This window comes from Cronobacter universalis NCTC 9529, from assembly GCF_001277175.1.
Taxonomy (GTDB): domain Bacteria; phylum Pseudomonadota; class Gammaproteobacteria; order Enterobacterales; family Enterobacteriaceae; genus Cronobacter; species Cronobacter universalis.
On sequence record NZ_CP012257.1, the window covers coordinates 687,497 to 1,148,869 of the forward strand.

411 protein-coding genes, 5 tRNA genes, 3 rRNA genes, 1 other RNA gene, 3 pseudogenes, 1 CRISPR repeat array, 1 riboswitch and 1 other annotated feature (2 of these 426 only partly in view) are annotated in these 461,373 nt (G+C 58.2%); of the genes and pseudogenes, 251 read left to right on the forward strand and 172 right to left on the reverse strand.

The window, feature by feature from the left end; all coding sequences use genetic code 11:
* Both AFK65_RS03160 and ettA read right to left on the reverse strand, forming a co-directional pair.
* Positions 1-543, reverse strand: the 5' portion of a protein-coding gene (locus tag AFK65_RS03160; protein ID WP_172461542.1) for a capsule biosynthesis protein. 606 nt of this gene lie to the left of the window's left edge; 543 of the gene's 1,149 nt are visible here — the first part of the coding sequence; its start codon is at positions 541-543; its stop codon lies beyond the left edge, outside the window.
* Between the two features lie 501 nt (positions 544-1,044).
* Complete coding sequence (ettA, locus tag AFK65_RS03165) at positions 1,045-2,712, reverse strand: energy-dependent translational throttle protein EttA (protein ID WP_007705679.1); 1,668 nt, start codon at positions 2,710-2,712, stop codon at positions 1,045-1,047.
* Between the two features lie 234 nt (positions 2,713-2,946).
* On the opposite strand from ettA, the gene sltY reads away from it, so the two are divergent.
* Positions 2,947-4,881, forward strand: a complete 1,935-nt coding sequence (sltY, locus tag AFK65_RS03170; protein ID WP_007705682.1) for a murein transglycosylase — start codon at positions 2,947-2,949, stop codon at positions 4,879-4,881.
* A 53-nt stretch (positions 4,882-4,934) separates the two neighbouring features.
* Complete coding sequence (gene trpR / locus AFK65_RS03175) at positions 4,935-5,264, forward strand: trp operon repressor (RefSeq protein ID WP_007767317.1); 330 nt, start codon at positions 4,935-4,937, stop codon at positions 5,262-5,264.
* On the opposite strand, the gene yjjX is transcribed toward trpR, so the two are convergent.
* Positions 5,255-5,770 (reverse strand): inosine/xanthosine triphosphatase, encoded by a 516-nt coding sequence (gene yjjX / locus AFK65_RS03180; protein WP_007705685.1) that lies wholly within the window; start codon positions 5,768-5,770, stop codon positions 5,255-5,257. The genes trpR and yjjX overlap by 10 nt on opposite strands.
* Before the next feature lie 56 nt (positions 5,771-5,826).
* Between yjjX and gpmB the strand changes: the two genes are divergently transcribed.
* Positions 5,827-6,474, forward strand: a complete 648-nt coding sequence (gene gpmB, locus AFK65_RS03185) for a 2,3-diphosphoglycerate-dependent phosphoglycerate mutase GpmB (protein ID WP_004386285.1) — start codon at positions 5,827-5,829, stop codon at positions 6,472-6,474.
* On the opposite strand, the gene robA is transcribed toward gpmB, so the two are convergent.
* Positions 6,471-7,340 (reverse strand): MDR efflux pump AcrAB transcriptional activator RobA, encoded by an 870-nt coding sequence (gene robA, locus AFK65_RS03190; protein WP_007705690.1) that lies wholly within the window; start codon positions 7,338-7,340, stop codon positions 6,471-6,473. The two genes, gpmB and robA, sit on opposite strands and share 4 nt — an antisense overlap.
* Before the next feature lie 210 nt (positions 7,341-7,550).
* On the opposite strand from robA, the gene creA reads away from it, so the two are divergent.
* The 4 genes from creA to creD all read left to right on the forward strand — a co-directional run bounded on the left by creA (position 7,551) and on the right by creD (position 11,603).
* A complete protein-coding gene (creA, locus tag AFK65_RS03195) occupies positions 7,551-8,030 on the forward strand; it encodes a protein CreA (RefSeq protein ID WP_007705693.1) in 480 nt (159 codons plus the stop codon).
* 18 nt (positions 8,031-8,048) lie between these two features.
* Entirely contained in the window at positions 8,049-8,741 is a 693-nt protein-coding gene (gene creB, locus AFK65_RS03200; protein ID WP_007705696.1) for a two-component system response regulator CreB, read from the forward strand.
* A complete protein-coding gene (gene creC / locus AFK65_RS03205) occupies positions 8,741-10,165 on the forward strand; it encodes a two-component system sensor histidine kinase CreC (RefSeq protein WP_007705702.1) in 1,425 nt (474 codons plus the stop codon). Before creB ends, creC begins: the two co-directional genes overlap by 1 nt.
* A 79-nt stretch (positions 10,166-10,244) precedes the next feature.
* Entirely contained in the window at positions 10,245-11,603 is a 1,359-nt protein-coding gene (creD, locus tag AFK65_RS03210; RefSeq protein WP_007705705.1) for a cell envelope integrity protein CreD, read from the forward strand.
* Between the two features lie 58 nt (positions 11,604-11,661).
* Here the strand turns inward: creD and arcA are convergent, their stop codons facing one another.
* Positions 11,662-12,378, reverse strand: a complete 717-nt coding sequence (gene arcA, locus AFK65_RS03215; RefSeq protein WP_007675752.1) for a two-component system response regulator ArcA — start codon at positions 12,376-12,378, stop codon at positions 11,662-11,664.
* Positions 12,379-12,475: 97 nt separating this feature from the next.
* On the opposite strand from arcA, the pseudogene yjjY reads away from it, so the two are divergent.
* The 6 genes and pseudogenes from yjjY (at position 12,476) to thrC (ending at position 18,747) form a co-directional block, all read left to right on the forward strand.
* Positions 12,476-12,617 (forward strand): annotated as a pseudogene (gene yjjY / locus AFK65_RS21705) (YjjY family protein).
* A 394-nt stretch (positions 12,618-13,011) separates the two neighbouring features.
* Positions 13,012-13,707: a tRNA/rRNA methyltransferase gene (locus AFK65_RS03220; RefSeq protein WP_038858080.1), complete on the forward strand. Its 696-nt coding sequence runs from the start codon at positions 13,012-13,014 to the stop codon at positions 13,705-13,707.
* 203 nt (positions 13,708-13,910) lie between these two features.
* On the forward strand, positions 13,911-13,979 hold the full coding sequence (gene thrL, locus AFK65_RS20655; protein ID WP_071601047.1) for a thr operon leader peptide: 69 nt from the start codon (positions 13,911-13,913) through the stop codon (positions 13,977-13,979).
* Positions 13,918-14,035, forward strand: a sequence feature (Thr leader region). Its footprint overlaps the gene before it by 62 nt.
* A gap of 25 nt (positions 14,036-14,060) precedes the next feature.
* Positions 14,061-16,523: a bifunctional aspartate kinase/homoserine dehydrogenase I gene (thrA, locus tag AFK65_RS03225; RefSeq protein WP_007706090.1), complete on the forward strand. Its 2,463-nt coding sequence runs from the start codon at positions 14,061-14,063 to the stop codon at positions 16,521-16,523.
* A 1-nt stretch (position 16,524) separates the two neighbouring features.
* Positions 16,525-17,454 (forward strand): homoserine kinase, encoded by a 930-nt coding sequence (gene thrB, locus AFK65_RS03230; RefSeq protein ID WP_007706094.1) that lies wholly within the window; start codon positions 16,525-16,527, stop codon positions 17,452-17,454.
* Between the two features lie 3 nt (positions 17,455-17,457).
* Entirely contained in the window at positions 17,458-18,747 is a 1,290-nt protein-coding gene (gene thrC / locus AFK65_RS03235; RefSeq protein WP_007706099.1) for a threonine synthase, read from the forward strand.
* Positions 18,748-18,798: 51 nt separating this feature from the next.
* Here thrC and yaaA read toward each other — a convergent pair whose 3' ends face one another.
* Together yaaA and AFK65_RS03245 are read right to left on the reverse strand one after the other, a co-directional pair.
* Positions 18,799-19,572 carry a peroxide stress protein YaaA gene (yaaA, locus tag AFK65_RS03240; RefSeq protein WP_007706102.1) on the reverse strand — a complete coding sequence of 258 codons (774 nt, stop codon included), beginning with the start codon at positions 19,570-19,572 and terminating at the stop codon, positions 18,799-18,801.
* Positions 19,573-19,650: 78 nt separating this feature from the next.
* Positions 19,651-21,075 carry an alanine/glycine:cation symporter family protein gene (locus tag AFK65_RS03245; protein WP_038858079.1) on the reverse strand — a complete coding sequence of 475 codons (1,425 nt, stop codon included), beginning with the start codon at positions 21,073-21,075 and terminating at the stop codon, positions 19,651-19,653.
* Between the two features lie 205 nt (positions 21,076-21,280).
* On the opposite strand from AFK65_RS03245, the gene tal reads away from it, so the two are divergent.
* The 3 genes from tal (at position 21,281) to AFK65_RS03260 (ending at position 24,359) form a co-directional block, all read left to right on the forward strand.
* A complete protein-coding gene (tal, locus tag AFK65_RS03250; protein WP_038858077.1) occupies positions 21,281-22,234 on the forward strand; it encodes a transaldolase in 954 nt (317 codons plus the stop codon).
* A 108-nt stretch (positions 22,235-22,342) separates the two neighbouring features.
* Positions 22,343-22,930: a molybdopterin adenylyltransferase gene (gene mog / locus AFK65_RS03255; protein ID WP_032804264.1), complete on the forward strand. Its 588-nt coding sequence runs from the start codon at positions 22,343-22,345 to the stop codon at positions 22,928-22,930.
* Between the two features lie 127 nt (positions 22,931-23,057).
* On the forward strand, positions 23,058-24,359 hold the full coding sequence (locus tag AFK65_RS03260; protein WP_038858076.1) for an MFS transporter: 1,302 nt from the start codon (positions 23,058-23,060) through the stop codon (positions 24,357-24,359).
* A 63-nt stretch (positions 24,360-24,422) separates the two neighbouring features.
* Here the strand turns inward: AFK65_RS03260 and satP are convergent, their stop codons facing one another.
* Entirely contained in the window at positions 24,423-24,989 is a 567-nt protein-coding gene (gene satP / locus AFK65_RS03265; protein WP_038858075.1) for an acetate uptake transporter, read from the reverse strand.
* A 292-nt stretch (positions 24,990-25,281) separates the two neighbouring features.
* On the opposite strand from satP, the gene dnaK reads away from it, so the two are divergent.
* The 4 genes from dnaK (at position 25,282) to AFK65_RS03285 (ending at position 30,165) form a co-directional block, all read left to right on the forward strand.
* Entirely contained in the window at positions 25,282-27,198 is a 1,917-nt protein-coding gene (gene dnaK / locus AFK65_RS03270) for a molecular chaperone DnaK (protein ID WP_004386269.1), read from the forward strand.
* Positions 27,199-27,282: 84 nt separating this feature from the next.
* On the forward strand, positions 27,283-28,425 hold the full coding sequence (dnaJ, locus tag AFK65_RS03275; protein ID WP_038858074.1) for a molecular chaperone DnaJ: 1,143 nt from the start codon (positions 27,283-27,285) through the stop codon (positions 28,423-28,425).
* A gap of 271 nt (positions 28,426-28,696) precedes the next feature.
* Positions 28,697-29,644: a LysR family transcriptional regulator gene (locus AFK65_RS03280; RefSeq protein ID WP_007697706.1), complete on the forward strand. Its 948-nt coding sequence runs from the start codon at positions 28,697-28,699 to the stop codon at positions 29,642-29,644.
* A 182-nt stretch (positions 29,645-29,826) separates the two neighbouring features.
* Complete coding sequence (locus tag AFK65_RS03285) at positions 29,827-30,165, forward strand: phage holin family protein (RefSeq protein ID WP_007698200.1); 339 nt, start codon at positions 29,827-29,829, stop codon at positions 30,163-30,165.
* A 53-nt stretch (positions 30,166-30,218) separates the two neighbouring features.
* Here the strand turns inward: AFK65_RS03285 and AFK65_RS03290 are convergent, their stop codons facing one another.
* Positions 30,219-30,758 carry a glycoside hydrolase family 108 protein gene (locus AFK65_RS03290; RefSeq protein ID WP_007698201.1) on the reverse strand — a complete coding sequence of 180 codons (540 nt, stop codon included), beginning with the start codon at positions 30,756-30,758 and terminating at the stop codon, positions 30,219-30,221.
* A gap of 20 nt (positions 30,759-30,778) precedes the next feature.
* A complete protein-coding gene (locus tag AFK65_RS03295; protein ID WP_007698203.1) occupies positions 30,779-31,225 on the reverse strand; it encodes a winged helix-turn-helix domain-containing protein in 447 nt (148 codons plus the stop codon).
* A 401-nt stretch (positions 31,226-31,626) separates the two neighbouring features.
* Between AFK65_RS03295 and AFK65_RS03300 the strand changes: the two genes are divergently transcribed.
* The 3 genes from AFK65_RS03300 (at position 31,627) to nhaR (ending at position 36,076) form a co-directional block, all read left to right on the forward strand.
* Complete coding sequence (locus tag AFK65_RS03300; RefSeq protein ID WP_038858073.1) at positions 31,627-33,699, forward strand: glycosyl hydrolase family 18 protein; 2,073 nt, start codon at positions 31,627-31,629, stop codon at positions 33,697-33,699.
* A 241-nt stretch (positions 33,700-33,940) separates the two neighbouring features.
* A complete protein-coding gene (nhaA, locus tag AFK65_RS03305) occupies positions 33,941-35,107 on the forward strand; it encodes a Na+/H+ antiporter NhaA (protein ID WP_172461552.1) in 1,167 nt (388 codons plus the stop codon).
* 72 nt (positions 35,108-35,179) lie between these two features.
* Positions 35,180-36,076, forward strand: coding sequence for a transcriptional activator NhaR (gene nhaR, locus AFK65_RS03310; RefSeq protein WP_007698669.1), 897 nt, complete (start codon positions 35,180-35,182; stop codon positions 36,074-36,076).
* A gap of 77 nt (positions 36,077-36,153) precedes the next feature.
* Here the strand turns inward: nhaR and rpsT are convergent, their stop codons facing one another.
* Positions 36,154-36,417: a 30S ribosomal protein S20 gene (gene rpsT, locus AFK65_RS03315; RefSeq protein WP_004386260.1), complete on the reverse strand. Its 264-nt coding sequence runs from the start codon at positions 36,415-36,417 to the stop codon at positions 36,154-36,156.
* 317 nt (positions 36,418-36,734) lie between these two features.
* Here rpsT and ribF point away from each other — a divergent pair, with 317 nt between their 5' ends.
* The 6 genes from ribF to rihC all read left to right on the forward strand — a co-directional run bounded on the left by ribF (position 36,735) and on the right by rihC (position 43,551).
* Positions 36,735-37,673, forward strand: coding sequence for a bifunctional riboflavin kinase/FAD synthetase (gene ribF, locus AFK65_RS03320; protein ID WP_007699295.1), 939 nt, complete (start codon positions 36,735-36,737; stop codon positions 37,671-37,673).
* Positions 37,674-37,721: 48 nt separating this feature from the next.
* Entirely contained in the window at positions 37,722-40,538 is a 2,817-nt protein-coding gene (ileS, locus tag AFK65_RS03325; RefSeq protein ID WP_038858072.1) for an isoleucine--tRNA ligase, read from the forward strand.
* The gene (gene lspA, locus AFK65_RS03330) at positions 40,538-41,035 is read left to right on the forward strand and encodes a signal peptidase II (protein ID WP_007699831.1); all 498 of its coding nucleotides are present in this window, start codon (positions 40,538-40,540) and stop codon (positions 41,033-41,035) included. Before ileS ends, lspA begins: the two co-directional genes overlap by 1 nt.
* Positions 41,036-41,138: 103 nt before the next feature.
* Positions 41,139-41,609, forward strand: a complete 471-nt coding sequence (fkpB, locus tag AFK65_RS03335; RefSeq protein ID WP_004386255.1) for an FKBP-type peptidyl-prolyl cis-trans isomerase — start codon at positions 41,139-41,141, stop codon at positions 41,607-41,609.
* Entirely contained in the window at positions 41,590-42,540 is a 951-nt protein-coding gene (gene ispH, locus AFK65_RS03340) for a 4-hydroxy-3-methylbut-2-enyl diphosphate reductase (RefSeq protein WP_038858069.1), read from the forward strand. Before fkpB ends, ispH begins: the two co-directional genes overlap by 20 nt.
* Before the next feature lie 93 nt (positions 42,541-42,633).
* Positions 42,634-43,551 carry a ribonucleoside hydrolase RihC gene (gene rihC / locus AFK65_RS03345; protein ID WP_038858067.1) on the forward strand — a complete coding sequence of 306 codons (918 nt, stop codon included), beginning with the start codon at positions 42,634-42,636 and terminating at the stop codon, positions 43,549-43,551.
* Here the strand turns inward: rihC and AFK65_RS03350 are convergent.
* The gene (locus AFK65_RS03350) at positions 43,548-44,444 is read right to left on the reverse strand and encodes a LysR family transcriptional regulator (RefSeq protein ID WP_038858065.1); all 897 of its coding nucleotides are present in this window, start codon (positions 44,442-44,444) and stop codon (positions 43,548-43,550) included. The genes rihC and AFK65_RS03350 overlap by 4 nt on opposite strands.
* Positions 44,445-44,538: 94 nt before the next feature.
* On the opposite strand from AFK65_RS03350, the gene AFK65_RS03355 reads away from it, so the two are divergent.
* Together AFK65_RS03355 and dapB are read left to right on the forward strand one after the other, a co-directional pair.
* On the forward strand, positions 44,539-45,171 hold the full coding sequence (locus AFK65_RS03355) for an alanyl-tRNA editing protein (protein ID WP_007700406.1): 633 nt from the start codon (positions 44,539-44,541) through the stop codon (positions 45,169-45,171).
* A 191-nt stretch (positions 45,172-45,362) separates the two neighbouring features.
* Positions 45,363-46,184, forward strand: coding sequence for a 4-hydroxy-tetrahydrodipicolinate reductase (gene dapB / locus AFK65_RS03360; protein WP_032804266.1), 822 nt, complete (start codon positions 45,363-45,365; stop codon positions 46,182-46,184).
* Between the two features lie 151 nt (positions 46,185-46,335).
* Here the strand turns inward: dapB and AFK65_RS21990 are convergent, their stop codons facing one another.
* Positions 46,336-46,476 (reverse strand): hypothetical protein, encoded by a 141-nt coding sequence (locus tag AFK65_RS21990; protein ID WP_155886426.1) that lies wholly within the window; start codon positions 46,474-46,476, stop codon positions 46,336-46,338.
* Positions 46,477-46,651: 175 nt separating this feature from the next.
* Between AFK65_RS21990 and carA the strand changes: the two genes are divergently transcribed.
* From carA to kefC, 6 genes are all read left to right on the forward strand, one after another.
* Positions 46,652-47,800: a glutamine-hydrolyzing carbamoyl-phosphate synthase small subunit gene (carA, locus tag AFK65_RS03365; RefSeq protein ID WP_032804267.1), complete on the forward strand. Its 1,149-nt coding sequence runs from the start codon at positions 46,652-46,654 to the stop codon at positions 47,798-47,800.
* Positions 47,801-47,817: 17 nt separating this feature from the next.
* Positions 47,818-51,042: a carbamoyl-phosphate synthase large subunit gene (carB, locus tag AFK65_RS03370; protein WP_007701016.1), complete on the forward strand. Its 3,225-nt coding sequence runs from the start codon at positions 47,818-47,820 to the stop codon at positions 51,040-51,042.
* Between the two features lie 159 nt (positions 51,043-51,201).
* Positions 51,202-52,065 carry a hypothetical protein gene (locus tag AFK65_RS03375; protein ID WP_007701018.1) on the forward strand — a complete coding sequence of 288 codons (864 nt, stop codon included), beginning with the start codon at positions 51,202-51,204 and terminating at the stop codon, positions 52,063-52,065.
* A 132-nt stretch (positions 52,066-52,197) separates the two neighbouring features.
* Positions 52,198-52,431: a YgdI/YgdR family lipoprotein gene (locus tag AFK65_RS03380; protein ID WP_007701022.1), complete on the forward strand. Its 234-nt coding sequence runs from the start codon at positions 52,198-52,200 to the stop codon at positions 52,429-52,431.
* Positions 52,432-52,644: 213 nt separating this feature from the next.
* Complete coding sequence (gene kefF / locus AFK65_RS03385; protein WP_007701710.1) at positions 52,645-53,175, forward strand: glutathione-regulated potassium-efflux system oxidoreductase KefF; 531 nt, start codon at positions 52,645-52,647, stop codon at positions 53,173-53,175.
* Complete coding sequence (kefC, locus tag AFK65_RS03390; protein WP_038858063.1) at positions 53,168-55,030, forward strand: glutathione-regulated potassium-efflux system protein KefC; 1,863 nt, start codon at positions 53,168-53,170, stop codon at positions 55,028-55,030. The genes kefF and kefC overlap by 8 nt, the downstream gene beginning before the upstream one ends.
* A gap of 51 nt (positions 55,031-55,081) precedes the next feature.
* On the opposite strand, the gene AFK65_RS03395 is transcribed toward kefC, so the two are convergent.
* Positions 55,082-55,696 (reverse strand): LysE family transporter, encoded by a 615-nt coding sequence (locus AFK65_RS03395; protein WP_012815261.1) that lies wholly within the window; start codon positions 55,694-55,696, stop codon positions 55,082-55,084.
* A 265-nt stretch (positions 55,697-55,961) separates the two neighbouring features.
* Between AFK65_RS03395 and folA the strand changes: the two genes are divergently transcribed.
* Positions 55,962-56,441 (forward strand): type 3 dihydrofolate reductase, encoded by a 480-nt coding sequence (gene folA / locus AFK65_RS03400; protein ID WP_004386239.1) that lies wholly within the window; start codon positions 55,962-55,964, stop codon positions 56,439-56,441.
* A 430-nt stretch (positions 56,442-56,871) separates the two neighbouring features.
* On the opposite strand, the gene apaH is transcribed toward folA, so the two are convergent.
* Genes apaH through lptD form a run of 6 tightly spaced genes read right to left on the reverse strand, consistent with a single transcriptional unit; the run spans position 56,872 to position 63,624 of the window.
* Positions 56,872-57,723: a bis(5'-nucleosyl)-tetraphosphatase (symmetrical) ApaH gene (gene apaH, locus AFK65_RS03405; protein ID WP_007703069.1), complete on the reverse strand. Its 852-nt coding sequence runs from the start codon at positions 57,721-57,723 to the stop codon at positions 56,872-56,874.
* A 4-nt stretch (positions 57,724-57,727) separates the two neighbouring features.
* The gene (apaG, locus tag AFK65_RS03410; protein WP_004385583.1) at positions 57,728-58,105 is read right to left on the reverse strand and encodes a Co2+/Mg2+ efflux protein ApaG; all 378 of its coding nucleotides are present in this window, start codon (positions 58,103-58,105) and stop codon (positions 57,728-57,730) included.
* Positions 58,106-58,107: 2 nt separating this feature from the next.
* Positions 58,108-58,929, reverse strand: coding sequence for a 16S rRNA (adenine(1518)-N(6)/adenine(1519)-N(6))-dimethyltransferase RsmA (gene rsmA, locus AFK65_RS03415; RefSeq protein WP_007703072.1), 822 nt, complete (start codon positions 58,927-58,929; stop codon positions 58,108-58,110).
* Positions 58,926-59,921, reverse strand: coding sequence for a 4-hydroxythreonine-4-phosphate dehydrogenase PdxA (pdxA, locus tag AFK65_RS03420; RefSeq protein ID WP_007703074.1), 996 nt, complete (start codon positions 59,919-59,921; stop codon positions 58,926-58,928). The genes rsmA and pdxA overlap by 4 nt, the downstream gene beginning before the upstream one ends.
* Positions 59,921-61,207 carry a peptidylprolyl isomerase SurA gene (surA, locus tag AFK65_RS03425; RefSeq protein ID WP_007703077.1) on the reverse strand — a complete coding sequence of 429 codons (1,287 nt, stop codon included), beginning with the start codon at positions 61,205-61,207 and terminating at the stop codon, positions 59,921-59,923. The genes pdxA and surA overlap by 1 nt, the downstream gene beginning before the upstream one ends.
* A gap of 53 nt (positions 61,208-61,260) precedes the next feature.
* On the reverse strand, positions 61,261-63,624 hold the full coding sequence (lptD, locus tag AFK65_RS03430) for an LPS assembly protein LptD (protein ID WP_038858059.1): 2,364 nt from the start codon (positions 63,622-63,624) through the stop codon (positions 61,261-61,263).
* A 183-nt stretch (positions 63,625-63,807) separates the two neighbouring features.
* On the opposite strand from lptD, the gene djlA reads away from it, so the two are divergent.
* A complete protein-coding gene (gene djlA, locus AFK65_RS03435) occupies positions 63,808-64,620 on the forward strand; it encodes a co-chaperone DjlA (protein WP_032804270.1) in 813 nt (270 codons plus the stop codon).
* 69 nt (positions 64,621-64,689) lie between these two features.
* On the opposite strand, the gene rluA is transcribed toward djlA, so the two are convergent.
* The 6 genes from rluA to araB all read right to left on the reverse strand — a co-directional run bounded on the left by rluA (position 64,690) and on the right by araB (position 74,898).
* Complete coding sequence (gene rluA / locus AFK65_RS03440) at positions 64,690-65,346, reverse strand: bifunctional tRNA pseudouridine(32) synthase/23S rRNA pseudouridine(746) synthase RluA (protein WP_007703939.1); 657 nt, start codon at positions 65,344-65,346, stop codon at positions 64,690-64,692.
* A 12-nt stretch (positions 65,347-65,358) separates the two neighbouring features.
* Entirely contained in the window at positions 65,359-68,265 is a 2,907-nt protein-coding gene (gene rapA / locus AFK65_RS03445; protein ID WP_007703958.1) for an RNA polymerase-associated protein RapA, read from the reverse strand.
* A 133-nt stretch (positions 68,266-68,398) separates the two neighbouring features.
* Entirely contained in the window at positions 68,399-70,759 is a 2,361-nt protein-coding gene (polB, locus tag AFK65_RS03450) for a DNA polymerase II (protein WP_007704541.1), read from the reverse strand.
* 133 nt (positions 70,760-70,892) lie between these two features.
* Positions 70,893-71,588 carry an L-ribulose-5-phosphate 4-epimerase gene (gene araD / locus AFK65_RS03455; RefSeq protein WP_007704544.1) on the reverse strand — a complete coding sequence of 232 codons (696 nt, stop codon included), beginning with the start codon at positions 71,586-71,588 and terminating at the stop codon, positions 70,893-70,895.
* An 84-nt stretch (positions 71,589-71,672) separates the two neighbouring features.
* Positions 71,673-73,175, reverse strand: a complete 1,503-nt coding sequence (gene araA / locus AFK65_RS03460) for an L-arabinose isomerase (RefSeq protein WP_032804272.1) — start codon at positions 73,173-73,175, stop codon at positions 71,673-71,675.
* A gap of 10 nt (positions 73,176-73,185) precedes the next feature.
* Entirely contained in the window at positions 73,186-74,898 is a 1,713-nt protein-coding gene (gene araB, locus AFK65_RS03465; protein WP_038858056.1) for a ribulokinase, read from the reverse strand.
* Between the two features lie 339 nt (positions 74,899-75,237).
* Here araB and araC point away from each other — a divergent pair, with 339 nt between their 5' ends.
* Positions 75,238-76,083, forward strand: a complete 846-nt coding sequence (gene araC / locus AFK65_RS03470) for an arabinose operon transcriptional regulator AraC (RefSeq protein ID WP_004386427.1) — start codon at positions 75,238-75,240, stop codon at positions 76,081-76,083.
* Between the two features lie 116 nt (positions 76,084-76,199).
* Complete coding sequence (locus AFK65_RS03475) at positions 76,200-76,970, forward strand: DedA family protein (RefSeq protein ID WP_038858055.1); 771 nt, start codon at positions 76,200-76,202, stop codon at positions 76,968-76,970.
* Here AFK65_RS03475 and thiQ read toward each other — a convergent pair.
* The 4 genes from thiQ to sgrR form a co-directional block, all read right to left on the reverse strand.
* A complete protein-coding gene (gene thiQ, locus AFK65_RS03480; protein WP_007706109.1) occupies positions 76,964-77,665 on the reverse strand; it encodes a thiamine ABC transporter ATP-binding protein ThiQ in 702 nt (233 codons plus the stop codon). The genes AFK65_RS03475 and thiQ overlap by 7 nt on opposite strands.
* The gene (gene thiP / locus AFK65_RS03485; RefSeq protein ID WP_038858053.1) at positions 77,649-79,259 is read right to left on the reverse strand and encodes a thiamine/thiamine pyrophosphate ABC transporter permease ThiP; all 1,611 of its coding nucleotides are present in this window, start codon (positions 79,257-79,259) and stop codon (positions 77,649-77,651) included. Before thiP ends, thiQ begins: the two co-directional genes overlap by 17 nt.
* Positions 79,235-80,218: a thiamine ABC transporter substrate binding subunit gene (gene thiB, locus AFK65_RS03490; protein ID WP_007706260.1), complete on the reverse strand. Its 984-nt coding sequence runs from the start codon at positions 80,216-80,218 to the stop codon at positions 79,235-79,237. Before thiB ends, thiP begins: the two co-directional genes overlap by 25 nt.
* Positions 80,219-80,250: 32 nt before the next feature.
* A riboswitch (TPP riboswitch) is annotated at positions 80,251-80,352 on the reverse strand.
* A gap of 35 nt (positions 80,353-80,387) precedes the next feature.
* Positions 80,388-82,052 carry an HTH-type transcriptional regulator SgrR gene (gene sgrR / locus AFK65_RS03495; protein WP_007706263.1) on the reverse strand — a complete coding sequence of 555 codons (1,665 nt, stop codon included), beginning with the start codon at positions 82,050-82,052 and terminating at the stop codon, positions 80,388-80,390.
* 86 nt (positions 82,053-82,138) lie between these two features.
* On the opposite strand from sgrR, the gene sgrT reads away from it, so the two are divergent.
* Both sgrT and AFK65_RS03500 read left to right on the forward strand, forming a co-directional pair.
* Positions 82,139-82,303: a glucose uptake inhibitor SgrT gene (sgrT, locus tag AFK65_RS20670; RefSeq protein ID WP_007706266.1), complete on the forward strand. Its 165-nt coding sequence runs from the start codon at positions 82,139-82,141 to the stop codon at positions 82,301-82,303.
* Between the two features lie 119 nt (positions 82,304-82,422).
* Entirely contained in the window at positions 82,423-83,601 is a 1,179-nt protein-coding gene (locus tag AFK65_RS03500) for a sugar efflux transporter (protein WP_038858051.1), read from the forward strand.
* Positions 83,602-83,723: 122 nt separating this feature from the next.
* Here the strand turns inward: AFK65_RS03500 and leuD are convergent, their stop codons facing one another.
* The 5 genes from leuD to leuL form a co-directional block, all read right to left on the reverse strand.
* Complete coding sequence (gene leuD, locus AFK65_RS03505) at positions 83,724-84,329, reverse strand: 3-isopropylmalate dehydratase small subunit (RefSeq protein WP_007706324.1); 606 nt, start codon at positions 84,327-84,329, stop codon at positions 83,724-83,726.
* A 10-nt stretch (positions 84,330-84,339) separates the two neighbouring features.
* On the reverse strand, positions 84,340-85,740 hold the full coding sequence (gene leuC, locus AFK65_RS03510; protein WP_007706326.1) for a 3-isopropylmalate dehydratase large subunit: 1,401 nt from the start codon (positions 85,738-85,740) through the stop codon (positions 84,340-84,342).
* Positions 85,741-85,742: 2 nt separating this feature from the next.
* Complete coding sequence (gene leuB / locus AFK65_RS03515) at positions 85,743-86,834, reverse strand: 3-isopropylmalate dehydrogenase (protein ID WP_007706329.1); 1,092 nt, start codon at positions 86,832-86,834, stop codon at positions 85,743-85,745.
* Entirely contained in the window at positions 86,834-88,405 is a 1,572-nt protein-coding gene (leuA, locus tag AFK65_RS03520; RefSeq protein WP_007706331.1) for a 2-isopropylmalate synthase, read from the reverse strand. Before leuA ends, leuB begins: the two co-directional genes overlap by 1 nt.
* Before the next feature lie 98 nt (positions 88,406-88,503).
* Positions 88,504-88,590, reverse strand: coding sequence for a leu operon leader peptide (gene leuL / locus AFK65_RS22400; RefSeq protein ID WP_100207198.1), 87 nt, complete (start codon positions 88,588-88,590; stop codon positions 88,504-88,506).
* A 617-nt stretch (positions 88,591-89,207) separates the two neighbouring features.
* On the opposite strand from leuL, the gene leuO reads away from it, so the two are divergent.
* The 23 genes from leuO (at position 89,208) to mutT (ending at position 116,374) form a co-directional block, all read left to right on the forward strand.
* Positions 89,208-90,152, forward strand: a complete 945-nt coding sequence (gene leuO / locus AFK65_RS03525) for a transcriptional regulator LeuO (RefSeq protein ID WP_007706338.1) — start codon at positions 89,208-89,210, stop codon at positions 90,150-90,152.
* A 399-nt stretch (positions 90,153-90,551) separates the two neighbouring features.
* Positions 90,552-92,276: an acetolactate synthase 3 large subunit gene (ilvI, locus tag AFK65_RS03530; protein WP_038858046.1), complete on the forward strand. Its 1,725-nt coding sequence runs from the start codon at positions 90,552-90,554 to the stop codon at positions 92,274-92,276.
* A gap of 2 nt (positions 92,277-92,278) precedes the next feature.
* The gene (gene ilvN / locus AFK65_RS03535) at positions 92,279-92,770 is read left to right on the forward strand and encodes an acetolactate synthase small subunit (protein ID WP_004386411.1); all 492 of its coding nucleotides are present in this window, start codon (positions 92,279-92,281) and stop codon (positions 92,768-92,770) included.
* Positions 92,771-92,946: 176 nt separating this feature from the next.
* A complete protein-coding gene (cra, locus tag AFK65_RS03540) occupies positions 92,947-93,951 on the forward strand; it encodes a catabolite repressor/activator (RefSeq protein WP_004386410.1) in 1,005 nt (334 codons plus the stop codon).
* 579 nt (positions 93,952-94,530) lie between these two features.
* On the forward strand, positions 94,531-94,989 hold the full coding sequence (gene mraZ / locus AFK65_RS03545) for a division/cell wall cluster transcriptional repressor MraZ (RefSeq protein ID WP_032804276.1): 459 nt from the start codon (positions 94,531-94,533) through the stop codon (positions 94,987-94,989).
* 3 nt (positions 94,990-94,992) lie between these two features.
* Positions 94,993-95,934 (forward strand): 16S rRNA (cytosine(1402)-N(4))-methyltransferase RsmH, encoded by a 942-nt coding sequence (rsmH, locus tag AFK65_RS03550; RefSeq protein ID WP_038858045.1) that lies wholly within the window; start codon positions 94,993-94,995, stop codon positions 95,932-95,934.
* Positions 95,931-96,296, forward strand: a complete 366-nt coding sequence (gene ftsL, locus AFK65_RS03555; RefSeq protein ID WP_007706714.1) for a cell division protein FtsL — start codon at positions 95,931-95,933, stop codon at positions 96,294-96,296. The genes rsmH and ftsL overlap by 4 nt, the downstream gene beginning before the upstream one ends.
* A gap of 15 nt (positions 96,297-96,311) precedes the next feature.
* Positions 96,312-98,078 carry a peptidoglycan glycosyltransferase FtsI gene (locus AFK65_RS03560; RefSeq protein WP_007783870.1) on the forward strand — a complete coding sequence of 589 codons (1,767 nt, stop codon included), beginning with the start codon at positions 96,312-96,314 and terminating at the stop codon, positions 98,076-98,078.
* Positions 98,065-99,552: a UDP-N-acetylmuramoyl-L-alanyl-D-glutamate--2,6-diaminopimelate ligase gene (gene murE, locus AFK65_RS03565; RefSeq protein WP_038858040.1), complete on the forward strand. Its 1,488-nt coding sequence runs from the start codon at positions 98,065-98,067 to the stop codon at positions 99,550-99,552. Before AFK65_RS03560 ends, murE begins: the two co-directional genes overlap by 14 nt.
* Positions 99,549-100,907, forward strand: coding sequence for a UDP-N-acetylmuramoyl-tripeptide--D-alanyl-D-alanine ligase (gene murF / locus AFK65_RS03570; RefSeq protein ID WP_038858037.1), 1,359 nt, complete (start codon positions 99,549-99,551; stop codon positions 100,905-100,907). Before murE ends, murF begins: the two co-directional genes overlap by 4 nt.
* Entirely contained in the window at positions 100,901-101,983 is a 1,083-nt protein-coding gene (gene mraY, locus AFK65_RS03575; RefSeq protein WP_007706942.1) for a phospho-N-acetylmuramoyl-pentapeptide-transferase, read from the forward strand. Before murF ends, mraY begins: the two co-directional genes overlap by 7 nt.
* A 2-nt stretch (positions 101,984-101,985) precedes the next feature.
* The gene (murD, locus tag AFK65_RS03580; RefSeq protein ID WP_038858036.1) at positions 101,986-103,302 is read left to right on the forward strand and encodes a UDP-N-acetylmuramoyl-L-alanine--D-glutamate ligase; all 1,317 of its coding nucleotides are present in this window, start codon (positions 101,986-101,988) and stop codon (positions 103,300-103,302) included.
* The gene (gene ftsW / locus AFK65_RS03585) at positions 103,302-104,546 is read left to right on the forward strand and encodes a cell division protein FtsW (protein ID WP_007707071.1); all 1,245 of its coding nucleotides are present in this window, start codon (positions 103,302-103,304) and stop codon (positions 104,544-104,546) included. Before murD ends, ftsW begins: the two co-directional genes overlap by 1 nt.
* Complete coding sequence (gene murG / locus AFK65_RS03590; protein ID WP_038858035.1) at positions 104,543-105,610, forward strand: undecaprenyldiphospho-muramoylpentapeptide beta-N-acetylglucosaminyltransferase; 1,068 nt, start codon at positions 104,543-104,545, stop codon at positions 105,608-105,610. The genes ftsW and murG overlap by 4 nt, the downstream gene beginning before the upstream one ends.
* Positions 105,611-105,677: 67 nt before the next feature.
* Positions 105,678-107,144, forward strand: coding sequence for a UDP-N-acetylmuramate--L-alanine ligase (gene murC / locus AFK65_RS03595; protein WP_012815298.1), 1,467 nt, complete (start codon positions 105,678-105,680; stop codon positions 107,142-107,144).
* Positions 107,137-108,057 (forward strand): D-alanine--D-alanine ligase, encoded by a 921-nt coding sequence (locus AFK65_RS03600; protein WP_007707153.1) that lies wholly within the window; start codon positions 107,137-107,139, stop codon positions 108,055-108,057. Before murC ends, AFK65_RS03600 begins: the two co-directional genes overlap by 8 nt.
* 1 nt (position 108,058) lies before the next feature.
* Entirely contained in the window at positions 108,059-108,889 is an 831-nt protein-coding gene (ftsQ, locus tag AFK65_RS03605; RefSeq protein WP_007707156.1) for a cell division protein FtsQ, read from the forward strand.
* Positions 108,886-110,142: a cell division protein FtsA gene (ftsA, locus tag AFK65_RS03610; RefSeq protein ID WP_004388394.1), complete on the forward strand. Its 1,257-nt coding sequence runs from the start codon at positions 108,886-108,888 to the stop codon at positions 110,140-110,142. Before ftsQ ends, ftsA begins: the two co-directional genes overlap by 4 nt.
* A 63-nt stretch (positions 110,143-110,205) precedes the next feature.
* Complete coding sequence (ftsZ, locus tag AFK65_RS03615) at positions 110,206-111,357, forward strand: cell division protein FtsZ (RefSeq protein WP_004388393.1); 1,152 nt, start codon at positions 110,206-110,208, stop codon at positions 111,355-111,357.
* Between the two features lie 101 nt (positions 111,358-111,458).
* Positions 111,459-112,376 carry a UDP-3-O-acyl-N-acetylglucosamine deacetylase gene (lpxC, locus tag AFK65_RS03620; RefSeq protein WP_004388392.1) on the forward strand — a complete coding sequence of 306 codons (918 nt, stop codon included), beginning with the start codon at positions 111,459-111,461 and terminating at the stop codon, positions 112,374-112,376.
* Between the two features lie 277 nt (positions 112,377-112,653).
* On the forward strand, positions 112,654-113,157 hold the full coding sequence (gene secM / locus AFK65_RS03625) for a secA translation cis-regulator SecM (RefSeq protein ID WP_201765213.1): 504 nt from the start codon (positions 112,654-112,656) through the stop codon (positions 113,155-113,157).
* A 59-nt stretch (positions 113,158-113,216) separates the two neighbouring features.
* A complete protein-coding gene (gene secA, locus AFK65_RS03630; RefSeq protein ID WP_007707165.1) occupies positions 113,217-115,922 on the forward strand; it encodes a preprotein translocase subunit SecA in 2,706 nt (901 codons plus the stop codon).
* Between the two features lie 59 nt (positions 115,923-115,981).
* Positions 115,982-116,374 (forward strand): 8-oxo-dGTP diphosphatase MutT, encoded by a 393-nt coding sequence (gene mutT / locus AFK65_RS03635; protein WP_007707219.1) that lies wholly within the window; start codon positions 115,982-115,984, stop codon positions 116,372-116,374.
* Here mutT and yacG read toward each other — a convergent pair.
* Genes yacG through coaE form a run of 3 tightly spaced genes read right to left on the reverse strand, consistent with a single transcriptional unit; the run spans position 116,371 to position 117,944 of the window.
* Positions 116,371-116,571 (reverse strand): DNA gyrase inhibitor YacG, encoded by a 201-nt coding sequence (yacG, locus tag AFK65_RS03640; protein ID WP_007707221.1) that lies wholly within the window; start codon positions 116,569-116,571, stop codon positions 116,371-116,373. The two genes, mutT and yacG, sit on opposite strands and share 4 nt — an antisense overlap.
* A 9-nt stretch (positions 116,572-116,580) precedes the next feature.
* Positions 116,581-117,324 carry a cell division protein ZapD gene (gene zapD, locus AFK65_RS03645; protein ID WP_007707224.1) on the reverse strand — a complete coding sequence of 248 codons (744 nt, stop codon included), beginning with the start codon at positions 117,322-117,324 and terminating at the stop codon, positions 116,581-116,583.
* Positions 117,324-117,944 carry a dephospho-CoA kinase gene (gene coaE / locus AFK65_RS03650; RefSeq protein ID WP_032804279.1) on the reverse strand — a complete coding sequence of 207 codons (621 nt, stop codon included), beginning with the start codon at positions 117,942-117,944 and terminating at the stop codon, positions 117,324-117,326. The genes zapD and coaE overlap by 1 nt, the downstream gene beginning before the upstream one ends.
* Before the next feature lie 266 nt (positions 117,945-118,210).
* On the opposite strand from coaE, the gene AFK65_RS03655 reads away from it, so the two are divergent.
* The gene (locus AFK65_RS03655) at positions 118,211-119,254 is read left to right on the forward strand and encodes a GMP reductase (protein ID WP_007707229.1); all 1,044 of its coding nucleotides are present in this window, start codon (positions 118,211-118,213) and stop codon (positions 119,252-119,254) included.
* A 39-nt stretch (positions 119,255-119,293) separates the two neighbouring features.
* Here the strand turns inward: AFK65_RS03655 and hofC are convergent, their stop codons facing one another.
* The 4 genes from hofC to nadC all read right to left on the reverse strand — a co-directional run bounded on the left by hofC (position 119,294) and on the right by nadC (position 123,456).
* Positions 119,294-120,493 (reverse strand): protein transport protein HofC, encoded by a 1,200-nt coding sequence (gene hofC / locus AFK65_RS03660; RefSeq protein WP_032804280.1) that lies wholly within the window; start codon positions 120,491-120,493, stop codon positions 119,294-119,296.
* Positions 120,486-121,868 carry a type II secretion system protein GspE gene (gene gspE, locus AFK65_RS03665; RefSeq protein WP_038858032.1) on the reverse strand — a complete coding sequence of 461 codons (1,383 nt, stop codon included), beginning with the start codon at positions 121,866-121,868 and terminating at the stop codon, positions 120,486-120,488. Before gspE ends, hofC begins: the two co-directional genes overlap by 8 nt.
* Positions 121,869-121,882: 14 nt before the next feature.
* Positions 121,883-122,317: a prepilin peptidase-dependent pilin gene (gene ppdD, locus AFK65_RS03670; protein ID WP_007707239.1), complete on the reverse strand. Its 435-nt coding sequence runs from the start codon at positions 122,315-122,317 to the stop codon at positions 121,883-121,885.
* Between the two features lie 248 nt (positions 122,318-122,565).
* Positions 122,566-123,456, reverse strand: a complete 891-nt coding sequence (gene nadC / locus AFK65_RS03675; protein ID WP_007707242.1) for a carboxylating nicotinate-nucleotide diphosphorylase — start codon at positions 123,454-123,456, stop codon at positions 122,566-122,568.
* Positions 123,457-123,543: 87 nt separating this feature from the next.
* Here nadC and ampD point away from each other — a divergent pair, with 87 nt between their 5' ends.
* Together ampD and ampE are read left to right on the forward strand one after the other, a co-directional pair.
* Positions 123,544-124,107, forward strand: coding sequence for a 1,6-anhydro-N-acetylmuramyl-L-alanine amidase AmpD (ampD, locus tag AFK65_RS03680; protein ID WP_038858031.1), 564 nt, complete (start codon positions 123,544-123,546; stop codon positions 124,105-124,107).
* The gene (gene ampE, locus AFK65_RS03685) at positions 124,104-124,958 is read left to right on the forward strand and encodes a beta-lactamase regulator AmpE (protein WP_007707248.1); all 855 of its coding nucleotides are present in this window, start codon (positions 124,104-124,106) and stop codon (positions 124,956-124,958) included. The genes ampD and ampE overlap by 4 nt, the downstream gene beginning before the upstream one ends.
* Positions 124,959-124,977: 19 nt before the next feature.
* Here ampE and AFK65_RS03690 read toward each other — a convergent pair whose 3' ends face one another.
* The 3 genes from AFK65_RS03690 to aroP form a co-directional block, all read right to left on the reverse strand.
* A complete protein-coding gene (locus tag AFK65_RS03690; RefSeq protein WP_007707253.1) occupies positions 124,978-125,931 on the reverse strand; it encodes a glycoside hydrolase family 43 protein in 954 nt (317 codons plus the stop codon).
* 9 nt (positions 125,932-125,940) lie between these two features.
* Positions 125,941-127,341, reverse strand: a complete 1,401-nt coding sequence (locus AFK65_RS03695; RefSeq protein WP_007707254.1) for a glycoside-pentoside-hexuronide (GPH):cation symporter — start codon at positions 127,339-127,341, stop codon at positions 125,941-125,943.
* Between the two features lie 156 nt (positions 127,342-127,497).
* A complete protein-coding gene (gene aroP / locus AFK65_RS03700; protein ID WP_007707259.1) occupies positions 127,498-128,868 on the reverse strand; it encodes an aromatic amino acid transporter AroP in 1,371 nt (456 codons plus the stop codon).
* A 542-nt stretch (positions 128,869-129,410) separates the two neighbouring features.
* Here aroP and pdhR point away from each other — a divergent pair.
* The 4 genes from pdhR to lpdA all read left to right on the forward strand — a co-directional run bounded on the left by pdhR (position 129,411) and on the right by lpdA (position 136,638).
* Complete coding sequence (gene pdhR, locus AFK65_RS03705) at positions 129,411-130,175, forward strand: pyruvate dehydrogenase complex transcriptional repressor PdhR (RefSeq protein ID WP_004388376.1); 765 nt, start codon at positions 129,411-129,413, stop codon at positions 130,173-130,175.
* 255 nt (positions 130,176-130,430) lie between these two features.
* A complete protein-coding gene (aceE, locus tag AFK65_RS03710) occupies positions 130,431-133,094 on the forward strand; it encodes a pyruvate dehydrogenase (acetyl-transferring), homodimeric type (RefSeq protein ID WP_007707262.1) in 2,664 nt (887 codons plus the stop codon).
* 14 nt (positions 133,095-133,108) lie between these two features.
* Positions 133,109-135,007 (forward strand): pyruvate dehydrogenase complex dihydrolipoyllysine-residue acetyltransferase, encoded by a 1,899-nt coding sequence (gene aceF / locus AFK65_RS03715; protein WP_038858030.1) that lies wholly within the window; start codon positions 133,109-133,111, stop codon positions 135,005-135,007.
* A 206-nt stretch (positions 135,008-135,213) separates the two neighbouring features.
* Positions 135,214-136,638 carry a dihydrolipoyl dehydrogenase gene (gene lpdA / locus AFK65_RS03720; RefSeq protein WP_004388373.1) on the forward strand — a complete coding sequence of 475 codons (1,425 nt, stop codon included), beginning with the start codon at positions 135,214-135,216 and terminating at the stop codon, positions 136,636-136,638.
* Positions 136,639-136,686: 48 nt separating this feature from the next.
* Here lpdA and AFK65_RS03725 read toward each other — a convergent pair whose 3' ends face one another.
* Together AFK65_RS03725 and AFK65_RS03730 are read right to left on the reverse strand one after the other, a co-directional pair.
* On the reverse strand, positions 136,687-137,484 hold the full coding sequence (locus tag AFK65_RS03725) for a DUF2950 family protein (RefSeq protein ID WP_038858092.1): 798 nt from the start codon (positions 137,482-137,484) through the stop codon (positions 136,687-136,689).
* A 10-nt stretch (positions 137,485-137,494) separates the two neighbouring features.
* Positions 137,495-138,967 (reverse strand): DUF3300 domain-containing protein, encoded by a 1,473-nt coding sequence (locus AFK65_RS03730; RefSeq protein WP_038858029.1) that lies wholly within the window; start codon positions 138,965-138,967, stop codon positions 137,495-137,497.
* 913 nt (positions 138,968-139,880) lie between these two features.
* Here AFK65_RS03730 and acnB point away from each other — a divergent pair.
* Complete coding sequence (acnB, locus tag AFK65_RS03735; RefSeq protein WP_115185091.1) at positions 139,881-142,478, forward strand: bifunctional aconitate hydratase 2/2-methylisocitrate dehydratase; 2,598 nt, start codon at positions 139,881-139,883, stop codon at positions 142,476-142,478.
* An 85-nt stretch (positions 142,479-142,563) separates the two neighbouring features.
* Here the strand turns inward: acnB and AFK65_RS03740 are convergent, their stop codons facing one another.
* Complete coding sequence (locus AFK65_RS03740) at positions 142,564-142,944, reverse strand: hypothetical protein (RefSeq protein WP_007707678.1); 381 nt, start codon at positions 142,942-142,944, stop codon at positions 142,564-142,566.
* A gap of 183 nt (positions 142,945-143,127) precedes the next feature.
* Here AFK65_RS03740 and yacL point away from each other — a divergent pair, with 183 nt between their 5' ends.
* Positions 143,128-143,493 (forward strand): protein YacL, encoded by a 366-nt coding sequence (gene yacL / locus AFK65_RS03745; RefSeq protein ID WP_007707680.1) that lies wholly within the window; start codon positions 143,128-143,130, stop codon positions 143,491-143,493.
* A 28-nt stretch (positions 143,494-143,521) separates the two neighbouring features.
* On the opposite strand, the gene speD is transcribed toward yacL, so the two are convergent.
* The 3 genes from speD to AFK65_RS03760 form a co-directional block, all read right to left on the reverse strand.
* Complete coding sequence (speD, locus tag AFK65_RS03750) at positions 143,522-144,316, reverse strand: adenosylmethionine decarboxylase (RefSeq protein ID WP_004387874.1); 795 nt, start codon at positions 144,314-144,316, stop codon at positions 143,522-143,524.
* 14 nt (positions 144,317-144,330) lie between these two features.
* A complete protein-coding gene (gene speE, locus AFK65_RS03755) occupies positions 144,331-145,182 on the reverse strand; it encodes a polyamine aminopropyltransferase (RefSeq protein WP_032804285.1) in 852 nt (283 codons plus the stop codon).
* Between the two features lie 124 nt (positions 145,183-145,306).
* Entirely contained in the window at positions 145,307-145,654 is a 348-nt protein-coding gene (locus tag AFK65_RS03760) for a YacC family pilotin-like protein (RefSeq protein WP_015386992.1), read from the reverse strand.
* 220 nt (positions 145,655-145,874) lie between these two features.
* Here AFK65_RS03760 and cueO point away from each other — a divergent pair, with 220 nt between their 5' ends.
* Complete coding sequence (gene cueO / locus AFK65_RS03765; RefSeq protein ID WP_007707687.1) at positions 145,875-147,437, forward strand: multicopper oxidase CueO; 1,563 nt, start codon at positions 145,875-145,877, stop codon at positions 147,435-147,437.
* 189 nt (positions 147,438-147,626) lie between these two features.
* On the opposite strand, the gene AFK65_RS03770 is transcribed toward cueO, so the two are convergent.
* Positions 147,627-150,023: a glucose/quinate/shikimate family membrane-bound PQQ-dependent dehydrogenase gene (locus AFK65_RS03770; RefSeq protein WP_032804286.1), complete on the reverse strand. Its 2,397-nt coding sequence runs from the start codon at positions 150,021-150,023 to the stop codon at positions 147,627-147,629.
* A gap of 192 nt (positions 150,024-150,215) precedes the next feature.
* Here AFK65_RS03770 and hpt point away from each other — a divergent pair, with 192 nt between their 5' ends.
* Positions 150,216-150,752 carry a hypoxanthine phosphoribosyltransferase gene (gene hpt / locus AFK65_RS03775; RefSeq protein WP_004387657.1) on the forward strand — a complete coding sequence of 179 codons (537 nt, stop codon included), beginning with the start codon at positions 150,216-150,218 and terminating at the stop codon, positions 150,750-150,752.
* Between the two features lie 54 nt (positions 150,753-150,806).
* On the opposite strand, the gene can is transcribed toward hpt, so the two are convergent.
* A complete protein-coding gene (gene can / locus AFK65_RS03780) occupies positions 150,807-151,469 on the reverse strand; it encodes a carbonate dehydratase (protein WP_007707737.1) in 663 nt (220 codons plus the stop codon).
* A gap of 108 nt (positions 151,470-151,577) precedes the next feature.
* Here can and AFK65_RS03785 point away from each other — a divergent pair, with 108 nt between their 5' ends.
* The 3 genes from AFK65_RS03785 to AFK65_RS03795 all read left to right on the forward strand — a co-directional run bounded on the left by AFK65_RS03785 (position 151,578) and on the right by AFK65_RS03795 (position 154,683).
* Positions 151,578-152,504 (forward strand): ABC transporter ATP-binding protein, encoded by a 927-nt coding sequence (locus tag AFK65_RS03785; protein ID WP_007707740.1) that lies wholly within the window; start codon positions 151,578-151,580, stop codon positions 152,502-152,504.
* Positions 152,501-153,271, forward strand: a complete 771-nt coding sequence (locus AFK65_RS03790) for an ABC transporter permease (protein ID WP_007768867.1) — start codon at positions 152,501-152,503, stop codon at positions 153,269-153,271. The genes AFK65_RS03785 and AFK65_RS03790 overlap by 4 nt, the downstream gene beginning before the upstream one ends.
* A 164-nt stretch (positions 153,272-153,435) precedes the next feature.
* On the forward strand, positions 153,436-154,683 hold the full coding sequence (locus tag AFK65_RS03795; RefSeq protein WP_038858027.1) for a polysaccharide deacetylase family protein: 1,248 nt from the start codon (positions 153,436-153,438) through the stop codon (positions 154,681-154,683).
* A gap of 44 nt (positions 154,684-154,727) precedes the next feature.
* Here the strand turns inward: AFK65_RS03795 and panD are convergent, their stop codons facing one another.
* The 9 genes from panD to thpR all read right to left on the reverse strand — a co-directional run bounded on the left by panD (position 154,728) and on the right by thpR (position 161,728).
* Positions 154,728-155,108 (reverse strand): aspartate 1-decarboxylase, encoded by a 381-nt coding sequence (panD, locus tag AFK65_RS03800; RefSeq protein ID WP_004387652.1) that lies wholly within the window; start codon positions 155,106-155,108, stop codon positions 154,728-154,730.
* Positions 155,109-155,205: 97 nt separating this feature from the next.
* Positions 155,206-156,060 (reverse strand): pantoate--beta-alanine ligase, encoded by an 855-nt coding sequence (panC, locus tag AFK65_RS03805; RefSeq protein ID WP_007707807.1) that lies wholly within the window; start codon positions 156,058-156,060, stop codon positions 155,206-155,208.
* 12 nt (positions 156,061-156,072) lie between these two features.
* On the reverse strand, positions 156,073-156,867 hold the full coding sequence (gene panB, locus AFK65_RS03810) for a 3-methyl-2-oxobutanoate hydroxymethyltransferase (protein WP_012815332.1): 795 nt from the start codon (positions 156,865-156,867) through the stop codon (positions 156,073-156,075).
* An 87-nt stretch (positions 156,868-156,954) separates the two neighbouring features.
* Positions 156,955-157,434 (reverse strand): 2-amino-4-hydroxy-6-hydroxymethyldihydropteridine diphosphokinase, encoded by a 480-nt coding sequence (gene folK / locus AFK65_RS03815; protein ID WP_007707862.1) that lies wholly within the window; start codon positions 157,432-157,434, stop codon positions 156,955-156,957.
* The gene (gene pcnB / locus AFK65_RS03820) at positions 157,431-158,831 is read right to left on the reverse strand and encodes a polynucleotide adenylyltransferase PcnB (RefSeq protein ID WP_218564428.1); all 1,401 of its coding nucleotides are present in this window, start codon (positions 158,829-158,831) and stop codon (positions 157,431-157,433) included. The genes folK and pcnB overlap by 4 nt, the downstream gene beginning before the upstream one ends.
* Positions 158,832-158,883: 52 nt before the next feature.
* The gene (gluQRS, locus tag AFK65_RS03825; protein ID WP_032805215.1) at positions 158,884-159,780 is read right to left on the reverse strand and encodes a tRNA glutamyl-Q(34) synthetase GluQRS; all 897 of its coding nucleotides are present in this window, start codon (positions 159,778-159,780) and stop codon (positions 158,884-158,886) included.
* 69 nt (positions 159,781-159,849) lie between these two features.
* Complete coding sequence (gene dksA / locus AFK65_RS03830; RefSeq protein ID WP_001155227.1) at positions 159,850-160,305, reverse strand: RNA polymerase-binding protein DksA; 456 nt, start codon at positions 160,303-160,305, stop codon at positions 159,850-159,852.
* 178 nt (positions 160,306-160,483) lie between these two features.
* Positions 160,484-161,188: a DNA/RNA nuclease SfsA gene (gene sfsA / locus AFK65_RS03835; RefSeq protein WP_004387646.1), complete on the reverse strand. Its 705-nt coding sequence runs from the start codon at positions 161,186-161,188 to the stop codon at positions 160,484-160,486.
* 9 nt (positions 161,189-161,197) lie between these two features.
* Positions 161,198-161,728 (reverse strand): RNA 2',3'-cyclic phosphodiesterase, encoded by a 531-nt coding sequence (thpR, locus tag AFK65_RS03840; RefSeq protein ID WP_032972744.1) that lies wholly within the window; start codon positions 161,726-161,728, stop codon positions 161,198-161,200.
* A gap of 71 nt (positions 161,729-161,799) precedes the next feature.
* On the opposite strand from thpR, the gene hrpB reads away from it, so the two are divergent.
* The 6 genes from hrpB to fhuB all read left to right on the forward strand — a co-directional run bounded on the left by hrpB (position 161,800) and on the right by fhuB (position 173,054).
* Positions 161,800-164,229: an ATP-dependent helicase HrpB gene (gene hrpB, locus AFK65_RS03845; RefSeq protein ID WP_038858022.1), complete on the forward strand. Its 2,430-nt coding sequence runs from the start codon at positions 161,800-161,802 to the stop codon at positions 164,227-164,229.
* 103 nt (positions 164,230-164,332) lie between these two features.
* Positions 164,333-166,864, forward strand: a complete 2,532-nt coding sequence (gene mrcB / locus AFK65_RS03850; protein WP_007696696.1) for a bifunctional glycosyl transferase/transpeptidase — start codon at positions 164,333-164,335, stop codon at positions 166,862-166,864.
* Between the two features lie 274 nt (positions 166,865-167,138).
* Positions 167,139-169,331 (forward strand): ferrichrome porin FhuA, encoded by a 2,193-nt coding sequence (gene fhuA / locus AFK65_RS03855; protein ID WP_038858020.1) that lies wholly within the window; start codon positions 167,139-167,141, stop codon positions 169,329-169,331.
* A 47-nt stretch (positions 169,332-169,378) separates the two neighbouring features.
* Positions 169,379-170,176 carry a Fe3+-hydroxamate ABC transporter ATP-binding protein FhuC gene (fhuC, locus tag AFK65_RS03860; RefSeq protein WP_032805216.1) on the forward strand — a complete coding sequence of 266 codons (798 nt, stop codon included), beginning with the start codon at positions 169,379-169,381 and terminating at the stop codon, positions 170,174-170,176.
* Entirely contained in the window at positions 170,176-171,072 is an 897-nt protein-coding gene (gene fhuD, locus AFK65_RS03865; RefSeq protein WP_032804290.1) for a Fe(3+)-hydroxamate ABC transporter substrate-binding protein FhuD, read from the forward strand. The genes fhuC and fhuD overlap by 1 nt, the downstream gene beginning before the upstream one ends.
* Positions 171,069-173,054: a Fe(3+)-hydroxamate ABC transporter permease FhuB gene (gene fhuB / locus AFK65_RS03870; RefSeq protein WP_038858019.1), complete on the forward strand. Its 1,986-nt coding sequence runs from the start codon at positions 171,069-171,071 to the stop codon at positions 173,052-173,054. Before fhuD ends, fhuB begins: the two co-directional genes overlap by 4 nt.
* Before the next feature lie 141 nt (positions 173,055-173,195).
* On the opposite strand, the gene hemL is transcribed toward fhuB, so the two are convergent.
* Positions 173,196-174,476, reverse strand: coding sequence for a glutamate-1-semialdehyde 2,1-aminomutase (hemL, locus tag AFK65_RS03875; protein ID WP_007696922.1), 1,281 nt, complete (start codon positions 174,474-174,476; stop codon positions 173,196-173,198).
* Between the two features lie 172 nt (positions 174,477-174,648).
* Here hemL and clcA point away from each other — a divergent pair, with 172 nt between their 5' ends.
* Positions 174,649-176,052, forward strand: coding sequence for a H(+)/Cl(-) exchange transporter ClcA (gene clcA / locus AFK65_RS03880; RefSeq protein ID WP_038858017.1), 1,404 nt, complete (start codon positions 174,649-174,651; stop codon positions 176,050-176,052).
* Between the two features lie 81 nt (positions 176,053-176,133).
* The gene (erpA, locus tag AFK65_RS03885; protein ID WP_004386149.1) at positions 176,134-176,478 is read left to right on the forward strand and encodes an iron-sulfur cluster insertion protein ErpA; all 345 of its coding nucleotides are present in this window, start codon (positions 176,134-176,136) and stop codon (positions 176,476-176,478) included.
* A 53-nt stretch (positions 176,479-176,531) separates the two neighbouring features.
* Here the strand turns inward: erpA and AFK65_RS03890 are convergent, their stop codons facing one another.
* Genes AFK65_RS03890 through mtnN form a run of 3 tightly spaced genes read right to left on the reverse strand, consistent with a single transcriptional unit; the run spans position 176,532 to position 178,660 of the window.
* Positions 176,532-177,152, reverse strand: a complete 621-nt coding sequence (locus AFK65_RS03890; RefSeq protein ID WP_007769285.1) for a TRIC cation channel family protein — start codon at positions 177,150-177,152, stop codon at positions 176,532-176,534.
* 16 nt (positions 177,153-177,168) lie between these two features.
* Positions 177,169-177,969 (reverse strand): vitamin B12 ABC transporter substrate-binding protein BtuF, encoded by an 801-nt coding sequence (gene btuF / locus AFK65_RS03895; RefSeq protein ID WP_038858016.1) that lies wholly within the window; start codon positions 177,967-177,969, stop codon positions 177,169-177,171.
* A complete protein-coding gene (mtnN, locus tag AFK65_RS03900) occupies positions 177,962-178,660 on the reverse strand; it encodes a 5'-methylthioadenosine/S-adenosylhomocysteine nucleosidase (protein WP_007696943.1) in 699 nt (232 codons plus the stop codon). The genes btuF and mtnN overlap by 8 nt, the downstream gene beginning before the upstream one ends.
* A 92-nt stretch (positions 178,661-178,752) precedes the next feature.
* Here mtnN and dgt point away from each other — a divergent pair, with 92 nt between their 5' ends.
* Both dgt and degP read left to right on the forward strand, forming a co-directional pair.
* Positions 178,753-180,267, forward strand: a complete 1,515-nt coding sequence (dgt, locus tag AFK65_RS03905) for a dGTPase (protein ID WP_007696945.1) — start codon at positions 178,753-178,755, stop codon at positions 180,265-180,267.
* 140 nt (positions 180,268-180,407) lie between these two features.
* Positions 180,408-181,835, forward strand: coding sequence for a serine endoprotease DegP (degP, locus tag AFK65_RS03910; protein WP_038858013.1), 1,428 nt, complete (start codon positions 180,408-180,410; stop codon positions 181,833-181,835).
* 79 nt (positions 181,836-181,914) lie between these two features.
* Here degP and AFK65_RS03915 read toward each other — a convergent pair whose 3' ends face one another.
* The 4 genes from AFK65_RS03915 to map all read right to left on the reverse strand — a co-directional run bounded on the left by AFK65_RS03915 (position 181,915) and on the right by map (position 186,794).
* Positions 181,915-182,304, reverse strand: coding sequence for a DUF3461 family protein (locus AFK65_RS03915; protein ID WP_004386143.1), 390 nt, complete (start codon positions 182,302-182,304; stop codon positions 181,915-181,917).
* A 109-nt stretch (positions 182,305-182,413) separates the two neighbouring features.
* Positions 182,414-183,238 carry a 2,3,4,5-tetrahydropyridine-2,6-dicarboxylate N-succinyltransferase gene (gene dapD, locus AFK65_RS03920; RefSeq protein WP_004386142.1) on the reverse strand — a complete coding sequence of 275 codons (825 nt, stop codon included), beginning with the start codon at positions 183,236-183,238 and terminating at the stop codon, positions 182,414-182,416.
* Positions 183,239-183,280: 42 nt separating this feature from the next.
* A complete protein-coding gene (gene glnD, locus AFK65_RS03925) occupies positions 183,281-185,956 on the reverse strand; it encodes a bifunctional uridylyltransferase/uridylyl-removing protein GlnD (protein ID WP_038858086.1) in 2,676 nt (891 codons plus the stop codon).
* Positions 185,957-185,999: 43 nt separating this feature from the next.
* Entirely contained in the window at positions 186,000-186,794 is a 795-nt protein-coding gene (map, locus tag AFK65_RS03930) for a type I methionyl aminopeptidase (protein ID WP_038858011.1), read from the reverse strand.
* Between the two features lie 309 nt (positions 186,795-187,103).
* On the opposite strand from map, the gene rpsB reads away from it, so the two are divergent.
* The 22 genes from rpsB (at position 187,104) to AFK65_RS04040 (ending at position 213,035) form a co-directional block, all read left to right on the forward strand.
* Entirely contained in the window at positions 187,104-187,829 is a 726-nt protein-coding gene (gene rpsB, locus AFK65_RS03935) for a 30S ribosomal protein S2 (RefSeq protein ID WP_004386139.1), read from the forward strand.
* A gap of 156 nt (positions 187,830-187,985) precedes the next feature.
* Positions 187,986-188,837, forward strand: a complete 852-nt coding sequence (gene tsf, locus AFK65_RS03940) for a translation elongation factor Ts (RefSeq protein WP_004386138.1) — start codon at positions 187,986-187,988, stop codon at positions 188,835-188,837.
* 146 nt (positions 188,838-188,983) lie between these two features.
* Positions 188,984-189,709, forward strand: a complete 726-nt coding sequence (gene pyrH / locus AFK65_RS03945) for a UMP kinase (RefSeq protein ID WP_007697022.1) — start codon at positions 188,984-188,986, stop codon at positions 189,707-189,709.
* 167 nt (positions 189,710-189,876) lie between these two features.
* Positions 189,877-190,434 (forward strand): ribosome recycling factor, encoded by a 558-nt coding sequence (gene frr / locus AFK65_RS03950; RefSeq protein ID WP_007666696.1) that lies wholly within the window; start codon positions 189,877-189,879, stop codon positions 190,432-190,434.
* 124 nt (positions 190,435-190,558) lie between these two features.
* On the forward strand, positions 190,559-191,755 hold the full coding sequence (gene ispC, locus AFK65_RS03955; RefSeq protein WP_032805217.1) for a 1-deoxy-D-xylulose-5-phosphate reductoisomerase: 1,197 nt from the start codon (positions 190,559-190,561) through the stop codon (positions 191,753-191,755).
* A 188-nt stretch (positions 191,756-191,943) separates the two neighbouring features.
* Positions 191,944-192,702 (forward strand): (2E,6E)-farnesyl-diphosphate-specific ditrans,polycis-undecaprenyl-diphosphate synthase, encoded by a 759-nt coding sequence (gene ispU / locus AFK65_RS03960; protein WP_038858010.1) that lies wholly within the window; start codon positions 191,944-191,946, stop codon positions 192,700-192,702.
* A gap of 12 nt (positions 192,703-192,714) precedes the next feature.
* Positions 192,715-193,572, forward strand: coding sequence for a phosphatidate cytidylyltransferase (gene cdsA, locus AFK65_RS03965; protein WP_007697082.1), 858 nt, complete (start codon positions 192,715-192,717; stop codon positions 193,570-193,572).
* 11 nt (positions 193,573-193,583) lie between these two features.
* Positions 193,584-194,936, forward strand: a complete 1,353-nt coding sequence (rseP, locus tag AFK65_RS03970) for a sigma E protease regulator RseP (RefSeq protein ID WP_007697085.1) — start codon at positions 193,584-193,586, stop codon at positions 194,934-194,936.
* A gap of 30 nt (positions 194,937-194,966) precedes the next feature.
* On the forward strand, positions 194,967-197,381 hold the full coding sequence (bamA, locus tag AFK65_RS03975; RefSeq protein WP_032804291.1) for an outer membrane protein assembly factor BamA: 2,415 nt from the start codon (positions 194,967-194,969) through the stop codon (positions 197,379-197,381).
* 122 nt (positions 197,382-197,503) lie between these two features.
* On the forward strand, positions 197,504-197,998 hold the full coding sequence (gene skp / locus AFK65_RS03980; RefSeq protein ID WP_007697090.1) for a molecular chaperone Skp: 495 nt from the start codon (positions 197,504-197,506) through the stop codon (positions 197,996-197,998).
* A 3-nt stretch (positions 197,999-198,001) separates the two neighbouring features.
* Complete coding sequence (lpxD, locus tag AFK65_RS03985; protein ID WP_038858008.1) at positions 198,002-199,027, forward strand: UDP-3-O-(3-hydroxymyristoyl)glucosamine N-acyltransferase; 1,026 nt, start codon at positions 198,002-198,004, stop codon at positions 199,025-199,027.
* A 116-nt stretch (positions 199,028-199,143) separates the two neighbouring features.
* Positions 199,144-199,599 carry a 3-hydroxyacyl-ACP dehydratase FabZ gene (fabZ, locus tag AFK65_RS03990; protein WP_004386127.1) on the forward strand — a complete coding sequence of 152 codons (456 nt, stop codon included), beginning with the start codon at positions 199,144-199,146 and terminating at the stop codon, positions 199,597-199,599.
* Positions 199,600-199,602: 3 nt separating this feature from the next.
* Positions 199,603-200,391 carry an acyl-ACP--UDP-N-acetylglucosamine O-acyltransferase gene (lpxA, locus tag AFK65_RS03995; protein WP_004386126.1) on the forward strand — a complete coding sequence of 263 codons (789 nt, stop codon included), beginning with the start codon at positions 199,603-199,605 and terminating at the stop codon, positions 200,389-200,391.
* Positions 200,391-201,533, forward strand: a complete 1,143-nt coding sequence (gene lpxB / locus AFK65_RS04000; protein ID WP_038858006.1) for a lipid-A-disaccharide synthase — start codon at positions 200,391-200,393, stop codon at positions 201,531-201,533. The genes lpxA and lpxB overlap by 1 nt, the downstream gene beginning before the upstream one ends.
* Positions 201,530-202,126, forward strand: coding sequence for a ribonuclease HII (gene rnhB, locus AFK65_RS04005; RefSeq protein WP_038858004.1), 597 nt, complete (start codon positions 201,530-201,532; stop codon positions 202,124-202,126). The genes lpxB and rnhB overlap by 4 nt, the downstream gene beginning before the upstream one ends.
* A 29-nt stretch (positions 202,127-202,155) precedes the next feature.
* Entirely contained in the window at positions 202,156-205,638 is a 3,483-nt protein-coding gene (dnaE, locus tag AFK65_RS04010) for a DNA polymerase III subunit alpha (protein WP_038858002.1), read from the forward strand.
* 103 nt (positions 205,639-205,741) lie between these two features.
* Positions 205,742-206,701, forward strand: coding sequence for an acetyl-CoA carboxylase carboxyl transferase subunit alpha (gene accA / locus AFK65_RS04015; protein ID WP_007697329.1), 960 nt, complete (start codon positions 205,742-205,744; stop codon positions 206,699-206,701).
* Positions 206,702-206,864: 163 nt separating this feature from the next.
* The gene (locus AFK65_RS04020; protein WP_038858000.1) at positions 206,865-208,628 is read left to right on the forward strand and encodes a glycoside hydrolase family 19 protein; all 1,764 of its coding nucleotides are present in this window, start codon (positions 206,865-206,867) and stop codon (positions 208,626-208,628) included.
* 145 nt (positions 208,629-208,773) lie between these two features.
* Positions 208,774-210,912: a lysine decarboxylase LdcC gene (locus tag AFK65_RS04025; RefSeq protein ID WP_007697437.1), complete on the forward strand. Its 2,139-nt coding sequence runs from the start codon at positions 208,774-208,776 to the stop codon at positions 210,910-210,912.
* 57 nt (positions 210,913-210,969) lie between these two features.
* A complete protein-coding gene (locus AFK65_RS04030) occupies positions 210,970-211,359 on the forward strand; it encodes a VOC family protein (RefSeq protein ID WP_007697441.1) in 390 nt (129 codons plus the stop codon).
* A gap of 64 nt (positions 211,360-211,423) precedes the next feature.
* A complete protein-coding gene (tilS, locus tag AFK65_RS04035) occupies positions 211,424-212,728 on the forward strand; it encodes a tRNA lysidine(34) synthetase TilS (RefSeq protein WP_038857998.1) in 1,305 nt (434 codons plus the stop codon).
* Entirely contained in the window at positions 212,721-213,035 is a 315-nt protein-coding gene (locus AFK65_RS04040; RefSeq protein ID WP_007697449.1) for a c-type cytochrome, read from the forward strand. Before tilS ends, AFK65_RS04040 begins: the two co-directional genes overlap by 8 nt.
* Before the next feature lie 46 nt (positions 213,036-213,081).
* On the opposite strand, the gene rof is transcribed toward AFK65_RS04040, so the two are convergent.
* Positions 213,082-213,342: a Rho-binding antiterminator gene (gene rof, locus AFK65_RS04045; protein ID WP_007760020.1), complete on the reverse strand. Its 261-nt coding sequence runs from the start codon at positions 213,340-213,342 to the stop codon at positions 213,082-213,084.
* Positions 213,329-213,529, reverse strand: a complete 201-nt coding sequence (locus AFK65_RS04050; protein WP_007697550.1) for a YaeP family protein — start codon at positions 213,527-213,529, stop codon at positions 213,329-213,331. The genes rof and AFK65_RS04050 overlap by 14 nt, the downstream gene beginning before the upstream one ends.
* 206 nt (positions 213,530-213,735) lie before the next feature.
* Here AFK65_RS04050 and AFK65_RS04055 point away from each other — a divergent pair, with 206 nt between their 5' ends.
* Genes AFK65_RS04055 through nlpE form a run of 3 tightly spaced genes read left to right on the forward strand, consistent with a single transcriptional unit; the run spans position 213,736 to position 215,426 of the window.
* Entirely contained in the window at positions 213,736-214,281 is a 546-nt protein-coding gene (locus AFK65_RS04055; protein ID WP_007697553.1) for a YaeQ family protein, read from the forward strand.
* The gene (gene arfB / locus AFK65_RS04060; protein ID WP_038857994.1) at positions 214,278-214,700 is read left to right on the forward strand and encodes an alternative ribosome rescue aminoacyl-tRNA hydrolase ArfB; all 423 of its coding nucleotides are present in this window, start codon (positions 214,278-214,280) and stop codon (positions 214,698-214,700) included. Before AFK65_RS04055 ends, arfB begins: the two co-directional genes overlap by 4 nt.
* A 27-nt stretch (positions 214,701-214,727) precedes the next feature.
* The gene (nlpE, locus tag AFK65_RS04065) at positions 214,728-215,426 is read left to right on the forward strand and encodes an envelope stress response activation lipoprotein NlpE (RefSeq protein ID WP_038857992.1); all 699 of its coding nucleotides are present in this window, start codon (positions 214,728-214,730) and stop codon (positions 215,424-215,426) included.
* Positions 215,427-215,495: 69 nt separating this feature from the next.
* On the opposite strand, the gene proS is transcribed toward nlpE, so the two are convergent.
* The 6 genes from proS to metN form a co-directional block, all read right to left on the reverse strand.
* Positions 215,496-217,214, reverse strand: a complete 1,719-nt coding sequence (proS, locus tag AFK65_RS04070; RefSeq protein ID WP_038857990.1) for a proline--tRNA ligase — start codon at positions 217,212-217,214, stop codon at positions 215,496-215,498.
* 110 nt (positions 217,215-217,324) lie between these two features.
* A complete protein-coding gene (tsaA, locus tag AFK65_RS04075; RefSeq protein WP_038857982.1) occupies positions 217,325-218,032 on the reverse strand; it encodes a tRNA (N6-threonylcarbamoyladenosine(37)-N6)-methyltransferase TrmO in 708 nt (235 codons plus the stop codon).
* The gene (gene rcsF, locus AFK65_RS04080) at positions 218,029-218,433 is read right to left on the reverse strand and encodes an Rcs stress response system protein RcsF (RefSeq protein WP_007697793.1); all 405 of its coding nucleotides are present in this window, start codon (positions 218,431-218,433) and stop codon (positions 218,029-218,031) included. Before rcsF ends, tsaA begins: the two co-directional genes overlap by 4 nt.
* A 112-nt stretch (positions 218,434-218,545) precedes the next feature.
* Positions 218,546-219,361: a MetQ/NlpA family lipoprotein gene (locus AFK65_RS04085; protein WP_007697858.1), complete on the reverse strand. Its 816-nt coding sequence runs from the start codon at positions 219,359-219,361 to the stop codon at positions 218,546-218,548.
* Between the two features lie 43 nt (positions 219,362-219,404).
* The gene (locus AFK65_RS04090) at positions 219,405-220,058 is read right to left on the reverse strand and encodes a methionine ABC transporter permease MetI (protein WP_007697861.1); all 654 of its coding nucleotides are present in this window, start codon (positions 220,056-220,058) and stop codon (positions 219,405-219,407) included.
* Positions 220,051-221,082, reverse strand: a complete 1,032-nt coding sequence (gene metN, locus AFK65_RS04095) for a methionine ABC transporter ATP-binding protein MetN (protein WP_007697865.1) — start codon at positions 221,080-221,082, stop codon at positions 220,051-220,053. Before metN ends, AFK65_RS04090 begins: the two co-directional genes overlap by 8 nt.
* A 190-nt stretch (positions 221,083-221,272) precedes the next feature.
* On the opposite strand from metN, the gene gmhB reads away from it, so the two are divergent.
* The 8 genes from gmhB to dkgB all read left to right on the forward strand — a co-directional run bounded on the left by gmhB (position 221,273) and on the right by dkgB (position 228,375).
* On the forward strand, positions 221,273-221,833 hold the full coding sequence (gene gmhB, locus AFK65_RS04100; protein WP_007697868.1) for a D-glycero-beta-D-manno-heptose 1,7-bisphosphate 7-phosphatase: 561 nt from the start codon (positions 221,273-221,275) through the stop codon (positions 221,831-221,833).
* A gap of 381 nt (positions 221,834-222,214) precedes the next feature.
* Positions 222,215-223,757 (forward strand): 16S ribosomal RNA (locus AFK65_RS04105).
* Between the two features lie 69 nt (positions 223,758-223,826).
* Positions 223,827-223,903, forward strand: a tRNA-Ile gene (locus AFK65_RS04110).
* 33 nt (positions 223,904-223,936) lie between these two features.
* Positions 223,937-224,012, forward strand: a tRNA-Ala gene (locus tag AFK65_RS04115).
* Positions 224,013-224,180: 168 nt separating this feature from the next.
* Positions 224,181-227,082: ribosomal RNA gene (locus AFK65_RS04120) — 23S ribosomal RNA — on the forward strand.
* 91 nt (positions 227,083-227,173) lie between these two features.
* Positions 227,174-227,289 (forward strand): 5S ribosomal RNA (gene rrf / locus AFK65_RS04125).
* Together the 16S, 23S and 5S rRNA genes with 3 tRNA genes alongside form the textbook arrangement of a ribosomal RNA operon.
* A gap of 54 nt (positions 227,290-227,343) precedes the next feature.
* Positions 227,344-227,420 (forward strand) — tRNA-Asp (locus AFK65_RS04130).
* Positions 227,421-227,571: 151 nt separating this feature from the next.
* Positions 227,572-228,375, forward strand: a complete 804-nt coding sequence (gene dkgB / locus AFK65_RS04135; protein WP_007697959.1) for a 2,5-didehydrogluconate reductase DkgB — start codon at positions 227,572-227,574, stop codon at positions 228,373-228,375.
* Between the two features lie 19 nt (positions 228,376-228,394).
* Here dkgB and yafC read toward each other — a convergent pair whose 3' ends face one another.
* Positions 228,395-229,282 carry a DNA-binding transcriptional regulator YafC gene (gene yafC / locus AFK65_RS04140; RefSeq protein WP_007697961.1) on the reverse strand — a complete coding sequence of 296 codons (888 nt, stop codon included), beginning with the start codon at positions 229,280-229,282 and terminating at the stop codon, positions 228,395-228,397.
* A gap of 217 nt (positions 229,283-229,499) precedes the next feature.
* Between yafC and AFK65_RS04145 the strand changes: the two genes are divergently transcribed.
* Together AFK65_RS04145 and AFK65_RS04150 are read left to right on the forward strand one after the other, a co-directional pair.
* The gene (locus AFK65_RS04145) at positions 229,500-230,303 is read left to right on the forward strand and encodes an endonuclease/exonuclease/phosphatase family protein (RefSeq protein WP_012815381.1); all 804 of its coding nucleotides are present in this window, start codon (positions 229,500-229,502) and stop codon (positions 230,301-230,303) included.
* Positions 230,304-230,373: 70 nt separating this feature from the next.
* A complete protein-coding gene (locus AFK65_RS04150; RefSeq protein ID WP_007697967.1) occupies positions 230,374-231,144 on the forward strand; it encodes a class I SAM-dependent methyltransferase in 771 nt (256 codons plus the stop codon).
* A gap of 61 nt (positions 231,145-231,205) precedes the next feature.
* Here the strand turns inward: AFK65_RS04150 and mltD are convergent, their stop codons facing one another.
* Both mltD and gloB read right to left on the reverse strand, forming a co-directional pair.
* Positions 231,206-232,579: a murein transglycosylase D gene (mltD, locus tag AFK65_RS04155; protein ID WP_038857939.1), complete on the reverse strand. Its 1,374-nt coding sequence runs from the start codon at positions 232,577-232,579 to the stop codon at positions 231,206-231,208.
* Positions 232,580-232,650: 71 nt separating this feature from the next.
* A complete protein-coding gene (gloB, locus tag AFK65_RS04160) occupies positions 232,651-233,406 on the reverse strand; it encodes a hydroxyacylglutathione hydrolase (RefSeq protein ID WP_007697998.1) in 756 nt (251 codons plus the stop codon).
* Between the two features lie 32 nt (positions 233,407-233,438).
* On the opposite strand from gloB, the gene AFK65_RS04165 reads away from it, so the two are divergent.
* On the forward strand, positions 233,439-234,155 hold the full coding sequence (locus tag AFK65_RS04165; RefSeq protein WP_038857937.1) for a class I SAM-dependent methyltransferase: 717 nt from the start codon (positions 233,439-233,441) through the stop codon (positions 234,153-234,155).
* Here the strand turns inward: AFK65_RS04165 and rnhA are convergent.
* A complete protein-coding gene (gene rnhA, locus AFK65_RS04170) occupies positions 234,152-234,727 on the reverse strand; it encodes a ribonuclease HI (RefSeq protein ID WP_161571848.1) in 576 nt (191 codons plus the stop codon). The genes AFK65_RS04165 and rnhA overlap by 4 nt on opposite strands.
* Here rnhA and dnaQ point away from each other — a divergent pair.
* Both dnaQ and AFK65_RS04180 read left to right on the forward strand, forming a co-directional pair.
* Positions 234,681-235,412, forward strand: coding sequence for a DNA polymerase III subunit epsilon (gene dnaQ / locus AFK65_RS04175; protein ID WP_038857929.1), 732 nt, complete (start codon positions 234,681-234,683; stop codon positions 235,410-235,412). The two genes, rnhA and dnaQ, sit on opposite strands and share 47 nt — an antisense overlap.
* Positions 235,413-235,544: 132 nt before the next feature.
* A tRNA-Asp gene (locus AFK65_RS04180) sits at positions 235,545-235,621 on the forward strand.
* Between the two features lie 225 nt (positions 235,622-235,846).
* Here AFK65_RS04180 and AFK65_RS04185 read toward each other — a convergent pair.
* The 3 genes from AFK65_RS04185 to fadE all read right to left on the reverse strand — a co-directional run bounded on the left by AFK65_RS04185 (position 235,847) and on the right by fadE (position 240,488).
* Positions 235,847-236,827, reverse strand: a complete 981-nt coding sequence (locus tag AFK65_RS04185; protein WP_007698049.1) for a fimbrial protein — start codon at positions 236,825-236,827, stop codon at positions 235,847-235,849.
* 339 nt (positions 236,828-237,166) lie between these two features.
* On the reverse strand, positions 237,167-237,937 hold the full coding sequence (locus AFK65_RS04190; RefSeq protein WP_007698051.1) for an amidohydrolase: 771 nt from the start codon (positions 237,935-237,937) through the stop codon (positions 237,167-237,169).
* A 106-nt stretch (positions 237,938-238,043) separates the two neighbouring features.
* The gene (gene fadE / locus AFK65_RS04195) at positions 238,044-240,488 is read right to left on the reverse strand and encodes an acyl-CoA dehydrogenase FadE (protein WP_038857927.1); all 2,445 of its coding nucleotides are present in this window, start codon (positions 240,486-240,488) and stop codon (positions 238,044-238,046) included.
* 228 nt (positions 240,489-240,716) lie between these two features.
* Between fadE and lpcA the strand changes: the two genes are divergently transcribed.
* Both lpcA and AFK65_RS04205 read left to right on the forward strand, forming a co-directional pair.
* A complete protein-coding gene (gene lpcA / locus AFK65_RS04200) occupies positions 240,717-241,298 on the forward strand; it encodes a D-sedoheptulose 7-phosphate isomerase (RefSeq protein ID WP_007698112.1) in 582 nt (193 codons plus the stop codon).
* Between the two features lie 90 nt (positions 241,299-241,388).
* Entirely contained in the window at positions 241,389-242,156 is a 768-nt protein-coding gene (locus tag AFK65_RS04205; protein WP_004385353.1) for a class II glutamine amidotransferase, read from the forward strand.
* Here the strand turns inward: AFK65_RS04205 and dpaA are convergent.
* The gene (gene dpaA, locus AFK65_RS04210) at positions 242,127-242,864 is read right to left on the reverse strand and encodes a peptidoglycan meso-diaminopimelic acid protein amidase (protein WP_007698120.1); all 738 of its coding nucleotides are present in this window, start codon (positions 242,862-242,864) and stop codon (positions 242,127-242,129) included. The two genes, AFK65_RS04205 and dpaA, sit on opposite strands and share 30 nt — an antisense overlap.
* Before the next feature lie 255 nt (positions 242,865-243,119).
* On the opposite strand from dpaA, the gene dinB reads away from it, so the two are divergent.
* The 3 genes from dinB (at position 243,120) to prfH (ending at position 246,293) form a co-directional block, all read left to right on the forward strand.
* Positions 243,120-244,175, forward strand: a complete 1,056-nt coding sequence (dinB, locus tag AFK65_RS04215) for a DNA polymerase IV (RefSeq protein WP_007698122.1) — start codon at positions 243,120-243,122, stop codon at positions 244,173-244,175.
* A gap of 364 nt (positions 244,176-244,539) precedes the next feature.
* Complete coding sequence (locus AFK65_RS04220; RefSeq protein WP_007698125.1) at positions 244,540-245,679, forward strand: RNA ligase RtcB family protein; 1,140 nt, start codon at positions 244,540-244,542, stop codon at positions 245,677-245,679.
* The gene (gene prfH, locus AFK65_RS04225) at positions 245,676-246,293 is read left to right on the forward strand and encodes a peptide chain release factor H (protein ID WP_038857924.1); all 618 of its coding nucleotides are present in this window, start codon (positions 245,676-245,678) and stop codon (positions 246,291-246,293) included. The genes AFK65_RS04220 and prfH overlap by 4 nt, the downstream gene beginning before the upstream one ends.
* A gap of 234 nt (positions 246,294-246,527) precedes the next feature.
* Here the strand turns inward: prfH and pepD are convergent, their stop codons facing one another.
* The gene (gene pepD, locus AFK65_RS04230; RefSeq protein ID WP_038857922.1) at positions 246,528-247,985 is read right to left on the reverse strand and encodes a cytosol nonspecific dipeptidase; all 1,458 of its coding nucleotides are present in this window, start codon (positions 247,983-247,985) and stop codon (positions 246,528-246,530) included.
* A gap of 260 nt (positions 247,986-248,245) precedes the next feature.
* Between pepD and gpt the strand changes: the two genes are divergently transcribed.
* The 3 genes from gpt to crl all read left to right on the forward strand — a co-directional run bounded on the left by gpt (position 248,246) and on the right by crl (position 250,506).
* Positions 248,246-248,704 (forward strand): xanthine phosphoribosyltransferase, encoded by a 459-nt coding sequence (gene gpt, locus AFK65_RS04235; RefSeq protein WP_007698209.1) that lies wholly within the window; start codon positions 248,246-248,248, stop codon positions 248,702-248,704.
* A 107-nt stretch (positions 248,705-248,811) separates the two neighbouring features.
* Complete coding sequence (gene frsA, locus AFK65_RS04240) at positions 248,812-250,059, forward strand: esterase FrsA (RefSeq protein ID WP_038857920.1); 1,248 nt, start codon at positions 248,812-248,814, stop codon at positions 250,057-250,059.
* A gap of 57 nt (positions 250,060-250,116) precedes the next feature.
* The gene (crl, locus tag AFK65_RS04245; RefSeq protein ID WP_007698278.1) at positions 250,117-250,506 is read left to right on the forward strand and encodes a sigma factor-binding protein Crl; all 390 of its coding nucleotides are present in this window, start codon (positions 250,117-250,119) and stop codon (positions 250,504-250,506) included.
* A gap of 120 nt (positions 250,507-250,626) precedes the next feature.
* Here crl and phoE read toward each other — a convergent pair whose 3' ends face one another.
* Positions 250,627-251,709: a phosphoporin PhoE gene (gene phoE, locus AFK65_RS04250; RefSeq protein ID WP_032805222.1), complete on the reverse strand. Its 1,083-nt coding sequence runs from the start codon at positions 251,707-251,709 to the stop codon at positions 250,627-250,629.
* Positions 251,710-252,000: 291 nt separating this feature from the next.
* On the opposite strand from phoE, the gene proB reads away from it, so the two are divergent.
* The 5 genes from proB (at position 252,001) to AFK65_RS04270 (ending at position 258,029) form a co-directional block, all read left to right on the forward strand.
* Entirely contained in the window at positions 252,001-253,104 is a 1,104-nt protein-coding gene (gene proB / locus AFK65_RS04255) for a glutamate 5-kinase (protein ID WP_004385346.1), read from the forward strand.
* A 10-nt stretch (positions 253,105-253,114) separates the two neighbouring features.
* Positions 253,115-254,368 carry a glutamate-5-semialdehyde dehydrogenase gene (gene proA, locus AFK65_RS04260; protein ID WP_007698351.1) on the forward strand — a complete coding sequence of 418 codons (1,254 nt, stop codon included), beginning with the start codon at positions 253,115-253,117 and terminating at the stop codon, positions 254,366-254,368.
* Between the two features lie 108 nt (positions 254,369-254,476).
* Positions 254,477-254,552, forward strand: a tRNA-Thr gene (locus AFK65_RS04265).
* A 475-nt stretch (positions 254,553-255,027) separates the two neighbouring features.
* On the forward strand, positions 255,028-255,759 hold the full coding sequence (locus AFK65_RS20690) for a hypothetical protein (protein ID WP_007698354.1): 732 nt from the start codon (positions 255,028-255,030) through the stop codon (positions 255,757-255,759).
* Positions 255,753-258,029 carry a DEAD/DEAH box helicase gene (locus tag AFK65_RS04270; protein WP_038857917.1) on the forward strand — a complete coding sequence of 759 codons (2,277 nt, stop codon included), beginning with the start codon at positions 255,753-255,755 and terminating at the stop codon, positions 258,027-258,029. The genes AFK65_RS20690 and AFK65_RS04270 overlap by 7 nt, the downstream gene beginning before the upstream one ends.
* Before the next feature lie 326 nt (positions 258,030-258,355).
* Here the strand turns inward: AFK65_RS04270 and AFK65_RS22070 are convergent, their stop codons facing one another.
* Positions 258,356-258,523, reverse strand: a complete 168-nt coding sequence (locus AFK65_RS22070) for a YlcI/YnfO family protein (protein ID WP_085959945.1) — start codon at positions 258,521-258,523, stop codon at positions 258,356-258,358.
* A gap of 178 nt (positions 258,524-258,701) precedes the next feature.
* Here AFK65_RS22070 and AFK65_RS04280 point away from each other — a divergent pair, with 178 nt between their 5' ends.
* The gene (locus AFK65_RS04280; protein ID WP_032804302.1) at positions 258,702-259,271 is read left to right on the forward strand and encodes a hypothetical protein; all 570 of its coding nucleotides are present in this window, start codon (positions 258,702-258,704) and stop codon (positions 259,269-259,271) included.
* Positions 259,272-259,351: 80 nt separating this feature from the next.
* Here the strand turns inward: AFK65_RS04280 and AFK65_RS04285 are convergent, their stop codons facing one another.
* The 5 genes from AFK65_RS04285 to AFK65_RS04305 form a co-directional block, all read right to left on the reverse strand.
* A complete protein-coding gene (locus tag AFK65_RS04285; protein ID WP_007698484.1) occupies positions 259,352-259,795 on the reverse strand; it encodes a lysozyme inhibitor LprI family protein in 444 nt (147 codons plus the stop codon).
* A 143-nt stretch (positions 259,796-259,938) separates the two neighbouring features.
* A complete protein-coding gene (locus AFK65_RS04290) occupies positions 259,939-260,382 on the reverse strand; it encodes a lysozyme inhibitor LprI family protein (protein WP_038857915.1) in 444 nt (147 codons plus the stop codon).
* A gap of 66 nt (positions 260,383-260,448) precedes the next feature.
* Complete coding sequence (locus AFK65_RS04295) at positions 260,449-260,910, reverse strand: lysozyme inhibitor LprI family protein (protein WP_032804304.1); 462 nt, start codon at positions 260,908-260,910, stop codon at positions 260,449-260,451.
* 43 nt (positions 260,911-260,953) lie between these two features.
* Positions 260,954-261,397, reverse strand: a complete 444-nt coding sequence (locus tag AFK65_RS04300; RefSeq protein ID WP_014729520.1) for a lysozyme inhibitor LprI family protein — start codon at positions 261,395-261,397, stop codon at positions 260,954-260,956.
* Entirely contained in the window at positions 261,394-262,332 is a 939-nt protein-coding gene (locus tag AFK65_RS04305) for a peptidoglycan-binding protein (RefSeq protein ID WP_007698518.1), read from the reverse strand. Before AFK65_RS04305 ends, AFK65_RS04300 begins: the two co-directional genes overlap by 4 nt.
* A 238-nt stretch (positions 262,333-262,570) precedes the next feature.
* Here AFK65_RS04305 and AFK65_RS04310 point away from each other — a divergent pair, with 238 nt between their 5' ends.
* The 3 genes from AFK65_RS04310 to AFK65_RS04320 are packed head-to-tail and all read left to right on the forward strand — an operon-like array spanning position 262,571 to position 263,771.
* The gene (locus AFK65_RS04310) at positions 262,571-262,924 is read left to right on the forward strand and encodes a DUF1493 family protein (protein WP_007698522.1); all 354 of its coding nucleotides are present in this window, start codon (positions 262,571-262,573) and stop codon (positions 262,922-262,924) included.
* The gene (locus AFK65_RS22175; RefSeq protein WP_226993364.1) at positions 262,917-263,387 is read left to right on the forward strand and encodes a putative T6SS immunity periplasmic lipoprotein; all 471 of its coding nucleotides are present in this window, start codon (positions 262,917-262,919) and stop codon (positions 263,385-263,387) included. Before AFK65_RS04310 ends, AFK65_RS22175 begins: the two co-directional genes overlap by 8 nt.
* Positions 263,388-263,393: 6 nt before the next feature.
* A complete protein-coding gene (locus AFK65_RS04320; protein WP_007698533.1) occupies positions 263,394-263,771 on the forward strand; it encodes a hypothetical protein in 378 nt (125 codons plus the stop codon).
* 9 nt (positions 263,772-263,780) lie between these two features.
* Here AFK65_RS04320 and pepT read toward each other — a convergent pair whose 3' ends face one another.
* Complete coding sequence (gene pepT, locus AFK65_RS04325; protein ID WP_007698535.1) at positions 263,781-265,010, reverse strand: peptidase T; 1,230 nt, start codon at positions 265,008-265,010, stop codon at positions 263,781-263,783.
* 117 nt (positions 265,011-265,127) lie between these two features.
* Between pepT and AFK65_RS04330 the strand changes: the two genes are divergently transcribed.
* Positions 265,128-266,723 (forward strand): ABC transporter substrate-binding protein, encoded by a 1,596-nt coding sequence (locus AFK65_RS04330; RefSeq protein ID WP_007698538.1) that lies wholly within the window; start codon positions 265,128-265,130, stop codon positions 266,721-266,723.
* A 207-nt stretch (positions 266,724-266,930) separates the two neighbouring features.
* On the opposite strand, the gene pqqF is transcribed toward AFK65_RS04330, so the two are convergent.
* The 7 genes from pqqF to AFK65_RS04360 form a co-directional block, all read right to left on the reverse strand.
* Positions 266,931-269,078, reverse strand: coding sequence for a pyrroloquinoline quinone biosynthesis protein PqqF (gene pqqF, locus AFK65_RS04335; protein ID WP_038857914.1), 2,148 nt, complete (start codon positions 269,076-269,078; stop codon positions 266,931-266,933).
* Entirely contained in the window at positions 269,075-270,211 is a 1,137-nt protein-coding gene (gene pqqE, locus AFK65_RS04340) for a pyrroloquinoline quinone biosynthesis protein PqqE (RefSeq protein ID WP_032973907.1), read from the reverse strand. The genes pqqF and pqqE overlap by 4 nt, the downstream gene beginning before the upstream one ends.
* The gene (gene pqqD / locus AFK65_RS04345) at positions 270,204-270,482 is read right to left on the reverse strand and encodes a pyrroloquinoline quinone biosynthesis peptide chaperone PqqD (RefSeq protein WP_004387128.1); all 279 of its coding nucleotides are present in this window, start codon (positions 270,480-270,482) and stop codon (positions 270,204-270,206) included. Before pqqD ends, pqqE begins: the two co-directional genes overlap by 8 nt.
* Complete coding sequence (gene pqqC, locus AFK65_RS04350; RefSeq protein ID WP_004387127.1) at positions 270,482-271,237, reverse strand: pyrroloquinoline-quinone synthase PqqC; 756 nt, start codon at positions 271,235-271,237, stop codon at positions 270,482-270,484. Before pqqC ends, pqqD begins: the two co-directional genes overlap by 1 nt.
* A gap of 8 nt (positions 271,238-271,245) precedes the next feature.
* Positions 271,246-272,154, reverse strand: a complete 909-nt coding sequence (gene pqqB, locus AFK65_RS04355) for a pyrroloquinoline quinone biosynthesis protein PqqB (RefSeq protein WP_007698734.1) — start codon at positions 272,152-272,154, stop codon at positions 271,246-271,248.
* Positions 272,155-272,211: 57 nt separating this feature from the next.
* Complete coding sequence (gene pqqA, locus AFK65_RS20695; protein WP_004387125.1) at positions 272,212-272,289, reverse strand: pyrroloquinoline quinone precursor peptide PqqA; 78 nt, start codon at positions 272,287-272,289, stop codon at positions 272,212-272,214.
* A gap of 111 nt (positions 272,290-272,400) precedes the next feature.
* Positions 272,401-273,459: a dipeptidase gene (locus tag AFK65_RS04360; protein ID WP_032804311.1), complete on the reverse strand. Its 1,059-nt coding sequence runs from the start codon at positions 273,457-273,459 to the stop codon at positions 272,401-272,403.
* 143 nt (positions 273,460-273,602) lie between these two features.
* On the opposite strand from AFK65_RS04360, the gene AFK65_RS04365 reads away from it, so the two are divergent.
* On the forward strand, positions 273,603-274,073 hold the full coding sequence (locus tag AFK65_RS04365) for a DUF943 family protein (RefSeq protein WP_081639394.1): 471 nt from the start codon (positions 273,603-273,605) through the stop codon (positions 274,071-274,073).
* A 72-nt stretch (positions 274,074-274,145) separates the two neighbouring features.
* Here the strand turns inward: AFK65_RS04365 and AFK65_RS04370 are convergent.
* The 3 genes and pseudogenes from AFK65_RS04370 to AFK65_RS20700 form a co-directional block, all read right to left on the reverse strand.
* Positions 274,146-274,574 (reverse strand): annotated as a pseudogene (locus AFK65_RS04370) (DUF943 family protein).
* 69 nt (positions 274,575-274,643) lie between these two features.
* A complete protein-coding gene (locus AFK65_RS04375) occupies positions 274,644-274,901 on the reverse strand; it encodes a hypothetical protein (protein WP_007698819.1) in 258 nt (85 codons plus the stop codon).
* Positions 274,876-275,397, reverse strand: a complete 522-nt coding sequence (locus AFK65_RS20700) for a DUF2778 domain-containing protein (RefSeq protein ID WP_007698822.1) — start codon at positions 275,395-275,397, stop codon at positions 274,876-274,878. Before AFK65_RS20700 ends, AFK65_RS04375 begins: the two co-directional genes overlap by 26 nt.
* 340 nt (positions 275,398-275,737) lie before the next feature.
* On the opposite strand from AFK65_RS20700, the gene AFK65_RS04380 reads away from it, so the two are divergent.
* From AFK65_RS04380 to gap, 3 genes are all read left to right on the forward strand, one after another.
* Positions 275,738-276,034, forward strand: a complete 297-nt coding sequence (locus tag AFK65_RS04380) for a hypothetical protein (RefSeq protein ID WP_004386323.1) — start codon at positions 275,738-275,740, stop codon at positions 276,032-276,034.
* Between the two features lie 245 nt (positions 276,035-276,279).
* Positions 276,280-277,260 (forward strand): GlxA family transcriptional regulator, encoded by a 981-nt coding sequence (locus AFK65_RS04385; RefSeq protein WP_038857909.1) that lies wholly within the window; start codon positions 276,280-276,282, stop codon positions 277,258-277,260.
* A 78-nt stretch (positions 277,261-277,338) separates the two neighbouring features.
* Complete coding sequence (gene gap / locus AFK65_RS04390) at positions 277,339-278,349, forward strand: type I glyceraldehyde-3-phosphate dehydrogenase (RefSeq protein WP_007887986.1); 1,011 nt, start codon at positions 277,339-277,341, stop codon at positions 278,347-278,349.
* Positions 278,350-278,395: 46 nt separating this feature from the next.
* Here gap and AFK65_RS04395 read toward each other — a convergent pair whose 3' ends face one another.
* On the reverse strand, positions 278,396-278,800 hold the full coding sequence (locus tag AFK65_RS04395) for a RidA family protein (RefSeq protein ID WP_007699216.1): 405 nt from the start codon (positions 278,798-278,800) through the stop codon (positions 278,396-278,398).
* 142 nt (positions 278,801-278,942) lie between these two features.
* Here AFK65_RS04395 and AFK65_RS04400 point away from each other — a divergent pair, with 142 nt between their 5' ends.
* On the forward strand, positions 278,943-279,530 hold the full coding sequence (locus tag AFK65_RS04400; RefSeq protein ID WP_038857907.1) for a TetR/AcrR family transcriptional regulator: 588 nt from the start codon (positions 278,943-278,945) through the stop codon (positions 279,528-279,530).
* A 116-nt stretch (positions 279,531-279,646) separates the two neighbouring features.
* Here the strand turns inward: AFK65_RS04400 and AFK65_RS04405 are convergent, their stop codons facing one another.
* On the reverse strand, positions 279,647-280,450 hold the full coding sequence (locus tag AFK65_RS04405) for a class I SAM-dependent methyltransferase (RefSeq protein WP_236612738.1): 804 nt from the start codon (positions 280,448-280,450) through the stop codon (positions 279,647-279,649).
* A gap of 541 nt (positions 280,451-280,991) precedes the next feature.
* On the opposite strand from AFK65_RS04405, the gene AFK65_RS04410 reads away from it, so the two are divergent.
* On the forward strand, positions 280,992-281,909 hold the full coding sequence (locus AFK65_RS04410) for an SDR family NAD(P)-dependent oxidoreductase (protein WP_038857905.1): 918 nt from the start codon (positions 280,992-280,994) through the stop codon (positions 281,907-281,909).
* Positions 281,910-281,912: 3 nt separating this feature from the next.
* Here AFK65_RS04410 and AFK65_RS04415 read toward each other — a convergent pair whose 3' ends face one another.
* Positions 281,913-282,989 carry a LacI family DNA-binding transcriptional regulator gene (locus tag AFK65_RS04415; RefSeq protein WP_038857902.1) on the reverse strand — a complete coding sequence of 359 codons (1,077 nt, stop codon included), beginning with the start codon at positions 282,987-282,989 and terminating at the stop codon, positions 281,913-281,915.
* A 246-nt stretch (positions 282,990-283,235) separates the two neighbouring features.
* Here AFK65_RS04415 and AFK65_RS04420 point away from each other — a divergent pair, with 246 nt between their 5' ends.
* From AFK65_RS04420 to AFK65_RS04430, 3 genes are all read left to right on the forward strand, one after another.
* Positions 283,236-286,367, forward strand: a complete 3,132-nt coding sequence (locus tag AFK65_RS04420) for a beta-galactosidase (protein WP_038857901.1) — start codon at positions 283,236-283,238, stop codon at positions 286,365-286,367.
* Between the two features lie 68 nt (positions 286,368-286,435).
* Positions 286,436-287,701, forward strand: coding sequence for an oligosaccharide MFS transporter (locus AFK65_RS04425; RefSeq protein WP_007700330.1), 1,266 nt, complete (start codon positions 286,436-286,438; stop codon positions 287,699-287,701).
* 211 nt (positions 287,702-287,912) lie between these two features.
* Positions 287,913-289,613 (forward strand): NAD-dependent malic enzyme, encoded by a 1,701-nt coding sequence (locus AFK65_RS04430; protein ID WP_038857900.1) that lies wholly within the window; start codon positions 287,913-287,915, stop codon positions 289,611-289,613.
* A 51-nt stretch (positions 289,614-289,664) separates the two neighbouring features.
* Here AFK65_RS04430 and AFK65_RS04435 read toward each other — a convergent pair whose 3' ends face one another.
* Together AFK65_RS04435 and AFK65_RS04440 are read right to left on the reverse strand one after the other, a co-directional pair.
* A complete protein-coding gene (locus tag AFK65_RS04435; RefSeq protein WP_007700358.1) occupies positions 289,665-289,922 on the reverse strand; it encodes a hypothetical protein in 258 nt (85 codons plus the stop codon).
* A gap of 132 nt (positions 289,923-290,054) precedes the next feature.
* Entirely contained in the window at positions 290,055-290,876 is an 822-nt protein-coding gene (locus AFK65_RS04440) for a TIM barrel protein (protein WP_007700360.1), read from the reverse strand.
* Between the two features lie 357 nt (positions 290,877-291,233).
* On the opposite strand from AFK65_RS04440, the gene AFK65_RS04445 reads away from it, so the two are divergent.
* Together AFK65_RS04445 and iolB are read left to right on the forward strand one after the other, a co-directional pair.
* Positions 291,234-292,739 (forward strand): CoA-acylating methylmalonate-semialdehyde dehydrogenase, encoded by a 1,506-nt coding sequence (locus tag AFK65_RS04445; RefSeq protein WP_007700363.1) that lies wholly within the window; start codon positions 291,234-291,236, stop codon positions 292,737-292,739.
* A gap of 18 nt (positions 292,740-292,757) precedes the next feature.
* Positions 292,758-293,567: a 5-deoxy-glucuronate isomerase gene (gene iolB / locus AFK65_RS04450; protein ID WP_007700367.1), complete on the forward strand. Its 810-nt coding sequence runs from the start codon at positions 292,758-292,760 to the stop codon at positions 293,565-293,567.
* Positions 293,568-293,624: 57 nt separating this feature from the next.
* On the opposite strand, the gene AFK65_RS04455 is transcribed toward iolB, so the two are convergent.
* Both AFK65_RS04455 and AFK65_RS04460 read right to left on the reverse strand, forming a co-directional pair.
* The gene (locus AFK65_RS04455; RefSeq protein ID WP_007700400.1) at positions 293,625-294,479 is read right to left on the reverse strand and encodes a MurR/RpiR family transcriptional regulator; all 855 of its coding nucleotides are present in this window, start codon (positions 294,477-294,479) and stop codon (positions 293,625-293,627) included.
* 146 nt (positions 294,480-294,625) lie between these two features.
* On the reverse strand, positions 294,626-296,539 hold the full coding sequence (locus AFK65_RS04460; RefSeq protein WP_038857898.1) for a bifunctional 5-dehydro-2-deoxygluconokinase/5-dehydro-2-deoxyphosphogluconate aldolase: 1,914 nt from the start codon (positions 296,537-296,539) through the stop codon (positions 294,626-294,628).
* 492 nt (positions 296,540-297,031) lie between these two features.
* Here AFK65_RS04460 and iolD point away from each other — a divergent pair, with 492 nt between their 5' ends.
* From iolD to AFK65_RS04520, 11 genes are all read left to right on the forward strand, one after another.
* A complete protein-coding gene (gene iolD, locus AFK65_RS04470; RefSeq protein ID WP_038857896.1) occupies positions 297,032-298,972 on the forward strand; it encodes a 3D-(3,5/4)-trihydroxycyclohexane-1,2-dione acylhydrolase (decyclizing) in 1,941 nt (646 codons plus the stop codon).
* 59 nt (positions 298,973-299,031) lie between these two features.
* Complete coding sequence (locus tag AFK65_RS04475) at positions 299,032-300,045, forward strand: Gfo/Idh/MocA family protein (protein WP_007700495.1); 1,014 nt, start codon at positions 299,032-299,034, stop codon at positions 300,043-300,045.
* A 36-nt stretch (positions 300,046-300,081) separates the two neighbouring features.
* Positions 300,082-300,966, forward strand: a complete 885-nt coding sequence (locus AFK65_RS04480; RefSeq protein WP_038857895.1) for a sugar phosphate isomerase/epimerase family protein — start codon at positions 300,082-300,084, stop codon at positions 300,964-300,966.
* Positions 300,967-300,995: 29 nt separating this feature from the next.
* Positions 300,996-301,895 (forward strand): myo-inosose-2 dehydratase, encoded by a 900-nt coding sequence (gene iolE, locus AFK65_RS04485; RefSeq protein ID WP_038857894.1) that lies wholly within the window; start codon positions 300,996-300,998, stop codon positions 301,893-301,895.
* Positions 301,896-302,328: 433 nt separating this feature from the next.
* Positions 302,329-303,834 carry a sugar porter family MFS transporter gene (locus AFK65_RS04490; RefSeq protein WP_007700669.1) on the forward strand — a complete coding sequence of 502 codons (1,506 nt, stop codon included), beginning with the start codon at positions 302,329-302,331 and terminating at the stop codon, positions 303,832-303,834.
* A gap of 142 nt (positions 303,835-303,976) precedes the next feature.
* A complete protein-coding gene (locus AFK65_RS04495) occupies positions 303,977-305,956 on the forward strand; it encodes a PhoX family protein (protein ID WP_038857893.1) in 1,980 nt (659 codons plus the stop codon).
* A 240-nt stretch (positions 305,957-306,196) separates the two neighbouring features.
* A complete protein-coding gene (locus AFK65_RS04500; protein ID WP_038857892.1) occupies positions 306,197-307,219 on the forward strand; it encodes a methionine ABC transporter ATP-binding protein in 1,023 nt (340 codons plus the stop codon).
* On the forward strand, positions 307,212-307,880 hold the full coding sequence (locus tag AFK65_RS04505; RefSeq protein ID WP_004387057.1) for a methionine ABC transporter permease: 669 nt from the start codon (positions 307,212-307,214) through the stop codon (positions 307,878-307,880). The genes AFK65_RS04500 and AFK65_RS04505 overlap by 8 nt, the downstream gene beginning before the upstream one ends.
* A gap of 21 nt (positions 307,881-307,901) precedes the next feature.
* Positions 307,902-308,705, forward strand: a complete 804-nt coding sequence (locus AFK65_RS04510; RefSeq protein ID WP_004387056.1) for a MetQ/NlpA family ABC transporter substrate-binding protein — start codon at positions 307,902-307,904, stop codon at positions 308,703-308,705.
* A gap of 191 nt (positions 308,706-308,896) precedes the next feature.
* The gene (locus AFK65_RS22180) at positions 308,897-309,415 is read left to right on the forward strand and encodes a hypothetical protein (protein WP_007700998.1); all 519 of its coding nucleotides are present in this window, start codon (positions 308,897-308,899) and stop codon (positions 309,413-309,415) included.
* Complete coding sequence (locus AFK65_RS04520; protein ID WP_225805808.1) at positions 309,384-309,722, forward strand: putative T6SS immunity periplasmic lipoprotein; 339 nt, start codon at positions 309,384-309,386, stop codon at positions 309,720-309,722. Before AFK65_RS22180 ends, AFK65_RS04520 begins: the two co-directional genes overlap by 32 nt.
* Positions 309,723-309,769: 47 nt before the next feature.
* Here the strand turns inward: AFK65_RS04520 and AFK65_RS04525 are convergent, their stop codons facing one another.
* Both AFK65_RS04525 and AFK65_RS04530 read right to left on the reverse strand, forming a co-directional pair.
* Complete coding sequence (locus AFK65_RS04525) at positions 309,770-311,596, reverse strand: glycoside hydrolase family 15 protein (protein ID WP_038857891.1); 1,827 nt, start codon at positions 311,594-311,596, stop codon at positions 309,770-309,772.
* 153 nt (positions 311,597-311,749) lie between these two features.
* Complete coding sequence (locus tag AFK65_RS04530; RefSeq protein ID WP_007701026.1) at positions 311,750-312,256, reverse strand: phenolic acid decarboxylase; 507 nt, start codon at positions 312,254-312,256, stop codon at positions 311,750-311,752.
* A gap of 99 nt (positions 312,257-312,355) precedes the next feature.
* Here AFK65_RS04530 and AFK65_RS04535 point away from each other — a divergent pair, with 99 nt between their 5' ends.
* The gene (locus AFK65_RS04535) at positions 312,356-313,228 is read left to right on the forward strand and encodes a LysR family transcriptional regulator (protein WP_038857890.1); all 873 of its coding nucleotides are present in this window, start codon (positions 312,356-312,358) and stop codon (positions 313,226-313,228) included.
* On the opposite strand, the gene AFK65_RS04540 is transcribed toward AFK65_RS04535, so the two are convergent.
* Together AFK65_RS04540 and AFK65_RS04545 are read right to left on the reverse strand one after the other, a co-directional pair.
* Complete coding sequence (locus AFK65_RS04540; RefSeq protein WP_007701287.1) at positions 313,206-313,673, reverse strand: DMT family transporter; 468 nt, start codon at positions 313,671-313,673, stop codon at positions 313,206-313,208. The two genes, AFK65_RS04535 and AFK65_RS04540, sit on opposite strands and share 23 nt — an antisense overlap.
* 9 nt (positions 313,674-313,682) lie before the next feature.
* On the reverse strand, positions 313,683-314,117 hold the full coding sequence (locus tag AFK65_RS04545) for a DMT family transporter (protein WP_007701290.1): 435 nt from the start codon (positions 314,115-314,117) through the stop codon (positions 313,683-313,685).
* 98 nt (positions 314,118-314,215) lie between these two features.
* Between AFK65_RS04545 and AFK65_RS04550 the strand changes: the two genes are divergently transcribed.
* A complete protein-coding gene (locus AFK65_RS04550) occupies positions 314,216-315,151 on the forward strand; it encodes a LysR family transcriptional regulator (RefSeq protein ID WP_007701294.1) in 936 nt (311 codons plus the stop codon).
* Between the two features lie 53 nt (positions 315,152-315,204).
* Here the strand turns inward: AFK65_RS04550 and AFK65_RS04555 are convergent, their stop codons facing one another.
* The 4 genes from AFK65_RS04555 to AFK65_RS04570 all read right to left on the reverse strand — a co-directional run bounded on the left by AFK65_RS04555 (position 315,205) and on the right by AFK65_RS04570 (position 321,139).
* Positions 315,205-317,637 carry a glucose/quinate/shikimate family membrane-bound PQQ-dependent dehydrogenase gene (locus AFK65_RS04555; RefSeq protein ID WP_007701342.1) on the reverse strand — a complete coding sequence of 811 codons (2,433 nt, stop codon included), beginning with the start codon at positions 317,635-317,637 and terminating at the stop codon, positions 315,205-315,207.
* Between the two features lie 176 nt (positions 317,638-317,813).
* The gene (locus tag AFK65_RS04560) at positions 317,814-318,902 is read right to left on the reverse strand and encodes an AI-2E family transporter (protein ID WP_038857889.1); all 1,089 of its coding nucleotides are present in this window, start codon (positions 318,900-318,902) and stop codon (positions 317,814-317,816) included.
* A gap of 147 nt (positions 318,903-319,049) precedes the next feature.
* Positions 319,050-320,513 (reverse strand): SulP family inorganic anion transporter, encoded by a 1,464-nt coding sequence (locus AFK65_RS04565; RefSeq protein WP_115185117.1) that lies wholly within the window; start codon positions 320,511-320,513, stop codon positions 319,050-319,052.
* Positions 320,514-320,515: 2 nt separating this feature from the next.
* The gene (locus tag AFK65_RS04570; protein WP_038857886.1) at positions 320,516-321,139 is read right to left on the reverse strand and encodes a carbonic anhydrase; all 624 of its coding nucleotides are present in this window, start codon (positions 321,137-321,139) and stop codon (positions 320,516-320,518) included.
* 326 nt (positions 321,140-321,465) lie between these two features.
* Here AFK65_RS04570 and AFK65_RS04575 point away from each other — a divergent pair, with 326 nt between their 5' ends.
* Entirely contained in the window at positions 321,466-321,678 is a 213-nt protein-coding gene (locus AFK65_RS04575) for a hypothetical protein (RefSeq protein ID WP_032804323.1), read from the forward strand.
* 36 nt (positions 321,679-321,714) lie between these two features.
* Positions 321,715-322,632 carry a helix-turn-helix domain-containing protein gene (locus AFK65_RS04580; protein WP_007701594.1) on the forward strand — a complete coding sequence of 306 codons (918 nt, stop codon included), beginning with the start codon at positions 321,715-321,717 and terminating at the stop codon, positions 322,630-322,632.
* A gap of 3 nt (positions 322,633-322,635) precedes the next feature.
* On the opposite strand, the gene AFK65_RS04585 is transcribed toward AFK65_RS04580, so the two are convergent.
* Entirely contained in the window at positions 322,636-323,385 is a 750-nt protein-coding gene (locus tag AFK65_RS04585; protein ID WP_007701596.1) for an SDR family NAD(P)-dependent oxidoreductase, read from the reverse strand.
* A 173-nt stretch (positions 323,386-323,558) separates the two neighbouring features.
* Here AFK65_RS04585 and AFK65_RS04590 point away from each other — a divergent pair, with 173 nt between their 5' ends.
* Both AFK65_RS04590 and AFK65_RS04595 read left to right on the forward strand, forming a co-directional pair.
* Positions 323,559-324,008: a hypothetical protein gene (locus tag AFK65_RS04590; protein WP_007701599.1), complete on the forward strand. Its 450-nt coding sequence runs from the start codon at positions 323,559-323,561 to the stop codon at positions 324,006-324,008.
* Between the two features lie 305 nt (positions 324,009-324,313).
* Positions 324,314-325,531 carry an EAL and HDOD domain-containing protein gene (locus AFK65_RS04595; protein ID WP_007701604.1) on the forward strand — a complete coding sequence of 406 codons (1,218 nt, stop codon included), beginning with the start codon at positions 324,314-324,316 and terminating at the stop codon, positions 325,529-325,531.
* A gap of 58 nt (positions 325,532-325,589) precedes the next feature.
* Here the strand turns inward: AFK65_RS04595 and AFK65_RS04600 are convergent.
* Both AFK65_RS04600 and AFK65_RS04605 read right to left on the reverse strand, forming a co-directional pair.
* A pseudogene (locus AFK65_RS04600) lies at positions 325,590-325,949 on the reverse strand (NUDIX hydrolase).
* A gap of 9 nt (positions 325,950-325,958) precedes the next feature.
* Positions 325,959-326,543: an NUDIX domain-containing protein gene (locus AFK65_RS04605; RefSeq protein WP_007701656.1), complete on the reverse strand. Its 585-nt coding sequence runs from the start codon at positions 326,541-326,543 to the stop codon at positions 325,959-325,961.
* 83 nt (positions 326,544-326,626) lie between these two features.
* On the opposite strand from AFK65_RS04605, the gene AFK65_RS04610 reads away from it, so the two are divergent.
* The 4 genes from AFK65_RS04610 (at position 326,627) to zapE (ending at position 330,361) form a co-directional block, all read left to right on the forward strand.
* Complete coding sequence (locus tag AFK65_RS04610; RefSeq protein ID WP_038857884.1) at positions 326,627-327,382, forward strand: DeoR/GlpR family DNA-binding transcription regulator; 756 nt, start codon at positions 326,627-326,629, stop codon at positions 327,380-327,382.
* Between the two features lie 117 nt (positions 327,383-327,499).
* Positions 327,500-327,667 (forward strand): hypothetical protein, encoded by a 168-nt coding sequence (locus AFK65_RS22080; RefSeq protein WP_007701823.1) that lies wholly within the window; start codon positions 327,500-327,502, stop codon positions 327,665-327,667.
* A 607-nt stretch (positions 327,668-328,274) separates the two neighbouring features.
* Positions 328,275-329,198: a kdo(2)-lipid IV(A) palmitoleoyltransferase gene (gene lpxP / locus AFK65_RS04615; RefSeq protein WP_007701829.1), complete on the forward strand. Its 924-nt coding sequence runs from the start codon at positions 328,275-328,277 to the stop codon at positions 329,196-329,198.
* A 134-nt stretch (positions 329,199-329,332) separates the two neighbouring features.
* A complete protein-coding gene (zapE, locus tag AFK65_RS04620; protein WP_038857881.1) occupies positions 329,333-330,361 on the forward strand; it encodes a cell division protein ZapE in 1,029 nt (342 codons plus the stop codon).
* A gap of 95 nt (positions 330,362-330,456) precedes the next feature.
* Here zapE and AFK65_RS04625 read toward each other — a convergent pair whose 3' ends face one another.
* The 5 genes from AFK65_RS04625 to fdhF all read right to left on the reverse strand — a co-directional run bounded on the left by AFK65_RS04625 (position 330,457) and on the right by fdhF (position 336,781).
* Complete coding sequence (locus AFK65_RS04625; protein ID WP_050555768.1) at positions 330,457-330,609, reverse strand: Hok/Gef family protein; 153 nt, start codon at positions 330,607-330,609, stop codon at positions 330,457-330,459.
* 305 nt (positions 330,610-330,914) lie between these two features.
* On the reverse strand, positions 330,915-331,913 hold the full coding sequence (locus AFK65_RS04630; RefSeq protein WP_038857879.1) for a cytochrome d ubiquinol oxidase subunit II: 999 nt from the start codon (positions 331,911-331,913) through the stop codon (positions 330,915-330,917).
* The gene (locus AFK65_RS04635; protein ID WP_038857878.1) at positions 331,906-333,318 is read right to left on the reverse strand and encodes a cytochrome ubiquinol oxidase subunit I; all 1,413 of its coding nucleotides are present in this window, start codon (positions 333,316-333,318) and stop codon (positions 331,906-331,908) included. The genes AFK65_RS04630 and AFK65_RS04635 overlap by 8 nt, the downstream gene beginning before the upstream one ends.
* Before the next feature lie 2 nt (positions 333,319-333,320).
* Positions 333,321-333,809, reverse strand: coding sequence for a DUF1641 domain-containing protein (locus AFK65_RS04640; RefSeq protein ID WP_004386808.1), 489 nt, complete (start codon positions 333,807-333,809; stop codon positions 333,321-333,323).
* Positions 333,809-336,781: a formate dehydrogenase subunit alpha gene (gene fdhF / locus AFK65_RS04645; protein WP_038857876.1), complete on the reverse strand. Its 2,973-nt coding sequence runs from the start codon at positions 336,779-336,781 to the stop codon at positions 333,809-333,811. Before fdhF ends, AFK65_RS04640 begins: the two co-directional genes overlap by 1 nt.
* Before the next feature lie 282 nt (positions 336,782-337,063).
* Here fdhF and mmuP point away from each other — a divergent pair, with 282 nt between their 5' ends.
* The 7 genes from mmuP to asr all read left to right on the forward strand — a co-directional run bounded on the left by mmuP (position 337,064) and on the right by asr (position 343,841).
* Positions 337,064-338,464, forward strand: a complete 1,401-nt coding sequence (gene mmuP / locus AFK65_RS04650) for an S-methylmethionine permease (protein ID WP_007702703.1) — start codon at positions 337,064-337,066, stop codon at positions 338,462-338,464.
* A complete protein-coding gene (gene mmuM / locus AFK65_RS04655; RefSeq protein WP_038857873.1) occupies positions 338,451-339,383 on the forward strand; it encodes a homocysteine S-methyltransferase in 933 nt (310 codons plus the stop codon). The genes mmuP and mmuM overlap by 14 nt, the downstream gene beginning before the upstream one ends.
* Before the next feature lie 486 nt (positions 339,384-339,869).
* Positions 339,870-340,847: a taurine ABC transporter substrate-binding protein gene (tauA, locus tag AFK65_RS04660; protein ID WP_038857871.1), complete on the forward strand. Its 978-nt coding sequence runs from the start codon at positions 339,870-339,872 to the stop codon at positions 340,845-340,847.
* Between the two features lie 9 nt (positions 340,848-340,856).
* Complete coding sequence (tauB, locus tag AFK65_RS04665; protein WP_032994399.1) at positions 340,857-341,636, forward strand: taurine ABC transporter ATP-binding subunit; 780 nt, start codon at positions 340,857-340,859, stop codon at positions 341,634-341,636.
* Positions 341,620-342,447 carry a taurine ABC transporter permease TauC gene (gene tauC, locus AFK65_RS04670; RefSeq protein WP_007702986.1) on the forward strand — a complete coding sequence of 276 codons (828 nt, stop codon included), beginning with the start codon at positions 341,620-341,622 and terminating at the stop codon, positions 342,445-342,447. The genes tauB and tauC overlap by 17 nt, the downstream gene beginning before the upstream one ends.
* Complete coding sequence (tauD, locus tag AFK65_RS04675) at positions 342,444-343,295, forward strand: taurine dioxygenase (protein ID WP_038857869.1); 852 nt, start codon at positions 342,444-342,446, stop codon at positions 343,293-343,295. Before tauC ends, tauD begins: the two co-directional genes overlap by 4 nt.
* Before the next feature lie 156 nt (positions 343,296-343,451).
* Positions 343,452-343,841: an acid resistance repetitive basic protein Asr gene (gene asr / locus AFK65_RS20710; RefSeq protein WP_071602554.1), complete on the forward strand. Its 390-nt coding sequence runs from the start codon at positions 343,452-343,454 to the stop codon at positions 343,839-343,841.
* A gap of 456 nt (positions 343,842-344,297) precedes the next feature.
* On the opposite strand, the gene AFK65_RS04685 is transcribed toward asr, so the two are convergent.
* The 3 genes from AFK65_RS04685 to AFK65_RS04695 all read right to left on the reverse strand — a co-directional run bounded on the left by AFK65_RS04685 (position 344,298) and on the right by AFK65_RS04695 (position 347,776).
* Positions 344,298-346,016, reverse strand: coding sequence for a lysophospholipid acyltransferase family protein (locus AFK65_RS04685; protein WP_007703218.1), 1,719 nt, complete (start codon positions 346,014-346,016; stop codon positions 344,298-344,300).
* 137 nt (positions 346,017-346,153) lie between these two features.
* A complete protein-coding gene (gene hemB, locus AFK65_RS04690) occupies positions 346,154-347,131 on the reverse strand; it encodes a porphobilinogen synthase (protein WP_004386863.1) in 978 nt (325 codons plus the stop codon).
* A gap of 147 nt (positions 347,132-347,278) precedes the next feature.
* Positions 347,279-347,776 carry a CinA family protein gene (locus tag AFK65_RS04695; protein ID WP_007703221.1) on the reverse strand — a complete coding sequence of 166 codons (498 nt, stop codon included), beginning with the start codon at positions 347,774-347,776 and terminating at the stop codon, positions 347,279-347,281.
* Between the two features lie 398 nt (positions 347,777-348,174).
* Between AFK65_RS04695 and AFK65_RS04700 the strand changes: the two genes are divergently transcribed.
* Both AFK65_RS04700 and AFK65_RS04705 read left to right on the forward strand, forming a co-directional pair.
* Complete coding sequence (locus tag AFK65_RS04700; protein WP_007703223.1) at positions 348,175-350,952, forward strand: autotransporter outer membrane beta-barrel domain-containing protein; 2,778 nt, start codon at positions 348,175-348,177, stop codon at positions 350,950-350,952.
* A gap of 79 nt (positions 350,953-351,031) precedes the next feature.
* Positions 351,032-351,658, forward strand: coding sequence for a helix-turn-helix domain-containing protein (locus AFK65_RS04705; protein ID WP_007703225.1), 627 nt, complete (start codon positions 351,032-351,034; stop codon positions 351,656-351,658).
* 33 nt (positions 351,659-351,691) lie between these two features.
* Here the strand turns inward: AFK65_RS04705 and ampH are convergent, their stop codons facing one another.
* Positions 351,692-352,849, reverse strand: a complete 1,158-nt coding sequence (ampH, locus tag AFK65_RS04710) for a D-alanyl-D-alanine-carboxypeptidase/endopeptidase AmpH (RefSeq protein WP_038857868.1) — start codon at positions 352,847-352,849, stop codon at positions 351,692-351,694.
* A 198-nt stretch (positions 352,850-353,047) separates the two neighbouring features.
* Here ampH and AFK65_RS04715 point away from each other — a divergent pair, with 198 nt between their 5' ends.
* From AFK65_RS04715 to AFK65_RS04725, 3 genes are all read left to right on the forward strand, one after another.
* On the forward strand, positions 353,048-353,581 hold the full coding sequence (locus AFK65_RS04715) for an isochorismatase family protein (protein ID WP_007703406.1): 534 nt from the start codon (positions 353,048-353,050) through the stop codon (positions 353,579-353,581).
* A gap of 175 nt (positions 353,582-353,756) precedes the next feature.
* Positions 353,757-354,977: a peptide antibiotic transporter SbmA gene (gene sbmA, locus AFK65_RS04720; protein WP_007703409.1), complete on the forward strand. Its 1,221-nt coding sequence runs from the start codon at positions 353,757-353,759 to the stop codon at positions 354,975-354,977.
* 95 nt (positions 354,978-355,072) lie between these two features.
* Positions 355,073-356,179 carry a DUF1615 domain-containing protein gene (locus AFK65_RS04725; RefSeq protein WP_007703411.1) on the forward strand — a complete coding sequence of 369 codons (1,107 nt, stop codon included), beginning with the start codon at positions 355,073-355,075 and terminating at the stop codon, positions 356,177-356,179.
* Here the strand turns inward: AFK65_RS04725 and AFK65_RS04730 are convergent.
* Positions 356,176-356,481, reverse strand: coding sequence for a DUF2755 family protein (locus AFK65_RS04730; protein WP_007703414.1), 306 nt, complete (start codon positions 356,479-356,481; stop codon positions 356,176-356,178). The genes AFK65_RS04725 and AFK65_RS04730 overlap by 4 nt on opposite strands.
* 355 nt (positions 356,482-356,836) lie before the next feature.
* Between AFK65_RS04730 and AFK65_RS04735 the strand changes: the two genes are divergently transcribed.
* Positions 356,837-357,052: a DUF2754 family protein gene (locus AFK65_RS04735; protein WP_007703417.1), complete on the forward strand. Its 216-nt coding sequence runs from the start codon at positions 356,837-356,839 to the stop codon at positions 357,050-357,052.
* A gap of 10 nt (positions 357,053-357,062) precedes the next feature.
* On the opposite strand, the gene ddlA is transcribed toward AFK65_RS04735, so the two are convergent.
* A complete protein-coding gene (ddlA, locus tag AFK65_RS04740; protein WP_007703419.1) occupies positions 357,063-358,163 on the reverse strand; it encodes a D-alanine--D-alanine ligase in 1,101 nt (366 codons plus the stop codon).
* Positions 358,164-358,307: 144 nt separating this feature from the next.
* Here ddlA and AFK65_RS04745 point away from each other — a divergent pair, with 144 nt between their 5' ends.
* The 4 genes from AFK65_RS04745 to AFK65_RS04760 all read left to right on the forward strand — a co-directional run bounded on the left by AFK65_RS04745 (position 358,308) and on the right by AFK65_RS04760 (position 362,946).
* Complete coding sequence (locus AFK65_RS04745; protein WP_032805243.1) at positions 358,308-359,009, forward strand: extensin-like domain-containing protein; 702 nt, start codon at positions 358,308-358,310, stop codon at positions 359,007-359,009.
* A gap of 161 nt (positions 359,010-359,170) precedes the next feature.
* Positions 359,171-360,364: a multidrug efflux MFS transporter gene (locus tag AFK65_RS04750; protein ID WP_007703441.1), complete on the forward strand. Its 1,194-nt coding sequence runs from the start codon at positions 359,171-359,173 to the stop codon at positions 360,362-360,364.
* A 223-nt stretch (positions 360,365-360,587) separates the two neighbouring features.
* A complete protein-coding gene (gene iraP / locus AFK65_RS04755; protein ID WP_007703444.1) occupies positions 360,588-360,848 on the forward strand; it encodes an anti-adapter protein IraP in 261 nt (86 codons plus the stop codon).
* Between the two features lie 679 nt (positions 360,849-361,527).
* Entirely contained in the window at positions 361,528-362,946 is a 1,419-nt protein-coding gene (locus AFK65_RS04760; RefSeq protein WP_007703466.1) for a sugar porter family MFS transporter, read from the forward strand.
* Positions 362,947-362,983: 37 nt separating this feature from the next.
* Here the strand turns inward: AFK65_RS04760 and proC are convergent, their stop codons facing one another.
* Complete coding sequence (proC, locus tag AFK65_RS04765) at positions 362,984-363,793, reverse strand: pyrroline-5-carboxylate reductase (protein WP_007703476.1); 810 nt, start codon at positions 363,791-363,793, stop codon at positions 362,984-362,986.
* Between the two features lie 111 nt (positions 363,794-363,904).
* Between proC and AFK65_RS04770 the strand changes: the two genes are divergently transcribed.
* From AFK65_RS04770 to AFK65_RS04780, 3 genes are read left to right on the forward strand one after another with little or no spacing between them, the layout of a single operon-like run.
* Complete coding sequence (locus tag AFK65_RS04770) at positions 363,905-364,420, forward strand: hypothetical protein (protein WP_007703478.1); 516 nt, start codon at positions 363,905-363,907, stop codon at positions 364,418-364,420.
* A gap of 9 nt (positions 364,421-364,429) precedes the next feature.
* Complete coding sequence (locus AFK65_RS04775) at positions 364,430-364,885, forward strand: DUF421 domain-containing protein (protein WP_007703481.1); 456 nt, start codon at positions 364,430-364,432, stop codon at positions 364,883-364,885.
* A complete protein-coding gene (locus AFK65_RS04780; protein WP_007703490.1) occupies positions 364,885-365,340 on the forward strand; it encodes a YaiI/YqxD family protein in 456 nt (151 codons plus the stop codon). The genes AFK65_RS04775 and AFK65_RS04780 overlap by 1 nt, the downstream gene beginning before the upstream one ends.
* On the opposite strand, the gene AFK65_RS04785 is transcribed toward AFK65_RS04780, so the two are convergent.
* The gene (locus AFK65_RS04785; RefSeq protein ID WP_038857865.1) at positions 365,337-366,107 is read right to left on the reverse strand and encodes a DUF2076 domain-containing protein; all 771 of its coding nucleotides are present in this window, start codon (positions 366,105-366,107) and stop codon (positions 365,337-365,339) included. The genes AFK65_RS04780 and AFK65_RS04785 overlap by 4 nt on opposite strands.
* Before the next feature lie 360 nt (positions 366,108-366,467).
* On the opposite strand from AFK65_RS04785, the gene aroL reads away from it, so the two are divergent.
* The 4 genes from aroL to ppnP all read left to right on the forward strand — a co-directional run bounded on the left by aroL (position 366,468) and on the right by ppnP (position 368,545).
* Complete coding sequence (gene aroL, locus AFK65_RS04790; RefSeq protein WP_007703554.1) at positions 366,468-366,992, forward strand: shikimate kinase AroL; 525 nt, start codon at positions 366,468-366,470, stop codon at positions 366,990-366,992.
* A gap of 53 nt (positions 366,993-367,045) precedes the next feature.
* On the forward strand, positions 367,046-367,237 hold the full coding sequence (gene yaiA, locus AFK65_RS04795) for a protein YaiA (protein ID WP_004386841.1): 192 nt from the start codon (positions 367,046-367,048) through the stop codon (positions 367,235-367,237).
* A gap of 263 nt (positions 367,238-367,500) precedes the next feature.
* The gene (locus tag AFK65_RS04800) at positions 367,501-368,178 is read left to right on the forward strand and encodes an AroM family protein (protein ID WP_007703557.1); all 678 of its coding nucleotides are present in this window, start codon (positions 367,501-367,503) and stop codon (positions 368,176-368,178) included.
* An 82-nt stretch (positions 368,179-368,260) separates the two neighbouring features.
* Positions 368,261-368,545 carry a pyrimidine/purine nucleoside phosphorylase gene (gene ppnP / locus AFK65_RS04805; RefSeq protein WP_007703558.1) on the forward strand — a complete coding sequence of 95 codons (285 nt, stop codon included), beginning with the start codon at positions 368,261-368,263 and terminating at the stop codon, positions 368,543-368,545.
* A gap of 33 nt (positions 368,546-368,578) precedes the next feature.
* Here ppnP and rdgC read toward each other — a convergent pair whose 3' ends face one another.
* A complete protein-coding gene (gene rdgC / locus AFK65_RS04810) occupies positions 368,579-369,490 on the reverse strand; it encodes a recombination-associated protein RdgC (protein ID WP_038857958.1) in 912 nt (303 codons plus the stop codon).
* Between the two features lie 126 nt (positions 369,491-369,616).
* On the opposite strand from rdgC, the gene mak reads away from it, so the two are divergent.
* The gene (mak, locus tag AFK65_RS04815; RefSeq protein WP_007703709.1) at positions 369,617-370,528 is read left to right on the forward strand and encodes a fructokinase; all 912 of its coding nucleotides are present in this window, start codon (positions 369,617-369,619) and stop codon (positions 370,526-370,528) included.
* A 41-nt stretch (positions 370,529-370,569) separates the two neighbouring features.
* Here the strand turns inward: mak and sbcC are convergent, their stop codons facing one another.
* Positions 370,570-373,719: an exonuclease subunit SbcC gene (gene sbcC / locus AFK65_RS04820; RefSeq protein ID WP_038857863.1), complete on the reverse strand. Its 3,150-nt coding sequence runs from the start codon at positions 373,717-373,719 to the stop codon at positions 370,570-370,572.
* Complete coding sequence (gene sbcD, locus AFK65_RS04825; protein WP_038857861.1) at positions 373,716-374,930, reverse strand: exonuclease subunit SbcD; 1,215 nt, start codon at positions 374,928-374,930, stop codon at positions 373,716-373,718. The genes sbcC and sbcD overlap by 4 nt, the downstream gene beginning before the upstream one ends.
* 198 nt (positions 374,931-375,128) lie before the next feature.
* Between sbcD and phoB the strand changes: the two genes are divergently transcribed.
* The 7 genes from phoB (at position 375,129) to AFK65_RS04860 (ending at position 386,453) form a co-directional block, all read left to right on the forward strand.
* Positions 375,129-375,818 (forward strand): phosphate response regulator transcription factor PhoB, encoded by a 690-nt coding sequence (gene phoB, locus AFK65_RS04830; protein WP_007704237.1) that lies wholly within the window; start codon positions 375,129-375,131, stop codon positions 375,816-375,818.
* Positions 375,819-375,840: 22 nt separating this feature from the next.
* Positions 375,841-377,154, forward strand: a complete 1,314-nt coding sequence (gene phoR, locus AFK65_RS04835) for a phosphate regulon sensor histidine kinase PhoR (protein WP_007704239.1) — start codon at positions 375,841-375,843, stop codon at positions 377,152-377,154.
* Between the two features lie 398 nt (positions 377,155-377,552).
* The gene (brnQ, locus tag AFK65_RS04840; protein ID WP_007704242.1) at positions 377,553-378,872 is read left to right on the forward strand and encodes a branched-chain amino acid transporter carrier protein BrnQ; all 1,320 of its coding nucleotides are present in this window, start codon (positions 377,553-377,555) and stop codon (positions 378,870-378,872) included.
* Positions 378,873-378,942: 70 nt separating this feature from the next.
* The gene (gene proY, locus AFK65_RS04845) at positions 378,943-380,310 is read left to right on the forward strand and encodes a proline-specific permease ProY (RefSeq protein WP_007704244.1); all 1,368 of its coding nucleotides are present in this window, start codon (positions 378,943-378,945) and stop codon (positions 380,308-380,310) included.
* A 168-nt stretch (positions 380,311-380,478) separates the two neighbouring features.
* A complete protein-coding gene (gene malZ, locus AFK65_RS04850) occupies positions 380,479-382,296 on the forward strand; it encodes a maltodextrin glucosidase (RefSeq protein WP_038857860.1) in 1,818 nt (605 codons plus the stop codon).
* 84 nt (positions 382,297-382,380) lie between these two features.
* Positions 382,381-385,086 (forward strand): DUF2339 domain-containing protein, encoded by a 2,706-nt coding sequence (locus tag AFK65_RS04855; RefSeq protein ID WP_038857859.1) that lies wholly within the window; start codon positions 382,381-382,383, stop codon positions 385,084-385,086.
* Positions 385,083-386,453, forward strand: coding sequence for a DUF3999 family protein (locus AFK65_RS04860; protein WP_038857858.1), 1,371 nt, complete (start codon positions 385,083-385,085; stop codon positions 386,451-386,453). The genes AFK65_RS04855 and AFK65_RS04860 overlap by 4 nt, the downstream gene beginning before the upstream one ends.
* On the opposite strand, the gene acpH is transcribed toward AFK65_RS04860, so the two are convergent.
* Positions 386,454-387,035, reverse strand: a complete 582-nt coding sequence (acpH, locus tag AFK65_RS04865; RefSeq protein WP_007704615.1) for an ACP phosphodiesterase — start codon at positions 387,033-387,035, stop codon at positions 386,454-386,456.
* Positions 387,036-387,136: 101 nt separating this feature from the next.
* Between acpH and queA the strand changes: the two genes are divergently transcribed.
* From queA to secF, 5 genes are all read left to right on the forward strand, one after another.
* Positions 387,137-388,207, forward strand: coding sequence for a tRNA preQ1(34) S-adenosylmethionine ribosyltransferase-isomerase QueA (queA, locus tag AFK65_RS04870; RefSeq protein WP_007704619.1), 1,071 nt, complete (start codon positions 387,137-387,139; stop codon positions 388,205-388,207).
* Between the two features lie 111 nt (positions 388,208-388,318).
* Positions 388,319-389,446, forward strand: a complete 1,128-nt coding sequence (gene tgt, locus AFK65_RS04875; RefSeq protein ID WP_004387763.1) for a tRNA guanosine(34) transglycosylase Tgt — start codon at positions 388,319-388,321, stop codon at positions 389,444-389,446.
* A 21-nt stretch (positions 389,447-389,467) separates the two neighbouring features.
* Entirely contained in the window at positions 389,468-389,800 is a 333-nt protein-coding gene (gene yajC, locus AFK65_RS04880) for a preprotein translocase subunit YajC (protein WP_038857855.1), read from the forward strand.
* Between the two features lie 27 nt (positions 389,801-389,827).
* Positions 389,828-391,675 (forward strand): protein translocase subunit SecD, encoded by a 1,848-nt coding sequence (gene secD / locus AFK65_RS04885; RefSeq protein ID WP_071602552.1) that lies wholly within the window; start codon positions 389,828-389,830, stop codon positions 391,673-391,675.
* A 10-nt stretch (positions 391,676-391,685) separates the two neighbouring features.
* Positions 391,686-392,657 carry a protein translocase subunit SecF gene (gene secF, locus AFK65_RS04890; protein WP_007704847.1) on the forward strand — a complete coding sequence of 324 codons (972 nt, stop codon included), beginning with the start codon at positions 391,686-391,688 and terminating at the stop codon, positions 392,655-392,657.
* A gap of 15 nt (positions 392,658-392,672) precedes the next feature.
* On the opposite strand, the gene AFK65_RS21995 is transcribed toward secF, so the two are convergent.
* From AFK65_RS21995 to AFK65_RS04900, 3 genes are all read right to left on the reverse strand, one after another.
* Positions 392,673-392,834: a hypothetical protein gene (locus AFK65_RS21995; protein ID WP_155886425.1), complete on the reverse strand. Its 162-nt coding sequence runs from the start codon at positions 392,832-392,834 to the stop codon at positions 392,673-392,675.
* A 19-nt stretch (positions 392,835-392,853) separates the two neighbouring features.
* Complete coding sequence (locus AFK65_RS04895) at positions 392,854-393,732, reverse strand: nucleoside-specific channel-forming protein Tsx (RefSeq protein ID WP_038857852.1); 879 nt, start codon at positions 393,730-393,732, stop codon at positions 392,854-392,856.
* 340 nt (positions 393,733-394,072) lie between these two features.
* Positions 394,073-394,633 carry a SadB/YajI family lipoprotein gene (locus AFK65_RS04900; RefSeq protein ID WP_038857850.1) on the reverse strand — a complete coding sequence of 187 codons (561 nt, stop codon included), beginning with the start codon at positions 394,631-394,633 and terminating at the stop codon, positions 394,073-394,075.
* A gap of 154 nt (positions 394,634-394,787) precedes the next feature.
* Between AFK65_RS04900 and nrdR the strand changes: the two genes are divergently transcribed.
* The 6 genes from nrdR (at position 394,788) to pgpA (ending at position 399,007) form a co-directional block, all read left to right on the forward strand.
* Positions 394,788-395,237 carry a transcriptional regulator NrdR gene (gene nrdR / locus AFK65_RS04905; RefSeq protein ID WP_007673903.1) on the forward strand — a complete coding sequence of 150 codons (450 nt, stop codon included), beginning with the start codon at positions 394,788-394,790 and terminating at the stop codon, positions 395,235-395,237.
* A gap of 3 nt (positions 395,238-395,240) precedes the next feature.
* Positions 395,241-396,344: a bifunctional diaminohydroxyphosphoribosylaminopyrimidine deaminase/5-amino-6-(5-phosphoribosylamino)uracil reductase RibD gene (gene ribD / locus AFK65_RS04910; protein WP_007705048.1), complete on the forward strand. Its 1,104-nt coding sequence runs from the start codon at positions 395,241-395,243 to the stop codon at positions 396,342-396,344.
* Between the two features lie 87 nt (positions 396,345-396,431).
* Entirely contained in the window at positions 396,432-396,902 is a 471-nt protein-coding gene (gene ribH / locus AFK65_RS04915; protein WP_004387754.1) for a 6,7-dimethyl-8-ribityllumazine synthase, read from the forward strand.
* Positions 396,903-396,923: 21 nt separating this feature from the next.
* The gene (gene nusB / locus AFK65_RS04920; protein WP_004387753.1) at positions 396,924-397,343 is read left to right on the forward strand and encodes a transcription antitermination factor NusB; all 420 of its coding nucleotides are present in this window, start codon (positions 396,924-396,926) and stop codon (positions 397,341-397,343) included.
* Between the two features lie 187 nt (positions 397,344-397,530).
* Complete coding sequence (gene thiL, locus AFK65_RS04925) at positions 397,531-398,511, forward strand: thiamine-phosphate kinase (protein WP_038857846.1); 981 nt, start codon at positions 397,531-397,533, stop codon at positions 398,509-398,511.
* Entirely contained in the window at positions 398,486-399,007 is a 522-nt protein-coding gene (pgpA, locus tag AFK65_RS04930) for a phosphatidylglycerophosphatase A (RefSeq protein ID WP_004387751.1), read from the forward strand. Before thiL ends, pgpA begins: the two co-directional genes overlap by 26 nt.
* A gap of 42 nt (positions 399,008-399,049) precedes the next feature.
* On the opposite strand, the gene AFK65_RS04935 is transcribed toward pgpA, so the two are convergent.
* The 4 genes from AFK65_RS04935 to xseB form a co-directional block, all read right to left on the reverse strand.
* On the reverse strand, positions 399,050-400,024 hold the full coding sequence (locus AFK65_RS04935; protein WP_038857845.1) for an aldo/keto reductase: 975 nt from the start codon (positions 400,022-400,024) through the stop codon (positions 399,050-399,052).
* A 69-nt stretch (positions 400,025-400,093) separates the two neighbouring features.
* Entirely contained in the window at positions 400,094-401,956 is a 1,863-nt protein-coding gene (gene dxs / locus AFK65_RS04940; RefSeq protein ID WP_007705201.1) for a 1-deoxy-D-xylulose-5-phosphate synthase, read from the reverse strand.
* Between the two features lie 26 nt (positions 401,957-401,982).
* Positions 401,983-402,882: a (2E,6E)-farnesyl diphosphate synthase gene (gene ispA, locus AFK65_RS04945; RefSeq protein ID WP_038857843.1), complete on the reverse strand. Its 900-nt coding sequence runs from the start codon at positions 402,880-402,882 to the stop codon at positions 401,983-401,985.
* 2 nt (positions 402,883-402,884) lie between these two features.
* Positions 402,885-403,127 (reverse strand): exodeoxyribonuclease VII small subunit, encoded by a 243-nt coding sequence (xseB, locus tag AFK65_RS04950; protein WP_007705279.1) that lies wholly within the window; start codon positions 403,125-403,127, stop codon positions 402,885-402,887.
* Between the two features lie 212 nt (positions 403,128-403,339).
* Between xseB and thiI the strand changes: the two genes are divergently transcribed.
* Positions 403,340-404,788: a tRNA uracil 4-sulfurtransferase ThiI gene (gene thiI, locus AFK65_RS04955; RefSeq protein ID WP_038857839.1), complete on the forward strand. Its 1,449-nt coding sequence runs from the start codon at positions 403,340-403,342 to the stop codon at positions 404,786-404,788.
* A 78-nt stretch (positions 404,789-404,866) separates the two neighbouring features.
* On the opposite strand, the gene yajL is transcribed toward thiI, so the two are convergent.
* Positions 404,867-405,460: a protein deglycase YajL gene (yajL, locus tag AFK65_RS04960; protein WP_007705353.1), complete on the reverse strand. Its 594-nt coding sequence runs from the start codon at positions 405,458-405,460 to the stop codon at positions 404,867-404,869.
* The gene (gene panE, locus AFK65_RS04965) at positions 405,420-406,334 is read right to left on the reverse strand and encodes a 2-dehydropantoate 2-reductase (protein ID WP_007705355.1); all 915 of its coding nucleotides are present in this window, start codon (positions 406,332-406,334) and stop codon (positions 405,420-405,422) included. The genes yajL and panE overlap by 41 nt, the downstream gene beginning before the upstream one ends.
* A gap of 152 nt (positions 406,335-406,486) precedes the next feature.
* On the opposite strand from panE, the gene AFK65_RS04970 reads away from it, so the two are divergent.
* Entirely contained in the window at positions 406,487-406,978 is a 492-nt protein-coding gene (locus tag AFK65_RS04970) for a YajQ family cyclic di-GMP-binding protein (RefSeq protein ID WP_007705357.1), read from the forward strand.
* Positions 406,979-407,042: 64 nt separating this feature from the next.
* On the opposite strand, the gene AFK65_RS04975 is transcribed toward AFK65_RS04970, so the two are convergent.
* The 6 genes from AFK65_RS04975 to cyoA all read right to left on the reverse strand — a co-directional run bounded on the left by AFK65_RS04975 (position 407,043) and on the right by cyoA (position 413,372).
* Entirely contained in the window at positions 407,043-408,407 is a 1,365-nt protein-coding gene (locus AFK65_RS04975; RefSeq protein WP_007705359.1) for an MFS transporter, read from the reverse strand.
* A gap of 171 nt (positions 408,408-408,578) precedes the next feature.
* Positions 408,579-409,466 (reverse strand): heme o synthase, encoded by an 888-nt coding sequence (gene cyoE, locus AFK65_RS04980; protein ID WP_007705361.1) that lies wholly within the window; start codon positions 409,464-409,466, stop codon positions 408,579-408,581.
* Between the two features lie 11 nt (positions 409,467-409,477).
* Entirely contained in the window at positions 409,478-409,807 is a 330-nt protein-coding gene (locus AFK65_RS04985) for a cytochrome o ubiquinol oxidase subunit IV (protein ID WP_004387740.1), read from the reverse strand.
* Positions 409,807-410,424, reverse strand: a complete 618-nt coding sequence (locus AFK65_RS04990; protein ID WP_007705363.1) for a cytochrome o ubiquinol oxidase subunit III — start codon at positions 410,422-410,424, stop codon at positions 409,807-409,809. The genes AFK65_RS04985 and AFK65_RS04990 overlap by 1 nt, the downstream gene beginning before the upstream one ends.
* Positions 410,414-412,405, reverse strand: coding sequence for a cytochrome o ubiquinol oxidase subunit I (cyoB, locus tag AFK65_RS04995; RefSeq protein WP_038857837.1), 1,992 nt, complete (start codon positions 412,403-412,405; stop codon positions 410,414-410,416). The genes AFK65_RS04990 and cyoB overlap by 11 nt, the downstream gene beginning before the upstream one ends.
* A 19-nt stretch (positions 412,406-412,424) precedes the next feature.
* Positions 412,425-413,372, reverse strand: a complete 948-nt coding sequence (gene cyoA, locus AFK65_RS05000; protein WP_004387737.1) for a cytochrome o ubiquinol oxidase subunit II — start codon at positions 413,370-413,372, stop codon at positions 412,425-412,427.
* 520 nt (positions 413,373-413,892) lie between these two features.
* Here cyoA and AFK65_RS05005 point away from each other — a divergent pair.
* On the forward strand, positions 413,893-415,593 hold the full coding sequence (locus AFK65_RS05005; protein ID WP_007705513.1) for a molecular chaperone HscC: 1,701 nt from the start codon (positions 413,893-413,895) through the stop codon (positions 415,591-415,593).
* Positions 415,593-416,933 carry a J domain-containing protein gene (locus AFK65_RS05010; RefSeq protein WP_038857836.1) on the forward strand — a complete coding sequence of 447 codons (1,341 nt, stop codon included), beginning with the start codon at positions 415,593-415,595 and terminating at the stop codon, positions 416,931-416,933. The genes AFK65_RS05005 and AFK65_RS05010 overlap by 1 nt, the downstream gene beginning before the upstream one ends.
* Here AFK65_RS05010 and ampG read toward each other — a convergent pair.
* Entirely contained in the window at positions 416,922-418,406 is a 1,485-nt protein-coding gene (gene ampG, locus AFK65_RS05015) for a muropeptide MFS transporter AmpG (protein ID WP_038857834.1), read from the reverse strand. The two genes, AFK65_RS05010 and ampG, sit on opposite strands and share 12 nt — an antisense overlap.
* Before the next feature lie 54 nt (positions 418,407-418,460).
* A complete protein-coding gene (locus tag AFK65_RS05020) occupies positions 418,461-419,039 on the reverse strand; it encodes a lipoprotein (RefSeq protein ID WP_038857831.1) in 579 nt (192 codons plus the stop codon).
* A 298-nt stretch (positions 419,040-419,337) separates the two neighbouring features.
* Here AFK65_RS05020 and bolA point away from each other — a divergent pair, with 298 nt between their 5' ends.
* From bolA to AFK65_RS05070, 10 genes are all read left to right on the forward strand, one after another.
* The gene (gene bolA, locus AFK65_RS05025) at positions 419,338-419,655 is read left to right on the forward strand and encodes a transcriptional regulator BolA (RefSeq protein ID WP_007705649.1); all 318 of its coding nucleotides are present in this window, start codon (positions 419,338-419,340) and stop codon (positions 419,653-419,655) included.
* Positions 419,656-420,004: 349 nt separating this feature from the next.
* Complete coding sequence (gene tig / locus AFK65_RS05030) at positions 420,005-421,303, forward strand: trigger factor (protein ID WP_007705650.1); 1,299 nt, start codon at positions 420,005-420,007, stop codon at positions 421,301-421,303.
* A gap of 300 nt (positions 421,304-421,603) precedes the next feature.
* Positions 421,604-422,227: an ATP-dependent Clp endopeptidase proteolytic subunit ClpP gene (gene clpP / locus AFK65_RS05035; RefSeq protein ID WP_004387730.1), complete on the forward strand. Its 624-nt coding sequence runs from the start codon at positions 421,604-421,606 to the stop codon at positions 422,225-422,227.
* 123 nt (positions 422,228-422,350) lie between these two features.
* On the forward strand, positions 422,351-423,625 hold the full coding sequence (gene clpX, locus AFK65_RS05040; protein WP_004387729.1) for an ATP-dependent protease ATP-binding subunit ClpX: 1,275 nt from the start codon (positions 422,351-422,353) through the stop codon (positions 423,623-423,625).
* A 186-nt stretch (positions 423,626-423,811) separates the two neighbouring features.
* The gene (gene lon / locus AFK65_RS05045) at positions 423,812-426,166 is read left to right on the forward strand and encodes an endopeptidase La (RefSeq protein WP_007705655.1); all 2,355 of its coding nucleotides are present in this window, start codon (positions 423,812-423,814) and stop codon (positions 426,164-426,166) included.
* A gap of 209 nt (positions 426,167-426,375) precedes the next feature.
* Positions 426,376-426,648 carry a nucleoid-associated protein HU-beta gene (gene hupB, locus AFK65_RS05050; RefSeq protein WP_004387727.1) on the forward strand — a complete coding sequence of 91 codons (273 nt, stop codon included), beginning with the start codon at positions 426,376-426,378 and terminating at the stop codon, positions 426,646-426,648.
* A gap of 215 nt (positions 426,649-426,863) precedes the next feature.
* Entirely contained in the window at positions 426,864-428,741 is a 1,878-nt protein-coding gene (gene ppiD / locus AFK65_RS05055) for a peptidylprolyl isomerase (protein ID WP_038857820.1), read from the forward strand.
* Positions 428,742-428,887: 146 nt separating this feature from the next.
* A complete protein-coding gene (locus AFK65_RS05060) occupies positions 428,888-429,256 on the forward strand; it encodes a helix-hairpin-helix domain-containing protein (protein ID WP_007705739.1) in 369 nt (122 codons plus the stop codon).
* Between the two features lie 125 nt (positions 429,257-429,381).
* Entirely contained in the window at positions 429,382-429,780 is a 399-nt protein-coding gene (locus tag AFK65_RS05065) for a YbgC/FadM family acyl-CoA thioesterase (protein WP_038857819.1), read from the forward strand.
* Between the two features lie 213 nt (positions 429,781-429,993).
* A CRISPR array of direct repeats spans positions 429,994-430,388; the repeat unit is 29 nt; unit sequence CTGTTCCCCGCGCGAGCGGGGATAAACCG.
* A gap of 178 nt (positions 430,389-430,566) precedes the next feature.
* Positions 430,567-431,403 (forward strand): MBL fold metallo-hydrolase, encoded by an 837-nt coding sequence (locus AFK65_RS05070; RefSeq protein WP_071602551.1) that lies wholly within the window; start codon positions 430,567-430,569, stop codon positions 431,401-431,403.
* On the opposite strand, the gene queC is transcribed toward AFK65_RS05070, so the two are convergent.
* The gene (gene queC, locus AFK65_RS05075) at positions 431,396-432,091 is read right to left on the reverse strand and encodes a 7-cyano-7-deazaguanine synthase QueC (protein WP_038857818.1); all 696 of its coding nucleotides are present in this window, start codon (positions 432,089-432,091) and stop codon (positions 431,396-431,398) included. The two genes, AFK65_RS05070 and queC, sit on opposite strands and share 8 nt — an antisense overlap.
* A gap of 29 nt (positions 432,092-432,120) precedes the next feature.
* Entirely contained in the window at positions 432,121-433,851 is a 1,731-nt protein-coding gene (locus AFK65_RS05080; RefSeq protein WP_038857817.1) for an SgrR family transcriptional regulator, read from the reverse strand.
* Between the two features lie 95 nt (positions 433,852-433,946).
* Here AFK65_RS05080 and cof point away from each other — a divergent pair, with 95 nt between their 5' ends.
* Positions 433,947-434,765: an HMP-PP phosphatase gene (gene cof, locus AFK65_RS05085; protein ID WP_007705886.1), complete on the forward strand. Its 819-nt coding sequence runs from the start codon at positions 433,947-433,949 to the stop codon at positions 434,763-434,765.
* Positions 434,766-434,804: 39 nt separating this feature from the next.
* Here cof and AFK65_RS22145 read toward each other — a convergent pair whose 3' ends face one another.
* The 3 genes from AFK65_RS22145 to AFK65_RS05100 form a co-directional block, all read right to left on the reverse strand.
* Complete coding sequence (locus AFK65_RS22145) at positions 434,805-437,294, reverse strand: coiled-coil domain-containing protein (RefSeq protein ID WP_172461543.1); 2,490 nt, start codon at positions 437,292-437,294, stop codon at positions 434,805-434,807.
* A gap of 11 nt (positions 437,295-437,305) precedes the next feature.
* Positions 437,306-437,743, reverse strand: coding sequence for a hypothetical protein (locus tag AFK65_RS05095; protein ID WP_007705997.1), 438 nt, complete (start codon positions 437,741-437,743; stop codon positions 437,306-437,308).
* Between the two features lie 399 nt (positions 437,744-438,142).
* On the reverse strand, positions 438,143-439,189 hold the full coding sequence (locus AFK65_RS05100) for a PLP-dependent cysteine synthase family protein (protein ID WP_007706000.1): 1,047 nt from the start codon (positions 439,187-439,189) through the stop codon (positions 438,143-438,145).
* Positions 439,190-439,304: 115 nt separating this feature from the next.
* Between AFK65_RS05100 and AFK65_RS05105 the strand changes: the two genes are divergently transcribed.
* The 5 genes from AFK65_RS05105 to amtB all read left to right on the forward strand — a co-directional run bounded on the left by AFK65_RS05105 (position 439,305) and on the right by amtB (position 445,258).
* Positions 439,305-439,766 carry an Lrp/AsnC family transcriptional regulator gene (locus tag AFK65_RS05105; protein ID WP_007706002.1) on the forward strand — a complete coding sequence of 154 codons (462 nt, stop codon included), beginning with the start codon at positions 439,305-439,307 and terminating at the stop codon, positions 439,764-439,766.
* Positions 439,767-439,823: 57 nt separating this feature from the next.
* A complete protein-coding gene (locus AFK65_RS05110) occupies positions 439,824-441,599 on the forward strand; it encodes a SmdA family multidrug ABC transporter permease/ATP-binding protein (protein WP_038857815.1) in 1,776 nt (591 codons plus the stop codon).
* The gene (locus AFK65_RS05115) at positions 441,592-443,370 is read left to right on the forward strand and encodes a SmdB family multidrug efflux ABC transporter permease/ATP-binding protein (RefSeq protein ID WP_038857813.1); all 1,779 of its coding nucleotides are present in this window, start codon (positions 441,592-441,594) and stop codon (positions 443,368-443,370) included. The genes AFK65_RS05110 and AFK65_RS05115 overlap by 8 nt, the downstream gene beginning before the upstream one ends.
* Positions 443,371-443,601: 231 nt before the next feature.
* Positions 443,602-443,940, forward strand: coding sequence for a P-II family nitrogen regulator (gene glnK / locus AFK65_RS05120; RefSeq protein ID WP_007706068.1), 339 nt, complete (start codon positions 443,602-443,604; stop codon positions 443,938-443,940).
* Positions 443,941-443,971: 31 nt separating this feature from the next.
* Positions 443,972-445,258, forward strand: a complete 1,287-nt coding sequence (gene amtB, locus AFK65_RS05125; RefSeq protein ID WP_007706069.1) for an ammonium transporter AmtB — start codon at positions 443,972-443,974, stop codon at positions 445,256-445,258.
* Between the two features lie 306 nt (positions 445,259-445,564).
* On the opposite strand, the gene tesB is transcribed toward amtB, so the two are convergent.
* A complete protein-coding gene (tesB, locus tag AFK65_RS05130; RefSeq protein ID WP_007706071.1) occupies positions 445,565-446,425 on the reverse strand; it encodes an acyl-CoA thioesterase II in 861 nt (286 codons plus the stop codon).
* A gap of 223 nt (positions 446,426-446,648) precedes the next feature.
* Here tesB and AFK65_RS05135 point away from each other — a divergent pair, with 223 nt between their 5' ends.
* The gene (locus AFK65_RS05135; RefSeq protein WP_007706072.1) at positions 446,649-447,221 is read left to right on the forward strand and encodes a YbaY family lipoprotein; all 573 of its coding nucleotides are present in this window, start codon (positions 446,649-446,651) and stop codon (positions 447,219-447,221) included.
* A 30-nt stretch (positions 447,222-447,251) separates the two neighbouring features.
* Here AFK65_RS05135 and AFK65_RS05140 read toward each other — a convergent pair whose 3' ends face one another.
* On the reverse strand, positions 447,252-447,563 hold the full coding sequence (locus AFK65_RS05140; protein ID WP_007706073.1) for an MGMT family protein: 312 nt from the start codon (positions 447,561-447,563) through the stop codon (positions 447,252-447,254).
* 205 nt (positions 447,564-447,768) lie between these two features.
* Here AFK65_RS05140 and AFK65_RS05145 point away from each other — a divergent pair, with 205 nt between their 5' ends.
* From AFK65_RS05145 to AFK65_RS05155, 4 genes are all read left to right on the forward strand, one after another.
* The gene (locus AFK65_RS05145) at positions 447,769-448,251 is read left to right on the forward strand and encodes a CRISPR-associated endonuclease Cas3'' (RefSeq protein WP_226993375.1); all 483 of its coding nucleotides are present in this window, start codon (positions 447,769-447,771) and stop codon (positions 448,249-448,251) included.
* Between the two features lie 290 nt (positions 448,252-448,541).
* Positions 448,542-448,638: signal recognition particle sRNA small type (gene ffs / locus AFK65_RS20715), an RNA gene on the forward strand.
* Positions 448,639-448,940: 302 nt separating this feature from the next.
* Positions 448,941-449,192, forward strand: coding sequence for a hypothetical protein (locus AFK65_RS05150; RefSeq protein WP_007706081.1), 252 nt, complete (start codon positions 448,941-448,943; stop codon positions 449,190-449,192).
* Positions 449,189-449,410 (forward strand): hypothetical protein, encoded by a 222-nt coding sequence (locus AFK65_RS05155; RefSeq protein ID WP_007706084.1) that lies wholly within the window; start codon positions 449,189-449,191, stop codon positions 449,408-449,410. Before AFK65_RS05150 ends, AFK65_RS05155 begins: the two co-directional genes overlap by 4 nt.
* A 197-nt stretch (positions 449,411-449,607) precedes the next feature.
* On the opposite strand, the gene yczR is transcribed toward AFK65_RS05155, so the two are convergent.
* Positions 449,608-451,029: a MocR-like transcription factor YczR gene (gene yczR, locus AFK65_RS05160; protein WP_038857812.1), complete on the reverse strand. Its 1,422-nt coding sequence runs from the start codon at positions 451,027-451,029 to the stop codon at positions 449,608-449,610.
* Positions 451,030-451,115: 86 nt separating this feature from the next.
* Here yczR and yczE point away from each other — a divergent pair, with 86 nt between their 5' ends.
* Positions 451,116-451,733, forward strand: a complete 618-nt coding sequence (gene yczE / locus AFK65_RS21515) for a membrane protein YczE (RefSeq protein WP_038857809.1) — start codon at positions 451,116-451,118, stop codon at positions 451,731-451,733.
* Positions 451,734-451,789: 56 nt separating this feature from the next.
* Positions 451,790-452,617, forward strand: coding sequence for a GNAT family N-acetyltransferase (locus AFK65_RS05170; protein WP_038857808.1), 828 nt, complete (start codon positions 451,790-451,792; stop codon positions 452,615-452,617).
* On the opposite strand, the gene AFK65_RS05175 is transcribed toward AFK65_RS05170, so the two are convergent.
* From AFK65_RS05175 to AFK65_RS05195, 5 genes are all read right to left on the reverse strand, one after another.
* Positions 452,610-454,166 carry an EAL domain-containing protein gene (locus tag AFK65_RS05175; protein WP_038857807.1) on the reverse strand — a complete coding sequence of 519 codons (1,557 nt, stop codon included), beginning with the start codon at positions 454,164-454,166 and terminating at the stop codon, positions 452,610-452,612. The genes AFK65_RS05170 and AFK65_RS05175 overlap by 8 nt on opposite strands.
* A gap of 159 nt (positions 454,167-454,325) precedes the next feature.
* Entirely contained in the window at positions 454,326-454,985 is a 660-nt protein-coding gene (locus AFK65_RS05180) for a methionine ABC transporter permease (RefSeq protein ID WP_032804334.1), read from the reverse strand.
* Positions 454,982-455,773, reverse strand: coding sequence for a methionine ABC transporter ATP-binding protein (locus AFK65_RS05185; protein WP_081639392.1), 792 nt, complete (start codon positions 455,771-455,773; stop codon positions 454,982-454,984). The genes AFK65_RS05180 and AFK65_RS05185 overlap by 4 nt, the downstream gene beginning before the upstream one ends.
* Positions 455,770-456,573, reverse strand: coding sequence for a MetQ/NlpA family ABC transporter substrate-binding protein (locus AFK65_RS05190; RefSeq protein WP_038857806.1), 804 nt, complete (start codon positions 456,571-456,573; stop codon positions 455,770-455,772). The genes AFK65_RS05185 and AFK65_RS05190 overlap by 4 nt, the downstream gene beginning before the upstream one ends.
* A gap of 21 nt (positions 456,574-456,594) precedes the next feature.
* Positions 456,595-457,632, reverse strand: coding sequence for an isopenicillin N synthase family dioxygenase (locus tag AFK65_RS05195; protein ID WP_038857805.1), 1,038 nt, complete (start codon positions 457,630-457,632; stop codon positions 456,595-456,597).
* Between the two features lie 357 nt (positions 457,633-457,989).
* On the opposite strand from AFK65_RS05195, the gene AFK65_RS05200 reads away from it, so the two are divergent.
* The 3 genes from AFK65_RS05200 to ykgO all read left to right on the forward strand — a co-directional run bounded on the left by AFK65_RS05200 (position 457,990) and on the right by ykgO (position 460,436).
* Positions 457,990-459,891 (forward strand): methyl-accepting chemotaxis protein, encoded by a 1,902-nt coding sequence (locus AFK65_RS05200; protein WP_038857804.1) that lies wholly within the window; start codon positions 457,990-457,992, stop codon positions 459,889-459,891.
* Positions 459,892-460,031: 140 nt separating this feature from the next.
* Positions 460,032-460,292 carry a type B 50S ribosomal protein L31 gene (locus tag AFK65_RS05205; protein WP_004386912.1) on the forward strand — a complete coding sequence of 87 codons (261 nt, stop codon included), beginning with the start codon at positions 460,032-460,034 and terminating at the stop codon, positions 460,290-460,292.
* Between the two features lie 3 nt (positions 460,293-460,295).
* The gene (gene ykgO / locus AFK65_RS20730) at positions 460,296-460,436 is read left to right on the forward strand and encodes a type B 50S ribosomal protein L36 (RefSeq protein ID WP_004386911.1); all 141 of its coding nucleotides are present in this window, start codon (positions 460,296-460,298) and stop codon (positions 460,434-460,436) included.
* A 31-nt stretch (positions 460,437-460,467) separates the two neighbouring features.
* On the opposite strand, the gene AFK65_RS05210 is transcribed toward ykgO, so the two are convergent.
* Together AFK65_RS05210 and maa are read right to left on the reverse strand one after the other, a co-directional pair.
* Positions 460,468-460,977 carry a YlaC family protein gene (locus AFK65_RS05210; RefSeq protein ID WP_007706149.1) on the reverse strand — a complete coding sequence of 170 codons (510 nt, stop codon included), beginning with the start codon at positions 460,975-460,977 and terminating at the stop codon, positions 460,468-460,470.
* A 120-nt stretch (positions 460,978-461,097) separates the two neighbouring features.
* A protein-coding gene (maa, locus tag AFK65_RS05215; RefSeq protein ID WP_007706151.1) for a maltose O-acetyltransferase crosses the window boundary here: on the reverse strand, positions 461,098-461,373 show its end. The gene runs 276 nt beyond the window's last position; the window shows 276 of its 552 coding nt (coding positions 277-552); its start codon lies beyond the right edge, outside the window; it ends in the stop codon at positions 461,098-461,100.

Consider the following 461,373-nt stretch of genomic DNA (forward strand, 5'->3'; position numbering starts at 1 on the left):
GTTGATAAACCGCTCAGACTCCTTCAGCACCGCCTGATTGAAGCGCAGGGCGAACTGCGGCGTAAAACCCTGGGTCTGGATGGTCAGCAGGCCGTTTTTGTTGTCGTAATCAATAGTGATGCGGTGACGGTAGTAATCGAGAAACTCCTCCGCAGTGGCCCCGGAGGAGAGGTGATAAAAGAGATCCAGCCCGCTCGCGCCAAACGCCTGCTTAAAATTAAGCTGCTTATCGAGCGCGGCTAACAGATCCGGCGAGTGCAAATACTCTTTCAGGTACAGCGCGTCTTCGGCGGAGCTGGGGTTGGAGGCGCCCATCAGCAGACCAATATTGAGGCTGCCGCTGTCGATATCGCTGGCGCGCTTAATGGCGATCTGCGACTCGCTGACATAACGCGGCTGGCTGAAAATCAGCAGATAGACGCCCAGCAACAGAAACGGGGCGCCGATAACTATGTTCGCGCTGTGGCGCTGAAATAAAATAATCAGCCGGGAAATATCCAGACGCCGCATCCATGCCGTAAAACGCTTTATTTTAATGAACACTGTGTAATAACCATTAATTTCATGAATAAAAGTTAGGTATTTATTTTTATAAAAAATGTTCTGGCGTCGTGCCGGGGGGGCCTGCGCTAAAAGCGTGCGCATGGCCACGGCGTTTAACCGAAAGCCGCCAGCATAGCCGTAAGCCGCCGTCCTCGCCGGTAGTAAAGCTACAAGCTGTTTATCGTTTTTATATATTGACGCTGAAAATGATGAAAAACGAGGAGAGATGACGTTAACAACGCACAGGCGACAGCCTGCTTATCCTGACAACGATTCCGTGACATTTTCAATCCATGAGAAAACATAGCGCTAATAATAAAATTATTTGCCGCCGGATGGAGAAAGTCTCTTTAAAACGTTAATGGGCAAATAGGGTTGATTAATTATCATAATAAGGGCTCATCAACAATGAGCGGATAATAAATCAGAATAGAGGGTGAGTATTAATCTGAGTAATAAGACAGATAAAAAACGGCCTTCTTGCGAAGGCCGTCAGGGGGATTACTTGGCGATACGTTTGTATTTGATACGCTTCGGCTCCAGCGCTTCGGCGCCCAGCGTGCGTTTCTTATACTCTTCGTATTCGGTGAAGTTACCTTCGAAGAATTCCACTTTGCCTTCGTCCTGGTAGTCCAGGATGTGCGTGGCGATACGGTCCAGGAACCAGCGGTCATGCGAGATAACCATCGCGCAGCCCGGGAACTCCAGCAGGGCGTTTTCCAGCGCGCGCAGGGTTTCGATATCCAGGTCGTTGGTCGGTTCATCGAGCAGCAGCATGTTGCCGCCGACCTGTAGCAGTTTCGCCAGATGCAGACGACCGCGTTCACCGCCGGACAGCTCGCCGACGCGTTTGCCCTGGTCCACGCCCTTAAAGTTAAAGCGGCCCACGTACGCGCGGCTCGGCATCTCGGTGTTGCCGATCTTCATGATATCCAGCCCGCCGGAGACTTCTTCCCAAACGGTTTTGCTGTTGTCCATGGCGTCGCGGAACTGGTCAACGGACGCCAGTTTCACGGTTTCACCCAGCGTAATGGTGCCGCTGTCCGGCTGTTCCTGCCCGGACATCATACGGAACAGCGTGGATTTACCCGCGCCGTTCGGACCGATGATGCCGACAATCGCGCCTTTCGGCACGGAGAAGCTCAGATCGTCAATCAGCACGCGATCGCCGTAGGATTTGCGCAGGTTGCTGACTTCCACCACTTTATCGCCCAGGCGCGGTCCCGGCGGAATAAAGAGTTCGTTGGTTTCGTTACGTTTCTGGTATTCGGTGTTGTTAAGCTCTTCAAAGCGCGCCAGACGGGCTTTGCCCTTAGACTGACGGCCTTTCGCGCCCTGACGCACCCACTCCAGCTCTTTCTCGATGGATTTACGACGGGCGGCTTCCTGAGAGGCTTCCTGCGCCAGACGCTGATCTTTCTGCTCAAGCCAGGAAGAGTAGTTGCCTTCCCACGGAATACCTTCGCCGCGGTCCAGTTCGAGGATCCAGCCTGCGACGTTATCCAGGAAGTAACGGTCGTGGGTAATCGCCACCACGGTGCCTTCGAAGTCGTGCAGGAAGCGCTCCAGCCAGGCGACGGATTCGGCGTCCAGGTGGTTGGTCGGTTCGTCGAGCAGCAGCATGTCCGGTTTTTCGAGCAGCAGACGGCAGAGCGCCACGCGGCGGCGTTCACCACCGGAGAGCGTCGCGACTTTCGCATCCCAGTCCGGCAGACGCAGGGCGTCGGCCGCGCGCTCCAGCTGCACGTTCAGGTTATGGCCATCATGAGCCTGGATGATCTCTTCCAGTTTGCCCTGCTCGGCGGCGAGCTTATCGAAATCGGCATCCGGATCGGCGTACAGCGCGTACACTTCATCCAGACGCTTCAGCGCGTTAACCACTTCCGCGACCGCTTCTTCGATCGATTCGCGCACGGTATGTTCAGGGTTGAGCTGCGGCTCCTGCGGCAGGTAGCCGATTTTGATGCCAGGCTGCGGACGGGCTTCACCTTCGATATCTTTATCGATGCCCGCCATGATGCGCAGCAGTGTGGATTTACCGGCGCCGTTCAGGCCCAGCACACCGATTTTGGCGCCAGGGAAAAAGCTCAGAGAGATATTCTTCAGAATGTGTCGCTTCGGCGGAACGACTTTGCCGACGCGATGCATGGTGTATACGAATTGAGCCACGTTGGACTTCGCCTCTTATCATGATTAAGGGTTTCTCAGCTGCGGAGTTTAGCTGTTTTCAACGCTTAATCCCAGCCAGCGACGCCGCGAATGCGGCGTAAGAGGCATTAATGCGCGAATGGTAAAAAAATGTTCGCGACATGGCGCAACGGCCTTCGCCTGGTTAGCATGAAGTATCTGAGAATTTCAGGCGGCATGAGGCTGCCGGTCAGTCAATTAACATGAGGAAGGATTGTGGGAACATCCAGACAGGTCGTCTGGCGGTGGCTGGCGGCGGGCGTCTGCCTGCTGACGCTCGGCCAGGCCGCACGCGCCGATTCGCTCGACGAGCAGCGCAGCCGCTATGCGCAGATCAAACAAGCGTGGGATAACCGGCAGATGGACGTGGTGGAGCAACTGATGCCCACCCTGCAAACCTATCCGCTCTATCCCTATTTGCAGTATCGCCAGCTTACTGACGATCTCATGAACGAGCCGACCATCGCGGTGCAGCAGTTTATTCAGGCGAACCCGACGCTGCCGCCGGCGCGCACGCTAACGTCCCGTTTTGTCAACGAACTGGCGCGCCGCGAAGACTGGCGCGGCCTGCTGGCGTTCAGCCCGCAACCGCCGGGCAGCACCGAGGCGCAGTGCAACTACTACTACGCGAAATGGAACACCGGCGACGCGCAGGGCGCCTGGCAGGGCGCGAAAGATCTCTGGCAGACCGGCAAAAACCTGCCTGCGGCGTGCGAGCGTCTCTTCCAGGCGTGGCGCACGTCCGGCGCGCAGGATCCGCTGGCCTACCTTGAGCGCATTCGTCTTGCGATGAAAGAGGGCAACACCTCGCTCGTCAGTTCGCTCGCGAGCCAGCTGCCGCCGGATTATCAGACTATCAGCAGCGCGCTGGTGAGCCTGGCGAACGATCCCAACAGCGTGATGACCTTTGTGCGCAGCGTCGGCGCGACCGATTTCACGCGCCAGATGGCCGCGGTGGCGTTCGCCAGCGTCGCCCGTCAGGATGTGGAAAACGCCCGGCTGATGATCCCCTCGCTCATCCAGGCGCAGCAACTGAACGACGCCCAGGCGCAGGAGCTGCGCGATATCGTGGCGTGGCGGCTGATGGGCAGCGATGTCACCGAAGAGCAGGCCCGCTGGCGCGACGACGCGATCATGCGTTCAGAATCCACATCGCTTATCGAGCGCCGGGTGCGCATGGCGCTCGGCACCGGCGATCGCAGCGGGCTGAACACCTGGCTTGCGCGCCTGCCGATGGAGGCGAAAGAAAAAGACGAATGGCGCTACTGGCAGGCCGATCTTCTGATGGAGCGCGGGCGCGATGACGAGGCCAAAACCATTCTGCATTCGCTGATGCAGCAGCGCGGTTTCTACCCCATGGCGGCGGCGCAGCGGCTCGGCGAAGATTACCCGCTGCGTGTCGATAAAGCGCCAGCGGTAAACGGCGCGCTGTTTGAAGGCGCAGAGATGGCGCGCGTGCGCGAGCTGATGTACTGGGGCCTTGATAACACCGCGCGCAGCGAATGGGCGAATCTCGTCACCAGCCGCAGCAAGCAGGAGCAGGCGGCGCTGGCGCGCTACGCGTTTGACCGCAACTGGTGGGATCTGAGCGTGCAGGCGACGATCGCCGGTAAGCTCTGGGATCAGCTCGAAGAGCGCTTCCCGCTGGCCTATAAAGATCTCTTCGCCCGCTACGTGAGCGACAAAGCCGTTCCGCAGAGCTACGCGATGGCGATCGCCCGCCAGGAGAGCGCCTGGAACCCGAAAGTGCGCTCGCCGGTCGGCGCGGCTGGCCTGATGCAATTAATGCCAGGCACCGCCACCCACACGGTGAAGATGTTCAATCTGCCAGGCTACAGCAGCAGCGCGCAGCTTCTCGACCCGGAAACCAACATCCAGATAGGCACCAGCTATTTGCAGTACGTCTACGGGATGTTCGACAACAACCGTATTTTCGCTTCCGCGGCTTATAACGCCGGGCCGGGGCGCGTGCGCACCTGGCTTGGCAACAGCGCCGGGCGTATCGACGCGGTCGCGTTTGTCGAAAGTATTCCGTTCTCCGAGACGCGCGGGTATGTGAAGAACGTGCTGGCGTATGATGCTTATTACCGCTATTTCATGGGCGGTAAGCCGGTATTGATGAGCGATGCGGAGTGGAGCCGTCGTTACTGACTGGCGGCGTTGTGCTATCCTGTCGTACTAGTGAACGAGTATGGCGGCATCTGATGACTCAACATTCAACCTATTCCGCGGCCCAGGCCGAACAGAGTAATCAGGAGTGGCTGCGCTTTGTGGCGCTCCTGAAACAATCTTTCGATAACGATCTGCATCTTCCGTTGCTGACGCTGCTGCTGACGCCGGACGAACGCGCCGCGCTCGGCACGCGCGTGCGGATCATTGAAGAGCTGCTGCGCGGAGAGATGAGCCAGCGCGAACTGAAAAGCGAGCTGGGCGCGGGGATCGCGACGATCACCCGCGGCTCTAACAGCCTGAAAGCGGCGCCGCCGGAGCTGCGCCAGTGGCTCGAGCAGGAGCTGTTACAGGCTCAGCGGTAAATCGCGTTATGAAAGGGGCTTAAGGCCAGGATCACCGCCTGATGGTAGACGCTGCTGCGCGTCAGCTTACCGGCGGTGAAAATGCCGATAGCCCCTTCTTTACGCCCGATCTCATCAATCCCCGTCCAGGCCGACATCACCGGCCCCAGCGCTTTTCCGGCGCGTACTTCATCAAGGATCGCCGCAGGCAGCGGCAGCGTCGCCGAGCGCGCTTCGCCACGCTGGTCTGCGCTCTCAATCACCACCCAGCTAAAGGTGCTGTCGTCATCGATACCGGCTTCAATCGCCACCCAGTAATCGGCTTGCGGGCGCAGCGCGCGGGCGTTGATAACGCGCTGGCGTGCGCCGGTGCGCGTTTCTTCACTGCCAAGCGGCTGTTCCGGCACGCCGCTATCGACGGAGACGGCGTCAATGTGGCAGGATGCTTCGCCAAAAATCTCGCTAAATGCACGCAGAATCGCCTGAATTTTGGCTGGATTCGTCGTGGCGCAGACAACATGGTGCATAATTTAATTCACACTCACAGACGTTTAAAGTCGCAGCAGTATAACGGATAAAAAGCATGTTACAGGTATATCTGGTTCGCCACGGTGAAACGCAGTGGAACGCCGAGCGACGCATCCAGGGGCAATCGGACAGCCCGTTGACGGAAAAAGGGGAACGCCAGGCCATGCAGGTGGCGCAGCGCGCCAAAGCGCTTGGCATCACGCATATCATCACCAGCGATCTGGGACGTACGCAGCGTACCGCCGAGATTATCGCGCAGGGCTGCGGCTGCGACGTGATACTCGACCCGCGCCTGCGCGAGCTGGATATGGGCATCCTTGAGCGTCGCCATCTCGACACGCTCAGCGAAGAAGAAGAAGGCTGGCGTCGTCAGCTGGTGAACGGCACGCCTGACGGCCGTATTCCGCAAGGGGAGTCGATGCAGGAGGTGAGCGAGCGTATGCACGGCGCGCTGAACGCCTGTCTCGATCTGCCGCCGGGGAGCCGCCCGCTACTGGTGAGCCACGGCATGGCGCTAGGCTGTCTCGTCAGCACCATCCTCGGCCTGCCCGCGTATGCGGAGCGCCGCCTGCGCCTGCGTAACTGCTCGATTTCTCGCGTGGATTATCAGCAGAGCCCGTGGCTCGCGTCCGGCTGGGTGGTGGAAACCGCAGGCGATGTGTCGCATCTCGATGCGCCTGCGCTGGATGAGCTACAGCGTTAACGGCGAACCGGGATGAGGTACTCACAGCGCAGGCTGATATCGCGCTCCTGCGCTCTGGCGTCTTCGGTGAGCAAATAGCGCTCGATATCCTGGCCGCGGCGGCGCGTGAGCCCCAGCGCGGGCATACAGGTGCCGTAGACGGTCAGGATAAACTCCTGCACGCCGGTGCCGGGCCCTTCATAGGTGAACTGCACATAGTCGCCCCCTTCCAGCGTCACCGGGTGGGCGTGCTCCACGCAGCCTTCCGCCAGCGGCTCCGGCAGCGCTGTGGTGTAAAAGACTTCCTGTTCGTCGTCTTTTTCCACGCTCGGGCGCGATTCGTTCAGGCCGTAAAAGACCGGCGGAATGGTCGGGCAGTTCGCGAGAAATTCGCGCCAGAACTGTACGCGCATCTGCTGGCGGAATACCGAGATCTGCTCAAGCGAGCAGGTATAGCTCTGGGTGAGGCCGGTAAGGTGCATCGGCGCAAGCGTGACAAACTCGTGCGGCGGCGGCGTAAACGGCTCAAGGCGAATCGGCGGGCGCATGCCCTGCGCGTTCCAGTCCGGCGAGCGGCGATAAAGCGCCGGCGTCAGAGAGAACTGCTTTTTAAAGGCGCGGGTGAACGTCTGCTGTGAGTCGAAACGGTATTGCAGCGCGATGTCGAGAATCGGACGTGCGGTCAGACGCAGGGCGACGGCGGATTTAGACAAGCGGCGCGCGCGAATATATGCGCCGATGGCCTGGCCCGTCACCTCTTTGAACATACGCTGTAAATGCCACTTGGAATACCCGGCTTTAGCCGCCACATTGTCCAGAGACAAGGGGTGATCGAGATGGCTTTCCAGCCAGGCGAGCAGATCCCGAATGATCCCAGACTGATCCATATTTAATCCTCATCCTTAAACGCAGTGCCTGAAAAAGTGGGTAGCGAATAGTAGCATTTTTTGCTCTTCTGGCATTCAGTGTTTTCTTTTGCGGCTAAGGCGGGATGGACTGCTGCAAAAAGGGAGTTTTAAGTAACAATGTGATCTGTAAGGTTTTTTGTTTTAACGGTGAATAGTCACCAAACGTAACCTTTAATGAATGGTAACAATATGAAATATAGGACGTTATTAGTTCCGGTCATGTTTATGGCTGTAAGCGGCGTTTTACGTGCTGAAGAGATTGGATCGGTCGATACGGTATTTAAGTGGCTGGGGCCGGATCACAAAATCGTGGTGGAAGCGTTTGACGATCCGGATGTCAAAAATGTGACCTGTTACCTGAGCCGCGCCAAAACCGGCGGTATTAAGGGCGGACTGGGGCTCGCGGAAGACACTTCAGACGCGGCGATCTCCTGCCAGCAGGTCGGGCCCATTGAACTGAGCGATAAAATTAAAGCCGGGAAAGCGCAGGGCGATGTGGTCTTTCAGAAGCGCACGTCGCTTATCTTCAAAAAATTGCAGGTGGTGCGTTTTTACGACGCGAAGCGCAACACGCTGGCCTATCTGACCTATTCCGATAAAGTCGTCGAAGGCTCGCCGAAAAACGCGCTGAGCGCCGTACCGATTATGCCGTGGGGTCAGGCCCGGTAATTCACAGGATTATTCAGGATGAATCAGACAACCGTCTGGCTGGTGGAGGATGAGACCAGCATCAGCGAAGCGCTGGCGTATGTGATGCAGCTTGAAGGTTTTACGGTGCGGACGTTTGAGCGCGGGCTGCCCGCGCTTGAGGCCGCCCGGCAAACGCTGCCCGATCTCGTCGTGCTGGATGTGGGCCTGCCGGATATCAGCGGCTTTGAGCTCTGCCGTCAGCTTCTGGCGGCCCATCCGGCGCTGCCGGTGCTCTTTCTGACCGCGCGCAGCGAAGAGGTCGATAAGCTTATTGGCCTTGAAATTGGCGCGGATGACTATGTCGCCAAGCCGTTTTCGCCGCGTGAAGTCTGCGCCCGCGTGCGCACCATTCTGCGGCGTCTGCAAAAGCAGCAGAGCGGCGCGCAGAGCGTCGTGCGGGCGGGGCGTTTCGAACTCAATGACGAGGCCGCGCAGATCGCCTGGTGCGGCCAGCCGCTGCCGCTTACCCGCTATGAATTCCTGCTGCTGAAAACGCTGCTGCTGGCGCCGGGGCGCGTCTACTCGCGCCAGCAACTGATGGACAAAGTCTGGGGCGATGCGAACGACAGTTTCGATCGCACCGTCGATACCCATATCAAAACGCTGCGCGCCAAGCTGCGCGCGGTCAATCCTGAGGCATCGCCCATTAATACGCACCGGGGGCTGGGTTACAGCCTGGCGGTAAACTGATGCGCATCGGCATGCGGCTTTTGCTGGGCTACTTTTTGATCGTCGCCGTGGCGGCCTGGTTTGTGCTCGCGATTTTCGTACAGGAGATCAAGCCCGGCGTGCGGCGGGCGACGGAAGGGTCGCTTAACGACACCGCCACGCTGCTGGCGGAGATCGCCCGCGACGATCTGCTGGCGGGCCATCCGCGCGACGGGCAACTGGCCCAGGCGTTTGAGCGGTTAAACCATTACCCGGTAAACGCCAACATCAGCGGCATCAAAAAGGAGCGCAATGAATATCGCGTGTACCTGACCGACGCGCAGGGGCGCGTGGTGTTTGACTCCAGCGGCGCGGCGGTCGGGCAGGACTATTCGCGCTGGAACGATGTCTGGCTGACGCTTCGCGGCAAGTATGGCGCGCGCAGTTCGCCGCTGCACCCGGACGACCCGGACAGTACCGTAATGTATGTCGCCGCCCCCGTGCGCGACGCCGGACGCATCATCGGCGTGCTGAGCGTGGGCAAACCGAATATCGCGCTCGCGCCGGTGATACGGCGCAGCGAGCACAGGATCATGATGGCGGGCGTGGCGCTGCTCGGTATCGCGCTGCTGACCGGCATCGTGATGGTGCTGTGGATCAACCGCTCTATCGGCACACTGGTGCGCTACGCCGATTCGGTCACCGAAGCCGCGCCGCTGCCGTTGCCGGACCCAGGCAGCAGCGAGCTGCGGCGTCTCGCGCAGGCGCTGGAAAACATGCGCGTGCGGCTGGAAGGCAAAAATTACATTGAGCAGTATGTCCATGCGCTGACGCACGAGCTGAAAAGCCCGCTTGCGGGCATTCGCGGCGCGGCGGAGATCCTGCGTGAATCGCCGCCGCCGGCTGTGGCGCAGCGCTTTTGCGACAACATTCTGGAGCAAAACGCGCGTATGCAGGCGCTGGTGGAGAAGCTGTTGCATCAGGCCAAACTCGAAAACCGGCTGGAGATCACGCCGGAGCCGGTGTTGCTGGCGCCGCTGTTCGCCACGCTCGCTGAACTGCACGCCTCGACGCTGCTGCAAAAAGCGGTGCGGCTCTCGATTGATCCCGCCCCCGGCGACCTGCGCGTGGCGGGCGATGAGGCGCTGCTGCACCAGGCGATCGGTAATCTTCTCGTCAACGCGCTCGACTTCACCCCGCCTGGTGGCGAGATAACGCTTGGCGCGCGGCAGGAGGGCGATCGCGCGATTGTGCGCGTCGCGGATACCGGCAGCGGCATTCCCGACTACGCGCTGGCGCGTATCTTCGAGCGTTTCTATTCGCTGCCGCGCGCCGGCGGCCAGAAGAGCAGCGGCCTCGGGCTCGCTTTCGTGCAGGAAGTGGCGCGGCTCCACCAGGGCGACATTACGCTCGCCAACCAACCGGAAGGCGGCGTTGAGGCGCGTCTGACGTTACCGCTCGCCTGACTTCACCGGCACTTCACATAACTTCATTTCCACCCCACATAAGCCCTCTATCTTCGGCAGCATCGAAGAGGAGAGGCTTATGTTGAAATCACCACTGATGTTAAAAGGGCTGGCGCTGCTGGGCTGTATGGCGCTCCTGTTAATTCCGCTGCGTATTCTGAGCGTCGTTATCGACGAGCGCGCCGACTATCGCGACGATGTGTCCCACTCGCTTGAGCAGAGCACCAGCGGGCCGCAAAAGCTGGTGGGGCCGCTTATCGCCATTCCGGTAACGGAAATCACCACCGTGACGGAAGGGGGCAAAGACGTCACCAAAGAGCGCAATTTTATCCGTTACTGGCTGCCGGAATCGCTGGTGGTCACGGGAAAGCAGGCGGTTGAGCCGCGCCACATCGGCATTTACGAAGGTCAAATCTGGCGCAGCGATGTCTCGCTGGAGGCGCGCTTTACGCTGCCTGAACAGGCGATGAACCCCGGCGCGCAGTACCGACTGGGCGACGCGCGGCTGGTGATGGCGGTGGGCGATGCGCGCGGTATCGGCAACGTGGGCGCGCTGAAAATCAACGGGCAGACGCTGGCGGTCGAGCCGGGTTCTGATCTTGAAGAGGGCGGCCAGGGGCTGCATGCCGTCGTGCCTGCTGAGCTTTTGAACTCCCCGACGCTCGCGGTCAGTTTTTCGCTGGAGCTGAACGGCACCGGCGCGTTTTCCGTCGTCCCGCTGGGCCGTAACAGCGAGCTGTCGCTTATCAGCAACTGGCCGCATCCGGGTTTTTACGGCAATTTCCTGCCGGCGACGCGGGAGATTTCCGCGAGCGGTTTCGCGGCGAAATGGCGCAGCAGCTGGTATGCCAACAATATCGATAGTGAGTTTCGCGACGCGCAGAACGTGACGCTTCGCAATCTGCCTGCGTTTAGCGTAACCGTGGCGACGCCGGTGGATCAGTATCAGCTGACAGACCGCGCGGTGAAATATGCCGTGCTGCTGATAGCGCTCACTTATATGGCGTTTTTCGTCTGCGAAACGCTTTGCGGCATTACGATGCATCCGGTGCAGTATCTGCTGGTGGGGCTGTCGCTGGTGATGTTTTACCTGCTGCTGCTGGCGTTTTCCGAGCATATCGGCTTTAACCTGGCCTGGCTCGCCGCCAGTCTCGCAGGCGCCGGACTAAACGCGCTTTATCTTCAGGCGGTGCTGAAAGGGTGGCGGCGCAGCCTGATGTTCGCAGGCGGTCTGCTGGCGCTCGACGGCGTGCTCTGGCAGTTGCTGCGCTCGCAGGATTTCGCGCTGTTGCTCGGCAGCGGGCTGTTGTTCGTCGCGCTCACGGCGGTGATGTTGCTGACGCGACACATCGACTGGTATGCGCTGACGCCCGCGAAGCCGCGCTATCAGCGCCTGACGCCCGCGCCGCAGGAGGAGCGGTTCCGGCTCTGGAAGTAAAACGCAGGCAATAAAAAAGGGCGGAATTTCCGCCCTTTTTGCGTTGCGCCGAAACGCCTTATTCCTGCAGATCGCCGCAGAAACGGTAACCTTCGCCATGAATGGTGGCGATGATTTCCGGGGTATCCGGCGTGGACTCGAAATGTTTACGGATGCGACGGATGGTCACGTCAACGGTACGGTCATGCGGCTTGAGCTCGCGACCGGTCATTTTCTTCAGCAGTTCCGCGCGGGTCTGGATCTTGCCCGGATTTTCGCAGAAATGCAGCATCGCGCGAAATTCGCTGCGCGGCAGTTTGTACTGCTCGCCATTAGGGCTAATCAGCGAACGGCTGTTGATATCAAGCTCCCAGCCGTTGAACTTGTAGCTTTCCACGCTGCGGCGCTCTTCGCTCACCGTACCGAGGTTCATGGTGCGGGAGAGCAGGTTGCGGGCGCGAATAGTCAGTTCGCGGGGGTTGAACGGCTTAGTGATATAATCGTCGGCGCCAATCTCAAGGCCTAAGATTTTATCCACCTCGTTATCACGGCCGGTCAGGAACATCAGCGCGACGTTCGCCTGTTCGCGCAGTTCACGCGCCAGCAGCAGGCCGTTTTTACCCGGCAGGTTGATATCCATGATAACCAGGTTGATATCATTATCAGAGAGGATCTGGTGCATCTCGGCGCCATCGGTGGCTTCGGACACATCATAGCCTTCTGCTTCGAAAATACTTTTTAACGTGTTGCGTGTAACCAACTCGTCTTCAACGATAAGAATGTGCGGGGTCTGCATGTTTGCTACCTAAAAATTGCCAACTAAATCGAAACAGGAAGTACAAAAGTCCCTGACCTGCCTTATGCATGCCATAAATTAACATGCGCGGCGTAACATGACTAAAGTACGTAATTGCGTTCTTGATGCACTTTCCATCAACGTCAACAACATCATTAGCTCGGTCGTGGGTACTTTTCCCTCTGGACCCGACGGTGTCAAAAACGGCTGTCATCCTAACCATTTTAACAGCAACATAACAGGATGATACGATACCAACACCCAATAAAACTACGCTTCGTTGACATATATCAAGTTCAATTGTAGCACGTTAACAGTTTGATGAGATCGTCGCAGCGAAGAACTAACTTTGGTTACATTTGAATAACAACGCGGATAATTTCACCTACTAACTAATAAACAATGTGAATCCGGGAAGCAAGCGGAATTTATAGGGATTTTATTGATGCTAAACAGCCGGATAAGCCGGCTTTAGCGGCATAATTAAACGACTGCGCCAGGTTATATTCATAACTATTGTTTATCCTTTTTACGGCCACTTTCGTGGCTGGTTTGTATCTAAAATGTAAATTCGCGACGCGTATTAATTAGCGTGCTGATATTTACCCCCACCACAGGATCACTGAGAGCCTTATGCGTTTGCCAATTATTCTGGTGTCTCCCGCCAGACCTGAAAACGTCGGCGCCGCCGCGCGCGCCATGAAAACGATGGGATTTACCGAACTGCGTATCGTGGATAGCGCCGCGCATCTGGACCCTGCGGCGCGCCGCGTCGCCCACGGCGCTGGCGATATTCTTGATAATACAAAACACTACGACACGCTTGCCGCCGCGCTGGAAGATGTGGATTTTACCGTCGCGACGACTGCGCGCAGCCGCGCCAAATTTCACTACTACGCGACGCCGCAGCAATTATTGCCGCTGCTTGAAGAGAAAGCGGCCTGGCTGCCGGTGACGGCGCTGGTCTTCGGACGTGAAGATTCGGGGCTGACCAATGAAGAACTGGCGCTGGCCGATGTGCTGACCGGCGTACCGATGGTAGCGGACTATCCGTCGCTGAATCTGGGCCAGGCGGTGATGGTTTACTGCTATCAATTAACCGCGTTGATGCAAAACGCGCCTGCTGTCGCGCCCGCCGCCGATGAGCAACAACTGAAAGCGTTACGACTGCGTATTGATGCATTAATGACCACGCTCGGCGTGGAAGATGACCTGAAAATGGCGGACTGGTTACAGCAGCGTCTCGGACTGCTGGAGCAGCGCGACACCGCGATGTTGCATCGTTTACTGCATGATATCGAAAAAAAAAGTGGCGGGCTGAAATGCTGATTCCTCGTCAGTGAATAGCATTAAATGCTAACCAGGCAGGGCGATCGCCGGTTTTTTGGGCCGTGAAGACGGCTTTTATCGGTATCCGTGAAGAAAGTTTCGGCCGGTGCGTAAATGAAATATTCGTTGACTTAACCTGACGATTACTTTAACCAATAGAGATACAGGACAGAAAACAGAAAAGTACAGAGCACACAACATCCATGATCCGCATCAGCCTGACTACCATTATTACTACCACCACCATTACCACAGGTAACGGGGCGGGCTGACGCGTACAGGAAAAACTGAAAAAAGCCCGCACCTGAACAGTGCGGGCTTTTTTTTCGGCATAAAATCAAGGGGTAACAACCATGCGAGTGTTGAAATTCGGCGGTACATCGGTCGCGAACGCAGAGCGCTTTATGCGGGTCGCCGACATTCTGGAGAGCAATGCCAGGCAGGGGCAGGTAGCGACCGTACTTTCTGCCCCCGCAAAAATCACCAACCACCTGGTGGCGATGATTGAAAAAACCATCAGTGGTCAGGATGCCCTGCCGAATATCAGCGATGCCGAACGTATTTTTGCCGAACTGCTGAAAGGCCTCAGCGACGCCCAGCCGGAATTCCCGTATGCGCAGATGAAAGCGCTGGTCGATCAGGAGTTCGCCCAGATCAAACATGTGCTGCACGGTATCAGCCTGCTCGGCCAGTGCCCGGACAGCATCAACGCGGCGCTGATCTGCCGCGGCGAAAAACTCTCGATCGCTATTATGTCGGCGCTGCTTGAGGCGCGCGGTCATAAAGTGACGGTCATTGATCCGGTGGAAAAACTGCTGGCGGTCGGTCATTACCTCGAATCCACAGTGGATATCACTGAATCCACCCGCCGCATCGCGGCCAGTAAAATCCCGGCGGATCATATGATCCTGATGGCCGGTTTTACCGCCGGGAACGACAAAGGCGAACTGGTCGTGCTCGGACGTAACGGCTCTGACTACTCCGCCGCGGTGCTGGCGGCGTGCCTGCGCGCCGACTGTTGCGAGATCTGGACCGACGTCGACGGCGTTTATACCTGTGACCCGCGCCAGGTGCCGGACGCCAGGCTCCTGAAGTCGATGTCCTATCAGGAAGCCATGGAGCTCTCCTACTTCGGCGCCAAAGTTCTTCACCCCCGCACCATCACCCCCATCGCCCAGTTCCAGATCCCTTGTCTGATTAAAAATACCGGCAACCCGCAGGCGCCAGGCACGCTGATTGGCGCGTCCAGCGATGAAGACGGCCTGCCGGTGAAAGGCATCAGCAACCTGAATAATATGGCGATGTTTAACGTCTCCGGCCCCGGTATGAAAGGCATGGTGGGGATGGCGGCGCGCGTATTCGCGACCATGTCCCGCGCCGGGATCTCGGTGGTGCTGATCACCCAGTCGTCGTCCGAGTACAGCATCAGCTTCTGCGTGCCGCAAAGCGACTGCGCCCGCGCGCAGCGGGCAATGGAAGATGAATTCTACCTGGAGCTGAAAGAAGGGCTGCTGGAGCCGCTCGCCATCATGGAGCGACTGGCGATTATCTCGGTGGTGGGCGACGGCATGCGCACGCTGCGCGGCATCTCCGCCAAATTCTTCGCGGCCCTCGCCCGCGCCAATATCAATATTGTGGCGATCGCGCAGGGCTCGTCTGAACGCTCTATCTCTGTGGTGGTGAGTAATGACGACGCGACGACCGGCGTGCGCGTCACGCATCAGATGCTCTTTAACACCGATCAGGTAATTGAAGTGTTTGTTATCGGCGTCGGCGGCGTCGGCGGCGCGCTGCTGGAGCAGCTTAAGCGTCAGCAGACGTGGCTCAAGCAGAAGCATATCGATCTGCGCGTCTGCGGCGTCGCCAATTCCCGCGCGTTGCTGACCAATGTTCACGGTCTCGATCTGGAGAACTGGCGCGAGGCGCTGGAAGAAGCCAACGAGCCGTTTAATCTCGGGCGCCTAATCCGTCTCGTGAAAGAGTATCACCTGCTGAACCCGGTGATTGTCGACTGTACCTCCAACCAGGCGGTGGCGGATCAATATGCCGATTTCCTGCGCGAAGGTTTCCACGTCGTGACGCCGAATAAAAAGGCCAACACCTCGTCGATGGCGTACTACCACCAGCTGCGTCACGCCGCCGCCGCGTCGCGCCGTAAATTCCTCTACGACACCAACGTCGGCGCGGGGCTGCCGGTTATCGAAAACCTGCAAAACCTGCTCAACGCCGGTGATGAACTGCAACGCTTCGCGGGCATTCTCTCCGGTTCGCTCTCTTTTATCTTCGGCAAGCTGGATGAAGGCATGAGCCTCTCTGAAGCGACTACCACCGCGCGCAAGATGGGGTATACCGAGCCGGATCCGCGCGACGATCTTTCCGGCATGGATGTGGCGCGTAAGCTGCTGATCCTGGCGCGCGAAACAGGCCGCCATCTTGAGCTCAGCGATATCGTCATTGAGCCGGTACTGCCGGAAAGCTTTGACAACAGCGGCGATACCGAAAGCTTTATGGCGCGCCTGCCGCAACTGGACGACGAGTTCGCCGCCCGCGTGGCGCAGGCCCGCGATGAAGGCAAAGTGCTGCGTTATATCGGCACCATTGAAGAAGATGGCGTCTGTCGCGTGAAAATCGCCGCCGTTGACGGCAACGATCCGCTCTATAAAGTGAAAAACGGCGAAAACGCGCTGGCGTTCTACAGCCGCTACTATCAGCCGCTGCCGCTGGTGCTGCGCGGCTATGGCGCAGGTAATGATGTCACGGCGGCGGGCGTGTTCGCCGATCTGCTGCGCACCCTGTCATGGAAGTTAGGAGTTTAAGATGGTTAAAGTGTATGCCCCGGCCTCCATTGGCAACGTCAGCGTGGGGTTTGACGTATTAGGCGCTGCCGTGTCGCCGGTGAATGGCGAGCTGCTGGGCGACTGCGTGACGGTGGAGGCGGCGGCGGAATTTTCGCTCACCAACACCGGGCGCTTCGTCAGCAAGCTGCCCGCCGAGCCGCGCGAAAATATCGCCTGGCAGTGCTGGGAGCGTTTTTGTCAGGAGATCGGCAAAACCGTGCCGGTCGCCATGACGCTTGAGAAGAATATGCCGATAGGCTCCGGGCTTGGCTCCAGCGCCTGTTCGGTGGTCGCGGGCCTGATGGCGATGAACGAATTTTGCGGTAAGCCGCTTAGCGACGACCGCCTGCTGACGCTGATGGGCGAGCTCGAAGGGCGCATCTCCGGCAGCATTCATTACGATAACGTTGCGCCCTGTTTCCTGGGCGGGCTGCAACTGATGCTGGAAGAAAATAACATTATCAGCCAGCTGGTGCCGTGTTTTGACGAGTGGCTGTGGGTGATGGCGTATCCGGGGATCAAAGTCTCCACCGCGGAGGCGCGGGCGATTTTACCGGCGCAGTATCGCCGCCAGGATTGCATCAGCCACGGGCGTTATCTGGCGGGCTTTATTCACGCCTGCCATACGCGCCAGCCGCAGCTTGCCGCTAAACTGATGCGTGACGTCATCGCCGAGCCTTACCGCACAAAACTGCTGCCGGGCTTTAGCGAGGCGCGCCAGGCGGCCCTGGAGACAGGGGCGCTGGCCTGCGGGATCTCCGGCTCCGGCCCGACGCTGTTCGCGGTTTGCGATAAAAATGACACCGCGCAGCGGGTGGCGGAGTGGCTGAAGCAACACTATCTGCAAAATCAGGAAGGCTTTGTACATATTTGCCGTCTCGATACGGCTGGCGCACGAGTACTGGGATAACGCATGAAACTTTATAATCTGAAAGATCATAACGAGCAGGTCAGCTTTGCGCAGGCCGTCACGCAGGGACTGGGTAAAAATCAGGGGCTCTTTTTCCCGCACGATTTGCCGGAATTCAGTCTGACTGAGATCGATGAAATGCTGGAGATGGATTTTGTCTCCCGCAGCAGCAAAATCCTCTCCGCCTATATCGGCGATGAAATCCCGGCGGACACGCTGCGTCAGCGCGTGGAAAAGGCGTTCACTTTCCCGGCGCCGGTAAGCCAGGTGGCGGAAGATATCGGCTGTCTGGAGCTGTTCCACGGCCCGACGCTGGCGTTCAAAGATTTCGGCGGCCGTTTTATGGCGCAGATGCTGACGCAAATCAGCGGCGATAAACCGGTGACCATTCTGACCGCGACGTCCGGCGACACGGGGGCGGCGGTGGCCCACGCGTTTTACGGCCTGAAAAACGTGCAGGTGGTTATCCTCTATCCACGCGGAAAAATCAGCCCGCTGCAGGAAAAACTGTTCTGTACGCTTGGCGGCAATATTGAAACGGTCGCTATCGACGGCGATTTTGACGCCTGCCAGGCGCTGGTGAAACAGGCGTTTGACGACGAAGAGCTGAAAGCGAAACTCGGCCTTAACTCCGCCAACTCCATTAACATCAGCCGCCTGCTGGCGCAGATCTGCTACTACTTTGAAGCGGTCGCACAGCTGCCGCAGGAGGCCCGCAACCAGCTGGTGGTGTCGGTGCCGAGCGGCAACTTCGGCGATCTCACCGCCGGGCTGCTGGCGAAATCCGCCGGGCTGCCGGTGAAGCGCTTTATCGCCGCCACGAACGCCAACGACACGGTGCCGCGTTTCCTGCAACACGGCGAATGGCTGCCGAATGCGACGGTGGCAACGCTCTCGAACGCGATGGATGTGTCACAGCCGAACAACTGGCCGCGCGTGGAAGAACTCTTCCGCCGTAAAATCTGGCGTCTTAACGAACTGGGTGTGGCGACTATCGACGATGAAACCACGAAGGCGACCATGCGCGAACTGCGCGAGCTGGGGTATCTGTCTGAGCCGCACGCGGCGGTGGCGTACCGCGCTCTGCGCGATCAGCTGCGCCCTGGCGAGTACGGGCTGTTCCTCGGCACCGCGCATCCGGCGAAATTCAAAGAGAGCGTGGAAGCGGTGCTTGGCGAAACGCTGGAACTCCCGCCTGAGCTTGCCGAACGCGTCGATCTGCCGCTGCTGTCGCATTCGCTGCCGGCGGATTTCGCCGCGCTGCGTGAGCTGATGATGAGCAAAGCGCCGTAAGCGGCGCCTGCGACATGAAGAGAAAAACCGCCTGCCTCGCAGGCGGTTTTTTTATTGCTCGTGGCGCTTAAACACCAGTTCGTTGCCCGCGGAGGACGCTTCATCGAAGAAGTAACCTTCGCTGTCGAACGCCGTAAGCTGTTCCGGTTTCGTCAGGCGATGTTCAATGATGTAACGGCTCATCAGACCACGCGCCTTTTTGGCATAGAAGCTGATGATCTTAAACTTGCCGTTTTTCTCATCAAGGAACACCGGCTTGATAATTTCCGCGTTCAGTTTGGCGGGCTTCACCGCTTTGAAGTATTCATCCGACGCCAGATTCACCACCACATTATCGCCCTGGGCGGCGATCGCCTCGTTGAGCTTTTGTGTGATTGTCTCGCCCCAGAAGGTGTAGAGATCTTTGCCTTTTGGGTTGGCAAGGCGCGTGCCCATCTCCAGACGGTACGGCTGCATCAGATCGAGCGGGCGCAGCACGCCGTAAAGCCCGGAGAGCATCCGCAGATGCTGCTGGGCGAAATCGAAATCCGCGTCGCTGAAGGTTTCCGCCTGAAGGCCGGTGTAGACGTCGCCTTTAAACGCCAGAATCGCCTGACGGGCGTTATCCGGCGTGAAATCCGGCTGCCAGTCGTGAAAACGGGTGGCGTTCAGCGACGCCAGCTTGCTGCTGATGCTCATGAGAGAGGCGATCTCTTCGTCGGTTAAGCGGCGAGCGACATCAATCAACTGCTGCGCATGGTCGAGCAGTTCAGGCTGCGTAAAACGCGCTGTGGCAAGCGGGCTCTGGTAATCCAGCGTCTTGGCGGGGGAAATAAGAATCAGCATGACGTTTCCTTTCTTCGTTTTCCCGAAACTCTACCAAAGAACGCCGCAAAGTGAACCAATGGCTGCGATTGAAGAGGTTTACTCCAGCGGCGCGCTGCGCCAGACCTCCGGTTCTACCTGACGCGCGATCTCCGGGTAGCGGTCTGAGTTAAACACCGGCTTCAGCCCCAGTTTGCGCTGGCGCAGGTAGTCGTCGGCGATACACTTCACCACGGGCGAGAGCAGCAAAATGGCGGTGAGATTCATGACCGCCATTAACGCCATCGCCACTTCGGCCACCTGGCGCAGCAGCGGCAGGTTCAGAAACGGCCCGGCAAACACCATCGCGATGACTGACGTGCGCAGCAGCCAGCGGTATGGCGGCGTATAGCGGCGCAAAAACACCAGGTTGTTTTCGGCGTAGGCATAATTGGCGACGATGGAGATAAACGCGAATAGCACAATCACCCACGCCACCAGATCTTTCGCCCAGGGCCCCGCGAGCAGCCCCAGCGATTCGCGCGCGAGCATCAGCCCGTCGGTCGCTTTCGGGGAAGGGTTCGCCAGCAGCACGATAAACGCGGTGGACGAACAGATAACCAGCGTGTCGACAAAGACGCCAATCATCTGCACGATGCCCTGCGCGGCGGGGTGGGGCGGCCAGGAGGTCGCCGCCGCCGCCGCGTTAGGCGAGGCGCCCATGCCTGCTTCGTTGGAGAACATGCCGCGCTGGAAACCGCTGGTGAGCGCCTGGCTTATCGTCCAGGCCACGGCCCCGGAGGCGGCCTCATGCCAGCCAAAGGCGCTGCGGACAATCAGCCACAGAATTTCCGGCAGCGCGGAGAGATGCATCGCCATCACCGCCAGCGCCGTGATAATCCAGATGCCCGCAATCGGCGGCACCGCAAAGCGCATCAGGCGCGCCACGCGGGTGAAGCCAAGCATCAGCATCGGCAGCAGGCACAAGGCCAGCAGACCACTGCTGGCGAAGACCGGGAGCGCGAGCGCGTTACTGAGGGCTTTTGAGAGCGCGCCTGCCTGGGCGGCGTTAAAGAGAAGTCCGAAAGTGAAGATTAAAAACAGCGAAAACAGGACGCCCATCCAGCGCATGCCGAGCCCGCGCTCCATATACCAGGCCGGGCCGCCGCGGAAGTAGCCGTCTCTGTCGCGCCCTTTATAGAGCTGGCCCAGCGCGTTTTCAGCGAACGACGTCGCCATGCCGATAAGGCCGGCGACCCACATCCAGAATACCGCGCCCGGCCCGCCGCTGATGATGGCGAACGCGACGCCCGCGATATTGCCGCTGCCCACGCGCGCCGCGATGCTGGTGCAGAGCGCTTCGAACGCCGTCAGCCCGCTGCCGGAGGGGCGCAGGCTGCGGCTTAAGGCGCGCGGGAAATAGCGCAGGTAGCGAAACTGAATAAACCGCGTGCGCCAGGAAAACCAGAGGCCTGCGCCTGCGAGCAGGTACAGCATGGCCGATTCCCATAATATTTCACTGATAAATAAAAGAAAATCTGACATGCCCGCTCCCCCTGGCGCCGCTCTGCTTTCCGCCTGCGGCAAACGTCGCCAGCACGCCTTCCCTGAAACAGCAGAGCCTGAAATAAAAGCAGTTTATCACATGGCGACGACGCGATTGCCCCGGTTGCGCTCGAAAAGTCTCGTGTTATCATCACCGCAGACCGATTACCTTCCCTGACACGTAGTTCAAAAGAGAAACACTATCATGACGGATAAATTGACCTCCCTTCGTCAGTTCACAACCGTGGTTGCTGACACTGGAGATATCGCGGCGATGAAGCTGTACCAGCCGCAGGATGCCACGACTAACCCTTCTCTGATCCTCAACGCCGCGCAGATCCCTGAATACCGTAAACTGATTGACGACGCGGTGACCTGGGCGAAAAGCCAGAGCAGCGACCGCGCGCAGCAGGTCGTGGACGCCACCGACAAGCTGGCGGTGAATATCGGTCTGGAAATCCTGAAGCTTATCCCTGGCCGTATCTCTACCGAAGTGGACGCGCGTCTGTCCTATGACACCGAAGGCAGCATCGCCAAAGCCAAGCGCCTGATTAAACTCTACAACGACGCCGGCATCAGCAACGATCGCATCCTGATCAAACTGGCTTCCACCTGGCAGGGTATCCGCGCGGCGGAGCAGCTGGAAAAAGAAGGCATCAACTGTAACCTGACGCTGCTTTTCTCCTTCGCGCAGGCGCGCGCGTGCGCAGAAGCGGGCGTGTATCTGATCTCTCCGTTCGTGGGCCGTATCCTCGACTGGTACAAAGCCAACACTGACAAGAAAGAGTATGCGCCGCAGGAAGATCCGGGCGTGGTTTCCGTGACGGAAATCTACCAGTACTACAAACAGCACGGCTATGAAACCGTAGTGATGGGCGCAAGCTTCCGTAACGTCGGCGAAATCCTTGAACTGGCGGGCTGCGACCGTCTGACCATCGCGCCTGCGCTGCTGAAAGAGCTGGCGGAAAGCGAAGGCGCGGTTGAGCGCAAACTGGCTTTCAACGGCGACGTCAAAGCGCGCCCGGCGCGTCTGACCGAATCCCAGTTCTTCTGGGAGCACAACCAGGATCCGATGGCGGTGGACAAACTGGCGGACGGCATCCGCAAGTTCGCCATTGACCAGGAAAAACTGGAAAAAATGGTCGAAGAACTGCTGTAATCCCTTCGTGGCCGGTTCCGCCGGCCACGTTTCTTGCACTCTCTCCCTGTCTGCAAACCGCGCTGGCGTGTATCATTTCGCAAAACCGCACTGATTTTCGGAAATGATATGGATACGTTACGCATAGGCTTAGTTTCAGTTTCTGACCGCGCTTCCAGCGGCGTTTATCAGGATAAAGGCATTCCCGCGCTCGAGGCGTGGCTTACGCAGGCGCTGACGACCCCGTTTGTGCTGGAGACCCGTCTGGTGCCTGACGAACAACCGCTTATCGAACAGACGCTCTGCGAACTGGTGGATGAAATGGGCTGCCATCTGGTGTTGACCACCGGCGGCACCGGCCCCGCGCGTCGCGATGTGACGCCGGACGCGACGCTCGCTATCGCCGATCGAGAGATGCCGGGCTTCGGCGAACAGATGCGCCAGATAAGCCTGAACTTTGTGCCGACGGCGATTCTGTCGCGCCAGGTCGGCGTGATCCGCAAGCAGGCATTAATCCTCAACCTGCCGGGCCAGCCAAAATCCATTCAGGAGACGCTAGAAGGGCTGAAAGATGAGCAGGGCAAGGTCAAAGTGGCAGGAATATTTGCCAGTGTGCCTTACTGCATCCAGCTGCTGGATGGTCCGTACATTGAGACCAACGCGAATGTAGTAGCGGCATTTCGTCCCAAAAGCGCAATTCGCGATGTAAAAAACTGATTATTTGCTGTTCCTGGGATAAACGTGCGTCAGGGGTGGCGTGACGGTGATTTAACGATATAGTCACTTTTAGTTTACGTTTTTACAGTAAGCTAATTCACGCTCACCTCTTTACAAACGGTTCGTTATGGAACAGCAAACACGCCCTCTTAATCGTCAGGATTATAAAACGCTGACGCTGGCGGCCCTTGGCGGCGCGCTGGAATTCTACGATTTCATTATTTTCGTTTTCTTCGCCGCCGTGGTGGGGGAGCTTTTCTTCCCGCCGGATATTCCGGAGTGGCTGCGCCAGGTGCAGACATTCGGGATTTTCGCCGCCGGTTATCTGGCGCGGCCGCTCGGCGGGATCATCATGGCGCACTTCGGCGATCTGGTCGGACGCAAAAAGATGTTTACCCTGAGCATTCTGCTGATGGCGGTGCCGACGCTTCTGATGGGCCTGCTGCCGGATTACGCCGCGATGGGTATCGCCGCGCCCGTCTTGCTGCTTCTTATGCGCATTTTGCAGGGCGCGGCCATCGGCGGCGAGGTGCCTGGCGCGTGGGTGTTCGTGGCTGAACATGTGCCGGAAAAACGCATCGGCATCGCCTGCGGCACGCTCACGGCGGGCCTGACGGTGGGTATTCTGCTCGGCTCCGTCGTCGCCACGATTATTAACACCAGCATGACGCAGCAGGCTATTCATGACGGCGGCTGGCGTATTCCTTTCCTGCTCGGCGGCGCGTTTGGCCTGGTGGCGATGTATCTGCGCCGCTGGCTCCAGGAGACGCCGATTTTCCTTGAGATGCAGCAGCGCAAGGCGCTGGCGCAGGAGTTGCCGGTGAAAGCCGTGGTGGTGAAGCATCGTCAGGCGGTGGTGATTTCTATGCTGCTGACCTGGCTGCTGTCGGCGGGGATTGTGGTTGTTATTTTGATGTCGCCGGTGTGGCTGCAAAAGCAGTATGGTTTCGCGCCCGCGGTGACGTTACAGGCTAACAGCATCGCGACGATGATGCTCTGCGTTGGTTGTCTTATCGCAGGCCTTGCCGCAGACCGCTTCGGCGCCAGCCGGACGTTTATCGTGGGCAGCGTGCTGCTGGCGGCCGCCAGCTGGGCGTTTTTTCACCTTTCCGGCCCGCACCCTGAGCAGCTTTTTTTCCTCTACGGGCTGGTGGGGCTGTGCGTCGGCGTGGTGGGCGCTGTGCCGTTCGTGATGGTGCGCGCGTTCCCGGCGGAAGTGCGCTTTACCGGCATTTCGTTCTCCTACAACGTGGCGTACGCCATCTTCGGCGGATTAACGCCTGTGGCGGTAACGATGCTGATGGGCGTCTCGCCGATGGCCCCCGCGTGGTATGTGCTGGCGCTTTCCGTCATGGGGCTTGGGCTGGGCGTGTGGCTTGGTCGAAAGCGGCAGGTTGAGCGTCGGGGCGCTGTGGCGGCGCAGCCGTAATAGAGGCAGACGGCAGAATAATAAAGAAGAGACGTCGTGCCCGCAGGCACGACGTCGGGTAAATCAGCGTTTCTCGCCGATCGGCAGTACGGTGCGACCGTACTGCTCGTTCAGCACTTCGCCCATCGCCAGCCAGATAGCGCTGGCGCCGCACACCAGGCCAATCCAGCCTGCGATATGTACGATGCTTTCGTTATCCATCAGATGACCGATTGCCAGCAACGCGAACAGCACGGTCAGGCTCAGGAACACGAATTGCAGCATGCGGGCGCCGCCCAGCGTGCCGAAGAACATAAACAGCGTGAACACGCCCCAGATGCCTAAGTAAACGCCCAGGAAATGCCCGTTGGCCGCTTCCGCCAGCCCCATTTTCGGCAGCAGCAGGATAGCGACCAGCGTCAGCCAGAACGAACCATAGGACGTGAACGCCGTTAAGCCGAAAGTATTGCCTTTTTTATATTCCAGCAGACCGGCAAAGATTTGCGCGATACCGCCGTAGAAAATCCCCATCGCCAGAATAATGCCGTCCAGCGGGAACATCCCGATGTTGTGCAGATTGAGCAGAATGGTAGTCATACCAAAGCCCATTAACCCCAGGGGGGCCGGATTAGCCAACTTAATGTTGCCCATAAACCCTCAAAAGAATAAGAAAATTTGCAAAAAGTAACGCCCCGGACGTTATCTTCGGTGACGGGGCGCGGCATCATAATCAGGCCGTTTCGCGCCGTCTATGATCTGAGAAGGGAGAAAATAAAAAAATTTTGCGCTTTGCCCCTTGATGGCGGGCAAGCCGACCCCATCTTGTAGTCAACCGCAATGGATGAGCCTGAAAAAAAAGGGCGGTGGACGGTTGAATCCCCACCGTTAGCCCGCATAACAGGTTCATACCACATGATGACGATTTTTTAGTGGAGACGTTTAGATGGGTAAAATTATTGGTATTGACCTGGGTACAACCAACTCTTGTGTAGCGATTATGGATGGCACTCAGGCTCGCGTGCTGGAAAATGCGGAAGGCGATCGCACCACGCCTTCAATCATTGCATACACTCAGGATGGTGAAACTCTGGTAGGTCAGCCGGCTAAACGTCAGGCAGTGACTAACCCGCAGAACACCCTGTTTGCGATCAAACGCCTGATCGGCCGCCGCTTCCAGGACGAAGAAGTGCAGCGCGACGTGTCTATCATGCCGTACAAAATTATTTCCGCTGACAATGGCGATGCCTGGCTGGATGTGAAAGGCCAGAAAATGGCGCCGCCGCAGATCTCTGCGGAAGTGCTGAAAAAAATGAAGAAAACCGCCGAGGATTACCTGGGCGAGCCGGTGACTGAAGCGGTCATTACCGTTCCGGCTTACTTCAACGACGCGCAGCGCCAGGCGACCAAAGACGCCGGCCGTATCGCGGGTCTGGAAGTAAAACGTATTATCAACGAACCGACCGCCGCGGCGCTGGCTTACGGTCTTGATAAAGAAACCGGCAACCGCACCATCGCGGTCTATGACCTGGGTGGCGGTACGTTCGATATCTCCATCATCGAAATCGATGAAGTTGACGGCGAAAAAACCTTCGAAGTTCTGGCAACCAACGGTGATACCCACCTGGGTGGTGAAGACTTCGACAGCCGCCTGATCAACTATCTGGTAGAAGAGTTTAAGAAAGATCAGGGTATCGACCTGCGTAACGACCCGCTGGCGATGCAGCGCCTGAAAGAAGCCGCAGAAAAAGCGAAAATCGAGCTCTCTTCTGCGCAGCAGACCGACGTGAACCTGCCGTACATCACCGCAGACGCGACCGGTCCGAAACACATGAACATCAAAGTGACTCGCGCGAAACTGGAAAGCCTGGTGGAAGACCTGGTAAACCGTTCTATCGAGCCGCTGAAAGTCGCGCTGCAGGACGCTGGCCTGTCGGTTTCTGATATCAACGACGTTATCCTGGTCGGCGGTCAGACCCGTATGCCGATGGTTCAGAAGAAAGTGGCTGAGTTCTTCGGTAAAGAGCCGCGTAAAGACGTTAACCCGGACGAAGCTGTGGCTATCGGCGCAGCGGTTCAGGGCGGCGTACTGACCGGCGACGTGAAAGACGTACTGCTGCTGGACGTGACTCCGCTGTCACTGGGTATCGAAACTATGGGTGGCGTGATGACCCCGCTCATCACCAAAAACACCACCATCCCGACCAAGCACAGCCAGGTGTTCTCGACGGCTGAAGACAACCAGTCCGCCGTGACCATCCATGTGCTGCAGGGTGAGCGTAAACGCGCTGCGGATAACAAGTCTCTGGGTCAGTTCAACCTGGATGGCATTAACCCGGCGCCGCGCGGCATGCCGCAGATCGAAGTCACCTTCGATATCGACGCCGACGGTATTCTGCATGTGTCTGCGAAAGACAAAAACAGCGGTAAAGAACAGAAAATCACCATTAAGGCTTCTTCTGGTCTGAACGAAGAAGAAATCCAGAAAATGGTGCGCGAAGCCGAAGCGAACGCTGAAGCTGACCGTAAGTTCGAAGAGCTGGTGCAGACCCGCAACCAGGCGGATCATCTGGTGCACAGCACCCGTAAGCAGGTTGAAGAAGCAGGCGACAAACTGCCGGCTGATGACAAAACCGCTATCGAATCCGCACTGAGCGCGCTGGAAGCGTCCCTGAAAGGCGAAGACAAAGCGGATATCGAAGCGAAAATGCAGGCGCTGGCGCAGGTTTCCCAGAAGCTGATGGAAATCGCTCAGCAGCAGCATGCTCAGCAGCAGGCGGGCTCCGCTGACGCTTCTGCGAACAATGCGAAAGATGACGACGTCGTTGACGCTGAGTTCGAAGAAGTTAAAGACAAAAAATAATCGCCCTGATGCAGGGTAGATAACACTGGCACGGGCGTAGGAGTTTCTCCACGCCCGTGCACGCATGTCAGGGGCAGATAAAACATGGCGAAGAAAGACTATTACGAAATTTTAGGCGTCCCGAAAACGGCGGACGAGCGTGAAATAAAAAAGGCGTATAAACGCCTGGCCATGAAATTTCACCCGGACCGTAACCAGGGTGATAAAGAGGCCGAAGCCAAATTTAAAGAGATTAAAGAAGCTTACGAAATCCTCACCGATGCGCAAAAACGTGCCGCCTACGATCAGTACGGCCACGCGGCCTTTGAACAGGGCGGCATGGGCGGCGGCGGTTTCGGCGGCGGCGGCTTTGGCAACGGCGCGGACTTCAGCGATATTTTCGGCGACGTCTTCGGCGATATATTCGGCGGCGGACGCGGTCGTCGCGCCTCGCGCGGCGCGGATTTACGCTACAACATGGAGCTGACGCTCGAAGAAGCGGTACGTGGCGTGACGAAAGAAATCCGCATCCCGACGCTGGAAGAGTGTGAAGTCTGCCACGGTAACGGCGCCAAACCCGGCAGCCAGCCGCAGACCTGTCCGACCTGTCATGGCGCAGGCCAGGTGCAGATGCGTCAGGGCTTTTTCGCCGTACAGCAGACCTGTCCGCACTGTCAGGGCCGCGGTACGCTGATTAAAGATCCGTGCAGCAACTGTCATGGTCACGGCCGTATCGAAAAAACCAAAACGCTGTCGGTGAAAATCCCGGCGGGCGTCGATACCGGCGACCGTATCCGTCTGGCGGGCGAAGGCGAAGCGGGCGAGCAGGGCGCGCCGGCAGGCGATCTGTACGTTCAAGTTCAGGTGAAACAGCACCCGATTTTTGAGCGCGAAGGCAACAATCTTTACTGCGAAGTGCCGATCAACTTTGCGATGGCGGCGCTGGGCGGCGAGATTGAAGTCCCGACGCTGGATGGTCGCGTGATGCTGAAAGTGCCGAGTGAAACCCAGACCGGCAAGCTGTTCCGCATGCGCGGTAAAGGCGTGAAATCGGTTCGCGGCGGCGCGCAGGGCGATTTGCTGTGCCGTGTCGTGGTGGAAACCCCGGTCGGCCTGAACGATCGTCAGAAAGCCTTGCTTCAGGAGCTGCAGGAAAGCTTCGGCGGTCCTACCGGCGAAAAAAATAGCCCGCGCTCAAAAAGCTTTTTCGACGGCGTAAAAAAATTCTTTGATGATTTAACCCGTTAACCTTTCGGTTTTAACGAATAATTCTTCAGCCTGAAATGGTAAATACCGTTTCAGGCTTTTTTATGCTCAGCTTTTACTTAATCAGAAATAAACAGATGCAAAAGGAATATTAACATTCGTAGCCCTTCACTCATGCGCAAAAGGTGAAACAGTGTGGGGCGCGCCGCTAATTTAGATCAGCTGTGTTACAGAAGAGATAAATTGATTTTGCCAGAGGAGGCTGAACCTTATATTTTGTTACCTCTCCCATGGCGCCAGGACACTCCGCAACATGAAGAAGAAGAAGGGTGTCAAAGAATTTGATTATAATCTGATCAAAGTCCTTGATGCGGTAATCACGGCGGGCAATGCCACACGCGCTTCCCGACGGCTTCAGGTCACCCCCGCCGCCATTACGCTCGCCATTCAACGTTTACAGCAAACCTATAGAGAAGAACTCTTTATTCGTACCCGTGAGGGGCTGACGCCGACGCCGCGCGCTCACCAGATTCATCGCGCCTATGGCAGGGTGCTGGATATGATTGACGCCACCTTCGAACACGACATCAGGATGCCGGCGTGGTGTGAAATGAAAATTACGGGTGATGAGGTGAGCGAGCAGTACTATTTCTCGCAACTCTTTGATATGGAAATGTTTGAGCGTTTTCGTTTACATTACTCTTCGGCTACCGGAAAAGATCTTGCTCAACAAGTCAGCGACCTGAAAAATGGCCGCAACGATTTGCTGGTATCCACGCATTATTTGAGCGATCCGGATATTGAGCAGGTCATCATCGATCAATACAAGGCTTATACGGCTGTCTGCAACGTGCAAAATCCGCTTTGCGAGCTGCCGCAATTATCGCTGGCTAACATTTTTGCTTCGCAGCATGCCATTTACTACCCTTACGCGATAACCCCGCGGCTAAAAAAAGATATCACAGCCAGTGAATCTTTCTCATTTTTTAATCATCATTTATCGGTCGGGTATAATACAGATTCAATAAACGGGTTATTAAGTATTATTGAAAATTCCGCTATGGTAACAATATTACCAACGAAAATTGCACGATTTTACCAGACGCAAGGTAAGTATCGTATCGCGTTAGTTGATTTGCCTGACACCATTGAATTTGAAATTATTAAGATTCATGCCGGCTGGCACCGTAATAATCCACAGCGCGATCAGATACGGGATGTTATCGCGATGCTGCAAACGCTTATCAATTATCGTAAATAACGTATCACAATCCTGTAAATCACTGGAAAACTATTCTCTCTAAAAAAACAGAACGCCAGGAATTAGCCGCGCGGCCCCGTCGGTGAGATTAAATGATTACCCTGCTACTGGTTAGATTGCTAACTTTATCGCATCGCCAGACGGCGTAATGATTTATCGTCTATCTATTACCGAGGTTTATTATGTCTATTGCTACGCATATCGCAACGCCTAAACTGGTTCTGGTTGAACTGGAAATCTTATTAACCATTATCGCTATTGGCGGCTGGGGCGGCTTTGTCAGCTATCTGATGAAGCGAGAAAGGAACGAAACGCATAAAGACATCATGGATTGCCTGGCTCAGATTGCCATCTCCTGTTTCACCGCTTTTCTGTTGAGCGTGGCCGCTATCGATCGCAACCTGAGTTTTAATATGGTGCTGATGGTCGCCGGGCTCGGCGGGGTATTCGCCACGCCGATCTTACGGGTGCTGAGCGAGAAGGTGAAAAACTTCCTGAGCGGAACCTCCCTGTTAAAATAAGTGAAGCAAAGAAAAAGCCCGCTGGCAGCAGCGGGCTTTTGCGCCACCGTCTTTTACGGCAGGGCGACTCTTTCCCGCAACCATCCGTAGATAAACGCTTCGTTCGCCTCACGCTTCTCGGTAATCTCAAGATAATAGTCACCCTGCGTACAGTTCAGCGCTTTTACCAGCACGCCTTCACCTTCTTTACCGCGTTTCTCCAGGTACGCTTTCAGCGCATCCAGCGTGTTTTTGCCGATAACGCCGTCCACGGTTAAGTCTTGATAGCGACTCTGCTGATGATTAAACACATTAAGCCAGCGTTGCAGCCAGCGGGCAGGGAGTGCCGGCCCGATATTGGTGCCAGCCTCGCACAGCTCAAAGGCGATCGGCAGCGAGTACTGCGCGACGCGATCAAAGCCTGGCGCTATCCAGTAGTCTTTCTCAAGGATGCCGTAAGCTTCTTCGCGGCTCATATCTCGCATATCGCCTTTATAGCCATGCGCTCTGGCTGTCTTCTCGGTGATCCCCCATTTCGTCGGGCCGCCGCGATCCGCCGGATGATTCACATAGTTCCCTTCGATAGCCAGGATTCCGTCAATGACCGGGTTCATAATGTTTCCTCACTTACAGATTATGGGTTGCTCACATCCGTCAGGGTAAAAAGCGCCAGAACGCAGAGGATAAACACAGCAAATACCGCCGCCGTCCAGAGCGCGCGTTTAGGCTTTTTCTTTTTTTCATGGGTGAGAATGTCGACGGGCACATCGTCATTCACTTTGATACCGAGTTTGGGAATGGTGACGAAGAAGTCATTGATACCGAGCGCACGCAGATCCCGACGCAGCAGATAAAGCACCTGCGTCAGGTTCGCATCGCTGATGAACTGGCCCCGGTTTCCCCACAGGACGGCGGCGATTTGCTGCTTTTCTATAACACCGTTTTTGGCGTTTTCAATAATGAAGCTCAAACACCGTGCCCGCATGGTCGTCATCTTTATAACGCATGCGTTGTCAGTGTTTTTTAATTCATTATTTGCCTCAGTGAAAATACAGTTGTGATTAATTAGGTAACTTTTCATATATCACCTGTGAACAGATATAAATATATGGTGGGAGGTTCTCTGGCGCCTTTAAGCGTAGGGATGCGGTGGGTTAATTTCCACAGAATATAATAAAAAAGCGTTTTTATTTAGCGAAACGATAGTCCAGATCACGGTTTATCCGCCTTTTTAAATCTCTTTTAAGTTAAAATTAAAAACAGCTTAATCTTAAGTGTATAATATATTTTATTTCAAGTTATTGAATATACACTTTAAAAATTAAAAAGATGTTTTTTGTTTGTTATTTTGTAATGACGCTTTAAATCATTGCTGTTTTTTAATGTCATTTTTATTGGTTGTGACTGGAGGAATGGGAAACGGCCGATCATGATAGTTAGCGCAGAAAGTACTGCACTCACTTTTCACGAAGGAAAATAAAAATGGCTACAAGTAAATTAATTCAGGGCGACAGCCTGACCGAAACCAGTAACGCTGCAGATGGCTTTAACCCTGCGAGCGAAACTGAAAAATACAGTTATACATCGGCCCGCGTAGCGAAACCGGTATATAACAAATATAAGGCTGCTAATAAACCGAAAGTGTTTGGCTATTATACCGACTGGTCGCAATATGATGGTCGTTTACAGGGTGATGACACTCCCTCCAATCGTGGCCGCGGCTACGATCTGGCGAAAGTGTCGCCTACCGCGTATGACAAAATTGTGTTCGGCTTCCTCGGTATTGTCGGTGATAAAGGGGAAAAGCAGTACACCATTGAAAACGCCGCCCGCCAGACCAATAAAAACACCAATGAACCCACCTTTCTCGACCCGTGGGGCGATTTCCAGTCTTACGTGAACTGCGGACATACCACCAGCGGCTGGGATATCGATCCGGCAACGGTGACTCAGGCCACCACCAAAGGCCTGCTGGGCGGCCTGCGCGATCTTCAGCAGAAAGCGAAGCAGCAGGGACATACCCTGGCGCTGTCGATGAGTATCGGCGGCTGGACCATGAGTAACGGCTTCCATGAGATGTCGAAAACCGACTCCTCACGCAAAACGTTCGCAGCTGGCGTGGTGAAACTGTTTAAGCAGTTCCCGATGTTCAGCGAAGTGGATATCGACTGGGAGTACCCGAACGCCGAAGGCAACGGTAACCCGCATGGTCCGGAAGATGGCGCGAACTATGCGCTGCTTATCGCTGAGCTGAAAAAGCAACTCAGCGCGGCGGGACGCAGCGATGTCAAAATCTCAATCGCCAGCTCAGCGGTTGTCTCTACGCTGGAGTATTCCAACGTTAAAGCGCTGCTGGATGCCGGTCTGTACGCCATCAACGTGATGACCTATGACTTCTTCGGCACCCCCTGGGCGGATACGCTGACGCACCATACCAACCTGACGCCGCTCACCGCGGGCGGCTGGAGTATCGAGGCGGTCGTGGATTATCTGATTGCCGAAGGCTTCCCGTCCGACCGTATTAATATCGGTTACGCCGGTTATACCCGTAACGCGCGTAATGCGGTAATCGAAAGCTTCTCTCCTCTGAAGGGCGCTTATACGCCAGGGAACGGCACTACCACCGGTTCTTTCGAATCCGGCAGCACCGAGTGGTATGACACTATTTACAACTACCTGGATCTGGAAAATCAGAAAGGGCGTAACGGCTTTAACGTTTATACCGATAAAGTCGCCAACGCGGACTACCTCTATAACCCGCAAAGCAAACTATTCATGTCGCTCGATACGCCGCGTTCCGTGAAAGCCAAAGGCCAGTATGCCGCGGCACGTAACCTTGGCGGGCTGTTTACCTGGACTATCGATCAGGATAACGGTGTGCTGGTGAATGCCGCGCGCGAAGGGCTGGGGTATGAAATTGAAACCCAGACGGTAGACATGAAGCCGTTCTATTTCGAAGGCATTAATGTTTCCGAACCGGATAGCAGCGGCGGCGACAGCGAGCCGCAACCGACGGTGAACCATGCGCCGGTAGCGGCCATTCAGTTGCGCGTGGTCGGCGGTTCGCGCATACAGCTCTCCGGCGAGGCCTCGCATGATGAAGATAACGATGCGCTAAGTTTCAGCTGGGGCGTGCCTTCGCCCATCACCGTGGCGGATAAGAGCGCCGCCGTGATTGAGTTTGACGTGCCGGTGGTCACCCAGAGCACCGAGTACCAGTTCACGCTGTTCGTGCGCGACAGCAAAAACGAGCCTTCTTCGCAGCAGCGCTTTGTTGTCACTGCTGTGCCAGGCAGTTCGTCCTCCTCCGGCGGCGATACGCCAGCGCCGACGCCCGATCCAGAACCGACGCCGACTCCAACGCCAACCCCGGATACCGGCAGCGCGCCTTATCCGCTCTGGGATGCCAGTAAGATTTATGGCGCGAAATGGGGAACGTTTGAGAAGGTGAGCTGGAAAGGACATAACTACCAGGTGAACTGGTACTCCCAGGGTGAACAGCCCGATCTCAACAGCGGGCCTTATCAGGTCTGGACCGATATTGGGACGTATTGATCGTCCGGCTTCACAATGGTTTTTACCGCTCTGCCCGTTATTCGAGCGGTACTCTGGCCCCGGGTAAGGATTACCGGGGCTTTTTTGTACCCGCCACTACCTGTCTCAGTCTCTTTAATTTCGGTTTTAACGAATCTTATACGCAGAATAAACTGCTTTTCCGATGAGTAAAGGCGGCTATCCTTATACCTGGTGAAAGTAAGTGAATACATGAATCCATAATTCTGGATGGACAATGATGATAAAAACGGTACAACGTTTCTTTAAAAGCGACGCTGCGGGCGGCATTGTGCTGATCGCCGCCGCCGCGCTGGCCATGCTTCTGGCAAACCTCAACGCCACGCAAACACTCTACACAGGCTTTCTCGGCACGCCGGTAGAGTTAAAATTCGGGGCGCTGGAAATTAAAAAGAACATGCTGCTGTGGGTGAACGACGCCCTGATGGCCGTGTTCTTCCTGCTGGTGGGCCTGGAGGTCAAACGTGAACTGGTACAGGGCTCGCTCGCCAGCCGTCGGCAGGCGTCGCTGCCGGTCATTGCCGCGCTGGGCGGTATGGTGCTCCCGGCCGCGCTCTATCTGGCGTTCAACTTTCAGGATCCGGTAACGCGCGCAGGCTGGGCTATCCCGGCGGCGACGGATATCGCGTTCGCGCTGGGGATTCTGGCGCTGCTCGGCAGCCGCGTGCCGCCTGCGCTGAAAATTTTCCTGATGGCGCTGGCTATCATCGACGATCTGGGCGCGATTGTGATTATTGCCCTGTTCTATACCAGTTCGCTGTCGATGGTGTCGCTGATGGTGGCGGCAGGCGCTATCGCCGTACTGGCCGCGCTGAATCTCTGCAACGTGCGTCGCGTCGGCGTCTATATTCTCGTGGGCGTGGTGCTCTGGACGGCGGTGCTGAAATCCGGCGTGCATGCCACGCTCGCGGGCGTGATTATCGGCTTTTTCGTGCCGCTTACGGCAGAGAAGGGGCATTCGCCCGCAGGCTCGCTGGAGCATGCGCTGCACCCGTGGGTGGGCTTTATGATCCTGCCGCTGTTCGCTTTCGCCAACGCCGGCGTTTCGCTTGAGGGCGTCACGCTGGCGGGCCTGACATCGCTGCTGCCGCTGGGCATCATCGCCGGTTTGTTTATTGGTAAGCCGCTCGGTATCAGCCTGTTTTGCGCGCTGGCCGTAAAGTTTAAGTGGGCCACACTCCCACCTGGCGTTACTCAGAAGACAATCCTGGCCGTCGGCGTGCTGTGTGGTATCGGGTTTACGATGTCCATTTTCATCGCGTCGCTGGCTTTCGGCGATGTCGACGCAGCCCTGGTGACCTGGGCGAAGCTTGGCATTCTGGTCGGTTCATTACTGGCTGCGGTTATCGGGTATGCGCTGTTGCGCAGCCATTTATCGGGGGTGCGTTAACGCCCGCTTTATTATGCGGTCTTTCGGAGCGAAGGCCGCTTTGCCCTCAGGGACTCCACAGAGAAAGCGCTTATGTCTCATATCAATTACAACCACTTATATTATTTCTGGCAGGTTTGTAAGGAGGGCTCGGTCGTCGGTGCGGCCGAGGCGCTCTACCTTACGCCGCAAACCATTACCGGACAGATAAAAGCGCTTGAGAAGAGGCTACAGGGCAAACTGTTTAAGCGTAAGGGAAGGGGCCTCGAGCCCAGCGAGCTCGGGCAACTGGTCTTTCGTTACGCCGACCGCATGTTTACCTTAAGCCAGGAGATGCTGGACATCATCAACTACCGCAAAGAGTCGCATTTGTTGTTCGATGTCGGCGTGGCGGATGCGCTTTCCAAGAGGCTGGTCAGCGGCGTGCTGGACGCGGCGGTCGTGGAAGATGAGCAAATCCACCTGCGCTGTTTTGAATCGACGCACGAGATGCTGCTGGAACAGCTGAGCCAGCATAAGCTCGATATGATTATTTCCGACTGCCCCATCGACTCCACGCAGCAGGCGGGCCTGTTTTCCGTCAAAATCGGCGAATGCAGCGTGAGCTTCTGGTGCCAGAGCCCGGCGCCCGCAAAGCCGTTCCCGGCGTGTCTCGAAGAGCGTCGGCTGCTGATACCGGGGCGCCGCTCCATGCTCGGGCGTAAATTACTGAACTGGATCCACTCGCAAGGTCTGAAGGTGGAAATTCTCGGTGAATTTGACGACGCGGCGCTGATGAAAGCCTTCGGCGCGGCCCATAACGCCGTATTCGTTGCGCCAAGCCTCTACGCGCACGATTTTTACGACGATGAGAATATTGTGGAGATAGGGCGCATGGATAACGTGATGGAAGAGTATCACGCGATTTTCGCAGAGCGAATGATTCAGCATCCGGCGGTGCAGCGCATCTGCAATCGCGACTACTCGGCGCTGTTCGTGCCGCCGAAATAAATCAGCAGACATAAAAAAACCCGCAGATGCGGGTTTTTTTAACAAACTGCTTTCAACAAAGCGACAACCAACGGCGATTAAGCCAGTTTGCTGATCTGTGCAGCCAGGTTCGCTTTATGACGAGCAGCTTTGTTTTTGTGGATCAGACCTTTAGCAGCCTGACGATCCACGATTGGTTGCATTTCGTTAAATGCTTTCTGTGCTGCAGCTTTGTCGCCAGCTTCAATCGCTGCGTACACTTTCTTAACGAAAGTACGCATCATAGAGCGACGGCTTGCGTTGTGCTTACGGGCCTTTTCAGACTGAACGGCACGCTTCTTAGCTGATTTGATATTAGCCAAGGTCCAACTCCCAAATATGATCTATGTGGACAATTCAAAGGCCGAGGAATATGCCCTTTCAGCCTTCTTTTGTCAATGGATTTGTGCAAATAAGCGCCGTTGTGATGCGGCGCTCGTTACGTAGTGATGGCGCAAGATTCTACCAGCTTGCCTCGTGCGAATACAGTCTTTGTGGGACAAAATTCGCGTTCAGTGCGAAACCCTGACGCAGCGCGATGAAATCGTTGCCGGTTTATGGCTGACAGGGCCAAATCGTCGGTTAACCTTAAAGGCTGTACAAGGTATAATCCGACGATTTTCACTGTTCTGAGCCAGTCATGAAGCTGATACGCGGCATACATAATCTCACCTCTGAGCATCACGGTTGCGTGCTGACCATCGGCAATTTCGATGGCGTGCATCGTGGTCACCAGGCTTTGCTTGCCGGGCTGTGCGAGCAGGGGCGCGAACGCGGCCTGCCCGTTATGGTCATGATATTCGAGCCGCAGCCGCTTGAACTTTTCGCGGCCGATAAAGCGCCTGCGCGGCTCACCCGGCTGCGCGAAAAGCTGCGCTATCTCGCCCGTTGCGGCGTGGATTACGTGCTGTGCATTCGCTTCGACCGCCGCTTTGCCGCGCTGACGGCCCAGAACTTCGTGAGCGATCTGCTGGTCGAGCGCCTCGGCGTGAAATTCCTCGCCACGGGTGACGATTTCCGCTTTGGCGCTGGTCGCGAAGGGGATTTCTTGTTATTACAGAAAGCCGGGCGCGAATATGGTTTTGAAGTCACCAGTACGCAAACGTTTTGCGAAGAGGGCGTGCGTATCAGCAGCACCGCCGTGCGCCAGGCGCTCGCGCAGGACGACTTAAGCCTCGCGGAAAACCTGCTCGGAAGGCCGTTCGCCATCTCCGGGCGCGTGGTCCACGGCGACGCGCTCGGGCGTACCATAGGTTTCCCGACGGCGAATTTACCGCTGCGCCGTCAGGTTTCGCCCGTCAAGGGCGTGTATGCGGTGGAAGTGCTGGGCATCAGCGATAAACCGCTGCCCGGCGTCGCCAATATCGGCACCCGCCCGACGGTGGCCGGCCTGCGTCAGCAGCTGGAAGTTCACTTGCTGGACGTTGCAATCGACCTCTACGGCCGCCATATAGATGTAGTGCTGCGTAAAAAAATACGCAATGAACAGCGGTTTGCCTCGCTTGATGAACTCAAGGCGCAAATCGCCAGAGACGTGATCACCGCCCGCGACTTTTTTGGGCTACCGACACCGGCGTAACGCCTGAATCGGCTAATTATCAAACCGAAATACGGAACCGAGAATCTGATGAGTGACTATAAATCAACCCTGAATTTGCCGGAAACAGGGTTCCCGATGCGCGGCGATCTCGCCAAACGCGAACCGGGAATGCTGGCGCGTTGGACCGATGATGACCTCTACGGCATCATCCGTGCAGCCAAAAAAGGCAAAAAAACCTTCATTCTGCATGACGGCCCTCCTTATGCGAATGGCAGCATTCATATTGGTCACTCGGTTAACAAGATTCTGAAAGACATTATCGTGAAGTCCAAAGGGCTTGCCGGTTATGACTCTCCGTACGTGCCGGGCTGGGACTGCCACGGTCTGCCGATCGAGCTGAAAGTGGAGCAAGAGTTTGGCAAGCCGGGTGAGAAATTCACCGCGGCCGAATTCCGCGCCAAATGCCGTGAATACGCGGCGACCCAGGTTGACGGCCAGCGTAAAGACTTTATCCGTCTGGGCGTGCTCGGCGACTGGTCGCACCCGTACCTGACCATGGATTTCAAAACCGAAGCCAACATCATCCGCGCGCTCGGTAAAATCATCGGCAACGGCCACTTGCACAAAGGCGCCAAGCCGGTGCACTGGTGCGTCGACTGCCGCTCCGCGCTGGCTGAAGCGGAAGTGGAGTATTACGACAAAACCTCGCCTTCTATCGACGTCGCCTTTAACGCAGTAGACGCGGCGGCGGTCGCGGCGAAGTTTGGCGCGCAAAACGTCAACGGCCCGGTATCGCTGGTTATCTGGACCACCACTCCGTGGACGCTGCCGGCGAACCGCGCTATCTCCTTGCACGCTGAGATCGACTATGTGCTGGTGCAGATTGAAGGCCAGGCGCTGATCGTGGCGAAAGATCTGCTTGAAAGCGTGATGAAGCGCATCAACGTCGCCGATTACACCGTGCTTGGCGAAACCAAAGGCGCGCAGCTTGAGCTGATGCGCTTTACGCACCCGTTCATGGGCTTTGACGTTCCGGCTATTCTCGGCGAGCACGTAACGCTTGACGCCGGTACCGGCGCGGTGCATACCGCAGGCGGCCACGGCCCGGACGACTACACCATCAGCCAGAAATATGGTCTGGAGATTGCGAATCCGGTCGGCCCGGACGGCGCGTATCTGCCGGGCACATACCCAGGTCTGGACGGCGTTAACGTCTTCAAAGCGAACGATCAGATTGTTGAGCTGCTGCGTGAAAAAGGCGCGCTGCTGAATGTCGCGAAGCTGCTGCACAGTTATCCGTGCTGCTGGCGCCACAAAACGCCGATCATCTTCCGCGCCACGCCGCAGTGGTTCGTGAGCATGGATCAAAAAGGCCTGCGCGCGCAGTCGCTGAAAGAGATTAAAGGCGTGCAGTGGATCCCGGACTGGGGCCAGGCGCGTATCGAGTCGATGGTCGCCAACCGCCCGGACTGGTGTATCTCCCGTCAGCGCACCTGGGGCGTGCCGATGTCCCTGTTCGTCCATAAAGAGACGCAGGAGCTGCACCCGCGCACGCTGGAGCTGATGGAAGAAGTCGCAAAACGCGTTGAGCAGGACGGCATTCAGGCGTGGTGGGATCTCGATCCGCGCGACATCATGGGCGATGACGCCGATGTTTATGAAAAAGTGCCGGATACGCTGGATGTATGGTTCGATTCCGGCTCTACCCACTCGTCTGTGGTTGACGTGCGCCCGGAGTTTTCCGGCCATGCGGCGGATATGTATCTCGAGGGCTCTGACCAGCATCGCGGCTGGTTTATGTCTTCGCTGATGATCTCCACCGCCATGAAAGGCAAAGCGCCGTACCGCCAGGTGCTGACCCACGGTTTCACCGTTGACGGTCAGGGCCGCAAGATGTCGAAATCCATCGGCAACACGGTCTCTCCGCAGGATGTAATGAACAAACTGGGCGCGGATATTCTGCGTCTGTGGGTGGCATCCACCGACTACACCGGCGAGATGGCGGTCTCTGACGAGATCTTAAAACGCGCCGCCGATGCGTATCGTCGTATCCGCAACACCGCGCGCTTCCTGCTGGCGAACCTGAATGGTTTCGATCCGGCGAAAGACATGGTGAAACCGGAAGAGATGGTCGTGCTGGATCGCTGGGCGGTCGGCTGCGCCAAAGCCGCGCAGGACGATATCGTGAAGGCGTATGAAGCGTACGATTTCCACGAAGTGGTGCAGCGCCTGATGCGCTTCTGCTCCATCGAAATGGGCTCGTTCTATCTCGATATCATCAAAGACCGTCAGTACACCGCGAAAGCCGACAGCGTGGCGCGCCGCAGCTGCCAGACCGCGCTTTATCACATCAGTGAGGCGCTGGTGCGCTGGATGGCGCCGATCCTCTCCTTCACCGCGGACGAAGTGTGGGGCTACCTGCCGGGCGAGCGCGAGAAGTACGTCTTTACCGGCGAATGGTACGACGACCTGTTTGGCCTTGCCGATACCGAAGCGATGAACGACGCTTACTGGGACGCGCTGCTGAAAGTGCGCGGCGAAGTGAACAAGGTGATTGAGCAGGCGCGTGCCGATAAGAAAATTGGCGGCTCGCTGGAAGCGGCGGTCACTCTGTACGCGGAGCCGGAGCTGGCGGCGAAACTCACCGCGCTTGGCGAGGAATTGCGATTTGTCCTGTTGACCTCGCAGGCGAAGGTTGAGGATTATGCCAGCGCCGCCGCGGATGCCCAGCAGAGCGAACTGCTCAAAGGGCTGAAAGTGGCGCTCGCAAAAGCCGAAGGTGAGAAGTGCCCGCGCTGCTGGCACTACACCACCGATGTCGGCAAGGTGGCGGAACACGCAGAAATCTGCGGTCGCTGTGTCAGCAACGTCGCCGGTGACGGCGAAAAACGTAAGTTTGCCTGATGAGTAAACCGATTCTTTCAACCGGTCTGCGCTGGCTGTGGCTGGTGGTGGTCGTGCTGATTGTCGATCTGGGTAGCAAGGCGTTAATCCTCCAGCATTTCGCGCTGGGGGAAACCGTCTCGCTGTTCCCGTCGCTCAATCTGCATTATGCGCGCAACTACGGCGCGGCGTTCAGCTTCCTCGCGGACAAAGGCGGCTGGCAGCGCTGGTTCTTCGCCGGTATCGCTATCGGTATCTGCGTGCTGCTGGCGGTCATGATGTATCGCGCGAAGGCGAGCCAGAAGCTCAACAATATTGCTTACGCGCTGATTATTGGCGGCGCGCTGGGCAATCTGTTTGACCGTCTGTGGCACGGCTTCGTGGTCGATATGATTGACTTCTATGTCGGCGACTGGCACTTCGCGACGTTCAACCTGGCCGACACCGCCATTTGTATCGGCGCGGCGTTAGTCGTGCTGGAAGGCTTCCTGCCTTCTAAACAGAAAGCCACGGCGTAACCTCTGGCCGGGCGGCGTCTCGCTGCCCGGCCCACAGAATGTGCGGCCTTCTGTAGGCCCGGTACCGGGTAAACAGACGACCCAAAATAAGTGAGCAACCTGCATGTCTACATCCATACAGAGCAACAGCGCGGTGCTTGTGCACTTTACGCTGAAGCTTGAAGACGGCTCCACGGCGGAGTCCAGCCGCAACAGCGGCAAACCCGCGCTGTTTCGCCTGGGCGACGGCTCGCTGTCGCAGGGCCTGGAGCGCGAGTTGCTCGGTCTGCATGCCGGCGACAAAAAAGCGTTTACGCTCCTGCCGGAAGACGCGTTCGGCACACCGAGCCCGGATCTCATCCAGTACTTCTCCCGCCGCGAGTTTATCGATGCGGGCGAGCCGGACATCGGCGCGATTATGCTCTTTACCGCAATGGACGGCAGCGAAATGCCGGGCGTCATCCGTGAAATCAACGGCGACTCCATCACGGTGGATTTCAACCATCCGCTCGCCGGACATACCCTTCATTTTGATATAGACGTGCTGGAAATCGATCCGGCGCTGGAGAGTTCTGATGCAGATCCTGTTGGCTAACCCGCGCGGCTTCTGCGCAGGCGTGGACCGCGCTATCAGCATTGTGGAAAACGCGCTGGCGATTTACGGCGCGCCTATCTACGTTCGTCATGAAGTGGTGCATAACCGCTACGTCGTGGACAGCCTGCGCGAGCGCGGCGCGATTTTTATCGAGCAAATCAGCGAAGTGCCGGATGGCGCGATCCTGATTTTCTCCGCCCACGGCGTCTCGCAGGCGGTTCGCAATGAAGCGAAAAGCCGCGATCTGACGGTGTTTGACGCTACCTGCCCGCTGGTGACCAAAGTGCATATGGAAGTGGCGCGCTCCAGCCGCCGTGGCGAAGAAGCCATTCTTATCGGCCACGCCGGACACCCGGAAGTGGAAGGGACGATGGGCCAGTACAGCAACCCGGAAGGGGGCATGTATCTGGTGGAATCGCCGGAAGATGTCTGGAAAATTACCGTAAAGGATGAAAATAATCTCTCCTTTATGACCCAGACGACGCTGTCGGTGGATGATACTTCAGAGGTGATCGACGCGCTGCGCAGCCGTTTCCCGAAAATCGTCGGCCCGCGTAAAGATGACATCTGCTACGCCACCACCAACCGTCAGGAAGCCGTGCGCGCGCTGGCGGAGCAGGCGGACGTGGTGTTAGTGGTGGGGTCGAAAAACTCCTCCAACTCCAACCGTCTGGCGGAGCTGGCCCAGCGTATGGGCAAAACGGCCTATCTTATCGACGACGCCAACGACATTCAGGAAGCCTGGGTCAAAACCGCCGCCTGTGTGGGCGTGACCGCGGGCGCCTCGGCGCCGGATGTTCTGGTGCAGAACGTCATCACGCGCCTGAAAGCGCTTGGCGGCAGCGACGCCCACGAGCTGACCGGTCGCGAAGAAAACATCGTTTTCGAAGTGCCGAAGGAGCTGCGCATCGACGCGCGCGAAGTGCAGTAATTTTTTACGCGCGTACCAGAACAGCATGCCGGACGGTGAAGATCGTCCGGCATTTTTTTATCCTGACGGCAGGCCGGACAACAAGGAACGCTCATGACAAAAACGCCGATTATTCTCGATACCGATCCCGGCATTGACGATGCCGTGGCTATCGCCGCCGCGCTGTTTTCGCCCGCGCTGGATTTACAGCTCATCACCACTGTCGCAGGCAATGTGTCCCTGGAGAAAACGACCCGCAACGCGCTGCAACTGCTGCATTTCTGGGACGCTGACGTGCCGGTGGCGCAGGGGGCCGTCACGCCGCTGGCGCGCCCGCTGCGCGATGCCGCGTCGGTGCACGGCGAATCGGGGATGGAGGGTTACGAATTTATCGAACACGACCGGCTGACGCTCGACGTTCCGGCGTTTCAGGCGATTTACGAACGCCTGACGGCCGCCACGGAGCCGCTGACGCTCGTCACCATCGGGCCGCTGACCAATATCGCGCTGCTGCTGACGCACTATCCGGCATGTAAAGCGAAAATCAAACGGCTGGTGATGATGGGCGGCTCGGCAGGGCGCGGCAACTTTACCCCCAACGCCGAGTTTAATATCGCCATCGATCCGGAAGCCGCCGCGCGGGTATTTGAAAGCGGCATTGAGATAGTGATGTGCGGGCTGGATGTCACCAACCAGGCGGTGCTCACGCCTGATTATCTCGCGGCATTGCCCTCGCTTAACCGCACCGGGAAAATGCTGCACGCGCTGTTCAGCCATTACCGCAGCGGCAGCATGACGACGGGCCTGCGTATGCACGATCTCTGCGCCATCGCCTGGCTGGTTAAGCCTGAGCTGTTTACGCTTAAACCCTGTTTTGTGGCGGTGGAGACGCGCGGCGACTACACGTCGGGCGCCACGGTGGTGGATATTGAAGGAAAGTTAAACCAGCCTGCGAACGTGCAGGTCGCGCTCGGTATCGACGTGGCCGCGTTTCGCGACTGGGTCGCGCAGACGCTCACGCTGGCGCCTTAGCAGAGCTTTTCCGTCAGGTAGTCGATAAGCGCCCGGATTTTGGCGGGCATATGGCGGCTCGTCGACCACAACAGCCAGAGCCTGCCGGAATAGCTGCTGATAAATTCCCACTCCGGCAGCACCTGAACAATCTCGCCTGCCGCCAGCGCGTCGCTGGCGGTAAAACGCGGCAGGCTGCCGATGCCCAGATGGCGCTTCACGGCATCAAGACGTACGCCGGTATGGTTGGCGGCGTACCGCCCGTGCGTCTGCACCACCACGCTTTTCCCGTCGCGACGAAACTTCCAGCGCGCGTCCGCCGCCGTTTCGCCAAGACTGATGCAACTGTGATGACGTAATGCCTGCGGCGTTTCCGGCGTGCCGTGGCGCGCCAGATAGTCCGGCGTGGCGCACAGCAGATGTTCTATTGGCATCAGCGGTTTGCCGTACAGCCCGGGGGAGGGGGAATCGGTAATGCGCAGCGCCAGATCCACCTCGTCATCGATAAGATCCATATACCGGTCTTCCAGGCGCAGGCAGATATCCACCTGCGGGTAGCGCGTCAGAAATTCTTCCATCAACGGGTGGATCACAAAACGGCCCACCGCTTTCGGCACGCCAAGCGTGACGCGCCCCTGCGGCGCGTGTGACGCCGTGCCGCCCTGGGCCATCACGTCGCGGGCGGCGTCCATCATGCTGGCGGCGCGCTGAAACACGCCGTTGCCCGCCTCGCTGAGGCGCAATTTTCGCGTGGTGCGGACCAGCAGCTTGCAGCCCAGCTCGCGCTCCAGGCGAGAGACGCTACGGCTGACGGATGAGGGCGTGGCGCCGAGCTTGCGCGCGGCGGCGGAGAAGCTGCCGCTCTCCACCACCTGAACGAAAACCGCGATATCGGGCAGAAGGGCTAAATTCATATTTGTGCGCCTGGTGCAAAGGTTCGTTGTCGCCGCGCAGGATTATCGCTGCGGGAATAACAAATATAATGTGTGGTGAACCGGGAGGACAACGATGACACACAGAGAGTACTACCTGAGCGACGCGCTACAGGGCGAAGCGAACGTGTTGCGCTGCGAGCAAAATGCGCAGGGCGATTATGAAGTCGAACTGGATACGACGCTGTTTCACCCGCAGGGCGGCGGGCAGCCCTCTGACAGCGGCGCGATAAACGATGTGCCGGTGCTGCGCGTGGAAAACCGCGGCGAGACGGTGATTCATCTGCTGGCGCAGCCGGTGGCGACCGGCCCCGCCACGCTTGCGGTTGATGACGCGCTGCGTAACCGCCATACCCGCTGGCACTCGGCGGGCCACCTGATTGGCTATGCGGGCGAGCAGCTCGGCTGGCAGCCGGTGAAAGCGCACCACTGGCCCGGCGAAGGGAGAATTACGTTTGCTCCGGCGCAGGCATCAGACGCGCCTGACGCCTGCGCGTTAAGCGAGAAAATCGCCGCCTGGATCGCCGCCGATCTGCCGCGCTATGTTGATTTCGTTGACGGACGGCGGCAGGTGCGCTTCGGCGAACTGCCCGTCTATGGCTGCGGCGGCACGCATGTGGCATCGCTCTCGCAGGTCGGTGAGGTCACGCTCACCAGCATTAAAGTAAAGAAAGGCCAGCTGCTGGTGGCTTATCAGGTGGCAGAGTAAGCCTCGCGGCAGGCTAAAGCGCCTGCCGTTTTATCCCGCCATAACCCTGGAGTTATCAGGTGATCCAGGCCTTTTACTGATACCCCCGCCGTTTTATCATAAATTTCTAATTATTCTTGTTTTCAGCTGGCAGCCTGCGGGCAGGCTGGTTAACCTGAGAACGATTTCTAAGCAATCTGAAGAGTATAACTATGCAAGAAGCACAGGTCCGCGTCGCGATCGCGGGGGCGAATGGTCGTATGGGCCGGCAGTTAATCCAGGCGGCGCTCGCTATGGACGGCGTGGCGCTGGGGGCTGCGCTGGTGCGCGAAGGCTCCTCGCTGCTGGGCGCAGACGCGGGTGAACTGGCGGGCGCGGGCACGACCGGCGTGACCCTCCAGAGCAGTCTTGAGGCGGTAAAAGATGACTTCGACGTGCTTATCGATTTTACGCGTCCCGAAGGCACCCTGGCGTACCTTGCGTTCTGCCGCGCGCATAATAAAGGCATGGTGATCGGCACCACCGGCTTTGACGACGCCGGTAAAGCGGCCATCCGTGAAGCCGCCACGGCGATCCCTGTGGTGTTCGCCGCTAACTTCAGCGTTGGGGTTAACGTGATGCTGAAGCTGCTTGAAAAAGCCGCGCAGGTGATGGGCGATTACACCGATATCGAAATTATTGAAGCGCATCACCGACATAAAGTGGATGCGCCGTCCGGCACCGCGCTTGCGATGGGCGAGGCGATTGCCGGCGCGCTGAATAAAGATCTGCAAAGCTGCGCGGTCTATGCGCGCGAAGGCCACACCGGCGAGCGCGTACCCGGCACTATTGGGTTTGCGACCGTGCGTGCGGGCGACATTGTCGGTGAGCACACCGCGATGTTCGCTGACATCGGCGAACGTATTGAAATCACCCATAAAGCCTCGAGCCGGATGACATTTGCGAACGGCGCGGTAAAGTCTGCATTATGGCTTAAAACGCGTAAAAATGGGCTTTACGATATGCGTGACGTGCTGGATTTAAACAATTTGTGATCTCAATTACCCATCGTGATGTGGTTATTTCAATCATAAGTTTCTGATTGAAAGGGCAATAGTTTATTGCCCTTTTTTATTTTGTGTTTTTTAAGGTGGTTTAGATTTTTTCTTTATCATGACTCTTAAAATTACAAGTTTTCATCTGTTTTTACGTTAAAGGATTGTGAATTTTGACCGTTTGGTCCATTTTAAAAGCTGTGTTATGATCCATTTTTAATTTTCTTGCTGAGCAACCGTTTTCTGCGCTTCGTTTTCTTTGGTTTTTACCCGTCATTTCTTCGCTTTTCATCAAAGCCCTCAAAAAAACAATAAAAAGTGCGTTTTAAGGTAGACTTCCCTGTGGGTTCTCTCTAGAATGCCGCCGTTTGCCAAAAATTCGCTGTTCAGGCGTTTTTGCGTTGATTTAGCCATACTGGTTGAATTAATATGCAAATAAATTGACTGTTTATTCCCTGGAGGACGTTTTGATTAAGTCAGCGCTGTTGGTTCTGGAAGACGGAACCCAATTCTACGGTCGGGCCATCGGGGCAACAGGTACGGCAGTAGGGGAAGTCGTTTTCAATACTTCAATGACCGGTTATCAAGAAATCCTCACTGATCCTTCCTACTCCCGCCAGATTGTCACTCTCACTTATCCTCATATTGGTAATGTCGGCACCAACGATGCTGACGCTGAATCCTCCCAGGTACATGCTCAGGGCCTTGTGATCCGTGATTTGCCGCTGATTGCCAGCAACTACCGCAACACAGAGGACCTTTCTTCTTACCTGAAGCGCCATAACATCGTGGCGATTGCCGATATCGATACCCGCAAGCTGACGCGTCTGCTGCGTGAGAAGGGCGCCCAGAACGGTTGCATCATCGCAGGGGATAATGTCGATGCCGCGCTGGCGCTGGAAAAAGCGAAAGCCTTCCCTGGCCTGAACGGCATGGATCTGGCAAAAGAAGTGACCACGACGGAAGCTTACAGCTGGACGCAGGGCAGCTGGACGCTCGCAGGCGAACTGCCGGAAGCGAAAAAAGAAGAAGAGCTGCCTTATCATGTGGTGGCGTATGACTACGGCGTGAAGCGCAACATCCTGCGCATGCTGGTGGACAGAGGCTGCCGCCTGACGGTCGTCCCGGCGCAAACCTCCGCCGAAGATGTCCTGAAAATGAACCCGGATGGCGTGTTTCTCTCCAACGGCCCTGGCGACCCGGCGCCGTGCGACTACGCCATCGAAGCCATCCAGAAATTCCTCGAAACCGACGTGCCGGTCTTCGGCATCTGCCTCGGACACCAGCTGCTGGCGCTGGCGAGCGGCGCGAAAACCGTGAAGATGAAGTTCGGCCACCACGGCGGCAACCATCCGGTGAAAGATATCGATAACAACCGCGTGATGATCACCGCCCAGAACCACGGTTTTGCGGTGGATGAAGCGACCATGCCGTCAACGCTGCGCGTGACTCATAAATCCCTGTTCGATAACACGCTCCAGGGGATTCACCGCACCGATAAACCGGCCTTCAGCTTCCAGGGGCACCCTGAGGCGAGCCCCGGCCCGCATGACGCCGCGCCGCTGTTTGACCACTTTATCGAATTAATTGAGCAGTACCGTAAGACCGCCAAATAATCGGGAGAAAGAGAACAATGCCAAAACGTACAGATATTAAAAGCATCCTGATTCTTGGCGCGGGCCCGATTGTCATCGGCCAGGCGTGCGAATTCGACTACTCCGGCGCGCAGGCGTGTAAGGCGCTGCGCGAAGAGGGCTACCGCGTTATTCTGGTGAACTCCAACCCGGCGACCATCATGACCGACCCGGAGATGGCCGATGCGACCTACATCGAGCCGATCCACTGGGAAGTTGTGCGTAAAATCATCGAAAAAGAGCGCCCGGATGCGGTGCTGCCGACCATGGGCGGCCAGACGGCGCTGAACTGCGCGCTGGAGCTGGAGCGCCAGGGCGTGCTGGAAGAGTTCGGCGTGACCATGATTGGCGCGACCGCCGATGCGATTGATAAAGCCGAAGACCGCCGTCGTTTTGACGTCGCGATGAAGAAAATCGGCCTCGACACCGCACGCTCCGGCATCGCGCACAATATGGAAGAAGCGCTGGCGGTAGCGGCGGATGTCGGTTATCCGTGCATTATTCGCCCGTCGTTCACCATGGGCGGCACCGGCGGCGGTATCGCGTACAACCGCGAAGAGTTCGAAGAGATTTGCGCCCGCGGCCTGGATCTCTCGCCGACCAAAGAGCTGCTGATTGATGAATCGCTGATCGGCTGGAAAGAGTACGAGATGGAAGTGGTGCGTGATAAAAACGACAACTGCATCATCGTCTGCTCAATTGAAAACTTCGACGCCATGGGTATCCACACCGGCGACTCCATCACCGTGGCGCCAGCCCAGACGCTGACCGATAAAGAGTATCAAATCATGCGTAACGCCTCGATGGCGGTGCTGCGTGAAATCGGCGTGGAAACCGGCGGCTCCAACGTGCAGTTTGCGGTGAACCCGAAAAACGGCCGTCTGATTGTTATCGAAATGAACCCGCGCGTGTCACGTTCCTCGGCGCTGGCCTCTAAAGCGACCGGCTTCCCGATTGCCAAAGTGGCGGCGAAACTGGCGGTGGGTTACACCCTTGATGAGCTGATGAACGACATCACCGGCGGCCGTACCCCGGCGTCGTTCGAGCCGTCCATCGACTACGTGGTCACCAAAATCCCGCGCTTTAACTTCGAGAAATTCGCCGGCGCCAACGACCGCCTGACCACCCAGATGAAATCGGTGGGCGAAGTGATGGCGATTGGCCGCACCCAGCAGGAGTCGATGCAGAAAGCGCTGCGCGGCCTCGAAGTGGGCGCGACCGGTTTTGACCCGAAAGTGAGCCTCGACGACCCGGAAGCGCTGACCAAAATTCGCCGCGAGCTGAAAGACGCGGGCGCCGAGCGTATCTGGTACATCGCCGACGCCTTCCGCGCCGGTCTGTCCGTTGACGGCGTGTTTAACCTGACCAATATCGACCGCTGGTTCCTGGTGCAGATTGAAGAGCTGGTGCGCCTCGAAGAGCAGGTGGCTGAGCAGGGCATTAACGGACTTAGCGCTGATTTCCTGCGTATGCTCAAGCGTAAAGGTTTCGCCGATGCGCGTCTCGCGAAACTCGCGGGCGTCAGCGAATCGGAAATCCGCAAGCTGCGCGAGCAGTACAACCTGCACCCGGTCTACAAGCGTGTGGATACCTGCGCGGCGGAGTTCTCAACCGATACCGCCTACATGTACTCCACCTATGAAGAAGAGTGCGAAGCCAACCCGAACCAGGATCGCGAAAAAATCATGGTGCTGGGCGGCGGGCCGAACCGTATCGGCCAGGGCATTGAGTTTGACTACTGCTGCGTCCACGCCGCGCTCGCGCTGCGTGAAGACGGTTACGAAACCATTATGGTCAACTGTAACCCGGAAACCGTCTCCACCGACTACGACACCTCCGACCGCCTCTACTTCGAGCCGGTGACGCTGGAAGACGTGCTGGAAATCGTGCGTATCGAGAAACCGAAAGGCGTTATCGTGCAGTATGGCGGCCAGACCCCGCTGAAACTGGCGCGCGCGCTGGAAGCTGCAGGCGTGCCGGTTATCGGCACCAGCCCGGACGCGATTGACCGCGCGGAAGACCGCGAGCGCTTCCAGCAGGCGGTGGATCGCCTGAAGCTGAAGCAGCCGGCGAACGCCACCGTGACGGCTATCGAACAGGCCGTCGAGAAGGCGAAAGAGATTGGCTACCCGCTGGTGGTGCGTCCGTCTTACGTACTGGGCGGCCGCGCGATGGAAATCGTCTACGACGAAGCCGACCTGCGTCGCTACTTCCAGACGGCGGTGAGTGTTTCCAACGACGCGCCGGTGCTGCTGGACCGCTTCCTGGATGACGCGGTGGAAGTGGATGTCGATGCTATCTGCGACGGCGAAACGGTGCTGATTGGCGGCATCATGGAGCACATCGAACAGGCGGGCGTACACTCCGGCGACTCCGCGTGCTCTCTGCCGGCGTATACCTTAAGCCAGGAGATTCAGGACGTGATGCGCCAGCAGGTGCAGAAACTGGCCTTTGAACTCCAGGTGCGCGGCCTGATGAACGTCCAGTTCGCCGTAAAAGATAACGAAGTCTATCTGATTGAAGTGAACCCGCGCGCCGCGCGTACCGTGCCGTTCGTCTCCAAAGCCACCGGGGTGCCGCTGGCGAAAGTGGCGGCGCGCGTCATGGCGGGCAAAACGCTGAGCGAGCAGGGCGTTACCAAAGAGATCATCCCGCCGTACTACTCGGTGAAAGAAGTGGTGCTGCCGTTCAACAAATTCCCGGGCGTCGACCCGCTGCTGGGGCCGGAAATGCGCTCCACCGGCGAAGTGATGGGCGTGGGCCGCACCTTCGCGGAGGCGTTCGCCAAAGCGCAGCTCGGCAGCAACTCCACCATGAAGAAACAGGGCCGCGCGCTGCTCTCGGTGCGTGAGGGCGATAAAGAGCGCGTGGTGGATCTCGCCGCCAAGCTGCTGAAATTCGGCTTCGAGCTGGACGCCACCCACGGCACCGCGATTGTGCTGGGCGAAGCAGGCATCAACCCGCGTCTGGTGAACAAGGTGCATGAAGGGCGTCCGCACATTCAGGATCGCATCAAGAATGGCGAATACACCTACATCATCAACACCACCGCGGGCCGCCAGGCGATTGAAGACTCCAAGCTGATTCGCCGCAGCGCGCTGCAATACAAAGTGCATTACGACACCACGCTGAACGGCGGCTTCGCCACCGCGATGGCGCTGAACGCTGACGCCACCGAGAAAGTGACGTCCGTTCAGGAGATGCACGCGCAAATCACGAAGTAAGACGTCGTGAACCCGATAAAAGCCAGCGTAAGCTGGCTTTTTTTATTGGCGCCCCCCTAAATTTAATAGCCAATTAGTTTTTCACTCATGCGCGGCCATCCGTTACCCTTCAGGCTGTCTCGTTTGCCGAATTCCCGGTTCACGTTTAAGGAGAAACACGTGTTAAAAAGAGTCCTGCTTCTGGGTGCCTGTCTGGCATTAACCGCCTGCTTTGGCGGTGGTGACAGCAAAGAGTTCCTGATTGATAACCCGACCGGGAAACCGCTCGCGATTTCGGTAGACGATCAAAAAATCACCGTTCCGGCAGAAAAATCACAAACGATTAAACTGGACGCGGGCCAGCATACGCTGACGCTTGAGAATGGCGACAAGGTAAAATTCAGCGTCTTTAGCGCGATGCCTCGCTCGGGCGTGAGCGGTCTTATCAACCCGACCCGTACTCGTTACATTTACGTGATACAAAAATACCTGGCGGAAGGGGTAACACCGTCCAGTGAAAACGGCGATGTTCACACCCTGACGATTGACGGGCAGACCGTAACCGGCCCGTTCGAAGATATGGGCAGCGGGCTGTTTATCGATAATTTTACGAAAGAGTGGGAGCTGAACCCGACAGAGCCTTTCCCGGAGTCGATGTCATCGACGTCCGCGGATAACTACAAAACCAAACTTTTCCGTCTCGAAGAGTTTAAGGACTATTACAACAATCAGTTTTCGCCCTCCGTGGAATACACTGAAAACATGCGTATCACAGAGTCGCGTTACCAGCCGCCTGAAATCAGCGCGCAGTTTACTTCGCCTGAACTTCAGCAAAACCTGAATGAAGCCACCAAAATTTATAATGACTTTATTCATGCCGAATCGGCAGGCGACCAAAAAGATCTGCTCAAAGCGTTCGACAAACAGAACCGCGAGAAATGGCGTAACCCTAAAGCTGGCGGTGAAGAATTGACCCGTTATTATGAAATTATGACCAACCTGAATCACACGATGATGAGCTCCATTCTGGAGCTGAAGCAGTAATATCCGACCGCCGGGCATCGGCATTCAGGATGCCCGGCCTCAGAACCGTCTGTATTTCCATCTGTTATCAGTAAGTTAATCTAAAATAATAAAGTAAGTCATTAAAACACACTGAAAGCAGGGGAGAACACCATGCGATCGAAACTACTGATTACGTCCATTTTTGCTGCCGCTACGCTGTTTACCGTGGCGGGCTGTTCATCCAATCAGGCCGTTAAGACGACCGACGGTAAAACCGTGGTCACCGACGGTAAGCCGGAAGTCGACAGCGATACCGGGCTGGTCTCTTATAAAAACGCCCAGACCGGACAGACCGAGCAGATTAACCGCGACCAGGTAAAATCCATGAGCGAACTGGATAACTAACCACCGCGTTAATTATCCTCGCACCTGAAAAGACGGATGCTGATGCATCCGTTTTTATTTTTACCGCAAAACGCCTTATGCCCGCCGGTAAATCGCAGCAAATCCTTTCTGTTTCATCCCCGCCCAATACCCCTGCGGATTGTCCCTGTCAGCGCGCCCGTTAACTGGCTACACTCATTGCATTCCCACGGTGGGCAGGACACAGGCAAGGTTATGATTTTAATTATTTATGCGCACCCCTATCCGCATCACTCCCACGCCAACCGGCGAATGCTGGAGCATGTGCAGGGGCTGGACGATATCGAGGTGCGCTCGCTTTATCAGCTTTACCCCGATTTCAACATCAACGTGCCCGCCGAGCAGGAGGCGCTGGCGCGCGCCGATCTCATCGTCTGGCAGCATCCGATGCAGTGGTACAGCGTGCCGCCGCTGTTCAAACTCTGGATAGACAAAGTGTTATCGCACGGCTGGGCCTATGGCAAAGGGGGAACGGCGCTCAGGGGCAAAAGCGTACTGTGGGCCGTGACGACCGGCGGCGATAAACACCATTTTGATCTTGGCGACCATCCTGGCTTCGACGTGCTCGCGCAGCCGTTACAGGCGACCGCGCTCTATTGCGGCCTGAACTGGCTGGCGCCCTATGCGATGCACCGTACTTTTGTCTGCGACGACGAAACGCTCGAAGGCAAAGCGCGGGAATACCAGAAACGCTTAACCGACTGGCAGGAGCGGCATCATGGATAGTCATACGTTGATTCAGGCGCTGATCTACCTCGGGTCGGCCGCGCTGATTGTGCCCGTCGCGGTGCGCCTCGGACTTGGCTCGGTGCTGGGGTATCTGATTGCCGGCGGGCTGATTGGCCCGTGGGGGTTGCGGCTGGTGACGGACGCGCAGGCGATTCTGCATTTCGCGGAAATCGGCGTGGTGCTGATGCTGTTTGTCATCGGGCTTGAGCTTGATCCGCAGCGCCTGTGGAAGCTGCGCGCCTCGGTCTTTGGCGGCGGCGCGTTGCAGATGGGCGCGTGCGGCCTGCTGCTCGGCGGCTTTTGCGTGGCGCTCGGGCTGCGCTGGCAGGTGGCGCTGCTGATTGGCCTGACGCTCGCGCTCTCTTCAACGGCCATCGCCATGCAGGCGATGAACGAGCGTAACCTGACGGCGTCGCAAATGGGGCGCAGCGCCTTTGCCGTGCTGCTGTTCCAGGATATCGCCGCGATCCCGCTGGTGGCGATGATCCCGCTGCTGGCCGCGAGCGGCGAGGCGACGACCGCCAGCGCGTTCCTCCTCTCGGCGCTGAAAGTGGTCGGCGCGCTGGCGCTGGTGGTGCTGCTCGGGCGTTTTGTCGCGCGGCCGGCGCTGCGCTTTGTAGCCCGCTCCGGGCTTCGCGAAGTGTTCAGCGCCGTGGCGCTGTTTCTGGTGTTCGGCTTCGGGCTGCTGCTGGAAGAGGCCGGGCTGTCGATGGCGATGGGCGCGTTTCTCGCGGGCGTCTTGCTGGCAAGCTCCGAATACCGCCACGCGCTGGAGAGCGATATCGAGCCGTTCAAAGGGCTGCTGCTGGGCCTCTTTTTTATCGGCGTCGGGATGTCGATTGATTTCGGCACGCTGGTGGCGCATCCGCTGCGCGTGCTGACGCTCCTGTTCGGCTTTCTGATTATCAAAACCGTCACGCTGTGGCTTATCGCAAAACCGCTGAAGGTGCCTGGGCGTCAGGGGCGCTGGTTTGCGGCGCTGTTAGGACAGGGGAGTGAATTCGCGTTCGTGATTTTCGGCGCGGCGCGCAGCGCCGAGGTGCTGGATGCCGAATGGGCGAAGGCGCTGACGCTCGCGGTGGCGCTCTCCATGGCCGCGACGCCGCTGCTGCTGGTGTTGTTAACCCGCCTTGAGAAATCGGGGCAGCAGCAGGCGCGTGAAGCCGATGAAATTGACGAGGAGCAGCCGCGGGTGATCATCGCGGGCTTCGGGCGATTTGGTCAGATAGCCGGTCGTTTGCTGCTCTCCAGCGGCGTGAAGATGGTGGTTCTCGATCACGACCCGGATCATATCGAAACGCTGCGTAAATTCGGCATGAAGGTGTTTTATGGCGACGCGACCCGCGTCGATTTGCTGGAATCGGCGGGCGTGGCGAAAGCTGAAGTGCTGATTAACGCCATTGACGATCCGCAGGCGAATCTGCAACTGACGGAGCTGGTGCAGACGCACTTTCCGCAGGTGCGGATTATCGCCCGCGCCCGCGATGTGGATCACTACATTCGCCTGCGTCAGGCAGGTGTCGCGCAGCCGGAGCGTGAAACGTTCGAAGGCGCGCTGCGGGTAGGGCGCATGGCGCTGGAAGAGCTGGGCATCGGCAGTTACGAAGCGCGCGAGCGCGCCGATCTGTTCCGCTGCTACAACCAGCAGATGGTGGATGAAATGGCCGAGGGCGACAACGACACGTCGGCGCGCGCCGCCACCTTTAAGCGCACCAGCGCGATGCTGACGGAAATCATCAGCGAAGACCGCGCGCACTTGTCGCTGATCCAGCGCCACGGCTGGCAGGGGACACAGGAAGGCAAGCACACCGGCGATGATGCCGACGAGCCGGAAGTGAAACCGCAGCCCTAAAAAAACGCCCCGTCCGGGGCGTTTTCTTTTGCGCGAAGGCAGGGCGCGGCGTTAGCTCAGCGCCACTTTGATGCCGAGCGCCAGCAGCATGCCGCCCAGCAGTTTGTCGATCACCTTCTGCGCTTTGGTCAGGCCGCGGCGCACCGGCTGGCTCTGAATCAACAAGACCAGCAGCGGCCACCAGACCAGCGTCAGGGCGACGATAATGCCCGCGTACCAGAGTTTTTCCATCAGGCCGGAATTCACGTTCAGCACCTGGGTGAACATCGCCAGGAAGAACAGCGTGGCTTTGGGGTTCAGCAGGTTACAGAGGTAACCCTGAATAAACGCTTTTTTCAGCGAGGTGCTCTCCTGCGCCACGCCATCGAGCGCCAGGCTGGTGGTGCCGCGCGCCAGCAGCGCATTGATGCCAAGCCACACCAGATACGCCGCGCCGACATATTTCAGCGCGCCGAAAAGCCAGGGCGTAGTGGTGATGACCACCGCGATACCTGCCACGCAGTAAGTCATGTGCGTCACGACGCCAGCGATAACGCCTGCGGCCGTCATCATCGCGGCGCTGCGCGGGTAGCGCGCGGCGTTTTTGATAACCAGAAAGAAATCGGGGCCCGGCGACAGCATGCCCAGCGCCGCAATGGTGGCAACGAAAAGGGTGGTTTCCAGCATGGTCAATCCTCACATCAGCAAGCGCGCACTATAAAGCATTCGGCCTTTTTTGGCATCTGCCGCTCACAGGCGACATCGCGGCTTTACGGGGGTGTAAAGACGAAACGCGTTTGGTTTCAGTCGCATAACGCAGCGGCGGAAAAAGCCGCATCGTGCCCTGCACAGCAGAACAAAAAAAATTCTCTGCCTGGTTCCGGTCGCCAGTCGACTAAAGATTGCGCTTTCCGTATAGTGGCGGCAATTTTTTATACCTGGGAAATTATCAATGATCAGTCTGATTGCGGCTTTAGCGGTGGATCGCGTGATTGGTATGGAAAACGCCATGCCGTGGGACCTCCCTGCCGATCTCGCCTGGTTTAAACGTAACACGCTTAACAAACCGGTTATCATGGGTCGCCTGACCTGGGAATCGATCGGTCGCCCGCTGCCGGGCCGTAAAAATATCGTGCTCAGCAGCCGTCCGGGCGACGATGACCGCGTGGTGTGGGTGCGCTCCGTTGAGGAAGCGTTACAGGCTTGCGGCGATGCCGAAGAAGTGATGGTGATTGGCGGCGGCCGCGTTTACGAGCAGTTCCTGCCGCGCGCGCAGCGTCTTTATCTCACCCATATCGATGCGGAAGTGGAAGGCGATACCCATTTCCCGGATTACGAGCCGGACGAGTGGCAGTCGGTGTTCAGCGAATTCCATGACGCCGATGAGAAGAACTCGCACAGCTACTGTTTCGAGATCCTTGAGCGCCGTTAATCCGCGTTCGGGATGACGGTTAAGTCGAAAAAGCGGATGCGCATGGCGTGTCCGCTTTTTTTATGGGGCTGCGACGGCGGGTGCGCGTTGCTTACCCGCCCTGCGGGGATGGTGGTGAGAAAAGGTAGGGTGGATAAGCGTAGCGCATCCACCTTTTATATGGCGGGTGCGCGTTGCTTACCCGCCCTGCGGGGATGGTGATGAGAAAAGGTAGGGTGGATAAGCGAAGCGCATCCACCTTTTATAGGGCGGCTGCGCGTTGCTTACCCGCCCTGCGGGGATGGTGGTGAAAAAAGGTAGGGTGGATAAGCGAAGCGCATCCACCTTTTATAGGGCGGGTGCGCGTTGCTTACCCGCCCTACGGAATGGTGGTGAGAAAAGGTAGGGTGGATAAGCGAAGCGCATCCACCTTTCTACAGAGAAAATACGGTCAGGACGCGATGGCCGCTTTGTCGTCGTCGCTGTCGGTCTGACGATTAGAGTGCTGCGTGAACACCGCTTTATCTTCCCAGCGCAGGCAGGTCAGCGTACCGCCCCAGCAGCAGCCGGTATCCAGACCGTAGATGTTTTCCGGCGTGCCTTTACCTTCGAGCGACGCCCAGTGCCCGAAGACGATGGCGTACTCCTGCGCCACCGGCCCCGGAATGGCGAACCACGGTTTCAGCGGCGCGGGCGCGCTTTCCGGGCTCTCTTTGCAATACATATCGAGCTGGCCGTTCGGGAAACAATAGCGCATCCGGGTAAAGGCGTTCGAGATAAAGCGCAGGCGCGCAAGGCCCGTCAGCTCCGGCGACCAGTTGTTCGGCATATCGCCGTACATCGCGTCGAGGAACAGCGGATAGCTGTCGCTTGCCAGCACCGCTTCGACATCGCGGGCGCACGCCTGTGCGGTAGCGAGATCCCACTGCGGCGTAATGCCCGCATGGGCCATCACCAGCTTTTTCTCTTCATCCACCTGTAACAGCGGCTGGCGGCGCAGCCAGTTGACAAGCTCGTCGGCGTCCGGCGCTTCAAGCAGCGGCGTGACCCGATCTTTCGGTTTATTGCGACTGATGCCCGCGAAAACCGCCAGCAGATGCAGATCGTGGTTGCCCAGCACCATACGAACGGAATCGCCGAGCGAGCGGACGTAGCGCAGCACTTCCAGCGAGCCGGGACCGCGGGCCACCAGGTCGCCCGTCAGCCACAGCGTATCCTGGCCTGGGGTAAAGTCGACCTGCTGTAACAGCGCGACCAGTTCATCGTAGCAACCATGAACGTCGCCAATCAGATATGTAGACATGGTATTAATGGATCAGTGTGGGAACGGCGAGACGGAAAACCGGGATATCAAGGTGAAAACCGTTGCCCTGATCGTCCACCATCTCATAGTGGCCCTGCATCGTGCCGAACGGCGTTTCAATGACCGCGCCGCTGGTGTACTGGTATTCGCCGCCGGGCTGGATGTGGGGCTGAACCCCTACCACGCCTTCACCCTGGACTTCGGTCTCTTTACCGTTGCCGTTGGTGATAAGCCAGTAGCGGCCCAGCAACTGAACAGGCGTTCGCCCCAGATTGCGGACGGTGACGGTATAGGCAAAGACGAAACGCTCATCCTCCGGTGAAGACTGCGCTTCGATATAAACGCTTTGTACCTGTACGCAAACGCGGGGTGAATCAGCCATGTTTAGCTCTCCTTCGAGGGCGGATTATCAGCTAAATAATTCGCCATCTGGCAATACTGCGCAACAGAAATATTCTCGGCGCGCATAGCCGGGTCGATGCCGAGCGACGTCAGAATCTCAGGGCTGAACACATTGCCGAGGCTGTTGCGAATCGTTTTACGGCGCTGGTTAAACGCTTCGGTGGTGAGGCGGCTTAACAGACGCAGCTCTTTCACCGGATGCGGCGGCGTGGCGTGCGGCACAAGGCGCACTACGGCGGAATCCACTTTGGGCGGCGGCGTAAAGGCGGTGGGCGGCACTTCGAGCACCGGGATCACATTGCAGAAATACTGCGCCATCACGCTTAAGCGGCCATACGCCTTGCTGTTCGGCCCCGCGACCAGACGGTTGACCACCTCTTTTTGCAGCATAAAGTGCATGTCGGCGATCGCATCAGTATAGCTAAACAGATGGAACATCAGCGGGGTCGAGATGTTGTACGGCAGGTTACCAAACACGCGCAGCGGCTGGCCCATTTTCTGCGACAGTTCGCCGAAATCCATGGTCATGGCGTCCTGCTGATAAATGGTCAGCTTCGGGCCGAGGAACGGATGCGTTTGCAGGCGCGCCGCGAGATCGCGGTCCAGCTCGATAACGGTGAGCTGGTCAAGGCGTTCGCCCACCGGCTCGGTTAAGGCGGCAAGGCCCGGGCCGATTTCTACCATCGCCTGGCCTTTTTGTGGGTTGATAGCAGAGACGATGCTGTCTATAACGAACTGATCGTTAAGAAAGTTTTGCCCGAAGCGTTTGCGGGCTAAATGGCCCTGATGGACTCGATTATTCATTGATTCTTACTGTTCACAATCATGCTGATGGCGAGATTAAGCGCCGTAATAAAACTGCCGACGCTGGCGTTTCCGGATCCTGCCAGCTCCAGCGCGGTGCCGTGATCGACCGACGTGCGGATAAAGGGCAGGCCGAGCGTAATGTTCACCGCGCGGCCAAATCCCTGGTATTTTAGCACGGGCAGGCCCTGATCGTGGTACATCGCCAGCACCGCATCGGCGTTTTCGAGGTATTTGGGCTGGAATAGCGTATCGGCGGGCAGCGGACCGGTGAGACGCATCCCTTTCGCGCGCATCTCTTCCAGCACAGGGATAATCGTGTCGATCTCTTCAGTGCCCATATGACCGCCTTCCCCCGCGTGCGGGTTCAGGCCGCAGACCAGCACATGCGGGTTCGCGATACCAAATTTGCTTTGCAGGTCGTGGTGAAGCGTCGTGAGGATATGGCGCAGAAGATCCGGCGTAATGGCGTCCGCCACCGCTTTCAGCGGCAGATGTGTCGTGACCAGGGCGACGCGCAGCGCTTCGGTAGCGAGCATCATCACGACTTTTTCGCTATGACTGCGCGCTTCAAAGAACTCGGTATGACCGGTAAACGGAATGCCTGCGTCGTTGATAATGCCTTTGTGCACCGGGCCGGTGACCAGCGCGTCGAATTCGCCGCTAAGGCAGCCATCGCAGGCGCGCGCCAGGGTTTCCACCACGTAACTGCCGTTCGCCGCATCCAGCGTGCCGGGCACGACAGGCGCTTTTAGCGTAACGGGCAGGATCGTAAGTGTACCTGCCGCCTGAGGGGCGGCAGCTTTATCGGAAGAGTAGGGCAACAGCGTAAGCGGTAAACCGAGCTGCGCCGCCCGCGCGGTGAGTAGCGACGGGTCGGCGCAGACGACCAGTTGCGCAGACCAGTTGTTCTGGGCCAGCGCGACAACCAGGTCGGGGCCAATCCCGGCGGGTTCGCCGGGCGTAATGACCACGCGGGGTGTTTTTACCATCAGTTGCTCAGAATTTTCACGTAGGCGCTGGCGCGTTGTTCCTGCATCCAGGTCGCCGCTTCTTCAGAGAATTTACGGTTAAACAGCATCCGGTAGGCGCGATCTTTCTGCGCCGCGTCGGTGCGGTCAGATTTACGGGTATCGAGCAGTTCGATCAGATGCCAGCCGAAAGAAGAATGTACCGGCGTGCTCATCTGGCCTTTGTTGAGGCTCATCAGCGCATCGCGGAAAGCCGGATCGTAAACGTCCGCCGCCGCCCAGCCGAGATCCCCGCCCTGGTTTGCAGAACCCGGATCCTGAGAGAATTCACGCGCTGCCTGAGCAAACGTGGTTCTACCGCTCTTGATATCAGCGGCGATCTCTTCAAGCTTCTGACGCGCCTGCTGATCGGTCATGATCGGCGACGGTTTCAGCAGAATGTGACGCGCATGCACTTCAGTGACCGACACGGTCTGAGACTGGCCGCGCAGATCGTTCACTTTAATGATGTGGAAGCCAACGCCTGAACGAATCGGGCCAATCACGTCGCCTTTCTTCGCGGTGCTCAGCGCCTGGGCGAATACAGAAGGCAGCTCCTGAATACGGCCCCAGCCCATCTGGCCGCCTTTCAGGGCCTGCTGGTCTGCGGAATAGGTAATCGCAAGCTTACCGAAATCGCCGCCGTTACGCGCCTGATCGATAATCGAACGCGCCTGGGCTTCCGCCTCGCTCACCTGATCGGCGGTCGGGTTTTCCGGCAGCGGGATCAGAATGTGGCTCAGATTCAGCTCGGTGCTGGCGTCGTTCTGATTGCCTACCTGCTCGGCCAGCGTTTCCACTTCCTGCGGCAGAATAGTGACGCGACGGCGCACTTCGTTATTGCGGACTTCAGAGATGATCATCTCTTTGCGGATCTGCGCGCGATAGGTGTTGTAGTTCAGGCCGTCATAGGCCAGACGGCTACGCATCTGATCGAGCGTCATGTTGTTTTGTTTGGCGATGTTAGCGATGGCCTGATCGAGCTGGTCGTCGCTGATCTTAACGCCCATTTTCTGGCCCATCTGCAACATAATCTGATCCATGATCAGACGTTCCAGAATCTGATGACGCAGCGTGCTGTCATCCGGGAGCTGCTGGCCTGCCTGGTTGGCGTTAAGCTTTACCGACTGCATGAGGCCATCAACGTCACTTTCCAGTACCACGCCGTTGTTCACGACGGCTGCAACTTTATCGACAACCTGCGGAGCAGCGAAGCTGGTATTCACCACCAGGGTGATACCGAGAAGCAGCGTTTTCCAGTTCTTCATACCTTTTCCATTTCGTTTAACCGCAAAGCGGAGGATGTTTCAAAATCTGAGCATTACATGGAGCGCTGATACGGCAGAATATTCGAGCGCAGCATCTGCTGAGTGCCGAGGCCGTAGTTGGAGCTCAGGCCGCGCAGCTCAATGTTGAAGCCAATGACCTCGTCGTATTTGCTCTTATCAATATCCCAGCCGTTGAGTTTCCGCTCATAACCGACGCGGATAGCATAACAGCAGGAGTTGTACTGCACGCCGAGCATCTGATCGGCCGCTTCGTTGGCGTTGGTATCATAGTAATACGCGCCCACCACCGACCAGCGATCCACAATCGGCCAGCTCGCCGTCATGCCCACCTGATTAATACCGTCTTTATACTGTTCCGCCGTGGAATACGAAGGCAGCGTCGCCTGAATATACTCCGGGCTTGCGTAACGGTAGTTCAGCTGTACCACGCGATCCTCATCGCGACGGTATTCGATAACGCCGTTGCCGGTGGCAACGTTAGCCAGGCGCGCGTCATACTGTACGCCGCCGCGCAGGCCCCAGCGATCGCTGATGCGCCAGTAGGTGTCGCCCGCCCAGACCATCGAACCCGTATCTTTGTTCTTCTCCCAGTTGATATCGTCATCGCCGGTACGGGACTGGGTGAAGTAGTAGATTTGACCTACAGAAACGTTAAAACGTTCAACGGAGGCATCATCATAAATACGTGACGTGACGCCGGTCGTGACCTGATTGGCGGAGGCGATACGGTCAAGGCCGCCGTAGGTACGATCGCGGAACAGGCCGGAGTAGTCGGACTGCAGCAGCGAGGAGTCATAGTTATTGATCGTGCTTTGATCGCGGTACGGCACGTAGAGATACTGCGCGCGCGGCTCCAGCGTCTGGGTAAAGCCGTCGCCGATAAGATTGGCGTCGCGCTCGAAGACCAGCTTGCCGTCGAGCTTAAACTGCGGCAGGACGCGGTTCACAGAGTCTTCCAGATTGTTCGCCGCTTCGTTATTGCCGCCGCGGTACGCGCGGTAGCGATCGAGATTATCCTGCTGATAATGGGTCGCCAGCAGCTTCGCTTCGGCATTCAGGCTGCCCCAGTCGTTGGAGACCGGCAGACTTATGGTCGGCTCAAGGTGCAGACGCGTGGCTTCCGGCAGGTTTTCATTCACGTTGGTAAAGTGTACCGCCTGAGCATAAAGACGCGTGTCGAACGGCCCGACATCATTCTGATAGAAATTGACGTCAAGTTGCGGCTCGGCGCGGTAGGCGCTGCCCCGGTTAGCATCGAACACCTGGAACTGACGCGCGGAAAGCGTCGCGTCGAAGTTTTCCACCGCATAACCGACGCTGAAGAACTGCGTCGCGTAGCCGTCGGTGCTCGAACCATATTTGGAATCGAAATCGTTGAAGTAGCTGGTGTCGCTGACTTTGGTGTAGTTAACGTTAAAGCGCCACACCTGATCCATTACGCCGCCATGCTGCCAGTAAAACAGCCAGCGATGCTTAGAATCCATCTCCGGATGCTCATCCTGATAGACGTTATCCGACGGCAGATAGTCAAACTCCATCAGGCCCGAACCCGCCTGCGTCAGGTAGCGGAATTCATTCTGCCACTGCACGTTGCCGCGCTTGTGCATATAGTGCGGCGTAATGGTGGCGTCAAAGTTCGGGGCGATGTTCCAGTAGTACGGTAACGAGAACTCGAAGTAGTTGCTTTTGCTGTATTGCGCGTTCGGGATCAGGAAACCTGAGCGGCGCTTGTCGCCGACCGGCAGCTGTAAATAGGGGCTGTAGAACACCGGCACGGGGCCGAGTTTAAAACGAGCGTTCCAGATCTCGGCGACCTGTTCTTCGCGGTCGTGGATCACTTCGCTGCCGACCACGCTCCAGGTATCCGAGCCCGGCAGACAGGAGGTAAAGGAGCCGTTTTCCAGGATGGTGTAGCGGTTTTCACCGCGCTGTTTCATCAGATCCGCTTTGCCGCGGCCCTGACGTCCCACCATCTGATAATCGCCTTCCCAGACGTTCGTATCTTTAGTATTTAAATTCGCCCACGCTTTAGGACCTTTCAGGATGACCTGATTGTCATCATAGTGCACATTACCCAGGGCATCGACCGTGCGCACGGGCTCTGGCTGGCCTTCCGCTTGTTTCTGATGAAGCTGCACTTCATCCGCCTGCAGGCGACTATTACCTTGCTGAATATCCACATTACCGGTAAACACCGCGTCGTCCGGGTAGTTACCTTTAGCGTGATCGGCGTTAATCGTCACCGGCAGCTGGTTAGGTTCGCCCTGCACCAGAGGACGATTATAGGTGGGTATGCCAAGCTTACATTGAGAAGCAAGATCGGCAGCCATGCCTTGTTGGCTGTAAAGGGCTGTGCCAATCATGGTGGCCAGCAAGGTGGGAATACGTTTTTTCATACGAGTTATTCGTGGTTCCATCATCAATGGCTTCGCGTCGGCAAACGGTCAGAGACTAACTTACTCATCACTACAGCGCCAGTGTTATCCTGTCTGCTTTTCTGCCTGCCGGTTAGGCACCGCTTTGAATGGCAGGTATGATAAAGGAATTTCTGGCTGACGGCATGACCATTTGGGGAGTATATGCAGTATTGGGGAAAACTGGTTGGAGGGCTCACCGGGCTGCTGGTCGGCGGTGGAGTCTGGGGCGTCATCCTCGGCCTGGTGATAGGCCATATGATAGACAAAGCGCGCAGCCGCCGTACCGTCTGGTTCACCAGCCAGCAGGAACGTCAGTCGCTCTTCTTCGCCACCACGTTTGAAGTGATGGGACACCTGACCAAATCGAAAGGTCGTGTCACCGAAGCCGATATTCAGGTGGCGACGCAGTTTATGGATCGCATGAACCTGCACGGCGCGTCGCGAGACGCGGCCCGCAACGCGTTTCGCGTTGGCAAGGAGAATGACTATCCGCTGCGCGACAAAATGCGCCAGCTGCGCAGCGTCTGCTTCGGCCGCTTTGATCTGATTAGGATGTTTCTGGAAATTCAGATCCAGACCGCGTTTGCGGACGGTTCGCTGCACCCGAAAGAGCGCGACGTGCTGTACGTGATTGGCGAAGAGCTGGGGATTTCCCGCATGCAGTTCGATCAGTTTCTGCGCATGATGCAGGGCGGCGCGCAGTTCGGCGGCGGCCAGCAATCCTGGCACAACGGCGACACGCAGCAAGCCTCGCGCGGGCCGACGCTGGAAGACGCCTGCAACGTGCTGGGCGTGAAAACGACGGACGACGCCACGACCATCAAGCGCGCTTACCGTAAACAGATGAGTGAACATCACCCTGACAAGCTGGTCGCCAAAGGGCTTCCGCCGCAGATGATGCAAATGGCGCAGCAGAAGGCGCAGGAAATCCAGAAAGCTTACGACATGATCAAGACGGCGAAAGGGTTTCGTTAAAGAAACCTGAGACAAACAAAAAGAGACGCGTCTGCGTCTCTTTTATTTATGGCGTGTGCAAGGGCCGGTTCAGAAATCGGCTGGCGCCCGGAACGTCATCGGCGTGCTGTAGGACGGATGCGTAATCGTCAGTTGCTCAGCGTGCAGCAGCAGACGCGGCGCGCGGGCCAGCGCCTCAGGTGTGGCGTAAAACTTGTCGCCCAGGATCGGGTGGCCGAGCGCCATCATATGCACGCGCAGCTGATGCGAACGCCCGGTGATCGGCCTGAGCAACACGCGGGCGGTGTTATCGTCCGCGTACTCCAGCACCTCATACTCGGTTTGCGCCGCCTTGCCGGTTTCATAGCAGACCTTCTGCTTCGGCCGGTTCGGCCAGTCGCAAATCAGCGGTAAATCCACAACCCCCTGCGCTTTCTCCGGGTGTCCCCAGACGCGCGCCACGTAATGCTTCTTCGGCTCGCGCTCGCGGAACTGCCGTTTAAGCTCCCGCTCGGCGGCTTTAGTGAGCGCCACCGCAATCACCCCGCTGGTGGCCATATCCAGTCGATGCACCGACTCGGCATTCGGGAAATCGCGCTGAATGCGGGTCATCACGCTGTCTTTATGCTCTTCAAGCCGACCAGGCACGGAGAGCAGACCGCTGGGTTTATTCACCACCATGATGTGCTCATCCTGATACAGGATGAGCAGCCACGGGTCTTGCGGCGGGTTGTAGGCGTCCAGCATGTCTCGCTCCGGTTACTGGTGAGTCACTACGATAAGACGCAGCGCATCCAGTCGCCAGCTCGCCTGGTTAAGATTCTCCAGGACCTGCTGACGGTTATGTTCAATCGCCGCCAGTTCGTCGTCGCGAATGTTCGGGTTCACGGCGCGCAGCGCTTCGAGGCGCGACAGCTCGGCGGAGAGTTTATCGTCGGCTTCCTGACGCGCCGCGTCGATAAGCTCGCGCGCCGCTTTCTCCACCTGCGCTTCGCCGCCCTGCAGAATCGCATGGACTTCCTGCTGGACCGCGTTCACCAGCTTGCTGCCGGTATGACGGTTCACCGCGCTGAGCTGGCGGTTGAAGCTTTCAAACTCCACCTGGCCTGCCAGGTTATTGCCGTTTTTATCCAGCAGCATGCGGACCGGCGTCGGCGGCAGGAAGCGGTTAAGCTGCAACTGCTTCGGCGCTTTGGCTTCGACCACGTAAATCAGCTCCAGCAGCAGCGTGCCAACCGGTAAGGCTTTGTTTTTCAGCAGCGAAATGGTGCAACTGCCGGTATCGCCGGAGAGGATCAGATCCAGACCGTTGCGGATAAGCGGGTGCTCCCAGGTAATGAACTGCGCGTCTTCGCGCGACAGCGCCACGTCGCGGTTAAACGTAATGGTGCAGCCATCTTCCGGCAGGCCCGGGAAATCCGGCACCAGCATGTGATCGGACGGCGTCAGCACAATCATATGTTCGCCGCGGTCGTCCTGGTTGATGCCCACGATGTCGAACAGGTTCATGGCGAAATTCACCAGGCCCGTATCGTCATCCTGTGCGGCGATGGCGTCGGCCAGCTGCTGGGCTTTTTCGCCGCCGTTGGAGTGGATCTCCAGCAGGCGGTCGCGGCCCTGCTCAAGCTGCGCTTTCAGTTCATCGTGCTGTTTGCGGCACGCCTGAATCAACTCGTCAAAGCCTTCGGTGTTCTCCGGGGCGGCCAGGTAGCCAATCAGCTGCTCACAGACGCTGTCGTAAATCGCGCGTCCGGTAGGGCAGGTGTGTTCAAACGCGTCCAGGCCTTCGTGATACCAGCGCACCAGCACCGACTGCGCGGTTTTCTCAAGGTACGGCACATGGATCTGGATATCGTGCGCCTGGCCGATACGGTCCAGACGGCCGATACGCTGCTCCAGCAGATCGGGGTTGAACGGCAGATCGAACATCACCAGCTGGCTGGCGAACTGGAAGTTACGGCCCTCGGAGCCGATTTCCGAGCACAGCAGAACCTGCGCGCCGGTATCCTCTTCGGCAAACCACGCTGCGGCGCGGTCGCGCTCGATAATCGACATGCCTTCGTGGAACACGGCGGCGCGGATGCCTTCACGCTCGCGCAGCACCTGCTCCAGTTGCAGCGCGGTGGCCGCTTTAGCGCAGATCACCAGCACTTTCTGCGAGCGGTGGCTGGTCAGATAGCCCATCAGCCACTCCACGCGCGGATCGAAATTCCACCAGGTGCCGCTGTCGCCTTCAAATTCCTGGTAAATCTGCTCCGGGTAGAGCATATCGCGCGCGCGCTCTTCGGCGGACTTACGCGCGCCCATGATGCCGGAGACTTTAATGGCGGTCTGGTACTGGGTCGGCAGCGGCAGCTTAATGGTGTGCAGCTCGCGCGGCGGGAAGCCTTTCACGCCGTTGCGGGTGTTACGGAACAGCACGCGGCTGGTGCCGTGGCGGTCCATCAGCATGGAGACCAGCTCCTGACGCGCGCTTTCAGCGCCGTCGCGATCGCTGTTGGCGGTTTGCAGCAGCGGCTCGATATCCTGTTCGCCAATCAGCTCGCTTAAGGTATTGAGCTGTTCATCGCTCAGATGCGTGCCCGCCAGCAGCAGCGCCACGGCGTCCGCCACCGGGCGATAGTTCTGCTGTTCTTCGACAAACTGTTCGAAATCGTGGAAACGGCTCGGGTCCAGCAAACGCAGACGCGCGAAGTGGCTCTCCATACCGAGCTGTTCCGGCGTCGCGGTCAGCAGCAGCACGCCTGGCACGCGTTCGGCCAGCTGTTCAATCGCCTGATATTCGCGGCTCGGGGCGTCTTCGCTCCAGACCAGGTGATGGGCTTCATCCACCACCAGCAGATCCCACTCGGCGTCGCACAGATGCTCAAGGCGCTGCTTGTTGCGGCGCACGAAATCCAGCGAGCAGATAACCAGCTGTTCGGTATCGAACGGGTTCTCGGATTCATGCTGGGCTTCGGCGTAACGCTCGTCGTCAAACAGCGAAAAGCGCAGGTTGAAGCGGCGCAGCATCTCCACCAGCCACTGGTGTTGCAGCGTTTCCGGCACCACAATCAGCACGCGGTCGGCCGCGCCTGCAAGCAGCTGCTGATGGATGATCATCCCGGCTTCGATGGTTTTGCCGAGGCCCACTTCATCGGCCAGCAGGACGCGCGGCGCGTGGCGGCGGCCCACGTCATTGGCGATATTGAGCTGGTGCGGGATCAGGTTGGTGCGCTGGCCGCGCAGGCCGCTCCACGGCATCCGGTACTGTTCGCTCTGGTATTTGCGGGCGCGAAAGCGCAGGGCGAAGCGGTCCATACGGTCGATCTGACCGGCGAACAGGCGGTCCTGCGGTTTGCTGAACACCAGCTTGCTGTCGAGGAACACTTCGCGCAGCGTGACATTTTCCTCAAGCGTATCCAGACGGGTGCCGATATAAATAAGTAAGCCGTTTTCTTCCTTTACTTCATCCACTTTCAACTGCCAGCCTTCATGGCTGGTCACGGTATCGCCGGGGTTGAACATCACGCGGGTGACCGGGGAGTCATTTCGGGCATACAGACGATTTTCACCGGTAGCCGGGAAAAGCAGCGTCACCATGCGGGCGTCGATCGCCACCACGGTGCCCAGTCCCAGTTCGCTTTCCGTATCGCTGATCCAGCGTTGACCAAGTGTAAAAGGCATATATATCGGCTCTATTCTCTTATCAAATGTGCAGGCAATAGTATGACTCCCGCCTGCGCGCAGGCGGGGTGTCGCAATCAGGGTGATGTGAAAAGGGCGCTATGGTACTGGATGCCAGGACGTTCGTCACGCGTCAAAAAAGCCCCATCTGCCCTGTCATCAGTGTAGCAAAGTCATCCTCCATGAAAGGCAGGATGCCGTCCGCGACGGGCTGTAACTGCTTCGTTAAATAGTGATCGTAGTCCGGCGCGCCCTGCTGATAATCCACCGGTTCCGGGCCGTTCATCGTCCAGACATATTTGATCGTGCCGCGATTCTGGTACTGCGCCGGACGCCCGAGGCGCGCGTTATGCTCATCGGCAAGCCGCGCCGCGCGAACATGCGGCGGCACGTTGCGCTGGTATTCGCTGAGCGGGCGGCGCAGGCGTTTGCGGTAGATCAGTTGATCGTCCAGTTCGCCCGCCATCAGCCGCGCGATAGTGTCGCGAATGTAATCCTGGTACGGCTCGCGGCGAAAAATGCGCAGGTAGAGATTTTGCTGGAACTGCTGCGCCAGCGGCGTCCAGTCGGTGCGGACGGTCTCCAGTCCTTTAAACACCATGCGCTGGCGCTCTCCTTCCTGAATCAGCCCGGCGTAGCGCTTTTTACTGCCCATCTCCGCGCCGCGTATCGTTGGCATCAGGAAGCGGCTGAAGTGGGTCTCGTACTCCAGCTCCAGCGCGCTCTCAAGACCCATGCTCTCTTTCAGGTGACGCTGCCACCAGGCGTTGACGTGCGCAATAAGTCGCTGGCCTATCTCTGCGGCTTCCTCTTCGTTATGCGCCCGCTTAAGCCAGACAAACGTGGAGTCGGTATCGCCGTAAATCACCGTATAGCCCTGCGCCTCGATAAGCGCTTTGGTCTGGCGCATGATCTCATGCCCGCGCATGGTGATCGAGGAGGCGAGGCGCGGATCGTAGAACCGGCACGCGCTGGTGCCGAGCACTCCGTAAAGCGCGTTCATGATGATTTTCAGCGCCTGGGAGAGCGGTTTGTTGCCGAGGCGTTTGGCCTCTTCGCGCCCCTGCCAGATCTGCGTGACGATCTCCGGCAGGCAGTGCGTCTCGCGCGAAAACCAGGCGCCGATAAAGCCTTCCACGCTCGCTGCGGGTTCCGGCGCGCCCAGTCCTTCCACCAGGCCCACCGGATCGATTAAAAAGGTGCGGATAATCGACGGATAAAGGCTTTTATAATCCAGCACCAGCACCGAGTCATACAGGCCGGGCTGCGAATCCATCACATAGCCGCCGGGGCTCGCCTGCGGCGGCACCGCGCCGAGATTTGGCGCGACAAAGCCCGCGCGGTGCATACGCGGAAAATAGAGGTGGCTGAACGCCGCGACCGAGCCGCCGTGGCGATCCACCGGCAGGCCATTCACCGTGGCGCGCTCCAGCAGAAACGGCATGATCTCCGTTTTATGGAAGATGCGGGTCACCAGCTCGCAGTCTTTCAGGTTGTAGGTGGCGAGCGCGGGTTTATCCTCCGCGAAGCGCCGGTCGATTTCATCCATGCGCTGCCACGGGTTGTCGATGGCTTTACCTTCGCCCAGCAGCTCCTGCGATACCGCCTCCAGCGAAAACGACGAAAAATTCCAGAAGGCGGATTTCAGCGCTTCGATGCCGTCGATTATTAAGCGCCCGGCGGCCTGCGCGAAAAAGACGCCGTTTTTAAAACCGTGCTCGCGCCACTCCAGCTCGCTGTTGCCGCGTCCAAGCCGCAAGGGCACGCCGTAGCGCCCGGCATGTTTTTGTAGCATCCGCAGATCGAACTGGATAACGTTCCAGCCGATCAGCACGTCCGGGTCATGCTTTGCAAACCAGGCGTTGAGTTTTTCAATCAGCTGCGGGCGGCTTGCGACATATTCCAGTTCGAAATCAAGACCGCGGGCGTCGCCGTTTTCCGGCCCGAGCATGTAGACCACGCGCGAGCCGCAACCTTCAAGGCCGATGCAGTAAAGCTCGCCGTGGCGGTTGGTTTCGATATCGAGCGACACCCATTTAAGCGGCGGGCGATAGTGCGGGTTTGCTTTCAGGCGTGCGTTAATCAGCCGCTCGCCCTGACGCTCGCCGCTGGCCCACACAGGCGCGGTGATAAAGCGCTCCATCAGGAAGCGTTCCGGCGGGCGAATATCCGCCTCATAGACCGTGACGCCGTTTTCGCGAAGCAGCTTTTCAAGCCGCATCAGCTGGCGGTGCGAGCGGCAGTAAAGGCCGCACACTGCCTGACGCTGAAAATCTTTCAGTGAAAGCGCCGCGAAGCGCGCGTCATTCTCCTGCGCAAGCAGGCTTTCGGCGCGCGCGCGTTCCGCTTCGGGTATAAACGCGACGGACTCCTGCGGCGGCAGGCAAACCCGCAGCGGCCCGGCATCCGTCGCGAGCCAGAATTCGATCTCCGTTCCCTGCGGTGTATCCCGCCAGTGACGGCTTAAAATAAACCCCTGATGCGCTTCAGACACGCGGCGTACTCACGTAAAAAACCAGGCGTGATTATAGCCTGGTTGCGTCTGTTTTGCTGGGGTTTTATACAGGTGCGCGGTGGCACTGTAGCTTGCCCGCAAGCCCGGTAAGCGTCGCGCCACCGGGCGCGGTTTACTGCCCGTAATACGCTTTCGCGCCGTGTTTGCGCAGATAATGTTTATCCAGCAACGTCTGTTGCATCTGCGGCAGCTCCGGGGCGAGCTGGCGGCAGAAGATCCCCATATAGGCCACTTCTTCCAGCACGATCGCGTTATGCACCGCATCCACCGCATCTTTACCCCAGGCGAACGGGCCGTGGGAGTGCACCAGCACGCCCGGCATCTGGGCCGGATCGATATCGCGCTGGCGGAACGTTTCGGCGATCACCACGCCGGTTTCCCACTCATACGCGCCGTTGATCTCGTCATCCGTCATTTTGCGGGTGCAGGGGATCTCACCGTAAAAGTAGTCGGCATGCGTGGTGCCGGTCGCCGGGATCGGCAGCCCCGCCTGCGCCCAGATAGTGGCGTGGCGCGAATGGGTATGCACAATGCCGCCGATCGTCGGGAACTGCTGGTAGAGCAGGCGATGCGTGGGCGTATCGGACGACGGCTTTTTCGTGCCTTCCACCACCTCGCCGGTCTCGATGCTGACCACCACCATATCTTCTGCGGTCATCACGCTGTAATCGACGCCCGAGGGCTTGATAACAAACACGCCGCGCTCGCGGTCAACGGCGCTCACGTTGCCCCAGGTGAGCGTCACCAGATTATGCTTTGGCAGCGCCAGATTGGCTTCCAGCACCTGACGCTTGAGTTCTTCTAACATACCTCTCTCCACGCCGGATGGCGCGTCGCAAGCGAGCCTGCGAAACACAGGCCCGATAAGTGACGCGCCACCGGGCTCCCGGGTTTAACGTTTGAAGCCGTAGTAGACTTCGTTCCAGCGCAGCGCGTCTTTAAACGCGGGCAGGCGGGTCTCGTTGTCGATCACGGCGAGTTCAAGGTCATGCATCTCCGCGAACAGGCGCATATCGTCGAGCGTCAGCGCCTGGCTGAAGACGGTGTGGTGCGCGCCGCCGGCCAGGATCCAGGCTTCAGACGCGGTCGGCAGATCCGGCTGCGCTTTCCACAGCGCGTTGGCCACCGGCAGCTTCGGCAGAGAGTGCGGGGTTTCCACCGCGTCGACGCAGTTCACCAGCAGGCGGAAGCGATCGCCCAGATCGATAAGGCTCGCGTTCACGGCAGGGCCGGTGGTGGTGGAGAAGATCAGGCGCGCCGGATCGGCTTTACCGCCGATGCCGAGGTACTGCACGTCGAGGATCGGTTTTTCCGGCGTGGCGATGGTCGGGCAGACTTCCAGCATATGGGAGCCGAGCACCATGTCGTTGCCGTTCTCGAAGTTGTAGGTGTAGTCCTCCATAAAGGAGGTGCCGCCTTCAAGGCCAGTCGACATCACTTTCATGATGCGCAGCAGCGCGGCGGTTTTCCAGTCGCCTTCGCCCGCAAACCCGTAGCCCTGCTGCATCAGACGCTGTACCGCGAGGCCCGGCAACTGTTTCAGTCCGTGTAAATCTTCAAACGTGGTGGTGAAGGCGTGGAAACCGCCATCCTCCAGGAAGCGCTTCATGCCAAGTTCGATGCGCGCGGCGTCGAGGACGTTCTGGCGCTTGTCGCCGTTAATTTGCGCGGCAGGGGTCAGGCGGTAGCTGCTTTCATATTCGTCCACCAGCGCGTTGATATCGCCTTCGCTGACGTCGTTAACCACCGCCACCAGATCGCCCACGCCCCAGGTGTTGACCGAGAAGCCGAACTTGATCTGCGCGGCGACTTTATCCCCTTCGGTCACGGCGACTTCACGCATGTTGTCGCCAAAGCGCGCCACTTTCAGGTGACGAGTATCCTGTTTCGATACCGCCTGACGCATCCACGCGCCAAGACGCCCCTGAGACTGTTTGTCCTGCCAGTGGCCGGTCACCACGCTGTGTTGTAGACGCATACGCGCGCCGATAAAGCCGAACTCGCGGCCGCCGTGCGCGGTCTGGTTCAGGTTCATAAAGTCCATGTCGATGCTGCCCCACGGGATCTGCGCGTTGAACTGGGTGTGGAATTGCAGCAGCGGTTTATTAAGGATGGAAAGACCGTTGATCCACATCTTGGCCGGCGAGAACGTATGCAGCCAGACCACCAGACCCGCGCATTTATCGTCATAGTTGGCGTCGCGGCAAATGGCGGTGATCTCGTCTGGCGTAGTGCCGAGCGGCTTTAACACCAGTTTGCACGGCAGCTTCGCTTCAGCGTTCAGCGCGTTCACCACCTGTTCGGCATGCTGGTTGACCTGACGCAGCGTTTCAGGGCCGTAAAGGTGCTGGCTGCCAATCACAAACCACACTTCATACTGATCGAAAATTGTCATCATCGTGTCCTTAATGTGTCAGGGCCGCCTGGCCTGCGCGCTCGGCAGACTGCGGGGTAGCGGCTGAAGGGAGATAGTGTTGTTCCGCGCTTTGCGACCATTGCTGGAAGCGGCGGTAGAGTTGTTCGAAGCGCGCGGCGCTCTCCGTCTGCGGTTGTAGCGTGCTTTCAATTCGGCTTGCCATCGCCTGCTGCGCCTGCGGGATATCGGCATGCGCGCCTGCGGCGACCGCGGCGAAAATCGCCGCGCCCAGCGCGCAGCACTGATCGGAGGCGACGATTTGCAGCGGGCGGTTCAGCACGTCGCAGCAGACCTGCATGATCACCGGGTTTTTACGGGCGATGCCGCCGAGCGCCATCACGTTATTCACCGCGATGCCCTGATCGACAAAGCACTCCTGAATGGCGCGCGCGCCAAAGGCGGTGGCGGCGATAAGCCCGCCGAACAGCAGCGGCGCGTCGGTGGCGAGGTTGAGATCGGTAATGACGCCTTTCAGACGCTGGTTGGCGAACGGCGTGCGGCGGCCGTTAAACCAGTCAAGGATCACCGGCAGATGATCGAGCGACGGGTTTTTCGCCCAGGCTTCCGTAAGCGCAGGCAGCAGCTGTTTTTTGCTGGCTTCAATCTGCGGTTTCAGTTCCGGGTGCTGCTTCGCGAGCGTATCCAGCGGCCAGCCGAGCAGACGGCCGAACCAGGCGTAGATATCGCCGAAGGCGGATTGTCCGGCTTCGAGGCCGATGAAATCCGGCACCACGCTGCCATCCACCTGACCACAAATACCTTTCACGGCGCGCTCGCCGACGTCCGCTTTCTCCGCTACCAGGATGTCGCAAGTGGAGGTGCCGATCACTTTCACCAGCGTGTTCGGCTGCGCGCCTGCGCCGACCGCGCCCATATGGCAGTCAAACGCGCCGCCGGAAATCACCACGCTCTCCGGCAGACCGAGGCGCTGCGCCCAGTCGGCGCACAGGTTGCCCACCGGGATGTCGGCGGTGAAAGTGTCGGTGAACATCGGGTAGTCGAGATGCTGGTTAATCAGCGGATCAAGCTCATCGAAGAAGCTTGCCGGCGGCAGGCCGCTCCAGCTTTCATGCCACAGCGATTTATGACCGGCGCTGCAACGGCCGCGGCGAATATCCGCCGGGCGGGTGGTGCCGGAGAGCAGGGCGGGCACCCAGTCGCACAGCTCAATCCACGAGGCGGCGGCCTGCGCCACGGCGCTATCCTGGCGCGTCACATGCAGGATCTTGGCCCAGAACCATTCGCTGGAGTAAATCCCGCCGATGTAGCGCGAATAGTCCGTTTTGCCAGGCGTATGGCACAGGCGGGTGATTGCTTCCGCTTCTTCCACCGAGGTGTGATCTTTCCACAGCACGAACATCGCGTTGGGGTTGTCCGCGAACTCCGGGTTAAGCGCCAGCACGTTGCCGTCGGCGTCAATCGGGGCGGGCGTGGAGCCGGTGCTGTCAACGCCGATGCCGACCACGGCGGCGCGCTGCTCTGGCGAGAGCTCCGCCAGCACGGTTTTTAACGCCGCTTCCATTGATTCAATGTAATCCCGCGGATGATGGCGGAACTGGTTACGGGCCGCGTCGCAATAGCGCCCTTCCTGCCAGCGTGGATACCACTCCACGCTGGTGGCAAGCTCGGCGCCGGTGGTGCAGTCCACCGCCAAAGCCCGAACCGAGTCGCTGCCAAAATCGAGTCCCAGCGCAATAGCCATCTTCATACTCCATGCGATAAACAAACATGGAGAGAACATTAGTTTTACCCCATCAAAAGGGTCAGGGTGGATCCGCTGAACTTATGGACGAAAATGCTGTGAAGCGAGAATTTGTGACGCCACGCAAATATTCGATGTGGACATTTCTGCCGCGCTTATAGACACTTCGGTTATGGATTAAAAAGCCTGACAGCGAAGGCAATACAGGTTATTTTCTGTAATAAAGCGGGCTTAAGCCGCCGCCGCTGTTCTGCCGGGCGCTCAGGCGCCTGCCGCCGCTGGCGAAAATAACGATATGGACAAATGGTTTCTTCACTCTCGCTTCGGAGCGCCGTGAAAATGGCTGAAACGCAAAACGATCCTCTGCTGCCTGGTTACTCGTTCAACGCCCATCTCGTGGCCGGACTGACGCCGATTGAGGCCGATGGCTGGCTCGATTTTTTCATCGACCGGCCGCTCGGCATGAAAGGTTATATTCTCAACCTGACGGTGCGCGGCGAAGGGGTGGTGAAAAATCAGGGTAAAGAATATCTCTGCCGCCCCGGCGATATGCTGCTGTTTCCGCCGGGCGAAGTGCACCACTATGGCCGCAACCCGGAGGCCAAAGAGTGGTATCACCAGTGGGTCTATTTCCGCCCGCGCGCCTACTGGCATGAGTGGCTGAACTGGCCCGCCATTTTCGCCAATACCGGTTTTTACCGCCCGGATGAGGCGCATCACGAACAGTTTTCTTCGCTGTTTCAGGCGATTATCGACGCCGCCCAGGGGCCGGGGCGTTATGCCGAGCTGCTGGCGATAAACCTGCTGGAGCAGCTGCTGCTGCGCCGCGTCGAGGCGATTAGCGAATCGCTGAAAGCGCCGCTCGACAGCCGCGTGCGCGACGCCTGCCAGTACATCAGCGATCACCTGGCCGACAGCCATTTTGATATCGCAAGCGTCGCGCAGCACGTCTGTCTGTCGCCGTCGCGCCTGTCGCATCTCTTCCGCCAGCAGTTGGGCGTCAGCGTGCTGAGCTGGCGCGAAGATCAGCGCATCAGCCAGGCGAAGCTTCTGCTCAGCACTACACGTATGCCGATAGCGAGCGTCGGGCGCAACGTGGGTTTTGAAGATCAGCTCTATTTCTCGCGGGTGTTTAAGAAGTGCACCGGGGCGAGCCCGAGTGAATTCCGCGCCGGGTGCGAATAACGCAACGTGGGTTTCGTGTCATGCCCGGTAAAGTAAAGTATGGTTAAAGAAGGATGGCTTGACGCAGAGCATAGCGCTCAGGAGAATCCTCTGTTCCACACTTTACCGGATGCGTTATGGAAGCCTTTCTGGAACACTTTATCACTCAGTCAGTCGCCTATTCGCTGATTGCTATTGCGCTGGTAGCGTTCCTCGAATCCCTGGCGCTGGTCGGGCTGTTGCTGCCCGGCACCGTACTGATGGCCGCCCTGGGCGCGCTTATCGGCAGCGGCGAGGTCAATTTTTATGAGGCCTGGGCCGTGGGGATTATTGGCTGCCTGCTTGGCGACTGGATCTCATTCTGGCTCGGCTGGCGCTTTAAAAAGCCGCTGCACCGCTGGTCCTTCCTGAAAAAACACAAGGCGCTGCTCGATAAAACCGAACACGCGCTGCATCAGCACAGCATGTTTACCATTCTCGTCGGGCGCTTTGTCGGGCCGACGCGCCCGCTGGTGCCGATGGTGGCGGGAATGCTCGACCTGCCGGTGCGTAAATTCCTCGCGCCGAATATTGTGGGCTGCCTGCTCTGGCCGCCGTTTTACTTTCTGCCGGGCATTCTCGCGGGCGCCGCTATCGATATTCCGCCGGAGATGAAAAGCGGTGCGTTTAAATGGCTGCTCGGCGGCGTGGCGCTGCTGGTCTGGCTGGCGGCGTGGCTGCTCTGGCGCTGGTGGCGCAGCGGTAAAACGCAGGATCGCCTCACGCGCTATCTGCCGCGCGCGCGTCTGCACTGGCTGGCTCCCGGCGTGGCGGCGGCGGCGGCCGTGGCGCTGTTCGCCATTCAGAGCCACCCGCTGATGCCGGTCTATCGCAGTATTCTGTGGAAAGTGGTGACCGGCGCTCAGTGAGGCGTAATGCCGAGCAGCGCCGACGCGCTGGCCTCGCCGCTCAGCAACTGCGCGGTGGGGCCGTCCCAGACGATGCGTCCTTCAACGACCACCAGACTGCGCGCGGCGATACGCGCCGCATCTTCCACGCTGTGCGAGACCATGAGCAGCGTCGTGCCTTCCTCTTCGCATATCTGCTCCAGCAGCGTCAGCATCTCCTGACGCAGCGCCGGATCGAGTGCGGAAAACGGCTCATCCAGCAGCAGAACGGGGCGCTTTCGCACCAGACAGCGCGCCAGCGCCGCCCGCTGACGCTGGCCGCCGGAGAGCGCGGTCGGCAGCCGCTCCAGCAGATCGCCAATCGCCATGTTGTCGGCTATCGCCTCGACCTGACGCTTCTGCTGCGCGTTCAGCCGCAGGGCGGGCGAGAGCCCGAGCGCAATATTCTGGCGCACCGTCAGATGGTTAAAGAGATTATTTTCCTGAAACAGCATCGATACCGGGCGTTGTGACGGCGGCGTGCGGGTGTGATCCGCCCGGTTGATAGTAAGCGTGCCGCTGGCGGGCGCGAGAAACCCGGCAATCAGGTTAAGCAGCGTGCTTTTGCCCGCGCCGCTTGGTCCCAGCACCGCCACCCGTTCGCCCTCGCGCACGTCCAGCGTAAAGCGCATCGGCAGGTGGTGATACAGCCAGGTGAGATCAGTCAGTGTCAGCATGGCGCCCCGGAAGTTTTTCAATCAAGGTGAACAGCAGGAAACAGAGGAGCAGCAGCAACAGCGCCGTGACGGCGCCCGCGTCGCTGCGGTAGGCGCCGATCTGCTGGTAGAGATAAAAGGGCAGCGTGCGGAAATCTTCATTGCCAAACAGCGCCACGACGCCGAAATCGCCAATCGACAGTACGCAGGCGAACGCCATCGCCTGGGCGAGCGGCACCCGCAGCGCGCGGGCCTCTACCAGCCGCAGCCGGTTCAGGCCGTGCATATCAAGCGACGCGCAGAGCGCGCCGTAACGCGCGGCGATGTCGCGCATCGGGTTATCGAGCACTTTCAGCGCGTAAGGGATCGCCATCAGGGCGTTGGTGAAAATGACAATCGCGTCGGCGCGCTCCGGCAGCCCGATAGTGGCATTCAGCAGCAGGAAAAAACCGGTCGCCAGCACGATGCCCGGCATCGCGAGGATCAGCACGCCGCAGAGCTCCAGGCTTTGCCCGGCGAGACGACGCTGGCGCAGATACAGTTCGCGCGTGCTCCAGAGCAGCATCATGGTCAGGATAACGCACAGCGCCCCCGCGCAGAGCGCGATACGCAGCGACGTCCAGAGCGCGCCCCACAGCGCCGGGTCGGCCAGCGCATGGCCGATGTCGCCGCGCAGGCCGTCCACCAGCACCGCCAGCAGCGGCGGCAGGAGAAGCAGCAGCGCGGCACCAATCAGCACGGAATCGGTAAGCTTGCTGCGCCACGAATCCTCCGGGTTGCGCCAGCCGCGCACCAGCGTCGCGCCGACCGGGATCGCCTTGCTGAGCCGCTGGCTTAACAGGATAAGCGACAGGCAGCAGCCCATCTGGATAAGCGCCAGCAGCGCCGCGCGGCCCGGATCGTAGTCATAGCTCAGCGCCTGGTAGATGGCGAGCTCAATGGTTGTCGCCTGCGGCCCGCCGCCAAGCGCCAGCACCGTCGCGAAACTGGCGAAGCAGAGCATAAAAATGAGCGCCGCCACCGGCGGGATCTGGCGGCGCAGCCAGGGCCACTCCACCAGCCGGAAGAAATCCCAGCCGCGCATACCGAGCTGTGCGGCGAGCTGGCGCTGTTCGCCGGGGATCTGCGTCAGCGTCTGGTACAGCAGGCGGGTCGCCATCGGCATATTAAAAAAGAGGTGCGCCAGCAGGATGCCCTGGAGGCCGTAAGGCGAGAACGTCCATTCGATGCCGAGCGTCGCGCAGAGCGCGGCCAGCAAGCCGCTGCGCCCGTAGACGCTGAGCAGGCCGAAAATCGCCACCAGCACCGGCAGGATAAGCGTCATGGCGCACAGGCGCAGCAGCATTCGCCGCCCCGGAAAGCGGCGGCGGTAGAGCGCGCGGGCGAGGGGGATCGCGGGCACGACGGAAAGCAGGGCGGAGAGAAACGCCTGCCAGAACGAGAAGCGCACCACGTGCCACAGGTAGCTGTCGTGCAGCAGCGCGCGTATGTCGGTGTGCGGCGCGTGCGTCCAGAGCGCTGCGAACGCCGCCAGCGCCACCGCCGCCATCAAGAGGGCGGCGGTGAGGCCGGGCCAGAGCCAGCCGGGGATCAGCGGCTCACGGCGCGTTGCCATTCACTCGTCCATTGCGCGCGCTGTGCGGCGACTTCCTGTGAGGTGAACTGCAGGGTGGTCTGCGGCCGGGTCAGGGCGTTAAACCCTTCCGGCAGCGCGACGTTGGTCACCGGGTACATCCAGTTGCCCGCGGGGATCGCATTCTGGAACGCGGGCGAAACCATAAACTTCAGGAACTTTTCCGCCAGTGCCGGCTGTTTGCTGGCGGCGGTGCGTGCGGCGACTTCCACCTGCAAATAGTGGCCTTCGCTGAAGTTCGCCGCCGCGTAGTTCTCTTTTTTCTCTTCAATGATGTGGTAGGCGGGCGAGGTGGTGTAGCTCAGCACCAGATCGCCTTCGCCTTTCAGGAACAGGCCGTAGGCTTCGCTCCAGCCTTTGGTGACGGTAACGGTCTTCGCGGCGAGCTTCTGCCAGGCGTCCGGCGCTTTATCGCCATAGACTTTCTGCATCCACAGCAGCAGGCCCAGCCCCGGCGTGCTGGTGCGCGGATCTTCATAGATGACGCGCCATTTCTGATCGCTCTCAACCAGCTCTTTCAGGCTTTTCGGCGGGTTTTTCAGCTTGTTTTTGTCATAGACGAAGGCGAACCAGCCGTAGTCGAACGGCACAAAGGTGTCGTTGTTCCAGCCGCCCGGCACGTTAACCTCACCCGCCGGAACGCCGCTTTTCGCGAACAGCCCGGTCGCGGTCGCGGCCTGAAGCAGGTTGTTATCCAGGCCCAGCACCACATCGGCTTTGCTGTTTTTGCCTTCCATGCGCAGACGGTTAAGCAGCGAGACGCCATCTTCCAGCGCCACGAATTTCAGCTCGCAGCCGCAGTCGGCTTCAAAGGCGGTTTTAATTTTCGGGCCAGGGCCCCACTCCGAGGAGAAGGAGTCGTAGGTGTAGACGGTCAGAACGGGTTTGGCGAAAGCCGGAGCGGCGGCGAGCGCCAGCAGGGGAAGCAGTTTTTTTAACACTTTGCACCTTTATCAAATGGGGGCAAAGGATTTTGAGCGGTAGCCTCAAATCCCTTCGCCGGCGTTATCCGGATCAGGTTCGACGGGTATTATCTCAGCGCACCGGTCAGCCGGCAGCACCCCGTTGAGAACGGCCCATTGTAATGATTTGCGTATTGTTGCGAAAGGGTTACGGCTCGGGCGGCGCAAACCAGGCGGATTTAAAATCAAACCAGCCGAGCGTGTTCATCCGCACGCCGCGCATACTGCGCTGGCCCTGTAGCATCAGCCAGTGGTGGATCAGCGGCAGAATGTCCTGACGCTCGAGCATCGTGCGGCACCACTGCGGCAGGTTCAGCGATCCGGTGCGCCAGCGCTGCGCGTCGCCCTGCCAGTCGAGCGGAATGCAGCGCTGGATCAGCGGCACTTCGCACAGGTGCGCGAACAGCGAGAAATCGAGCGGCAGCGTAAAGTTGGCGCTGTTAAGCCACAAATCGCTGGTGATGTCGCCCTGATACCACTCCTCATAGCTCACTTCCCGCAGTTCCAGCTCCACCTGCTCCTGCGCCAGAATGTCGCGCAGCAGCGCGCCGATAATGCGGTTTTCATTGTGGTCGCCATAGAAGGTAAGCGTCAGGCGCTCAAGCCCGGCGGGTTTGCGCGCCTCAGGGATTTGCGGCGCGTGGTGCCAGCGCGGCAGCAGGCCGTAAGCCGGAAACCAGATGCGCTGATAGTGCGGCGCGGCGCGGTGCAGCAGGCGGGCGGGCGTAAAGCGCGAGCTTATCCAGCGGCGCACCTCCGGCATGGCGCCGACGCGCGAGCGGGAATCAAACAGCAGGTAGTAGCAGCCTTCTTCGAGGCGGCTCTCCACGGCTTTTTCGTCGGCGTCGCGCGTCGGGCCTTCAAGCTGAACGGCGCAGCTCAGCTCCTCGCCGATTTCCGGCAGCACCCAGAAGTTGACCTCATCAATCAGCGCCCGGTAACCGAAGTAGTCGTCGAAGGCGTGGATTTTTAGCTGGTTGCTGTTATTGCGCACCACCGCGTAAGGGCCAGTGCCGACGGGCTGACTGGCGAATTTCGGCAGCTCCGGCCACTCCCGCGGCAGGATCATCGCAGGCACGCTGCCCATCAGCCACGGCAGCCAGTCGTCCGGCTCGCTCAGGTGAATATCCAGCGTCCAGGCCGTGGGGGAGATCACCTGGCGGATATGCGCGTAGAGCGGCAGGGCGCAGATGCGCTGTAGCGAGCTGATGACATCCAGCATATCGAGCTCGCGGCCATGATGAAAATGGATGCCGGGGCGTAAGAAAAAGCGCCAGTGAAAAGGGGAAATACGCTGCCAGTGGTGCGCAATATCGGCTTCCAGTTCCCCGTTTTCCTCGTTTATGCGCGTCAGGCCGCTGAAAATTTGCCGGGCGATATGGGTTTCTGAACGGCGCAACGCGCTGCCGGGCAGCAGGTTTTGCAGCGGGCGGTAATAGAGCACGCGCAGAATATGGCGTCCCTGGCGGAAGCTGCGGCCCAGGTGCGAGAGCAGCATTTGGCGCACCGCGGATTTGTCGCCGACGATCTGCACCAGCTGATCGATCCTGTCCTGCTCCAGCAGATCTTCCGCCCGCTGCTGCTGGAGCGCGAGCCCGGTATAGAGGAAACGCAGCCTGGAGCGTTTGCCGCGTCCGGCTTCGGCTTCCCACGTCAGCCAGCCGCGCGCCTGCATGGCGTTCAGCAGCGTGCGCATGTGGCGGCGCGAGCAGCTCAGCAGCTCGGCCAGTTCGTTCAGCGTGGTGTCCTGGGGCTTGCCATCGCAGCATTGCCACAGGCGGATGAATTGCTGTTGCAGACGACCTGAAGGCATAAAAGGGGAACTCCTGCTCGAAACTCATCAATTTAATATTCCCTATATTACGGCAATACTTCTCTTCGATGAAAGCGGAGGGGCTTATGAAAACGTCGTCAACAGGCAGGTTTTATCAGCAGTATTTCAGCGCAACGCAACGTCTTTCCGGTTCATGGCTGGCCCGCCTGAACGGTAAAACGCCGCAACGAATGCTCGATGAGATCATGCAGTGGGAGGTGACACTCCCGATGACGTTTAAACGCCGCTAAGCGGACATCACGTGTAACTGAGTATTGGTGCTTTTCACCTGCCAGCAGTGTGCTACTGCTGGCTTTTTTCGTCTATCATGAACACGTTTCAACCCGCCCCAACCGAAAGGATGCGCCCGATGCTGTGGTTTCTTACGTTCGTCCGACGTCTCAATGTCGTCTATCTCTCCTTTATGGTCGTCGCCTTTATGATGGGTGTGGCGGGCGCGCTGCAGGCGCCGACGCTGAGTCTGTTTTTAAGCCGGGAAGTCGGCGCGCCGCCGTTCTGGGTCGGGCTGTTTTATACGGTGAACGCGATTGCCGGGATTGCCGTCAGCCTGTTGCTGGCGAAGCGCTCCGACAGCCGGGGCGACCGGCGCAAGCTGATCCTTTTTTGCTGCCTGATGGCGGTCGGCAACTGCGTTTTGTTCGCCTTTAATCGTCATTATCTGACGCTGATTACCGCAGGCGTGCTGCTGGCGTCGCTTGCGAATACCGCCATGCCGCAGCTTTTCGCGCTGGCGCGCGAGTATGCCGATAACTCCGCCCGCGAGGCGGTGATGTTCAGCTCGGTGATGCGCGCCCAGCTCTCGCTCGCATGGGTTATCGGGCCGCCGCTGTCGTTTATGCTGGCGCTGAGTTTCGGCTTTACCACCATGTTTTTAATCGCCGCCGGGATTTTTATCCTGAGCCTGGGGATTATCTTTTTCGCGCTGCCGTCTGTGGCGCGTATTGAGCAGCCTGCCGATGTGGCGATCACGCAGGTCAGCGGTTGGAAGGATAAGAACGTGCGGATGCTGTTTATCGCCTCCGTGCTGATGTGGACCTGTAATACGATGTATATCATCGATATGCCGCTGTGGGTGAGCCAGGAGCTGGCGCTGCCCGAGAGCCTCGCGGGCGTGCTGATGGGCACCGCGGCGGGGCTTGAGATCCCGGCGATGCTGCTGGCCGGTTTTTACGTGAAGCGGTTCGGTAAAAAGCCGATGATGCTGGTGGCGGTGGGAGCGGGCGTGCTGTTTTACGCCGGGCTTAATCTCTTTCACAGCCGCGAGGCGCTGCTGGGGTTGCAGCTCTTTAACGCGCTGTTTATCGGGATTGTCGCGGGGATTGGGATGATCTGGTTTCAGGATCTGATGCCGGGGCGCGCCGGTTCTGCCACCACGCTGTTCAGCAACAGTATTTCGACAGGCGTGATCCTGGCGGGCGTGGTGCAGGGGGCGCTGGTGGAGAGCTTCGGGCATTACGCCGTGTACCCGGTAATTACCGGGGTAGCGCTGGTGGCGTTGTGGCTGACGAGCCGGGTGAAGGATGTGTAAGGACGGTGATGGTGTGGCGGCGGGTGCGCTGCGCTTACCCGCCCTGTGGAGATACGGTTAAGTGTTTGTAGGGCGGGTAAGCAACGCGCACCCGCCGTAAATACCAGATAAACCGTAAAAACTCACCCCATAAACGCGGGCTGTTTTTTCTCATACGCCGCGATGGCGTCGTCGTGCTGCAACGTCAGACCGATGCTGTCCAGCCCGTTCAGCATACAGTGGCGACGAAACGCGTCGATGTTAAAGCTATAAGACTTATCGCCCGCTTTCACCACCTGCGCTTCCAGATCCACTTCAAAGCGAATGCCGGGGTTCGCCTTCACCAGCGCAAACATCTCATCCACTTCTTCATCGCTGAGCGTCACCGGCAGCAGCTGGTTGTTAAAGCTGTTGCCGTAGAAGATATCGGCGAAACTCGGCGCAATCACCACTTTAAAACCGTAATCGGTCAGCGCCCATGGCGCGTGCTCGCGCGACGAGCCGCAGCCGAAGTTTTCGCGCGCCAGCAGGATAGACGCGCCCTGATATTCCGGGAAATTCAGCACGAATTCCGGGTTCGGCTGCTCGCCTTTGTCATCGAGAAAACGCCAGTCATTAAACAGATGCGCGCCGAAGCCGGTGCGCGTCACCTTTTGCAGGAACTGCTTCGGGATAATCGCGTCGGTATCCACGTTCGCCGCATCCAGCGGAACCACCAGACCGGTGTGTTGAGTAAATTTCTCTGCCATGGGGTTCCCCTTATTTCAGACTACGGATGTCGGCGAAACGGCCGGTCACGGCGGCGGCGGCGGCCATCGCCGGGCTGACCAGGTGCGTGCGTCCGCCGCGGCCCTGACGGCCTTCAAAGTTACGGTTGCTGGTCGACGCGCAGCGCTCGCCAGGGTTCAGGCGGTCGTTGTTCATCGCAAGGCACATCGAGCAGCCAGGCAGACGCCATTCAAAACCAGCCTCGATGAAAATCTTATCCAGCCCTTCGGCTTCCGCCTGCGCTTTCACCGGGCCTGAGCCTGGCACCACCAGCGCCTGAACGCCCGGCGCCACTTTACGGCCGCGGGCGATTTCAGCCGCGGCGCGCAGATCTTCAATGCGCGAGTTGGTGCAGGAGCCGATAAACACTTTATCGATAGCCACATCGGTCAGCGGCACGCCGGGCTTGAGGCCCATGTAAGCCAGCGCTTTCTCGGCGGAGGCGCGCTCAACCGGATCGGCGAACGAGGCCGGGTCGGGAATGGCGTCGCTTACGGCGATCACCTGGCCTGGGTTGGTGCCCCAGGTGACTTGCGGGGCGATCTCTTCGGCATTGAGTGTGACCACGGCGTCAAACTGCGCGCCGTCGTCGGTTTTCAGGGTTTTCCAGTACGCTACGGCCTCGTCGAAATCCTGGCCTTTCGGCGCGTGCAGACGGCCTTTAACATAGTGAAAAGTGGTTTCATCCGGTGCCACCAGGCCCGCTTTGGCGCCCATTTCGATCGCCATGTTGCACAGCGTCATGCGGCCTTCCATGCTGAGCGCGCGGATAGCGTCGCCGCAGAACTCCACTACATAGCCGGTGCCGCCGGCGCTGCCGGTTTTACCAATAATCGCCAGCACGATATCTTTCGCGGTGATGCCCGGCGCGGCGCGGCCATTAACCTCGATTTTCATGGTCTTCGCGCGGCCCTGTTTGAGCGTCTGGGTTGCCAGCACATGCTCCACTTCCGAAGTGCCGATGCCGAACGCCAGCGCGCCGAACGCCCCGTGGGTCGCGGTGTGGGAGTCGCCGCAGACGATGGTCATGCCCGGCAGGGTGATGCCCTGCTCCGGCCCCATGACATGCACGATGCCCTGATACGGATGGTTGAGATCGTAGAGCTCAACGCCGAACTCGTTGCAGTTCTTGATCAGCTCCTGCATCTGAATGCGGGCCATTTCGCCGGACGCATTGATGTCTTTGGTCTGGGTGGAGACGTTGTGATCCATGGTGGCGAACGTTTTGCGCGGCTGGCGCACCGGACGGCCATGGGCGCGCAGGCCGTCAAACGCCTGCGGCGACGTCACTTCATGCACCAGGTGACGGTCGATGTAGAGCAGCGGCGTTTCGTTCGGGGCCTCATGAACCACATGGGCGTCAAACAGCTTCTGATATAAGGTCTTTGCCATGGTTACACCCCTTCGGCCACATAGCGGGCAATGATATCGCCCATTTCGTCGGTGCTGACAGCCTGGCCGCCGCGGGCCAGGTCGCCGGTACGCACGCCTTCTTCGAGCGCGCGGTTAATCGCATTTTCAATCGCCGTCGCCGCGTCGTCGGCCTCCAGGCTGTAGCGCAGCAGCAGAGACAGCGAGAGGATCTGGGCTATCGGGTTGGCGATGTTTTTCCCGGCGATATCCGGCGCGGAGCCGCCAGCCGGCTCGTACAGACCAAAGCCCTGCTCGTTGAGGCTCGCGGAAGGCAGCATTCCCATGGAGCCGGTGATCATGGCGCACTCGTCAGAGAGAATATCGCCGAACAGGTTAGAGCAGAGCAGCACGTCGAACTGCGACGGATCTTTAATCAGCTGCATGGTGGCGTTGTCGATGTACATGTGCGCCAGTTCGACGTCCGGGTACTCTTTGCCGATTTCATTGACGATTTCGCGCCACAGCAGCGACGTTTGCAGCACGTTCGCTTTATCAATCGAGGTGACTTTATTACGGCGTTTGCGCGCCGATTCAAACGCGATGCGGGCGATGCGTTCTATCTCAAAACGGTGATAGATCTCGGTGTCGAACGCTTTTTCATGCATGCCGCTGCCTTCGCGGCCTTTCGGCTGGCCGAAGTAGATGCCGCCGGTCAGCTCGCGCACGCAGAGGATGTCAAAGCCGTTGGCGGCGATATCGGCGCGCAGCGGGCAAAATTCTTCCAGGCCCTGGTAGAGCTTCGCCGGACGCAGATTGCTGAACAATTTGAAATGTTTACGCAGCGGCAGCAGCGCGCCGCGCTCCGGCTGCTGCGCGGGAGGCAGATTTTCCCACTTCGGGCCGCCGACCGAGCCGAACAGGATCGCATCGGCCTGCTCGCAGCCTTCAATGGTGGCCTGCGGCAGCGGGTTGCCGTGGCGATCGATGGCGATGCCGCCAACGTCGTAATGGCTGGTGGTAATACGCATATCAAAGCGACCACGAACGGCATCCAGTACTTTCAGGGCTTGCGCCATCACTTCCGGGCCAATACCGTCGCCCGGCAAAACTGCAATATGATAATTTTTAGACATCACACGGTTTCCTGATTGTGTTCTTTATTCTGTGCTTTGCGTTGCAACTCTTTCTCGACTTCGCCGGCGCGCCAGATGTTGTTCAGCACGTTGATCATCGCGCGGGCGGAGGATTCGACGATATCGGTCGTCAGCCCCACGCCGTGGAAGTGACGGCCGTTGTAGCTGACCACGATATCCACCTGGCCCAGCGCGTTTTTGCCGTGGCCTTTCGCGCCTAACTGGTATTTCACCAGCTCAATGTCGTAGTCGGTAATGCGGTTGATGGCCTGATAGACCGCGTCGACCGGGCCGTTGCCGTTAGCGGCTTCGGCTTTAATTTCCTCGCCGCAGGCGAGCTTCACAGAAGCGGTCGCCATAGCGCTGGAGCCGGACTGCACGCTGAAGTATTCCAGACGGAAGTGCTCCGGCTCTTCCTGCTGTTTATTGATAAAGGCCAGCGCTTCCAGATCGTAATCAAACACCTGGCCTTTTTTATCCGCCAGCTTCAGGAAGGCGTCGTACAGGTCATCCAGGTTGTAGTCGTTTTCGTGATAGCCCATCTCTTCCATGCGGTGCTTCACGGCGGCGCGGCCGGAGCGGGACGTCAGGTTCAGCTGCACCTGATTCAGGCCGATGGATTCCGGCGTCATGATTTCGTAGTTTTCGCGGTTCTTCAGGACGCCATCCTGGTGGATGCCGGAAGAGTGGGCGAAGGCGCCGGAGCCGACCACCGCTTTGTTCGCCGGGATCGGCATGTTGCAGATCTGGCTGACAGTCTGGCTGGTGCGCCAGATCTCCTGGTGGTTAATGCGGGTGTGGACGTTCATCAGGTTCTGGCGCAGCTTGATGGCCATAATGACTTCTTCCAGCGCGCAGTTGCCCGCGCGTTCGCCGATGCCGTTTAACGTGCCTTCCACCTGACGCGCGCCCGCCTGCACGGCGGCCAGGGCGTTGCCGACGGCCATGCCCAGATCGTCATGGGTATGAACGGAGATGACTGCTTTGTCGATGTTCGGTACGTGCTCGTACAGGCCGCTGATGATATTGCTGAATTCGAAAGGCAGGGTGTAGCCGACGGTGTCCGGGATATTAATGGTGGTGGCGCCGGCGTTGATAGCGGCTTCCACGACGCGCGCCAGATCGGCAATCGGGGTGCGGCCCGCGTCTTCACAGGAGAATTCGACGTCGTCGGTATAGTTGCGGGCGCGTTTGACCATATAGACGGCGCGCTCAATCACTTCATCCAGCGTACTGCGCAGTTTGGTCGCGATGTGCATCGGCGACGTGGCGATGAAAGTGTGAATACGAAACGCCTCGGCGACTTTCAGAGATTCGGCGGCCACGTCGATATCTTTTTCCACGCAGCGCGCCAGGGCGCAGACGCGGCTGTTTTTCACCTGACGGGCGATGGTCTGCACAGACTCGAAATCGCCCGGTGAAGAGACCGGAAAACCGACTTCCATAACATCGACACCCATGCGCTCAAGCGCCAGCGCGATTTGCAGTTTTTCCTTTACGCTCAGGCTCGCCTGCAGCGCCTGCTCACCGTCACGCAATGTGGTATCAAAAATAATGACTTGCTGGCTCATGGTTGGTGTCCTTATTTATCATGGGGCGCCTTGCGTGAGCATAAAAAAACCCGCGCAGCGGCGCGGGTTTTCGTATTTCTGATGACCTGACTCAAGCGTTACCGCTGAACGTCGCGCACCAGTCTACCGCGCACTGAGGATGCGTTTAGTAGTAGTAGACCAGCGAAACGAACGATGCGAATCATGAATCATGTCCCGAATAAATGCGTTAACAGGCTTTTAGTGGTACTTGATACCACAGACCATGTCAACCCCCTGTCCGTAATTCTACAGTTAACGCCACGGCATCTCGCCAGATGTGGATTTAGTGGATTATGCTGAGTAAACGCTATTATATAAAATATCTGTATAAGTTAAGCGAAGCGTAAGTATTGATGCCTGAAGGGCGCACATTTTAGATGCCGTTTTAGCGGTTCTGTGGCGTTAATTTATTCGCTATATCAATTAATTGAGAGCCATACAGCCTTCGTGATGACTTTTGAGACGGAATATTTTAAAACGCGCGGTCTCATTGATGAAAAAAGTGAAGTATTTACGAAAAGTTAATTGATAATTCATAAAGTGAATTATTGTTTATTCGTCTTTTTTATGATTTGATCACGCCGTATGATAAGCGCCATGATAAACAAATTCCAATATTATCAGGAGATATGTTTGTATTGTCTATTAATGAACGTTTAATTCAAAACAGTAACTTTTTTATGATTTTTTGAACCTCCTCTTTTGCCTGAAATTGCTACAAGATAAACGGAATGTTCTGGGTAATGCATGCAAAGGGAATAATGTATCAGTGGAGTAAACTATGTCTGGTGATCATATTGAACACTCACCCGCGCCTGAAGGGCTGAAACCTCAATTACGCACGGTCGATCTGAATTTATTGACGGTTTTTGATGCGGTAATGCAGGAACAAAATATTACCCGCGCGGCGCATATGCTGGGCATGTCCCAGCCCGCCGTCAGTAATGCGGTGGCGAGACTTAAGCTTATGTTTAATGACGAGTTATTCGTTCGCTACGGGCGCGGCATTCAGCCCACTGTCCGGGCCTGCCAGCTGTTCGGGTCGATTCGTCAGGCGCTTCAGCTGGTGCAAAATGAGTTGCCGGGTTCAGGCTTCGAGCCGCTCAGCAGCGAAAGGCTGTTTAACCTCTGCGTGTGCAGCCCGCTCGATAACCTGCTGACGTCGATTATTTACAACAGCGTAATGAATATCGCGCCCAATATTCATTTAGTATTTAAATCTTCGCTGAATCAGAATATTGAACATCAGCTGCGTTATCAGGAGACGGAATTCGTCATTGGCTACGACGAATTTCGTCGCCCGGAGTTTACCTGCGTGCCGCTATTTAAAGATGAAATGGTGCTGGTGAGCAGTAAAAGCCACCCGCGTAAAGATAACCTGTTACGCGAAAGCGAAGTGTTTAAAGAGCAGCACGCCGTGGTGGCGTTAGATCGTTTCAGTTCTTTTAGCCTGCCGTGGTATGACACTGCGGAAAAACAATCCGCCATCGCGTATCAGGGAATGGCGCTGACCAGCGTATTAAATGTGGTGTCGCGTACCAATCTGATTACTATCGCTCCACGCTGGCTGGCGCAGGATTATGAGCAGGCGCTGCAGCTGCAAATCATGCCGCTGCCGTTTAAGTTAAACAGCCGCACCTGTTATCTCTCCTGGCATGAAGCGGCCGGGCGCGATAAAGGACACCAGTGGATGGAGGAGCTGTTATCGAACGTCTGTCGGCGATAATCGTGGCGGAAAACCGGCGGGTGGCAATGGCCGCCCGTTTTTCTGTATCGACACGCTTTTCTGATATTTTATCCTGTTGTCATCGGCCGCCTTCCGGCGCATGGCGTTACCTTCCTGTTTTTTGATTTATCACTGTCAGGAACAGGCGTCGCGAAATTAACGGTCATAAGCGCCGCTTATATTCAGCATATCTCTCCGTTTAATCGCTTTTCTTCAGCGCTGACCGGCAATTTAGTCGGTCCGGCGGCCTCCGATTGCTAATTGCCTGCCTCATTATCAGCGGTTATGTTAGGGAGAACCCATAACGATAATTAACGACAGGACATCACACCTGTACCAGTGACCGTGCGGAAAATGACTTCTGCCGTCAGTCCGTAAACAAAAGCCTGGAGGCAAACCATGGAGATGTTGTCTGGAGCCGAGATGGTCGTCCGATCGCTTATCGATCAGGGCGTAAAGCAAGTATTCGGTTACCCCGGTGGCGCGGTGCTCGATATTTATGACGCGCTACATACCGTTGGCGGGATTGATCATGTGCTGGTGCGCCATGAGCAAGCCGCGGTGCATATGGCAGATGGTCTGGCGCGCGCGACCGGCGAGGTGGGCGTGGTGCTGGTGACCTCAGGCCCTGGCGCCACCAACGCGATTACCGGTATCGCTACGGCTTACATGGACTCCATTCCGCTGGTGGTGCTGTCAGGCCAGGTCGCGACCTCGCTGATTGGCTACGACGCTTTCCAGGAGTGCGACATGGTGGGGATCTCCCGCCCGGTGGTGAAGCACAGTTTCCTGGTGAAGCAAACCGAAGATATCCCGACGGTGCTCAAAAAGGCGTTCTGGCTCGCCGCCAGCGGCAGACCGGGCCCGGTCGTGGTCGATTTGCCGAAAGATATTCTCAACCCGGCGAAAAAACTGCCGTATGTCTGGCCGGAAACCGTCAGCATGCGCTCTTACAACCCGACGACGCAGGGCCATAAAGGGCAGATCAAACGCGCCCTGCAAACCCTGATCGCCGCGAAAAAGCCGGTCATGTATGTGGGCGGCGGCGCGATTACCGCCGCCTGTGAGAACGAACTGCGGGCGGTGGCGGAAAAACTCAACGTGCCGGTGGTCTCTTCATTAATGGGGCTGGGCGCGTTTCCGGGCACGCACCGCCAGGCGCTGGGGATGCTCGGGATGCACGGCACCTTCGAAGCGAACATGACGATGCACAATGCGGACGTTATTTTCGCGGTCGGCGTGCGCTTTGACGATCGCACCACCAACAATCTCGCGAAGTACTGCCCTGACGCCACCGTGCTGCATATCGATATCGACCCGACGTCTATCTCCAAAACCGTGGCGGCGGATGTGCCGATTGTCGGCGACGCGCGCCAGGTGCTGAACCAGATGCTGGAGCTGCTGGGTCAGGAAGAGAGTCAGCAGCCGCTGGACGATATTCGCGACTGGTGGCAGCACATTGAGCAGTGGCGCGCCCGTCAGTGTCTCAATTACGATCGCGAAAGCGGCAGCATTAAACCGCAGGCGGCCATCGAAACGATTTATCGTCTGACCAACGGCGATGCCTATGTGACCTCTGATGTGGGTCAGCACCAGATGTTCGCGGCGCTCTATTACACCTTTGATAAACCGCGCCGCTGGATCAACTCCGGCGGGCTCGGCACGATGGGCTTCGGCCTGCCGGCGGCGCTCGGCGTGAAGCTCGCGCTACCGGAAGAAACGGTCGTGTGCGTGACCGGCGACGGCAGTATCCAGATGAACATTCAGGAGCTTTCCACCGCGCTGCAATATGAACTGCCGGTGCTGGTGCTTAACCTCAACAACCGCTACCTGGGCATGGTGAAGCAGTGGCAGGATATGATCTACTCCGGCCGCCACTCGCAGTCCTATATGGAATCGCTGCCGGATTTCGTCAAACTGGCGGAGGCTTACGGGCACATTGGGATTTCCATCACCCGCCCGGAAGAGCTGGAAAGCAAACTCAGCGAGGCGCTGGAGCATGTGCGTAATAACCGGCTGGTGTTTGTCGATGTCACCGTGGACGGCACCGAGCACGTTTATCCGATGCAGGTTCGCGGCGGTGGAATGGATGAAATGTGGTTAAGCAAAACGGAGAGAACCTGATTATGCGCCGGATATTATCAGTATTGCTGGAAAACGAATCGGGCTCGTTGTCTCGTGTGATTGGGCTCTTCGCACAGCGCGGCTATAACATTGAAAGCCTGACCGTGGCGCCGACGGACGATCCGACGCTCTCCAGGATGACCATCCAGACCGTCGGTGACGAAAAAGTCCTTGAGCAGATCGAAAAGCAGCTGCATAAGCTGGTGGACGTGCTGCGCGTCAGCGAGCTGGGGCAGGGCGCGCATGTCGAGCGTGAGATCATGCTGGTGAAAATCCAGGCGAGCGGCTACGGGCGTGAAGAAGTCAAACGCAGCGCGGAGATTTTCCGCGGCCAGATTATCGACGTCACGCCGTCGCTCTACACCGTGCAGCTGGCGGGCACCAGCGAAAAGCTCGACGCGTTTCTCGCGAGCATTCGCGACGTGGCGAAAATTGTGGAAGTGGCGCGCTCCGGCGTGGTGGGCCTCTCCCGCGGCGAAAAGATCATGCGTTAATCGTATTACCTGCTTGTTATGCATCCGCCCGGCGCCTGCCGGGCTTTTTTTGCAGCGGGCGCGGCAGGCGCGCGCAAAAGCAGTTGCTCAGGGTACTATTCTGCGCTTAGATGTTAAGGATTTTAACTTATAACCCTTGAAAGGTTATGGAGTAACACTCTTGTTAAGGGGCAAACGTGAAACTGGATGAAATCGCGCGGCTGGCTGGCGTGTCGCGCACCACGGCGAGCTATGTCATTAATGGAAAAGCCCGGCAGTACCGTGTGAGTGATAAAACCGTTGAGAAAGTGATGGCGGTGGTGCGCGAGCATAACTACCACCCGAACGCCGTCGCCGCTGGCCTGCGCGCGGGAAGAACGCGCTCCATTGGCCTGGTGATCCCCGATCTTGAAAACACCAGTTATACCCGCATCGCCAACTACCTCGAGCGCCAGGCGCGTCAGCGCGGATACCAGCTTCTTATCGCGTGTTCCGAAGATCAGCCGGATAACGAAATGCGCTGTATTGAGCATCTGCTGCAGCGCCAGGTCGACGCCATTATTGTTTCCACCTCTTTACCGCCGGAGCACCCGTTTTATCAGCGCTGGGCGAACGACGCGTTTCCGATTGTCGCGCTGGACCGGGCGCTGGATCGCGAGCATTTTACCAGCGTCGTCGGCGCCGACCAGGATGACGCAGAGATGCTGGCGAGCGAGCTGCGCACGTTCCCGGCCGAAACCGTACTGTATCTCGGCGCGCTGCCGGAACTCTCGGTGAGCTTCCTGCGCGAGCAGGGTTTCCGCACCGCGTGGAAAGACGACCCTCGCGAAGTGCACTTCCTTTATGCCAACAGCTACGAGCGTGAAGCCGCCGCGGCGCTGTTTGAGAAGTGGCTGGAAACGCACCCGATGCCGCAGGCGCTGTTCACCACCTCTTTCGCCTTATTACAGGGCGTGATGGACGTGACGCTGAAGCGCGAAGGCCGACTGCCGTCGGAGCTCGCTATCGCGACGTTTGGCGATAACGAACTGCTCGATTTTCTGCAATGCCCGGTGCTCGCCGTGGCGCAGCGTCACCGCGATGTCGCGGAGCGCGTGCTGGAGCTGGTGCTGGCAAGCCTCGACGAGCCGCGCAAACCGCGGCCTGGCCTTACCCGCATCCGCCGTAATCTCTACCGTCGCGGCAGCTTAAGCCGCCGGTAATAGCGGGTGAAAAACGAGAAAAAGGCAGCTTCGGCTGCCTTTTCTTTTGATTCGGATAAATCCGGCGCCTTTTTACACATTCTGACACTCTTCCTTCTCATTGCGCAGAAACGATGCGGCGTATCGTATTAGTGGTAACCAATCATTTCTTATGTGTACATTTGTAACCATCACAAGCCATAAAATGACTGACAGAAGGGTTTTAATTTCAGGCGGTTCCCGAACGGCGGAGAAAAGCGAGCTAAACCACAGCTGACGCTGTTAACTCCAGGGCTTTTACCTTAAAATGCCGCTCGCGTCGCAAACTCAACACTTAGTCCTCTTCACCGATCGTATTAAGTGGTTTTTAACGGTCCTGTGTGTATTCGTCATTTTTCTTACAAATATTCATAGCGTTAATTTTGCCTCGTCAGGATGGCAGGGATTTTATTTGCCGCTTTCTCTTTGTCAGCGCCGAATCTTTTGTTGAAGGCTGCCCCGGTGCTGGCTTGACAAGCTTTTCCTCCGCTCCGTAAACTCCGGTGGGTGGGATTTTGTGGGATAAAGTGGTGAAAAAGGGCAGAGCTCAGTGAGGCTTTAATGTTTCGTGGCGCAACGTTGGTGAATCTCGACAGCAAAGGGCGGTTATCCGTTCCGACGCGCTATCGCGATTTGCTGAACGACGCCTCGTCCGGCCAGATGGTTTCCACCATCGATATTCACCATCCCTGCCTGTTGCTTTATACCCTGCCCGAATGGGTCATTATCGAACAAAAATTGTCGCGTCTGTCGAGCATGAACCCCGCAGAACGTCGCGTGCAGCGCCTGCTGCTGGGCCATGCCAGCGAATGCCAGATGGACAGCGCGGGCCGTCTTTTATTAGCACCCGTTTTACGGCAACACGCCGGATTGACCAAACAAGTGATGCTGGTCGGGCAGTTCAATAAATTTGAGCTGTGGGACGAAGTGACCTGGCATCAACAGGTCAGGGAAGACATCGACGCTGAGCAGTCATCTTCTGAAGTGTTGTCGGAGCGGCTGCAGGATTTGTCTTTATAAAATATGATGGAAAATTATAAACATACGACGGTGCTCCTGGACGAGGCCGTTAACGGCCTGAATATACGTCCAGACGGCATTTACATTGACGGCACCTTTGGCCGCGGCGGACACTCGCGTCTTATCCTCTCTCAACTGGGCGAACAAGGCCGTTTACTGGCGATCGATCGCGATCCGCAGGCGATCGCGGCGGCCGCCGCCATTGACGATCCGCGTTTTTCCATCATTCACGGCCCTTTCTCGGCGCTGGGCGACTATGTCCGCGAACGCGAATTACAGGGCAAAATCGACGGCATTCTTCTCGATCTCGGCGTTTCATCGCCGCAGCTTGACGACCCTGAGCGCGGCTTCTCCTTTATGCGCGACGGCCCGCTGGACATGCGCATGGATCCCACCCGTGGACAATCGGCCGCCGAATGGCTGCGCAACGCGGAAGAAGCGGATATCGCCTGGGTGCTGAAGACCTTCGGCGAAGAGCGCTTCGCAAAACGTATCGCGCGCGCCATCGTCGAGCGCAACCGCGAACTGCCCATGACCCGCACCAAAGAGCTGGCGGAGGTCGTGGCCGCCGCGACGCCGGTCAAAGATAAGTTCAAACATCCCGCCACCCGCACTTTCCAGGCGGTACGCATCTGGGTGAACAGCGAACTTGAAGAGATTGAGCAGGCGCTGAAAGGCGCGGTAGAGGTACTGGCGCCGGGCGGACGCCTTTCGGTTATCAGCTTCCACTCGCTGGAAGATCGCCTGGTGAAACGTTTTATGCGCGAGCAGAGCCGCGGGCCGCAGGTACCGGCAGGACTGCCGATGACCGAAGCGCAGTTACAGAAGCTCGGCGGTCGCGATCTGCGCGCGCTGGGCAAAATGATGCCGGGCGAGGCGGAAGTGGCTGAGAACCCGCGCGCGCGCAGCTCCGTATTACGTGTCGCCGAGAGGACGGGCGCATGATAAGCCGGGTGACAGAGACCTTAAGCAAAGTAACCGGATCGCTTAGCAGCACGGAACGCCATGCGCTGCCTGCTGTGATCGGCGGCGATCTTCTGCGCTACGGGAAACTGCCGCTCTGTCTGTTTATCGCCATTATCGTGACCGCGATTTTCGTGGTCACTACCGCGCACCACACTCGCCTGCTCACCGCGCAGCGCGAGCAGCTGGTGCTGGAACGCGATGCGCTGGATATCGAATGGCGCAACCTGATCCTTGAAGAAAACGCGCTCGGCGATCACAGCCGGGTTGAACGGGTCGCAACGGAAAAGCTGCAAATGCAGCATGTCGATCCTTCGCAGGAAAATATTGTGGTGCAGAAATAAGGACTGACCAGGCGAATGAAAGCAGCAGCAAAGACGCTTAAACCAAAACGTCAGGAAGAACAGGCCAACTTTATCAGTTGGCGTTTTGCGTTGCTCTGCGGCTGCATTTTGCTGGCTCTGGCGTTTCTGCTGGCGCGCGTCGCCTGGTTGCAGATTATCGACCCGGACATGCTGGTGCGTCAGGGCGATATGCGCTCGCTGCGCGTGCAGGAAGTCTCCACCGCGCGCGGCATGATAACCGACCGCTCCGGCCGACCGCTCGCGGTCAGCGTGCCGGTAAAAGCGATCTGGGCCGATCCGAAAGAGCTGCACGACGCGGGCGGCATCACGCTCGATAACCGCTGGAAGGCGCTCTCCGACGCGCTGAAAATCCCGCTCGATCAGCTCGCCGCGCGCGTTAACGCCAACCCGAAAGGCCGCTTTATTTACCTTGCGCGTCAGGTAAACCCTGATATCGGCGACTACATCAAAAAGCTCAAGCTCCCTGGCATCCATCTGCGTGAAGAGTCGCGCCGTTACTATCCTTCCGGCGCAGTGACCGCTCACCTCATCGGCTTTACCAACGTCGACAGCCAGGGGATCGAGGGCGTCGAAAAAAGCTTTGATAAATGGCTCACCGGCCAGCCCGGCGAGCGTATCGTGCGTAAAGACCGCTATGGCCGCGTCATTGAGGATATCTCCTCGACCGACAGCCAGGCGGCGCACAACCTGGCGCTCAGCATCGACGAACGTCTCCAGGCGCTGGTTTACCGCGAGCTTAACAACGCCGTGGCGTTTAACAAGGCGGAATCCGGCAGCGCCGTGCTGGTGGATGTGAATACCGGCGAAGTGCTGGCGATGGCCAACAGCCCGTCCTATAACCCGAACAACATCACCGGTACGCCGAAAGACGTGATGCGTAACCGCACCATTACCGACGTTTTCGAACCGGGTTCTACCGTGAAACCGATGGTGGTGATGACGGCGCTGCAGCGCGGCGTGGTGCAGGAAAATACGGTGCTTAACACCGTGCCGTACCGCATTAATGGTCACGAAATTAAAGACGTCGCCCGCTACAGCGAGCTGACGCTCACCGGGGTGTTACAGAAGTCGAGTAACGTCGGGGTTTCCAAACTGGCGTTAGCGATGCCCTCCTCAGCGTTAGTAGATACTTACTCACGCTTTGGACTCGGAAAGTCGACCAATCTGGGGCTGGTCGGAGAACGCAGTGGCTTATTTCCACAAAAACAACGGTGGTCTGACATAGAGAGGGCCACCTTCTCATTCGGCTACGGGCTAATGGTAACCCCGTTACAGTTAGCGCGAGTCTACGCGACCATCGGCAGCTACGGCGTCTACCGCCCGCTGTCGATTACTAAAGTCGATCCGCCCGTGCCGGGCGAGCGCATTTTCCCGGAATCTATCGTGCGCACCGTGGTGCATATGATGGAAAGCGTGGCGCTGCCTGGCGGCGGCGGCGTGAAGGCGGCCATCAAGGGCTACCGCATTGCGATTAAAACCGGTACGGCGAAAAAAGTCGGGCCGGACGGGCGATACATCAACAAATACATTGCTTACACCGCAGGCGTTGCACCTGCCAGCAATCCGCGTTTCGCGCTGGTGGTGGTGATTAACGATCCGCAGGCGGGCAAATACTACGGCGGCGCCGTTTCCGCGCCGGTCTTCGGTGCCATCATGGGCGGCGTGCTGCGCACCATGAACATCGAGCCGGACGCGCTGACAACGGGCGAAAAAAGTGAATTCGTAATTAATCGAGAAGAGGGAACAGGTGGCAGATCGTAATTTGCGCGACCTTCTCGCTCCGTGGGTGGCTGGTCTGCCTGCGCGAGCTCTGCGGGAGATGACCCTGGACAGCCGCGTGGCGGCAGCGGGGGATCTCTTTGTGGCGGTGGTCGGTCATCAGGCGGACGGGCGTCGGTATATCCCGCAGGCGATAGCGCAAGGTGTAGCTGCCATCGTCGCCGAAGCGAAAGGCGAGGCGACGGACGGCGAAGTCCGTGAAATCCACGGCGTGCCGGTTATCTATTTAAGCCAGCTTAACGAGCGTCTCTCGGCGCTGGCGGGGCGTTTTTATGGTGAGCCATCCGATCGTCTGCGTCTGATTGGCGTGACGGGCACCAACGGCAAAACCACCACCACGCAGCTTATCGCGCAGTGGTGTCAGCGGCTTGGCGAAACCAGCGCCGTGATGGGCACGGTAGGCAACGGGCTGCTGGGTAAAGTGATCCCGGCGGAAAACACCACGGGCTCGGCGGTGGACGTTCAGCATGTGCTGTCAGGGCTCGCCGCGCAGGGCGCGACCGTGGCCGCGATGGAAGTTTCTTCCCACGGGCTGGTACAGCATCGCGTGGCGGCGCTGAAGTTCGCCGCCACGGTATTTACCAATTTAAGCCGCGATCATCTCGACTATCACGGCGATATGGAACATTACGAAGCGGCGAAATGGCTGCTGTTTTCCGCGCACCATTACGGGCAGGCGGTGATCAACGCCGATGATGAGGTGGGCCGCCGGTGGCTGGCGAAGCTGCCGGACGCCGTCGCAGTGTCGATGGAAAACAACATTAATCCAGACTGTCACGGCCGCTGGCTGCGCGCGGATGCGGTGGAGTATCACGACCGCGGCGCGACGCTGCGCTTTAGCTCCTCCTGGGGCGATGGCGAAATTGAAAGCCGCCTGATGGGAGCGTTTAACGTCAGCAACCTGTTGCTGGCGCTCGGCACGCTGCTGGCGCTCGGTTACCCGCTCGCCGCGTTGCTTGAAAGCGCGCCGCGCCTCCAGCCGGTCAATGGCCGCATGGAAGTGTTCAGCGCGCCGGGCAAACCAACCGTGGTGGTCGATTACGCCCACACGCCGGACGCGCTCGAAAAAGCATTGCAGGCCGCGCGTCTGCACTGCGCGGGCAAGCTCTGGTGTGTGTTCGGCTGCGGCGGCGATCGCGATAAAGGCAAACGCCCGCTGATGGGCGCGATTGCCGAGCAATTCGCCGATGTCGTGGTGGTCACTGATGACAACCCGCGCACCGAAGATCCGAAGGCGATCATCGCCGATATCCTGACCGGTATGCTGGATGCGGGCCGCGCGCGGGTCGTTGAAGGCCGCGCCGAAGCCGTAACCAACGCTATTATGCAGGCGGCGGAAAACGACGTCGTGCTGCTGGCGGGCAAAGGCCATGAGGATTACCAGATTGTCGGCACCCGCCGACTTGATTATTCCGACCGCGTCACCGCGGCGCGTCTGCTGGGAGCAGTGGCATGATTCGCGTATCTCTGAGCCAGCTTGCCGTCATTCTGAAAGGCGAGCTGCACGGCGCCGATGCTGATATCGACGCGGTAACGACCGACACCCGCAAACTGACGCCAGGCTGCCTGTTTGTGGCGCTGAAAGGCGAGCGTTTCGACGCGCACGATTTTGCAGGCCAGGCGCAGGCGGGCGGCGCGGGCGCGCTGCTGGTAAGCCGCAAGCTGGATATCGACCTGCCGCAACTGGTGGTCGCCGACACGCGTTTGGCGTTTGGCGAACTGGCGGCGTGGGTCAGACAACAGGTGCCCGCGCGCGTAGTCGCGCTGACGGGATCTTCCGGCAAAACCTCGGTGAAAGAGATGACCGCCGCCATTCTTGGCGAGTGCGGCAACACGCTTTACACCGCAGGCAACCTGAATAATGACATCGGCGTACCGATGACGCTGCTGCGCCTCACGCCGGAGCATGAGTACGCGGTAATTGAGCTTGGCGCGAACCATCAGGGCGAAATCGCCTGGACCGTGAGCCTGACTCGCCCGGAAGCCGCGCTGGTTAACAACCTGGCGGCGGCGCATCTGGAAGGTTTCGGCTCGCTCGCGGGCGTGGCAAAAGCCAAAGGCGAGATCTTCACTGGCTTGCCGGCAAACGGCATCGCGATTCTGAACGCTGATAATAACGACTGGCTGAACTGGCAGAGCGTCATTGGCGATCGCAAGGTCTGGCGCTTCTCGCCGAATCTCGACACCAGCGATTTCAGCGCCACCAATATCCATATCACCAGCCACGGCACCGAATTTACGCTGCGTACGCCAACGGGCGACGTGGATGTTCTGCTGCCGCTGCCAGGGCGTCACAATATCGCCAACGCGCTCGCGGCTTCGGCGCTGTCGATGGCCGTCGGCGCGCCGCTTGAGGCGATTAAAGCCGGGCTTGCGAAGCTTAAAGCAGTGCCAGGACGTCTGTTCCCGGTGCATCTCGGCGAAAACCAGCTGCTGCTGGATGACAGCTACAACGCCAACGTCGGTTCCATGACCGCGGCCGCGCAGGTGCTCTCTGAAATGCCGGGCTACCGCGTGATGGTGGTGGGCGACATGGCGGAGCTCGGCGATGAAGCCGAAGCGTGCCATCAGCAGGTGGGCGAAGCGGCGAAAGCAGCAGGCATCGATAAAGTCCTGAGCGTCGGCACGCTCAGCGAAGGCATCAGCCGCGCCAGCGGCGTGGGCGAACATTTCCGCGATAAGCAGGCCGTGATTGCGCGCCTGAAGACGCTTATCAACGAGCATTCCATCATTACCCTTTTAGTGAAAGGTTCACGTAGTGCCGCCATGGAAGAGGTGGTGCGCGCATTACAGGAGAACAGGACATGTTAGTGTGGCTGGCCGAGCATCTGGTCAAATATTATTCCGGCTTTAACGTCTTTTCGTATCTGACGTTTCGCGCCATCGTCAGCCTGCTGACCGCGCTGTTTATCTCCTTATGGATGGGGCCGCGCCTGATCGCGCATTTACAGAAGCTTTCTTTCGGGCAGGTTGTGCGTAACGACGGCCCGGAGTCGCATTTCAGCAAACGCGGTACGCCGACCATGGGCGGCATCATGATCCTCACCTCTATTGTGGTGTCGGTGCTGCTGTGGGCTTATCCGTCGAACCCGTATGTCTGGTGCGTGCTGTTTGTGCTGGTCGGTTACGGCGCGGTGGGCTTCGTTGACGATTACCGCAAAGTGGTGCGTAAAGACACCAAAGGCCTGATCGCCCGCTGGAAGTATTTCTGGATGTCTGTGATTGCCCTGACGGTGGCGTTTGCGCTCTACATTACCGGTAAAGGCACGCCTGCGACGGAGCTGGTGGTGCCGTTCTTTAAAGACGTGATGCCGCAGCTCGGCATTTTCTATGTGCTGCTCGCCTATTTCGTGATTGTCGGCACCGGCAACGCGGTAAACCTGACCGACGGTCTGGACGGCCTCGCCATTATGCCCACCGTGCTGGTGGCGGGCGGTTTCGCGCTGGTGGCGTGGGCGACAGGTAACATGAATTTCGCAAGCTATCTGCATATCCCGTATCTGCGTCACGCGGGTGAACTGGTGATTGTCTGCACCGCGATTGTCGGCGCGGGCCTCGGCTTTTTATGGTTCAACACCTATCCGGCGCAGGTCTTCATGGGCGATGTCGGCTCGCTGGCGTTAGGCGGCGCGCTCGGCATTATCGCCGTGCTGCTGCGTCAGGAGTTCCTGCTGGTGATTATGGGCGGCGTTTTCGTGGTGGAAACCCTGTCGGTCATTCTGCAGGTCGGCTCCTTTAAGCTGCGCGGACAGCGCATTTTCCGCATGGCGCCTATTCATCATCACTATGAACTGAAAGGCTGGCCGGAGCCGCGCGTGATTGTGCGCTTCTGGGTGATTTCGCTGATGCTGGTGCTGATTGGCCTGGCTACGCTTAAGGTACGTTAAACATGGCAGATTATCAGGGTAAAAAAGTCGTCATCATCGGGCTTGGGTTAACCGGCCTTTCCTGCGTGGACTTTTTCCTGGCGCGCGGCGTGACGCCGCGCGTGATGGATACCCGAATCTCCCCGCCGGGGCTGGATAAGCTGCCGGAAGAGGTGGAGCGCCATCTCGGCTCGCTCAACGAAACCTGGCTGATGAACGCCGATCTGATCGTCGCAAGCCCCGGCATCGCCCTCGCGCATCCGGCGTTGAGCGCGGCGGCGGACGCGGGCGTTGAGATCGTCGGCGATATCGAACTGTTTTGCCGCGAAGCGCAGGCGCCGATCGTCGCCATTACCGGTTCGAACGGTAAGAGCACCGTGACGACGCTGGTCGGCGAAATGGCGAAAGCGGCGGGTGTTAATGTGGGCGTCGGCGGCAATATCGGCCTGCCCGCGCTGATGCTGCTGGAAGAGGGGCGCGAGCTCTATGTCCTTGAGCTTTCCAGCTTCCAGCTCGAAACCACGTTTAGCCTGAAGGCCGCCGCCGCGACCATTCTTAACGTCACCGAAGATCATATGGATCGCTATCCGCTCGGGTTGCAGCAGTATCGTGCGGCGAAGTTACGGATTTATGAAAACGCGACGGTGTGCGTGGTGAACGCCGACGACGCGCTGACCATGCCGGTTCGCGGCGCCGACGAGCGCTGCGTGAGCTTCGGCATCGATGTCGGGGATTATCACCTTAACCGCCAGCAGGGGGAAATCTGGCTGCGCGTGCGGGGCGAGAAAGTCCTCAACGTGAAAGAGATGAAGCTCGTTGGCCAGCATAACTACACCAACGCCCTGGCGGCGCTGGCGCTGGCGGATGCCGCGGGCCTGCCGCGCGCCAGCAGCCTGAAAGCGCTGACGACGTTTGGCGGCCTGGCGCACCGTTTCCAGCTCGCTTACGAGCATAACGGCGTGCGCTGGATTAACGATTCCAAAGCGACCAACGTCGGCAGCACCGAGGCGGCGCTTAACGGCCTGCATCTCGACGGCACGCTGCACTTGCTGCTGGGCGGCGACGGCAAATCCGCCGATTTCTCGCCGCTCGCGCACTATCTGACGGGCGATCGCGTGCGTCTCTATTGCTTTGGCCGCGACGGCGACGCCCTGGCGGCGCTGCGCCCTGACGTTTCCGAGCGCATGGAAACCATGGAAGAGGCGATGAAAGTCATCGCCGGACGCGTGAAGCCCGGCGATATGGTCTTGCTCTCGCCCGCCTGCGCGAGCCTCGATCAGTTTAAAAACTTCGAACAGCGCGGGGATGTCTTTACGCGTCTTGCGAAGGAGCTTGGCTGATGCGCGTATCGCTTCCACGCCTTCGCCTGCCGCGTTTCCCCGGTATGGGCATTCTCGCCTGGCTTTTCCGGGCGGTTCGCGGCTGGGTGATGGGCTCGCGCGAGAAAGACACCACCAGTCTGGTGATGTACGACCGCACGCTGCTCTGGCTGACGCTGGGGCTGGCGGCGATTGGTTTTATCATGGTGACGTCGGCGTCGATGCCGGTAGGCCAGCGCCTGGCGAACGATCCGTTCCTGTTCGCCAAACGTGACGGCATCTACCTGCTGCTGGCGTTTGGCCTGGCGCTGATTACGCTGCGCCTGCCGATGGAATTCTGGCAGCGCCACAGCGCGGCGATGCTTATCGCCTCGATTGTGATGCTGCTGATCGTGCTGGTGGTGGGCAGTTCGGTGAACGGCGCGTCGCGCTGGATTGCGCTCGGCCCGCTGCGTATTCAGCCGGCGGAATTCTCCAAGCTGTCGCTCTTTTGTTATCTGTCGAACTACCTGGTGCGTAAGGTCGATGAGGTGCGCAACAACCTGCGCGGCTTCTTAAAACCGATGGGCGTGATTCTGGTGATGGCGGTGCTGCTGCTGGCGCAGCCTGACCTCGGTACGGTGGTGGTGCTGTTCGTGACGACCCTTGCGATGCTTTTTCTCGCGGGCGCTAAGCTGTGGCAGTTTATCGCGATTATCGGCATGGGCATTTCGGCGGTCGTGCTGCTGATCCTCGCGGAGCCTTATCGTATTCGCCGCGTAACGTCGTTCTGGAACCCGTGGGAAGATCCCTTCGGCAGCGGCTACCAGTTGACCCAGTCGCTGATGGCGTTTGGTCGCGGCGAGTTGTGGGGGCAGGGGCTCGGGAATTCGGTGCAAAAACTGGAGTATTTACCCGAAGCGCATACCGACTTCATCTTCTCCATTATTGGGGAAGAACTGGGATATATCGGTGTGGTACTGGCGCTTTTGATGGTATTCTTCGTGGCTTTTCGCGCCATGTCGATAGGGCGTCGCGCGCTGGAAACCGATCAGCGTTTCGCGGGCTTTTTAGCCTGTTCTATCGGTATCTGGTTTAGTTTCCAGGCGCTGGTTAACGTCGGCGCGGCGGCGGGTATGCTGCCGACCAAAGGCCTGACGCTGCCGCTTATCAGTTACGGCGGTTCGAGCCTGCTGATTATGTCGACGGCGATTATGTTGTTGTTGCGCATAGATTATGAAACGCGTCTGGAAAAAGCCCAGGCGTTTACACGAGGTTCACGATGAGTGGTCAACCAAAGCGGCTGATGGTGATGGCGGGCGGAACGGGCGGACACGTCTTTCCAGGCCTTGCAGTAGCGCACCATCTGATGGCGCAGGGATGGCAGGTTCGCTGGCTGGGGACTGCCGATCGCATGGAGGCCGACCTGGTGCCGAAAAACGGCATTGAGATCGATTTTATTCGGATCTCCGGCCTGCGTGGTAAGGGCCTGAAAGCGCTGGCGCTGGCGCCGGTGCGTATTTTTAACGCCTGGCGTCAGGCGCGGGCGATCATGAAGCGTTTTAAGCCCGATGTCGTACTGGGTATGGGCGGCTATGTATCCGGCCCTGGCGGGCTGGCGGCGTGGTCGCTGGGTATTCCTGTCGTGCTGCATGAGCAGAACGGCATCGCGGGGCTGACCAACAAATGGCTCGCGAAAATCGCAAGCCGCGTGATGCAGGCGTTCCCCGGCGCATTTCCGAACGCGGAAGTGGTGGGCAACCCGGTACGCACCGATGTGCTGGCGCTGCCGCTGCCGCAAGCGCGGCTGACGGGGCGTGAAGGCCCGGTTCGCGTGCTGGTGGTCGGCGGCTCGCAGGGCGCGCGCGTATTGAACCAGACGATGCCGCAGGTGGCGGCGCGTCTGGGCGATGTAGTGACTATCTGGCATCAGAGCGGTAAGGGCGCGCTGGCGGAGGTTCAGCAGGCGTATGCCGCTGCCGGCCAGCCGCAGCATAAAGTGACCGAATTTATCGATGACATGGCGGCAGCCTACGCGTGGGCTGATGTGGTGGTATGCCGCTCCGGCGCGCTGACGGTGAGCGAAATCGCCGCCGCCGGTCTGCCGGCGCTGTTTGTGCCGTTCCAGCATAAAGACCGGCAGCAATACTGGAATGCGCTGCCGCTTGAGAAAGCGGGCGCGGCGAAGATTCTGGAGCAGCCGCAGTTTACCGTTGAGGCGGTGAGCGAGACGCTGGAGGGATGGGATCGCGCCACGTTGCTCGATATGGCTGAGCGCGCGCGCGCGGCCGCCATTCCCGACGCGACCGAAAGGGTCGCAGATGAAGTACGCGCGGTCGCCCGCGCGTGACGATTGCGGATACTGTTTGTTCCGCGTGATTGATGATGTTATGGCGTTTGCCAAAGGCTTTTAAAGAATGAATACACAACAACTGGCGAAACTGCGTTCTATCGTGCCCGAGATGCGTCGCGTCCGGCACATTCACTTCGTTGGCATCGGCGGCGCCGGTATGGGCGGCATTGCGGAAGTGCTGGCGAACGAAGGCTACCAGATCAGCGGGTCCGATCTGGCGCCGAACGCTGTCACGCAGCAGTTGACGGCGCTGGGCGCCACTATTTATTTCAACCACCGTCCGGAAAACGTCCTGGACGCCAGCGTGGTTGTCGTATCCAGCGCGATTTCTGCGGATAACCCGGAGATCGTCGCGGCTCATGAGGCCCGTATTCCCGTTATCCGCCGCGCCGAGATGCTGGCGGAGCTGATGCGTTTTCGTCACGGCATCGCCGTGGCAGGTACGCATGGCAAAACGACGACGACCGCGATGGTATCGAGCATTTATGCCGAAGCGGGTCTCGACCCGACGTTCGTCAACGGCGGTCTGGTGAAAGCGGCGGGCACGCACGCGCGCCTTGGCAACAGCCGTTATCTGATTGCCGAAGCCGACGAAAGCGACGCGTCGTTCCTGCATTTGCAGCCGATGGTCGCGATTGTGACCAATATCGAAGCCGACCATATGGACACTTACCATGGCGACTTTGAGAACCTGAAGCAGACGTTTATTAACTTCCTGCACAACCTGCCGTTTTATGGCCGTGCGGTGATGTGCGTTGACGATCCGGTGATCCGCGAGCTGCTGCCGCGCGTCGGGCGTCAAATTACCACTTATGGTTTCAGCGAAGATGCCGATGTACGTGTGGAAAATTATCGCCAGACCGGCGCGCAGGGCCATTTCACCCTGGTGCGTCAGGACAAGCCGGAACTGCGCGTGACGCTGAACGCGCCGGGCCGCCATAACGCGCTGAACGCCGCGGCGGCAGTGTCCGTAGCGACGGAAGAGGGGATTGAAGACGAGGCCATTCTGCGCGCGCTGGAAAGCTTCCAGGGCACCGGGCGTCGTTTTGACTTCCTGGGCGAGTTTCCGCTGGCAAACGTCAATGGTAAATCCGGCACGGCGATGCTGGTGGATGACTATGGCCACCACCCGACTGAAGTGGATGCGACCGTGCGCGCAGCCCGCGCAGGCTGGCCGGAGAAAAATCTGGTCATGATTTTCCAGCCGCACCGCTACACCCGTACGCGCGATCTGTATGACGATTTCGCCAACGTGCTGTCGCAGGTCGATGTGCTGCTGATGCTGGATGTCTATCCGGCGGGGGAAGCGCCGATCCCGGGCGCTGACAGCCGCTCGCTGTGCCGCACTATTCGCGCGCGCGGCAAAGTGGATCCGATTCTGGTCTCCGATCCGGCGCAGGTCGCCGCGATGCTGGCGCCGGTACTGTCGGGCAACGATTTGATTCTGGTTCAGGGCGCGGGCAATATCGGTAAAATCGCGCGCCAGCTGGCGGAAGCGAAGCTGCAACCTGAGGAGAACGCGCATGGCTGAGAAAATCGCCGTACTGCTGGGCGGTAGCTCGGCGGAACGTGAGGTCTCCCTGCAATCCGGCAGCGCGGTACTCGCCGGCCTGAAAGAGGCGGGCGTTGACGCGCACGCCGTCGATCCGCGCGATGTGTGCGTAACTACGCTCAAAGAAGAAGGGTTCGATAAAATCTTTATCGCGCTGCATGGTCGCGGCGGCGAAGATGGCACGCTGCAAGGTACGCTGGAGTATCTCGGCCTGCCTTATACCGGCAGCGGCGTGATGGCATCGGCGATTACCATGGATAAACTGCGCACCAAACTGCTCTGGCAGGGCGCTGGGCTGCCTGTGGCGCCCTGGGTGGCGCTGGATCGCCGCGACATCCGTGGCGGCCTTAGCGAGTCGCTGAGCGCGCGTATCGCGGCGTTAGGTCTGCCGGTTATCGTGAAGCCGAGCCGCGAAGGGTCAAGCGTCGGCATGTCGAAAGTCGACAGCGCGCAGGCGTTACTGCCCGCGCTCGAACTGGCGTTTGAACACGACAGCGAAGTGCTGGTGGAAAAATGGCTGAGCGGCCCGGAATTTACCGTGGCTATCCTTGGCGATGAGATCCTGCCTTCGATTCGCATCCAGCCTGCCGGCGTGTTTTATGACTACGAGGCGAAGTATCTTTCGGACGAGACGCAATATTTTTGTCCGGCAGGCATTGATGCCGAACGTGAGCAGGCGCTACAGGCGCTGGTGCTGGAAGCGTGGCGTGTGCTGGGCTGCCGGGGCTGGGGCCGCGTGGACGTGATGCAGGACAGCGACGGCGAGTTTTACCTGCTTGAGGTGAATACGGCGCCTGGCATGACCAGCCATAGCCTGGTGCCGATGGCGGCGCGTCAGGCGGGCATGAGCTTCTCACAGCTGGTGGTGCGTATTCTGGAGCTGGCGAACTGATATGTCGCAGGCTGCGCTGAACACGAAAAATCGTCCTGAAGAAAATACGGTTTCGCGCCGTAATAATGGGACCCGTCTTGCAGGCATCGTCTTTCTGCTGGCGGTCGTGTTAACCGTGATATTCGGCGGCTGGATGGTGCTGGGGTGGATGGAAGACGCCCAGCGCCTGCCGCTGTCAAAGCTGGTGGTAACGGGCGAGCGCCATTACACCCGCAACGATGATATTCGTCAGTCCATCCTGGCGCTGGGCGCGCCGGGCACGTTTATGACGCAGGACGTGAATATCATCCAGAATCAGATAGAACGTTTGCCGTGGATCAAGCAGGCAAGCGTAAGAAAGCAATGGCCGGACGAATTGAAGATTCATCTGGTTGAATATGTGCCGATAGCACGCTGGAATGACCAGCACATGATCGACACCGACGGTACGGCCTTCAGCGTGCCGTCCGATCGCGCCAGTAAGCAGGTTTTGCCGTTACTGTACGGCCCGGAAGGCAGCGAGAACGAAGTGCTGCAGGGTTACCGGTCGATGGGACAGGTGCTGGCGAAAGATAAATTTACACTGAAGGAAGCGGCGATGACCGCGCGTCGCTCCTGGCAGGTGACGTTGAGCAATAATATTAAGCTCAATCTCGGTCGGGATGACACAATGAAACGCCTGGAACGCTTTGTGGAGCTGTACCCGGTTCTGCAACAGCAAGCGCAAACTGACAATAAGCGGATAAGCTATGTCGATTTACGCTATGACTCCGGCGCGGCGGTCGGCTGGGAGCCGGCCCCCACAGAGGAAATTAATCAGCAACAGAATCAGGCACAGGCAGAGCAACAATGATTAAGGCGACGGACAGAAAACTGGTAGTTGGACTGGAGATTGGCACTGCGAAGGTCGCCGCTTTGGTAGGGGAAGTTCTGCCCGACGGTATGATCAATATCATTGGCGTGGGAAGCTGTCCGTCCCGCGGGATGGATAAAGGCGGCGTTAACGATCTGGAATCGGTGGTGAAGTGCGTTCAGCGCGCTATAGACCAGGCCGAGCTGATGGCGGATTGCCAGATCTCTTCCGTCTACTTGGCGCTTTCCGGCAAGCATATTAGCTGCCAGAACGAAATCGGCATGGTGCCGATCTCTGAAGAGGAAGTGACGCAGGAAGATGTTGAAAATGTTGTCCATACCGCAAAATCAGTACGCGTACGCGATGAACATCGCGTATTGCATGTGATTCCGCAGGAATACGCTATTGATTACCAGGAAGGGATTAAAAACCCGGTAGGGTTATCCGGCGTTCGCATGCAGGCGAAAGTGCATTTAATCACCTGCCACAATGACATGGCGAAAAACATCGTCAAGGCGGTGGAACGTTGCGGTCTGAAAGTTGACCAACTTATTTTCGCGGGCCTGGCCTCCAGCTACTCCGTGTTAACGGAAGACGAGCGTGAGCTGGGCGTCTGCGTGGTGGATATCGGCGGTGGTACAATGGATATCGCCGTTTATACCGGCGGCGCGCTGCGTCACACTAAAGTGATTCCGTATGCCGGGAACGTGGTCACCAGCGATATCGCTTATGCCTTCGGCACGCCGCCGAGCGATGCCGAGGCGATTAAAGTGCGCCACGGCTGCGCGCTGGGGTCGCTGGTCGGTAAAGACGAGAGCGTCGAGGTGCCGAGCGTGGGCGGGCGTCCGCCGCGCAGCCTCCAGCGTCAGACGCTGGCGGAAGTGATTGAGCCGCGTTATACCGAGCTGCTTAATCTGGTAAACGAAGAAATTTTGCAGTTGCAGGAGCAGCTTCGCCAGCAGGGCGTGAAACATCATCTTGCGGCGGGGATTGTATTAACCGGCGGCGCGGCGCAAATTGAAGGTCTGGCGGCGTGCGCGCAGCGGGTGTTCCATACGCAGGTGCGTATTGGACAGCCCTTAAATATTACTGGCCTTACCGATTACGCCCAGGAGCCCTACTACTCCACGGCGGTGGGTTTACTGCATTATGGTAAAGAATCGCATCTCAGCGGTGAGGCGGAAGTGGAAAAACGAACCTCAGTCGGCTCGTGGATCAAACGGATCAACAGCTGGCTGCGAAAAGAGTTTTAATTTTTTTCAGAGACCGGACAAAATTAGCGGTCTCAGGCGAAAGGCACAAAACGGAGAGACATTATGTTTGAACCTATGGAACTGACCAACGACGCGGTGATTAAAGTCATCGGCGTCGGTGGCGGCGGCGGTAATGCCGTAGAACATATGGTGCGCGAGCGCATCGAAGGTGTTGAGTTCTTCGCAGTCAACACCGATGCCCAGGCGCTGCGTAAAACCGCAGTCGGCCAGACCATTCAGATTGGTAGCGGCATCACTAAAGGTCTGGGTGCTGGCGCAAACCCGGAAGTCGGTCGTAACGCTGCGGAAGAAGACCGCGAAGCGCTGCGTGCCGCATTAGATGGCGCTGACATGGTGTTTATCGCAGCCGGTATGGGCGGCGGTACGGGTACTGGCGCTGCGCCGGTTGTGGCTGAAGTGGCGAAAGACCTCGGCATCCTGACCGTTGCTGTCGTGACCAAGCCGTTCAATTTCGAAGGCAAAAAGCGTATGGCTTTTGCCGAACAGGGTATTGCCGAGCTCTCCCGTCATGTCGACTCCCTGATTACCATTCCTAACGACAAACTGCTGAAAGTACTGGGTCGTGGGATCTCTCTGCTGGACGCGTTCGGCGCGGCCAACGACGTGCTGAAAGGCGCGGTGCAGGGTATCGCCGAACTGATTACGCGTCCGGGCCTGATGAACGTCGACTTTGCGGATGTGCGCACCGTGATGTCTGAAATGGGTTACGCCATGATGGGCTCCGGTGTCGCAAGCGGCGAAGACCGTGCGGAAGAAGCCGCAGAAATGGCGATCTCCAGCCCGCTGCTGGAAGATATCGACCTCTCCGGCGCGCGCGGCGTTCTGGTCAACATCACGGCGGGCTTCGACCTGCGTCTTGATGAGTTCGAAACCGTGGGTAACACTATCCGCGCCTTCGCATCGGATAACGCCACCGTGGTTATCGGTACGTCTCTCGACCCGGATATGAACGACGAACTGCGCGTAACGGTAGTTGCGACCGGTATCGGCATGGATAAGCGTCCGGAAATCACTCTGGTGACCAACAAACAGACGCAGCAGCCGGCAATGGATCGTTATCAGCAGCACGGTATGGCGCCGCTGACCCAGGAGCAGAAACCGGCTTCTAAAGTGGTTAACGACCCGACGCCGCAGACGGCGAAAGAGCCAGATTATCTGGATATTCCGGCGTTTCTGCGTAAGCAGGCTGATTAAGAATAAGCCGGAAGTTGGGCTGATGCGCTCTTTGTGCTAAAATGCCCCACCGGTTGTGATGTACACTATCGGTAAGGTGAATTATTTGGCGAGATTATACGATGATCAAACAAAGGACTCTTAAACGTATCGTTCAGGCGACTGGTGTCGGTTTACATACCGGCAAAAAAGTCACCCTGACGCTGCGCCCTGCGCCGGCAAATACCGGGGTCATCTATCGTCGCACCGACTTGAATCCTCCGGTAGATTTCCCGGCCGATGCCAAATCTGTGCGTGATACCATGCTCTGTACTTGCCTGGTCAATGAGCATGATGTGCGGATTTCTACCGTCGAGCACCTGAACGCCGCGCTGGCGGGTCTTGGTATCGACAACATCATCGTCGAAGTGGACGCGCCTGAAATCCCGATTATGGATGGCAGCGCCGCGCCGTTCGTTTACCTGCTGGTTGATGCAGGTATCGATGAGCTGAACGTAGCGAAGAAATTCGTGCGCATTAAAGAAACCGTGCGCGTTGAGGATGGCGATAAGTGGGCGGAATTTAAACCGTATAACGGTTTTTCGCTGGACTTCACAATCGACTTCAACCACCCGGCCATTGATGCGAGCAATCAGCGCTACTGCATGAATTTCTCTGCAGATGCGTTTATGCGCCAGATCAGTCGTGCCCGTACTTTCGGTTTCATGCGTGATATCGAATATCTGCAGTCCCGCGGTTTGTGCCTGGGCGGCAGCTTCGATTGTGCCATCGTTGTTGACGATTATCGCGTATTGAACGAAGACGGCCTGCGTTTTGAAGATGAATTCGTTCGTCACAAAATGCTGGACGCGATTGGCGACCTGTTCATGTGTGGCCACAACATTATCGGCGCGTTTACCGCCTATAAATCTGGTCATGCGCTGAACAACAAATTGCTGCAGGCGGTTCTTGCTAAGCAAGAAGCCTGGGAATATGTCACCTATGAAGACGAGGCTGAACTGCCTCTGGCTTTCAAAGCCCCTTCGCTGGTGCTGGCGTAACAGCATAGTCTGACTAAAGACGACTGGTAGACCAGGTACTCTCTCCGGCCTGTGTTCACCAGTCGTTTTTTATTGTTCTTAAACAGCCATTTTTCTCTTCGCCTTTTATCCTGCTTTACCATCTCCCTGCTGATGATTAACTGCTGGTTTCTTGTGCGGATTGCGTAAGGTATCGCAGCGATACTGCTGCCGCTTCGCGGGAATGATGGTAATATTTATGCCCTTATTAACAGACAACATAACGCGGGCGCAGGCCGGCGTTATCCGGTGGGTTACAGTGCCTGGTATATTCACGCGTTGGCGACAGTTTGGAAGACGCTACTTCTGGCCGCATCTCCTTTTGGGGATGGTCGCGGCCAGTCTTGGCCTGCCCGCGCTCAATAACAACGCTGAACCCGCCGCGCCTGCCGAGGCCAGCACCAGTCATACCGGTACGTTGCGCAGTTTTGATTCGCTGGCGCTCATCGGGGAAACCTCGCGCCGCTCCGCGGCGTTTGGTGTGGATTACTGGCAGCAGCACGCCATTCGCACCGTTATCCGTCATCTCTCTTTCGCCATGGCGCCGCAGGCGCTACCGATGGCGATGGAAGAAAGCCTGCCATTGAATGCGCAGCATCTCGCGCTGCTGGATACGCTCAGCGCGATGCTGACGCAGGATTTGCAGCCTGCCGCCGCGCAGGCGCAGCCCGCCCCGCGTTTGCTTCCTCACCTTTCCTTTACGATCTCCGCCTGGATTAGCCAGGTACAGGGCATCCGCGCCGGTCCTCGTCTCCTCGCCTGAGTATTGTCGTTTTTATTTATTTCATTTTTTTGCCTGTGCGAGGCTACAGAGAATTTATTATGTTAATCAAAATGTTAACCAAGGTGTTTGGTAGTCGTAACGATCGTACCTTACGTCGTATGCGTAAGGCCGTTGCGCTTATTAACGGCATGGAGCCGGCGCTTGAAAAGCTTTCCGATGAAGAGCTGAAAGCAAAAACCGCAGAGTTCCGCGCGCGCCTGGAAAAGGGCGAAACGCTGGAAAGCCTGCTGCCGGAAGCGTTCGCGGTGGTTCGTGAAGCGAGCAAACGTGTCTTCGGCATGCGCCACTTCGATGTCCAGCTGCTGGGCGGTATGGTGCTTAACGATCGCTGCATCGCGGAGATGCGTACCGGTGAAGGTAAAACCCTGACCGCGACGCTGCCTGCCTACCTGAACGCGCTGACCGGCAAAGGCGTTCACGTGGTCACCGTCAACGACTATCTGGCGCAGCGTGACGCCGAAAACAACCGCCCGTTGTTTGAATTCTTAGGGATGAGCGTTGCGGTAAACATGTCCGGCATGCCTGCACCCGCCAAACGTGAAGCCTACGCTGCCGATATTACCTACGGCACCAACAACGAATATGGTTTCGACTACCTGCGCGACAACATGGCGTTCAGCCCGGAAGAGCGCGTACAGCGTAAGCTTCACTATGCGCTGGTGGATGAGGTCGACTCCATTCTTATCGATGAAGCGCGTACGCCGCTGATTATCTCCGGCCCGGCCGAAGACAGCTCCGAGCTTTACAAGAAAGTGAACAAAATCATCCCGCATCTGGTGCGCCAGGAGAAAGAAGACTCCGATACATTCCAGGGCGAAGGTCACTTCTCGGTAGACGAAAAAGCGCGTCAGGTTAACCTGACCGAGCGCGGACTGGTGCTCGTGGAAGAGCTGCTGGTGAAAGAAGGCATCATGGACGAGGGCGAATCGCTCTACTCTCCGGGCAACATCATGCTGATGCACCACGTCACCGCCGCGCTGCGCGCGCATGTGCTCTTTACCCGTGACGTTGACTACATCGTTAAAGATGGCGAAGTTATTATCGTCGATGAGCACACCGGCCGTACCATGCAGGGGCGTCGCTGGTCTGATGGCTTGCATCAGGCTGTAGAGGCCAAAGAAGGCGTTGAAATCCAGAATGAAAACCAGACGCTGGCTTCCATCACTTTCCAGAATTATTTCCGTCTCTATGAAAAACTGGCGGGGATGACGGGTACCGCAGATACCGAAGCGTTTGAATTCAGCTCTATCTATAAGCTGGATACCGTTGTGGTGCCGACCAACCGTCCGATGATTCGTAAAGATCTGCCGGATCTGGTCTACATGACTGAAGCCGAGAAGATCGACGCGATCATTGAGGATATCAAAGAGCGTACCGCGAAAGGTCAGCCGGTGCTGGTGGGGACTATCTCCATCGAGAAATCCGAAGTGATTTCTGAGGCGCTGACGAAAGCAGGCATCGAACACAACGTCCTGAACGCTAAATTCCACGCCCGCGAAGCGGATATCGTCGCGCAGGCAGGTTACCCGGGCGCGGTTACCATCGCCACCAACATGGCGGGCCGTGGTACCGATATCATGCTCGGTGGTAGCTGGCAGGCGGAAGTCGCCGAGCTGGAAGCGCCGAGTGAAGAGCAGATTGCGCAGATCAAAGCCGACTGGCAAAAACGTCACGACGCGGTGCTGGCCTCTGGCGGCCTGCATATCATCGGTACCGAGCGCCACGAATCACGTCGTATCGATAACCAGCTTCGCGGCCGTTCCGGTCGTCAGGGCGATCCGGGATCTTCCCGTTTCTACCTCTCCATGGAAGATGCGCTGATGCGTATTTTCGCCTCGGATCGCGTCGCCAACATGATGCGTAAACTGGGCATGAAGCCGGGCGAAGCGATTGAACACCCGTGGGTGACCAAGGCGATCGCCAACGCGCAGCGCAAAGTGGAAAGCCGCAACTTCGATATCCGTAAGCAACTGCTGGAATATGATGACGTAGCCAACGATCAGCGCCGCGCGATCTACACCCAGCGTAACGAACTGCTGGACGTGGCGGACATCAGCGAAACCATCAACAGCATCCGTGAAGACGTTTTCAAAGCGACCATCGACGCCCATATCCCGCCGCAGTCGCTGGAAGAGATGTGGGATATTCCGGGTCTGGAAGAGCGCCTGAAAAACGACTTCGATCTGGAGCTGCCGATTGCGCAGTGGCTGGATAAAGAGCCGGATCTGCATGAAGAAACGCTGCGTGAGCGTATTCTGGAAAGCGCGAAAGAAGTTTACGCCCGTAAAGAAGAGGTCGTTGGCGCTGAGATGATGCGTCACTTCGAAAAAGGCGTGATGCTGCAGACGCTGGATTCCCTGTGGAAAGAGCACCTGGCGGCGATGGATTACCTGCGCCAGGGTATTCATCTGCGCGGCTATGCGCAGAAAGATCCGAAGCAGGAATACAAGCGCGAATCGTTCGCCATGTTTGCGGCTATGCTGGAATCGCTGAAATATGAAGTGATCAGCACCATCAGCAAAGTGCAGGTGCGTATGCCGGAAGAAGTGGAAGCGATGGAGCAGCAGCGCCGCGAAGAGGCGGAGCGCCTGGCGCAGATGCAGCAGCTCAGCCATCAGGACGATGAAACCGCCGCCGCGGCAGCACTTGCTGAGCAGACCGGCGAGCGTAAAGTCGGTCGCAACGATCCTTGTCCGTGCGGCTCCGGTAAAAAGTATAAGCAGTGCCACGGCCGCTTAAGCTAACCGGTTGTAACTGACATAAAAGGCGCAGATATCTGCGCCTTTTTTACAGGAAGAAAAGCATGAAAAAATTACAGATTGCGGTAGGTATCGTGCGTAACGCAAAGGGCGAAATCTTTATTACGCAGCGTGCCGCCGATGCGCATATGGCGAATAAATGGGAATTCCCTGGCGGTAAGATTGAAGCGGGCGAAACGCCTGAAGCGGCGCTTCGCCGTGAGCTTCAGGAAGAGACGGGCATAACCGTAACTGCCGCCACCCTGTTTGAAACGCTGGACTACGAATTCCCGGATCGTCACATCAGTTTGTGGTTCTATCTGGTCGAAAGCTGGGAAGGAGAGCCGTGGGGAAAAGAGGGACAGCCGGGGCACTGGGTACATCAGCAGGCTCTGGACGCGCAGGCGTTTCCGCCTGCCAACGAGCCTGTGATTGCAAAGCTTCGCGCACAGTCTTAAAGCTGGTTTTCTTCCTCGCTCCAGCCATCGGTGTCGGAGCGATCGCCGCTGCTGGGAATACGTTTCTCTTCAGCGGCCCATTCACCCAGATCGATAAGCCGGCAGCGGTTTGAACAAAATGGACGAAACGGGCTTTGCTCACCCCAAATAACTTCTTTGCCGCAGGTCGGGCAATTAACGATGGTAACGTCTGACATCATAATTCCTTAACAACAGGCCAGTTCAAAATCGAAACGTTCCGGTACGCGCCCGTGCTCGCTGTCGAGCGGCATAAAACGGATTGCGAAACGGCTCTTATGGCCGGAAATCTGTGGGTAAAGCGCTTCTTCAAGCGGGAGTTGCAGGCGCAGGAGATCGGCATCATCGCCGTTATCCTGATAAAACCCGTTCAGGCTGGTCTGTTTGCGAAACGGCGACGACTGGCGGATAAGATCCAGGATCATATCCAGCGTGTAGGTCAGTGGTTGCAGCGTGGCAAGCCAGCTGTTTACCTGAACATCACGTTCTTCCTGCGGCGAGCAGAGCCAGACGTGCAGGAGTGGTAAATCGAAGCTGCAACAGCCGCCGGGGATACTCAGGCGCTGGCGAACCAGCGCAATAAGACGATCTTCACGCAGCGTCTGCCCGAGGCGAGGGGCGGCCATCAGCATGCTGCTGCGCGCTTTTAGTTCGTGGCGCAGCGACTCAATGCGCTCGTTATCAACACCCGGCACTTCTGCCCAGCTTTGCAGTTTGCGCTGCTGGCGTTCCAGCTCTTTCAGGAGTTCAGTGCGGGTATCGCCGCGCTCAAAGACATCCAGCAAATCGCCGACGTTGCGAAAAAAGTGCAGCGCAGAGGCATGATCGCTGACAGGCAACAGCGCTTTCATTTGCTGGATGAGAAATTCGATACGCAGCCAGGTGCGCATTTTTTCATTCAGGGGATGTTCAAAAAGAACGTGAGTCTGCATTACTTATTTTCCTGTGGTACGGCCTGCGCCGCCAGTTGCAGATAGCGTTGATGCAGGCGCGCCACATCCATCTCTATCGCTTCCGGCGAGCCGTTATTATCTATGACGTCATCAGCAATCGCTAACCGGGCCTCACGAGTGGCCTGTGCGTTGAGGATAAGCTCAGCATGCTCACGGGAAACCCCATCGCGCTGCATGGTGCGCTGTATCTGCGTTTCTGGTGCGACATCCACCACCAGCACACGGTTAGCTTTACTGTGTAGTTGGTTTTCAATCAGCAGCGGGACGACCCAAAGAACATAGGCTGACGCGGCGTGCGCCATTTCCGCTTGTGTCTGCTGATGAATAAGCGGATGCAGGAGCCCGTTCAGCCAGGCCTTCTCCTGCGGATTTGAGAAGATGATTTCGCGAAGTGCGCGGCGATTAAGCGTGCCGTCGGGAGCACAAATAGCCTGCCCAAAACGCGCGATAATCGCGTTTAATCCGGGGGTGCCGGGCTCCACGACCTGACGAGCGATGATGTCGGCATCAATAACGATAACGCCGAGACGGGCGAAGGCGTCGGCGACTGTGCTTTTGCCGCTTCCTATACCGCCCGTCAGTGCTACCGTATAAACCATAAAGCCATCATCCCGAATCGTTGAAATACGCCTGAACAGCATAAAAAAAGCGTTTTTTCATGCTGTTGCGAAGGGCGGAGAAACGTCGCCAGCGGGCTCGTTTATCGACCTCGCGCGCAAGGTAAATTTATAGGATTGTAGCGTAAAAAAGCACGCTTTCGCAGTCTTGCGGCGCCATTATTAGTGCGTATGATAACGTCACTGGAGTTGGTAGTTGTCCCGTCGCACATGTTACGCGCTCATCGCCATTAACCCAGGAATCGCACATGCGTATTGAAGAAGATTTGAAGTTAGGTTTTAAAGACGTTCTTATCCGCCCGAAACGCTCTACCCTCAAAAGCCGCTCTGATGTTGAACTTGAGCGTCAGTTCACCTTTAAACATTCCCGCGTTCAATGGTCCGGTGTTCCGATCATCGCAGCCAATATGGATACTGTCGGCACTTTCGGTATGGCGCAGGCGCTGGCCGCTTTCGATATCCTGACGGCGGTGCATAAACACTACAGCGTGCAGGACTGGGACGGGTTTATCCGGTCCGTATCGGGAGATGTGCTGAAACATGTCATGGTGTCGACCGGTACCTCCGATGCCGATTTTGAAAAAACCAAAGAAATCCTCGCGCTTTCTTCGTCGCTGCAGTTTATCTGTATCGACGTTGCGAACGGCTACTCAGAGCATTTCGTTCAGTTCGTCGCTAAAGCGCGTGCCGCCTGGCCTGATAAAGCGATTATCGCAGGCAACGTCGTGACCGGCGAAATGTGCGAAGAACTGATCCTGGCAGGCGCCGATATCGTTAAAGTCGGTATTGGCCCGGGCTCCGTCTGCACCACACGCGTAAAAACCGGTGTGGGCTATCCGCAGCTTTCTGCGGTAATCGAATGTGCGGATGCCGCGCACGGTCTCGGCGGTCAGATCATCAGCGACGGCGGCTGCACCGTACCGGGCGACGTAGCGAAAGCCTTCGGCGGCGGCGCGGATTTCGTTATGTTGGGCGGCATGCTGGCCGGTCATGACGAAAGCGGCGGCACCGTTGTTGAGCAGAACGGCGAAAAATTCATGCTCTTTTACGGCATGAGCTCCGAATCCGCGATGAACCGTCACGTCGGCGGCGTAGCGCAATACCGCGCCGCGGAAGGCAAAACGGTGAAACTACCGTTGCGTGGCCCGGTGGAAGACACGGCGCGCGACATCCTGGGCGGCCTGCGTTCTGCCTGTACTTATGTCGGCGCTTCTCGTCTGAAAGAGCTGACCAAGCGCACTACGTTTATTCGCGTGCAGGAGCAAGAAAACCGGGTATTCAACAGCCTCTGAACCGGTTAGCATCATGCTGGCGCGCCCCTTGCGCCAGCGTTAATTCATTCCACTCATCGCATCCCCAAGCCGGAATATCGGCAGATACATCGCAACCACCAGCGTACCGACGATTAGCCCAATAACCATCATCATAAGCGGCTCCAGGGTAGCGGCCAGCGTCTGCGCGCGTTCAGACGTTTGCCCCAGGTGCCACCCGGCAAGTTTCTCCAGCATCAGATCCAGTGAGCCGGTCTCTTCTCCTGTACGGACCAGCTGAATACACAGGGCGGTAAAAACAGCTTCCTGCTCCAGCGCTTTCCATAAGGGTAACCCACCAGCGATGCCTTCCTTAACGCGCCCGACCGCCTGGCGCCATAAGGGCGAGGTCAGCGTCTCCTCTACGCTCCCCAGACTTTGCAGTAACGGAATACCGGCGCGCTGCATCAGCGACAGCACAGTATAGATTTGGCTTAATAACTGGCCGCGGATCAGCGGACCAAACACGGGGAGTTTCAAAAGCCATGCCGCCTCCCGCAACTGCCACTGTGGTCTGCGACGCAGCCTGATAATGACAAGAGGCGCAATAAACAGTACGCCGAGCCACCAGATAGCGTGCTTCATTAATCCCTCAGAGAACGCGATAACGGCACGCGTTACCAGCGGTAGCGGCGTATTGAATGAGCGGTAGATAGCCGTAAACTGCGGGAGGACAAAGCAAGTCATCCCAAGCGTCAGCAGCAGCGCGACGGTGAAAATAAAGGCCGGATAGCGCAGCGCTTTAATGACCTGCTTTCGCAGTTTTTGCTGATCCTCCTGTTGTTGCGCCAGTTGCTGGCAGCACACGTCCAGCTTCCCTGTCAGTTCGCCGGTTCGCATGAGCAGAATGTAGAGCGGCGGAAAAATCTCCGGCCACTGGCGTAACGTTTCTGAGAAGGCGACCCCACGGCCGAGCTGTTTCGCAAGCTGCACAAGCATAGCGCGCCACTGGACGACGGGATGCTGGCTTGCCAGCATTGTCAGCCCCTGCGTCAGGCTGACGCCCGCCTGGAGCAGCGCGGCCAACTGGCGGATCGCCAGAATTTTATGCTCGCTGCTCCAGTACCGCTTGTTTACGCTGGCGCGCTTGAGCATAAGCGGTTGCACCTCGTCATCCAGTAACTGCAACGACGCGCTTATTTTATCTGACGCCCAGACCATGCCTTCGCAGCTGGCTCCTTCTTTATTAACGCCGCGCCAGCGCCATAACATGTTATCCATGTGGCGCACCCGAGACGCGATAAAGCTCTTCGGGCGTGGTAAGCCCCGCTTCTACGGCCTGTAGCCCATGTTCAAAAAGCGTGGTCATGCCCTGAGCCCGCGCTTGTGAAGCGATCTCTTCAGGCGGCGCACCGCTGGCGATTGTCTGGCGCAGCGCCGTATTAATGTTGAGCAGTTCGAAAAGCGCGATGCGTCCGTAATAACCGCCATAGCAGCGTTCGCATCCGCAGGCTTTGTAAGCATGGATCGGGCGCGGCCAGAGTGAGGCCGGGAGCGTCACTGGCTCCTGTGAAAAAATTCGACAATAAGGACAAAGCTTTCTGACCAGTCGCTGTGCGACAACCAGCTCCAGCGCGGACGCGAGCATCCAACGCGGTAACCCCATCTGTTCGAGTCGCACCAGGGTTTCCGTCGTGGAATTGGTGTGGAGCGTGGAGAGCACCAGGTGCCCGGTCTGCGCCGCTTTTACCGCGATTTCCGCGGTTTCGAGATCGCGAATCTCCCCAATCATGATCACGTCCGGATCCTGTCTGAGCAGCGCCCGCAGCACGGCCTGAAAGGTCAGGCCGGCTTTCGGCAGCACCGGCGTCTGGTTAAGGCCCGTCACAGGAATTTCTACCGGATCTTCCACGCTACAGATATTTACCTTTGGATCGTTAAGCGCGCTGAGTGCGGTATACAGCGTGACGGTTTTACCGCTCCCGGTAGGCCCGGTGACCAGAATCAGCCCCTGCGGGCGCTGCAACGTCTGACAGAAAAGCGTTTGTTGCGCCTGCGACAGGCCCAGCGCCTGCACGTCAAGCGGCTGCTCCGTTTGCTGTAACAGACGCAACACCACTTTTTCACCGCAGCGGCAAAGCAGGGTGGAGATGCGAAAAGAGACCGTTCGACCCGCAAGCTCAATGCTGAACTGTCCGTCTTGCGGGAGCCTGCGCTCCGCGATATCAAGATTGCCCAGCACTTTAAGACGTGCTGTCAGCGCGCTGGCAAGGGTGGCAGGCAGCGGGGGCAGTGCGTGTAAAACGCCATCGATGCGAAACCTTATCTGGTAATACGCTTCCGCAGGTTCAAAATGGATATCGGATGCGCGCCGCTGTAGCGCCTGTTGCAATGTCTTGTCAATCAGCTCAACCACAGAGGCGCTCTCATCCTGAGCCGCAGGGCGCAGTGTGTCGGCCGCAAGCTGCCGCTCTTTTTCCAGTCTTTCGGCGCTCCAGCATTCAATATCAATGTGCCGGTGCGTGGAGAACCGTAGCGCATCCATCAGCTCATTGCTGGGCTCGCCCGCCACGGCAATATGCACCGTGGCGTCGTCGATATTCAGGACCAGCGCGTTATAGCGTTGGCATAACGTATGTAAATAATCGAGTGGCATCGCAGCATCTCCGCTTAAGGCAATGAACTGCGGAAGACATCTTCGCAGGCCTGCTGCAAAGCGGTATCGCTGGTGGCGCAGGTTCGCTTCCAGCCCTCCATGCCGTTAGCGCTGTTCCACTGGGGCGTCAACGTGACCGACAGGCCGTTGAGGCTGTCCTGACCGCTGACGCTTATTACGCCTTGCGCAACGGTCATTTCGCTCACATAACGGGTCGTTTTAGGCGCCGGAATGCCATTCGTGCCTGCATCGCAGCTGCTAAGCCCACCGCGATCGATAACGCAAAGCTCAATGGCGGTGCGATAAGGAATTACCGTTTGCAGCATGTCCGTCAGCGCCGCTTTGCGCAGATAGTTCTGGTATGCCGGTACGCCAATGGCGCTAAGAATGGCGATGATGCCTATCACCACCATCAGTTCAATCAGCGTGAAGCCGCTTTGTTTGTTCATGTTTCCTCCTTGGTTGGGTGACGTCACTCTGTCAGGCCCCAAAAAGAGTCTCCAGCCGAACAAACCCATTCAGGAATCTGTCTTCAGAAGAAATTCACGCCGTTGCACGACAACGCAACGCGGTTGCGTAACGTCTCGCAAATCCGTTAATAAACAAGGAAGTATTCTAAAAAAAGCAGGACAACAACGAGAGGAAACGTGAAGATAACGGCAGGGAGAGGGCAGGAGAGAACCTGCCCTGTAGTGAGTTAGCGAAAACGCATGGAGAGGTCGAGCGCGCGAATATGTTTAGTCAATGCCCCGACAGAGATGAAGTCCACGCCGGTCTCAGCGAATTCGCGCAGCGTCTCCAGCGTGACGTTGCCGGAAACCTCCAGCCGTGCCTGGCCTGCGGTGCGTTTTACCGCTTCGCGCATCTGCCCGACGGTAAAGTTGTCAAGCATGATGATATCGGCTCCGGCTTTCAGCGCGGCGTCGAGTTCTTCAAGCGATTCCACTTCGACTTCAACCGGCACGTCGGGATGCAGCCAGAACGCTTTTTCCACCGCCTGGCGTACCGAGCCGGAGGCGATGATATGGTTTTCTTTGATCAGAAACGCATCGGAAAGGCCCAGACGGTGATTAGCGCCGCCGCCGCAAAGTACCGCGTATTTCAGCGCGCTGCGCAGCCCCGGTACGGTTTTGCGCGTATCAAGCAGTTGTGTGTGGGTGCCTTCCAGCAGCGCCACATAGCGACGCACTTCCGTCGCCACGCCGGAAAGCGTCTGGACGAAATTGAGCGCGGTGCGTTCACCCGTCAGCAGAACGCGGGAGCTGCCTTCAAGTTCAAAAAGCGGCTGATCGGGCTGAACGTCGTCACCATCCTTCACATGCCACGTCACGCGGATATCGCCGCCAAGCTGGATAAACACCTCATCGACCCAACGTTTGCCGCAGAAAACGCCCGCTTCGCGCGTGATGACCACCGCATGGGAACGACTGTCTGGTGGTAACAACTGCGCGGTAATATCGCGGCTGGCATCGATCTCGCCGCCAAGATCTTCACGCAGGGCCTGAGCGACGGCAAAGGGGATATCCAGGGTGATTCGTTCCAGTAGCGCGTCACGTCGATGGTCCGGATTGTAACGGCGAGGTGGCATGATATAACTCCAGATTGATGGCTAATCAAAAGAATGAAACATGCTACTCTGAAGCGAGTTTGAGTACCACAGAAAGGAGAATTGCACATGCAGGTGAAAGATGGCTGGCTGGTGGATGCCCGGCACGCGCCCTCGCCGCATCACGACTGCCGGCCAGAGGATGAAGCGCCTTCGTTGCTGGTGGTGCATAACATCAGCCTGCCGCCGGGTGAGTTTGGTGGTCCGTGGATCGACGCGCTGTTCGCCGGTACGCTTGATCCGCAGGCGCATCCTTATTTTGCGGGCATCGCCCATCTGCGTGTTTCTGCTCACTGTCTGATCCGTCGCGACGGTGAAATTGTGCAGTATGTGCCTTTTGATAAACGCGCCTGGCACGCTGGCGTATCCTGCTATCAGGGACGCGAGCGCTGCAACGACTTTTCCATCGGAATTGAGCTTGAAGGGACGGACACGCTGCCGTACACCGGCGCGCAATACCGGCAGTTGGCCGCTGTGACGCGCACGCTGTTAAGCCTTTATCCGGCGATGAAACATCATATGACCGGACACAGCGATATCGCGCCTGAACGTAAAACCGATCCCGGTCCGGCTTTTGACTGGCCGCGCTTTCGCGCGCTGGTCGCCGACCCGTCTGATAAGGAGATGAGATGACGCTTTTCACCCTGCTGCTGGTGCTTATCGCCGAACGACTTTTCAAACTGGGCGAACACTGGCAACTGGATCATCGCCTTGAGCCGCTCTTTCGCCGCATACGCCACTTTTCGCTGTTCTTTACGCTTGGCATGGCGGTACTGGCGATGCTGATTGTTTTCCTGTGCCTGAACGCGCTGGAAGGCTGGTTCTTTAATGTGCCGCTGCTGATTTTCTGGATCTTAATCGGCGTGCTGTGTATCGGCGCGGGCGGCGTGCGCAGGCACTACCACGCTTATCTTAAAGCGGCGAGCCAGCATGACAGCCACGCGCGCGAAAACATGGCTTATGAACTGACGCTTATCCACGGCGTGCCGCCGGGTTGCGACGAGCGGGAATACCTGCGCGAGCTGCAAAATGGCCTGTTGTGGATTAACTACCGTTTTTATCTGGCGCCGATGTTCTGGTTTGTGGTGGGCGGTATGTGGGGCCCGGTTACGCTGACGGGCTATGCCTTCTTACGCGCCTGGCAGAGCTGGGTGGCCCGTCATCACACCCCGCACCAGCGATTGCTGTCGGGCATTGACTCGATATTGCATGTGCTGGACTGGGTGCCGGTGCGTCTGGCGGGCGTGGTGTATGCGCTCGTCGGACATGGGGAAAAAGCGCTGCCCGCGTGGTTTGCCTCACTGCTCGATCGCTATACCTCGCAGTATCAGGTGCTGACGGGGCTGGCGCAGTTTGCGCTGGCGCGCGAGCCGCACGTAGATAAGGTAGCAACGCCGAAGGCGGCGGTGTCGATGGCGAAGAAAGCGACGCTGGTGATTGTGGTGGTAGTGGCGTTGTTAACGATTTACGGCACGCTCATGTGAGCGCGCCGCTGAACGTCTGTCAGGGGTGATCGGCGGGCGGAACGCCAAACTGCGGCATGCCGTCGTCATCCCAGGTAACCAGCTTCACGCGGGTATGGCGGTTCGGGTCCCAGAGCGGATCGCCTTCGATTTCCGTGTAATTACGCGCATGGTACACCAGCACATCCTGCCCATCCGGCGTCGTGGTGAAGCTGTTGTGGCCCGGGCCGTACTGCCGGTTTTCATAGCTGGTGGTGAAAACCGGCTGCGGGGATTTATGCCAGTTACGCGGGTCGCGCAAATCCGCCGCCTGATCTATCCAGAGCAGCCCCATGCAGTAGTTTTCGTCGGTCGCGCTCGCGGAGTAAGTCACGAACAGGCGTTCGCCATGTTTCACCACCGCCGGGCCTTCATTGACTAAAAAGCCGCGGCACTCCCACTCCAGCTCAGGCTTGCTCAGCATCACCGGCTCGCCTTTCAGCGTCCACGGGTTTTCCATTTCGCACAGGTATAGATTGGAGTTACCCGGAATAGTCGGCGCTTTTTGCGCCCACAGATACCAGAGCTTGCCCTGATGTTCGAAGGTGGTGGCGTCCAGCGAGAACGTGTCGTAAGGCGTCTGGATCTGGCCTTTATCTTTCCAGGTGCCGGTCAGCGGGTCGCTGTCTGCACACTCCAGCACGTACATCCGATGCTGAAACATGTTGTCTTTCAGTTCGCGTGTCGGGGCCGCGGCGAAGTAGATATACCACTTGCCGTTGATGTGGTGCAGCTCTGGCGCCCAGATAAGCTCGCTCATCGGCCCGGACTCCGGCTTACGCCAGACCACCACAGGTTGCGCCTGGCGCAGCGATTCCATCGAGGGCGCGCGGCGAATTTCCAGACGGTCATACTCCGGCACGGAGGCGATAAAGTAGTACTGGCCCTGATGGCGCAGGATAAACGGGTCGGCGCGCTGCTCAATCAGCGGGTTCGGCCAGGGAGAAGTATTCATCATCGCTCCTTACGATTTTGCTTCCACAGGTTTGGTCTGCGGGTATTCAGACAGCTCGCGGTAGTTTTCGCGGCGTTTTTCGAGGTCGCTCTGAATACGCGCCATCAGTTCACGGTCCACTTTCAGCAGGCGCACAACGCCCGCGGTAATCAGATACCCGACGCCCGGGATCACGGTAAACAGCATGACGATGCCGTTCAGCGCCGTGTCGCTCTGCGCTTTGGCGCCTGCGTCGTAGCCATACCAGGAGAGGAGAAAGCCCACCAGCGCACCGGCGATAGCCAGCCCCAGCTTCAGGAAAAAGAGGTTGCCGGAGAAGCTAATACCGGTGATGCGCTTGCCGGTTTTCCATTCGCCGTAATCATCCACGTCCGCCATTAGCGACCAGTGCAGCGGCGACGGGATCTGATGCAGCACGTTCAGCAGGAAATACATCACCACAATCAGCACCGTGGCGTGCGGGTTAAGGAAGTAGAAACCGCTGGAGAAAATCGCCAGCGCAATGTTGGTCCAGAAGAAGACTTTCAGCTTGCACCAGCGGTCCGTGAGGACTTTAGCAAGCGTGCTGCCAATCATCATGCCGATCACGCCGAGGCTGATAAACATCGTGGCGAAGCTGGTGCTCTGCTGCATGACCCAGGTAACGTAATACATGGTCGCCGCCATGCGGATGAAGCCTGGGCAGACGTTGCAGATGGTCAGCAGCAGAATGCGCACCCACTGGTCGTTTTTCCAGACATCTTTCAGATCGGCTTTTAAGTCGTCGTTGGTCGGCACCGCCGGGCGGATGCGCTCGCGCACCGTAGCGAAACTGAACAGGAACATGCACATGCCAATCAGCGCCAGAATGGTCATGGCGATTTGATAGCCTTTGGCTTTGTCCCCGCCGCCGAAGTAATCCACCATCGGCAGCAGCGTCAGGGAGAGCAGCAGCGTGGCGATCCCCACCATCACAAAACGATAAGACTGGCAGGCGACGCGCTCTTTCGGGTCATTGGTTATCACGCTGCCCAGCGAACAGTAGGGAATATTGATGGCGGTGTAGGTAATGGAAAGCAGGAAGTAGGTCACAAAGGCATAGACAACTTTGCTGCTGTAGCTCCAGTCCGGCGTGGTAAACATCAGCACGCTAAATAAGGCATACGGGAACGCTATCCACAGCAGCCATGGACGAAAACGCCCGAAGCGGCTGCGGGTGCGGTCGGCGATGGCGCCCATAATCGGGTCGGTCACCGCGTCGATAACGCGTATGGAAAGCAGTAATACGCCGACCAGCGCCGGGGCGAGACCAAAAATATCGGTATAGAAGTAATTAACAAACAACATGATGGCGCCAAAGATAATATTGCATCCGGCGTCACCCATTCCGTAGCCGATTTTTTCTTTGACAGAGAGTCTGCTGTTTTCCATCGACACATCTCCGTTGAATGATATGGACGGAAGTATCATTCGACCTAAGCAAAACTGCGCAGCAGTAATAAGTCGCAGAGATGGATAATCGTGTTGTGCGAAAGAATTTGTGAGGAAGGTAACAACCCTCACCCGGTCGGGTGAGGGTTTGATGGCTTAGCGGGCGAGCGCCGCTTTCGCTTTTTTCTCTTTAATGAAGTAACCGATAGCCAGGATAAGCAGCCATACCGGGATCAGCCATACGGAGATCGCCATACCCGGCGTCATCAGCATAATGACCAGCACCGCAGCCATAAAGAGCAGGCACAGCCAGTTGCCGAGCGGGTAGAACAGCGCCGGGAAGCGCGGCGTCACGCCCTGCTGCTGTTTGGCGCGGCGAAAACGCATATGGGCAAGGCTAATCATCGCCCAGTTAATTACCAGCGCGGAGACCACCAGCGCCATCAGCAGGCCAAAGGCTTCCTGCGGGGCCAGGTAGTTAATCAGCACACACAGCGCGGTAAAGGCGGCGGAGACCAGAATGGTATTGACTGGCACGCCGCGCTTGTCGACTTTTTGCAGCGCTTTCGGGGCGTTGCCTTGTCTGGCGAGGCCGAACAGCATACGGCTGTTGCAGTAAACGCAGCTGTTGTAGACGGAAAGCGCGGCAGTCAGCACCACGATGTTCAGGGCGTTGGCCACCAGCGAGTCGCCCAGCTCATGGAAAATCAGGACAAACGGGCTGGTATCGGCCGTGATACGCGTCCACGGCAGCAGAGAGAGCAGCACCGCCAGCGAGCCCACATAGAAGATCAGAATGCGATAGATAACCTGGTTGGTGGCTTTCGGAATGCTTTTTTCCGGCTCGTCGGCTTCCGCCGCCGTAATGCCGACCAGCTCCAGGCCGCCGAACGAGAACATGATAATCGCCATCATCATGACCAGCCCCGAGACGCCATGCGGCAGGAAGCCGCCATGTTCCCACAGGTTACGCACCGTGGCCTGCGGGCCTGCGGTGTCGCTAAAGAGCAGCCAGGCGCCGAACAGGATCATCGCGACCACCGCGATAACTTTAATAATGGCGAACCAGAATTCCATCTCGCCGAACACTTTTACGTTGGTCAGGTTGATGGCGTTGATAACCACAAAGAAGACGGCGGCAGAGGCCCAGGTCGGGATTTCCGGCCACCAGAACTGGATGTATTTACCGACCGCGGTCAGCTCCGCCATCGCCACCAGGACATACAGCACCCAGTAGTTCCAGCCGGACGCGAAGCCCGCGAAGCCGCCCCAGTATTTGTAGGCAAAATGGCTAAATGAGCCTGCGACCGGTTCTTCCACGACCATTTCGCCAAGCTGGCGCATGATCAGAAAGGCAATAAACCCCGCGATGGCGTACCCGAGAATAATCCCTGGCCCTGCCGACTGGATCACGGAGGCGCTGCCCAGAAACAGGCCCGTACCGATAGCACCACCCAGCGCGATAAGCTGAATATGGCGGTTTTTGAGGCCGCGCTTCAGCGTGTCGCCGTGCTGTTGACCTTCCATCATAAAACCTCGTTTGTGGTTATTTTTAATCCGCAGCGTGGCGCTGCTGTAATGTTGTTATGTCGCTGTGTGTAGTCTTTTCTTTACAGCCAATAAGGATGAAATTTCTAATAACGACTACCGCAGCGCAAAGAATAGTGATAAGCGCTGCCAAATGCACCTGCTTTCTCAGCGGGCACTCGCGGAGTGAATAAAAAGAAACCATTTGTAAATCGCTGCGGTTATTTCACGGACGGGCGCGCGTATTCATCTTAAGCGAAAATATTGAATAGATATTCATATTTTAAACTAATGAATCGGTTCAGGTTGCACGCCATTACGTTTCATTTGAGTTAAATCTACCGCTTTTGAGGTAACGGGTTCATTTGTGCGGAGTTACATTTCTGAAACGTTATTTCTTTATCATTGTTAAAATATGCGGGCTTTCCTGATTTCAATCAAAACCAGGATGGACAGAAGGTGAATACTTTGTTACTTTACCAACACGAACGTTAAATTGGTCATACCAATTGACTCCGGGCGAATGGCAGAGACAGGGAATAATGGCCTACAGCAAAATCCGCCAACCAAAACTTTCCGATGTGATTGAGCAGCAACTGGAGTTTTTGATCCTCGAAGGGACGCTGCGTCCCGGCGAAAAACTGCCTCCTGAGCGCGAGCTGGCTAAACAGTTCGACGTTTCCCGACCCTCCCTGCGAGAGGCGATTCAGCGTCTCGAAGCGAAGGGCCTGCTGCTTCGTCGCCAGGGCGGCGGTACTTTTGTTCAGAGTACGCTCTGGCAAAGCTTCAGCGACCCGCTGGTAGAACTCCTCTCTGACCACCCCGAATCCCAGTTTGATCTTCTTGAGACGCGTCACGCGCTGGAAGGTATCGCCGCCTATTACGCGGCGCTGCGCAGCACCGACGAAGACAGGGCGCGGATGAGCGAATGCCACCAGGCCATCGAACGCGCTCAGGAGTCCGGCGATCTGGACGCCGAATCAAACGCGGTGGTGCAGTATCAGATAGCGGTAACGGAAGCCGCCCATAATGTAGTGCTGCTTCATCTGCTACGCTGCATGGAGCCGATGCTGGCGCAAAACGTCCGTCAGAACTTCGAACTGCTCTACGCGCGACGTGAAATGCTGCCGCTGGTCAGCGGCCATCGCACCCGTATTTACGAGGCGATTATGGCCCGGGAACCTGAGCAGGCGCGGGAAGCGTCGCATCGTCACCTGGCGTTTATTGAAGAAATTTTGCTGGACCGCAGCCGTGAGCAGAGCCGTCGTGACCGCTCGCTGCGCCGTCTGGAGCAACGTAAGAATTAATGTTTTTCCGGTTTTCGCCGGAAGATTTGTACCAAAAGCGCCATTGAAGCGCGGCAACTAAACCCAGAACCTGTCTTATTGCGCTTTGTTAAGTGCCCGTAGTTCAGGTTGCATCGCGGCGGCAAGATGAAGCCCTTGAAAAGAAAGGGGGCGCACAGCCGCTACAGACGCAGCCGGACGCTGTAAGAGCACAGAGTGCAATGGGACAGGTTCCAGATAAATCAACGTATTAGATAGATGATAAGGAATACCCCCATGTCAGAACGTTTACAAAATGACGTGGATCCGATCGAAACTCGCGACTGGCTACAGGCGATCGAATCGGTAATCCGTGAAGAAGGTGTTGAGCGTGCTCAGTATCTGATCGATCAGCTGCTTTCCGAAGCCCGTAAAGGCGGCGTGAACGTAGCGGCGGGCAGTGCCGCCCGTCAGTACATCAATACCATCCCCGTTGAAGAAGAGCCGGAATACCCGGGTAATCTGGAACTGGAGCGCCGTATTCGTTCTGCTATCCGCTGGAACGCCATTATGACCGTGCTGCGTGCGTCCAAAAAAGACCTCGAGCTCGGCGGCCACATGGCGTCCTTCCAGTCTTCCGCGACCGTCTACGAAGTGTGCTTTAACCACTTCTTCCGCGCGCGCAACGACAAAGACGGCGGCGACCTGGTGTACTTCCAGGGCCACATCTCTCCGGGCGTTTACGCGCGTGCTTTCGTTGAAGGCCGCCTGACCGAAGAGCAGATGAACAACTTCCGTCAGGAAGTTCACGGCAACGGTCTGTCCTCTTACCCGCACCCGAAACTGATGCCGGAATTCTGGCAGTTCCCGACCGTATCCATGGGTCTTGGCCCGATCGGCGCTATCTACCAGGCGAAATTCCTGAAATATCTGGAACACCGCGGCCTGAAAGATACCTCTGAGCAGACCGTTTACGCGTTCCTCGGCGACGGTGAGATGGATGAGCCGGAATCCAAAGGCGCCATCACCATCGCGACCCGTGAAAAACTGGACAATCTGGTCTTCGTCATCAACTGCAACCTGCAGCGTCTGGATGGCCCGGTCACCGGTAACGGCAAAATCATCAACGAACTGGAAGGCATCTTCGAAGGCGCCGGCTGGAACGTTATCAAGGTTATGTGGGGTTCCCGTTGGGACGAACTGCTGCGTAAAGACACCAGCGGTAAACTGATCCAGTTGATGAACGAAACCGTTGACGGCGACTACCAGACCTTCAAATCCAAAAACGGCGCGTATGTGCGTGAGCACTTCTTCGGTAAATACCCGGAGACCGCCGCGCTGGTTGCAGACTGGTCTGACGATGAGATTTGGGCGCTGAACCGTGGCGGCCACGATCCGAAGAAAATCTACGCTGCATTCAAAAAAGCGAAAGAAACCAAAGGCAAAGCGACCGTTATCCTTGCTCACACCATTAAAGGTTACGGCATGGGCGACACCGCCGAAGGTAAGAACATCGCTCACCAGGTGAAGAAAATGAACATGGACGGCGTTCGCTACGTCCGCGATCGTTTCAGCGTGCCGGTGGCCGACGAAGACCTGGAAAAACTGCCGTACATCACCTTCCCGGAAGGCTCTGAAGAGCACAAGTACCTGCATGAACGCCGCCAGGCGCTGCACGGCTACCTGCCGTCTCGTCAGCCGAACTTCTCCGAGAAGCTGGAGCTGCCGGCGCTGGAAGATTTCCGCTCCCTGCTGGATGAGCAGAGCAAAGAGATCTCCACCACCATCGCTTTCGTACGCGCTCTGAACGTGATGCTGAAGAACCCGTCTATCAAAGACCGTCTGGTTCCTATCATCGCGGACGAAGCCCGTACCTTCGGTATGGAAGGTCTGTTCCGTCAGATCGGTATCTACAGCCCGAACGGCCAGCAGTACACCCCGCAGGACCGTGAGCAGGTGGCGTACTACAAAGAAGACGAGAAAGGCCAGATCCTGCAGGAAGGTATCAACGAGCTGGGCGCAGGCGCATCCTGGCTGGCTGCTGCGACCTCTTACAGCACCAACAACTTGCCGATGATCCCGTTCTACATCTACTACTCCATGTTCGGGTTCCAGCGTATCGGCGACCTGTGCTGGGCAGCGGGTGACCAGCAGGCGCGCGGCTTCCTGATCGGCGGTACTTCCGGTCGTACCACGCTTAACGGCGAAGGTCTGCAGCACGAAGATGGTCACAGCCACATTCAGTCGCTGACTATCCCGAACTGTATCTCCTACGATCCGGCTTACGCTTACGAAGTCGCTGTCATCATGCATGACGGTCTGCAGCGTATGTACGGCGAAGCGCAGGAAAACGTGTACTACTACATCACCACGCTGAACGAAAACTACCACATGCCGGCGATGCCGGAAGGCGCCGAGGAAGGTATCCGTAAAGGTATCTACAAACTCGACACCCTCGAAGGTAGCAAAGGTAAAGTTCAGCTGCTGGGCTCCGGCTCCATCCTGCGTCACGTCCGTGAAGCGGCTGAGATTCTGGCGAAAGAGTACGGCGTAGGCTCCGATGTCTACAGCGTGACCTCCTTCACCGAACTGGCGCGCGACGGCCAGGATTGCGAGCGCTGGAACATGCTGCACCCGCTGGAAACCCCGCGCGTACCGTACATCGCTCAGGTGATGAACGACGCACCGGCGGTCGCTTCCACCGACTATATGAAACTGTTCGCCGAGCAGGTTCGTACTTATGTACCGGCTGATGATTATCGCGTACTGGGCACCGACGGCTTTGGCCGCTCTGACAGCCGCGAAAACCTGCGCCACCACTTCGAAGTTGACGCTTCTTACGTGGTTGTCGCAGCGCTGGGCGAACTGGCTAAACGTGGTGAAATCGATAAGAAAGTGGTGGCTGACGCTATCACCAAATTCAATATCGATGCAGAGAAAGTCAACCCGCGTCTGGCATAAGAGGTAAAGAAAGAATGGCTATCGAAATCAATGTACCGGACATCGGGGCGGACGAAGTTGAAGTCACCGAGATCCTGGTCAAAGTGGGCGACAAAGTTGAAGCTGAACAGTCGCTTATCACCGTAGAAGGCGACAAAGCCTCTATGGAAGTCCCGTCTCCGCAGGCGGGCGTGGTCAAAGAGATCAAAGTGTCCGTGGGCGACAAAGTCGAAACCGGCAAACTGATCATGATTTTCGATTCCGCCGAAGGTGCAGCAGCCGCTGCACCTGCGAAGGCAGAAGAGAAGAAAGAAGCCGCTCCGGCAGCAGCACCCGCAGCCGCGGCAGCAAAAGACGTTAACGTACCGGACATCGGCGGCGACGAAGTCGAAGTCACCGAGATCCTGGTGAAAGTCGGCGATAAAGTTGAAGCCGAGCAGTCTCTTATCACCGTAGAAGGCGACAAAGCCTCTATGGAAGTGCCGGCGCCGTTCGCGGGCACCGTGAAAGAGATCAAAATCAACACCGGCGACAAAGTCTCCACCGGCTCTCTGATCATGGTCTTCGAAGTGGCGGGCGCAGCGCCTGCGGCTGAAGCCAAACCGCAGGTCACCGAGCAGGCGGCGTCCGCTCCGGCGGCAGCGGCAGGCGCGAAAGACGTTAACGTGCCGGATATCGGCGGCGATGAAGTCGAAGTGACCGAAGTGCTGGTGAAAGTGGGCGACAAAGTCACTGCTGAACAGTCTCTGATCACCGTAGAAGGCGACAAAGCCTCTATGGAAGTCCCGGCACCGTTCGCAGGTACCGTGAAAGAGCTGAAAGTGAACGTGGGCGACAAAGTCTCCACCGGCTCTCTGATCATGGTCTTCGAAGTGGAGGGCGCAGCCCCTGCGGCGGCTCCGGCTGCGAAACAGGAAGCGGCGGCTCCGGCTCCGGCGGCGAAAGCTGACAAACCGGCTGCGGCTCCGGCCAAAGCCGAAGGCAAATCTGAGTTTGCTGAAAACGACGCTTACGTCCACGCGACGCCGCTGATCCGCCGCCTGGCGCGCGAATTCGGCGTGAACCTGGCGAAAGTGAAAGGCACCGGTCGTAAAGGCCGCATCCTGCGCGAAGACGTTCAGGCTTACGTGAAAGACGCCGTTAAACGTGCAGAATCCGCACCTGCCGCTGGCGCGACCGGTGGTTCTCTGCCGGGCCTGCTGCCGTGGCCGAAAGTGGACTTCAGCAAGTTTGGTGAAGTGGAAGAAGTGGAACTGGGCCGCATCCAGAAAATCTCTGGCGCGAACCTGAGCCGTAACTGGGTGATGATCCCGCACGTTACGCACTTCGACAAAACCGATATCACCGATCTGGAAGCGTTCCGTAAGCAGCAGAACGCCGAAGCTGAGAAGCGCAAGCTGGACGTGAAATTCACCCCGGTTGTCTTCATTATGAAAGCCGTTGCCGCTGCCCTTGAGCAGATGCCGCGCTTTAACAGCTCGCTGTCTGAAGACGGTCAGCGCCTGACGCTAAAGAAATACATCAACATCGGCGTTGCGGTTGATACGCCGAATGGTCTGGTGGTTCCGGTCTTCAAAGACGTGAACAAGAAGAGCATTACCGAGCTGTCTCGCGAGCTGACGGTTATCTCCAAAAAAGCGCGCGATGGCAAGCTGACTGCCGGCGAAATGCAGGGCGGTTGCTTCACCATCTCCAGCATCGGCGGCCTGGGCACCACCCACTTCGCGCCGATCGTGAACGCGCCGGAAGTGGCTATCCTCGGCGTCTCCAAGTCTGCGATGGAGCCGGTGTGGAATGGTAAAGAGTTCGTGCCGCGCCTGATGCTGCCGATCTCCCTGTCCTTCGACCACCGTGTGATCGACGGTGCTGATGGTGCGCGTTTCATCACCATCATCAACAACACCCTGTCGGACATTCGCCGCCTGGTGATGTAAGCGAAAAGCCGGCCTGACGGCCGGCTTTTTTCTGGTAATTCCGCCTGACTGTGCGAAATTATCAGGTGCCAAAAGGATTCGTCTGCCGTTTGTTGTTTCAAAATTGTTAACAGTTTTGTAAAATGCGAGCGGATAGAACGTCCCGGTGGATGATGGGCGTTAAAACTTAAGCGTCAGACCCGCCGGAAAATTACAAAGAGGTCATGATGAGTACTGAAATCAAAACTCAGGTCGTGGTACTTGGGGCAGGCCCGGCAGGTTACTCTGCGGCCTTCCGTTGCGCTGACTTAGGTCTGGAAACCGTAATCGTCGAGCGTTACAGCACCCTGGGCGGTGTTTGCCTGAACGTAGGCTGTATCCCTTCTAAAGCGCTGCTGCACGTAGCGAAAGTTATCGAAGAAGCCAAGGCGCTTGCCGAGCACGGCATCGTTTTCGGCGAGCCGAAAACCGACATCGATAAAATCCGCACCTGGAAAGAAAAAGTCATCAATCAGCTGACCGGCGGTCTGTCTGGTATGGCCAAAGGCCGTAAAGTGAAAGTGGTGAACGGCCTGGGTAAATTCACCGGCGCGAACACCCTGGAAGTGGAAGGCGAGAACGGCAAAACCGTGATCAACTTCGACAACGCCATCATCGCGGCGGGTTCCCGTCCGATTCAGCTGCCGTTTATTCCGCATGAAGATCCGCGCGTATGGGATTCCACCGATGCGCTGGAACTGAAAGAAGTGCCGAAGCGTATGCTGGTCATGGGCGGCGGTATCATCGGTCTGGAGATGGGTACCGTTTACCACGCGCTGGGTTCAGAGATCGACGTGGTTGAAATGTTCGACCAGGTTATCCCGGCTGCCGATAAAGACGTGGTCAAAGTCTTCACCAAGCGTATCAGCAAGAAATTCAATCTGATGCTGGAAACCAAAGTGACTGCCGTTGAAGCGAAAGAAGACGGTATTTACGTTTCCATGGAAGGCAAAAAAGCGCCTGCGGAAGCGCAGCGTTACGACGCGGTGCTGGTGGCTATCGGCCGTGTGCCGAACGGCAAAAACCTGGATGCAGGCAAAGCGGGCGTGGAAGTGGACGACCGTGGCTTTATCCGCGTTGACAAACAAATGCGCACCAACGTGCCGCACATCTATGCGATCGGCGATATCGTCGGTCAGCCGATGCTGGCGCACAAAGGCGTTCACGAAGGTCACGTTGCCGCTGAAGTTATCGCGGGCATGAAACACTACTTCGACCCGAAAGTGATCCCGTCTATCGCTTACACCGAGCCGGAAGTGGCATGGGTGGGTCTGACCGAGAAAGAAGCGAAAGAGAAAGGCATCAGCTACGAAACCGCCACCTTCCCGTGGGCGGCGTCTGGTCGTGCTATCGCTTCCGATTGCGCGGACGGTATGACCAAACTGATTTTCGACAAAGAAACCCACCGTGTCATCGGCGGCGCGATTGTCGGCACCAACGGCGGCGAGCTGCTGGGTGAAATCGGTCTGGCTATCGAAATGGGTTGTGACGCGGAAGATATCGCGCTCACCATCCACGCGCACCCGACCCTGCACGAGTCTGTCGGTCTGGCGGCAGAAGTGTTCGAAGGCAGCATCACCGACCTGCCGAACCCGAAAGCGAAGAAAAAGTAAGTTTCTCTCGCTAAATAAACGCCTCTTCGGAGGCGTTTTTTATGCCTGTTATTCAGACGCGACGTTCTGCCATCCGTCATCCGGATCAAACGCCGCGAGCGCCTGCGCCTTTCGGGACGACGACTGCCCCAGGTCTTTCTGATACACCCGATCGCTTTCATTGACGATAAAACTCATCACGCCCGTTTCGCCGTAACGGACGGGCCACGCGATCATCGTAAAGCCGTTATCGTCAGCCGGTAAAAGACGAAAACGGTACCCGTGATAGCCCATATCTGCGGCCTGCGGGCTGAACGCCGGGCCGAGCGGGCCTGGCGCCTCGCCGGGTTTTACCGGCCAGTAGAGGCCATCTTTTTTCCCGTCACTGCTGACGATTTTCTGTGCGTAGCGCTGATTCAGAGCGTAATAGCTCTGCTGTGCGTCAACGCCAGCGTGCAGCGCTTCAATCGCGGCGAGTTCGTTGCGCCCTATCGTGCGGATGGCGATTTCCTCCACCGCGCCCTGCATATCGAACCGCCAGCCCTGCGCGTGTTTGACGAGAGGAACAGGCAACTGCCAGTCCTGTGCGCCCACTTGCAGATGCGCGGTGTCTCCGTGCAGGACGATGTGATGACTCACTTTCCAGTCACGCAGGAAACGGTCGACCGCTTCCGGTTCGGCGCCATCGGGCGGCACAATCTCGCGCCAGCCATCGCCGAGAAGATGATTTAATGCCGCTTCGTTATGCGTAGCGACGGCCTGCGTCAGCGCGTCAGTGGCCTCTTCTGGCGTGGAAAATTGCGCCAGCGCGAGGGCGGATGTTGAGGTTAAACCGAACGCCAGCGCGGCGAGAAATGTGAATTTCACCTTTTTCTCCTTAGTGACGGCGTTCAGCGTGATGACGGACAGGATGCGGCGCATTTATCGATGTGTCCGAATGATGGGTGGCCGCCAGCTGGCGGCTTTGTAAACCGCGCCGCTGCTGCGCCTGCCAGTTGGCGGAGCGGCTGTCGTTACCGCTGAACGCACTGGCGGTCGTATCGCGACAGGTCGCGTTTCGTGAAGCATAATGTGTCTGGCGTTCCGGCGCGTTAGGCGTACGGTTTGCCTGGCGTTGCACGTGAGGTGTGCTCACATCGTAACCGCGGTAACTGCTGCGCCGCGCGCTTGCCTGCAACGACTGCCTGGAGGCATGGTGCGGGGTGTTCAGCGTGGCGCTGTGGCCCGTCGCCTGCTGAAAACGGGCCGCCGCCGCCTGGCGCTGCGAGGCGCGATCGGCCGGATTCTGCGCTGTGCTGAGGCCCGTGGCGCTGGAAGGGGAGTGAGACTGTGCGGCGACACGGTTATCGGCATAGCCGATGCCGTTGCGATACGCCGGGTTATGGTGCCAGGGGATCATGTTCCCCGGCCGGTTTTCACCGGTGATTCGGTTGTAGTTATTCACGTTAATGTTGATGTTATCGCCGTTATGCGAATAGCCGTCATGATGATCGTGATGGTGGTAATCATCGTCATCATCCCAGTCGATGGCGCTGAACAGCGCATAAGTCGTGGCGACGCCAAGGCTGTAGCCTAATCCCCGGACAAAACTATTGCTGAACTGCTCGCCAGGCGTTGGCGGCAAGTAAACGGGCGGGTAAGCGGCATTCTGCCAGGCGCCGTAAACAGTGGCCGGGTTATAGGTGGGGACGTAAACCACGTCAGGCCTGGCGGGTTCGATTTCAATAATGGTTGAACTGCGCGGGGCGGCGGCCGTTTTCTGGGCAGGAGCGGGCGGCGCGGCTTTGGTTATGGTCGTCACCTTCTGCTGCGGCGAGGAGGTCAGCGCGCCGGTCTGTTGAGCCAGCGCGCGCAGGCGTTGTACCGACGCCATGACGTCATCAGGCTGCGCCAGAAAGGCGTCGCCCAGGTTTTGTATCCACGGCGGGTTCTGCCCCAGCAGCGCCATTAATTGCGGGAACGCCACCAGTGATTTGACGCTGGCGTCCCACGGCTGCCCGGCCACCGCCTGAATGGCGGCGTCGCCCTGTAGCGTGGGATGGTCCTGCGACCACTGCGCGGCCTGAACCATGTTCATCGGGTAAGTGGAGGCCATCAGGATCTGCGATAACAGCGCGTCAGGGTAGAGCGCAATGGGCGCCACCCACTGGTCGATTTGCGCGGCTGAAAATCTCGGGGCGGCTGGCGTAGCAGGCGCAGGCGGAGCCTGTGTTGGCGCGGGTTGCGCGGCAACAGGCGTTTGGGCAGGGGCGGCAGGGGCCTGACTTTTCACAAACAGGACGCCCGAGGCGGCAAACAGCCCGGCGCTGCACAGTAGCGCGAGCAGGTGTGGCTTTAAAGGCAACTTCATAGAGGACTCCGGGGCTAACGGTGCCTTACGGCGTGGTGTTGCCGCGAGTATTATCTACTCGTGTTTTCCTTTTTTAACGTTAATGGGGAAAGGGACCGCATAGTCCGGAATAAGAATGTGAGTATTTATTACACGATGATAACCGATAACGGAGCGCAGGGCGGGAAGACGTAGAAGACCGCCCTTACGGGCGGTCAGCAGCTTAATTGCCCAGATTTACCACCAGCAGCACCGTGATGTCGGAAATATTCCAGCCACCATGCGACGCCGCCAGCAGCGAACCCAGCGCAACGATGAGCGCAAAAAGCCAACGCATCTCCATTGCGAGTAGTCCCGAAGGCGCTACGTTGATCCTCTCTTCACCGGGAAAGGCAGAACCAGGCAAGTGTGTTATACCTGCCACGTAGGTTAATGGAACTGCTTCCGGGCCCGGTGACTGGCTGCTACACCAGCGAAGCAGGCCAGGCGCTACTGTAGCGAGCCGGATAAATGGCGCAAAGGGCTTTTCGGCGTTTGCAGCGGCTTACATGTAAATTCTGAAAGCGGTACGCAAAACATACATGTGGGCTTGCGGGCCTGCCTTTCTGATGCCACTATTTGCCCTGTGTTATACCTGCCATACAAGCCATACAAACTGTGCAACGGTGCCTGCTACCACCCGCGCACAACAGAGAAACCGCCACCCGGCGGTTTTTTTGTGCCCGAAAACACACTTCTGAAACGCGTTCTGCGTAGCTTAACGATTCAGCAAAGATTTAATGTTGCTTTTTTGTAAACAGATTAACACCCCATCAAATTCCTGCTATTCTCCCCGTCGCGGATCCGGGCATTTACCCTACAAACTGCTGTCTCACAGGAGCGTGAAGAGAGAAGCCTGGCTCCCACTATGACAATGAGAGCGAGGAGAACCGTCGTGCTAGAAGAATACCGTAAGCACGTAGCTGAGCGTGCCGCCGAGGGGATTGTAGCCAAACCCTTAGATGCAACCCAAATGGCCGCACTCGTCGAGCTGCTGAAGAACCCGCCCGCGGGTGAAGAAGAGTTTCTGTTAGACCTGCTGACCAACCGCGTCCCCCCGGGCGTTGACGAAGCCGCCTATGTAAAAGCAGGTTTCCTTGCCGCTGTCGCCAAAGGCGAAGCCACCTCCCCGCTGGTCACCCCTGAAAAAGCCGTTGAACTCTTAGGCACCATGCAGGGCGGTTACAACATTCATCCGCTGATTGAAGCGCTGGATAACGACACGCTGGCGCCGATTGCCGCCAAAGCGCTGTCCCATACGCTGCTGATGTTCGATAACTTCTACGATGTGGAAGAGAAAGCGAAAGCGGGCAACGCTTACGCGAAGCAGATCATGCAGTCCTGGGCTGACGCCGAATGGTTCCTGTCTCGCCCGGCGCTGGCAGATAAAATCACCGTCACCGTGTTTAAGGTGACCGGCGAAACCAACACCGACGATCTCTCACCTGCGCCGGACGCCTGGTCGCGCCCGGATATCCCGCTGCACGCCCTGGCGATGCTGAAAAACGCCCGTGAAGGCATTGAGCCGGATCAGCCGGGCAGCGTCGGCCCGATTAAACAGATTGAAGCGCTCCAGCAGAAAGGCTTCCCGCTGGCCTACGTCGGCGATGTCGTGGGCACCGGCTCATCGCGTAAATCCGCCACCAACTCCGTGCTGTGGTTTATGGGCGACGACATCCCGTACGTGCCGAACAAACGCGGCGGCGGCGTGGTGCTCGGCGGCAAAATCGCGCCGATTTTCTTCAACACCATGGAAGATGCGGGCGCGCTGCCGATCGAAGTGGATGTGTCAAACCTGAACATGGGCGATGTGATTGACATCTACCCTTACAGCGGCGAAGTGCGCAACCACGAAACCGGCGAGCTGCTGGCGAATTTTGAACTGAAAACCGACGTGCTGATTGACGAAGTACGCGCGGGCGGTCGTATTCCGCTGATCATCGGCCGTGGCCTGACTACCAAAGCGCGTGAAGCGCTGGGCCTGCCGCACAGCGACGTGTTCCGTCACGCGAAAGATGTGGCGGAAAGCAACCGTGGCTACTCGCTGGCGCAGAAAATGGTCGGTCGCGCCTGCGGCGTCGCCGGTGTCCGTCCGGGCGCCTATTGCGAGCCGAAAATGACCTCCGTGGGTTCTCAGGACACCACCGGCCCGATGACCCGTGATGAACTGAAAGACCTGGCGTGCCTCGGCTTCTCCGCCGATCTCGTGATGCAGTCCTTCTGCCACACGGCGGCGTATCCGAAGCCGGTTGACGTTACCACGCACCACACCCTGCCGGACTTCATCATGAACCGCGGCGGCGTGTCGCTGCGTCCTGGCGATGGCGTGATCCACTCCTGGCTGAACCGTATGCTGCTGCCGGATACCGTCGGCACCGGCGGCGATTCCCACACCCGTTTCCCGATCGGGATTTCGTTCCCGGCGGGCTCGGGCCTGGTGGCGTTCGCTGCCGCGACCGGCGTGATGCCACTCGATATGCCGGAATCGGTGCTGGTGCGCTTTAAGGGCCAGTTGCAGCCGGGCATTACGCTTCGCGATCTGGTGCATGCGATCCCGTATTACGCTATTCAGCAGGGCCTGCTGACCGTTGAGAAGAAAGGGAAGAAAAACATCTTCTCGGGCCGCATCCTGGAAATCGAAGGCTTACCGGATCTGAAAGTGGAGCAGGCGTTTGAGCTGACCGACGCCTCTGCCGAGCGTTCTGCGGCGGGCTGTACCATCAAGCTCAACAAAGAGCCGATCATCGAGTATCTCAACTCCAACATCGTGCTGCTGAAGTGGATGATTGCGGAAGGCTACGGCGATCGCCGTACGCTGGAGCGTCGTATTCAGGGCATGGAGAAGTGGCTTGCCGATCCGCAACTGCTGGAAGCGGATGCTGACGCGGAATACGCGGCGGTGATCGAAATCGATCTCAACGAGATCAAAGAGCCGATTCTCTGCGCGCCGAACGATCCGGACGACGCGCGTCTGCTCTCTGACGTGACCGGCGATAAGATTGACGAAGTGTTTATCGGTTCGTGCATGACCAACATCGGTCACTTCCGTGCGGCCGGTAAGCTGCTGGATACCCATAAAGGCCAGCTGCCGACCCGTCTGTGGATGGCGCCGCCGACCCGCATGGACGCCGCGCAGCTCACCGAAGAGGGCTACTACAGCGTCTTTGGTAAGAGCGGCGCGCGTATCGAGATTCCGGGCTGCTCGCTGTGCATGGGTAACCAGGCGCGCGTAGCGGACGGCGCGACGGTGGTGTCCACCTCGACCCGTAACTTCCCGAACCGTCTCGGTACTGGCGCGAACGTCTATCTGGCATCTGCCGAACTCGCCGCGGTCGCGGCGCTGATTGGCCGCCTGCCGACGCCGGACGAGTACCAGCAGTTCATGTCCCAGGTGGATAAAACCGCCGTGGACACCTACCGTTACCTGAACTTCGACCAGCTTGATCAGTACACTGAGAAAGCGGACGGCGTGATTTTCCAGACGGCGGTATAACGCACCTCTGCCCGGCGTTCTTCGCGTCGGGACAGACAGTAAAAAGGGAAGCCAGTGGCTTCCCTTTTTTATTGCGGTTAACGGCTCACGACTCCGCTTTGCCGTCGTAGCGCGGCAAACTCACGACCGGGTAGGTAAACTCGCCCTCCACCTGGCAGCGTTCCGGTTTCTGCTTGCCGGCGTCAAACAGCACATAGCGCTCTTTCTCCGGGAAATAGATCAGATCGTCGCCGTTACGAAACGAAATCATTTCATAAGGCACGCCATTATCGGTTTTGCTCTTTTCAATGCCGGAGGCTATCTGGAAGTGATCTTTCCACTTCATGGTGGAGAGGTGATATTTGAAAAACGAGACCAGCACATTGCCCCGATTAACGCATTCAAGGCGAACCGCTTCACCGGCATACGCGTGGGAGAGCGGCAGCGCGACGAGCAATAGCGCGCGGCGCAGAAGAGTAAAGTTCACAGGCAACCTCAATACAACAGCACTTAAGATAAACCAAGAGTAACACAGCTCATGCAACGGCTTGTCTACGAGGGGGTTTTCTGTTTCGTCGGCGGCTGCGCTTTTCTTTCCGTTTCATGCTGCGATAATAACAAGAGATAAACAAAGCAGCGGCCAGGCGACGCCCGGCCAGAGGAAAACACCATGGATTATGAATTCTTGCGCGACATCACCGGCGTGGTGAAAGTCCGCCTCTCAATGGGCCACGAAGCGCTCGGGCACTGGTTCAACGAAGAGGTGAAAGGCAATCTGGCGCTGCTGGATGAAGTTGAAGCGGCGGCGCGCGACGTCAAGGGCAGCGAGCGCCAGTGGCAGAAAACCGGCCATGAATACACGCTGTGGCTGGATGGCGAAGAAGTGATGGTGCGCGCCAATCAGCTGGAATTTTCCGGCGACGAAATGGAAGAAGGGATGAGCTACTACGACGAAGAGAGCTTGTCGCTCTGCGGCGTTGAGGATTTCCTTCAGGTGGTGCAGGCGTACCGCGATTTTCTGGCGCAATACGGATAACGGCGGCGCTTCCGTGCGCCGCGCAGGATCATACGGACGGGATATTGCGTCCGTAATAGATTTCACGCATCTCTTTCCAGAGCTGGTCGGTAATGACCTTGCGCTCTTCTTCGGTTAACTCTTCCGGCCGGGTGTGGAACATATAGTGCTTAAGGTCGAACTCCTTAAGCAGCATTTTGGTATGGAAGATATTTTCCTGATAAACGTTCACATCCATCATGTCATACAGTGATTTGATGTCGTCAGACATAAAGTTCTGTATCGAGTTAATCTCATGATCGATAAAGTGTTTCATGCCGTTCACGTCGCGGGTAAAGCCGCGCACGCGGTAGTCAATGGTCACGATATCGGACTCAAGCTGATGGATTAAATAATTCAGCGCCTTCAGAGGCGAAATCACGCCGCAGGTCGATACTTCAATGTCGGCGCGGAAAGTGCACAGGCCGCCTTCCGGGTGGCTTTCCGGATAGGTGTGGACGCAGATATGGCTCTTGTCGAGGTGCGCGACCACGGTTTCCGGCAGCGGGCCGGGGTGCTCGGTTTTGTCGATAAGCTGCGGGTCGACCGGCTCTTCGCTCACCAGAATCGTGACGCTGGCGCCCTGGGGCTCATAGTCCTGGCGTGCGATATTCAGAATGTTGGCGCCGATAATCGAGCAGGTTTCCGTCAGGATTTCCGTAAGACGGTTGGCGTTATAGAGTTCATCGATATACGCGATATAGCCATCGCGCTCTTCCGCCGTTTTGGCGTAGCAAATATCGTAAATACAAAAACTCAGGCTTTTGGTCAGGTTGTTAAAGCCATGCAGTTTCAGCTTTTTCAATTTTTATCACCTCCTTAGGATGCCTGAGACGCCAGGGCATCTTGCAAATATTGCGGCAGAGCGAACGCTGCCGTATGAATGGCCGGATTGTAATAACGGCACTTCAGTCCCGCGGTGTGAAAGCGCGCCTGTAAGGTTTCCAGCGGCATTTTGCGCAGGGCGTCGTTATCGGTCGCCCAGGCGAACGTCATGATGCCGCCGTAGTAGGTGGGGATCGCCGCCTGGTAGAAGCTCACGTCGCTAAAGTAGTGGCTGAGCTTTTTATGGCTGTCGATGGCTTCATCCTGCTGGAGAAAGCAGACGCCGTTTTGCGCGACGAAAATCCCGCCCGGATTCAGGCAGCGCTTACACCCTTCATAAAACGCCGACGTGAACAGGCTCTCTCCCGGCCCGATAGGATCGGTACAGTCGGAGATGATCACATCAAACTTCTGGGTGGTCTGGTTGACGAAATTCACGCCGTCGTCAATCACCAGCGTAAAGCGCGGATCGTCGTAGCTACCGGCGTTGTGGTTAGGCAGATGTTCGCGGCAAAACGCCACCACGCCGGCGTCGATTTCCACCATCGTGATGGATTCCACGCTCTGGTGACGGGTCACTTCACGCAGCATCGCGCCGTCGCCGCCGCCGATGATCAGCACGCGTTTAGCGTGGCCGTGGGCCAGCAGCGGAACATGCGTCATCATCTCGTGATAGATAAACTCGTCGCGCTCGGTGGTTTGCACCACGCCGTCCAGCGCCATCACCCGGCCAAAGGCGGAGTTTTCGAAAATAATCAGATCCTGGTGATCGGTCTTTTCGCGATAGAGCACTTTGTCGACGGCAAAGTATTGACCAAACTGATCGTGCAGCGTTTCGTGCCACATAGGATTCTCGGTCACGGGCTGATACCTCCTTCGTTAACACCCCATAAAAACGGGCGCAACATCATAGCTAACTATGACCGTGGATGCACGGTCACCATTTCACCGAAGGAGCGGGGGAGGGGAATTACTTCACGTAGGCAAGCAGGCTTAACGAATCACGCGCCAGGGCTTTGCACTTTTTAGCGGTAGGAATAGCGATGCCGCTCAGATCGCGGTAACTGTCCTCGCCGAGCGCCTTCATATTGAAGCTGTCGTAATTGCTTAAATCCCACTGATTCTGCTGGGCGAAAAAGACCAGCGCGCGGCGGATCTGCCCGTTCGGCAGGTTCTGGTAGCCACAATCATTTTTCAGAAATACAAAAACAGCCGTCAGGTCGGCCATGTCTTCCGCTTCTGATTCACTGAGCGCAAAACTGTTAGTGGAAAAGGCCAACAGACAGCCCAGAAACATTAGCCTGACTACTTTTCTCATCACGTCTACCACTCGCCAACCAATACCCAACGATAGCACATTTCGTTCAGGCGCGACGAGGAGATTTATACGCGCAGACGGCGGTTCCAGCGGCTTTCTGAACGCGGTTTTATTCACAAATCCGCCGTCAGTATTCTTTATCTATGTCGCGCACACTTGACCTTCCCGCAAGGGGAGGGTTTAAGCTCAACGGGTGCACGTTGACGATAAGGACGGGAAGATGCAACGCCGAGAGTTTATCAAGTACACCGCCGCGCTGGGGGCGCTCAGCGCGCTGCCGACATGGAGCCGGGCCGCGTTTGCCGCAGAGCAGCCCGCGCTGCCCATCCCCGCGCTGCTGACGCCGGACGCCCGCAGCAGCATTCAGCTGACGGTTCAGGCGGGCAAAACCGCGTTTGCCGGTAAAAATGCCACGACCTGGGGCTATAACGGTTCGCTGCTGGGCCCGGCGCTTAAGCTGCGTCAGGGCACGCCGGTCAATATCAATATCCGCAATAACCTTGCCGAAGAGACGACGGTGCACTGGCACGGTCTGGAAGTGCCGGGCGCGGTGGATGGCGGGCCGCAGGGCATTATCGCGCCGGGTCAGACGCGCAGCGTAAGCTTCACGCCCGAACAGCGCGCCGCGACCTGCTGGTTCCACCCGCATCAGCACGGCAAAACCGGGCATCAGGTGGCGATGGGGCTGGCGGGGCTGGTGCTTATCGAAGATACCGAAAGCCTGCAACTGATGCTGCCCAAAATCTGGGGCGTCGACGATGTGCCGCTGATTATTCAGGACAAGAAATTCACCACCGACGGGCAGGTCGATTATCAGCTGGATGTGATGACCGCCGCCGTGGGCTGGTTTGGCGATACGCTGCTGTGCAACGGCGCGATGTATCCGCAGCATACGCCGCCGAAAGGCTGGCTGCGTCTGCGTCTGCTGAACGGCTGTAACGCGCGCTCGCTGAAAATCGCCGCGAGCGATAACCGCCCGCTGTATGTTATCGCAAGCGACGGCGGCCTGCTGGCGGAGCCGGTGAAAGTGACCGAACTGCCAATGCTGATGGGCGAGCGTTTTGAAGTGCTGGTGGATACCAGCGACGCGCGGCCTTTCGATATCGTGACGCTGCCGGTCACACAAATGGGCATGGCGGTCGCGCCGTTTGATAAACCGCAGCCGGTAGTGCGCATTCAGCCTGTCGTGGTGCCCGCCTCGGGAACATTGCCGGATAAGCTGGTGGAGGTTCCGGCGCTGCCTTCGCTCGACGGGCTCCAGGAGCGCTGGCTGCAATTAATGATGGACCCGATGCTGGATATGATGGGCATGGATGAACTGGCGAAGCGCTACGGTAAGCAGGCGCTCGCGGGGAATTCGCACGGGCAGATGATGGGCCAGATGGGACACGGGAATATGTCGCACGGCGGTATGAACCACGGCGGCCACGGGTTTAATTTCCATAACGCCAATAAGATTAACGGCAAAGCGTTTGATATGAACGCGCCCGCGTTTGCGGCGGCGCTCGGCAAGTATGAGCGCTGGACCATTTCCGGCGAGGGCGACATGATGTTGCATCCGTTCCATATTCACGGTACGCAGTTCCGTATTTTGACCGAGAACGGCAAGCCGCCTGCCGCGCATCGCGCCGGATGGAAAGACACCGTATGGGTGGAGGGCGCGCGTAGCGAAGTGCTGGTGCGGTTTGATTACGCGGCGTCCGCGGAGCATGCCTATATGGCGCATTGCCATTTGTTAGAGCACGAAGACACCGGGATGATGTTAGGGTTTACGGTGGCGTGATGGATGTTTGGGCGGAGCGTTAACGGCGGGTGCGCTGCGCTTACCCGCCCTACAAATAAAGACGTTGGTTTTTGCGTAGGGTGGGTAAGCGCAGCGCACCCACCGGTTCCCGAATAAATCCGCTCCACAAACCCCGCCCATAAAAAAAGCCCCTCAATGAGGGGCTTTTGCTTTCCGGTAGGTACGGTTTTACTTCGCATCATCCGGCAGGGCATAGGCAACGATATAGTCGCCCATTTTGGTGCCGAACGAGCCGTGGCCGCCTGCGGAGATCACGACATACTGCTTGCCGTTCACTTCATAGGTCATCGGCGTCGCCTGGCCGCCAGCCGGCAGGCGGGCTTCCCACAGCTTCTCGCCGTTGGTCACGTTGTACGCGCGCAGATAGTTATCCGCGGTCGCACCGATGAACAGCACGTTGCCGCCGGTGGTGATCGGGCCGCCAAGCATCGGCATACCCATGTTAAACGGCACCGCGAACGGCATCGGGAACGGCATGCTGTCGCGCGGCGTACCGATACGTTTTTTCCACACCACGTCGTTGGTCTTCAGATCCAGCGCGGAGATATAACCCCATGCCGGCTGCTTACACGGCAGACCAAACGGAGAGAGGAACGGGTTCAGGGTCACGCCGTACGGCACGCCGTACTGCGGCTGAATACCGGCTTCAGTACCGGTGCCCTTCGCGTCTTTCGGCTGCTCCATCGGGTTGCCCGGACCACGCGGGATAAGCTTCGATACGAACGGCAGCGCCATCGGGTTGGCAATCGCCACCTGACGATGCGGGTCAATGGCCAGGCCACCCCATTCGAACATCCCCAGGTTACCCGGGAACACCAGCGTGCCCTGCTCGGACGGCGGCGTGAAGATGCCTTCGTAACGCAGGCTATGGAACATCACGCGGCAGACCAGCTGGTCATACATCGTGGCGCCCCACATATCCGCGCCGCTCAGATCTTTCTTCGGACGGAAGGAAAGGTCAGAGAACGGCTGCGTCGGCGTCACGTAGTCGCCTTTCGCGGCGCCCTGCGGAACCGGTTTTTCCGGTGCCGGGACGACGAGCTTACCGTTGCGGCGATCCAGCACGAAAATGTTGCCGGTTTTCGCTGGCGCGTAAATCACCGGAACGGTTTCGCCTTTCACGGTAATGTCGGCGAGCGTCGGCTGCGCCGGCAGGTCCATATCCCACAGGTCGTGGTGAACGGTCTGATAAGACCACACCAGCTTACCGGTGGACGCGTTCAGCGCGACGATGGAGCTCGCAAAGCGCTCCTGCTCCGGCGTGCGGTTACCGCCCCAGATATCCGGCGTGGTTACGCCCATCGGCAGGTAAACCATGTCGAGCTTCGCATCATAAGACGCCGGCGCCCAGGAGTTCGGGGAGTTCAGCGAGAAATGATGCTCGTCAGCCGGGATCGCGTTCGGGTCTTTCGCGCCCGGATCGAAGGCCCACAGCAGTTTACCGGTGTTGATATCAAAACCACGGATGACGCCGGACGGCTCACGGGTGGAGAAGTTATCGGTCACCGCGCCGGCAATCACAATCACCTTATCGGTAACGATCGGCGGCGAAGTCGGCTCGTACATACCCGGCGTGGTCACCGGCATGTTGGTCTGCAGGTTCAGAATGCCTTTGTTCGCGAAGCTTTCACACAGCTTGCCGTTATCCGCATTCACCGCAAACAGACGCCCGTCGTTCACCGGCAGGATAATACGACGCGGGCAATCCGCGACGACATCCGGGCTGGCGTTCGCGGCTGTCGCTTCGTGATACGACACGCCGCGGCAGGTCACATGCTGGAATGACGGATTAGTATTCAGCTGCGGATCGAAGTGCCATTTCTCTTTACCGGTCGCGGCATCAACGGCGAAAAGACGCTGGTGCGCGGTGCAGAGGAACAGGGTGTCACCGACTTTAATCGGCGTTACTTCGTTGGTTATCTCACCCGGATCGGTCGGCAGCTTCAGGTCGCCGGTGCGGAACACCCAGGCTTCTTTCAGCTGATGAACGTTGTCGGTGTTGATCTGCTTGAGCGGAGAGTAACGCTGACCTTCCTGGTTACGCCCGTAAGCCGGCCAGTCGCCGTCAGGAATGCTCTGGCTGCCGTTCACGGCGGCAGGGGTGCTATCCGCGCTGAGGGTGCCGTTGATTTCCTGCGGATCGTTAAAGCCTGCCCAGAAGAGCAGCCCCGCGGTGATGATAAGCGAGACCAGCAGCGCCGGTACGCCTGCGCGGGACGGCGTGCTGAGGCGACGCCAGACGAATGGCAAAATCAGCCATACGCCGAAGAACACCAGGACGTCGCAGCGCGGCGTCAGCGCCCAGAAGTCGAAGCCGACTTCCCAGATGCCCCACGCCATCGTGCCTAATAAGATGATAGCGTAGAGCCACAGCGCCGCAGCGTTACGTCTCCACAGCAGCCAGGCTGTCGCCAGCATACCCACCCCGGCGATGGGGTAGTACCAGGAACCACCAATTGAAACCAGCCATATACCACCAACCAATAAATACAGCCCTGATAATGCTGCGAACAGGGCTGTGAGCATCACGAGAAGCCGTGATTGTGTCTTTTTTGTTTCTGCCATAACCACACTCTTAATTTTTAAGTAGCAAGTTATTATAGTTGTTAACATATGTGATCTTAATCACAAAAAGAGCTTTTCGCACTTTTCTGTCGGAAGGGCGTTTTGCTGGTATACTGCCCCGCTTATCTATCGTTACCGGCGGCAGCCGCAGCGGGTATCGGTGATTTATTTTTAAATCAAACGGTTAGCGATATGAAACATACTGTTGAAGTGATGATTTCCGAGGCGGAAATTAAGGCGCGCGTCGAGGAACTGGGGCGTCAGATTACTGAGCGTTATCAGGACAGCGGCAGCGAAATGGTGCTGGTAGGACTGCTGCGCGGCTCTTTTATGTTCATGGCGGACCTGTGCCGTCAGGTTCACGTAGCGCATGAAGTCGATTTTATGACCGCCTCCAGCTACGGCAGCGGCATGTCTTCCACGCGCGATGTCAAAATCCTCAAAGATCTGGATGAAGATATCCGCGGTAAAGATGTGCTGATCGTCGAAGATATTATCGATTCCGGCAACACGCTCTCTAAAGTGCGCGAAATCCTGAGCCTGCGCGAGCCGAAATCGCTCGCCATCTGTACGCTGCTCGATAAACCGTCGCGCCGTGAAGTGGATGTCGAAGTGGAGTATGTCGGCTTCTCGATCCCGGATAAATTCGTGGTGGGCTACGGCATCGATTATGCCCAGCGCTATCGCCACCTGCCGTATATCGGCAACGTAGTAATGCTGGAAGAGTAAATCCGGCGCGTAAAAAAGGGGCCGCGGGCCCCTTTTTTTATGTCACGCTCGCCCTTATTTATGGCTGGCGTGCGTATTCTGGATGTTGGATACGCCTTTGCGGTAACCCTGTTCCAGGGTGTCGCGGTCAGTCGCGGTCACATCCAGATCGCGCAGGAGACCGTCGTGAATGCCGTACGCCCAGCCGTGAAGCGTAACGTTCTGGCCGCGTTTCCAGGCGGACTGCATAATGGTGGAGTGGCCGAGGTTATAGACCTGCTCCATCACGTTCAGCTCGCACAGGGTGTCGAGACGTTTTTCCTGCGGCAGCTCGCTCAGCAGCGCGTTGTGTTTCAGCCAGATGTCGCGGATGTGCAGCAGCCAGTTGTTAATCAGGCCCAGCTCCGGGTTCTCCACCGCCGCCTGCACGCCGCCGCAGCCGTAGTGACCGCAGATGATGATGTGCTCCACTTCCAGCACGTCCACCGCGTACTGAACGACGGAAAGACAGTTAAGGTCGGTGTGGATAACCAGGTTCGCCACGTTGCGGTGAACGAAGATCTCGCCCGGCTCAAGGCCAGTGAGGCGTTCAGCCGGTACGCGGCTGTCGGAACAACCGATCCACAGGAAGCGCGGTTTCTGCGCCTTCGCCAGACGTTCAAAAAAGCCCGGGTCTTCTTTGACCAGCATTTTTGACCAGATTTCGTTATTACTAATAAGTGTGCTGATATCTTTCATAGAGGTTAACGACCTGTAACCAGACAATTGCGTTCGGGTAATATAGGGCAACTAAACTTTTTTTTAAACCACACAACTTCTGCAAGAAAATAAGGTGACTGTACTTTCATGACCATTGCACTGGAACTGGAGCAGCTTAAAAAGACGTATCCCGGCGGCGTGCAGGCGCTGCGCGGCATTGATTTACAAGTCGAAGCGGGAGATTTTTACGCGCTGCTGGGGCCGAACGGGGCCGGTAAATCGACCACCATCGGCATTATCAGCTCGCTGGTAAACAAAACGTCCGGTCGGGTGCGCGTGTTTGGGTACGATCTGGAACGGGATGTGGTTAACGCCAAACGCCAGCTTGGGCTGGTGCCGCAGGAGTTTAACTTCAACCCCTTCGAGACCGTGCAGCAGATCGTCGTGAACCAGGCGGGCTACTATGGCGTCGAACGCCGCGAAGCGGTTGAGCGTAGCGAAAAGTATTTAAATCAGCTCGATCTGTGGGAAAAACGCAACGAACGCGCGCGTATGCTTTCGGGCGGGATGAAGCGTCGTCTGATGATCGCCCGCGCGCTGATGCACGAGCCGAAACTGCTGATCCTCGATGAGCCGACGGCGGGCGTGGATATCGAACTTCGCCGCTCGATGTGGGGCTTTCTGAAAGATCTTAACGATAAAGGCACCACGATTATCCTCACCACCCACTATCTCGAAGAGGCCGAGATGCTGTGCCGCAATATCGGGATTATTCAGCGCGGCGAGCTGGTGGAGAACACCTCGATGAAATCGCTGCTCTCTAAACTTAAATCGGAGACGTTTATCCTCGATCTGGCGGCGAAAAGCCCGCTGCCGAAGCTCGAAGGCTATCAGTATCGTCTGGTGGATACGTCAACGCTTGAGGTGGAAGTGCTGCGCGAGCAGGGCATTAACAGCGTCTTTAATCAGCTGACCGCGCAGGGCGTTCAGGTGCTGAGTATGCGCAACAAAGCGAACCGTCTTGAAGAGCTGTTCGTCACGCTGGTGAATGAAAAACAAGGAGAGCGCGCATGATGCAGCTTTACTGGGTCGCCCTGAAAAGTATCTGGGCGAAAGAGGTGAACCGTTTTGCCCGCATCTGGATACAGACGCTGGTGCCGCCGGTCATCACCATGACCCTCTACTTTATTATTTTCGGCAATCTTATCGGCTCGCGCATCGGCGAAATGCATGGTTTCACCTACATGCAGTTTATCGTGCCGGGTCTTATCATGATGGCCGTGATCACTAACTCTTACGCCAACGTGGCCTCGTCGTTCTTCAGCGCCAAGTTCCAGCGCAATATCGAAGAGCTGTTGGTGGCACCGGTGCCGACGCATGTGATTATCGCCGGTTATGTGGGCGGCGGCGTGGCGCGCGGGCTGTGCGTCGGTATTCTGGTGACGGCGGTGTCGCTGTTCTTCGTGCCGTTCCAGGTGCACTCGTGGCTGTTTGTCGCCCTGACGCTGCTGATGACCGCCATTCTGTTCTCGCTCGCCGGGCTGCTGAACGCCGTGTTCGCGAAGACCTTTGACGATATCAGCCTGATCCCGACGTTCGTGCTGACGCCGCTGACCTATCTCGGCGGGGTATTCTATTCGCTGACGCTGCTGCCGCCGTTCTGGCAGGCGCTGTCGCATTTAAACCCCATCGTCTACATGATTAGCGGTTTCCGCTTCGGCTTCCTTGGGATCTCCGATGTGCCGCTGCTCTTTACCGTCGCGGTGCTGGCGTGCTTTATCATCGCGTTCTATCTGCTGTGCTGGTATCTGATCAGCCGCGGGCGCGGTCTGCGTTCGTGATCGGCTAAGCGCGTCGGCGTGGATAAAATCGCGCCGGCGCGTCACCCGTTACCCGAATCCCCGCCTATGGGCGCACGATAAATCGCAACCGGGCTTGGTATTCATGTCACTTTTGTTAAAATGCGCATAATTTCACCTCTGGCAGTCACTGTTGCACCATTCCTATGCTAAATCGTCTCTTTTTCTGTCTGCTTCTTCTGGTCACAGGCGTCGCGCAGGCCAGCCTTCTTGGCAGCGAGCAACCCTCCCCGCAATATATGCAAATCACCGAAGATGCCGCCATCTGGGCGAAGGTCGGCGATAGCGTTCAGACGGTCGGTATCATTCGCGAAGGGCAGTTACTCGCCGTGGTGCCGATTGCCGCTGACTACTATGAATTTCGCTTCGGCTTCGGCACCGGGTTTATCGACAAAGCCCACCTGACCGACGTGCAGGGCAAAAAACGTGTGACAGACAGCCTGGGCGATCTGAATAAGCCGCTCAGTAATCAAAATCTGCTGACCTGGCGGGATGTCACCATCTATAACGAACCGGATGTGAACAGCGAACCGTTCGGCACGCTGGCGGAGAATCTGCGCTACCCGATAGCCGGCAAGCTGAAAGACCGTCTCAACCAGACCTGGTATCAGATCCGCATTGGCGACCGGCTGGGGTATATCAGCAGTCTCGACGCGCAGGAGGATAACGGCATCCCGGTGCTGACGTACCACCACATTCTGCGCGATGAAGAGAACACCCGGTTTCGCCATACGTCCACCACCACGTCCGTGCGCGCGTTCAGCAACCAGATGACGTGGCTGCGCGATCAGGGTTATGCGACGATTAGCCTCTACGATCTCGACGGCTACGTGCATAACCGCGTGAACCTTCCCGCCCGCGCGGTGGCGATCACCTTCGACGATGGCCTGAAGTCGGTTTATCGCTACGCGTATCCGGTACTGAAAGAGTATGGCTTTAAGGCGACGGCGTTTATTATCTCGTCGCGCATTAAGCGCCAGCCGCAGCGCTGGGAGCCGAAATCGCTCCAGTTTATGAGCGTTTCCGAGCTGAAAGCGATTCAGGACGTGTTTGATATCCAGTCGCACACCCATTTTCTGCACCGCACCGACGGCGCGCGCCACCCGATTTTGTTAAGCCGCACGTATCACAATATTCTCTTCGATTTTCAGCGATCCCGCCGCGCGCTCTCGCAGTTCAACCCGCATGTGCTCTTTCTCTCTTATCCGTTCGGCGGGTATGACGATAAAGCGGTGAAGGCGGCGGGCGACGCCGGGTTTCATCTGGCGGTGACGACGGTGAAAGGAAAAGTGAAGCCGGGCGATAACCCGTATCTGTTGAAGCGGCTCTATATTCTGCGCACCGACTCGCTGGAGACGATGGCGAAAATCATCAGCAATCAGCCGCAGGGATAAAAAAAGCCCTCGCGAGGAGGGCTTTATTCTTGTGCGCGTAGCGCTTACGCCACCTGCACCGGCACCGCTTTGGCGAGACGTTTCATCTCGTTGTCGCCGTCGAAATAGGCGACTTTCGGCTGCCAGCTGCGCGCCTGCTCATCCGGCATGGTCACGTAGCTTGCGATAATCAGGATATCGCCGACATCCGCGCAGTGGGCCGCCGCGCCGTTCACCGAAATGATCTTCGAGCCGCGTTCGCCGGCGATGGCGTACGTCGAAAAACGTTTGCCATTGGTCACGTTGTAGATATCAATGGCTTCATATTCCAGAATGCCCGCGGCCTCGAGGAAATCCTGATCGATGGCGCAGGAGCCTTCATAATGCAGGTCCGCCTGAGTAACTTTGACGCGGTGCAGTTTGCCCTGCAACATGGTGCGAATCATAACTTGAACCCTGTTTACCTGAATGTCGTCAGAGCCGGGCGGTGACCCGGCTCCAGGAATTTATCCCGGGCAGTATTGCCCTTTTTACCCATGCTGTCTACTGGGTTAATTCCACGGTCTGATTGTCGATGAGCCGCGCCTGACCGAGCCACGCCGCCATCAAAATTACCGCGCGCTGGCTGGCCGGTGAGAGCGCCTGCAGCGTGTCGGCATCGCGGATTTGCAGGTCGTCCGGGCGGAAGCCTTTCTCGCTGAGTTCGTCGCTTGCCGCGGCGATAATCGCCTCCGGATCGCGCTCGCCCGCGCGCAGTTTCTCCGCCATCGCGTTCATCACTTTGCTCAAGCCCGGCGCGATTTTACGCTGGTCGCTGGTGAGATAGCCGTTGCGGGAGCTCAGCGCCAGCCCGTCTTTGGCGCGCACCGTCGGCACGCCGACAATCTCGATGTCATAACCCATGTCGGCCGTCATTTTGCGAATAAGCGCAAGCTGCTGGTAATCCTTTTCGCCAAAGCAGGCGACATCCGGCTGCACCAGGTTAAAGAGCTTGCTCACCACGGTCGAGACGCCGCGGAAATGGCCCGGCCGGCTTGCGCCTTCCAGCATCGTGGAGAGGCCCGGCACGTCAACATACGTCTGGTCGCTCATGCCCTGCGGATAGACCTCTTCCGGGGTTGGCGCGAACACGAAATCGGCGCCGCGTTTTTTCAGCTTCTCGCAATCTTCCTGAAGCGTGCGCGGGTAGCGCGCCAGATCGTCGGCGCGGTCAAACTGCATCGGGTTGACGAAAATACTTACCACCACCGCGTCGGCGCTGGCTTTCGCCTCGTCCACCAGCTTCATATGGCCGTCGTGAAGATTGCCCATCGTCGGCACCAGAGCGATACGTTTGCCTTCCATGCGCAGGCGACGGATCTGCTGACGCAGCAGCGGCACGGTTTCAATAATCAGCACAATGAGACTCCTTTAGTGAAAGCTGTGTTCTTCGCCCGGATACGCGCCGGACTCCACTTCAGCAATATACTGGCGCACCGCGGCGCGCATATCGCCCGCTTCAGCCAGGAAGTTTTTGGCGAATTTCGGGATGTGGCCGCCGGTAATGCCGAAGGCGTCATGCATCACGAGGATCTGCCCGTCGGTGACGTTACCGGCGCCGATGCCGATAACCGGAATGGAAAGCGCGTCGGTGATGCGCTGCGCCAGCGCGACCGGCACGCACTCCAGCACCAGAAGCTGCGCGCCCGCGGCTTCTAAGGCCAGCGCGTCGTTAAGCAGCGTCTGCGCGGCGGCTTCATCGCGGCCCTGCACTTTATAGCCGCCGAAAATATTCACGGATTGCGGGGTCAGCCCCAGATGCCCGCACACCGGCACGGCGCGCTCGGTCAGCATGCGTACCGTATCGGCAAGCCACTGGCCGCCTTCGATTTTGACCATATTGGCGCCCGCGCGCATGACGGCGGCGCTGTTTTCAAAGGCTTGTTCAGGCGTGGCGTAAGCCATAAAGGGTAAATCGGCGAGCAACAGACAGTGCGGCGCGCCGCGGCGAACGGCGCGGGTGTGGTAGGCGATATCGTCAACGGTGACCGGCAGAGTGGAGTCGTGGCCCTGGACGGTCATGCCCAGCGAATCCCCCACCAGCATGACGCCAATTCCTTCTTCTTCAAAGAGTTTCGCAAAGCTGAAATCGTAGGCGGTGATGGTGGCGAATTTTTTGCCGGTTTCCTTCAGGCGTCGCAATTGAGAAATGGTTGTCGGTTTCATGGGTGTCCCGCAAACAGAAAAAAAGCAGTGTAAACGATGCGTTTACGGGAGGATACCGCGAGGAAATACGAAGAGGAACTTTTTGATTTACCAGTGGCGAATTGCTGAACAATCAAGGCGTTCGAGCACATCGGCCAGACGCTCGCCATCCGGGAAGCGCAGCGCGGGCGCAATCTCTGAGAGCGGCAGCAGCATGAAAGCCCGGTTTTTCATGTCGTAGTGGGGAACGGTCAGGCGCCCGGTGTTTATCGTCGCGTCGCCAAACAGCATGATGTCGAGATCGAGCGTACGCGGACCCCAGCGCTCCGCTTTACGCACACGCCCCTGCTCAAGTTCAATGCGCTGCGTGTTATCGAGAAGCGCTTCGGCGCTAAGCGTCGTCTCCAGCGCCACGGCGGCATTCAGGTAATCTGGCTGATCCTGCGGGCCGAGCGGCGGGGTGCGATAGAAAGAGGAGGTCGCCACAATGCGGCTGTGCGGAATACGCGCCAGCGCGGCCAGCGCGTTATTGACCTGAGTAAGCGGCTCGGCAAGATTGCTGCCGAGCGCGATAAAGGCCAGCGTCACGCGTTACCCTCGCGGCGCGGGGAGGTGCGACGGCGTGGACGACGCGTGCGGCGGCGCGCGGCCGGCTCGTCGCCCAGATCGTTAAGCATATCTTTTTGCATCGGCGGCGCGGCGGACTGGAATTCGCCCCACCAGTTCGTCAGGCGTTGCAGTTCGCTGTTGTTTTCCGCTTCGGCGCGCAGCGCCAGCAGATCGTAGGCGGCGCGGAATTTCGGGTGCTCCATCAGCTTCCAGGCGCGTTTGCCCTGACGGCGCGACAGGCGCAGCTGCAGCATCCAGATATCGCGGATAAGCGTCGTGATGCGTTTCGGGATCGCGAGCGAGCGGCAGGCTTCATCCAGCACGTCGTTCATGGCGAGCGCGAAGGCGTCATAGTAGGCAAGGCCGCTCTCCTGGGCGATTTTCTGCGCCATTTCGAGCTGCGGATACCAGAACATCGCGGCGAACAGGAACGCCGGGTTCACGCGCATATCATTATGAATGCGGTGATCGGTGTTCTTCAGCACCTGCGCGATGATGCGCTCCATCGGGCTGTCGCCTTTCTCGGTGAAATAGCGGCTGATACCGGGGAACAGCGGCTGGAACAGATTGTATTCGCACAGCAGGCGATAAGTCGCATAGCCGTAACCGGTCTGCAACAGCTTCAGCGACTCTTCAAACAGACGCGCCGGCGGCACATCGTTCAGCAGCGTGGCGAGGCGCGGGATGGGCTCCCCGGTTTCCGAGCTGATGCGCATATCAAGCCGTGCCGCGAAGCGCACGGCGCGCAGCATACGCACCGGATCTTCGCGGTAGCGGGTTTCCGGATCGCCGATAAGACGGATAATGCCTTCGTTGAGATCGTTCAGGCCGCCCACGTAATCGCGTACCGTGAAATCGGCCACGCTGTAATAGAGGCTGTTGATGGTGAAATCGCGGCGCTGGGCGTCTTCTTCGATAGAGCCGAAAATGTTGTCGCGCAGCAGCATGCCGTTCTGGCCGCGCTGGGAGGTGGCGCGATCGCTCACGCTCTCTTCGTGGTGGCCGCGAAAGGTGGCGACTTCAATGATTTCCGGCCCGAACATGACGTGGGCCAGGCGGAAACGGCGGCCGACCAGACGGCAGTTGCGGAACAGCTTGCGCACCTGATCCGGCGTGGCGTTGGTGGTGACGTCGAAATCTTTCGGTTTTTTGCCAAGCAGCAGATCGCGCACACCGCCGCCCACAAGCCAGGATTCATAGCCCGCTTTATTCAGGCGGTACATCACTTTAAGCGCGTTCTCGCTGATATCTTTGCGGGAGATAGCGTGCTGTTCACGCGGGATAATGGTTATGGCGGGCTGTGCGACGCCTTCGTCAACCACGCTCTCCTCGCGGTTTAACACCTTACGGCAAAAATTAGCGACTCGGGTAAAAATGGTGCACCTCGGTAGTGTCAGACTCTGGACAAAAAACAGCGGCTAATATAGCTCAGCGCAACGCATTTGAGAATGCCGGATTCGCGGCTACCGCCGCAGGCACCGCGCTGAGAACCCATTTTTCCACCGCCTGACGCAACAGCGTTTCGGTGGAAAGCGCGCGCCAGTCGTCATCGACCGGCTGGTTTAAAAACGCCAGCGCCTCAACCAGCACCGGACGCGGATCGCCTTCCGGCAGCGGCGGGGCGTGGTTCTGTTTGGAAAGCTTATTGCCATCCGGGTTCACCACCAGCGGCAGGTGAACGTAATCCGGCACCTGCCAGCCAAGCTGCTGGTAGAGCGAAATCTGGCGCACCGTCGGCTCGATAAGATCCGCCCCGCGCACGATTTGCGTCACGCCCTGGAAATGGTCGTCGACGACGACCGCCAGGTTATAGGCGAACAGACCGTCGCGGCGGTGAATAATAAAATCTTCGCGGGCGAGCGCCGGGTCGGCGGTGATGTTGCCGCGCAGTTTATCGGTAAACGCCATGACCGGGTGCGTCTGCACGAGCCGCACGGCGGCGTTCTCCGGGCCGTGGCACAACGCGCGGCAGTGGCCATCATAAATGCCGCCCAGTTGCTGAATACGGCTGCGCGGGCAGGTGCAGTAGTAGCTTAGCCCGTGCTCGCGCAGGTACGCCAGCGCCTCGCGGTAGGCTTCGTGACGCTGCGACTGATACAGCACCTCGCCGTCCCAGTGCAGGCCGTAATGATCAAGCTGGCGCAAAATCACGTCGGCGGCGCCCGGCACTTCGCGCGGCGGATCGATATCTTCGATACGGACAAGCCACTGACCTTGTAATGCGCGGGCCTGAAGATAACTGCCGAGCGCGGCAATCAGCGAGCCGAAATGCAGTTCGCCGGAAGGAGAGGGGGCGAAACGCCCGATGTATGGCTTAACAGACATGGTGATGGCGGACATAAAAGAATACGGCGGGAAGATCCCGCCGTAAGTGTGAGTAATTTGCGTCGGCGGTTAGCCGGCCATCTGTTTTTCGCGGATTTCAGCGAGCGTCTTACAGTCGATGCACAGATCGGCGGTCGGACGTGCTTCCAGGCGACGGATGCCGATTTCAACACCGCAGGATTCGCAGTAGCCGAAATCTTCGTCTTCCACTTTTTTCAGCGTCTTTTCAATCTTCTTGATAAGCTTGCGTTCGCGGTCGCGGTTACGCAGCTCAAGGCTGAACTCCTCTTCCTGGGCGGCACGGTCTACCGGATCCGGGAAGTTTGCAGCTTCATCCTGCATGTGGGTTACGGTGCGATCGACTTCATCCCGGAGTTGATTACGCCATGCCTCAAGAATACGCCTGAAGTGCGCCAGCTGGGCTTCGTTCATATACTCTTCGCCCGGTTTCTCCTGATAAGGCTCCACCCCAGCGATGGCGAGAATACTCAGGGACGATGTTTTACGGTTTTGCCCTTCTTGCATGTTGCTTCTCCTTAACACGCACTATCGATCCCCTTCTCGGGGGAAAAATCAGGCCGCTATAAATAACAGAAGCTTTTCCGGATAGCAATTATCTAAACGTTACACTTGACAACCCTGTGAGGAAAAGCGTATTTGCGCACGCGGCCGTATCATTATTAGTCGATTGCGGATCAACTGGTTATAAGCGAACCGGCAAAGGCGACGTCAGCGTTATCTCACTGGCGGAAAGCGAGGCCTTCCAGGCCAGCACTTCCACCCCCTTGCGCTGCGCCTCGCTTAACAGCTCGGCATAGCGTTCATCAATATGGCGCGCCGGGGCAACCTGCGTAATGGCGGAGTGCAGCACGGCGAACAACAGCACGGCGCGATCCCCTTGCTCCACTACGCTCATCAGCTCCCGTAAATGCTTCTGACCGCGCGCGGTCACCGCATCCGGGAAGTACCCTGAATCCTGCTCCGACAGCGTCACGGATTTCACCTCAATATAGCAGTTAACCTTGTCACTCGCCTGCAACATAAAGTCGATGCGGCTGCGTTCGGCACCGTACTTGACTTCACTCTTCAGGCTCTCGTAACCGGCGAGCGCAGGTAGGCGCTGCGCCTGCAACGCCTCTTTCACCACCGTGTTGGCGCGCAGCGTATTCACGCAAATCAGCGCGCCGTCACGGGTTTGGGTTAATTCCCAGGTGTGCGGATATTTGCGCGTCGCGACGCTTGAGGTGGAATACCAGACGGTATCTCCCGGCGTCGCGCAGCCGGTCATCGCGCCGGTATTCGGACAGTGCAGGGTTAAGGTCTCGCCTTGCGGCGTGACCACATCGGCGAGAAAGCGCTTGTAGCGCTGAATCAGCCGGGCCGGTTGCAGTGCGGGGGTAAATTCCATGTCGCTTCCTTATGGGTTCAGAGACCAGCGTTGCAGCGGCTGGTAACGGGTACGTCCCTGTTCAAATCGCGATTCATACAGCACAAACTCCCGCACCGGAAGCTGCCAGCCAAACCCTGGCGGCGGCAGCCTGACCGGGTGCTGAGCGTTACGCAGTAATGTGACATGCGGATGAAAGGGTTGCGCGCTTTGTGGGCAACCGCTGCGCGCCGCCTGCGCGCGCAGTAAATTCGCGAGCTGCAGCAGGCCGCGCGGCGGCTGGCGGGAGCCGAGCCAGACGACCTGCGAGCGCGGCCAGTGTCCGGCGTCGTCCAGCGCAAGCGTAAACCCCGGCTGCTGAATACGTCCGGCAAGCGCGCTTAACGTGCGCTGCTTTTGCGCGCTGACATCGCCTAAAAACGCGAGCGTGATATGCAAATTCGCGGCGGCAATCGGCCTGCCCGCGTCGGGCGCAAAGTGTGCGGCGCGCCACTCGATAATCTGTTGCTGAAGGTCGGCTGGCAGGGGCAGCGCGAAAAACAGCCGTTTCTGGTCTGACATAGCGGTAACTCGTAATGATCGGGCGGAATGCTACAATGCGTGCCTTTCATAGTAACCCTCTGGAGCCTGTCGTGTCGTCTTTACCGGTTGCCGCCGTTTTGCCTGACCTTCTCAACGCCCTGCCGCACGCGCCGCAGGTGCTGCTGTGCGCCCCGACCGGCGCCGGGAAATCGACCTGGCTGCCGCTGGAAATCTTAAAGTCCGGCGTGCTGGACGGGAAAATCATCATGCTGGAGCCCAGACGGCTCGCGGCGCGCAACGTCGCGCAGCGTCTGGCGGATCTGCTCGGCGAGCCGTGCGGCGAAACCGTGGGCTACCGGATGCGCGCCGAAAGCTGCACCGGCCCGGCCACGCGGCTGGAAGTCGTGACCGAAGGCATTCTGACGCGGCTGTTGCAGCGCGACCCGGAGCTTTCCGGCGTGTCGCTGGTGATCCTCGATGAATTCCACGAGCGCAGCGTGCAGGCGGATCTGGCGCTGGCGCTGCTGCTCGATGTCCAGCAGGGGCTGCGTGAGGATCTTAAACTGCTGATCATGTCTGCGACGCTCGACAACGCGCGCCTGCAGGCGCTGCTGCCGCAGGCGCCAACGGTGGTCTCCGAAGGGCGCAGTTTTCCGGTGGAGCGGCGCTATCAGGCGCTTTCCGCCCATCAGCGTTTCGATGAGGCGGTGGCGCAGGCGGTGAGCGGGTTACTGCGTGAAGAAGCCGGTTCGCTGCTGCTGTTTTTGCCGGGCGTCGGCGAGATCCAGCGCGTGCAGACGCAGCTTGCTGAGCGCGTGGGGCGCGACGTGCTGCTGTGTCCGCTCTACGGCGCGCTGCCGCTCGCGGAGCAGCGCAAGGCTATCCTGCCCGCGCCGCCGGGCTTTCGCAAAGTGGTGCTCGCCACCAATATCGCCGAAACCAGTCTGACCATCGAAGGCATCCGGCTGGTGGTGGACAGCGCCCAGGAGCGCGTGGCGCGCTTTGACGCCCGCACCGGGCTGACGCGCCTTATCACGCAGCGCATCAGCCAGGCGTCGATGACCCAGCGCGCCGGTCGCGCCGGCCGCCTTGAGCCGGGCATCTGTCTGCATCTTCTGCCAAAAGAGCAGGCGGAACGGGCCGCCGCGCAGGCGGAAGCGGAAATCACGCAAAGCGATCTCTCGGGGCTGCTGCTGGAACTACTAATCTGGGGATGCCGTGACGTGACCGATCTCCAGTGGCTCGATCTGCCGCCTGCGCTGAACCTTGCCGCCGCGCGCGAACTGCTCACCGCGCTGGGCGCGCTGAAAGAGGGCCAGCTCACCGCGCGTGGACGCCAGATGGCGCAGTTCGGCAACGATCCGCGCCTCGCCGCGATGCTGGCCTGCGCGGAAGGCGCTGACGCGCAGGCGACGGCGGCGCGGCTCGCCGCAATCCTTGAGGAGCCGCCGCGCGGCGCGGAGGCCGATTTGCGCAGCGCCTTTTCCCGCAGCCAGGGCAACTGGCAGGCCCGCAGCGCGCAGCTGATGAAGCGGCTTAACGCCCGCGGCGGCGCGCCGTCGCTCTCGCTGGCGCCCGCGCTGCTCGCCTGCGCGTTCGGCGATCGCATCGCGCGTCGTCGCGGGCAGGAAGGGCGTTATCAGCTCGCCAACGGCATGGGCGCGATGCTTAACCAGGATGATGCGCTGACGCGCTATGAGTGGCTTATCGCGCCGCTCTTATTGCAGGGCAGTAACAGCGCTGACGCGCGGATTTTACAGGCGCTGCCGCTGGATATCGACGCGCTGATTGACCAATGCCCGCATTTGCTGAGCCAGCGCGATTCGCTGGAGTGGAATGACGAGCAGGGCACGCTGCGCGCGCAGCGCCGCTGGCAGGTCGGGCAACTGGTGCTGAAAACCCAGCCGCTTTCAAAACCCTCCGAAGGCGAACTTCATCAGGCGATGCTTAACGGCATTCGCGAAAAAGGGCTTTCTGTTCTTAACTGGACGCCGGAGGCGGAGCAGTTGCGCCTGCGTTTGCACTGCGCGGCGCGCTGGCTGCCGGAGCAGCCGTGGCCGGACGTCAGCGACGAAGCGCTGCTGGGCTCGCTCGATGTCTGGCTGTTACCGGCGCTTCACGGCGTGCATTCGCTGCGCGCGCTGAAAAACATCAATCTCGCCCAGGCGCTGCTGCATTTACTCGACTGGACGCAGCGGCAACGGCTGGATAGTGCGCTGCCGGCGCATTACACTGTGCCGACCGGCAGCCGGATAGCGATTCGCTATCATGAGGAGAACCCACCGGCGCTGGCGGTGCGCATCCAGGAGATGTTTGGTGAGGCCGAAACGCCGGTTATCGCCGAAGGCCGGGTGCCGCTCACCCTTGAACTGCTTTCACCCGCCCAGCGGCCGCTGCAGATCACGCGCGATCTCAGCGCGTTCTGGCGCGGCGCCTGGAAAGAGGTGCAGAAGGAGATGAAAGGGCGCTACCCGAAACATGTCTGGCCGGACGATCCGGCCAACGCGCTGCCGACCCGGCGCACTAAAAAGTATCAGTAACGGCGGCGTTGCCGTCGTGATGATTTGAGAGCTTTCTTCTTCCGCCTGCGTGCGGAAGAGCCAAGAATCTGGCCTTTGCGCCTGTACGTTGTGGAGAAAAAGCATGGCGGGGAATGACCGCGAACCTATCGGACGCAAAGGACGACCGACGCGTCCGGCAAAACAGAAGGTAAGCCGTCGTCGTCTCAGGGATGAGGATTATGACGATGAGTATGAAGACGATGATGAGGAGCCGATGCCGCGTAAGGTAAAAGGCAAAAAAGGCAAAGGCGGAAAACAGGGCGGCAAACGCCGCTGGCTGTGGCTTCTGTTAAAGCTGTTTGTGATTTTTGTGGTGCTGCTGGTTATCTACGGCGTCTATCTCGATCAGAAAATCCGCAGCCGTATCGATGGCAAAGTCTGGCAACTGCCGGCGGCGGTCTACGGGCGCATGGTTAACCTTGAGCCGGATATGACCATCAGCAAGCAGGAGATGGTGAAGCTGCTGGAGGCGACGCAGTATCGTCAGGTGACGAAAATGACGCGTCCTGGCGAGTTTACCGTCCAGGCCAACAGCATCGAGATGATCCGCCGCCCGTTCGATTTCCCGGACAGCAAAGAGGGGCAGATCCGCGCGCGCCTGGAGTTTGACGGCGACCATCTGGCTTCTATCGAGAACATGGACAGCAACCGTAATTTCGGTTTCTTCCGCCTCGATCCGCGGCTGATCACGATGCTGTCATCGCCTAACGGCGAGCAGCGCCTGTTTGTGCCGCGCTCCGGCTTCCCGGATCTGCTGGTGGACACGCTCGTCGCGACGGAAGACCGTCACTTCTACGAGCATGACGGCATCAGCGTCTGGTCGATTGGTCGTGCGGTGCTGGCGAACCTGACGGCGGGCCGCGCGGTGCAGGGCGGCAGTACGCTGACGCAGCAGCTGGTGAAAAACCTGTTCCTGACCAACAAGCGCACCCTGTGGCGTAAAGCCAACGAAGCGTACATGGCGCTTATCATGGACGCGCGCTATGACAAAGACCGCATCCTTGAGCTGTATCTGAACGAGGTCTATCTCGGCCAGAGCGGCGACGATCAGATCCGCGGCTTCCCGCTGGCGAGCCTCTATTATTTCGGCCGTCCGGTTGAAGAGCTGAGCCTCGATCAGCAGGCGCTGCTGGTGGGCATGGTGAAGGGCGCGTCGCTCTATAACCCGTGGCGTAACCCGAAACTGGCGCTGGAGCGTCGTAACCTGGTGCTGCGCCTGTTGCAGGAGCAGAAGGTTATCGACCAGGAGCTCTACGACATGCTGAGCGCCCGTCCGCTCGGGGTGCAGCCGCGCGGCGGCGTGATCTCCCCGCAGCCGGCGTTTATGCAGATGGTGCGCCAGGAGTTGCAGGCGAAGCTTGGCGATAAAGTGAAAGATCTTTCCGGCGTGAAGATTTTCACCACGTTTGATTCGGTCGCGCAGGACGCGGCGGAGAAAGCGGCGGTGGAAGGCATTCCGGCGCTGATTAAACAGCGCAAGCTGAAAGATCTGGAAACCGCGATGGTGGTGGTGGACCGTTTCACCGGCGAAGTCCGCGCGATGGTCGGCGGCGCGAATCCGCAGTTCGCGGGCTATAACCGCGCGATGCAGGCGCGCCGCTCGATTGGCTCGCTCGCCAAACCGGCGACCTACCTGACCGCGTTAAGCCAGCCGAACACCTATCGTCTCAACACCTGGATCGCCGATGCGCCGATCTCCCTGCGCCAGCCGAACGGGCAGGTGTGGTCGCCGCAGAACGACGATCACCGCTTCAGCGGTCAGGTGATGCTGGTGGATGCGCTGACGCGCTCCATGAACGTGCCGACGGTAAACCTCGGTATGGCGCTCGGTCTGCCAGCCGTGACTGACACCTGGAAAAAACTCGGCGCGCCGGAAAATCAGCTGCACGCCGTACCGTCGATGCTGCTGGGCGCGCTGAACCTGACGCCGGTAGAAGTGGCGCAGGCGTTCCAGACCATCGCGAGCGGCGGCAACCGCGCCCAGCTCTCCGTGCTGCGTTCGGTGATCGCCGAAGATGGCAGCGTGCTGTATCAGAGCTTCCCGCAGTCGGAGCGCGCCGTACCGGCGCAGGCCGCCTACCTGACGCTCTGGACGATGCAGCAGGTCGTGCAGCGCGGCACCGGCCATGCGCTGGCGGTGAAATTCCCGAAACTGCATCTCGCCGGGAAAACGGGGACCACCAACAACAACGTCGACACCTGGTTTGCCGGTATCGACGGGCGTGAAGTGGTGATCACCTGGGTGGGTCGCGACAACAACCAGCCGACCAAGCTCTACGGGGCCAGCGGCGCGATGGCGATTTACCAGCGCTATCTGACTAACCAGTCGCCGATCCCGCTGGATCTGACGCCGCCTGAAGATATCGTCGACATGGGCGTTGACGATATGGGCAATTTCCTGTGCGGCGGCGGTGGAACGCGCACGCTGCCGGTCTGGACCAGCGATCCGAACGCGCTCTGCCAGCAGAGCCAGCCGGTCGCGCCGTCGGGCAATCCGTTCGATCAGTCCGCGCCGCAGCAGCCGCAACAGCAGCAGCCTCAACAGGCGCCGCAGCAGGAAGAGAAGAGCGACGGCGTCGCAGGCTGGATTAAAGATATGTTCGGCAGCAACTGACATCCCCTTCGGGAACCCAGGGCTTAGCGCCTCTCCGGCTTCGGCGGGAAGAGGGCTAAGCCCTTTTTTATTGTCACTGGACTTTAAAGTGCCGGTAACGTTTCGATAGCTACTGATTAACCCGATAATTTCCTCTGGTGATTAATTGGGCCATTGGCGGCCCGCGCTGCGCCAGGCGCTTGCTATATAAATAACCTTTCGCATATCATCTCGGGCGCATAATAATAATTCTCGTTTACGTTATCATTTGTCACTATCACTCAGAGAAATTAGCATGGCGCGTTCCACTCACACTCAGATCAATACCAGGATTTGCAGACTGGCGGTTGTCGTTGCAACGGCGTGCGGCGGTTTTGCCGCTTCCGCGTTAGCCGCCGACGGCCAGAAAGAGGAAACTATTACCGTTTCCGCCGCTGCTGCGCAGGAGAGCGCCTGGGGCCCGGCCCCGACCATTGCGGCGAAACGTTCCGCGACCGCCACCAAAACCGATACGCCGATTGAAAAAACGCCGCAGTCCGTGTCTGTCGTGACGCGCGAAGAGATGGATACTCGCCAGCCGACGACTGTCAAAGAAGCGTTGAGCTATAGCCCGAGCGTCTTCTCCACGCGCGGTAGCTCCTCTGTTTACGACGTCGTGACCATCCGCGGTTTCACAACCTCGACCACGGTAAATACCAACCAGTACCTCGACGGTATGAAGCTTCAGGGCAACAACTACTCTGAAATTTCAATGGATCCTTATTTCCTGGAACGCGTGGAACTGATGCGCGGGCCAACCTCGGTTCTCTATGGCAACAGCAACCCTGGCGGTATCGTCAGCATGGTCAGCAAACGTCCGACCACCGAGCCGCTGCGCGAAGTGCAGTTCAAAATGGGGTCTCATAATCTCTGGCAGACCGGTTTTGATTTCAGCGACGCGATTGATGACGCGGGCGTGTGGTCTTATCGCCTGACCGGTTTAGGCCGCAGCCAAAATGCCCAGCAGGAGATGGCGAAATCGTCGCGTTACGCGATTGCCCCTTCTTTTAGCTGGCGTCCGGATAATCAAACCGATTTTACGTTCCTGAGTAACTTCCAGAGCGACCCGTATGCCGGTTTTTATGGCTGGCTGCCGCGCTCCGGCACGATCGTGCCGTATTACGACGCTAACGGTAACGCGCATAAACTGCCGACCGACTTCAACGAAGGCGAAGAAAATAACAAGATGTCTCGCCGTCAGCAGATGGTTGGCTACAGCTTCTCGCACGCCTTTGATGACACTTTCACGCTGCGCCAGAACCTGCGTTACACCCGCGAGCACACGCTTTACCGCTCGGTGTACGGCAATGCGTTTGTTGCGCCGTCCACGATCAACCGCGCGTATGTCCGTTCCGATGAAGACATGAACGCCTTCAGCGTCGATACGCAGTTGCAGTCTGATTTCGCAACTGGCGCAGTGGATCATAAGCTGCTGACCGGCGTTGATTACTCCCGCATGCGCAACGACATCAACGCGGACTACGGCACCGCCAGCTCGCTCAATATGCAGGATCCCCAGTACGGTAACCCTAATGTCAACGTGAACTTCCTCTATGACGTGATTAATCGTCAGGAGCAAACGGGCCTGTATGTGCAGGATCAGGCGGAGTGGAACAAGTGGGTAATGACCTTAGGCGGCCGTTACGATTTCGCGAAAACGTCCACTTATACCCGCTCCTCTGGCGCGCTTGCTGAGATTAACGATCAGCAGTTCACCTGGCGCGGTGGCATCAATTATCTGTTCGATAATGGGGTATCGCCTTACTTCAGCTACAGCGAATCGTTTGAGCCTGTCTCCGGCTCCACTTCAACAGGCAAACCCTTCGATCCTTCACGCGGCAAGCAGTATGAAGCGGGCGTGAAATATGTACCGAAGGATATGCCGGTAGTGCTGACGGCCGCGGTATATCAGCTCACTAAAGATAAAAACCTGACGGCCGATCCGGCGAGTAACAGCTTCAGCGTCCAGGGCGGTGAAATCCGTTCCCGCGGCATTGAGCTGGAAGCGAAAGCGGCCGTATCAGCCAATGTGAATGTGACCGCGTCTTATAGCTTCACCGATGCGAAATATACGCATGACACGCTTTTTGAAGACAAGCGTCCGGCGGAAGTGCCGCGCAATATGGCGTCGCTGTGGGCAGATTATACCTTCCACGATAGTGCGCTGAGCGGCCTGACTGTCGGCGCTGGCGGCCGTTATGTCGGCAATACCGTCAGCTATTACGCCTACGGTGATAAACAGAACCAACCGTTTAACGTTGCAAGCTACACCGTGGCGGATGCGATGGTGAAATACGATCTGGCGCGTTTAGGACTGCCGGGCTCGTCTGTCGCCTTAAACGTCAATAACCTGTTTGACCGCGAGTATGTCTCCAGCTGCTACAAAGACTACGCATGCTACTGGGGCGCGGAACGTCAGGTTACGGCGACCGCCACATTCCGCTTCTGATCCGTCTTTGGGCACGCTTTGGCGTGCCCTTCAACAAGTTGGCTACCATGCAGGACAAAATTTCCCCGCCCGATGCTGGTTTTTCGTTAAAAGATGTCACTTTTCGTGTGCCCGGACGCACGCTGCTGCACCCCTTGTCGCTCACCTTTCCGGCGGGCAAAGTCACCGGGCTTATCGGCCATAACGGCTCCGGCAAGTCGACGCTTCTGAAAATGCTTGGCCGTCACCAGAAACCCTCCGGGGGCGACGTTCTGCTTAACGGCGAGCCGCTGGCGGACTGGAACAGCAAAGCGTTCGCGCGTGAAGTCGCATATCTGCCGCAGCAGTTGCCCGCCGCCGAAGGGATGACGGTGCGCGAACTGGTGGCGATTGGCCGCTACCCGTGGCACGGCGCGCTTGGGCGCTTTGGGGCGGAAGATCGCGAACGGGTGGAGGAGGCGATTAGCCTGGTGGGGCTTAAACCGCTTGCGCACCGGCTGGTGGACAGCCTGTCCGGCGGCGAGCGCCAGCGCGCCTGGATTGCCATGCTGGTGGCGCAGAACAGCCGCTGCCTGCTGCTCGACGAACCGACCTCGGCGCTGGATATCGCCCATCAGGTTGACGTGCTGGCGCTGATCCACCGCTTAAGCCAGCAGCGCGGGTTAACGGTGATCGCGGTGCTGCATGATATCAACATGGCGGCGCGTTACTGTGACCATCTGGTGGCGCTGCGCGGCGGGGAGATGATAGCCCAGGGCAGCCCGCTGGAACTCATGAACGGCGAAACGCTGCAACAGATTTATGGCATTCCGATGGGCATTCTGCCGCATCCGGCGGGCCTCGCACCCGTGAGCTTCGTTTGCTGATGCGCGATATTCTCTCAACCCCTTTCAGCCGTCGGCGTCTGATGACGGCGATGGCCCTCTCGCCGGTGATGTGGCACATGGCGAAAGCCCGTGCGGCATCGGTGGATCTCAAACGTATCGTGGCGCTGGAATGGCTGCCCGTCGAACAGCTTATCGCGCTTGGCGTGATGCCTTACGCGGTGGCGGATGTGCCGAACTACCGCCTGTGGGTTGACTACCCGCCGCTGCCGGATGCTGTTATCGACGTCGGGCTGCGCACCGAGCCGAATCTGGAACTGCTCACCCAGCTTGAGCCGTCGCTGATGATCTGGTCGGCGGGTTATGGCCCTTCAGAAGCGCAGCTTAAGCGTATCGCGCCCGGCATGGGCGTGACGTTTACCGACGGCAAAGCGCCGCTCGCGATGGCCCGGCAGTCGCTGCTGACGCTGGCCGAACGGCTGGGGCTTGAGAAAGCGGCGCACGCTCACCTCGATGAATTCGAACAGTTCCTGGCGCGGATGAAAGCGCGTTTTGCGGGCCGCGGCCAGCGTCCGCTGTTGATGATGTCGCTGCTGGACTCGCGCCACGCGCTGACGCTTGGCACTAACAGTCTGTTCCAGCCGGTGCTGGACGCCGTGAATATTCCCAACGCCTGGCAGGATAAGACCAACTTCTGGGGCAGCGCGATTGTCGGCGTCGAACGCCTCGCGCAGTTCCGCGACGCTGACGTCATCTGCTTTGAGCATGGCGATGATCAGGCGATGCGCCAGCTTGCCGCCACGCCGCTCTGGCAGGCGATGCCGTTTGTGCGCGAGGGCCGTTTTCAGCGCGTGCCCGCCGTCTGGTTTTACGGCGCGACGCTCTCGGCGATGCGCTTTGGCCGCGTGCTGGATAACGCGCTGGGAGGCCGGGCATGAGGCAACGTTCTCTGCTGTTCCCGGCGCTGCTGCTGGGGCTGTTGTTCGCGCTGGCGCTCGGCCTGAGCTGGGCCAACCTGAATGCCTGGCTGCCGCGCGCGCAGTGGGGCGAGGCGCTGTGGCGTCCGAATATTGATGCCATCGATCAGATGCTGTTCCACTACAGCCTGCTGCCGCGCTTTGCGGTGTCGCTGTTGGTCGGCGCGGGGCTTGGGCTGGTCGGCGTGCTGTTTCAGCAGGTGCTGCGTAACCCGCTGGCGGAGCCGACGACGCTGGGCGTGGCGACCGGCGCGCAGCTTGGCGTCACCGTGGCGACGCTCTGGGCGCTGCCGGGCGGCGTGCTGACCGCCCAGTTCGCGGCGCTGGCCGGAGCCTGCGTGGTTGGGCTGCTGGTGTTTGGCGTCGCCTGGGGGAAACGTCTCTCGCCGGTCACGCTGATTCTGGCGGGCCTGGTGGTGAGCCTCTACTGCGGCGCCGTCAATCAACTGCTGGTGCTGTTCCATCACGATCAGCTGCAAAGCATGTTTTTGTGGAGCACCGGCGCGCTTAACCAGAACGACTGGAGCGTGGCGGCGCGGCTGTGGCCGCAACTGCTGGCGGGCTTTTTACTGACGCTGCTGCTGTTGCGCCCGCTTACGCTGATGGGGCTGGATGACGGCGTGGCGCGCAATCTTGGCCTGGCGCTGTCGCTGGCGCGGCTCGCGACGCTGACGCTGGCGATTATTATCAGCGCGCTGCTGGTTAACGCGGTCGGGATCATCGGGTTTATCGGGCTGTTCGCGCCGCTGCTCGCGAAAATGCTTGGCGCGCGTCGGCTGCTGGCGCGGCTGCTGCTGGCGTCGTTTATCGGCGCGCTGCTGCTGTGGCTGTCGGATCAGTTTATTCTCTGGCTCTCCCGCGCCTGGCTGGAAGTCTCCACCGGGATGGCGACGGCGCTGTTTGGCGCGCCGCTGCTGCTGTGGCTCCTGCCGCGTCTGCGTACCATGAGCGCGCCGGCGATGAACGCGGGCGACACGATCCCGGCCGAGCGCGGGCATGTGGCGCGCTGGACGCTGGCAGGGCTGCTGCTGTTACTGGGCGTGGCGGCCCTGGCGCTCTGTTTTGGCCGCGACGCGCACGGCTGGGTGTGGGCGCAGGGCGACGTGCTGCGCGAGCTGCTGGGCTGGCGCTGGCCGCGCGTGCTGGCGGCGCTGTGCGCAGGCACGATGCTGGCGGCGGCGGGCTGTATTATCCAGCGGCTGACCGGCAACCCGATGGCGAGCCCGGAAGTGCTGGGCATTAGCTCCGGCGCGGCGTTCGGCGTGGTGTTGATGCTGCTGTTCGTGCCGGGCGACGCCTTCGGCTGGCTGCTGCCGGCGGGCAGCGTCGGGGCGGCGGCGACGCTGATGATTATTCTGATTGCCGCCGGACGCGGCGGGTTTTCCCCGCACCGGATGCTGCTGGCCGGGATGGCGCTCAGCACCGCGTTTACGATGCTGCTGGTAATGCTCCAGGCAAGCGGCGATCCGCGTATGGCGCAGGTGATCACTTGGATCTCCGGCTCCACCTACAGCGTGACGCCGCAGCAGGCGCAAAACTCGCTGTGGGTGATGCTGGCGCTGCTGGCGCTGACGCCGCTGTGCCGCCGCTGGCTGACGGTGCTGCCGCTTGGCGGCGAGACCGCGCGCGCGGTCGGGATAGCGCTGACGCCGACCCGTATCGTGCTGCTGTTACTGGCCTCGGCGCTGACCGCCGCGGCGACGCTGACCATCGGGCCGCTGAGTTTTATCGGGCTGATGGCGCCGCACATTACGCGGATGCTCGGTTTTCGCCGCGCGTTGCCGCAGCTCATTATCGCCTCGCTGCTGGGCGGTATGTTGATGATGCTGGCGGACTGGGCAGGGCGGATGGTGATGTTCCCGTATCAAATTCCGGCGGGGCTGCTGGCGACGTTTATCGGCGCGCCGTATTTTGTGTATTTGTTGCGTAAGCAGAGCCGTTAATCAGAGGCAGGAAATCAGGGTGAGGCGTTGGGTTGGTGAAAAGGTGGGTGCGCTGCGCTTACCCACCTTACATTGACTCAGCTTTCTGAAGGCATCGTAGGGCGGGTAAGCGTAAGCGCACCCGCCACGGTCAAAAAACCATTACAGCTTTGCGAACACCCGGCGCGCGGCGTCGATGGTGTTGTTGATATCTTCTTCGCTGTGCGCGACGGACATAAAGCCCGCTTCAAACGCTGACGGCGCGAAGTACACGCCTTCTTCCAGCATCAGATGGAAGAAACGCTTAAAGCGCTCGACATCGCATTTCACCACATCCTGATAGCAGGTTACGCTGTCGGCATCGGTAAAGAATACGCCGAACATCCCGCCGACATGGTTCACCACCAGCGGCACGCCCGCTTCCTGCGCGGCGTCGAGCAGGCCGTCCGCCAGTTGGGTCGTCAGCGCGTCGAGGGTGCTGTGAACGCCAGGCTGCGCCACTTCGCTAAGACATGCAAAGCCTGCCGCCATCGCGATCGGGTTGCCGGAGAGTGTCCCCGCCTGGTAGACCGGACCAGTCGGCGCCAGCGCTTCCATCACTTCGCGACGTCCGCCGAACGCGCCCACCGGCATACCGCCGCCGATGATTTTGCCAAGACAGGTCAGATCCGGCGCCACATTGTAGTAGGCCTGCGCGCCCGCCAGCGCGACGCGGAACCCTGTCATCACTTCATCAATGATCAGCAGCGCGCCGAATTCGTCGCACAGCGCGCGCAGGCCCGGCAGGAAATCGGGTTGCGGCGGAATGCAGTTCATGTTGCCCGCCACCGGCTCGACGATGATGCAGGCGATATCCTGCGGGTAAAGCTCGAAGGCTTCGCGCACGGAGGCGAGATCGTTATAGGTGCAGGTCAGGGTATGTTTGGCGAAATCCGCCGGTACGCCTGGCGAGTTCGGCTGGCCGAGGGTCAGCGCGCCGGAGCCTGCTTTTACCAGCAGGTGATCCGCGTGGCCGTGGTAGCAGCCTTCGAATTTGATGATTTTATCGCGTCCGGTAAAGCCGCGCGCCAGGCGGATGGCGCTCATGGTCGCTTCGGTGCCGGAGTTCACCATACGCACCATATCCATCGTCGGCACCAGATCGGTAACGAGCTGCGCCATTTTCACTTCCATTTCCGTCGGCGCGCCGAAGCTCAGGCCGCGCTGCACCGCTTCAATCACCGCGTTGCGAATCGCCGGGTGGTTGTGGCCCAGCACCATCGGGCCCCAGGAGCCGACGTAGTCGATATAGGCTTTGCCGTCGGCGTCATAGAGATAAGCCCCGTCCGCCCGTTCGATAAAGAGCGGCGTGCCGCCCACGCCGGTAAAGGCGCGCACCGGCGAGTTAACGCCGCCTGGGATAAGTTCGCGGGCGGCGGCAAAGAGGTTTTCAGACTTACTCATGAATCGGCTCCTGATTCGGGAAAAGAGGGATAACGGGTTATTCTAAGTCATCCCTTCAGGGTTATGAAAGTTTTGCCCGATTAAACCCAGACGGGCCAAAGGGGTTTTTTGAATGACGCCGCCGCAGGGCGTACAATGCGCAGCCTGAATGCATCCCGGAGAATCTGTTCGCATGAACCCGCAGACGACATCCACCCGCCGCGTCAGAGGATTACGACGCGCCGCGGTTATCCGCCAGTTACTGTTGCGCGATAAAACGCCGCTGACCATTTTGCTTCTGGCGACGCTCACCGGCCTGTTGACGGGACTTGCGGGCGTCGCGTTCGAAAAAGCCGTCGTCTGGGTGGCGCAGCAGCGCATCGGGCTGCTGGTTCAGATGGCGGATAACCCGTGGCGCGTCTGGCCGCTGGCGTTTTTGCTTTCCGCGCTGCTGGCGATGGTGGGTTATTTTCTGGTGCGCCGCTTCGCGCCGGAGGCGGGCGGATCGGGCATTCCTGAAATCGAAGGGGCGCTGGAGGAGCTACGTCCGGTGCGCTGGTGGCGCGTGCTGCCGGTGAAGTTTTTCGGCGGGATGGGAACGCTTGGCGCGGGCATGGTGCTCGGGCGCGAAGGCCCGACGGTGCAGATTGGCGGCAATATCGGGCGTATGGTGCTGGATCTCTTTCGCCGCCCGGACGCCGAAGCGCGCCATACGCTGCTGGCGACGGGCGCTGCGGCGGGGCTTGCTGCCGCCTTTAACGCGCCGCTGGCGGGTATTCTGTTTATTATCGAAGAGATGCGCCCGCAGTTTCGCTATAACCTTATCTCCATTAAAGCGGTGTTTACCGGCGTCATTATGTCGACCATTGTCTTTCGCCTCTTTAATGGCGAACGATCGGTGATTGAAGTCGGGCAACTGGCCGACGCGCCCGTCTATACGCTCTGGCTCTATCTGCTGCTGGGCATTATTTTCGGTATCGTGGGGCCGCTGTTTAACCGTCTGGTGCTCGGCATGCAGGATGCGTTCGCGCGTATCCACGGCGGCAATATCACCCGCTGGGTGCTGCTCGGCGGCGCGATTGGCGGCCTGTGCGGCCTGCTCGCGTTATGGGAGCCGGTGGCGGCGGGCGGCGGGTTTGATCTGATCCCCATCGCGGCGGCGGGCAATTTTACCGTCGGAATGCTGCTGTTTATTTTCATCGCGCGGGTGGTGACGACGGTTCTCTGTTTCTCTTCCGGCGCGCCGGGCGGGATTTTCGCCCCGATGCTGGCGCTCGGCACGCTGCTTGGCAGCGCGTTCGGCATGGCCTGCGCCGCCTGGTTCCCGGAATGGCACTTACAGGCGGGAACGTTCGCCATCGCCGGGATGGGCGCGCTGCTTGCCGCCTCGGTCAGGGCGCCGATTACCGGCATCGTGCTGGTGCTGGAGATGACCGATAATTACCAGCTCATTTTGCCAATGATTATTACCTGTCTCGGCGCGACACTGCTCGCCCAGTTCCTCGGCGGCAAGCCGCTCTATTCTACGATCCTCGCGCGAACGCTCGCGAAACAGGAGGCGGAGCGGCAGGGGCAGGCCGACGGGCGGAATACTTGAACGATTTACCAGGGTAATAGATAATGGCCCTAAAGATCGGGTTATTCTTTGCCCGATTGCTGGTTTCAACGGGAGCAAAAAATGAGTGATGACGTAGCGCTGCCGCTGCAGTTTACCGACGCAGCCGCCAATAAAGTAAAAAGCCTGATCGCAGACGAGGACAACCCGAATCTCAAGCTGCGCGTCTACATCACCGGTGGTGGGTGCAGCGGCTTCCAGTATGGTTTTACCTTTGATGACCAGATTAACGATGGCGATATGACTATCGAGAAGCAGGGCGTGTCGCTGGTCGTTGACCCGATGAGCCTGCAATACCTGGTGGGCGGCGCGGTGGATTACACCGAAGGCCTCGAAGGCTCGCGCTTTGTGGTGAATAACCCGAACGCCACCAGCACCTGCGGGTGTGGTTCTTCCTTCAGCATCTGATTGCCGTGCTGAAATAAAAAAGCCGTGTTTTAAGACACGGCTTTTTTTATGGCTTACGCTTTTTCGTCCAGCGCGAAGGTGGGGAGCTTCAGGTGCCAGCGGATCGCGGCAAGACGGATCGCAAGCGTCACCGCCATGCCCATCATGCTCGCCTGCTCCAGCGGCACGGCAAAAGTATAAAACGCCGTCGCATGGACGATGCCGCCCACGATGCACGCCGTGGCGTAGATTTCGGTTCGCAGGATCATTGGGATTTCGCGCGCCAGCACGTCGCGAATAATGCCGCCGCCGACGCCCGTCACCACGCCCATGCAGATAGCCACCAGCGGCCCGGTGCCGGCCATAAACGCTTTATTGACCCCGATGCCGACAAACACCGCGAGGCCGACGGCGTCCAGCACCGGCAGCACCCACTTCGGCAGGCGACGCGGCTGGCGCACCAGCGCAATCGTCAGCAGACATGTCACCATCGCCACCACCAGATCGGTGGGATCTTTCACCCAGAACACCGGACCGTGATCGAGCGCCATATCGCGGATCGTGCCGCCGCCCACTGCGGTCACGACGCCCAGCACCAGTACGCCGAAAGGATCCATACGCAGTTTGCCCGCCAGCAAAACGCCGGAGATGGCAAACACCGCGGTGCCAATAATATCCAGCCAGTAAACCAGCATGATGTTCCTCGACTCGTTATTTTATCTCTGCCAGCGCCTGACAGAGCTGATTCGCGGCGAGGATAATACGCGGGCCCGCGCGTTCAAACCAGTCATCGTTAATGCTTATGACCGGGACATTGAGCTGAGGCTGCCAGAACTGCCGCGTGGCGGCGATGGACTTCTCGCCGCCGGTAATAACGATGGCCCCAGGATGGCGCGCCAGCACCTGTTCGCGGCTCACCTGCGGCCAGGGCACGGGACTGTCGGCGAAGATATTCTCGCCGCCGCACGCCGCGACGATTTCATTCTGGATAGAGGCTTTGCTGGTGGTAAAAAGCGGGCGCGTGCCGAACTGCAAAAACACGCGCTTTTTCGGCTGGCCTTTATAACGCGCGGCGAGCGCTAGCCAGCGCTGTTCGAGCTCGCGCGCCGCCGCCTGCGCCTTTTCCGGCGTCGGGCTGTAAGGCGCGAGCGCGCGCAGCGCGTCGGCCACCTGCGCGATATTTTGCGGATCGAGCCAGAGTACGTGAATGCCGAGCGATTTAAGCTGGTTTATCTGCCGATCCGGGTTGCCGCCGCGCCAGGCGATCAGCAGATCGGGTTTAAGCGCCGCGATACGCTCCACGTTCATGCCCTGCCAGTTCGCGACCTGTTCGAGCTGACGCGCGGCGTCGGGGTAGTCAGAGTAAGCGCTGACCGCAACCGGCGTAATGCCGGCGGCAAAGGCGAGTTCGGTATTGGCGGGGGAGAGGGTAATGACCCGCGGCGCGGCAACAAGCCACGCCGGGAAGATAAACAGGGCGACAAGCGCCCTGTTAAGCCAGCGTTTAGCCACGGTTCAGGCTCGTGAGCAGCGTCTCGACCATCAGGCTCGACTGCTTCGCCGCCACCGCCAGGAACTCTTCAAAGCTCAGGTGCGACTGCTGATCCGCGACGTCAGAGATAGCGCGCACGACGACAAACGGCACGCCGAAGTTATGGCAGACGTGACCAATGGCGGTCGCTTCCATTTCTACGGCAATCGCCTGAGGGAAGTTGTGGCGGATTTTAGCAAGGTTCACGGAGCCGTTGATAAAGGCGTCGCCGCTGACCACCAGCCCGCGCACCGCGTGCAGATTCAGTTTTTCGATGGTTTCCTGCGCCGCCGCGATCAGGTTTTCATCGGCCTTGAACGCCGCCGGGCAGCCCGCCATCTGGCCATATTCGTAACCGAACGCGGTGACGTCGGCGTCGTGGTAGCGCACTTCGTCGGAGACTACGATGTCGCCCACTTTCAGCGACGGCGCGAGACCGCCCGCCGAGCCGGTATTGATAATCACGTCAGGTTTGCAGTGCTCCAGCAGCAGCGTCGCGCCCATCGCGGCGGAAACTTTACCGATGCCCGATTTCAGCAGCGCCACATCCACGCCGTTGAGGGTGCCGGTGTAAATTTCGCAGCCGGCGATAGTCAGGGTCTGGCGGTTGTCGATTTTGTCACGCAGCAGCGTCACTTCTTCTTCCATTGCGCCAATAATGCCTGCTTTCATAGAGATACTCGCTAAATGATGGATTCAGAGGCATAGTCTATCATGGCAGACAGCAAGGATTTAATTCGCGTGCGCGCAGACCGGGAGGGCGGATGGAGAAAATCGATTTCCGAAACAAAATCAACTGGCATCGCCGGTATCGCTCGCCGCAGGGCGTGAAGAGTGAACACGAGATCCTGCGCATCTTTGAAAGCGATCGCGGCCGCATTATCAACTCGCCCGCGATCCGCCGCCTGCAACAGAAAACCCAGGTTTTTCCCCTTGAGCGCAACGCCGCGGTGCGCACGCGCCTTACACATTCGCTGGAAGTGCAACAGGTCGGGCGTTATATCGCCAAAGAAGTGTTGAGCCGCCTGAAAGAGCAGGGGCTGCTTGAGGCGTATGGCCTGGCGGAGCTGACCGGGCCGTTTGAGAGCATTGTGGAGATGTCGTGCCTGATGCATGACATCGGCAATCCGCCGTTCGGTCATTTCGGCGAAGCGGCGATTAATGACTGGTTCAGCCAGCGGCTCTTTCCGGCGGATGCCGAAAACCTGCCCGTAACCCAGGACCGCTGCACGGTGCAGACGCTGCGCCTCCAGGAGGGCGAAGAGGCGCTTAACGCCCTGCGCGGCAATGTGCGCCGGGATTTGTGTCATTTCGAGGGTAACGCGCAGGGAATACGGCTGGTGCATACGCTGCTGCGCATGAATCTTACCTGGGCTCAGGTGGGCGGTATTCTCAAATATACGCGCCCGGCCTGGCACCACGGCCCGGTGCCGGAAACCCACAGCTACCTGATGAAAAAGCCGGGGTTTTATCTCTCCGAAGATCAATATATTTCGAGGTTGCGTAAAGAACTGCAATTAGAGACTTACAGTCGCTTCCCGCTCGCCTGGATTATGGAAGCGGCGGACGATATTTCTTATTGCGTGGCGGATCTCGAAGATGCGGTGGAAAAACGCATTTTCAGCGTCGATCAGTTATATCAGCATCTCTATGACGCCTGGGGCGAACATGCGCCGGGCGATCTCTTTAATCTGGTCGTGCAAAACGCCTGGGATAAATCGGGCACTAATCAATTACACCACAGCGCGGAAGATCAGTTTTTTATGTATCTGCGCGTCAATACGTTAAATCGCCTGGCGCCATACGCCGCCCAGCGCTTTATTGATAATTTGCCTGAAGTCTTTAACGGCTCGTTTAATCACGCGCTGCTCGAAGATGACAGCCCGTACAGCCGCCTGCTGGAGCTGTATAAAAATGTCGCGGTGCGTCATGTATTTAACCACCCTGACGTTGAGCAGCTGGAGTTGCAGGGTTATCGGGTCATTAGCGGGCTACTGGATATTTATCGCCCGCTGCTCTCGCTGACGCTGGCGCAATTTCGCGAGCTGGTGGAAAAAGAGAGCGTGCGGTCGCTGCCGATTGAATCGCGCCTTTACCATAAACTCTCTTCCCGGCACCGGCTGGCTTATATCGAGGCCGTGAGCCATTTGCATCCGCAGGCGGCGGATTTCCCGGTTTGGGAATATTATTATCGTTGCCGACTCATTCAGGACTATATCAGCGGCATGACCGATCTCTATGCCTGGGATGAATATCGCAAACTGATGGCGGTAGAATAAGCCGCTTCGTTTTGTAAAGATGGACAATAAATTTTTACTTTTTTCAGAAAATTAACGACGGAACTTCGCGCTATAAATCGACTCTGACAGACACCTTCACAGCAATTTATTTGCGTTACTTGTTAGTTGAGAATGAATCGATGAAAAAAACCACGTTAGCAATGAGTGCGCTGGCCCTGAGCCTGGGGCTGGCGTTAAGCCCGGCTTCCTTCGCCGCTGAAACCGCGTCCGCCGTGACGTCGCAGGCGATGCCGAGCCTGGCGCCGATGCTGGAAAAAGTCATGCCTTCTGTCGTCAGCATTAACGTTGAAGGCAGCACCACGGTCAATACGCCGCGTATGCCGCGCAACTTCCAGCAGTTCTTCGGTGATGATTCGCCGTTCTGCCAGGATGGCTCCCCGTTCCAGAGTTCGCCTTTCTGTCAGGGCGGCCCTGGCGGCGCTGATGGCGGTGGTCAGCAGCAGAAATTTATGGCGCTCGGCTCCGGCGTGATTATCGATGCCGCCAAAGGGTATGTGGTCACCAACAACCATGTGGTGGATAACGCCACCACCATTAAAGTGCAGCTGAGCGACGGCCGTAAGCTGGACGCGAAAATCGTGGGTAAAGATCCGCGCTCCGACATCGCGCTTATCCAGATTCAGGATCCGAAAAACCTGACGGCGATTAAACTTGCCGACTCCGACAGCCTGCGCGTCGGCGATTACGCCGTGGCCATCGGCAACCCGTTCGGCCTTGGCGAAACGGTGACCTCCGGTATCGTCTCCGCGCTGGGCCGCAGCGGCCTGAACGCGGAAAACTACGAGAACTTTATCCAGACCGACGCGGCGATTAACCGCGGGAACTCCGGCGGCGCGCTGGTGAACCTGAACGGCGAGCTTATCGGTATTAACACCGCGATTCTGGCGCCGGACGGCGGCAACATTGGTATCGGCTTCGCTATTCCGAGCAACATGGTGAAAAGCCTGACGTCGCAGATGGTCGAATATGGCCAGGTGAAACGCGGCGAGCTGGGCATTATGGGTACCGAGCTGAACTCTGAACTCGCCAAAGCGATGAAAGTGGACGCCCAGCGCGGCGCGTTCGTAAGCCAGGTGCTGGCGAACTCTTCCGCCGCCAAAGCGGGTGTGAAGGCGGGCGACGTGATTGTGTCGCTGAACGGCAAACCGATTAGCAGCTTCGCGGCGCTGCGCGCGCAGGTCGGCACCATGCCGGTCGGCACGAAACTGACGCTTGGCCTGCTGCGCGACGGCAAACCAGTGAATGTCGATCTGGTGCTGCAGCAGAGCAGCCAGACGCAGGTAGACTCCTCTTCCATCTTCAGCGGTATCGAAGGGGCGGAGATGAGCAACCGCGCCGGTAAAGAGAAAGGCGTGATGGTGAACAGCGTCAAAGCGGGCTCGCCTGCGGCGCGTATCGGCCTGAAGAAAGGGGATGTTATCGTCGGCGCGAACCAGCAGCCGGTGAGCAATATCGCCGAACTGCGCAAAATCCTCGACAGCAAGCCGTCGGTGCTGGCGCTGAATATTCAGCGTGGCGACAGCTCTATCTATCTGCTGATGCAGTAACAGAGTCTCTGAAAACAAAAGGCCGCGATTGCGGCCTTTTTTACGTCTGATGCCCGGCGCGAAAACGCGCGGACGACGTTTATTTATTGCGGGTGAGCTTTTCGAGGTCGGATTCGATCTCGGAGATCTTGTTCGCCACGACGCTTTCCAGATGGCGCAGATCGTCGAGGATTTTGCGTTTCAGATCCACTTCGGTGCGGTCGCGCTGGCAGAGTTGATCCAGCTCGTCTATCACGTAGCGCAGGTTAGGGCTGATCTCCTGCACTTCTTTGTAACCCTGACCGACGCCGTCGGCGACCACGGTTTTGCGCTGGCGTGGGTATTTAAACTTCACGCTCTTGGCGAAGAACTCGCCCTTATCCTTATGGAAGTAGATCTTCAGGATATCGTTGTTCGCTTCCTGGCGCAGACTGTAACGGTCGATTTCATCAGGATTGGTTATGCCAAGACTCTTAAGGTTGTCGTACATAGCGATCCCCCTGGGGAAATATTAACCTTTAGATAATTAATGAAAAGATCTCATCGCGCCACCCTCAGATGTGAAAAAGGCGGGTCAGGCCCGCCTTTTTTCGTTCTGCTTAGTCGATGGTGCGAAGCAGTTCGTTGATACCGACTTTACCGCGGGTTTTCGCGTCGACCTTCTTCACGATCACCGCGCAGTAGAGGCTGTATGAGCCATCTTTCGACGGCAGGTTGCCGGAAACCACCACGGAGCCTGCCGGCACGCGGCCGTAGAAGACTTCGCCGGTTTCGCGGTCATAAATCTTGGTGCTCTGGCCGATGTAAACGCCCATTGAGATAACAGAGCCTTCTTCGACGATAACGCCTTCCACCACTTCAGAGCGCGCGCCAATGAAGCAGTTGTCTTCAATGATGGTCGGGTTGGCCTGCAACGGCTCCAGTACGCCGCCGATGCCGACGCCGCCGGAGAGGTGAACGTTTTTACCGATCTGCGCGCAGGAGCCGACGGTGGCCCAGGTATCCACCATGGTGCCTTCATCGACATACGCGCCGATGTTGACATAAGACGGCATCAGCACGGTGTTGCGGGCGATAAACGCGCCCTGACGCACGGCCGCAGGCGGCACCACGCGAAAGCCTTCTTTCTGGAAGCGGGCTTCGTCGTAGTTAGCGAATTTCATCGGCACTTTGTCGAAGTAGCGGCTTTCCGCGCCTTCAATCACCTGGTTGTCGTTAATGCGGAAGGACAGCAGCACCGCTTTTTTCAGCCACTGGTGGGTGACCCACTCGCCGTTGATCTTCTCTGCGACGCGCAGTTCGCCGCTGTCCAGCAGGGCGATAACCTGGTTAACCGCCTCGCGGGTGACGGCATCGACGTTCGCCGGCGTGATGTCGGCGCGGCGCTCGAAAGCGGATTCAATAACGTTCTGTAGCTGCTGCATAATTAGCTTCTTTCCTGATAACTTTTGGGTATTAAAAATTCACTACACTTTATCGTTTGGATTGAGGGCCTCTGTCAACCGTTGTCTCACCTCTTGCTGGAGCAGATTATTAAGCCCACGCCGGTCCGCTGTCGCGATTATAAATAAATCTTCTACTCGCTCCCCGATTGTACTGATCCGGGCCCCGTGCAGCGAAATGCCGAGGTCGGCGAAGACCTGCCCGACGCGCGCCAGAAGGCCGGGCTGATCGAGCGCGATAAGCTCCAGAAACGATTTTCTGTCGGTGTGGGTCGGCAGAAAATTGACCTCGGTTTCCACCGTAAAGTGCCGTAGTTTGGCCGGCTGGCGGCGCGGCTGCGGCGGCTGCCAGGTGCGCTGGGTGATCGCCTGCTCAAGACCGTGGCGAATCGCCTCGTGGCGGTCGGGGGAGAGCGGGCTGCCGTCCGGCTCCAGCACAATAAAGGTATCCATCGCCATGTCGTCGCGAGTCGTGAAGATCTGCGCGTCATGTACGCTCAGATTGCGCCGGTCAAGTTCGGCGCAGACGGCGGCGAAGAGGTAAGGGCGGTCCGGGCTCCAGATGAATATCTCGGTGCCGCCGCGCGTCGCCTGCGGGCTTAGCAGAATAAGCGGCTGGCTGAGATCGTGACGGAGCAGATGCCGCGCGTGCCAGGCGAGCTGGTTCGGACTATGGCGCACAAAGTAGTTGGCGCGACAGCGTCCCCAGATGTGGTGCAACGCCTCTTCGTCGATGTTTTCCATACGCAGTAGCGCCAGCGCCTGAAGCTGGTGATGGCGCACCCGCTCGCGCATATCGGGCGTGCTTTGCATGCCGCGGCGCAGCTGCTTTTCGGTCGCGAAGTAGAGCTCGCGCAACAGGCTCTGCTTCCAGCTGTTCCAGAGCGTCTCGTTGGTGGCGCAGATATCCGCCACCGTCAGGCAGACCAGGAATCGCAGCCGGTTTTCGGTCTGCACTTCTTCGGCGAATTGTTTAATGACTTCCGGATCCTGAATGTCGCGGCGCTGGGCCGTGACCGACATCAACAGGTGGTGGCGCACCAGCCAGGCGACCAGCTGCGTTTCACGCGAATTCAGGCCGTGCAGCTCGGCGAATTTCAGGATGTCCTGCGCGCCCAGCACCGAGTGGTCGCCGCCGCGCCCTTTGGCGATATCATGGAACAGCGCGGCGATGAGGATCAGTTCCGGGTGCGACAGACGCGGCCAGAGATCCACGCAGAGCGGGTGCTTCTGGCGCGTCTCTTCTTTGGCGAAGCTTTCCAGCTTCAGCAACACGCGAATGGTGTGCTCATCCACCGTATAGGCGTGGAAGAGGTCAAACTGCATCTGGCCGACGATATGCGACCATTGCGGCATATAGGCCCACAATACGCTGTGGCGATGCATCGGCAGCAGGCCGCGGCTTACCGCGCCCGGATGGCGCAGCATCGCCAGAAACAGCGAGCGGGCTTCCGGTATGTAGCACAGCGGCTGTTTAAGATGGCGGCGCGCGTGGCGCAGATGGCGCAGCGTGGTGGAGTAGATGCCGGTGATGTCGCGGTTACGCACCATCATGTAAAACATGCGCAGGATGGCCTGCGGCTCGCGGATAAACAGTGTCTCGTCGCGCAGATCGATAAGCGTGCCGCGCAGCTGGAAATCGTCATCCAGCACGCGCGGTTTTTCATCGGTGGTGAGCGCGAGGATCGCTTCGTCGAACAGTTGCAGCAGCATCTGGTTGAGCTCGCCGACGCGGCGCGTGACGCGGTAAAAATCCTTCATCATATGCTCAACCGGCTCGTTGCCTTCGCCTTCATAACGCAGGCGCTGAGCCACGCTCAGCTGGCGGTCGAACAATAACCGGTTGTCGTAGCGGTTGAGCTCCAGATGCAGCGCAAAGCGAATACGCCACAGCAGATGCTGGCACTCGTCGAGCTCGTTGCGCTCGGCTTCCGTCAGAAAGCCGAAGCCGACCATTTCACGCAGCGACGTGGCGCCAAAATGACGGCGCGCCACCCATTGCAGAGTGTGGATATCGCGCAGGCCGCCGGGGCTGCTTTTGATGTCCGGCTCCAGATTGTAGCTGGTGCCGTGATAACGCTGGTGGCGCTCGTTCTGCTCTTCCACCTTAGCGGCGAAGAACTTCTCCGAAGGCCAGAAACCGTCGCTGAAAATGTGTTTTTGTAACTCAAGGAAGAGCGCCACGTCGCCAATCAGCAGGCGCGATTCGATAAGATTTGTGGCGACGGTGAGATCCGAAAGCCCTTCCAGCAGACACTCTTCAAGCGTGCGTACGCTGTGGCCCACTTCCAGCTTCACGTCCCACAGGAGCGTCAGCAGCTCGCCCACTTTCTGCGCCTGCGCTTCGCTTAAGCGCTTGCGGCTCAGGATCAGCAGATCGATATCCGATAATGGGTGCAGTTCGCCGCGCCCGTAACCGCCCACCGCTACCAGCGCGGCGTCGGTGGTTTCGCCAAAGCTCGCGGCGAGCCACAGCCGTTGCAGGAGCTGATCGATAAATTCAGTACGCGCTTCAATCAGCCGTTCGGCGCTATAGCCGTCGTCAAACGCCGCGCCCAGCCACTGCTGAAAGGCGTCGAGATAGTGTTTGATTTGCGCGCAGTTCAGCGCGTCGGCAGGCCAGGTGGCGGGGTTTTCAGGCTGTCCGGGAAGAGGAGCAAGCGTGGTATTCACCGACTGCTCGGGTAATGTGTTACTCATCATGCGCCACCCATAAAAAAAGCCGGCGTTTGCCGGCTTCTTATTAGTCGTTATGCGAAATGATGTTGGGTATGGTGTCGTCCTTACGCAACGTCAGAATTTCGCAGCCGTTATCCGTCACCACAATAGTATGCTCGTACTGCGCAGACAAGCTGCGATCCTTGGTTTTCACCGTCCAGCCATCCTTCATGGTGCGGATGCGGTAGTCGCCGGCGTTAACCATCGGCTCGACCGTGAAGGTCATGCCCGGTTGCAGCACGACGCCGCCGTCGTCGGCGTCGTAATGCAGCACCTGCGGCTCTTCATGAAAGCCGCGGCCAATGCCGTGTCCGCAATATTCACGCACCACAGAAAAGCCTTCCGCTTCCACGAATTTCTGAATGGCGGCGCCGAGGGTGCGCAGACGAATGCCGGGTTTCACCATACGCAGCGCGACATAGAGGCTTTCCTGCGTAATGCGGCACAGGCGCTCGCCCAGAATGGTCGGCTTGCCGACGATAAACATTTTGGACGTGTCGCCGTGGTAGTCATCTTTAATGACGGTCACGTCGATGTTGACGATATCGCCATCTTTCAGCAGCTTGCCGTCGTCGGGAATACCGTGGCAGATCACTTCATTAATAGAGATGCACACGGATTTCGGGAAGCCGTGGTAGTTCAGGCACGCGGAGATCGCATGCTGGTGATTGGTAATGTAATCGTGACAGATACGATCCAGCTCGCCCGTGCTGACGCCCGGCTTCACATGTTCTTCGATCATCTCAAGCACTTCAGCGGCAAGCCTGCCCGCGACGCGCATTTTTTCGATTTCTTCAGGGGTTTTGATTGAAATAGCCATAATCTGGTCCGCTGGTGCCGGAAAAGTCGGCAATACTGATAAATGTAAAACAATGGTATCAGGGCATCAGGAAGGTGCCAAATTGAGAATCATTAAGGGCAGGTCCAGTGAACAACTATTGGAGTCCGTGGCGAAATTGTGATATAAAGCGCGCCGGACTTCTGTACCAGAATCCTGGCACAGAGGCGACTACTCTCACTTTGTGTAATAACACACACGTATCGGCACATATTCCGGGGTGCCCTTCGGGGTCGGTAATATGGGATACGTGGAGGCATAACCCCAACTTTTAAACAGAGGTTTTAAATCATGGCAACTGTTTCCATGCGCGACATGCTCAAGGCTGGTGTTCACTTCGGTCACCAGACCCGTTACTGGAACCCGAAAATGAAGCCGTTCATCTTCGGTGCGCGTAACAAAGTTCACATCATCAACCTTGAGAAAACCGTACCGATGTTCAACGAAGCCCTGGCTGAGCTGAGCAAAATTTCTTCCCGTAAAGGTAAGATTCTGTTCGTCGGTACCAAACGCGCTGCAAGCGAAGCGGTGAAAGAAGCTGCTAACAGCTGCGACCAGTTCTTCGTGAACCATCGCTGGCTGGGCGGTATGCTGACTAACTGGAAAACCGTTCGTCAGTCCATCAAGCGCCTGAAAGATCTGGAAACTCAGTCTCAGGACGGCACCTTCGATAAGCTGACCAAAAAAGAAGCGCTGATGCGCACTCGTGAGCTGGAAAAGCTGGAAAACAGCCTCGGCGGTATCAAAGACATGGGCGGCCTGCCGGACGCACTGTTCGTTATCGACGCTGACCACGAGCACATCGCTATCAAAGAAGCAAACAACCTGGGCATCCCGGTATTTGCTATCGTTGATACCAACTCCGATCCGGACGGTGTTGACTTCGTTATCCCGGGTAACGATGACGCCATCCGTGCTGTCAGCCTGTACCTGAATGCTGTTGCTGCAACCGTTCGTGAAGGCCGTTCTCAGGATCTGGCTGCTCAGGCGGAAGAAAGCTTCGTAGAAGCTGAATAATAAGGCATGCTCGTTTCGAGCCCTTATTAACCAGGTAGTAACAAGTTTGGTTAGGGGGCCTGTCTCAGGCTCCCTTTTTTGTTTGAGTCGGGTGTGTCGGAGAGTTCCGACAGGCCTGGACTTATCTCCCCGCACGAGATAACCGAGGATTATAGAATGGCTGAAATTACCGCTTCCCTGGTAAAAGAGCTGCGCGAACGTACTGGCGCAGGCATGATGGAATGTAAAAAAGCTCTGGTTGAAGCTAATGGCGACATCGAGCTGGCTATCGAAAACATGCGTAAATCTGGCGCGATCAAAGCGGCGAAAAAAGCAGGCAACGTAGCTGCTGACGGCGTGATCAAAACCAAGATCGAAGGCAACTACGGCGTGATCCTGGAAGTTAACTGCCAGACCGACTTCGTTGCTAAAGACGGCGGTTTCCAGGCGTTCGCTGACAAAGTGCTGGACGCGGCTTTTGCGGGCAAAATCACCGACGTTGAAGCGCTGAAAGCGCAGTTCGAAGAAGAGCGCGTTGCACTGGTTGCTAAAATCGGCGAGAACATCAACATCCGTCGTATCGCATCCCTGGAAGGCGACGTTCTGGCAAGCTACCTGCACGGCGCGCGTATCGGCGTTCTGGTTGCGGCTAAAAACGCTGACGAAGAGCTGGTTAAACAGCTGGCGATGCACGTTGCTGCAAGCAAGCCGGAATTCGTTAAGCCGGAAGACGTGTCTGCTGACGTGGTAGAAAAAGAGTACCAGGTACAGCTGGACATCGCCATGCAGTCTGGCAAGCCGAAAGAAATCGCAGAGAAAATGGTTGAAGGCCGCATGAAGAAATTCACCGGCGAAGTTTCTCTGACCGGTCAGCCGTTCGTTATGGACCCGAGCAAAACCGTTGCTCAGCTGCTCAAAGAGCACAACGCTGACGTAACTAACTTCATCCGCTTTGAAGTGGGCGAAGGCATCCAGAAAGTTGAGACTGACTTCGCAGCAGAAGTTGCTGCCATGTCCCGCCAGTCTTAATGGTGTAAAAGAGCCGCCTGAGGGCGGCTCCTTTTTATCCGTCATTCATAAATTTCGGCCTGCTCTTATATAGCCGGAGCCGGAATGCGACGCATCATGTCGCCTGAATTAACCATCCCATTCGTTGACAGTTCCAGGAAAGAAACATGGCTACCAATGCAAAACCCGTCTATAAACGCATTCTGCTCAAGCTGAGTGGCGAAGCGCTGCAAGGAGCAGAAGGCTTCGGTATTGATGCGAGCATTCTGGATCGCATGGCGCAGGAAATTAAAGAGCTGGTGGAGCTGGGCATCCAGGTCGGGGTGGTGATCGGCGGCGGCAACTTATTCCGCGGCGCTGGCCTTGCCAAAGCCGGTATGAACCGTGTCGTGGGCGATCACATGGGCATGCTGGCGACCGTCATGAACGGTCTTGCGATGCGCGACGCGCTGCACCGCGCCTATGTTAACGCTCGCCTGATGTCTGCCTTCCCGTTAAACGGCGTGTGCGACAACTACAGCTGGGCTGAAGCTATCAGCCTGCTGCGCAACAACCGCGTGGTGATTCTGTCCGCCGGCACCGGCAACCCGTTCTTCACCACCGATTCCGCCGCCTGCCTGCGCGGTATCGAAATTGAAGCCGAGGTGGTGCTGAAGGCGACGAAAGTCGACGGCGTCTACTCCGCAGACCCGATGAAAGATCCGACCGCGACGCTTTATGATCAGCTCTCCTACCAGGAAGTGCTGGAAAAAGAACTGAAAGTGATGGATCTGGCGGCCTTTACGCTCGCACGCGACCACAAATTGCCGATTCGTGTTTTCAACATGAATAAGCCGGGCGCGCTGCGCCGCGTGGTAATGGGCGAAAAAGAAGGCACTTTGATTACGGAATAATTTTCGTTTCAAGGGAATCAGGGTAAGATTCCGCTTTAAAATCAGTTTCCGTGACCAGGCGACCCATCGGGTGCCGCAAGATAAAGAGGCTATACTTAGCACGCAGCCGCAAGGCATCGTGGCGCGGGTGTGGTCTGCCTGATAACCCGTTTTAAAGGATTCGTAACGTGATTAGCGATATCAGAAAAGATGCTGAAGTACGCATGGATAAATGCGTTGAAGCATTCAAAACCCAAATCAGCAAAGTGCGTACCGGCCGCGCTTCCCCGAGCCTGCTGGACGGGATCGTGGTGGAATACTACGGCACGCCGACGCCGCTGCGTCAGCTGGCTAACGTTACCGTCGAAGATTCCCGTACGCTGAAAATCAACGTATTCGATCGCTCTATGAGCCCGGCCGTTGAGAAAGCGATTATGGCATCTGACCTCGGCCTGAACCCGAGCTCCGCGGGCAGCGATATCCGCGTTCCGCTGCCGCCGCTGACCGAAGAGCGTCGTAAAGACCTTATCAAAGTGGTGCGTGGCGAAGCCGAGCAGGCGCGCGTGGCTATCCGTAACGTCCGTCGCGACGCGAACGATAAAGTGAAAGCGCTGCTGAAAGATAAAGAGATCGGCGAAGATGAAGATCGCCGTTCTCAGGACGACGTTCAGAAAATGACTGACGCCGCCATCAAGAAAGTGGACGCGGCGCTGGCTGATAAAGAAGCCGAGCTGATGCAGTTCTAATCCCTTTCTGATGATACTGTAAACGCCGTACAGGAGAACCGCATCGCGGTTTTCGCTGGCGGCGTTTTGCATTGGATCGCGCGTCTGCGCGGTGCGTTTATTCTTATTTCACGTTGAGCGCCTCATGAAGCATTTAACCATTCTCGGCTCTACCGGCTCTATCGGTTGCAGCACCCTTGATGTTATCCGTCATAATCCGGAAGAATTTTCGGTTACCGCCCTGGTGGCGGGCAAGAACGTCGCCCGAATGGTTGAGCAATGTCTGGAATTTCGCCCGCGTTTCGCGGTGATGGATGATGAGGCGAGCGCCCGTGAATTGCGTGACACGCTGCGCCAGCAGGGCAGCTCCACTGAAGTATTCGCCGGGCGCGACGCGGCCTGCGAGATGGCGTCGCTTGATGAGGTAACGCAGGTGATGGCGGCTATCGTCGGCGCCGCCGGGCTGCTGCCGACCCTTGCCGCTATCGCGGCCGGTAAGCAAGTGTTACTGGCGAATAAAGAATCGCTGGTGACCTGCGGGCGGCTTTTTATGGACGCGGTGGCCCGTAGCGGGGCGCAACTGCTGCCGGTGGATAGCGAGCATAACGCGATTTTTCAGAGTTTACCGGCAACAATTCAACACAACCTGGGGTACGCTAAACTTGAGGAAAGCGGAGTTTCTTCGATTATCCTCACCGGATCTGGTGGACCGTTTCGACAGACGCCTTTGCCTGAACTGACGGCAATGACGCCGGACCAGGCGTGCCGTCATCCTAACTGGTCGATGGGGCGTAAAATATCCGTCGATTCGGCTACCATGATGAATAAAGGTCTCGAATACATTGAAGCTCGCTGGCTCTTTAATGCCCGGGCAGACCAGATGGAAGTGTTGATTCATCCACAGTCGGTGATTCATTCCATGGTGCGTTATGCCGACGGCAGCGTGCTGGCACAACTGGGCGAACCCGATATGCGCACCCCCATCGCGCATACGATGGCCTGGCCGGCGCGCGTCCCTTCCGGCGTGCAGCACCTGGATTTTTGCAAGATAGCGACGCTGAGCTTCGGCGAACCGGATTATCAGCGCTATCCGTGTCTGAAGCTCGCCATCGACGCCTTTGAAAAAGGGCAGGCGGCGACGACAGCGCTTAACGCGGCGAATGAAATTACGGTCGCCGCTTTTCTTGCCGGAGAGATTCGTTTTACGGATATCGCAGCGCTTAATCAGGCGGTGCTGGATGAAATGGATCTTCGTGAACCGCAAAGTGTGGATGAAGTGCTCACCGTAGATGCCGAAGCGCGCATTGTTGCGCACAAACGGGTGACGCGTCTCGCAAGCTGATGATTAATCACGCGGCGGAGGCGACGTTATTTGTGAGCGCTCTGCTTCGGTGATATAGTCTGCGCCACCTGAATACGGGTGGGTGAGCCTGGCCGGTCGGGCGAGCCGTGGTTGTCACGGCTTTTTTATGCAAAGGCTTCAGTATTCCTGAGTACCGCTTAATCCTTATCAGGGAATAAATACGCGTTATGTTGTCTGTAAACCTTCCATTAAGCGAAAACTTGCCCGCACATGGCGCGCGCCATGTTGCCATTATTATGGATGGCAATGGTCGCTGGGCGAAAAGACAAGGGAAAATCAGAGCCTTTGGTCATAAAGCGGGGGCGAAGTCGGTTCGCCGCGCGGTTTCTTTCGCTGCAAACAATGGTATTGAGGCACTGACGCTTTACGCATTCAGCAGCGAAAACTGGAATCGTCCCGCGCAGGAAGTCAGCGCGCTGATGGAATTATTTGTCTGGGCGCTCGACAGCGAAGTGAAAAGCCTGCATCGCCATAATGTGCGTTTAAGGGTTATCGGCGATATTAGCCGCTTCAACACCCGTTTACAGGACCGTATCCATAAAGCCGAAGCGTTAACCAGCCAGAATACTGGCCTGACGCTGAATATCGCCGCGAATTATGGCGGACGTTGGGATATTATTCAGGGAGTGCAGCATTTAGCGGCACAGGTCAAGGAAGGGGTATTGCGTCCTGACCAGATTGATGAAGAGATGCTCAGTAAGCAGATCTGCATGCATGAGCTGGCTCCCGTAGATTTAGTGATTAGGACAGGGGGAGAGCATCGCATCAGTAATTTCCTGCTGTGGCAAATCGCCTATGCGGAACTCTATTTTACCGATGTTCTCTGGCCTGATTTTGATGAACAAGACTTTGAAGGTGCGCTAAATGCCTTTGCCAACCGGGAACGTCGGTTCGGCGGCACGGCACCTGGTGGCATCGATGCCTGATGGGGGTAGCTTTTGCTGAAGTATCGCCTGATTTCTGCGTTTGTTTTAATACCGGTTGTTATCGCCGCGCTGTTTTTGTTGCCGCCGATGGGTTTCGCGATTGCGACGCTGGTCGTTTGCGTGCTGGCAGCCTGGGAGTGGGGGCAACTGAGCGGTTTCGCTGCCCGATCTCAACGGGTATGGCTGGCGCTGCTTTGCGGGCTCTTTCTGGCGTTGATGCTCTTTTTTCTGCCCATCTACCAGGCGCCGATTAACGTTCCGCTGGTCGAAGGCGCGCTCTGGGCGTCGCTGGGCTGGTGGGTGGTCGCGCTGCTGCTGGTGCTGTTTTATCCCGATTCCGCGGCATTCTGGCGCCATTCTAAAGCGCTGCGCCTGGTGTTTGGCCTGTTGACGATTGTCCCGTTTTTCTGGGGCATGGTGGCGCTGCGCGCCTGGCACTACGACGCCAATCATTACAGCGGCGCGCTCTGGCTGCTGTATGTGATGATTTTGGTCTGGGGCGCGGATTCCGGCGCGTATATGTTTGGTAAAATGTTCGGCAAGCATAAGCTTGCGCCGAAAGTCTCACCGGGCAAAACCTGGCAGGGCTTTATCGGCGGGCTGTTTACCGCGGCGATTATCTCCTGGATTTATGGCGCATGGGCGGATCTTAACGTCGCGCCTGTGACGCTGTTGACCTGTTCTATTGTCGCCGCGCTGGCATCTGTGCTGGGCGATCTGACCGAGAGCATGTTTAAGCGCGAAGCGGGCATTAAAGACAGCGGGCATCTGATCCCAGGCCACGGCGGTATTCTCGATCGCATCGACAGCCTGACGGCGGCGGTGCCGGTTTTCGCCTGCCTGCTGCTGCTGGTCTTCAGGACGATTTAACGGAATAAATTATGTTGAGCATACTCTGGAATCTGGCGGCTTTTATTATCGCACTGGGCGTTCTTATCACGGTGCATGAGTTCGGCCACTTCTGGGTTGCGCGAAAAGCGGGCGTGCGCGTGGAGCGCTTCTCCATCGGCTTTGGTAAAGCGCTGTGGCGGCGCACTGACCGCCACGGCACAGAATATGTCATCGCCCTGATCCCGCTGGGCGGCTATGTCAAAATGCTCGACGAGCGCGTGGAGCCGGTTGCGCCGGAACTGCGTCACGAAGCCTTCAACAATAAAACCGTGGCGCAGCGCGCCGCGATTATCGCCGCCGGGCCCATCGCCAACTTCCTCTTCGCTATTTTCGCCTACTGGCTCGTTTTCATGATGGGCGTGCCGGGCCTTAAGCCAGTGATTGGTGAAATAACGCCCAATTCCATCGCGGCAAACGCACAAATCGAACCCGGCACGGAACTAAAAGCCGTAGATGGCATCGAAACGCCAGACTGGGATGCTGTGCGTCTTGAACTGGTCGGCCATATCGGCGACGAGAACGTGACGCTGAGCATTGCCTCGCCAGGGGACACGGCGGCCACGGATAAAGTACTCGATCTGCGCCAGTGGCAGTTCGAGCCGGATAAAGAAGATCCGGTCGCGTCGCTTGGCATCAGGCCGTTTGGGCCGAAAATTGAACCGGTGCTTGCGCAGGTGCAACCGAAGTCCGCCGCCAGTAAAGCGGGTTTGCAAGCCGGAGACAGGATCGTTAAAGTCGATGGGCAGCCGCTCAGTGAGTGGTCAACCTTTGTGACGACGGTGCGTGATAATCCGGCGCGGCCGCTCGCAATCGAAATAGAAAGACAGGGGAGCCCCTTGTCTTTGACGCTGATACCGGATACAAAACCCGGTAACGAAAAGGCGGAAGGGTTTGCAGGCGTGGTGCCAAAAATCGCGCCGCTGCCCGATGAGTACAAAACAGTGCGCCAGTATGGGCCGTTCAACGCGATAACAGAAGCTACGGCGAAAACGTGGCAACTGATGAAGCTGACGGTCAACATGCTGGGAAAATTACTGACCGGCGACGTTAAACTGAACAACCTCAGTGGGCCAATCTCGATTGCCCAGGGCGCAGGGATGTCGGCGGAGTTCGGGTTGATTTACTACCTGATGTTTCTGGCGCTGATCAGCGTGAACTTAGGGATTATCAATCTGTTCCCGCTACCCGTACTCGACGGGGGACATTTGCTGTTTCTGGCGATTGAGAAGCTTAAAGGCGGGCCGGTTTCCGAGCGAGTTCAAGACTTTAGTTATCGCATTGGCTCAATTTTGCTGGTGCTGTTAATGGGGCTTGCACTTTTCAATGATTTCTCTCGGCTATAGAGAGCAGGTTAGGAAGAACGCATAACAACGATGGCGATGAAAAAGTTGCTCATAGCGTCGCTGCTGTTTAGCAGCGCCACCGTATACGGTGCAGACGGGTTCGTAGTGAAGGACATTCATTTCGAAGGCCTGCAGCGAGTCGCCGTTGGTGCGGCCCTCCTCAGCATGCCGGTTCGCGTTGGCGATACGGTAAACGACGAGGATATCAGTAATACTATCCGCGCGCTGTTTGCCTCCGGCAACTTCGAGGATGTGCGGGTGCTGCGCGACGGCGATACGCTGCTCGTTCAGGTAAAAGAGCGCCCGACGATCGCCAGCATCACTTTCTCCGGCAATAAGTCGGTGAAAGATGACATGCTTAAGCAGAACCTCGAAGCTTCTGGCGTGCGCGTGGGTGAATCCCTCGACCGCACCACGCTTTCCGATATCGAAAAGGGTCTGGAAGACTTTTACTACAGCGTGGGTAAATACAGCGCCAGCGTAAAAGCCGTGGTCACGCCACTGCCGCGTAACCGCGTTGACCTGAAGCTCGTCTTCCAGGAAGGCGTCTCCGCCAAAATCCAGCAGATCAACATCGTCGGTAACCGCGCGTTCAGCACCGAAGAGCTGATTTCCAACTTCCAATTGCGTGACGAAGTGCCGTGGTGGAACGTGGTGGGCGATCGCAAATACCAGAAGCAAAAACTTCAGGGCGATCTCGAAACGCTGCGTAGCTACTACCTCGATCGCGGTTACGCGCGCTTCAATATCGACTCCACGCAGGTCAGCCTGACGCCGGATAAAAAAGGCATCTACGTCACCATCAACGTGACCGAAGGCGATCAGTACAAGATTGCCGGCGTTGAAGTGAGCGGCAACCTGGCGGGTCACTCCGCTGAAATCGAGTCGCTGACCAAAATGCAGCCTGGCGAGCTTTACAACGGCACGAAAGTGACCCGTATGGAAGACGACATCAAAAAACTGCTTGGCCGTTACGGTTATGCGTATCCGCGCGTGCAGACGCAGCCGGAAATCAACGATGCCGATAAAACCGTTAAGCTGCATGTGAATGTCGATTCCGGCAACCGTTTCTATGTGCGCAAAATCCGCTTTGAAGGTAACGACACCTCCAAAGATGCCGTTCTGCGCCGCGAAATGCGTCAGATGGAAGGCGCGTGGCTCGGCAGCGATCTGGTCGATCAGGGTAAAGAGCGTCTGAACCGTCTCGGCTATTTCGAGACCGTGGACGTGGATACGCAGCGCGTTTCCGGCAGCCCGGATCAGGTTGATGTAGTTTACAAGGTTAAAGAGCGTAACACCGGCAGCTTTAACTTCGGCGTGGGCTACGGCACCGAAAGCGGCGTCAGCTTCCAGGTGGGCGTGCAGCAGGATAACTGGCTTGGTACCGGCTATTCCGTCGGCATCAACGGCACCAAAAACGACTACCAGACGTACTCTGAGTTCTCCGTCACCAACCCGTACTTTACGGTCGATGGTGTGAGCCTCGGCGGGCGCATCTTCTACAACGACTTTAAAGCGGATGATGCCGATCTCTCCTCCTACACCAACAAAAGCTATGGTCTGGATGGAACGCTGGGCTTCCCGGTTAACGAATACAACACGCTGCGCCTCGGCTTAGGTTACGTACACAACGACCTGTCGAATATGGAACCGCAGGTGGCGATGTGGCGTTACCTGGATTCTTTAGGCCAGAGCGCGAAAACGACCTCCGATGACAACGGTTTCTCGGCGGACGACTTCACGCTGAACTACGGCTGGACTTACAACCACCTTGACCGCGGCTTCTTCCCGACGTCCGGCTCTCGTGTGAACCTGAACGGTAAAGTGACGATTCCAGGCTCGGATAACGAGTTCTATAAAGTCACGCTCGATACGGCAACGTATGTGCCTATCGATGACGACCACAAATGGGTGGTGCTGGGTCGTACGCGCTGGGGTTACGGCGACGGCCTGAGCGGCAAAGAGATGCCGTTCTATGAAAACTTCTATGCGGGCGGCTCCAGCACCGTGCGTGGTTTCCAGTCCAACAACATCGGTCCTAAAGCCGTTTATTACAGCGGTCCGGGTCTGGATAACTGTGACAAAGCGGCGGGCGGCTACTGTTCTTCCGACGATGCGGTGGGCGGTAACGCGATGGGCGTCGCAAGCCTTGAGTTCATTACCCCGACGCCGTTCCTGAGCGAGAAATACGCGAACTCCGTTCGTACCTCGCTGTTCGCCGACGCGGGTACCGTCTGGGATACCAACTGGCAGAACACCGCGGCGATGCGTGCGGCGGGCGTGCCGGATTACAGCGATCCGAGCAACATCCGTATGTCTGCGGGTATTGCGTTACAATGGATGTCTCCGCTTGGGCCGCTGGTGTTCTCGTATGCCCAGCCGTTCAAGAAATACGAGGGAGACAAAGCAGAACAGTTCCAGTTCAATATTGGCAAGACCTGGTAATGTTCATTACAAGGGAATGCGTTTAGCAGTCGCGATGACTTTCGGTGCGTGCGCATAGCACGCATCCGGGCCACGCAAAGAATAGTGCTCTTGGGCACATATGGGATGGTAAGGAGTTTATTGTGAAAAAGTGGTTATTCGCTGCAGGTCTTGGCCTGGCAATGGCAGCATCAGCTCAGGCTGCTGACAAGATCGCTGTAGTTAACATGGGTAATCTGTTCCAGCAGGTTGCACAGAGCACTGGCGTTTCTAAAACGCTGGAAAATGAGTTCAAAGGCCGCGCCGGCGAACTGCAGCGCATGGAAACCGACCTGCAGGCTAAAATGCAGCGTCTGCAGCGTGACGGCTCTACCATGAAGGCGAGCGATCGCAGCAAACTGGAGAAAGACGTCATGGCGGGTCGCCAGGAGTTCTCCAGCAAAGCGCAGCAATTCGAACAGGATCGCGCACGTCGTTCTAATGAAGAACGCGGCAAACTGGTGACTCGTATTCAGAGCGCCGTTAAAAAAGTGGCTGCTGACCAGGATATCGATCTGGTGGTAGACGCCAATACTGTGGCTTACACCAGCAGCGATGTAAAAGACATCACCGCCGATGTGCTGAAACAGGTTAAATAAGTAATGCCTTCAATTCGACTGGCTGATTTAGCTCAGCAGTTGGATGCGGAGTTACACGGTGATGGCGATATCGCCATCACCGGCGTCGCTTCCATGCAATCTGCGCAACCTGGGCAAATCACATTCATGGTAAACCCGCGTTACCGTGAACAACTGGCGCACTGCCAGGCTTCTGCGGTCGTCATGACCGAGGCCGATCTCCCTTTTGCCAACAGCGCCGCGCTGGTAGTGAAAAATCCCTACCTGACTTACGCGCGTATGGCTCAGATTCTCGATACCACGCCGCAGCCAGCGTCCAGCATCGCGCCGAGCGCGGTGATTGACGCCTCTGCGCGGCTTGGCAATAACGTCTCCGTTGGCGCTAACGCTGTGATTGAATCCGGCGTAGAGCTTGGCGACAACGTCGTTATCGGCCCTGGCTGTTTTGTCGGTAAGAACAGCAAGCTTGGCGCCGGTACTCGCCTGTGGGCGAACGTCAGCATTTATCATGATATTCAGATTGGCGAAAACTGCCTGATCCAGTCCAGCACCGTCATCGGCGCAGATGGCTTCGGCTACGCTAACGATCGCGGCAATTGGGTTAAAATTCCACAACTTGGCCGCGTCATTATCGGCGATCGCGTTGAGATTGGCGCCTGTACGACTATCGATCGCGGCGCGCTTGACGACACCATTATCGGCAATGGCGTGATCATTGATAATCAGTGCCAGATTGCACATAACGTCGTGATTGGCGACAATACGGCGGTCGCAGGCGGCGTTATCATGGCTGGCAGCCTGAAAATTGGTCGCTACTGCATGATTGGCGGCGCCAGCGTGATTAATGGCCATATGGAAATCTGCGATAAAGTAACGGTAACAGGGATGGGGATGGTCATGCGTCCTATTACTGAACCTGGGGTCTACTCTTCAGGCATACCGCTGCAACCGAACAAAGTGTGGCGCAAAACGGCGGCGCTGGTGATGAACATTGATGAAATGAACAAACGCTTAAAAGCAGTTGAGCGTAAAGTCACTCACCAGGACTAACTCGCCGGTAAATAAAGCCTGCCCGCCAACAGAACCGCGGCCTGCAAGCGATCCAGAATCGCCGCAGGCCGTGTTATTATTGCCCATTCAGTATATTTTTAGACAGGAAGAGTATTTTGACTACTGAAACTCATACTCTGCACATTGAAGAGATTTTAGAGCTTCTGCCGCACCGTTATCCATTCCTGCTGGTGGATCGCGTGCTGGATTTTGAGGAAGGTCGTTTTCTACGCGCAGTAAAAAATGTCTCTGTAAACGAGCCTTTTTTCCAGGGTCACTTTCCTGGTAAACCCATTTTTCCGGGCGTATTGATTTTAGAAGCCATGGCGCAGGCCACCGGCATTCTGGCATTCAAAAGCGTTGGCAAACTGGAACCGGGTGAACTTTACTATTTTGCAGGCATCGATGAAGCGCGCTTTAAGCGCCCTGTCGTGCCAGGCGACCAGATGGTGATGGAAGTTACCTTTGAAAAAACGCGCCGTGGAGTCACTCGCTTCAAAGGCGTCGCGCTGGTTGACGGTAAAGTGGTTTGTGAAGCCACCATGATGTGTGCACGGAGCCGGGAGGCCTGATACGTGATTGATAAGACCGCCTTTATTCATCCCACCGCCATTGTGGAAGAGGGCGCCGTTATCGGTGCTAACGCCCACATTGGTCCGTTTTGTATTGTCGGCCCTGATGTCGAAATCGGTGAAGGTACCGTACTGAAATCGCACGTTGTCGTTAACGGTCATACCACGATCGGTCGCGATAACGAGATCTATCAGTTCGCGTCTATCGGCGAGGTCAACCAGGATCTGAAATATGCTGGCGAGCCGACCCGCGTCGAGATTGGCGATCGCAACCGCATCCGCGAAAGCGTCACCATTCATCGCGGCACGGCACAGGGCGGTGGTCTGACGAAGGTGGGCAGCGATAACCTGCTGATGATTAATGCGCACGTCGCGCATGACTGCACAGTGGGCAACCGCTGCATTCTTGCCAATAACGCCACGCTTGCCGGACATGTTTCCGTCGATGATTTCGCTATCATCGGCGGCATGACGGCCGTGCATCAGTTCTGCATCATCGGGGCACACGTCATGGTGGGCGGCTGCTCCGGCGTCGCGCAGGACGTGCCGCCTTATGTGATCGCGCAGGGCAACCACGCGACGCCGTTTGGCGTGAACATCGAAGGGCTCAAGCGTCGCGGCTTCAGCAAAGAAGCGCTGCACGCTATCCGTAACGCTTACAAGCTGCTTTACCGCAGCGGTAAGACGCTGGACGAGGTGAAGCCGGAAATCGCAGAGATTGCCGCAAAGCATCCTGAAGTGCAGCCGTTCTACGATTTCTTCGCCCGCTCCACGCGTGGTCTGATTCGTTAATGACCCGTCCGCTGACGATTGCCCTGGTCGCCGGAGAAACCTCCGGCGATATTCTTGGAGCCGGTCTCATCCGTGCGCTCAAGGCGCGCGTACCAAACGCGCGTTTTGTCGGCGTCGCGGGCCCGCGTATGCAGGCCGAAGGCTGCGAAGCCTGGTATGAGATGGAAGAGCTGGCCGTGATGGGAGTTGTGGAAGTGCTGGGCCGCCTGCGCCGCCTGCTGCATATCCGCGCCGATCTCACCGAGCGCTTCACCGCGCTGAAACCGGATGTGTTCGTCGGTATCGACGCGCCGGATTTTAACATCACGCTGGAAGGCAACCTGAAAAAACAGGGCATTCGCACGATTCACTACGTCAGCCCCTCCGTCTGGGCCTGGCGCCAGAAACGCGTTTTCAAAATAGGCAGAGCCACCGATCTGGTGCTCGCGTTTCTGCCTTTCGAAAAAGCGTTTTATGACAAATTTAACGTTCCGTGTCGCTTTATCGGCCATACCATGGCGGACGCGATGCCGCTGGACCCGGACAAAAACGCGGCGCGTGACGTGCTGGGTATCGCCCACGACGCCCGCTGTCTGGCGCTGCTGCCAGGCAGCCGCAGTGCGGAAGTGGAAATGCTGAGTGCGGATTTCCTGAAAACCGCGCTGCGTTTACGTGAGCATTACCCGGATCTCGAAATCGTCGTGCCGCTGGTCAACGCGAAGCGGCGCGAACAGTTCGAGCGCATCAAAGCGGAAGTCGCGCCAGAGCTGACCGCGCATCTGCTTGACGGCCACGCGCGCGAAGCGATGATCGCAAGCGACGCGGCGCTGCTTGCCTCCGGCACCGCCGCGCTCGAATGTATGCTGGCGAAATGCCCGATGGTGGTTGGCTATCGCATGAAGCCGTTCACCTTCTGGCTGGCGAAACGTCTGGTGAAAACTGAATTTGTGTCGCTGCCTAATCTGCTGGCCGGGCGCGAGCTGGTGAAAGAGCTGCTCCAGGATGACTGCGAGCCACAGAAGCTCGCCGACGCGCTGCTGCCGCTGCTCGCTGACGGCAAGCAGAGCCATGAGATGCACGACACTTTCCGTAAACTGCATCAGCAGATCCGCTGCAATGCCGATGAACAGGCGGCGGACGCGGTGCTGGAACTGGCGCAATGATGGAATTTATCTATCCCCATACGCATCTGGTGGCGGGCGTTGATGAAGTGGGCCGCGGCCCGCTGGTCGGCGCCGTGGTCACCGCTGCGGTGATCCTCGATCCGCTCAAGCCCATCGTCGGGCTGGCGGATTCCAAAAAGCTGTCTGAAAAGCGTCGCCTTGCGCTGTTTGACGAGATCAAAGAGAAGGCGATCGCCTGGAGTCTCGGGCGCGCGGAGCCGCACGAGATTGACGAGCTGAATATTCTCCACGCCACGATGCTCGCCATGCAGCGCGCCGTGGCGGGGCTTGCCGTCACGCCGGAATATGTGCTGGTGGACGGCAACCGCTGCCCGGCCTTGCCAGTGCCAAGCATGGCCGTCGTCAAAGGCGACAGCCGGGTGGCGGAAATCAGCGCCGCGTCGATACTGGCTAAAGTAACGCGCGACGCGGAAATGGCTGAACTGGACCTCACCTTTCCTCAGTATGGATTTGCTCAGCACAAGGGCTATCCGACCACCTTTCACCTTGAGCGGCTTGCCGAGCACGGCGCGACGGCGCATCATCGGCGCAGCTTCGCGCCGGTCAGACGCGCGCTGGGCATTGCCTCTTAACGACGAAACAGAGTTAACCGGAAACAGAAATGGCTGAACCTCGTTTTGTGCACCTGAGAGTGCACAGTGACTATTCCATGATCGATGGACTGGCAAAAACGGGGCCGCTGGTAAAAAAGGCGGCCGCGCTTGGCATGCCTGCCTTTGCCATTACTGACTTCACCAACCTGTGCGGGCTGGTAAAATTTTACGGCGGCGCGCACGGCGTCGGCATGAAGCCGATTATCGGCGCCGACTTCAATATGCAGTGCGAACTGCTGGGCGACGATTTCTCGCACATCACCGTGCTGGCGGCGAACAACACCGGCTATCAGAACCTGACGCTGCTTATCTCGCGCGCCTACCAGCGCGGCTATGGCGCGGCCGGCCCGTGGATTGACCAGCAGTGGCTGGCGGAACTGGGCGAAGGGCTGATCCTGCTCTCCGGCGGTCGTCAGGGTGATGTCGGTAAGTGTTTACTTCGTGGTAATAACGTTATGGCCGAGCAGGCGCTGGCGTTTTATCAGGAACATTTCCCGGACCGCTACTATCTGGAGCTGGTGCGTACCGGCCGCCCGGATGAAGAGCGCTATCTGCATGCCGCCGTCGCGCTGGCGGAAGAAAAAGGCGTTCCGGTCGTGGCCACCAATGACGTGCGCTTTATCGAGCCCGGCGACTTCGACGCCCATGAGATTCGCGTCGCCATCCACGACGGGTTTACGCTCGACGATCCGAAAAGGCCGCGCCACTACTCGCCGCAGCAATATCTGCGCACCGAAGAGGAGATGTGCGAGCTCTTTTCCGATATCCCCGAGGCGCTGGAAAACAGCGTGGAGATTGCTCGTCGCTGTAACGTCACGGTGCGTCTCGGCGAATATTTCCTGCCGCAATTCCCGACCGGCGATATGACCACTGAAGATTTCCTGGTCATGAAATCGAAGGAAGGTCTGGAAGAGCGCCTTGAGTTCCTGTTCCCGGACCCGGAAGAGCGCGTACAGAAGCGCCCGCCCTATGACGAGCGTCTCGATATCGAACTCCAGGTTATCAACCAGATGGGCTTCCCCGGTTACTTCCTGATCGTGATGGAGTTTATCCAGTGGTCGAAGGATAACGGCATTCCGGTAGGGCCGGGCCGTGGTTCGGGCGCGGGATCGCTTGTGGCGTATGCGCTGAAAATCACCGATCTCGATCCGCTGGAGTTTGACCTGCTGTTCGAACGTTTCCTTAACCCGGAACGTGTCTCCATGCCCGACTTCGACGTTGACTTCTGCATGGAAAAACGCGACCAGGTGATTGAGCACGTCGCCGATATGTACGGCCGTGATGCGGTATCGCAGATTATTACGTTCGGTACGATGGCGGCGAAAGCGGTGATCCGCGACGTCGGCCGCGTGCTGGGGCACCCGTACGGGTTTGTCGATCGCATCTCTAAACTGGTGCCGCCCGATCCGGGCATGACGCTTGCCAAAGCCTTTGAAGCCGAACCGCAGCTGCAGGAAATTTACGATGCCGATGAAGAGGTTAAAGCCCTCATCGACATGGCGCGCAAGCTTGAAGGCGTAACGCGCAACGCCGGTAAACACGCCGGTGGCGTGGTGATCGCGCCGACAAAAATTACCGACTTCGCGCCGCTCTATTGCGACGAGATGGGCCACCATCCGGTCACGCAGTTTGATAAAAACGATGTCGAATACGCGGGCCTGGTGAAGTTCGACTTCCTGGGTCTGCGCACGCTCACCATTATCAACTGGGCGCTGGATATGATTAACGCCCGTCGTGCGAAGCAGGGGCTGGAGCCTATCGATATCGCGGCCATCCCGCTGGATGACAAGAAAAGCTTCGACATGCTTCAGCGCTCGGAAACCACCGCGGTCTTCCAGCTTGAATCGCGCGGCATGAAAGATCTTATCAAGCGTCTGCAGCCGGACTGCTTCGAAGATATGATAGCCCTGGTGGCGCTGTTCCGTCCGGGGCCGCTGCAGTCGGGCATGGTGGATAACTTTATCGACCGTAAGCACGGACGCGAGGCTATCTCCTATCCGGATATTCAGTGGCAGCACGAGAGCCTGAAGCCAGTGCTGGAGCCGACCTACGGCATCATCCTGTATCAGGAACAGGTGATGCAGATAGCTCAGGTGCTTTCGGGTTATACCCTCGGCGGCGCGGATATGCTCCGTCGCGCCATGGGTAAGAAGAAACCCGAAGAGATGGCCAAGCAGCGCTCCATCTTTGAAGACGGCGCGAAAAATAACGGCATCGACGGCGAGCTGGCGATGAAAATCTTTGACCTGGTGGAGAAATTCGCCGGGTACGGATTTAACAAATCGCACTCTGCCGCCTATGCTTTGGTTTCATACCAGACGCTGTGGCTCAAAGCCCACTATCCGGCGGAGTTTATGGCGGCGGTCATGACCGCCGATATGGACAACACCGATAAAGTGGTGGGGCTGGTGGATGAGTGCTGGCGCATGGGGCTTAAGATCCTGCCGCCGGATATCAACTCCGGGCTGTACCATTTCCACGTCAACGACGACGGGGAGATTGTCTACGGTATCGGCGCGATTAAAGGCGTCGGCGAAGGCCCTATCGAGGCCATCATCGAGGCGCGTAATAAAGACGGCTACTTCCGCGAGCTGTTCGATCTCTGCGCCCGTACCGACACCAAAAAGCTCAACCGCCGCGTACTGGAAAAACTGATCATGTCCGGGGCGTTCGACCGCCTCGGGCCGCACCGCGCCGCGCTGATGAATTCGCTTGGCGACGCGCTGAAAGCGGCGGATCAACACGCGAAAGCCGAGGCTATCGGCCAGGCGGATATGTTCGGCGTGCTGGCGGAAGAGCCGGAGCAAATCGAGCAATCCTACGCCAGCTGTCAGCCGTGGCCGGAGCAGGTGGTGCTGGATGGCGAGCGTGAAACGCTGGGGCTGTATCTCACGGGTCACCCCATTAACCAGTACCTGAAAGAGATCGAGCGCTATGTCGGCGGCATGCGCTTAAAAGATATGCATCCTACCGAACGTGGCAAAGTGACCACGGCGGCGGGTTTGATAATTGCCGCGCGGGTTATGGTCACCAAGCGCGGCAATCGTATCGGCATCTGTACGCTGGATGACCGTTCCGGGCGTCTTGAAGTGATGTTGTTCACCGATGCTCTGGAAAAATACCAGCATCTGCTGGAAAAAGACCGAATCCTTATCGTCAGCGGACAGGTCAGCTTTGATGACTTTAGCGGGGGCCTTAAAATGACCGCCCGTGAAGTCATGGACATTGACGAAGCCCGCGAAAAGTATGCGCGCGGGCTTGCTATCTCGCTGACGGACAGGCAAATTGATGACCAGCTTTTAAACCGACTCCGTCAGTCTCTGGAACCCCACCGTTCGGGAACCATTCCAGTACATCTCTACTATCAGAGGGCGGATGCACGCGCCCGGCTGCGCTTTGGCGCGACGTGGCGTGTCTCTCCGAACGATCGTTTACTCAACGATCTGCGTGGCCTGATTGGTTCGGAGCAGGTGGAACTGGAGTTTGACTGATGCGCTGCATCAGGTGCCGGGCCCCTGAATCGCTGGACTCAACCCGCGTGGCCTGCCAGGTTCGGAGCAGGTGGAACTGGAGTTTGACTAATACAGGAATACTATGAGTCTGAATTTCCTTGATTTCGAACAGCCGATTGCTGAGCTGGAAGCGAAAATCGATTCTCTGACTGCGGTAAGCCGTCAGGATGAAAAACTGGATATTAACATCGACGAGGAAGTGCATCGTCTGCGTGAAAAAAGCGTAGAGCTGACGCGCAAAATCTTTGCCGATCTCGGCGCATGGCAGATCGCCCAGCTGGCGCGTCATCCGCAGCGTCCGTACACCCTGGATTATGTCCGCCTGGCGTTTGACGAATTTGACGAGCTGGCAGGCGATCGCGCCTATGCCGACGACAAAGCGATCGTGGGCGGCATCGCTCGTCTGGATGGGCGTCCGGTGATGATCATTGGTCATCAGAAAGGGCGTGAAACCAAAGAGAAAATCCGTCGTAACTTTGGTATGCCAGCACCGGAAGGTTACCGTAAGGCGCTGCGCCTGATGGAAATGGCTGAACGTTTCAACATGCCAATCATTACCTTCATCGACACCCCGGGCGCGTATCCGGGCGTGGGCGCGGAAGAGCGCGGCCAGTCCGAGGCTATCGCCCGTAACCTGCGTGAAATGTCTCGCCTGAAGGTGCCGGTTATCTGCACCGTTATCGGCGAAGGCGGCTCCGGCGGCGCGCTGGCTATCGGCGTTGGCGATAAAGTGAATATGCTGCAATACAGCACCTATTCCGTTATCTCCCCGGAAGGCTGTGCCTCCATTCTGTGGAAAAGCGCCGATAAAGCGCCGCTCGCTGCCGAAGCGATGGGCATCATCGCGCCGCGCCTGAAAGAGCTGAAGCTCATCGACAGCGTGATCCCGGAACCGCTGGGTGGCGCGCACCGCAACCCGGAAGCCATGGCGCAGTCGCTGAAAACGCAGCTGCTGGCGGATCTCGCCGATCTCGACGTGCTGAGCAAAGACGATCTGCTCACCCGCCGCTATCAGCGTCTGATGAGCTACGGTTACGCCTGATAAACGGCGAATAAAAATCTCAATGAGGGTCGCGAAAGCGGCCCTTTTTTATGGGCGCGCGGCGCTGATGAAATGTGATTTTTGCGATGAGTTAACGTGAGATACCCCGTCTGGCCCCCTTCCTACACTCGCAGGTGAACCACAACCACACGGGGACACCGGAATGGAAATTGCAAAAATCGCGGCGATTGGCGCCGCTGGGTTTCTCGCAGGCTCGCAGGCCCTGGCCGCGCCGCTGCTCAGCAGCAGCACGCCTTATACCCTTAACGCCAGCGACCTGACTAAAAAAGAGCAGGAGCTGACGAACTTTCCACTGATGCAGTCGGTAAAAAGCGCTATCCGCACGCTGGATAACGCGCAGGTCGAACAGATAGCGCCGGGGCGCGCCGCGAACCCGGACAACGTCAAACGCGTCGAAAACATTCTCACCGCCCAGGACTGGGAGTTTCTCTTTCCGCTGCGCGCGCCGGAATATACCTACACCAACTTTCTGAAAGCCGTCGGCAAATTCCCGGCGGTGTGCGGCAGCTATAGTGACGGACGCGACGCTGACGCCATCTGCCGGAAATCGCTCGCGACTATGTTCGCGCACTTCGCGCAGGAGACCGGCGGTCACGAGAGCTGGCGCGAGCAGCCGGAGTGGCGGCAGGCGCTGGTCTATCTGCGCGAAATGGGCTGGACCGAAGGACAAAAGGGCGGCTATAACGGCGAATGTAACCCGGACACCTGGCAGGGGCAGACCTGGCCCTGCGGTAAAGATAAAGATGGCGATTATGTCAGTTACTTCGGGCGCGGCGCCAAACAGCTCTCCTATAACTACAACTACGGGCCATTCTCTGACGCGATGTATGGCGACGTCCGCCCGCTGCTCGATAAACCGGAAATGGTCGCCGATACCTGGCTGAATCTCGCCAGCGCGATCTTTTTCTTTGTTTATCCGCAGCCGCCCAAACCGGGCATGCTGCATGTGATTGACGGCACCTGGACGCCGAACGAACACGATAAAGAGAGCGGGCTGGTGCCGGGCTTTGGCGTCACCATCCAGATTATCAACGGCGGCGTGGAGTGCGGCGGCGAGGCGGAAAACGCCCAGTCGCTTAACCGTATCGCCTATTACAAAGAGTTTGCCAAATACCTGAAGGTGCCGGTTCCGGCGGATGAAGTGCTCGGCTGTAAGAAAATGAAGCAGTTTGACGCGGGCGGTTCAGGCGCGTTGCCGATCTACTGGGAGATGGACTGGAGCTGGAGCACCACCACTCCGGACGGCCAGGCTTACGCCTGCCAGCTGGTGGGGTATCAGACGCCGTTCAGCGCGTTCAAAGAGGGGGACTACGCCAAATGCGTACAGAACCACTTTAACGTGAACATCGTCAACGACGCCTCCGGCGGCACCACGCCCGCGCCGCAGCCTGCTCCGCAGCCGCAACCGTCCCCGGCGCCTTCCGCAAACGTGGCGCCCGTTGCGCGCATCAGCGGCCCGGTGGGCGCGGTAGAATCGGGCAGTAAAGTCTCGCTGAGCGCGACGGGCTCCAGCGATGAAAACGGCGATGCGCTGACCTACACCTGGATGGCGCAGACCGGGCAGACGCTGAGCGGCAAAGACAAGAGCGTGGTGACTTTCAACGCGCCAGAGAGCGCCAGCGACGCGCAGTACACCATCAGCCTGAAAGTGGACGACGGCAAGCTGAGCGATACCACCAGCTATATCCTCAACGTGAAAGCGAAAGCCAAAACGCCGGACGCCGGCCCGGTAAGCTATCCGTCGTGGACCGCGAGCCAGAGCTGGAAACCGGGCGATATCGTGCTCAACCAGGGCGCGCTCTACCAGTGCAAACCGTTCCCGGCAGGCGGCTGGTGCAGCGTGGCGCCGGCCTACTATGAGCCAGGCGCGGGTCTTAACTGGCAGGACGCCTGGGACGCGCTGTAAGGGCAAAAGCCAGCCTGCGGGCTGGCTTTTTTGTTATTACCCTGAGAAAGCAGACGGCGAATTCCAGGTTTTTTGCCTTCTCTCCCGTCGTTCCGCTTCGCTCAACTATGCTTACCAGACGGTTTTTTTTGCCAGGGGGTAAGCAGTGAACATCATCGCCATCATGGGGCCGCACGGCGTTTTTTATAAAGACGAGCCGATGAAAGAGTTGCAGGCGGCGCTCCAGCAGCAGGGCTTTCAGCTAATCTGGCCGAAAAACAGCAACGATCTGCTGAAGTTTATCGAGCACAACCCGCGCATCTGCGGCGTCATTTTCGACTGGGATGAGTACAGTCTCGATTTATGCTGTGAAATCAATCAGCTCAATGAATACCTGCCGCTCTATGCGTTTATCAACACGCACTCGACGCTGGATGTCAGCGCCAACGAGATGCGCATGGCGCTCTGGTTTTTCGAATATTCGCTGGGCATTGCCGACGACATCGCGACGCGCATTCGCCAGTACACCCAGGAGTACCTCGACAACATCACGCCGCCGTTTACCAAAGCGCTGTTTACCTATGTGAAAGAGGGCAAATACACGTTTTGCACGCCGGGCCATATGGGCGGCACGGCGTATCAGAAAAGCCCGGTCGGCTGCCTGTTTTATGATTTTTTCGGCGGCAACACGCTAAAGGCGGATGTTTCGATCTCCGTCACCGAGCTCGGATCGCTGCTCGATCACACCGGGCCGCATCTGGAGGCGGAAGAGTATATCGCCCGCACTTTCGGGGCCGAGCAAAGTTATATGGTGACCAACGGCACGTCCACTTCCAATAAGATCATCGGGATGTACGCCGCGCATGCCGGCAGCACGGTGCTTATCGATCGCAACTGCCATAAGTCGCTGACGCATCTGCTGATGATGAGCGATATTGTGCCGCTGTGGCTCAAGCCTACCCGCAACGCGCTCGGCATTCTGGGCGGCATTCCGAAGCGGGAATTCACCCGCGAGTCGATCGCCCAAAAAGTGGCGCAAACCCCGGACGCGAGCTGGCCGGTGCATGCGGTTATCACCAACTCCACCTACGACGGGCTGCTGTATAACACCAACTGGATCAAGCAGACGCTGGACGTTCCCTCGATCCATTTCGATTCCGCCTGGGTGCCTTACACGCATTTTCACCCGATCTATAAGGGCAAGAGCGGCATGAGCGGCGAGCGCGTGCCCGGCAAAGTGTTCTTTGAAACCCAGTCGACCCACAAAATGCTGGCGGCGCTGTCGCAGGCGTCGCTGATCCACATTAAAGGCGACTATGACGAAGAGACGTTCAACGAAGCCTACATGATGCACACCACCACCTCGCCGAGCTATCCGCTGGTGGCGTCCATTGAAACCGCCGCGGCGATGCTGCGCGGCAATCCGGGCCGCCGCTTGATCAACCGCTCGGTGGAGCGGGCGCTGCATTTTCGCAAAGAGGTGCAGCGTCTTCGTGAGGAAACCGACAGCTGGTTCTTCGATATCTGGCAGCCGGAGGAGATTGACGAAGCGGACTGCTGGCCAATTACGCCCGGCGACGACTGGCACGGCTTTACCCACGCTGACCACGATCACATGTATCTCGATCCGGTGAAAGTCACGATCCTGACGCCGGGCATGGACGCGCAGGGCAATATGGAGAAAGAGGGCATTCCTGCGGCGCTGGTGGCGAAGTTTCTCGATGAGCGCGGCGTGGTGGTGGAGAAAACCGGGCCGTACAACTTGTTGTTCCTGTTTAGTATCGGCATCGATAAAACCCGCGCGATGGGCCTGCTGCGCGGGCTGACGGAGTTTAAGCGCGCCTACGATCTCAACCTGCGGGTGAAAAACATGCTGCCCGATCTCTGGGCGGAAGATCCGGATTTCTACCGCAACATGCGCGTGCAGGAGTTAGCGCAGGGGATCCACAAGCTTATCCAGCAGCACGATCTGCCGGATCTGATGCTGCGCGCGTTTGACGTGCTGCCGGAGATGAAAATGACGCCGCATGAAATGTATCAGCAGCAGGTCAAGGGCAATGTGGAAACGGTGGAGATCGAAAAGCTGATCGGGCGGGTGTCCGCCAATATGATCCTGCCGTATCCGCCCGGCGTGCCGCTGGTGATGCCCGGCGAGATGATCACCGACGATTCGCGCGCGGTGCTCGATTTCCTGCTTATGCTCTGCTCCATTGGCAGGCACTATCCCGGCTTCGAAACGGATATCCACGGCGCGAAGTGCGGCGAAGATGGCGTCTATAGGGTACGTGTCCTAAAAAGCGAGTAACCCCTTGTTTTGCCGCATGAGGCTCAGTAACGTGCCAGACAATCATAAGGAGGGATTATGCTGGGTTTAAAACAGATTCACCATATCGCCATTATCGCGACGGATTACCACCGCAGCAAAGCGTTCTACTGCGACACGCTGGGGTTTACCCTGCAGTCGGAGGTCTACCGTGAGGCGCGCGATTCCTGGAAGGGCGACCTGGCGCTGAACGGGCAGTATGTAATTGAGCTTTTCTCGTTCCCGTTTCCGCCCGCGCGGCCGAGCCGCCCGGAAGCCTGCGGTTTGCGCCATCTCGCGTTCAGCGTGGACGATGTTGACAGGGCAGTGGCGTTTCTGGAAAGCCGCGGCGTGACGTGCGAGGCGGTACGCGTGGATCCGCTCACCGGCAAGCGCTTCACGTTCTTTAACGATCCGGACGGCCTGCCGCTGGAACTCTACCAGCAGTAACGCTTGCTCCCGGCGCCATTGCCCGGTAAGTTGCCCGGCAATGGCCCTTCTTTCTTGCGATGCAATGGACACTTCTCTGCTCTCAGCCCTGCGGGGCCGACGCCAGCTGCTGGTGGCTTACAGCGGCGGGCTCGATTCGACGGTGTTGCTCCATCAACTGGTGCGGCTGCGCGAGGCTCATCCTGAACTGCGTCTGCGCGCCATTCACGTTCATCATGGCATCAGCCCGAACGCCGACCGCTGGGCGGCGCACTGTCAGGCGCTCTGCCACCGCTGGGAAGTACCGTTTGAACTGGCGTATGTGGAGCTGGCGCAGGACGGGCTCGGCCTTGAGGCGCAGGCGCGCAAAGCGCGCTACCAGGCGTTTGCAGCGGCGCTTCTGCCGGGCGAAGCGCTGGTGACGGCGCAGCATCTCGATGACCAGTGCGAAACCCTGCTGCTGGCGCTCAAGCGCGGCAGCGGCCCGGCGGGGCTGGCGGCGATGCCTGCCGAACTGCCGTTTGCGGACAGCGTTCTCCTGCGCCCGCTGCTGAACACGCCGCGCGCGCGGCTGGAGGCGTGGGCCGATCGTCACCAGCTTCTGTGGATCGACGATGAAAGCAACCAGGACGATCGCTTCGATCGCAACTTTTTACGCCTGCGCATTCTGCCTGCGCTGGAAGCGCGCTGGCCGCACTTCACCCAGGCGGCGGCGCGCAGCGCGCAGCTTTGTGGCGAGCAAGAGCAACTGCTGGATGAACTGCTGGCGCCGGAGCTTGCCGCGCTGATGGACGGCAAAACGCTCGCTATCGCGCCGCTCGAAACCATGAGCGAGCTGAAACGCGCGGCGCTGCTGCGCCGCTGGCTGGCCGCGCTGAATGCGCCGATGCCCGCCCGCGCCGCGCTGCAACGGATTTGGGATGAAGTGGCCCAAAGCCGTGAGGATGCCGCGCCGCGCCTGAAATGCGGCGATTATGAGGCACGGCGCTATCAGGGGCGGCTGTGGTGGGTGAGAGCACGACAGGGACAGCGCCAGACGGTGCTTGTCTGGCCCGACCCGCATGAGGCATTGCCTTTGCCGGAATCGCTGGGCTGCCTGCGTTTCGGCGCGGCAGGCGACGCCGTGCGACCGCCGCGCGCCAGCGAGTCAGTCTCGGTGCGGTTCAGCGCGCCAGGCATGTTGTATATCGTCGGACGCGATCGCGGACGCACGCTGAAAAAACTCTGGCAGGAACTGCAAGTGCCGCCCTGGCAGCGCGAGATAACGCCGATCCTGTTTTATGATGAGCAACCCATCTGCGCCCCCGGCCTGTTCATTACCCGTGAGGGCCAGGCGCAGAACGAACCGGGCTGGATGCTGGCCTGGCACAAGGAGCATAACGATGATTAAACATGGCATGTTGCTGGCGAGCCTGATGGCGCTAAGCCTGGCGGCCCAGGCCAAAGGCGACGCGGCGGCGGGTGAGGAGAAAGCGGTCATGTGCGTCGCCTGCCACGGCGCGTCCGGTAAAGCCAGCGCGCCGATTTATCCGAATCTCGCCGGGCAAAATGAGGCCTATCTTGAACACGCGCTTCAGGCGTATAAAAAAGGCGAGCGCAGCGGCGGGCAGGCGGAAATCATGAAGGCGTATGTCAGTGGGCTGTCGGATGAAGATATCGCGAATCTGGCGGCTTACTACGCCGGGCAGAAGCCCTGAAAAAAACGGGCAGCCGCCAGGGCTGCCCGTCAGGGTGGAACGCGCGTCAGGATTCGCTGACGACCACCGTACCGATTTGTGGATGGCTGAAGCTCGCAATTTTGTCGAGACGCACTTCGCGTTCTGCGCCGGCTTCATCGGCAATTAAATATTCGACGTTTTTGCGCGTAACCAGATCCTGCGCTTTGGCCTTAATGACCTCGCCGCTTTTGAGTTCCAGCGTCAGTAATAAGTGATGCTGGCAGGCGAGCTCGAGGTTGTCATAGTCATCGCAGTTGATGGGTTGATAGGCATCATTCATTGACATAATCGCTCACCAGTAAGTTCGCGGCAGCATACGCCGCCTGTTCCCTGACCGACTCTGAGAGGGCTTCGTCAGAGGCCACCTCATTCAGAGCCCTTAATACGCAGCCCAGCGCGTCGGGAATGTACCCCAGTTCGCCGCTGGCTATCTGCGAATAGCACTGTCGTATTAATTCACAATATTTATCCACATGCCCTCCTGTCAGAGCCTGACGACAGACTTCACCGCGGGATGCAAGTCTAAGCCTACGTAGTTAAACTCTGTTTAGCAAGGTGACTATACCATAGTCATCAGAGCCATAGCGCAGGCTCTCGCGGCGTTACCGCGCTGCGCTTGAAGCGGCAGTCAGCCGACGCGTATTACGCTACAATACCCCCCAACTTTTCAGGGGGCCTTATGGCGTTAAAAGCAACCATTTATAAAGCGGCGGTCAATGTGGCCGACCTCGACCGGCAGCAATTTCTCGACATCAACCTGACGCTGGCGCGTCATCCTTCGGAAACGCAGGAGCGGATGATGCTGCGCCTGCTGGCCTGGATGATGTACGCCGACGAGCGGTTACAGTTTACCCGCGGCCTGTGCGCCGATGACGAACCGGAGATCTGGCTGCGCAACGATCATCTCGGCATCGATCTCTGGATTGAGCTCGGGCTGCCGGAAGAGCGGCGCCTCAAGAAAGCAGTGAGCCAGTCGCAGCAGGTGGCGCTGTTTACCTATAATGATCGCGCCGCGCAAATCTGGTGGCAGCAGAACCAGGACAAGCTGCGGCAGTATAAAAACCTGACTATCTGGTATATCAATGATGAACAGCTTGCGCAGCTGAGCGCGCTGGCGCAGAGAACTATGACGTTACAGGCCACGTTGCAGGAAGGGGTTATCTGGCTTTCCGGCGGCGAGGAAAGTCTGGAGCTTCACCCGACCGTCTGGCAAGCTCAGGCATGATTACGTTTTCGCGAAGCGTGGCGGTGCCTGATGAAGAGGTGACGTTCAGCGCCATCCGGGCGCAGGGCGCGGGCGGGCAGCATGTGAATAAAAGCTCGACGGCCATTCACCTGCGGTTTGATATTAATGCCTCCAGCCTGCCGGACGACTGGAAAGCGCGCCTGCTGGCGGCGAGTCATCATCTGATCACCGCCGAGGGCGTGGTGATTATCAAGGCGCAGGAGTATCGCAGCCAGGAGATGAATCGCGAAGCGGCGCTGGCGCGTCTTGTGATGCTGGTGCGGGAACTTACCGCCACGCAAAAGCGTCGAAAGGAGACTCGCCCGACGCGCGCGTCGAAAGTGCGCCGCCTGGAGGCGAAAACCCATAAGTCCGCCACCAAAGCCCTGCGGGGAAAAGTGCGCGGTATGCCGGATTAAAAGCGCCACGAACAATAAGGAAATACGGTGAAAAAACTCATATTTTGCGCAGCGGCGGCGTTAAGCCTGTTTACGCTGTTTGGCTGTAACAATCGGGCAGAAATGCAGACCCTGGCGCCGACCAGCGCCGCAGAGCTGAAGCCGATGCAGCAGAGCTGGAAAGGCGTGCTGCCCTGCGCCGATTGCGAAGGCATCGAGACCGCGCTGTTTTTAGAGAAAGACGGCACCTGGGTGATGAATCAACGCTATCTGGGCGCGAAAGGGCAGGCGGTGTTCGCCTCTTACGGCACCTGGGCGCGCACCGCTGATAAGCTGGTGCTCACTGACAGCGAGGGTGAGAAAAGCTATTTCCGCGCGCGCGGCGAGGCGCTGGAGATGCTCGACCGGGAAAGTAAACCGATAGAGTCGTCGCTGAATTACCGGCTCGATCCGGTCAGCGACCCGCTGCCGAAAACGCCGATGACCATGACGGGGATGTACCAGCACAATGCAAGCGCCGCTACCTTTACCGACTGCGCCACCGGGCGCGAGACGGACGTAGAAAATCATGCCGTGCTGGCGCATGACTATCAGACTGCCCGCGGTGCGAGTCAGAAACCGGTGCTGCTGGTGGTGGAAGCGCACTTTACCATGACGGTCGATCCGGCGAGCGGCGCGGTGCAAAAGCGTCTGGTCGCCGATCGCAAAGTGGCGTTTAAGCCCGGCAAAGATTGCGACCACCCGTAATGGTGTCAGGTAAACCGCTAAGAAAAAGGCCCTCTGTTGAGGGCCTTTTTAATGCAGTGTGCAGAGCGCTTAGCGCTTCACATTCGCCACCAGGTAATCGAGGATGTCGCCGGTTTTGATCATCTTCTTCTCGCCGTCGCGACGGTATTTGTATTCAATCTCGTCGTTGTCGAGGTTGCGATCGCCAATCACTACGGTGTGCGGAATGCCGATAAGCTCCATATCCGCAAACATCACGCCCGGACGCTCTTTACGGTCATCCATCAGCACGTCGATGCCTTTGGCGCGCAGCTCAGCGTAGAGTTTCTCCGCCAGCTCCTGCACGCGGAAAGATTTGTGCATATTCATCGGCAGAATCGCGACCTGGAACGGCGCGATGGCGTCCGGCCAGACAATACCGCGTTCGTCGTGATTCTGCTCAATCGCCGCCGCCACCACGCGCGTAACGCCGATGCCGTAGCAGCCCATCGTCAGCACCTGGTTACGGCCGTCTTCGCCCTGTACGGAGGCTTTCAGCGCGTCGGAGTATTTGGTGCCAAGCTGGAAAATGTGACCCACTTCGATGCCGCGTTTGATAAGCAGCGTGCCCTGACCATCCGGGCTCGGATCGCCCGCTACCACGTTACGGATATCCGCAACCTGCGGGGTCGCCACGTCGCGATCCCAGTTGATGCCGAAATAGTGTTTGCCGTCGATGTTCGCGCCTGCGGCGAAATCGCTCATCGCGGCCACGCTGCGGTCAATCACGACCGGCACCGGCATACTCACCGGGCCAAGCGAACCCGGACCGGCGTTAACGGCGGCGCGGATTTCGGCTTCGGTTGCAAATGTGAGCGGGCTGGCGACCTGCGCCAGTTTCTCCGCTTTCACTTCGTTCAGTTCGTGGTCGCCGCGCACCAGCAGCGCCACCAGCGGGAACTCGCTACCTTCAGCCGCTTTCACCAGCAGGGTTTTCACGGTTTTCTCAACCGGCAGGTTGAACTGCTCAACCAGCTCGGCGATGGTTTTGGCGTTCGGCGTATCGACCAGCGTCATCTCCTGGGTTGCCGCCGCGCGCGGGGTCAGCGGGGCGACCGCTTCGGCGAGCTCGATGTTGGCCGCGAAGTCAGAGGTGTCAGAGAAGACGATATCGTCTTCGCCGCTCTGCGCCAGCACCTGGAATTCGTGAGACGCGCTGCCGCCAATCGAGCCGGTATCCGCCTGCACCGGGCGGAAATCGAGCCCCATACGGGTAAAGATTTTGCTGTAGGCGTCATACATCGCGTCATAGGTCTGCTGCAGCGATTCCTGCGTGGTATGGAAAGAGTAGGCGTCTTTCATCAGGAACTCGCGCGAGCGCATTACGCCGAAACGCGGGCGCACTTCGTCACGGAATTTGGTCTGGATCTGATAGAAGTTGAGCGGCAGCTGCTTATAGGAGCTCAGCTCGTTGCGGATCAGATCGGTGATGACTTCTTCGTGCGTCGGGCCGAGCACAAACGCGCGATCGCCGCGATCGACAAAGCGCAGCAGCTCCGGACCGTACTGCTCCCAGCGACCGCTCTCCTGCCACAGTTCAGCAGGCTGAACCACTGGCATCGACACCTCGATAGCACCGGCGTTGTTCATCTCTTCACGCACGATATTTTCGACTTTTTTCAGGACGCGCAGGCCGGTTGGCAGCCAGGTGTATAACCCGGAGGCCAGCTTGCGGATCATCCCGGCGCGCAGCATCAGCTGGTGGCTGATAACCTCCGCGTCGGCAGGTGTCTCCTTCAGAGTGGAGAGCAGATATTGGCTAGTACGCATGTTGTTACGGTTCCGTTTGAACGTGTGAATTCAGGCACTGTAAAGCCTGACACAAAAAAGTAGTTTAGTGTACCAGTGAGAATGGGCCGCCAAAAGAGAGGCTATGGAAATTAACGCGGCTCCAGCGCGAAGACCTCAAAGCCCTGCGGCGTCACGCGCCAGCGGACGTTGAAATCAAGCAACCAGACGGCATAACTCTTGCCGGCTTCTTCCTCTTTACGGTAAGCCGGACGCGGATCCTGGGCGAGCACTTCACAGATGAACTGGCCAAGCCGTGGGTAGCGTTTCTCAAGAGACGGCAGGGCCTGCGCAATCTCATCGGTAAAAATGACAGATATCGCCGCCTCCGGCGCCTGGCGGGCATAGCCCGCGCGCGCATCTGGCAGCGCTTCGGCGAAGGGCAAATACGGTTTGATATCGATGACCGGCGTGCCGTCTACCAGATCCAGCCCGCCGAGCGTCAGGATCACGCGGTCTTTTTCGCAGCGGATGCCCTGAAGTTCCACGAGCGACATGCCGACGGGGTTCGGGCGAAAGGTAGAGCGCGTGGCGAAAACGCCCATTCGGGCGTTGCCGCCAAGTCGCGGCGGGCGCACGGTTGGGCGCCAGCCGCCTTCCATCGTCTGATGAAAAACAAATACGACCCAGATATGGCTAAACGCCTCCAGCCCGCGTACGGCATCAGGCTGGTTATACGGCGCGATTAAATGCAGCTCGCCGCGCGCGCTGTTCACCAGTCCTGGCTGGCGCGGCACGGCGAATTTTTCTTTATAGGGCGAGCGAATGACGCCAATTTGCTCAAAGGCAAAGGTGGTCATTTGGTCGGAACGCTAAGGGCTGATCCTACGCAAACGGCCTGGCGGTAGCAGCCCGGCGTGCCGCTGGTCACTTCACAGCTGTGCAGCAGAACGGCGTTCGCTTTCATTTTAGAGGCGTTAATCTGCAGACGCTTACGGGCCGTCGGGATATTCGGCGGAGAGTCCTGGTTAGAGGCCTGGCAGGATTCACCGCTCACTTCGCCCAGATCGCGGAAGGGTTTGCCGACCAGATCGGCCGCGTTGGTGTAGATTTTTACCGGAGCGGGGCGAACCGTTTTCTGACGAACAGGCTCGGATTTTTGCGGCGACGCGGTGCTTTGAACAGGTTCTACAGGGGATCTGCTTAGCACGGAACAGCCGCTCAGGATGAATGCTAAAAGACAGATCGGTAAAGCACGCATAATAATTCCTCGTCGGTGATAAAAACGTGGCTTATTGAATCAGGAGCTTGCAGAAATAACAAGACGGGCTTAAGCCCGTCCTGAAATTATAAACATCAGAAATCAAAACGGCTTACCAGCCTTTGACGGCGCCGCCGTTAAAGACTTTGTTCGCGGCTTCATTCACTTCGTCAGACTGGTAAGCCTGAACGAATTTCTTCACGTTTTCCGCGTCTTTGTTATCTTCGCGGGTCACGATCATGTTCACGTACGGGGAATCTTTGTCTTCCACAAAGATGCCGTCTTTCGCCGGCGTCAGGTTGATCTGGCTGGCGTAGGTAGTGTTGATTACCGCCAGTGCAATCTGATCGTCATCCAGCGAGCGCGGCAGCTGCGGCGCTTCCAGCTCGACAATCTTCAGGTTTTTCGGGTTTTCGGTAATATCCAGCACGGTCGGCAGCAGGCCGATATCGTCTTTCAGCTTGATAAGACCGACTTTCTGCAGCAGCAGCAGGGAGCGGCCCAGGTTGGTCGGATCGTTCGGCACGGCAACCTGCGCGCCCGGTTGCAGCTCATCCAGCGATTTGATTTTGCGAGAGTAACCGGCGATCGGGTAGACAAAGGTGTTGCCGACGGAAACCAGCTTGTAGCCGCGGTCTTTGATCTGCTGATCCAGATACGGTTTGTGCTGGAAGGCGTTGGCGTCGATATCGCCTTTGCTCAGCGCTTCGTTCGGCAGCACGTAGTCGTTAAAGGTCACCAGCTCGACGTCCAGGCCATATTTCTCTTTGGCGACTTTTTTGGCGACTTCAGCAACCTGCTGTTCCGCACCCACAATCACGCCCACTTTAATATGGTTCGGATCTTTTTCTTCCTGACCGCAACCTGCCAGGGCCAGCGTGCCGAGAAGGGCGCCTACTGCCGCAAAGGTTTTAAACTTGAAAGACATAACCATTCCTTAACTGAAAAGTATATTGATGTTGTGTGTAACGTTACTTGTGAGTGACACCCCGGACGATACGATCGCCTGAGAATTGAATTAAATACACCAGTACCACCAGTAAGACTAATACGGTATTCATCACGGTGGCGTTATAGCCGATGTAGCCGTACTGATAGCCGATCTGGCCCAGACCGCCTGCGCCGACCGCGCCGCCCATAGCGGAATAGCCGACAAGCGTAATCAGCGTAATGGTCGCGGCGTTCACCAGGCCCGGCAGGGCTTCAGGCAGCAGCACCTTGCGAACGATCTGCATCGGCGTGGCGCCCATCGCGCGTGAAGCTTCAATAAGACCCGACGGGATCTCCAGCAGGGCGTTTTCCACCATACGCGCGATAAACGGCGCGGCACCGACGGTCAGCGGCACGATAGCGGCCTGCAGGCCAATGGAAGTGCCGACGATGGCGCGGGTAAACGGGATCATCCATACCAGTAAGATAATAAAAGGAATGGAGCGGAAGATATTCACCAGCGCGGAGAGAATGCGGTAGAGCTTCGCGTTCGCGATAATCTGGCCCGGACGCGTTACGTACAGCAGCACGCCAACCGGCAGGCCAATCACAAAACCAAAAAAGCCGGAAACAAAAGTCATCGCCAGCGTTTCCCAGATGCCGCGCACCAGTAACCACATCATTGCTTCAGACATAACCCAGAACCTCTACTTTTACATGATGTTGTTGCAGGTAAGCGATGGCCGCTTGCGTTTCTTCCTGTGTGCCGTGCATTTCCGTAAGCATGATGCCGAACTTCACGCCGCCGGCGTAATCCATCTGCGCGCTGATAATGTTGTTGTTCACGTTATAACGGCGTGCGGTCTCGGAGAGGAGCGGCGCGTCAACCGACTGGCCGGTGAACTCAAGGCGCAGCAGCGGGACGCGTTCATCGCCGGACTGCGCGTTAAGACGCAGGGCGTAATCTTCCGGGATATCCAGATGCAGCGTGGACTGGATAAACTGCTGGGCCAGCGGCGTTTTCGGATGTGAGAATACTTCGCTGACGCTGTCTTGCTCGATAAGCTCGCCGTTGCTGATCACCGCAACGCAGTCGCAGATACGCTTCACGACATCCATTTCATGCGTGATGAGCAGAATAGTCAGGCCCAGCCGACGGTTGATGTCTTTCAGCAACTCCAGAATCGAGCGGGTAGTGGCAGGGTCGAGCGCGCTGGTGGCTTCATCGCACAGCAGCACTTTCGGGTTGCTTGCCAGCGCACGGGCGATCGCCACACGCTGCTTCTGACCGCCGGAGAGATTCGCCGGATAAGCGTCCTGCTTTTCGCTCAGGCCAACCAGGTCCAGCAGCTCGGTCACACGACGTTTGATTTCGTCGCGCGGCGTGTTGTCCAGCTCCAGCGGGAGCGCGATGTTGCCAAAAACGGTACGCGACGCCAGCAGATTAAAATGCTGGAAAATCATGCCAATCTGGCGACGGGCTTTGGTGAGTTCTGATTCAGAAAGCGCGGTCAGTTCCTGGCCGCCGACCAGAACGCTGCCCTGGGTGGGGCGCTCAAGCAGGTTAACGCAGCGGATGAGCGTACTTTTACCGGCGCCGGAGGCACCAATCACGCCATAAATCTGTCCGGCCGGGACATGCAGGCTGACATTATTCAGCGCCTGAATGGTGCGGTTTCCCTGCTGGAACACTTTGGTGATATTCGACAGTTTGATCATCAGGTTATTTATTATCTTATAAGAGTTAGCCGTGGCATTTTGTTCTGCCTTATACGGGCGGTGACCGTAAACAGAATGGATGGTAAGGCATCCAGACGTCTAAATCAATCTGACTGTCTGCAATGAGCGCTTTCTCCGCCCAGGAATCATGCGATACTAGGCGGCATTATTTAAGGCAGGAGTTTTTCAGGTGGCTAAATCTGTACCGGCAATTTTTCTCGACCGTGACGGCACTATTAATATCGATCACGGCTATGTCTCAGAGATTGACCGCTTCGAGTTTATCGACGGCGTTATCGATGCGATGCGCGAACTCAAAGCGATGGGGTTCGCGCTGGTGCTGGTGACGAATCAGTCCGGCATTGCGCGCGGTATGTTCACCGAAGCGCAGTTTGAACAGCTCACCGAATGGATGGACTGGTCGCTTGCCGACCGGGGCGTCGATTTCGATGGCATCTATTATTGTCCGCATCACCCTGAAGCCGCAGTAGAAGAGTTTCGTCAGAACTGTGACTGCCGTAAACCGCAACCGGGTATGCTGCTTTCCGCACGCGATTTTCTGCACATCGATATGGCTGCTTCTTATATGGTGGGTGATAAATTAGAAGATATGCAGGCGGGCGCAGCGGCAGGCGTCGGCACTAAAGTGCTGGTGCGTACCGGCAAACCCGTGACGCCAGAAGCAGAAGCGGCGGCTGATTGGGTGTTAAATAGCCTCGCTGCGCTGCCGGAAGCTATCAAAAAGCGCTAAAAACGCGCGCAATGATGAAAAGGTGAGCGGTCGTGATTTTTTTTAAGTTTTCCGCTTGCCATTACTTCTGAGCTCCCTATAATGCGCCTCCATCGACACGGCGCTGATGAGAAACATCACACAGCGACGGTGAGTCGGAAAGAGAAAAATCCTGAAATTAAGGGTTGACTCTGAAAGAGGAAAGCGTAATATACGCCACCTCGCGACAGCAGGCTGAATGCCGCGTCGCACCGCTCTTTAACAATTTATCAGACAATCTGTGTGGGCACTCGGGGCACTGATATCTTAACGTCTACGGACGATAAACGAATATCAAGTCTCAAGTGAACAACAGTTAATTCATTACGAACTAACAGTTTAATTCTTTGAGCATCAGACTTTTAATTGAAGAGTTTGATCATGGCTCAGATTGAACGCTGGCGGCAGGCCTAACACATGCAAGTCGAACGGTAACAGAGAGCAGCTTGCTGCTCTGCTGACGAGTGGCGGACGGGTGAGTAATGTCTGGGAAACTGCCTGATGGAGGGGGATAACTACTGGAAACGGTAGCTAATACCGCATAACGTCTTCGGACCAAAGTGGGGGACCTTCGGGCCTCATGCCATCAGATGTGCCCAGATGGGATTAGCTAGTAGGTGGGGTAACGGCTCACCTAGGCGACGATCCCTAGCTGGTCTGAGAGGATGACCAGCCACACTGGAACTGAGACACGGTCCAGACTCCTACGGGAGGCAGCAGTGGGGAATATTGCACAATGGGCGCAAGCCTGATGCAGCCATGCCGCGTGTATGAAGAAGGCCTTCGGGTTGTAAAGTACTTTCAGCGAGGAGGAAGGGATTGTGGTTAATAACCACAGTCATTGACGTTACTCGCAGAAGAAGCACCGGCTAACTCCGTGCCAGCAGCCGCGGTAATACGGAGGGTGCAAGCGTTAATCGGAATTACTGGGCGTAAAGCGCACGCAGGCGGTCTGTTAAGTCAGATGTGAAATCCCCGGGCTCAACCTGGGAACTGCATTTGAAACTGGCAGGCTTGAGTCTCGTAGAGGGGGGTAGAATTCCAGGTGTAGCGGTGAAATGCGTAGAGATCTGGAGGAATACCGGTGGCGAAGGCGGCCCCCTGGACGAAGACTGACGCTCAGGTGCGAAAGCGTGGGGAGCAAACAGGATTAGATACCCTGGTAGTCCACGCCGTAAACGATGTCGACTTGGAGGTTGTGCCCTTGAGGCGTGGCTTCCGGAGCTAACGCGTTAAGTCGACCGCCTGGGGAGTACGGCCGCAAGGTTAAAACTCAAATGAATTGACGGGGGCCCGCACAAGCGGTGGAGCATGTGGTTTAATTCGATGCAACGCGAAGAACCTTACCTGGTCTTGACATCCAGAGAATCCTGCAGAGATGCGGGAGTGCCTTCGGGAACTCTGAGACAGGTGCTGCATGGCTGTCGTCAGCTCGTGTTGTGAAATGTTGGGTTAAGTCCCGCAACGAGCGCAACCCTTATCCTTTGTTGCCAGCACGTGATGGTGGGAACTCAAAGGAGACTGCCGGTGATAAACCGGAGGAAGGTGGGGATGACGTCAAGTCATCATGGCCCTTACGACCAGGGCTACACACGTGCTACAATGGCGCATACAAAGAGAAGCGAACTCGCGAGAGCAAGCGGACCTCATAAAGTGCGTCGTAGTCCGGATTGGAGTCTGCAACTCGACTCCATGAAGTCGGAATCGCTAGTAATCGTGGATCAGAATGCCACGGTGAATACGTTCCCGGGCCTTGTACACACCGCCCGTCACACCATGGGAGTGGGTTGCAAAAGAAGTAGGTAGCTTAACCTTCGGGAGGGCGCTTACCACTTTGTGATTCATGACTGGGGTGAAGTCGTAACAAGGTAACCGTAGGGGAACCTGCGGTTGGATCACCTCCTTACCTGAAAGATACAACCTCGTAGTGCTCACACAGATTGTCTGATAGAAAGTAAAGAAGCAAAACCTCTACAGGCTTGTAGCTCAGGTGGTTAGAGCGCACCCCTGATAAGGGTGAGGTCGGTGGTTCAAGTCCACTCAGGCCTACCAACTCCGCAGGAGTTGAAGAGGTTTAACTACGATGGGGCTATAGCTCAGCTGGGAGAGCGCCTGCTTTGCACGCAGGAGGTCTGCGGTTCGATCCCGCATAGCTCCACCATCACTTCAGAGTGTACTCGATGAGTATACTGCGAAGTATTTGCTCTTTAACAATCCGGAACAAGCTGAAAATTGAAACAGACATGCTGTTGCATTTCTCCGTAATAAGGAATGCGCGGTGTGTCAGAGTCTCTCAAACTCGCAGCACGAAGACTTCTTCGGGTTGTGAGGTTAAGCGAACAAGCGTACACGGTGGATGCCCTGGCAGTCAGAGGCGATGAAGGACGTGCTAATCTGCGAAAAGCGCCGGTAAGGTGATATGAACCGTTATAACCGGCGATGTCCGAATGGGGAAACCCGGTGCACTTCGGTGCATCATCGTTTGATGAATACATAGTCAAACGAGGCGAACCGGGGGAACTGAAACATCTAAGTACCCCGAGGAAAAGAAATCAACCGAGATTCCCCCAGTAGCGGCGAGCGAACGGGGAACAGCCCAGAGCCTGAATCAGCGTGTGTGTCAGTGGAACGGTCTGGAAAGGCCGGCGATACAGGGTGACAGCCCCGTACACGAAGGCACACAGGTTGTGAGCTCGATGAGTAGGGCGGGACACGTGATATCCTGTCTGAAGATGGGGGGACCATCCTCCAAGGCTAAATACTCCTGACTGACCGATAGTGAACCAGTACCGTGAGGGAAAGGCGAAAAGAACCCCGGCGAGGGGAGTGAAACAGAACCTGAAACCGTGTACGTACAAGCAGTGGGAGCCTTCGTAAGAGGGTGACTGCGTACCTTTTGTATAATGGGTCAGCGACTTATATTCTGTAGCAAGGTTAACCGTATAGGGGAGCCGAAGGGAAACCGAGTCTTAACCGGGCGTTAAGTTGCAGGGTATAGACCCGAAACCCGGTGATCTAGCCATGGGCAGGTTGAAGGTTGGGTAACACTAACTGGAGGACCGAACCGACTAATGTTGAAAAATTAGCGGATGACCTGTGGCTGGGGGTGAAAGGCCAATCAAACCGGGAGATAGCTGGTTCTCCCCGAAAGCTATTTAGGTAGCGCCTCGTGAACTCATCTCCGGGGGTAGAGCACTGTTTCGGCTAGGGGGCCATCCCGGCTTACCAACCCGATGCAAACTGCGAATACCGGAGAATGTTATCACGGGAGACACACGGCGGGTGCTAACGTCCGTCGTGAAGAGGGAAACAACCCAGACCGCCAGCTAAGGTCCCAAAGTCATGGTTAAGTGGGAAACGATGTGGGAAGGCCCAGACAGCCAGGATGTTGGCTTAGAAGCAGCCATCATTTAAAGAAAGCGTAATAGCTCACTGGTCGAGTCGGCCTGCGCGGAAGATGTAACGGGGCTAAACCATGCACCGAAGCTGCGGCAGCGACACTATGTGTTGTTGGGTAGGGGAGCGTTCTGTAAGCCTGTGAAGGTGTGCTGTGAGGCATGCTGGAGGTATCAGAAGTGCGAATGCTGACATAAGTAACGATAAAGCGGGTGAAAAGCCCGCTCGCCGGAAGACCAAGGGTTCCTGTCCAACGTTAATCGGGGCAGGGTGAGTCGACCCCTAAGGCGAGGCCGAAAGGCGTAGTCGATGGGAAACAGGTTAATATTCCTGTACTTGGTGTTACTGCGAAGGGGGGACGGAGAAGGCTATGTCGGCCGGGCGACGGTTGTCCCGGTTTAAGCGTGTAGGCTGACTTTCCAGGCAAATCCGGAAAGTTAAGGCTGAGGCGTGATGACGAGGCACCACGGTGCTGAAGTGACAAATGCCCTGCTTCCAGGAAAAGCCTCTAAGCATCAGGTAACATCAAATCGTACCCCAAACCGACACAGGTGGTCAGGTAGAGAATACCAAGGCGCTTGAGAGAACTCGGGTGAAGGAACTAGGCAAAATGGTGCCGTAACTTCGGGAGAAGGCACGCTGACATGTAGGTGAAGCCCCTGCGGGTGGAGCTGAAGTCAGTCGAAGATACCAGCTGGCTGCAACTGTTTATTAAAAACACAGCACTGTGCAAACACGAAAGTGGACGTATACGGTGTGACGCCTGCCCGGTGCCGGAAGGTTAATTGATGGGGTTATCGCAAGAGAAGCTCCTGATCGAAGCCCCGGTAAACGGCGGCCGTAACTATAACGGTCCTAAGGTAGCGAAATTCCTTGTCGGGTAAGTTCCGACCTGCACGAATGGCGTAATGATGGCCAGGCTGTCTCCACCCGAGACTCAGTGAAATTGAACTCGCTGTGAAGATGCAGTGTACCCGCGGCAAGACGGAAAGACCCCGTGAACCTTTACTACAGCTTGACACTGAACATTGAGCCTTGATGTGTAGGATAGGTGGGAGGCTTTGAAGCGTGGACGCCAGTCTGCGTGGAGCCAACCTTGAAATACCACCCTTTAATGTTTGATGTTCTAACCTGGCGCCGTGATCCGGCGTGGGGACAGTGTCTGGTGGGTAGTTTGACTGGGGCGGTCTCCTCCCAAAGTGTAACGGAGGAGCACGAAGGTCAGCTAATCCTGGTCGGACATCAGGAGGTTAGTGCAATGGCATAAGCTGGCTTGACTGCGAGAGTGACGGCTCGAGCAGGTGCGAAAGCAGGTCATAGTGATCCGGTGGTTCTGTATGGAAGGGCCATCGCTCAACGGATAAAAGGTACTCCGGGGATAACAGGCTGATACCGCCCAAGAGTTCATATCGACGGCGGTGTTTGGCACCTCGATGTCGGCTCATCACATCCTGGGGCTGAAGTAGGTCCCAAGGGTATGGCTGTTCGCCATTTAAAGTGGTACGCGAGCTGGGTTTAGAACGTCGTGAGACAGTTCGGTCCCTATCTGCCGTGGGCGCTGGAGAATTGAGGGGGGCTGCTCCCAGTACGAGAGGACCGGAGTGGACGCATCACTGGTGTTCGGGTTGTCATGCCAATGGCACTGCCCGGTAGCTAAATGCGGAAGAGATAAGTGCTGAAAGCATCTAAGCACGAAACTTGCCCCGAGATGAGTTCTCCCTGACTCCTTGAGAGTCCTGAAGGAACGTTGAAGACGACGACGTTGATAGGCCGGGTGTGTAAGCGCAGCGATGCGTTGAGCTAACCGGTACTAATGAACCGTGAGGCTTAACCTTACAACGCCAAAGAAGTCTGGCGTGTTGAGAGAGACATTCAGCTTGTGACGGATAAACGTTCATGGCGTAAGCGGTGGACGAACAGAATTTGCCTGGCGGCTGTAGCGCGGTGGTCCCACCTGACCCCATGCCGAACTCAGAAGTGAAACGCCGTAGCGCCGATGGTAGTGTGGGGCCTCCCCATGCGAGAGTAGGGAACTGCCAGGCATCAAATTAAGCAGTAAGCCGGAACAATAATCCGGTGGTGTGAAGAAATTCGGTGGAGCGGTAGTTCAGTCGGTTAGAATACCTGCCTGTCACGCAGGGGGTCGCGGGTTCGAGTCCCGTCCGTTCCGCCACTTATTAAGAAGCCCTGAGTATTTACTCAGGGTTTTTTTTCGTCTGTACATTAATCATTGCCTTTTTAGCAAAAAACTCCTGCTGTTGTTGCCCTTTTTCACCTTAATTATTCCTCTCATACTCTCTGCACATTCAGAAGAGAGGTAAGAGATGACTGTTCCTGCATTGGGTTTAGGCACATTCCGTCTGAAAGATGACGTTGTAATCGCATCGGTAAAAAACGCGCTTGAACTAGGCTATCGCGCCATCGACACCGCGCAGATCTATGATAACGAAGCGGCAGTGGGGCAGGCGATTGAAGAAAACGGTGTGGCACGCGATAAGTTATATATCACCACCAAAATATGGACCGGGGATCTGAGCAAAGATCGCCTGATCTTAAGTCTGAAAGAAAGCCTTCAGAAATTAAGGACGGATCACGTCGATCTGACGCTGATTCACTGGCCTTCACCAGGAGGTGCCGTCAGCGTTAAAGAATCCCTCGGGGCGCTGCTTGAAGCTAAAGCACAAGGCCTGACGCGTGAGATCGGTATTTCTAATTTTACGATTGCGCTGATGCAGCAGGCTATCGATGCCGTTGGCGTCGATAATATCGCGACCAATCAGATTGAGCTGTCGCCTTATCTGCAAAACCGTAAGGTGGTTGAATGGGCGCAGGCGCGGGGAGTTCATATCACTTCTTATATGACGCTGGCCTATGGGAATGCGCTTAAGGATGAAACGATTATCCGAATTGCGCAGAAGCATAATGCCACGCCTGCGCAGGTCATCCTCAGTTGGGCAATGGCTCTGGGCTATTCAGTGATCCCCTCTTCAACGAAGCGCCAGAATTTAAAAAGCAATCTGGACGCTTTAACGTTGACGCTGGATGCGGATGATATGAAGGCCATCGCCGCGCTGGAGCGCAACGAGCGCCTGGTGAGTCCTGATGGCCTGGCGCCAGACTGGGATTGAAGGTAGCCCCCTGTTGGGGCTATTTTTTTACCCACTCGCTCAGAAAATCAATAAAGGTTCTGATGCGTGTACTGACGGCACGATCGCTGTAATAGACCGCACTGAACGGCATTTGTACTGGCAGCCTGTACTCTGCCAGCAATTCCACCACCTCTCCTCGCTCAATTTCTTTATCAATCATGTAGTCTGAAAGGCACGCGATGCCGTTACCGGTGAGGCACAGTTGCTTGAGCGTTTCGCCGCTGTTCGAGGTCATTCCCGGCGTAATTTCCAGTAACTGACCATCTTTACAGGCGACAGGCCAGGTGTTGAGGGAAACGGGCTCGGTAAAGCCCAGACAGACATGATCTTTAAGATCGCATATCGTCGCGGGCACCCCATAACGCTCAAGATAATCTGGTGCGGCCACGATTTTCCGGTAACTGGTAAAGAGCGGTCTTGCGCGCAGGCTTGAATCTGTCAGCGTACCTGCACGGATGGCCACGTCTACTTTTCGTTCTATCAGGTTTATAAAGGTTTCTGACGAGACCAGCGAGAGCGTAACTTCAGGATAGCGTTCGCGGAAGGGCTTAATCATGGGCAGCAATAAATGGAGGATCACTGGCGTAGCGGCGTCTATCCGCAACAGCCCGCGCGGCGTCTGGCGACTTTCCATCAGCTCGGTTTCGGCTGCCGCCATCTCCTGTAACACCTGCTGGACGCGGCGAAAATATCGCTCGCCTTCCTCTGTCAGGCTCAGCTGGCGCGTCGTGCGGTTCAGCAAACTGACGCCAAGTTTCATCTCAAGCTTCTTCACTGCGCGGCTGACGGCTGAATTCGCGAGATTGAGCTGCTCTGCCGCCCGGCTAAAACTCCCGCTTTCCACCACGGCGACAAAAATAATCAGTTCATCAGAAGAGGCTTTCATTGTTGCTCCACAGGCAAAATTTGCATGGCATTTTAGAACGTTTTGTTATTTAACCCCAGCGTCTTACAGCGCGCCATTCACGAGGGGGCGCGTTGATGCGCTGAAATAAGACGACACGCGGCTTTCATCCCGCCCATTGCATCTGTGAGCTAAAATCCCTATAACAGGTAAAGGTCGCTTATCTTGCGAATACATCTACAGGGGTTAGCAGCGAAACGTGCGAAAAAATACTTATGCCATGCGCTATGTCGCCGGTCAGCCAGCAGAACGCATTCTGGCGCCAGGATCGTTTGCGAGTATAGGAAAGGCATTGCCCGCCGGCGCCCCCCTTCCTGGAGACGGTTCGCTCCGGGTACTGGTCTGGAATATCTTCAAGCAGCAGCGCGCTGAATGGCTCTCGGTTCTGCAAAATTTCGGTAAAGAGGCGCATCTGGTCTTATTGCAGGAGGCCCAGACGACGCCTGAGCTGGTGCGCTTCGCGACGTCCAACTATCTGGCGGCCGATCAGGTCCCGGCTTTTGTGCTGCCGCAGCACCCGTCAGGCGTGATGACACTCTCCGCCGCGCATCCGGTCTATTGTTGCCCGCTTCGCGAGCGTGAGCCTATACTGCGTCTCTCTAAATCGGCGCTGGTAACCGTCTATCCGCTCCCTGACGGCCGTTTATTAATGGTGGTAAACATTCATGCAGTCAATTTTAGCCTTGGCGTGGATGTCTACAGTAAACAGCTCGGGCCTATTGGCGATCAGATAGGCCATCACAGCGGTCCGGTGATCATGGCCGGCGATTTCAACGCCTGGAGCCGCCCGAGGATGAACGCGCTTTACCGCTTCGCGCGTGAAATGTCGCTGCGAGAAGTCCGTTTTACCGATGACCAGCGCCGTCGCGCGTTTGGTCGCCCGCTCGATTTCGTGTTTTATCGCGGTCTTGCCGTACAGGAAGCCTCCGTTCTGGTGACCCGCGCCTCCGATCACAACCCGCTACTCGTCGAATTCAGTCCCGGCAAACCTGAGCAGAAGTAAGGTGTGTCAGGTCTGCCGTTGGGCAGACCCTGCGCCTGCCCTTTCTTTTACTCAACGCAAGGACATGACAATGGCAACACACTCTCATCACGACAATGTCGACAAGCAGTTTGGCTCTCAGGCGAAAGCCTATTTAACCAGCCAGGTGCATGCAACGGGGCGCGATCTCGTTCATCTGCGCGAGCGGCTGGCGGCATTCCCGCAGGCGCGGCTGCTCGACCTCGGGTGTGGAGCAGGGCATGCCAGCTTTACGGCGGCGGAACAGGTACGGGAAGTGGTGGCGTACGACTTGTCTTCTTCCATGCTTACGGTCGTGGAAGAGGCGGCGCGTGAACGCGGGCTTACGCATCTGTCGACCTGTCAGGGCTATGCCGAATCGCTGCCTTTCGGGGCGGAGAGTTTTGATATTGTCATCAGCCGCTATTCAGCGCACCACTGGCACGATGTCGAACTGGCGTTGCGTGAAGTGAAGCGTGTTCTTAAGCCCGGCGGCATGATGATCATGATGGATATTCTCTCGCCTGGCCATCCGGTGCTGGACATCTGGCTGCAAACGATCGAAGCGCTGCGTGATACGTCACATGTTCGTAACTATGCCAGCGGCGAGTGGTTGCAGATGTTCAATCACGCGGGGCTTATTACGCGAGATGTGCGTACCGACAAACTGGCGCTGGAGTTCGGCAGCTGGATTGCGCGTATGCGTACACCCGACGCGCTGGCGCAGGCTATCCGTATTTACCAGCAAAGTGCGTCAGCGGAAGTGCAACGCTATTTCGCGCTGCAGGAGGACGGCTCCTTTACCAGCGATACGATCATCATTGAGGTAAATAAGGCGGCGTGACGCCATAAAAAGAAAAAGGCACCGGGGGAATCGGTGCCTTTCTTGATCATGCGGCTTGTCGTCAGGAATCCGGCGTCGAACTGTTCTTCACAAACAGGGTGATCTGATCGCCCGGTTGCAGATTGTCCGTATCGCTGTTCCAGCGCAACACATCCTTGATGTTAACGCCGTGACGCTTAGCGATGCTTGCGAGCGAATCGCCCTTACGCACTTTGTAGGTGATGCTGTCATTGTTGCTTGCCAGTTCACCCGCGCCGCTAACCGTGCCGACAGAGAGCGTCTGGCCTGGTTTCAGCTTCGCGCCGCGCAGATTATTCCAGCGCTGCAAATCTTTGGTGCTGACGTTCATCCGCGCGGCAATCGCCGAAAGCGTATCGCCAGAACGGACTTTATACGTCCGCGCAGACAGTGAATTGTCCGCGACCATAGTCGGCTGAACCGCGGCGATTTCACTGGCGGCCAGAGACGTACGCAGCTGCTGCGCATGTTTCTGTGGAACCATTACGTACTGTGGCCCGCTCGCGCCTAGGGTAGAGCCCTTAACGCCTGCATTGAAGGTTTTCAGTTTATTCACTGAAATCCCGGCCATTTCCGCCAGCTGTTCCATTTCCACCGGATTATTGACCTTCACGCGTGCCAGCGCGCGGCTTTCATCCGTTGACGGTAAACGCACCCCATACCTTTTGCTGTTTTTGAGTATGTCACTCAGCGCCAGCATTTTCGGCACGTAAATTTTGGTTTCCTGTGGCAGTGAGAGCGACCAAAAATCCGTGGGTTTGCCACGAGCTTTATTCGCTTTCATTGCCTTCAATACACGACCTTCACCGCTATTGTAAGCCGCGACAGTCAGTAACCAGTCGCCGTCAAACATCCGGTTCAGACGTTGCATCATGTTCAGTGCGGCTGTAGTTGACGCCACCACGTCACGACGCGCGTCGTAATTTCGGGTCTGTTTTAAACCATAATTCCGCCCCGTGCTCGGGACAATCTGCCAGATGCCTGCGGCATTCGCGCCAGATGTCGCGTGGGGGTTAAAAGCGCTCTCCACTATGGGTAGTAGTACCAGTTCCATTGGCATATTACGTTTTTTAATCTGCCCGGCTATCCAGTACATATACGGCTCTGCCCGTAAAGTTACATCGTGGAGATAGCTCTTATTACTCAAGTACTTCAGTTTTTGTTCGCGGATCCGGTCATTTTCCGGAATCCCCATCTTTAGCTCGTCGCCAATGAAAGTCCACAGGTCCTGATCTTGCGCGAGGAACGTTCCATCGTCCATCCACCGCGCAGAAGCCGCTCGACCAGCGAACTTTCCTGCTTCCCCTTGACCAGCCGCAGAAAGGCTCTGTGCATGCTGTTGGACACCGCCGTCATGTTGAGACGCCTGGCACCCCACAAGCAGGACAGAGGCGAGTAAGATCGCTTTTGCCTTCATGTGTGTGTCAATAGTTGCTTAAAAGACGAGCAATGATAACGGCGAAGTTTCCCGAATACAAGTAAGAATTTTTAGAAGTTATCTTTCTTTGACCTTAACCACGCGAATCTCTCCTCAGGGGTTGACAACCGCAGTTCTAGATTAATTTTTTCAATTAAATCATTATCTTCCAGTCGCAGGTAAAGATTTATTTGGCGCTCATTTTTAAGAATTGAGGGGAGTGTTTTTTGATTTTTTGCACGTAACTCATTAACTTCTCGATAATATTGGTTTAAAGCAGGATCGGCCGGCAAAATAGCCACTAAAAACTTAAGATTGCTTAATGTGTACTCGTGGGCGCAGCAAATAAGGGTGTTTTCAGGCAGCGCGTTTATTTTCTGGAAGGATTGATACATCTGCGCGGGCGTGCCTTCAAACAGGCGTCCACAGCCGGCTGAGAACATCGTGTCGCCGCAGAAAAGATAAGGGAAACTGAAATATGAGAAATGTCCTAAAGTGTGACCTGGCGTAGAAAACGCGAGGAATTCACAACCCAGAACGTTGAACTTCTCACCATCGTTGACTATAACCTGCGCGCCTTTGCTGCGGGTCTCTTCCGGCCCGTACACGACAATATCCGGAAACCGCGCCACTAACGCTTCTACACCGCCTGTATGGTCGTGATGATGATGCGTAAGCAGGACAGCCGCCAGCTGCCACTGATTTTCTTCAATGGCGCGAAACACGGGTTCCGCCTCGCCCGGGTCGACAATCAGGCATTTTCCTTCATCATCATTCAACACCCAGATGTAGTTATCCTCGAAAGCGGGAATACTGTTAAGATTCATAAATCACCTCTAATGCGTTACGGAAGGTAGTGATGAAACCGGCAAGGACACCCGCGACACTCAGCGCACCGGCCCACTGGGATGCGTTTTCCTGGGGCGACCATTACCGCGCGACGCTTGAGCGGGAACTCCAGCCCTGGCTTGGGAAAATGTATGGCTTTCATTTACTTAAGATAGGCAATCTCAGCGCGGAGATAAACACCGAAGCCTGCGCGATTTCACATCAGGTCAATGTCGCCCTGCAGGGCGACGCGTTGCAGGTTAAGTGCGATCCGCTGCATCTGCCGTTTGCCGCGAAATCCGTGGATGCCTGCCTGCTGGCGCATACGCTGCCCTGGTGCCCCGATCCGCACCGTCTGCTCAACGAGGCCGACCGGGTGCTGATTGATGATGGCTGGCTCATTATGACGGGCTTCAACCCGGTCAGCCTGCTTGGGGCCGCCAAACTTCTGCCGTTTGTGCGCAAACGTGCGCCTGTGAACAGCCGCATGTTTACCATGATGCGCCAGATGGACTGGCTATCGCTGCTTAATTTTGAGCTGCTTTATTACAGCCGTTGCCAGGTATTGCCGTGGTGTCGTCAGGGCGGAAAGATGCTGACCAAACATCTGCCGGCGCTGGGGTGTTTACAGGTGATGGTGGCGCGTAAGCGCACCATCCCGCTGACGATAAACCCGTTAATGAAGCCGCGCGCCCGCACGCATCTGCGCCCGGCGGTCGGCGCCACGCGCCAGTACCGTAAACCTTAGCTGGCCGTCGCTTCCGGCTGATAACCGGTATCTTCCAGCGTCGGGGCCATGGCCGCCGCGCGGGCCAGTTCGTCGCAGCGCTCGTTTTCCGGGTGGCCGGCGTGGCCTTTTACCCACTCCCATTTGATTTCATGCTGGCTCAGCGCCGCATCCAGCCGCTGCCATAAATCGACATTCTTTACCGGTTTTTTCTCGGCCGTTTTCCAGCCGCGCTTTTTCCAGTTATGGATCCACTGCGTGATGCCCTGGCGTACATACTGGCTGTCGGTGCTGAGCGTCACAATGCAGTGCTCGCGCAGCGCCTCAAGGGAGACAATCGCCGCCATCAGCTCCATGCGGTTATTGGTAGTCAGGCGATAGCCCGCGCTGAAGGTCCGCTCATGTTGCTTATACCGCAGAATGGCACCGTAGCCGCCTGGCCCCGGGTTGCCGAGACAAGATCCATCGGTGAAAATTTCTACCTGTTTACGCATCTCTGGTAGACTTCCTGTGAGTAAAAAGCCAAGTCTGACATAAACGAGCGCTATGAGCACAGCTATTACACGACAGATCGTTCTGGATACCGAAACCACCGGTATGAACCAGATAGGCGCCCATTATGAAGGGCACCGTATTATTGAGATCGGTGCGGTCGAAGTCATCAACCGCCGCCTGACCGGCAATAACTTCCACGTCTACCTCAAGCCCGACCGGCTGGTGGACCCGGAAGCCTTTATGGTTCACGGGATCTCCGATGAGTTCCTGATGAATAAACCCGTTTTCGGCGATGTGGTGGAAGATTTTCTCGATTACATCCGCGGCGCTGAGCTGGTCATCCATAACGCCTCGTTCGATATCGGCTTTATGGATTACGAATTCGGTATGCTTAAGCGCGGCCTGCCGAAAACCGAAACGTTCTGCAAAATCACCGACAGCCTGGCGCTGGCCCGTAAAATGTTTCCGGGCAAGCGCAATAGCCTTGATGCGTTATGCTCGCGTTATGAAATAGACAACACCAAGCGTACGCTGCACGGGGCGTTACTCGATGCCCAGATCCTCGCGGATGTCTATCTGGCGATGACCGGCGGGCAGACTTCCATCGCGTTCGCGATGGAAGGGGACGGGCAACAGCAGCGCGATGATACCAGCATTCAGCGTGTGGTGCGCCAGGCGTCGCGCCTGAAAGTGGTCAGGGCCTGCGATGAAGAGCTGGCGGCGCATGAATCGCGTCTCGATCTGGTGCAGAAAAAGGGCGGCAGTTGCCTTTGGCGCGCCTGATTGTACTGAAAATGCTGACAAATTCGCCGTGCGGGCGATTTTTAAAGCAAACGATTCAAAATGTGAGAAAAAGCGTTGACGGCACAGGGGCCAGTCCGTAATATTCGCCCCGTTCCCCAGGGAACACAACGCGGAGCGGTAGTTCAGTCGGTTAGAATACCTGCCTGTCACGCAGGGGGTCGCGGGTTCGAGTCCCGTCCGTTCCGCCACTATTCAGAAAGCCCGAATCAGCAATGATTCGGGCTTTCGTCATTTCTGCGGTATAAAAGATGATTCCTGTTTGAGAGATATTTCTTTTGACTGGCCTGAAATGAGATTCAACGCATAGCCTGCCATCAATTTACGCATTCGGCCGAGTATAATCTATACAAAAAGGCCGGGAATGTATCCTGGCCAGTAGAGATAGATAATTGATAAAACATTAACCCATTAAATTATTCACTTTCCATTATTAGCGAGGCAGAAGCCTGAAAAGCACCTGTCGCAAGGCGTGTTGCAGCGTTTTGTTTGACGAGCGCAAACGAGACATTATCGGAGCCTTGACCATTGGTGATTACGCTTGAGAAATAGCCGTTTACCGGCACAACGCTCCCGTTATGAAGCATAGTAATGCCTAAACCTGGTGTGGATGTCAGGAATGCGCCATTTTCATCATATTCACCCGCGGCAGCGGCACTGAGTGTGATCTTTATTGGGGAAGAGTACGTTTTATCATCGCAATTAAAGTTTAAAGGAACGTCTCTGGTCAGTGCCTGCGTGGGAGCAGACTGAACGTCAGTCACGATGACTGTTTGATAATCCACATCGATAACGCTGCCGTTATTAATTTTACAGGTGGTCGTATTAATATAGGTATCATTGTTTGAAATAAAATTCCACGTGTAATACCAGGTACCATCTTGTGAGCTGGTCTGGCGGAACTCGATTTTAAGCAATAGATCTCCTTTGTTTATTTTTAACGGCTTGATGATTTGCTTGTCGAGATAAATAAAGAAGCGAGAATTAATATTTCTGGAGCCTTTGCTAAAACTGGGAATAATGGTTTTTCCGACCGATGATGCTAAAGAGTAATTGGTCCCGGAAATTTCAATTCCTGCAATAGGTTCCAACAGACCTACCGTGCTTGGTGGGGTTCTTTCGCTAATATAGAGTGTATCTACCACGCCAGGAGCATCGTTCGTGCAGGTGATCTGGGAAAGATCAATCAGGATATTTTTGCCATCTTCGAAATTCGGGTCGACATCAATGGTTACCGTGCTGCTTCCTCCATGGACAGGGATTGAACCGTAGGGACCATCGCAGTGAAAAGCGAAAGCGGCTTGAGAAAACCATAATAACTGGGTTAAGAGAAGGAGTATAAGGCTACGCATCAGCGTATTATTGCAAAAAAGGGAGTCACGGTTACTATTTTTCATGTTCATCGTAAAAATGAAAAAAGCCTTAAAGGCTATTTTAATGGATAGAGATGATAAACGCGCTTTTTATATCGCCAGATAAAAAACATGAATGTGTAATGTTATTCTCTGTTATGCGTTATTGTATAAAAAGAGCCTGTTGGATTTACGAACGCTATGGATTGTATGAAAAACAGGGTTAAAGGAAAACTGAAAACGTACTAAACTCTTTTTTTAGAATACTGGCTTAATTAATGTTAATTTCGTTGGTCTGGTAAGGAAATTTATGATTGGGCATACGTCATATGACTGGCCAGCGACGCTGAGCGCTGGCTGGCCATACTTCCTTTTCCCCTCTGTTTACCCGAGCGTAAACCGGTCGGCGTCCTGCCAGGCGGGGAATTTCTCGCGATAATCTTTAAGCGATTCCAGCGACAATTCGGCTTCCACGCGTACCGCCTGATGCGCCTCGCTCGCGGCGATGATTTCGCCCTGCGGGTTGATAATGCGACTGTCGCCGCGATAGTGATGGCCGTTGCCGTCGCTGCCGACGCGGTTACAGCCCGCGACATACGCCTGGTTTTCGATAGCGCGCGCCGTCAGCAGCGCCTGCCAGTGCAGGGCGCGCGGGGCGGGCCAGTTCGCCACATACAGCGCCAGGTCATAATCGTCGCGGTTGCGCGACCACACCGGGAAGCGCAGGTCGTAACAGACCAGCGGCAGAATGCGCCAGCCGCGCCACTCCACCACCAGGCGCGTGTCGCCTGCCACATAATGCTGATGCTCATCGGCCATGCGGAAGAGATGCCGTTTATCGTAGCGATGCACCGCGCCCTGCGGCTCCGCCAGTAAAAAACGGTTCACCGGCCCGCGCTCGCTCTGCAACGCCGCGCTGCCGGCCACCATCGCGCCGGTCTGGCGGGCTTTTTCCTGCATCCAGGCGACGACGGTCTCTTCGGGCAGCGACGACTGCGCGGCTTCCATCGCAAAGCCCGTGGTAAACATCTCCGGCAGCACAATCAGATCCCGTCCCTGCACCTTTTCCAGCAGCACGTCGAAGTGGCGCAGGTTAGCGGGACCGTCCATCCAGCTCAGCGGCTGCTGCATCAGCGAAATTTTTAAACCAGACACGTTCAGACTCCCCCGTCATTGGCAACTCTGGTCACTTTATCATGCACGCGACAGGATGCTAGGCAATAAAAAACCCCGCCGGAGCGGGGTTTTTTACAGGCCAGAATCAGGCTGCTTCGACTTTACGTACCGTCTCCGGCAGCTTTACCGGCTGTGTCGCCAGCGCATCCGGCTCGAAATCGTCTACGTTAATGCTGCGCAGACGGCTCTCTTCGGCGCGGATAAGAATGGCGGCCTCGTCTTCATTGATGCGGCCTTCTTTCAGCGCGCGTTTCGCCAGCTCATCAAGACGGGTAAACGGCAGGTTTTTGCCCATCTCTTTGCAGATCCGCTGGTGGACAGGATCGGCGGCCATCACCTCCAGCAGCGCCTGTTCCAGCAGCCCGACCGGGTTATGCTCGCTCGGCGTCAGGTACTGACCGCGGCCGATGCGCGAGCGGGTCGCCGACGGCGTTTGCAGGATCTTCGCAAGCTTATGGTCGAGCTTATCGGAAGGCGCGTCGTAACGGCGGCCCGCCGGGAAAATCGCCAGGCTCAACAGGCCAGCCACCGCGCCATTCGGGAAGTTACGCAGCAGATCGCTAATCGCCTGCTCGGCCTGATGCAGCGCATCTTGCACGCCCCAGTGCACCAGCGGGAGATCCGCTTCCTGGCGGCCTTCGTCGTCATAGCGTTTCAGGACTGCCGAGGCCAGATAGAGCTGGCTCAGCACATCGCCCAGGCGCGCCGAGATACGCTCGCGACGCTTCAGGCTGCCGCCCAGTACCGCCATCGACACGTCGGAGAGCAGCGCCAGGCTGGCGCTCAGGCGGTTGATATGCTGATAGTAGCGGCGCGTGGCGTCGCGGGTCGGGCTGCGGCTGGTCAGGCCGTTGGTCAGGCCAAGCCAGAAGCTGCGCACCAGGTTGCTGCCCACATGGCCAATATGGCGGAACAGCAGCTTATCGAAGGCGTTCACGTCGTTATTCTGCGCCGCCGCCATCTCTTCCAGCACATACGGATGGCAGCGGATCGCGCCCTGGCCGAAGATCATCATGGTGCGGGTCAGGATATTCGCGCCTTCCACGGTAATCGCGATAGGCGCGCCCTGGTAAGCGCGGGCCAGGAAGTTGCCCTCGCCGAGCATAATGCCTTTACCGCCTGCGATATCCATCGCGTCAATAATGGACTGCTGACCGCGGTGGGTGCAGTGATATTTCACAATCGCCGACAGTACCGCCGGTTTTTCGCCAAGCATAATGCCGTAAGTAATCAGCGACGCCGCGGCGTCCATCACGTAGGCGTTACCGGCGATGCGCGCCAGCGGCTCTTCAATCCCTTCCATCTTACCGATCGAGACTTTGAACTGACGGCGAATGTGGGCGTAGGCGCCGGTGGCGAGCGCAATCGACTTCAGGCTACCAGTCGAGTTGGACGGCAGCGTAATGCCGCGGCCCACCGACAGGCATTCCACCAGCATACGCCAGCCCTGACCGGCCATTTTCGGCCCGCCGATAATGTAATCGATAGGCACAAAGATATTGTTGCCGCGCGTCGGCCCGTTCTGGAACGGCACGTTGAGCGGGAAGTGGCGGCGGCCGATTTCAACACCTGGCGTGTTTGTCGGGATCAGCGCGCAGGTAATGCCGAGCTCCTGCTCGCCGCCCAGCAGGCGATCCGGGTCAGAGAGTTTAAACGCGAGGCCCAGCACCGTAGCGATAGGCGCGAGCGTAATGTAGCGCTTGTTCCAGGTGAGGCGCATGCCGAGCACCTGCTCGCCTTGCCATTCGCCCATGCAGACCACGCCGGTATCCGGAATGGCGCCCGCATCGGAGCCCGCTTCCGGGCTGGTCAGCGCGAAGCAGGGGATTTCCACGCCACGCGCCAGGCGCGGCAGGTAGTGGTTCTTCTGCGCGTCGGTGCCGTAGTGTTGCAGCAGTTCGCCAGGGCCGAGGGAGTTTGGCACGCCCACAGTGATGGCGAGAATGCCGGAGACGCCGGAGAGTTTTTGCAGCACGCGGGACTGCGCGTAAGCCGAGAACTCCAGACCGCCGTACTCTTTTTTGATGATCATCGCGAAGAAGCGATGCTCTTTCAGGAACGCCCACAGCTCCGGCGGCAGATCCGCCATTTCGTGGGTTATCTGGAAGTCATTCGCCATGCGGCACGCTTCTTCCACCGGGCCGTCAAGAAACGCCTGCTCTTCGGCGGTCAGCTTCGGCTGCGGGTAGTTATGCAGCTTCTGCCAGTCCGGGTTGCCGCGGAACAGATCGCCTTCCCACCAGGTCGTCCCGGCGTCGATCGCTTCTTTCTCCGTGCGCGACATCGGCGGCATCACTTTACGAAAGCCGCGGAACACGGGCGCGGAGATCAGCGATTTACGCACTGGCGTAACGTTCAACGGCACCAGAATAATCGCCAGCGGCACCAGCAGCCACAGCGACCAGAGGCCGACGGCGCCCAGGGCGGCGGTCCAGGCGAGCAGGATCAGGCTGCTGAGCGGCAGGCTGACGCGATGGTAAAACAGCGCACCGATCAGAACGAGGGTGGCAACGATACTCAAGATCATCATAAAGAAAAGCTCCCTTGCTTGTAGGAGGTCTGACCACTTGTGATGATATGGTTGTAGAGGATGTTGCTTTTTTTAGCAATGCGTTCACAAAATAATTACAACCTGGCTCACATTGTTGCCGCACGTAAACGCAAAACCTGCACGCCCGGCGCGGCGTAGCGCTTCTCGCTCCGGGCACTATCCGCTACACTGCATCCGGTTACTTTTTAATGCTGAAGGATATCCCTCATGTACCAGGATCTGATTCGTAACGAGCTGAACGAAGCGGCCGAAACGCTGGCTAACTTTCTGAAAGATGAAGCCAATATTCACGCTATCCAGCGTGCGGCGGTGTTGCTGGCGGACAGCTTTAAAGCAGGCGGCAAAGTGCTCTCCTGCGGTAACGGCGGCTCGCACTGCGACGCGATGCACTTCGCCGAAGAGCTGACCGGGCGCTACCGTGAAAATCGTCCGGGCTACCCGGCAATCGCAATTTCCGACGTCAGCCACATCTCCTGCGTCGGTAACGACTTCGGTTACGACCATATCTTCTCCCGCTATGTCGAAGCGGTTGGGCGCGAGGGCGATGTCCTGCTCGGCATTTCTACCTCCGGCAACTCCGGCAATGTGATCAAAGCGATTGACGCCGCGCGCGCCAAAGGCATGAAAGTCATCACGCTGACCGGTAAAGACGGCGGCAAAATGGCCGGAACGGCGGATGTGGAAATTCGCGTGCCGCATTTTGGCTATGCTGATCGTATTCAGGAAATTCACATCAAAGTGATCCACATCCTGATCCAGCTTATCGAAAAAGAGATGGTCAAAGCCTAATAAGGCGTTGTTGCCGGGCGCGCGCGACGCACGACCGGCTTGCCCCAGTGACGCCTTCCGAAAGGAAGGCGGCGTGTGATGAGGTGATCTATGTGCGAACTGCTCGGGATGAGCGCCAACGTGCCGACGGATATCTGCTTTAGCTTTACCGGCCTCGTGCAGCGGGGCGGGGGAACCGGGCCGCATAAAGACGGCTGGGGCATCACCTTCTACGAAGGCAAAGGCTGTCGCACCTTTAAAGATCCGCAACCGAGCTACAACTCGCCCATCGCGAAACTGGTGCAGGACTACCCCATTAAATCCTGTTCGGTGGTGGCGCATATCCGCCAGGCGAACCGCGGCGAAGTGGCGCTCGAAAACACCCATCCGTTTACCCGCGAGCTGTGGGGCCGCAACTGGACGTACGCCCATAATGGCCAGCTGACCGGCTACCGCTCGCTCGATACCGGCCCGTTTCGCCCGATCGGCGAAACCGACAGCGAAAAAGCGTTCTGCTGGCTGCTGCACAAACTCACCACGCGCTACCCGCGCACGCCGGGCAACATGACGGCGGTCTTTCGCTATATCGCGGAGCTGGCGGGCGAACTGCGGGAGAAGGGCGTGTTCAATATGCTGTTATCCGACGGACGCTATGTGATGGCGTTCTGCTCCACCAATCTCTTCTGGATAACGCGCCGCGCGCCGTTTGGCGTCGCCAAACTGCTCGATCAGGATGTGGAAATTGATTTTCAGGAGGAGACCACACCCAATGATGTGGTCACGGTGATCGCCACTCAGCCGCTGACGGGCAATGAAACCTGGCACAAAATCATGCCAGGCGAGTGGGCGTTATTTTGTCTCGGGGAGCGTGTAGTTTGACGCCAGCTGCGGGTGCACCACGCTGCTGTTGAGCGGCTTGCTGACCACGTAACTGCCGTTCACCACTGAAACCACCGGCGGCTGACGGGTTGCCATAAAGTAGTCGTAGCCGGGCTTAAGCTGTTTCCAGAAGCCGATATAGTACGAGTACTTGTGGCGCTCCATATTGGCGTCGGTCATGCGGAACGGATAGATGCTGACCTGCACGTTGGGCTGACCAAACACCAGCGCGCCGGTGACGAACTGGAAAATCTCATCGATATTTTTATCGGTCATCGCGTAGCAGCCCACGGAAACGCACGCGCCGTGGATCATCAGATACTTCCCTTCATACCCGTTAGCGCGGTCAAAGGCGTTCGGAAAACCGATATTGATCGCTTTATAAAAACGGCTGTCGGGTTTGAGCTGGCTGCGCTGCACGCTATAGAAGCCTTCCGGGCTTTTGAAATCGCCCTGACGGCGTTTCGGCCCAAGACCGCCGGAATAGTTGCAGATATTGTAGCTATCCAGTAACTGATACTGTTCGCCCATCTTGACGTACAGCTCAAGCTTGCGCTCTTCCTTAAAGATCTGGATATAAACCGGGGAACCCATTAATTGCTGTTTTAATTCTTTTTTTATCGGGGTAACGCTGTCGCTACTGACTGTACTGGCCCATGAAAAGCACGACACCAGAAGCATCGCAATTAACAATGCGATTTTACGCATACTGCTTGTTTCCTTGATAAAGCTAAGACCGATGCCGAAAGGCGAAGGGATCCAAAATAAGACTATTCTGGTTCAGGAGCGCTCACATTAGCACCGCTGTTATTTTTCGCAAGCGCTGCCTGCTGCGTTTACAATTAAGTTCCACTTAACTTCCTTGCACGCCCCAGAATTTACTCAATTTAACGGAAATAAGGAAGGTTGCCGCCGCCCCCATTTTTTGCCAGACTGTATGGACATACAGTGCGGGGTTTCGCGATGCGCAAAATCATTCATGTCGATATGGACTGCTTTTTCGCGGCGGTAGAGATGCGCGATAATCCAGCCCTGCGCGATATTCCGCTCGCCATTGGAGGCAGCCGCGAACGGCGCGGCGTTATCAGCACCGCCAACTACCCGGCGCGTAAATATGGCGTGCGTAGCGCCATGCCCACCGCGATGGCGCTCAAACTCTGCCCGCATCTCACGCTGCTGCCGGGGCGTTTTGAGGCTTATAAAGAAGCGTCCGCCCATATCCGGGAAATTTTCTCGCGCTACACCTCGCTGATTGAACCGCTCTCGCTCGACGAAGCGTATCTGGATGTCTCCCATAGCCCGCACTGTTACGGCTCGGCCACGCTGATGGCCAAAGAGATCCGCCAGACGATTTTCGACGAACTCCAGCTCACCGCGTCGGCGGGTATCGCGCCGATCAAATTCCTCGCCAAGATCGCCTCCGATCTCAACAAGCCCAACGGGCAGTATGTGATCACGCCTGAAGAGGTGCCGGCGTTTTTGCGCACGCTGCCGCTTGGCAAGATCCCGGGCGTCGGCAAGGTGACGGCGGCGAAGCTGGAGAGCCTCGGCCTGCGTACCTGCGAGGATGTGCAGAAGAGCGATCTCGCCGCGCTGCTCAAACGCTTTGGCAAATTCGGGCGCGTGTTGTGGGAGCGCAGCCAGGGGATAGACGACCGGGAGATCAGCAGCGACAGGCAGCGTAAATCGGTTGGCGTTGAGCGTACGCTGGCGGAGGATATTCATGAATGGGCGGAGTGCGAGGCGATTGTGGAGCGGCTCTACCCGGAGCTTGAGCGCCGCCTTGCCGCCGTTCAGCCGGACCTGCGCATCGCCCGCCAGGGCATTAAGCTCAAATTCAACGATTTCCAGCTCACCACCCAGGAGCATGTCTGGCCGAAGCTTAGTAAAGAGGATCTGCTCGCTACGGCGCGCAAAACCTGGGACGAGCGCCGCAGCGGGCGCGGCGTACGGCTGGTGGGGCTGCATGTGACGCTGCTTGACCCGCAAATCGAGCGTCAGCTGGTGCTGGGGCTGTAGGGGCTTATCTTCGGGCTCGGTGGGTGCGCTTCGCTTACCCACCCTACATAATGATAACCGCCGGGAAGCGTAGGGCGGGTAAGCGCCCACAGTTAACCCTGTAGGGCGGGTAAGCGTCAGCGCACCCGCCACCGTACCCCTACCTGAACTAATAGTTATCCGTGATTCATCATTGTACCGGCATACCGCTCTCGTTATGATGCAGGCCGTTTTTCCCCATTCTCATCATCTGCAAAGGAGGCACATCATGACTTACACCACGCTGATTACGCTTTGCAGACTGACCCAGGACTAATTCCGCTTTTTTTATTGCCCGGGTTTTCGTCTGCCACATCCTTATTTTTTCCACATTATGGATTGGTATATGGGCAATTTTATTCGTCCCTTGTCTGACGCTGTCGCATATCTTGCGTCGGACGATCTCTGGATTGAAAGCGCCGCCACGCAACAACTGTTAACCACCGCCAGGCTTGCGGGAATGACCCGCGTGGTCGGCATGCCGGATCTGCATCCGGGGCGCGGTTACCCCATCGGCGCGGCCTTTTTCTCCGTTACTCGTTTTTACCCGGCGCTGGTGGGTAATGACATTGGCTGCGGCATGGCGCTGTGGCAAACCTCGCTGTTAACCCGCAAGCTCAACCTCGATAAACTCGAAAAGCGCCTGCAAACCTACAGCGATATCGCACCGGCCGACTGGCTGGAAGCGGCGCTGCCGCCATCGCTTGCTGCTCACCCGTACGCGGCGTCGCTTGGCTCGGTGGGCGGCGGCAATCACTTTGCGGAGCTGCAGCAAATCGACAGCGTCTATGACGACGAGGCGATTGCGGCGCTCGGCATCCGCCCTGCGCAGCTCCTGTTGCTGGCGCACAGCGGCTCGCGCGGGTTTGGTCAGCAGATCCTGCGCGCCCACGTTGAGCGCTTCTCCCACGACGGGCTGGAAGCGGGCAGCAAGGAGGCCGGCGAGTATCTGGCGCAGCATCAGCAGGCGCTCGATTTCGCGGTCGCCAACCGTGCGCTCATCGCGCGTCGTTTGCTGGCGCATATCAAAGAGACCGGCGAGCCGGTGCTTGATGTTAACCATAACCTGCTTGCGCCTTACACCTTAGGCGACACGCAGGGCTGGCTGCATCGTAAAGGTGCGACGCCCGCCGATCTCGGCCCGGTCGTTATCCCTGGCTCGCGCGGCGATTACAGCTATCTGGTGCAGCCGACGGGCGGCAGCGAGGCGCTTGATTCGCTGGCGCACGGCGCAGGCCGTAAATGGATGCGTACCGAGTGCAAGGGCCGTCTTTCCGGTAAATTCAGTCCGGCGCAGCTCTCCCGTACGGCCTTTGGCAGCCGGGTGATTTGCCGCGACCGTCAGCTTATCTACGAAGAAGCGCCGCAGGCGTATAAATCGATAGAGAGCGTGATGCAGTGCCTGACGGGCGCGGGGCTGGTGAAGCCGCTCGCGCGCCTGAAACCGGTGCTGACGTTAAAAACCAGCGGGGAGCGAAGCGAATGATCTTATTGCAACTCTCTTCCGCGCAGGGGCCGGACGAATGTTGTCTGGCCGTCAGCAAGGCGCTGGAGGCGCTGCGCAAAGAGGCGGCGCAGGCGCATGTCGCGCTGTCGGTTATAGAAGAAGAGCCGGGGCCCCGCGCCGGTACGCTGCGCTCGGCGCTGGTCTCGCTTGAAGGCGAAAACGCGCAACCGCTCGCGCAGCGCTGGTGCGGGACGGTGCAGTGGACATGCGAAAGCCCGTATCGTCCGCGTCATGCCCGTAAAAACTGGTTTATCGGCGCGGCGGTGTTTACGCCGGTGGGCGAGATGCCGGAAAGCGACATTCGTTTTGACGCGTTGCGCGCCTCCGGGCCGGGCGGGCAGCACGTCAATAAAACCGATTCGGCGATACGCGCCACGCATGCGGCGAGCGGCATCAGCGTGAAGGTGCAGTCAGAGCGCAGCCAGCATGCCAATAAAAGGCTGGCGACGCTGTTGATTGCGCATAAGCTCGAAGCGCAGCGCGACGCGCAGAGCGCAGGGCAAAAAGCGCAGCGGCGGTTGTTTCATCATCAGATAGAGCGCGGCAATCCCACGCGGTGTTTTACGGGGAAAGGTTTTACGCCGGTGAAGTGATCGCGGCCGCGTTTAAAGGTGGGCGCGCCATACTGGAAGATGGGTGCGCTCACGCTTACCCACCCTGGATGATGATAACCGTCGGGAAGCGTAGGGCGGGTAAGCGCAGCGCACCCGCCGCTGACATCCCCCGTTAAACCCCGTAGGGCGGGTAAGCGTAGCGCACCCGCCGTTTCCCACTCCGCCACAACAAAAAAGGCGGCCCCGTGGCCGCCTTTCTTTTGCATCAAACGCTTACTTCGCCGGGATCGCTTTCAGCAGCTCGGTCAGCAGCGTCCAGTAGTGGCCCACGCTTTCGATATGTACCTGCTCATCCGGCGAGTGCGGCCCGGTAATGGTCGGCCCGATAGACACCATATCCATCTGCGGGTACGGCTTCTTGAACAGCCCGCACTCAAGACCCGCGTGGATCACCTGGATATTCGGCGTCTTGTTAAACAGACGCTGATAGGTTTCACGCACCAGCGCCATCACCGGCGAGCTCGCGTCCGGCTGCCAGCCAGGGTAGCTGCCTTTGGCCGCGGTTTTCGCGCCTGCCAGCGCGCCGAGCGATTCCAGCATACTCACGACATACTCTTTACCGCTGTCGATAAGCGAGCGGATCAGGCAGATGATTTCCGCCTGCTCGTCGGTCATGGTCACCACGCCCACGTTCAGGGAGGTTTCCACCACGCCTTTCGCCACGTCAGAGTTGCGAATCACCCCGTTCGGCGTCGCGTTCAGCAGCGCGATAAACGCATCGCGGCTCTGCGCGGTCAGCGCGGCTTTATCGGTCGTGGCCGCTTCCAGCACAACGGTGATGTTCTTCTCTTTAACAGAGAGCTCGTTTTTCAGGATATCGAGATAGGCATTCGCCAGCGTTTTCAGCTCGCCCGCGTTAGCGGCAGGCACCGCAACGGTCGCGAACGCTTCGCGCGGGATGGCGTTACGCAGCGTACCGCCGTTGAAATCCACCAGACGCAGATCCAGCGCCTGCGCGTGACCGCACAGGAAACGCGCCAGCAATTTGTTGGCGTTGCCGAGGCCCAGATGAATATCGCCGCCGGAGTGGCCGCCCTTCAGGCCTTTGAGCGTCAGTTTAAACGTCTCAAAACCGGCCGGAATAGCTTCGCGGGAGAGCGGCAGCGTGGAGATAAAATCGATACCGCCGGCGCAACCCATGTAGATTTCGCCTTCTTCTTCGGAATCGGTATTAATGAGGATATCGGCCTGCAGCCAGCCTGCCTGCAAACCAAACGCGCCGTCCATCCCGGCTTCTTCGGTCATGGTCAGCAGCACTTCCAGCGGGCCGTGTACGACGCTGTCATCCGCCAGCACCGCGAGCGCGGACGCCATACCGATGCCGTTATCCGCGCCAAGCGTGGTGCCGCGCGCTTTCACCCATTCGCCATCGATATACGGCTGGATAGGATCTTTCGTGAAATCATGAACGGTGTCGTTATTTTTCTGCGGCACCATATCGAGGTGCGCCTGTAGCACGACCGGCTTGCGGTTTTCCATGCCGGCGGTGGCCGGTTTGCGAATTAAAATGTTGCCCACCTGGTCGCGCTCGGCGAACAGGCCTTTTTCCTTCGCCCAGCCCATGATGTGTTCGGCGAGTTGTTCTTCATGGTAGGACGGATGCGGAATGGAGCAGATTTTCGCGAAAATATCCCACAGCGGCTGAGGGGAGAGTTGAGACAGTTCAGACACGTTAAGTCTCCTTGACTGGGCCCGGTGCAGCGCGGCGTACGGGCCTCTGGGTTATCGTTGTGATGTGCCGCAAGACGGGCCTGGGCAATAGCCCGAGAATACCACTTTCTTCTATGCCGTGCAGACCAAAGCGAGTAAAAACCACGGCCCATGCCGCGTGGCACTGGTTTTTAGCGGCTCAGATCTCTATAATCTCGCGCAACCTATTTTCCCCCTGAACACTTTTTAAGCCGTTTTTTAAACTGGCCGGGACACTTCACATGAGCGAAAAATACGTTGTCACCTGGGATATGTTACAGATCCACGCGCGCAAGCTGGCGAGCCGCCTGCTGCCTGCCGATCAGTGGAAAGGCATTATCGCCGTCAGCCGCGGCGGTCTGGTGCCTGGCGCACTGCTGGCGCGCGAACTGGGTATCCGTCACGTCGATACCGTCTGTATCTCCAGCTACGACCATGACAACCAGCGCGAACTGAAAGTTATCAAGCGCGCAGAAGGCGATGGTGAAGGCTTTATCGTGGTGGACGACCTGGTGGATACCGGCGGCACCGCCGTGGCTATTCGTGAGATGTACCCGAAAGCCCGCTTCGTGACGATTTTCGCTAAACCAGCAGGCCAGCCGCTGGTGGACGACTACGTCATCGACATCCCGCAGGACACCTGGATCGAGCAGCCGTGGGATATGGGCGTGGTGTTTGTGCCGCCGCTGTCCGGCCGTTAATCCCGTCCTTACGCATCTTTACGCCCGGCACTGCCGGGCGTTTTTGTTTTTATCCGCCGCCTGCGAGTACAATCATGTTTTGTGCTGTTTTTACGGAGGCAGAAAGCATGTCGCAGGCCAATCTGAGCGAAACCCTGTTTAAGCCGCGGTTTAAATACCCCGAAACCTCGACGCTGGTGCGTCGTCTTCAGCACGCGCCGCCTCCGGTGATCCAGTCCACGCTGGACGGTAAAACGGTGCCGCAGTGGTATCGCATGATTAACCGGCTGATGTGGGTCTGGCGCGGCGTCGATCCGCGGGAAATCCTTGAAGTGCAGTCGCGCATCGTGCTGAGCGACGCCGAACGTACCGATCCCGCGCATTACGACACCGTCATCGGTTATCGCGGCGGCAACTGGATTTTTGAGTGGTCGAAGCAGGCGATGGCGTGGCAGCAGCGCGCCGGACAGGAAACCGACGAAGCGGCGATCGGCAAGGCCTGGCTGATGGCTTCCACGCTCTACAGCATTGCCGCCTATCCGCACCTGAAAGGCGATACGCTCGCCGAGCAGGCGCAGGTGCTGGCGAACCGCGCTTATGAAGAGGCCGCCACGCGGCTCTCCGGCGAACTGCGCGAGCTCTCGTTCCCGATCCCCGGCGGCGCGACCATCACCGGCTTTCTGCATCTTCCCAAAGGCGGGAAGGGGCCGTTCCCGACCGTCCTGATTTGCGGCGGGCTGGACGCGCTGCAAAGCGACTACTTTAATCTCTTCGAGCGTTACTTCGCGCCGCTCGGCATCGCGATGCTCACGATCGATATGCCCTCGGTCGGCGCGTCGTCCAAATGGACGCTGACGCAGGATTCCAGCCTGCTGCATCAGCATGTGCTTCAGGCTCTGCCGAACCTGCCGTGGGTCGATCACACCCGCGTGGCGGCGTTTGGGTTTCGCTTCGGGGCGAACGTGGCGGTGCGTCTCGCGTATCTTGAAGCGCCGCGCCTTAAAGCAGTGGCCTGTCTCGGCCCGATGGTGCATCAACTCTTCAGCGATCCGGCGCGCCAGGACCAGGTGCCGGAGATGTATATGGATGTGCTGGCGAGCCGCCTTGGCATGTATGACGCTTCGGACAACGCGCTGCGTATCGAGCTCAACCGCTATTCGCTGAAAACGCAGGGGCTGCTCGGCCGCCGCTGCCCGACGCCGATGCTCGCAGGCTACTGGAAAAACGACATTTTCAGCCCGGAGGAGGAGTCGCGTTTAATCGCCTCGTCATCTGTGGACGGTAAATTGCTGGAGATCCCCACTTCGCCGGTGTACAGCAACTTTGATAAGGCGCTGCATCAGATTTCCGGGTGGGTAAACCATAAATTGCGTTAATGATTTGCTAATTTCCATTGGTTTGGTAAAACAATGGCTTCACAAAAGGAGATCGCAATGACGTTACCGAGTGGACACCCGAAAAGCAGGATGATTAAGAAATTCACTGCCCTTGGCCCGTATATTCGGGAAGAGCAGTGTGAAGGCAACCGCTTCTTCTTTGATTGCCTGGCTGTTTGCGTCAACGTCAAACCAGCGCCGGAGAAGCGTGAGTTCTGGGGCTGGTGGATGGAGCTGGAAGCGCACGAAGACCATTTCACCTACACCTGGCAGTTCGGCCTGTTTGATAAAGAGGGCGACTGGACAGCTGTCCCTATCAAAGAGGACGAGGTCAAAGAAAAGCTTTCGCAAACGCTGCGCGGTTTTCACGAAAGACTGCGCGCGCTGCTCGCCTCGATGGATTTAAAACTGGAGCCGGTAACAGAAGATCTGAAGCTTTCTGCATAAGCCGCATTTCAGTTAATACTTAAATAACGCATAAAAAATAACCCCGCCGATGCGGGGTTATTTTTTTATCGTAGCCACAGTTTTTATTCAGGCGCGGCGTATTTCCGCGCCTGAGAATAATCAGAACTGATAGTTCAGGCCGACAGCAACGATGTCGTCGGTAGAAATTTTCAGGCGACGCGTTACGTCGTCTTCATCAATCTGGTTAATTTTGTAATCCACAAACGCGGACATATTTTTGTTGAAGTAGTAGGTCGCGCCCACATCAACATAATTCACCAGATCCTGGTCGCCGATACCGTTTTCGATATCTTTGCCTTTCTGCATCACGTAGCCGAGGGACGGACGCAGACCGAAGTCGAACTGGTACTGGACCACGGCTTCGAAGTTCTGGGTTTTGTTGGCAAAGCCCTGATCGGCGGCGACTGCGCCTTTAATCGGGGTCATGTTGCGGGTTTCAGAATACATCACCGCCAGGTACAGGTTGTTGGCGTCATACTTCGCGCCAGCGGCCCACGCGTCAGCGCGCTCGCCGCCGCCCAGGGCTTTCAGCTCCTGCACGTTGGTACGGTCAGAGGTGGTGTAAGCGCCGCCCAGGACGAAATCGCTGCCGCCGAAATCATAAGTCAGCGAGGTGCCGAAGCCGTCGCCGTTCGCGGTGGAGTAATCAGAGCGCTCGTTTTTGCCCTGGTATTGCAGAGTCATGTTCAGGCCGTCGACAGCGTCGAAGAAATCGGTGTTACGGTAGGTCGCGACGCCGGAGGTACGTTTGGTCATGAAGTTATCGGTTTTCGCGGAAGAGTCGCCGCCGAATTCCGGGAACATATCGGTCCAGGCTTCCACGTCATACAGGGCGCCCAGGTTGCGGCCGTAATCCAGCGAGCCAAAATCTTTTACTTTCAGACCCGCGAATGCCAGACGCGTTTTCTGGGAGCTGTCGTTTTCGGCGCGGTTGCCGGCGATCTCATATTCCCACTGGCCGTAACCGGTCAGGTCGCTGTTGACCTGGGTTTCGCCTTTGAAGCCCAGACGCGCGTAAGTTTTATCGCCGTCGTTGCTCGCGTCGTCGCTCATATAATGCATGGCTTTTACGCGACCATAAATATTGACTTTATTTCCGTCTTTATTAAACACCTCTGCGGCCTGAGCAGCAGAAGACGCAACAATACCCATCACCACTAATGCCAGAGTGCTCTTTTTCATCATTAATCCCAATCATTATTTACGCGCTAAAATTCGCGGGTCAAAGACCTGTGAAAAAACAAGATGGGTTTTAACGGTCGGATATGAAAAAAATATGACAAAGTAAGATAAATTTTAAAAAGATATATTTTTCGTAAACGGTAATAAAACTATCAAAATCCGCCGCTATGCTTGCCGGTTCGCCTGCGCGGCGTGCGGTTTTTCCGGCCGGGAGTTGGCAAGGGCGCGCTCTCCTGTTACAACGTCGTTTTGGGTTTAATTTTTCCAATTTCGTTGATACGGCAAAACATCATGAGTAACAGCCAGACCCTGGTGGTGAAACTGGGGACCAGCGTCCTGACCGGCGGCTCCCGCCGCCTGAATCGCGCCCATATTGTCGAACTGGTGCGCCAGTGCGCGCAGCAACACGCCGCCGGGCATCGCATTGTCATCGTCACGTCCGGGGCGATTGCGGCCGGGCGCGAGCACTTGGGCTACCCGGAACTGCCGGCGACCATCGCCTCCAAGCAGTTGCTGGCGGCCGTCGGGCAGAGCCGCCTGATCCAGCTCTGGGAGCAGCTTTTTTCGATTTACGGCATCCATGTGGGGCAGATGCTGCTGACCCGCGCGGATATGGAAGATCGCGAGCGTTTCCTGAACGCGCGCGACACCCTCACCGCGCTGCTGGATAACCGCATCGTGCCGGTGATTAACGAAAACGACGCGGTCGCCACGGCGGAAATCAAAGTCGGCGATAACGATAACCTCTCGGCGCTGGCGGCGATTCTGGCGGGCGCCGATAAACTGCTGCTGCTGACCGATCAGCAGGGCCTTTTCACCGCCGACCCGCGCAACAACCCGCAGGCTGAGCTGATTCAGGATGTGTATGGCATTGACGATACGCTGCGCGCGATTGCGGGCGACAGCGTCTCCGGGCTTGGCACTGGCGGCATGGGCACCAAGCTTCAGGCCGCGGACGTCGCGGGCCGCGCGGGCATCGAAACCGTGATCGCGGCGGGCAGCAAGCCGGGCGTGATTAACGATGTTATCGAAGGGCTGCCGGTCGGCACGCGCTTCCACCCGCAGCAGACGCCGCTGGAGAACCGCAAGCGCTGGATCTTCGGCGCGCCGCCCGCCGGCGAAATTACCGTCGACGAGGGCGCGCAGTCGGCCATTCTGGAGCGCGGCAGTTCGCTGCTGCCAAAAGGCATTAAAAGCGTGACCGGCAACTTTTCGCGCGGCGAAGTGATCCGCATCCGTAATCTGGAAGGGCGCGACATCGCCCACGGCGTCTCCCGCTATAACAGCGACGCGCTGCGCCGCATCGCCGGGCACCACTCGCAGCAGATTGACGCCATTCTCGGCTATGAATATGGCCCGGTAGCGGTTCACCGCGACGACATGATCACCCAATAAGGAGCCTGCCATGCTGGAGCAGATGGGCCAGGCGGCCAAAGCCGCCTCATATCAGATGGCGCTGCTCTCCTCGCGCGAGAAAAACCGCGTGCTGGAGAAAATCGCCGACTATTTAGAAGCGAACGCCGAAGAGATTTTACTCGCCAACGAGCAGGACCTGCTTGAGGCGCGCCGCAGCGGGCTGAGCGAGGCGCTGTTAGATCGCCTGGCGCTCAACCCGCAACGTTTACACGCCATTGCGAACGACGTGCGCCAGGTGTGTCAGCTGGCCGATCCGGTAGGGCAGGTGATTGACGGCGGCCTGCTGGAGAGCGGCCTGCGCATCGAGCGTCGCCGCGTGCCGCTCGGCGTGGTCGGCGTGATTTATGAAGCGCGCCCGAACGTGACGGTGGATGTCGCTTCGCTGTGCCTGAAAACCGGCAACGCGGCGATTCTCAGAGGCGGCAAAGAGACCTGGCGCACCAACGCGGCGACTGTAAAAGTGATCCAGAAAGCGCTGGAAGAGTGCGGCCTGCCCGCCGCGGCCGTTCAGGCCATCGAAAGCCCGGACCGCGCGCTGGTCAGTGAAATGCTGCGCATGGACAAATACATCGACATGCTGATCCCGCGCGGCGGGGCAGGGCTGCACAAGCTCTGCCGCGAGCAGTCGACCATTCCGGTTATCACCGGCGGCATCGGCGTGTGCCATATTTTCGTTGATGAAACGGCGGAGTTCGCGCCTGCGCTCAAGATCATCACCAATGCCAAAACCCAGCGCCCGAGCACCTGTAACACGGTGGAAACACTGCTGGTGCATGAGGCTATTGCAGAACGTTTCCTGCCGGAACTGAGCCGCGCGATGCATGAGCGCGGCGTGACGCTGCACGCCGACGAGCGCGCGCTGGCGCTGCTTTCCGGCGGCCCGGCGACCGCTGTGGCGGTGACACCGGAAGCGTTCGACGACGAATGGTTGTCGCTCGATCTTAACGTGAAGCTGGTGGCAGGCATCGACGAGGCCATCGCGCATATTCGCGAGCACGGCACCCAACATTCGGACGCTATTCTCACCCGCACGCTGCGCCACGCCGACCGTTTCGTGAATGAAGTGGATTCTTCTGCGGTGTACGTGAACGCCTCGACGCGCTTTACCGACGGCGGGCAGTTTGGTCTTGGCGCCGAAGTGGCCGTCAGCACGCAGAAGCTTCACGCCCGCGGCCCGATGGGCCTCGAAGCGCTGACCACCTACAAGTGGATCGGCTACGGCGACGATACGATTCGTGCTTAACTGAAGGCCGGGTGATGCAAAAATCGCCGCTTGAATCGCAAGGGCATTGACGCATCACCCACTTTTTCATAACCTCTTACCCCGTGCTCACGCACACCCTTCCTCAGGGCCGATATAGCTCAGTTGGTAGAGCAGCGCATTCGTAATGCGAAGGTCGTAGGTTCGACTCCTATTATCGGCACCACTTCTAATCAAACTTTACAAATCTTCCTTTCTATAAGCTATTTTTCTGTTCGATAATTTTATTTGGTATAACAAAGAGTTATAAAAGCATTTTTTCTTTAAATATATGCTGCTTGTTGTATAGATATCCACTTACTTAACATATTTCTATAAAGTTTAGAACTCGCCTGCTTATAAAAAAATAAAAGATGATATATGCTAGCTGGATGTGGCGATTGTGATTAATATATCATTTTATTTTTAAAAAAAAGTAACTGGAAGGATAAAATTCTTTTAATCAAAAAAGATGAGAGTTATTTATATTTTTTTTTGATAATTTATATCTTTTTGTTTTTATTGGAAATAAAAAACAAATGTATATTTAAACAGTGGTTTTGATTTAAGAAATTTCTCCTACTTATTATCAAAAATAGTTCACCCTTTTGTTAAAATGTTATAGATTACGCCCATACATTATCCATAGGATGGAATATAAAATGTCTACTGAGCAGAAGGGCATTTGTATCAATGATAGTGAATGGGGTTGCAGACATACCGAATATCATTATCAAGATAATGAGCCAACAATAATAGCTTGTATAGTGAACGTAGATAAAATAGATTTTATAGCAGCTGAGCTTGTTAAATCGGTTCTAGACACTTCTTGGATTTCATCTCTTGATAGCGGTACACAGCTATCATATAGCTTTACAGCTAAAGAAACTGCTGAAGCTTTAGTTAAAGTTTTTAATAAAGTAATCGAAAATAAATCGCTCGAAGATGAGTTTGGTGAACTTATGGTTTCTATAGGCTCCTCTAGAGCACTAAGCCAGATACTTAAACATGTTTCACTCCCTATTGCAGAGTTATGGAAACCGCAAGTAAAACAGAACGAGGGATTCGACTTTCATACAACATGTCCAAGCCAGTTTATAAATTTTGGTGAGGCTAAATTCTCTTCTTCTTCTAATCCTCATGGGAATGCTATCAATCAAGCAGTTGAATTCATTAGGCAAGAAAAGCATTTTAGAGATCGCGTTCACCTTATTAATTTATGCTCTCCTGATTCGGTTGCTAATTTAGATAAAAAAGAATTTGGTTTGATTGCGGCCTTCTCAATTAACTCTGAAAATTGTGAGAGGATCATGGATAATGCAATAAAGACAGTTAAGGGATTGGAATTGTCAAAAATTGTTAAATTTATCTATTTGGTAGGTGTGAAATGTTAACAATTCAAAATATTATAGATGATCCTAATCCGAGGACAACTATTGGTGAAATTATTGAGGAATTACATAAAAATGGTCCTGTTAATAGTAAAATCATAGAAAGGCTTACTTATTATAAAGAGTTTCATCAGGAATGCTTTTCAGAGTTTGAAGAGAAAATAATTTCTGTACTTGGTCTTTTTTATAAAAATACAGAACCATCAAATATTTATTCTTTTATACTTGGAGCTATTGGGCATAAATATAAATCATTATATGGGGAATATTTAACTCCAGTTCAAGCAAGCATTCGTCACGCAGTAGAAGAGAATAAATTTATCTCTATATCAGCTCCAACTAGTGCAGGTAAGTCTTTTTCAATAAAGGATTACATCAATCATCAAACTGGAGATGCTGTTATCATTGTTCCTTCTAGGGCTTTGATTGCTGAGTATGTGGAAAATTTAAGAGAGTACTTTGGGAATAATAAAGGTGTAATGATTAGCCCTTTTGTAGATTATGTATATACAGCTCGAAAATTAAGACGGATATTTGTCCTCACGCCGGAGAGAACTAAAGACTTGTCAGGTGTTAACCATAGATTGAATATTGAGTTATTCTTTTTTGATGAAGCCCAAGTTTCTGAAGAGCAAGATAGAGGAGTAATATTTGATGCCACAGTGAGACGTGTTCAAAAGTTATTTCCACAGGCTAAATTTATATTTGCTCATCCATTTGTTGATAATCCTGAAGCCCAATTTAAAAAACATGATATTGACGCTCCAAATAGCTATTCTCGAAGTTACACACATAATACAGTTGGTAAAATATTTATTCATGAACATAAAAATGGTAATGATTACTACTTTTCTCCATATTCATCTAAAGGATATCTACTTGCGAAATCAGCGCCATATGAAGGAAAATTTGAGGATTTTGCCTTTTCAGGTAATAAATCAGTTCTTGTTTATGTGTCAAAAAAATCTGTTTATGACGGGAAATTCATAAATAAGTTCAAAAAATACACTTCGAATTTTAGTTTAATCGAAGATAAAAACGCCCGGTCGATAATTAAAATGGTTGAAAACATCTTAGGTGCCAACAATAAAAACCATATATCAAGAATGGTCGAGTTATTAAAGATTGGTGTTGTCATACATCATGGTTCTGTGCCTTTAGAAGTAAGATATTTGGTTGAAAGATTCATCAAAGGCGGATATGCGCGTATTTGCTTCGCAACAAGTACTTTAGCTCAAGGGATAAATATGCCTTTTGATATTGTTTGGCTTGCTAACATGAGAATGAATGGCGATTCTGAGCAGAAGAGATGCTTGGCTTTTAAAAATTTAATTGGACGTAGTGGACGCTTATCTAAAGACAAAAAATTCGATTATGGTTACGTTTACACCCATAATGCTAAACTTTTATCAAGTCGTGTAAGGTCTTCTTTTAGATTAGAAGAGCAATCAGTTCTTGAACATCCGGTGGATCATAATAATGACAATTATGAATTGGTTCAATCTATTATTGATGGGACTTTTAATGAGGATATAAATCTTCCAGTTTCTAAAATAGAAAGATTAAAACATGAAAAAGTAATTGAAAGTATTATTTGTATTTTAGATGTGGTCTTTCACGGCACATTCGGTGAGAGATTGAGCGGCGTTCAAAATAAAGATGTAAGAGAATTAATAAAATCAAAATTTTTAATAATATATGAGGCCTCTTTAGGTCGTTTGTTGCTTGATGGAGAGTTGAATGTATTCAACACAGCGATTGAAATTATATTTCACGTTATTGCTGGGCGATCCTTTAAAGAAATAGTCGGTATAAGATACAGCTACATTTCTGACAGGGATGGTGAGAATAATGGTATACCTAGATTTTCTCAACCTGCCAATAAACTACCTGACAGTACATTGAACAGATCCTATTCTCTTTTTCGATCAAGTAAATCAAACGAAGTTAATTATGACACTATTGTTTTTGATACATATGATTATCTTGATACGGTTATTTCTTTCTCCTTAACTGATGTTTTTATAGGGGCGTTTAAAATATACTTGGCTGATACAAATGATAAAAGGGCAAAGGAGTTTATAGATTTCTTAAAATACGGAACGACGGATTATACAAGTATTATGTTGATGAGGTATGGGATCGCGCCTGAAGATGTTGCGGATATAACCCCATATGTTGACTATATATCAGAGGAAAGAATTGAATTAAATTCGGCAATATTACTTAGTGATGAAGAGTTGTTACAAAAAGTAAAATGGTATCTTCCGTGATTTTGAGGTTAATATGGGTGGGAGTATGGGGGTTACCATATCAAGCCCATATTTATTTAGGCTAATAATAAGTAATGTAAATTCGTCGTTCACTATTACTCTAAACAAATCTGATTCATTCACTGTAATGGTTATATAAAACCTATACTGATATTTATTTCATGTCACTTGGGTGTTTTTATGTAATTTTTAGCATTTCTTAATAGTGGTGATTGAATTGTGTTAGGGGGCATGCTATCCATATTTTTATTTTATGAATGCATTAAGCGACTCGCTTAATAAAGCATAGTGAAAATAATAAAGAGGAGGTATTATTGATGGAATCGTTATAGTTCTTCATTTTTTCTGCTCTCAATCTCTTTCTTTAAAGCCTCAACAACAAACTGCCCAATACTCTCGCCTTGCTTTCGCATCTTTTGCATTTCCCGCACAATTTCATGGGGTACGCGAGCGGCGAGGGTTTGAGACTTTCCATTGACTGCTTTGGTGGCCATTCTAGTTATCCTCTGATTTAAACGCTTTGTCTTTAATAACACACTTTTCAAGATTGCAGTGTTGAACACATTACGAGTAATGTTTGCCTTATCTGAGCCCTCCGGCTCAATAAGCGAGACCCGAAAGTGCGCCAACACTTCCGGGCCTCTGACCACAAACGTTATTGGAGCTAACGCTATGGCTAACGTCAATAGTAACACACCCGCACGCCCTGAAAATGAGGGCCATAATCTCAATCTGAACGCTACCGCCACCCCGATGCCGCCGTCGGCGCATTCCAGAATGTTGAGCCTGCATACGCTGTGCGAAGGGCCGATCACGGCGGAAATGGATTTTTTCACGCTCGCCACGTTATGTGAAGAGACGGTCAGCGAACTGATTGAGTGTAAGTACGCGACGCTGTTTCTGGCGCTGGCCGGGAGACTGGCGCTGATGCTGGAATCCCTCGCGGCCGAGCTCGACAGACCGGTGCCGGCGCATCTGTTTGCTTCACTGACGGCCGACTCGCTCCCTTCAGAGGTGCCGTTCTGCATCGGCAGCGACGCGCAGATGCTGAGCCGCTACTGTAAAGCGCTGAACATGGCGTTGATAAGCCGCGCGCACCCGCCGGAAATGGCGGAAACGCTCACGGGGCTGCTGTTTGATCTCGTGAATCATCTGGTGGAATTTGTGAGAGAGCCCTGTTTTGTGCGCACTGAGGAGGGCTATGAAGACTGGGCCGGGCAGCACGTCATGTCGCTGAACTGACAATAAGGCCGGGGGTTCCCGGCCTTTTTTTATCTGGCGCGCCAGTACAAGGTAATAATCAGAAAGGGATTAAACACCTTTTATTCCAGGCTCGTTATGTGAAGCATCTGTATTTCTTTTATACGCTGACTGTTCATATTGATATTACAGGCCGTGGCGGCATTCCCCAGGTAATGCGTGCTCGCTGCTTCTGCCACTGCAACGCCGCAATAATCATCGCGATATTTAAGCCATTCGGCCTGGCTTCTTTTGAATAATTCAATCATCCGTTTTTTGCGGTCTTCATCGCCCATCCACCATTTAGTGTAATCAAAGTTCTCCATCTCTTTAAGCTTGTCCGCATAAGCCTTATTGAGCGCCCCGGTGGATTTCTCATCAATGTCGGCTAAGCATTCGATGTTCTCGTCGCCATATTGATCTTCGCAGGCTTTCACTTCGTCGTTTCTTATTACGTTTGCTGTCTCAGCCGCCAGCGAAGCGTAGCTGACCAGCAGCACAGAAATGATAAAAACGATTTTTTTCATTGCAGTAAATCCCTTACTTTTCGTCTTGAGCCTGAACCCTGAATATCGCCATTCTACTGTGCGTAGCCGCCTTTAACCGACATCTCTTTATAATAAAAATCTGTCATCCTGCCAGACGCGTTAGCAAGGGTAGCCAGGGTTCTTCACCGTGTCGTCTCAACCACTATCAACTGTATCTCTTTGATGCGCCGTTTATTCATATTGATGGTACAGCCTGTCCACGCTGCGCCAATAAAATGCGTTTCCTGCTCGCCGATAGTCGCTACCTCGCAGTAACTATCCCGGTAGGTCAGCCAGCCACGCTGGCTTTTGCGAAAAGCCTCAATCATCCGTTTTTTACGGTCTTCATCGCCCATCCACCATTTGGTGTAATCAACACGCTCCAGCGCTTTAAGCTTCGTCTCATACGCCTTTTTGAGTTCGGCTTCGGTTTTCTCATTGAGATCTTCCAGACACTCGCTACTGAATTCGTAATACCTATCTAAGCACTGGTCGACGGCGTTATCCGCGGTAATATCTTTCTGATCGGCAGCCATTAACGTGTGGCTGATCAAAAGCGTGGAAAAGAGGAATACGATTTTTTTCATTGCGGTAATTCCTTTACTTTTATCCTTTATCTCCGCGTTACATGCAGTCTGTAGAGGGCATAACTATCAGGGTGTTAGCCCGTACAGACTTTCAATCTCATGCTGCCGTGCATGATTCATGTCGATAACACACTGAGTCCCAATGTCGTACTGCGTGGGTGCCCATTCCCCGACAAGAGAAGCGCGCGCCGTACAGAATGCCTCTCTGGATTGCAGCCAGAGCGCCTGTGAGCGTGCAAACCTTTCCCGGAAGACGGCGCTCATCGTCACGCCTCCCAAATCGTTTAATTTAAAGGAATCGTCATAATTGTTATCGATTGTTTGATAGAGCCGTTCAATGGCCTTACTGAGCGCCTCATCAGAACGTTCTCTCGCCTGTGCTTTGCACTCTGACTGGCTTTTCCCATCTTCTGCATATTCCGGCAGAGAAAAGCAGGGAGCGAGTTCTTTACCAAACTGAAAAGAAACGGCCTGTGCGGCAGCAGGAATAAAAGGCATCGCGATGAGAAGAGCCTTTATTAACTTCATCTTTTTATCAGGCTCCGTTGGGGTAGCGTTCCTTCATAATCCTTCACCGTTTCATCTCAACCTCTGTCAACTGTATCTCTTTGATGCGCCGTTTGTTCATATTGATGTTACAGCCTACCGACGCCGCACCGAGAAAGTGAGTACCCTGGGCTGCGGTAGTCGCTACGTCGCAGTAACCGTCCCGGTAGGTCAGCCAGTCACGCTGGCTTTTGCGAAAGGCCTCAATCATCCTTTTTTTACGGTCTTCATCGCCCATCCACCATTTGGTGTAATCAACACGCTCCAGCGATTTAAGCTTCGTCTCATACGCCTTTTTGAGTTCGGCTTCGGTTTTATCGTTGAGATCTTCCAGACACTCGCTGCTGAACTCGTAATACTTATCTAAGCACTGGTCGACGGCGTTATCAGAAGTAATGTCTTTTTCATCTGCCGCCAGCGAAGCGGTAGCTATCATTAACAACGGGATTATTGCCAGGATCCTCTTCATTTTTGCAGATTCCTTATTCTTATTTGTGTTCTTTGCGCGTCGCGTCTTGAGCTTACGTCATTTCGAAGATAAGTAATGATTTCATTCCTGCTACCGCCTTTCGCTATAATTGCCACCATCTCTTTTGCGGTAACATTACCCTGAAAAATGGTGTCGATAAATGTGTCTTTAATCACGGTATCAATGCGGTTCCAGGGTAACGCATTCGGTATATTTAAATGACGGGCATGTCGGTCATAAACCCCCTTAGCATATATGACCTTTTCCTGATACGCGATTTCAAATAACCGAATTTGTTGCTGATGCGTAATCTCGCCTACCAGAGGCCCATAAAATTGAACAAACATCTCCGCTTCTCGTCCGGTCAGATAAGCGGCTTTAGAGCAAATGACAGCCTTATATTCCTCAATATCTGCGTGTCGTAGCGTAGCGAGTATTTCGCCGGCGCTGCGCTTCTTCATATCAAACCCTCGCCCAAGCGTTACACCAGACTCAAACCTGGGATGGTGGAGTATCCTCGAAAATTGCAGCAGATGTTTCGGTTGTCTGAAAGGCGCAACGGCGGTGATGTAATCCACGCCTTCACTGTCAAATGTCGTCTGGCCTTGCCGGACAATAAGGGGCCCTGCGACATGCCGTGGCCGCCAGCGGGGCGTCGTGGCTTCATGCAGGGCATGCATAAACCAGTAATCAACCGGATGAATCAGCCCGGATGGTTTCATATTCAGTAAGCGCTGATACCAGTAAATAGCTTCCTGCGTTTGCAAATCACAGCGTCCATTTACGGTAATGTATCGCCCCGTCGTTTGACTGTAACCCGCATCGGCGATGAGTTTTTGTAGTATTTTAACTTCATCCGGATTATTCGTTCCGCAGAAGCCAACCGAACCTGTGAGTCTGAATACCCTCGGGTTTGGGTAATGACGTTTTGGCATATTTTTCTCCCTGCCTGTCTGACAATCCGTTATTCCCGGGATGGTAGGCAGCGGGAGTGAACAGAAATATGATTCCTGTCATTCTTTAAAAGGGTATTATACCGTTCAGCATTCAATGCTAATGCTATTAGCGGATGCTGTTAATGGAGTCGGTTATGCAATTTATGAATGCCTTTTATATTTAAATTTTTTGATGTATTTGTTTAATAAATATTATGACGCCTCTGTAAGGTGAATAATGATGAATAAAGAAGAGGCCGAACAGGCCGTTCTTGACTGGTACAGAGAAACATGGAACGGGAAATCTTTTATTTCAGGAAAACCCTGGAAGCTGGATTTAGACACGTGCCTGACCACGGGCGAACATCCCTGGGTGGTAGAAACGGGAGAAGAGATTATGGAGGATTACTTTTCACGGTTTAATGTCGATAAAACAGGTTTCAATCTTCTTAAATACTGGCCGGTCGAGCCGGGCTGGATCCCGAACGTTTTGCTTCCCGCCTCAATGCGCGTAAAGCGCGTTGCGCCAGCGCCATTAACGCTGCGTATGCTTGCTGAATCCGCAAAGGCGGGCCACTGGCTTTATGAGTAATCATCGGGCTACAACTGATAAGGCCGGCGTCTCCCGGCCTTTGTATGTGGCGCAGGTCAGAAGAAATCATTTATGGAAGAAAGCGCGCATGATCCGAAGACGCCTGTGTATATCGGTATTGTTCTTTATGCTGGCAGGCTGTGTCACGTTGCCGCCGAGGCATACAGCCAGCGTGACAGCGGTCAGGGGAAATATCTGCATCCGCGTGCCGGCACAACAGGGCGAAAGGCTCGACTGGATGGAAATCATGGAAAGCGCCAGGCCTTCCAGCACTATTCTTCATTATGATGTTGCTCACCCGGTTTGGGTTGCCGCAGGGGAGTGTTTACCCGTTAAAGGGTTTCACTTCGTTGCAGGAAAATCTTATACAGTGCTGATTGCGACCGTTATCAACGCGAAAGAGGCGCGTCAGTACGAATCAACATTTACAACGGGGCAAGGGCTGGCTGTCATTCAGGAATAATCGAACATGCAGGCGCTATATAACACGTTGAAACAACGTGACGGCAAACCGCAGCGGCCTGGCATAGTATATAACCCGATAAGGTTTGGATGGTCTGCAACAGTGATCAGTAAATACGAAGCCCTGCGCATCGCAAAAGCCTGTGCGAAACAGTATCGCTTAAACTGGAATGAGAAAAACCTGACGGTAACGAAAGGCCGGCTTGATGAAACGCTCTGTTTTATTGTGTCGACGCTCGACGACGGTATGGCAGAAACCGGCTCGTGGATGGATTTTGTCTTTTCTACGCCGGTGCGGTTTTATATCGATGCGTTAAACGGCACGTTTTTGGGATATGAAGCAGGCAACCGCGGCGTGAACCGGGTCAGGCCTGCGTCATCTTAAGTCCAGTAGTTACGCCGCCGCCAGCAAACAGATCTTCAGCGCCACGTTATACGACGCCTCAAACGATTTCACCGGCAGAAACTCAAAGCGCGAATGGAAGTTATGCGCGCCGGTAAAGAAGTTCGGCGTTAACAGGCCTTTCGCGGAGAGCGCCGCGCCGTCGGTGCCGCCGCGCATCGGAATGGTTTTCGGCGCAATGTCGAGCGCCTCCAGCGCCTGGTAAATCAGGTCAATCGGGCGGCGGTCGTCGCCAATCGCATTGCTGATATTGCTGTAAACGTCGCTGACTGTGATGTCCACTTTCGCGGTCGGGTGCGCGGCGGCGATTTTTTCCGCCACGTCATGCAGCTGCTGTTTACGACGCTCAAAGGCCTGGAGGTCGAAATCGCGGATGCTGGCGTTCAGCGTCGCGCTGTTCTGGCTCGCCTGCATGCCGTTAAACCACACATAGCCTTCGTGCCCGGCGGTGTGCTCCGGCGTCTCCTGGCGGTCGAAGTGGCTGATAAAATCGGTCGCCATCAGCAGCGGGTTCACCAGCACGCCTTTCGAGGCCATCGGGTGCGCCGTCACGCCGGTAAAGCGGATCTCCGCCTGCGCCGCGTTGAAGTTCTCATAGACCACTTCGCCCAGCTCGCAGCAGTCAATGGTATAGGCGAAATCCACGTCAAAGCGCGCGAGATCCAGCGCCTTCGCGCCGCGCAGGCCAATCTCTTCATCCGGCACAAACGCCACCACGATATCGCCGTGGCGCATCTCAGGCGTCAGGTTCTCCAGCAGCGTCATCACCACCGTCACCGCCGCTTTGTTATCCGCGCCGAGCACACTGGTGCCGTCGCTGAAAATAATCTCTTCGTTCGGGTAAGCGGCTATCTCCGGGCGCTCCGCCACACGCAGCCAGATATCTTCTCTGGCGTTCAGGCAGAGATCTTCACCGGTAAACGTGAGGATCTGTGGATGAATCTCCGGTGACAATCCGACGTCCACAGTGTCGATATGCGTGATAAAACCGATGCGCGGCGCGCCCGGCACCGTGCCCTTTTTCACGGCGGTGACGGTCGCGTGTTCATCAATAACAACGTGCGTGAGGCCCAGTGTTTGCAGCTCATCGGCGAGGGCGCGGGCCATCTCGTGCTGGCCCGGCGTGCTGGGCAGCGTGGTGGCGGACGCATCACTCTGGCTGGTGATTGCCAGGTAGCGAAAAAAGCGGCGGGTTAATTGACTGCCGAGCGGTGATGGCATGGTGGATCCTTCTTTATTTGTGTTATCAGGTGTTTGCGTTGTGATTTTAATGTTATTGATGAAGTTACGAAGAGTCAGGCTCCTTTGGCACGAAATAAAAAACATAAAGGAATTACGATGATTAGCAAGCACACGATTCACGCGCTGGCGCTCGCCGCCCTTGCCACCAGCGCCGCGGCAGGCGCGAGCACGCTGGTGTATTGCTCTGAGGGCTCGCCGGAGAACTTCAACCCGCAGTTGTATACCTCCGGCACCAGCGTCGATGCCAGCGCCGTGCCGGTTTATAACCGCCTGGTGGATTTTAAAACCGGCACCACCGAACTCGTGCCGAGCCTGGCGGAGCGCTGGGAGGTCAGCGACGACGGTAAAACGTACACCTTCCATCTGCGCAAGGGCGTGAAATTCCAGAGCAACAAATATTTCAAACCGACGCGCGATTTCAACGCCGACGACGTCATCTTCTCGTTTATGCGCCAGAAGGATCCTAAACACCCGTACCACAACGTCTCGAACGGCAACTACTCCAACTTTGAAAGCCTGGAGTTCGGCAAGCTCATCACGGCTATCGATAAAGTGGATGACCACACCGTGCGCTTTACGCTGGCCCACCCGGAGGCGCCGTTCGTGGCGGATCTCGGCTGGTATTTCGCGTCAATTCTGTCGGCGGAATATGCCGATGCGATGCTCAAAGCCGGCACGCCGGAGCGGGTGGACATGGACCCGATCGGCACCGGGCCGTTTAAGCTCGCGCAGTATCAGAAAGATTCACGCATCCTGTTTACGGCGTTTGACCAGTACTGGCAGGGCAAAGCGAAGCTCGACCGGCTGGTGTTCAGCATCACCCCGGACGCCTCGGTGCGCTACGCCAAGCTTGAGAAAAACGAGTGCCAGGTGATGCCGTTCCCCAACCCGGCGGATCTGCCGCGCATGAAGCAAAACCCGGATCTCACGCTGATGAGCAAATCGGGGCTGAATACCGGCTTCCTCGCGTTCAATACCCAGAAACCGCCGCTCGATAACGTCAAAGTGCGCCAGGCGCTGGCGATGGCCATCAACAAGCCCGCGATCATTAACGCCGTTTTCCAGGGCACCGGAACGGCCGCGAAAAACCTCCTGCCGCCGGGCGTCTGGAGCGCGGATCAGGGGCTTAAAGATTACGACTACGCGCCGGAGCAGGCCAAAGCGCTGCTGAAAGCGGCGGGGATGCCGGATGGCTTCAGCATCGATCTCTGGGCGATGCCGGTGCAGCGGCCCTATAACCCGAACGCCAAACGCATGGCGGAGATGATCCAGGCCGACTGGGCGAAAATCGGCGTGAAGGCGCACATCGTCACCTATGAGTGGGGCGAATATTTAAAACGCGTGAAAGGCGGCGAGCACCAGGCGGCGCTGATGGGCTGGACGACCGCGACCGGCGATCCGGATAACTTCTTCGGCCCGCTCTTTACCTGCCAGTCCGCCAACGGCGGCTCGAACTCCGCGAAGTGGTGCTATGCGCCGTTCGATAAGCTTATCAGCGAGGCGAAAGCCACCAGCGATCGGCCGAAGCGTGAAGCGCTCTACCGTGAGGCGCAGCAGATGATGCACGATCAAATGCCCGCCGTGATGATCGCCCACTCGACGATCTTCGAGCCGGTCCGCAAAAACGTCACCGGTTATGAAGTCGATCCGTTCGGCAAACATATTTTTTATCAGGTGGATCTTAAGAAATAAGCCTGCGAACCCGCCTCTGCGGAGGCGGTTTTATCACGGCGACGGGCGGGGGAGATTACGCGAAAACGCCACATTCGCCACCGACTGCACTTTCCAGGCATTCCCTTCTTTGACCATGCAATCAATCACCATGTGATCCTGTTTTGCGCCAAACGCGATATAGACCTGCTCGCAGGCCGCATCGACATCGCTGGCGACGGCGGCGATCTAACGCTCCGCGCCTTCCCCCGCCACGCTGCCCACCCACGCTTTTTGCGTAACGGCGCGCCACGCCTCACCCTGGCCTTCAAAAAACGCGGTGGTTTCATGCAACAGCGCATCGGGTGACAGATGCGGCGACTGCAACAGCGCCAGCAGCCCTTCGTAGCCTGCGCAGGCGTGCCACTGGCACTGCGCCACGTAACCGATATTTTTCTCCACCCGCATATGCTGGAAAAACGGCGCCTGAAGCGCAGTGACGGCCTCGCGCTGTGACGCCGCAAGCGGCACGAAAAGGAGCAGGGCGCTGTCGGCGCCGTTCGCGGGCAGGGTAAAACGGTGCGGCGCGGGCAGCGGGCGCGGCGGCTTCGGGGTGACGAGCGGGAAGGGGAAATCGCTTAAGCGGCGCGCGAGCGCGTCGCGCAGCAGCGGGCCGCCGCCGTCGAGCGTGGCCTGCCACGCCTGCGCTCTGGGCCCGCCTGTCGCCATCAGCAGCTCGCGGGGAAGCTGCGCCAGCAACCGGCGTACCGCGATGGCCTGATCTTCCTGCGCCTGTGCGCGCGCCGCCAGCCTTCCGGCTTCGGCGCTGTAGCGATCATCCGGCTCCCACAGGTACGTCATCATCTCGGTCACCAGCATCATCATCAGCGCCTCGTCGCCGCAAAGCGCGATGCGCCAGCGCCCCTCAACAGTCCCGACGCGCAGCGCGCCGCCGCTCAGGCGCGCCCGGTCGCACAGCGGGCGCAGACGCGCGAGCAGCTCCATGCCGCGACGATCGCTGACCAGCGTGCCCGGCGCGGGCTCAAGCGTCAGCGTGATGCTCTCTGCTTCAGGCTGCCATGCCAGCGGCGCGCTGTCGCCCGGCAGCGCCACGGAAAGCGGCGGCGGAAAGTGCGGCGCGGGCGCAAAGGGTGGCGCAGGCGGCGCGTCATCCGGCGCATCCGGGAAATCGCCCGTCGTGAGCGTCAGCCCCTGGGTCGTTACCGTCGTGCCGTGCACTTCAGGAGAGAGCCACAGGCGCGTCGGGCGCTGGGCCAGGAGGGCTGCCAGCAGCGGGCGCAGCGCGTGGCCCTCCACCGGCGGCAGGCCGAACGCGCGGGCGCGCAGGTGGTCCATCGGCGCGAGCGCATTAACGTCTTCTTCGGCGAGGCAAAGCAGCGGCGAAAGCGCGTCCTCTGGCAGCGCGGCAAGCGCCGCTATCCACTGGCGCACCAGCGCCTCCAGGTGCGCCGGGTTCACGGCGTCACTGGCGAGCGCGAAAGAAAACCGCAGCCAAAGCGTGTCGTCATCGAGCGCATCGGCTTCAAGCGTGGCGTCATCGGCGAGCGTTTGCGCGCGCAGCGCGGCCATCAGCCCGCCGGGCGCTTCGCTGCGCAGGCACTGCTCCAGCAGGCGCAGCGCCGGACGCGCGTCAGCAGGCAGCAAAAAGCTCAGTTCCAGTTGCGCAAAGCCCGGCTGCGCCAGCGCGCCCGATGCGCCTGTGCAGGCATTGATGGCGAGCGGCGCGACCACCCCCGGCCGGATACGCGCGGCGGCCTCGCAGGCAAGCTTCTCCAGCGTCTCCAGCGGTTGCGGGCCGCAGAGCCACAGGTGCAGGTTCCCGGCGTGGTAGTGCCGCTCATGAAAGGCTGTCAGTGCCGCGCGCAGCCGCGCCGGATCTTCGCCGAAGGCTCTCTTATTGCCGATGCGCAGCCGCGTGAGACGCGCATCGCCCGCCATTAACGCCAGCAGCGCCGCCTCGCGCCGGGTGGCGGCGTCCTGCGCCAGCAGCCGGTATTCGGCGTCGATCACCTGCGCCTCCTGCATCAGCGCCGCTGGCGTAAAGCAGGGGGCGGCGAGCATATCTGTCAGGCGCGCAAGCCCGGGCGCGAGCGCCTGCGCAGGGACTTCAAAGAAAAACGCGGTCTGGCACAGCCGGGTGGAGGCGTTAAGCCGCCCGCCCTGGTCCGGCACCCAGCGCATCAGGCGCTCGTCATCCCGGTAGCCCTCGCTTTCGCGAAACAGCATATGCTCCAGCAGATGCGCGAGCCCCGGCCAGTCATCCGGTTCGTGCAGGCTGCCCGCGTTCACGCGCCACAGCGCCGCGGCCTGCGTGGCCTGCGGCTGGTGGATAAGCGTGATCGTGATACCGCTCTCAAGCCTGCGCGTTTGGATCATTGCGGCGTTTTGAAAATAAGCTGTGAGTTGGCGCGGTTGCGAAACCGCAGGTCGCCAATGCCCATCTGCGTGCGGTTGGCCGCCTCGCGCGCGGCGAGGATCGTGCCGTGGTGCGGCGATTTACTGCATACCGGGTCGGCATTGGCCGCATCGCCGGTCAGCATAAACGCCTGGCAGCGGCAGCCGCCGAAATCCTGCTCTTTTTCCGGGCAGGAGCGGCACGGCTCCGGCATCCAGTCGTTGCCGCGGTAGCGGTTAAACCCGAACGACTCATACCAGATATGCGACAGCGACTGCTCCAGCACCGACGGGAATTTCACCGGCAACTGGCGCGCGCTGTGGCACGGCAGCGCGGTGCCCTCCGGCGTGACGGAGAGGAAAATCGCGCCCCAGCCGCCCATGCAGCCTTTCGGGCGCTCTTCGTAATAGTCCGGCGTCACAAACAGCAGGTTAGCGAGATTGCCGGTGTCCGCCATCTTCTCGCGGTAGTGTTTCACCACCTCCTCGGCGCGCGCGATCTGCTCGCGGGTCGGCAGCAGCCCTTCGCGGTTCAGGTGCGCCCAGCCGTAAAACTGGCAGGTGGCGAGCTCCACGTCGTCCGCGTCAAGCTGAATGGCCAGTTCGATAATGCGGTCGATCTGGTCGATGTTGTGGCGGTGCAGCACGAAGTTCAGCACCATCGGGTAGCCGAGCGCTTTTACGGCTTTCGCCATCGCGAGCTTCTGGTGGAACGCTTTTTCGTTGCCCGCCAGCGCCGCGTTCAGCGTCTCGTCGCTCGCCTGGAAGCTTATCTGAATATGATCCAGCCCGGCGTCGGCGAAGGTCTGGAGTTTTTTCTCGGTAAGCCCGATGCCGGACGTGATCAGATTGGTGTAAAAGCCCATGCCGCGCGCGGCGGCGATAAGCTCCGGCAGATCTTTACGCACCAGCGGCTCGCCGCCGGAAAACCCGAGCTGCACCGCGCCCATGGCGCGCGCCTGGCGAAACACATCAATCCACTGCGCCGTCGTCAGCTCATTCTCCTGGGCTGCGAAATCGAGCGGGTTTGAGCAATACGGGCATTGCAGCGGGCAGCGGTAGGTCAGCTCCGCCAGCAGCCACAGCGGCGGGTTTACGGGTTTCGCGTCACTCACGGAAAATCACCCACTTTTGTTGATACGCGAGGCCCAGAAAGCCCAGCACGTCGTCGGTCAGCGGGGCGGCTTCCGGGAAGCGCGCTTCCAGCGTGTCGATTATCGCGCCCGCGGTCTGCTGGCCGTCCACCAGTTGCAGAATGGCGGCGGCGCTTTCGTTCAGCTTCGCCATGCCTTCCGGGTAGAGGATCACATGCGTGTTCTGCGCCTCTTCCCATTGCAGGCGATAGCCGCGGCGAAATTGCGGAATATGATGGCGTTCAGGCTGCATCAGACCAGTCTCCGTTTGTGCCACACCGCCTCGCGGGTGACGGTGTGATAAGGGGCTCTGTCCAGCGTATAGGCCAGGGTCATGGCGTCGAGCATGCTCCAGAGGATGTCGAGCTTAAACTGCAAAATCTCCAGCATTCGCTGCTGGCGCTCCATCGTGTTGCAGTACTCCAGCGCGAGCGAAAGCCCGTGCTCGACGTCGCGGCGCGCCTGGCTTAAGCGGCTGCGGAAGTAGTCATAGCCTTCCGCTTCAATCCAGGTGTAGTGCTGCGGCCAGCTGTCGAGACGCGCCTGGTGGATCTGCGGGGCGAACAGCTCGGTCAGCGAACTGCACGCGGCCTCTTCCCAGCAGGCGCGGCGGGCGAAGTTTACATAGGCGTCCACTGCGAAGCGCACGCCCGGCAGCACGCGCTCTTCAGAGAGCAGCGATTCGCGCGACAGCCCGACCGCCTCGCCAAGACGCAGCCAGGCTTCAATGCCGCCTTCGCTGCCGTCATAGCCGTCGTGGTCGAGAATGCGCTGCACCCACTGGCGGCGCACTTCCGGGTGCGGACAGTTCGCCATAATGGCGGCGTCCTTGATGGGAATGCTGGTCTGGTAATAGAACCGGTTCGCCACCCAGCCCTGGATCTGCTCGCGGGTCGCCTCGCCGTTATGCATGGCGATGTGATAAGGGTGGTGAATGTGATAGAACGCGCCTTTCGCGCGCAGCGCCGCTTCGAACTCGTCGGGCGTCAGCAGTCGTTGCTCGGTCATATAGCCTCTTATAGCGCGATTACCATCCCGTCGTGGCTCACCTCAATCCCCTGCTGGTGCAGGGACTGGCGCTCCGGGGACTCCTCGTTGAGGATCGGGTTGGTATTGTTGATATGAATGAGAATTTTGCGCTCCGCGGGCAGGCGCGCCAGTAAAGCCGCCAGCCCCTGTTCTTCCGACAGCGCCAGATGGCCCATCGCTTTGCCGGTGTTATGGCCGACGCCAGTGGCGGCAAGCTCGTTGTCGCGCCACAGCGTGCCGTCAATCAGCAGCACGTCGGCGCGCTCAAGCCACGGCAGAATGGCGTCGTCCGGCTCGCCGAGGCCCGGCGCGTAGAGCAGGCTTTTGCCGCCTTCTTCTTCGATAAACAGCGCGACGTTATGGCCCGGCAGCGGGCGGTCGCGGTACGGCGAGTAGGGCGGCGCGTTGCTCAGCAGCGGAATGGCGGTGAAAAAGACGCCAGGGCAGATCCGCACCTGAAAGCGCGACAGCGGCGCTATCGGGTGATGAACCAGCCCGCCGTTCCAGTGGGAGAGCATCGGGAAGACCGGAAAGCCGGTGCAGAGATCGTCATGCACTTCCGGCGTGCACCAGACGTGGTGCGGGCAGCCTTCACGTAAATTGAGTAATCCCGCGCTGTGGTCTATCTGGCTGTCGGTGAGAATAATCGCGCCGATGCCGGTGCCGCGCAGCACCCCGGGATTATGCAATTCGGGTGAGGCGAGAAGCTGGTGGCAAATGTCGGGCGAGACGTTGCACAGCACCCAGTTTTTCCCGTCATCGCTGACGGCGATGGAAGACTGGGTACGCATGGACGTTTTCATCGTGCCGTTACGCACGCCCTGGCAATTGGCGCAGTTGCAGTTCCACTGAGGGAAACCGCCGCCCGCCGCCGAGCCGAGAACTTTGATTTGCATGTGCAGAACCGGAAAGGAAAAGAGAAAAGGTGCCCGCGAAGCCGCGGGCACAGGCGATTAACGGTTGGAAATGTACAGGGTCACTTCCAGACCCAGGCGCAGGTCAACAAACGCAGGTTTAGTCCACTTGGTCATAGTCTTACTCCTCATATAACGGGTGATTTTTCACCACCCTGGTGAAACCGATTACCGGCGCGCTTATGTTGCGTAAATGTGATCGAGATCGCAACTTAAATGCTTATCCATTTATTGCGATTCTCCCCAGGCGAGCCTGAGCACGCGCAACCAGTTGCGCCAGGCGAGCTTTTCCAGCAGCGGCGCGTCGAACCCTGCCGCTGCCAGCGCCTGCATCAGACGCGGTAAACCGATGACGTCGCCCATCGCATCCGGCAGGCTGATGCCGTCGAAATCCGATCCGAACGCCACCCGGTCTTCACCCAGTTTAGTAATCAGATACTCAACGTGCGTAACAATTTCGGACAAGGACGTGTCGCCGTTGCGCTGCCCGTCTGCGCGCAGAAAGGCGGTGCCGAAGTTTACGCCGACCAGGCCGTCGCTTGCCTTAATGGCCGCGAGTTGCTCGTCGGTGAGGTTGCGCGGCTGCGCGCAGAGCGCGTGGGCGTTGGAGTGCGTCGCCACCAGCGGCCCGCCGCCGATGGCCGCGGTATCGAAAAACGCCTTCTGATTCATATGCGAGACATCCACCAGCACATGGCGTTCGCGACAGGCGCGGATGAGCGCTTTACCGGCAGGTGTTAACCCAACGCCGGTATCCGGCGAGCCAGGGAACGGCCCGCTGACCCCTTCGCCAAAAACGTTTGGGATGTTCCAGAACGGCCCGATACTGCGCACGCCCTGGGCGAGCAGGGCGTCGAGCGGCTCCAGTTGGGCGTCGATCGCCTGCGCGCCCTCGATATGCAGCACCAGCGCCACCACGTCATCCGCCATGCACTGCTCGATATCCGCCACCGTCCGGCAGACGCGCATTTTCCCGCCGGAGGCCTGCGCCATCGCGTGAAACAGCCCAATCTGCGCCTGCGTAATGGCGAGCGGATCGTGCATCGTTTCGGCATCCGCCAGCGGCAGATTGCGCATCTGCGCGACATACTCCGGCGGCGGCACAAACACCGCGAACAGCCCGCCGGCAAAGCCGCCCTGGCGCATGCGCGGATAATCCAGATGGCCGCCTTCGAGGCCGCTGAACACCGCCCCGACAGGCTCGGCCTCCGCGCGCAGCCACAGGCGCAGCAGCAGATCGTTATGGCCGTCAAACACGGGCGGGAAAGAAGAGTGAAGGACGTGCATCGGCGCTCCGAAGTAAAAAAATGGTTAACCTATTGTGACATGGGCGAGGGGCGACTGCTTAAACGTGGGTGCGGTTTGGTGCTTTATCGGGCCAGGTTTATAATCACCAACTGACCATATTGATGGACAAAGGAATGTATGAGATGCGCAGTCAGGTAAGACGTGTACTTATAAACATCACGGCAGTAGGCGTAGTGCTGGCGGGGGGCTGGCAGTTGTGGGATGCCCTCGCACCGACAACAATTATCCGCGCGGATAGCCATGCCGTATACATTGAACATCCACCCTTAACAACACGCGCTAAAATCGCCTGGTGGAACAAAAATAAAGATGTCCTGCAAGAGAAATATCATTTAATCGATGATCCTGAAAACGTTTCAGTAACCGTCATGTATTTCGGGGGCTATGTTGCCGCGCCGACAGGTAGTAATGACGGCTCTATAGACGACTATAATTGCTTCGATGATATTAAAAGCGATAAAAATTGTATTTATAACGATGTCGTGATGAGGGTCGGAGGAGATTATAATAATAAAGTGTTTTTTGGTGTTGATGGGAAATTCTACAGACAAACTCCTGATGGTCAACTGACGCTCCTGGAACGGTACCGTTAATGATTTTTTCCATAGGCAAAAATAAGACATTGAGCTTAGATATTGCTCAATGTCTTACTTAGAAAATAATAATCACTTGATCTGTAAAGGTTGCTGACCCGGCTCTTGTAACCAGACCTCGTCATCTATGCGGTATTCAGTGTTGCCGCTTCGGGTTTTACTGACAGACATCAGAATATTTTTATCGATGCAGTTACGAGGCGGAGCGATATCTGCGAAGCATAACCTGTCTGCTTTCCCCTCTTCCTGATACCCATTGCCTCAGGCGAAGATATAGATATCTTTATCATTCAGATGATATTTATCTGAAAGCGCTTTGCTATTTTTTATCCACCAGTCGATTTTGGCTGAAGAGGATAACGGTAAATCGTTAACCAGGATTTGTGCCGTAAAATAATTTTGGTGCACATCAATAACTTTTATTGGCTTATTGACCCAGTAAATGATTGTAGCCACAGCGGCCAGAAAAACAGGGATAAGGGCAATGAGCTTCTTTTTCATTAGGTTACCTGTGGTTAAGCCATACCGCACGGTAGTTAACGTAGTGAAAGTGCTATGGAACAAGCAGTGTCATCCATGCCGCGACAACCATTTTTTCCATAATAATTTAACCACAGTAAACAACACCAGCGCGACGATGAAATCAGCCGTTGCCATCAGAAGCCACCATAATTGCTGGGCATTCAGGAAACCAAGCCATTCTGCGCTATCAACCAGCCAGTCAGTTTCCTGTCGGGTAAGCGGGCGCCAGAAATGTACTAGGGGAATGGTGATCAGATAAAGCACAACGAAAAGGAGAATATTAACCAACAGGACAATCGCTTTCATACGCCACCACTTCAATTTCTCCATAAGTCACGATGCCTTTCCCAAGTACAACTTTATTAGTTGCCAGTAATGCATTGCGCAACACCGCAAAATCGGAAGAGTGCTGCAACGTAATACATCCCAGTGATAAACCTTGTCCACCCACAGGGTGAAGACGAAAATTACCTCTTTTGACATGGTTTATCCAGGTATAGTCATCAAGCTGGCCGTCTGCGCGGTAGAGAGCGAACCATTGAGAATGATCAGAAGGAACGCCTGAGACGCTGTTCCATGAGTCTATGATGCTTGTTCTCACTCTTGAGCCTGCGCCACCTGTAGGTCTGTCTACAATCAGATAACGGCCTGGCGGTAAAGGGCCTTTATCAGGTAGTGCGATGCATCCGCCTCGATTTCTGTATTTCGCATCTCCTGAAAAAGCCATAAATGTTCCAACGCCATACATCAGTAACGGCGAAAAATCAGCATTGTTTATTGTGAATTTACCGAAAAGCGCCACAGCAGTATTCCTTTTTCAAATCATCCATTAGCTTAAATCGTTCTCTGGTAAGACATCACAAGGGCTAACGGCGATATATTACTTTAATCCTGAGAATATGGCGGCGTAGAGTGCGAGTGCTCCCCTCTTTTAGGAATAATAATAAAGGGTTGTTGTTAGTGGGTGAATTAATATTATTGCGTCATCGTGTAATTAAATTGAGTGTTCGCTGAAGTTATTATCTTTACTATTTTGCTTACCCTGATTTATTGCGGTTTTTAGCGCTTCGGTTATTTATTGTATCCGGCACATTCCGCTTCCCTGTACTACCCTTTAGTTTTAACCTGTTGAAGGAGGCACGATGGCACAGCCGCATCTGATCGATACTCTGGAATTTGGGCCGGAAAACGCGCCTGAGTGTAAATATGAAATCTACGGCGAGGATGACAAGCAGCCGCAATACGCCACGCGGTTGGTGCGTGACGATAATGGTGAATGGCAGCCGCAGCAGGATGAGATCCGCTTTGCCGCGCAGCAGGAGCAGCAGGCCGCCAGCAGCACGATGGATTACGGCTACAGCGACGGCGCGCCGGAACTGCGCGATTTGCTGGCCGAAGCGAAAGAACACTGCGAGCGCGACTGGCAATCGCGGCAGTAACGTCAGCCCCGCTGCGCCAGCGGCGGGAATTTCCTGAAATAAAACGCGGCCTCGCGACAACACCAGCGCGTTCAATTTTCCCTCTCATTAAAAACCGCCTCCCTTTATTCCCTGCGATTCTACTTATTCCACAAAGCGTTATCTGCGCTCAATGCCGGACAGACCACGCCATCACACGTTCTGAAACGGCCATACGGTTAAGCGCCCGTGTTGACTTAATTTGTATAAAGCGTATTTTTCAGGACATGAAAACTATTCTGATTATCGCCCCGGAAGGGGGCATGCTGCTGGAAGCGACCGGCATCGCCGATATCTTCACCCGGGCCAACCAGTTGCGGCCTGCGGATGCCCCTGAGCCGCACTATCAGGTGACGCTTGCCACCACCCAGCCGCACCACGTCATCCACGGCGCCTCCGGCTTTAAGCTGCTGGCGGAGCACCGCCTGTGCGATCTCGCGCCGCACACGCCCTTTGACACCATCATGGTGACGGGCCGCGGGCTGACGGAAGAAGAGGGCGACCAGGTGACGCAGTGGCTGTCACAGGCGGCACCGTATGCCCGGCGCGTGGTCTCGGTGTGCGGCGGGGCGCTGCTACTGGCGCAGGCTGGCCTGCTGGACGGGCGGCGCGCCACCACCCACTGGCGGCTGCTCGATACGCTCGCCGCGCGCTTCCCGGCGGTGACGGTGGAGCGCGGGCCGATTTACGTGCAGGACGGCGATATCTGGACGTCGGCAGGCGTGACGTCCGGTTTTGATCTGACGCTGGCGCTGCTGGAAGAAGACGGCGGGTTTGAGCTGGCGCGTAACGTCGCGCAGGAACTGGTGATGTACCTGCGTCGCCCCGGCGGTCAGTCGCAGTTCAGCCGCTATCTGCTGACCCAGGCGAAAACGCCAGGCCCGATCCGCGATCTCCAGGGCTGGATCCTTGAGAACCTGGCGCAGGATCTCAGCGTTGAGCGGCTGGCAGAGCAGGTGGCGATGAGCCCGCGCAATTTCACCCGCGTCTTTACGCGCGAAACCGGCGTGTCGCCCGCCCGCTATGTGGAGGAGGCGCGTCTCGACGCCGCCCGCCAGCGCCTGGAGCAGGGGAGCGAAAGTATTGAGCAGGTGGCGACGCAGTGCGGTTTCGGCAACGGTATCAACCTGCGCCGCGTCTTTGAGCGCAACCTGCATCTCACGCCGTCCGACTACCGCGAACGCTTCTGCGCGCGCATGATGGCGTAAAGTGATCTAATCTCGTCATTTACGCCATATGGCCTCTGTTACACACTCTCTACAGAACGTTAACAGAGGAGCTTCATCATGGTTAAAGTAGGCATTAACGGATTTGGCCGTATCGGCCGCAACGTACTACGCGCCGCGCTGGGCAATGAGGCGTTTCAGGTGGTGGCGATTAACGACCTCACCGACAGCAAAACCCTGGCGCATCTGCTGAAACATGACTCCCTGCTCGGCACGCTGCCGGCGACCGTGGAAGCGGGCGAGGGCGAGCTGAAGCTCGACGGGCGCGCCATCCGCGTCTTCTCCGAGCGCGATCCCGGCAATATTCCATGGAGCAGCGTGGGCGTGGAAATTGTCATCGAAGCCACCGGTTTCTTTACCGATAAAGCCCAGGCCGAAGCGCATATCACCAAAGGCGGCGCGAAGCGCGTCATCATTTCGGCCCCGGCGAAAAACGACGACCTGACCATCGTAATGGGCGTTAACCATGAGCAGTACGATCCGGCGCTCCACCGCGTGGTCAGCAACGGCAGTTGCACCACCAACGGTCTCGCGCCCGCAGCCCAGGTGCTGCATCAGCAGTTCGGCATTCAGCACGGCCTGATGAACACCACCCACGCTTACACCAATAGCCAGGCGCTTCACGACCAGCCGGAGAAAGATCTGCGCGGCGCGCGCGCGGCGGCGCTCTCCATCGTGCCGTACTCCAGCGGGGCGGCGAAGGCGATCGGCAAAGTCATTCCTGAACTCGACGGGCGCATGACCGGCTACTCGCTGCGCGTACCGGTGCCGGTGGTGTCGATTGTCGATCTCACCGTCACGCTCGCCCGCGATGTCACCGTGGAAGAGGTCAACGCCGCGTTTCTGAAGGCGTCCCAGGAAGGGCCGCTGCAAGGCATTCTCGGCTACAGCGATGAACCGCTGGTCTCCAGCGACTACCGCGGCGACCCGCGTTCTTCCATTATCGACGGTCTCTCAACGCTGGTGATTGGCGGCAACATGGTCAAAATTCTCGCCTGGTATGATAACGAATGGGGCTTTTCAAACCGGCTGGTGGATCTGGCGCTGTTAATGGCGCGCCGCGGCCTGTAACGCGCAGTAGCTGATAAAAAGGATGGCTCTGAGCCATCCTTTTTTACTATGCGCGCGGCCCGTCCGGGATACGGGCAATCACCTTGATTTCAAAGTCAAAACCCGCCAGCCAGTTGACGCCGACCGCGGTCCAGTTCGGGTACGGCGGCGCCGGGAAAATAGCCTGTTTAACCGCCATAATGGCCGGGAACTGGCGCTCGGGATCGGTATGAAACGTGGTGACATCCACCAGATCGTCAAAGGTACAACCGGCGGCGGCGAGCGTCGCGCGCAGGTTCTCAAACGCAAGCCGCACCTGCGCTTCGAAATCCGGCTCCGGCGTGCCGTCGGCGCGGCTGCCGACCTGGCCTGAAACAAACAGCAGATCGCCGCTGCGAATGGCGGCGGAATAACCGTGTTCTTCATACAACGCATGACGGTTAGCGGGGAAAACGGGTTCACGAGAGGTCATAGGGTGTCCTGTTAACGTTGGGCAAGAAGCCGGGTGCGCCTTGCCGGGAATTGATTTAATATACGCGGCGTATGTGAATAATCATTACACATACGTAGCGTATGTCAATTGAAATACGTCGCGTATGTGAAAAGGAGATCCTATGGCCGCAAAACGGCGCATCGACACCATGGAAGAAAACCGCGCGAAGCTCATCGCGGCGGCGAGAAAGGCGTTCGCTGAGAAAGGGTTTGCGGCGGCGTCAATGGATGAACTCACCGCCAGCGTCGGGCTGACGCGCGGCGCGCTGTACCATAATTTCGGCGATAAAAAAGGGCTGCTCGCCGCCGTGGTCGCGCAGGTGGATGGCGAGATGGCGCAGCGCGCGAAAGCGGCCGCCGCAGGCGTGGAAGATCCGTGGGAAACGCTGATCGCCGAAGGCGTGGCGTATATTCAGATGGCGCTGGATGAAGAGGTGCGGCGCATCGTGCTGCTGGATGGCCCGGCGTTTCTCGGCGATCCGGCGCAGTGGCCGAGCCAGAATAGCTGCCTCGACGCCACGCGCGAGACCGTTATCAGCATGATGGCGAGCGGGATAATCAAACCGGTGGACGCCGACGCCGCCGCGCGGCTGCTGAACGGCGCGGCGCTCAATGCCGCGCTGTGGGTGGCCGCAAGCCCGGAGCCGGAAGAAGCGCTGCCGAAAATGATCGAGGTGTTTACGCTGCTGGCGGGCGGTCTTCGGGCCTGAGTATGAAAAAAGGATGGCCTGGCGCCATCCTTGTATTGTCAGCGAAACCGAAAGAATGGATGTATCGTTACGTCCGCTATTATTAGCCCCGCAGCTCGTGCGGAGCTATAGCGTTTCTACATCGGTTTAATTGAGCATGTTGCTATAAACGTTGGCATATATTTATCAATAAGAAAACGTGGCGCAGGCTGAAAAGCCTCATCGAAACCCGTCAATATCAAACCGGCTTCCAGCTGGCCGCTAATTTGTTCCGCTAACGTATGGCCAAAAACAAAGGCCTCGTTCATGGCTAACTTTTTTTCAATTTCCTCTGCGCTCAGATCCGTTATATCAGCATAAGGTAAAATGAAAGCTGGCTTCATCAAACCACTCTGGGCTAAATCAGGTGAACGGTCAAAAACAAAGACTACCGGATTATAAAAGCCGCTGAGTAACTTCCCGCCTTTGCGTAGGACGCGGAAACATTCGGCCCAAACTTTACGTATGTTCGGTATATACAGATTAGAGATGGGATGGAAAATCAGGTCGAATGACTTATCCTCAAAGGCTGATAAATCCTGCATATCGCCCAATACTGTTTTTAAGGTCAGGTTGTCGCGTTTCGCAACCCTCTCATCTAAGGCCAGTTGTTCTGTCGAAGCATCAAGTACAACCACCTCCGCGCCGGCAGCTGCCAGCACGGGAGCCTGCTGCCCACCAGCAGCGGCCAGACACAGAACACGCATACCTTGCACGTCGTCAAGCCATCCAGCCGGGAGTTCAGAAGGTATAAGTTGCACCCGCCACTGGCCTTTTCGGGCAGCCTGGATGATTTCCGTTGTCACGGGACGCGACCAGTCACCATTTTCGCGCGCCATGCGATCCCATACGGCCTGATTGTGATGGTAAATATTATTGAGGGAAAAAGAATTCGACATCATTATCTGTCCTGAGCAAGTTAAAACAATGCCCGACAGTAAAGCACAAAAATTTTTGCTATCTGCTGCCATTAACATTAGCGGCAAGCAGACAAGTGGCATGAACGACAATGCGCATTTACTCCCGGCAAACCAGTAAGTGTTCATAGCACATTAGTTGTTCATTTCAGGAAAACCTCAACAGGCAGGAAGATTATATGAATATGCTCCTGAAATATAATTCCACAAAGCTGTTCATACAAGTCTGATTTTTAAATTAGAGTTATCTGTCGCTATTAACCGGCTCCCTGTTAACTCATACGCGGCAATGTAAGCAAAATTTCAGTGTGGAGTGAAAATTGCGGGCCTCCGCTCCTCGCTCATACCAACCCCCCTGTATCCCCCTTCTCTTCAAACAAATCGGTTTCAGTTTCCTGATTAACGTGCAGGCTAAAAAGCCCATCTTTTTGCGTTCTGCGCATCCCGGTCCAGACTGAAAGCTGGGCCGCGCCGCCCTTCGGGCCTGAAGCTGCGCGGCAATCTGCTGATAAAAAGAGGGGCCGCTATGTCTGAAGAACGAATGATCAACACCACTATCGTTATCACCGGGGCGTCGAGCGGTTTTGGCCGCGGGGCCGCGCTGGCGCTCGCTAAACGCGGCGCGAACGTCGTGCTGGCGGCGCGTCGGGGCGAGGCGCTGGAGGCGCTGGCGCAGGAGATTAACGCTGACAACGGCCACGCGCTGGCGGTGGAAACAGACGTCAGCCAGCCGGATCAGGTGGAGCGCCTGGCGCAGGCGGCGATCGCGCGCTTCGGGCCGATTAACGTCTGGATCAATAACGTCGGCGTCGGGGCGCTCGGCTGGTTCTGGGAGATCCCGGTCGCCGATCATGAGCGGCTGGTGGATGTGAATCTGAAAGGCGTGATTTACGGCGCGCACGTAGCGATGAAGCATTTTATCGCCCAGGGCTTCGGCGTGCTGATTAACACCGGCTCGGTGGACAGCGAAGTGCCGCTGGCGTTTCAGTCGAGCTACGCCGCCACCAAAGCCGCCGTGCTGAGCCTCGGACGCACCATTAACGAGGAGCTGCGGCTTAACGATTACCACGACATCAAAGTAGCGACCATCATGCCGTGGGCGGTGGATACGCCGTGGTGGACGCACGCCGCCAACTATACCGGCCACGCGCCGCGCATGGCCGCGATGGATTCGCCGGAGAAGGTGATCGACGCGATGGTCAAAGCCTGTTTCAAACCGCAAGAGGAGATCCCGGTGGGCTGGAAGGCGCGATCGTCGAATTTATCGCACCATCTGTTCCCGGATATGACGGAAAAACTCTCCGCTAACGTGATTAACCGCTCGGTGGAAAAAGCGCAGCCGCTGGCCCCGACGACCGGCGCTATCTATACGCCGATGGCGGACACCACCACCATTGACGGCGGCATTCGCGCGCGAATGAAGCAGGAAGATAAAGCGCGCTGAGGCTCAGCACTCGCGCAGGGCTTTTACCAGGCGCGCCATTTCATCGAGCAGCCGTTCGCGAGAGGCGTTGCGGTCGCCCAGCGGCGCGGTGGAGCGGCGCTCGATAAAGCGGGTCGGCAGCAGGGTAGAGCCGCTCTCGCCGTGGCCCGCGAGGCGCGCCACCATGCGGCTCACCGCCTGCGCGCCCAGCCGGTTGAAATCCTGCTCGACGGTGGTAAGCGGCGGAATGAAATAGGCGCTGTCCGGCGTGTCGTCATAGCCAATCACCGAGACATCCTGCGGCACGCGCAGGCCCAGCTCATCCAGCGCGCTCATGGCGCCGAACGCCATCTGATCGTTCGCCACCACCAGCGCCGTGATATCGCGCCGGGTGCGGAACAGGCTCAGCGTCTGCCGCCAGGCGTCTTTCGAACTCCAGTCGCCGTGTAAAACCGCGCACGGGGTAAGCCCGTGCGCGCTAAGCACGTCCTGCCAGCAGGCGAGACGCATACCGGACGCCACCGAGTGTTCCGGCCCCGCGAGCAACGCGATGCGCTGATGCCCGCCGTTTAGCAGAAACTCCACGCTCTGGCGCGAGCCGTCGCGCGGGTCAAAGCTTACGTGAAAGACGTCGCTGTCGGCGGGCACATCGAGAAACAGGCACAGCAGATCGCTGTTGTCGTTAACGATGCTTGCGGCCGCCTCCGCCCCGAGCGGCAGGTTGATAATGACGCCATCCACTTTCTGCGCGCGCATTTCATTGAGCGAGCGTTGTAGCTCTTCCAGCGTGCCGGTTTCCAGCGTGGCGATCACCACGCTGTAGTCCGCCCGCGCGGCGTGGCTTTTAATGGCGGCGGCAATCTGCGAGGGCGCATGCAGCGCCAGAGAAACGGTGATAAACCCGAGCGTGCGGGTGGCTTTACCGGCCAGCAGTTGCGCGCTGCGATTTGGCACAAACTGTAGAGCGTCCATCGCGTCCAGCACCCGCTGGCGCGTCGCGGGCGAAACCATCTCCGGCTTATTAAGCACGCGCGACACCGTCTGGTGCGACACCCCGGCTTTCTGCGCCACGTCATCCAGCGTGCTGAGTCGTTTTTTCATCGCCATTCCTCTGCTCTGTGTGGCCTGAATCATCGGCGATGGCGCGCGATAAAGTCAATTTCTGGTGCGAAATGTCGCGCGCTAACATCACTGCTGTGACGCAGATCGCAATTCACGATCCTGCCTGCGTCATGATGTGATCCAGGATCGCATTCTGCAATGCCGCCATTCGCGATCTGTCCGGTTTCCCGCCATGCTGATCCTTTATGTTAGCGCACGACATTTTATTGTTTCCAGGGAACTATCATGACAGAAAACCCCACCACGACCGCTTTTAACGAACTCCAGACGCGCCCGCTGGCGACGATCCTCGCCCGCAACGACTGGCAAAACCCGGCGATCACCAGCGTTAACCGTCTGCCGTCCCACACGCCGCTGCACGGCTGGCGCGACGCCGACTGCGCGCGTCGTGGCGAGCCGTCCGACGCTGTGCTGTCGCTCGACGGCGAATGGCAGTTCAGCTTTTTCACCAGCCCTCATCAGGTGCCTGAAGTCTGGCTGGCGGCGGATCTCAGCGACGCCCGCGCCACGCCGGTGCCCTCAAACTGGCAGATGGAAGGCTACGACACGCCGATCTACACCAACGTGCGCTACCCGATCCCGGTGAACCCGCCGTTTGTGCCGGACGACAACCCGACCGGCTGCTATTCGCGCGATATCGAGGTGCCGCAGGCGTGGCTGGAGGCGGGCCGCACGCGCATTGTCTTCGGCGGCGTGAATTCGGCGTTTTATCTCTGGTGTAACGGGCAGTGGGTGGGGTACTCGCAGGACAGCCGCCTGCCGGCGGAATTCGATCTTACCGGCGTGCTGCACGCGGGCCGCAACCGCCTGTGCGTGCTGGTGCTGCGCTGGTCGGACGGCACTTATCTGGAAGATCAGGATATGTGGCGCATGAGTGGGATTTTCCGCCCGGTCAGCCTGCTGCATCTCCCGGAGCAGGCGCTGGCCGATGTGCGCGTGCATACCGAGCTTGCGCCGTCGCTGCGTCACGCCACGCTGTTCAGCGACGTGGAAGTGACGCCCGCCGCGCGCGGGCTCAGCGTCAGTCTGGCGCTGTGGCGCGGCGAACACGAAATCGCGAGCCAGACGCTGCCGCTTGGCTCGGCCCCGATTGATGAGCGTGGCAACTACGCCGAACGCGTCACGCTCTCGCTCGACGTTGATAATCCGCTGCTGTGGAGCGCCGAAACGCCGCACCTGTATCGCGCGGTGGTGACGCTGCTGGACGCCGACGGCATGCCGCTGGTCTCTGAGGCGCACGACGTCGGCTTTCGTCGCGTGGAAATCAGCAACGGCCTGCTGACGCTTAACGGCCAGCCGCTACTGATCCGCGGCGTTAACCGTCACGAGCATCACCCGGAAAAAGGCCAGGCGGTGGACGAGGCGGCGATGGTGCAGGATATCCTGCTGATGAAGCAGAACAACTTTAACGCCGTGCGCTGTTCGCACTACCCCAACCAGCCGCGCTGGTATGAGCTGTGCAGCCGCTACGGACTGTACGTGGTGGATGAAGCCAACATTGAAACCCACGGCATGGAGCCGATGAGCCGTCTTTCGGACGATCCGGTGTGGCTGGGCGCCTACAGCGAGCGCGTCACGCGCATGGTGAAATGCAACCGCAACCACCCGAGCATTATTATCTGGTCGCTCGGCAATGAGTCGGGCAACGGCGCGACCCACACCGCGCTCTATAACTGGATCAAGCATCAGGACCCGACGCGCCCGGTGCAGTATGAAGGCGGCGGGGCGGATACCCGCGCGACCGACATTATCTGCCCGATGTACGCGCGCGTGGAGACCGACCAGCTGATTCCTGCGGTGCCGAAATGGTCGATTAAAAAGTGGATTTCAATGCCCGGCGAAACCCGCCCGCTGATCCTCTGCGAATACGCGCACGCGATGGGCAACAGCCTGGGGAATTTCGCCGACTACTGGGCCGCGTTCCGCCAGTATCCGCGCCTGCAGGGCGGTTTTATCTGGGACTGGGCCGACCAGGCCATTACGCGCGTCGAGCCTGACGGCAGCCGCTGGTGGGCCTACGGCGGCGATTTCGGCGACACGCCGAACGACCGCCAGTTCTGCATGAACGGGCTGGTCTTCCCGGACCGCACGCCGCACCCGGCGCTCTTTGAGGCGAAGCATCAGCAGCAGTTCTTCCAGTTCCGTCTGGTGAGCGAAAACCCGCTGCAAATCGAGGCGACCAGCGAATACCTGTTCCGCGAGAGCGACAACGAGCGCCTGCTGTGGAGCATCGAGGTGCGGGGCGAGACGCGCCTGAGCGGGGAACTGGCGCTGGAGCTCGGCCCGCAGGCGTCCCGCGTGCTGACGCTCAGCGACACGGGCTTTAGCGCCCGCGCGGGCGACGAGGACGTCTGGCTGCACGTGCGCGTCGAACAGCCGCAGGCGACGCCGTGGTCGCCCGAAGGGCATCTCAGCGCCTGGGCGCAGTGGCCGCTCGCCGCGCCGCTCGCGCTGCCGGAGCCGGTTGTGGCAGGCGACGCGCCGCAGCTTGAGATCACCGACGCGGAGTTTGTCATTCGCCACGGGCGTCAGACCTGGCATGTGAGCCGCGCCAGCGGCCAGCTGACGCAGTGGAGCGACGACGGCGTGGATCAGATGCTGACGCCGCTTGCCGATCAGTTCATCCGCGCGCCGATCGATAACGATATCGGCGTCAGCGAAGTGGAACGCATCGATCCGAACGCCTGGGTGGAGCGCTGGAAAGCCGCCGGGCTGTATGAGACCGAACACCGCTGCCTGGCCTGCGACGCGCAGACCACCCGCGACGGCGTGGAGATCGTCGCGCAGCACGCGTACTTTGCGAAAGGCGTGGCGGACGGCCCGGCTATTCTCAGCCGCTGGCGCATGGTGGTGGATAACCAGGGCGCGCTGCGCTGCGATATCGACATCGCGCGCAGCGCCGCGCTGCCGCCGTTGCCGCGCGCGGGCGTGGTCTGCCAGTTACGCGGCGGCGAAGAGACGGCAAGCTGGCTCGGCCTCGGCCCGCATGAGAACTACCCGGACCGCCTGAGCAGCGCGTGCTTCTCGCGCTGGACGCTGCCGCTTTCAGAGCTCACCACGCCGTATATCTTCCCTGGCGAAAACGGCCTGCGCTGCAACACCCGCGAGCTTACCTGGAACGGCTGGCAGGCTGAAGGCGAGTTTCATTTCTCGCTAAGCCCTTACGGAACGCGTCAGCTGATGGAAACCAGCCACTGGCATAAATTGCAGCCGGAGGCGGGCATCTGGCTGTCGATTGACGGCTTCCATATGGGCGTCGGCGGCGATGACTCCTGGACACCGAGCGTGCACCCGGAATATCTGCTGACCGCGCGGGAATACCGCTACCGCTTTACCCTGCGCAGACGGCAAGGCTGACAGGGCGCGACCGCCGGGGCGCGCCCCGGCGTTAACAACAAAAACAACCTCCACACAGAAGGTGAAAGATGAATAAGCCTGCCCTGACCCCGGTTGAAAAACAGAACTTCATATTCTTTTTGCTGTTCTTCTTTTTCTACTACTTCATTATGTCGGCCTACTTTCCGTTTTTCCCTGTGTGGCTGGCGGATGTCGCGCATCTCAGTAAAACGGATACCGGCATTGTCTTCTCATGTATTTCGCTGTTCGCGATTATCTTCCAGCCGGTGTTTGGCCTGGTCTCCGATAAACTCGGGCTGCGCAAGCATCTGCTGTGGACGATAACCGGCCTACTGGTGCTGTTCGCGCCGTTTTTTATCTTTGTGCTCAAGCCGCTGCTGGCGTTTAACATCTGGGTCGGGGCATTTGTCGGCGGCTGCTATCTCGGCATTGTCTTCTCAAGCGGCTCCGGCGCGGTGGAGGCGTACATTGAGCGCGTCAGCCGCGCCAATAACTTTGAATATGGCAAGGTGCGCGTCTCCGGCTGCGTGGGCTGGGCGCTGTGCGCCTCGATGACCGGTATGCTGTTTGGCGTGAACCCCAATATCATCTTCTGGGTAGCGTCGGCGTGCGCGCTGATCCTGGCGGGCGTGCTCTGGTTTTCGCGCCCGGCGGGGGAGAGCGGCAATCTGATCTCCGGCACGAAGGAGACCAGCCAGGCGTTCTCAATGAAGCTCGTCAGCGAGCTGTTCAGAATGCGCAGCTTCTGGGCGTTTATCATCTACGTGGTGGGCGTGGCGAGCGTGTATGACGTCTTTGACCAGCAGTTCGCCAACTTCTTTAAAGGCTTTTTCTCAAGCCCCGAGCGCGGCACCCAGATTTTCGGCTTCGTCACCACCGGCGGCGAGCTGCTTAACGCCACCGTGATGTTCTTCACGCCGTTTATCATCAACCGTATCGGCAGCAAAAACGCGCTGCTGATCGCGGGCGCGATCATGTCGATGCGCATTATCGGCTCGTCATTCGCCACCGCCGACTGGCAGGTGATCATCCTTAAAACGCTGCATATGTTTGAGCTGCCGTTCCTGCTGGTGGGCACGTTTAAATACATTTCCGCGGTCTTCGATCCACGCCTTTCCGCCACGCTGTTTCTGGTGGGCTTTAACCTCTCCAAACAGCTCTCCGGCGTCGTGCTCTCCACCTGGGCGGGCCGGATGTATGACACCGTGGGCTTCCAGCAGACCTATCTGGTGCTCGGCCTGATTACGCTTGGCTTTACCGTTATCTCGTTCTTCACGCTCCAGGGCCGCCCGCGCCCGGCGCCTGAGACATCGCCCGATTCTTCGCTGGCCTGACGGCCACACCGTTTCCGGGGGAGCGCGGCTCCCCCAAATCCTTCATGATGAATAAATTGCATGGTATTGATGCGACAAATCTGTCCATTAAGGGAAGAGTGCCGGGCCGCTTTCTTATACACTATGTGCCGCTATGGTAATCCGCCCGTTCCGACGCGGCCCCCAGAAAGCCAATGGTGAGGCTTCTGCCGCGCAAAAAAGAGTGAGACAGATGGAAATCAAACACAAAAAAAACCGTTCGCTTTACATTCCCTACGCCGGCCCCGTTCTGCTGGAGTTTCCGCTGCTGAACAAGGGCAGCGCCTTCAGCATGGAAGAGCGCAGCAATTTCAACCTGCTGGGGCTGTTGCCGGAAGTGGTGGAAACCATTGAAGAGCAGGCGGAGCGCGCGTGGCGACAGTTTGAAGATTTCAAAACGGATATTGATAAACACATTTACCTGCGCAACATCCAGGACACCAACGAAACCCTGTTCTATCGCCTGCTGGAAAACCATCTTGAGGTGATGATGCCCATCATCTACACCCCGACGGTGGGCTCGGCCTGCGAACGTTTTTCCGAGATCTACCGCCGCGCCCGCGGGGTGTTCATCTCCTGGCCGAACCGCCACAACATGGACGACATCCTGCAGAACGTGCCTATCCATAACATCAAAGTGATCGTGGTGACGGACGGCGAGCGTATTCTCGGCCTCGGCGACCAGGGCATCGGCGGCATGGGGATTCCTATCGGCAAGCTCTCGCTCTACACCGCCTGCGGCGGCATCAGCCCGGCGTATACGCTGCCTATCGTGCTGGATGTCGGCACCAACAATCAGCAACTGCTGAACGATCCGCTCTATATGGGCTGGCGTCACCCGCGTATCACCGATGACGAGTATTACGCGTTCGTCGATGACTTTATCCAGGCGGTGAAACAGCGCTGGCCGAACGTGCTGTTGCAGTTTGAAGATTTCGCGCAGAAAAACGCGATGCCGTTGCTTGAGCGCTATCGCGACGAGATCTGCTGCTTTAACGATGATATTCAGGGCACCGCGGCGGTGACGCTCGGCACGCTGATTGCCGCGAGCCGCGCGGCGGGCAGCCAGCTCAGCGAGCAGAAAATCGTCTTCCTCGGCGCAGGCTCCGCCGGGTGCGGCATCGCCGAGCAGATCATCGCGTGGATGCGTACCGAAGGCGGCTTAAGCGACGAGCAGGCGCGCGCCCGCGTGTTTATGGTCGACCGTTTCGGCCTGCTGACCGACAACATGCCAAACCTGCTGTCATTCCAGTCGAAGCTGGTGCAAAAACGCGACAGCCTTCAGGGCTGGGATACGCAGAGCGATTCGATCTCGCTGCTGGATGTGGTGCGCAACGCCAAACCGGACATTCTCATCGGCGTCTCCGGCCAGACCGGGCTTTTCACCGAAGAGATCATCCGCGAGATGCACAAGCACTGCGCGCGCCCGATTGTCATGCCGCTCTCTAACCCGACCTCACGCGTCGAGGCGACGCCGCACGACATCCTGAACTGGACCGACGGCGCGGCGCTGGTGGCGACGGGCAGCCCGTTCCAGCCGGTGACGGTGAAAGAGAAAACGTACCCGATTGCGCAGTGCAACAACGCCTATATCTTCCCCGGCATCGGGCTTGGGATTATTTCGTCCGGCGCGCTGCGCGTGACCGATGAGATGATGATGGCGGCGAGCGAAGCGCTGGCCTCGCATTCGCCGCTGGTCAATACCGGCAGCGGTCTGGTGCTGCCGCCGCTGACGGATATTCAGGCGGTGTCGAAGGATATCGCGTTTGCGGTAGGCAAAATGGCGCAGCAGCAGGGTGTGGCGGTGAAAACCTCCGCCGAGGCGCTGTTACAGGCCATTGAAGATAACTTCTGGCTGCCGGAATACCGCAGCTACCGCCGCACCTCTATCTGATGCGGCTTCACGCTGGCGCGCCTGCGCCAGCGTCTCTTCCCGTTGTTTGTTTCATCTGCCCCAGCGCGCCCACAGCGCTCTGCCCGCCACGGTCGTTATCAGCGAACAGATAACCGACACCACCGCCAGCTCAATAAAATAGGCGTTAAAGTCATCAAGGAAAGGCACCACGTTCACCACGGCGGCGACGTCGCGTAACTCGGCGGTGTGCAGCAGCGCGAACAGCACCGGCGGGATATTCAGGAAGAAAAAAATAAACAGCAGACAAAAGATAATGGATTCAAGGGTGTTGGCCGGGGTGACTCTCATTGACGCGCTCGGTTCTGAATAAAGGACAACCCCGACGACACCTGTCGCCGCGGGGTCTGGCCTCGCATCATACCTGAAACCGCGCCCCGACCACAGGTGATTTTATCGCCGGTTTTCGGGCGCGCTTAGCCCTCAGGCCACGTTTTCTTGCACCAGCGCGATGCTGTTGACTATCTCGCGCTCAATATCCGCTTCGCGCCATGACGCCATGGCGGAGGAGAACGGCTCGAACGCGTAGATGCCCTGATAGCCGCGCGCTTCCAGCGCCTTGATCTGCTCTACGGTCTTCAGCCTGTCGTCCGGCATCAGCATCAGGCGCTGATCGTCGGTCAGCGTCTCAAGCGGGCGCGGATCGTTAACGCCGGAGAGATGCACCAGCCCAATCATCGAGACATCCACCCGGGAAAACGCCTGCGCCGCCTGCGGATAGAGCGCATGGTGGAAGGTGTCGATCAGTAGCTTAAACGGCACATTCGCGTCGCGGATAAGCGTCTGCGCTTCGGCCGCCGAGCGCAGCGAACTTTGCGGAAAACCGAGCGGCTCCACCAGCCCCTGAATGCCGTAATGGGCAAAAAGCGGGGCGAGATCATGTAACGCCGCCAGGGTTTCCGCCGGCCCGACAGGCGTGCCGTCGTTTAACGGACAGAGCACCAGCCCCGCCGCGCCCACCGCCTGCGCGTCTTTCAGCAGCGATTCGGTCAGCTCGCGCACCGCGGGCGTGCGCTGGTTAAACGGGTAGACGGCGTTAATAGTGACAATGTCGATGTCGTAACGCGCCGCCAGCTCGCGCACCTGTACTGCGCTCAAATCGTCGGTGACCTTGCCGCCGGGCATATCGTTACGCAGCTCGACCTTATTCAGCCCAAGCCGGTTCACCAGTTTAAAAAACGCGGGGATATCCAGCCCCGGGGCGATTTTGCGGTTAACGCAGAAGCGGTGCAGTGCAATGGTCATCGTACTCTCCTGAAAGCAACAGAATGAAAGACTGGCCTGCCTGTAATCAAAACATTTATTTCATATTTCGCAATATTCGAAATTCTGCTTCTTTGATCGGCTTCGCAAAAAAGAAGGTGCAGCCGTCGGTTTTGCCGGGCAGGAGCCGCTTATCCCGCTAATTTTCAGGGGTTAAAGGCAGGCAATGGTCAGGTCAGAAATGCGATGCTGTAGAAAATGCGACGATGGTCACCAAAAGTAAATTTCATTTATATTTTTATTGAAATATTCATTTCATTTAGCCAGGATGAGGACAGACGTTTTTACGCGAGCCGCCACGGCTCCCGCATTGACCCCCTCCAGACGACGAGGCTAAGCATGAATATCACAGGAAACTTTATCGGCGGGAAAATCTGTAACAGCAGCAGCGGCCAGACGGTGCCGGTCTTCGATCCGGCCACGGGCAAACCGGTGCGCGAGGTCACGCAATCCACGGCCCAGGAGGTCTCGGCGGCGATCCAGGTCGCCCATGAGGCGTTCCACGGCTGGGCCAATACCACGCCGCTGCGCCGCGCCAGGGTGCTGTTTCATTTCAAAATGCTGCTTGAGAAACATGCCGACGAGCTGGCGGCGATTATCGTCAGCGAGCACGGCAAGGTCTGGTCAGACGCCATGGGCGAGCTGACGCGCGGCATGGAAGTGGTGGAGTTCGCCTGCGGCATTCCGCACCTGATTAAAGGGGAATACTCCTCTGATGTCGGTACCCGCGTCGACAGCTACTCGCTGATGCAGCCGCTCGGCGTGGTGGCGGGGATCACGCCGTTTAACTTCCCGGCGATGGTGCCGATGTGGATGTTCCCGATAGCGCTCGCCTGCGGCAACAGCTTTGTGCTGAAACCGCCCGCGCTGGCGCCGACCGCCGCGGTGCGTCTCGCTGAGCTGCTGTCAGAAGCCGGGCTGCCGGATGGCGTGTTCAACGTGGTGCATTGCAGTAATGAAGACGCCGAACAGCTCTACACCGATCCGCGCATCGCGGCGGTCAGCTTTGTCGGCTCGTCCGGCGTGGCGGAGCATATCTACAAAACCGCCAGCGCTTACGGTAAACGCGTGCAGGCGTTCGGCGCGGCGAAAAACCACGCCATTGTCATGCCGGATGCCGATCTCGACGCCACGGTAAACGCCATTATGGGCGGCGCGTTTGGTTCTGCTGGCGAGCGCTGCATGGCGCTGCCGATTGTGGTCGCGGTGGGCGACGAAACGGCGGATAAACTGATTGCGCGCCTCACGCCGCTGGTGGAAGCGCTGAAAGTCGGGCCGGGCTGTATGCGCGGGCCGGAAGAGAACGAAATGGGGCCGGTGGTTTCCGACGCCCACCAGAAAAAAGTGCTGGGCTATATTGAAAAGGGCGTCAGCGAAGGCGCGAAACTGGTGGTCGACGGCCGTAAATTCCGTCTGCCAGGCTATGAAGCGGGCTACTACGTCGGCGGCACGCTGTTTGATAACGTAACGCCGGAGATGGTCATCTGGCGCGAAGAGATTTTCGGGCCGGTGCTCGGCATCGTCCGCGCGCCGGATTACGAGCGCGCGCTGGCGCTGATCAACAGCCATGAGTTTGGCAACGGCAGCGCGATTTTCACCAGCAACGGCCATACGGCGCGCGAATTCGTGCATGACGTTCAGGCGGGGATGGTGGGCGTCAACGTCCCGGTGCCGGTGCCGATGGCGTTTCACAGCTTTGGCGGCTGGAAGCGTTCGGTGTTCGGCGCGCTGAATGTGCACGGGCCGGACGGCGTGCGGTTCTATACCCGTATGAAAACCGCCACGGTGCGCTGGCCGCAGGGGCAGCAGACCGTCTCTGAATTCAGTATGCCGACGCTCGGTTAAGTTTTTCCAGGAGGAGCCATGTCGTTACTTGCAAAGGCGCAGCGCGACGCGCGCCAGATACAGCACATCACCCCGGAAAGCGCCGGCTGGCGCTATATCGGCTTTGATGTCTGGATGTTGAAACCGGGCGAAACGGTCACGCTTGAGAGCGGCGACCGGGAGCTGTGCCTGGTGCTGGTGGCGGGGCTCGCCTCGGTGAAAACCCGTAACGCGGAGTTTCCAGGCCTCGGCGGGCGGGTGTCGCCGTTTGAGCGCACGCCGCCGTGGTCGGTCTACGTGCCGCCGCAGGAGCGCGTCGAAGTGACCGCCGATTCGGATCTGGAGCTTGCCGTGTGCAGCGCGCCGGGCAAGGGCACGCGGCCTGCAAGGGTGATTTCGCCTGAAGAGGTGGGCGTTGAGCATCGCGGTAAAGGGCGTAACCAGCGGCTGGTGCATAACATCCTGCCGGACAGCGGCGAGGCGGACTGTCTGCTGGTGGTGGAGGTCTATACCGAAGAGGGCGCCACCAGCTCCTGGCCCGCGCACAAGCACGACACCCCGGTGCCGGGCAAAGAGACGCAGCTTGAAGAGACCTACTACCACCGTTTCGACCCGCCGCAGGGGTTCGCCTTTCAGCGGGTCTATACCGACGACCGTAGCCTGGACGTCTGCATGGCGCCTTACAATCACGATGTGGTCATGGTGCCGCGCGGCTATCATCCGGTGGCGGCGATCGCGGGCTATGACAGCTATTACCTGAACGTGATGGCCGGGCCGGAACGCCAGTGGCTGTTTACCTGGGAAGAGGACCACGCCTGGATCAACAGCGATGACTATCCGCGGCGTTAAGCCTGAATAAAAAACGGCCCCTTTGGGCCGTTTTTTTTGGTCGCGGCGCGCGGAGCGTTACGCGGTTTGCTGCTGTGCGCTTTTGCTGTTGTCGAGCGCCAGCGAGACGGCGAGCGTCTGGGCGAGACAGAGCGACGCCACCTGCGAGCGAAAGCCGTCCACCTGCGCTTCGCGCACCACAAAGCAGACGTCGCTGAAGGCGGCAAGCGGGCTCACCTGGCTGTCAGTAATCGCAATCTGGCGCGCTTTGCGCTGCGCGCCCAGCTCCACCAGTTCGACCACTTCGCGGGAGTACGGCGAGAAGCTCACCGCCACCACCACATCTTTCGGCCCCACCAGGCTTAGCTGTTCGGTGAACATGCCGCCCAGCCCGTCAATCAGGAACGCTTTACGGTCGAGATGGCGCAGCGCGTAGGTGAGGTACGACGCGACGCTGAACGACCGGCGCAGGCCGATAACATAGATATTCTCCGCCTCGGCCAGCAGCTGCACCGCTTTTTCCAGATCTTCCGGCGCCATCTGCATCGCCAGTTGTTGCAGCGCCTGGGTATTAACCATCGTAAACATGCTGAGGATTTCGCCCGGCGTTTCCGGCGCGCTGGTCTCTTCGCTGGCGGTCTGGCGGAACAGGCGCGCGCGTTCGGTATAGTTGGCGGTCTCTTCCATCAGATGCTGTCTGAACATCTGCTTCATTTCATTAAAGCCGCTGAAGCCAAACGCATTGGCGAAACGGATAAGCGTCGAAGGCGGCACATCCGCCTGCCGGGCGATAGAGGCGACGGTGTCGAACGCGACGCTGTTGCTGTTATCAAGAATGTAGCGCGCCACCTGTTTAAGTCGTTTGCTGAGGTCGTCATACCGGCGACGAATTTCATCCTGAAGGATGGAGAGCTGGGTCGGATTATTTGCCATGTATCGTGCCTGATAAAAGGGGGAAAAGAAGGAAAGCTTGTGTCAGTGTATCAAATGAAGCGAATTTTTCATTTTCCCGGATGAAATACGCGATTCATTTCACGAAGCAGGAAAGCGCGGAGCGACGGGGCCGCTCCGCGGGAAGGTTAACGGCGCGCCTCGCGCCAGAAGCCGATAAGCGTCAGGTAGTTGCTTTTCACCTCGCGGATAAGCGCCTCGTCGCTAATCTCGCCCTGCATCCAGCGGCGCGACGGCTGGCCGAAAATGGTGCGCCCGACCGCGAAGCCTTTGATGATGGGGTGCGTCGCCGCTTCAGTGAAGCCTTCGCGCAGTTGCTCCTGCGGCGCGTCGAGGCCGAGCAGCAGAATGCCGCGGCAATACGGATCTTCCTTTTCAATCAGCGCGCTGATGGCCTGCCAGTGGCGGCTCGCCAGCGGCGGCAGTTTCCACCAGTCCGGCTTAATGCCGAGCTGATAAAAATGCGCCAGCATCGTGTGGTAATGCTGTTGGTCTTTATCCGGCCCGTTTTCCGGCAGGATCACCTCCAGCAGCAGTTCATGGCCCGACTGCTGGCAGGCGCGCCACACCTCCAGCAGCAGCGCGTCCTGCTGTTCGCGAAGCGCGGCCGGATCGTGCGGATGATAAAATACCAGACATTTCACCACATGCTCCAGCGGCCAGCTCGCCAGTTGCGAGCCGATATCGCCATGCTCAAGGCGCAGCGGGCGCGAGCCGGGCAGCTCAATCGGGCGGCCAATCCACCAGTTCTGGCCGGTGATAGCATTGAGCGCGCGCTGGCCATAAGTGCTGTCCGCCAGAATACCGCTGCGGCCTTCCAGACCCGCCTCCTGCGCCGCGTCTCGCGCCGCCTGTAGCAGCAGCTGTTTCAGCGCCGGAATGCGCGCTTCATCGCAGCCGGTATCCAGGGCCAGATCGGCGAGCTGTTTGCGGTGATCGAAGGCGAAAATACAGAGCTCCGGCCACGCCTGGCGGCGGGAGGTCACGCGATGCAGATGGTTTAAGCGCGCGTCGAGATCCGGGCGCGGCACCGATTCGGCGCGGGCCAGGTAGTCATCGAGTTCGGCGCGCGTCGGCATCGCCGGGGCGCAGCCGTGGCGGGAGACCACCAGCGCGCCGCAGGCGTTGGCGTAGCGACAGGCCTGCTCCCAGCCTTCGTCGTTCAGCCAGCCGCGCAGCAGCCCGGACATAAACGCATCGCCCGCGCCAAGCACGTTCAGCACCTCCACCCGCACGCCCTGATAAAGCGGGATAGTGTCCCAGCTGTCCGGCACCGCGCCTTCCAGCACCACGCAGCCCATCGGCCCGCGCTTGCAGACCAGCGTGGCGCCGGTGGCGTGGCGGACGTTTTTCAGCGCGGTCAGCGTGTCGGTACTGCCGCCCGCGATGTGAAACTCCTCTTCGGTGCCGACCACCAGATCGAACAGATGCAGCACTTCCTGAAGCTGGCGCGTGACCTGCTCCGATTCCACATAGCGCGTTTCGCCGTCGCCGGGCGACGTCAGCCCCCACAGAACCGGGCGGTAGTCGATATCCAGCGCGGTACGCAGCCCGTGGCGGCGCGCGTATTCCAGCGCTTTCAGCACGGCGGCGCGGGTGTCCGGGTGCGAGAGGTGCGTGCCGGTCACCGCCAGCGCGCGGGCGGAGGCGATGTACTCTTCGTTAATATCCTGCGGCGTGAGCGCCATATCGGCGCAGTTGTCGCGATAGAAAATAAGCGGGAACGTCTCCTGATCTTTTATGCCGAGCATTACCAGCGCCGTCAGCCGCTGTTTATCGGTGATCAGGTATTCGGTATCGACGCCTGCGCGCGACAGCGTTTCACGCAGGAAACGGCCATTATGTTCATCCCCCACGCGGGCCAGCATCGCCGATTTCAGCCCCTGGATCGCGGTGCCGAACGCGACATTGCCTGACGAGCCGCCGAGATATTTGGCGAAGGTCGCCACATCTTCAAGCCTGGCGCCGATCTGCTGCGCGTAGAGATCCACGGCAACACGGCCAATACAAATGACATCGAGCCGCTTAACTGCTGCATTCATAGCTACGGTTTCCTTTTGCATGCCTGCTTCACGAGGGGGCCGGAGAGCCGGCGGCGCGCCCGCAAGCAGCCTGAGGGTTAACGGTTGAACGTAGTATGAGAAATAAATATTTCATTTACAAATTACTTTGAAACTAAAAAACCAGAAATGTGAACGCTATTCCACTCTGCGCATGGTCAGACATGACCAGACGGATCTGGAATATGTCGGTTCGCGCGCTGCCGGACAGGCCGATAAAACGTATAGCCTGTGCGGGTTTATCGTTTGTTATCCGCTGTTGCAGGTTGCCGCGTTTCGCGATCTTCGCCACAGAAAACGCGGCCTGATGAAACAGAGTTTGATCCCTCTCGCAAAATGAAACATTTCATCTGTATTTGGGTTTTATGAAAAAAATGTTTGCCTATAATCCAGACAGATTCCGGCAGGCTGGTCGCGTTAAAAGAGAGTACCAGAGCGAGCCTGCATGACACTGGCTGAAAAAGGAAGGCGAAAATGGGCAAGCTGAGACTGACAATGGCGCAGGCGCTGGTGAAGTTTCTTGATAACCAGTACCTGGAAGTGGATGGCGAAACCGTCAAATTCGTAAAAGGCATTTTCGCCATCTTCGGCCACGGCAATGTGCTGGGGCTGGGCCAGGCGCTGGAGCAGGACAGCGGCGAGTTGCGTCTGTACCAGGGGCGTAACGAACAGGGCATGGCCCATGCGGCGACCGGTTTCGCCAGACAGTCGCTGCGCCGCCAGATCCTTGCCTGCACCTCGTCGGTAGGACCAGGGGCCGCCAATATGATCACCGCCGCCGCGACGGCGACGGCCAACCGCATTCCGCTTCTGCTACTGCCGGGCGATGTCTTCGCCACCCGCCAGCCCGATCCGGTGTTGCAGCAGATTGAGCAGAGCTACGATCTCAGCATCAGCACCAATGACGCTTTTCGCGCCGTCAGTAAATACTGGGATCGCATTACGCGCCCGGAACAGCTGATGAGCGCCTGCATCAACGCCATGCGCGTACTGACCGATCCGGCGGAAACCGGCGCGGTGACCCTGGCGCTGCCGCAGGATGTGCAGGGCGAGGCGTGGGATTACCCGCAGGCGTTCTTCGCCCGCCGCGTGCATCGCCTTGACCGCCGCCCGGCAAGCCAGGCGCAGCTTAATGATGCCGTCGCGGCCATCCGCGCCAGCCGCAAGCCGCTGATTATCTGCGGCGGCGGGGTGAAATACTCGGGGGCCGGCGAGGCGCTCGCGCGCTTCGCCGAACGCTATCGTATTCCGTTTGCGGAGACGCAGGCGGGGAAAGGCACGCTTATCTCGTCGCATCCGTATAACGTCGGCGGCGTCGGCGAAACGGGCTGCCTCGCGGCCAATCTGCTGGCGAAAGAGGCGGATCTGGTGATTGGCGTCGGCACCCGTTTTACCGATTTCACGACATCCTCGAAATGGATCTTCCAGCACCCCGACGTGCGCTTTCTCAATATTAACGTCAGTAACTTCGACGCCTGGAAACTCGACGGCATTCCGCTGCTGGCCGACGCCCGCGAGGCGCTGACGGCCCTGGACGACGCGCTTGGCGATACCGTGTGGCAGGCGGGCTGGGGCGAGCAGATCGCCGCCGTGCAGAGCCGCCAGATAAAAGAGACGCACCGCGTTTATCAGGCCTCGTTTCAGGAAAAGGGATTCGTCCCGGAAATAGACGACCATCTCGATCGCGAGTCGGTCTACCGGGAGTTCCGCGCGCTGACTGACTCCACGCTGACCCAGAGCAACGTGCTCGGCATTCTTAACGACACGCTGCCGCAGGAGGCGGTGATCGTCGCGGCGGCGGGCAGCCTGCCCGGCGATTTGCAGCGCGTCTGGCGCACCCGCGCGCCCAACGCTTATCACGTCGAATATGGCTACTCCTGCATGGGGTATGAGGTGAGCGCGGCGCTCGGCGTCAAGCTCGCCGAGCCGCAGCGCGAGGTCTACGCGATGGTCGGCGACGGCGCTTTCATGATGCTGCATTCGGAGCTGGTCACTTCGATTCAGGAAGGCGCGAAGGTCAACGTGCTGCTGTTCGACAATATGGCGAACGGCTGCATCAACAACCTGCAAATGGAGCACGGCATGGACAGCTTCGGCACCGAGTTCCGCTTCCGCTCGGCCGAAAACGGCCAGCTGAACGGTGGGCTGGTGCCGGTGGATTTCGCCGCCATCGCGGCGGGCTACGGCTGCAAAACCTGGCGCGTCACCACGCTCGATGAGCTGAAAATCGCGCTGGAGGCGGCGCAGCGCGAGACGGTGAGCACCCTTATCGATATCAAAGTGCTGCCTAAAACCATGGTGCACAAATATGGCAGCTGGTGGAACGTCGGCGTGGCGCAACAGGCGCTGAGCGAACGTATCCAGCGGGTGGCGCAGCAGATTAATGAAAAACGCGCGCAGGCGCGGGATTACTGAACCCTGTTTACACAAAAAGACAGCTTACCTTAACCCTGATTATTCCGGAGATAACCCTTATGTCGCTCAGATTAGGCGTAATTGGCGCAGGCGCCATTGGTAAAGAACATATCCGTCGCTGCACCCAGGTTCTGCAGGGCGCGACCGTCGTCGCCGTATCGGACATCAATCTGGATAACGCGCGCGCCGCGGTAAACGCGCTCGGCCTGAAAGCGGAAGTGTATGCCGACGGGCAGGATGTCATTAAGGCGCAGGATGTGGACGCGCTGATTGTCACCTCCTGGGACCCGACGCATGAAGCGTTTACGCTCGGCGCGATTGAAGCGGGCAAACCGGTGTTCTGCGAAAAGCCGCTCGCCATGACCGCCGAAGGCTGCCGCCGCATTGTCGATGCCGAGATGAAAGCGGGCCGTCGGCTGGTGCAGGTCGGCTTTATGCGTCCTTACGATGAAGGCTATCAGGCGCTGAAAGGGGTTATCGACAGCGGCGAGATCGGCGCGCCGCTGATGCTCCACTGCGCGCACCGCAACCCGGAAGTCGGCGACAACTACACCACCGATATGGCTATCACCAGCACGCTTATTCATGAGCTCGATGTATTGCGCTGGCTGCTGAACGATGATTACGCCTCGGTGCAGGTGCGCTTCCCGCGCGCCACGTCGAACACCCACGCCCGGCTGAAAGATCCGCAAATCGTGATGCTGGAAACCCGAAAAGGGACGCTTATCGACGTCGAGATTTTCGTGAACTGCCGCTATGGCTATGACATCCAGTGCGAAGTGGTCGGGGAGACCGGCATCGCTCGTCTGCCGGAGCCGTCGTCGGTGCAGATGCGTAAAGCGGCGAAGCTTGCCACCACCATTCTGACCGACTGGAAAGACCGCTTTATTAAAGCCTATGACGTTGAACTCCAGGCGTTTATCAACGATGTGAAAGCCGGCGAACTGCGCGGCCCGTCGGCCTGGGACGGCTTTGCGGCGTCGGTGGCGGCGGACGCCTGCCTGAAAGCGCAGGAGAGCGGCGCGCTGGAAACCATCAGCCTGCCGGAGCGCCCGGCTTTTTACCTGCGCTAATCCCGCAGCCTGAATACGAATCCGACGGGGGTTTACATGAAAATCGCATTTGACGTCGACGTCATCAAAGACCTCGGGATCACCCGCATGGTGCAGCAGGTGGCGGAGTGGGGCTATCAGTACATTGAGCAGTCGCCGCACCCGCAAATTAACCCGTTCTATAAGCATCCGAAAGCGGGCCGCGAGATCATTGCCGAGTATAAAAAGGCGCTGCGCGACACCGGCGTCGCGCTCTCTTCTTTTATCTGCGTCTACCGCTGGTCCGGCCCGGACGAGCTGCGCCGTCAGGCGGCGGTGAAAAACTGGAAGCGCCTTATCGAAATCGCCATTGAGATGGATGTGCAGGTGATCAACACCGAACTCTCCGGCGACCCGAACCAGCCAGAAATCTGCGAAGAGATGTTTTACCGCTCTATGGAAGAGCTGCTGCCCATTTTCGAGCGCGAAGGGCTGCGCGTGGAGATCCAGGCGCATCCGTGGGATTTCTGCGAAGAGAACAACGAAACCGTGGATATCGTGAAGTCGTTTCGCAGCGATAACGTGAAATATGTCTACAGCGTGCCGCACACCTTCTTTTATGACAAAGGCAAAGGGGAGGTGGAAAAGATGCTGCGCTACGCCGGGAACGATCTCTCCCATGTGCTGATTGCCGACACCATGAACCACACCCGTCACTGCCGCTATATCGTCAACCCGCCGGGCGTCGATGCCGCGGTGCATCAGCATGTCGGCGTGGGCGAAGGCGAAGTGGATTTCCAGGCGCTGTTTCGCACGCTGCGCGATATGGGCTTCGCCCGCCAGACCTTCAAGGTGGGCGGCGAGCCGATTGTCGCCGCGTCGCTCTTCGGCTACCCCGAAAAGATGAAATACCAGGCCGTGGAAACCCGTGAACTGATTGAGCGCGAACTGCTCGGCCGTTAAGTCGCCGCGGTTTGCCAGAGAGGCGCATTATGAATAAGCAACACGTAAGGCTCGCCATCGCCCCGATCGGCTGGACGAACGACGATATGCCGGAGCTCGGCAGCGAGAACACCTTCCAGCAGACCGTCAGCGAAATGGCGCTGGCGGGTTTTACCGGCAGCGAAGTGGGCAGCAAATACCCGCGCGATCCGGCCATCCTGAAACCGATGCTGGCTATCCGCGGTATTGAGATCTGCAACGCCTGGTTCAGCACCTTTTTTGCCGCCAGCGAGCGGGAGAAAACGCTCGACGAGTTTGTGAATCACATGAATTTCCTCCACGCGATGGGGGCGAAAGTGATTGGCTGCTCCGAGCAGAGCGGCAGCATTCAGTGCACCACGCTGCCGGTGATGGGGCCAGATAAACCCTGCTTTAGCGAGGAGGAGTGGGCGCGCGTGGCGGAAGGCTATAACACGCTCGGGCGACTCGCCGCCGAAAAGGGGATGCAGGTCTGTCTGCATCACCACATGGGCACCGGCATTCAGACCGCGCAGGAGATAGACACGTTTATGTCGCGGGTGGATGCGTCAGTGTATCTGCTCTATGACACCGGGCACGCCTGGTACTCTGAAGGCAGTGAAGCGGCGATGCTGGCGATCCTCGAAAAACATCTTCCGCGTATCAACCACGTACACTTGAAAGATGTGCGTCCGGCGGTGATTGATGAGGTGAAACGCGACGGGCTTTCCTTCCTGGATGGCGTCAGGAAAGGCACCTTTACGGTGCCGGGCGATGGCGCTATCGATTTCCGCCCGGTATTCCGGCTGCTGGATGAGCACGGCTACCGGGGCTGGATGGTGGTGGAAGCCGAGCAGGACCCGGCGCTGGCGAACCCGTTCGAATACGCCGTGAAAGCGCGTCGCTACCTGCGGGAGACCGCCGGGATCTGACGCCCGCGCGTGGCGAGACCGCGTTCACGCATTGTCTCGCCCGCGCGGGCAGCTTCATTCGCTATTCATCATTATGAAAACAATGTTTCACAATGGCTGGCGCTGTCTGCACGACGGCGCCGGCACGCCTCGCAATACATCTGCCCGCTTTTTTTACCGTCTTTATTTAAATTTTACTTTTAATATCAATGTAATGAATCCATTGCATACATTTGTGGATGTATCTGTTTAAAGCGGCCTGAGGTCAGGCTGCGTGCTCATTATCACAAATGCATAACAAAACATGACCCATCGCTCAAAATTAAAATTCCATTGTTTATATAAATGAAACATTCGATCTAAATTAAGGGTGGTGAATATATCATCAGCCGGGCCCGGCCACAGGCAATGGCCGCCCCGTTTTTCCCTGAACGGCAGGTTACTGGAGTCTTTTATGACTAAAGAACAATATCTCACCCTTAACAGAGCATCAGGGCCTAACAGCGACGCGCCGACGGCGCCGTTTGTCAAAGTGATTGCGATTATCGCCACGCTCGGCGGTCTGCTTTTTGGTTACGACACCGGCGTTATCTCCGGCGCGCTGCTGTTTATGGGCAGCGAACTGCATCTCACCCCGCTCACCACAGGCCTTGTCACCAGCTCTCTGCTTTTCGGCGCCGCGTTTGGCGCGCTGCTCGCGGGCCATATGGCAAACGCCGCGGGACGAAAGAAAATCATCATTTATCTGGCGGTCATCTTCGCGATTGGCGCAATCGGCACCGCGATGGCCCCGGACGTGTCGTGGATGATTTTCTTTCGCCTGGTGCTCGGCGTGGCGGTCGGCGGCGCGGCGGCGACCGTACCGGTGTATATCGCGGAAATTGCGCCCGCCAACAAGCGCGGCCAGCTGGTGACCTTGCAGGAGCTGATGATCGTCTCCGGGCAGTTGCTGGCCTATATCTCCAACGCGTCGTTTCACGAGCTGTGGGGCGGCGAATCCACCTGGCGCTGGATGCTGGCGGTCGCGACGCTGCCCGCCGTGCTGCTGTGGTTCGGCATGATGTTTATGCCTGACACCCCGCGCTGGTACGCCATGAAAGGGCGTCTTGCCGAAGCGCGCCGCGTGCTGGATCGCACCCGTCGCCCGGAGGATGTGGAATGGGAGTTGATGGAGATCGAAGAGACGCTGGAAGCCCAGCGCGCCCAGGGTAAACCGCGCCTGCGCGAACTGCTGACGCCGTGGCTGTTTAAGCTGTTTATGATTGGCATCGGCATCGCGGTCATCCAGCAGATGACCGGCGTAAATACCATTATGTATTACGCGCCGACGGTCCTGACGGCGGTGGGGATGTCCGATAACGCCGCGCTGGTGGCGACGGTCGCCAACGGCGTGGTGTCTGTGCTGATGACGTTTGTGGGCATCTGGATGCTGGGCAAAATCGGCCGTCGCACCATGACCATGATAGGCCAGTTCGGCTGTACCGCGTGTCTGGTGTTTATCGGCGCCGTCAGTTATCTCCTGCCCGAAACCGTGAACGGCCAGCCGGACGCGCTGCGCGGCTACATGGTGCTGGCGGGGATGCTGATGTTCCTGTGCTTCCAGCAGGGCGCGCTCTCGCCCGTCACCTGGCTGCTGCTGTCTGAGATTTTCCCGACCCGCCTGCGCGGCATCTTTATGGGCGGCGCGGTATTTTCCATGTGGATAGCCAACTTCCTGATCTCGCTTTTCTTCCCGATCCTGCTCGCCTGGGTGGGCCTCTCCGGCACCTTCTTTATTTTCGCGGCGTTCGGGATTGTCGGGGCGACGTTCGTGATTAAATGCGTGCCGGAAACCCGCAACCGCAGTCTGGAGCAGATTGAACATTATCTGCATGACTGGCTGGACAGCAGCCCGGAGGGCCAGCGCCGCGCCCGTGAACGCAAGGCGTACCGGGCGCAGATGGACAAAGCGCGTTCATAACGTTATCGCATCGCATCAGGGGAAGCCGGGCGGCTTCCCTTTTTTTTGTGTCCAATTGTTATATTTCTGTAACACACTTTCCGTAGCCTCACGTCCATAAAAATGATTCCCCTTGAAATCGATATTTCGAAAGGAAACCGCAATGGGCAGACCGTTAAAAACCTTATTCAAACGTGAGCATAGTGAAGAGATCAGCAACCCGAGCGATAACCGCGCATTCTCGCAGGTGGCGGAGGTCTATTTGTCGCGCCGCCGCCTGTTGCAGGCCGGCGCGGTCGCCGGCGCCGCGGCGGCGTTTCCGTTTCTGCTGAAACCGGAAAACGCGCTCGCGAAAGCGGTCTCGAACGCGAGCGGCAACCTCGGCAAAGCCACGGCGCTCGGTTTCACCAGTCTGCCGGTTTCCACCGAAGATACCGTTATCGTGCCGGAAGGCTACATCGCGAAGCCCTTCTACAAATGGGGCGACGCCACCGGGCTTGCCGGGAATCTGCCGGTTTTTAAAACCGACGGCAGCAACACCACGGAAGAGCAGGCGGCGCAGGCCGGTATGCACCACGACGGCATGGCGTGGTTTAGCCTGCCGCAGGGCGGGCACAGCGCCGATCACGGCCTGCTCGCCATGAACCATGAATACATCGATAACGGCCTGCTGTTTAAGGATGGCGACGCCAACTGGAGCGCCGACAAAGCGCTGAAAGGCCAGAACGCGATGGGCGTGTCGGTCATCGAAGTGAAAAAAGCGTCCCAGGGCTGGGAAGTGGTGCGCCCGTCGTCTTTCGCGCGCCGCATCACCGTGAACACGCCGATGAAAATCACCGGCCCGGCGCTGCATAACCCGCTGATGCAGACGGCTGACGATCCGAAAGGCGAAACCATTCTCGGCACCATGCAGAACTGCGCCAACGGCTTTACGCCGTGGGGCACCTACCTGACGTGCGAAGAGAACTGGTCCGATATTTTCGTGAAAAAAGCGCAGATGAACCCGCTGGAAAAACGCTACGGCATCAGCGACAGCGACGACTCCTACCGCTGGAACGAAGTGGATAAGCGCTTCAGCGTCGACGCCACGCCGAACGAGCCGAACCGCTTCGGCTGGGTGGTGGAAATCGACCCGTACGATCCGCATTCGGTGCCGCGCAAGCACACCGCGCTTGGCCGCATCAAGCACGAAGGCGCGGCGGTGACGCTCGCGCCGGATAACCGCGTTGTCGTCTATATGGGCGATGACCAGAAATTCGAATACATCTATAAATTTGTCTCGGAAGGCAAATTCAACCCGCAGGATCGCAAAGCCAATATGCGCCTGCTGGAGAAAGGCACGCTGTATGTGGCGAAATTTAACGACGACGGCAAAGGCGAGTGGCTGCCGCTGGTATTCGGCCAGAACGGGCTCGACGCCAGCAAGGGCTTTGAAAACCAGGGCGACCTGCTGATTAAAACCCGTCTGGCGGCAGACGCCGTGGGCGCCACCAAAATGGACCGGCCGGAGTGGATAGCGGTCGATCCGTACCACACCGGCAGCGTTTACTGCACGCTCACCAACAACAGCGATCGCGGCAAAGAAGGCAAAGCGCCGGTGGATGCGGCCAACCCGCGCGCCAAAAACGTTTACGGCCACATCATGCACTGGCTGGAGCAGAACGGCGACCCGACCGCGCTGGCGTTCGCCTGGGATATTCTGGTGATGGGCGGTCGCACCGATACCGACAAACCGGAAGCCAAAGGCAGCATGAAGGGCGCGGAATTCGGCAGCGCCGACGGCCTGAGCTTCGATCATCGCGGCGTGCTGTGGATCCAGACCGATGTGTCGTCATCGACCATCAACCGTAAAGATTACGAAGGCATGGGCAACAACCAGATGGTGGCGACGATCCCCGGCACCAACGAGTTCCGCCGCTTCCTGACCGGCCCGCGCGGCTGCGAAATCACCGGCATCGCGTTCACGCCGGATAACCGGACGCTGTTTATTAACATCCAGCACCCTGGCGAGCCGGGCGAAGGGCTGAGCGATCCGCAGCACCCGACGGCCGTATCGAGCTGGCCCGACGGCGATAAAGGCGGGCGTCCGCGCTCCTCAACCGTGGTTATCGTGAAAGCCGACGGCGGCATGATCGGCACCTGATTTCAGCTTCACAGCCATGAAAAACGCAGGCGCGGTTAGCCTGCGTTTTTTTATTAGAAAGCCCCGTCAGGCCGCGCGCTGGCTTCCTTCACCGCTTTCTGGTGCGGTTTAGAATCATCTGTTATATAACATTCTCTTTTATTCATGTTTACATTCAGGCCTTTCGGTATATTCCTCCAGGATAAGACTGAAAGTCAGAAAGCCTGCGCCTCGCGCGCCGCTGAAGGAAAGTAAAACCTTATGATAGTTTTAAGGAAGATCTCGAAGCTGTTTCATCAGGGTAAGGACACCATTACGGCGGTAGATGACGTCAACCTCGAAGTCGAGCGGGGACAAATCTACGGCATCATCGGCTATAGCGGCGCGGGGAAAAGCACCCTGATTCGCCTGTTAAACGGCCTCGAAAAACCGACGTCCGGCAGCGTGACCGTGGCGGGTAAAGAGATTTCCGCCGCGCGCGGCGAATCGCTGCGTCAGGCGCGCCTGAAAATCAGCATGGTGTTCCAGCACTTTAATCTGCTCTGGTCGCGTACCGTCAGCGAAAACATCGCCTTTTCGATGCAGATCGCGGGCGTGCCGAAAGCGGAAATCAAAACCCGCGTGGCGGAGCTTATCGATCTGGTCGGGCTGAAGGGCCGCGAAAACGCTTATCCGTCGCGCCTGTCCGGCGGGCAGAAACAGCGCGTCGGCATCGCCCGCGCGCTAGCCAACCGCCCGGATGTTTTGCTGTGCGACGAAGCCACCTCGGCGCTGGACCCGCAAACCACCGATCAAATTCTCGATCTGCTCCAGGACATTAACCGCCGCTTCGGGCTCACCATTGTGCTGATCACCCATGAGATGCATGTGGTGCGCAAGATTTGCGATCGCGTGGCGGTGATGGAAAACGGCCGCGTGGTGGAAGAGGGCGACGTGTTGCAGGTCTTCACCCATCCGCAGCAGCCGATTACGCGCCAGTTTGTGCGCCAGATTAGCCAGGAAGGGGCCGACGACGCGTTCGATCCGACGCTTGCGGGCGATCTTAACGGCGCGGTGATCAAACTGACGTTTGTCGGGCACAGCACCCACCAGCCGGTCGTTGGCGAGCTGACGCTGCGCTACGGCCTGCCTTTTAATATTCTGCACGGCAAAATGACCCAGACCGCCCACGGCGTGTTTGGCCAGCTCTGGCTGCATGTGGTGGCGACGCCGGAACAGCTTGAGAATATCCTCGCCGATTTACGCCTGCATGAGATCCACTGCGAGGTTATCAAACATGCTTGAGTCCCTGTTTCCCCATCTGAAGATTGATCAGCTCCTGGCCGCCACCCAAGAGACGCTCTACATGACCGCGCTCTCGGGCGTCGCCACCTTTGTGCTCGGCATTGTGCTGGGGCTGGCGCTGTTCTTAACGGCGCGCGGCGGGCTGTTTGAAAACCGCCTGGTCTATGGCGTTATCTCCATCGTGGTGAACGTGTTCCGTTCCATCCCGTTCATCATCTTGATAGTGCTGCTGATCCCGTTTACCAAAACGATTATCGGCACCATTCTTGGCGCCAACGCCGCGCTGCCGGCGCTGATTGTCGGGGCCGCGCCGTTCTATGCCCGTCTGGTGGAGATTGGCCTGCGCGAAGTCGATAAAGGCGTGATTGAAGCCACCCGCTCGATGGGCGCGCGCATGAGCACGCTGATTTTCCGCGTGCTGCTGCCGGAATCGTCCCCGGCGCTGGTCTCGGGAATTACCGTCACCCTGATTGCGCTGGTGAGCTACAGCGCGATGGCCGGGGTGATTGGCGCAGGCGGGCTTGGAAATCTCGCTTATCTGGAAGGATTCCAGCGTAACCATAACGACGTCACGCTGGTGGCGACGGTCGCTATACTGGTGATCGTCTTCATCATTCAGTTCATCGGTGACGCCTTAACCTCTTATTTAGATAAACGCTAACAACAACAGAGAACACACATCATGAAAAGAGTACTGACGCTGATTGCCGCCGCTACCCTGAGCGTTTCCGCCTGGGCCGACACCCTGACCGTGGGCGCGTCCAACGTGCCGCACGCGGAAATTCTGGAGCAGGCGAAGCCGATTCTGGCTAAGCAAGGCATCGATCTGGAAATCCGTCCGTTCCAGGATTACATCCTGCCGAACACGGCGCTGGCGAGCCGCGACATCGACGCGAACTACTTCCAGCACATCCCGTATCTGAACAGCGTGCTGAAAGATCACGCCGACGACAAAACCTATGATTTCGTGAGCGCGGGCGCGATTCACATCGAGCCTATCGGCATCTACTCCAAAAAATACAAATCCCTGAAAGATCTGCCGGAAGGCGGCAAAGTCATCATGCGTGACGCCGTGGCGGAAGAGGGCCGTATCCTCTCTATTTTCGAGCGTGAAGGCGTCATCAAGCTGAAGCCGGGCGTGAACAAAGTGGACGCGCGCATCAGCGACATCGTCGAGAACCCGAAAAAGCTTAACTTCCTGCCGAACGTGGAGGGCTCTCTGCTGCCGCAGATGTATAACAACGACGAAGGCGACGCGGTGGTGATTAACGCCAACTACGCCATCGACGCGGGCCTCGACCCGGTGAAAGATCCGATCGCGGTGGAAAGCGGCGAGAACAACCCGTACGCCAACATCATCACCGTGCATAAAGGCGACGAGAAGAAAAAAGATATCGTGGCGCTGGTCAACGTGCTGCACTCCAAACAGATTCAGGACTGGATCCGCACCAAATATAAAGGCGCGGTTATTCCGGTGAATAACTGATTAGCGGTAACTATCCTCAGGGGCTGCCATTGCGCAGCCCTTTTTATTTTGAGCGCGGGTAAAGACGGAAATTGACGGCGGTATAGCGTATTGGGTGTCCATTTTGACACAGGCTTCGGGCCGTGCCGCAGGAAGGCGGGTGTTATGATTTGCACGGAAATCATACCGAAGCGCCATCAGGGAGAGTGGATATGGAAATTGAAAATGCCCGCCATTTAACGTCAGGCGAAATCAAAGAAGCGAAGCTTCTTTTTAAAAACTCAATAAATTACCAGAACGTTTTTATTCATAACGAAGCCTGGTTTCCTTTTGGACTGCAGACCGCGCATACCGCGGTTTCGCCTGATGGCGATATCTATTTTCCGCCCTCTGAATATCGTGAAAATTTCGCCAGCAGCACGCTCCGTTTACAGCATCTGTTCATGCATGAAATGATGCATGTCTGGCAATATCAGCACGGTTATCACGTCAAATTACGGGGTATGTTTTCCTGGGCGGTGAGCTATTTTTATACGCTTGAAAGAGGCCGCAGCCTGAAGACATACGCGCTGGAACAGCAGGCCTGTATCGTCGCGGATTATTGGGTCCTGAAATACTATTCTGTCAGGCAGTGGGCGCAGCTAAAAAAATGCCTGAACCCTTTTTCATTTAATGATGTCGCCGGATTGCTGAGCTTATATGAAACCGTTATTGATCGTTTCGCTGAGTAGTCTGCTGGCGGGGTGCGTGTGGTCAGGCGCCGATCGGCCGGTATTTTCTGAAACGGCTAACGTGGCGATCCAGGACAACGCCATTTGCATCTCGCTTCCCGACGCGGCAAAAAATGATGTCGTCACTTATTTCGCATTTTCAGACGGCAATGGCCTGTTTACTGAAACGCATAAAATTTTCCCTGCCTGGAAAAACTGCCTGCCGAATATCACATACAGGCGCGGCGAGCGCTATGAAGTCTGGATAACGCTCATGACGGCGTCGGGGGAATTACGGAAATACGCGGCGGAGTTTACCGCGCCATAAAACCACAGCGCGTCAGGAGGCGGGCAGCAATCCACCCGCCTGCTTTTTTAAATCCTGTGCCCCGGATTGTCGCAGGACAGCGCGTTGGCGGCGCAGATAAGCGACAGATGGCTTAAGCCGAGCGGCATGTTGCCGCGCCAGCCGCCGGTGCGGGTGTCGTACATCTCGTTAAAGATCTGCACGTTGCCGCTCTGACACAGGGTGTCGAGAATTTCTTTCATCTCCTCCTGCGCCTGGTCGCGCTTTTTCAGCTCCGCCAGCGCCTCGACGCGCCAGAAGGCGCAGGCCACAAAGGTGCTCTCTTCCACCTCGACGCCCGAGTAGCGGTAGAGCATCGGGCTGTTATGGCCGAGTTCCTGATAAATCGCCTCAAGTGTGGATAGCATCCGCTTGCGGTTAATTTTGCTGCCGTAGTAGTGGGTGAGGCTGATGGCGGCGTCGAGCGTCTCGCTGCCCGCGTAGAAGGTGTACGCCTGGCGGCTCTCGCTCCAGCAGTGCGTCTCAATCCACTCGCTGATGCGGTCGCGCTCGCGCGCCCAGCGGCCTTTCCATGTCGGCTCGATATGGCCAATCTCCGCCAGCGCCACGGCCTGATCGAGCGCCAGCCAGCAGGCCATTTTCGAGTGAGTGTAGTGACGCTCTTCGGGCAACTCCCAGATGCCGGAATCGGGCAGCCGCCAGCGATCGGCGCAGCGGTTCGCCAGATGGCCCAGCAGGCGCGAGGTCGCGAGATCGAGCACATGCCCCATCTCAACGAACAGCCGCGCGGTGCCGAGCAGATCGCCATACATGCTCGGCTGAAACTGATCGCGCGCGTTATTGCCGACCCGCACCGGCTGCGTGCCCTGGTAGCCTTCGAGCTGCGGGTAGCGCTCCTCCGGCACCAGCCCGCCTTCCAGCGTATAACAGGCGCGCAGGTGGCCGTCGTGGCGGATAATCGTCGAGGTAAGCCAGGAGAACGCCGCCTTACAATCCTCAAGCGACCCCAGATAGACGAACGATTTGATAATCAGGCAGGCGTCGCGCACCCACGCGTAGCGGTAGTCATAATTTTTCTCTTTGCCGATGCCCTCCGGCAGCGAGGTCGTGGCGGACGCCGCCAGCGCCCCGGTCGGCGCGTACCAGAGGAATTTGAGCGCCAGCGCCGAGCGCTTCACATGATGCTCAAACGGGCCGTTCCAGCAGAGGTTTTCCGCCCAGTCGCGCCAGGCGTGGTCGCTGGTTTCGATGCGCTGGTCGATTTTCTCAAGCGGCGGCACCGCCAGCGGCTCCTTTTCGGTCGCCACCAGCGCTATCAACGAGCGCGAGCCGGGCGAGGTGGTGAGCGTGCCGCGCATACCCGTATCGTCGCAGTATTCGGTCTCCACATCATCCGTACAGCGCACGGCGACCATTAAATCGTCGAGGTGGAAAATCGTTTTCTCCTGGACGTGATCCAGCCACGGCGAACAGGTGCGGGCGCGCGTGCCGGGCTTAAAAACCACATTCAGACGCACATGGCCCTTAATGCCTTCGACGCGGCGCGCCATCTCGCTCCAGGGCAGGCGTCCGGCGAATGTACTGTTGATGGATTCGGTAATCAGTACTTCGCCGGAGGCGGTTTTATAGCGCGTCTCCAGCACGTTGCTGTTCTCGCGGTAGCTGCGCGACATCTCCCACTCGTCTTCGGGCGTCAGCGCGAAGTAACCGCCCAGGGGCGCGTCGAGAATGCGGTCAAACAGCGGCGGCGAATCGAGATTCGGCACGCACCACCAGTCGATTGCGCCGTCCGGCGCGATAAGCGCCACCGAGCGGCCTTCGCCGATGACGGCGTAATCGCCGAGACCCGCGTAGCCGTTCTCGCGCGCGGGGGAGCGGTAGGTCTTATTTTTCACAGGCGGGATAATCCTTTCTCTGAACAGGCGCGGGCGCCTGCGACGAAACGGTAATGCTTTAAGCGTAGACCATGAGAGCATGGTCACAATTTGACCAGAGAAGGGGCGGGATAAAAAAACGGCCCGCCGGGCGGCAGGCCGTAAGGGGCAGGATTAACCCAGGTTGTTCGGGAAATCCGCGGGCAGTTCGCTTGCCGGGCAGGCGATGACGCTTTCGTCATTGGCGCCGCAGTCGCGCACAAATGTGATGGTGGCGAATTCGTCGATCACTTCGGTCGGGTAAGCCGGGCCGGCTTCGCGGTAGGCTTCCATCTGCGCGATATGCTCGTTCTGGAAGCACACCGTTTTCTTCGGATCGTTCATCACCCAGCGCGGGAAGAAAATGGTGCCGTGGAACAGACGATCGCCGAGGTTGGCAATCAGGCTCACGTCGGTGCCGGTCGGTTCGGTCCAGGAGACTTTATAGATGTTCTCGCCGACGCGGACGATATAAACACGCTGATCTTTCACCCAGCGGTTGCCGACGATGCCGCTGTGGATGCGATAGTCGATGGTGTTGTCGTTTTTAATGTATAGCTCGTAGTTCCAGCCGTTGTCGTAGGTGTAGACCAGATGTTTACCCACAAAACCGCTTAAATCGTGTTTGTCGAAGTTACTCATTGTTGGCCTCCTTTGTTTCGTTGAGATAAGCATAGCCCTTTATTTTTTTAATGAATAACGCTAATTTTGCATAAAACAGATTCAAAATTTCGATGGATTATGCACAAAACAACGCTGGAACAGTGGGCTTTATTGAACAAAGTGGTGGAAGAGGGCAGCTTTGCCCGGGCGGCGGAAAGCACGCACCGCAGCCAGTCGTCGGTGAGTTACAACCTGGCGCTGCTACAGGAGCGGCTCGGCGTGGCGCTGCTCGAAACCCAGGGCCGCCGCGCGGTGCTGACGCCCGCAGGCGAACTGCTGCTGGCGCAGGTGCGCCCGCTGCTCAGCGCCTTTAGCTGGGTGGAGGCGCATGCCGCGACGCTTCGCGACGGCGTGCGCACCCGCATCGATCTGGTGGTGGATAACATTTTCCCGCGCGAGACGCTGTTCGCTATCCTGCGCGAGTTTCAGCGCCAGCATCCGTCCACGCAGGTGCAACTGACCGAAGTGCTGGAGAGCCAGAGCGACGTTATCGCCGCCCACTCCAGCGCCGATCTGCTGGTGCTTTCGCGCCGTGAAGACAGCCTCGGGCGCGGCGAATGGCTGATGAACGTGAATTTTGTGGCGGTGGCGCACCGCGATCATCCGCTGGCGCAGATGCCGGGGCCGATTGGCGATGAAGCGCTCGGGCGTTTCGCCCGCATCCGGCTTGCGGGCGGGCAAACCCAAAGCCCCGGCGGCGCGCCGGAGCAGTGGGTTTTCTCAACGGTGGATGCGGCTATCGAAGCGGTGATGCATCAGGTGGGTTACGGCTGGCTGCCGGAGGCGCGGATCGCAGGCCCGCTCTCGCAGGGGCTGCTGCGCGCGCTGCCGCTCGCTCACGGCGCGCGGCGCGCAACACCCCTGCATCTGATGGTGAAAAAAGATTTACAGGTGCCCGATGCCGCCGTCAGCACGCTGATAGCCCTGTTCAGCCGTCTGTGCGAGGCGTAGCGGTGCGACGGTTGCCAAGATAAATCAGCGCCAGCGCGACGGCGAGACAGAGCACCGCGCCAAGACGGCTTAGCGAGAACGGGATCGCCGCGTTGCCGAGCCAGCCGAAATTATCGATAAGCATACTCATGGCGAGCTGGCCGAAAATCACCGCCACCGTCGCGACCGCCGTGCCGATGCGCTGCACCGCCAGCACCATAATCACGATATACGGCACGCCGCACAGCGCGCCGGTGAGCTGCCACTTCGGCACGTCCAGAAGCGATGTCGCATGCGGCGGCTCAAAGAAGAAAATCAGCAGCGCGCAGACCAGCGCCCCCACCGAGAATGTCAGAAAGGCGCAGCGGAACACGCCGACTTTGCCGCCGAGCTGGCCGTTGATCGCCGCCTGAATACTCAGCAGCGCGCCGCCAAGAATGGCGAGAATAATCATGATTGTCGTCATTGTGGTTCCTTAGCTTTGCGCGACCAGCGCGAGGGCGGCGAGAATAAACCCCAGCGCCAGCAGGCGCAGTTTGTCTATCGGGCGGCGCTCAACGCCGAACAGCCCGAAATGGTCGATAATCAGGCTCTTGAAGACCTGCCCCGCCAGAATGCCAATCATGGTCATGGCGATGCCGATAACCGGCGTGGCGACGGTGAGAATAACGACATACCCCGCGCCGAGCAGGCCGCCGGTCAGCTGCCAGCCGGGCTGTGCGAAAAACGACGGGCTGTTGCGCGGGCTGTAAAACAGCATCAGCAGAAAGGTAAGCGCCGCGCCGACGCCGAAAATACTGAACGCCGCCCAGAAATCGCCCACTTCGCCGCCGAGCGGCCCCAGCAGGCCCGCCTCAACCGAAAGGCCCATCCCGCCCGCAATCACGAGCGCTATTAATAAAAGCTGCATGGTAATCCTTAAATAAATGCCAGGCGGCGCAGTGTAGCGGAGCGCGATGCGTTAAAAAACGCTACGATCCACGAAACACCTTTGCAGGAATCGCACAGATGAACGAGAGCGGGGCGGTGAATATCCGCGCACTTCAGCTTTTTATCAGCGTCTTTGACGGGCAGAGTTTTTCGGCGGTGGCGCGCCGGGAGGGCGTATCGGCGTCGATGATTTCGCGCACCGTCCGCCAGCTTGAAGAGGCGCTCGGCCAGCAGCTTTTCTACCGCAACACCCGCGCGGTGATCCCGACCGAAGCGGGGCGGCTGTTCGCGCAGTATGCGCGCGGCATTACCGAGCAGTTCAGCGAGGCGCGGCGCGAGCTCCAGGACCGCTCGCTTGAGCCGTCCGGGCTGCTGCGCATCAACGCGCCGGTGTTCTTCGGGCAGCGGCATATCGCGCCCTGGCTGACCGGGCTTGCGGAGCGCTACCCGCGTCTGCAACTGGCATTAACCCAGACGGACGATTACGTCGACCCGCACCGCGACGCCACCGATCTTATCGTGCGCATCGGCACGCTCACCGATTCGAGCTTTCACGCCCGTGTGTTCTGCGAGCAGCGCTACTACTTCGCCGCCGCGCCGCGTTATCTGGCGCGTTACGGCGCGCCCGCCTCGCCGGAGGCGTTTCACGCGCACCAGTGCCTGGTGTACAGCGGCTCCTCGGGGCCGAACCGCTGGCTGGCGCGCAAACCCGGCGAGCCGTGGGTGCATTACCCGGTGAACGCGCGGCTGGTGTCAAACAACGCGCATTCGCTGCTCACCGCCGCGCTCGACGGCATGGGGCTGGTGCTGTTCCCGGACTGGATGACAGGCGAGTGGCTGAAGCAAGGGAGGCTGGTGAAAGTGCTGCCGGAGTATGAGGCGGCGATCAACACCGAGGCGCAGCACATCGCGGCCATCTACCCGAACGCGCGTCACCCGCCGCTTAATGTGCGCGCGGCGATCGACTACTTTGTGGAGGTGTTCGGCACGCCGGTCTGGTGGCAGCGCGACTGACTCGCGCCCATAAAAAAGGCCGCGCGGGGCGGCCTTTTGACGTTTACGCGCGGTTACGGCAGCGCGTAGGCAATCACGTAATCCCCGCGATCCGGAGACTGGCGAGCGCCGCCTGCGGAGATAAGCACATACTGTTTGCCGGTTTTCGGCGAAACATAGCTCATCGGGCCGCCCTGGCTGCCGACCGGCAGACGCGCTTTCCACACCTCTTTACCGGTGGAGGAGTCAAAGGCGCGCAGGTAGTAATCCTGAGTACCGGCGATAAACACCAGTCCGCCCTGCGTCGCCAGCGTACCGCCGAGCGTCGGCATGCCCACCGGCATCGGCGCGCGCATTTTGATCCCGAACGGGCCGGTATCCTGCACGGTGCCGACCGGCACCTGCCAGACGATTTTCTGCGTTTTCAGGTCGATGGCCGACAGCGTGCCGAACGGCGGCGCCTGACATGGGATGCCGAGCGGCGACATAAAGCGGTTTTTATTTACCGCGTACGGGGTGCCTTTGAGCGGCACCGCGCCCATACCGGTGTTGATCGCCTCGCCGCCGTTGCTGCCGCGATCGATGGCGTCGGTATTCGCCGGGATCATCTGCACCCACAGGCCAAGACGCATGTCGTTGACGAAGAGGTAATGATTATTCGGGTCGGTGGAGAGGCTGCCCCAGTTCATCCCGCCGAGCGATCCGGGGAAGCTCAGGGATTTATCGGTGCCGGGCACGGTAAACAGGCCGTCGTAACGCATACCTTTGAAGGCGATGCGGCAGACGAGCTGATCGAACGGCGTCGCGCCCCACATATCCGATTCCGTCAGCGTCTGCGCGCCAATCTGCGGCATACCGACCGAGTGCGGCTGCGTTTTGGTGTACTGCTCATTCGGGATGTCGCCAGGCTTCATCGGCAGCTCTTTGACTTCTGTCAGCGGCTTGCCGGTCAGGCGATCGAGAACGAAAATCTGCCCGGCTTTGGTGCCGAACACCACGGCCGGCGTGGTTTTGCCGTCTTTTTGCGGGAAGTCCACCAGGCTCGGTTGCATCGGGATGTCGAAATCCCACAGATCGTTATGGACGGTCTGATACACCCATTTCTCTTTGCCGGTGGTGGCGTCCAGCGCCAGCACCGACGCGCCATATTTATGATCGAGCGGCGTGCGGTTCGCGCCCCACAGATCCACCGAGGAACTGCCCATCGGGATAAACACGGTGTTCATCGCCGGATCGTATGACATCGGCGCCCACGAGTTCGGCGTGCTGCGCGCATAGTGCTGGCCCGGTTGCAGGCGGGCGTTCGGATCCTCGTTACCCGGGTCGAACGCCCAGCGCATCTCGCCGGTGATCACATCGAAGCCGCGCAGTACGCCGCCTGGCATATCGGTCTGCACGTTATCCGCCACGCGGCCGCCGACAACCACCGTCGTCCCGGCCATCGTCGGGGCGGAGGTGAGCTGATATTTCGGGTCCTGCGCCTCGCCAAGCCCCGCTTTCAGATCCACCACGCCGTGATTGCCGAAGCCTTCGCAGAATTCGCCGTTATCGGCGTTGAGCGCAATCAGGCGCGCGTCGATGGTATTCATCAGAATGCGACGCTGGCAGGCGGCGCCCGCGGCAAGCGAAGGCGCTGGCACCGGTGTGGCGCCCGGCAGGGTCGGTTGCACGACAGGTTTGGTCGCGTCGAAATACGCAAGGCCGCGGCAGCGGTTCCAGACTTCCGCTTTGGCGTTGATTTCACGCTTCCAGATCTGCTTACCGCTGTCCGCTTCTACCGCAATGACATTGTTGTGCGGGGTGCAGAGATAAAGCGTATTGCCGATTTGCAGCGGCGTCTGCTGATCTTCCGCGCCGTTGCCGGTCGGGCTGTCAGGGATGTCGCCGGTGTGGAACGTCCAGGCGACTTTCAGATCTTTAACGTTATCGCGGTTAATCTGATCCAGCGCGACGAAGCGGCTGCCGCCCGGCGTATTGCCATAATTCGCCCAGTCTTTTTGCGCGTTCTCTTTATCGACCGGTTTTAGCGGCAGCGGATCGCCTTTAAACGCGACCGTCGGGTGCGGCTGGAACATCTGGATAAGCGTCACCACCATGCCGATGGCAATAACGGCGCTAAACGCGTAAGAGAGTTTCGCCAGCGGCGCTTTGCCTTCGCGACGGCGCAGGGCAGGCCAGGTGAGAAACGCCAGCAGCATCATGCCCGCAGGCACCATCAGGCGCGACACCAGCCCCCAGAACGACAGGCCCGTGTCATACAGCGCCCAGATAATCGTGCCGACAAACACCAGAATAAAGAGCGGCACGGCGGAGGCGCGACGGCGCAAAAACTGAATGGCTGAAAGCAGTGTCACTACCCCGGCAATCAGAAAGTAGACGCTGCCGCCAAGCGACACCAGCTTGCCGCCGCCGATAACAAAGAAGAGGCCGATAGCAAGCAATACCAGCCCCAGTAATACAGACCAGATGGCCAGCCCCTTAGAGCCGCCGGTCTTGTTTTCCGTCATACAATTACTCTCCCGAAAAGATGCAAACCCGCGCATAGCGGATACAAAAACGCATCATACAGAATATATGATGCGTAAAATTCGCACAAAAAAGCCTTTCGAGTGTAACATCAGACAGCTTTGAATGGGGCGTTAATGCCGCCCCGGCGCCCTAAACCGCACTTTTTTCAAAGTGTTCAGGCGGTTTCATCCTCGCTTTTTTCAGGCAACGCGCGCGTGCGCCCAGGCCCTGCGGAGAAAGTGTTCCAGCAGGTGACGAAGAGCGCGGCGATAAGCGGGCCGACCACAAAGCCGTTAATGCCATAGACTTCCAGTCCGCCGAGTGTCGAGAGCAGAATCAGCCAGTCTGGCATACGGATATCTTTACCCACCAGCAGCGGGCGCAGCAGGTTGTCGGCAAGGCCAACCACCACCACGAAAAACGCGGTCAGCAGGACGGCTTTGATGATAGCTCCGGTGGTGAAGAGATAAATCACCGCCGGCACCCAGATCAGCGCGGCGCCGACCGCAGGCACCAGCGACAGGAACGCCATCAGCGAGCCCCAGAGAATGCTCGCGCCAATGCCTGCGAAGTAAAACGCCACGCCGCCCAGAATGCCCTGCACGACCGCCACCACGACGGTGCCTTTCACGGTGGCGCGCGCCACGGCGGCAAAGCGGCGGAACAGCCGCTGTTTGACTTTATCCGAGAGCGGCACCGCGCTCAGCACCACCGACACCAGCCGCGAGCCATCTTTCAGCAGGAAAAACAGCAGGTAGAGCATAATGCCGAAGCCAATCACCACGCTGAACGTGTTGCGGCTGATAAGAAAAAGACTGCCCGCCACATACTGGCTGCCCTTGAGCGCGACGCCGGAGATCTTCTCCTGAATGGCGGTCGCGTTGTCGAGCTGGTTTTCCGCCAGCATCTTTTGCGCCCAGTCCGGCAGGATACGCACCACATCGGCCAGCAGCGTGGGCAGCGTGGTGTTATTGGCCTGCACATCGCTGTAAACGGCGTTGAACTCGCTCACCAGCGACGACGCCACCACGGCCAGCGGCACGAAGACCAGCAGGCAGATAAGCACCACGGTCAAGAGTGAGGCGATGTTGTTGCGCCCGTTCATCATGTGGCAAAGCCTGCGCTTTATCGGGTAGAAGATCACGGCCAGGATCACCGCCCACAGCACGGCGGAGAGATACGGTTTTACGAGGTTAAAAAAGAGGATCGAAACGATAAACAGGATCAGGATAAAAAAGGCCCTGGACATCTCTTTCGAGTTCATGGTGCGTCCTTATTGTCATTAAAAGCAGCCGGATACTACAGCGTCGCGGTATCGGCTTCATCCCGGAGAGTCTTATAAACGTAGCTGAAGGGCGCAAAAAGTGGCGAAGAGGAGAGGCGGGGGCCGGCAAAAAGGCCCCCGGCTGGGTCAGGTTACCGGCCACTGCGTCAGGCGTATGCCGCGCTGCGGCGCGTTCTGCGCGAAGTCGCTCAGGACGGCTTTCACATCCGGGTCGAAGTAGTCGGCGTTGTCATGCTCGGCAATCACCACGCTCTTCTCCGGGATCTTATCCAGCAGCGCCTGCAGGCGCGGGTTATGCATAAACGTCAGGTTCTGGTGGATGCGCAGCACATAGTGATCGTCATAGCGCGCCAGTTGCAACGCGTTGCGATGGCTGTGCCACAGGCTCAGGGCTATCTGGGCCACCAGGCCGATGCCGATCCCGGCGAGCATGCCGAACGCGATAATCCCGATAATGGTGGCGAGAAACGGCACGTATTGCTGCGCGCCCACGCGGAACTGCTCGACGAACAGGCGCGGCGTGGCGAGTTTATAGCCGGTGTAGAGCAGCACCGCCGCGAGGCTCGCCAGCGGAATGGTCATCAACACCTCGCGAAACCACAGCACGCAGATAAGCAGCAGCGCGCCGTGAATGAAAATAGAGAGCTTAGTCTGCGCGCCGGTGCTGACGTTCACGGAACTCCTGACAATGACCGCCGTGATCGGCATCGCGCCCACGAGACCGGCCAGCAAATTGCCCGCGCCCTGCGCCAGCATTTCGCGGTTCGGCGACGGCGGCGGGTTTTGCGGGCGCAGTTTTTTCAGCGCCTCCTGGCTCAGCAGCGTTTCCAGGCTCGCCACCAGCGCCAGCGTGACGGCGACGATATAGACCGACGGATTGGTGAACGCCTGCCAGGCGGGCGATTCCAGCTCAGAGACCAGCGCGCCCAGGCTTGCGAACTCCGGCAGCGTGATAAGCGGCAGGCGCTCAAGCAGCGCGGGCGATGTGCGGCTTAGCGCGAGCGTCGTGACGCAGCCCACCAGCACCGCCACCAGCGGGCCGGGCATCCACGCGAGGCTTTTCACGCGCCGGATGGCGGGCGAGCCCCAGAGCGCCATCAGCAGCAGCCCGGCGGCGGCCACCGCGATGGAGACCGGCGAGAACGTGAAACCTTCGCGAAAGACCGCCAGCAGGCTGTTTTCATCCGCCGAGCCCAGCGCCACCGGGATCTGCTGCATAATCAACAGCAGGCCGATCGCCGCCAGCATCCCTTTAATGACGCTGCCCGGCACCAGCGAAATAAACCGCCCGGCGCGGATAAGCCCGAGCACGATTTGCAGGACGCCCGCCAGCACCAGCGCCAGCAGAAACGCGGAAAACGAGCCGAGCGTTTCAATGGAGGCCACCACAATGGTCACGAGACCCGCGGCGGGGCCGCTGACCGCGAAGCGCGACGGGCTCAGCGCCGTGACCAGCAGCCCGCCGATAATGCCCGTCAGCAGGCCGACAAAAGGCGGCAGGCCGCTCGCCTGGGCGATGCCGAGGCAGAGCGGCAGCGCCACGAGAAAGACAACCACCCCCGCCAGGCTATCCTGGCGCAGCGTATTCATGTTCATACCGCTTCCTCCCCGGTTCGCTCCGTCAGCATTTCAAGATGGCCGGACGCCAGGTCATAGACGCAGCCGTAGACGTTCAGTTCCTGACCGCTGCGCCAGATATTGCGCACCGTGCGGGTCTGCACCAGACGGTTAAACTGCGCGATGACGTTAGCTTCCACCAGTTGATTAAGGGTTTGCGCATCCGGCGGCGACGCGTCGCGCCCGGCGATATGCTCTGAGAGCGCCTCGCGCAGGTGGCTGATGCGCCGCGCGAGCGATGAGGACTCCTGCGCGAGCGACATCTGCGGCAGCGTCAGCGCCGCCTGCACGCCGCCGCAGCCGTAATGGCCGCATACCACGATGCGTTTCACCTTCAGGTAATGGAGCGCGTATTGCAGCACGCTCATAAAATTGTCGTCGTCAGGGTCAATCATATTGGCGATATTGCGGTGCACGAACAGTTCGCCAGGGTGAGAGCCGGTCAGCACTTCCGCCGGAACGCGGCTGTCGGAGCAGCCAATCCAGAGCGAATGCGGCTGCTGCTGGTCGAGGTGTTTGCCAAAGTAATCCGGGTCCCGTTGAAGACGCTGTTGCGCCCAGCTACGGTTTTTGGCCAGAAGAGGTTTTAAGGTGGTCAAAATACTGTCTCCATGAGGGATCCAACGAGCCGAATATTGACTGCCGGTAATGGCACTCTCCGTGGACTCGTTACGACGAAATTAATAAGTAGCACTGTTCAGCGATATTTATGCCTCAGGAAAATCCTATAAGAGAAATTAAAGTTTAAAGGTTTATCAGCTTTGTAAAGTTTTAAAAATTATGGGTAAGTAAATGCGAGTGGCGATAATAGAAACAGAAAAATCATCAGGGGAGAAATAATTAGCCGGATGATAATCATCACTAATAACCCGTTGTTATACTGTGGATAATGAAATCGGAGGGTAATGGTTTGACGAATTATGTTATGTATGAAAATAGCCGCGCATTATTTTTCTTACTTGTCTCGCTATTTCTCGTGATAATAAGCATTGCTTATGTTTTCAGGGCGATGATTACGGGCGGAGGGCTTTTTGCTGAGCGCTCCGGCGAGCGGCGCGTTATTGCCTGCCAGCGCCTTGTCGCGAATACTCTTTCCTTCACTGTCGCCACCGGCGCTTCGGTGAGAACGAACACGTAATGGCGAGCGTAACCCACGCCGGGCAAGGAGAACATCATGACCGGGGAGCAGACCAGGCGCACCAGCGCCGGTTTTCTTGAGGATTTCCTGAACGGCGATGTGATCGCCAGTAATGACGGTATGCCTGAGAGCGGCGCCAGCCTGGTGCAGCTCATCCGCCGCGAGCGCGACAACCCCGGCGTCACGGTGCCGGCCGTGGCGGAGCCGCTGCTGGTGTGGATCGTCTCCGGCCAGGCGCAGGTCAGCGAACGCGAAGGCGCGGGGGAATGGGAAACGCGTCTCGCGCAGCCCGGCACGTTTTATCTCACCGCCACCACGACGCCTTACGATATGCGCTGGACGCTGCCAGAAGGCAAGCCTTTTACCGTTATGCATATTTACCTGGCGCTGGCGCTGCTGGATGACGCCTTCCGGCTGTGCCACGGCATAGCGTATGCGCAGGGGGAGATTGACGATGTCGCCGCAGGCGCCGATCCGCATCTGGATAAGCTGCTCGGCTGGTGCTGGCAGGAGGTGGCGCATCCGCAACAAGGCAGCGGCGCGATACTTGCGGGCGCGTTAAAAAGCCTGGCGGTGTATCTCGTCAGGCATTACGGCAGAGCGCGGGGAGAGAGCGGCACGGCGCGCCCTCATGCGCTGCCCGCCTGGAAATTGCAGAAGGTGAAACAACATTTGCAGGCGAATCTCGCCGCGCCGTTTCATCTGCCGACGCTCGCGAAGATGTGTGGCATGAGCAGCTGGCACTTGTCGCGGCAGTTCAGACAGGCGACCGGCATGTCGCCGTCGGAGTGGTTTATTCACCAGCGTATTCAGCGGGCGTGCCGCCTGCTGCGGGAAACCGCGCTCCCGGTGATTGATATCGCCTGCGAGGTGGGGTACGCCAGCCCCAGCCACTTTTCGCAGGTGTTCCGAAAGAGAACGGGGATGCAGCCGGCGGCGTACCGCCGGCGTTAGCCTTCAACTGACCGGCACCGTCATGCCGCCGTCGGCCATCACCACCGCGCCGACGATAAAGCTCGCGCGCTCTGACGCCAGAAAGGCGGCCACTTCAGCAATCTCATGGGGTTCGGCGGCCCGCCCGATGGGCGCGCTCTGACCGTGCTCCGCCAGGAATTCGCGCCCGTCTTCCCGAAAGTGATTGAGGATATTGGTAACGACATCGCCCGCGCCGACGGCGTTAACGCGAATGCCGTGCGCAATGCCTTCAAGCGCGGCGGTGCGGGTGAGCTGGGCCAGCGCGCCTTTCGAGGCGGCATACGCGGCGATGCCTGGAAACGTAAAGTAAGACGCGTAAGAGGCGATGTTGACGATAGCCCCGCGGCCCTGCGTGGTCATCTGCTTCATCGCTTCGCGGGTGTGTAAAAACGCGCCCGTGACGTTCGTCGCCATCTGCCACTCCCACTCTTCGCGGCTCATCGCCCCGATGGGCTTGTACAGAATGCGCCCGGCATTATTGATAAGCACATCCAGTTTGCCGAAATGGCTGACCGCCAGTTCGACCGCGCGCTCCGCCGAGCCGTCCGCGGAAATATCCGCCACCAGCGGCACAATATTTTCCTGCGCCAGCGCATTGACCTGCGGATTAATATCTTCGGCGATAATCTTCGCGCCGCGCTGGTGAAACAGCGTCACCAGGGCTTTACCGATCCCGCTCGCCGCGCCCGTCACGATAACCACATGGTTTTCAAATTCATTCTGCATATACATTGTTTTTCTCCGGCGTTGTCTGGAGCGTTAGTTATAAAAGAGGCGGGAAAAGGGGGCGTGGCGGTTTTGCTGCGACTGTTGCGATTTTGCGTTTACTTTTGCCCGACCATGACAGCGCGTGGAGAGTATGCGAAGGTAGGCGGGTTAATCATGGTTAAACACGGACAATAACAATGGCAGGGAATCTCCTCATCTGGCTGATATCGTCGGCAATGCTGCTGGCCTATTTCTGGTTTGTGACGCTCAGAAAGCCGTTTAAAACGGTGCGTAAACACTTTCTTATTCTGCTCGGCGTCCATGTGGCGCTCAGTATCGCCGCCATTCAGTTAAAAAAATCGGGCCATTTTTTGCCGGCTGAATATCGCACGGCGGGGCTGTGGTTTATCAAAGGCTATATGGCGGTAATTGTGGTGTTAATGGTTAATTTTTTCGCGGCGCTGGTCGGGCGAGGCGTCGCGAAAATGGCCGGATTTCATGAAAAATATAATGCGGCGAATCTGCACCGTCAGCCGCTGCGCGCGTTTTTGCGCCATCAGTCCGCTGTCGTCTGGGGCTACCGGGTGCTGCTTCTCACGGGCGGAATCTACATGCTGTGGGCGATGTGCTTCCGGATGGGATTGTAGTCTCCGGGCAGGCCCCCCTTAAATTTCGCGGGTTCGCAAGGACGTTTTTTTATGAAAGAAAAATAAAGTTTTATTACCGCTAAAAAACATCGTAGCGAAAGTAACTGATTATTTCAGCAAGTTGAATGAAAAAGCGGCGATATCGGCCGCTAACTGCGCTGACCAGAATCATTGAATAAGATAAAACTTAACCATCATCATAATTTTTCATAAAATCCGCGTTAAAAATGTCTGCGGGCCGTGAGCTTCAGCGTAAACTGCGTTTTCGCCAGGGATGCTACGTAAATACCAGACTGGAGGTGAATATGTATTCCTTTATCGCCAGGCAGCCCATCTTTGACGCCGCGCTAAATACCGTCGCGTATGAGCTGCTTTATCGCAATGGATTGACCAATACGTTTCCGCTGGTGACGGAAGAATACGCCACCAACCATCTGCTTGCGGAGCAGTTCCTCGTCACGCCGCTGCAACGCCTGGTGGGGCAACATACGTCATATATTAATTTTCCTCATGAGATGATCGTCAACGGCCTGGCGCAAACGCTGCCGGCGGAAAAGGTGGTGATCGAAATTCACCAGAACGCGGCCCCGGAACCCGAGCTGTTAAAGATGGTGCGGGAGATGTACTACAAAGGGTTTCGTTTCGCGCTGGATAACTTCCGGCTCAGCGACGCCTGGGCGAATTTCCTGCCCTATGTCACCATTATTAAGTTCGATATTCAGGCATTGACGCCGCAGGAAGTGTCAGCTTTTATCCGCGATAATAATATCAGCCAGCGAAAATTGCTGGCGGAAAAAGTCGAAACCCGCGAGCAGTTTAACCTTTACAAAGAGATGGGGTTCCAGCGTTTCCAGGGCTATTTTTATGGCGAGCCGGAAATGATTAAGACCCGTAAGCTGCCGGAGCAGCAGATGTTTATTCTGCAACTGCTCAATGAGGTCGTGTCGGCCAACCCGGATATGCGCAAAATAGAAGAGCTAATCAGCCGCGATGTGGCGATTACGTATAAGCTGATGCGTTATGTCAATAACATTAAATATAAGATTAATCATCACGCTAATGCGGATGTGCTGCCGTTTCGCAATATTCTCTATTTCTTAGGCTTAAGCGAACTGCGCCGGTTTATCGCGATCCTGGCGGTGACGCACAGCAGCGAACCGGCGGTGACGGAGCTCTTTAACTACAGCCTCGCCTGCGGGCGATTCTGCGAAATGGCGGTGGCGCACACGGGGGCCGATATCAATGAAAACGACGCCTTTATCGCCGGGCTGTTCTCGCGGCTGGATATTATCCTCAGCGTGCCGATGGCGGTGTTAATTGAGCAGATAACCGTACCGGCGATTGTGCGCGAGGCGCTCTTAAACCGCGGCGGCACGCTCGGCGCGCTGCTGAATCTCTATGAAGGCTATGAGCAGAATCACTGGCAGGGCGTGACGCAAGGGATGAAACAGCTCAATATGAGTGAAGCGCAGGTGACAAAACTCTTCCTCGACGCGGTGGAGTGGGGTGACAGGATCATTTAATACCAGCGCCGCCGCCCGATCCTGCCCGGTTGCGGCGCCAGATGTGCAACTTCCTGCATTATGCCTGCGGCACGTCCGCCAGCGAAAAGTAAACCTCAAGCCCGTGCTCGCGGGCGATCTCCACATCGCGATCGGCCCCCGAGGACGCCCCCGGCAGACGCAGCACCGCGTCGCATTTCGCCACCAGACGGTGCGCCACCGGGTATAAAAACCGCTCGCTTATCGCATCGCCGGGTTTTTCGCTGCCGGCGGCCTGGGCGAGCGGCAGCGCGAGCCATTCGCCAATTACCGGTACGTGGCCGCGTTCAAACACCGCGAGCGCCGCCTGTTCAAGACGCGCCAGGTTCTAACGCATCAGGGTTTCATCGCCGTTCGTGCCGCTGCGCCACGGGCCTGCCACCAGGATCAGTTTGCTCATGTTTTCTCCTTAGAGTATCGCGTTCAGCGCCGCGTATTGCAGCAGCATGATGGTTTTGGCATCGACAATCTCACCGTCGCGCACCGCGCGCAGCGCGTCATCAATGGGCATTTTGACCACCTCAATATCCTCGCCTTCTTCCGCGACGCCGCCGCCCGCGCCGCTTCGCCGCGCCGGATCGTATTCGCCAGTGAAGAAATAGAGTTTTTCCGTGACCGAGCCGGGGCTCATATAGGCTTCAAACACTTTTTCGACGTTATCCACCAGATAGCCGGTCTCTTCTTCGGCTTCGGCGCGGATGCGCGTTTCGGGATCGGCTTCATCCAGCAGGCCCGCCGCCGTTTCGGTCAGTAAGCCGTCGTAGCCGTTGAGGAAAACCGGCAGGCGAAACTGGCGGGTGAGAATGACGCAGCGCTCGGCGCGGTTATAGAGCAGGATGGTCGCGCCGTTGCCGCGGTCGTAGGCTTCGCGGCTCTGCCGCTGCCACTGGCCGTCGCGGCGCTGGTAATCAAACGTGTATTTCTTTAGCAGATACCAGTCGTCAGACAGGGTTTGCGTTTCAACAATGCGTACTTTTTCACGAACAGATGGCATGATGACGTCTCCACAGGTAGAATTGGCAACATAACGTGCATATTCGTGCATGGTCAAGAAAATTCGCGCAAAAGGAAACCGGCATGCTGACGTCACAACGTAAGAAGCTCATTCTGGAAAAGCTGGCGGCGGAAGGGCAGGTGCAGTCCCGCGCGCTCAGCGAGTGGTTTAACGTTTCCGAAGATACGATCCGGCGCGACTTGCGCGAGCTTTCGGCCGAAGGCCGCCTGCAGCGGGTTCACGGCGGGGCGCTGCCCGCTTCGGCGGCGGTGGTGGATTACGCCGGGCGCAGCCAGCTCTCCATCGACTCCAAGCGGGCGGTCGCGCGCCGCGCCGCCGCGCTGATTGAACCGGGGCAGATCGTGATGCTCGACGGCGGCACCACGACGGGCGAACTGGTGAAATGCCTGTCGCCGGACCTCGCCATTACGGTGATCACCCACAGCCCCGGCATTGCATTACAACTGGTAGAGCATCCGCGCATTGAGGTGATCCTCATCGGCGGACGGCTGTTTAAACATTCGATCGTCTCGGTGGGGGCGGCGGCCATTGAAGCCATGAGCCATCTGCGCGCCGACCTGTTCTTTCTGGGCGTCACCGGCGTGCACGCCGAAGCGGGTCTCAGCACCGGCGATTACGAAGAGGCGTGCGTGAAGCGCGCGCTGGCCTCGCGCGCGGCGGAAACCGTAGTGATGGCGTCGCGGGAAAAGCTCAACGCCGCCTCGGCGTTTTGTATTGGCGATATGTCGCTGGTGAACACGCTGGTTGTCGAGGGCGATACCGCTGACAGCCTGCTCGCGCCTTTTGAAAACCTGGGCGTGACGGTTGTCAGAGCGTAGCCCGCCGGTGGCACCAGAACGAACCCGACGGAAACTGCGCATGATCGGCCAAAGCTGTCTATCCTGAGAATACGAGCGTATTAAAACGGTTATGCGGATAATTTCAGGAGGGGCAGTATGAAGTTTTTCTATTTCATTTCGCTTATCGCCGCGGCCAGTTATCTGTTTGCCTTTTTGCCGAGAGCGAAAAGCGACCGGGAGCCGCTCGCGTACTGGGGCTGCTGGATTTATCTGGGCGCTTCTGCGATCTACTGGGGGATTTACGGAATAAGGCATTATTTTTAATCACGATAAACATTCGCCGGGAAATAATACCCGGCGTTTAGCAATATTGCCCTTAAAAAGTAAATGGCGAGGGTAATAATCCTAAAGCGTTTAATTTTACTCCTCTTCATAATTCCATCGCATTCTTTACAAAAATACGCTATCTTTCCGCGCGCAAAAGCCTCAATCTGACGCTTAGCGTCATCGCCGTGGATGAAGCCGCCCGGATAAACGCCGGGGCATGTTAAAAAGTTGTTTTAAATACAAGGCGATGCGAGATTCCGGCCGCAGAATAACCTGATGACTGGATCAAATTTCTGTTAATTAAGGTTGTTATCATTAGCGGGTTAATATTTTTAACGACGGCACGCCGTCGCCGTTATCGTCAGGAAGTGTGGAGTAATACAACGGAATGTTTCAGGATTCATGAAAAGGCCATTTTTTATTCACATTCTGACATTACTGTAATTCAAACCGGGAGCGTCGCTCGCCCCCCTCTATTTTCTTCTTCACCGTTTTTATTACGTAGCAGGAAGGCAGTATCCCTGCTGAATGATTGTCTGTCTGGTTTGTACCGCTTACGGAACGGCTTCTTTATGCGATACATCTCTGTGCATAAAGGGGCTTTATGAATAACGTCATGCCTTTTTCCCGGGCGCTGCTGCACCCACGTTACTGGTTTACCTGGCTGGGTCTCGGCCTGCTGTGGCTGCTGGTGCAGATGCCGCATCCGCTGCTGATGCGCCTCGGCGCGTTTCTCGGCCGCAATTCGCGCCGCTTCCTGAAGCGCCGTGAAAAAATCCTGCGCCGTAACCTTGAACTCTGCTTCCCGCACTTCAGCGACGCGCAAAAAGAGCAGCTGATTCAGGAAAATTTCCTGTCGCTCGGCATGGCGCTGCTGGAAACCGGCATGGCCTGGTTCTGGTCAGATGCGCGCATTAAAAAATGGTTTAACGTCGAAGGGCTGCATCACCTGCATCAGGCGAGCGCGCAGCAGCGCGGCGTTATTGTGATTGGCGTGCATTTTATGTCGCTGGAGCTCGGCGGGCGAGTGATGGGGCTGTGTAAGCCGATGATGGCGATGTACCGCCCGCACAACAATAAAGCGATGGAGTGGGCACAGACCAAAGGGCGCATGCGCTCCAATAAAGCGATGATTGACCGTAAAGATCTCAAAGGCATGGTCAATGCGCTGAAGCAGGGCGAAGCGGTCTGGTTTGCGCCGGACCAGGATTACGGCCCGCGCGGCAGCACCTTCGCGCCGCTGTTTGCGGTGAACGACGCCGCCACCACGCGCGGTACGTATGTGCTCTCACGCCTGAGCAACGCGGCGATGCTGACCATCGTGATGATCCGCAACCCTGACGCCAGCGGCTATAAGCTGATTATTCAGCCGGAGCTCCAGGGCTACCCGCGTGAAGACGAGGCTGCCGCCGCGTGCTACATGAACAAAGTGATCGAGCGTGAAATCCTGCGCGCGCCGGAGCAGTATCTCTGGATCCACCGCCGCTTTAAAACCCGCCCGGCGGGCGAAGCGTCGCTCTATACCTGATACGCGTTCTCACAGAAAGCCCTGCTCAGCGCGGGGCTTTTTTTTGCGCCGCTTTAGGGGATCGTGCGGCAGCTTTTGAAAAAGCGCGCGGATTGTGGGTTAATAACATTTTGTTTACATTCGGAGCTGCCGCGATGGCCGGGACCGCCGCCCCCTTTTCGTTTCGCGAAACTATGCATCTGCGCGCGCAGGAAAAAGCGCTGCGCCTTGATGCAGACCAGACGCGGCTCATCAGTGAACTGGAAAGCCTCGCCGCGCCGCTGCTGGCGGGACGCGCGCGCTTCGCCGGGCTCTATGTCTGGGGCAGGCCGGGGCGCGGCAAAAGTTTTATCGTCGATAATTTCTTTGCCTCGCTGCCGCTGGCGGCGAAAAAGCGCGCCCACTTTCATGACTTTTTCCGCGAGCTGCATCGGCGCATGGTGGATAAACCGCTGGAGCAGGCATTGCGCGGGCAGCTGGGCGACGCGCGGCTGCTCTGCTTTGACGAATTCCATCTGCACGATCCGGGTGATGCGATGCTCGCGAAAAAGCTGTTAGAGGTGGCGCAGGCGATGAATATTACGCTGATCCTGACCTCCAACTATTCGCCGCGCGAGCTGCTAGCGCATCCGCTCTACCATGAGCTGTTTGTGCCGTCTATCGCGCTTATCGAGCGAGAGATGACAATTTTCGCGCTCAACGGCGAGCGCGACTATCGCCTTGACGCCGGGAGCGACGCCGGACGGTTCAGCGAGGGCGCGTGGCTGCGGCCCGGCACGCCTGAACAGCGTGACGCGCTCGGGCTTGCCGTGGCGCACGGCAACTTTGTGGTCACTGCCGGTTATCACACTTTTCATGCCGCGTCGCCGCCAGACGCGGTGCTGCATTTTACCTTTGCCGGAATATGTGAAGCACCGACGGCAGTCATGGATTATTTAACGCTGTGTGAAACCTATTCCTGCTGGTTTATTGATAATGTTCCGCTGCTCGCGCGCGTCAGCCCCGCGGCGGCGCAGCGGTTTATTAATCTTATTGATGTGCTTTATGATAAACAGCGCCAGTTATTTATTTCGAGCTCGTATTCGGTGGCGGAAATTATTCACGGTGTGGCGCTGGATGATATCGGGCGTACTGCCAGTCGGCTGGCGCAATTACCGGTAATACAAAATCCTGTTACGGGTTAATATCATTGCCCTGCGCCGAAGTATAATAAAATCGGGTGCCTGAGGAGCATAAAACCGCCAGTCAAATCGCGGGGATTGCTCCCCGCGTCAGACGCTTACTCTCTGGATTTACAAGCCAGTGAAGCGACAACCTCCATACTCGCGCCCCGCAAGCGCAGCTCGCAAAGCGTTTCCCGTGAAAGGGTGGTGAACACTAATACCGTCACACAAACAATAATAATGCACCAGATAAAAGTATTGTCCTTCATAGCCATTCTCCTTGCCGTCAGGCGAGTAAGAGGCTAACATATGAACTGTCGGGTTCATGTGTCGGCCTCGGGTTAAGTAATTAACTCGGGGCCTTCATCTTTCCGGAACCTGCATAATGCCTGAAACCAGAAAGCCTCAGGCACCCGCCGCGAATAATACGCCTCTTTTACCTCCGTAAAATCCTTTGTTTTTCTTATTCCATTAAAATGAGCCGGAGTGAATATTCACTTCTTTCTGGCGCGCCGACTATTCCCGTTACCGCTTCCCGTTATTCTTTTTCTTATTTATACCGTCGGGAATGGTGCTACTCTTCCTTCGCGGCGTGGATCTTGCCGCGAAACACCCAGAACCCCCAGCTGTTATAGATAAGCGTAATGGGCACAAAGACGCCGAACGCGGTAAGCATCAGCTTCTGCGTGGCGGGCGGCGCGGCGGCCTGAATAAGCAGCAGATTCGGCGGCAGAATAAACGGAAAAACGGCCAGCAGCATCCCGCCAAATGCGGCGATAAACAGTAAGAGCGTCATCGCGAGCGGCAGGAAATCGCGCCGCTGGCGCAGCGTCAGCATCACGCCCAAAAACGCCAGCAAACCCATCGCCACCAGCGGCCCGCTCCAGCGCCACAGTTGCAGGTGCAGCCGGTAGGTCTCATTGAGCTGCACCGTCCAGACCAGCAGCCCCGCCAGCAGCGCGGCGGTGAGAATGACAAGCCACAGGGCCTGACGCCGCGCCCACGCGTTGAGTTCTCCTTCGCAGCGCCAGATAAGCCAGCACGCGCCGAGCAGCGCATAGCCGACGCTGAGCGCTATTGCACAGAAGACCGAAAAGGGCGACAGCCAGTCCATCGGGCCGCCGGTAAATCTGGCGCCGTCATGCGTGATGCCTTCAACCCATGCGCCCATCGTCGCGCCCTGGCTTAACGACGTCAGCCAGGAGCCTGCGATAAACAGCGCGTCAAACAGGCGCGGGCGCAGGTGGCGGTACTCAATCGCCACCCCGCGCGCAATCATCGCCAGCAGCATGATATAGACCGGCAGGTAGAGCGCGCTGTAGAGGATGCTGAAAGCGACGGGGAACATCGCCAGCAGCGCGCCCGCGGTCAGCACCAGCCAGGTTTCGTTGCCGTCCCAGACCGGCAGCAGCGAAATATTCATCTGCTGGCGCGCCTGCGGCGACTGAAACGGCGCGAGCAGCCCCACGCCAAGATCCGCGCCGTCGAGCAGTACGTAAATCAGCACGCCTGCGGCGAGCGCGCCGGCGCAAAGCAGCGTTAACAGCGGCAGTGAAAGCAGCAGTTCAGTCATTCGTGCGTCCCCGCAGGCTGTGCGGCGTCACGCCGCTGCCGGTTTGCGCCGCCACGGCCGGGTTGGCATCCGGTGTATCGTCGCCCGGCGGTTTCGCGAGCAGGCGCAACATAAACCCCATACCCAGCGCGAAAACCAGCAGATAGACCACTACAATCGCGACAAACGAGCCGAGCACCAGCGACGGCGCGATGGGCGAGGCGCTCTCGCGGGTCAGCAACTGCCCGTAGATGGTCCACGGCTGGCGGCCTGTCTCGGTGACGACCCAGCCTGCGAGCATCGCGATAACGCCCGCAGGCGCCATCGCCACCATGCCGCGTTGCAGCCAGCGCGCCTCCCATAACCGGCCACGCAGTCGCACCACCAGCCCGGCGACGCCAAAGAAAATCATCAGAAAGCCGAGCCCGACCATCGCGCGAAACGCGAAGAACACGCCAGGCACCCAGGGCAGTTCGTCCGGCGGATATTGGTTCAGGCTGTGAATGGTGCCGGTGAGGTTATGGCGCAGGTAGAGCGAGCCGACGGACGGGATCGCCACTTCAAGGTGGTTGCGCCGCGCCTCCATATCCGGAATGGCGAACAGGCGCAGCGGCTCGCCTTCGCCGGGCGGCGGCGGGTTCCAGCTGCCTTCCATAGCCGCCAGTTTGACCGGCTGGTGATCGCGGGTATTTTCGCCATGCAGATCGCCCACCACCGCCTGTAAGGGCGCGAGCGCGAGCAATACCCACAGCCCCCAGGAGAACATCCGCCGCGCGCCCGGCTGTTGCGGGCGTTTGAGCAGGTGCCATGCGCCGACGGCCGCCACCAGGCACGCGGTGGCGAGGAGCGCGGCGATGGACATATGCATCAACCGGTACGGGAAGGACGGGTTGAAAATCACCGCCCACCAGTCGACGGGCTGAAAACGGCCATCGGGCCCGATGATGAAACCTGCGGGCGTCTGCATCCACGAGTTCGCCGACAATATCCAGAAGGCGCTGAACAGCGAGCCTGCCGCCACCACGCAGGTGGCGAGAAAATGCACCCACGGGCGCACTTTGCCCATGCCGAACAGCACCACGCCCATAAAGCCCGCTTCGAGGAAAAACGCCACCAGCACTTCCATGTACATCAGCGGCCCCATCACCGCCCCGGCGCGGCTGGAAAGCTCGCCCCAGTTGGCACCGAACTGGAATTCCATCAGCACGCCGGTGACGACGCCGACCGCGACATTCAGGGCAAAGATCTTGCTCCAGTATTTATAGAGATCGAGATAAATTTGCTGCCTGCGCCACAGCCACAAGCCTTCCAGCAGCATCAGCCACTGCGCGAGGCCTATCGTCAGCGCCGCCAGCACGATGTGGAACCCGATAGTGAAGGCGAACTGACTGCGCGCCAAAAGCAGCGCGGTTTCCGGGCTAATCATTGTCAGGCGTCGCTCGGCTTGCCGGTAAAGGATGAGATGGGTTTGTCCACCTCCTCTTCCATACGGCGGGAGAACGCTTTCAGACCGTTCAGCAGCGGCGTCAGCGAGCGCCACAGCTCATCGTCATGCAGCATTTTCCATGCCCCGCGCGCGCCCGGCGCGTCGGCCTGTTCGCTTTCAGGGCGCGCTTCTTCGCGGCTCAGTTCCGCGGCGAAATCGCGCACGCCGAAGGCGAGTTTATACATCCGCTCCGGCGGAATGGTGGAGAGCGCCATCAGCAGCACAGAGATATTCTGGATAACGTTCAGCGAACCTTTGCGGCTCAGGCCGTCGATGATGACCTTGATCCACTCGTTGTTGGACGCCACCAGATCGTTGGTCAGGCGCAGTACACCATGTTCATGCAGCGTCTGGAGCAGGCGTTGCAGCTCTTCGTCTGCCGTCGGGCCGATGCGTGGCGGCTCGGGCTGATAGTCAATCGCTTTGGCCATTAAAATTTCTCCGGGTGAGGTTCCTGTTCGGGCGGCAGGCGGTAATCGTCACGCTGCCATTTCTCTTCGACCGGCACGCCCGCCATCGGCGTGCGGGCACCATAGCGGAAGTTATGCCGCGGCAGCGGCGACGGGTGCGGCGCGCGGGAGAGTTTCTCCAGTTTTACCGCGAGCTCCTTATACGCCGGCGTGTTGACGTCGGGGTCGTGGTGCTCGCCGGTGAGCGCGTTAATGCCCGGTTTGCCCTGATGAATAGAGATAAAAAGCGATTGGCCCGCCACGCGATCGGTGATGACCACCGGCACCTCCAGCGAGCTGCGTCGCGAGGTGAGTTTCACCCAGTCGCCCTCTAAAAGCCCACGCTCAGCGGCAAGCTGCGGGCTAATCTCTACAAACCAGTCGGGCGACAGCGACATTGTGCGCCCGCCGCGTCCGCTCTGGTTGGTCGACTGGAAATGCTCCAGCATGCGCCCGTTATTGAGCGCCAGATCGTATTCGTCATCCGGCGCTTCGGCGGGCGGTTGCCACTTCAGCGGATAGAGCACGGCGCGGCCATCCGGGAAATTAAACCCGTTGGTGTAGAGCAGCGGCGTGCTTTCGCCGTCAGGCTTCACCGGCCAGAGCTGGGAGTTCCAGCCTTCAAGACGCTCATAGCTGACGCCCGCGAATAGCGTGGCGATACTCGCTGCCTCCGCCATGATTTGTGACGGGTGCGTGTAGCCCCAGTCGTGACCCATGCGCGCGGCAAGCTCTGTCAGAATGCGCCAGTCCGGGCGGCTGTCACCGAGCGGCGGCATAGCTTCATAGAAGCGCTGAATGCGCCGCTCGGTATTCACAAAGGTGCCGTCTTTTTCAATGCTCGGGCAGGCGGGCAGCACCACATCGGCGAACTGCGCGGTGCGGCTTAAAAAGAGATCCTGCACCACCAGGAAATCAAGATCGGTAAAGCCCTCGTGCACGTTAGTGCTGTCGGCGTCGGAAAATGCCGTCTCTTCGCCGATGACATACATGGCGCGAACCTGTTTCGTGCGCGCGTGCTCTACCATCTCGAAGTTATCTGAGCCTGCCTCCAGCGACAGTTTTTCCGGTGCCACGCCCCAGGCTTTCGCCCATTTGGCGCGCACGGTTTCATCGCTCACCGATTCATAGCCGGGGTAGTAGTTTTTCAGGCAGCCGAAATCGCTCGCGCCCTGCACGTTATTATGCCCGCGCATCGGGTAGCCACCTGTGCCGGGGCGACCGTAGTTGCCCGTGACCAGTAGCAGGTTGGAGAGCGCGGTGCTGGTGTCCGCGCCGTGGCTGTGCTGGGTGACGCCCATCGCCCAGACGATGCAGACGGACGGCGCGTTGCCGATAAGCTCGGCGGCGGCGGTCAGCTCATCCACGGTAAGCCCGGTTATGTCGGCGGCGAACTCCAGCGTGAACGGCGCGAGCGACTGGCGGTATTCGTCCACCTGGTTGACGTGCGCGGCGAGAAACGCCTCGTCGGCGTAGCCGTGGTCAAACATATAGCGCGCCATCGCCGAGGCCCAGACTATATCGGTGCCGGGGCGAATGCGCAGGTAACGGTCGGCGCGGTCGGCCATTTCGTGACGGCGCGGGTCGACTACCAGCAGTTGCTGCCCGTGATGTTTTTTCGCGGCTTTCATGCGCGCGGCGATCACCGGATGGTTCTCGGCGGTGTTGCTGCCGACAATCACAATCAGCGACGCCTTATGCAGATCCTCAATGGTGCCCGCGTCGCCGCCGTAACCGACGGTGCGGAACAGCCCTTTGGTGGCCGGGTTCTGGCAGTAGCGCGATGAGTTATCGACGCTGTTCGTGCCAATAATGAGGCGCGCGATTTTCTGCGTCAGGTAGGCTTCTTCGTTGCTGCCCTTACTGGAGCCGATAAAACCGATAGCCTGCGGCCCGGACTGATCGCGGATCGCCAGCAGGCGGCGCGCCACCAGCGCCAGCGCCTCGTCCCAGCTCGCCTCGCGGAAGCGGTCGTTCTCGCGGATAAGCGGTGTGGTGAGGCGTGCTTTATCGTTGAGGAAATCCCAGGCGAATTTGCCCTTCACGCAGGTGGAGATGCCGTTGGCAGGCGCGTCGGCGACAGGCTGCACTTTCAGTACGTGGCGGTCGCGCGTCCAGATTTCGAAGCTGCACCCGACGCCGCAGTAGGTGCAGACCGTTTTGGTACGTTTGATTTCCGGCTGCCGCCAGTGCATGTCCATCACCGAAATCCCGGTAATGATCTCAGCACCCGTGGTGTTTTCGATGGCTTTCACCAGATCTATCATCGGGCGCTTGAGCGTCTGCTTCATGCTGGTAAACGGCCCGGCGTCCGGCTGCATGGTTTTCTCAAGCAGGGCGTTGCAGGGACAGACGGTGACGCAATGCCCACAGCTCACGCAGCTGGAGCCGGCGATAGTCTCGCCGCCGTCCCACAGCACACGCGGGTGGGCCATGGTGTAATCGATGCTCAGCGTCTCGTTGACCTCGACGTTCTGGCACGCCTCCACGCAGCGCCCGCACAGAATGCACTGGTCGGGATCGTAGGTGTAAAACGGGTTGGAGTGATCTTTAACGTAGGGTTTGCGCTGGTATTCGTAGCGCTGAATCGGAATATGCATATCCGCCACGGCATTATGCAGGGTGCAGTCGCCGGTATTGTGTTCGCAGACGGTACAGTAAAGTTCATGTTTGGCGAGCAGCCTGTCCATGCCTTCGTGTTGCGCCGCCTGCGCGTCGGGCGTGCGGCTGGCAATTTCCATGCCCTGCGCGCTTTTCAGCGTACAGCCGCGCACCAGCTCGCCCTGATACTCCACCCAGCAGACATCGCAGGTTTGCATCGGCTCAAGCGCGGGGTGGTAACAGACGTGCGGGAGCTTGACATCGCAGGCCGTCAGAAAATCGATAAGCGGGATATTCGCCGGGCCAGTCAGCGGCCTCCCGTCATAAAACAGGGTACAGAGCGACTCTTGCATAGTGCTTCCTCAAACGTGCCTTGCCAGTGCCGCGAACGTGTGCCGCAGCGAAGAAGAGCGGCTTCTCCGCGGGGAGGCGCTCTCGTTATAGTGACTTAAAGGTAGTAACCGACCCCTGGCTTCGCCAGCGAAGGGTGTTGCGAAGTATGTATGCGGTGAATAATCAGACGCGGGCAGTTGCGGGTAAGTGGCTGAGCGCGTGACGGCTTTTGCATTTCGCACCACTTCCCGGTATAACGTTCAGTTATGGATGTTTAGACGTCTGAACGTATAGAAGGGTTTATGCAGGAATCGCAGCAGCTACAACGCACCATGAAGGCCCGTCATCTGGTCATGCTCTCGCTGGGGGGCGTTATCGGCACCGGGCTGTTTTTTAATACCGGCTATATTATTTCCACGACCGGGGCGGCGGGCACGCTGCTGGCGTATCTTATCGGCGCGCTGGTGGTCTGGCTGGTGATGCAGTGCCTCGGCGAGCTGGCTGTCGCCATGCCGGAGACCGGCGCGTTTCACGTTTACGCGGCGCGCTATTTAGGGCCAGCGACCGGCTATACCGTCGCCTGGCTCTACTGGCTCACCTGGACCGTGGCGCTCGGCTCAAGCTTCACCGCCGCCGGGTTCTGTATGCAGTACTGGTTTCCGCAGGTGCCGGTGTGGATCTGGTGTCTGGTCTTCTGCGTGGTGATTTTCGGGCTGAATGTTTTCTCCACGCGGCTTTTCGCCGAAGGCGAATTCTGGTTTTCACTTATTAAAGTGATCACCATCGTGGCGTTTATCGTGCTGGGCGGGGCGGCGATGTTCGGCATTCTGCCGATGAAAGACGGCTCGCCCGCGCCGCTGTTCCACAACCTGACCGCCGCGGGCTGGTTCCCTGCCGGGACGCTGCCGATCCTGATGACGATGGTGGCGGTGAACTTCGCGTTTTCCGGCACCGAGCTTATCGGCATTGCGGCCGGTGAGACTGAAAACCCGCAGCAGGCCGTGCCGGTCGCGATTCGCACGACCATCGTGCGGCTGGTGATTTTCTTCCTCGGCACCGTGCTGGTGCTGGCGGCGCTGATCCCGATGGATCAGGCGGGCGTGGTGAAAAGCCCGTTCGTGCTGGTGTTTGAGAAAATCGGCATTCCTTACGCCGCCGATATCATTAACTTCGTGATCCTCACCGCGATTTTATCAGCGGCCAACTCGGGCCTGTACGCCTCGGGGCGGATGCTCTGGTCGCTCGCCAATGAGCGCACGCTGCCGCGCGGTTTTTCGCGCCTCACGCGTCGCGGCGTGCCGCTGACGGCGCTGTCGGTGAGTATGCTGGGCGGCGTGCTGGCGCTGTTCTCCAGCATCGTGGCGCCGGATACGGTTTTTGTGGCGCTCTCGGCGATTTCCGGTTTCGCGGTGGTGGCGGTGTGGCTCAGCATCTGCGCCGCGCATTTTATGTTCCGCCGCCGTCATCTGGCCGAGGGCCGGGCGCTCGATGAATTACATTACCGCGCGCCCTGGTATCCGCTGACGCCGGCGCTGGGCTTCGTACTCTGTCTTATCGCCTGCGTCGGGCTGGCGTTCGATCCGGGCCAGCGCATCGCGCTCTGGTGCGGGTTGCCGTTTGTGGCGTTCTGCTACGGCGCGTATTATCTGACGCAATTTTTCCGCACGCGCCGCACCGAGGAGCCTCGCCATGTCGCTGAATAACCCGTTAACCCCGCTCTTAAGCCAGCAGCCGTTCGTGGTGCTGGACGGCGCGCTCGCGACCGAACTGGAAGCGCGCGGCTGCAATCTCGCCGACAGCTTATGGTCGGCGAAAGTCCTGATGGAGCAGCCGGAGCTGATTTACGCGGTGCATCTCGATTACTTCCGCGCCGGGGCGCAGTGCGCCATTACCGCCAGCTACCAGGCGACACCTGCCGGTTTTGCCGCGCGCGGCCTGGATGAGGCGCAGTCGCGGGCGCTAATTGCGCGAAGCGTTGAGCTGGCGCGTCAGGCGCGTGACGATTATTACCACGAACAGCCGGATGCCGGGCCGCTGCTGGTGGCGGGCTCCGTCGGGCCGTATGGCGCGTATCTGGCGGACGGCTCGGAATACCGCGGCGACTATGCGCTCTCCGCGGCTGAGTTTGCGGATTTCCATCGTCCGCGCGTGGAGGCGCTCCTTGAGGCGGGCGTGGATCTGCTGGCCTGCGAAACGCTGCCGTCGCTGCCGGAAGCGCTGGCGCTCGCGGCGCTGCTGGAAAGCTACCCGCAGGCGCGCGCGTGGTTTACCTTTACGCTTCGCGACAGCGACCACATCAGCGACGGCACGCCGCTTGGTGATGTGGCGGCCGCGCTCGCGCCGTATCCGCAGATTGCGGCGCTCGGCATTAACTGCGTGGCGCTGGAGAAAACCACCGCCGCGCTGACGCAGCTGCATGACGCGACCCGGCTGCCGCTGGTGGTTTACCCGAACTCCGGCGAGCAGTATGACGCGGTGAGCAAAACCTGGTGTCACGACGGGCACGCCTGCCAGACGCTGGCGCATTATCTGGACGAGTGGCGCGCGGCGGGCGCGGCGCTGATTGGCGGTTGTTGCCGCACCACGCCTGCGGATATCGCGGCGCTGCGCGCGCAGCGTTAAGGGAAATGCCGGGTGCGCTTCGCTTACCCGGCCTACAAAATACGCACCATGTAGCATGCAGGGCGGGTAAGCGAAGCGCACCCGCCTGTTGGGAAGAGGGGGCAGGTGAAGGGAGCAGGGCGCATATGACAGGCCGGTGAAATCGTTCCGTTCGCCATAACGTCATTTCCCTCTGTGTTTTTCTCCCATGCGAACGTGCAAAGGGGGCTCGCCGCCGCCCCCTTTGCAATCCCGGCTCCCGGCGGAAATCGGCCCTTAGGGCCGATTTTTTTTAGCCGGAGCAACCCCCTTTCCCCTGGCGTTTCTGCGCTGTAGGGCGGGTAAGCGCAGCGCACCCGCCATCCCCTATAACGCACAAAATTAACTATCCATTGCCGGATTTTTTCTAAAAACGATTCGGCATTAACGATGCTTTTTTATTCCTTTATCTGACGTCCCGCGCCGGAAATACTGCCTCTATAACAAGAGACTACAGGGGCAGACAATATGGCAATCACATCGCGTATTACGCTCATCGGCGCGCTGGCGCTGTGGGCATTTCAGGCGCAGGCGGTGGACGTCACCGTCGCGTATCAGACTTCCGCCGAGCCCGCCAAAGTGGCGCAGGCGGATAACACCTTCGCCAAAGAGAGCGGCGCCACGGTGGACTGGCGTAAATTCGACAGCGGCGCCAGCGTGGTGCGCGCGCTCGCCTCGGGCGACGTGCAGATAGGCAATATCGGCTCCAGCCCGCTCGCCGTCGCGGCAAGCCAGAATGTCCCCATCGAAGTGTTTCTGCTCGCGTCGCAGCTTGGTAACTCCGAGGCGCTGGTGGTGAAAAAATCGATTCGCACGCCGCAGGATCTCATCGGCAAGCGCATCGCGGTGCCGTTTATCTCCACCACCCACTACAGCCTGCTGGCGGCGCTGAAACACTGGGGTATCCGCCCGGATCAACTGAGCATCGTTAACCTTCAGCCGCCTGCGATCATCGCCGCCTGGCAGCGGGGCGATATCGACGGCGCTTATGTCTGGGCGCCGGCCGTTAACGCGCTGGAAAAAGAGGGCACGGTGCTGACCGACTCCTCGGAAGTGGGGAAATGGGGTTCGCCGACGCTGGATGTCTGGGTGGTGCGTAAAGACTTCGCCGAAAAACACCCGGAAGTGGTCACCGCCTTTGCCCGCAGCGCGCTGGCGGCCCAGCGCGGTTATCTCGACAACCCTGACGGCTGGCTTACGCAGCCGGAGCATCTGGAGAAGCTCGCGCGCTTAAGCGGCGTGCCGCAGGCCGATGTGCCGGGGCTGGTGAAGGGCAATACCTATCTTCCCGCCAGCCAGCAGGTCGAACAGCTTAACGGTCCGGTGAATCAGGCGATTGTCGACACCGCCGCGTTTTTGAAAGCGCAGGGCAAAGTGGCGCAGGCCGGCCAGGATTACCGCGCGTTCGTCACCGACCGCTTTGTGAAGCCGCTGGCTCAGCCGTAAGGGGGCGCGATGCTACAGGTCTCTCACCTTCACGCCAGTTTCGACGGCAAGCCCGCGCTTGCCGATATCAGCCTGACGCTCAATGACGGCGAGCTGCTGGTGGTGCTCGGCCCGTCCGGCTGCGGCAAAACCACGCTGCTGAATCTTATCGCCGGGTTTTTACCGGTGGAAACGGGCAGCATTACGCTCGACGGCCGCGCCGTCACCGGACCGGGCGCCGATCGCGGCGTGGTGTTTCAGCATGAGGGGCTGCTGCCGTGGCGCAGCGTGCTCGATAACGTCGCGTTCGGGTTGCAGTTGCAGGGCGTCGGTCGTGAAGAACGCCGCGCGCTGGCGCGGCAGATGCTCGCGAAAGTGGGGCTTGAGGGCGCGGAAAACCGGTTTATCTGGCAGCTTTCCGGCGGGCAGCGCCAGCGCGTCGGCATCGCCCGCGCGCTGGCGGCCGACCCGCAACTGCTGCTGCTGGATGAGCCCTTCGGCGCGCTGGACGCCTTTACCCGCGAGCAGATGCAGACGCTGCTGCTGCGCCTGTGGGCGACAAGCGGCAAAAAAGTCCTGCTGATCACCCATGACATCGAAGAGGCCGTCTTTATGGCGACCGATCTCGTGCTGTTATCGCCAGGGCCAGGGCGCGTGCAGGAGCGGCTGAGCCTTGATTTTGCGAGGCGGTTTGTCGCGGGCGAACCGGCGCGCGCCATTAAATCCGATCCGGCATTTATCGCCCGTCGCGAATATGTTCTGAGCCGGGTCTTTGAATTACGGGAGAGCGTCCATGAGCGTACTGATTAACGATAACGCGGCGCGTGCGCCGGTACGCCGCCGCCGTGTGGCCGTACGCCCGGTGACGATAAGCCTCGCCACGCTCGGCGCGCTGCTGGCGCTCTGGTGGGCGGTGACCGCGCTGCAACTGGTGAGCCCGCTGTTTCTGCCCTCGCCGCAGCAGGTGCTGCGCCAGCTCATCACCATCGCCGGGCCGCAGGGCTTTATGGACGCCACGCTCTGGGCGCATCTTGGCGCGAGCCTGGGCCGGATGCTGACCGCGCTGCTGGCTGCGGCGCTTATCGGCATTCCGGTGGGCATCGCCATGGGGCTTAACCCGACGCTGCGCGCCATTCTCGATCCGTTGATTGAGCTTTACCGGCCCATTCCGCCGCTCGCCTATCTGCCGCTGATGGTTATCTGGTTCGGTATCGGCGAGACCGCCAAAGTGCTGCTGATCTATCTGGCGATTTTCGCGCCGGTGGCGATGTCGGCGCTGGCGGGCGTGAAGAGCGCGCAGCAGGTGCGTATCCGCGCCGCGCAATCCTTAGGCGCGAGCCGCTGGCAACTGCTGTGGCATGTGATTCTGCCCGGCGCGCTGCCGGAGATTTTAACCGGCCTGCGCATCGGGCTTGGGGTCGGCTGGTCGACGCTGGTCGCCGCCGAGCTTATCGCCGCCACGCGCGGGCTTGGGTTTATGGTGCAGTCCGCCGGTGAGTTTCTGGCGACAGACGTCGTGCTGGCGGGCATCGCGGTAATAGCCCTGGTGGCTTTTATTTTAGAACTGGGGCTGCGCGCGCTGACGCGCCGTCTGACGCCCTGGCATGGAGAAACGCAATGAGCGAACGCATAACCATCACGCCGCTGGGGCCGTATATCGGCGCCCTGGTCTCCGATATCAACCTGGCGCGACCGCTGAGCGACAGCCAGTTCGAGCAGCTGTATCACGCGCTCATCCGCCATCAGGTGCTGTTCGTGCGCGACCAGCCGATTACCCCGCAGCAGCAGCGGGCGCTGGCGATGCGCTTTGGCGATCTGCATATCCACCCGGTCTACCCGCATGCGCAAGGCGTTGAGGAGATTATCGTGCTGGATACGCATAACGATAACCCGCCGGATAACGATAACTGGCACACCGACGTGACCTTTATCGACACGCCGCCCGCGGGCGCGATCCTGGCGGCGAAAGCGCTGCCGCCCACCGGCGGCGATACGCTCTGGACGAGCGGCATCGCGGCGTTTGAGGCGCTCTCCGCGCCAATTCAGCAACTGTTAAGCGGCCTGCGCGCCGAGCACGATTTCCGTAAGTCGTTCCCGGAGTGGAAGCACACGAAAACGGAGGAAGAGCATCAGCGCTGGCTCACGGCGGTGGAGAAAAACCCGCCGCTGCTGCATCCGGTGGTGCGCACGCATCCGGTGAGCGGCAAGCAGGCGCTGTTTGTGAACGAAGGGTTTACGACGCGCATTGTCGATGTGTCGCCCAAAGAGAGCGACGCGCTGCTGAATTTTCTTTTCGCGCATATTACAAAGCCGGAGTTCCAGGTGCGCTGGCGCTGGCAGGAAAACGACGTGGCGCTGTGGGATAACCGCGTGACGCAGCACTACGCCAACGCCGATTACCTCCCCGCCCGGCGCGTGATGCACCGCGCGACCATCCTTGGCGATAAGCCCTTTTACCGGGCCGGTTAAACAGAGGGCGCTGCGGCGCCCTTTCTTTTGCGCAGCGCTTGTACATTCGGTTACACGCCGATACCAATCACTCACTGAAGCGGCGGCACGGGTTCTCTATAGTGATTTCCAGAGCCCCGACGCGGGGTAACTAAAAGCCAATTCGAGGGTATAGAGATGAAAAAAGTATTAGCGCTGGTTGTTGCCGCCACTATGGGTCTGTCTGCTGCTGCGTTCGCGGCTGATAACACCGCTGCACCGGCTCCGGCTGCTGCAACCACTACCACTACTGCTGCACCGGCTAAAGCGCCTGCGGCTAAAACGCATCACAAAAAATCGCATAAAAAAGCCGTAGAGCAGAAAGCTCAGGCTGCGAAAAAGCACCACAAGAAAGCCGCTGAGCAGAAACCGGCTGCTGAACAGAAAGCTCAGGCTGCCAAAAAGCACCACAAAAAAGCTGCCGCTCAGAAACCGGCTGTAGAGCAGAAAGCTCAGGCTGCTAAAAAGCACCACAAAAAAGCAGTGAAACATGACGCTGCTAAACCGGCTGCCCAGCCTGCTGCATAAGTTTTACGATTCCCCCAGTAATTAAAACACCCGGCTTGCCGGGTGTTTTTTTATGGGTGGCGTGTAGGCTGAATGGTGTTGTTTGTAGGGCGGGTAAGCGGAGCGCACCCGCCGTTCGGGGTTTCTCGATCTCGTTCAGAAAGAGCGTCGGTATGAGAGAATATATACCAGAGCGGTGAATAGGTTCCGTTCGCCATAAAGTCGCCTTCATATGGGCGCTTTGCTCACGCGAACGTGCAAAGGGGGCTCGCCGCCGCCCCCTTTGCAATCCCGGCTCCCGGCGGAAATCGGCCCTGAGGGGCCGATTTTTTTTAGCCGGAGCAAAACCATCCACTTTACCAACCGATTAACGCCCGCGCGGAAAAAACGGTGGGTGCGCTTCGCTTACCCACCCTACGATGAAAATAGTGTTTTTTGTAGGGCGGGTAAGCGAAGCGCACCCGCCAACAACACCGATTACGGCGATTCAACCGCGGGCGCAGTCGCGCCGATATACCGCTCCCGACGTGACGCTTTAAGACGCGTTAAATCCACCAGCACCAGCCCGTCCACACAATCGTTAAACGCCGGATCGCTGCCGAAATCGATAAACTGCACGCCGCCCGGCTCGCACAGCTCTGAATATTGCTTGTAAAGCGGCGGAATACCGCAGCCCAGATTCCCCAGCAGCGACTTCAGCCGCGTTAAATCTTCCTGATAATTTTCGCCGCCAAACTGCGCCAGCGCCTCCGGCAGCGACACCGGGTAAGGGCGACGCGAGGCGGCGAGCGGGTGCTGCGCCGGGAACCAGAGCCGGTAAAACGCGACCAGCAGATCCCGCGCGGCAGGCGGCAGGCCGCCGGAGATAGACACCGGGCCGAAGAGATAACGGTATTGCGGATAGCGCGCCAGATACGCGCCGATGCCCGACCACAAATAATCGAGCCCGCGGCGTCCCCAGTACTGCGGCTGAATAAAGCTGCGGCCAAGCTCAATCCCCTGGCTTAAGATCGCTTCCATTCGCTCGTCGTAATGAAACAGGCTATAGCTGTAAAGCCCCTGCGGGCCGCGCTGCGCCACCTGTTGCGCGGTCGGGATAAACCGGTACGCCCCGACAATCTCCAGCGCCGCGTCGTCCCAGAGCACCAGGTGCCAGTAGTCGTCGTCATAGGCGTCGGTGTCGCGCCGCTTGCCGCTGCCTTCGCCCACGGCGCGAAAGGCGATTTCACGCAGCCGCCCCAGCTCGCGCAGCACCGGCGCTTCTTCCATACCGTTGCGCCGCCACAGATAAATGGTTTTGCCGTCCGGCGTCTCGCCAAGCCTCTCCGCCAGGGCCAGCGCCCGGCGCAGCACGGCCCGGTCTTCCGGCCGCGCGATGGCGCATTCGGTTTTAAAGCAGCCCGGCTGTCCTTTGCCAAGCCGTGATACATGCTGGCGAAAACGCGCCGCCGTATCGCGCGGGTGCGCGTTTGCGTCGTGCCAGGCGCTCCACGGAATACGCTCGCCGATATTGACCGGCAGCGTCGTGCCGCGCTTGCGAAACATCTCGCGAATAAGCATCAGCATGGCGAGCGGCGGGGCGACCAGCGCCGCGCCATAGAACGCCAGACTGTTGCGCCCGGCGATATGCACCGGCAGCACCGGCGCGCGGTAGCGGCTCGCGAGCTTCGCAAAACCGGCGTTCCAGACGCCGTCCTGGATGCCGTCGAGGCCAGGGCGCGATACTTCGCCGGATGGAAAGAAAATCAGCGCGCCGCCGCGTTCAAGATGCGTCTCCATCTCTTTAATGGCGGTTTTGCGGGTGCGGTTGCCGATGTTATCCACGGCGATAAAGAGCGACGACAGCGGCTCCAGATGGCTCAGCATCCGGTTCGCCACCACGCGCACGTCGCGCCGCACGCGGGAGATGGCGTAGAGCAGCGCCAGTCCGTCGGCGGTGCCGGTCGGGTGGTTGGCGACGACAACCAGCGGCCCGTTATCCGGGATCTGCTCAAGCGCGCGGGCCGGCAGATCGCAGCGAATATCCAGATGCTCCAGCACCTGCTCGACCATATCCAGCCCTTTGAGGTGGCGATGGCGGGCGGCGAATTCCTGAAACTCTTGTTCATACAGCAGGCGTTTGAGCGTTTTTTTCAGCCACGGGGCGGGGGTTTTCTGCGGGTAGAGATCGTCAAGAACGTTATCGATGCTGAACACGGTTGTGTCTCCTCGGGAACCGTCTGCGAATAGTGATAGACCCGGAAGATGACGGACGCATGTCAGGGGCGTGAAGGAATGGTCACAGCGTGTTGAGGAGGAGAAAACGCGGCGGACAGAGCGCCCGCCGCGACAGGTCAGAGAATGTTTTTCTCGGCCAGGTCGAGCGCGAAGTAGCTGAAGATAAGATCCGCGCCCGCGCGCTTGATGGCGCCGAGGCTTTCCAGGATCACTTTCTCTTCATCAATAGCGCCCGCCTGGGCGGCGAATTTGATCATCGCGTATTCGCCGCTCACCTGGTAGGCGCCGAGCGGCAGGCTGGTGCGCTCGCGCACGTCGCGCAGGATGTCGAGATAAGCGCCCGCCGGTTTGACCATCAGCGCGTCCGCGCCTTCGGCTTCATCCAGCAGCGATTCGCGGATCGCCTCGCGGCGGTTCATCGGGCTCATCTGATAGGTTTTGCGGTCGCCTTTCAGCGCGGTGCCCGCCGCTTCGCGGAACGGGCCGTAGAACGATGACGCGAATTTGGTGGAGTAAGAGAAAATCGCGGTGTCCGTGAAGCCCGCGGCGTCGAGCGCCTGGCGAATGGCTTTCACCTGGCCGTCCATCGCTGCGGAGGGCGCGATAAAGTCCGCGCCCGCGGCGGCGGCAACCACAGCCTGACGACCCAGGTTTACCAGCGTCGCGTCGTTATCCACGCCGTGTTCGCACAGCACGCCGCAGTGGCCGTGGCTGGTGTATTCGCAAAAGCAGGTGTCAGACATCACGACCATTTCCGGCACGGCGTCTTTGGCGATACGCGACATGCGCGCCACCAGGCCGTTTTCGTTCCAGGTGTCGCTGCCGCACTCGTCGGTGTGGTGGGAAATACCGAAGGTCATCACGGAGCGGATGCCCGCTTTCGCAATACGTTCGATTTCACGGGCGAGGTATCTTTCCGGGATACGCATCACGCCTGGCATGGCGGCGATCGGTTTGTAGTCGTCCAGCTCTTCCTCAACGAAAATCGGCAGCACCAGATCGTTGCGGCTTAATGAGGTTTCTTCAAACATGGCGCGCAGCGAGGCGTTCTGACGCAGGCGGCGCGGGCGGGAACTCAATGAAAAATCGGCCATAGTTGCTTCTTATCAGAGAAATGGGACAGGCTTTATTTTAACCCGAAACAGGAAGGGATGTTTGACGATTGTGGGCGCTAAATCACGCGCACCCGCAACGCATAAGGCCTGCCGGGGAATTCGCGCGGGCAGGCCGTGAGGCGCGCGTCAGGCAACGCGCTCCTGGAGCAGCTCAATCAGGCGCTCCAGCGCAAAGACCGCCGCCTGATCGATAACGGTTTTCGGATCGCCGTTAAAATGACGTTTTTCCGCCACGGTTTCCTCGCCTGGCATGCCCCAGCCAAACCAGACAGTGCCAGGCGGCGTGCCGTCTTCGCCGCCGGATGGCCCGGCGTAACCGCTGACCGCGAGGCTGACATCTTCCCCCGAGCGTTCGCGGGCGCCTGCCGCCATTTCATGCACCGTCTGTTCGCTCACGGCGGTATAGAGGCGCAGCGTCTCTTCTTTTACGCCCAGCATGCGCTGCTTGGCTTCATTGGTGTAAGTGATAAAACCGCTCGAATAAAACGCGGTGGTATCTTCGGTGGCGCACAGGGAGTAGGTCACAAGCCCGCCGGTGCAGGATTCCGCGGTCGCCAGGCGTAGCTTGTGCTGGTTAAGCCAGATACCGGCCTGTTTTGCGGCGTGCTGAAGTTTTTCGTTCATTCGATTCACGTTCTCCATGCCATTAAGATATTCATATTATAGATGAGTATCAGGCCGGCAATGTAAAGAACGCTGGGAGCGCAGCGGCGAATGCTTTTTATCACTGATAGCTATCTTATCTTTAGACTCAATATTCCAGATGCGGATATTTAAATTATCAATTATTTTACGATAATAAAAGCGGCGGGTTTTTAGCCTGGCAAGGCATAAAGGGGCAGTAAGCGTGAAGCCGGTTTTATTCCTAAATAATAACGGAGTTTGAATTCGTACAATTAGTAAAGAAGAATTGAACCTTTAATTTTTCAGCGTGCATAATTTTGTCGTTAATACATCACGCTTGTATTACGGCAAACCATTTGATGGACCAACTTTGTGACGTCCCTGAGGAGGGATGATAAATGCACTCCTGGAAAAAGAAACTTGTAGTCTCACAATTAGCCGTGGCCTGCACGATGGCTATCGCTTCTCAGGCCTCCGCTGCCACGGATATTTCAGGCAAAAGCTACGACACGTTTTATTATGACGGCGGCATTATGTATCAGGGCTATGTCGGTTACGATTATGGCGCTGATTATTATAACGGCAATATTTACCCGCAAATTTCCGGCGCGCATGTCGAGGGTGTTATTTCCACCTGGTATCTTGATGACGGCACCAGCAATAATGCCAACCGCAACGCGCTGACCATTAAAGACAGCACTATTCACGGGATGATCACCTCTCAGTGCATGACGGACAACTGCGATAACCGCACCGGAGATTACCTCTATAACCGTCTCGCGTTAACCGTCGATAACTCCACCATCGACGATGACTTCGAACACTACACTTATTATAACGCCGATGATAAAACGACGGCGTCTCAGGATATTTATAATCTCGGCACGGCTATTACGCTGGATCAGGAAACCGACCTGGTTATTCAGAATAATTCCCATGTCGCGGGTATTACGCTGACGCAGGGATATGAATGGGAAGATAATCAGGATGTGACGTCTCCCACTGGCGCAAATAGCGGCGAGATTTTTAATAACAGCGTTGTGGTGACTGACTCTGTGCTGAGTTCCGGCTCATGGACGGACGAAGGCACCGACGGTTTTTATGGCCACACCGGTAAAGCCAGCGATTACGACAACGCGATGACCGCTGACGATATCGCGCTCGCCGTGATCGCCAATCCTGCTGCCGATAACGCCATGCAGACGACGGCCTCTTTCGATCGGTCAACGATTAACGGCGACATCTATTTCGAAAGCACCTTCGACGAAAACTTTGGCGGTTATGATCGCACCACGCTGGATGAAAACGGCAACCCGGTGACCACGCATGTTGACGCTTATGACGTGAACGGCGACGGCACGCTGGATTCTAACGGCTGGGATAATACCGACCGCCTGGACGTGACGCTCACCAACGGCAGCAAATGGGTGGGGGCGGCGATTTCTGACGTCGAAGCGACCGCCGAGCTGTATGACTATCAGCCGAACAGCCTCTGGCCTGGCTCCACATTTGGCATCGAAAACAGCGATACCGCGTTTAACGAAGCCGGCCATGTGACGGGCAATGAAGTCTACCAGAGCGGTATTTTCAACGTGACGCTGCAAAACGGCTCCGAGTGGGATACCCGTAAAGTGTCGAACATCGACGCGCTGGCGGTCGATAATTATTCGCAGGTGAATGTCGAAAGCTCATCGCTTCTGGCGGATTCCATCACGCTGACCAATGCTTCGACGCTGAATATTGGCGACGACGGCGCGGTGGCGACGGATTCACTGACGCTGGACAGCGGCAGCCAGGCGACGCTCACGGAAGAGACCGCTGCGCTGTACGCCAATACGCTGACCATCGATAACGGCGCGCAGCTCAACCTCGGCACAGGCCAGGTGGATGCCGATAATGTCGTGCTGACCGACGATGGCGTGCTGAATGTGGCGAGCCGCGACTACGTACTGGACGCTTCCCTGAATAACGCGCGTTATGTCACCAACGATCCGAATCAGCCGGATTATGACGAAGGCGTGATTGCGCTGAATTCAGATGGCCATCTGGCGGTGAACGGCGATGTGGCGGGTAATTACCGGGTGCGTATCGATAACGCCACCGGCGCGGGCTCGATTGCTGATTATAAAGGCAACGAAGTGCTGCGCGTGTATGACGATAACGACGCCACTTCGGCGCGCTTTACCGCCGCCAACACAGCGGATCTGGGCGCGTACACCTACGAGGCGCAGCAGCAGGGCGATACCGTGGTGCTGAAACAGCGCGAGCTGACCGACTACGCCAATATGGCGCTGAGCATTCCATCCGCGAATACCAATATCTGGAATCTGGAGCAGGATGTGCTGAGTTCGCGTCTCGCGCAGGGGCGCCATACGCCGGCGGATCCCGGCGGCGCGTGGGTGACCTACTTCGGCGGCAACTTCAATGGCGATACCGGCGAGCTGAGCTATGACCAGGATGTCAACGGCCTGATGGTCGGTATCGATAAGCAGGTGGAAGGCAACCACGCGAAGTGGATGATCGGCGCGGCCGCAGGCTTTGCGAAAGGCGATATGGACGATCGTACCGGCAGCGTCGATCAGGACAGCCAGTCCGCGCGTCTGTATTCTTCCGCGCAGTTCGCCAATAACGTCTTTGTGGATACCAGCCTGAGCTACAGCCATTACAGCAATGACCTGAGCGCGGTAATGAGCAACGGCCAGGCGGTCTCCGGTGACGCATCCTCCGACGCCTGGGGCTTTGGCCTGAAGCTGGGCTATGACTGGCAGTTCAATACGCAGGGTTATCTGACCCCGTATGCCGGCGTTTCCGGTCTGTTCCAGGATGGCGACGGCTATCAACTGAGCAACGACATGCGCGTCAACAGCCAGTCTTATGACAGCCTGCGTTATGAACTGGGCGCGGATCTCGGCTACACGTTCAGTTACGGCAACGACCAGGCCTTCACGCCATACGCGAAGCTGGCTTACGTCTATGACGACGCGAACGGTAATGACGCCGACGTGAACGGCGACAATATCGATAACGGCGTGGAAGGCTCCGCGGTGCGCGCAGGGCTTGGCGGTAAGTTCAGCTTCACCAAAAACTTCAGCGCCTATGCCGATGCGAACTACCTGGGCGGCGGCGATGTGGATCAGGACTGGGCCGCCAATGTTGGCGTCAAATACACCTGGTAATCTCGTCAGTTAGCGTCAAAAGCCGTCTGTCCCGCGCGGACAGGCGGTTCCCCCAACACACCTGAAATGGATATCTCGCGTGTTAGAGCTGGTCAAACCCCTACATCATCTCGACGCCCTTCAGCGTCATCTCGGCCCGGCAGGTACGCCTTTTGATATTGACGCCCATTGCGAACTCTCGTTTATCAACGAGCAGGGCGAGCAGCAGTGCTGGTTTTTTAAGGAAGGGAGCCTCAATGTCTGGCGTGAAGAGAACCACATTCACGTCGATTTAATGACCTCGCCGCTCTATTTAAGCTTTTCCGACGCAATGATCCCGGAGCCGCTGCGCTATACGCTGGTGACGGAAACGCCGTGTCGCGGTTTTCGTATGCCGGTGCGGCGGGCTATCAATATTATCGAACACCGCCAGCTGTGGAAAGCCTTCTGCCACTGGCAGACCTGGCTGATGCGCTGGTTTGAGTGGCGCGACGCGCAGTTCATCGGCACCACTACCTATTCGCAGATCCGTTCCACGCTGTTAACGATGGCGGCCTGGAGCCCGGAAGTGCGCGCGCAGGTGGGCGTTATTCACCACATTCAGAACCATACCCACATTTCCCGTTCGGTCATCGCTGAGATACTCGCGGAGCTGCGCAAGGGCAAATACATTGAAATGCAGAAGGGCAAGCTGGTGGCGGTGAATAAACTGCCGCTTAATTACTGAAAGACTACGGCGCCGCGGGGGCGCCGTTTTGCTTTACAGGGCGGGCGTCTGGCGCGGCGTGTTGCCGCTCAGTTCCGTCACCAGATCGTTTATCCCGTCGCTCATGTTGGTAAAGCGCGTCAGCGGCGAGCGGGTAACTACCACGAAAGCGCCGATATTGCTCTGCGGGATCATCGCCATATAGGTGATAAAGCCGCCGCCGCCGCCGGTTTTCTGAATAATGCCGGGGCGTCCGTCTTTCGGCGCCATATAGACCCAGCCCAGCCCCAGCGCGTCCGCTTTACCCGGCACGTCCATGCCGACGACGCGGGTCAGCTGCGTGCGCTGATAGATCAGCGTCTGCATCCGGTCCGCCTGCGCGCTGCGGCGATGGAAATCGGACGCCAGGAACTGCTGCATCCAGCGCATCATGTCGTCCGGCGTGGAGTAGACGCCGCCGCTGCCGATGGCCGCCAGCGTGTTGTTGCACGGGCTCGCGCCTTTTTCCGCGATCATCAGGCGCTTGCACTGATCCGGCGACGGCGTAAAGGTGGTGTCTTTCATGCCGAGCGGGCGGGTGATCTGCTCTTCAAACAGCTGGGTATAAGGCTTGCCCGCGGCGTTCGCCAGCGCATCGGCCAGAAGGTCGAACGCGAGGTTGGAATAGGACGCCGTGGCGCCAGGCGCCGCTTTTAATGTCGCGGTGGAAAGCCACTCCCAGCGCTGCTGGCGCGTCGGCCAGACAAACACCGGGCGTTTCGCCGCGCCGCCGGGCTGCTCGCGGGGCAGGGCGCTGGTGTGCGTGGCGAGGTTCACAAGCCTTATAGGCTCGCCCTGATACGTCGGCACGCGCGCGCCGGGCGGCGCGTAGCGGCTCAGCGGATCGTCAAGCTTCACTACGCCCTGATCGAGCAGTTTCACCAGCATTTCGCTGGTCATCAGTTTGGTGAGCGAGGCGATGCGGATAACCGAATCGAGCTGCGGTCGCACGTTATTGCCGGGGCGCGTTTCGCCGAAGCTTCGGAACACGCGCTGGTTGCCGTCAATCACGACAATCGCCATGCCGGTGGCGCCGCTGCCGTAAAAAATATGGTTGGCGTAACGGTCGACGATATCGGACGCGAAGACCGGGTCGGGCGAGGCTGGCGCGGCCTGGGCCGCAGAAAAGGCTGCGCTTATCAGCAGTGCGCAGGAGAGCAGACAACGTTTCAACGAAGCAATCCATTCAGTGAGCGGGAATAGAGGGTATTTATACTACTGCGCGCGGATCTGCAAAGGCCCGAAAAGCGCGCCAGCGTCCGAAAAAACGTAACGATGCGTAACAGCTCGTTTTTTTGCGCAAAATTTTTCCGGCGGTGCTTCGCGTATCGCCTGTGATAATCTCCTGCTTTCCCTGAAAAGGAGTGCGTGATGGCAGTACCACGGGTTGTGATGGTTATCGATATGCAGAACGGCGTTTTCGCCACGCCGCGTTTTGATCGAGAAGGGCGCGTCGCCCGCATCAATCAGCTGATGGCGGATGCGGAGCAGGTCATCATTATTCAGCATACGGAGCCGGGCGGGCTGGAAGAGGACTCGCCGGAGTTTGCGTTTCTGCCGGAGCTCAACGTGCCGCAGAACGCGTTGCGCGTGACCAAAACCGCCTGCGACGCCTTTTACCGCACGCCGCTTGAGGCGCTGCTGCGCGAGCACAATATCAGCGCGTTTGTGGTGTGCGGCTGCGCCAGCGACTACTGCGTGGACACCACCATTAAACAGGCGGCGAGCCGCGGGTTTCAGGTGACGGTCGCAGGCGACGCCCACACCACCGCCGATCGCCGCGCGGCCACCGCCCCTGTGCTTATCGAGCATTACAACGACGTGTGGAGTACCCTGACGGTGCCCGGCAACCCGCTGCGCGTGATGAATACGGACGCGATTCTGGACGCCTGGCAGGCGAACTAAACGGCGCGGGTTTTGTCTCAACACGTCGCAGATAACCGGCGCGTCTTACACGTTCGGAAACATTCCGGGCGGCGCCGTCGTCGTCTGCGGCGTTACACTCAACACCCCCTGCCGCACGCGCAGGGCACTGGCCATACAGCAACAGCAAAAACAAAAATATTTGCAGGAGCGATTGATGTTTAAATCCTTTTTTCCTCGTCCCGGCGCCTTTTTTCTTTCGGCGCTGATCTGGGCGATGATTGCCGTCGTCGTCTGGCAGATGGGCGGCGGCTGGCTTGCCGAACGGTTTGGCGTGGCGGGCGAGTTGCCCATCAGCGCGGCCCGTTTCTGGTCGGGCAACTTTATTCTTTTCTATGCCTATTACGCGCTTTGCGTGGGGCTGTTCGCCGCCTTCTGGCGTATCTACTGCCCGCACCGCTGGCAGCGCTGGTCGGTGCTGGGATCGGCGCTGCTGATCTTTGTCACCTGGTTTATGGTGGAGCTGAGCGTCGCCATCAACGCCTGGTACGCGCCGTTCTTTGATCTGATCCAGACCGCGCTGGGCGCGCCCAATAAAGTTAAAATCGGCCAGCTCTACAGCGGTCTTATGGTGTTTCTGGGGATTGCGCTTATCTACGTCACGGTGGGCGTGCTGAATAACTTCTTTATCAGCCACTACATTTTCCGCTGGCGTACCGCCATGAACGAATACTACATGGAACACTGGCAGCGGCTGCGCCATATCGAAGGCGCCGCGCAGCGTGTGCAGGAGGACACCATGCGTTTCGCTTCCACGCTTGAGGATATGGGCGTGTCGCTGCTGAAAGCCGTCATGACGCTGATTGCTTTTCTGCCCGTGCTGGTCGCGCTCTCGCCACATGTAAAAGCACTGCCGGTGGTGGGCGAGGTGCCTTATGGGCTTGTGATCGCCGCGATCGTCTGGGCGCTGGTGGGCACCGGGTTGCTGGCGCTGGTCGGGATCAAGCTGCCGGGCCTGGAGTTTCGCAACCAGCGCGTTGAGGCGGCCTATCGTAAAGAGCTGGTGTATGGCGAAGACGATCCGACGCGCGCCGATCCGCACACGGTGCAGGCGCTGTTCAGCAACGTGCGCTACAACTATTTCCGCCTCTATTTCCACTACACCTATTTCAACATCGCCCGCATTCTCTATCTGCAGGTGGATGCGATTTTCGGCCTGTTTTTGATGTTTCCGTCGATTGCGGCAGGGACGATCACGCTGGGGCTGATGTCGCAGATAGGCAACGTGTTTGGCGAAGTGCGCGGCGCGTTCCAGTATCTGATCAACTCCTGGACGACGCTTGTGGAGCTGATGTCTATCTACAAACGTCTGCGCAGCTTTGAGCGCACGCTGAATGATAAACCCGACCCCGAACCTGAAGCGCAGGAAGCGCTGTAAGGGCGTTTGCCGCTGCGTCTTCGGAGCGATCCGCTTTTCGCGGCGGCAAAAACGTGGCAGGGTAAACGCCCTGAACCCAGCCAGACAGGATTATCATGGCCGCCACGTTTGCCTTGCCGACCCGTTTTCGTCTTCTGACGCTTGCCGCGCTGCTCACGCTCGCGGGCTGTACCAGCCAGACCACCACCACCGAAAAGGGCGCGAAGCCGCTCGACGTGCGCGCCGTGGTGAAGCAAAAAATGCCGGCGAGCGTGAAAGACCGTGACGGCTGGGCGCGCGATATCGCCCGCGCGTTTGAGACGCAAAAGATCCCGGCGACCGAAGAGAACATCTGTTCGGTGCTGGCGGTGGCGGAGCAGGAGTCCAATTACCAGTCCGACCCGCAGGTGCCGGGGCTTGGCAAGATAGCCTGGAAGGAGATTGAGCGCCGCGCCGGCAAACTGCACATTCCCGCCTTTGTGGTGCGCACCGCGCTGCTTATCAAATCGCCCAACGGCAAAAGCTACAGCGAACGGCTCGACAACGTGAAATCCGAGCGCGAGCTAAGCGCGATTTTCGATGATTTCATCGGCATGGTGCCGCTTGGACAGACGCTATTCGGCAACTTAAACCCGGTACACACCGGCGGGCCGATGCAGGTCAGCATCGCGTTCGCCGAACAGCACGCGCGCGGCTATCCGTATGACATCGACGGCACGCTGCGCCAGGAGGTCTTTACGCGTCGCGGCGGGTTGTGGTTTGGCATCTACCACCTGCTGAACTATCCGGTCGATTATTCACGCCCGCTCTATCGCTTCGCGGATTTCAACGCGGGCTGGTATGCGAGCCGCAACGCGGCGTTTCAGAATGCCGTCAGTAAAGCGAGCGGCGTGAAGCTGGCGCTCGATGGCGATTTGATTCGTTACGACAGCAACGAGCCGGGCGCTACGGAAAACGCGGTGCGTAAGCTGGCCGACAGGCTGGATATGAGCGAGAGCGAGATCCACCGGGCGCTGGCGAAAGGGGATAGCGAGGATTTCAGCGACAGCGCGCTATACAAAAAGGTCTTTGCGCTGGCGGATAAGCGCGCGGGCCGGACATTGCCGCGCGAGTTACTGCCAGGCATTCAACTGGAAAGCCCGAAGATCACGCGTAAGCTCACCACGGCGTGGTTTGCGAAGCGTGTGGACGACCGTCGGGCACGCTGTATGAATAAAGGTTAAAAGCGACGACGTCGCAGGCGGAAGAAAAACGCCATGACCATCGCAAAGACGCAGCCTGCGAGAAACGGCACCAGCGCAAAGATGGTGCCGACAGCCAGCCCCATTTTAATTTGCGGACGGCCGCTTTCCTGCATTTGCATCAGATTATCCAGAACGCCTGGCGCATGCACCACGACATTCAGGAGTTGCGCGCCAACCCAGAAAGAGAACAGTACAAACAGCGCGTAGGCGAGATTGCCGAGCGCGGTGGATCTTCCTGGTTTCCCGGCGATTATGGGTTTGGGTAACGATATCTCAGCCATACAGACCTCCGGGGATTCTACCTTCGTACTGGCGTAACGCCAGGGTGCTACAGGGGGAAGTTTGGCAGGAGATTTTATTTGTCAATATCGGATTCGTGGTAATTTGGCGGGCAGATTACTCCTGAATGTCAAAATTATGTCGATTCTCACATTTCTGTAACTGCGTTAATAATTGCTTAACATTCAGACTTTTCTTGCCCAAACCCTTCCATTACCGCTGCGCTGAGGTGATTTTACTGGCGCTTTTAAACCTCTTTAAGCGTAACCGTAACGCGCGTCACACCGCGCGACGCGGGCCACAGACAGGCGTGACGGGATATGCGAAGATGTTTTTTTTGACGCTTTCGGAGCAACCATGCAACTCTCTGCCAAAATTCGCCGTGACTGGCACTATTATGCGGTCGCCATCGGCCTGATTTTTATTATGAATGGCGTGATTGGTCTGCTGGGATTCGAGGCGAAAGGCTGGCAAACCTACGCGGTGGGGCTGGTGACCTGGGTTATCTGCTTCTGGATAGCGGGTTTTATTATCCGCCGTCGCCCGGAAGCACCGAACGCGGCGGAAGAGTGACGTTTATTGCTTAGCCGGTGATCGAGCTTTTCAGCGACGCATCGGCCTGGTGGCGCTCCAGCGCCAGTTCAATCAGGCGGGTGATCAATTCCTGGTAGCCAATGCCGCTCGCCTGCCACAGCTTCGGATACATGCTGATATTGGTAAAGCCCGGCAGCGTATTGATCTCATTAATGATCACCTCGTTGTCCGGTGTCAGGAACACGTCAACGCGCGCAAGCCCCGCGCACTCCAGCGCCTGAAACGCACGAACCGCGATAGCGCGGATCTTCTCATTCACGTCAGGCGCGATATCCGCAGGCACCACCACGCGGGCGGCCTGATCGTCGATGTATTTGGTGTCGTAGGAGTAAAACTCGCTGCTCACCACGATCTCCCCACAGGTGCTCGCCTGCGGTTCCTCGTTGCCGAGCACCGCGCACTCGATCTCACGGCCTTTAATGCCGGTTTCCACCACCACTTTATGGTCGAACTCAAACGCCAGCGCGACGGCGGCGTGATACTGCGCTTCGTCATTCACTTTGCTGACGCCGACGGAAGAGCCCTGGTTCGCGGGCTTCACAAACAGCGGCAGGCCGAGCTGCGCTTTCACGTCTTCAAAAGAGATGCGCTGGCGGCTGGCGCGGGTAAGCGTAATAAAGGGCGCGACCGCAAGACCGGCGTCGCGCAGCAGACGTTTGGCGACGTCTTTATCCATGCTGACCGCCGAGCCGAGCACGCCGGAGCCGACAAACGGAATATTCGCCATACGCAGCATCCCCTGCAGGGAGCCGTCTTCGCCGAGCGTGCCGTGGACAATCGGGAAGATCACATCCAGCTGCGGCAGCGCCTGGCGGTTGTCCGATTCGATGAGTTGCTGCTGGCTGAGGCCCGGGATCAGCGCGACATTTTTTTCGGAACGGTGCAGGGCGATGCGCGCCGGATCTTCCGCGTTCAGCAGATAGCGGGAGGCGTCATTCACATGCCACTGGCCCTGTTTATCAATGCCCAGCAGCACGACGTCGAATTTTTCTTTATCAATCGCATCGACGATATTTTTCGCCGACTGAAGCGACACCTCGTGCTCCGCCGATTTTCCGCCAAACACAATGCCCACGCGCAGTTTTGCCATTTTTACAACCCATCCTCAAAGCAGACGAAAGTCCACAACATAGCACGCCCGGCAGGCGGATTCATGTGGTTCGTGGCGCGCGCAGGCGTGGTGCGGCGCGCAGCGGTTATACTTGGATTTTGTGTCTGGTTTTCTGGCGGTGGCATGGCGAAAAAAGGGATAGCGATGGTGACAACCCTGGCGTTAACGGCGCTCGCAGGCGTCTGGCTTTATGATTATCTGCCGGCCTGGTATAACCCGTTCGCGCCGCTCTCGCCGCTTGACCCGCCGACCGTGGTGACGCGCTACAAACTGCGCCAGATGGCGAATAACCCGCAGGCGTGCCTGGCGCTGCTCGATGAAGCCCGTAAGCGGGATATGATCCAGTACCGCGTCCAGACGCCGACCCAAGGCGACTGCCCGCTGGCGGCACCCGTGCGGGTGTTACGCTTCGGCGAGGTCAAACTGAGCAGTTCGTTTCTCGCCAGCTGCCCGCTGGCGCTCAGCAGCGCCATGTATGTGCAGCAGCAGGCGAAGCCGATTAGCGCGTCGATGATGGGCAGCCCGCTGGTGCGCATCGATCACTACGGCAGCTACGCCTGCCGCAATATTTATCACCGCGCCAATGCGCGCTTAAGCGAACACGCGACGGCGGATGCGCTGGACGTCAGCGCGTTTCGCTTCGCCAACGGCCAGCAGATAAGCGTGCTGAAAGGCTGGAAGGAGAGCGGTCCGCGCGGCGAGACCCTGCGCGCGCTGTTCGGCCAGAGCTGCCTTTACTTCGGCAACGCGCTGGGGCCGGACTACAACGCGGCGCACGCCAACCATTTTCACTTAGGGATGCGCGGCTTTGGCATTTGCCGCTAAGGATAATCGTCGGCGCAGAACGCGCTTTGGTGTGATAAATGTCACAAATGATTTTATATTAATAATAAGCGTCCAAAATATTACAGGCCGCACGCTTGCGCACATGCGCTATCTCGCATCCTGATATCCTGACACATCATTGACTTAGACACAGCACGCGTATGGAATCCTGGAAGGTTAATCTTATCTCCGTCTGGTTTGGCTGCTTCTTCACTGGCCTTGCGATCAGCCAAATCCTTCCTTTTCTGCCGCTTTATGTCGCCGAACTCGGCGTGCAGTCGCATGAGGCGCTATCGCTCTGGTCGGGGCTTACCTTCAGCGTCACTTTCCTGGTTTCCGCTATCGTCTCGCCGCTCTGGGGCAGCCTTGCTGACCGCAAGGGCCGCAAGCTGATGCTGCTGCGCGCCTCGCTCGGTATGGCGGTGGCGATTTTATTACAGGCGTTCGCCACCAGCGTCTGGCAGCTTTTCGCGCTGCGCGCGCTGATGGGGCTGACCTCCGGCTATATTCCTAACGCGATGGCGCTGGTCGCCTCGCAGGTGCCGCGCGACCGCAGCGGCTGGGCGCTCAGCACGCTCTCTACCGCGCAGATAAGCGGCGTGATCCTGGGCCCGCTGATGGGCGGTTTTCTGGCCGACAGCGTCGGGCTGCGCCCGGTGTTTTTGATTACCGCGCTGCTGCTGATGATAAGTTTCGCGGTGACGCTGTTTCTGATCAAAGAGGGCGTGCGGCCCGCGCTTGCCAGAGGCGAACAGCTGAGCGGCAAAGCGGTGTTCGCAAGCCTGCCTGCGCCGTGGCTGGTGCTGAGCCTGTTTATCACGACAATGGTTATCCAGCTCTCCAACGGCTCCATCAGCCCCATTCTGGCGCTGTTTATTAAAGAGCTGACGCCCGACAGCAGCAATATCGCGTTTTTGAGCGGGATGATCGCAGCGGTGCCTGGCGTATCGGCGCTGCTGAGCGCGCCGCGGCTCGGGCGGTTAGGCGATCGCATCGGCACCGCGCGGGTGTTGATGGCGACGCTCATTCTGGCGGTAGTGCTGTTCTTCGCGATGTCGTTTGTCACCTCGCCGGTGCAGCTTGCGGTGCTGCGCTTTTTGCTGGGCTTCGCCGATGGCGCGATGTTCCCGGCGGTGCAGACGCTGCTGGTGAAATACTCCTCTGATAAGGTCACCGGGCGTATCTTTGGCTATAACCAGTCGTTTATGTACCTCGGCAACGTGCTGGGGCCGCTGATGGGCGCGGGGATCTCCGCCGCCGCGGGTTACCGCTGGGTATTTATCGCCACGGCGGTCGTCTTGTTGATTAACGTCTGGCAGTTCGGCATAGCATTAAGAAAAAACGCACGTCGTTAATAATATCTCTGCCGACACAAGAAAATTAATTCACGCGGTAGCGGCAGAGGCTGGATCTTTTTCCTGGCGTCGCTCTGTTTTCGCCAGTAAAACGTTTCGCTGGCGGCGATTTTTTGTTACGCCGCACAAAACCGATGCGACAGTAAAAAAAGCCGTTTCGACTACTAGGCAACCACAATAGGTAATGATAACTTCTTGCCAACAACTCCACGGGAAGACAGTTATGAAAAACCTTATAGCTGAACTACTGGTCAAGCTCGCCGAAAAGGAAGAAGAATCCAAAGAGTTAGTGGCCCAGGTTGAGGCCCTTGAGATTGTCGTCACCGCACTGCTGCGTCATCTGGACAACGAGACGCAACAGACGCTGATCGCAAGCGTGGAAGGGGCGCTGGAGGGCGTTCAGCCTGAAAGCAATGTGCCGCAGCGTGACACCGAATTGCTCCAGCAGTATGTAAAAAAGCTGCTGCGGCACCCCAGAACCTGAGCGTATAACGGGGCGAGCCGCGTTATTTTTCTGTCATCTGATTTGGTTACGCTTACGCATTGTATTATCCGCAGGCGATTTTTTGGCATGCTTAAGGTCCTGCTGCCGGAATAAACCCATCGCCTGCGGGAACTCCTTTTCTTATTCCTCTGCGCCTGCGCGAATAATAGGCGATTGCCCGCCGCGTCGCCGTGCTAATACTTTTTTCTTATTTCCTTTTCGCTAATTCTCTGCGTGCTTAACGCGGGGGTATAAATATATCCTCCGCCGCATAATAAGTTTATTTTCTGGTAAGCGCGGTGCCGCGCGTAATAATGCGCCGCGTCTTTTCTTAAGAGGGCGGTTGATACCGTGATCGGATGTAGGCTGACGCGCCGGCGCCGGCTTTTTCGAACAAGCTATCCGTATCGGACACAAACAGAAAGCTCTCTGATTGTCCATGAGATAAACGGCGGTCAGACGGCGCGTTGTGCAAAAATTACCGCGTTGCGTCACATTAATTCCCGCTGAGCGGGGTTATCGCGCGAGGTGAAGCGATTTTTCGGTTTTATAACCTGCATCACAAAATGCATTGGCATAGCAAATTTATCCATATCTTCGCCGTTTCCCGCCTGACGATTTACCGGCGTTACCACTACCGTTATGGCAATGGCCGATTGCCTTTAACGGGAGAGAAAAGATGTCCTCGGTAAGTGAAGTCACGCCTGCTGTCAGCGCTCAGGAACGTAAAGCGCGCCGCATGAATCTGTTTGTTTCTTTTTCCGCTGCCGTCGCGGGCCTGCTGTTTGGCCTCGATATCGGCGTTATCGCCGGGGCGCTGCCCTTTATCACCGATCACTTCAGCTTAAGCAGCCGCGCCCAGGAGTGGGTGGTAAGCAGCATGATGCTCGGCGCCGCGCTGGGCGCGCTGTTTAACGGCTGGCTCTCGTCGCGTCTCGGGCGTAAGTACAGCCTGCTGGCGGGCGCGGCGCTGTTTATTATCGGATCGCTTGGATCGGCCTTCGCCCATTCGCTGGAAATATTGCTGGCGGCCCGCGTTATTCTCGGCGTGGCGGTCGGGATCGCCTCCTACACCGCGCCGCTCTATCTCTCGGAGATGGCCTCTGAGAAAGTGCGCGGCAAAATGATAAGCCTCTACCAGCTCATGGTGACGCTCGGCATTCTGCTGGCGTTTCTTTCCGATACCGCGCTGAGCTACAGCGGCAACTGGCGCGCCATGCTCGGCGTGCTGGCGCTGCCGGCCGTCGTTCTGCTGGTGATGGTGGTGTTTCTGCCCAACAGCCCGCGCTGGCTTGCGGCCAAAGGCATGAACATCGAGGCGGAACGCGTGCTGCGCATGCTGCGCGATACCTCCGAAAAAGCGCGTGAGGAACTGAATGAAATTCGCGAAAGCCTGAAGGTGAAGCAGGGCGGCTGGGCGCTCTTCACCGCCAACCGCAACGTGCGCCGCGCCGTGTTTCTCGGCATGCTGCTACAGGCGATGCAGCAGTTTACCGGCATGAACATCATCATGTATTACGCGCCGAAAATCTTCCAGATGGCGGGGTTCGCCAGCACCGAAGAGCAGATGATCGCAACGGTCGTGGTGGGGCTGACCTTTATGCTCGCCACCTTTATCGCGGTGTTTACGGTGGATAAAGCGGGCCGCAAACCGGCGCTGAAAATCGGCTTTAGCGTCATGGCGATAGGCACGCTGGTGCTCGGCTACTGCCTGATGAAAGTCGATCACGGCGAAATTTCTGGCGGCATCTCCTGGCTTTCCGTCGGCATGACCATGATGTGTATCGCAGGTTACGCCATGAGCGCCGCGCCGGTGGTCTGGATTCTGTGCTCGGAAATCCAGCCGCTGAAATGTCGCGATTTCGGCGTCACCTGTTCGACCACCACCAACTGGGTGTCGAATATGATTATCGGCGCCACCTTCCTGACGCTTATCGACCATATCGGCGCGGCGGGCACCTTCTGGCTCTATACCGCGCTGAATCTGGTGTTTGTCGGCGTCACGTTCTGGCTTATCCCGGAAACCAAAAACGTCACGCTTGAGCATATTGAAAAGAACCTGATGGCGGGCAAGAAGCTGCGCGATATCGGGCAGTGAAGCAAATAAAAAGGGCTACCGACGTAGCCCTTTCTTTTTAGCCCTTGCTGAGCTTTTCCGATTTGGCCATACACTGGGCCATCGCTTCAATCACCGCCGCGCGCATCCCGCGCTCTTCCAGCACCCGCACCGCTTCGATGGTCGTTCCGCCCGGCGAGCAGACCATATCTTTCAGCTCGCCCGGATGTTTGCCGGTTTCCAGCACCATTTTGGCGGAGCCCATCACCGCCTGGGCCGCGAATTTATACGCCTGCGCGCGCGGCATACCGCCAAGTACGGCCGCGTCGGCCATCGCTTCGATAAACATAAAGACATACGCAGGGGCCGAGCCGCTAACGCCCACGACCGGGTGAATCAGATATTCCGCTACCACTTCCGCCTCGCCGAAGCTTCGGAACATCGCGAGCACATCCCGGATTTCTTCATCGCTGACCAGCGCGTTCGGCGTGATGGAGGTCATCCCGGCCTGCACCAGGGACGGCGTATTCGGCATGGTGCGGATAATTTTACGATCGTGCCCGAGGACGGTCGCCAGCTGATCCAGCGTGATCCCGGCGGCGATGGAGACCACCAGCGAGTCTTTATTCAGGCTGGAAGCGATATCGCTCATGACTTTCAGCATGATGTTGGGCTTCACCGCGCCAAACACGATATCCGCGGCCTGTGCCACTTCCTGCGCGCTGGAGGCGGCATTGATACCAAACTCCTGCTTAAGTTCCTGCTGGCTCTCTTCCGATGGCGTATAGACCCAGACGTTTTCCGCCCGCGTCTGGCCGCTGGTGAGCAGGCCGCTGAGAATGGCCTTGCCCATATTGCCGCAACCGATAAAGCCTGTTTTCTTTTCCACAGTATCACTCCGTTTTATCGCGTCCAGATTCACATGCGCTATAGCTTAACGCGCTTTCCGGCAATCCGTTAAGGCTTCGGCTACGCTTATCCTGAATCCGGGAGGTGGGAAATGCACAAAATCGTTTCTGACGAAGGCGTCAGCCGCGACGCGCCGGTACGTGAACATATGCATGCTCAGCGCATTGAGTGGCGTATCCAGCAGGGCGGCAACTGGCTGCTTTTTGCGATTGTGGCGATCGCGCTGCTGGGCGGCTTTTCCGACGGCTGGCTGAGCGACACCTCGGCGACGAATCGGGAGAAAAGCCTGACCGTCGAATATCAGCGTTTTCTGCGCGCCGAAAGCGATGAGCCTTTCGCGCTGCGCATTCAGGGGCCGAAAAACCAGCCCGTGACGGTAGCCTTTGGCGGCGATTTTGCCGATCGCGTCGTGTTGCAAACGCTCCAGCCGCAGCCGGTGGTGACCCACACCGGGCAGCACACGCTGAAGCTCACCTTCGCGCCGACGCCTGATGGCGCGCACGCCGTCTGGATAGTCACGCAGCCGCAGTCGGCGGGGCGGTTAACCTCTACCGTGACGCTGGAAGGCGCGTCGCCGGTGCATCTGACCCAGTGGGTTTATCCGTAGGAGAACATCATGGAAAGCGTATTGCGCGCCGCAGGCATGTATTTTTTGCTGCTGGTGGTGCTGAAAATCGCCGGTCGCCGCACGTTGCTGGAGATGAACTCCTTTGATTTCGTGCTGCTGCTGATCATCAGCGAGGCGACCCAGCAGGCGCTGCTCGGCAACGACTTCTCGTTTACGGGGGCGGCGATCACCATCATTACGCTGATCGTGCTCGATATTCTGCTGAGCTATGTGAAAAACGCGTTTCCGCGACTCGATCTGCTGCTTGATGGCTCGCCGCTGATCCTGGTGGAGAATGGCCGCCTGCTGACCGCGCGCATGAAAAAAGCGGGGATCTCGCAGGACGATATTTTAAGCTCGGCCCGCACCAGCCAGGGGATCGACCGGCTGGAGGAGATAAAATTCGCCATCCTTGAGAAAAATGGCAAAATCTCCATTATTCCCGCCGACAATCAGGAGTCGTAATGCCAGTCTGGGTGGATGCCGACGCGTGTCCGAAAGTGATTAAAGAAGTGCTGTTCCGCGCCGCCGAGCGTACCGAAACGCCGGTGATTCTGGTGGCGAACCAGCCGCTGCGGGTGCCGCCGTCGAAGTTTATCCGCGCCCGCCAGGTGCCTGCGGGATTTGACGTGGCCGATAACGAAATTGTGCGCTGCTGCGAGCCGGGGGATCTGGTGGTCACGGCGGATATTCCGCTGGCGGCGGAAGTAATAGCCAAAGGCGCGGTAGCGCTGAACCCGCGCGGCGAGCGTTACAGCGAGGCCACCATTCGCGAGCGTCTGACGATGCGCGATTTTATGGATACGCTGCGCGCCAGCGGCATCCAGACCGGCGGCCCGGATGCCTTAAGCCAGCGCGACCGCCAGCAATTCGCCGCTGAACTCGATAAGTGGCTCAGCGGCAAAAAGCGCCAGGCTTAAACCCAGTTGTCGTCGTCGCCGCCGAAATCGTCGCCGCCGAAGTCATCGCCCGCGAAATCGTTGTTCCAGTCCTCGTCGCTGCTGGCAGGCACGTAGTCGTTGCCGTTGTCCTGTTGCAGCCCGGCGTCCTGATTCAGGAACTGGCTGTCATCCGCCTGGTTGTAATCTTCAACGGCATTCACCGGGCTGTTATCCGCCGGCTGCGCCGGTTCGTTGATGATATTGACGATTTCCTCCGGCTGGTGGTGGCTGAACATGCTGGTCAGCATATTGCCGAGCACTACGCCGCCCGCCACGCCCGCGGCGGTTTGCAGGGCGCCCGCCATAAAGCCGCCGCCGCGCGGCGCGTTATTATACTGAGCCGCGGCCTGCGGCGCGTAGCCAGCCTGCGGGGCGCTCTGGTACTGCTGCGCGCCGGGGATGGGATCGGAGCCGCGCGGTGTGGCCTGCGGACGCGGGGCTTCCGGCTCGCTCTTGTTGCCGCCGAACAGGCCAGCCAGGAAACCGCCGCTGCTCTGCTGGCGGCTCGCCGACTGCTTCAGCTGCGCCACTTCGGTTTCGAGCGCCTGAATACGGCCGTTAAGCTGTTTCATGGCCGCTTCCTGAATAAGAAGGGTTTGCGCCATGTAGTAGGCGGCGCCCGGCTGGGTGCGCATATGCTGCTCGATCCAGCGTTCGGCGTCCGCGTCGCGCGGGGCGCTGTTTTCGCTGGCGGTTTTGAGCCGGTCAAAAAGCCCGTCAATCAGACGTTGCTCTTCAGATTGCATGATTCATCCCTCTGTCATTGAACGCGTTAATAGTAAGTCTGGAGAAAAATCGGCACTTGTAAATATCCGGCGCGTAAAGGAAATAAGAAATATGTAACCGGGTGCGGCGGACGGCGGGGTTGTGTTCAGTGGGCGCTTTCAAGTATGGTGGGCGCGCCTGGCGAATTCTCGCCAGTGGTAGCGGGGCTTTACACCCTGACGACGGAAGAAGGGTTGTCCTGCGCGGGGCCCCGTTCAGGGTGGTCCTTTTTGTAAGTTTAAATTTACGCCTGTCTTGTGTACTAGTTTGTTGTTAAACTCACCACTTATGACCTGCTGTCTAACCCTTTCGCCTCTCGCGGAAGGTGAGGTAATCCATCCATGAATCAACCCATTTATCTGGTCGGCGCGCGCGGCTGCGGAAAAACCACCACCGGCGAGGCGCTGGCACGCGCGCTGGCGTACGGCTTTGCCGATACCGACCGCTGGCTGCTGGAGCAGACGCGGATGACGGTCGCCGAAGTGGTGGAAAAAGAAGGCTGGCCAGGTTTTCGCGCCCGCGAAAGCGAGGCGTTGCAGGCGGTCACCGCGCCCGCGACGGTCGTCGCCACCGGCGGCGGCATGGTGCTGCGTGACGAGAACCGCGAGTTTATGCGCGCGCATGGCGTGGTGATTTATCTTAACGTGCCGGTCGATGTGCTGGCGCAGCGGCTAGAAGCCTTCCCGGAAGCAGGGCAGCGCCCGACGCTCACCGGCAAACCGATGACGGAAGAGATCGCCGACGTGCTGGCGGTGCGCGACGCGCTCTATCGCGAGTGCGCCCACCATGTGATTGACGCCGCCGACGCGCCCACGGCCATTGTTTCGCGTATTATCGACGCGCTGCATCTCGCCCACGCCAGCTAAGTACCGGGATTGTCTATACTTAACGCTCCTCCCCGATAAATTAAGGAAGAGCTATGCCGACCAGACCCCCTTATCCGCGCGAGGCGCGCGTGGTTCCCGTTGAAAAAGGCGTGCCGGGCAAGACGGTCACCAGTTATCAGCTGCGCGCCGATCACCCCGAGCCCGATTCGCTCATCAGCGAACATCCCACCGAACAGGAAGCGCTGGACGCCAAGCGCCGTTACGAAGATCCGGATAAATCCTGACCCAGCTGGCGGCAGGCGCACGCGCTGCGCTTACCGCCACTCCGAAAATGCGTCGCTGCCGCGTTGTATCACACCTTTTATCCAAAGCTAATGTTAACGATACGTTATGATTATTTTTCAGCGGCAGGCGGGCAGCGGGCTTTTTTTCCCCTGGATGGCGTCCGTAAGCTGCTACGCTTTTTGATTCATCTTTCGTTTTCGCTCAAGTCATCGGCGAAAGGTGTCGTTAACTCTTAGAGAGGCTGTAAACCAAGGCGATTAAAATGCGTGCGACTCTGGCCATACTTACCATCGGCGTAGTGCCTGTCAGCGAGGTTCTGCCGCTGTTAACCGAACATATCGACGAACAGCAAATTACCCATATCAGCCTGATGGGGAAACTGTCGCGCGCAGAGGCGATGGAAGATTATGGCGTGGCGGGCCAGGAAGAGGCGCTCATCACCATGCTGTCCGACGGTGAAAAAGCGACGGTATCGAAAGCCAAAACCGAAAGGGCGCTGCAAAGCGTTATCGAGGTGCTCGATAACCAGGGCTATGACGTTATTTTGTTAATGAGTACGCAGCGCTTCAGCGGCCTGCGTGCGCGCAACGCCATTCTGCTGGAGCCGGAGCGTATTATCCCGCCGCTGGTCGCGTCCATTGTCGACGGACACCAGGTGGGCGTGATTGTGCCGATCCCGGAGTTGATGGATATCCAGGCCCAGAAATGGCAGGTGCTGGAAAATCCGCCGCTGTACTCGCTCTCGAACCCGTTTTACGGCACCGAAGACGAACTGGTCGGCGCCGGGCGCGATCTGCTGACCCGCGGGGCGGACGTGCTGTTGCTCGATTGCCTCGGGTTTCATCAAAAACACCGCGATCTGCTGCAAAAGGCGCTGGATGTGCCGGTGCTCCTTAGTAACGTCCTGGTGGCGCGTCTCGCTTCCGAACTGCTTATCTGAGCCGTTGTCACAATTTGCGTGACAGCGCTCCGGCTGGCCCTCTATATTGTTTTTCCAACCATTTTTCGATAAGGGCCTGCTTATGCTTCAGAGTAACGAATACTTTTCCGGTAAAGTGAAATCTATTGGCTTCACCAGCAGCAGTACGGGCCGTGCGAGCGTAGGCGTGATGGCGGAAGGGGAATACACGTTCGGCACCGCGCAGCCGGAAGAGATGACGGTGGTGAGCGGCGCGCTGCATGTTCTGCTGCCGGGCGAAACCGAATGGAAAACGTATGAAGCGGGGCAGGTGTTTCATGTGCCTGGGCACAGCGAATTTCATCTGCAGGTGGCCGAGCCGACATCGTATCTCTGCCGCTACCTGTAAGCGCGCCGCCCCGGGCGGGACGACGCGAAAGCATCAGCGTTGGGCTTCGCCGCCCAGCGCTTCCACTAAGTTCTGGATCAGCGCCGCCAGCTCGCCGGTCATCAGCGTGAAATCCGCGTCAAAGCGCTGCGCCACATCTTCACGCGCGATGTCGTCGTTCTGATCGCGCAGCTCATCGGCAAATTTCAGACGCTTGAGCGAGCCGTCGTCACACAGCATAAACTGCACGCGCTGTTGCCAGTCGAGCGCCAGTTTGGTGACCACTTTCCCTGCTTCGATATGCACCGCGATCTCGTCGCTCACCAGCTCCTGCTTCTTACAGCGGATCACGCCGCCATCTTCCAGAATGGCCTTAAGCTCCGCTTCGTCCAGCAGCTGAAAACCCTGCGGCACATTATTGGCGCGCACCCACTCGGTGAGCGTCAGCTCAATCGGGTTTTCCAGCGTCAGCGGCACCACCGGCAGCGAGCCGAGGCTTTTACGCAGCAGCGCCAGCGTATCTTCCGCTTTTTTGGCGCTGGCGCAGTCCACCACGATAAGACCCGTGGCGGTATCGATCCACATCATGGTCTGGCTGAAACGGCTGAAGGCGCGCGGCAGCAGCGAGTGCAGCACTTCATCTTTCAGCGAATCTTTTTCCGTCTTTTTAAGCTTACGGCCCTGATCGGCCTCCAGACGGGCGATTTTCGCCTCCAGCGCCTGTTTGATAACGGGCGCGGGCAGGATTTTCTCTTCTTTGCGCGCGCAAATCACAATCTGGCCGTTGGCGGCGTGGGTAAGCGCGTCGCTGCCGCCGCCCATGGGCGGCACCCAGCCGGTTTTCGCCATATCCTGGCTGCCGCACGGGGTGAAGGTAAACGCAGCTAACTGTTTTTCCATCTCATCCGCACGCAGCGCGGCGTCGCGGTTTAAACGGTAAACCATTAAATTTTTGAACCACAGCATGTTAATTTCCACGGCCTGGTAGTTAAACGCAGCGGGCATGATAACGAATCAGCCGCGTCGTTTCATTGCCTTTCACGGACAGGTTATCTACTCTCCTGGTAAGTCATTGAATATGAGGAAGCAGACGTGCGTATTGGGATCGATTTAGGCGGCACCAAAACCGAAGTGATTGCGCTTGGCGACGACGGCAAGCAGCGATTTCGCCACCGCGTGCCGACGCCGCGTGACGACTACCCGCAAACTATCGAAACCATAGCCGGTCTCGTTGAGCTTGCCGAAAAAGAGACCGGCGAGCGCGGCACCGTGGGCGTCGGCATTCCGGGCACGCTCTCGCCGTTTACCGGCGTCGTTAAAAACGCCAATTCGACGTGGCTGAATGGCCAGGCGCTGGATAAAGACCTTAGCGCGCGGCTGGCTCGTGAGGTGCGGCTCGCCAACGACGCCAACTGTTTCGCCGTGTCGGAGGCGATCGACGGCGCGGCGAAAGGCGCGCAGACGGTCTTTGCGGTCATCATCGGCACCGGCTGCGGCTCCGGCATTGCGCTTGGCGGCATGAGCCATATCGGGGCCAACGGCAACGCGGGCGAGTGGGGGCATAATCCGCTGCCGTGGATGGATGAAGACGAACTGCGCTACCGTGAAGAAGTGCCGTGCTACTGCGGCAAGCAGGGCTGTATCGAAACCTTTATCTCCGGCACGGGCTTCGCGACGGACTATCATCGCTTAAGCGGCCAGCCGCTCAAGGGCAGCGAAATCATCCGGCTGGTGGAGGCCCAGGACGCGCTGGCGGAGCTTGCGCTCAGCCGCTACGAGATGCGGCTCGCGAAATCGCTGGCGCATATCGTCAATATTCTCGACCCGGATGTGATTGTGCTCGGCGGGGGCATGAGCAATGTCGACCGGCTCTATAAAACCGTGCCGCCGCTGATGAAACACTGGGTATTCGGCGGCGAGTGCGAAACGCCGGTGCGCAAAGCGGCGCATGGCGATTCCAGCGGCGTGCGCGGCGCGGCGTGGCTCTGGCCCGTGGTGCGTTAATATAAAAGAAAGGGGCGCGAGGCCCCTTTTGTTTTCCGGCCTTAGTCGACCTGATACTCCCGCGCCAGGCGGCTCACGCCAAGGCCGTTAATCTTTCTGACCTTGATCTGCACCGGGATACGCTCTTTCATCGCCTCTACGTGGCTGATGACGCCGATGGTTTTGCCGCTGGCGTTCAGCGCGTCCAGGGCATCCAGCGCCGTATCGAGCGTCTGGGCGTCCAGCGTGCCGAAGCCCTCATCCAGGAACAGCGAATCGATGCGGGTTTTGTGGCTCACCAGATCCGAGAGCGCCAGCGCCAGCGCGAGACTCACCAGGAAGCTTTCGCCGCCGGAAAGCGTGCGGGTGTCGCGCACCGCGTCCGCCTGCCAGGTATCGACGACTTCCAGCTCCAGATCCTCGCTCAGCTTGCGTTTAAGCAGGTAGCGGCCATGCAGGCGCGTCAGCTGGTTATTGGCCAGCCACACCAGATTATCCAGCGTCAGCCCCTGGGCGAACTTACGGAATTTATCGCCTTTCTGCGAGCCGACCAGATGGTTGAGCTGGCCCCATTCGTCGGCGTCGCGCCGCGCTTCGTCAATCTGCCCGAGAAGCGCGGCCAGCTGCGTGCGACTCTCTTCATCCTGGCGCAGCTGCTGGCGCAGTTCCCCCTGGCGCGTGGTGTTATCGCGCAGCTGCTCCGTGACTGCCGTGAGCAAGGCCTCCCTCTGCTGAGCGTCAGCCTGCTCATCCAGCGAAGCCGGGCGCGCGCCGAGGTGACGCTCCAGCGCCTGGAGCGCCTGCGCGAGCAGCGTCTGCTGCGTTTCGCGCTCGCGCTCCAGCCGTTGTTTCTGCGCTTCGAGCTGGCTGCGGGCGGCGTCGTCCAGCAGGGCGACGAGAAACGCCGCTTTATCCGCAAACGGGCTTGCGGCAAGCGCCGCGTCAAACGCCTGCACGGCGCTCTGGTAGCGCGCGCGCTCCTGCAGAAGCTGCGCGCCGAGCGTCTGCCACTGCGCCTCCAGCGATAAACAGCGCGTATGGATCTCCTGGCCCGCGCGCGGCAGGTCGTCTGCGGCGAGCGACGCCGCCTGCGCGTCGCCCTCCTGCGGCAACAGGCTCAGCAGCGCTTCACAGGCGGAAAGCTGTTCACGCAGGCGTTGCTGGCGTTCGTGATACTGCTGCCAGCGGCGCGCCTCTTCTTCGCGTTCGGCGAACCACGGCGCGGGGTTGTCGTCATCCGGCGCGGGCAGGGAGAAGGCGTCGAGCTGTTCGCGCAGGGCGTTCTGCTGGGTCTGGCAGGCGGCTTTAAGCGAAGCGATCTGACGCTGCGTGCCCTCAAGCGTGGCCTCCAGCATCTGGCGCTCGCGCAGCAGGTGCAGTTGCTGTTCGCGGCGGGTCTGCTCGTCAAGCCAGGGGGTGAGATCGTCGCCCGGCGCATAATCCAGGGCGGCGGCGGCGCACAGCGTCTGCCATTGCGAGGTGAGCGCTTGCTCCTCTTCCAGCAGGCTTGCCGCTTCGCTCTCCTGCTGCTGGCGCTGTTTCATCAGCGCGTCGAGCTGGCCGCGCAGCGCCGCGCCCTCGGTGCCGAGCTGCTCTTTCTCCTGCTCAAGCTGCGCAAGACGCAGGCGGCTCGCGTCAGGTTTCAGCGCCTGGTACGCCTCCACAGCCGGGTGTTCGGTCGCGCCGCAGAGCGGGCAAGGGCTGCCGGGTTGCAGGCGCGCGCGCTCTTCAACGAGGCTTGCGATGCGCTGATCCAGATCGCAGACCGCTTTCGCGCGCTCCACCTCCTGCTGTTTGGTTTTGTAATCCTGACGCTTTTGCGCCAGCTGCTGTTCGGCGAGCTGGATCTGCGTTTGCAGAGCGCCGTTTGCTTCCTGCAGGCGTGCTTTACGGCGCGTCAGGGGCGCGAAAGTTGACTGAAGCATTGAAAGCGTCTGGCGCAGCGGGCGCTGCTCGTTAAGCTGCGCCAGCGCCTGCGCGGCGTCCTCCGGCGAGAGCGCAAGCCCGGCGTCCGGCAGCGCGTCGCGCTTGCGGCGGGTGGCGTCGAGCGTCTCGTTCAGCGTACGCAACTGTTCGCGGTCGCGCTTTTGCTGCGCCAGCACCGCGCGCCAGCCCGCGAGCTCGCTGCTCCAGAGGCGAAAGCGGTCGTGCTCCGCAAGCCACTGGCCGAGTTGCGTGAGTTCTGCCGTCTGCGCCTGCGCCTGTTGCGCGGCGGCCTGGCGGATCTCCCGGCGGCGCTGCTGGTTTTCCTGTAAGCGAACGCTTACTTCTTCATACTGGCGGCTGGTCGCGATAAAGGCGGTTTCCAGCTCCTGACAGCGCAGCCAGGCCGGACGCAGTTTTTCCGCCGGTAGCGCCGCCTCAAGCCGCGCCAGATCCGGGGCGGCGGCCTGTAGTGCTTGATCCGCCGCCGCCGCCGCATGGCGCGCCGCGTCGAGCGCGCTGGCAAGCGCGGTGCGCTGCGTCAGCCACAGGTGTTCTTGCTGTAACTGGCGCTGGCGGGCGAGCAGCGTTTTTTCCTCGTCAGTGAGCGCCTGCAAACCTGTGGTTAAGCTTTCCCGTTGCGCTTCGTCCAGCAGGCGCACGCCCTGCGCCTGCGATTCGAGCTTCTCAAGCTGGCTGCGGGCTTCTTTATGCTGTTCGAAAATACGCGCCGAGACCTGGCCGTAGATTTCCGTGCCGGTCAGCTCTTCCAGCAGTTCGGCGCGCGCTTTTGCTTCGGCATTGAGAAAGGCGGCGAACTGCCCCTGCGAGAGCATCATCGAACGGGTGAAACGGTCGTAATCCAGCCCCGTCAGCGCGGCAATTCTGTCGAGTTTGTCTTTGATTTTATCGGCGACGATTTTACCGTCTTCGCAGCGCGCCAGCTCTACGCGCGGCGCCTGTAAATTGCCATCTGGCTGGCCGCGCGCGCGGCTCTGGCTCCAGAAGGCGCGCCAGGCGACGCCTTTGACTTCAAACTCCACTTCCGCCAGACACTCGGCGGTGTCGCGCGTCATCAGGTCATTCTGGCTTTGCGACAGCGCGTTCAGGCGCGGCGTGCGGTGGTAGAGCGCAAGGCAGATGGCATCCAGCAGCGTGGTTTTGCCCGCGCCGGTCGGGCCGGTAATGGCGAAGAGTCCGTTGCTTGCGAACGGTTCAGCGGTAAAGTCGATTTTCCATTCGCCTTTCAGCGAATTCAGGTTTTTCAGCCGCAGGGTTAAGATTTTCATGCCTCGTCCTCCTCGTGCAGGCTCTCCAGCGTGCGGGCGAAGAGCGTGCGCAGGCGCGCTTTCTCCGGCTCCTCCAGCGCTTCCAGCTCCAGGCGGCGCTCAAACACCTCTTCCGGCCCCAGCTCGCTGAGCGTTTCGGTGCTGAGCGTGCCGAGCGCGCGCTCGCGCATTTCGCGGCTGCGGCGCAGAAGGACGACCTCCACCGGCAGGCTTTCGGTGAGCAGGCTTATCTGACGGTGCATATCATGCAGAAACTCGGCGGTGTCGATTTCGATATCGAGCCAGACTTTCGGCTCGTCCGGCGCGTCGCGCCACTGTTCGAGCTGCGCGGTAATGGACTCCAGGCTGCCTTTCAGCACCGCCAGCGGCTGGCTGACCGGCACCGGCAGGGCCGTGACGTCGCGCAGTTTGCCGTCGGCGAACTCCACCAGATAAACGCTTTTCTCTTTGCCGGTTTCATCAAAGCTCAGCGCAATCGGCGAGCCGCTGTAGCGGATATGCTCGCAGCCCGCCACTTTCTGGGCGCGGTGGATATGCCCGAGCGCGATATAATCGGCGGGCGGAAAGCGGTCCGCCGGGAAGGCGTCGAGCGTGCCTATATAGATGTCGCGCACCGCGTCACTTTTGGTCACGCCGACGGTGGTAAGATGGCCGGTCGCGATAACAGGCAGGTTGCGCTCGCCGCGAAGCGCGCAGGCGGCCTCATAGCTTTGCTGATAGTGCAGGCTGATGGCCTCCAGCAACTGCTGCTGTTTTTCACGACCCGACTGCCCGCCAAGGCTTCGCAGCACGTCGCGCGGGCGCAAAAACGGCACCGGGCAGAGCACCGCGCCCGGCTCGCCGTCGCGGCGGTATAAGAGAGTGGCCTGCGTTTCTGGCGTGAGCTGAGCGCTGGCGATAACCTGCGTGTTCAGGCAGGCCAGCAGTTCGCGGGATTCATTGAGCGTCGCGACCGAATCGTGGTTGCCGCCGAGCACGATAAGCGGGCAGTTCGCCGCCTGAAGTTTGACGACAAAGCGGTTGTAGAGCTCGCGCGCGTAGCTTGGCGGCGCGCCGGTATCGAAGATGTCGCCCGCGACGATGATGGCGTCCACCTGATGCGCTATCGCGGCGTTCAGCAGCCAGTCGAGAAAGGCTTCATGTTCGGCGGCGCGGCTTTTGGCGTAAAAATTTTGACCAAGATGCCAGTCTGAGGTATGCAGAATACGCATGGGATGCCCTGTGGCGAAAAAGCGAGAAGGGGATTATAAACATCCAGTACCGCGGGTGTCCTGTTTCGTCGCGCCGCCGGGTTTTTCCCGGCGTGCTGACAGGTCATCTTACGGTCATCTTTTTCATAAATCTGTCATAAATCTGACGCATAATGGCGCCGCATAACATACTGTTTACTTTATTTAACAGGGCGAATCATGGCGAGACGTATTCTGGTCGTTGAAGATGAAGCACCTATCCGCGAGATGGTGTGTTTCGTACTGGAACAAAACGGCTTCCAGCCGGTGGAAGCGGAAGATTATGACAGTGCGGTGAATCAACTCAATGAGCCCTGGCCCGATCTGATTTTGCTGGACTGGATGCTGCCCGGCGGATCGGGGATCCAGTTTATTAAACATATCAAACGCGAAGCGCTGACCCGCGAGATCCCTGTGGTGATGCTGACCGCGCGCGGCGAGGAAGAAGATCGCGTGCGTGGGCTGGAAACGGGCGCCGACGATTACATTACCAAACCGTTCTCCCCGAAAGAGCTGGTGGCGCGTATTAAAGCGGTCATGCGCCGTATCTCGCCGATGGCGGTGGATGAAGTCATCGAAATGCAGGGCTTAAGCCTCGATCCGTCATCGCACCGGGTGATGACCGGCGAAAGTCCTCTCGATATGGGGCCGACTGAATTCAAGCTGTTACATTTCTTTATGACGCACCCGGAGCGCGTTTACAGCCGCGAACAGTTGCTGAATAACGTCTGGGGCACCAACGTGTATGTGGAAGATCGTACCGTGGATGTGCATATCCGTCGCCTGCGTAAGGCGCTGGAACAGAGCGGTCATGACAGAATGGTACAAACGGTGCGCGGTACGGGTTATCGGTTCTCAACCCGTTTTTAAACCCAAAACAGGAGTGTGACGCGTGCTGGAACGGCTGTCATGGAAAAGACTGGTGCTGGAGCTGTTTTTTTGCTGTATTCCGGCGCTGGTGCTCGGGGCGATATTCGGCTATCTGGCATGGTTTTTACTGGCGGCGGTGACCGGATTGCTTATCTGGCATTTCTGGAATTTGTTGCGCCTCTCCTGGTGGCTGTGGGTCGATCGCAGCATGACGCCGCCGCCCGGCAGCGGCAGCTGGGAGCCGCTGCTCTACGGCCTGCACCAGATGCAGTTGCGCAATAAGAAACGCCGCCGCGAACTGGGCAATCTTATCAAACGCTTTCGCAGCGGCGCGGAATCCCTGCCGGACGCCGTGGTGCTGACCACGGAAGAGGGCGTCATCTTCTGGTGCAACGGTCTTGCGCAACAGCTGCTTGGCCTGCGCTGGCCTGACGATAACGGCCAGAACATCTTAAACCTGCTGCGCTACCCGGAATTCACCAGCTATCTGCGCGGCCAGGAGTTTAACCGGCCACTGCATCTGGTGCTCAACAACGGGCGTCATCTTGAATTTCGCGTGATGCCGTACAGCGAAGATCAGCTGTTAATGGTGGCGCGCGACGTCACGCAGATGCATCAGCTCGAAGGGGCGCGGCGTAACTTTTTCGCGAACGTCAGCCATGAGTTGCGCACGCCGCTGACCGTCTTGCAGGGTTATCTGGAGATGATGCACGAGCAGACGCTCGAAGGGCCGCTGCGTGAAAAAGCGCTGCATACGATGCGCGAGCAGACCTTCCGTATGGAAGGGCTGGTGAAACAGCTACTTACGCTTTCGAAAATCGAGGCGGCGCCCGCGATGCAACTCAACGAAACGATAGACGTGCCGCTGATGCTGCGGGTGGTGGAGCGCGAAGCGCAGACGCTGAGCCAGCAGAAGCATACCTTCACGTTTGAGGTCGATCCGCAGCTCAAAGTGCTCGGCAACGACGAGCAGTTGCGCAGCGCGATTTCAAACCTGGTCTATAACGCGGTCAACCATACGCCCGAGGGCACGCACATTACGGTGCGCTGGGAGCATGTGGCGAACGGCGCGCGTTTTAGCGTGGCCGACACCGGGCCGGGGATCGCCGCGGAGCATATTCCGCGCCTCACCGAGCGATTCTATCGCGTGGATAAGGCGCGCTCGCGCCAGACGGGCGGCAGCGGGCTGGGGCTTGCGATTGTGAAACATGCGCTGACGCACCACGACGCGCGTCTGGAGATTGAAAGTACGCCAGGCAAAGGCACCACGTTTTCGTTCCTTCTGCCGGAGCGGCTGATTGTGACATCGCCCGCCAGAACCGTTTCTGCGGTTTAATTCGTAAAGCTTCCTTTCCAAGGCCAGCCATAAGCTGGCCTTATTCATTTTTTCATCGCCTTTGAACGCTTTTTTCAGCGTTTGGCGCTTTTTTGCTCGCGCGAATCGCCGGAGGTTTTTTACGATTTCAGATTTTATCACTGCCCTGAAACTTAGATCTGGCATAAAGGTCTGGTTTTACGATCCCGTCTTGCCTTTAAACGTTATAAGCGTTTAAATTGCGCCCCTGCTCTTGCCAGACCGACTGTTTTTACGGGGTAAATCGAAAAACAATTCTTCGCCAGCGTAATCGGGAAGCATATCCCGCTGTCAGCCCTGGAAATAGCGGCGTTTTCGTCAGGTGACTGGCGGTAAAAAATTATTCAATTTCAACACCACATCCACAGGCAGTAAATCTTATGACCCATCACTTAAAATCGCGCGACATTATCGCACTGGGGTTTATGACCTTTGCGCTGTTCGTTGGCGCGGGCAATATCATTTTCCCTCCCATGGTTGGTTTGCAGGCCGGTCCGCATGTCTGGATGGCGGCGATCGGCTTTCTGATCACGGCCGTTGGTCTGCCTGTGCTGACCGTGGTGGCGCTGGCGAAAGTCGGCGGCGGCGTTGACAGCCTGAGCCATCCGATTGGCCGCGTGGCGGGCATTCTGCTGGCGACCGTCTGCTATCTGGCCGTCGGGCCGCTGTTCGCCACACCGCGCACCGCGACCGTGTCGTTTGAAGTGGGTATTGCGCCGCTCACCGGCGACGGTGCGCTGCCGCTGCTCATCTACAGCCTGGTCTATTTCGCGCTGGTGATTCTGGTGTCGCTCTATCCGGGCAAACTGCTGGATACCGTGGGCAACTTCCTGGCGCCGCTGAAAATCATCGCGCTGGTGGTGCTGTCTGTAGCGGCGATTGTCTGGCCGGCGGGCGATATCAGCGTGGCGACAGAGACCTATCAGAAAGCGGCGTTCTCCAACGGCTTCGTGAACGGTTATCTGACGATGGATACGCTCGGCGCGATGGTGTTCGGGATTGTTATCGTCAACGCGGCCCGTTCGCGCGGCGTGTCTGATTCTCGTCTACTGACGCGCTACACCATTTTCGCGGGCCTGATGGCGGGCGTCGGCCTGACGCTGCTCTACCTGGCGCTGTTCCGTCTCGGCTCTGACAGCGCGACGCTTGTTGATCAATCCGCGAACGGCGCGGCGATTCTGCATGCGTATGTTCAGCACACCTTTGGCGGCGCGGGCAGCTTCCTGCTGGCGGCGCTGATCTTCCTGGCGTGCATGGTGACGGCGGTCGGCCTGACCTGCGCCTGCGCCGAGTTTTTCGCGCAGTACCTGCCGCTCTCTTACCGCGCGCTGGTGTTTATTCTGGGGCTCTTCTCCATGGTGGTGTCGAACCTTGGCTTAAGCCAGCTGATTCAGTTCTCTATTCCGGTGCTGACGGCCATCTATCCGCCGTGTATCGCACTCGTTGTACTGAGCTTTACCCGCGGCTGGTGGCATAATTCGGGCCGTGTTATCGCCCCGGCGATGGCGGTCAGTCTGCTGTTCGGTTTGATTGATGGGGTGAAAGCCTCGGCAATAAGCGGTATCCTTCCGGCCTGGACTCAGAAACTGCCGATGGCGGATCAGGGGCTGGCCTGGCTGCTGCCGACCGTCGCGATTGCGCTGGCGGCGGCGGTCTGGGATCGTACGGCCGGACGGAGCGTGACTTCCACCGCACACTGATCGTCGGTTGATTGTTGAACCACGGGGCCTGGCTCCGTGGTTTTTTATTGTATGACGTGGTACTGGAAAGATGGAAAACGAGAACAAGCTCAAGCGCGGATTGAGTACAAGACACATCCGCTTTATGGCGCTGGGTTCAGCGATTGGCACCGGCCTGTTTTACGGCTCGGCGGACGCCATCAAAATGGCGGGCCCGAGCGTACTGCTGGCTTACATCATTGGCGGCGTGGCGGCGTATATCATCATGCGCGCGCTCGGCGAGATGTCAGTACATAACCCGGCGGCGAGCTCATTCTCTCGCTATGCGCAGGATAACCTCGGCCCGCTCGCAGGCTATATCACCGGCTGGACCTACTGCTTTGAAATCCTGATCGTCGCCATCGCCGACGTTACCGCGTTCGGCATCTATATGGGCGTCTGGTTCCCGACGGTGCCGCACTGGGTCTGGGTGCTGAGCGTGGTGCTTATCATCTGCGCCATTAACCTGATGAGCGTGAAAGTGTTCGGCGAGCTGGAGTTCTGGTTCTCGTTCTTTAAAGTCGCCACCATTATCATCATGATCGCGGCCGGTATCGGCATCATCATCTGGGGTATCGGCAACGGCGGCCAGCCGACCGGCATCCATAATCTCTGGAGTAACGGCGGCTTCTTCGCGAACGGCTGGATTGGCACCGTGATGGCGCTGCAAATGGTGATGTTCGCCTACGGCGGCATTGAGATTATCGGCATTACCGCTGGTGAAGCCAAAGATCCGGCCACATCGATTCCGCGCGCCATTAACTCCGTACCGCTGCGTATTCTGGTGTTCTACGTCGGCACGCTGTTCGTGATTATGTCCATCTATCCGTGGAATGAAGTCGGCACCAACGGCAGCCCGTTTGTACTGACGTTCCAGCATATGGGGATAACCGTTGCGGCGGGCATTCTGAATTTCGTGGTGCTGACGGCCTCGCTGTCGGCGATTAACAGCGATGTCTTCGGCGTGGGCCGTATGCTGCACGGCATGGCCGAGCAGGGCAGCGCGCCGAAAGTGTTCGCCAAAACCTCGCGCCGCGGCATTCCGTGGGTGACGGTAGTGGTAATGTGCTTCGCGATGCTGCTGGCGGTGTACCTCAACTACATCATGCCGGAAAACGTCTTCCTGGTGATTGCGTCGCTCGCGACGTTTGCGACCGTCTGGGTCTGGATAATGATCCTGCTCTCGCAGGTGGCGTTCCGCCGCCGTCTGAGCGCGGATGAAGTCAACACGCTGAAATTCAAAGTGCCGGGCGGCGTGGCGACCACTATCGTCGGCCTGATCTTCCTGGCGTTTATCATCGCGCTGATTGGCTATCACCCGGATACCCGCATTTCGCTCTACGTCGGTTTCGCGTGGATTGCGCTGCTGCTGGTGGGCTGGGTGTTTAAACGCCGTCGCGACGCCCGACTTTCCGCATAACGCGCCCTTTCATCCCCGCCGCCTGGCGGGGATGTCATTTTCGCTCTACGCTCACTTCTGTTTCTCCGCCTCCCGTCTCCTCCCCCAATAAAGTCCAGAATGAGGAAGGCGCGCGGTTGCCCCTGTGGAAAGATGCGCCTGTTTTCTGTCGATTAAGGATCAAAGTGTATGTTGAATGCCTGGCATCTCCCCGTTGCGCCCTTTATTCACCGGCAGGGGGAGAAATTACTGATCACCCTCTGGCTTGCGGGCGACGCGCTGCCGGAAAAAGTTGTACTGCGTTACGAGCGCGATAACGAAGAAACGCCCTTTGAGATGAAGCGCCTGAGCGCCGCGCCGCATCCGCAGGTCAGCGCGTGGCAGGCGAGCATTCCGCTCGGCGACGGCCAGCCGCGCCGCCGCTACGGCTTTAAGCTCTTATGGGGCGATCGCCAGCAGTGGTTCAGCCCGCTGGGGCTGAGCGAGTTTCCGCCCGCCCGGCTGGCGCTCTTCGCCATCGACGCGCCGGATGACGGCCCGCAGTGGGTGCAGGATCAGGTTTTCTACCAGATCTTCCCGGACCGCTTCGCCCGCAGCACGCCGCGCGGGGCGCAGCAGGACAACATCTATTTTCACCACGCGCAGGGGCACGACATCATCCTGCGCGACTGGCACGAGCCGGTAAGCGCAGAGGCGGGCGGCTCGACGTTTTACGGCGGCGATCTCGACGGAATTTGTGAAAAACTGCCGTACCTGAAAAAGCTTGGCGTCACGGCGCTCTATCTCAACCCCATCTTTAGCGCGCCGAGCGTGCATAAATATGACACCGCCGATTATCGCCATGTCGATCCGCAGTTCGGCGGTGATGAAGCGCTGCTGCGCCTGCGCGAAAAAACGCGCGAGGCGGGTATGCGCCTGATTCTGGACGGCGTTTTTAACCACACCGGCGACACGCATCCGTGGTTCGATCGCCAGAACCACGGCGCGGACGGCGCCTGCCACCACCCGGACTCGCCGACGCGCAACTGGTACACCTTTGCCGATGATGGCCATGCTTTCTGCTGGCTCGGCTACGACAGCCTGCCGAAGCTCGATTTCGCCGAGCCTGGCGTGGTGGAGGAAATTTACGCGGGCGAAGAGAGCGTCGTGAAGCACTGGCTGAAAGCGCCCTGGAGCATCGACGGCTGGCGGCTTGATGTGGTGCATATGCTGGGTGAAAACGGCGGCGCGAAAGAGAACCTGCGCCACGTTGAGGGGATCACTCGCGCGGCCAAAGCGGTGAATCCGCAGGCGTTTGTCTTCGGCGAACATTTCGGCGACGCGCGCCAGTGGCTGCAAAACGACGCGGAAGATGCGGCCATGAACTACCGCGGTTTTACGACGCCGGTGTGGAGTTTTCTCGCGGGCGTGGATCAGGGGCTTGAGCCGCAGCGGCTTGACGCCGCCGACTGCGCCCGCTGGATGGATGAATACCGCGCCGCGCTCTCGCACCAGCAGCAGTTACGCATGTTCAACCAGCTCGACAGCCATGACACCGCGCGTTTTAAAACGGTCGCCAAAGGCGACCCGGCGCGCCTGCGGGCGGCGGTGGTGTGGCTTTTCTGCTGGCCCGGCGTGCCGTGCGTTTTCTATGGCGACGAAGTGGGCGTCGAGGGCGGCAACGATCCGTTCTGCCGTCAGCCGTTCCCGTGGGATAACGCGCAGCAGGACGGCGAACTGCTGGCGCTGTATCAGCGGCTCGCGCGCCTGCGTCATCGCAGCCGGGCGCTGCGTTCCGGCGCGTGCCAGGTGGCGTATGCGAAAGGCGACGTTTTTGTGTTTACGCGTGTCTTTCAGCAGGAGCGGGTGCTGGTGGCGCTGAACCGCGGCGCGGCCTGCGAAGTGACGCTGCCGTTCTCGCCGCTGCTTGACGATAAAACCTGGACGCGCGAAGAGGGCGACGGCGCGCTGGAAGGGCAGACGCTGCGGCTCGCCGCGGGCGCGGCGGTGATCCTGCATACACGATAAGCGTAACGAAACGCGGTAAAGGAATACCGCTTTTCATCGAGATATGGGAAAGTAGCCGCACTTCTGCCGCAGGGTCTGAAATCAATGGATGAGATTTTTGTATTTGCTGCTCTGATTGCGCTCTTCTGCGTGGTTGTGGTGCCGGTGATAGCCATCATGGCGCTAAAACGCAGCGCGCGTAACGAAACTGAACTTCATCGCCTGCGTGATCGCATAGAGACGCTGGAGGCGCGGCTCGCCGCGGCGTCGGCGCCGCCGGGTGTGGAAACCGTGCCGGTGACCACGCCTGCGCCGGAGCCTGCGCCCGTGATTGTCGCCCCGGAACCTGTGGCAGCGGCTGAGCCTGAACCGGCGCCGCAGACGGACGCGCCGCCGGTCTGGTCGCAGGCGGTGCGCAACGCGGCGAAAGCGCCTGCGCCCGCCGCCGCTACGCGCCATGAAACACCCGCGCCGGAACCGCGCCATGCCGCGGCGGGCGGACTGGTCTCCAGCCTGACGCGCTGGTTTATGCAGGGCAATCCGCTCGCCAAAATCGGCGTCATCCTGCTCTTTTTAGGCATTTCTTTTCTGCTGCGCTACAGCGTTGAGCGCGACATGCTGCCGCTTGAGCTGCGCGTGGCGGGCGCGGGCGTCGCCGCGCTGGTGCTGCTGGCGTTCGGCTGGCGGCTGCGCCGCAAAACGCCGGTCTATGCGCTCATCCTTCAGGGCGGCGCGGTGGGCGCGCTCTATATCACGATTTTCGGCGCGTTCCGGCTCTGGCAGATGTTGCCGATGCCGCTCGCCTTCGGCCTGATGCTGGTGGTGTGCGCCGCGAGCGTCGCGCTGGCGGTGCTGCAACGCGCGTTAAGCCTCGCGATGCTGGCGAGCCTCGGCGGCTATCTCGCGCCGCTGCTGCTCTCCACCGGCGGCGGCAGCCACATCGCGCTTTTCTCGTTCTATCTATTGTTGTCGGTGGGCATCGCCGCCGTCAGCGTCTGGCAGCACTGGCGCGAGCTTAATCTGCTTGGCCTGCTGTTTACCTTTGGCGTGGCGGGCCTGTGGGGCATTAACGGTTATCAGCCGGACGAGTGGCTGAGCTGTCAGCTCTTTCTCATCGCCAACGTTCTGCTCTTCGGCGTGGTCTGCGTGGCGCTGTCGCTGCGCGCGCAGGGACGCAAGAAAATCGTCGATGGCGTGATGCTGTTCGCGCCGCCGCTGGTCGGCTTTGGGATGCAGTATGCGATTACCCGCCACTGGACGTATGGCCCGGCGTTTTCGGCGCTCGGCTTCGGGCTGGTCTATTTACTGCTTGCGCGCGCCGCGCTGCGCCGCTATCCGCAGGAAGGGCGGATACTGGCGCTGGGCGGGCTGGCGCTTGGCGGCGCGTTTGTCACGCTCGCTATCCCGCTGGCGCTGTCGGCCCGCTGGACGGCACTCGCCTGGGCGCTGGAAGGGCTGGGGCTGCTGTGGTTTGGCATCCAGCAGGCCCAGCGGCGGATGAGCTACAGCGGCAGCGCGTTGCTTGCGCTTGCGGCGGCCAGCGCCGTTTACGCCTGGATTGACGGCATTACGCTACTGAACGCAGCGTTTATCAGCGCGGTGCTGGCACTCTGCTGGCTGGCGGGCGGCTGGCTGTGGCGCGAGCCGCAGCGGCAGGTGAGCCGGGCGCATCTTGGCGCGGGCATCGCCTTCTGGCTGGTGGCGCTGTTGCAGGCCGCCTGCTGGGCGTTTACGGATATCTCCCGAAGCCTGGCCCTGACGCTTGCGCTGCTGACGCTCTCCGCCTTGCTGTGGCGCGCGGCATCGCGCAAAGCGGCGTGGCCGGATCTCGCTTACGCCGTCTGGCTGCTGTGGCCGGGCATGGCGCTGATGCTGATTTATCAGATCGTTATCGACGGCTCGCTGGTGCTGGCGGGCTGGCACAGTCTGGTCTGGTGCCTGGCGCTGCCGTGCGCGCTCTGGCTGCTGCGCCGTGACGCCAGCGCGTTGCCGGTTCGCATCCAGCAGGGGCTGCATCTGTCGCTGTTCTGGATGCTGCTGTTTGCCGCAGGCGCGGAGACCTGGTGGTTTACCGACAGCCTGCCGTGGGGCAGCGGGGCGTGGCAGACCGGCATTATCCTCGCCGTCAGCGCCGCTATCGTATTGCTGGTGAACGGCGCGATCCGCCGCGGTCTGTGGCCGTGCGCGCAGTGGCCTGCGCTTTACAGCGGGCCAGGGCTGCTGCCGGTCGCGCCGGTGCTGGCATTTTTACTGCTTGCGGGCAACCTGATGAGCGGCGTAACAATCGACTGGCCGTACCTGCCGTTGATTAACCCGCTGGAGCTTGGCGCAGGTTTCGCGCTGCTGGCGGCGCTGAGCGGGTGGCGGCTGCTTACGCGCTTCTGGTCGCCGCTGTTACAGCAGGCGCAACCGTGGGCGCCGCTCGCCTGGTATGCGCTGCTGTTCTGGTGGGGCAACGGGCTGGTGCTGCGCACGCTCGCGTGGATCGGGGATATTCCGTGGCAGTCCGACGCGCTGTGGGATTCTCGTCTGGTCCAGACCACGTTCGCGCTGCTGTGGATGCTGCTGGCCCTGCTGGTGATGGTCAGCGCCACGCGCAAGGGCGCGCGGCAGGGATGGTTTTGCGGCGCGGGCCTGCTCGGCGTGGTGATTGTGAAGCTGATGCTGGTGGACAGCGCAGGCGGCGGCGGTCTGGCGCGCGCCGTGGCGTTTATCGGCGTCGCGGTGCTGGTGCTGATTGTCGGTTATTTCTCACCGCTGCCGCCGAAAGCGGCGCGGCCGGTCAATGCCCGTCAGGGAGAGGCAGAATGAAACAGTTATGGGTGGCTCTTGTCTGGGCGTTTGCCGCGACGTGCGCGGCCAGTGACGACACTTCTCGCGCCGAGCGCCCGCAGGATTACGCGCGCGGCATGGAGCTTGCGGTGGAAGGGCAGTCGCCGTGGTACCGGCTGCCGCTGCCGGAGACGGTTTATTCGCAGAGCGCCTGGCCGGATCTGCGCGATATCCGCGTGTTTAATGCGCAGGGCGCAAGTGTGCCGTTTGCGCTCGAAACCACCACGCCGCCCGCGCCTGCGCCGCAGCGCGCGCCGCTGACGGTCTACAAGCTTGACGCACAGCCGGTGAAAACCAGCGAAGAAGGGCAGCGCACGGTGCTGTTAACCTCGCCGTCCGGCGTGCAGATCCGCATGGAAAACGCGCCGGTTGAGCAACTGAGCGCCAGCTGGCTGATCCCGCTTGGCGAGAACAACGGCGAGCGTGAGCTGACCCAACTGCAACTGGCGTGGCCGCAACAGGTCAACGGCTGGCAGGCCCGCGTGGACGTGCTCGCGAGCGAGACGATGCGCGACTGGCAGCCAGTCATCGCGGATGCGCCGCTGCTGGATTTAGCCTCGGGCAATCAGCGGCTGTTGCAGAACACGGTGGATTTCAGTAACGCGCCGTCGCGCTTTGGCGCGAAATATCTGCTGGTGGTGGTGAAAAACGCCGGAGCGCCGCTCGATTTCACTTCCGCCACCGGGCAGTGGCAGGCGCCGCACCCCGAGCCGCGTCGCATCACCCTTGCCGCGCGAGGCGAGAAAGAAAACGATGACGCCGCCGTGTATCGCTGGGCGCGGCCACAGCCGTTCGATGCCCTGACGCTGCGCCCGCAGCTTGAGAACGCCGTCGTGCCGGTGGAGATTGAGTATCGCAGCGCGGATAACATGGCGTGGCAGCCGCTCGCCCGTACCGTTATTTATCGTCTGCCGGAGCGCCCGGCGGTGACGCTGCCGCTGCACGGCGAGCTGATTTCCGCGCTCCGCGTGCGGGCGGTGAACCAGCGCTTTGGCGACGCGTTCCCGGAAGTGACCGGCGAACGGGACGAAAAAACGCTGGTGTTTAACGCCCAGGGCAGCGGCCCGTTCCTGCTCGCCTGGGGCAATGGCGCGGCGAAAGCGCAGGCGCTGGAGCTACAAACGCTGGTGCCTGGTTCAAACGATCCGGAGATGTTGCCTTACGCGCAGACGGTAAAAGCGGTGACGCTTGGCGGCGAGGCGCGGCTGACGGCCAAAGACGCCACCGCGCAGCGCAACGCGCTATATACCTGGATTATCTGGGGTGTGCTGGTGGCGGGCGCAGTCGGGTTGCTGCTGCTCGCCTGGCGGCTGTGGCGCGAGATTCGCGGCGAAAAAGCGGCGTAATCAGAGCGTTTGCTCGCGCGCCATTTCCATCATGCGCGGATAAAAGCGCCAGAACTGGCGCTCCAGCGCGGCGTAATGGGTGTTGAGATCCTCCCAGGAGTCGCGCAGGGCCGCGAGTTTCGGACGGCGGCTCGCCATGCCGTTAAGCACGCGGGCGATATAGTCCATCTCGCGGTAGCGCTCCATCCAGCGCTCGCGCCAGAGGTAGTTATTAAGATTCACAAAGCGTTCCGGCGCGTCGGGCAGCGTCGGTAAAATCTGGGCGTGCGCGTGCGCGAGAAACGCTTCGAGCGGGATCTCCGGCGAGATTTGCGCCCAGTGGCGCGAGAGAAAGTGATCCCACATAACATCCAGCGTGACCGGCGCCACGCGGCGGGTTTCCGGGCGGAACCACTCGCGCGCCTCGCGCACTTCCGGCAGGTTATCGGTCAGCACATCCACGCGCCGGTGCATGTAAATTCCCGCCACGACATCCGCCGGGTAGAGCTCATCCGGTTTGCCGCGCACGAAGTCCGCCATCAGATTGCCGGGCAGCGAACTTTGCGCCAGATGCGCCAGATGCAGATGGGCAAGAAAATTCATAACGATCCTTTCCTTAAAGAGAGATAAAGCGGCTTATCAGTTGCAGGGAGCGCGCCCCGGCACTAGACTAGCCGCCTGTTTTTTATGTCAGAGTTCCAGCCATGCGTTTGACCGATTTCTCCTTTGAATTACCCGAATCCCTGATAGCTCACTATCCGCAAGCCCAGCGTAGCGCCTGTCGCCTGCTGTCGCTCGACGGGCCGACGGGAGATCTCACGCACGGCACTTTCACCGATTTGCTCGATAAGCTCAACCCCGGCGATCTGCTGGTCTTTAACAATACCCGCGTGATCCCGGCGCGCCTCTTTGGCCGCAAGGCGAGCGGCGGCAAGGTTGAAGTGCTGGTGGAGCGTATGCTCGACGACCATCGCGTGCTGGCCCATATCCGCGCGTCGAAAGCGCCGAAGCCGGGCGCGGAACTTCTGCTGGGCGATGATGAAAGCGTAAACGCCACGATGACCGCGCGCCATGACGCGCTGTTCGAAGTGCAGTTTAACGACGCGCGCCCGGTGCTGGATATTCTGAACAGCATCGGCCATATGCCGCTGCCGCCTTACATTGAACGCCCGGATGAAGAGGCTGACCGCGAGCTTTATCAGACCGTCTACAGCCAGAAACCGGGCGCCGTCGCGGCGCCGACCGCGGGCCTGCACTTTGATGAGCCGCTGCTTGAGCGCCTGCGCGCGAAGGGCATTGAGATGGCTTTTGTCACGCTGCACGTCGGCGCGGGCACGTTCCAGCCGGTACGCGTGGAGAGCATCGAAGATCATGTGATGCACTCTGAATACGCCGAAGTGCCGCAGGAGGTGGTCGACGCGGTGCTGGCCGCGAAAGCGCGCGGCAATAAAGTCGTCGCCGTGGGCACGACATCGGTACGATCGCTTGAGAGCGCCGCACAGGCGGCGCAAGACGCGCTTATCGCGCCGTTTTTCGGCGACACCCAGATTTTTATCTATCCGGGCTATCAGTACAAAGTGATCGACGCGCTGGTGACGAACTTCCACCTGCCGGAATCGACGCTCATCATGCTGGTGTCTGCGTTCGCGGGCTATAAGCACACCATGAACGCCTACCGCGAAGCGGTAAAAGCGGAGTATCGCTTTTTTAGTTACGGCGATGCGATGTATATCACGTACAATCCGCAGGCCATTAACGAGCGTCCGGGCGAATAACCGGGCGCTTGCCGCTTTTTTCTCTCTCCTTAACGGGAGAGGGCCGGAGTGAGGGGCGCCCTCGCTCTGTAACAGTAATCATCAGACTGTCTCTCTGATGTGGAGAAAAACGTGAAATTCGAACTTGATACGACCGATGGCCGCGCGCGCCGCGGCCGCCTGGTATTTGACCGCGGCGTTGTGGAAACCCCGGCGTTTATGCCCGTGGGCACTTACGGCACCGTCAAAGGCATGACGCCGGAAGAAGTGGAAGCCACCGGCGCGCAGATTATCCTCGGCAATACCTTTCACCTCTGGCTGCGTCCTGGCCAGGAGATCATGAAGCTGCACGGCGACCTGCACGATTTTATGCAGTGGAAAGGCCCGATCCTGACCGATTCCGGCGGCTTCCAGGTCTTTAGCCTGGGCGATATTCGCAAAATCACCGAGCAGGGCGTGCACTTCCGCAACCCGATCAACGGCGATCCTATCTTCCTCGACCCGGAAAAATCGATGGAGATCCAGTTCGATCTCGGTTCTGACATCGTCATGATCTTCGATGAGTGCACGCCGTACCCGGCAGACTGGGATTACGCGAAGCGCTCTATGGAGATGTCGCTGCGCTGGGCGAAACGCAGCCGTGACCGCTTTGACAGCCTTGGCAACAAAAATGCGCTGTTCGGCATTATTCAGGGCAGCGTTTACGAAGATTTACGCGATATCTCCGTGAAAGGTCTGGTAGAGATAGGCTTTGATGGCTACGCTGTCGGCGGCCTGGCTGTCGGCGAGCCGAAGGAAGATATGCACCGCATTCTTGAGCATGTCTGCCCGCAGATCCCGGCGGACAAGCCGCGCTACCTGATGGGGGTGGGCAAGCCGGAAGATCTGGTCGAAGGCGTGCGTCGCGGCATCGATATGTTCGATTGCGTTATGCCGACGCGTAACGCGCGCAACGGCCATCTTTTCGTCACCGAAGGCGTAGTGAAAATCCGCAACGCGAAGTACAAAAGCGATACGGGGCCGCTGGATCCTGAGTGTGATTGCTATACCTGTCGCAATTATTCACGCGCCTACTTGCATCATCTCGACCGTTGCAACGAAATACTGGGCGCGCGGCTTAATACCATTCATAACCTTCGCCACTATCAGCGCTTAATGGCTGGTTTACGCAAGGCTATTGAAGAGGGTAAATTAGAGCACTTCGTCGCGGATTTCTACCAACGCCAGGGGCGGCCGGTGCCACCGTTGAACGTTGATTAATTTAATAATGAGGGAATTTGAATGAGCTTTTTTATTTCTGACGCGGTAGCCGCTGGCGGTGCGCCGGCGCAGGGCAGCCCGATGTCTCTGATCCTGATGCTGGTCGTGTTTGGTCTGATTTTCTATTTCATGATCCTGCGTCCGCAGCAGAAGCGTACTAAAGAGCATAAAAACCTGATGAACTCCATCGCTAAAGGGGATGAAGTGCTCACTAACGGTGGTCTGGTGGGTCGCGTGACTAAAGTAGCGGAAAACGGCTACATTGCTATCGCTCTGAACGACACCACCGAAGTGGTTATCAAGCGTGACTTCGTCGCAGCCGTCCTGCCGAAAGGCACTATGAAGGCGCTGTAATCCATTGTTTTCCCAAAGGGAACTGCCGTGTTAAACCGTTATCCTTTGTGGAAGTACCTCATGCTGGTCGTCGTGCTTATCGTCGGCCTGCTTTATGCACTTCCCAACCTGTATGGTGAGGATCCGGCTGTTCAAATCACTGGCGCGCGCGGCGTCGCCGCCAGTGAGCAAACGCTGATCCAGGTCCAGAATACGTTACAAAAAGAAAAAATTTCCGCGAAATCTGTGGCTCTGGAAGAGGGCGCAATTCTCGCGCGCTTTGACTCCACCGATACTCAGTTGCGCGCTCGTGAAGCGCTGATGAGCACGATGGGCGATCAATTCGTCGTCGCGCTTAACCTCGCGCCTGCCACCCCACGCTGGCTTACCGCTATTTCCGCCGAACCGATGAAGCTGGGCCTCGACCTGCGCGGCGGCGTTCACTTCCTGATGGAAGTGGATATGGACACCGCGCTTGGCAAGCTCCAGGAACAAAATATGGACAGCCTGCGCAGCGATCTGCGCGAGAAAGGGCTGAGCTGGACGAACGTGCGTAAAGCCGATAACTACGGCCTGACGATTCAGTTCCGCGACAGCGATATCCGTGACGCCGCGGTCTCTTATCTGACGAGCCGCCACCGCGACATGGTTATCTCAAGCCAGGGCGATAACAGCCTGCGCGCGGTGATGTCTGATGAGCGTCTGCGCGAAGCGCGTGAATATGCCGTTCAGCAGAACATTAATATCCTGCGTAACCGCGTGAACCAGCTGGGCGTTGCTGAGCCGCTGGTGCAGCGTCAGGGCGCTGACCGCATCGTGGTTGAGCTGCCGGGTATTCAGGATACCGCTCGCGCGAAAGAAATCCTCGGCGCGACCGCGACGCTGGAATTCCGTCTGGTTAACAGCTCCGTTGACCGTTCAGCCGCCGCCGCAGGCCGTGTTCCTGGCGATTCTGAAGTGAAGATGACCCGTGAAGGCCAGCCGGTTGTGCTGTACAAACGCGTTATCCTGACCGGTGACCATATTACCGATTCCACCTCCGGCGTTGACCAGTACAACATGCCGCAGGTGAATATTTCGCTCGATAGCTCGGGCGGCAATATCATGTCCAATTTCACCAAAGACAACATCCATAAACCGATGGCGACGCTCTTTGTGGAATATAAGGACAGCGGTAAGAAAGACGCTAACGGCCGCAGCATCCTGGTAAAACAGGAAGAAGTGATCAACGTTGCGACGATTCAGGCGCGCCTGGGTCAGAACTTCGTGATTACCGGCATTGATAACCCGAACGAAGCGCGTCAGCTTTCGCTGCTGCTGCGTGCGGGCGCGCTGATTGCGCCGATTCAGATTGTGGAAGAGCGCACCATCGGCCCGACGCTGGGTATGCAGAACATCACTCAGGGTCTGGAAGCGTGTCTGGCGGGCCTCGCGGTCTCCATTCTGTTTATGATCCTGTTCTATAAGAAGTTCGGTCTTATCGCCACTACGGCGCTGCTGGCAAACCTGGTGCTGATCGTCGGCATCATGTCGCTGCTGCCGGGCGCGACGCTCACCATGCCGGGTATCGCGGGGATTGTGTTAACCCTTGCGGTCGCGGTGGATGCGAACGTGCTGATAAACGAGCGTATTAAAGAAGAGCTCAGCAACGGCCGTTCGGTGCAGCAGGCGATTGATGAAGGCTATCGCGGGGCGTTCAGCTCGATTTTCGACGCCAACGTCACGACGCTGATTAAGGTCATCATCCTGTACGCAGTGGGGACCGGCGCGATTAAAGGGTTTGCTATCACGACCGGTATCGGCGTGGCGACCTCCATGTTCACCGCTATTGTCGGTACCCGTGCCATTGTGAACCTGTTGTACGGCGGCAAACGCATCAACAAGCTGTCTATCTGAGGAGTGCGTTGTGGCACAGGAATATACTGTTGAACAATTGAACCACGGCCGCAAAGTCTATGACTTTATGCGCTGGGACTACTGGGCCTTCGCCATCTCCGGCCTGCTGCTTGTCGCCTCTATCGTGGTGATGGGCGTACGCGGGTTTAACTGGGGGCTCGATTTTACCGGCGGTACGGTTATCGAGATTGGCCTGGAAAAACCGGCGGATCTGGATGTGATGCGCGAGTCGCTGGAGAAGGCGGGCTTTGAAGAGCCGCTGCTGCAGAACTTCGGCAGCAGCCGCGACATCATGGTCCGTATGCCGCCAGCCCAGGGCGAAACCGGCGGGCAGACGCTCGGCACCAAAGTGGTGAACGTCATTAACCAGGCGACCGGTCAGAACGCGGCGGTAAAACGTATCGAGTTCGTCGGCCCGAGCGTAGGCGCTGACCTCGCCCAGGCGGGCGCGATGGCGCTGCTGGTCGCGCTGCTTTCCATTCTGGTATACGTCGGGTTCCGCTTTGAGTGGCGCCTCGCGGCCGGTGTGGTTATCGCGCTGGCGCACGACGTGATTATCACCATGGGCGTACTGTCGCTGTTCCGGATCGAGATTGACCTGACCATCATCGCCTCGCTGATGTCGGTTATTGGTTACTCGCTCAACGACAGCATCGTGGTTTCCGACCGTATTCGTGAAAACTTCCGCAAGATCCGTCGCGGAACGCCTTACGAAATCTTTAACGTGTCGCTGACCCAGACGCTGCAAAGGACGTTAATCACATCCGGTACGACGCTTGTCGTGATCCTGATGCTTTATCTGTTCGGCGGCGCGATGCTGCAGGGCTTCTCGCTGACCATGCTTATCGGTGTCTCTATCGGTACGGCGTCGTCCATTTATGTCGCTTCCGCCCTGGCGCTGAAGCTTGGCATGAAGCGTGAACACCTGTTGCAGCAGAAGGTGGAAAAAGAGGGCGCGGATCAACCGTCTCTCCTGCCGTAATCGCGCAGCAGCGTTTTACGTTATTAAAACCGCAGGTTCAGGCCTGCGGTTTTTTTTCGCCTTGATAATGAGTAAGTGAGAAGAAAGAAAAGGCGATGAACGTATATCTTTAGCGGCTAACCGCAGGGCGCGATAATCAACGCCCATAAAAAAGCCAGCAGGCGCTGGCTTTTTCACAGGTTCACCGGGGTAAGGCTTAGAAGTTGTAACCTACCACCAGGTAACCGCCCCAGCCCGTAGTGCGGGTGTTGTAGTTGGTGAAGCGCAGCTGCGCATCATCGTTCCACTGACCGCCGTTGTGCCAGTAACGCGCGACCACGGAGTAGTGCCAGTGATCATAGTTCAGCGCCAGAATATGGCTGGAGGCGATGGAATCGTTAGTGCGGGCTTTCACGCCATTGAGCGCATAACCGCCTTTATCACCGAGGTCTGAACCCCAGTCAAAGTTGGTGAAGCCGATGTAGCTCAGGTTGCCGCCCCACAGCTGGGTGATCGGCACGAAGTATTTCACTTTAAAGCGGTAGCCGTCCCACTCGTTCTGGTTTTCTGCACCGTAGTTCTGCCACTGGTATTTGGCATAAACGTTCAGGGAGAGGCTCATCGGCAGGCCGGTGTCGATATCGGTACCAAGACCCATATACCAGGTGCTCTGACGGCCAGAAGCGTTGCGGCCCATATCGTAGATATAGTTATTCGCGAAATACCACTCTTTGAACGGGCCAAACGCCAGGCTGGTGCCGGTCAGCTTATCGATAGAGAAGCGCGGTTCGATCTCCACAAACAGCGGGGAACCGTGGTTCCAGATCCCTTTAGCATCGGTGTTACCGCCGAAGAAAACCGGGGCGTCCGCGTAACCGTAGAAATCAAACCAGTCTTTTTTGGCGAACGCTTCATATTCCAGATAGGTATCGTTGCGGATGAACGGTCCGAAGCGCGTGTGGTAGCTGCCCACTACGTTAACGCTCTGGTGCCACCAGTCGGAAACAAACTCACTATTGCTGGTTTCTGCCGCGCCGGCAGTAAAAGAGGTGGAGAGCGCCAGGGCTGCACCGGCAGCTAAAACAATTTTTTTCATAATAGAGCCACTGTTTTCAGGAAATCCCCATTTCTGGGTGGAGTAATGCTTTCGCGCAACGCGGATAAACCGCCGCCGCATAAATTGTGCTGCCTATTATAAGTATCCAGCCTCACAAAAATATGTGGCGTTTCACATTCTTGTCATATACGTAATCGATTGCGTTCACGTTTGCGTACATCGGAACGCGGATTCTAGCGGCATAAGGGAACTAAGCCAACTCCTGTTACACCATTTTTTACGTTCGGGAGCGCAGAAGAGAGGAATTCACGGCGCGAGAAAAGCAAGAAAAGCGAGCGGCGCGAATGTAACAAACTCCGCGCCGCAGATGGTGAAGCACTCAGGGCGCGACGACGGCGTCGCCGGCGATAAGCGGCTGGATATCATGCACGCGGATAAAGCCCAGCTGTTCCGGCGTGATGCCGGTCAGCGTCAGCGGAATGGAGACATCGCTCGGCGCCAGCGTGCTGGCAGGCGCGCTGAACGGCTGGTTCTGCACGTTCACTTCCTGGTAGTTTTCCGTCGTCCCCTGCAACTGGCCCCATTCGACGGTGCCGGTAAAAGCAGGCAGCGGATCGCTGGATTCGCTCTGGATGTACAGCGTCGCCTGCGTGCCGTTCGCGTCCGCCGTAACGTTGCGCAGCGACATCTTCAGCATACCCAGCTGGCTGCTTAGGCGAGCGGGCGTGTTGGAGCCCGGCAGCAGGTAGACGCCGCTTTTCGATTTCACATTCAGCGCGTTCTGCTGCGTGATTTTGACGGTCTCCTGCTTGAGCTTTGTCATCTCCTGATTGAGCGTGCTGACATTCTGGTGCATCTGGCGCACTTCGCTTTGCGGCGCGCAGGCGCTTAAGGCCAGCGCGCTGGCGACGATAGACCATTTCAGATAACGTGTTGTCATTGTTCGCTTTTCCTGAAAGAGTGGCGGTCTGTTCATGGTAGAGCGTAACGGCGCGTCCGGCATAGCGCCTTTGTCTCAAAAAGGTTGCGTCTTTGTAGTCCCGCCAGTTCAGGGTAAACTGTTGTTCAGTTAACTTTTTCAGTCAGGAAGCGCTATGCATTGCCCGTTCTGTTTCGCCGTTGACACTAAAGTGATCGATTCCCGCCTGGTGGGAGAAGGCTCCTCAGTGCGCCGCCGCCGCCAGTGCCTGGTGTGCCATGAACGTTTCACGACGTTTGAAGTCGCGGAGCTGGTCATGCCGCGGGTGGTGAAAAGCAACGACGTGCGCGAGCCTTTCAATGAAGACAAACTGCGCAGCGGCATGCAGAAAGCGCTGGAAAAACGCCCGGTCAGCTCCGATGACGTGGAGATGGCCATCAACCATATCAAATCCCATCTGCGCGCGACCGGCGAACGTGAAGTGCCAAGCAAACTTATCGGCAATCTGGTGATGGAGCAGCTTAAAAAGCTCGATAAAGTCGCCTATATCCGTTTTGCGTCGGTCTACCGCAGCTTTGAAGATATCCGCGAATTCGGCGAAGAGATCGCCCGCTTACAGGATTAACTGATGTCTGACGAATTTTACATGGCGCGCGCGCTTAAGCTCGCGGGCCAGGGACGTTTTACCACGCATCCGAACCCGCGCGTGGGCTGCGTGATTGTTAAAGAGGGCGTTATCGTCGGCGAAGGCTTTCATCTGCGCGCCGGCGAGCCACATGCCGAAGTGCATGCGCTGCGCATGGCGGGCGACAAGGCGCGCGGCGCCACCGCGTATGTCACGCTTGAACCCTGCAGCCACCACGGGCGCACGCCGCCGTGCTGCGATGCGCTGATTAACGCGGGCGTCGCGCGCGTCGTCGCGGCGATGCAGGATCCGAACCCGCAGGTGGCGGGCCGCGGCCTGTACCGTCTTCAGCAGGCGGGCATTGAGGTCAGTCATGGCCTGATGATGAGCGAGGCCGAAGCGCTCAATAAAGGCTTTCTCAAGCGTATGCGTACCGGTTTTCCGTTTATTCAGCTCAAACTCGGCGCGTCGCTTGACGGACGCACGGCGATGGCGAGCGGCGAAAGCCAGTGGATAACCTCGCCGCAGGCGCGGCGCGACGTGCAGCGTCTGCGCGCCGAAAGCCATGCTATCCTCACTACCAGCGCCACGGTGCTGGCCGACGATCCGTCAATGACCGTGCGCTGGGACGAACTCGGCGAAGAAACGCAGGCGGTTTATCCGCGTGAAAACCTGCGCCAGCCGCTGCGGATCGTGCTCGATCGCCAGAATCAGGTGACGCCCGCGCACAAGATCGTCAATCAGCCCGGCGAGACCTGGCTTGCCCGCGCCTGCCCGGACGACACCGTCTGGCCAGAGGGCGTCGAACAACTGCCGACGCCCGTGCACAACGGCAAGCTCGATCTGGTGCTGCTGATGATGCAGCTTGGCAAACGCCAGGTGAACAGCCTGTGGGTCGAGGCGGGCCCGCAGCTCGCTGGCGCGCTGCTTCAGGCGGGCCTGGTCGATGAGCTGATTGTTTATATGGCGCCGAAACTGCTCGGCAGCGAGGCCCGCGGGCTATTCGCGCTGCCAGGTCTTGAGCGGCTTGCCGACGCACCGCGCCTGGAATTTCGCGACGCCGTACAGGTCGGCCCCGATTTGCGCCTGCGCCTGACGCTCGCCTGAGGGCGGGACGTAAAACGTAAGCAGTGCGCGAAAGAGTATGATAAAATCCGCCCCCCTGCGGGGGCTACATAACCCTAAGGTAAGAGTATGAACATTATTGAAGCTACCGTTGCTGCCCCGGACGCTCGCGTCGCCATCGCCATTGCGCGTTTCAACAACTTCATCAACGACAGTCTGCTGGAAGGCGCTATCGACGCCCTGAAACGCATTGGTCAGGTAAAAGATGAAAATATCACCGTCGTGTGGGTGCCGGGCGCTTACGAGCTGCCGCTGGCGGCTCAGGCGCTGGCGAAAACCGCAAAATATGACGCGGTGATTGCGCTCGGTACGGTGATTCGCGGCGGCACCGCGCATTTCGAATACGTTGCCGGCGGCGCCAGCAACGGTCTGGCCCATGTGGCGCAGCACAGCGAAATCCCGGTAGCTTTTGGCGTACTCACCACTGAAAGTATTGAACAAGCCATCGAACGCGCTGGCACAAAAGCCGGGAACAAGGGCGCCGAAGCGGCGCTGACCGCGCTTGAAATGATTAATGTCCTGAAGGCTATCCAGGCCTGATTTTTTTGTAAGGGGAATTCCGTGAAACCTGCTGCTCGTCGCCGCGCCCGTGAGTGTGCCGTCCAGGCGCTTTACTCCTGGCAGTTGTCCCACAATGACATCGCCGATGTTGAATACCAGTTCCTGGCGGAACAGGATGTCAAAGATGTGGACGTGATGTATTTCCGCGAACTGCTCTCCGGGGTGGCGACCAACAGCGGCTATCTCGACGGCCTGATGAAGCCGTACCTGTCCCGTCAGCTCGAAGAGCTGGGCCAGGTGGAGAAAGCGGTGCTGCGCATCGCGCTGTTCGAACTCTCAAAACGTGACGATGTGCCGTACAAAGTGGCGATCAACGAAGCGATTGAGCTGGCGAAAGTCTTCGGCGCTGAAGACAGCCACAAGTTCGTCAACGGCGTGCTCGATAAAGCCGCGCCGCACATCCGCCCTAACAAAAAGTAATTTCCGCCTGCCGTCGGCAGGCGAGACCTGACGCTCGTTTTCTTTTACCGTTCTGTGCTTCAGGCGGGCGAAAAGCTGGCGATTGTCTACTATGGTCATCAACACGAAGAAACCTGCTATTCTTCGTCTGCTGTCTGAGGCCGGGATTCCGGCCTTTTCTTCTTCTCATCTGTTGAGGCGTAACCCTATGTCATGCGGCGAGTTTTCCCTGATTGCACGCTATTTCGATCGGGTCAGAAGCTCTCGTCTTGATGTCGAGACCGGCATTGGCGACGACTGCGCGCTGTTGGCCGTGCCGGAGAAGCAAACCCTGGCTATCAGCACCGACACGCTGGTGTCGGGGATTCATTTTTTACCGGATATCGATCCGCGCGATCTCGGCTACAAGGCGCTGGCGGTCAATGTGAGCGATCTGGCGGCGATGGGCGCCGATCCGGCGTGGCTGACGCTGGCGCTGACCCTGCCGGAGGTGAACGAACCCTGGCTTGAAGCGTTCAGCGACAGTCTGTTTGAACAACTCAACTACTACGATATGCAGCTTATCGGCGGCGACACCACGCGCGGCCCGCTCTCCATAACGCTCGGCATTCACGGTTTTGTTCCCGCCGGACGGGCGCTGAAGCGCTCCGGCGCGCGTCCTGGCGACTGGGTGTATATCACCGGCACGCCGGGCGACAGCGCGGCCGGGCTCGCGATTTTGCAAAAGCGTCTTAACGTCGAGAATGCCAGCGACGCAGGCTATCTGGTAAAACGCCATCTGCGCCCGACGCCGCGCGTGCTGCACGGTCAGGCGCTACGCGGGCTCGCCAGCGCCGCTATCGATCTCTCCGACGGGCTGATTTCCGATCTCGGGCATATCCTGAAGGCAAGCGACTGCGGCGCGCGCATTGAGCTTAACGATCTGCCGTACTCCGACGCGCTCTCCCGCCACGTTGAACCGGAGCAGGCGCTGCGCTGGGCGCTGTCGGGCGGCGAGGATTATGAACTCTGCTTTACGGTGTCGGAGATCAATCGCGGCGCGCTGGAGGTGGCGGTTAATCATCTTGGCGTGCCTGTGACCTGCATCGGCCAGCTGACCGCCGCGGCGGAAGGCATGGTATTTTTACGCGATGGCGCGCCGGTAACGCTCGACTGGAAAGGATATGACCACTTCGAAACGCACGTTTAATAAGGATGTCGCCAAAAGCCGCCTGAATTTACGCAATCCGTGGCATCTGCTCGCCACCGGGTTTGGCAGCGGCTTAAGCCCGTGGGTGCCGGGCACGATGGGGTCGCTTGCGGCGATCCCATTCTGGTATCTGATGACCTTTTTGCCCTGGCAGCTCTACTCGCTGGTGGTGATGTTTGGCATCAGTCTTGGCGTCTATCTTTGTCACCAGACCGCCAAAGATATGGGCGTGCATGACCACGGCAGCATCGTCTGGGATGAGTTTATCGGCATGTGGATTACGCTGATGGCGCTGCCGACGAATGACTGGCAGTGGGTTGCCGCCGGGTTTGTGATTTTCCGTATTTTCGATATGTGGAAGCCCTGGCCTATCCGCTGGTTTGACCGTAACGTTCACGGCGGCATGGGGATCATGGTGGATGATATCGTGGCGGGGATTATCTCGGCCGGGCTTCTCTACTGGATTGGCCATCACTGGCCCATCGGCCTGATTTAAATAAAACAGCCCTCTGCGAAGAGGGCTGTTTTTTATCTTCGCTTATTTAAAACCCACCACCGGATGCGCTTTGTAAGGCGTCTCCAGTTCGGCCATCTCTTCACGGGTGAGCGTCACGTCGACCGCGTCAATCAGCTCCTGCAACTGCTCCTCGCGCGAGGCGCCGATAATCGGCGCGACGACGCCGGGTTTGCTTAAAAGCCAGGCCAGCGCCACCTGGGCGCGGCTCACGCCTTTATCTTCGGCGATGAACGCCAGCCGTTCAGCGATTTTCGCGTCGTTCTCTTCGGTTTCGCTGTAGAGCGTTTTACCGAACTCATCGGAGACAAGACGCGCCGTAGTTTCGCCCCACGGGCGGGTCAGACGCCCGCGCGCCAGCGGGCTCCACGGGATCACGGCCACGCCCTCGCGATAGCAGAGCGGCAGCATCTCCTGTTCTTCTTCACGGTAAATCAGGTTGTAGTGGTTCTGCATAGTGACGAACGGGGCCCAGCCGTTCTCTTTTTGCAGCCGCAGCGCCTGTTCAAACTGGTGCGGATGCATCGACGACGCGCCGATGTAGCGCGCTTTACCCGCTTTCACTACGTCGTTAAGGGCTTCCAGGGTCTCTTCTATCGGCGTGTCGTAGTCCCAGCGGTGGATTTGCAGCAGGTCGACATAGTCCATGCCGAGGCGGCGCAGGCTGTCGTCAATCGAGCGCAGGATCAGCTGGCGGGAAAGCCCCTGCGGCAGGTCGCCGACCTGGTGATAGACTTTAGTGGCGACGACGACCTCTTCACGACGCGCGAAATCGCGCAGCGCGCGGCCGACAATCTCTTCGCTGCTGCCGTCGGAGTAGCTATTGGCGGTGTCGAAAAAGTTAATGCCGCCGTCGATGGCGTGTTTGATGATAAGGCGGCTGCTTTCTTCGGGGAGAGTCCAGGCGTGGTTACCGCGATCCGGCTCGCCAAAAGTCATACAGCCCAGGCACAGACGGGAAACCTGAAGATCGGTTTTTCCTAATTGCTTGTATTGCATGGTTCCGCTCCTGCTTTAGGGTCACAAAGGTCACCGTTAAGCATAGCAGGAGCGGAAACAGAGCAGGGATCAGGCGAGCCAGTCGCGCACGCGTTGTTCGATGCCCAAAGCCGTGAGGCCGATTTCAGCGCGCGCTTCATCCTGCGTGCCCTGAGGGATGAAGTGATCCGGCAGGCCAATGTTCAGCACCGGCACCGGTTTGCGTTTCGCCATCAGCACTTCGTTTACGCCGCTGCCGGCGCCGCCCATCACGGCGTTTTCTTCGATGGTGACCAGCGATTCGTGGCGCTCGGCGAGCTCCATGATCAGCGCTTCATCGAGCGGCTTCACAAAGCGCATATCCACAAGCGTGGCGTTAAGCGCTTCGGCGGCCTGGGTGGCCTCCGGCAGCAGCGTACCAAAGTTAAGCAGCGCCACTTTTTCGCCGTGGCGTTTCACCACGCCTTTACCAATCGGCAGCTTCTGGAGCGGCTCCAGCGTGACGCCGAGCGCGTTGCCGCGCGGGTAGCGAACGGCGCTCGGGCCGTCGTTGTAGTGATAGCCGGTAAACAGCATCTGGCGGCACTCGTTTTCATCGCTCGGGGTCATGATGACCATATCCGGGATGCAGCGCAGGAACGAGAGATCAAATGCGCCCTGGTGCGTCTGGCCGTCGGCCCCGACGATGCCCGCGCGATCGATAGCGAACAGCACCGGCAGTTTCTGAATAGCGACGTCGTGGATGACCTGGTCATAGGCGCGTTGCAGGAACGTGGAGTAAATCGCGACCACCGGCTTATAGCCGCCAATCGCGAGCCCTGCCGCGAAAGTCACCGCGTGCTGCTCGGCGATCGCCACGTCGAAATATTGCGCCGGATACTGGCGGGAGAACTCCACCATGCCGGAGCCTTCGCGCATGGCCGGGGTGATCGCCATCAGCTTGTCATCTTTGGCCGCGGTTTCGCACAGCCAGTCGCCGAAGATTTTTGAATAGCTCGGCTGACCGCCGCTGCTTTTCGGCAGCGTGCCGCTTTCCGGATCGAATTTCGGCACCGCGTGGAAGGTGATCGGATCTTTTTCCGCCGGCTCATAACCACGGCCTTTCCTGGTCATGATATGCAGGAACTGCGGGCCTTTGAGATCGCGCATGTTTTTCAGCGTATGCACCAGCCCCAGCACGTCGTGGCCATCCACCGGGCCGATATAGTTAAAGCCCAGCTCTTCAAACAGCGTGCCCGGCACGACCATGCCTTTAATGTGCTCTTCGGTACGTTTAAGCAGCTCTTTGATGGGCGGAACGTTAGAGAACACGCGCTTGCCGCCTTCGCGAAGCCGTGAATAGAGCTTGCCGGAAAGCAGTTGCGCCAGATGGTTATTGAGCGCGCCGACGTTCTCGGAAATCGACATTTCGTTGTCGTTCAGAATAACCAGCATATCCGGGCGAATATCGCCCGCGTGGTTCATTGCCTCAAACGCCATGCCCGCGGTGATCGCGCCATCGCCAATCACGCAGACGGTGCGGCGGTTTTTCTCTTCGCGCACCGCCGCGACGGCGATGCCGATGCCGGCGCTGATAGAAGTGGACGAGTGACCGACGCTTAACACGTCATATTCGCTCTCGCCGCGCCAGGGGAACGGGTGGAGGCCGCCTTTCTGGCGGATAGTACCGATGCGGTCACGGCGGCCAGTCAGGATTTTATGCGGATACGCCTGGTGGCCGACGTCCCAGACCAGCTGGTCGAACGGCGTGTTGTAGACGTAATGCAACGCCACGGTAAGCTCGACCGTGCCAAGCCCGGAGGCGAAGTGTCCGCTGGAGCGGCTCACGCTGTCGAGCAGGTAACGACGCAGTTCGTCGCACAGCTTCGGCAAACTCTCTTTTGGCAACAGGCGCAGCTCCGCTGTGGAGTCCACCAGCGCCAGGGTCGGGTATTTGGCAGTATCAAAACTCATCAGAGACTCATCGTGGTGTTATACGTTTATTTATCACGTTGGATTATGAAATTCGCTAACGCTTCCAGTGTCGCGGTATCCAGCGCTTGTGCTTTCAGCGGCGCCAGCGCCGCCAGAGCGTCGTCGCACAGACTGCGCGCTTTCGCCTGGGCGTGCTCAAGACCCAGCAGGGCGGGGTAGGTGCTTTTGCCAAGTTGCTGATCGGCGCCCTGGCGTTTTCCAAGGGTTGCAGTATCACCCACCACATCCAGAATGTCATCCTGTACCTGGAAGGCGAGGCCGATGCTTTCGGCGTAGCTGTCGAGGTAAACCAGCGCGTCGCGGCCTTTATCGCCGGCGCACAACGCGCCCATTCGCACGGCGGCGCGGATAAGCGCGCCCGTCTTGTGACGATGGATACGCTCCAGCGCGTCGAGATCCACCTGCTGGCCTTCGGCTTCGAGATCGAGCGCCTGGCCGCCGCACATGCCCGCCACACCGCTGGCTTTCGCGAGTTCAGACACCATCGCGAGCCGGTCGCGCAGCGCGACATTTTCCATCGGCGCGTCGCTTAAAATAGAGAACGCCAGCGTCTGTAACGCGTCGCCCGCAAGAATGGCGCTCGCTTCGCCAAAGCGAATATGGCAGGTCGGCTGTCCGCGGCGCAGATCGTCATCGTCCATGGCCGGCAGATCGTCATGCATCAGCGAATAGGCGTGAATACACTCAATGGCTGCCGCCGGGGCGTCGAGCGCCGTCGGGTTGACCCCAAACATCTCGCCGGTGGCGTACACCAGAAACGGCCGCAGGCGTTTACCGCCTAATAATGTGCCGTAGAGCATCGCCTCAACCAGTGGACTCTTCTGAAACGGCAGATCGCCGATAAAATGCTGTAACGCGCGGTTGGCCCGCTCGGCCTGCGACTGAAGCTGTTGACTGAAATCCATGTTTACTCGGCGTCCGGCGTGAAGGGGGTAAGAGGCGCGTCCTCATTCTGAGACAACAGGATCTGAACGCGCTGCTCAGCCTGCTGCAGTTTTACCTGGCCCTGGCGCGCGAGCTGCACGCCGCGCTCAAATTCATTCAGCGCCTCTTCCAGCGGCAGATCGCCGCTTTCCAGGCGGTTGACTATCTGCTCAAGCTCCGTCAGGGCCGTTTCGAAACTGGTCGGCTGTTCATTTTTCTTCGGCATAGTAAATATCTGACTCTATGGGTTAACGGTCATGTTAGCGACACTGCATGGTAGCGGAGACGCAAAGATTAGCAAATAACGCCTTGTGGGTTGGTAATAGGCGCAGTGACACCGCGATGGTGATATACTGCCGGGCTCACGATGCAGGCGCGGTTCTGCCTGCTGTACCATTTTCTAAGCCCCGGTGGGCTTGCCAACGAATCATAGCCACCATGAAGTTTATCATTAAATTATTCCCGGAAATCACCATTAAAAGCCAGTCTGTGCGCTTGCGCTTTATAAAAATCCTGACCGGGAATATTCGTAACGTCCTGAAACACTACGATGAAAATCTTGCCGTGGTTCGCCACTGGGACCATATCGTGGTGCGTATTAAAGATGAAACCATGCACGACGCCGTGCTTGACGCCCTGACCCGTATTCCCGGCATTCACCATGTGCTTGAGGTGGACGACGTCCCGTTCACGGACATGCATGACATTTTCGAGAAGGCGCTCGCCAACTGGCGTGAGCAGCTCGAAGGGAAAACGTTCTGCGTGCGCGTTAAGCGACGCGGTCAACATGAGTTTAGCTCTATTGAAGTGGAGCGCTACGTCGGCGGCGGTTTAAATCAGCATATTGAATCTGCCCGCGTTAAACTCAAGCAGCCTGACGTCACCGTACATCTTGAGATCGAAGACGATCGCCTGCTGCTGATCAAAGGCCGCTACGAAGGCATCGGCGGTTTCCCGATCGGCACCCAGGAAGATGTGCTGTCGCTGATCTCCGGCGGTTTCGATTCCGGCGTCTCCAGCTATATGCTGATGCGCCGCGGCTGCCGCGTGCACTACTGCTTCTTTAACCTGGGCGGCGCGGCGCACGAAATCGGCGTGCGTCAGGTGGCGCACTATCTGTGGAGCCGCTTTGGCAGCTCGCACCGCGTGCGTTTTGTGGCGATTAACTTTGAGCCGGTCGTCGGCGAAATCCTGGAGAAAGTGGACGACGGCCAGATGGGCGTGGTGCTCAAGCGAATGATGGTGCGCGCGGCCTCGAAAGTGGCGGAGCGCTACGGCGTGCAGGCGCTGGTCACCGGCGAAGCGCTGGGCCAGGTCTCCAGCCAGACGCTGACCAACCTGCGTCTTATCGATAATGTCTCCGATACGCTGGTGCTGCGCCCGCTTATCTCTTACGACAAAGAGCACATCATCGATATCGCCCGTAAAATCGGCACCGAAGATTTTGCCCGCACCATGCCGGAATATTGCGGCGTGATTTCAAAAAGCCCGACCGTGAAGGCCGTGAAAGGGAAAATCGAAGCCGAAGAGGCGAGTTTCGATTTCTCTATCCTCGACCGCGTCGTGGCGGAAGCCACCAATGTGGATATCCGTGAAATCGCCGAGCAGACCGAACAGCAGGTGGTGGAAGTGGAAACCGTTAACGGTTTCGGCCCGAACGACGCGATTCTGGATATCCGCTCCGTCGATGAGCAGGATGAGAAACCGCTGGTCGTCGACGGCGTTGAGGTGGTTTCGCTGCCGTTCTACAAGCTCAGCACGAAGTTTGGCGATCTCGACCAGAGCAAAACGTACCTGCTGTGGTGCGAGCGCGGCGTGATGAGCCGTCTGCAGGCGCTTTATCTGCTGGAGCAGGGCTTTAAAAACGTGAAAGTCTATCGCCCGTAACGCACACGCGTTTCGCAGAGACAAAAATCCCCTCAACCGAGGGGATTTTTTTATGTTCGCGGCTTCGCGGGATAACGCTTAATAGTCGCGATAACTGTAGATACCTGCGGCCAGCACCAGTTGCCCTGCCACCTCGTGCGCTTTCTCGCGCCCGACCAGCAGGTCGATAATTTTGAGCGCGAAATCAATCGCGGTGCCCGGCCCCTGACTGGTGAGCAGGTTGACGCGCGGATCCCAGACGACGCGCTTATCCTGCCACTGATCGTCCGGGATGGTTTCTTTCAGCGCCGGAAAGCCGGTCATGTTGCCGATCGGGAACAGCTCGTGCGGCACCAGTACCGTGCCCGCCGCCGCGCAGATGGCCGCCACAATCCGCCCGGAGAGATGAAACTGGCGCACCGTTTCGACCAGCAGCGGGCTGTCGCGAAACGCTTCGGCGCCTTTCAGGCCGCCCGGCAGCACAATCACATCGAAATCGCCGTCCGCCACTTCCACCAGCGGCGCATCCGCCAGCAGCCGGACGCCGCGCGAGCAGGTGACAGTCAGATTGCCGTCGCCAGCGACGCTCGCGGTGGTGACGTTAATCCCGCCGCGCACCAGCAAATCGATGGTGGTGACCGCTTCGGTCTCTTCAGTGCCAGGGGCGAGGCATACCAGTGCCGATGCGCTCATACTCATTCTCCTTGCGTTTAATCTGTTCATACAGACGGCTGTTAACCGGCAGCGTCAGGCCATGCGCTCTGGCGCGGCGCAGCAGATAGCCGGTGATGTAATCAATCTCGGTGTGACGCTGCTGGCGGATATCCTGCAGCATCGAGGAAATATTGGCGGCGGTGCTCTCAATCACCTGATTAATGTAATACAGCAGGCTCTCCGGCGACGTGTGATGTCCCTCGCGCTGCATCACCAGGGCGACCTCGGCGCAAATCTCGCGCACTTCGTCCTGCCGCGCGCGCAGGTCGCCGTTCGGGCAGTTATAGAGCGCCGTCAGCGGGTTAATCACGCAGTTGGCGGCGAGCTTTATCCAGCGCGAGGCGTTGACGTTATCGTGCCACGCGACATCCGGCAGCGCCTGCTGAAGCAGCTCCGCCAGCCGGGAGTCATCCTGCGCGCCCGGCGTGACCGGGCCAATGTGGGTGGTGCCGCAGGCGACATGGATCACCTGATTGCCTTCGCGCCGCGCCGCGTGGGTCGTCACGCCCGCCAGCAGCGGTTGTTGCACGGCGCGCAGCTCGTCGAGCGTGCCCATGCCATTATGCAGCAGCAGAATCGGGCTGCCGGCGGGCAGCCGGCTGGCCAGCGTGCTCACCGCATCAGAAACCTGCCAGGCTTTCAGCGTCACCAGTAGCAGCTCGCTTTCCGCCAGAAACCCGGTGTCGTTAGTCGTGAAGGTGTGCTGAAACGTGCTGTTGTCGGTTTCCACCAGACTGACGTTATATGACGATTGCGGCACCCGCAGCCATCCCTGCACCTCGTGACCTTGTTTATGCAGCGCGCTCATCCAGAGCTGGCCTAACGCGCCGCAGCCAAGCACGGTAATTTTCATGGTTCCTCCTCGCCCGCAACAGCGCCGGGCGTTGTGTCATACGTCTATTATAACGTGAGCGCTTAGGCTTTCGCCTGCCGCCGGTTTCCGGGTTGTGTTATGCGCCTTTGCGGGTATTATGCAACGCACATACTGTGAGGGAGATAGAAAACATGCCATCTTTTGACATTGTGTCTGAGGTCGAAATGCGCGAAGTGCAGAACGCGGTAGAGAACGCCACGCGCGAACTCGAGACCCGTTTCGACTTTCGCAACGTGACCGCCAGCTTCGAGCTGAACGAAAAAAATCAGACCATCAAAGTGACGAGCGAATCCGATTTCCAGGTGAACCAGCTGCTGGATATCCTGCGTGCGAAGCTGCTGAAACGCGGCATCGAAGGCAGCTCTATTGAGGTGCCGGAAGAGTTCGAGCACAGCGGAAAAACCTGGAGCGTGGAAGCGAAGCTTAAACAGGGCATCGATTCCGCGATGGCGAAGAAAATCGTGAAGCTGATTAAAGACAGCAAGCTGAAAGTCCAGGCGCAGATCCAGGGCGAGCAGGTGCGCGTCACCGGTAAAGCCCGCGACGATCTCCAGCAGACCATTGCGCTGGTGCGCGGCGGCAATCTTGGCCAGCCGTTCCAGTTCAATAACTTCCGCGACTAAGCGGTAAGTTGAACCGACGGCACAAAAAAGGGCGGATTTTCCGCCCTTTTTCTTTGTTCATGACTTAAACGCCGAGCATTCGCTGCTCTATCTCAACGCGGTTCGTCACTTTGGTGTCGATTTTCAGATACGCGCTACGCTCATCGGCCACCACAATCGCCTCGCTGACGCCCGCGCTTTCACGTAAACGCTGCGCGAGCGCCTCATCGGCGGCTACTTCAGGCGGAATTTCCACGCGGATGCTGCTGACATAGGGCGGCTCTTTCATCGTGGTGCTCACCAGCAGCCAGACGGTCGCCAGCAGCGCGCCCACCAGAAACACGGTTTGCGAGTCAAACAGGCCATCAACCCAGCCGCCAAGCGATCCGCCAATGGCCACGCCCAGGAACTGGCTGGTGGAGTAGACGCCCATCGCGGTGCCTTTATAGCCCGCCGGAGACTCTTTACTGATAAGCGACGGCAGCAGCGCTTCCATCAGGTTAAACGCCACGAAAAAGAGCTGAACGCCGAAGATAAGCTCCCAGAAGTGCGGGCCCGCGCCCCACAGCACAATTTCCGCAATCAGTAGCAGCGCCACGCAGAAGAGAAACACGCGCTTCATTTTGCGCTTCGCTTCGGCGTAGATGATGAACGGCACCACCGAGACAAACGAAATCAGCATCGTGCAGAGATAGACTTTCCAGTGCGCCGCCGCCGGGTAACCGGCCGCTTCAAGCTGGCCGGGCAGGGCGACGAAGGTCGACATCAGCAAAATATGCAGGCACATGATGCCGAAGTTGAGCTTCAGCAGCGTCGGCTCCGCCAGCACTTTGCGAAAGCAGCCTTTAACCATGCCGGAATCGCGGTTCAGCACATGGTTGCCGCTGTCCGGCACGACCCAGAGCGTAATGATAATGCCCGCAGTGGCGAGCACCGCGATCATCCAGAACAGCGCGTGCAGGCCGAGCGCGTGCGTGATAATCGGCCCGAGCACCATCGCGATGGCGAACGTGATGCCAAAGCTGACGCCGATAAACGCCATCGCTTTGGTGCGGTTCTGTTCGCGGGTAAGGTCGGAAAGCAGCGCCATAACGGCGGCGGCAATCGCGCCGGAGCCTTGCAGCGCGCGCCCAAGGATAATGCCCCAGATGGAATCGGTCAGCGCCGCGACCAGGCTGCCGATAACGAAAATCGCCAGTCCTCCGACAATCAGCGGCTTGCGGCCGATGCGGTCAGAGAGCAGGCCAAACGGCACCTGGAAAATCGCCTGCGCGAGGCCGTAAATACCAATGGCGAGGCCAATCAACGCCTCGCTTGCGCCCTGGAGCGCCATTCCGTAAGTAGTAATGACCGGCAGTACCATAAACATACCGAGCATGCGCAAAGAAAAGACCGTCCCTAAACCCCATGTCGCGCGCAACTCGACTGGCGTCATTTTGTTATCGTTCATTACCACCTCAGATAAAAAGCAGGTCTTAGTGTAGTGCGAGGGCAGGGGAGGGTAAATGCCGGGTTATTTAGAAAATATTTCAAGGGTTAACTATTAATGCTGCCAATAAATCGGCCGTCAGATCGCAGCAATAAAAAAGGGTGCCGCAGCACCCTTTTTCGTCCCGATGACTTACCAGACGTAAGTCAGCAGATTATGTGAATCCGGCACCATGAAATCCACGGACATCATCACGCTGAGCGAGGTGATGGCGACAATCGAGAACACAAACAGCTTGCGTGCCCAGACTTTGTCGTTTTCAGCCTTGTAGCCACGCAGGGCCATGCCAAGCCACCAGACGCTGACCGCTGCCGCCACCACCAGGTATTTATACCCGGCATAACCGCCCAGCGAGAGCATCAGGGTCGCCACGGCGAAGGCGATGATATAAAGGGTAATGTGGTTTTTCGCCACAGAGATCCCTTTAACCACCGGCAGCACCGGAATATTGGCGGCCTGATAATCCTTGAAGCGGAAGATAGCAATCGCATAGGAGTGCGGCATCTGCCACAGGCTGAAAATCGCAAGCAGGATCAACGCGCCGGTATCGAACTCGTTGGTCACCGCGCAGTAGCCGATAACCGGCGGCGCGGCGCCCGACAGCGAGCCAATCAGCGTGCCGTAGACCGAATGGCGTTTCATGTAGAGGCTATAAACCCCGACATACACCACAAAGCCCATGACCGCCAGCCACATCGCCAGCGGGTTCGCGCCGAACCAGAGCAGCATAAAGCCAGCAATACCCAGCAAGGTGGCGTACACCAGCGACATTTTCGGCGAAATCAGTCCCTTCACCAGCACACGGTTTTTCGTGCGCTCCATTTTGCGGTCAATATCACGGTCGATGTAGTTGTTGAACACACAACCGGACGCCACGACCAGCGACACCCCCACGAGGGTGAAAAGGAACAGGGGATAGTCGATGCTGCCTTTGGAAGCCAGCAGGAATCCCCCGATAACCGATATCAGGTTGCCGAAGATGATGCCTGGTTTCGTTACTTGCAGGTATTGCTTAATCATACTCGCCGCTCTTAGTGAACCATCATGTTGTAATTCAGGTTCCACATAATCCAGATAGAGCCTACCACTACTATCGCGATAATCAGCAACGTAAAGACAAAGGCTACCAGGTTCCAGCGCTCCTCAGAGGAGGCGTTCATGTGCAGGAAGCACACCAGGTGAACCAGAATCTGTACGACTGCGGTTGCCACGACCACACCCAGCAGGGTGCCGTGAGACGCGGAGCCGTTCATGACCATCCAGAACGGGATTACCGTCAGAATAACCGACAGGATAAACCCGATCAGGTACGTCTTGACGCCACCGTGGTGGGCGCCGTTGTGATCGGTTGAATGACTCATTACATCGCCCCCATCAGATAGACTACAGAGAACACACAGATCCACACGACATCCAGGAAGTGCCAGAACATGCTCAGGCACATCAGACGCGCGCGGTTATTGTGGGTCAGACCGCGGCGGGAGACGTGAATCATCATCACGACCATCCAGATAAGGCCAGAGGTTACGTGGATACCGTGGGTGCCGACCAGAGTAAAGAACGCTGACAGGAAGCCGCTCTTATCCGGGCCGAAGCCTTCCGCGATCAGATGATGGAATTCATAGATTTCCATCGCCACGAACCCTGCGCCGAACAGGAAGGTCAGGGCGAGCCAGGACATCACCTGGCTCTGTTTGTCTTTATTCATGGCGATCATCGCCATGCCATACGTGATGGAGGAGAACAACAGCAGGAAAGTTTCAACCAGCACAAATGGCAGTTCGAAAATGTCTTTCCCGGTCGGGCCCCCCGCCGTGCCGTTCACGAGAACGGCATAGGTGGCAAACAGACATGCAAAGAGAATGCAGTCGCTCATCAGGTAGATCCAGAAGCCAAAGACCTTATTGGCTCCTGCATCGTGGTGCCCATGCTCATGGCTGCCATGGGCAAGTTCGTGATTAATGCTCTCAGTTGACATTTTTCAGCCCTGCTTTGGTGATTTCTTCGAAGTGCTGGTTTTCCAGTTTCTCAACGGTGGCTACCGGTACGTAGTAATCCACGTCTTCATCGAAGCTCTTCGCAATCCAGGTAATAACGATACCCGCGAAGCCCACGATAGCCAGCCACCAGATGTGCCAGATCATCGCGAAGCCAAAGATGGTGCTGAACGCGCCAATGAAAATGCCCGCTGCGCTGTTCTTCGGCATATGAATTTCTTCATAGTGCGCCGGCTGCTTGTAAGCTTCACCTTTGTCTTTCATTTCCCAGAACGCGTCGCGCTCGTGGATTTCAGGCACTACTGCGAAGTTATAGAACGGCGGCGGAGAAGAGGTTGCCCACTCCAGCGTACGGCCGCCCCACGGGTCGCCAGTCAGGTCACGGTTCAGGTGACGGTCACGGATACTTACGTAGATCTGCAGGATGATGCACAGGATACCGCACGCGATCAGCAGCGCACCGATTTCCGCGACAATCATCAGCGGCTGGAACATCGGGTCGATGTTCTGGCTCACACGACGCGTCATCCCCATGAAGCCCATGGCGTACAGCGGCATAAAGGTTACGAAGAAGCCGATGATCCAGAACCAGAACGCACGGATGCCCCAGGTTTCGTTCATCTTGTAGCCAAAGGCTTTCGGCCACCAGTAGCTCATGCCCGCGAAGCAACCAAATACCACGCCGCCGATGATGACGTTATGGAAGTGCGCAATCAGGAACAGGCTGTTGTGCAGTACGAAGTCTGCGCCCGGTACCGCCAGCAGCACGCCGGTCATACCACCGATGGAGAAGGTGATGATGAAGCCGATAGTCCACAGCATAGAGGAGTGGAACTGAATGCGGCCCTGATACATGGTAAACAGCCAGTTGAAGATCTTCACCCCGGTCGGGATGGCGATAATCATCGTGGTGATACCAAAGAAGGCGTTAACGTTCGCGCCACTACCCATGGTGAAGAAGTGGTGCAGCCACACGATGAACGACAGCACGGTAATCGCGATGGTCGCCCAAACGAGGGAGGTGTAACCAAACAGACGTTTCTTCGAGAAGGTGGAGGTGATTTCAGAGAACACACCAAACACCGGCAGAACCAGGATGTACACTTCCGGATGGCCCCAGGCCCAGATCAGGTTCACGTACATCATCATGTTGCCGCCCATATCATTGGTAAAGAAATGGGTGCCCAGATAGCGGTCCAGGGTTAGCAACGCGATAGTGACGGTCAGGATCGGGAAGGAGACGATAATCAGGACGTTAGTACACAGCGACGCCCAGGTGAATACCGGCATTTTGAACATGGTCATGCCCGGCGCACGCATCTTCAGAATGGTCACGAAGAAGTTGATACCGGTCAGTGTCGTACCAATACCGGAGAGCTGGAGACTCCAGATCCAGTAGTCCACCCCAACGCCCGGACTGTACTCAATACCCGAGAGCGGCGGATAAGCCACCCAACCGGTCTGAGCAAACTCGCCCACGCCCAGAGAGACGTTCACCAGAATTACCCCGACAACGGTGAACCAGAAGCTCAGGTTGTTCAGGAACGGATAAGCCACGTCGCGCGCGCCGATCTGCAGCGGAACCACCAGGTTCATCAGACCGATAACGAACGGCATCGCCACGAAGAAGATCATAATAACGCCGTGGGCGGTAAAGATCTGATCGTAGTGATGCGGCGGCAGGAACCCGGCTTCGCCGGAGGCCGCCAGCAATTGCTGGGTACGCATCATGATGGCGTCCGCGAAGCCGCGAACCAGCATCACGATAGCCACGAGGATATACATGACCCCGAGACGTTTGTGGTCCACAGACGTGAGCCACTCGTTCCACAGATAAGACCACTTACCGAAGTAAGTGATAGCTGCAACTAGCGCCAGTCCCCCGACGATAATGGCAGCCACCGTAACCATGATAATCGGCTCATGGTACGGGATTGCATCCAGTGTAAGTTTTCCGAACATCGTATTATTCCTCGGCCCCTTAGTGAGAGGTTTCCGCGTGATTCATGTCCATGCCTTCCATGCCTTCGTGGGCGTTATGCTCCCCTTCAGACTGAGTCATATCCATGCTCTTCCCAGGTCCCATGAATTTGTTAATGACATCTTTAAACAAATCCGGTTTTACGCTGGAGAAGTATTCGACTTTGTTGTATTCGCTCGGGGCCGCCAGCTTGTCGTAGGTCGCCATATCGTTAATGGTTTTGCCAGACTGCTTCGCTTTGGCCACCCACTGGTTGAAGGTCTCGTTATCCGGCGTGGCGATTGCCTTGAACTTCATGCCGGAGAAACCTGCACCACTGTAGTTAGCAGAAATACCGTCGTAGGTGCCGGCTTCGTTCGCAATCAGGTGCAGTTTGGTCTGCATACCTGCCATTGCGTAGATCTGGCTACCCAGGCGCGGAATAAAGAAGGAGTTCATCACCGAGTTGGAGGTGATTTTGAATTCCACAGGCGTGTTCGCCGGGAACGCGATTTCATTAACCGTTGCGATACCCTGCTCCGGATAAATGAAGAACCACTTCCAGTCCATTGCGATAACTTCGATGGTCACCGGCTTCGCATCGTGATCCAGCGGACGGCTGGGTTCGAGCGAGTGCGTGGTTTTCCATGTCAGTACTGCAAGGAAAATGATGATAAGGATCGGGATGGTCCAGACAACAGCTTCAACTTTGTTGGAGTGTGACCAGTTGGGGCTGTATTTTGCGTCCTTATTGGTTGCCCGATATTTCCAGGCGAAGCCAATAGCCATCAAGATGGCTGGAATCACGACAATCAACATCAGCCCGAGGGCGGTCAGTATCAGTGAACGTTGCTCCAGTCCAATCTGTCCTTTGGGGTTGAGAAGCGCAGCATCGCAGCCACTGAGTAAAACAGTGCCTGCGAATAATGACAGCAGTCCCAAACTTTTATTGTATTTCCTGAGTCTCATTTAACGACCTCAATTCAGGGGGATCTGGTGGCGGTTAAAGTGTGCCGGGCATTTTACGGGAAGGTTACATTACTGTAAACACGAATGGCGCAGTGTCTGCGGGGCGTAACCGGGTTCTGTCGCTACCGTCACAGCCAATGCAACAAAATGTAAAATGTAAGCCATGACAGCCACATGGCAAGGGTTATAACAAAATCCTATGTAAAGTAAGGTCAAGACGGGAATTGAGTATATAGGGGAGAAAATAACATACAAGAAATTAACAAGACGGTTTCAAATGAGAAACAATAACGGCGCGGAAATAATTCTTCACCGTGCTGAATCGTTAAAAATAATGTCGCACAGAATGATAAACGAAATTATTTAAAGTCTCTGCTACCAAATTTCGATAAATATATCTAAGCAAATCAGATGCTATTTTATTGACCAGTAAATTGGAACACTTTCTTCGTTGTGCTTTTTTTCTGGCGATAAAAGCAACAAAAAAACAACAAATATTCAGGGTAAAGGATTGATACACATGGAAACAGCAACGCCGCTGGTAGGCATCGATCTGGGCACATCCAACAGCGCGGTGGCCTGGTTTAATGACGGACGCGCCACGCTGATTGCCGATGGCCAGACGCGCGTACTGACGCCGTCGGTCGTCGGGCTGGACGACGACGGCCATCTGATCGTGGGCGAAGCGGCGAAAGCGCGTCTGGTCAGCCATCCGACGCTCACCCATGCCAGCTTCAAGCGCTACATGGGCACCGATAAAATTTTTGCGCTCGGCGAACATCGCTTTCGCGCCGAAGAGCTCTCCGCTCTGGTGCTTCGCAAGCTGAAAGCCGATGCCGAAGTCGCGCTTGGTTGTCCTGTCACCCGCGCGGTCATCACCGTGCCGGCCTGGTTTAACGATATCCAGCGTAAGGCCGTGAAAACCGCAGGCCATCTGGCGGGGCTCACGGTTGAGCGGCTGGTGAATGAACCCACGGCGGCCTCGCTCGCCTACGGCCTTGCCGATAACCGCGAGCAAAAATTTCTGGTTTTCGATCTGGGCGGCGGCACGTTTGACGTTTCCATCGTCGATATGTTTGAAGGCGTGATTGAAGTGCGCGCCAGCAGCGGCGACGCCAGGCTCGGCGGCGATGACTTTACCGATATCATCCGCCAGTGGATGCTCTCGCGCTATCCGCACTATCAGCCCTCCGGCGCGCAGGACGAGGCGCAACTGGTGGAAGAGGCCGAAAACCTTAAGCGGCAACTGACGCACCAGGCGCTGGCGACCGCCACACTCAGCGCAGGCGGCCAGGAGATGACCTGGACGCTCGACAACGACACCTTAACGGAGATTTGTCAGCCGCTGCTGGCGCGCCTCAAACAGCCGGTCATCCAGGCGCTGCGCGACGCCCGTTTTGATATCGGCGATCTGGACGATGTGATTCTGGTGGGCGGCGCCACGCGTATGCCGGTGGTGCGCCAGCTGGCCGCGCGTATGTTTGGCCGCTTCCCGCGCGCCGAACTCAACCCGGATGAAGTCGTCGCGCTCGGCGCGGGCATCCAGGCGGGGCTCGCCAGCCTTGACGCCGCGCTGGACGACATCGTACTGACCGACGTCATGCCGTATTCGCTTGGCATCGAAACGGCGCGTCGCAACGGCGAGCGCTATGACAGCGGCTATTTCTTGCCCATTATTGAGCGCAACAGCTTTGTGCCGGTCAGCATGTTCCGCGCTATTTCCACCGTTTACGATAACCAGCGCCAGCTGGAGATCGCCGTGTTTCAGGGCGAAGCGCGCCGGGTGGCGGAAAATATTCTGCTCGATAAATTTACGCTCGATGTTCCCGCGCGCCCGGCGGGCGAGGTGACGGTGGATGTGCGCTTCACCTATACCCTCGACGGCATTCTGGAAGTGGAGTGCAAAGTGGACGGCCAGGAGAGCGCGGCGTCGCTGGTGATTGAACGCGCGCCCGGCAGCCTTAGCCCGGAGGAGATTAAGCAGCGTCTGGCGCAGCTCGACGCGCTGAAAATTCACCCGCGCGACCGCACGGAGAACCGGCAGCTGCTGGCGCAGGCGAGCCTGCGCTATGAGCAAACGCTCGGCGAAAGACGCCATCTTATCGATCACTACAGCGCGCGGTTCGAGCAGGCGCTGGAGAGCCAGGATCTGCGTGAGATCGCGCTCGCGCGCCAGGCGCTGGAGCAGATCCTCGCGCAGTTTGACGACGGGTTGCGCTAATGGACGCCTGGACGCTACTCGGCCTTGAGCCGACCAAAGATAAAGCCGCGCTGCGCCGCGCGTGGGCGAAGATCGTCAAACAGCATCGCCCGGATCAGGATCCGCATAAATACCAGCAGCTACGCGAAGCCTATGAGGCGGCGCAGCGTTATCAGGCGTATGACGACGAGGAAGAGGGTGAAGAGGCGGATGATGAAAACGTCATCACGTATCGCTTTACGCCGCAAACGGCGATAACGGTGCAGGACGCGCCTCTGCCTCAGGCTGAAACGGTGGCCCTCGCAGAGTGGGATGCACAAGCGCTTAACGAACAGGCGCAGGCGCTCGCCAACACGATTGTGGCTGACGAGATGGCGGGTTGCCGGCAACTGGAGACGTTTCTGGCTGCCGGACTGCCGGATGCGCTGGCGGCACGCCGTTATTTCAGCGAGCGGCTTGCCGACGCGCTCTCTCAAGAGCAGTGGCTGACGCGCGGCATGCTGGAGCATGTGGGCAGGCTAATGGGCTGGGAGCTCGATCACTACCGCAGCACGGCGCTGCCTGACGTGCTGATTTGGGCGCTTGAAGCGCGTATCGCCACGACGGAAGAAGAGTACCGGATGGTGGTGGAGCGCGGGCAGCATCAGGCGAGCTGGCTGTCGAAAGCCCGCTGGCGGTTGATCAGCGAACCGCAGGCGCCGCTGCCGTGGTGGGGGCGTTTCTGGCCCGGTTTTCTGGATGAGGCGCGCCAGCGCGCGCGCGCGATGTGCACTGAGCATCCGGGGATGTGGCAGCGCCTGAATCCGGTCATGATTGAGCTTTTATCTGCGCCTGGCTGGGCGCTGTCACTTTATACCTTTATGGCTGTGCTCTTCTGGGGCAGCGTGCTGGGTTTCCTTGCGATCGACCCGCAGGTGACGGCGGTGGATATCGGTATCGTCGGCGCGATAGTGGTCGTTTACCTGTTTGGCATACCTTATCTCTGGAACCGCTATCCGGAAGGCAGCCGTCAACGGATCGGCATTCGTGTGGGCTACGTGTTGTTATCGGTCGCGTTACTTGCCCTTCCGGTGGGAGAGCTTGCGCGATATACCGTCGGGTTTTACCAGAAAAACCATGAAATCACGCCGCTGCTTTATGTGGTCGTCATTATCGGGGCGGTGCTGGTGGCGTGTTTAAGACCGCGGATGCGGGTGTGGTGGCGCTGGCCCATTGATATTATCTCCGGGCCGTTGGGGTTTCCTGTAAACCTTATCAGTCAGCTTCCGTGGATAATTAACCTGCTGTTGATTCCGTTCGGCAGCAAAGTGTACAGCGCGATAATAAGCAACATGATCACGTTACTACGCTTAGGGTTCTGAACGCGCGTTACCGTTACGCAGCGCCAGGTAATCCAGCAGGCAGCCGAGCACGATACCAGCAAATGCCAGCAGTAAACCCGCTTCAAGCAGGGTGACGCCAAAGGTCAACGCGCTCAGGCCGAGCGCGTTGCTGGTAATCACCAGCAGCCAGACGCCAAGCAGCACGCAGCCAGTCAGCAGCAGACGCAGCGCGAAGCGGTAGCCCGCCGGGTAGGCCTGGCGGCGCAGAAACCCGCCGGTATCGCCCATATACTCCAGCGTTCCCTTGCACAGCTGTAACAGCAAAATGCCCGGCACGGCCGCCGCGACCGAGAAAAGATAAAACGTCGGCCAGCCGTAAACTTCCACAAACCAGCCCGCGACAGGGCCGACATAGACGCGGCCTACGGCCGAGATCGCCGAAAGCAGGGCGAACTGCGTGGCGGAGAACGATTTATTACAGAGCGTCATCAGCAGCGCCACAAACGCCGCGGTGCCCATGCCGCCGCACAGGTTTTCAAAGAAGACCGCCGTAGCCATGCTCAGCAGGTCTTTATCCGTGACCGACAGGAGCCAGTAACCCGCGTTCGAGACCGCCTGCAGAATGCCGAAAATCAGCAGCGCGCGGAACAGCGAGAGCCGCTGCATCAGCACGCCGCCATACAGCGCGCCGATAATCGTGGCAATCAGCCCCAGCGTTTTATTCACCATCCCCACCTGGCCGGCGTCAAAGCCGACGCCGCGAATTAAAAAGGTGGTGGTCAGGCTCATGGCGAACGCGTCGCCAAGCTTATAGAGCACAATCAGCAGCAGGATAAGCCAGGCGTTATTGCGCCCGAAGAAATCGCGCAGCGGCGCGACCACCGCCTGCTCCAGCGTGCGCGGGGCGGGAATTGCCTCGTCTGGTTCAGGCGCAAGCCAGGTGGCGATAAGGCAGGGGATCAGCAGCGCGGCCATCAGCCAGTAGGTGGCCTGCCAGCCGAGCCAGCGGTCCGCTATCCAGAGCGCGAGACCGCCGGACACCAGCATCGCCAGCCGGTAGCCCAGCACGCTAATCGCAGCGCCGGTTCCGCGTTCGTCTGCGGGCAGTACGTCCGTTTTCCAGGCGTCGAACACGATATCCTGCGACGCCGAGCAGAACGCAATCAGCACCGCCAGCGCCGCCATCCAGCGCAGGTGCGTCGAAGGTTCCAGAAAGCCCATGGCGGCGATGGCGACGAGTAACAGGAGCTGAGTGATAAACAGCCAGCCGCGGCGTCTGCCGAGCAAGGGCGGGGTATAGCGATCCATCACTGGCGACCAGAGAAATTTAAAGACGTAAGCCTGACCAACGAGGGAGAAAAAGCCGATGGTTTTCAGATCGATATTTTCGACCGTCATCCAGGCCTGGAGCGTGCCGGAGGTGAGCGCCAGCGGGAGACCGGAAGCGAAGCCGAGGATCAGTAAAATAGCGGATTTCGGCTGCTGGAAAAGACGTAAATAATGACTGTGCATGGGCGGCCGTAAAAAAAGCGGCCCGGCGAACCGGGCCTTTAACAACAGGGATGATTAACGCGCGTTCTGTTTGATGAACTCGTGAATGCTGGTGTCCTGCGCCATATCGGCGATGGTGTCGCTCAGCACGGAGTTAACGGCGTCGGCGATGTTTTTGTTGCTCGCCTGGAAAGCGCCTTCAACAGAGTAGCTGGCGCGGTAGTTTTTGGTCATCTTGTTGCCGGTTTTCGCGGTGGCGATGATAGAGATATCCGCTTTGGTGGCGATGTTGTAGCGCACGTTGCCCTGCGATACGTCAGCATAGAGCTGGTTGACGATGATCTGCAGATCCACCGCGCCGCTAGGGCCAATCATGTAACCGCGGGAGGTCATCTGTTTTTCCAGCACTTCCTGGAGCAGGAAACGCAGATCGCGGGAGGCGGTCAGCGTCACCAGCTGGTTGTCGCGGGTCACTTTCGCGAGCGCCTGATCCTGACGCTGGTCGGCGCCGTTGATGCTCACGGTCACGCCCATCAGGCTTGGGTCCTGCTGCGGCAGGGAAATTTTCGGGGAGACTTCAATCGTCGTCGGCGGTGTCGCGCAACCGGCCAGCATAAAAAGGGCGACGAGCGGGAAGAGTACTTTTTTTAACATGTTCAGGCTCTCAACGGTCCATGGGCAATAAAGAAGAAAATTCCCGCCATCATAGCATCGCCATGCGCGAGGGGAAGAGGCCAGGCGACTGAAAATACCGCAATCTCTTTTTTATGACCGCCGTCTGGCTTCAGGCCGTGGCAGATTCCCGTAAAACGGCGCTACCAGGCGTCAAGCCTGCCATAAAGCGAAGCGGCTGCAAAAGTTAAAATTGTGTTGTTTTTTGACAATGGAAACGGTAAAAGCGGCTAACCTTTAAAGTGATGGCTGCCATCGCAGCGTTGTCGAGGAGAGTTTTATGATGATACGCGAGCAGATCGAAGAAAAACTGAAGGCGGCCCTTGAGCCTGTCTTTCTGGATGTGGTGGATGAAAGCTATCGTCATAACGTGCCGGCGGGCTCTGAAAGCCATTTCAAAGTTGTGCTGGTCAGCGATCGCTTTGTCGGCGAGCGTTTTTTAAATCGGCATCGCATGATCTACGGCATCCTTAGCGAAGAACTGGCCTCGACGGTCCATGCGCTGGCGCTGCACACCTACACGCTTAAAGAGTGGGAAGGGCTGCAGGATACCGTCCTGCCTTCTCCGGCCTGTCGGGGAGCCGGCACGCTGGCCTGATCAATCACAGTTGCAACGTCAGGAGCTTTTCCAGTATGTTGCGCCAGCGGTAAGAAAACGAAACGGCCTGCGGGCCGTTTTTGTTTTGCCTGAATTTTGCGCGCCATGTGCACTTTTCAGTCGTAATTTTGCCGGGAAGTGTGAAAAGTGCCGCAATGCCTCGGCTGGCTTTTCTCGACTCCCCAAGGGGATGCCGCTATAATGCTGCGTCTTATTTTTCGGAATGTCTTCGGGACGATTCTGGCGACAGGGATAGTGTTTCTGCTAAAGAAGACGTCCCGGTTCTGCGAAGCGAATACCATAGGGCTTCCAGAGTTGACCGAGCACTGTGATTTTTTGAGGTAACAAGATGCAAGTTTCAGTTGAAACCACTCAGGGCCTTGGGCGCCGTGTAACGATTACTATCGCTGCTGACAGCATCGAGAACGCTGTAAAAAGCGAGCTGGTCAACGTGGCAAAGAAAGTGCGTATCGACGGCTTTCGCAAAGGCAAAGTACCGATGAATGTTGTTGCTCAGCGTTATGGCGCTTCCGTGCGTCAGGATGTGCTGGGCGATCTGATGAGCCGTCATTTCGTTGACGCCATCATCAAAGAAAAAATCAATCCGGCTGGCGCGCCGAACTATGTTCCGGGCGAATACAAACTGGGCGAAGACTTCACCTACGCGGTAGAGTTCGAAGTGTACCCGGAAGTTGAGCTGAAAGGCCTGGAATCTATCGAAGTTGAAAAACCGGTTGTTGAAGTGACCGACGCTGACGTAGACACCATGCTGGACACCCTGCGCAAGCAGCAGGCGACCTGGAAAGACAAAGACGGCGCCGCTGACGCGGAAGACCGCGTGACCATCGACTTCACCGGCTCTGTAGACGGCGAAGAGTTCGAAGGCGGCAAAGCGACCGACTTCGTACTGGCGATGGGCCAGGGCCGCATGATCCCGGGCTTTGAAGAAGGCGTTAAAGGCCACAAAGCGGGCGAAGAGTTCACCATCGACGTGACCTTCCCGGAAGAGTACCACGCGGAAAACCTGAAAGGTAAAGCCGCGAAGTTCGTCATCAACCTGAAGAAAGTTGAAGAGCGCGAACTGCCGGAACTGACCGAAGAGTTCATCAAACGTTTCGGCGTGGAAGATGGTTCTGTGGCCGGTCTGCGCGCTGAAGTGCGTAAAAACATGGACCGCGAGCTGAAAGGCGCCGTGCGTAACCGCATCAAGTCTCAGGCTATCGAAGGTCTGGTGAACGCGAATAACATCGACGTTCCGGCTGCGCTTATCGACGGCGAAATCGATGTACTGCGCCGCCAGGCTGCGCAGCGTTTCGGCGGTAACGAGAAACAGGCTCTGGAACTGCCGCGCGAACTGTTCGAAGAACAGGCTAAACGTCGCGTCGTTGTAGGTCTGCTGCTGGGCGAAGTGATTCGTACCCACGAGCTGAAAGCTGACGAAGATCGCGTGAAAGCGCTGATCGAAGAGATGGCTTCCGCTTACGAAGATCCGTCAGAAGTTATCGAGTTCTACAGCAAGAACAACGAGCTGATGGACAACATGCGCAACGTGGCGCTGGAAGAGCAGGCGGTTGAAGCGGTACTGGCGAAAGCCAAAGTGACCGAAAAACCGACCTCTTTCAACGAACTGATGAACCAGCAGGCGTAAGCCCTTTCATCGTTTCACGACGAGGCACATGGGGCCCGTCACCGCAGGGTGACGGGCTTTTTTGTCACTTTTCCTACCCAAAAATGGCGGGTAAGGGGTGTTTCGGTGTTAGCGTAACAGCAAAAGATTGTTATGCTTGAAACAGGGCATCATTATCCCCATTAATGAAACAGTAAAAAGTGAACGACTGGCTGATAATCCGTCCGTAAGGTGTTTACCGGCAGGAGCATAGTCATCCTGTACGGTCTCAAGTAGAATCAGTGCAGCAGGTTACTCAGAATATTTATCCAGGAGACGGATATGTCATACAGTGACGAACGTGATCAATTTGCACCCCATATGGCTCTGGTGCCGATGGTTGTTGAACAGACCTCGCGCGGCGAGCGTTCTTACGATATTTTCTCCCGTCTGCTCAAGGAACGTATCATTTTTCTGACCGGCCAGGTCGAAGACCAGATGGCCAACCTGATTGTCGCGCAGATGCTGTTTCTGGAAGCGGAAAACCCAGAGAAAGACATCTATCTTTACATTAACTCGCCGGGTGGGGTAATCACCGCCGGGATGTCAATCTACGACACCATGCAGTTTATTCAGCCGGACGTCAGCACCATTTGTATGGGGCAGGCCGCGTCAATGGGCGCCTTCCTGCTGACTGCGGGCACGAAAGGGAAACGTTTCTGCCTGCCCAACTCGCGCGTAATGATCCACCAGCCGCTGGGCGGCTACCAGGGGCAGGCGACGGACATTGAAATCCACGCCCGCGAAATCCTGAAAGTGAAAGCACGCATGAACGAACTGATGGCGCAACATACGGGCCAGCCTCTTGAACAAATCGAGAGAGACACCGAGCGCGACCGTTTCCTCTCTGCAGGTGAAGCAGTAGAGTATGGTCTGGTTGACTCCATCATGACCCACCGTAACTGACGCCCGCCACGCGAGGGCCGCTATACTCATTAAGAGGTGGCCCTCGGTATCCTGGCGGCAGGCGCTGGTATTGGCATGGCGTTGTCGCGTGCGGCACTAAGAACAGAAAAGAGGTTTTGACTCATGACAGATAAGCGCAAAGACAGCTCAGGCAAACTGTTGTACTGCTCTTTTTGCGGCAAAAGCCAGCATGAAGTGCGCAAGCTGATTGCCGGGCCGTCCGTGTATATCTGCGACGAGTGTGTCGATCTGTGTAACGACATTATTCGCGAAGAGATTAAAGAAGTGGCTCCGCACCGTGAACGCAGCGCTCTGCCGACGCCACATGAGATTCGTAGCCATCTTGACGATTACGTTATTGGTCAGGAAAAGGCGAAAAAGGTGCTGGCGGTAGCGGTCTACAACCACTATAAGCGTTTGCGTAACGGCGACACTTCCAACGGCGTTGAGCTTGGCAAAAGTAACATTCTGCTGATCGGGCCGACCGGTAGCGGTAAAACGCTGCTCGCCGAAACGCTGGCGCGCCTGCTGGATGTGCCGTTTACCATGGCCGACGCCACGACGCTGACCGAAGCCGGTTACGTGGGCGAGGATGTGGAAAACATCATCCAGAAACTGCTCCAGAAGTGCGACTACGACGTACAGAAAGCGCAGCGCGGCATCGTGTATATCGATGAGATCGATAAAATCTCCCGTAAATCCGATAACCCGTCCATCACGCGCGACGTGTCCGGCGAAGGCGTTCAGCAGGCGCTGCTGAAGCTTATCGAAGGTACCGTGGCTGCCGTACCGCCGCAGGGCGGTCGCAAGCATCCGCAGCAGGAATTCTTGCAGGTTGATACTTCAAAGATCCTCTTTATCTGCGGCGGCGCGTTCGCGGGCCTCGATAAAGTTATCGCCAACCGCGTTGAAACCGGCTCCGGCATTGGTTTTGGCGCGACGGTGAAAGGTAAATCGCAGAAAGCGACCGAAGGCGAGCTGCTCTCTCAGGTGGAGCCGGAAGATCTGATCAAATTCGGTCTGATCCCGGAATTCATCGGTCGTCTGCCGGTGGTGGCTACGCTGAACGAGCTGAGCGAAGACGCGCTGATCCAGATCCTGAAAGAGCCGAAAAACGCCCTGACCAAACAGTATCAGGCGCTGTTTAATCTGGAAGGCGTGGAGCTTGAGTTCCGCGACGAAGCGCTGGAAGCCATCGCGAAGAAAGCGATGTCCCGTAAAACCGGCGCGCGTGGCCTGCGCTCTATCGTAGAAGCGGCGCTGCTGGAGACCATGTACGATCTGCCGTCCATGGAAGAAGTGGAAAAAGTGGTCATCGACGAGTCGGTGATTGCCGGCCAGAGCGAGCCGCTGCTGATTTACGGCAAGCCGGAAGCCCAGCAGGCATCCGGCGAATAATTCGCCAGTTCCGACAATCAGTTAACATTCAATGGGGGAAATATTCCCCCATTTATTTTTCCTGCTTCCGTGCCGTTGAATGTCCGGGAAACATCCCCATATACTGAATTACTTAATTGGTGATGCCGTGAAGTGCGTTCACATGCGCCCCATCACCAGGCGGAAACTAAACTAAGAGAGAGCTCTATGAATCCTGAGCGTTCTGAACGCATTGAAATCCCCGTATTGCCGTTGCGCGATGTGGTGGTTTATCCGCACATGGTTATCCCTTTGTTTGTGGGACGGGAAAAGTCTATTCGTTGTCTTGAAGCCGCCATGGATAATGACAAAAAAGTCATGCTGGTGGCGCAGAAAGAAGCCTCAACGGATGAGCCGGGCGTGAACGATCTGTTTACCGTCGGTACCGTGGCGTCTATTTTGCAGATGCTGAAACTGCCGGACGGCACCGTCAAAGTGCTGGTCGAGGGTTTGCAGCGCGCGCGTATCACTACGCTTTCCGACAACGGCGACCATTTCGCGGCGAAAGCGGAATACCTTGAATCGCCAGCTATCGACGAGCGCGAGCAGGAAGTGCTGGTGCGCACCGCGATCAGCCAGTTCGAAGGCTACATCAAGCTGAACAAAAAAATCCCGCCAGAAGTGCTGACGTCGCTTAACAGCATCGACGATCCGGCGCGTCTTGCGGATACCATCGCCGCGCACATGCCGCTGAAGCTCAGCGACAAGCAGTCGGTGCTGGAGATGTCCGACATCAACGAACGTCTGGAATACCTGATGGCGATGATGGAATCGGAAATCGACCTGCTGCAGGTTGAAAAACGCATTCGTAATCGCGTCAAAAAACAGATGGAAAAAAGCCAGCGCGAGTACTATCTGAACGAGCAAATGAAAGCCATTCAGAAAGAGCTCGGCGAAATGGACGACGCGCCGGACGAAAACGAAGCGCTGAAGCGTAAAATCGACGCGGCCAAAATGCCGAAAGAGGCGAAAGAGAAAGCCGAAGCCGAGCTTCAGAAACTGAAAATGATGTCCCCGATGTCCGCCGAAGCGACCGTGGTGCGCGGTTATATCGACTGGATGGTGCAGGTGCCGTGGAACGCGCGCAGCAAAGTCAAAAAAGACCTGCGTCAGGCCCAAGAGATCCTGGATACCGACCACTACGGCCTTGAGCGCGTCAAAGACCGCATTCTGGAATACCTCGCGGTCCAGAGCCGTGTTAACAAAATCAAAGGGCCGATCCTCTGCCTGGTGGGGCCGCCGGGGGTAGGTAAAACCTCGCTCGGTCAGTCCATCGCTAAAGCGACCGGTCGTAAATATGTCCGTATGGCGCTGGGCGGCGTGCGTGACGAAGCGGAAATCCGCGGTCACCGCCGCACTTACATCGGCTCCATGCCGGGTAAACTGATTCAGAAAATGGCTAAAGTGGGTGTGAAAAACCCGCTGTTCCTGCTCGACGAGATCGACAAAATGTCGTCTGACATGCGTGGCGATCCGGCTTCCGCACTGCTGGAAGTGCTCGATCCGGAACAGAACGTGGCCTTTAACGATCACTACCTGGAAGTGGATTACGACTTAAGCGACGTCATGTTTGTCGCGACGTCCAACTCCATGAACATTCCGGCGCCGCTGCTGGATCGTATGGAAGTGATCCGTCTGTCCGGTTACACCGAAGATGAAAAACTCAACATCGCGAAGCGCCACCTGCTGCCGAAGCAGATCGAGCGTAACGCGCTGAAAGAGAATGAGATTAACGTCGATGACAGCGCCATTATCGGCATCATCCGTTACTACACTCGCGAAGCGGGCGTGCGTAGCCTTGAGCGTGAAATCTCTAAACTTTGCCGTAAAGCGGTAAAACAGCTGCTGCTGGATAAATCGCTCAAACGCATCGAAATCACGGGTGAAAACCTGAAAGATTTCCTGGGCGTGCAGCGCTTCGACTATGGCCGCGCCGACAGCGAAAACCGCGTAGGGCAGGTGACGGGGCTGGCGTGGACGGAAGTGGGCGGCGATCTGCTGACCATTGAAACCGCGTGCGTGCCTGGCAAAGGCAAACTGACCTACACCGGCTCTCTCGGCGAAGTGATGCAGGAGTCGATCCAGGCGGCGTTAACCGTGGTGCGCGCCCGTGCTGAGAAACTTGGCATCAACAGCGACTTCTACGAAAAACGTGATATTCACGTTCACGTACCGGAAGGCGCCACGCCGAAAGATGGCCCGAGCGCCGGTATCGCGATGTGCACCGCGCTGGTCTCCTGCCTGACCGGCAATCCGGTTCGCGCCGATGTGGCGATGACCGGTGAAATCACGCTGCGTGGTCAGGTGCTGCCGATTGGCGGTCTGAAAGAGAAACTGCTGGCGGCCCACCGTGGCGGCATCAAAACCGTGCTGATCCCGGATGAAAACAAGCGCGATCTGGAAGATATTCCGGAGAACGTGATTGCCGATCTGGATATCCACCCGGTCAAGCGCATCGAAGAAGTGCTGACGCTGGCGCTGCAAAACGCGCCGTATGGCATGCAGGTCGCCACCGCAAAATAGTGACCTGACGCAAGCGCGCTGAGAAAAACAGGGCTGGCAGGTGCTTTCGCACTTGCCAGCCTTTTTTTGTATAGCTAATTTAGATTGCCGGTCCGGGGTGCCATCAACAACTCCTGTTGTAAGGGCATGTGAGGACTGCTATAACTGCTGCGCGGTCGCGTCGTGAAGGATAGCGGTGCGATATAAAATATAAAGAGAGGAAGAGAAGAGTGAATAAATCTCAACTGATAGACAAAATTGCCGCAGGTGCCGATATTTCTAAAGCAGCGGCTGGACGTGCGTTAGATGCTTTGATTGATTCCGTTACTGAATCTCTGCAGTCCGGGGATGAAGTGGCTCTGGTTGGCTTTGGTACTTTTTCCGTTCGTGAACGTGCAGCCCGCACTGGCCGCAACCCACAGACGGGCAAGGAAATCACCATCGCGGCTGCGAAAGTTCCGGGTTTCCGTGCCGGTAAAGCGCTGAAAGACGCGGTTAACTGATCCTGTGGCTGGCATCAGCACAGCCAGGGGATAAAAAAACAAGGCGCATCGTCAGATGTGCCTTTTTTCTTTCTGGATGAGTAATCTGCGGATATGGGCTGACAACCGCCCCGGTTTCTTGTCACAATACGCCTTTGCGCGCAGCGGCTCAGCGGATGTCGCCACGTTTCTGTGCGAGTTATACCTGTCATTCTACAGCGGAGTGTTGTTACACCATGATGGACAATTTACGCGCGGCGGCGAATCACGTCGTGCTCAAGATCATTCTGGGTTTGATTATCCTGTCATTCGTACTGACTGGCGTGAGTAACTACCTGATTGGCGGTAACAGCAACTATGCCGCAAAAGTTAACGATCAGGAGATCAGCCGGGCCCAGCTTGAAAACGCGGTCAACATCGAGCGCAACAACCTTGAGAGAAGACTGGGCGACCGTTTCTCTGAGCTCGCGTCCAATGAACAATATATGGCTGAGCTGCGCCAGCGCGCGCTGCAGGGCCTGATTGACGAAGCCCTGATTGACCAGTATGCGCGCTCGCTGCATCTGGAGATCAGCGATGAGCAGGTACGTCAGGCGATTTTCAAAAACCCGGCGTTCCAGAGCGACGGCAAATTCGATAACGCGCGCTACAATGCCATTATCACCAGTATGGGCATGAGCGCCGATCAATATGCGCAGGCGCTGCGTAATCAGCTCACGACCGATCAACTGGTTAGCGCCGTGATGGGCAGCGACTTCATCCTGCCGGGTGAAAGCGATCAGTTCGCCGCGCTCTTCGCCCAGCAGCGCCAGGTACGCACCGCGACCATCGCGGTCGATGCGCTGGCCCAGAAGCAGCAGGTTTCCGAACAGGAAATCAAAGACTACTACCAGCAGCACACTAACAACTTCCAGTCGCCTGAGCAGTTCCGCGTAAGCTACATCAAGCTTGACGCCGCAGCGCTCGCTGAGAACGCCAGTGAAGACGATATTCAGGCGTACTACGACAAACATCAGGATGAATTCGGCCAGCCGCAGCGCAACCGCTACAGCCTGATCCAGACCAAAACCGAAGATGAAGCGAAAGCCATTCTCGCGCAGCTCAAACAGGGCGCGGATTTCGCCACGCTCGCCAAAGAGAAATCGGTTGATGTCATCACCGCCCGCAACGGCGGCGACATGGGCTGGCTGGAGCCGGGCACCACGCCGGATGAGTTCAAAAACGCCGGTCTGAAAGAGAAAGGCCAGCTTTCTGACGTCATCAAATCCTCCGTCGGCTATCTCATTGTGCGTCTGGACGACATCACGCCGGCTACCGTGAAGCCGCTTTCTGAAGTGCATAACGACATCAGCGCCAAAGTGAAGCAGGAGAAAGCGCTGGACGCCTTCTTCGCACTGCAGCGTAAAGTGAGCGACGCGGCAAACAACGATAACGAATCGCTGGCCAGCGCTGAAAAAGCCGCGGGCGTGAAAGCGGTGGAAACCGGCTGGTTCAGCCGTGACGCGGTGCCGGCTGAGATTGACTTCAAGCCAGTGACTGACGCCGTGTTTGGCGGCAACCTGCTGGGCGAGAACGGCACGCCGGGCAGCAACTCCGACATCATCACCGTCGATGGCGATCGTGCGTTTGTGCTGCGTATTACCGATCACAAACCGCAGGCGGAAAAACCGCTCGCGGAGGTGAAAGATCAGGTCACCGCGCTGGTGAAACATCAGAAAGCGCTGAAGGCCGCAAATGACGAAGCGCAAAATCTGCTGAGCGCGCTGAAAGCGGGCAAAGGCGACGAGGCGCTGAAAGCGGCAGGGGTTGCTTTCAGTCCGGTGAAAACCTTTGAGCGCACCACGCAGGATACGCTGACGCAGCCAGTGTTCGCTCTGCCGCTGCCAGCCAAAGACAAACCGAGCTACGGCATCGGCAACGACATGCAGGGCAACGTGGTTCTGCTGGCGCTGGATGAGGTACGCAGCGGCACCATGCCGGAAGATCAGAAGAAAGCGATGGCGCAGCGTCTGACGCAGAACAATGCGGAGATCGCTTTTGACGCGCTGCTGAAGGGCCTGCGCAAAGAGGCCAAAATCAAACTCGGCGACGCGAGCACCGCTCCGCAGCAATAACGAGACGTCTCGCACCTTTTTTGCAATTCATTGCAAACCCCAAAGGCCGCTTTCGCGGCCTTTTCCATTTCTGAAATCTGGCGTTTGAGCCCGTTTCTCTCTCCGCTTAAGGTGGCGGTGCTGTTAACAAACAAGGAGATCACAGCATGAAACGTGGAATCAAAGCCTTTTGTCTCGCCGTCGCGCTGGCTGGCGGCGCCTTTTGCACCGCAGCAACCGCGACACCATCAGCCGGAAAAGCTCAGGCGGAGCCGGTAAAAGAAAAACCGGCCGCCGCCGCGCCGCAGGCGAAGCCGGAAACCGCGCCTGAAACCCTTGAAGAAACCGTGAGCATTAATACCGCCACGGCGGATGAGCTGGCGCAGGCGATGAACGGCGTCGGTAAAAAGAAAGCGCAGTCTATCGTCAGCTATCGCGAAGAGTATGGCCCGTTTAAGTCCATCGAGGATCTAAAACAGGTGCCGGGGATGGGCAATTCGCTTGTTGAACGCAATCTTTCCAGGATCCGCCTCTAACCGTTAATCATCCGCGCTTGCAGAGTTGAAAAACTTTGCCAGACTAAAGAGGTCATACCAGTGGTGTGGCCTCTGTTTTTTATATCACCCTGTATCCACTACAAAAAAGAAAAGGTTCAAGCGCTATGCAGACTCAAATCAAAGTGCGTGGGTATCACATGGATGTTTATCAACATGTGAATAACGCGCGTTATCTGGAGTTTCTGGAAGAAGCCCGCTGGGACGGGCTGGAAAACGACGAAAGCTTCAAATGGATGATGGCGAACAATATCGCGTTTATCGTCGCCAACATTAATATCAACTACCGGCGGCCCGCCGTGCTTGGCGATCTGCTGACGGTCACCAGCCAGATAAAGCAGCTTAACGGTAAAAGCGGGGTGTTAAGCCAGGTCATTACGCTGGAGCCGGAAGGCGAGGTGGTTGCCGATGCGCTCATCACCTTTGTGTGTATCGATTTGAAAACACAAAAAGCGTTGCCGATTGAGGGCGAGCTGCGTGAAAAACTGGAAAAAATCACAGGGTAAATTCTGCAATGACGGCGGCTGTGCCCGCCGTCATGGATTTATCGCCGTTGAGGGTAAACAATCCGGTAGATGTTAACGGCTCAGCAGCGTTGCAAAAAAACGCCTTCTAAATCAACACGGCAGCCGTTCTTTAACAACATGGGTTGTTGAAAAAATGTTGGTAGGATGTGGGTGGCGATAAAATCACTGTGAATACAAGTAATTAATGTTAGTCTGTTCCCCGCGCGAGCGGGGATAAACCGCGCGCGGGCGCGCGGTTACGGTGATTAGTTTTCTGTTCCCCGCGCGAGCGGGGATAAACCGCCGACAAAAATCCCGGCGAGAGGTGTCCATGTCTGTTCCCCGCGCGAGCGGGGATAAACCGCTGGGGCTCGGGGATTTTGTTTTTTCGATATCCTGTTCCCCGCGCGAGCGGGGATAAACCGGACGGACAGCCAGGGAACGAACCAATCAGCGGCTGTTCCCCGCGCGAGCGGGGATAAACCGCGCGGCGCACTGGATAACGCTAACCGAGTGCGCTGTTCCCCGCGCGAGCGGGGATAAACCGACCTGACCAATGACGACGGCGGGTTTGGCTTGCTGTTCCCCGCGTGAGCGGGGATAAACCGTCGTCTGTATCCGTTTATCCGTGGCCACCTCACCTGTTCCCCGCGCGAGTAGATGATAAACCCCCCAGGCTCTACGCGCCTGGCACTCGCCGCCCCATTTCCCCTCACATTCTTCAGCAACGTTTATACTTCAAAGCCATTGTTAAATTTTGCAACTTTGCGCAACAAAGGAGAGGTTATGCGAGTACACCATCTCAACTGCGGTTGTATGTGTCCTTTGGGCGGCGCGCTGTACGATGGCTTCAGCAAAGGGCTGCATGCGCATCTCATCTGTCACTGCCTGCTGATTGAAACCGACCATCACGGACTGGTGCTGGTGGATACCGGTTTCGGTAGTGACGATATGCGCCAGCCTGACCGCCGTTTACCGCTCTTTTTCCGGGCGCTGAACAATATCCAGTACCGGGAATCATTAACGGCGCTGCATCATCTTCAGGCGCTCGGCTTTAAGCCGGAGGATGTCCGGCACATTGTGTTGACGCATCTGGATTTCGATCACGCGGGCGGGCTGAGCGATTTCCCGCACGCGCAGGTGCATCTGATGCAGCGGGAAATGACCGCCGCAGACGGGCGCGGCACATGGCTTGACAGCGCGCGCTATCGTCCGGGGCAGTGGGGCAATCGTTCCGGCTGGCATGGGTACCAGGCGCATGGCGAACCGTGGTTTGGTTTTAGCGCCGTGCGCTCGCTTGATGGTCTGCCGCCGGAAATTCTGTTGATCCCGCTGCCGGGACATACGGAAGGGCACGCAGGCGTGGCGATTGATACGCCGCAGGGCTGGTTGCTGCACGGCGGCGACGCCTGGTTTTATCGCGATGAGATGGCGGAAAACCCGCACTGTACGCCAGGTCTGCGCTTCTATCAGTGGATGATGCAAAAAGACAAAGCCGCGAGGCTTGCGAATCAGAAGCGACTGCGGCTTCTGGCGGCTGACGCCAGCGCGGGCGTGAGGCTGTTTTGCAGCCACGACGCCCGCGAATTTGAGCGAATTAGCGGGAAAAACCTGGCTATTTAAGCCCGGTTTTCTGCTTCATCGCGGCCATGATGGCAGGCTTATCGGCCTGATACTGGCTGAGCCCATTGGCGCGCAGGTGGCAGGCCGCGCATTCGCCGCAGCCATCGCCCTGGATGCCGTTATAGCAAGTCAGGGTCTGCTGGCGAATAACATCGAGCTTGCCCCAGTAATCCGCGAGCGCCCAGGTTTCGGCTTTATTCAGCCACATCAGCGGCGTTTCAAAACGCACGTCGCGCGCCATGCCGAGCGCGACGGCGTGATTCAGCGCTTTAACAAATTCGTCGCGGCAATCCGGGTAGCCGGAAAAATCGGTCTCGCACACGCCGGTTATCACCGCTTCCGCCTGCACCTGATACGCGTAAATCGAGGCCAGCGTCAGGAAGAGAATATTGCGGCCAGGCACGAAGGTGCTTGGCAACCCTTCGGCGTCGGGATCGTAATCCGGCACCGGAATGCTGTCGCGCGTCAGGCTGCTGACCGCGAGTTCATTAAGCAGCGTCACATCCAGCACTTTATGCGCCCGCGCGCCCAGCGATGCGGCAAGGGCGCTGGCGACATCAATCTCCGCCCGATGGCGCTGGCCATAGTCAAACGTTACGCAATGCACTTCATCATACTGATGTAACGCCTGAATCAGGCAGGTGGTGGAGTCCTGGCCTCCGCTGAAGACCACAACGGCACGTTTCATAAAGCCCCTGTCATTGAATAGCAAAACCGTTATGGTAGCGCCGCGCTGGCGTGTCCACCAGCTTCTTGCGGCGGCGGCAGCCATGCGCGGCTGAAATCAAACCAGCCGAGCGCGTTCAGTTCAATGCCATTCACGCCCGGCGGCGCGCTTATCTGGTAGCGATAATTAAAGAGCGGGGTGATCACCGCATCGTGCATCAGCGTCTGCCACACTTCACGCAGCGCCGCATGGCGACTCTCTTCGTCCGGGTGGCTTTGCACTGCGTCAAGCGTGGCGTCCAGATGCGCCCGCTGCGGCCCTGTCAACAAATGCCGCCAGAGCGGATCGCAGCGCAGCCACTGCTCCAGCGTATATTCCGGCGCTTCGCCAATCAGTCTGTCGCCCATCACGATATCCGCCTGCGCCAGTTCTGTGCAGCCGTCCCAGTTTTTCGCGTGATGAAAATGCAGCGTCAGCGCACATCCGTGCGCCGCCAGGTACTGCTGAAGCTGGCGCGCCATCACCGGCAATTCGACCGGCAGGTGGTAAACCAGCGTCAGCGATGACGGCAAAGGCGGAGGTGGCTCGTCAGGCCATTGTGGAAGATGCCAGCCGGGCAACAGTTCATTACTTGGCGTAATCAGGTGCTCGTCGAGCGGCAGGGTATCTATCATGCCGCTGCGATGAATCAGCTGCATCAGCCAGCGCGCCTGCGCGTGTGAGAGCTGCCCGTTTTGCCGGATGCCGAGATAGCAGAACCCGAGGCTGACGCTGTTGCTGACGGGGCGCAGATGCACCAGTTCTTCCTGCTGTCCGATGGCTATCTGCACCGGGTGGCGACAACTGGTGCCCAGCGCGCTGTCGAAGAGATCCGGCGTTATCCAGTACTCAACCGCGTTCAGCAACGGGTGCCCGAGATGACAGCGGTCATGGCTTTCAATGCGCACCAGCTCAGGGGTAAACGTAACGAGCCGGAACGGCCCGCTGCCGATGGCGGTGTCCTCCGGGTGCGCCAGATAACAGCCGTGGCTGGCGAGACGCCACGCGAGCCAGTGGTCCGGGCGCGTGAGTTCAAAACGCAGGCAGTGTTTGTGCTCCACTGCGATCTCTTTGACGCTCGCGAACAGCTGGCGCAGCGTCTCAAGCGACAACAACTGTTTCAGCCGCCGCTGAAGTTGCGAGGCGTCAACGGGCTCATGATTATGCCAGTGCAGGGTAGGGCGCAGATAAAACCGCCAGCTGAGTCCGTCCGGCGAGACGCTCCAGTGATGCGCCAGGTCGCCTTCCGGGCGTGCGGTGTGGGGGTTAAAGCGCGTCAGCCCGCTGAAGATTTGCCGGGCCAGATGTTGTTCGGCGCGGCCGGGCAAAAAGCCGGGCCTTAGCGGCTCCAGCGGGCGATAGTAGGGAATGCGCAGCGTCGGCGTGTCGTTATGCCACTGGCCGCCCAGAAACGGATGCAGCAGCTGGCGCAGTTGCCCGGACGCCAGCTGCGCAAGCGCCAGCGCATTATGAGGCTGCCCCTGGCGTAACACGGTTTCCATCATGCTGGCGCGCACGGTATGCGGCGACACCAGAAAGGTCAACTCGCCCCGCCTGCCGCGGCCCGACCGCGCGTGCCAGCGCAGCCAGCCCTGCTGCTGGAGCTGACCCAGCAGCGTGCGGACATGACGCTCGCTGCAAAAGCAGCGGGCGGCGAGCTCGGCGATGGTCACAGACTGCGGGGCACCCTCCGAGGGCTGCCACAGCCGCTGAAACTGATTAAGTCGGTTCAGAAGGCGCATACCAAAAATCCGGAACACTTTTCCTCAACTATTCACTATTAGTTCCGTATATGCCAGGCAATACTGCAAATCAACCGAAAGAGGGGGAACGAACCATGGCGCGACTGGCCGCTTTTGATATGGATGGCACGCTGCTGATGCCCGATCATCAGCTGGGTGAAACGACACAGGCGACGCTGCACCGTCTGCATCAGCGCGGCGTGACGCTGGCGTTCGCGACCGGTCGTCACCTGCTGGAAATGCGCCAGATGCTGCAAAAAATCGCGCTGGAGGCGTTCCTTATTACGGGCAACGGCACGCGTATTCATGCGCCGTCGGGCGAACTGCTGTTCGCCGAAGATTTATCGCCGCAGGTGGCGGAAGCCGTATTGCACGGTCACTGGAATACGCCAGCCAGTCTGCATGTGTTTAACGACAGCGGCTGGCTGACGGATAGCGACGACCCGGCGCTGCTCGACGCGCACGCCTGGAGCGGGTTTCGCTATCAACTCACCGATCTGAAGCGGCTTCCCGCGCACCAGGTGACAAAAATCTGCTTTGTCGCCGACCACGACACGCTGTGTGATCTGCGCGTTCAGCTTTTAGAGGCGCTCGGTTCGCAGGCGCATATCTGCTTTTCAGCGCTCGACTGTCTGGAAGTGCTGCCGCCCGGGTGCAACAAAGGCGCGGCGTTGCAGGCGCTGAGCCTGCATCTTGGCATCTCAATGGCGGATTGTATGGCGTTTGGCGATGCGATGAACGATCGCGAAATGTTATCGCTGGCAGGGAAGGGGCTGATTATGGGCAACGCGATGCCGCAGCTTATGGCGGAGCTTCCCCACCTGCCGGTTATCGGGCACTGCAGTAAACAGGCGGTCGCCCACTATTTGACGCATTGGCTGGACTCTCCACACCTTGATTATTCCCCCGAATGATGAGGCATTCCAGCAAGCCGGGGTAATCCCCGGCTTTTTTTATTTCCCGGCGCTTATCGTGACCGTCAGCTTCATCAGCGAATAGTTGAAGAGATCCGGCGGCATGGTGTCCGGGTTGTAGAGATCGCCTGCGAAGCAGTAAACCTCCATCACGCCGCCCCGTTTACCCAGCTCCAGCGCCTGCTGGAAGATGTAAGGCAGGTTTTCGTCATAGGTCACCGGCACATTGGCGTTATTGTTCAGGACGCGGCCTTCAAAAGTGGCTTCCTTAAAGGTGACGCTGACTGTCTCGCCGGGTTTAATGACTTTATTACCGGCCTTCGTCTGCACAAAAAACAGCGATTTATTACGCTTAAGCAGTTTTTTCTTCGCGGTGGCTTTCTCAAGCTGCTCGATGCCTGCCTGATACTTTTTCTCTTCGCGGCTGGAAAGCTCTTTCAGCATCGATTCATGCAGCGACAGCAGCGTTTTCGGCTCGACAGCCACCTTTTGCGCCAGGCCATCTTTAATGCCTGCCAGCAGGATGGGAAGATTGGTTTTAATGCCCAGATCCGCCATCTGATCCATGCTCTTTTGCACCAGCCTTGAGAACATCACGCCGTTCGCATAGGACTGCTTATTCGCTTTATCTTTCAGCGCCGCGGCGCTGACCTCCGGTTCAGCTTTGGCCGCCGTCACCGCCTGCGCCTGCGTTGCCGCGTCGGTTTTCAGTTTTTCTGTCTGCGCCAGTAATTCCGCTTTCTCTTTTTCGGCCTGCGCTTTTTGCGCCGCGTTTTCGGCGCTCAGGCTGGCCAGTTTGCCGTTGAGTTCTGCATTGGCATGTTTAAGCGTATCCAGCTCAGCCTGCGTTTTTTGCTGGCTGGCGGCGGAGGCGGTCGTGAGCGCTTTGGCTGACTGCGCCTCTTCTTTCAGCGCGAGCAACGCTTTATCCGACTGCTGCAAGCGGCTCTCTTTGTCCGCCAGCGCCTGTTTCAGCGTGGCGATATCTGTCTGCGCGGCAGCAAGCTGTTTATTGAGCGTTTCTTTGGCGGCGGCTATCTGCGCGGCCTGTTGCTGCTGGCTTTGCAGCGCGTGCGTTTTTTCGCTCTGGCTGTCTTTCATGCTGGCAAGTTCCTCCGCAAGAGCAGTGGCTTTTTCCTGCGTGCTGGCGGCAAGCGTGGTCGAGGCGTTGAGTTTTTCCGTTAGCGCCGCGATCTGCGCCTTAAGCGCCGCTTCCGCCGCCTGGTTTTTTTGCAGCAGCGCGGTCTGCTCCGCCTGCGCTTTTTGCAGTTTCTCTTTCTCTTCTTTACTGAGCGTGCTGGTTTTAAGCAGCATGGTATTCTGCGCTGCCAACGCTGTTTTCTCTTTCTCCAGTTGCGCGAGCTGTTTATTCAGCGCACCGACGCTCTTCTCGTTTTGCGCCGAAAGCGCCGCTTTCTCTTGTTGCAACTGCGCGAGCTGTTTTTGCAGCGCGCTCTGGCTCTGCGTGTGCTCTGCGCCAGCCTGTTTGAGCGCAGCGAGTTCGGCGGCGCGTTTATCGAGTTCCGCCTGCAGCGCCTGCGTTTTGTTATTCAGCGCATCGGCGTCATGTGCGTTTTGCGCCGAAAGCGCCGCTTTTTCGCGCTCCAGTTGCGTGAGCTGTTTTTGCAGCGCGCTCTGGCTCCGCGTGTGCTCTGCGCCAGCCTGTTTGAGCGCAGCGAGTTCGGCGGCGCGTTTATCGAGTTCCGCCTGCAGCGCCTGCGTTTTGTTATTCAGCGCATCGACGTCATGTGCGTTTTGCGCCGAAAGCGCCGCTTTTTCGCGTTCCAGTTGCGCGAGCTGTTTTTGCAGCGCGCTTTCGCTCTGCGCGCGTTTGTCGCCCGCGGTTTTAAGCGCCATTAGCTCATCGGCACGCTTATTCAGCTCATTGCGCAGCGCCTGCATATCGCGATTAAAACGCGCGGTGTCCTGGGCGTTGCGTTCTGCAATCGCAGCCTTTTCCGTTTCAAGACGCGCGATCTGCTTTTGCAGCGTACTTTCGCTTGTCGAATGGCTATCACTGGCTTTTTTCAGCAGCGCGAGTTCGGCGGTTTTGCTGGCAAGCGCTGTCTGCAGCGCAGCGGTTTTTTGTTCCAGCGCTTCGATGCGCGCAGCCTGTTGCGTGCTGGTCGCGCTTTGCTCGCGCTGCGCGTTTTGCAGGCTGCGGGAGAGGCGGTCGTTCTCTTTTGCCAGTGCGCTGTTGTCTTTCAGCAACTGCGCGTTTTGCGCCTGGAGATCGCCGGGCGCGCTGAGACTTTTCTTCTCCTGCTCTGCCGCTTTCAGCTGTTTTTTCAGGCGGGCGACCTCCTGCTGAAGATCGTTAATTTGCGCGCGTGAAGCCGACGGCGTTTGCGCCCGCCGGGTGGGTTCCGGGAAGTCCATCTGCTTCACTTCGATCTGCTGAATTGACGACAGAAAATCATTACCCTGAGCGGCAGTATTATTTTGCGCCGCCCAGGACGACTGCCCGCTTAGCGCTAACGCCAGTAAAACAGCGATCGCGCTTTTGCGGCTTTTTAAGCTTCCCTTCATCCCGTCACCTCTCATTTAGCCAGCCCTGCGCCTTTTTTCAGCTCAGCCAGCAGGGATTGCGAAATCGTATTGCAGGCGTCATTAACGCGGAATTGATACAGCGGCGTGATAGTCTCAACCATAATATTGGAGAGATCGTTACTGATGGAGGCGTAATATTGCGTCGCTTTAATGCTGCGATACAGCGTGTCTATCTGCTCACGGTATTTTTCACGATTAATATCCGCGAGGTGTTTCGTTTCAGCGAGGCAGCGCTCAAGACGCAATTTGGTATCGTTGCTCACCGGCGCCAGTTGATTCATGGATTCAGCTGGCGTAGGCGCAGGCTGCGCGGGGACGATTGCCGTCTGCGAGACATTGCTTTTCACCGGTGCGCTTTTGGGGGCGCTGGTACAGGCGCTTAAAGACATCATCATCGCAGCAATATAAATAATCTTTTTATCCAACATATTATCTCTTATGTGTCTGATTACAGGATGCCAGCAATCCCTGCGCAATCTGGCCGGGATGACCCGAAATATGTCCAGTAATAGACTGACTACCCGCGAGCAGCGCGCGGCGTTATGCCAGCATACCGGGAGAAAGAATGCTGATTTTATACAGACTTGATGAAGATAGATTTTAATAAATTCTTAAAAATGATTCGTCTATTTCTTAAGAAAATAATTAGTGATGATTCATTCGGCTGGTTTATAGTTGAAAAGGCGCAGTAGAGGCTTAACGGTTAATTTTTATAATGGTCTTTTTTATATTTGCGAAAGCAATATAAAAAAACCAATTATCCAGAAAGAGATTATTTATAAAAAAAGCGGCGTATCCGCGCCGCTTTTATCCCAACAGTGGTTTGCTTAACGCAACATTTCCCGGATCGCCGCGCGCCAGGGCAAGATATCGCCAATCGAGGCCGCCACCCATTCCGGGTTATGATAGGTTTCCAGATACCGCTCGCCGCTGTCGCACAGCAGCGTGACGATAGCGCCGCTGCGGCCTTCTTCACGCATTCGCGCGGCCAGTTGCAGCGCGCCCCACATATTGGTGCCGGTGGAGGCGCCCACTTTGCGGCCCAGCAGTTCGCCAAGCCACTGCATCGCCGCCACGCTCGCCGCGTCCGGCACCTGTAACATTTCGTCAATCACATCGGGAATAAAAGAGGGCTCGACGCGAGGACGGCCAATCCCCTCGATGCGGCTGCCGACGCTGCTCTTCAGCCCGCTATCGCGCTGCTGCCAGTAATCGTAAAAGACCGAGTTCTCAGGATCGACCACCATCAGGCGCGTCTCGTGGCCCTGATAGCGCAGGTAGCGGCCGATGGTGGCGGACGTGCCGCCGGTGCCGGCGCTCATCACGATGTAATCAGGAACCGGGTGCGGCTCGCCAGCCATCTGCCGGAAGATGCTGTCGGCGATATTGTTGTTGCCGCGCCAGTCGGTCGCGCGCTCGGCGAAGGTAAACTGATCCATATAGCGGCCGCGCAGCTCGCGGGCGAGCACTTCGGAGGCCTCGTAAATTTCACAGGCGCTCTGCACGAAATGGCAGCGGCCGCCGTAAAACTCAATCTGTTCCACTTTGCGCCGCGCGGTGCAGGCGGGCATTACAGCGATAAACGGCAGGCCCAGCATGCGGGCGAACCATGCTTCGGAAACGGCGGTCGAGCCGGATGACGCCTCGATAACCGGCGTGCCTTCGCGGATCCAGCCGTTGCTCAGGCCATACAAAAACAGCGAGCGCGCCAGGCGGTGCTTCAGGCTGCCGGTGGGGTGCGTGCTTTCATCTTTCAGATAGAACCAGATACCCGGAAAGGCGGGCAGGGTAAAGCGGATCAAATGGGTATCCGCGGATCGCCGGGCGTCGGCGTGGATCTCATTAATGGCGTGGTGAACCCAGGTGCTGGACATGATACGTTCCGGTTTATCAATTTGTGCCCAGCGTAAAGCATCTTTCAGGAAAATAAGTTGCCATTTAGCCTGCCTGTTGCTGATATGAGAGAAAAATTTTCTACAGGAATCGGCAATGTTAGATAAAATTGATTGCAGACTGCTGGCGCTGCTTCAGGAGGACGCGACGCTCTCTTTGCAGGCGCTCGCCGATGCCGTTAATCTGACGACGACGCCCTGCTGGAAGCGGCTCCGGCGGCTGGAAGATGACGGCTATATACTTAAGCGCGTCGCGCTGCTCGACCCGGAAAAACTCGGCCTCGGCCTCACCGCTTTTATGCTGATTAAAACGCAGCATCACAGCAGCGACTGGTACAGTCAGTTTGTCGCGGTGGTGGAAGAGATGCCGGAAGTGCTCGGTTTCTGGCGCATGGCGGGCGAATACGACTACCTTATGCGGGTACAGGTGGCCGATATGAAAAGCTATGATGACTTTTATAAACGTCTGGTTAACCGGGTGCCGGGGCTGTCAGATGTCACGTCGAGCTTCGCCATGGAGCAGATAAAATACACCACGGCCCTGCCGCTTAAGCGCTGAACCGTCTGGCTCGCCACGACGCCCGCGCTTTATCATCAGACCAATCAGGAATTTCGCGTGCGATTATTTGCTCAGTTAAGCTGGTATTTTAGCCGGGAGTGGCGTCGCTACCTCGGCGCGGTTGCCCTGCTTATTGTTATCGCCATTCTGCAACTGGTGCCGCCAAAAGTGGTGGGCTACGTTGTCGATGGCGTCACTCAACACCACTACACCACGCGCCAGGTGCTGCTGTGGGTGGGCCTGCTGGTGGTGATTGCTGTCGTTGTTTATCTGCTGCGCTACGTCTGGCGCGTGCTGCTCTTTGGCGCGTCCTATCAGCTGGCCGTCGAACTGCGGCGCGATTTTTACCGCCAGCTCAGCCGCCAGCATCCGGAGTTTTATCTGCGTCACCGCACCGGCGATTTGATGGCGCGCGCCACCAACGACGTCGACCGCGTGGTCTTTGCCGCAGGCGAGGGCGTACTGACGCTGGTCGATTCGCTGGTTATGGGCTGCGCGGTGCTGGTCATTATGTGTACCCAGATTAGCTGGCAGCTCACGCTGCTGGCGCTGTTGCCGATGCCGGTGATGGCGATTGTCATCAAGCGTTACGGCGATCAGTTGCACCACCGATTTAAAGCCGCGCAGGCGGCGTTCTCGTCGCTGAATGACAGAACGCAGGAGAGCCTGACCAGCATCCGCATGATTAAGGCGTTCGGCCTGGAAGACAGACAGTCGGCGCTGTTTTCCGAAGACGCGCGCGATACCGGCGTGAAAAACCTGCGCGTGGCGCGCGTGGACGCCCGTTTCGACCCGACGATTTATATCGCGATTGGCATGGCGAACCTGCTGGCCATCGGCGGCGGCAGCTGGATGGTAATGAATGGCACGCTGACGCTCGGCCAGCTCACCAGCTTTACGATGTATCTGGGCCTGATGATCTGGCCGATGCTGGCGCTGGCGTGGATGTTTAACATCGTTGAGCGCGGCAGCGCGGCGTACAGCCGCATTCGCGCGCTGCTGGCGGAGGCGCCGGTGGTGAAAGATGGCCAGGCGTCGCTGCCCGCCGGGCGCGGCGTGCTGAATGTGTCGATCCGCGAATTTCGCTATCCCCACGCCGCCCGCGATACGCTGCATAATGTGCAGTTCACGCTGAAACCCGGCCAGATGCTGGGGCTGTGCGGCCCGACCGGCGCCGGGAAAACCAGCGTGCTGTCGCTTATTCAGCGCCATTTCGATCTTGATGCCGGGGAGATAACGTTCCATGACGTCTCGCTCGCGCGCGTGCATCTGGATGACTGGCGAGGGCGGCTTGCCGTCGTCAACCAGACGCCGTTCTTATTCTCCGACACGGTCGCCAGTAATATCGCGCTCGGCAAGCCGGACGCGACGCAGGAAGAGATCGAACAGGCGGCGAAACTCGCCTGCGTGCATGACGATATTCTGCGTCTGCCGCAGGGGTATGACACCCAGGTCGGCGAGCGCGGCGTGATGCTCTCCGGCGGACAGAAGCAGCGTATCTCTATTGCCCGCGCGCTGCTGCTGGAAGCTGAAATCCTGGTGCTGGATGACGCGCTCTCCGCCGTTGACGGGCGTACTGAACATCAGATTCTGCATAACCTGCGCCAGTGGGGCGAAAACCGCACGGTGATCATCAGCGCGCACCGGCTCTCGGCGCTGACCGAAGCGAGTGAAATTCTGGTGCTGCAACACGGCCAGGTGGCGCAGCGCGGGCGTCATGAGGCGCTCGCGGCGCAGCCCGGCTGGTACCGGGATATGTATCGCTATCAGCAGCTCGAAGCGGCGCTGGACGACGCGCCGGAAGAGAACGACGAGGAGGCGCTGAATGCGTAATACCGTAAAGAGCTGGCCGACGCTGAAACGGCTGCTGGCGTATGGCTCGCCGTGGCGTAAACCGCTCGGCGGCGCGGTGCTGATGCTGTGGGTGGCCGCCGCGGCGGAAGTGACCGGGCCTGCGCTCATCAGCTATTTCATCGACAACCTGGTCGCGAAAAACCAACTGCCGCTGGGGCTGGTGGCCGGGCTGGCGTTCGCCTATGTGCTGCTGCAAATTCTCGCCGCCGGGCTGCACTACTGGCAGGCGCTGCTGTTTAACCAGGCGGCGGTGGGCGTGGTGCAGCAGCTGCGCACCGATGTGATGGATGCCGCGCTGCGCCAGCCGCTCAGCGCGTTCGACACCCAGCCGGTGGGGCAGCTGATTTCGCGCGTCACTAACGATACCGAGGTGATCCGCGATCTCTACGTCACGGTCGTGGCGACGGTGCTGCGCAGCGCCGCGCTTATCGGCGCGATGCTGGTGGCGATGTTCAGCCTTGACTGGCGCATGGCGCTGGTGGCCATTACCATCTTCCCGGCGGTGCTTATCGTGATGACGATTTATCAGCGCTACAGCACGCCGATTGTGCGCCGGGTGCGGACCTATCTGGCGGACATTAACGACGGCTTTAATGAAGTCATCAGCGGGATGAATGTCATCCAGCAGTTCCGCCAGCAGTCGCGTTTTGGCGAGCGTATGAACGCCGCCAGCCATTCGCACTATCTGGCGCGTATGCAGACGCTGCGCCTGGACGGCTTTCTGCTGCGTCCGTTGCTGAGCCTCTTTTCCGCGCTGGTGCTGTGCGGCCTGCTAATGCTGTTCGGCTTCACCGCCGTCGGGACGATTCAGGTGGGCGTGCTGTACGCCTTTATCAGCTATCTGGGCCGTCTTAACGAGCCGTTGATTGAACTCACCACCCAGCAGTCGATTTTGCAGCAGGCGCTGGTGGCGGGCGAACGTGTTTTCGAGCTGATGGACCGCCCGCGCCAGGACTACGGCCATGACGAGCGCCCGCTCACGAGCGGGACGATTGAGGTGGATAACGTCTCTTTCGCCTATCGCGACGATCAGCTGGTGCTGAAGGATATTTCGCTCTCGGTGCCGTCCCGTCACTTCGTGGCGCTGGTCGGGCATACCGGCAGCGGCAAAAGCACGCTGGCAAGCCTGCTGATGGGATATTACCCGCTCACCTCCGGCGAGATCCGCCTCGATGGCCGACCGCTCGCCTCGCTCAGCCACGGCGTGCTGCGTAAAGGCGTGGCGATGGTGCAGCAGGATCCTGTCGTGCTGGCCGATTCGTTCTTCGCGAACGTCACGCTCGGGCGTGATATCGATGAAGCGCGGGTCTGGGCGGTGCTGGAAACGGTACAACTGGCCGAACTGGCGCGCGGGATGAGCGACGGCATCCATACCCGACTTGGCGAGCAGGGCAATAATCTCTCCGTCGGGCAGAAGCAGTTGCTGGCGCTGGCGCGCGTGCTGGTGGACGCGCCGCAGATCCTGATCCTTGACGAAGCGACGGCGAACATCGATTCCGGTACGGAACAGGCGATTCAGCACGCGCTGGCCGCTATCCGGCCGCATACGACGCTGGTGGTTATCGCGCATCGCCTCTCAACTATTGTAGAGGCGGACACCATTTTGGTGCTGCATCGCGGGCAGGCGGTGGAGCGGGGCAGCCATCAGGCGCTGCTTGAAGCGCGCGGACGCTACTGGCAGATGTATCAGCTCCAGCTCGCGGGCGAAGAGCTACAGGCCGCCGCGAAAGAGGAGCCGCTCAGCGCCTGATGCACCAAAATCAGGCGTTCTGCTAACACGCATCATTAGTGGTGCAAAAATGTAACGCACCGTGCACCGGCATGGTGCGTTTTTGCTTTTATCTCCCTCTGTACGCCGTTTAACGACGCTTTCCTCCTGCGGTTTAGGCCGCCGCCGCCCGCTTTTCTATTCCTGGCACGCCGCTTGCTTTACCAGATTATCGTCGCTGCCGAATTACCCATTTCTGACTGGAGGGGATCTATGAAGCTGGTTACCGTGGTAATCAAACCGTTCAAACTGGAAGACGTGCGTGAAGCACTCTCCACCATTGGCATTCAGGGGCTTACCGTCACCGAGGTGAAAGGGTTCGGGCGTCAGAAAGGCCATGCCGAGCTTTACCGCGGCGCCGAATACAGCGTGAATTTCCTGCCGAAAGTAAAAATCGACGTGGCTATCGCAGACGATCAGCTGGATGAAGTGATCGAGGTGGTCAGCAAGGCCGCGTGGACCGGTAAAATTGGCGACGGCAAAATTTTTGTCGCCGAACTGCAACGCGTGGTTCGTATTCGTACCGGCGAAGCCGACGAAGCGGCTCTCTGATTTCTGGCCAACCGTTACAGGAATGCACAAGATGAAACACACAGCTTTCAAATCGGGTCTCGGCCTGCTTGCTCTTTTGCCAGGTATTGCCCTGGCGGCGCCCGCGGTGGCGGATAAAGCCGATAACGCCTTTATGATGATCTGCACCGCGCTGGTGCTGTTTATGACGATCCCAGGACTTGCGCTGTTTTACGGCGGTCTTATCCGCGCGAAAAACGTGCTCTCCATGCTGACGCAGGTGTCCGTCGCGTTCGCGCTGGTCTGCGTACTCTGGGTGGTCTACGGCTACTCGCTAGCGTTCGGCAGCGGCGGCAGCTTCTTTGGCAACGTCGACTGGCTGCTGCTGAAGGGCATTAAAATTACCGACCTGATGGGCAGCTTCTACCAGTACATTCACGTCGCGTTCCAGGGCTCCTTCGCCTGCATCACCGTAGGGCTTATCGTGGGCGCGCTGGCGGAACGCATCCGCTTCTCGGCGGTGTTGATCTTCGTGGCGGTATGGCTCACCTTCTCCTATGTGCCGATTGCGCATATGGTCTGGGGCGGCGGCCTGCTGGCGTCTCACGGCGCGCTGGATTTCGCGGGCGGCACCGTGGTGCACATTAACGCGGCGGTAGCAGGTCTGGTCGGCGCGTATCTGGTTGGCAAACGCGTTGGCTTCGGCAAAGAAGCGTTTAAGCCGCATAACCTGCCGATGGTCTTTACCGGCACGGCAATCCTCTACTTTGGCTGGTTCGGCTTTAACGCCGGCTCCGCCAGCGCCGCCAACGAAATCGCAGGCCTCGCGTTTGTGAACACCGTTGTCGCGACGGCGGCGGCCATTCTTGCCTGGGTCTTTGGCGAATGGGCGCTGCGCGGTAAGCCATCGCTGCTGGGCGCGTGTTCCGGCGCCATTGCCGGTCTGGTGGGCGTGACGCCTGCGTGCGGCTACATCGGCGTGGGCGGCTCGCTTATCGTGGGTATCGCGGCGGGTCTGGCAGGCTTGTGGGGCGTTACTCTGCTGAAACGCTGGCTGCGCGTTGACGACCCGTGCGACGTATTCGGCGTGCATGGCGTCTGCGGCATCGTGGGCTGCATCCTGACCGGTATTTTTGCCTCTACGTCGCTCGGCGGCGTGGGTTTCGCCGAAGGCGTGACAATGGGCCATCAGGTGCTGGTGCAGCTTGAGAGTATCGCCATCACCGTCGTCTGGTCCGCCGTGGTCGCGTTTATCGCCTACAAAGCGGCAGATCTGACCGTCGGTCTGCGCGTCTCCGAAGAGCAGGAGCGCGAAGGGCTGGACGTCAACAGCCACGGCGAGAACGCCTATAACGCCTGATAGTTGGGTTATCTCCGGAGCAAAAAACCTCCCGCATGCGGGAGGTTTTTGTTTTATGCGGTGGGGGAGTGTGGCCTGGTGGGTGTTGTTTATGTAAAAAGGCGGGTGCGCTTCGCTTACCCACCCTACAAAGACGCTCACTTTTACCGTAGGGCGGGTAAGCGCAACGCACCCGCCATGTAAGGTGGTGTGAATGTAAAAAGGTGGGTGCGCTGACGCTTACCCACCCTACAAAAGACGCCCACGTTTACCGTAGTTAACCGTAGGGCGGGTAAGCGCAGCGCACCCGCCGTTCTGGCCCACGGCTTACCCACGTTTCCTCATCACGCCTTCCTGCACGGTCGAGGCGACCAGCACGCCGTCCTGCGTATAAAACTCGCCGCGCACAAAACCGCGGGCGCTGGAGGCGGACGTACTCTCCACGCTGTAAAGCAGCCACTCGTTCATATCGAACGGGCGGTGGAACCACATCGAATGATCGATAGTCGCCACCTGCATCCCCGGCTCAAGGAAGCCAACGCCGTGCGGTTGCAGCGCCACCACCAGGAAATTGAAATCCGACGCGTAACCGAGCAGCGACTGATGCACGCGCACCTCATCCGGCATCTGCCCGTTGGCGCGCAGCCACACCTGACGCTCCGGCTTCGCCGTGTGGCCTTTCAGCGGGTTGTGAAACTCCACCGGGCGAATCTCCAGCGGCTTATCGCACAGGAATTTCTCCTTCACCTGCGGCGGCAAAAGGTGCGCCAGCGAGCGGGCGATATCGGTTTCCGATTTCAGCCCGTCAGGCGCAGGCGCAGGCGGCATGGGTTTTTGATGCTCGAAGCCGCTTTCCGGCGCCTGGAACGACGCGGTCATATAGAAAATCGGCTTACCGTTCTGGATAGCCGCCACGCGCCGGGCGCTGAAGCTATTGCCGTCGCGCAGCACTTCCACGTCATAAACGATGGGCTTCTGGCTATCGCCAGGGCGCAGAAAATAGCTGTGGAACGAGTGGACGAGACGATCTTCCGGCACCGTCGCTTTGGCGGCGTACAGCGCCTGGCCGACGACCTGGCCGCCAAACACCTGCCGTAATCCGAGATCTTCGCTTTGGCCGCGAAAGAGCCCTTCTTCAATTTTTTCCAGATTTAATAACGCGAGTAAATTGCTCAGCGCCTGACTCATAAAGGGTCCTCTACTAGCGGGATAGGCACAGCCGTGCGAATGATATATCCCGATTATAACGCAGAAAGACAACTGGTCAGAGGGGTTCAATAATCTTAATAGCGCCCCGTTTCCAGGCGAAAATAAGTGATATGTGCCACACTTAGCACGACAAACATGTTGTAACAGCTCACGCTGGTGAGTGCCTGGCGCTTACTGGTGGAATGAAAATAAGGAGAACGCCATGAAACTCGTGCACATGTTAAGTGGTTTAGCCGTTGCCGTTGCTCTGGCCGGTTGCGCGCAGGATAAAAGTGCTGATATCGCTGTTCCAGCCCCGAACCCGAATACCTCCGGCGTCGCGACGAAGCCGGTGATTAAACAGCCGAACGTTTCCGGTACCGTATGGATCCGCCAGAAAGTGGCCCTGCCGCCGGATGCCGCGCTGACCGTAACCCTCTCTGACGCCACTCAGGCTAACGCCCCGTCGAAAGTGCTGGCCCAGAAAGTGGTGCGTACCGAAGGTAAACAGGCGCCGTTCAGCTTCGTGCTGCCGTTTAACCCCTCCGATATTCAGCCAAACGCCCGTATTCTGCTGAGCGCTGCGATCACGGTTAACGATAAGCTGGTGTTTATCACCGACCGTGTACAGCCTGCGGTGAACCAGGGCGGTACCAAAATCGACCTGACGCTGGTGCCAGTGCAGCAGACCGCCGTGCCGGTACAGGCTGGCGGCGGGGCGGTGACAACCGTACCGTCGACCTCGCCGACGCAGGTTACGCCGTCCTCCGCCGTTCCGGCCCCGACGACGTACTAAGCCGCACAAGCGCCTCTTCGGAGGCGCTTTTCAGTAGCGCCACCCGTAGCGCGCCAGATCGATCTCTCCTTTCCCCGACACCTGTACGCCCTCCGCGAGCAACGCCTGACGCTGGCGCTGTAAATCCGGCCCGGTCAGTGAAATCTCCCCACGACGATTCACCACCCGATGCCACGGCAACCGGCTGCCTTCCGGCAGGCGTTTCAGCACGCCGCCCACCTGACGCGCCGCCCGCGGCGAGCCCGCCAGCCTTGCTACCTCGCCATAGGTTGTGACGCAGCCTTCCGGTATGGCGGCGACAATCTGGTAAACGCGCTGTGGAAAGGTGTCTTGGTTGTCCATCTGGGCTCCTTGATATCAGGCGTTAAGCATAAGAAAGGGCGGCCGAGGGGTGCAACTGCGATGTGGCTTTTATTACCGCTCTCAATATTAAATATATATTTATCAGGTATTTATATGATTGTGGCGAAAGTAAAATACGCTTGCGATCACGGTATGATTCCGGAGCGCGCCGCAAAATAGGTGAAATTTTGCAACGGGCTGATTTATGAGCGGATATTTGTACTGGGGCAAGTCCCGCAAAGGCGAAAATCATCAGGGCGATGATTACCACCTGCTGCAATGGCATTCACTCGACGTAGCCGCATGTGGATACGTGATGGTAATGGAAAACCACTTCAACGCCGCGTCTCTCTTTGCGACGCTCGGGTTAGACGATCGAGAAACGACGGCCACGTTTTTCGCCTGGCTGCTCTGCTGGCATGATATCGGCAAATTTGCGCGTCTGTTTCAGCAACAATACCGCTGCGACGCGCTGGCGTGCGGCTTGCGCGACGTCAGCGACAGCCGCCACCATCATACCGTCACCGGCATGTGGCTGTGGCAAAACCATCTTGGCTATTGCGTGGCGCAGGGCATGACAGGCCCGCTGTCGGCGCGAGAGCGTAAACGCGTGCTGGACCGCTGGATGCCTGCGGTTATTGGCCATCACGGCAAGCCTGTCTCCTGTGAAAACGTGTTCCCCGCGTGAGCGGGGATAAACCGAACGCTACCCGCCACACGTCCGCGTAAGTCTTGTGTTCCCCGCGCGAGCGGGGATAAACCGTGGTCGGGTAGAATCATCAGGGCTGGCGGGTGCGCTTCGCTTACCCACCCTACATATTAAACTGGCGGGCCTGCGCTTAACCGCTTCATAAAACGTGTCTCGCGCTTGTTGCCGGTTGCGCAATAAACCGGCATCCGGCGCGCGTTGGGTTGCAATCGCCAGGGGCAACAGACATAATGCGCCTGCGCGTTTAACGACGCTCTCAATGGGGGCTCTGTTGGTTCTCCCGCAACGCTACTCTGTTTACCAGGTCAGGTCCGGAAGGAAGCAGCCAAGGCAGATGACGTGTGTGCCGGGATGTAGCTGGCAGGGCCCCCACCCATTTCTGCAACCCTCTGCCACGATAACCTTCTTCGATTGTGCTGCTTTTGAGCATCCGCTTCTGCGTTTTCTCGTTACTCCCATAGCTATTTATTTCCGTGCCGCCACCCGCTTTATTTTATTCTGTATTCTAAAATTAATTATACTGTCATTTATTTGTCATCTTATTGTCATAATCATCGGACTGATATCTCATTTTTAAAACGTCTTTTTATAAGTAAGAGCTTAGTGCTGGATCTTAATAATCAATTGAGGTATTAAATAGCTCTCATCTGAAAGGAAAGGAATTTTCTATGACTGCTGCGGTGCTTAACGTAAAAATAGATACCGATCTTAAAGACAAGCTTCGTCAGTATGCTGAGCAGAACAGCGAAACGCTCAGCGCCGCCACAGAAAAGCTGTTGCAGAAAGCGCTGGTGCTGGCTGATGAAGACGACGCGGTGAACAGCGAAGAGATCGACAGCCAGCATACCGAAGAAGATGTATCCCCACTTTCTGTAAAAGAAATCAAAGCGCTACGTAAACTGCTGAAGAAAAGAAAATGAAAGACGCCTCTTTATCTGGTACGGCCTCAACCTACCGGGAAGCCTGTGAGCTGCTACGCTCAGGGTATGTCAAACATGTTCGTCTGTGCTGGGATGTCGGCAGCGATGAGTTTTTTCGCATTGCGTCTGACTGGTGCGACGCGGGCGCAAAAATAAAAAAAGAGGGCGATGCATTTGTCATTTCCCTGAAAGGTTTTCCGGTTCCCCGTCAGCATTAATTTCCCCCTGTTGAACCTGTCATTAATATATCATCCGCGTGACACGGCGCTGTTACAAAGCGCCGTCATTATCCTTCGCATAATAAAATGATACGCCTCACCATCTCAAATTATGTGCAGTCACGGATGACCCTTTTTATGGCGAGCCGGAAGGCTCGTCATCTGTTTTTTCTTTCCTGTCAGATTCACCTTAATCGTCACACCAGCCCACGGGCCGTCGGCGCGCGCGTCTCCATAAGCTGATGCCAGAGCGGCTGCAAGCGGCCAAACGCCTCTTCCAGCCGTTCGGTCTCAAGCGTAAACGGCATTCGCAGAAAGCGCTCGAAGGCGCCATCCACGCCGAACCGGTTGCCCGGCCCGAGATGAATGCCGAGCCCTTCAGCACTCGCCGCGAAACGCGTCGCCAGCGGGCGCGGCAGTTCCACCCAGAATGATAACCCGCCCTGCGGCAGTGTCGTGCGCCACTGCGGAAAATAGCGCTGCATGGCGTCGAGGCACGCATCGCGTCGCGCCTGTAACGCGGCGCGGCGGGGCGGCAGAAAGTGCGGCGAATCCTCAATCAGCGTGGCGACGGCAAGCTGTTCCAGCAGCGGCGAGCCGAGATCGAGCGTGTCGCGCGTCTGGATAAGCGACGCGATAGTGCGCGCGCTGGCCCGTATCCAGCCGAGCCGCAGCCCGCCCCAGAAGCTTTTCCCCGCTGAACCGAGCGTAATGACCTCATCCTGCGCCGCGAACGCGGCCAGCGGCGGCGGCGGGGCGTCTTCATACCAGAGATCCACCATGGTTTCGTCCACAACCAGCGTGGTACGGCTGGCGGCGGCCGCGGCAGCCACGCGTTCGCGGGTCGCGGCGTCCATACAGTAGCCGGTGGGGTTGTGGTAATCGGGGATGAGATAGGCGAGGCGCGGCGACGTCTGGGCAAAGGTGGCCGCCAGGCCGTCCGGGTCCCAGCCCTGGCTTGCCAGCGACACCGGCACCGGGCGGCACGACGCCCCGCGAATAGCGGCGATAGCGAGCGGGTAGGTGGGATTATCGATGACGACCCTGTCGCCGGGGCCGGTCAGCAGCCGCAGCACAAGCGCGAAGCCGCTCACCGCGCCATTCACCAGCATCACCTGATCGGCGCTGGTGGGCAGACCGCGCGCGCCGTAGCGGGCGGCGATGGTTTCACGCAGGCGCAACAGCCCCTGCGGATCGTAGCCGGTATGGCCGAGATAGTCCGGCAACTGCGCCACGGCGCGCTGGCAGGCCGCTAACACCTCCGGGCCCGCGCTTAGCGCCGCGGTGGAGAGATCGAGCGCGCCGCCGCTGCCGGTGAGCGTGGGCACCGAGGCGCTGGCGGGCAGGGCGATCGCGGAGCCTGCGCCGTGGCGGCTTACCAGAAAGCCTTCATCGCGCAGCAGCCCCAGCGCGCTCGCCACGGTCGTGCGGCTGACGCCCAGCGCGGCGGCCAGTTCACGCTCGCCCGGCAGACGGCTCGCGAGCGGCAGGCGTCCGTCCAGAATGAGAAGGCGCAGCGCCTGCGCCAGCTGACGATAAACCGGCAGGCGGGAATGTTCCTGCTGCCAGCGGCCAAGCAGGCGCAGCAGCGACGCTGTGCCGGTGCGACGGTGATTCATAAGCAGTCCACTTTGTTGAAACTGGACCTTAATCTTATGTCCACTGGCCTTAAAGTAATAGCCAGATTACTGATGAGGGAAAAAGTATGTGGCGTCGTTTAGTGCAGTTGTATGTCGGGCTTTCGCTGTATGGCGTGTCGACCGCGATGTTTGTCCGGGCGGATCTTGGCACCGATCCGTGGAATGTGTTTCACGTCGGTCTGGCGCGGCTGCTGTCGCTGAATCTCGGCATGGTGATTATCGGCGTCGGCGCGCTGGTGCTGCTTTTATGGGTGCCGCTGCGCCAGAAACCGGGCCTTGGCACCATCAGTAACGTTATTATGATTGGGCTGACGGCAGACGCGGCGCTGGCCGTGCTGCCTGCGCCGTCCTCGCTGGCGCTGCGTAGCGGGCTGCTTGCCGCCGCCGTGGTGCTGAATGCGCTGGCGACCAGCATGTATATCGGCGCGGGGTTTGGCGCAGGCCCGCGCGATGGCCTGATGACCGGCATAAACGCCCGTACCGGGTGGTCGGTGCGCAGCGTGCGTACGGCGATTGAAGTGACCGTCCTGCTGGCGGGCTGGGCGATGGGCGGCACGCTGGGGATCGGCACGGTGGTGTACGCGCTCGCCATCGGGCCGCTTATTCAGCTCTGCCTGCCGTGGTTCCAGGCGCGTCGCGTAAAGCCTGTCGCGCCGGCCGTGGCGGCGGCTGAAAAAGGGTAGGTCGCCTTTTTGCCGCGCTGCGTTATGCTGGGTGTTTTCGCCGATGAGGAATGGTCATGTCGAACCCTGCAGCCTTACACGCGCGGCCCGCGCTGCACTGGAGCAGCGAAGCGCTGGCCTCAATACTGTGCCGCTGTTTTGACGGTTATCTGGTGCCGTTTCAGCTCGACGGCGCGGCGTTCGCTCACCGCTTCGGCGCGGAGAATGTCTGCCTGAACGCCAGCCGCGTCTGGCTTGCGGGCGAGAGTGTCGTCGCGCTGGCGCTCATCGCCCGGCGCGGCTGGCGCAGCCGTCTCGCGGCGTTCGCCATTCACCCAGACTGGCGCGGACAAGGCGTGGGCAAAACGCTGATGATGCAGCTGCTGGATGAAGCCCACGAGCGCGGCGAGAAAAGCATGACGCTTGAGGTGATCGTCGGCAATGACGCCGGGCAGAGGCTCTATGAGCGCGTAGGGTTTACCTGTGAGAAAACGCTGGTCGGTTTTCAGGCCCACAGCCCGGCGGCATTTGTGGATACGCAGGCGTTAATGCCCTGCGATCCCTGCGAAGTCGCGCAGCGTATGACGGCGCAGCGCGGTGAACTGCCGTGGCTGATAGCGCCGGAAACGGCGCAGGCGCTGCCAGGCGTTGGGTTTTCGCTGGACGATCGGGCATTCGCCATCGTGGCGACCGGTTTTGCCCAGCCGCAGCTGCGCGCGCTGTGGGTAGCTCCGCAGGCGCGACGTGAAGGGCGCGCGCGACAGTTACTTTCACTGCTGCATGAGCGTTTTCCGGGCTTAACGACACCCGTGGCGGTCGACCAGCGCCTCGCGCCGCTCTTTGAACAGAGCGGTTTTCGCATCCAGCCGGTGCGCCAGTATGAGATGCGGCATTCGCTTACGTAACGCCGTGCTGTTTGCACCAGGCGATAAACATGTCCGCGGGCAACGCTTTGCTGTAGAGCCAGCCCTGGGCGTACTGCACGCCGTGTTCGCGCAGCCACTGCGCCTGGCTCTGGTTCTCCACCCCTTCGGCCACCATCTCAAGCCGCAGCGTTTTCGCCATTTCGATAATGTGCGGCGTGACGGTTTTGTACTCCAGCGCGTCGACAAACGATTTATCGATTTTCAGGATATCGACATCCAGATCTTCCAGATAACTCAGGCTGGAATAGCCAGTGCCAAAGTCATCAATATAAATTTTGTGCCCCGCCGCGCGCAGACGCGCAATGATCGGGCCGCTTAGCGCCGGGTCGGCGAAGCCGCGCTCGGTGATTTCCAGCGCCAGCTGGTGCGGCGCGACGCCGTGTTTTGAAAGAGCGTCGGTGAACATATCGACAAACTGCGGCTCATGCAGATCAAAGGCCGAAATATTAATAGAGATGTGCTGCCGGGGATGCGCGCGCAGCCAGTCGCCGAGATCGTCCAGCACGTTATACACAATGCGGCGCGTCAGCGGGCCGATAAGCCCGGTCTGTTCGGCGAGTGGAATAAAGATATCCGGCGTTAACATGCTCCCGTCCGGCTGAGGCCAGCGGATAAGCGCCTCCGCGCCGGTGGGGTGGCCATCCGCCAGGCGGATAATCGGCTGGTAGTGCATCACCAGTTCGTTATTGGTGATGCCATCCTGCAGACGATAACGCGGCGACTGTAAACGTCTCAGCAGGCGGAGCAGCCAGAACGCCGCCGCCACGCTGATAAGAATGCCCGCCGGCAGCCAGATAAGCTGGAGCTTGCGGATCTCCGCCGTCTGCGGCGCCTGCGATGCCCAGGCCACGACGGCTATGCCGGAGCGCGGCTCGCGGTGGATCAGATAGATATTCCCGTTGTATTCGATTTTTCTGGCGCCGCTTTCACGCGCCATTTTCCAGACGGTTTTATCAAACGGGCCGCTGCTGGCCAGCACCCGGTTACGCGGCAGACCGATAATGGCGGTGTTAATCGGCCAGGCGCTGAACGGGATCAGATCGATAAACGAACTGGGATCGATAAGCACAACGTGCTGCCCGTGGCCGACCATGATCATCGGGATCGACAACCCCACATCATTTTGCGTGCTGAACCAGACATCGTAATTCGCGTCGTTGACCCACGTTGGCGGCGGTAGCGGATTGCCGCTGCTGCGGCCCACCAGCGATGAACAGACGGGAACCCTGTTATTCAAATAGACCACTTCCTGAACATGGCGAAACACAAACGAGGTGCGCCGCATCGCCTGCAGATGCGCCTCGCTGCACGGCTCTCCGGTGAAGCTGTTGATTTTGGTGAGCGCCGCTTTCGCCTGCTGCATGATGTCATTAGTGTGGATAAGCGTCCGTTCGGTGTAGGCGTCCAGCTCCATCATAAAATGCTGTTCGGCCTGATGGCGGGCGAGCCAGAAACTGAACGCGACAGGCAGCAAAACGCTGAGTAACAGCACGCCTGTTACTATTTTGATCAGTTTTGCGATGGTCACGATGGCTGCCTGCCCTGATGTAGAAAAGAGTGCCGAAGTACTTCTAGCGTAGTGGGGGATAATGGCTTTTGCGACGGCGCGCCGCATTGATTTTGCTTAGGGTTAGGGCAAAAAAAGCGTCGGGCGCCGCCGTCAAGGCCGCGCCGTAACGTTGAATCGTCAGCGTCGGTGCGCGAGCCGCCGCACCAGTCGGTCGCCGAGCGTTTGCACGCCCTGCACCAGCGCCACCAGAATCACCACCGTGGCGGCCATGACTTCATTATTGAAACGCTGGTAGCCGTAGCGAATGGCGAGATCGCCAAGCCCGCCGCCGCCGATGACGCCAGCCATAGAGGAAAAGCCAATCAGCATCACCACGGTGAGCGTCACGCCAGCCAGCAGCGTGGGCAGCGCCTCCGGCAGCAGCGCTTTGCTGATCACATGCCAGGCGTTGCCGCCCATTGAGATAATCGCCTCGGCGCGCCCGCGATCCACTTCATCCAGCGCGTTTTCCACCACGCGGGCGAAGAAGGGGAACGCGCCGATAGTAATCGGCACTACGGCGGCGGTGCTGCCAAGCGTCGTGCCGATGATAAGGCGCGTCAGCGGGATTAACGCAATCAGCAGCACGATAAACGGCAGCGAACGTCCGACGTTAATCACGCCGCCCAGCACGCTGTTGAGCCGCGGCTGCGGGAGCACGCCGTCGCGACGGGTGATAAACAGCACCACGCCGACCGGCAGGCCGATAAGCACCGTAAAGAGCGCCGCCAGGCCGACCATATAGAGCGTCTCCAGCGTGCCCTGCGCCAGCAACGGCCAGAGATCCTCAAAGCTCATGCCACTTCGCACCATATTCTCTCCTCCACGCCGTGGCGGCGTAAAAACGCCTGCCAGGCGGCGTTGTCGCGCACCAGCGTCTGGCGCAGCACCGACCAGGGCGCGGTGAGCAAGTCCGCGAGCCTGCCGCTCTCCACCAGTCTTCCGTCTTCCAGCAGCGCCGCGTGATCGCAGATGGCTTTGACCACCTCAAGTTCATGCGTGATCAGCACGATAGTCAGCCCGAGCTGGCGATTGATATCGGCAAGCAGCGCAAGGATGGAGGCGGTGGTCTCCGGGTCGAGCGCGCTGGTGGCCTCGTCGCACAGCAGCACCTCCGGGCGCGCGGCGAGCGCGCGGGCGATGCCCACGCGCTGTTTCTGCCCGCCGGAGAGACGCGAGGGAAACGCGTCGGCTTTATCCGCAAGCCCGACCAGGGCCAGCAGCTCCGCCACCCGTTCGCGCCGCGCCGTACGCGACACGCCTGCGATCTCCAGCGGCACCGCCACGTTGTCCGCCACCGTGCGCGCGTGGAGCAGGTTAAAGTGCTGAAACACCATCGCGGTGCGCTGTCGGTGCTGGCGCAGCGCGCGGTCGTCAAGGCGGGTAATATCCACGCCGTTCATCAGGATGCGGCCCGCCGTCGGCCGCTCCAGCAGGTTAAGACAGCGCAGCAGCGTGCTCTTGCCCGCGCCGCTGCGTCCCAGAATGCCGTACACAGCGCCCTGCGGAATGGCGAGCGAGACGTCGTCCAGCGCCGGGCGGCCCTCTCCGGCGTAAGTTTTGCTCAGCCCGTCAAGCGTTATCATGACTGCGGCGCCGCGACCGGGATCACCGAGCCGTTGTAATGCTGGCGAATAAATTCTGCGACCTGCGGCGACTGTAAATCCTTCGCCAGCGCTTTGATGCGCGGATCGCCTGCCAGCGCGGGCGTGGTCACCAGCAGGTTGGCGTAAGGGTTATGGTCGGCGCGCTCCAGCCCCAGCGCGTCTTTGGCGGGCGTCAGGCCCGCTTCCAGCGCGTAGTTGCCGTTGATCACCGCCAGATCCACATCATCAAGCGAGCGCGGGATCTGCGGCGATTCGATTTCGAGGATCTTCAGCTTTTTCGGGTTATCGCGAATATCTTTCGGCGTGGCGAGGCTGCTCGCCGGATCGCTAAAGCCCGCCTTCAGCGTAATCAGTCCCTGGTTTTGCAGCAGGAACAGCGCGCGGCTCAGGTTAGTGACGTTATTCGGCACCGCGACCGTAGCTCCCTCCGGCACGGCTTTGAAATCTTTATATTTCCGGGAATAGATGCCAAGCGGCTCAACGTGCACCGTGGCGGCGACGGTGAAGGTTTTACCAAGCGCCTTTTCCTGATCCTTCAGGTACGGCAGATGCTGGAAATAGTTGGCGTCCACATCGCCGTTCGCCAGCAGTTCGTTGGCGTTGACGCCGCTGGTGAGCTCCACGACGTTGAGGTCGAGCTTCGGATCGAGCTTTTTAATGTAGTTAAGAATTTCGGCGTGCGGCACCGGATCGGCGGCGACACGCAGCGGCTCGGCGGCCTGTAAACCTGCGGAAATCAGCAGCGCCAGCCCGGCCAGCGTCATAGTGGCTTTTTTCATTATGCTTTCCTTAGTAAGGGATCAGGCGATCAGTTCGTGGCTTTCGCGCAGCACGTCGCGGTAGTAACGTTCGGCGACATCAGGGTGCGAGCGCAGGCGGCCTTTTAAATAGTTCCAGCCGACATCGCGCAACAGCGGATTGCGCGGATCGCTTTGCGGGCCGTGCGCCTCACGCGCTAATTCCGGCGGCAACGGGTAAACCGGCACCACGCCGTCAAGCCGCGCGCCGAGGAAAAAGGCGATGGAGAGGCGTTCTTTGTCCGCGGGCGGCGACACGACGCGGTGCACCGTGGCGCGCAGATAGCCGTTAGTGGCGAGCTCCAGCAGTTCGCCGATGTTCACCACAAAGCTGTCCGGCAGCGGGGCGGCGTCAATCCACTCGTCGGGCGCCACTTCCACCTGTAACCCTTTTTGCTGGTCCTGCAACAGGAAGCTTAAGAAACCGGAATCCTTATGCGCGCCCACGCCCTGAGTACTGCCGGTGTTCTGCTGGCCCGGATAGCGAATGAGCTTGATATGCTCGTTAGGCTGCTCGCCATAGAGCGTGTCGAAGGCGTCTGGCGAGAGTTGCAGGGCTTCTGCGAACGCGCGCAGCAGTCGCAGCGCCATCTGCGCCATATCGCGCTGAAAACGCAGCAGCGTTGGCCTGAGCGACGGCTGCGCGGCGGGCCAGAGGTTCGGCCCCTGTAACCTGCGCCACGATGGCGCCGTCGCGGAAAGCGTCAGCGCCGGGCGCTCGGCGCCGATATCAAACTGCTCGCGCCAGTCCGGTTTGCCGCGCGTCAGTTCCGCCGCCGCGCGGTTATAGCCGCGGAAATGCGGGGAGTGGATCATCGCCACCTTCGCTTTTTCTTCTTCCGGCAGGGCGAAGAACTGGCGCGCCTCGCGCTGCACGTCTTCCAGCAGGCGGGTGTCGACGCCGTGATTCACGACGTAGAAAAAGCCGATGTCGCGGGCGGCGTAGCGCAGATGATCGAGAAACGCGGCGCGATCCGCCGGGCCGGCGTTAAGTCTCGCAAGATCGAGAATTGGCAGAGTTGAGGATAATGTTGTGCTCATGGAACGCTCCGTTAGCAAAGAAAAATCACAGTCGGTAATCTGCAAACAGACCGGCACAACAACAGCACTGGCGCATGGGGATCTCCTTCATTTATTGCCATACCGCCACACTGCCCGAAAGACGCCCGGACGCCCAATATTGTTCTTTTCTGATTTATAACCGCATGGGGTAAAAAGGATTTCTGGCTGGCGCATAAGTAATTATTTCAAAATGTTTCCGCCAGAAGGGGATTTGTTTTATCCGTCAATGAGTTAATTTTTTGTTAATTTTTTAACATGTTTTCAATCATCAAGTTTGCCGCTGCGCTGCCGTTGTCCTGAAAGAAGAACCCTCTGTTCCTTTCCAGGAAAATAACAATGCTAAAAACAACGCAAGCCAGATTTATCTTTTTACTCTGCCTCTTTCTTGCTGCCCTGAGCGGCATTACCGCGCTGGTGATCCACTTTTTTGTGACGCCGGAAATTAAACGCACCGAGACGCGGCTTATCCGTTATGAAGTCGACAACGTGGCGTTCAGCATCGTTGAGCAGATGAACCGCGTGCAGGCGCAGATGCGCAGCGTGACGCAGAGCGTCGCGGCGATGCAAAGCGATGACATCGACCGTCTGTTGCCAGCGCTGGTAGACCAGTACCAGGACGTTAACGTCTTCGGCGGGGGCATCTGGCCGCTGCCGGAAAAACGCGAGGCGGGGCGCAATAAATTCAGCACCTTCTTTGCGCGCAACGCCAGCAATCAGCTTGAAGTGAACACGTACTGGAACTCCGACGCGGCGCCGAATTACTACGAGCAGGTCTGGTATAAAGCGGGTCTGAACGCGCCCGCCAGCCGTTGCGCCTGGGCGAACGCGTATCAGGACGACGCGAGCCCGCAGCCGCGCACCAACTGCGCGATGGTCATTACCAAAGATGGCCAGCCGTGGGGCGTGGCGACGATCGACGTAACGCTCGGCTTCTTTAATCAACTGGCGAAACAGATGAACGACGCCATCTCCGGGCGCGTGCTGATTGTTGAGGCGGACGGCAAAATCGTCGGCGACGCCGATCAGGTCGGCAAAACCGCCAGCCTGAAAAAGCTTGCCGATCTGGGCGACGATCCGATGGCGCAGACGGTGCAGAAAGCGCTGACCAGCTTCCGCCCCGGCGAGAAAACCGAACAGGAGTATGAGCAGAACGGCGAGTCGCATACCGTGATGCTGCAATCCATTAAGGGCAGCCCGTGGATTATCGCGGTCGATCTGCCGACCGCGCTGTTAACCGCGCAAACCGATACCATTCTGGCCCGCCTGAGCATGGTGCAGATCCCGATGCTGCTGTTGCTTCTGGGCGTGCTGGTGCTGTTTATCCGCTCGCTGATGGGCAAACTCGCCGATCTTAACCGCAATATCAGCCGGCTCTCCGCAGGCGGCGCGGATCTGACGCAGCGCCTGGAGCCGACCAGCAGCCCGGAATTCAACGCCATTATCGACAGCTTTAACGGCGTGATCGACTACCTGCAAACCATGCTGCGCCAGGTGAGCGACAGCGCCCGCGCGCTGTCGTCGGCCTCGCAGCAGATCTCAAGCGGAAACCAGGATCTCTCAGCGCGTACCGAAGATCAGGCAAGCTCTATTGAGGAGACGGCGGCGTCGATGGAACAGCTCACCAGCACCGTGCGACAGAACGCCGATAACGCCGCGCACGCCAACGAGCTGGCGCATCAGGCGTCGCAGGTGGCGGAGCGGGGCGGCAACGTGGTGCGCGAAGTGGTCAGCACCATGAGCGCTATCCAGAGCTCGTCCGGCAAAGTGGTGGATATTATCGCGGTGATCGACAGCATTGCCTTCCAGACCAACATTCTGGCGCTGAACGCGGCGGTGGAAGCGGCGCGTGCGGGTGAGCAGGGCCGCGGCTTCGCGGTGGTCGCTTCGGAAGTGCGCAGCCTGGCGCAGCGTTCCGCGCAGTCGGCGCGCGAAATCAAACAGCTGATCGAAAATTCCGCCAGCAATATTGACGTGGGTACGAAACTGGTGAACGACGCGGGCGCGACGATGGATGAACTGCTGAGCGGCGTGCGCAACGTGACCACGCTGATGGGCGAAATCATGTCTTCCAGCCGTGAGCAGAGCGCGGGCATCTCGCAGGTGAACCTGGCGATTAATCAGCTCGACAGCGCGACGCAGCAGAACGCGGCGCTGGTGCAGGAGGTGTCGGCGGCGTCGCACTCGATGACCGAGCAGACGCAGCAGCTTGACCGCGTGGTGGCCGGTTTCCGCCTGTAAGTTATCACGCGCTCCTGAAAAGCCGGCGTCTGATGCGCCGGCTTTTTCTTTTCACTCGCCCTCGTTGTGCCCGCCGCTTGCAATTTCAGCCACGCCGACTTACGATATTGTTACGTTATAACATTAACAAAGAGCGAATGATGAAAGCTGATATCCATCCGCATTACCGTACCGTGGTGTTCCACGACACCAGCGCCAACGAATATTTCAAAGTCGGCTCGACCATTAAAACCGAGCGCGAAATTGAACTCGACGGCGAAACCTACCCCTATGTGACCATCGATGTGTCATCGGCGTCGCACCCGTATTACACCGGGCGCCAGAAGACCATTACCACCGAGGGCAGCGCCGCGCGTTTCCAGCAGCGCTTCGGGCGTTTCTTCAACGATAAAAAGGCGTAAATCATGCAGGTGCTGAATTCGTTACGCAGCGCGAAGGCGCGTCATCCTGACTGTCAGATAGTCAGACGCAAAGGACGGTTGTATGTGATTTGCAAAACGAATCCGCGGTTTAAAGCGGTGCAGGGAAGGAAGAAAAGAAAATAAGCATCGCCCTCGCAAGAGGGCGATTTTCCTATCAGTGCGCCCGGGAGGCCGTGGCGGTATTCACCGGCGCGCTGGCGGCACCCGCGTTTTTATCCAGCGAGTAGATATCGTAAAACGATAAGGCTTTCTTACGGGTCAGCATCTTCTCAAGCTGCGCTTTTTGTTCGGCGCTTACGCGCGGGGACGCCTGAATTTCTTCAATCAGACTCGCCGGCACGTCGCGGGTGTTATACCACTCGCCGTTATAGCACACGCGAAAATCCAGCACGTCGATATCTTCATAACGGTAGCGCGGGTTGACGTCGAAAAAGAAAAAACCGTTTAACAGCACAAACAGCACGACCAGCAGCCAGACCGAACCTGCCAGGGTTTCTGACTGGAGCATCACCGCGAGCGTCGCCAGCCAGCCCAGATACATGGCGATAAACAGGCCGGGGTGCTTACGGATAAAGGTGATGCTAAAACGCGGGCGGTTGTCGCGTTTCTCTTCTTTGTTGAGTCGGTCAATGGTGGCCGTCAGCAGTCGCTGGATTTCAGTCATGCAAAACCTTCAGAATCTGTATCGCGCGTGCGCGGGAATGAGCATTTTATGAGGCCGCCCTGTGCGAAAAAAGTAACAGACGGCCAACAAAAAACCATAACAGTTAACCGAAGCGGCACTTCAGAGACGGCGAATCACCCGCGCCGGATTGCCGGCGACCACGCAGTTGGCTTCCACGGAATGCGTCACCACGGCGCCTGAGCCGACCACTACGTTATCGCCAAGCGTAACGCCTGGGTTAATAATCGCCCGCCCGCCGATCCAGACGTTATCGCCAATGGTGACCGGTTTTGCGAACTCCAGCCCGCTGTTGCGCTCTGTCGGGTCGAGCGGGTGCGTGGCGGTATAGATATGCACGCCGGGCGCCAGCATACAGTTCGCGCCAATGTGCACCGG

Bases quoted from the DNA above. Each gene is read 5' to 3' on its own strand.
- trpR (WP_007767317.1), top strand. From the start codon at position 4,935: ATGACTCAACATTCAACCTATTCCGCGGCCCAGGCCGAACAGAGTAAT.
- yjjX (WP_007705685.1), bottom strand. From the start codon at position 5,770: ATGCACCATGTTGTCTGCGCCACGACGAATCCAGCCAAAATTCAGGCG.
- gpmB (WP_004386285.1), top strand. From the start codon at position 5,827: ATGTTACAGGTATATCTGGTTCGCCACGGTGAAACGCAGTGGAACGCC.
- robA (WP_007705690.1), bottom strand. From the start codon at position 7,340: ATGGATCAGTCTGGGATCATTCGGGATCTGCTCGCCTGGCTGGAAAGC.
- creA (WP_007705693.1), top strand. From the start codon at position 7,551: ATGAAATATAGGACGTTATTAGTTCCGGTCATGTTTATGGCTGTAAGC.
- creB (WP_007705696.1), top strand. From the start codon at position 8,049: ATGAATCAGACAACCGTCTGGCTGGTGGAGGATGAGACCAGCATCAGC.
- creC (WP_007705702.1), top strand. From the start codon at position 8,741: ATGCGCATCGGCATGCGGCTTTTGCTGGGCTACTTTTTGATCGTCGCC.
- creD (WP_007705705.1), top strand. From the start codon at position 10,245: ATGTTGAAATCACCACTGATGTTAAAAGGGCTGGCGCTGCTGGGCTGT.
- arcA (WP_007675752.1), bottom strand. From the start codon at position 12,378: ATGCAGACCCCGCACATTCTTATCGTTGAAGACGAGTTGGTTACACGC.
- AFK65_RS03220 (WP_038858080.1), top strand. From the start codon at position 13,012: ATGCGTTTGCCAATTATTCTGGTGTCTCCCGCCAGACCTGAAAACGTC.
- thrA (WP_007706090.1), top strand. From the start codon at position 14,061: ATGCGAGTGTTGAAATTCGGCGGTACATCGGTCGCGAACGCAGAGCGC.
- thrB (WP_007706094.1), top strand. From the start codon at position 16,525: ATGGTTAAAGTGTATGCCCCGGCCTCCATTGGCAACGTCAGCGTGGGG.
- thrC (WP_007706099.1), top strand. From the start codon at position 17,458: ATGAAACTTTATAATCTGAAAGATCATAACGAGCAGGTCAGCTTTGCG.
- yaaA (WP_007706102.1), bottom strand. From the start codon at position 19,572: ATGCTGATTCTTATTTCCCCCGCCAAGACGCTGGATTACCAGAGCCCG.
- AFK65_RS03245 (WP_038858079.1), bottom strand. From the start codon at position 21,075: ATGTCAGATTTTCTTTTATTTATCAGTGAAATATTATGGGAATCGGCC.
- tal (WP_038858077.1), top strand. From the start codon at position 21,281: ATGACGGATAAATTGACCTCCCTTCGTCAGTTCACAACCGTGGTTGCT.
- mog (WP_032804264.1), top strand. From the start codon at position 22,343: ATGGATACGTTACGCATAGGCTTAGTTTCAGTTTCTGACCGCGCTTCC.
- AFK65_RS03260 (WP_038858076.1), top strand. From the start codon at position 23,058: ATGGAACAGCAAACACGCCCTCTTAATCGTCAGGATTATAAAACGCTG.
- satP (WP_038858075.1), bottom strand. From the start codon at position 24,989: ATGGGCAACATTAAGTTGGCTAATCCGGCCCCCCTGGGGTTAATGGGC.
- dnaK (WP_004386269.1), top strand. From the start codon at position 25,282: ATGGGTAAAATTATTGGTATTGACCTGGGTACAACCAACTCTTGTGTA.
- dnaJ (WP_038858074.1), top strand. From the start codon at position 27,283: ATGGCGAAGAAAGACTATTACGAAATTTTAGGCGTCCCGAAAACGGCG.
- AFK65_RS03280 (WP_007697706.1), top strand. From the start codon at position 28,697: ATGAAGAAGAAGAAGGGTGTCAAAGAATTTGATTATAATCTGATCAAA.
- AFK65_RS03285 (WP_007698200.1), top strand. From the start codon at position 29,827: ATGTCTATTGCTACGCATATCGCAACGCCTAAACTGGTTCTGGTTGAA.
- AFK65_RS03290 (WP_007698201.1), bottom strand. From the start codon at position 30,758: ATGAACCCGGTCATTGACGGAATCCTGGCTATCGAAGGGAACTATGTG.
- AFK65_RS03295 (WP_007698203.1), bottom strand. From the start codon at position 31,225: ATGAAAAGTTACCTAATTAATCACAACTGTATTTTCACTGAGGCAAAT.
- AFK65_RS03300 (WP_038858073.1), top strand. From the start codon at position 31,627: ATGGCTACAAGTAAATTAATTCAGGGCGACAGCCTGACCGAAACCAGT.
- nhaR (WP_007698669.1), top strand. From the start codon at position 35,180: ATGTCTCATATCAATTACAACCACTTATATTATTTCTGGCAGGTTTGT.
- ribF (WP_007699295.1), top strand. From the start codon at position 36,735: ATGAAGCTGATACGCGGCATACATAATCTCACCTCTGAGCATCACGGT.
- ileS (WP_038858072.1), top strand. From the start codon at position 37,722: ATGAGTGACTATAAATCAACCCTGAATTTGCCGGAAACAGGGTTCCCG.
- lspA (WP_007699831.1), top strand. From the start codon at position 40,538: ATGAGTAAACCGATTCTTTCAACCGGTCTGCGCTGGCTGTGGCTGGTG.
- fkpB (WP_004386255.1), top strand. From the start codon at position 41,139: ATGTCTACATCCATACAGAGCAACAGCGCGGTGCTTGTGCACTTTACG.
- ispH (WP_038858069.1), top strand. From the start codon at position 41,590: ATGCAGATCCTGTTGGCTAACCCGCGCGGCTTCTGCGCAGGCGTGGAC.
- rihC (WP_038858067.1), top strand. From the start codon at position 42,634: ATGACAAAAACGCCGATTATTCTCGATACCGATCCCGGCATTGACGAT.
- AFK65_RS03350 (WP_038858065.1), bottom strand. From the start codon at position 44,444: ATGAATTTAGCCCTTCTGCCCGATATCGCGGTTTTCGTTCAGGTGGTG.
- AFK65_RS03355 (WP_007700406.1), top strand. From the start codon at position 44,539: ATGACACACAGAGAGTACTACCTGAGCGACGCGCTACAGGGCGAAGCG.
- dapB (WP_032804266.1), top strand. From the start codon at position 45,363: ATGCAAGAAGCACAGGTCCGCGTCGCGATCGCGGGGGCGAATGGTCGT.
- AFK65_RS21990 (WP_155886426.1), bottom strand. From the start codon at position 46,476: ATGAAAAGCGAAGAAATGACGGGTAAAAACCAAAGAAAACGAAGCGCA.
- carB (WP_007701016.1), top strand. From the start codon at position 47,818: ATGCCAAAACGTACAGATATTAAAAGCATCCTGATTCTTGGCGCGGGC.
- AFK65_RS03380 (WP_007701022.1), top strand. From the start codon at position 52,198: ATGCGATCGAAACTACTGATTACGTCCATTTTTGCTGCCGCTACGCTG.
- kefF (WP_007701710.1), top strand. From the start codon at position 52,645: ATGATTTTAATTATTTATGCGCACCCCTATCCGCATCACTCCCACGCC.
- kefC (WP_038858063.1), top strand. From the start codon at position 53,168: ATGGATAGTCATACGTTGATTCAGGCGCTGATCTACCTCGGGTCGGCC.
- AFK65_RS03395 (WP_012815261.1), bottom strand. From the start codon at position 55,696: ATGCTGGAAACCACCCTTTTCGTTGCCACCATTGCGGCGCTGGGCATG.
- folA (WP_004386239.1), top strand. From the start codon at position 55,962: ATGATCAGTCTGATTGCGGCTTTAGCGGTGGATCGCGTGATTGGTATG.
- apaH (WP_007703069.1), bottom strand. From the start codon at position 57,723: ATGTCTACATATCTGATTGGCGACGTTCATGGTTGCTACGATGAACTG.
- apaG (WP_004385583.1), bottom strand. From the start codon at position 58,105: ATGGCTGATTCACCCCGCGTTTGCGTACAGGTACAAAGCGTTTATATC.
- rsmA (WP_007703072.1), bottom strand. From the start codon at position 58,929: ATGAATAATCGAGTCCATCAGGGCCATTTAGCCCGCAAACGCTTCGGG.
- pdxA (WP_007703074.1), bottom strand. From the start codon at position 59,921: ATGGTAAAAACACCCCGCGTGGTCATTACGCCCGGCGAACCCGCCGGG.
- surA (WP_007703077.1), bottom strand. From the start codon at position 61,207: ATGAAGAACTGGAAAACGCTGCTTCTCGGTATCACCCTGGTGGTGAAT.
- lptD (WP_038858059.1), bottom strand. From the start codon at position 63,624: ATGAAAAAACGTATTCCCACCTTGCTGGCCACCATGATTGGCACAGCC.
- djlA (WP_032804270.1), top strand. From the start codon at position 63,808: ATGCAGTATTGGGGAAAACTGGTTGGAGGGCTCACCGGGCTGCTGGTC.
- rluA (WP_007703939.1), bottom strand. From the start codon at position 65,346: ATGCTGGACGCCTACAACCCGCCGCAAGACCCGTGGCTGCTCATCCTG.
- rapA (WP_007703958.1), bottom strand. From the start codon at position 68,265: ATGCCTTTTACACTTGGTCAACGCTGGATCAGCGATACGGAAAGCGAA.
- araD (WP_007704544.1), bottom strand. From the start codon at position 71,588: ATGTTAGAAGAACTCAAGCGTCAGGTGCTGGAAGCCAATCTGGCGCTG.
- araA (WP_032804272.1), bottom strand. From the start codon at position 73,175: ATGACAATTTTCGATCAGTATGAAGTGTGGTTTGTGATTGGCAGCCAG.
- araB (WP_038858056.1), bottom strand. From the start codon at position 74,898: ATGGCTATTGCGCTGGGACTCGATTTTGGCAGCGACTCGGTTCGGGCT.
- araC (WP_004386427.1), top strand. From the start codon at position 75,238: ATGGCTGAAACGCAAAACGATCCTCTGCTGCCTGGTTACTCGTTCAAC.
- AFK65_RS03475 (WP_038858055.1), top strand. From the start codon at position 76,200: ATGGAAGCCTTTCTGGAACACTTTATCACTCAGTCAGTCGCCTATTCG.
- thiQ (WP_007706109.1), bottom strand. From the start codon at position 77,665: ATGCTGACACTGACTGATCTCACCTGGCTGTATCACCACCTGCCGATG.
- thiP (WP_038858053.1), bottom strand. From the start codon at position 79,259: ATGGCAACGCGCCGTGAGCCGCTGATCCCCGGCTGGCTCTGGCCCGGC.
- sgrR (WP_007706263.1), bottom strand. From the start codon at position 82,052: ATGCCTTCAGGTCGTCTGCAACAGCAATTCATCCGCCTGTGGCAATGC.
- sgrT (WP_007706266.1), top strand. From the start codon at position 82,139: ATGAAAACGTCGTCAACAGGCAGGTTTTATCAGCAGTATTTCAGCGCA.
- AFK65_RS03500 (WP_038858051.1), top strand. From the start codon at position 82,423: ATGCTGTGGTTTCTTACGTTCGTCCGACGTCTCAATGTCGTCTATCTC.
- leuD (WP_007706324.1), bottom strand. From the start codon at position 84,329: ATGGCAGAGAAATTTACTCAACACACCGGTCTGGTGGTTCCGCTGGAT.
- leuC (WP_007706326.1), bottom strand. From the start codon at position 85,740: ATGGCAAAGACCTTATATCAGAAGCTGTTTGACGCCCATGTGGTTCAT.
- leuB (WP_007706329.1), bottom strand. From the start codon at position 86,834: ATGTCTAAAAATTATCATATTGCAGTTTTGCCGGGCGACGGTATTGGC.
- leuA (WP_007706331.1), bottom strand. From the start codon at position 88,405: ATGAGCCAGCAAGTCATTATTTTTGATACCACATTGCGTGACGGTGAG.
- leuL (WP_100207198.1), bottom strand. From the start codon at position 88,590: ATGATTCGCATCGTTCGTTTCGCTGGTCTACTACTACTAAACGCATCC.
- leuO (WP_007706338.1), top strand. From the start codon at position 89,208: ATGTCTGGTGATCATATTGAACACTCACCCGCGCCTGAAGGGCTGAAA.
- ilvI (WP_038858046.1), top strand. From the start codon at position 90,552: ATGGAGATGTTGTCTGGAGCCGAGATGGTCGTCCGATCGCTTATCGAT.
- ilvN (WP_004386411.1), top strand. From the start codon at position 92,279: ATGCGCCGGATATTATCAGTATTGCTGGAAAACGAATCGGGCTCGTTG.
- mraZ (WP_032804276.1), top strand. From the start codon at position 94,531: ATGTTTCGTGGCGCAACGTTGGTGAATCTCGACAGCAAAGGGCGGTTA.
- rsmH (WP_038858045.1), top strand. From the start codon at position 94,993: ATGATGGAAAATTATAAACATACGACGGTGCTCCTGGACGAGGCCGTT.
- ftsL (WP_007706714.1), top strand. From the start codon at position 95,931: ATGATAAGCCGGGTGACAGAGACCTTAAGCAAAGTAACCGGATCGCTT.
- AFK65_RS03560 (WP_007783870.1), top strand. From the start codon at position 96,312: ATGAAAGCAGCAGCAAAGACGCTTAAACCAAAACGTCAGGAAGAACAG.
- murF (WP_038858037.1), top strand. From the start codon at position 99,549: ATGATTCGCGTATCTCTGAGCCAGCTTGCCGTCATTCTGAAAGGCGAG.
- mraY (WP_007706942.1), top strand. From the start codon at position 100,901: ATGTTAGTGTGGCTGGCCGAGCATCTGGTCAAATATTATTCCGGCTTT.
- murD (WP_038858036.1), top strand. From the start codon at position 101,986: ATGGCAGATTATCAGGGTAAAAAAGTCGTCATCATCGGGCTTGGGTTA.
- ftsW (WP_007707071.1), top strand. From the start codon at position 103,302: ATGCGCGTATCGCTTCCACGCCTTCGCCTGCCGCGTTTCCCCGGTATG.
- murG (WP_038858035.1), top strand. From the start codon at position 104,543: ATGAGTGGTCAACCAAAGCGGCTGATGGTGATGGCGGGCGGAACGGGC.
- murC (WP_012815298.1), top strand. From the start codon at position 105,678: ATGAATACACAACAACTGGCGAAACTGCGTTCTATCGTGCCCGAGATG.
- AFK65_RS03600 (WP_007707153.1), top strand. From the start codon at position 107,137: ATGGCTGAGAAAATCGCCGTACTGCTGGGCGGTAGCTCGGCGGAACGT.
- ftsQ (WP_007707156.1), top strand. From the start codon at position 108,059: ATGTCGCAGGCTGCGCTGAACACGAAAAATCGTCCTGAAGAAAATACG.
- ftsA (WP_004388394.1), top strand. From the start codon at position 108,886: ATGATTAAGGCGACGGACAGAAAACTGGTAGTTGGACTGGAGATTGGC.
- ftsZ (WP_004388393.1), top strand. From the start codon at position 110,206: ATGTTTGAACCTATGGAACTGACCAACGACGCGGTGATTAAAGTCATC.
- lpxC (WP_004388392.1), top strand. From the start codon at position 111,459: ATGATCAAACAAAGGACTCTTAAACGTATCGTTCAGGCGACTGGTGTC.
- secA (WP_007707165.1), top strand. From the start codon at position 113,217: ATGTTAATCAAAATGTTAACCAAGGTGTTTGGTAGTCGTAACGATCGT.
- mutT (WP_007707219.1), top strand. From the start codon at position 115,982: ATGAAAAAATTACAGATTGCGGTAGGTATCGTGCGTAACGCAAAGGGC.
- yacG (WP_007707221.1), bottom strand. From the start codon at position 116,571: ATGTCAGACGTTACCATCGTTAATTGCCCGACCTGCGGCAAAGAAGTT.
- zapD (WP_007707224.1), bottom strand. From the start codon at position 117,324: ATGCAGACTCACGTTCTTTTTGAACATCCCCTGAATGAAAAAATGCGC.
- coaE (WP_032804279.1), bottom strand. From the start codon at position 117,944: ATGGTTTATACGGTAGCACTGACGGGCGGTATAGGAAGCGGCAAAAGC.
- AFK65_RS03655 (WP_007707229.1), top strand. From the start codon at position 118,211: ATGCGTATTGAAGAAGATTTGAAGTTAGGTTTTAAAGACGTTCTTATC.
- hofC (WP_032804280.1), bottom strand. From the start codon at position 120,493: ATGGATAACATGTTATGGCGCTGGCGCGGCGTTAATAAAGAAGGAGCC.
- gspE (WP_038858032.1), bottom strand. From the start codon at position 121,868: ATGCCACTCGATTATTTACATACGTTATGCCAACGCTATAACGCGCTG.
- ppdD (WP_007707239.1), bottom strand. From the start codon at position 122,317: ATGAACAAACAAAGCGGCTTCACGCTGATTGAACTGATGGTGGTGATA.
- nadC (WP_007707242.1), bottom strand. From the start codon at position 123,456: ATGCCACCTCGCCGTTACAATCCGGACCATCGACGTGACGCGCTACTG.
- ampD (WP_038858031.1), top strand. From the start codon at position 123,544: ATGCAGGTGAAAGATGGCTGGCTGGTGGATGCCCGGCACGCGCCCTCG.
- ampE (WP_007707248.1), top strand. From the start codon at position 124,104: ATGACGCTTTTCACCCTGCTGCTGGTGCTTATCGCCGAACGACTTTTC.
- AFK65_RS03690 (WP_007707253.1), bottom strand. From the start codon at position 125,931: ATGAATACTTCTCCCTGGCCGAACCCGCTGATTGAGCAGCGCGCCGAC.
- AFK65_RS03695 (WP_007707254.1), bottom strand. From the start codon at position 127,341: ATGGAAAACAGCAGACTCTCTGTCAAAGAAAAAATCGGCTACGGAATG.
- aroP (WP_007707259.1), bottom strand. From the start codon at position 128,868: ATGGAAGGTCAACAGCACGGCGACACGCTGAAGCGCGGCCTCAAAAAC.
- pdhR (WP_004388376.1), top strand. From the start codon at position 129,411: ATGGCCTACAGCAAAATCCGCCAACCAAAACTTTCCGATGTGATTGAG.
- aceE (WP_007707262.1), top strand. From the start codon at position 130,431: ATGTCAGAACGTTTACAAAATGACGTGGATCCGATCGAAACTCGCGAC.
- aceF (WP_038858030.1), top strand. From the start codon at position 133,109: ATGGCTATCGAAATCAATGTACCGGACATCGGGGCGGACGAAGTTGAA.
- lpdA (WP_004388373.1), top strand. From the start codon at position 135,214: ATGAGTACTGAAATCAAAACTCAGGTCGTGGTACTTGGGGCAGGCCCG.
- AFK65_RS03730 (WP_038858029.1), bottom strand. From the start codon at position 138,967: ATGAAGTTGCCTTTAAAGCCACACCTGCTCGCGCTACTGTGCAGCGCC.
- yacL (WP_007707680.1), top strand. From the start codon at position 143,128: ATGGATTATGAATTCTTGCGCGACATCACCGGCGTGGTGAAAGTCCGC.
- speE (WP_032804285.1), bottom strand. From the start codon at position 145,182: ATGTGGCACGAAACGCTGCACGATCAGTTTGGTCAATACTTTGCCGTC.
- AFK65_RS03760 (WP_015386992.1), bottom strand. From the start codon at position 145,654: ATGAGAAAAGTAGTCAGGCTAATGTTTCTGGGCTGTCTGTTGGCCTTT.
- cueO (WP_007707687.1), top strand. From the start codon at position 145,875: ATGCAACGCCGAGAGTTTATCAAGTACACCGCCGCGCTGGGGGCGCTC.
- AFK65_RS03770 (WP_032804286.1), bottom strand. From the start codon at position 150,023: ATGGCAGAAACAAAAAAGACACAATCACGGCTTCTCGTGATGCTCACA.
- hpt (WP_004387657.1), top strand. From the start codon at position 150,216: ATGAAACATACTGTTGAAGTGATGATTTCCGAGGCGGAAATTAAGGCG.
- can (WP_007707737.1), bottom strand. From the start codon at position 151,469: ATGAAAGATATCAGCACACTTATTAGTAATAACGAAATCTGGTCAAAA.
- AFK65_RS03785 (WP_007707740.1), top strand. From the start codon at position 151,578: ATGACCATTGCACTGGAACTGGAGCAGCTTAAAAAGACGTATCCCGGC.
- AFK65_RS03790 (WP_007768867.1), top strand. From the start codon at position 152,501: ATGATGCAGCTTTACTGGGTCGCCCTGAAAAGTATCTGGGCGAAAGAG.
- AFK65_RS03795 (WP_038858027.1), top strand. From the start codon at position 153,436: ATGCTAAATCGTCTCTTTTTCTGTCTGCTTCTTCTGGTCACAGGCGTC.
- panD (WP_004387652.1), bottom strand. From the start codon at position 155,108: ATGATTCGCACCATGTTGCAGGGCAAACTGCACCGCGTCAAAGTTACT.
- panB (WP_012815332.1), bottom strand. From the start codon at position 156,867: ATGAAACCGACAACCATTTCTCAATTGCGACGCCTGAAGGAAACCGGC.
- gluQRS (WP_032805215.1), bottom strand. From the start codon at position 159,780: ATGTCTGTTAAGCCATACATCGGGCGTTTCGCCCCCTCTCCTTCCGGC.
- dksA (WP_001155227.1), bottom strand. From the start codon at position 160,305: ATGCAAGAAGGGCAAAACCGTAAAACATCGTCCCTGAGTATTCTCGCC.
- sfsA (WP_004387646.1), bottom strand. From the start codon at position 161,188: ATGGAATTTACCCCCGCACTGCAACCGGCCCGGCTGATTCAGCGCTAC.
- thpR (WP_032972744.1), bottom strand. From the start codon at position 161,728: ATGTCAGACCAGAAACGGCTGTTTTTCGCGCTGCCCCTGCCAGCCGAC.
- mrcB (WP_007696696.1), top strand. From the start codon at position 164,333: ATGGCGGGGAATGACCGCGAACCTATCGGACGCAAAGGACGACCGACG.
- fhuA (WP_038858020.1), top strand. From the start codon at position 167,139: ATGGCGCGTTCCACTCACACTCAGATCAATACCAGGATTTGCAGACTG.
- fhuC (WP_032805216.1), top strand. From the start codon at position 169,379: ATGCAGGACAAAATTTCCCCGCCCGATGCTGGTTTTTCGTTAAAAGAT.
- fhuD (WP_032804290.1), top strand. From the start codon at position 170,176: ATGCGCGATATTCTCTCAACCCCTTTCAGCCGTCGGCGTCTGATGACG.
- fhuB (WP_038858019.1), top strand. From the start codon at position 171,069: ATGAGGCAACGTTCTCTGCTGTTCCCGGCGCTGCTGCTGGGGCTGTTG.
- hemL (WP_007696922.1), bottom strand. From the start codon at position 174,476: ATGAGTAAGTCTGAAAACCTCTTTGCCGCCGCCCGCGAACTTATCCCA.
- clcA (WP_038858017.1), top strand. From the start codon at position 174,649: ATGAACCCGCAGACGACATCCACCCGCCGCGTCAGAGGATTACGACGC.
- erpA (WP_004386149.1), top strand. From the start codon at position 176,134: ATGAGTGATGACGTAGCGCTGCCGCTGCAGTTTACCGACGCAGCCGCC.
- AFK65_RS03890 (WP_007769285.1), bottom strand. From the start codon at position 177,152: ATGCTGGTTTACTGGCTGGATATTATTGGCACCGCGGTGTTTGCCATC.
- mtnN (WP_007696943.1), bottom strand. From the start codon at position 178,660: ATGAAAGCAGGCATTATTGGCGCAATGGAAGAAGAAGTGACGCTGCTG.
- dgt (WP_007696945.1), top strand. From the start codon at position 178,753: ATGGAGAAAATCGATTTCCGAAACAAAATCAACTGGCATCGCCGGTAT.
- degP (WP_038858013.1), top strand. From the start codon at position 180,408: ATGAAAAAAACCACGTTAGCAATGAGTGCGCTGGCCCTGAGCCTGGGG.
- AFK65_RS03915 (WP_004386143.1), bottom strand. From the start codon at position 182,304: ATGTACGACAACCTTAAGAGTCTTGGCATAACCAATCCTGATGAAATC.
- dapD (WP_004386142.1), bottom strand. From the start codon at position 183,238: ATGCAGCAGCTACAGAACGTTATTGAATCCGCTTTCGAGCGCCGCGCC.
- glnD (WP_038858086.1), bottom strand. From the start codon at position 185,956: ATGAGTAACACATTACCCGAGCAGTCGGTGAATACCACGCTTGCTCCT.
- map (WP_038858011.1), bottom strand. From the start codon at position 186,794: ATGGCTATTTCAATCAAAACCCCTGAAGAAATCGAAAAAATGCGCGTC.
- rpsB (WP_004386139.1), top strand. From the start codon at position 187,104: ATGGCAACTGTTTCCATGCGCGACATGCTCAAGGCTGGTGTTCACTTC.
- tsf (WP_004386138.1), top strand. From the start codon at position 187,986: ATGGCTGAAATTACCGCTTCCCTGGTAAAAGAGCTGCGCGAACGTACT.
- pyrH (WP_007697022.1), top strand. From the start codon at position 188,984: ATGGCTACCAATGCAAAACCCGTCTATAAACGCATTCTGCTCAAGCTG.
- ispC (WP_032805217.1), top strand. From the start codon at position 190,559: ATGAAGCATTTAACCATTCTCGGCTCTACCGGCTCTATCGGTTGCAGC.
- ispU (WP_038858010.1), top strand. From the start codon at position 191,944: ATGTTGTCTGTAAACCTTCCATTAAGCGAAAACTTGCCCGCACATGGC.
- rseP (WP_007697085.1), top strand. From the start codon at position 193,584: ATGTTGAGCATACTCTGGAATCTGGCGGCTTTTATTATCGCACTGGGC.
- bamA (WP_032804291.1), top strand. From the start codon at position 194,967: ATGGCGATGAAAAAGTTGCTCATAGCGTCGCTGCTGTTTAGCAGCGCC.
- lpxD (WP_038858008.1), top strand. From the start codon at position 198,002: ATGCCTTCAATTCGACTGGCTGATTTAGCTCAGCAGTTGGATGCGGAG.
- lpxB (WP_038858006.1), top strand. From the start codon at position 200,391: ATGACCCGTCCGCTGACGATTGCCCTGGTCGCCGGAGAAACCTCCGGC.
- rnhB (WP_038858004.1), top strand. From the start codon at position 201,530: ATGATGGAATTTATCTATCCCCATACGCATCTGGTGGCGGGCGTTGAT.
- dnaE (WP_038858002.1), top strand. From the start codon at position 202,156: ATGGCTGAACCTCGTTTTGTGCACCTGAGAGTGCACAGTGACTATTCC.
- accA (WP_007697329.1), top strand. From the start codon at position 205,742: ATGAGTCTGAATTTCCTTGATTTCGAACAGCCGATTGCTGAGCTGGAA.
- AFK65_RS04020 (WP_038858000.1), top strand. From the start codon at position 206,865: ATGGAAATTGCAAAAATCGCGGCGATTGGCGCCGCTGGGTTTCTCGCA.
- AFK65_RS04030 (WP_007697441.1), top strand. From the start codon at position 210,970: ATGCTGGGTTTAAAACAGATTCACCATATCGCCATTATCGCGACGGAT.
- tilS (WP_038857998.1), top strand. From the start codon at position 211,424: ATGGACACTTCTCTGCTCTCAGCCCTGCGGGGCCGACGCCAGCTGCTG.
- AFK65_RS04040 (WP_007697449.1), top strand. From the start codon at position 212,721: ATGATTAAACATGGCATGTTGCTGGCGAGCCTGATGGCGCTAAGCCTG.
- rof (WP_007760020.1), bottom strand. From the start codon at position 213,342: ATGTCAATGAATGATGCCTATCAACCCATCAACTGCGATGACTATGAC.
- AFK65_RS04055 (WP_007697553.1), top strand. From the start codon at position 213,736: ATGGCGTTAAAAGCAACCATTTATAAAGCGGCGGTCAATGTGGCCGAC.
- arfB (WP_038857994.1), top strand. From the start codon at position 214,278: ATGATTACGTTTTCGCGAAGCGTGGCGGTGCCTGATGAAGAGGTGACG.
- proS (WP_038857990.1), bottom strand. From the start codon at position 217,214: ATGCGTACTAGCCAATATCTGCTCTCCACTCTGAAGGAGACACCTGCC.
- tsaA (WP_038857982.1), bottom strand. From the start codon at position 218,032: ATGACCACCTTTGCCTTTGAGCAAATTGGCGTCATTCGCTCGCCCTAT.
- rcsF (WP_007697793.1), bottom strand. From the start codon at position 218,433: ATGCGTGCTTTACCGATCTGTCTTTTAGCATTCATCCTGAGCGGCTGT.
- AFK65_RS04085 (WP_007697858.1), bottom strand. From the start codon at position 219,361: ATGTCTTTCAAGTTTAAAACCTTTGCGGCAGTAGGCGCCCTTCTCGGC.
- AFK65_RS04090 (WP_007697861.1), bottom strand. From the start codon at position 220,058: ATGTCTGAAGCAATGATGTGGTTACTGGTGCGCGGCATCTGGGAAACG.
- metN (WP_007697865.1), bottom strand. From the start codon at position 221,082: ATGATCAAACTGTCGAATATCACCAAAGTGTTCCAGCAGGGAAACCGC.
- dkgB (WP_007697959.1), top strand. From the start codon at position 227,572: ATGACTGTTCCTGCATTGGGTTTAGGCACATTCCGTCTGAAAGATGAC.
- yafC (WP_007697961.1), bottom strand. From the start codon at position 229,282: ATGAAAGCCTCTTCTGATGAACTGATTATTTTTGTCGCCGTGGTGGAA.
- AFK65_RS04150 (WP_007697967.1), top strand. From the start codon at position 230,374: ATGGCAACACACTCTCATCACGACAATGTCGACAAGCAGTTTGGCTCT.
- mltD (WP_038857939.1), bottom strand. From the start codon at position 232,579: ATGAAGGCAAAAGCGATCTTACTCGCCTCTGTCCTGCTTGTGGGGTGC.
- gloB (WP_007697998.1), bottom strand. From the start codon at position 233,406: ATGAATCTTAACAGTATTCCCGCTTTCGAGGATAACTACATCTGGGTG.
- AFK65_RS04165 (WP_038857937.1), top strand. From the start codon at position 233,439: ATGAAACCGGCAAGGACACCCGCGACACTCAGCGCACCGGCCCACTGG.
- dnaQ (WP_038857929.1), top strand. From the start codon at position 234,681: ATGAGCACAGCTATTACACGACAGATCGTTCTGGATACCGAAACCACC.
- AFK65_RS04185 (WP_007698049.1), bottom strand. From the start codon at position 236,827: ATGAAAAATAGTAACCGTGACTCCCTTTTTTGCAATAATACGCTGATG.
- fadE (WP_038857927.1), bottom strand. From the start codon at position 240,488: ATGATGATCTTGAGTATCGTTGCCACCCTCGTTCTGATCGGTGCGCTG.
- lpcA (WP_007698112.1), top strand. From the start codon at position 240,717: ATGTACCAGGATCTGATTCGTAACGAGCTGAACGAAGCGGCCGAAACG.
- AFK65_RS04205 (WP_004385353.1), top strand. From the start codon at position 241,389: ATGTGCGAACTGCTCGGGATGAGCGCCAACGTGCCGACGGATATCTGC.
- dpaA (WP_007698120.1), bottom strand. From the start codon at position 242,864: ATGCGTAAAATCGCATTGTTAATTGCGATGCTTCTGGTGTCGTGCTTT.
- dinB (WP_007698122.1), top strand. From the start codon at position 243,120: ATGCGCAAAATCATTCATGTCGATATGGACTGCTTTTTCGCGGCGGTA.
- AFK65_RS04220 (WP_007698125.1), top strand. From the start codon at position 244,540: ATGGGCAATTTTATTCGTCCCTTGTCTGACGCTGTCGCATATCTTGCG.
- prfH (WP_038857924.1), top strand. From the start codon at position 245,676: ATGATCTTATTGCAACTCTCTTCCGCGCAGGGGCCGGACGAATGTTGT.
- gpt (WP_007698209.1), top strand. From the start codon at position 248,246: ATGAGCGAAAAATACGTTGTCACCTGGGATATGTTACAGATCCACGCG.
- frsA (WP_038857920.1), top strand. From the start codon at position 248,812: ATGTCGCAGGCCAATCTGAGCGAAACCCTGTTTAAGCCGCGGTTTAAA.
- crl (WP_007698278.1), top strand. From the start codon at position 250,117: ATGACGTTACCGAGTGGACACCCGAAAAGCAGGATGATTAAGAAATTC.
- phoE (WP_032805222.1), bottom strand. From the start codon at position 251,709: ATGAAAAAGAGCACTCTGGCATTAGTGGTGATGGGTATTGTTGCGTCT.
- proB (WP_004385346.1), top strand. From the start codon at position 252,001: ATGAGTAACAGCCAGACCCTGGTGGTGAAACTGGGGACCAGCGTCCTG.
- proA (WP_007698351.1), top strand. From the start codon at position 253,115: ATGCTGGAGCAGATGGGCCAGGCGGCCAAAGCCGCCTCATATCAGATG.
- AFK65_RS20690 (WP_007698354.1), top strand. From the start codon at position 255,028: ATGTCTACTGAGCAGAAGGGCATTTGTATCAATGATAGTGAATGGGGT.
- AFK65_RS04270 (WP_038857917.1), top strand. From the start codon at position 255,753: ATGTTAACAATTCAAAATATTATAGATGATCCTAATCCGAGGACAACT.
- AFK65_RS22070 (WP_085959945.1), bottom strand. From the start codon at position 258,523: ATGGCCACCAAAGCAGTCAATGGAAAGTCTCAAACCCTCGCCGCTCGC.
- AFK65_RS04280 (WP_032804302.1), top strand. From the start codon at position 258,702: ATGGCTAACGTCAATAGTAACACACCCGCACGCCCTGAAAATGAGGGC.
- AFK65_RS04285 (WP_007698484.1), bottom strand. From the start codon at position 259,795: ATGAAAAAAATCGTTTTTATCATTTCTGTGCTGCTGGTCAGCTACGCT.
- AFK65_RS04290 (WP_038857915.1), bottom strand. From the start codon at position 260,382: ATGAAAAAAATCGTATTCCTCTTTTCCACGCTTTTGATCAGCCACACG.
- AFK65_RS04295 (WP_032804304.1), bottom strand. From the start codon at position 260,910: ATGAAGTTAATAAAGGCTCTTCTCATCGCGATGCCTTTTATTCCTGCT.
- AFK65_RS04300 (WP_014729520.1), bottom strand. From the start codon at position 261,397: ATGAAGAGGATCCTGGCAATAATCCCGTTGTTAATGATAGCTACCGCT.
- AFK65_RS04305 (WP_007698518.1), bottom strand. From the start codon at position 262,332: ATGCCAAAACGTCATTACCCAAACCCGAGGGTATTCAGACTCACAGGT.
- AFK65_RS04310 (WP_007698522.1), top strand. From the start codon at position 262,571: ATGATGAATAAAGAAGAGGCCGAACAGGCCGTTCTTGACTGGTACAGA.
- AFK65_RS22175 (WP_226993364.1), top strand. From the start codon at position 262,917: ATGAGTAATCATCGGGCTACAACTGATAAGGCCGGCGTCTCCCGGCCT.
- AFK65_RS04320 (WP_007698533.1), top strand. From the start codon at position 263,394: ATGCAGGCGCTATATAACACGTTGAAACAACGTGACGGCAAACCGCAG.
- pepT (WP_007698535.1), bottom strand. From the start codon at position 265,010: ATGCCATCACCGCTCGGCAGTCAATTAACCCGCCGCTTTTTTCGCTAC.
- AFK65_RS04330 (WP_007698538.1), top strand. From the start codon at position 265,128: ATGATTAGCAAGCACACGATTCACGCGCTGGCGCTCGCCGCCCTTGCC.
- pqqF (WP_038857914.1), bottom strand. From the start codon at position 269,078: ATGATCCAAACGCGCAGGCTTGAGAGCGGTATCACGATCACGCTTATC.
- pqqD (WP_004387128.1), bottom strand. From the start codon at position 270,482: ATGCAGCCTGAACGCCATCATATTCCGCAATTTCGCCGCGGCTATCGC.
- pqqC (WP_004387127.1), bottom strand. From the start codon at position 271,237: ATGACCGAGCAACGACTGCTGACGCCCGACGAGTTCGAAGCGGCGCTG.
- pqqB (WP_007698734.1), bottom strand. From the start codon at position 272,154: ATGCAAATCAAAGTTCTCGGCTCGGCGGCGGGCGGCGGTTTCCCTCAG.
- pqqA (WP_004387125.1), bottom strand. From the start codon at position 272,289: ATGACCAAGTGGACTAAACCTGCGTTTGTTGACCTGCGCCTGGGTCTG.
- AFK65_RS04360 (WP_032804311.1), bottom strand. From the start codon at position 273,459: ATGCACGTCCTTCACTCTTCTTTCCCGCCCGTGTTTGACGGCCATAAC.
- AFK65_RS04365 (WP_081639394.1), top strand. From the start codon at position 273,603: ATGCGCAGTCAGGTAAGACGTGTACTTATAAACATCACGGCAGTAGGC.
- AFK65_RS04375 (WP_007698819.1), bottom strand. From the start codon at position 274,901: ATGAAAGCGATTGTCCTGTTGGTTAATATTCTCCTTTTCGTTGTGCTT.
- AFK65_RS04380 (WP_004386323.1), top strand. From the start codon at position 275,738: ATGGCACAGCCGCATCTGATCGATACTCTGGAATTTGGGCCGGAAAAC.
- AFK65_RS04385 (WP_038857909.1), top strand. From the start codon at position 276,280: ATGAAAACTATTCTGATTATCGCCCCGGAAGGGGGCATGCTGCTGGAA.
- gap (WP_007887986.1), top strand. From the start codon at position 277,339: ATGGTTAAAGTAGGCATTAACGGATTTGGCCGTATCGGCCGCAACGTA.
- AFK65_RS04395 (WP_007699216.1), bottom strand. From the start codon at position 278,800: ATGACCTCTCGTGAACCCGTTTTCCCCGCTAACCGTCATGCGTTGTAT.
- AFK65_RS04400 (WP_038857907.1), top strand. From the start codon at position 278,943: ATGGCCGCAAAACGGCGCATCGACACCATGGAAGAAAACCGCGCGAAG.
- AFK65_RS04405 (WP_236612738.1), bottom strand. From the start codon at position 280,450: ATGATGTCGAATTCTTTTTCCCTCAATAATATTTACCATCACAATCAG.
- AFK65_RS04410 (WP_038857905.1), top strand. From the start codon at position 280,992: ATGTCTGAAGAACGAATGATCAACACCACTATCGTTATCACCGGGGCG.
- AFK65_RS04415 (WP_038857902.1), bottom strand. From the start codon at position 282,989: ATGAAAAAACGACTCAGCACGCTGGATGACGTGGCGCAGAAAGCCGGG.
- AFK65_RS04420 (WP_038857901.1), top strand. From the start codon at position 283,236: ATGACAGAAAACCCCACCACGACCGCTTTTAACGAACTCCAGACGCGC.
- AFK65_RS04425 (WP_007700330.1), top strand. From the start codon at position 286,436: ATGAATAAGCCTGCCCTGACCCCGGTTGAAAAACAGAACTTCATATTC.
- AFK65_RS04430 (WP_038857900.1), top strand. From the start codon at position 287,913: ATGGAAATCAAACACAAAAAAAACCGTTCGCTTTACATTCCCTACGCC.
- AFK65_RS04435 (WP_007700358.1), bottom strand. From the start codon at position 289,922: ATGAGAGTCACCCCGGCCAACACCCTTGAATCCATTATCTTTTGTCTG.
- AFK65_RS04440 (WP_007700360.1), bottom strand. From the start codon at position 290,876: ATGACCATTGCACTGCACCGCTTCTGCGTTAACCGCAAAATCGCCCCG.
- AFK65_RS04445 (WP_007700363.1), top strand. From the start codon at position 291,234: ATGAATATCACAGGAAACTTTATCGGCGGGAAAATCTGTAACAGCAGC.
- iolB (WP_007700367.1), top strand. From the start codon at position 292,758: ATGTCGTTACTTGCAAAGGCGCAGCGCGACGCGCGCCAGATACAGCAC.
- AFK65_RS04455 (WP_007700400.1), bottom strand. From the start codon at position 294,479: ATGGCAAATAATCCGACCCAGCTCTCCATCCTTCAGGATGAAATTCGT.
- AFK65_RS04460 (WP_038857898.1), bottom strand. From the start codon at position 296,539: ATGAATGCAGCAGTTAAGCGGCTCGATGTCATTTGTATTGGCCGTGTT.
- iolD (WP_038857896.1), top strand. From the start codon at position 297,032: ATGGGCAAGCTGAGACTGACAATGGCGCAGGCGCTGGTGAAGTTTCTT.
- AFK65_RS04475 (WP_007700495.1), top strand. From the start codon at position 299,032: ATGTCGCTCAGATTAGGCGTAATTGGCGCAGGCGCCATTGGTAAAGAA.
- AFK65_RS04480 (WP_038857895.1), top strand. From the start codon at position 300,082: ATGAAAATCGCATTTGACGTCGACGTCATCAAAGACCTCGGGATCACC.
- iolE (WP_038857894.1), top strand. From the start codon at position 300,996: ATGAATAAGCAACACGTAAGGCTCGCCATCGCCCCGATCGGCTGGACG.
- AFK65_RS04490 (WP_007700669.1), top strand. From the start codon at position 302,329: ATGACTAAAGAACAATATCTCACCCTTAACAGAGCATCAGGGCCTAAC.
- AFK65_RS04495 (WP_038857893.1), top strand. From the start codon at position 303,977: ATGGGCAGACCGTTAAAAACCTTATTCAAACGTGAGCATAGTGAAGAG.
- AFK65_RS04500 (WP_038857892.1), top strand. From the start codon at position 306,197: ATGATAGTTTTAAGGAAGATCTCGAAGCTGTTTCATCAGGGTAAGGAC.
- AFK65_RS04505 (WP_004387057.1), top strand. From the start codon at position 307,212: ATGCTTGAGTCCCTGTTTCCCCATCTGAAGATTGATCAGCTCCTGGCC.
- AFK65_RS04510 (WP_004387056.1), top strand. From the start codon at position 307,902: ATGAAAAGAGTACTGACGCTGATTGCCGCCGCTACCCTGAGCGTTTCC.
- AFK65_RS22180 (WP_007700998.1), top strand. From the start codon at position 308,897: ATGGAAATTGAAAATGCCCGCCATTTAACGTCAGGCGAAATCAAAGAA.
- AFK65_RS04520 (WP_225805808.1), top strand. From the start codon at position 309,384: ATGAAACCGTTATTGATCGTTTCGCTGAGTAGTCTGCTGGCGGGGTGC.
- AFK65_RS04530 (WP_007701026.1), bottom strand. From the start codon at position 312,256: ATGAGTAACTTCGACAAACACGATTTAAGCGGTTTTGTGGGTAAACAT.
- AFK65_RS04535 (WP_038857890.1), top strand. From the start codon at position 312,356: ATGCACAAAACAACGCTGGAACAGTGGGCTTTATTGAACAAAGTGGTG.
- AFK65_RS04540 (WP_007701287.1), bottom strand. From the start codon at position 313,673: ATGACGACAATCATGATTATTCTCGCCATTCTTGGCGGCGCGCTGCTG.
- AFK65_RS04545 (WP_007701290.1), bottom strand. From the start codon at position 314,117: ATGCAGCTTTTATTAATAGCGCTCGTGATTGCGGGCGGGATGGGCCTT.
- AFK65_RS04550 (WP_007701294.1), top strand. From the start codon at position 314,216: ATGAACGAGAGCGGGGCGGTGAATATCCGCGCACTTCAGCTTTTTATC.
- AFK65_RS04555 (WP_007701342.1), bottom strand. From the start codon at position 317,637: ATGACGGAAAACAAGACCGGCGGCTCTAAGGGGCTGGCCATCTGGTCT.
- AFK65_RS04560 (WP_038857889.1), bottom strand. From the start codon at position 318,902: ATGAACTCGAAAGAGATGTCCAGGGCCTTTTTTATCCTGATCCTGTTT.
- AFK65_RS04565 (WP_115185117.1), bottom strand. From the start codon at position 320,513: ATGAATACGCTGCGCCAGGATAGCCTGGCGGGGGTGGTTGTCTTTCTC.
- AFK65_RS04575 (WP_032804323.1), top strand. From the start codon at position 321,466: ATGTATGAAAATAGCCGCGCATTATTTTTCTTACTTGTCTCGCTATTT.
- AFK65_RS04580 (WP_007701594.1), top strand. From the start codon at position 321,715: ATGACCGGGGAGCAGACCAGGCGCACCAGCGCCGGTTTTCTTGAGGAT.
- AFK65_RS04585 (WP_007701596.1), bottom strand. From the start codon at position 323,385: ATGTATATGCAGAATGAATTTGAAAACCATGTGGTTATCGTGACGGGC.
- AFK65_RS04590 (WP_007701599.1), top strand. From the start codon at position 323,559: ATGGCAGGGAATCTCCTCATCTGGCTGATATCGTCGGCAATGCTGCTG.
- AFK65_RS04595 (WP_007701604.1), top strand. From the start codon at position 324,314: ATGTATTCCTTTATCGCCAGGCAGCCCATCTTTGACGCCGCGCTAAAT.
- AFK65_RS04605 (WP_007701656.1), bottom strand. From the start codon at position 326,543: ATGCCATCTGTTCGTGAAAAAGTACGCATTGTTGAAACGCAAACCCTG.
- AFK65_RS04610 (WP_038857884.1), top strand. From the start codon at position 326,627: ATGCTGACGTCACAACGTAAGAAGCTCATTCTGGAAAAGCTGGCGGCG.
- AFK65_RS22080 (WP_007701823.1), top strand. From the start codon at position 327,500: ATGAAGTTTTTCTATTTCATTTCGCTTATCGCCGCGGCCAGTTATCTG.
- lpxP (WP_007701829.1), top strand. From the start codon at position 328,275: ATGAATAACGTCATGCCTTTTTCCCGGGCGCTGCTGCACCCACGTTAC.
- zapE (WP_038857881.1), top strand. From the start codon at position 329,333: ATGGCCGGGACCGCCGCCCCCTTTTCGTTTCGCGAAACTATGCATCTG.
- AFK65_RS04625 (WP_050555768.1), bottom strand. From the start codon at position 330,609: ATGAAGGACAATACTTTTATCTGGTGCATTATTATTGTTTGTGTGACG.
- AFK65_RS04630 (WP_038857879.1), bottom strand. From the start codon at position 331,913: ATGACTGAACTGCTGCTTTCACTGCCGCTGTTAACGCTGCTTTGCGCC.
- AFK65_RS04635 (WP_038857878.1), bottom strand. From the start codon at position 333,318: ATGATTAGCCCGGAAACCGCGCTGCTTTTGGCGCGCAGTCAGTTCGCC.
- AFK65_RS04640 (WP_004386808.1), bottom strand. From the start codon at position 333,809: ATGGCCAAAGCGATTGACTATCAGCCCGAGCCGCCACGCATCGGCCCG.
- fdhF (WP_038857876.1), bottom strand. From the start codon at position 336,781: ATGCAAGAGTCGCTCTGTACCCTGTTTTATGACGGGAGGCCGCTGACT.
- mmuP (WP_007702703.1), top strand. From the start codon at position 337,064: ATGCAGGAATCGCAGCAGCTACAACGCACCATGAAGGCCCGTCATCTG.
- mmuM (WP_038857873.1), top strand. From the start codon at position 338,451: ATGTCGCTGAATAACCCGTTAACCCCGCTCTTAAGCCAGCAGCCGTTC.
- tauA (WP_038857871.1), top strand. From the start codon at position 339,870: ATGGCAATCACATCGCGTATTACGCTCATCGGCGCGCTGGCGCTGTGG.
- tauB (WP_032994399.1), top strand. From the start codon at position 340,857: ATGCTACAGGTCTCTCACCTTCACGCCAGTTTCGACGGCAAGCCCGCG.
- tauC (WP_007702986.1), top strand. From the start codon at position 341,620: ATGAGCGTACTGATTAACGATAACGCGGCGCGTGCGCCGGTACGCCGC.
- tauD (WP_038857869.1), top strand. From the start codon at position 342,444: ATGAGCGAACGCATAACCATCACGCCGCTGGGGCCGTATATCGGCGCC.
- asr (WP_071602554.1), top strand. From the start codon at position 343,452: ATGAAAAAAGTATTAGCGCTGGTTGTTGCCGCCACTATGGGTCTGTCT.
- hemB (WP_004386863.1), bottom strand. From the start codon at position 347,131: ATGGCCGATTTTTCATTGAGTTCCCGCCCGCGCCGCCTGCGTCAGAAC.
- AFK65_RS04695 (WP_007703221.1), bottom strand. From the start codon at position 347,776: ATGAACGAAAAACTTCAGCACGCCGCAAAACAGGCCGGTATCTGGCTT.
- AFK65_RS04700 (WP_007703223.1), top strand. From the start codon at position 348,175: ATGCACTCCTGGAAAAAGAAACTTGTAGTCTCACAATTAGCCGTGGCC.
- AFK65_RS04715 (WP_007703406.1), top strand. From the start codon at position 353,048: ATGGCAGTACCACGGGTTGTGATGGTTATCGATATGCAGAACGGCGTT.
- sbmA (WP_007703409.1), top strand. From the start codon at position 353,757: ATGTTTAAATCCTTTTTTCCTCGTCCCGGCGCCTTTTTTCTTTCGGCG.
- AFK65_RS04725 (WP_007703411.1), top strand. From the start codon at position 355,073: ATGGCCGCCACGTTTGCCTTGCCGACCCGTTTTCGTCTTCTGACGCTT.
- AFK65_RS04730 (WP_007703414.1), bottom strand. From the start codon at position 356,481: ATGGCTGAGATATCGTTACCCAAACCCATAATCGCCGGGAAACCAGGA.
- AFK65_RS04735 (WP_007703417.1), top strand. From the start codon at position 356,837: ATGCAACTCTCTGCCAAAATTCGCCGTGACTGGCACTATTATGCGGTC.
- ddlA (WP_007703419.1), bottom strand. From the start codon at position 358,163: ATGGCAAAACTGCGCGTGGGCATTGTGTTTGGCGGAAAATCGGCGGAG.
- AFK65_RS04745 (WP_032805243.1), top strand. From the start codon at position 358,308: ATGGCGAAAAAAGGGATAGCGATGGTGACAACCCTGGCGTTAACGGCG.
- AFK65_RS04750 (WP_007703441.1), top strand. From the start codon at position 359,171: ATGGAATCCTGGAAGGTTAATCTTATCTCCGTCTGGTTTGGCTGCTTC.
- iraP (WP_007703444.1), top strand. From the start codon at position 360,588: ATGAAAAACCTTATAGCTGAACTACTGGTCAAGCTCGCCGAAAAGGAA.
- AFK65_RS04760 (WP_007703466.1), top strand. From the start codon at position 361,528: ATGTCCTCGGTAAGTGAAGTCACGCCTGCTGTCAGCGCTCAGGAACGT.
- AFK65_RS04770 (WP_007703478.1), top strand. From the start codon at position 363,905: ATGCACAAAATCGTTTCTGACGAAGGCGTCAGCCGCGACGCGCCGGTA.
- AFK65_RS04775 (WP_007703481.1), top strand. From the start codon at position 364,430: ATGGAAAGCGTATTGCGCGCCGCAGGCATGTATTTTTTGCTGCTGGTG.
- AFK65_RS04780 (WP_007703490.1), top strand. From the start codon at position 364,885: ATGCCAGTCTGGGTGGATGCCGACGCGTGTCCGAAAGTGATTAAAGAA.
- AFK65_RS04785 (WP_038857865.1), bottom strand. From the start codon at position 366,107: ATGCAATCTGAAGAGCAACGTCTGATTGACGGGCTTTTTGACCGGCTC.
- aroL (WP_007703554.1), top strand. From the start codon at position 366,468: ATGAATCAACCCATTTATCTGGTCGGCGCGCGCGGCTGCGGAAAAACC.
- yaiA (WP_004386841.1), top strand. From the start codon at position 367,046: ATGCCGACCAGACCCCCTTATCCGCGCGAGGCGCGCGTGGTTCCCGTT.
- AFK65_RS04800 (WP_007703557.1), top strand. From the start codon at position 367,501: ATGCGTGCGACTCTGGCCATACTTACCATCGGCGTAGTGCCTGTCAGC.
- ppnP (WP_007703558.1), top strand. From the start codon at position 368,261: ATGCTTCAGAGTAACGAATACTTTTCCGGTAAAGTGAAATCTATTGGC.
- rdgC (WP_038857958.1), bottom strand. From the start codon at position 369,490: ATGCTGTGGTTCAAAAATTTAATGGTTTACCGTTTAAACCGCGACGCC.
- sbcC (WP_038857863.1), bottom strand. From the start codon at position 373,719: ATGAAAATCTTAACCCTGCGGCTGAAAAACCTGAATTCGCTGAAAGGC.
- sbcD (WP_038857861.1), bottom strand. From the start codon at position 374,930: ATGCGTATTCTGCATACCTCAGACTGGCATCTTGGTCAAAATTTTTAC.
- phoB (WP_007704237.1), top strand. From the start codon at position 375,129: ATGGCGAGACGTATTCTGGTCGTTGAAGATGAAGCACCTATCCGCGAG.
- brnQ (WP_007704242.1), top strand. From the start codon at position 377,553: ATGACCCATCACTTAAAATCGCGCGACATTATCGCACTGGGGTTTATG.
- proY (WP_007704244.1), top strand. From the start codon at position 378,943: ATGGAAAACGAGAACAAGCTCAAGCGCGGATTGAGTACAAGACACATC.
- malZ (WP_038857860.1), top strand. From the start codon at position 380,479: ATGTTGAATGCCTGGCATCTCCCCGTTGCGCCCTTTATTCACCGGCAG.
- AFK65_RS04855 (WP_038857859.1), top strand. From the start codon at position 382,381: ATGGATGAGATTTTTGTATTTGCTGCTCTGATTGCGCTCTTCTGCGTG.
- AFK65_RS04860 (WP_038857858.1), top strand. From the start codon at position 385,083: ATGAAACAGTTATGGGTGGCTCTTGTCTGGGCGTTTGCCGCGACGTGC.
- acpH (WP_007704615.1), bottom strand. From the start codon at position 387,035: ATGAATTTTCTTGCCCATCTGCATCTGGCGCATCTGGCGCAAAGTTCG.
- queA (WP_007704619.1), top strand. From the start codon at position 387,137: ATGCGTTTGACCGATTTCTCCTTTGAATTACCCGAATCCCTGATAGCT.
- yajC (WP_038857855.1), top strand. From the start codon at position 389,468: ATGAGCTTTTTTATTTCTGACGCGGTAGCCGCTGGCGGTGCGCCGGCG.
- AFK65_RS04895 (WP_038857852.1), bottom strand. From the start codon at position 393,732: ATGAAAAAAATTGTTTTAGCTGCCGGTGCAGCCCTGGCGCTCTCCACC.
- AFK65_RS04900 (WP_038857850.1), bottom strand. From the start codon at position 394,633: ATGACAACACGTTATCTGAAATGGTCTATCGTCGCCAGCGCGCTGGCC.
- nrdR (WP_007673903.1), top strand. From the start codon at position 394,788: ATGCATTGCCCGTTCTGTTTCGCCGTTGACACTAAAGTGATCGATTCC.
- ribD (WP_007705048.1), top strand. From the start codon at position 395,241: ATGTCTGACGAATTTTACATGGCGCGCGCGCTTAAGCTCGCGGGCCAG.
- ribH (WP_004387754.1), top strand. From the start codon at position 396,432: ATGAACATTATTGAAGCTACCGTTGCTGCCCCGGACGCTCGCGTCGCC.
- thiL (WP_038857846.1), top strand. From the start codon at position 397,531: ATGTCATGCGGCGAGTTTTCCCTGATTGCACGCTATTTCGATCGGGTC.
- pgpA (WP_004387751.1), top strand. From the start codon at position 398,486: ATGACCACTTCGAAACGCACGTTTAATAAGGATGTCGCCAAAAGCCGC.
- AFK65_RS04935 (WP_038857845.1), bottom strand. From the start codon at position 400,024: ATGCAATACAAGCAATTAGGAAAAACCGATCTTCAGGTTTCCCGTCTG.
- dxs (WP_007705201.1), bottom strand. From the start codon at position 401,956: ATGAGTTTTGATACTGCCAAATACCCGACCCTGGCGCTGGTGGACTCC.
- ispA (WP_038857843.1), bottom strand. From the start codon at position 402,882: ATGGATTTCAGTCAACAGCTTCAGTCGCAGGCCGAGCGGGCCAACCGC.
- xseB (WP_007705279.1), bottom strand. From the start codon at position 403,127: ATGCCGAAGAAAAATGAACAGCCGACCAGTTTCGAAACGGCCCTGACG.
- thiI (WP_038857839.1), top strand. From the start codon at position 403,340: ATGAAGTTTATCATTAAATTATTCCCGGAAATCACCATTAAAAGCCAG.
- yajL (WP_007705353.1), bottom strand. From the start codon at position 405,460: ATGAGCGCATCGGCACTGGTATGCCTCGCCCCTGGCACTGAAGAGACC.
- panE (WP_007705355.1), bottom strand. From the start codon at position 406,334: ATGAAAATTACCGTGCTTGGCTGCGGCGCGTTAGGCCAGCTCTGGATG.
- AFK65_RS04970 (WP_007705357.1), top strand. From the start codon at position 406,487: ATGCCATCTTTTGACATTGTGTCTGAGGTCGAAATGCGCGAAGTGCAG.
- AFK65_RS04975 (WP_007705359.1), bottom strand. From the start codon at position 408,407: ATGAACGATAACAAAATGACGCCAGTCGAGTTGCGCGCGACATGGGGT.
- cyoE (WP_007705361.1), bottom strand. From the start codon at position 409,466: ATGATTAAGCAATACCTGCAAGTAACGAAACCAGGCATCATCTTCGGC.
- AFK65_RS04985 (WP_004387740.1), bottom strand. From the start codon at position 409,807: ATGAGTCATTCAACCGATCACAACGGCGCCCACCACGGTGGCGTCAAG.
- AFK65_RS04990 (WP_007705363.1), bottom strand. From the start codon at position 410,424: ATGTCAACTGAGAGCATTAATCACGAACTTGCCCATGGCAGCCATGAG.
- cyoB (WP_038857837.1), bottom strand. From the start codon at position 412,405: ATGTTCGGAAAACTTACACTGGATGCAATCCCGTACCATGAGCCGATT.
- cyoA (WP_004387737.1), bottom strand. From the start codon at position 413,372: ATGAGACTCAGGAAATACAATAAAAGTTTGGGACTGCTGTCATTATTC.
- AFK65_RS05005 (WP_007705513.1), top strand. From the start codon at position 413,893: ATGGAAACAGCAACGCCGCTGGTAGGCATCGATCTGGGCACATCCAAC.
- AFK65_RS05010 (WP_038857836.1), top strand. From the start codon at position 415,593: ATGGACGCCTGGACGCTACTCGGCCTTGAGCCGACCAAAGATAAAGCC.
- ampG (WP_038857834.1), bottom strand. From the start codon at position 418,406: ATGCACAGTCATTATTTACGTCTTTTCCAGCAGCCGAAATCCGCTATT.
- AFK65_RS05020 (WP_038857831.1), bottom strand. From the start codon at position 419,039: ATGTTAAAAAAAGTACTCTTCCCGCTCGTCGCCCTTTTTATGCTGGCC.
- bolA (WP_007705649.1), top strand. From the start codon at position 419,338: ATGATGATACGCGAGCAGATCGAAGAAAAACTGAAGGCGGCCCTTGAG.
- tig (WP_007705650.1), top strand. From the start codon at position 420,005: ATGCAAGTTTCAGTTGAAACCACTCAGGGCCTTGGGCGCCGTGTAACG.
- clpP (WP_004387730.1), top strand. From the start codon at position 421,604: ATGTCATACAGTGACGAACGTGATCAATTTGCACCCCATATGGCTCTG.
- clpX (WP_004387729.1), top strand. From the start codon at position 422,351: ATGACAGATAAGCGCAAAGACAGCTCAGGCAAACTGTTGTACTGCTCT.
- lon (WP_007705655.1), top strand. From the start codon at position 423,812: ATGAATCCTGAGCGTTCTGAACGCATTGAAATCCCCGTATTGCCGTTG.
- ppiD (WP_038857820.1), top strand. From the start codon at position 426,864: ATGATGGACAATTTACGCGCGGCGGCGAATCACGTCGTGCTCAAGATC.
- AFK65_RS05060 (WP_007705739.1), top strand. From the start codon at position 428,888: ATGAAACGTGGAATCAAAGCCTTTTGTCTCGCCGTCGCGCTGGCTGGC.
- AFK65_RS05065 (WP_038857819.1), top strand. From the start codon at position 429,382: ATGCAGACTCAAATCAAAGTGCGTGGGTATCACATGGATGTTTATCAA.
- AFK65_RS05070 (WP_071602551.1), top strand. From the start codon at position 430,567: ATGCGAGTACACCATCTCAACTGCGGTTGTATGTGTCCTTTGGGCGGC.
- queC (WP_038857818.1), bottom strand. From the start codon at position 432,091: ATGAAACGTGCCGTTGTGGTCTTCAGCGGAGGCCAGGACTCCACCACC.
- AFK65_RS05080 (WP_038857817.1), bottom strand. From the start codon at position 433,851: ATGCGCCTTCTGAACCGACTTAATCAGTTTCAGCGGCTGTGGCAGCCC.
- cof (WP_007705886.1), top strand. From the start codon at position 433,947: ATGGCGCGACTGGCCGCTTTTGATATGGATGGCACGCTGCTGATGCCC.
- AFK65_RS22145 (WP_172461543.1), bottom strand. From the start codon at position 437,294: ATGAAGGGAAGCTTAAAAAGCCGCAAAAGCGCGATCGCTGTTTTACTG.
- AFK65_RS05095 (WP_007705997.1), bottom strand. From the start codon at position 437,743: ATGTTGGATAAAAAGATTATTTATATTGCTGCGATGATGATGTCTTTA.
- AFK65_RS05100 (WP_007706000.1), bottom strand. From the start codon at position 439,189: ATGTCCAGCACCTGGGTTCACCACGCCATTAATGAGATCCACGCCGAC.
- AFK65_RS05105 (WP_007706002.1), top strand. From the start codon at position 439,305: ATGTTAGATAAAATTGATTGCAGACTGCTGGCGCTGCTTCAGGAGGAC.
- AFK65_RS05115 (WP_038857813.1), top strand. From the start codon at position 441,592: ATGCGTAATACCGTAAAGAGCTGGCCGACGCTGAAACGGCTGCTGGCG.
- glnK (WP_007706068.1), top strand. From the start codon at position 443,602: ATGAAGCTGGTTACCGTGGTAATCAAACCGTTCAAACTGGAAGACGTG.
- amtB (WP_007706069.1), top strand. From the start codon at position 443,972: ATGAAACACACAGCTTTCAAATCGGGTCTCGGCCTGCTTGCTCTTTTG.
- tesB (WP_007706071.1), bottom strand. From the start codon at position 446,425: ATGAGTCAGGCGCTGAGCAATTTACTCGCGTTATTAAATCTGGAAAAA.
- AFK65_RS05135 (WP_007706072.1), top strand. From the start codon at position 446,649: ATGAAACTCGTGCACATGTTAAGTGGTTTAGCCGTTGCCGTTGCTCTG.
- AFK65_RS05140 (WP_007706073.1), bottom strand. From the start codon at position 447,563: ATGGACAACCAAGACACCTTTCCACAGCGCGTTTACCAGATTGTCGCC.
- AFK65_RS05145 (WP_226993375.1), top strand. From the start codon at position 447,769: ATGAGCGGATATTTGTACTGGGGCAAGTCCCGCAAAGGCGAAAATCAT.
- AFK65_RS05150 (WP_007706081.1), top strand. From the start codon at position 448,941: ATGACTGCTGCGGTGCTTAACGTAAAAATAGATACCGATCTTAAAGAC.
- AFK65_RS05155 (WP_007706084.1), top strand. From the start codon at position 449,189: ATGAAAGACGCCTCTTTATCTGGTACGGCCTCAACCTACCGGGAAGCC.
- yczR (WP_038857812.1), bottom strand. From the start codon at position 451,029: ATGAATCACCGTCGCACCGGCACAGCGTCGCTGCTGCGCCTGCTTGGC.
- yczE (WP_038857809.1), top strand. From the start codon at position 451,116: ATGTGGCGTCGTTTAGTGCAGTTGTATGTCGGGCTTTCGCTGTATGGC.
- AFK65_RS05170 (WP_038857808.1), top strand. From the start codon at position 451,790: ATGTCGAACCCTGCAGCCTTACACGCGCGGCCCGCGCTGCACTGGAGC.
- AFK65_RS05180 (WP_032804334.1), bottom strand. From the start codon at position 454,985: ATGAGCTTTGAGGATCTCTGGCCGTTGCTGGCGCAGGGCACGCTGGAG.
- AFK65_RS05185 (WP_081639392.1), bottom strand. From the start codon at position 455,773: ATGATAACGCTTGACGGGCTGAGCAAAACTTACGCCGGAGAGGGCCGC.
- AFK65_RS05190 (WP_038857806.1), bottom strand. From the start codon at position 456,573: ATGAAAAAAGCCACTATGACGCTGGCCGGGCTGGCGCTGCTGATTTCC.
- AFK65_RS05195 (WP_038857805.1), bottom strand. From the start codon at position 457,632: ATGAGCACAACATTATCCTCAACTCTGCCAATTCTCGATCTTGCGAGA.
- AFK65_RS05200 (WP_038857804.1), top strand. From the start codon at position 457,990: ATGCTAAAAACAACGCAAGCCAGATTTATCTTTTTACTCTGCCTCTTT.
- AFK65_RS05205 (WP_004386912.1), top strand. From the start codon at position 460,032: ATGAAAGCTGATATCCATCCGCATTACCGTACCGTGGTGTTCCACGAC.
- ykgO (WP_004386911.1), top strand. From the start codon at position 460,296: ATGCAGGTGCTGAATTCGTTACGCAGCGCGAAGGCGCGTCATCCTGAC.
- AFK65_RS05210 (WP_007706149.1), bottom strand. From the start codon at position 460,977: ATGACTGAAATCCAGCGACTGCTGACGGCCACCATTGACCGACTCAAC.